General features: G+C 43.2%; 384 protein-coding genes, 1 tRNA gene, 2 rRNA genes and 1 pseudogene (2 of these 388 running past the window's edge). 191 read left to right on the top strand and 197 right to left on the bottom strand.

What is annotated here, in order from left to right:
• The 5 genes from PBT90_RS05690 to PBT90_RS05670 form a co-directional block, all read left to right on the top strand.
• Positions 1-111: the end of a PQQ-dependent sugar dehydrogenase gene (locus PBT90_RS05690; protein WP_264809435.1), read on the top strand. The gene continues 1167 nt to the left of window position 1, outside the view; the window shows 111 of its 1278 coding nt (coding positions 1168-1278); its start codon lies beyond the left edge, outside the window; it ends in the stop codon at positions 109-111.
• An 84-nt stretch (positions 112-195) separates the two neighbouring features.
• Positions 196-588 carry a hypothetical protein gene (locus tag PBT90_RS05685; protein ID WP_264809434.1) on the top strand — a complete coding sequence of 131 codons (393 nt, stop codon included), beginning with the start codon at positions 196-198 and terminating at the stop codon, positions 586-588.
• A gap of 410 nt (positions 589-998) precedes the next feature.
• Complete coding sequence (locus PBT90_RS05680) at positions 999-1529, top strand: PRC-barrel domain-containing protein (RefSeq protein ID WP_264809433.1); 531 nt, start codon at positions 999-1001, stop codon at positions 1527-1529.
• Between the two features lie 404 nt (positions 1530-1933).
• Positions 1934-3394, top strand: a complete 1461-nt coding sequence (locus tag PBT90_RS05675; RefSeq protein WP_264809432.1) for a potassium/proton antiporter — start codon at positions 1934-1936, stop codon at positions 3392-3394.
• A gap of 924 nt (positions 3395-4318) precedes the next feature.
• On the top strand, positions 4319-4624 hold the full coding sequence (locus PBT90_RS05670; protein WP_264809431.1) for a DUF3892 domain-containing protein: 306 nt from the start codon (positions 4319-4321) through the stop codon (positions 4622-4624).
• A gap of 45 nt (positions 4625-4669) precedes the next feature.
• On the opposite strand, the gene PBT90_RS05665 is transcribed toward PBT90_RS05670, so the two are convergent.
• From PBT90_RS05665 to PBT90_RS05650, 4 genes are all read right to left on the bottom strand, one after another.
• A complete protein-coding gene (locus tag PBT90_RS05665; RefSeq protein ID WP_264809430.1) occupies positions 4670-5047 on the bottom strand; it encodes a nuclear transport factor 2 family protein in 378 nt (125 codons plus the stop codon).
• A 139-nt stretch (positions 5048-5186) separates the two neighbouring features.
• Complete coding sequence (locus tag PBT90_RS05660; RefSeq protein WP_264809429.1) at positions 5187-5582, bottom strand: SRPBCC family protein; 396 nt, start codon at positions 5580-5582, stop codon at positions 5187-5189.
• A 9-nt stretch (positions 5583-5591) separates the two neighbouring features.
• Positions 5592-5975: a VOC family protein gene (locus PBT90_RS05655; protein WP_264809428.1), complete on the bottom strand. Its 384-nt coding sequence runs from the start codon at positions 5973-5975 to the stop codon at positions 5592-5594.
• Positions 5976-6049: 74 nt separating this feature from the next.
• The gene (locus PBT90_RS05650) at positions 6050-6631 is read right to left on the bottom strand and encodes a Crp/Fnr family transcriptional regulator (RefSeq protein ID WP_264809427.1); all 582 of its coding nucleotides are present in this window, start codon (positions 6629-6631) and stop codon (positions 6050-6052) included.
• 541 nt (positions 6632-7172) lie between these two features.
• On the opposite strand from PBT90_RS05650, the gene PBT90_RS05645 reads away from it, so the two are divergent.
• From PBT90_RS05645 to PBT90_RS05625, 5 genes are read left to right on the top strand one after another with little or no spacing between them, the layout of a single operon-like run.
• Complete coding sequence (locus PBT90_RS05645) at positions 7173-8159, top strand: glycosyltransferase family 2 protein (RefSeq protein WP_264809426.1); 987 nt, start codon at positions 7173-7175, stop codon at positions 8157-8159.
• 6 nt (positions 8160-8165) lie between these two features.
• A complete protein-coding gene (locus tag PBT90_RS05640; protein WP_264809425.1) occupies positions 8166-9983 on the top strand; it encodes an ABC transporter ATP-binding protein in 1818 nt (605 codons plus the stop codon).
• On the top strand, positions 9980-10924 hold the full coding sequence (locus PBT90_RS05635; RefSeq protein WP_264809424.1) for a glycosyltransferase: 945 nt from the start codon (positions 9980-9982) through the stop codon (positions 10922-10924). Before PBT90_RS05640 ends, PBT90_RS05635 begins: the two co-directional genes overlap by 4 nt.
• A gap of 3 nt (positions 10925-10927) precedes the next feature.
• Entirely contained in the window at positions 10928-11890 is a 963-nt protein-coding gene (locus PBT90_RS05630; protein ID WP_264809423.1) for a glycosyltransferase family 2 protein, read from the top strand.
• Positions 11887-12735: a glycosyltransferase family A protein gene (locus PBT90_RS05625; RefSeq protein WP_264809422.1), complete on the top strand. Its 849-nt coding sequence runs from the start codon at positions 11887-11889 to the stop codon at positions 12733-12735. Before PBT90_RS05630 ends, PBT90_RS05625 begins: the two co-directional genes overlap by 4 nt.
• Positions 12736-12875: 140 nt before the next feature.
• Here the strand turns inward: PBT90_RS05625 and PBT90_RS05620 are convergent, their stop codons facing one another.
• The 4 genes from PBT90_RS05620 to PBT90_RS05605 form a co-directional block, all read right to left on the bottom strand.
• Entirely contained in the window at positions 12876-13547 is a 672-nt protein-coding gene (locus PBT90_RS05620; RefSeq protein ID WP_264809421.1) for an SDR family oxidoreductase, read from the bottom strand.
• A 1260-nt stretch (positions 13548-14807) separates the two neighbouring features.
• Positions 14808-16685, bottom strand: coding sequence for an OmpA family protein (locus tag PBT90_RS05615; RefSeq protein ID WP_270131953.1), 1878 nt, complete (start codon positions 16683-16685; stop codon positions 14808-14810).
• Between the two features lie 90 nt (positions 16686-16775).
• Positions 16776-17747 carry a PorP/SprF family type IX secretion system membrane protein gene (locus tag PBT90_RS05610; RefSeq protein ID WP_264809419.1) on the bottom strand — a complete coding sequence of 324 codons (972 nt, stop codon included), beginning with the start codon at positions 17745-17747 and terminating at the stop codon, positions 16776-16778.
• Between the two features lie 3 nt (positions 17748-17750).
• Positions 17751-32441, bottom strand: a complete 14691-nt coding sequence (locus PBT90_RS05605) for an Ig-like domain-containing protein (RefSeq protein WP_270131950.1) — start codon at positions 32439-32441, stop codon at positions 17751-17753.
• A 517-nt stretch (positions 32442-32958) separates the two neighbouring features.
• On the opposite strand from PBT90_RS05605, the gene PBT90_RS05600 reads away from it, so the two are divergent.
• Positions 32959-33336 (top strand): response regulator, encoded by a 378-nt coding sequence (locus PBT90_RS05600; protein WP_270131948.1) that lies wholly within the window; start codon positions 32959-32961, stop codon positions 33334-33336.
• A gap of 27 nt (positions 33337-33363) precedes the next feature.
• On the opposite strand, the gene PBT90_RS05595 is transcribed toward PBT90_RS05600, so the two are convergent.
• From PBT90_RS05595 to PBT90_RS05580, 4 genes are all read right to left on the bottom strand, one after another.
• Complete coding sequence (locus PBT90_RS05595; protein WP_270131946.1) at positions 33364-34932, bottom strand: hypothetical protein; 1569 nt, start codon at positions 34930-34932, stop codon at positions 33364-33366.
• 98 nt (positions 34933-35030) lie between these two features.
• Positions 35031-35477 (bottom strand): response regulator, encoded by a 447-nt coding sequence (locus tag PBT90_RS05590; RefSeq protein ID WP_264809416.1) that lies wholly within the window; start codon positions 35475-35477, stop codon positions 35031-35033.
• Positions 35478-35748: 271 nt separating this feature from the next.
• Positions 35749-38082: a T9SS type A sorting domain-containing protein gene (locus PBT90_RS05585; RefSeq protein WP_264809415.1), complete on the bottom strand. Its 2334-nt coding sequence runs from the start codon at positions 38080-38082 to the stop codon at positions 35749-35751.
• 248 nt (positions 38083-38330) lie between these two features.
• Positions 38331-40676, bottom strand: a complete 2346-nt coding sequence (locus PBT90_RS05580) for a sensor histidine kinase (RefSeq protein WP_270131943.1) — start codon at positions 40674-40676, stop codon at positions 38331-38333.
• Between the two features lie 107 nt (positions 40677-40783).
• Here PBT90_RS05580 and PBT90_RS05575 point away from each other — a divergent pair, with 107 nt between their 5' ends.
• Positions 40784-41524: a LytR/AlgR family response regulator transcription factor gene (locus PBT90_RS05575; RefSeq protein ID WP_264809413.1), complete on the top strand. Its 741-nt coding sequence runs from the start codon at positions 40784-40786 to the stop codon at positions 41522-41524.
• A 409-nt stretch (positions 41525-41933) separates the two neighbouring features.
• On the opposite strand, the gene PBT90_RS05570 is transcribed toward PBT90_RS05575, so the two are convergent.
• The 9 genes from PBT90_RS05570 to PBT90_RS05530 form a co-directional block, all read right to left on the bottom strand.
• Entirely contained in the window at positions 41934-43568 is a 1635-nt protein-coding gene (locus PBT90_RS05570; protein ID WP_270131940.1) for a PepSY-associated TM helix domain-containing protein, read from the bottom strand.
• A 9-nt stretch (positions 43569-43577) separates the two neighbouring features.
• Positions 43578-43874, bottom strand: a complete 297-nt coding sequence (locus PBT90_RS05565; protein ID WP_264809411.1) for a hypothetical protein — start codon at positions 43872-43874, stop codon at positions 43578-43580.
• Positions 43875-43876: 2 nt separating this feature from the next.
• Complete coding sequence (locus PBT90_RS05560) at positions 43877-44203, bottom strand: hypothetical protein (protein WP_264809410.1); 327 nt, start codon at positions 44201-44203, stop codon at positions 43877-43879.
• A gap of 151 nt (positions 44204-44354) precedes the next feature.
• Positions 44355-45047 carry a DUF4198 domain-containing protein gene (locus tag PBT90_RS05555; RefSeq protein WP_264809409.1) on the bottom strand — a complete coding sequence of 231 codons (693 nt, stop codon included), beginning with the start codon at positions 45045-45047 and terminating at the stop codon, positions 44355-44357.
• Positions 45048-45197: 150 nt separating this feature from the next.
• The gene (locus tag PBT90_RS05550) at positions 45198-45527 is read right to left on the bottom strand and encodes a DUF6686 family protein (RefSeq protein WP_264809408.1); all 330 of its coding nucleotides are present in this window, start codon (positions 45525-45527) and stop codon (positions 45198-45200) included.
• Positions 45528-45629: 102 nt separating this feature from the next.
• The gene (locus tag PBT90_RS05545; RefSeq protein ID WP_264809407.1) at positions 45630-46865 is read right to left on the bottom strand and encodes a DUF4374 domain-containing protein; all 1236 of its coding nucleotides are present in this window, start codon (positions 46863-46865) and stop codon (positions 45630-45632) included.
• 59 nt (positions 46866-46924) lie between these two features.
• Positions 46925-49297 carry a TonB-dependent receptor gene (locus PBT90_RS05540; RefSeq protein ID WP_270131937.1) on the bottom strand — a complete coding sequence of 791 codons (2373 nt, stop codon included), beginning with the start codon at positions 49295-49297 and terminating at the stop codon, positions 46925-46927.
• 662 nt (positions 49298-49959) lie between these two features.
• Complete coding sequence (locus PBT90_RS05535) at positions 49960-50427, bottom strand: DinB family protein (RefSeq protein ID WP_264809405.1); 468 nt, start codon at positions 50425-50427, stop codon at positions 49960-49962.
• Between the two features lie 172 nt (positions 50428-50599).
• Positions 50600-51139: a GNAT family N-acetyltransferase gene (locus PBT90_RS05530; RefSeq protein WP_264809404.1), complete on the bottom strand. Its 540-nt coding sequence runs from the start codon at positions 51137-51139 to the stop codon at positions 50600-50602.
• A gap of 253 nt (positions 51140-51392) precedes the next feature.
• Between PBT90_RS05530 and PBT90_RS05525 the strand changes: the two genes are divergently transcribed.
• The gene (locus PBT90_RS05525; protein WP_264809403.1) at positions 51393-51968 is read left to right on the top strand and encodes a Crp/Fnr family transcriptional regulator; all 576 of its coding nucleotides are present in this window, start codon (positions 51393-51395) and stop codon (positions 51966-51968) included.
• Positions 51969-52036: 68 nt separating this feature from the next.
• The gene (locus PBT90_RS05520) at positions 52037-52474 is read left to right on the top strand and encodes a carboxymuconolactone decarboxylase family protein (protein WP_264809402.1); all 438 of its coding nucleotides are present in this window, start codon (positions 52037-52039) and stop codon (positions 52472-52474) included.
• Between the two features lie 102 nt (positions 52475-52576).
• Here the strand turns inward: PBT90_RS05520 and PBT90_RS05515 are convergent, their stop codons facing one another.
• Complete coding sequence (locus PBT90_RS05515; RefSeq protein ID WP_264809401.1) at positions 52577-53482, bottom strand: YihY/virulence factor BrkB family protein; 906 nt, start codon at positions 53480-53482, stop codon at positions 52577-52579.
• A gap of 384 nt (positions 53483-53866) precedes the next feature.
• Here PBT90_RS05515 and PBT90_RS05510 point away from each other — a divergent pair, with 384 nt between their 5' ends.
• The 8 genes from PBT90_RS05510 (at position 53867) to PBT90_RS05475 (ending at position 67447) form a co-directional block, all read left to right on the top strand.
• The gene (locus PBT90_RS05510) at positions 53867-55231 is read left to right on the top strand and encodes a metal-dependent hydrolase family protein (RefSeq protein ID WP_264809400.1); all 1365 of its coding nucleotides are present in this window, start codon (positions 53867-53869) and stop codon (positions 55229-55231) included.
• Positions 55232-55331: 100 nt separating this feature from the next.
• Positions 55332-58535 carry a CHAT domain-containing protein gene (locus tag PBT90_RS05505; protein ID WP_264809399.1) on the top strand — a complete coding sequence of 1068 codons (3204 nt, stop codon included), beginning with the start codon at positions 55332-55334 and terminating at the stop codon, positions 58533-58535.
• A 54-nt stretch (positions 58536-58589) separates the two neighbouring features.
• Positions 58590-59777 carry a serine hydrolase domain-containing protein gene (locus PBT90_RS05500; RefSeq protein ID WP_264809398.1) on the top strand — a complete coding sequence of 396 codons (1188 nt, stop codon included), beginning with the start codon at positions 58590-58592 and terminating at the stop codon, positions 59775-59777.
• Positions 59778-59846: 69 nt separating this feature from the next.
• Positions 59847-60404, top strand: coding sequence for an RNA polymerase sigma factor (locus PBT90_RS05495; RefSeq protein ID WP_264809397.1), 558 nt, complete (start codon positions 59847-59849; stop codon positions 60402-60404).
• Entirely contained in the window at positions 60404-61132 is a 729-nt protein-coding gene (locus PBT90_RS05490; protein WP_264809396.1) for a tetratricopeptide repeat protein, read from the top strand. Before PBT90_RS05495 ends, PBT90_RS05490 begins: the two co-directional genes overlap by 1 nt.
• 71 nt (positions 61133-61203) lie before the next feature.
• Positions 61204-63732, top strand: coding sequence for a hypothetical protein (locus tag PBT90_RS05485; protein WP_264809395.1), 2529 nt, complete (start codon positions 61204-61206; stop codon positions 63730-63732).
• Positions 63733-63942: 210 nt separating this feature from the next.
• Positions 63943-65121, top strand: a complete 1179-nt coding sequence (locus tag PBT90_RS05480; RefSeq protein WP_264809394.1) for a PorV/PorQ family protein — start codon at positions 63943-63945, stop codon at positions 65119-65121.
• Positions 65122-65263: 142 nt separating this feature from the next.
• Positions 65264-67447, top strand: coding sequence for a hypothetical protein (locus PBT90_RS05475; protein WP_264809393.1), 2184 nt, complete (start codon positions 65264-65266; stop codon positions 67445-67447).
• Between the two features lie 289 nt (positions 67448-67736).
• Here PBT90_RS05475 and PBT90_RS05470 read toward each other — a convergent pair whose 3' ends face one another.
• From PBT90_RS05470 to PBT90_RS05385, 18 genes are all read right to left on the bottom strand, one after another.
• Positions 67737-68849 (bottom strand): endo-1,4-beta-xylanase, encoded by a 1113-nt coding sequence (locus PBT90_RS05470; RefSeq protein ID WP_264809392.1) that lies wholly within the window; start codon positions 68847-68849, stop codon positions 67737-67739.
• Positions 68850-68896: 47 nt separating this feature from the next.
• Positions 68897-70021, bottom strand: coding sequence for an alpha/beta hydrolase-fold protein (locus PBT90_RS05465; protein WP_264809391.1), 1125 nt, complete (start codon positions 70019-70021; stop codon positions 68897-68899).
• 33 nt (positions 70022-70054) lie between these two features.
• Positions 70055-70597: a DUF4870 domain-containing protein gene (locus PBT90_RS05460; protein ID WP_264809390.1), complete on the bottom strand. Its 543-nt coding sequence runs from the start codon at positions 70595-70597 to the stop codon at positions 70055-70057.
• A gap of 199 nt (positions 70598-70796) precedes the next feature.
• Positions 70797-72938: an endo-1,4-beta-xylanase gene (locus PBT90_RS05455; RefSeq protein WP_264809389.1), complete on the bottom strand. Its 2142-nt coding sequence runs from the start codon at positions 72936-72938 to the stop codon at positions 70797-70799.
• Between the two features lie 14 nt (positions 72939-72952).
• The gene (locus tag PBT90_RS05450; RefSeq protein ID WP_264809388.1) at positions 72953-73987 is read right to left on the bottom strand and encodes a DUF5627 domain-containing protein; all 1035 of its coding nucleotides are present in this window, start codon (positions 73985-73987) and stop codon (positions 72953-72955) included.
• 55 nt (positions 73988-74042) lie between these two features.
• Complete coding sequence (locus tag PBT90_RS05445) at positions 74043-75809, bottom strand: RagB/SusD family nutrient uptake outer membrane protein (RefSeq protein WP_264809387.1); 1767 nt, start codon at positions 75807-75809, stop codon at positions 74043-74045.
• A gap of 20 nt (positions 75810-75829) precedes the next feature.
• Complete coding sequence (locus PBT90_RS05440; RefSeq protein ID WP_264809386.1) at positions 75830-78847, bottom strand: SusC/RagA family TonB-linked outer membrane protein; 3018 nt, start codon at positions 78845-78847, stop codon at positions 75830-75832.
• Between the two features lie 43 nt (positions 78848-78890).
• Complete coding sequence (locus tag PBT90_RS05435) at positions 78891-80786, bottom strand: RagB/SusD family nutrient uptake outer membrane protein (protein ID WP_264809384.1); 1896 nt, start codon at positions 80784-80786, stop codon at positions 78891-78893.
• 13 nt (positions 80787-80799) lie between these two features.
• Positions 80800-84234, bottom strand: coding sequence for a SusC/RagA family TonB-linked outer membrane protein (locus tag PBT90_RS05430; protein WP_264809383.1), 3435 nt, complete (start codon positions 84232-84234; stop codon positions 80800-80802).
• Positions 84235-84391: 157 nt separating this feature from the next.
• On the bottom strand, positions 84392-85420 hold the full coding sequence (locus PBT90_RS05425; protein WP_264809382.1) for a FecR family protein: 1029 nt from the start codon (positions 85418-85420) through the stop codon (positions 84392-84394).
• A gap of 24 nt (positions 85421-85444) precedes the next feature.
• Positions 85445-86128 (bottom strand): RNA polymerase sigma factor, encoded by a 684-nt coding sequence (locus tag PBT90_RS05420; protein WP_264809381.1) that lies wholly within the window; start codon positions 86126-86128, stop codon positions 85445-85447.
• A 216-nt stretch (positions 86129-86344) separates the two neighbouring features.
• A complete protein-coding gene (locus PBT90_RS05415) occupies positions 86345-87268 on the bottom strand; it encodes an alpha/beta hydrolase (protein ID WP_264809380.1) in 924 nt (307 codons plus the stop codon).
• A 220-nt stretch (positions 87269-87488) separates the two neighbouring features.
• Positions 87489-88379: an alpha/beta hydrolase gene (locus tag PBT90_RS05410; protein ID WP_320055345.1), complete on the bottom strand. Its 891-nt coding sequence runs from the start codon at positions 88377-88379 to the stop codon at positions 87489-87491.
• 57 nt (positions 88380-88436) lie between these two features.
• On the bottom strand, positions 88437-89273 hold the full coding sequence (locus PBT90_RS05405; protein ID WP_264809379.1) for a sialate O-acetylesterase: 837 nt from the start codon (positions 89271-89273) through the stop codon (positions 88437-88439).
• Between the two features lie 44 nt (positions 89274-89317).
• Positions 89318-91807 carry a glycoside hydrolase family 95 protein gene (locus PBT90_RS05400; RefSeq protein WP_264809378.1) on the bottom strand — a complete coding sequence of 830 codons (2490 nt, stop codon included), beginning with the start codon at positions 91805-91807 and terminating at the stop codon, positions 89318-89320.
• Positions 91808-91853: 46 nt separating this feature from the next.
• Complete coding sequence (locus tag PBT90_RS05395) at positions 91854-93905, bottom strand: discoidin domain-containing protein (RefSeq protein WP_270131923.1); 2052 nt, start codon at positions 93903-93905, stop codon at positions 91854-91856.
• 168 nt (positions 93906-94073) lie between these two features.
• Positions 94074-95084 (bottom strand): zinc-binding alcohol dehydrogenase family protein, encoded by a 1011-nt coding sequence (locus PBT90_RS05390; RefSeq protein ID WP_264809376.1) that lies wholly within the window; start codon positions 95082-95084, stop codon positions 94074-94076.
• Entirely contained in the window at positions 95081-96127 is a 1047-nt protein-coding gene (locus PBT90_RS05385) for an aldo/keto reductase (RefSeq protein WP_264809375.1), read from the bottom strand. The genes PBT90_RS05390 and PBT90_RS05385 overlap by 4 nt, the downstream gene beginning before the upstream one ends.
• Positions 96128-96326: 199 nt before the next feature.
• Between PBT90_RS05385 and PBT90_RS05380 the strand changes: the two genes are divergently transcribed.
• Entirely contained in the window at positions 96327-97358 is a 1032-nt protein-coding gene (locus PBT90_RS05380) for a LacI family DNA-binding transcriptional regulator (RefSeq protein ID WP_264809374.1), read from the top strand.
• A 28-nt stretch (positions 97359-97386) separates the two neighbouring features.
• Here PBT90_RS05380 and PBT90_RS05375 read toward each other — a convergent pair whose 3' ends face one another.
• From PBT90_RS05375 to PBT90_RS05340, 8 genes are all read right to left on the bottom strand, one after another.
• Positions 97387-97515 carry a DUF2256 domain-containing protein gene (locus tag PBT90_RS05375; protein WP_264809373.1) on the bottom strand — a complete coding sequence of 43 codons (129 nt, stop codon included), beginning with the start codon at positions 97513-97515 and terminating at the stop codon, positions 97387-97389.
• Positions 97512-98141: a flavin reductase family protein gene (locus PBT90_RS05370; RefSeq protein ID WP_264809372.1), complete on the bottom strand. Its 630-nt coding sequence runs from the start codon at positions 98139-98141 to the stop codon at positions 97512-97514. Before PBT90_RS05370 ends, PBT90_RS05375 begins: the two co-directional genes overlap by 4 nt.
• Positions 98142-98145: 4 nt before the next feature.
• Positions 98146-99231 (bottom strand): FAD-binding domain-containing protein, encoded by a 1086-nt coding sequence (locus tag PBT90_RS05365; protein WP_264809371.1) that lies wholly within the window; start codon positions 99229-99231, stop codon positions 98146-98148.
• Between the two features lie 20 nt (positions 99232-99251).
• Entirely contained in the window at positions 99252-99515 is a 264-nt protein-coding gene (locus PBT90_RS05360) for a TIGR03643 family protein (protein WP_264809370.1), read from the bottom strand.
• 786 nt (positions 99516-100301) lie between these two features.
• Positions 100302-100784, bottom strand: a complete 483-nt coding sequence (locus PBT90_RS05355) for a hypothetical protein (RefSeq protein WP_264809369.1) — start codon at positions 100782-100784, stop codon at positions 100302-100304.
• 1 nt (position 100785) lies between these two features.
• Positions 100786-101175, bottom strand: a complete 390-nt coding sequence (locus PBT90_RS05350) for a hypothetical protein (RefSeq protein WP_264809368.1) — start codon at positions 101173-101175, stop codon at positions 100786-100788.
• Positions 101168-101761: a hypothetical protein gene (locus PBT90_RS05345; protein ID WP_264809367.1), complete on the bottom strand. Its 594-nt coding sequence runs from the start codon at positions 101759-101761 to the stop codon at positions 101168-101170. Before PBT90_RS05345 ends, PBT90_RS05350 begins: the two co-directional genes overlap by 8 nt.
• 95 nt (positions 101762-101856) lie before the next feature.
• Positions 101857-102093 (bottom strand): hypothetical protein, encoded by a 237-nt coding sequence (locus PBT90_RS05340; protein ID WP_264809366.1) that lies wholly within the window; start codon positions 102091-102093, stop codon positions 101857-101859.
• Positions 102094-102276: 183 nt separating this feature from the next.
• Between PBT90_RS05340 and PBT90_RS05335 the strand changes: the two genes are divergently transcribed.
• Positions 102277-102660, top strand: a complete 384-nt coding sequence (locus PBT90_RS05335; RefSeq protein ID WP_264809365.1) for a single-stranded DNA-binding protein — start codon at positions 102277-102279, stop codon at positions 102658-102660.
• Positions 102661-102762: 102 nt separating this feature from the next.
• On the opposite strand, the gene PBT90_RS05330 is transcribed toward PBT90_RS05335, so the two are convergent.
• Both PBT90_RS05330 and PBT90_RS05325 read right to left on the bottom strand, forming a co-directional pair.
• Positions 102763-103608, bottom strand: a complete 846-nt coding sequence (locus tag PBT90_RS05330; protein ID WP_264809364.1) for a hypothetical protein — start codon at positions 103606-103608, stop codon at positions 102763-102765.
• Positions 103609-103789: 181 nt separating this feature from the next.
• Positions 103790-104956 carry a sialidase family protein gene (locus PBT90_RS05325; RefSeq protein WP_264809363.1) on the bottom strand — a complete coding sequence of 389 codons (1167 nt, stop codon included), beginning with the start codon at positions 104954-104956 and terminating at the stop codon, positions 103790-103792.
• Positions 104957-105350: 394 nt separating this feature from the next.
• Here PBT90_RS05325 and PBT90_RS05320 point away from each other — a divergent pair, with 394 nt between their 5' ends.
• The 3 genes from PBT90_RS05320 (at position 105351) to map (ending at position 107962) form a co-directional block, all read left to right on the top strand.
• The gene (locus PBT90_RS05320) at positions 105351-106772 is read left to right on the top strand and encodes an alanine/glycine:cation symporter family protein (protein ID WP_264809362.1); all 1422 of its coding nucleotides are present in this window, start codon (positions 105351-105353) and stop codon (positions 106770-106772) included.
• Between the two features lie 119 nt (positions 106773-106891).
• Positions 106892-107185 carry a hypothetical protein gene (locus tag PBT90_RS05315; protein WP_264809361.1) on the top strand — a complete coding sequence of 98 codons (294 nt, stop codon included), beginning with the start codon at positions 106892-106894 and terminating at the stop codon, positions 107183-107185.
• 12 nt (positions 107186-107197) lie between these two features.
• Positions 107198-107962 carry a type I methionyl aminopeptidase gene (gene map / locus PBT90_RS05310; protein ID WP_264809360.1) on the top strand — a complete coding sequence of 255 codons (765 nt, stop codon included), beginning with the start codon at positions 107198-107200 and terminating at the stop codon, positions 107960-107962.
• 124 nt (positions 107963-108086) lie between these two features.
• Here map and PBT90_RS05305 read toward each other — a convergent pair whose 3' ends face one another.
• Together PBT90_RS05305 and PBT90_RS05300 are read right to left on the bottom strand one after the other, a co-directional pair.
• Positions 108087-108482 (bottom strand): DUF1573 domain-containing protein, encoded by a 396-nt coding sequence (locus PBT90_RS05305; RefSeq protein ID WP_264809359.1) that lies wholly within the window; start codon positions 108480-108482, stop codon positions 108087-108089.
• A 174-nt stretch (positions 108483-108656) separates the two neighbouring features.
• Complete coding sequence (locus PBT90_RS05300) at positions 108657-110111, bottom strand: ATP-dependent DNA helicase (protein ID WP_264809358.1); 1455 nt, start codon at positions 110109-110111, stop codon at positions 108657-108659.
• A 14-nt stretch (positions 110112-110125) separates the two neighbouring features.
• Between PBT90_RS05300 and PBT90_RS05295 the strand changes: the two genes are divergently transcribed.
• From PBT90_RS05295 to coaD, 4 genes are all read left to right on the top strand, one after another.
• The gene (locus tag PBT90_RS05295) at positions 110126-110635 is read left to right on the top strand and encodes an NUDIX domain-containing protein (protein WP_264809357.1); all 510 of its coding nucleotides are present in this window, start codon (positions 110126-110128) and stop codon (positions 110633-110635) included.
• 49 nt (positions 110636-110684) lie between these two features.
• A complete protein-coding gene (locus PBT90_RS05290) occupies positions 110685-111266 on the top strand; it encodes a hypothetical protein (protein ID WP_264809356.1) in 582 nt (193 codons plus the stop codon).
• A gap of 11 nt (positions 111267-111277) precedes the next feature.
• Positions 111278-112096 carry a DUF3822 family protein gene (locus PBT90_RS05285; RefSeq protein ID WP_264809355.1) on the top strand — a complete coding sequence of 273 codons (819 nt, stop codon included), beginning with the start codon at positions 111278-111280 and terminating at the stop codon, positions 112094-112096.
• A gap of 130 nt (positions 112097-112226) precedes the next feature.
• A complete protein-coding gene (gene coaD, locus PBT90_RS05280; RefSeq protein ID WP_264809354.1) occupies positions 112227-112682 on the top strand; it encodes a pantetheine-phosphate adenylyltransferase in 456 nt (151 codons plus the stop codon).
• Here the strand turns inward: coaD and PBT90_RS05275 are convergent.
• Positions 112670-113356 (bottom strand): NUDIX hydrolase, encoded by a 687-nt coding sequence (locus PBT90_RS05275; protein WP_264809353.1) that lies wholly within the window; start codon positions 113354-113356, stop codon positions 112670-112672. The genes coaD and PBT90_RS05275 overlap by 13 nt on opposite strands.
• A 99-nt stretch (positions 113357-113455) precedes the next feature.
• On the opposite strand from PBT90_RS05275, the gene pyrE reads away from it, so the two are divergent.
• Positions 113456-114103 (top strand): orotate phosphoribosyltransferase, encoded by a 648-nt coding sequence (gene pyrE / locus PBT90_RS05270; protein ID WP_270131909.1) that lies wholly within the window; start codon positions 113456-113458, stop codon positions 114101-114103.
• Positions 114104-114137: 34 nt separating this feature from the next.
• Here pyrE and PBT90_RS05265 read toward each other — a convergent pair whose 3' ends face one another.
• Positions 114138-114644 carry a hypothetical protein gene (locus PBT90_RS05265; RefSeq protein WP_264809352.1) on the bottom strand — a complete coding sequence of 169 codons (507 nt, stop codon included), beginning with the start codon at positions 114642-114644 and terminating at the stop codon, positions 114138-114140.
• 69 nt (positions 114645-114713) lie between these two features.
• Positions 114714-115247 carry a gamma carbonic anhydrase family protein gene (locus tag PBT90_RS05260; RefSeq protein ID WP_264809351.1) on the bottom strand — a complete coding sequence of 178 codons (534 nt, stop codon included), beginning with the start codon at positions 115245-115247 and terminating at the stop codon, positions 114714-114716.
• A gap of 131 nt (positions 115248-115378) precedes the next feature.
• Here PBT90_RS05260 and PBT90_RS05255 point away from each other — a divergent pair, with 131 nt between their 5' ends.
• The 8 genes from PBT90_RS05255 to secG all read left to right on the top strand — a co-directional run bounded on the left by PBT90_RS05255 (position 115379) and on the right by secG (position 122996).
• On the top strand, positions 115379-116101 hold the full coding sequence (locus tag PBT90_RS05255; RefSeq protein WP_264809350.1) for a YceI family protein: 723 nt from the start codon (positions 115379-115381) through the stop codon (positions 116099-116101).
• Between the two features lie 61 nt (positions 116102-116162).
• Complete coding sequence (pabB, locus tag PBT90_RS05250) at positions 116163-117413, top strand: aminodeoxychorismate synthase component I (RefSeq protein ID WP_264809349.1); 1251 nt, start codon at positions 116163-116165, stop codon at positions 117411-117413.
• The gene (dinB, locus tag PBT90_RS05245) at positions 117403-118512 is read left to right on the top strand and encodes a DNA polymerase IV (RefSeq protein ID WP_264809348.1); all 1110 of its coding nucleotides are present in this window, start codon (positions 117403-117405) and stop codon (positions 118510-118512) included. The genes pabB and dinB overlap by 11 nt, the downstream gene beginning before the upstream one ends.
• Before the next feature lie 87 nt (positions 118513-118599).
• Positions 118600-120078, top strand: coding sequence for a tRNA (N6-isopentenyl adenosine(37)-C2)-methylthiotransferase MiaB (miaB, locus tag PBT90_RS05240; RefSeq protein ID WP_264809347.1), 1479 nt, complete (start codon positions 118600-118602; stop codon positions 120076-120078).
• Positions 120075-121364, top strand: a complete 1290-nt coding sequence (locus PBT90_RS05235; RefSeq protein ID WP_264809346.1) for a sigma-54 interaction domain-containing protein — start codon at positions 120075-120077, stop codon at positions 121362-121364. The genes miaB and PBT90_RS05235 overlap by 4 nt, the downstream gene beginning before the upstream one ends.
• On the top strand, positions 121348-121890 hold the full coding sequence (gene lptE / locus PBT90_RS05230; protein WP_264809345.1) for an LPS assembly lipoprotein LptE: 543 nt from the start codon (positions 121348-121350) through the stop codon (positions 121888-121890). The genes PBT90_RS05235 and lptE overlap by 17 nt, the downstream gene beginning before the upstream one ends.
• A 33-nt stretch (positions 121891-121923) precedes the next feature.
• The gene (locus tag PBT90_RS05225; protein ID WP_264809344.1) at positions 121924-122613 is read left to right on the top strand and encodes a hypothetical protein; all 690 of its coding nucleotides are present in this window, start codon (positions 121924-121926) and stop codon (positions 122611-122613) included.
• Between the two features lie 14 nt (positions 122614-122627).
• The gene (gene secG / locus PBT90_RS05220) at positions 122628-122996 is read left to right on the top strand and encodes a preprotein translocase subunit SecG (protein WP_264809343.1); all 369 of its coding nucleotides are present in this window, start codon (positions 122628-122630) and stop codon (positions 122994-122996) included.
• Positions 122997-123150: 154 nt separating this feature from the next.
• Here the strand turns inward: secG and PBT90_RS05215 are convergent, their stop codons facing one another.
• Positions 123151-123861 carry a hypothetical protein gene (locus tag PBT90_RS05215; RefSeq protein WP_264809342.1) on the bottom strand — a complete coding sequence of 237 codons (711 nt, stop codon included), beginning with the start codon at positions 123859-123861 and terminating at the stop codon, positions 123151-123153.
• 216 nt (positions 123862-124077) lie between these two features.
• Here PBT90_RS05215 and PBT90_RS05210 point away from each other — a divergent pair, with 216 nt between their 5' ends.
• The 3 genes from PBT90_RS05210 to PBT90_RS05200 all read left to right on the top strand — a co-directional run bounded on the left by PBT90_RS05210 (position 124078) and on the right by PBT90_RS05200 (position 126629).
• The gene (locus PBT90_RS05210) at positions 124078-124356 is read left to right on the top strand and encodes a co-chaperone GroES (protein ID WP_264811514.1); all 279 of its coding nucleotides are present in this window, start codon (positions 124078-124080) and stop codon (positions 124354-124356) included.
• 40 nt (positions 124357-124396) lie between these two features.
• Positions 124397-126028: a chaperonin GroEL gene (gene groL / locus PBT90_RS05205; RefSeq protein ID WP_264809341.1), complete on the top strand. Its 1632-nt coding sequence runs from the start codon at positions 124397-124399 to the stop codon at positions 126026-126028.
• 223 nt (positions 126029-126251) lie between these two features.
• On the top strand, positions 126252-126629 hold the full coding sequence (locus tag PBT90_RS05200) for a response regulator (protein ID WP_264809340.1): 378 nt from the start codon (positions 126252-126254) through the stop codon (positions 126627-126629).
• A 7-nt stretch (positions 126630-126636) separates the two neighbouring features.
• On the opposite strand, the gene PBT90_RS05195 is transcribed toward PBT90_RS05200, so the two are convergent.
• From PBT90_RS05195 to PBT90_RS05180, 4 genes are all read right to left on the bottom strand, one after another.
• Positions 126637-127794 carry a serine hydrolase domain-containing protein gene (locus PBT90_RS05195; protein ID WP_264809339.1) on the bottom strand — a complete coding sequence of 386 codons (1158 nt, stop codon included), beginning with the start codon at positions 127792-127794 and terminating at the stop codon, positions 126637-126639.
• A 251-nt stretch (positions 127795-128045) separates the two neighbouring features.
• On the bottom strand, positions 128046-128348 hold the full coding sequence (locus PBT90_RS05190) for an iron chaperone (RefSeq protein ID WP_264809338.1): 303 nt from the start codon (positions 128346-128348) through the stop codon (positions 128046-128048).
• Positions 128349-128429: 81 nt separating this feature from the next.
• Positions 128430-129989: a M81 family metallopeptidase gene (locus PBT90_RS05185; RefSeq protein ID WP_270131895.1), complete on the bottom strand. Its 1560-nt coding sequence runs from the start codon at positions 129987-129989 to the stop codon at positions 128430-128432.
• 116 nt (positions 129990-130105) lie between these two features.
• Complete coding sequence (locus tag PBT90_RS05180) at positions 130106-131209, bottom strand: VanZ family protein (protein ID WP_264809336.1); 1104 nt, start codon at positions 131207-131209, stop codon at positions 130106-130108.
• 136 nt (positions 131210-131345) lie between these two features.
• On the opposite strand from PBT90_RS05180, the gene PBT90_RS05175 reads away from it, so the two are divergent.
• Positions 131346-131684: a nucleotide pyrophosphohydrolase gene (locus PBT90_RS05175; protein WP_264809335.1), complete on the top strand. Its 339-nt coding sequence runs from the start codon at positions 131346-131348 to the stop codon at positions 131682-131684.
• Between the two features lie 6 nt (positions 131685-131690).
• Here PBT90_RS05175 and PBT90_RS05170 read toward each other — a convergent pair whose 3' ends face one another.
• From PBT90_RS05170 to PBT90_RS05150, 5 genes are read right to left on the bottom strand one after another with little or no spacing between them, the layout of a single operon-like run.
• Entirely contained in the window at positions 131691-132149 is a 459-nt protein-coding gene (locus tag PBT90_RS05170; RefSeq protein WP_264809334.1) for a DUF4268 domain-containing protein, read from the bottom strand.
• A 2-nt stretch (positions 132150-132151) separates the two neighbouring features.
• A complete protein-coding gene (locus PBT90_RS05165) occupies positions 132152-133015 on the bottom strand; it encodes a ChaN family lipoprotein (protein ID WP_264809333.1) in 864 nt (287 codons plus the stop codon).
• Positions 133008-133373 (bottom strand): dihydroneopterin aldolase, encoded by a 366-nt coding sequence (gene folB / locus PBT90_RS05160; protein ID WP_264809332.1) that lies wholly within the window; start codon positions 133371-133373, stop codon positions 133008-133010. The genes PBT90_RS05165 and folB overlap by 8 nt, the downstream gene beginning before the upstream one ends.
• Positions 133373-134317: a DivIVA domain-containing protein gene (locus PBT90_RS05155; RefSeq protein WP_264809331.1), complete on the bottom strand. Its 945-nt coding sequence runs from the start codon at positions 134315-134317 to the stop codon at positions 133373-133375. Before PBT90_RS05155 ends, folB begins: the two co-directional genes overlap by 1 nt.
• 3 nt (positions 134318-134320) lie before the next feature.
• On the bottom strand, positions 134321-135235 hold the full coding sequence (locus PBT90_RS05150; RefSeq protein WP_264809330.1) for a WD40 repeat domain-containing protein: 915 nt from the start codon (positions 135233-135235) through the stop codon (positions 134321-134323).
• Positions 135236-135270: 35 nt separating this feature from the next.
• Here PBT90_RS05150 and PBT90_RS05145 point away from each other — a divergent pair, with 35 nt between their 5' ends.
• Complete coding sequence (locus tag PBT90_RS05145; protein ID WP_264809329.1) at positions 135271-135900, top strand: 4'-phosphopantetheinyl transferase family protein; 630 nt, start codon at positions 135271-135273, stop codon at positions 135898-135900.
• A gap of 1 nt (position 135901) precedes the next feature.
• A complete protein-coding gene (locus PBT90_RS05140; RefSeq protein WP_264809328.1) occupies positions 135902-136480 on the top strand; it encodes a redoxin domain-containing protein in 579 nt (192 codons plus the stop codon).
• On the opposite strand, the gene PBT90_RS05135 is transcribed toward PBT90_RS05140, so the two are convergent.
• The 3 genes from PBT90_RS05135 to PBT90_RS05125 form a co-directional block, all read right to left on the bottom strand.
• Positions 136474-137319: a transglutaminase-like domain-containing protein gene (locus PBT90_RS05135; protein ID WP_264809327.1), complete on the bottom strand. Its 846-nt coding sequence runs from the start codon at positions 137317-137319 to the stop codon at positions 136474-136476. The genes PBT90_RS05140 and PBT90_RS05135 overlap by 7 nt on opposite strands.
• 55 nt (positions 137320-137374) lie before the next feature.
• Positions 137375-138970 carry an acyl-CoA carboxylase subunit beta gene (locus PBT90_RS05130; RefSeq protein WP_396127665.1) on the bottom strand — a complete coding sequence of 532 codons (1596 nt, stop codon included), beginning with the start codon at positions 138968-138970 and terminating at the stop codon, positions 137375-137377.
• A 157-nt stretch (positions 138971-139127) separates the two neighbouring features.
• Positions 139128-139928, bottom strand: coding sequence for an N-acetylmuramoyl-L-alanine amidase family protein (locus tag PBT90_RS05125; RefSeq protein ID WP_264809325.1), 801 nt, complete (start codon positions 139926-139928; stop codon positions 139128-139130).
• Positions 139929-140025: 97 nt separating this feature from the next.
• Here PBT90_RS05125 and PBT90_RS05120 point away from each other — a divergent pair, with 97 nt between their 5' ends.
• The gene (locus PBT90_RS05120) at positions 140026-142725 is read left to right on the top strand and encodes a putative LPS assembly protein LptD (RefSeq protein ID WP_264809324.1); all 2700 of its coding nucleotides are present in this window, start codon (positions 140026-140028) and stop codon (positions 142723-142725) included.
• A gap of 31 nt (positions 142726-142756) precedes the next feature.
• Here PBT90_RS05120 and PBT90_RS05115 read toward each other — a convergent pair whose 3' ends face one another.
• Positions 142757-143971, bottom strand: coding sequence for an arginine deiminase (locus tag PBT90_RS05115; RefSeq protein WP_264809323.1), 1215 nt, complete (start codon positions 143969-143971; stop codon positions 142757-142759).
• 185 nt (positions 143972-144156) lie between these two features.
• Here PBT90_RS05115 and PBT90_RS05110 point away from each other — a divergent pair, with 185 nt between their 5' ends.
• Complete coding sequence (locus tag PBT90_RS05110; protein ID WP_264809322.1) at positions 144157-144912, top strand: DUF4197 domain-containing protein; 756 nt, start codon at positions 144157-144159, stop codon at positions 144910-144912.
• Between the two features lie 237 nt (positions 144913-145149).
• Here PBT90_RS05110 and PBT90_RS05105 read toward each other — a convergent pair whose 3' ends face one another.
• The 3 genes from PBT90_RS05105 to PBT90_RS05095 form a co-directional block, all read right to left on the bottom strand.
• On the bottom strand, positions 145150-146223 hold the full coding sequence (locus PBT90_RS05105) for an agmatine deiminase family protein (protein WP_270131884.1): 1074 nt from the start codon (positions 146221-146223) through the stop codon (positions 145150-145152).
• A 7-nt stretch (positions 146224-146230) separates the two neighbouring features.
• A complete protein-coding gene (locus PBT90_RS05100; RefSeq protein WP_264809320.1) occupies positions 146231-147157 on the bottom strand; it encodes a carbon-nitrogen hydrolase in 927 nt (308 codons plus the stop codon).
• 121 nt (positions 147158-147278) lie between these two features.
• The gene (locus PBT90_RS05095; protein ID WP_264809319.1) at positions 147279-147740 is read right to left on the bottom strand and encodes a COG2426 family protein; all 462 of its coding nucleotides are present in this window, start codon (positions 147738-147740) and stop codon (positions 147279-147281) included.
• 217 nt (positions 147741-147957) lie between these two features.
• Between PBT90_RS05095 and PBT90_RS05090 the strand changes: the two genes are divergently transcribed.
• The 3 genes from PBT90_RS05090 (at position 147958) to PBT90_RS05080 (ending at position 149833) form a co-directional block, all read left to right on the top strand.
• Positions 147958-148341, top strand: coding sequence for a hypothetical protein (locus PBT90_RS05090; RefSeq protein ID WP_270131879.1), 384 nt, complete (start codon positions 147958-147960; stop codon positions 148339-148341).
• Positions 148342-148525: 184 nt separating this feature from the next.
• Complete coding sequence (locus tag PBT90_RS05085) at positions 148526-149350, top strand: carboxypeptidase-like regulatory domain-containing protein (protein ID WP_270131877.1); 825 nt, start codon at positions 148526-148528, stop codon at positions 149348-149350.
• A gap of 33 nt (positions 149351-149383) precedes the next feature.
• Positions 149384-149833 (top strand): nuclear transport factor 2 family protein, encoded by a 450-nt coding sequence (locus PBT90_RS05080; RefSeq protein ID WP_270131875.1) that lies wholly within the window; start codon positions 149384-149386, stop codon positions 149831-149833.
• 36 nt (positions 149834-149869) lie between these two features.
• Here the strand turns inward: PBT90_RS05080 and PBT90_RS05075 are convergent, their stop codons facing one another.
• Positions 149870-151117 carry a serine hydrolase domain-containing protein gene (locus tag PBT90_RS05075; protein WP_270131873.1) on the bottom strand — a complete coding sequence of 416 codons (1248 nt, stop codon included), beginning with the start codon at positions 151115-151117 and terminating at the stop codon, positions 149870-149872.
• A 35-nt stretch (positions 151118-151152) separates the two neighbouring features.
• A complete protein-coding gene (locus PBT90_RS05070) occupies positions 151153-151569 on the bottom strand; it encodes a MotA/TolQ/ExbB proton channel family protein (RefSeq protein ID WP_264809314.1) in 417 nt (138 codons plus the stop codon).
• Positions 151570-151792: 223 nt separating this feature from the next.
• Here PBT90_RS05070 and PBT90_RS05065 point away from each other — a divergent pair, with 223 nt between their 5' ends.
• The 7 genes from PBT90_RS05065 to PBT90_RS05035 all read left to right on the top strand — a co-directional run bounded on the left by PBT90_RS05065 (position 151793) and on the right by PBT90_RS05035 (position 157287).
• Entirely contained in the window at positions 151793-152872 is a 1080-nt protein-coding gene (locus tag PBT90_RS05065) for a sensor histidine kinase (RefSeq protein WP_264809313.1), read from the top strand.
• A complete protein-coding gene (locus PBT90_RS05060) occupies positions 152869-153564 on the top strand; it encodes a LytR/AlgR family response regulator transcription factor (RefSeq protein ID WP_264809312.1) in 696 nt (231 codons plus the stop codon). The genes PBT90_RS05065 and PBT90_RS05060 overlap by 4 nt, the downstream gene beginning before the upstream one ends.
• 93 nt (positions 153565-153657) lie before the next feature.
• Positions 153658-154272, top strand: coding sequence for a hypothetical protein (locus tag PBT90_RS05055; RefSeq protein ID WP_264809311.1), 615 nt, complete (start codon positions 153658-153660; stop codon positions 154270-154272).
• Between the two features lies 1 nt (position 154273).
• Entirely contained in the window at positions 154274-154567 is a 294-nt protein-coding gene (locus tag PBT90_RS05050) for a winged helix-turn-helix domain-containing protein (RefSeq protein WP_264809310.1), read from the top strand.
• 53 nt (positions 154568-154620) lie between these two features.
• The gene (locus tag PBT90_RS05045) at positions 154621-154947 is read left to right on the top strand and encodes a hypothetical protein (RefSeq protein ID WP_264809309.1); all 327 of its coding nucleotides are present in this window, start codon (positions 154621-154623) and stop codon (positions 154945-154947) included.
• Between the two features lie 61 nt (positions 154948-155008).
• Positions 155009-156340, top strand: a complete 1332-nt coding sequence (creD, locus tag PBT90_RS05040; RefSeq protein ID WP_264809308.1) for a cell envelope integrity protein CreD — start codon at positions 155009-155011, stop codon at positions 156338-156340.
• A gap of 218 nt (positions 156341-156558) precedes the next feature.
• Positions 156559-157287, top strand: coding sequence for a DoxX family protein (locus PBT90_RS05035; protein WP_264809306.1), 729 nt, complete (start codon positions 156559-156561; stop codon positions 157285-157287).
• Positions 157288-157358: 71 nt separating this feature from the next.
• Here the strand turns inward: PBT90_RS05035 and PBT90_RS05030 are convergent, their stop codons facing one another.
• On the bottom strand, positions 157359-157826 hold the full coding sequence (locus PBT90_RS05030) for a YybH family protein (RefSeq protein WP_264809305.1): 468 nt from the start codon (positions 157824-157826) through the stop codon (positions 157359-157361).
• Positions 157827-157954: 128 nt separating this feature from the next.
• On the opposite strand from PBT90_RS05030, the gene PBT90_RS05025 reads away from it, so the two are divergent.
• A complete protein-coding gene (locus PBT90_RS05025; RefSeq protein WP_270131866.1) occupies positions 157955-159208 on the top strand; it encodes a cation:proton antiporter in 1254 nt (417 codons plus the stop codon).
• Positions 159209-159221: 13 nt separating this feature from the next.
• On the opposite strand, the gene PBT90_RS05020 is transcribed toward PBT90_RS05025, so the two are convergent.
• Positions 159222-159911: an FAD-binding oxidoreductase gene (locus PBT90_RS05020; protein ID WP_264809303.1), complete on the bottom strand. Its 690-nt coding sequence runs from the start codon at positions 159909-159911 to the stop codon at positions 159222-159224.
• A 122-nt stretch (positions 159912-160033) separates the two neighbouring features.
• On the opposite strand from PBT90_RS05020, the gene PBT90_RS05015 reads away from it, so the two are divergent.
• The 3 genes from PBT90_RS05015 to PBT90_RS05005 all read left to right on the top strand — a co-directional run bounded on the left by PBT90_RS05015 (position 160034) and on the right by PBT90_RS05005 (position 164578).
• Complete coding sequence (locus PBT90_RS05015; protein ID WP_264809302.1) at positions 160034-160945, top strand: sugar phosphate isomerase/epimerase family protein; 912 nt, start codon at positions 160034-160036, stop codon at positions 160943-160945.
• A gap of 481 nt (positions 160946-161426) precedes the next feature.
• Positions 161427-161975: an ECF-type sigma factor gene (locus PBT90_RS05010; RefSeq protein WP_264809301.1), complete on the top strand. Its 549-nt coding sequence runs from the start codon at positions 161427-161429 to the stop codon at positions 161973-161975.
• Between the two features lie 2 nt (positions 161976-161977).
• Positions 161978-164578, top strand: coding sequence for a serine/threonine-protein kinase (locus PBT90_RS05005; protein WP_264809300.1), 2601 nt, complete (start codon positions 161978-161980; stop codon positions 164576-164578).
• Positions 164579-164750: 172 nt separating this feature from the next.
• On the opposite strand, the gene PBT90_RS05000 is transcribed toward PBT90_RS05005, so the two are convergent.
• From PBT90_RS05000 to fahA, 3 genes are all read right to left on the bottom strand, one after another.
• Complete coding sequence (locus PBT90_RS05000; RefSeq protein ID WP_264809299.1) at positions 164751-166286, bottom strand: thiol-activated cytolysin family protein; 1536 nt, start codon at positions 166284-166286, stop codon at positions 164751-164753.
• 275 nt (positions 166287-166561) lie between these two features.
• Positions 166562-168061, bottom strand: a complete 1500-nt coding sequence (locus PBT90_RS04995; RefSeq protein WP_264809298.1) for a hypothetical protein — start codon at positions 168059-168061, stop codon at positions 166562-166564.
• Positions 168062-168311: 250 nt separating this feature from the next.
• Entirely contained in the window at positions 168312-169580 is a 1269-nt protein-coding gene (gene fahA, locus PBT90_RS04990) for a fumarylacetoacetase (protein WP_264809297.1), read from the bottom strand.
• Positions 169581-169816: 236 nt separating this feature from the next.
• Between fahA and PBT90_RS04985 the strand changes: the two genes are divergently transcribed.
• The 9 genes from PBT90_RS04985 (at position 169817) to PBT90_RS04945 (ending at position 182594) form a co-directional block, all read left to right on the top strand.
• The gene (locus tag PBT90_RS04985) at positions 169817-171703 is read left to right on the top strand and encodes a CocE/NonD family hydrolase (RefSeq protein ID WP_270131860.1); all 1887 of its coding nucleotides are present in this window, start codon (positions 169817-169819) and stop codon (positions 171701-171703) included.
• A gap of 203 nt (positions 171704-171906) precedes the next feature.
• Positions 171907-174879 carry a SusC/RagA family TonB-linked outer membrane protein gene (locus tag PBT90_RS04980; RefSeq protein WP_270131858.1) on the top strand — a complete coding sequence of 991 codons (2973 nt, stop codon included), beginning with the start codon at positions 171907-171909 and terminating at the stop codon, positions 174877-174879.
• Between the two features lie 12 nt (positions 174880-174891).
• Positions 174892-176271 carry a RagB/SusD family nutrient uptake outer membrane protein gene (locus PBT90_RS04975; RefSeq protein WP_264809294.1) on the top strand — a complete coding sequence of 460 codons (1380 nt, stop codon included), beginning with the start codon at positions 174892-174894 and terminating at the stop codon, positions 176269-176271.
• Positions 176272-176422: 151 nt separating this feature from the next.
• Positions 176423-176923 (top strand): GreA/GreB family elongation factor, encoded by a 501-nt coding sequence (locus PBT90_RS04970; RefSeq protein WP_264809293.1) that lies wholly within the window; start codon positions 176423-176425, stop codon positions 176921-176923.
• Between the two features lie 59 nt (positions 176924-176982).
• Positions 176983-177345, top strand: coding sequence for a hypothetical protein (locus tag PBT90_RS04965; RefSeq protein WP_264809292.1), 363 nt, complete (start codon positions 176983-176985; stop codon positions 177343-177345).
• A 63-nt stretch (positions 177346-177408) separates the two neighbouring features.
• A complete protein-coding gene (locus PBT90_RS04960; RefSeq protein WP_264809291.1) occupies positions 177409-177990 on the top strand; it encodes a Crp/Fnr family transcriptional regulator in 582 nt (193 codons plus the stop codon).
• Positions 177991-178053: 63 nt separating this feature from the next.
• Complete coding sequence (locus PBT90_RS04955; RefSeq protein ID WP_264809290.1) at positions 178054-178410, top strand: DUF4260 domain-containing protein; 357 nt, start codon at positions 178054-178056, stop codon at positions 178408-178410.
• Positions 178411-178522: 112 nt separating this feature from the next.
• A complete protein-coding gene (locus PBT90_RS04950) occupies positions 178523-179668 on the top strand; it encodes an ATP-binding protein (RefSeq protein ID WP_264809289.1) in 1146 nt (381 codons plus the stop codon).
• 295 nt (positions 179669-179963) lie between these two features.
• Complete coding sequence (locus PBT90_RS04945; RefSeq protein ID WP_264811513.1) at positions 179964-182594, top strand: valine--tRNA ligase; 2631 nt, start codon at positions 179964-179966, stop codon at positions 182592-182594.
• Positions 182595-182688: 94 nt separating this feature from the next.
• Here PBT90_RS04945 and PBT90_RS04940 read toward each other — a convergent pair whose 3' ends face one another.
• Complete coding sequence (locus PBT90_RS04940) at positions 182689-182868, bottom strand: histone H1 (RefSeq protein WP_264809288.1); 180 nt, start codon at positions 182866-182868, stop codon at positions 182689-182691.
• A gap of 258 nt (positions 182869-183126) precedes the next feature.
• Positions 183127-184227 carry a Gfo/Idh/MocA family protein gene (locus PBT90_RS04935; protein ID WP_264809287.1) on the bottom strand — a complete coding sequence of 367 codons (1101 nt, stop codon included), beginning with the start codon at positions 184225-184227 and terminating at the stop codon, positions 183127-183129.
• Positions 184228-184422: 195 nt separating this feature from the next.
• Between PBT90_RS04935 and PBT90_RS04930 the strand changes: the two genes are divergently transcribed.
• Positions 184423-184884: a GlcG/HbpS family heme-binding protein gene (locus PBT90_RS04930; RefSeq protein WP_270131855.1), complete on the top strand. Its 462-nt coding sequence runs from the start codon at positions 184423-184425 to the stop codon at positions 184882-184884.
• Positions 184885-184988: 104 nt separating this feature from the next.
• Positions 184989-185570 carry a YceI family protein gene (locus tag PBT90_RS04925; RefSeq protein WP_264809286.1) on the top strand — a complete coding sequence of 194 codons (582 nt, stop codon included), beginning with the start codon at positions 184989-184991 and terminating at the stop codon, positions 185568-185570.
• A 224-nt stretch (positions 185571-185794) separates the two neighbouring features.
• On the opposite strand, the gene PBT90_RS04920 is transcribed toward PBT90_RS04925, so the two are convergent.
• Genes PBT90_RS04920 through PBT90_RS04910 form a run of 3 tightly spaced genes read right to left on the bottom strand, consistent with a single transcriptional unit; the run spans position 185795 to position 188952 of the window.
• Positions 185795-186658, bottom strand: coding sequence for a sugar phosphate isomerase/epimerase family protein (locus tag PBT90_RS04920; protein WP_264809285.1), 864 nt, complete (start codon positions 186656-186658; stop codon positions 185795-185797).
• Positions 186659-186715: 57 nt separating this feature from the next.
• Complete coding sequence (locus PBT90_RS04915) at positions 186716-188410, bottom strand: GMC oxidoreductase (protein ID WP_264809284.1); 1695 nt, start codon at positions 188408-188410, stop codon at positions 186716-186718.
• Between the two features lie 5 nt (positions 188411-188415).
• Complete coding sequence (locus tag PBT90_RS04910) at positions 188416-188952, bottom strand: gluconate 2-dehydrogenase subunit 3 family protein (RefSeq protein ID WP_264809283.1); 537 nt, start codon at positions 188950-188952, stop codon at positions 188416-188418.
• Between the two features lie 202 nt (positions 188953-189154).
• Here PBT90_RS04910 and PBT90_RS04905 point away from each other — a divergent pair, with 202 nt between their 5' ends.
• Together PBT90_RS04905 and PBT90_RS04900 are read left to right on the top strand one after the other, a co-directional pair.
• A complete protein-coding gene (locus tag PBT90_RS04905) occupies positions 189155-190261 on the top strand; it encodes a glycoside hydrolase family 43 protein (RefSeq protein ID WP_264809282.1) in 1107 nt (368 codons plus the stop codon).
• A 118-nt stretch (positions 190262-190379) separates the two neighbouring features.
• A complete protein-coding gene (locus PBT90_RS04900) occupies positions 190380-192809 on the top strand; it encodes a zinc-dependent metalloprotease (RefSeq protein WP_264809281.1) in 2430 nt (809 codons plus the stop codon).
• Positions 192810-192853: 44 nt separating this feature from the next.
• On the opposite strand, the gene PBT90_RS04895 is transcribed toward PBT90_RS04900, so the two are convergent.
• A complete protein-coding gene (locus PBT90_RS04895; RefSeq protein WP_264809280.1) occupies positions 192854-195193 on the bottom strand; it encodes a patatin-like phospholipase family protein in 2340 nt (779 codons plus the stop codon).
• 396 nt (positions 195194-195589) lie between these two features.
• Here PBT90_RS04895 and PBT90_RS04890 point away from each other — a divergent pair, with 396 nt between their 5' ends.
• The 4 genes from PBT90_RS04890 to PBT90_RS04875 all read left to right on the top strand — a co-directional run bounded on the left by PBT90_RS04890 (position 195590) and on the right by PBT90_RS04875 (position 199718).
• Positions 195590-196582 (top strand): c-type cytochrome, encoded by a 993-nt coding sequence (locus tag PBT90_RS04890; RefSeq protein WP_264809279.1) that lies wholly within the window; start codon positions 195590-195592, stop codon positions 196580-196582.
• A gap of 94 nt (positions 196583-196676) precedes the next feature.
• Positions 196677-197060 (top strand): HYC_CC_PP family protein, encoded by a 384-nt coding sequence (locus PBT90_RS04885; RefSeq protein ID WP_264809278.1) that lies wholly within the window; start codon positions 196677-196679, stop codon positions 197058-197060.
• Between the two features lie 63 nt (positions 197061-197123).
• Complete coding sequence (locus tag PBT90_RS04880; protein WP_264809277.1) at positions 197124-199337, top strand: TonB-dependent receptor plug domain-containing protein; 2214 nt, start codon at positions 197124-197126, stop codon at positions 199335-199337.
• Positions 199338-199358: 21 nt separating this feature from the next.
• Positions 199359-199718 (top strand): heavy-metal-associated domain-containing protein, encoded by a 360-nt coding sequence (locus PBT90_RS04875; RefSeq protein ID WP_264809276.1) that lies wholly within the window; start codon positions 199359-199361, stop codon positions 199716-199718.
• Between the two features lie 146 nt (positions 199719-199864).
• Here the strand turns inward: PBT90_RS04875 and PBT90_RS04870 are convergent, their stop codons facing one another.
• Positions 199865-200614: a DeoR/GlpR family DNA-binding transcription regulator gene (locus PBT90_RS04870; protein ID WP_264809275.1), complete on the bottom strand. Its 750-nt coding sequence runs from the start codon at positions 200612-200614 to the stop codon at positions 199865-199867.
• Positions 200615-200799: 185 nt separating this feature from the next.
• Between PBT90_RS04870 and PBT90_RS04865 the strand changes: the two genes are divergently transcribed.
• From PBT90_RS04865 to PBT90_RS04840, 6 genes are all read left to right on the top strand, one after another.
• Positions 200800-201474: an N-acetylmuramoyl-L-alanine amidase gene (locus tag PBT90_RS04865; RefSeq protein ID WP_264809274.1), complete on the top strand. Its 675-nt coding sequence runs from the start codon at positions 200800-200802 to the stop codon at positions 201472-201474.
• 29 nt (positions 201475-201503) lie between these two features.
• Entirely contained in the window at positions 201504-203135 is a 1632-nt protein-coding gene (locus PBT90_RS04860) for a glycoside hydrolase family 10 protein (RefSeq protein WP_264809273.1), read from the top strand.
• Between the two features lie 10 nt (positions 203136-203145).
• Positions 203146-203625: a GNAT family N-acetyltransferase gene (locus PBT90_RS04855; RefSeq protein WP_264809272.1), complete on the top strand. Its 480-nt coding sequence runs from the start codon at positions 203146-203148 to the stop codon at positions 203623-203625.
• Positions 203622-204884 carry an MFS transporter gene (locus PBT90_RS04850; RefSeq protein ID WP_270131844.1) on the top strand — a complete coding sequence of 421 codons (1263 nt, stop codon included), beginning with the start codon at positions 203622-203624 and terminating at the stop codon, positions 204882-204884. The genes PBT90_RS04855 and PBT90_RS04850 overlap by 4 nt, the downstream gene beginning before the upstream one ends.
• A gap of 94 nt (positions 204885-204978) precedes the next feature.
• Entirely contained in the window at positions 204979-206688 is a 1710-nt protein-coding gene (locus PBT90_RS04845; RefSeq protein WP_264809270.1) for a M28 family peptidase, read from the top strand.
• A 58-nt stretch (positions 206689-206746) separates the two neighbouring features.
• Entirely contained in the window at positions 206747-207349 is a 603-nt protein-coding gene (locus tag PBT90_RS04840; RefSeq protein ID WP_264809269.1) for a hypothetical protein, read from the top strand.
• A 219-nt stretch (positions 207350-207568) separates the two neighbouring features.
• Here the strand turns inward: PBT90_RS04840 and PBT90_RS04835 are convergent, their stop codons facing one another.
• The 4 genes from PBT90_RS04835 to PBT90_RS04820 form a co-directional block, all read right to left on the bottom strand.
• A complete protein-coding gene (locus tag PBT90_RS04835) occupies positions 207569-208564 on the bottom strand; it encodes a phosphotriesterase family protein (protein ID WP_264809268.1) in 996 nt (331 codons plus the stop codon).
• Positions 208565-208940: 376 nt separating this feature from the next.
• Positions 208941-209537: a DUF4136 domain-containing protein gene (locus PBT90_RS04830; RefSeq protein ID WP_264809267.1), complete on the bottom strand. Its 597-nt coding sequence runs from the start codon at positions 209535-209537 to the stop codon at positions 208941-208943.
• 246 nt (positions 209538-209783) lie between these two features.
• Positions 209784-210464: an SDR family NAD(P)-dependent oxidoreductase gene (locus PBT90_RS04825; RefSeq protein ID WP_264809266.1), complete on the bottom strand. Its 681-nt coding sequence runs from the start codon at positions 210462-210464 to the stop codon at positions 209784-209786.
• 64 nt (positions 210465-210528) lie between these two features.
• On the bottom strand, positions 210529-211665 hold the full coding sequence (locus tag PBT90_RS04820) for a hypothetical protein (RefSeq protein WP_264809264.1): 1137 nt from the start codon (positions 211663-211665) through the stop codon (positions 210529-210531).
• Between the two features lie 193 nt (positions 211666-211858).
• Between PBT90_RS04820 and PBT90_RS04815 the strand changes: the two are divergent.
• The 3 genes and pseudogenes from PBT90_RS04815 (at position 211859) to PBT90_RS04805 (ending at position 215134) form a co-directional block, all read left to right on the top strand.
• A pseudogene (locus PBT90_RS04815) lies at positions 211859-212772 on the top strand (IS1595 family transposase).
• A 311-nt stretch (positions 212773-213083) separates the two neighbouring features.
• On the top strand, positions 213084-214583 hold the full coding sequence (locus PBT90_RS04810; protein ID WP_264809263.1) for a VCBS repeat-containing protein: 1500 nt from the start codon (positions 213084-213086) through the stop codon (positions 214581-214583).
• Between the two features lie 104 nt (positions 214584-214687).
• Positions 214688-215134: a DUF4174 domain-containing protein gene (locus PBT90_RS04805; protein ID WP_264809262.1), complete on the top strand. Its 447-nt coding sequence runs from the start codon at positions 214688-214690 to the stop codon at positions 215132-215134.
• A 189-nt stretch (positions 215135-215323) separates the two neighbouring features.
• On the opposite strand, the gene lysS is transcribed toward PBT90_RS04805, so the two are convergent.
• Together lysS and PBT90_RS04795 are read right to left on the bottom strand one after the other, a co-directional pair.
• Positions 215324-217030, bottom strand: coding sequence for a lysine--tRNA ligase (lysS, locus tag PBT90_RS04800; RefSeq protein ID WP_264809261.1), 1707 nt, complete (start codon positions 217028-217030; stop codon positions 215324-215326).
• A gap of 152 nt (positions 217031-217182) precedes the next feature.
• A complete protein-coding gene (locus PBT90_RS04795; RefSeq protein WP_264809260.1) occupies positions 217183-218367 on the bottom strand; it encodes a proline dehydrogenase family protein in 1185 nt (394 codons plus the stop codon).
• 530 nt (positions 218368-218897) lie between these two features.
• Here PBT90_RS04795 and PBT90_RS04790 point away from each other — a divergent pair.
• From PBT90_RS04790 to PBT90_RS04760, 7 genes are all read left to right on the top strand, one after another.
• A complete protein-coding gene (locus PBT90_RS04790; protein WP_264809259.1) occupies positions 218898-219995 on the top strand; it encodes a bifunctional 3-deoxy-7-phosphoheptulonate synthase/chorismate mutase type II in 1098 nt (365 codons plus the stop codon).
• Positions 219996-220153: 158 nt separating this feature from the next.
• A complete protein-coding gene (gene aroB, locus PBT90_RS04785) occupies positions 220154-221197 on the top strand; it encodes a 3-dehydroquinate synthase (RefSeq protein WP_264809258.1) in 1044 nt (347 codons plus the stop codon).
• Between the two features lie 27 nt (positions 221198-221224).
• Positions 221225-222454 (top strand): 3-phosphoshikimate 1-carboxyvinyltransferase, encoded by a 1230-nt coding sequence (locus PBT90_RS04780; RefSeq protein ID WP_264809257.1) that lies wholly within the window; start codon positions 221225-221227, stop codon positions 222452-222454.
• Positions 222454-223278, top strand: coding sequence for a prephenate dehydratase (locus PBT90_RS04775; RefSeq protein ID WP_264809256.1), 825 nt, complete (start codon positions 222454-222456; stop codon positions 223276-223278). Before PBT90_RS04780 ends, PBT90_RS04775 begins: the two co-directional genes overlap by 1 nt.
• Positions 223279-223287: 9 nt before the next feature.
• On the top strand, positions 223288-224433 hold the full coding sequence (locus PBT90_RS04770) for a pyridoxal phosphate-dependent aminotransferase (RefSeq protein WP_264809255.1): 1146 nt from the start codon (positions 223288-223290) through the stop codon (positions 224431-224433).
• A gap of 6 nt (positions 224434-224439) precedes the next feature.
• The gene (locus PBT90_RS04765; protein ID WP_270131836.1) at positions 224440-225288 is read left to right on the top strand and encodes a prephenate dehydrogenase; all 849 of its coding nucleotides are present in this window, start codon (positions 224440-224442) and stop codon (positions 225286-225288) included.
• 165 nt (positions 225289-225453) lie between these two features.
• Complete coding sequence (locus PBT90_RS04760; RefSeq protein WP_264809253.1) at positions 225454-226425, top strand: Kelch repeat-containing protein; 972 nt, start codon at positions 225454-225456, stop codon at positions 226423-226425.
• Between the two features lie 153 nt (positions 226426-226578).
• Here the strand turns inward: PBT90_RS04760 and PBT90_RS04755 are convergent, their stop codons facing one another.
• From PBT90_RS04755 to PBT90_RS04670, 18 genes are all read right to left on the bottom strand, one after another.
• Complete coding sequence (locus tag PBT90_RS04755) at positions 226579-227967, bottom strand: Gfo/Idh/MocA family protein (protein WP_264809252.1); 1389 nt, start codon at positions 227965-227967, stop codon at positions 226579-226581.
• A 287-nt stretch (positions 227968-228254) separates the two neighbouring features.
• Positions 228255-229295: a glycoside hydrolase family 113 gene (locus tag PBT90_RS04750; RefSeq protein WP_264809251.1), complete on the bottom strand. Its 1041-nt coding sequence runs from the start codon at positions 229293-229295 to the stop codon at positions 228255-228257.
• Positions 229292-230509, bottom strand: coding sequence for a bifunctional alpha/beta hydrolase/OsmC family protein (locus PBT90_RS04745; protein ID WP_264809250.1), 1218 nt, complete (start codon positions 230507-230509; stop codon positions 229292-229294). Before PBT90_RS04745 ends, PBT90_RS04750 begins: the two co-directional genes overlap by 4 nt.
• 6 nt (positions 230510-230515) lie before the next feature.
• Positions 230516-231268 carry a DUF6503 family protein gene (locus PBT90_RS04740; protein WP_264809249.1) on the bottom strand — a complete coding sequence of 251 codons (753 nt, stop codon included), beginning with the start codon at positions 231266-231268 and terminating at the stop codon, positions 230516-230518.
• 31 nt (positions 231269-231299) lie between these two features.
• Entirely contained in the window at positions 231300-232028 is a 729-nt protein-coding gene (locus PBT90_RS04735) for a hypothetical protein (RefSeq protein ID WP_264809248.1), read from the bottom strand.
• Entirely contained in the window at positions 232025-233359 is a 1335-nt protein-coding gene (locus tag PBT90_RS04730; protein ID WP_264809247.1) for a glycosyltransferase 87 family protein, read from the bottom strand. The genes PBT90_RS04735 and PBT90_RS04730 overlap by 4 nt, the downstream gene beginning before the upstream one ends.
• Positions 233356-234252 carry a hypothetical protein gene (locus tag PBT90_RS04725; RefSeq protein ID WP_264809246.1) on the bottom strand — a complete coding sequence of 299 codons (897 nt, stop codon included), beginning with the start codon at positions 234250-234252 and terminating at the stop codon, positions 233356-233358. Before PBT90_RS04725 ends, PBT90_RS04730 begins: the two co-directional genes overlap by 4 nt.
• Entirely contained in the window at positions 234249-234587 is a 339-nt protein-coding gene (locus PBT90_RS04720) for a HepT-like ribonuclease domain-containing protein (RefSeq protein WP_264809245.1), read from the bottom strand. Before PBT90_RS04720 ends, PBT90_RS04725 begins: the two co-directional genes overlap by 4 nt.
• A complete protein-coding gene (locus tag PBT90_RS04715; RefSeq protein WP_264809243.1) occupies positions 234577-234879 on the bottom strand; it encodes a nucleotidyltransferase domain-containing protein in 303 nt (100 codons plus the stop codon). The genes PBT90_RS04720 and PBT90_RS04715 overlap by 11 nt, the downstream gene beginning before the upstream one ends.
• Positions 234880-234962: 83 nt before the next feature.
• Positions 234963-235655, bottom strand: coding sequence for a glycosyltransferase family 2 protein (locus tag PBT90_RS04710; RefSeq protein ID WP_270131829.1), 693 nt, complete (start codon positions 235653-235655; stop codon positions 234963-234965).
• A 4-nt stretch (positions 235656-235659) separates the two neighbouring features.
• Positions 235660-237126, bottom strand: a complete 1467-nt coding sequence (locus PBT90_RS04705; protein WP_270131827.1) for a cellulose synthase family protein — start codon at positions 237124-237126, stop codon at positions 235660-235662.
• Positions 237127-238671, bottom strand: coding sequence for a 4Fe-4S binding protein (locus PBT90_RS04700; protein ID WP_264809240.1), 1545 nt, complete (start codon positions 238669-238671; stop codon positions 237127-237129).
• Positions 238668-240020, bottom strand: coding sequence for an NAD(P)/FAD-dependent oxidoreductase (locus PBT90_RS04695; RefSeq protein WP_264809239.1), 1353 nt, complete (start codon positions 240018-240020; stop codon positions 238668-238670). Before PBT90_RS04695 ends, PBT90_RS04700 begins: the two co-directional genes overlap by 4 nt.
• A gap of 51 nt (positions 240021-240071) precedes the next feature.
• On the bottom strand, positions 240072-240836 hold the full coding sequence (locus tag PBT90_RS04690; protein WP_264809238.1) for a DUF547 domain-containing protein: 765 nt from the start codon (positions 240834-240836) through the stop codon (positions 240072-240074).
• 88 nt (positions 240837-240924) lie between these two features.
• Positions 240925-241434 carry a rhodanese-like domain-containing protein gene (locus PBT90_RS04685; RefSeq protein WP_264809237.1) on the bottom strand — a complete coding sequence of 170 codons (510 nt, stop codon included), beginning with the start codon at positions 241432-241434 and terminating at the stop codon, positions 240925-240927.
• A gap of 36 nt (positions 241435-241470) precedes the next feature.
• The gene (locus tag PBT90_RS04680; RefSeq protein WP_264809236.1) at positions 241471-242184 is read right to left on the bottom strand and encodes a Crp/Fnr family transcriptional regulator; all 714 of its coding nucleotides are present in this window, start codon (positions 242182-242184) and stop codon (positions 241471-241473) included.
• A 62-nt stretch (positions 242185-242246) separates the two neighbouring features.
• Positions 242247-242720, bottom strand: coding sequence for a type I restriction enzyme HsdR N-terminal domain-containing protein (locus tag PBT90_RS04675; protein ID WP_264809235.1), 474 nt, complete (start codon positions 242718-242720; stop codon positions 242247-242249).
• A 49-nt stretch (positions 242721-242769) separates the two neighbouring features.
• A complete protein-coding gene (locus PBT90_RS04670; RefSeq protein WP_264809234.1) occupies positions 242770-243453 on the bottom strand; it encodes a ComEA family DNA-binding protein in 684 nt (227 codons plus the stop codon).
• Positions 243454-243647: 194 nt separating this feature from the next.
• Here PBT90_RS04670 and hemA point away from each other — a divergent pair, with 194 nt between their 5' ends.
• Both hemA and PBT90_RS04660 read left to right on the top strand, forming a co-directional pair.
• Complete coding sequence (gene hemA / locus PBT90_RS04665; RefSeq protein ID WP_264811511.1) at positions 243648-244916, top strand: glutamyl-tRNA reductase; 1269 nt, start codon at positions 243648-243650, stop codon at positions 244914-244916.
• 83 nt (positions 244917-244999) lie between these two features.
• Complete coding sequence (locus PBT90_RS04660) at positions 245000-246559, top strand: WG repeat-containing protein (protein ID WP_264809233.1); 1560 nt, start codon at positions 245000-245002, stop codon at positions 246557-246559.
• A 12-nt stretch (positions 246560-246571) separates the two neighbouring features.
• Here the strand turns inward: PBT90_RS04660 and floA are convergent, their stop codons facing one another.
• The 3 genes from floA to proS form a co-directional block, all read right to left on the bottom strand.
• A complete protein-coding gene (gene floA, locus PBT90_RS04655; RefSeq protein WP_264809232.1) occupies positions 246572-247576 on the bottom strand; it encodes a flotillin-like protein FloA in 1005 nt (334 codons plus the stop codon).
• 6 nt (positions 247577-247582) lie between these two features.
• On the bottom strand, positions 247583-248041 hold the full coding sequence (locus PBT90_RS04650) for an NfeD family protein (RefSeq protein WP_264809231.1): 459 nt from the start codon (positions 248039-248041) through the stop codon (positions 247583-247585).
• A 91-nt stretch (positions 248042-248132) separates the two neighbouring features.
• On the bottom strand, positions 248133-249614 hold the full coding sequence (proS, locus tag PBT90_RS04645) for a proline--tRNA ligase (RefSeq protein ID WP_264809230.1): 1482 nt from the start codon (positions 249612-249614) through the stop codon (positions 248133-248135).
• 122 nt (positions 249615-249736) lie between these two features.
• Here proS and PBT90_RS04640 point away from each other — a divergent pair, with 122 nt between their 5' ends.
• The gene (locus PBT90_RS04640; protein WP_270131821.1) at positions 249737-251032 is read left to right on the top strand and encodes a DUF5320 domain-containing protein; all 1296 of its coding nucleotides are present in this window, start codon (positions 249737-249739) and stop codon (positions 251030-251032) included.
• Between the two features lie 75 nt (positions 251033-251107).
• Positions 251108-252619 (top strand): OmpP1/FadL family transporter, encoded by a 1512-nt coding sequence (locus PBT90_RS04635; protein ID WP_264809228.1) that lies wholly within the window; start codon positions 251108-251110, stop codon positions 252617-252619.
• Here the strand turns inward: PBT90_RS04635 and PBT90_RS04630 are convergent.
• From PBT90_RS04630 to PBT90_RS04620, 3 genes are read right to left on the bottom strand one after another with little or no spacing between them, the layout of a single operon-like run.
• Positions 252609-253139, bottom strand: a complete 531-nt coding sequence (locus PBT90_RS04630; protein WP_264809227.1) for a shikimate kinase — start codon at positions 253137-253139, stop codon at positions 252609-252611. The genes PBT90_RS04635 and PBT90_RS04630 overlap by 11 nt on opposite strands.
• The gene (locus PBT90_RS04625) at positions 253140-254240 is read right to left on the bottom strand and encodes a BT_3928 family protein (RefSeq protein ID WP_264809226.1); all 1101 of its coding nucleotides are present in this window, start codon (positions 254238-254240) and stop codon (positions 253140-253142) included.
• A complete protein-coding gene (locus tag PBT90_RS04620; protein WP_264809225.1) occupies positions 254233-254778 on the bottom strand; it encodes a DUF1599 domain-containing protein in 546 nt (181 codons plus the stop codon). The genes PBT90_RS04625 and PBT90_RS04620 overlap by 8 nt, the downstream gene beginning before the upstream one ends.
• A gap of 123 nt (positions 254779-254901) precedes the next feature.
• Between PBT90_RS04620 and folP the strand changes: the two genes are divergently transcribed.
• The 3 genes from folP (at position 254902) to PBT90_RS04605 (ending at position 257604) form a co-directional block, all read left to right on the top strand.
• Complete coding sequence (gene folP, locus PBT90_RS04615) at positions 254902-255678, top strand: dihydropteroate synthase (protein WP_333482158.1); 777 nt, start codon at positions 254902-254904, stop codon at positions 255676-255678.
• On the top strand, positions 255675-256556 hold the full coding sequence (gene cdaA / locus PBT90_RS04610) for a diadenylate cyclase CdaA (protein WP_264809223.1): 882 nt from the start codon (positions 255675-255677) through the stop codon (positions 256554-256556). Before folP ends, cdaA begins: the two co-directional genes overlap by 4 nt.
• Positions 256557-256881: 325 nt before the next feature.
• On the top strand, positions 256882-257604 hold the full coding sequence (locus PBT90_RS04605) for a DUF5715 family protein (RefSeq protein ID WP_264809222.1): 723 nt from the start codon (positions 256882-256884) through the stop codon (positions 257602-257604).
• Positions 257605-257733: 129 nt separating this feature from the next.
• Here PBT90_RS04605 and kbl read toward each other — a convergent pair whose 3' ends face one another.
• Entirely contained in the window at positions 257734-258930 is a 1197-nt protein-coding gene (gene kbl, locus PBT90_RS04600; RefSeq protein ID WP_270131816.1) for a glycine C-acetyltransferase, read from the bottom strand.
• Positions 258931-259084: 154 nt separating this feature from the next.
• Between kbl and PBT90_RS04595 the strand changes: the two genes are divergently transcribed.
• From PBT90_RS04595 to PBT90_RS04575, 5 genes are all read left to right on the top strand, one after another.
• On the top strand, positions 259085-260032 hold the full coding sequence (locus PBT90_RS04595; protein WP_264809220.1) for an NAD-dependent epimerase/dehydratase family protein: 948 nt from the start codon (positions 259085-259087) through the stop codon (positions 260030-260032).
• A 253-nt stretch (positions 260033-260285) separates the two neighbouring features.
• Positions 260286-263024 carry a DUF1553 domain-containing protein gene (locus PBT90_RS04590; protein ID WP_264809219.1) on the top strand — a complete coding sequence of 913 codons (2739 nt, stop codon included), beginning with the start codon at positions 260286-260288 and terminating at the stop codon, positions 263022-263024.
• A gap of 93 nt (positions 263025-263117) precedes the next feature.
• On the top strand, positions 263118-264623 hold the full coding sequence (locus tag PBT90_RS04585) for a DUF1501 domain-containing protein (protein WP_264809218.1): 1506 nt from the start codon (positions 263118-263120) through the stop codon (positions 264621-264623).
• A gap of 7 nt (positions 264624-264630) precedes the next feature.
• A complete protein-coding gene (locus PBT90_RS04580; protein ID WP_264809217.1) occupies positions 264631-265503 on the top strand; it encodes a sugar phosphate isomerase/epimerase family protein in 873 nt (290 codons plus the stop codon).
• Positions 265496-266878 carry a c-type cytochrome domain-containing protein gene (locus tag PBT90_RS04575; RefSeq protein ID WP_264809216.1) on the top strand — a complete coding sequence of 461 codons (1383 nt, stop codon included), beginning with the start codon at positions 265496-265498 and terminating at the stop codon, positions 266876-266878. Before PBT90_RS04580 ends, PBT90_RS04575 begins: the two co-directional genes overlap by 8 nt.
• A 190-nt stretch (positions 266879-267068) precedes the next feature.
• Here the strand turns inward: PBT90_RS04575 and PBT90_RS04570 are convergent, their stop codons facing one another.
• From PBT90_RS04570 to guaA, 4 genes are all read right to left on the bottom strand, one after another.
• Positions 267069-267422 (bottom strand): Spx/MgsR family RNA polymerase-binding regulatory protein, encoded by a 354-nt coding sequence (locus PBT90_RS04570; protein ID WP_264809215.1) that lies wholly within the window; start codon positions 267420-267422, stop codon positions 267069-267071.
• A 29-nt stretch (positions 267423-267451) separates the two neighbouring features.
• Positions 267452-268747: a glutamate-1-semialdehyde 2,1-aminomutase gene (gene hemL / locus PBT90_RS04565; RefSeq protein ID WP_264809214.1), complete on the bottom strand. Its 1296-nt coding sequence runs from the start codon at positions 268745-268747 to the stop codon at positions 267452-267454.
• Positions 268748-268750: 3 nt separating this feature from the next.
• Positions 268751-270403 carry an ABC transporter substrate-binding protein gene (locus PBT90_RS04560; RefSeq protein ID WP_264809213.1) on the bottom strand — a complete coding sequence of 551 codons (1653 nt, stop codon included), beginning with the start codon at positions 270401-270403 and terminating at the stop codon, positions 268751-268753.
• 182 nt (positions 270404-270585) lie between these two features.
• Positions 270586-272115, bottom strand: coding sequence for a glutamine-hydrolyzing GMP synthase (guaA, locus tag PBT90_RS04555; RefSeq protein ID WP_264809212.1), 1530 nt, complete (start codon positions 272113-272115; stop codon positions 270586-270588).
• Positions 272116-272462: 347 nt separating this feature from the next.
• Between guaA and PBT90_RS04550 the strand changes: the two genes are divergently transcribed.
• Entirely contained in the window at positions 272463-273986 is a 1524-nt protein-coding gene (locus tag PBT90_RS04550) for a glycoside hydrolase family 3 protein (protein ID WP_264809211.1), read from the top strand.
• 197 nt (positions 273987-274183) lie between these two features.
• Here PBT90_RS04550 and PBT90_RS04545 read toward each other — a convergent pair whose 3' ends face one another.
• From PBT90_RS04545 to PBT90_RS04525, 5 genes are all read right to left on the bottom strand, one after another.
• Entirely contained in the window at positions 274184-274768 is a 585-nt protein-coding gene (locus PBT90_RS04545; RefSeq protein WP_270131811.1) for a DUF4142 domain-containing protein, read from the bottom strand.
• Positions 274769-274927: 159 nt separating this feature from the next.
• Positions 274928-276073, bottom strand: coding sequence for a 6-bladed beta-propeller (locus PBT90_RS04540; protein ID WP_264809209.1), 1146 nt, complete (start codon positions 276071-276073; stop codon positions 274928-274930).
• Positions 276074-276142: 69 nt separating this feature from the next.
• Positions 276143-277282 carry an aldose epimerase family protein gene (locus PBT90_RS04535; protein ID WP_264809208.1) on the bottom strand — a complete coding sequence of 380 codons (1140 nt, stop codon included), beginning with the start codon at positions 277280-277282 and terminating at the stop codon, positions 276143-276145.
• A gap of 201 nt (positions 277283-277483) precedes the next feature.
• Positions 277484-278851, bottom strand: a complete 1368-nt coding sequence (locus PBT90_RS04530) for an amidohydrolase family protein (RefSeq protein WP_264809207.1) — start codon at positions 278849-278851, stop codon at positions 277484-277486.
• A gap of 130 nt (positions 278852-278981) precedes the next feature.
• Positions 278982-279476, bottom strand: coding sequence for a gluconokinase (locus PBT90_RS04525; RefSeq protein WP_264809206.1), 495 nt, complete (start codon positions 279474-279476; stop codon positions 278982-278984).
• 156 nt (positions 279477-279632) lie between these two features.
• Between PBT90_RS04525 and PBT90_RS04520 the strand changes: the two genes are divergently transcribed.
• From PBT90_RS04520 to PBT90_RS04505, 4 genes are all read left to right on the top strand, one after another.
• A complete protein-coding gene (locus PBT90_RS04520) occupies positions 279633-281087 on the top strand; it encodes a DUF294 nucleotidyltransferase-like domain-containing protein (protein ID WP_264809205.1) in 1455 nt (484 codons plus the stop codon).
• A gap of 240 nt (positions 281088-281327) precedes the next feature.
• Positions 281328-283655, top strand: a complete 2328-nt coding sequence (locus PBT90_RS04515; RefSeq protein WP_264809204.1) for a glucosamine-6-phosphate isomerase — start codon at positions 281328-281330, stop codon at positions 283653-283655.
• A gap of 78 nt (positions 283656-283733) precedes the next feature.
• Positions 283734-284594, top strand: coding sequence for an ROK family protein (locus tag PBT90_RS04510; protein WP_264809203.1), 861 nt, complete (start codon positions 283734-283736; stop codon positions 284592-284594).
• Positions 284595-284745: 151 nt separating this feature from the next.
• Positions 284746-285618 carry a geranylgeranylglycerol-phosphate geranylgeranyltransferase gene (locus PBT90_RS04505; RefSeq protein ID WP_270131806.1) on the top strand — a complete coding sequence of 291 codons (873 nt, stop codon included), beginning with the start codon at positions 284746-284748 and terminating at the stop codon, positions 285616-285618.
• Positions 285619-285621: 3 nt separating this feature from the next.
• Here PBT90_RS04505 and PBT90_RS04500 read toward each other — a convergent pair whose 3' ends face one another.
• Both PBT90_RS04500 and PBT90_RS04495 read right to left on the bottom strand, forming a co-directional pair.
• Positions 285622-286692 (bottom strand): DUF4221 family protein, encoded by a 1071-nt coding sequence (locus PBT90_RS04500; RefSeq protein WP_270131803.1) that lies wholly within the window; start codon positions 286690-286692, stop codon positions 285622-285624.
• Between the two features lie 61 nt (positions 286693-286753).
• On the bottom strand, positions 286754-286942 hold the full coding sequence (locus tag PBT90_RS04495; protein WP_270131801.1) for a hypothetical protein: 189 nt from the start codon (positions 286940-286942) through the stop codon (positions 286754-286756).
• A gap of 297 nt (positions 286943-287239) precedes the next feature.
• Between PBT90_RS04495 and proB the strand changes: the two genes are divergently transcribed.
• The 9 genes from proB to PBT90_RS04450 all read left to right on the top strand — a co-directional run bounded on the left by proB (position 287240) and on the right by PBT90_RS04450 (position 300583).
• Positions 287240-288322 carry a glutamate 5-kinase gene (gene proB, locus PBT90_RS04490; protein WP_270131799.1) on the top strand — a complete coding sequence of 361 codons (1083 nt, stop codon included), beginning with the start codon at positions 287240-287242 and terminating at the stop codon, positions 288320-288322.
• On the top strand, positions 288315-289556 hold the full coding sequence (locus tag PBT90_RS04485; RefSeq protein ID WP_270131796.1) for a glutamate-5-semialdehyde dehydrogenase: 1242 nt from the start codon (positions 288315-288317) through the stop codon (positions 289554-289556). The genes proB and PBT90_RS04485 overlap by 8 nt, the downstream gene beginning before the upstream one ends.
• Before the next feature lie 116 nt (positions 289557-289672).
• Positions 289673-290230: a phosphoribosylglycinamide formyltransferase gene (gene purN, locus PBT90_RS04480; protein ID WP_270131794.1), complete on the top strand. Its 558-nt coding sequence runs from the start codon at positions 289673-289675 to the stop codon at positions 290228-290230.
• Positions 290231-290344: 114 nt separating this feature from the next.
• Positions 290345-291871, top strand: a complete 1527-nt coding sequence (gene purH / locus PBT90_RS04475; RefSeq protein ID WP_270131792.1) for a bifunctional phosphoribosylaminoimidazolecarboxamide formyltransferase/IMP cyclohydrolase — start codon at positions 290345-290347, stop codon at positions 291869-291871.
• Positions 291872-292173: 302 nt separating this feature from the next.
• Positions 292174-293664, top strand: a complete 1491-nt coding sequence (gene cysS / locus PBT90_RS04470) for a cysteine--tRNA ligase (RefSeq protein ID WP_264809195.1) — start codon at positions 292174-292176, stop codon at positions 293662-293664.
• Entirely contained in the window at positions 293654-294631 is a 978-nt protein-coding gene (locus tag PBT90_RS04465) for a M28 family peptidase (protein ID WP_264809194.1), read from the top strand. Before cysS ends, PBT90_RS04465 begins: the two co-directional genes overlap by 11 nt.
• A gap of 70 nt (positions 294632-294701) precedes the next feature.
• On the top strand, positions 294702-295721 hold the full coding sequence (locus PBT90_RS04460; protein WP_264809193.1) for a LacI family DNA-binding transcriptional regulator: 1020 nt from the start codon (positions 294702-294704) through the stop codon (positions 295719-295721).
• A gap of 142 nt (positions 295722-295863) precedes the next feature.
• Complete coding sequence (gene galK, locus PBT90_RS04455; protein WP_270131788.1) at positions 295864-297009, top strand: galactokinase; 1146 nt, start codon at positions 295864-295866, stop codon at positions 297007-297009.
• A gap of 133 nt (positions 297010-297142) precedes the next feature.
• The gene (locus PBT90_RS04450) at positions 297143-300583 is read left to right on the top strand and encodes a ThuA domain-containing protein (RefSeq protein WP_270131786.1); all 3441 of its coding nucleotides are present in this window, start codon (positions 297143-297145) and stop codon (positions 300581-300583) included.
• Positions 300584-300675: 92 nt separating this feature from the next.
• Here PBT90_RS04450 and PBT90_RS04445 read toward each other — a convergent pair whose 3' ends face one another.
• The 3 genes from PBT90_RS04445 to PBT90_RS04435 all read right to left on the bottom strand — a co-directional run bounded on the left by PBT90_RS04445 (position 300676) and on the right by PBT90_RS04435 (position 302274).
• Positions 300676-301047 (bottom strand): hypothetical protein, encoded by a 372-nt coding sequence (locus PBT90_RS04445; RefSeq protein WP_264809190.1) that lies wholly within the window; start codon positions 301045-301047, stop codon positions 300676-300678.
• Positions 301048-301138: 91 nt separating this feature from the next.
• Positions 301139-301855 carry an NIPSNAP family protein gene (locus tag PBT90_RS04440; protein ID WP_270131783.1) on the bottom strand — a complete coding sequence of 239 codons (717 nt, stop codon included), beginning with the start codon at positions 301853-301855 and terminating at the stop codon, positions 301139-301141.
• 50 nt (positions 301856-301905) lie between these two features.
• Entirely contained in the window at positions 301906-302274 is a 369-nt protein-coding gene (locus tag PBT90_RS04435) for a transmembrane 220 family protein (protein WP_264809188.1), read from the bottom strand.
• Positions 302275-302364: 90 nt separating this feature from the next.
• On the opposite strand from PBT90_RS04435, the gene PBT90_RS04430 reads away from it, so the two are divergent.
• Positions 302365-304080: a mechanosensitive ion channel family protein gene (locus tag PBT90_RS04430; RefSeq protein WP_270131780.1), complete on the top strand. Its 1716-nt coding sequence runs from the start codon at positions 302365-302367 to the stop codon at positions 304078-304080.
• A 4-nt stretch (positions 304081-304084) separates the two neighbouring features.
• Here the strand turns inward: PBT90_RS04430 and PBT90_RS04425 are convergent, their stop codons facing one another.
• From PBT90_RS04425 to PBT90_RS04415, 3 genes are all read right to left on the bottom strand, one after another.
• On the bottom strand, positions 304085-305107 hold the full coding sequence (locus PBT90_RS04425; protein WP_270131778.1) for an SMP-30/gluconolactonase/LRE family protein: 1023 nt from the start codon (positions 305105-305107) through the stop codon (positions 304085-304087).
• A gap of 322 nt (positions 305108-305429) precedes the next feature.
• Entirely contained in the window at positions 305430-306911 is a 1482-nt protein-coding gene (locus tag PBT90_RS04420) for an arylsulfatase (protein WP_270131776.1), read from the bottom strand.
• A gap of 28 nt (positions 306912-306939) precedes the next feature.
• On the bottom strand, positions 306940-308208 hold the full coding sequence (locus PBT90_RS04415) for a sugar isomerase (RefSeq protein ID WP_270131774.1): 1269 nt from the start codon (positions 308206-308208) through the stop codon (positions 306940-306942).
• A 585-nt stretch (positions 308209-308793) separates the two neighbouring features.
• Here PBT90_RS04415 and PBT90_RS04410 point away from each other — a divergent pair.
• From PBT90_RS04410 to PBT90_RS04385, 6 genes are all read left to right on the top strand, one after another.
• The gene (locus PBT90_RS04410; protein ID WP_264809183.1) at positions 308794-310914 is read left to right on the top strand and encodes a bifunctional aldolase/short-chain dehydrogenase; all 2121 of its coding nucleotides are present in this window, start codon (positions 308794-308796) and stop codon (positions 310912-310914) included.
• Positions 310915-311133: 219 nt separating this feature from the next.
• Positions 311134-312168 (top strand): GntR family transcriptional regulator, encoded by a 1035-nt coding sequence (locus PBT90_RS04405; protein WP_270131771.1) that lies wholly within the window; start codon positions 311134-311136, stop codon positions 312166-312168.
• A 10-nt stretch (positions 312169-312178) separates the two neighbouring features.
• Positions 312179-313504, top strand: a complete 1326-nt coding sequence (locus PBT90_RS04400; protein ID WP_270131769.1) for an FGGY-family carbohydrate kinase — start codon at positions 312179-312181, stop codon at positions 313502-313504.
• A 21-nt stretch (positions 313505-313525) separates the two neighbouring features.
• Complete coding sequence (locus tag PBT90_RS04395) at positions 313526-314284, top strand: (Fe-S)-binding protein (RefSeq protein ID WP_270131766.1); 759 nt, start codon at positions 313526-313528, stop codon at positions 314282-314284.
• A complete protein-coding gene (locus PBT90_RS04390; RefSeq protein WP_270131764.1) occupies positions 314281-315639 on the top strand; it encodes a lactate utilization protein B in 1359 nt (452 codons plus the stop codon). The genes PBT90_RS04395 and PBT90_RS04390 overlap by 4 nt, the downstream gene beginning before the upstream one ends.
• Complete coding sequence (locus PBT90_RS04385) at positions 315636-316196, top strand: LutC/YkgG family protein (RefSeq protein ID WP_264809177.1); 561 nt, start codon at positions 315636-315638, stop codon at positions 316194-316196. The genes PBT90_RS04390 and PBT90_RS04385 overlap by 4 nt, the downstream gene beginning before the upstream one ends.
• Here PBT90_RS04385 and PBT90_RS04380 read toward each other — a convergent pair.
• The 3 genes from PBT90_RS04380 to PBT90_RS04370 all read right to left on the bottom strand — a co-directional run bounded on the left by PBT90_RS04380 (position 316193) and on the right by PBT90_RS04370 (position 319189).
• Positions 316193-317500: a sensor histidine kinase gene (locus PBT90_RS04380; protein WP_264809176.1), complete on the bottom strand. Its 1308-nt coding sequence runs from the start codon at positions 317498-317500 to the stop codon at positions 316193-316195. The two genes, PBT90_RS04385 and PBT90_RS04380, sit on opposite strands and share 4 nt — an antisense overlap.
• Positions 317501-317628: 128 nt before the next feature.
• Entirely contained in the window at positions 317629-318009 is a 381-nt protein-coding gene (locus PBT90_RS04375; RefSeq protein WP_264809175.1) for a VOC family protein, read from the bottom strand.
• Between the two features lie 136 nt (positions 318010-318145).
• Positions 318146-319189 (bottom strand): NHL repeat-containing protein, encoded by a 1044-nt coding sequence (locus tag PBT90_RS04370; RefSeq protein ID WP_264809174.1) that lies wholly within the window; start codon positions 319187-319189, stop codon positions 318146-318148.
• An 84-nt stretch (positions 319190-319273) separates the two neighbouring features.
• Here PBT90_RS04370 and PBT90_RS04365 point away from each other — a divergent pair, with 84 nt between their 5' ends.
• The 3 genes from PBT90_RS04365 (at position 319274) to PBT90_RS04355 (ending at position 321443) form a co-directional block, all read left to right on the top strand.
• A complete protein-coding gene (locus tag PBT90_RS04365) occupies positions 319274-320110 on the top strand; it encodes a sugar phosphate isomerase/epimerase family protein (protein ID WP_264809173.1) in 837 nt (278 codons plus the stop codon).
• A 113-nt stretch (positions 320111-320223) separates the two neighbouring features.
• Positions 320224-320829: a DUF2911 domain-containing protein gene (locus tag PBT90_RS04360; protein ID WP_270131761.1), complete on the top strand. Its 606-nt coding sequence runs from the start codon at positions 320224-320226 to the stop codon at positions 320827-320829.
• A 137-nt stretch (positions 320830-320966) separates the two neighbouring features.
• The gene (locus PBT90_RS04355; protein WP_270131759.1) at positions 320967-321443 is read left to right on the top strand and encodes an acyl-CoA thioesterase; all 477 of its coding nucleotides are present in this window, start codon (positions 320967-320969) and stop codon (positions 321441-321443) included.
• 71 nt (positions 321444-321514) lie between these two features.
• Here the strand turns inward: PBT90_RS04355 and PBT90_RS04350 are convergent, their stop codons facing one another.
• Complete coding sequence (locus PBT90_RS04350) at positions 321515-323590, bottom strand: family 20 glycosylhydrolase (protein ID WP_270131757.1); 2076 nt, start codon at positions 323588-323590, stop codon at positions 321515-321517.
• A 189-nt stretch (positions 323591-323779) separates the two neighbouring features.
• Between PBT90_RS04350 and PBT90_RS04345 the strand changes: the two genes are divergently transcribed.
• From PBT90_RS04345 to PBT90_RS04315, 7 genes are all read left to right on the top strand, one after another.
• Positions 323780-325111 (top strand): GntP family permease, encoded by a 1332-nt coding sequence (locus tag PBT90_RS04345; protein ID WP_270131755.1) that lies wholly within the window; start codon positions 323780-323782, stop codon positions 325109-325111.
• Between the two features lie 19 nt (positions 325112-325130).
• A complete protein-coding gene (locus PBT90_RS04340; RefSeq protein WP_333482157.1) occupies positions 325131-325829 on the top strand; it encodes a YdeI/OmpD-associated family protein in 699 nt (232 codons plus the stop codon).
• A complete protein-coding gene (locus PBT90_RS04335; protein ID WP_270131753.1) occupies positions 325804-326415 on the top strand; it encodes a YdeI/OmpD-associated family protein in 612 nt (203 codons plus the stop codon). The genes PBT90_RS04340 and PBT90_RS04335 overlap by 26 nt, the downstream gene beginning before the upstream one ends.
• Positions 326416-326534: 119 nt before the next feature.
• Entirely contained in the window at positions 326535-327095 is a 561-nt protein-coding gene (locus PBT90_RS04330) for a LemA family protein (RefSeq protein ID WP_264809166.1), read from the top strand.
• A gap of 33 nt (positions 327096-327128) precedes the next feature.
• The gene (locus PBT90_RS04325; protein WP_270131749.1) at positions 327129-328820 is read left to right on the top strand and encodes a DUF2207 domain-containing protein; all 1692 of its coding nucleotides are present in this window, start codon (positions 327129-327131) and stop codon (positions 328818-328820) included.
• Between the two features lie 33 nt (positions 328821-328853).
• Positions 328854-329564: a hypothetical protein gene (locus PBT90_RS04320; protein WP_270131748.1), complete on the top strand. Its 711-nt coding sequence runs from the start codon at positions 328854-328856 to the stop codon at positions 329562-329564.
• A 55-nt stretch (positions 329565-329619) separates the two neighbouring features.
• A complete protein-coding gene (locus tag PBT90_RS04315) occupies positions 329620-330153 on the top strand; it encodes a dihydrofolate reductase family protein (protein WP_270131746.1) in 534 nt (177 codons plus the stop codon).
• Positions 330154-330155: 2 nt separating this feature from the next.
• Here the strand turns inward: PBT90_RS04315 and PBT90_RS04310 are convergent, their stop codons facing one another.
• The 3 genes from PBT90_RS04310 to PBT90_RS04300 are packed head-to-tail and all read right to left on the bottom strand — an operon-like array spanning position 330156 to position 334645.
• Positions 330156-330950: an SDR family NAD(P)-dependent oxidoreductase gene (locus PBT90_RS04310; RefSeq protein ID WP_270131744.1), complete on the bottom strand. Its 795-nt coding sequence runs from the start codon at positions 330948-330950 to the stop codon at positions 330156-330158.
• A gap of 29 nt (positions 330951-330979) precedes the next feature.
• Complete coding sequence (locus PBT90_RS04305; RefSeq protein ID WP_270131742.1) at positions 330980-332083, bottom strand: sugar phosphate isomerase/epimerase family protein; 1104 nt, start codon at positions 332081-332083, stop codon at positions 330980-330982.
• 9 nt (positions 332084-332092) lie between these two features.
• Entirely contained in the window at positions 332093-334645 is a 2553-nt protein-coding gene (locus tag PBT90_RS04300; RefSeq protein WP_270131739.1) for a DUF7133 domain-containing protein, read from the bottom strand.
• A 201-nt stretch (positions 334646-334846) separates the two neighbouring features.
• On the opposite strand from PBT90_RS04300, the gene PBT90_RS04295 reads away from it, so the two are divergent.
• From PBT90_RS04295 to PBT90_RS04280, 4 genes are all read left to right on the top strand, one after another.
• Positions 334847-335278, top strand: a complete 432-nt coding sequence (locus PBT90_RS04295) for a cupin domain-containing protein (protein ID WP_270131737.1) — start codon at positions 334847-334849, stop codon at positions 335276-335278.
• Positions 335279-335312: 34 nt separating this feature from the next.
• Positions 335313-336446, top strand: coding sequence for a DEAD/DEAH box helicase (locus tag PBT90_RS04290; protein ID WP_270131735.1), 1134 nt, complete (start codon positions 335313-335315; stop codon positions 336444-336446).
• Between the two features lie 92 nt (positions 336447-336538).
• Positions 336539-338293, top strand: coding sequence for an arylsulfatase (locus PBT90_RS04285; RefSeq protein WP_270131733.1), 1755 nt, complete (start codon positions 336539-336541; stop codon positions 338291-338293).
• 242 nt (positions 338294-338535) lie between these two features.
• Positions 338536-339771 carry a multidrug effflux MFS transporter gene (locus PBT90_RS04280; protein WP_264809156.1) on the top strand — a complete coding sequence of 412 codons (1236 nt, stop codon included), beginning with the start codon at positions 338536-338538 and terminating at the stop codon, positions 339769-339771.
• Between the two features lie 153 nt (positions 339772-339924).
• Here the strand turns inward: PBT90_RS04280 and PBT90_RS04275 are convergent, their stop codons facing one another.
• Positions 339925-341343: a cellulase family glycosylhydrolase gene (locus tag PBT90_RS04275; RefSeq protein ID WP_264809155.1), complete on the bottom strand. Its 1419-nt coding sequence runs from the start codon at positions 341341-341343 to the stop codon at positions 339925-339927.
• A gap of 173 nt (positions 341344-341516) precedes the next feature.
• Between PBT90_RS04275 and PBT90_RS04270 the strand changes: the two genes are divergently transcribed.
• From PBT90_RS04270 to PBT90_RS04235, 8 genes are all read left to right on the top strand, one after another.
• Positions 341517-342383, top strand: coding sequence for a cation diffusion facilitator family transporter (locus PBT90_RS04270; RefSeq protein WP_264809154.1), 867 nt, complete (start codon positions 341517-341519; stop codon positions 342381-342383).
• A gap of 98 nt (positions 342384-342481) precedes the next feature.
• Positions 342482-342778: a cupin domain-containing protein gene (locus PBT90_RS04265; RefSeq protein WP_264809153.1), complete on the top strand. Its 297-nt coding sequence runs from the start codon at positions 342482-342484 to the stop codon at positions 342776-342778.
• A gap of 38 nt (positions 342779-342816) precedes the next feature.
• Positions 342817-343236, top strand: a complete 420-nt coding sequence (locus PBT90_RS04260) for a nuclear transport factor 2 family protein (RefSeq protein WP_264809151.1) — start codon at positions 342817-342819, stop codon at positions 343234-343236.
• A 26-nt stretch (positions 343237-343262) separates the two neighbouring features.
• Complete coding sequence (locus PBT90_RS04255; RefSeq protein WP_264809150.1) at positions 343263-343955, top strand: response regulator transcription factor; 693 nt, start codon at positions 343263-343265, stop codon at positions 343953-343955.
• A complete protein-coding gene (locus tag PBT90_RS04250) occupies positions 343952-345328 on the top strand; it encodes a sensor histidine kinase (protein ID WP_270131728.1) in 1377 nt (458 codons plus the stop codon). Before PBT90_RS04255 ends, PBT90_RS04250 begins: the two co-directional genes overlap by 4 nt.
• Positions 345329-345440: 112 nt before the next feature.
• Complete coding sequence (locus PBT90_RS04245) at positions 345441-345956, top strand: hypothetical protein (RefSeq protein WP_264809148.1); 516 nt, start codon at positions 345441-345443, stop codon at positions 345954-345956.
• Between the two features lie 11 nt (positions 345957-345967).
• Positions 345968-346435, top strand: coding sequence for a hypothetical protein (locus PBT90_RS04240; RefSeq protein WP_264809146.1), 468 nt, complete (start codon positions 345968-345970; stop codon positions 346433-346435).
• Between the two features lie 6 nt (positions 346436-346441).
• A complete protein-coding gene (locus PBT90_RS04235; protein ID WP_264809145.1) occupies positions 346442-347215 on the top strand; it encodes a YoaK family protein in 774 nt (257 codons plus the stop codon).
• 109 nt (positions 347216-347324) lie between these two features.
• Here PBT90_RS04235 and PBT90_RS04230 read toward each other — a convergent pair whose 3' ends face one another.
• From PBT90_RS04230 to PBT90_RS04190, 9 genes are all read right to left on the bottom strand, one after another.
• Positions 347325-348413: a bile acid:sodium symporter family protein gene (locus tag PBT90_RS04230; protein ID WP_396127660.1), complete on the bottom strand. Its 1089-nt coding sequence runs from the start codon at positions 348411-348413 to the stop codon at positions 347325-347327.
• A 96-nt stretch (positions 348414-348509) separates the two neighbouring features.
• On the bottom strand, positions 348510-349994 hold the full coding sequence (locus PBT90_RS04225) for a mandelate racemase/muconate lactonizing enzyme family protein (protein WP_270131725.1): 1485 nt from the start codon (positions 349992-349994) through the stop codon (positions 348510-348512).
• Between the two features lie 144 nt (positions 349995-350138).
• On the bottom strand, positions 350139-351107 hold the full coding sequence (locus tag PBT90_RS04220) for an RraA family protein (protein ID WP_264809143.1): 969 nt from the start codon (positions 351105-351107) through the stop codon (positions 350139-350141).
• A gap of 109 nt (positions 351108-351216) precedes the next feature.
• Positions 351217-352497 (bottom strand): mandelate racemase/muconate lactonizing enzyme family protein, encoded by a 1281-nt coding sequence (locus PBT90_RS04215; RefSeq protein ID WP_264809142.1) that lies wholly within the window; start codon positions 352495-352497, stop codon positions 351217-351219.
• A 26-nt stretch (positions 352498-352523) separates the two neighbouring features.
• Positions 352524-353459, bottom strand: a complete 936-nt coding sequence (locus PBT90_RS04210) for an RraA family protein (protein ID WP_264809141.1) — start codon at positions 353457-353459, stop codon at positions 352524-352526.
• A gap of 60 nt (positions 353460-353519) precedes the next feature.
• The gene (locus PBT90_RS04205) at positions 353520-355037 is read right to left on the bottom strand and encodes a SusD/RagB family nutrient-binding outer membrane lipoprotein (RefSeq protein WP_264809140.1); all 1518 of its coding nucleotides are present in this window, start codon (positions 355035-355037) and stop codon (positions 353520-353522) included.
• An 11-nt stretch (positions 355038-355048) separates the two neighbouring features.
• Positions 355049-358579, bottom strand: a complete 3531-nt coding sequence (locus tag PBT90_RS04200; RefSeq protein ID WP_270131721.1) for a SusC/RagA family TonB-linked outer membrane protein — start codon at positions 358577-358579, stop codon at positions 355049-355051.
• Positions 358580-358622: 43 nt separating this feature from the next.
• On the bottom strand, positions 358623-359633 hold the full coding sequence (locus PBT90_RS04195; protein WP_264809138.1) for a FecR family protein: 1011 nt from the start codon (positions 359631-359633) through the stop codon (positions 358623-358625).
• 297 nt (positions 359634-359930) lie between these two features.
• Complete coding sequence (locus tag PBT90_RS04190; protein ID WP_264809137.1) at positions 359931-360521, bottom strand: RNA polymerase sigma factor; 591 nt, start codon at positions 360519-360521, stop codon at positions 359931-359933.
• Positions 360522-360740: 219 nt separating this feature from the next.
• On the opposite strand from PBT90_RS04190, the gene ligA reads away from it, so the two are divergent.
• The 6 genes from ligA (at position 360741) to PBT90_RS04160 (ending at position 368355) form a co-directional block, all read left to right on the top strand.
• On the top strand, positions 360741-363191 hold the full coding sequence (gene ligA, locus PBT90_RS04185; protein WP_264809136.1) for an NAD-dependent DNA ligase LigA: 2451 nt from the start codon (positions 360741-360743) through the stop codon (positions 363189-363191).
• A gap of 153 nt (positions 363192-363344) precedes the next feature.
• Entirely contained in the window at positions 363345-364208 is an 864-nt protein-coding gene (gene dapA / locus PBT90_RS04180; protein ID WP_264809135.1) for a 4-hydroxy-tetrahydrodipicolinate synthase, read from the top strand.
• Positions 364209-364210: 2 nt separating this feature from the next.
• Positions 364211-365521, top strand: a complete 1311-nt coding sequence (xseA, locus tag PBT90_RS04175; protein WP_264809134.1) for an exodeoxyribonuclease VII large subunit — start codon at positions 364211-364213, stop codon at positions 365519-365521.
• The gene (xseB, locus tag PBT90_RS04170; RefSeq protein ID WP_264809133.1) at positions 365518-365706 is read left to right on the top strand and encodes an exodeoxyribonuclease VII small subunit; all 189 of its coding nucleotides are present in this window, start codon (positions 365518-365520) and stop codon (positions 365704-365706) included. Before xseA ends, xseB begins: the two co-directional genes overlap by 4 nt.
• 136 nt (positions 365707-365842) lie before the next feature.
• Positions 365843-366547, top strand: coding sequence for a hypothetical protein (locus tag PBT90_RS04165; RefSeq protein WP_264809132.1), 705 nt, complete (start codon positions 365843-365845; stop codon positions 366545-366547).
• Between the two features lie 122 nt (positions 366548-366669).
• Complete coding sequence (locus PBT90_RS04160) at positions 366670-368355, top strand: toll/interleukin-1 receptor domain-containing protein (protein ID WP_264809131.1); 1686 nt, start codon at positions 366670-366672, stop codon at positions 368353-368355.
• 27 nt (positions 368356-368382) lie between these two features.
• Here PBT90_RS04160 and PBT90_RS04155 read toward each other — a convergent pair whose 3' ends face one another.
• The 5 genes from PBT90_RS04155 to PBT90_RS04135 all read right to left on the bottom strand — a co-directional run bounded on the left by PBT90_RS04155 (position 368383) and on the right by PBT90_RS04135 (position 375663).
• Positions 368383-368883, bottom strand: coding sequence for a UpxY family transcription antiterminator (locus tag PBT90_RS04155; protein WP_264809130.1), 501 nt, complete (start codon positions 368881-368883; stop codon positions 368383-368385).
• 140 nt (positions 368884-369023) lie between these two features.
• Positions 369024-372428 carry an efflux RND transporter permease subunit gene (locus PBT90_RS04150; protein ID WP_264809129.1) on the bottom strand — a complete coding sequence of 1135 codons (3405 nt, stop codon included), beginning with the start codon at positions 372426-372428 and terminating at the stop codon, positions 369024-369026.
• Between the two features lie 2 nt (positions 372429-372430).
• Positions 372431-373564, bottom strand: coding sequence for an efflux RND transporter periplasmic adaptor subunit (locus PBT90_RS04145; RefSeq protein WP_264809128.1), 1134 nt, complete (start codon positions 373562-373564; stop codon positions 372431-372433).
• 59 nt (positions 373565-373623) lie between these two features.
• Positions 373624-375006 carry a TolC family protein gene (locus PBT90_RS04140; RefSeq protein ID WP_320055344.1) on the bottom strand — a complete coding sequence of 461 codons (1383 nt, stop codon included), beginning with the start codon at positions 375004-375006 and terminating at the stop codon, positions 373624-373626.
• A gap of 57 nt (positions 375007-375063) precedes the next feature.
• Positions 375064-375663, bottom strand: a complete 600-nt coding sequence (locus PBT90_RS04135) for a TetR/AcrR family transcriptional regulator (protein WP_264809127.1) — start codon at positions 375661-375663, stop codon at positions 375064-375066.
• 349 nt (positions 375664-376012) lie between these two features.
• Here PBT90_RS04135 and PBT90_RS04130 point away from each other — a divergent pair, with 349 nt between their 5' ends.
• The 7 genes from PBT90_RS04130 to PBT90_RS04100 all read left to right on the top strand — a co-directional run bounded on the left by PBT90_RS04130 (position 376013) and on the right by PBT90_RS04100 (position 384008).
• Entirely contained in the window at positions 376013-376249 is a 237-nt protein-coding gene (locus tag PBT90_RS04130; RefSeq protein WP_264809126.1) for a hypothetical protein, read from the top strand.
• 4 nt (positions 376250-376253) lie between these two features.
• Positions 376254-379940 (top strand): phosphoribosylformylglycinamidine synthase, encoded by a 3687-nt coding sequence (purL, locus tag PBT90_RS04125; RefSeq protein WP_264809125.1) that lies wholly within the window; start codon positions 376254-376256, stop codon positions 379938-379940.
• 815 nt (positions 379941-380755) lie between these two features.
• On the top strand, positions 380756-381337 hold the full coding sequence (locus PBT90_RS04120) for a Crp/Fnr family transcriptional regulator (protein WP_264809124.1): 582 nt from the start codon (positions 380756-380758) through the stop codon (positions 381335-381337).
• A 56-nt stretch (positions 381338-381393) separates the two neighbouring features.
• Positions 381394-381729 carry a hypothetical protein gene (locus PBT90_RS04115; protein ID WP_264809123.1) on the top strand — a complete coding sequence of 112 codons (336 nt, stop codon included), beginning with the start codon at positions 381394-381396 and terminating at the stop codon, positions 381727-381729.
• A 5-nt stretch (positions 381730-381734) separates the two neighbouring features.
• Positions 381735-382313, top strand: a complete 579-nt coding sequence (locus tag PBT90_RS04110) for an NAD(P)H-dependent oxidoreductase (protein ID WP_264809122.1) — start codon at positions 381735-381737, stop codon at positions 382311-382313.
• 116 nt (positions 382314-382429) lie between these two features.
• Positions 382430-382891: an SRPBCC family protein gene (locus tag PBT90_RS04105; RefSeq protein ID WP_264809121.1), complete on the top strand. Its 462-nt coding sequence runs from the start codon at positions 382430-382432 to the stop codon at positions 382889-382891.
• Between the two features lie 226 nt (positions 382892-383117).
• Positions 383118-384008: an alpha/beta hydrolase gene (locus PBT90_RS04100; protein ID WP_270131713.1), complete on the top strand. Its 891-nt coding sequence runs from the start codon at positions 383118-383120 to the stop codon at positions 384006-384008.
• 576 nt (positions 384009-384584) lie between these two features.
• Here PBT90_RS04100 and PBT90_RS04095 read toward each other — a convergent pair.
• Positions 384585-385322, bottom strand: a complete 738-nt coding sequence (locus PBT90_RS04095) for a phytanoyl-CoA dioxygenase family protein (RefSeq protein WP_264809119.1) — start codon at positions 385320-385322, stop codon at positions 384585-384587.
• A 117-nt stretch (positions 385323-385439) separates the two neighbouring features.
• Here PBT90_RS04095 and PBT90_RS04090 point away from each other — a divergent pair, with 117 nt between their 5' ends.
• Positions 385440-385751, top strand: a complete 312-nt coding sequence (locus PBT90_RS04090) for a hypothetical protein (RefSeq protein ID WP_264809118.1) — start codon at positions 385440-385442, stop codon at positions 385749-385751.
• Here the strand turns inward: PBT90_RS04090 and PBT90_RS04085 are convergent.
• From PBT90_RS04085 to katG, 5 genes are all read right to left on the bottom strand, one after another.
• Positions 385737-385943 carry a hypothetical protein gene (locus PBT90_RS04085; RefSeq protein ID WP_264809117.1) on the bottom strand — a complete coding sequence of 69 codons (207 nt, stop codon included), beginning with the start codon at positions 385941-385943 and terminating at the stop codon, positions 385737-385739. The genes PBT90_RS04090 and PBT90_RS04085 overlap by 15 nt on opposite strands.
• Before the next feature lie 46 nt (positions 385944-385989).
• Complete coding sequence (locus tag PBT90_RS04080) at positions 385990-386217, bottom strand: hypothetical protein (RefSeq protein ID WP_264809116.1); 228 nt, start codon at positions 386215-386217, stop codon at positions 385990-385992.
• Between the two features lie 55 nt (positions 386218-386272).
• Positions 386273-386611 (bottom strand): hypothetical protein, encoded by a 339-nt coding sequence (locus PBT90_RS04075; RefSeq protein WP_264809115.1) that lies wholly within the window; start codon positions 386609-386611, stop codon positions 386273-386275.
• Between the two features lie 198 nt (positions 386612-386809).
• Positions 386810-387979, bottom strand: coding sequence for a dicarboxylate/amino acid:cation symporter (locus PBT90_RS04070; protein WP_264809113.1), 1170 nt, complete (start codon positions 387977-387979; stop codon positions 386810-386812).
• A gap of 189 nt (positions 387980-388168) precedes the next feature.
• Positions 388169-390436 (bottom strand): catalase/peroxidase HPI, encoded by a 2268-nt coding sequence (katG, locus tag PBT90_RS04065; RefSeq protein WP_264809112.1) that lies wholly within the window; start codon positions 390434-390436, stop codon positions 388169-388171.
• A 258-nt stretch (positions 390437-390694) separates the two neighbouring features.
• Between katG and PBT90_RS04060 the strand changes: the two genes are divergently transcribed.
• The 11 genes from PBT90_RS04060 to PBT90_RS04010 all read left to right on the top strand — a co-directional run bounded on the left by PBT90_RS04060 (position 390695) and on the right by PBT90_RS04010 (position 403011).
• Entirely contained in the window at positions 390695-391486 is a 792-nt protein-coding gene (locus PBT90_RS04060; protein ID WP_264809111.1) for a polysaccharide deacetylase family protein, read from the top strand.
• A gap of 310 nt (positions 391487-391796) precedes the next feature.
• Positions 391797-392315 carry a nuclear transport factor 2 family protein gene (locus tag PBT90_RS04055; RefSeq protein WP_264809110.1) on the top strand — a complete coding sequence of 173 codons (519 nt, stop codon included), beginning with the start codon at positions 391797-391799 and terminating at the stop codon, positions 392313-392315.
• 76 nt (positions 392316-392391) lie between these two features.
• Positions 392392-393276, top strand: a complete 885-nt coding sequence (locus PBT90_RS04050) for a DUF808 domain-containing protein (protein WP_264809108.1) — start codon at positions 392392-392394, stop codon at positions 393274-393276.
• Positions 393277-393456: 180 nt separating this feature from the next.
• Positions 393457-393786 carry an MmcQ/YjbR family DNA-binding protein gene (locus tag PBT90_RS04045; protein WP_264809107.1) on the top strand — a complete coding sequence of 110 codons (330 nt, stop codon included), beginning with the start codon at positions 393457-393459 and terminating at the stop codon, positions 393784-393786.
• A 176-nt stretch (positions 393787-393962) separates the two neighbouring features.
• The gene (locus tag PBT90_RS04040; protein WP_264809106.1) at positions 393963-396263 is read left to right on the top strand and encodes an FdhF/YdeP family oxidoreductase; all 2301 of its coding nucleotides are present in this window, start codon (positions 393963-393965) and stop codon (positions 396261-396263) included.
• Positions 396264-396628: 365 nt separating this feature from the next.
• A complete protein-coding gene (locus tag PBT90_RS04035; protein WP_264809105.1) occupies positions 396629-396841 on the top strand; it encodes a hypothetical protein in 213 nt (70 codons plus the stop codon).
• Positions 396838-398250 carry a sodium:solute symporter family protein gene (locus PBT90_RS04030; RefSeq protein ID WP_264809104.1) on the top strand — a complete coding sequence of 471 codons (1413 nt, stop codon included), beginning with the start codon at positions 396838-396840 and terminating at the stop codon, positions 398248-398250. Before PBT90_RS04035 ends, PBT90_RS04030 begins: the two co-directional genes overlap by 4 nt.
• The gene (locus PBT90_RS04025) at positions 398240-399619 is read left to right on the top strand and encodes a glycoside hydrolase family 88 protein (RefSeq protein ID WP_264809103.1); all 1380 of its coding nucleotides are present in this window, start codon (positions 398240-398242) and stop codon (positions 399617-399619) included. The genes PBT90_RS04030 and PBT90_RS04025 overlap by 11 nt, the downstream gene beginning before the upstream one ends.
• A complete protein-coding gene (locus tag PBT90_RS04020) occupies positions 399616-401061 on the top strand; it encodes an oxidoreductase (protein WP_264809102.1) in 1446 nt (481 codons plus the stop codon). The genes PBT90_RS04025 and PBT90_RS04020 overlap by 4 nt, the downstream gene beginning before the upstream one ends.
• Positions 401058-401828, top strand: a complete 771-nt coding sequence (locus PBT90_RS04015) for a 3-ketoacyl-ACP reductase (RefSeq protein WP_264809101.1) — start codon at positions 401058-401060, stop codon at positions 401826-401828. Before PBT90_RS04020 ends, PBT90_RS04015 begins: the two co-directional genes overlap by 4 nt.
• 82 nt (positions 401829-401910) lie before the next feature.
• The gene (locus PBT90_RS04010) at positions 401911-403011 is read left to right on the top strand and encodes a Gfo/Idh/MocA family protein (protein WP_264809100.1); all 1101 of its coding nucleotides are present in this window, start codon (positions 401911-401913) and stop codon (positions 403009-403011) included.
• 406 nt (positions 403012-403417) lie between these two features.
• Here PBT90_RS04010 and PBT90_RS04005 read toward each other — a convergent pair whose 3' ends face one another.
• From PBT90_RS04005 to PBT90_RS03985, 5 genes are all read right to left on the bottom strand, one after another.
• Positions 403418-404221, bottom strand: coding sequence for a 3-keto-disaccharide hydrolase (locus PBT90_RS04005; RefSeq protein ID WP_264809099.1), 804 nt, complete (start codon positions 404219-404221; stop codon positions 403418-403420).
• Between the two features lie 82 nt (positions 404222-404303).
• Positions 404304-405206: a diacylglycerol/lipid kinase family protein gene (locus PBT90_RS04000; RefSeq protein ID WP_264809098.1), complete on the bottom strand. Its 903-nt coding sequence runs from the start codon at positions 405204-405206 to the stop codon at positions 404304-404306.
• Positions 405207-405219: 13 nt separating this feature from the next.
• A complete protein-coding gene (locus PBT90_RS03995) occupies positions 405220-406185 on the bottom strand; it encodes an App1 family protein (RefSeq protein ID WP_264809097.1) in 966 nt (321 codons plus the stop codon).
• Between the two features lie 337 nt (positions 406186-406522).
• On the bottom strand, positions 406523-407575 hold the full coding sequence (locus PBT90_RS03990; RefSeq protein ID WP_264809096.1) for a M42 family metallopeptidase: 1053 nt from the start codon (positions 407573-407575) through the stop codon (positions 406523-406525).
• A 113-nt stretch (positions 407576-407688) separates the two neighbouring features.
• A complete protein-coding gene (locus PBT90_RS03985) occupies positions 407689-409572 on the bottom strand; it encodes an amidophosphoribosyltransferase (RefSeq protein WP_264809095.1) in 1884 nt (627 codons plus the stop codon).
• 317 nt (positions 409573-409889) lie between these two features.
• Here PBT90_RS03985 and PBT90_RS03980 point away from each other — a divergent pair, with 317 nt between their 5' ends.
• On the top strand, positions 409890-410234 hold the full coding sequence (locus tag PBT90_RS03980) for a hypothetical protein (RefSeq protein WP_264809094.1): 345 nt from the start codon (positions 409890-409892) through the stop codon (positions 410232-410234).
• Between the two features lie 82 nt (positions 410235-410316).
• Positions 410317-411729: a sigma-54-dependent transcriptional regulator gene (locus PBT90_RS03975; protein ID WP_270131699.1), complete on the top strand. Its 1413-nt coding sequence runs from the start codon at positions 410317-410319 to the stop codon at positions 411727-411729.
• Positions 411730-411731: 2 nt separating this feature from the next.
• On the opposite strand, the gene PBT90_RS03970 is transcribed toward PBT90_RS03975, so the two are convergent.
• Together PBT90_RS03970 and PBT90_RS03965 are read right to left on the bottom strand one after the other, a co-directional pair.
• On the bottom strand, positions 411732-414236 hold the full coding sequence (locus PBT90_RS03970) for a hybrid sensor histidine kinase/response regulator (protein WP_264809092.1): 2505 nt from the start codon (positions 414234-414236) through the stop codon (positions 411732-411734).
• A 45-nt stretch (positions 414237-414281) separates the two neighbouring features.
• On the bottom strand, positions 414282-414824 hold the full coding sequence (locus PBT90_RS03965) for a DsrE family protein (RefSeq protein ID WP_264809091.1): 543 nt from the start codon (positions 414822-414824) through the stop codon (positions 414282-414284).
• A 323-nt stretch (positions 414825-415147) separates the two neighbouring features.
• On the opposite strand from PBT90_RS03965, the gene PBT90_RS03960 reads away from it, so the two are divergent.
• Positions 415148-416977, top strand: a complete 1830-nt coding sequence (locus PBT90_RS03960) for a hypothetical protein (protein WP_264809090.1) — start codon at positions 415148-415150, stop codon at positions 416975-416977.
• 109 nt (positions 416978-417086) lie between these two features.
• Here the strand turns inward: PBT90_RS03960 and PBT90_RS03955 are convergent.
• From PBT90_RS03955 to lepA, 4 genes are all read right to left on the bottom strand, one after another.
• Positions 417087-417170 (bottom strand) — tRNA-Leu (locus PBT90_RS03955).
• 81 nt (positions 417171-417251) lie between these two features.
• A complete protein-coding gene (locus tag PBT90_RS03950; protein WP_264809089.1) occupies positions 417252-418136 on the bottom strand; it encodes a bifunctional 5,10-methylenetetrahydrofolate dehydrogenase/5,10-methenyltetrahydrofolate cyclohydrolase in 885 nt (294 codons plus the stop codon).
• A gap of 60 nt (positions 418137-418196) precedes the next feature.
• Positions 418197-418559, bottom strand: coding sequence for a four helix bundle protein (locus PBT90_RS03945; RefSeq protein WP_264809088.1), 363 nt, complete (start codon positions 418557-418559; stop codon positions 418197-418199).
• Positions 418560-418696: 137 nt separating this feature from the next.
• Positions 418697-420490 carry a translation elongation factor 4 gene (gene lepA / locus PBT90_RS03940; protein WP_264811508.1) on the bottom strand — a complete coding sequence of 598 codons (1794 nt, stop codon included), beginning with the start codon at positions 420488-420490 and terminating at the stop codon, positions 418697-418699.
• Between the two features lie 286 nt (positions 420491-420776).
• On the opposite strand from lepA, the gene PBT90_RS03935 reads away from it, so the two are divergent.
• Positions 420777-421316 (top strand): DUF4924 family protein, encoded by a 540-nt coding sequence (locus tag PBT90_RS03935; RefSeq protein WP_270131694.1) that lies wholly within the window; start codon positions 420777-420779, stop codon positions 421314-421316.
• A 26-nt stretch (positions 421317-421342) separates the two neighbouring features.
• Here PBT90_RS03935 and PBT90_RS03930 read toward each other — a convergent pair whose 3' ends face one another.
• From PBT90_RS03930 to PBT90_RS03915, 4 genes are all read right to left on the bottom strand, one after another.
• Entirely contained in the window at positions 421343-422347 is a 1005-nt protein-coding gene (locus PBT90_RS03930; protein WP_270131692.1) for a hypothetical protein, read from the bottom strand.
• A 61-nt stretch (positions 422348-422408) separates the two neighbouring features.
• A complete protein-coding gene (locus PBT90_RS03925) occupies positions 422409-423581 on the bottom strand; it encodes a DUF4221 family protein (RefSeq protein ID WP_270131689.1) in 1173 nt (390 codons plus the stop codon).
• A 76-nt stretch (positions 423582-423657) separates the two neighbouring features.
• Positions 423658-424818, bottom strand: a complete 1161-nt coding sequence (locus PBT90_RS03920) for a 6-bladed beta-propeller (RefSeq protein WP_270131687.1) — start codon at positions 424816-424818, stop codon at positions 423658-423660.
• A gap of 133 nt (positions 424819-424951) precedes the next feature.
• Complete coding sequence (locus PBT90_RS03915; RefSeq protein ID WP_270131685.1) at positions 424952-426883, bottom strand: IGHMBP2 family helicase; 1932 nt, start codon at positions 426881-426883, stop codon at positions 424952-424954.
• 59 nt (positions 426884-426942) lie between these two features.
• On the opposite strand from PBT90_RS03915, the gene PBT90_RS03910 reads away from it, so the two are divergent.
• Complete coding sequence (locus tag PBT90_RS03910; protein WP_270131683.1) at positions 426943-427554, top strand: acyl carrier protein phosphodiesterase; 612 nt, start codon at positions 426943-426945, stop codon at positions 427552-427554.
• Complete coding sequence (locus PBT90_RS03905) at positions 427535-427990, top strand: hypothetical protein (RefSeq protein ID WP_264809083.1); 456 nt, start codon at positions 427535-427537, stop codon at positions 427988-427990. Before PBT90_RS03910 ends, PBT90_RS03905 begins: the two co-directional genes overlap by 20 nt.
• 319 nt (positions 427991-428309) lie before the next feature.
• On the opposite strand, the gene PBT90_RS03900 is transcribed toward PBT90_RS03905, so the two are convergent.
• The 5 genes from PBT90_RS03900 to PBT90_RS03880 all read right to left on the bottom strand — a co-directional run bounded on the left by PBT90_RS03900 (position 428310) and on the right by PBT90_RS03880 (position 435069).
• Positions 428310-428849 (bottom strand): inorganic diphosphatase, encoded by a 540-nt coding sequence (locus tag PBT90_RS03900; protein ID WP_264809082.1) that lies wholly within the window; start codon positions 428847-428849, stop codon positions 428310-428312.
• Positions 428850-428939: 90 nt separating this feature from the next.
• Positions 428940-430025: a hybrid sensor histidine kinase/response regulator gene (locus tag PBT90_RS03895; RefSeq protein WP_264809081.1), complete on the bottom strand. Its 1086-nt coding sequence runs from the start codon at positions 430023-430025 to the stop codon at positions 428940-428942.
• Positions 430018-432117: a 7TM diverse intracellular signaling domain-containing protein gene (locus PBT90_RS03890; protein WP_270131679.1), complete on the bottom strand. Its 2100-nt coding sequence runs from the start codon at positions 432115-432117 to the stop codon at positions 430018-430020. Before PBT90_RS03890 ends, PBT90_RS03895 begins: the two co-directional genes overlap by 8 nt.
• Positions 432114-432800, bottom strand: a complete 687-nt coding sequence (locus PBT90_RS03885; RefSeq protein WP_264809079.1) for a hypothetical protein — start codon at positions 432798-432800, stop codon at positions 432114-432116. The genes PBT90_RS03890 and PBT90_RS03885 overlap by 4 nt, the downstream gene beginning before the upstream one ends.
• 4 nt (positions 432801-432804) lie before the next feature.
• Positions 432805-435069 (bottom strand): Rv1355c family protein, encoded by a 2265-nt coding sequence (locus tag PBT90_RS03880; protein ID WP_264809078.1) that lies wholly within the window; start codon positions 435067-435069, stop codon positions 432805-432807.
• A gap of 208 nt (positions 435070-435277) precedes the next feature.
• Here PBT90_RS03880 and PBT90_RS03875 point away from each other — a divergent pair, with 208 nt between their 5' ends.
• Positions 435278-435751: a response regulator gene (locus PBT90_RS03875; protein ID WP_264809077.1), complete on the top strand. Its 474-nt coding sequence runs from the start codon at positions 435278-435280 to the stop codon at positions 435749-435751.
• Between the two features lie 3 nt (positions 435752-435754).
• Here the strand turns inward: PBT90_RS03875 and PBT90_RS03870 are convergent, their stop codons facing one another.
• From PBT90_RS03870 to porX, 3 genes are read right to left on the bottom strand one after another with little or no spacing between them, the layout of a single operon-like run.
• Positions 435755-436966 (bottom strand): alanine dehydrogenase, encoded by a 1212-nt coding sequence (locus PBT90_RS03870; RefSeq protein ID WP_264809076.1) that lies wholly within the window; start codon positions 436964-436966, stop codon positions 435755-435757.
• Positions 436956-437387, bottom strand: coding sequence for a tRNA (adenosine(37)-N6)-threonylcarbamoyltransferase complex ATPase subunit type 1 TsaE (gene tsaE, locus PBT90_RS03865; protein ID WP_264809075.1), 432 nt, complete (start codon positions 437385-437387; stop codon positions 436956-436958). The genes PBT90_RS03870 and tsaE overlap by 11 nt, the downstream gene beginning before the upstream one ends.
• 7 nt (positions 437388-437394) lie before the next feature.
• Positions 437395-438951: a T9SS response regulator signal transducer PorX gene (gene porX, locus PBT90_RS03860; RefSeq protein ID WP_270131675.1), complete on the bottom strand. Its 1557-nt coding sequence runs from the start codon at positions 438949-438951 to the stop codon at positions 437395-437397.
• A 59-nt stretch (positions 438952-439010) separates the two neighbouring features.
• Here porX and PBT90_RS03855 point away from each other — a divergent pair, with 59 nt between their 5' ends.
• Genes PBT90_RS03855 through PBT90_RS03830 form a run of 6 tightly spaced genes read left to right on the top strand, consistent with a single transcriptional unit; the run spans position 439011 to position 444662 of the window.
• On the top strand, positions 439011-440243 hold the full coding sequence (locus PBT90_RS03855; protein ID WP_264811507.1) for an HD domain-containing protein: 1233 nt from the start codon (positions 439011-439013) through the stop codon (positions 440241-440243).
• A 17-nt stretch (positions 440244-440260) separates the two neighbouring features.
• Positions 440261-441283 carry a UDP-3-O-(3-hydroxymyristoyl)glucosamine N-acyltransferase gene (gene lpxD / locus PBT90_RS03850; RefSeq protein WP_264809073.1) on the top strand — a complete coding sequence of 341 codons (1023 nt, stop codon included), beginning with the start codon at positions 440261-440263 and terminating at the stop codon, positions 441281-441283.
• 39 nt (positions 441284-441322) lie between these two features.
• Positions 441323-442717 carry a bifunctional UDP-3-O-[3-hydroxymyristoyl] N-acetylglucosamine deacetylase/3-hydroxyacyl-ACP dehydratase gene (locus PBT90_RS03845; RefSeq protein WP_264809072.1) on the top strand — a complete coding sequence of 465 codons (1395 nt, stop codon included), beginning with the start codon at positions 441323-441325 and terminating at the stop codon, positions 442715-442717.
• Complete coding sequence (gene lpxA, locus PBT90_RS03840) at positions 442714-443493, top strand: acyl-ACP--UDP-N-acetylglucosamine O-acyltransferase (RefSeq protein ID WP_264809071.1); 780 nt, start codon at positions 442714-442716, stop codon at positions 443491-443493. The genes PBT90_RS03845 and lpxA overlap by 4 nt, the downstream gene beginning before the upstream one ends.
• Positions 443494-443495: 2 nt before the next feature.
• Positions 443496-444116: an ABC transporter ATP-binding protein gene (locus tag PBT90_RS03835; RefSeq protein WP_264809070.1), complete on the top strand. Its 621-nt coding sequence runs from the start codon at positions 443496-443498 to the stop codon at positions 444114-444116.
• A 57-nt stretch (positions 444117-444173) separates the two neighbouring features.
• Positions 444174-444662 carry a hypothetical protein gene (locus PBT90_RS03830; protein WP_264809069.1) on the top strand — a complete coding sequence of 163 codons (489 nt, stop codon included), beginning with the start codon at positions 444174-444176 and terminating at the stop codon, positions 444660-444662.
• Between the two features lie 98 nt (positions 444663-444760).
• Here PBT90_RS03830 and PBT90_RS03825 read toward each other — a convergent pair whose 3' ends face one another.
• Positions 444761-447148, bottom strand: coding sequence for an endonuclease MutS2 (locus PBT90_RS03825; RefSeq protein ID WP_264809068.1), 2388 nt, complete (start codon positions 447146-447148; stop codon positions 444761-444763).
• Positions 447148-447498: a DUF4296 domain-containing protein gene (locus PBT90_RS03820; protein WP_264809067.1), complete on the bottom strand. Its 351-nt coding sequence runs from the start codon at positions 447496-447498 to the stop codon at positions 447148-447150. The genes PBT90_RS03825 and PBT90_RS03820 overlap by 1 nt, the downstream gene beginning before the upstream one ends.
• Before the next feature lie 106 nt (positions 447499-447604).
• On the opposite strand from PBT90_RS03820, the gene PBT90_RS03815 reads away from it, so the two are divergent.
• Genes PBT90_RS03815 through PBT90_RS03805 form a run of 3 tightly spaced genes read left to right on the top strand, consistent with a single transcriptional unit; the run spans position 447605 to position 450396 of the window.
• Complete coding sequence (locus tag PBT90_RS03815; RefSeq protein ID WP_264809066.1) at positions 447605-448483, top strand: DUF58 domain-containing protein; 879 nt, start codon at positions 447605-447607, stop codon at positions 448481-448483.
• The gene (locus tag PBT90_RS03810; RefSeq protein WP_264809065.1) at positions 448476-449372 is read left to right on the top strand and encodes a hypothetical protein; all 897 of its coding nucleotides are present in this window, start codon (positions 448476-448478) and stop codon (positions 449370-449372) included. Before PBT90_RS03815 ends, PBT90_RS03810 begins: the two co-directional genes overlap by 8 nt.
• Complete coding sequence (locus PBT90_RS03805) at positions 449353-450396, top strand: vWA domain-containing protein (RefSeq protein WP_264809064.1); 1044 nt, start codon at positions 449353-449355, stop codon at positions 450394-450396. Before PBT90_RS03810 ends, PBT90_RS03805 begins: the two co-directional genes overlap by 20 nt.
• A gap of 16 nt (positions 450397-450412) precedes the next feature.
• On the opposite strand, the gene PBT90_RS03800 is transcribed toward PBT90_RS03805, so the two are convergent.
• The 10 genes from PBT90_RS03800 to PBT90_RS03755 all read right to left on the bottom strand — a co-directional run.
• Entirely contained in the window at positions 450413-451114 is a 702-nt protein-coding gene (locus PBT90_RS03800; RefSeq protein WP_264809063.1) for a sulfite exporter TauE/SafE family protein, read from the bottom strand.
• Positions 451115-451546 (bottom strand): FixH family protein, encoded by a 432-nt coding sequence (locus tag PBT90_RS03795; RefSeq protein WP_264809061.1) that lies wholly within the window; start codon positions 451544-451546, stop codon positions 451115-451117.
• Positions 451547-451557: 11 nt separating this feature from the next.
• A complete protein-coding gene (ccoG, locus tag PBT90_RS03790) occupies positions 451558-452973 on the bottom strand; it encodes a cytochrome c oxidase accessory protein CcoG (protein WP_264809060.1) in 1416 nt (471 codons plus the stop codon).
• Positions 452974-453020: 47 nt separating this feature from the next.
• Positions 453021-453938: a cbb3-type cytochrome c oxidase N-terminal domain-containing protein gene (locus PBT90_RS03785; RefSeq protein WP_264809059.1), complete on the bottom strand. Its 918-nt coding sequence runs from the start codon at positions 453936-453938 to the stop codon at positions 453021-453023.
• 111 nt (positions 453939-454049) lie between these two features.
• The gene (locus PBT90_RS03780) at positions 454050-454232 is read right to left on the bottom strand and encodes a cbb3-type cytochrome c oxidase subunit 3 (RefSeq protein ID WP_264809058.1); all 183 of its coding nucleotides are present in this window, start codon (positions 454230-454232) and stop codon (positions 454050-454052) included.
• 11 nt (positions 454233-454243) lie between these two features.
• Positions 454244-456373 (bottom strand): cytochrome-c oxidase, cbb3-type subunit I, encoded by a 2130-nt coding sequence (gene ccoN, locus PBT90_RS03775; protein WP_264809057.1) that lies wholly within the window; start codon positions 456371-456373, stop codon positions 454244-454246.
• A gap of 4 nt (positions 456374-456377) precedes the next feature.
• Complete coding sequence (ccoS, locus tag PBT90_RS03770) at positions 456378-456557, bottom strand: cbb3-type cytochrome oxidase assembly protein CcoS (protein WP_264809056.1); 180 nt, start codon at positions 456555-456557, stop codon at positions 456378-456380.
• Positions 456558-458987, bottom strand: coding sequence for a heavy metal translocating P-type ATPase (locus tag PBT90_RS03765; protein WP_264809055.1), 2430 nt, complete (start codon positions 458985-458987; stop codon positions 456558-456560). It lies immediately after the preceding gene.
• A 333-nt stretch (positions 458988-459320) separates the two neighbouring features.
• A 5S ribosomal RNA gene (rrf, locus tag PBT90_RS03760) occupies positions 459321-459432 on the bottom strand.
• 128 nt (positions 459433-459560) lie between these two features.
• Positions 459561-461373 (bottom strand): 23S ribosomal RNA (locus tag PBT90_RS03755) (it continues 1058 nt past the right edge of the window).

Raw genomic sequence — 461373 nt, 5'->3', positions numbered from 1 at the left:
GAAAAATCTGAGGTTTACGGAAGGCCGGTAGACGTAACGGTCATGCCGGACGGTTCACTTTTGGTGAATGATGACAGTGGAAATACACTCTGGCAGGTACGCGTACAGTAATTAACTATACAATCCTATTCCTATACGTTCAAATTACCCTAAAACAAACAGATAGATTTCTAAAACAACAACAACTAATAAATCATGAAAACTTCATCACTTATAATCGCATTAACCCTTGGAATTGGGTTAATATCATGTAACGAAAGAGAGGAAAACTCCCACAATGATCCAACAGGAAAACTGGAAGTCGATCAGGAAAATGGTCAAATTCCTGAGGGTGACTCTACCAGATACTTAGTAGATGGATCCACCATGCCGGTAGTCATAGAAATGACAGATTCCATCAATATGCCGAAAGATCTGATCAACGTCATAGAAAATACCGACGATCTGCATCCTGACAGTATACTGGTAAAGAGAAGATTTATAGAAAATGGAATCACTTATTATGAACTTGAATTCAAGATGAAAGGAAATATAAGCGAGACTTTCACTTTCGACGAAGATGGTAAAAGAAGAGAAGTATTGGATTAAATAACCTCCCCTTCTGCAAGGGAATTCAACTTTACTTTAGATTTCAGCTTCAACGGAAATATCGACATAGTTACTTCCAAACAAACTCAGCCCTGGAGAAAGTAATCTCATTTACTTTCTCCAGGGTTTTCTTTTTAATAATCAGGCTTACCAAGTCAGGTGTTTACACTCAAATAATTTCTAAGCTAACATCTGGCATTTTGAATGAAATGGCATTATGGCGGAGAATCATTTTTTCGAAAAAAAATCAGGCTTATTGCTCATCTACAACCAATTCCTTACTCGAAAAGGAGAAACCTGTCACATGAATTTTTTCAGAAAACCTCTGAACGCCCAATAAACCATGTACAGGTGCCTGGCATAGATATGGAGTTATAAATAGTAAATAGTTAAAACTAACCAACAACACCATGAACACTACACTTAATTCCAAAATCAGCGCTACTACAGCAGTTGATTGCAAAGTAAAAACCGCTAGAGATGAAGCAGTGGGCAGCATCAAAGATCTGATGATCAACACCACCACCAATGAAATCGATTATGTGGTATTGAAAGTAGATGAAGGATTCCTTAACCTAGGGTCAAAACTCTTGGCCTTGCCTATGGAGTCTTTCAATTTCCATCCGGTTCAGGAAGATGTGATTATCGTAAAGGAAACCAAAGAAACCTTGGAAAATGCACCAGGTTTTGACAAGGATTCATGGCCTTCTGGACCTCAGGCAGAGTTTCTACATACCATGCGTACCTATTACAGTGAGGAACCTAGAAGTTTGTACGGTCGCTATGACCACCAAAATGCAGTCTTTTACACTAGAGAGGATAGGTTTGACCAAGGTACCGATAGAATCAGAGGAGAAGAATATGGCGATGGCTTCCTTGAAAGGGATCACCGCGGAACTAGGCAATCTGAGGTGAGAAGAGGCGGAGAACCGCTTCTATAGAAGCTGTTATCCCAGAGAATAGGATAGCATTACCTGGAAGTCATAGACATGCAAAAGGCATAGCACTATGACTTCCATTTTTTTTTCCAAATATGCCGATAGAACAATCTGTAAAACTCATCGCAACGGGACAAAACAGGTGTAGCTGATAAAGGATCCTCCTCCATTTGAAATGCTTATACAGGTTTGACATTAATGTCCCATTGCAATATCAGCCTTCACCAGAATATGACCTTTTCTTGATCCGCAGGAATCTTCAACGCAAAGGCTTCTAAATCAGTATTACTATAATAGGCTTAGGGTTAGAAATTCTTGGTGCACCTTTTTCACAGACCATATTCTGGAATAGCCAATCAGAAAATAACGTGATCTTTATTAGTTTTGGTTGTTCCATATGCTTTCCGATGACCTTAACCGCTGAAAACATTCTTCTGATTAGCTCGCTCCTTCTCTTAGCCGGTGTACTTGCCAGCAAGACTGCGGGTAAAACAGGCATTCCCATGCTTTTAATATTTCTGGGGGTGGGTATGTTGGCAGGTTCCGATGGAATCGGAGGAATTCGGTTTGACAATCCGTACATTGCCCAGTTCCTAGGTATCATTGCACTTACATACATTCTGTATTCAGGTGGTCTTGATACCAAATGGCCCAGTATCAAACCGGTACTGAAGCCAGGAATCACACTTTCTACGCTGGGGGTATTACTCACCAGTGTTACCTTGGGAACTTTTGTCTACCTGATCACAGGACTCGGGTTTCAGGAAAGTTTGTTATTGGGAGCCATAGTTTCATCTACTGATGCAGCAGCGGTTTTCTCTGTTTTGAGAGCCAAAAGCATAGGACTAAAGGGCCACCTTAGACCTCTTTTGGAACTGGAAAGCGGCAGTAACGACCCTATGGCTTACTTCCTTACGGTATCCCTTCTGGGATTGATCACCCTCGAAACAGGCTCCCTTTGGGAAATCATCCCCTTATTTTTCATCCAAATGCTCGTCGGCGGTCTTCTAGGATGGTTGTTTGGAAGAGCGACGGTCCTGCTGACCAATAAAGTCAACCTGGATTTTGAAGGCTTATACCCAGTTATGCTCTTGGCACTGGTACTCATTACCTATACCTTTGTTGATCTACTAGGAGGCAACGGTTTCCTGGCGGTTTATATCAGTGCCATCACAGTGGGCAATGGCAAAATGGCTCATAAAAAGAGTCTGATGAAGTTCTTTGATGGTGTGGCCTGGCTGATGCAGGTCATCATGTTTATCACCCTAGGACTCTTGGTTTTCCCTAAGCAGCTCATTCCTATATCAGGAATCGCAATTTTGGCCGCATTGTTTCTAATCTTTGTAGCTAGGCCTTTAGGGGTTTTCATTTCTCTCTCATTCTTTAAGTTTAAGCTTCGCGAAAAGGCATTCATTTCATGGGTAGGATTACGGGGCGCCGTCCCGATCGTTTTTGCAACTTTACCGCTAATAGCTGATATAGAGCAATCTGCGATGATCTTTCATATCGTTTTCTTTATTGTGCTGGCTTCTGTCGCCATTCAGGCCACTACCTTGCCCTTGGCAGCAAAACTACTGCACCTCTCCCTTCCCGCTTCATTAAAAAAGCGTTCCATGCTGGACATCGAACTTTCCGAAGATTTTAAAAATGCTATTTTAGAAGTACAAATCCCGCAGGCCAGCCCAGTCCAAGGCAAAAAAATTCTGGAGCTCGGCTTTCCCAGTACATGCTTAATAGTACTAGTAAAGAGAGGTGGAAAATTCATCACTCCTAATGGTCAAACAGAACTCGAAGCTGAAGACGAACTGATGATCATGATGGAAAATGATCAGGAAGAAGAGCAGATCAAAGCGTTGCTCCATATCTGAAATCAGCAAGGCATAGCAGTCAGAAAATTCAGGTAACAGAAAAGGCTAAGTATGAACCACCTTTAAAGCATTATAACTAAATAAAAAACTAACCGTTTGTTCATTGAATTGGCATCTGAAGTAATTCATATACATGGATATATGTAATGATGCTATTAACCAATGATTCTCTGCTCAACCGGCCAGAAGACCGATGACCGGTGACTTCCGCAGGAGCAGGTCAGGCTGAAGGGGCCTCAATTCTTAAGTTTAACATATCCTATGCTGCTTTTGCCTCCTTACTGGCAGAAAAGCGGATATTCATATATACTCATAAACTTATCAAATACCCTCAACTAAACTTTGACAGCAAGTGTCCTAATAGAATCGAACAGGTTTTGATAATTCATCGTGTATAACTTTTGGGTTCTATCTTTAGAAAAAGTTATCTGATTATCCGCAATGATGCCAGTAGTTAAAGAATGAGGCTGGATAGTAGCGGACAATCGTCCACCGACAACAGTCCACTGCCCACAGTACGTAGAAAAAAACCTTAACCCATAATTTCTCTCGCTACTGGTAAGAAAGCGGATATCCATAAAAAGTTATGCCTACACTAAACCAAAACTGGGCAGAAATCTGCAGCGAATTAAAAGCGATAGAGAAAAGGGCGGTTCAAAAAATGGAGATAATGCTGGAGGTGCAAAGGGCCCCTTTCCATTTGACCGCTTGAAAAAGGGAAAAGAAATCATAGCACTTTCTAAATCCATTCGTTTACTGTTAGAACAGGATTTGGAAAAGGATGCGGAAATCCTCCTTCAGCTTTTGCTGGAAAAAGGAGTAAAACTAAAGACATTCAGGTAAAAAAGTTCTTTTAGAAAAGACATGCATTAGGAGCCGTACAAAAATGCATGTTCCAAAAGAAGATTTAAGCAAGCAGTCAACATGATTAGAAAATTAATTGTAAGGTTTATTCAAACAGATTCACCTGCCAACAATACCAGTAAAATCCTAAAGATCGGTGGCATCAATAATACGGGAGACAGATGGATCATCAGTAGTAAGGAAGCCATCAAAGGGGTGATCGCTGGAGATTACGAACTGTTTATCCAGGTTGATAACAAGGAAATACCAGTAAAAGTAGAAGTAAATGAGGACCAAGAGCAGTACCTAAATGCACACGGAGCGGGCTACCTGCACAACCTCCTAGAAGATCTGCCTGAGGTCAGTACTAGCTTAAGCAGTAGCTAACTCAATGCTGGGAACAAGCATATTCCTCTTCGAAAACCGTTCCCCTTATACCTCTAAGCAATAGGAAGTTATCGCTTTAACCTTTAAGCCTTTTGCTCCCTGAAAAACGTAAAAATCTGCAAAGGCATACCTTTTCCCGTTCTCCATTTTCATCACCCCATTTGCTGCGCCCTCTTTCCCGTGCGATAAGATTTGTTCCAACCGGAGCTCCTCTACTTTTAACAAATTTACCTGCTCTAATTCCTCTCCAAATGCCTTTTTCCCTAGAATTTTTTTATCACCAACGATGTCCCACAGCATGTCGTCTGTGACACTTTCAATCAAAAATGAGGTATCTCCTTTGGCAAAAGCTATATTAAACGCTTTCAAGAACTCCATTTTAGGTGAGTTTCCGCAATTTGGATGGGAGATGATTTTAGTCATCACATAGAATTTTTATTGAATAATAGACTGAATTTGTGGCTATCGGGAATCGAAATACCTCATAAGCTGAGCTCTTTCTTTGGATCCCTTTCCGGCTAGGCCCCTAATTTTGGCATTGAGCCTGTGAAAATCGGGAGCCTTAGGCTTCGCAATATGCCTTAAGGCGATGAAGTAAAATGGCCCAGTTGTAGCTACACCAGCGGTAAAAATCAGTGCGTGCTCTCCATTCGTAGTGATTTAAAGTTACCTGAGTGACACTGTCTTTCTCATTCAGCTCAAAGGAAACTTTAGTCCCTATCCATTCAGGATCTGATTCTACGCATTCCCAGATTATTTTTCGGTTTTCAATGAGCTCAACAATTCTAAACTTTGTGATATAGCCTTCATCAAAATCAAACTCGTTTAGAAAGCCAAGTTCAGCTTTCACCTTGAGTTTTTTTGTCCAGATTTGCCCCAGTCCGGACTGAGAAGTGAGCGCTTGATAAACCGTAGCTACAGGACATTTAAGATAGTTTATTTGTTCTATGCTTTCCATTAGCCCAGCTTAACTTCTGCTATGAAAACCGATTGAGTTGCCTTCGGTATCTTTAATAAGAGAAACAAAACCATGCTCACCAATAGACATTTTGGGTTGAATAATATACCCCCCATTGTCTACGACACGTTTTTCCAATACTTTGCAATCTTCACAACCAAAATAAACAATACTGCCTTCGGAGGACGGTTTTACTCCGTCCATTTTTACCAGTGCCCCGGCTGCTCCGTAATTTTCCATATCACTGGGGAAGCATTTCATCAGTATGCTTGGATCCGATGGATCACTCATATCTTCAAGTGAAACTTCAAATACATTTTCGTAAAACGAAACCGCTCTATCTATGTTCTCAACATAAATCTCAAACCAAACTACAGGATTAATTTTTTCCATATTTCTCATTGTTAGTGGGTATGGAAGTAAAATTGAGAAAAGGATAGCAAGAATAACTTGTCATAAGGCAAGTTCTAGCGCTGCAGGAGCATTTCTTTTCTAATTCTACTTAATGAGGTATCAGTAATACCTAGATAGGTGGCAATATGCTTTAGCGGGGCCCTTTTGATCACCTCCGGTTTAGCACTCATCAGTTCCAAATATCGTTGCGATGCACTTAGGGTATGCATTTTTACAGCACGGTTTTTGGCTTCAAAAAGTTGATTTGTCATCCAGGTCCTTCCCCATTCTGTAAATCCAGGTATGCTGCGATACAGGTTTTGAAAAGCCTCAAAATCAATCTCCCAGACTATCCCGTCGCTTAAAGCCTGGATGTTTTCTTTGGAGGGAATACGAAGGAATAAAGATGCAACCTCAATCAAAATGTCATTTGAAACAAAAAAATCAGTAGTTATTTCATTCCCTTGATAATCAATGAGATATGATCTGAACATTCCCTCCTCGATTAAGTAGTAGGCATGACTGGTACTCCCTTCCAGAAGGACATGGTCATGTTTTTTGAAGGCAACTTTCCTATGGGCACTTCTGATTGTATTCAAATGCCCCTCACTTATGGAAGGGTGATTATAAATTTCTTCAAAAAAAGAATCATTCATTGTACTTGGCTTACAAAACAAAAGAATCAATACCCTTGACAATATAAGGAGTAAAATACAATTCTGTATATAGCGTACAGGCAGAGCTTATTCTGCAAGCCAGATTAAAGCCCGATACTAACCTAAAAGACTCCTATGCATTTAAGAATCCATTCAAAGGCAGAGCAAACTTAAGTATTGAAAATTCATTAAAGTTGGGGATAGTTTTACTGATATGCCCCAAAGCATATTTGCTACCCCGCGATAGCGGACATACTATTGCCACTTTATCACTTGGTTTCTCTTTCTAGTTGTAAACTAGACTTACGTTTAAATAGATGCTGTCTTTTCGTGCCTTTCGGTAAAGGTGTTTTTCATAAATGTGGAGCTCAATTTAGGTCACATACACTTAGTTGATGTTTACCAAGTCATTTTTCAATTTCGGCACCTAACCCTGTCATTTCTCTTGGGCATGCATCATTACTGAGAATAAGAAATTATGAATTTTTTGTAGCGTTTATGGGAACCCTGTCGTTCCTGATGTAACTAAACCACTACCATTTTGAATTATTCCATATCTGTGGTCCTTCCCAATTATAATGGCAAGGAGCTCCTAGAACGTTATTTACCTTTCACTTTTCATGCGCTGGAAAACAGCAGATGTAAGTATGAGATCATTCTAGTGGATGATGCTTCACAGGATGATTCGGTCACATTTATTCAGGAAAACCATCCAACCATCACCATTATCCAAAATGCCCAGAACAAAGGGTTTTCCTTTTCCTGCAATCGAGGCATAATGGCAGCCAAACATGATCTGGTACTATTGCTAAACTCTGATATAAGGCTGGCTCCTGATTACCTGAAAAAGCTCCTTCCCTACTTCAGAGATAGCAATACCTTCGGAGTGATGGGGAAAATCCTGGACAAATCAGGACACCATGTAGAGGTAGCTGCTAAAATCCCAAGGTTTAACGGCTACAAATTAAAGTCCGACAAGCAGGCGTACCCAAAATCATCTCAAAGCAGTAAAATACCCACCACCTTTCTATCAGGAGCCAACTGTCTGGTTGACCGAAAAAAATTACTGGAGCTGGAAGGATTTGATGAAATCTATTCACCATTTTATACTGAGGATCTGGACCTGAGCATGCGTGCCTGGAAACTTGGCTGGGCTAGTTATTATGAGCATCAGGCCACCTGTGTGCATCTGGGGTCTCATACCACTAAGAACTTTTTCCAAAAGGAAAAAGTCAAGGAAATCTACTTCCGAAATAGAATGCTGTTTCATGCCATCCATATGGATCGCAAAGACCTGAAGCGCTGGAGGCTTTACCTGCTTTGGGGAGAAGTGATTCCCAAGGTTATGCTGGGGCAACTATGGATCCTGAGGTCTTATGCTGCCTATAAAGCACATAAGTATCAAATCAGAAGCTCTAGAAGAAAAATAAGAAACCTGATGCTGAGCAATAAAGGAAGGATAAGTATTGCAGAGGTTACTGAAACGATTCGGGGATTATTGAATAATAAGGAAATAACTGTTTTATAAAATATTATGCAAACCTATTGGCGCTTACTCTCCTATGCCAAACCTATAGAGAAGTACGCTATCCCTTACGTGCTTGTTACTGTTTTGGCTGTAATTTTCAATACGCTGAACCTGGCACTGCTTGCTCCCCTACTCAGCACACTTTTCAAAGAAAAAGCTACTGCTGTAGCAAAACCTGAATCCTGGGTTGACATCATGGACTACTTTAATTATTACGTCTATCAGATCCAGGAGCAATGGGGAGCTTTTGAAGCCTTAAAATGGGTTTGCTTATGCATCTTTCTATCTGTTCTGCTCAGCAATACCTTTCGGTATATTGCACAGAGAGTCATTGAAAACCTAAGGATTTATACGCTGCTGAATCTGAGAAAGTCGGTGTTTGATCAGGTAATGGATCTACACCTTGGATATTTCAACGAACAGAGAAAAGGAAATATCATAGCCAAAATCACATCCGATGTGCAGGTGGTACAGTACTCAGTGACCAGCACCTTACAGGTTCTCTTTAAAGAACCATTTCAGCTGTTAGCTTACCTGTTTATACTTTTTGCCATCTCAGTCAAACTCACCCTTTTTGCCATACTGGTAATCCCGGTTTCGGCTTTTGTGATATCGAAAATCGTCAAGCGCCTTAAAGCCCAAGCTACAGAGGCACAGGAAAGATTCGGATTGATGGTGAGTTACCTGGATGAGGCGCTTTCAGGAATCAAGATCATCAAGGCTTTCAATGCGACCGAGCGGATCAAAAAGAGATTTCATCAAGAGAACGTAGAATTCTCTGAAATTGGTAAGAAAATGTCCTACCGCCAGCAACTTGGAGCCCCTGTTTCAGAACTTCTCGGCGTGGTCATGGTCATCATTATAGTACTATATGGAGGTTCACTGGTGATTAGTAACCAATCTGAACTAAGTGCATCAGCCTTCATTACCTATATCGCAATTTTTTCACAGATCATGCGTCCCGCTAAAGCAATAACAGAATCCTTTAGCTCCATACATTCAGGTATAGCTGCCGGAGAAAGGGTACTACAGCTCATAGATGAAAAAGCTGAGATACAAGATCAGCCGGAAGCTTTTCAGTTGAATAAACTGGAAAAGGGGATCGCACTAAAGCATGTAAGCTTTTCCTATGGGCAGGAAAAAATCCTGAAGGAGATATCCATGGTGATCCCCAGAGGATTTACTGTTGCGTTAGTAGGGCCATCTGGGGGAGGCAAATCTACTTTAATGGATCTGATCCCAAGATTTATAGACCCACAGGATGGATGTGTTTCATTTGACGGTATGGACATTAAGGATGTAAGCAGTGATTCGCTACGTGACCTAATCGGAATAGTCAATCAAGAATCCATTTTATTTCATGATACCATTGCCAATAATATCGCATTTGGAAAGCCAACCGCGAGTATGGAAGAAATCCAACAGGCAGCTAAAATTGCCAATGCAGAGGATTTCATTCTCAAGACTCCCAAAGGTTACCATTCCAATATCGGAGACCGGGGCACCAAACTCTCCGGTGGGCAAAAACAGAGAATTTGTATTGCCAGAGCTGTTTTAAAAAATCCACCCATTCTACTTCTGGACGAGGCTACTTCGGCCCTGGACACCGAATCTGAATTTTTGGTACAAGACGCCCTGTTTAAACTCATGAAGAACAGGACCACCTTGGTGATTGCCCATAGACTGAGTACGATTCAAAATGCAGACCTGATAGTGGTTTTAGACCAAGGAAGGATCATAGAGAAAGGAACGCACTATGAACTACTGGTTCAAGAAGGGCTATACAGTAATCTTATAGACAAACAAAAATTTACTCAGGTATGAACAATTCCTCTCTACCCCTGATTTCAATTGCACTTTGCCCTTATAATGGCTGCAAATACCTGCGTCCACAATTGGACAGTTTGGTCAACCAAACCTATCCTAATCTGGAAATTTCTGTTTATGACGATTGCTCCACGGACGAAACGCCAAGTATAATCCAGGAATACGCTAAGGAATTTCCCCAGATCAAAGTGCACCAAAACTCTAGAAACCTAGGTTATCAGGAGAATTTTTCAGCAAATTTCAAGGCATGCAAAGGAGTCCTTATCGCTCCTAGTGACCAGGATGACATTTGGGCTTTGGATAAAATCGAAAAACTATACCAAATATTAAAAGACCATATACTGGTGTATCACGATTCCGAACTGATAGATGAAAAAGGAAAAAGCAAGGGGATAAAAATGAGCACCAAACTCAATTTCGTCAGCGGAATGAACCCAAAATCATTTTTGTTTTTTAACTGTGTCTCAGGGCACAGCATGCTGTTTCGTAAAGATTTGCTGGATCATATTTTCCCCTTCCCGAAAAAAGGGTTTTACGATCATTGGATAGCCTTCGTAGCGTCACATTATGGCAGCATAGACTATCATCAGGAGTGTCTGGTCAAGTACCGGCAGCATCAGCACAACCTTACAGATATTTTAGGCAGCAAGTCTAAGGAAACCAAATTACAGGTTACATGTTCCAGAATTCAACGTGAAAATGACTGGTTGGAAATCTGTGCAGCTTATGAGAAGCAGATTAGTGGCCCTGGCTTCGCCAATAATTTATATGCACAGGGGAAAAACAGAGACAGTAATTACTTCAACTTCAGGTTTGGATACACCATTTGGAAGTACCAAAATGATCTCTTGCATATTCCCAGGCAAAAACCCAAGAGACGTTTGGGGTTTGCCATCAGGCAGATTTGGGGGCTCAAGACTAAAACGCTTTTTAAATAACCTATGAAAGTTTCTATAGTCATACCGAGTTATAACTATGCTGGCTTTCTAGGGAATGCGCTGGATTCAGTAATGGCCCAAACCTGGAAGGATTGGGAAGTATGGATCATAGATGATGGTTCTACTGACCAAACCCAGGAGGTAGTGCAGCAGTACCTGCAACAAGATCATCGGGTCCATTATCACTATCAGCAAAATATGGGGCTTTCCCATGCCCGCAACAAGGGACTCTCTCTTTGTACTGGGGCTTTCGTACAATTTCTCGATGCTGATGATTTGCTGAGTGAGGAAAAGCTGAGGCTACAGGTCAAGCATTTAAAAGAAAATCCGGAAGTTTCAATTTCCTACTGTCAATCCTGGTATTTTCACTCAAATACACCCGAACAATTATTTGAGGATTTAGAGCTTAAGAACATATCCACACTTCCCATTATGGACTGCAAGGGTGTGGAATTGGTAAGAAGCTTGATCAAGCGGAATTTTACTACCGTTTCCAGTCCGCTGATCCGAAGAGATGTGTTGCATGCTAATCTTAAATTCCCTGAGTCAGTTTCAAATTCTGAAGACTGGTACTTCTGGCTACTTTGTGCCCTTCAAGGCGATCAGATCCAATATCTTTCAGCCACCCAGGCCTATACTAAAATCCGGGTACATGGAGGCAGTATGAGCCAACAAAAGCTAAATATGTACTATGGAGAACTACAGCTCCGACAATGGCTCAAAAGTCAATTAGCTCAAGCAGACATCCTACCCAAGGATAAGGAAAGGTTAATTCTTTTAAACCAAGCTTATGAAGAAAAGCTCTTTGAACACACTATGCTGACCGGCCCTCTTTGGAATTTCAAACATCTCAAGAAGATGTATCAACTCAGTAATTTCCCCAGAGTAATAAAATACCACAAACTAGCCCGAAGACATCAGAGATTTTCAACCAATCCTACTTTTAGAAAAACCAACACACCATGAACAACTACACCTTGCCAACACACCACCCCCTCCTATCGGTCATTATCCCATGTTATAATCATGAAAAATTTCTGGAGGAGGCGGTACACTCAGTCCTTAATTCCACCTATCAGGAAATCGAGATTATTATTATAGATGATGGGTCCACAGACAATTCTTTTGACTTAGCACAAAAGCTAGCAACTAAACACCCCGCACAGCTAAGAGTCTATGCCCAAGAAAATTCAGGCCCTTCCGTAGCGAGAAACAAAGCTATTTCCTTGGCCAAAGGCAAGTATATTTTGCCTTTAGATGCAGATGATAAAATAGGAAGAAATTATATCAGCCAAGGAATAAAGATACTGGAGGAAGTAGAAAACATTAAATTAGTCTATTGTGAAGCAGAAAAGTTTGGCCTTAAGTCAGGCCATTGGAAACTGCCCCCATTTTGCCGGGAATCTCTGGCCCAGGATAATATGATTTTTGTTTCAGCATTGTTTAGGAAAAGTGACTGGGCTGCAGCTGGAGGATTTGATGAGCGGATGAAATGGGGATGGGAAGATTGGGAATTCTGGATCAGTCTGCTTAAAAACGGTGGTGAAGTAAAAAAGCTTTCTTGTGTGGGGTTTTACTATAGAATTCATTCGATTTCCCGTCGTAAAGCGGTGACCAGGCAGGACAAAAAGAGAACTATCAACTTGCTCAACGAGAAACATGCTGTTTTTCTTCAGCAGCAACTGGGAGGACCAATCCGGAACCCTAGAAGCTGGTCTAAGGCCATCAACAAGGTCACGCCCTACTTTAGCCTCTTTTCTAGTTACCGCATCACAGATAACTTACAATCACTCATATTTGAGAAAAAGTAGACATGCAGCGCTAGATATTCCTAATATGAAGTGAAAAAATATAAATTCCTTGCCCCCCTCACAACCGACTTTGATTTGCTAGTGATTCGGATGGTTGCAGGGCTAAAAAAAAACATATTTAAATACTCAGATTTCTAACACTAGTGTTTGGGAGTGGAATTTTTCTCCAAAAAGTTGATCAGACCTTCTGAATCAGAAAGTGCTGCTGTATCCAATTCATTCCCAACCTGTAATCTATCGAACATTGTTTGGTTAAAGTCCCTGAAAATGACTTCTAAATCACCATATTCTTTCGAAAACATATCATAAATCGAGTAAGACATCATATTTGACATTCTACCTAAATCATTTTTCTCCTTGTTTAAATTATCACCCGTCAAATGATAGAGGTGCCCGTATTCGGAATTCATCAAAGGATAAACGCACTTTAATAAATGAAAATAACTAGTCAAGTCACTCTCCACAATTTCCTTCATCTCTGCAACCGACAAGTCATTACTATACCGAGAAATCTCGGGTTGGCTGAAATCTGTAAACACCAAATCCAACGGATAATGATTCTCCAATAATCTGACTTGCAAATCCTGGACAGCTACCTCTTTATCAAAGTCGCATTCATAATAAACAGGCAAGCCCCCTAATTTACCATTAAATGAATGGGTAGTTTGCCGCTTCAATTCATATATATTTCCTGCTACCAACACCTTAAAATTTGCCTTTAAAAAGACATTTACTATATCTAAGTAGAGCTTTTTAGCCTGGCTAAAACAAAATAAAACAGTTTTGTAGTTATTAGATTTATTCATTTTCATTTTACTCTAGAAATTAGAAACAAAGGTTAAAAATAGAGCGCGTCCTGAAACAATAACACATTATTCATAAATACCGGCACTAAAGAAGGTCATTTTTATCAATAAAACTGTTAATACATTATTTTTTACCTAATAATTCACCCATTAGTTCTATCTCATATTACTTAACCCAATTACTTGAACTAGCCATGGATGAACCAAAGTGCTCAGATCAATCTATTTTCAACCATGCCCCTTTCTAAAGCGGCTGAAAGGACCTAGAAGGAGTTCCTGAACATATATTTTTGTCTAAGAAATTGTCCTCAATACTTTCCTGAAACCTTATTTTCTAATTAGTTAGGTCATGACAACAGGTCGATTGGGTAATTAAGCTTGCTATCAAGCCTGTAATAAGCAGATAGGTCTATCGGCTTTGGCATAGACCTAAAGCTTCGGGTACTTTCGGGTGGATAAAAAAAGTGATCAGTATGGAAGGGTGTTTTAAACCACCTAGGTAAGAGAAGAACTCAACTTAACAAGGAGGTTTGTCCTAAATCTCAAATTTGGAAACAGTGGTAATTAAGGGTGTAAGCTGATTTTCAAAAGGACTGTCAGCAAAATTCGATTAATATTTTGATGACAATTCGTTTGAAACCCCAACATTTCCAAAGTTTGAGTTATTAGCTATGAAATCTAGGTCAAGTGAGGTTCAAATTCTATTAATAGGACCCTGTACCCTCACCTCCTTGAGACATTGCTTTTGCTAGGAAAATCCAAACAACATTTTTTCTATTCTAAGGACAAACCAAACAAGTTTGATTTTGTTTGCTCATGACCCCAAATAGTTAAGATTCAATTTTCTTACCGATTCGTCCTAATTGACAAAATCTTACGAAAAGATGGATCATATTGGATTTATCAACTTGAAAAATAAAAACTCAACAAATCATAAAAACCTATTTATCAGCTAATTAACTGAAACAGTAAAAGATAAAAATAAATAAGACCCATGCTTGTTTTATCAGCAAGATGGGATTCTCTAAAAAAACAATACTGCCCCAAATAGGTTAGATTTCACCCCAGTCCCAAACCCTCGAAGTCTTTCTAATCTGTAAGGGAATACATTTTGAACCCCACCCTAAAAAAGTAGAAGGGTCACACTGATGAATAGAAAACTTGGGGCCACACCACTCAACTAAGGAAGTCTTGACGATAACAATAGGCAAATATCAGTAGACAATTAAAGGTATTAGCCCCAAGTGTATAATCTTCTAATTACTCTTAGTATTCTGTAATTTTAAATTCCGTTCTTCTGTTTTGCTGATGTTGTTCATTTGAACAGGAAATATTGTCTTTACATCCATTTAACAGCATTTCTTCCCCGAAGCCAATAGGATCCAATCTATTTGAATCAATTCCCATTTCAATTAAATATTCAATTGCTGCTTTTGCTCTTTTTTCGGAAAGCTTAAGATTATATGAATTAGTACCTCTAGAATCGGTATGGGAATGAAGTTCAATTTTAATTGTTGGGTTATCCACCAATATTTTGGCTAGCCTGTTAAGTTCAGGTTTAGCATCTTCCCTGATCTCCCATTTGTCAAAATCGTAATAGATATTCTCAAGCGTATAAGTCTTACCCACTGCTATTTTATCCAGATAGATATTTCGGATAATAACCGAATCTTGCATTTGAGCAGCTGTTGGGATTAGAATTTCTTCAGTAGAACCCGCCAGGTAACTCGTCTTCTTTGCTTCTAGATGCACAATTTGGTCAAAATCCACTTTAAACCTGAATGAACCATTTTCTTCAGAAATATAGCTGTTCACTACTTGGTTTTGATGATCATAAAGAGTAACCACTGCATCTTCCAATTTTTCACCTGTTACTTTATCAAGAACCTCACCTTTGATGACTAAATCTTTCTTAACATAAAGATCGGCAAAGTAAATATCATCCAGACCTTTTCCTTCTACCCTATCAGACGAAAACACTGCCTGAGTATCATTTCCTGGAACTAGTGAAAGTCCAAAATCATCTCTGTTGGAATTGATAGGACTTCCTAAGTTCTCGGGCTCCTTATATTCTCCATTTTCTACCTGAGTTCTAAAAACATCCAAGCCACCCAAACCTGCATGACCATTACTGGAGAAGTATAGAATGCCATTCTTATCGAAGTAGGGAGTACGCTCATCACCTTTGGTATTGACCATATCACCCAAATTCACAGGTGCTGACCATGCGTTATCCTTCCATTCAGAATAATACAAATCTGCCTTCCCATAGCCCCCAGGGATATCTGATGAGAAATAAAGAATCTGCGTGAAGGGGTCAAAGAAAGGATCAGAAACAGCATACGAAAATGGGTCATTAAACGGTAATGGGCTGAAAGAATCCATAGTGAGGCTTCCTGTATCCAAGGCAAAAAACAATTCTGGAAACAAAGTATAGTCCCGCGCTGATCCTGAATCTGATTTATTGTGTTTTTGTACTTGCGTAAAAACCAAGAACACATTTTGGTCTGTTTCAAACAAAGGCCCCACATGCAGGTCACCGTCCAACTTTTCAGATTGGACAGGCTCGTCTTTTACCGTCTTATTTTCTTTGTCCCAGGCTGACTCATACATTTTCAAAAATCCATTTCCAGTCCAGCCATACACATCACTTTTGAGGGCATTATTGGGATCGACACGTGCTTTTTCCGGCATCAAACGATCTGAGGTAAAATGAAGTACAGAATCCTCTGAAATCATAGGTCCAAATTCAGAAAAGGAAGAATTGGCACCTGAAACCGGCCTGATTGCCGATTCAGATGATTTATTCAAAAAGGATTTACCTCCTTCCGCAGTCTGCCAAATCAATTCCAAATCAGGATTGGTTCGACTCGAATCCAACCTACTCAGGACATTGGTAGCTTCGGTATATTTAGAATTGGAAATCAACGCCTCTGCAAATGGCTTAAGGTCTGACTCCTGCAATGCGCTGTCTCGTTCCAACCTTGTGTACCATTCTTCTGCCTGTTCAAAATTCCTTACCATAGAATAAGCCTGAGCCAACCCGCGGGCTGTCTCAGGCTGGGGTGATTCATTCCAACTTTCAAGAAACTTATCTATTCCAACAGCGTAATTCAGATTTTCAGTTTGCTTTTTGCCTTCCATATATTTTTTATAGGACAGGGGCTTACAGGATACTAAGCAAACTAGCAAGAAAGAGATTAAGTAGAGTATTCTATACATGGTAGTTATTTCTTAAAAAAACCGAGGAGAAACCAAACGGACGCGTTTTGGCGGGAAAAGGAAAGCAATAGAGATATCATGAGTACTAAAAGCTCCTACCGAAAACCCTGATATGGTATGGTCATAGGCATATCCAATCCTAAGTCCTTCCTTAAGTTGCACTTGCACCATTCCTAAAACAGCAGCAGATTTTTTCAGTCCATCTTCAATTTCCCTACCTGGCATATCTATACCGAACCTATACCCTGCACCTAGCCAAAACATATCATTCAGGATAAATGCACCATTTATATCCATCCTGGCCGGTGCCTTGAAATCATCCATGTACATAATGGATGGGATAAAGGAAAAATTGTAATTAAGATCGAAATGGTAGCCCCCAGTCAAATAAATATGAGGGTCTGGTTTGACCATAATATCTCCCTTGTCAAAATCAACTACACCGGAAAGCATCTGGTCTGCGGCTACTCCTACATAGTATTTATCATCATAGAAAAACAAGCCAAGTTTCAGATCAGGGTAAGTCATTCTCTCCATACTGCCAGGAATTGACGGGTCATCAGAAACATCCGGATTCAGCATAGATCCATCCATCTGGGAATTGACAACCCCAGCCCCAACACCAAAGCTTAGAAATTGAGTATCACTAAGCCGTAAGTGGTAGGCCAGATTGCCGTAGGCGGCCACGGTTCTCTGTGCACCGAGTTTATCAGTCAGAAACTGCCCACCAACTCCGAGTTGAGATTCTTCGAGATAAGTGTCCCCAGCCACCGCAAAGGTTTCTGGACTTCCTGTCACTCCTGTCCACTGCTTCCTATAATAAGATTGCAGATAAAGCTGCTGTTTATACCCTGCATAAGCAGGATTGATAAATACAGGATTAAAAATGTATTGGCTGTACTGGGGCACCTGCTGCCCAAAGCTAGTGCTAAGGGACAGCAGTGCAGATCCAGCGAGCAAAATAATTACCTTAAATAGTTTCATTGCTTACTTAATTATAGTTACGTAACCTGTCATTATATGACCTACACCTTGGCTATCGGTCAATTGGAACTGATAGTAATAAGTACCACCATTCAAGTTGTCTCCATTCCAATCACTTTGGTAGTTTGTAGCTCGGTAAACTTCGACTCCCCATCGGTTTACAACCACCAGTTCATTTTGAGGGAAGAATTCCTCCAGGCCAGGGATGTTCCAAGTATCATTGATTCCGTCCCCATTTGGTGTAAAGACATTTGGAATTTCAAACACCAGTTGTTCATGAGTGACTGTATCTGCATTATCAGACGGTTCCAATTCCTCATCCTCAGAGGTGGCAGTAGCTGTATTGGAGACTACTCCTTCTGAAATCGCAGTAACCCGGATAGTCATGGTTTCTACAGCTAATGGGCCTACAGTAGGAATACTCCAAGTAAGGGTTCGCGTTTCCTGATTGTAAGAAACAGCCCCAGAACTCACATCAGCACCGAGATATTCCACCGATGTAGAGAATACATCCGTCACTACTACCCCATTACTTGTGTTTTCAGAATTATTGGTGAGTGTGATTTTGTACTCAAATACAGTATTCAGTTGAATCAGACTTGCAGAAACCTCTTTATCCAAAACCAGATCGACTTCATTGACAGGATCTTCAATGGTAACTGGGTCAGTCTGGTCTGAGTCATCAGGGAAATTGTCTCCTTCCACGGTCACCTTGTTAATTATCGAGCCTTCTTCGGCGACTACCATCACTTTTAGCTCAAGTGCAATAGACTCACCTGCTTCCAGACTTTCAATGTTCCAGGTTACTACATCCCCATTGACTGTGCCCTCTGGGCTAGTTTCCACAAGCATGGTTCCCTGAGGTAATGTATCTGTCACTACTAAGCCTTTCGCAAGGTTTTCACCCAGATTCTCAAGGGTTAAAGTATAGGTGAGAATCTCACCAGGGAATATTTCTGTTGCATCCTGAGTTTTGGTAATGTTGATCTCCGTTGTACTCTCAATTACCTCAACTCCATCACCTGGATCAGATTCAATTGGATCTTCAGTATCATTAGGATCATCAACTACAGCTGTGTTATAAATGATATCCCCTACTTCTACTTCGTCTGTCACTTCAGCTACCAGCGTTAAGTCAATATTTTGACCCACGGCCAGTGATGGAATTACCCAGAAGACTACCCCATTGTTGGACAATCCTCCTTGGTCTGCACTTACAAATGCAAGCCCCATAGGAAGGATATCAGTCACCTGGATATCCTCTTTTACCACCTCAGAAATATTTGCAACATTAATAGTATAAATTACCTGATCACCAATTGCAGCCTCAGTTACGTTCGGCACTTTCTCTATGGTGTAAGAGAAGGCCTGGACAACTTCGACCTCCTCTGGGTCTGACTCTTTAGGGGTGTCAGGATCATCAGGACTTTCTACTACTGCGACATTGGTTATGATAGTTCCAACAGCTATATCCATAGGGACACTTACAGTCAATGAAAGGGAAACAACCTCTCTTGGTGCCATCTCATCAATCATCCAAGTCACAGTACCATTTTCAAACTGACCACCTTCTGTAGCCGACACAAATGAGAGTTCAGTAGCCAACACATCTGTAACCTCTACATCATTCATGGCAAATGCACTGGTATTTACCAGCCCTATCGTGTAAGTGATTTCTCCACCAGGCAATACCGTAGGGCTACCTGCATTTTTAGTAATCTGAAGACCTTCTCCACGATCACATAACGTCAACACTACGTTTACAGAAACCCTATCCATGCTTTCGCATGAAGTCATTGGATCGGTCTGTGTTGCATAGTAGGTCATTCCATCAACCAATGGACTTGCCGGATCAAGTGGAAGACCACCTACCGCTGATTCATACCAGCGAATATTATTTCCGGATGCCAGAAGTGATCCGACTGTTGGATTCTCTGTATCACTGCAGAAGGTCTGCGTAGGATCGCTTACCTCCGGTGCTGGCGTAGTGCGTACAGTTACCGTAAGGTGAGCCGCTTCTTCAGATTTGCTTTCACAAACCTCGTCTCCAGTCACAGTGACATAATACCTTGTAGTCACAGCTGGACTCACATTCAAATCAACTACCTCTTCAGTAAGTTTTTCATCAGTATAGAATCTAAATACAGGGTTAGTCACTGTACTGCTAGTAGCAGTCAGCATAGTGCTCTCACCCTCACAGATAACAGCATTCATCACTTGTACGTCTGAGGAAAGTGCTTCTCTACCCACATTCACAACCAATTCAGCCGCATCGCCAGGAGCATTTTCACAAACTCCGTCTCCGCTTACAGTCACATAGTAAGTTGTGGTGGTAGCTGGGCTGACTTCAAGATCTGTAATCTCAGTAGTCAGATCCTGAGAAGTGTAGAACTTAAATACAGGGTTAATTACCGTGCTGCTACTCGCTGAAAGCATGAAGCTATCGCCTTCGCAGATGGTACCGCCCATGGCATCTATATCAGAAGCCATTGCTCTTGGACCTACTGTCACAACAAGCTCAGCTGCATCGCCAGGAGCATTTTCACAAACTCCGTCTCCACTTACAGTCACGTAGTACGTTGTAGTAGCTGCAGGACTAACTTCAAGGTCTGTAATCTCAGTTGTCAGATCCTGAGAAGTGTAGAACTTAAATACAGGGTTAGTTACCGTACTGCTACTCGCTGAAAGCGTGAAGCTCTCACCTTCGCAGATGGTACCGCCCATAGCATCTATGTCAGAAGCCATTGCTCTTGGACCTACTGTCACAACAAGCTCAGCTGCATCGCCAGGAGCATTTTCACAAACTCCGTCTCCGCTTACAGTCACGTAGTAAGTTGTGGTAGAACCTGGGCTTACAGTCAGGTTGGTGATCTTCATCGTCAGATCTTCATCCTCAAAGAATCGGAATACCGGATTAGTTACCGTGCTGCTTGTGGCAGAAAGCGTGAAGCTCTCACCTTCGCAGATGGTACCGCCCATGGCATCAATGTCAGAAGCCATTGCTCTTGGACCTACTGTCACAACAAGCTCAGCTGCATCGCCAGGAGCATTTTCACAAACTCCGTCTCCACTTACAGTCACGTAGTACGTTGTAGTAGCTGCAGGACTAACTTCAAGGTCTGTAATCTCAGTTGTCAGATCCTGAGAAGTGTAGAACTTAAATACAGGGTTAGTTACCGTACTGCTACTCGCTGAAAGCGTGAAGCTCTCACCTTCGCAGATGGTACCGCCCATAGCATCTATGTCAGAAGCCATTGCTCTTGGACCTACTGTCACAACAAGCTCAGCTGCATCGCCGGGAGCATTTTCACAAACTCCGTCTCCGCTTACAGTCACGTAGTAAGTTGTGGTAGAACCTGGGCTTACAGTCAGGTTGGTAATCTTCATCGTCAGATCTTCATCCTCAAAGAATCGGAATACCGGATTAGTTACCGTGCTGCTTGTGGCAGAAAGCGTGAAGCTCTCACCTTCGCAGATGGTACCGCCCATGGCATCAATATCAGAAGCCATTGCTCTTGGATTCACGGTCACAACAAGCTCAGCTGCATCGCCAGGAGCATTTTCACAAACTCCGTCTCCACTTACAGTCACGTAGTACGTTGTAGTAGCTGCAGGACTAACTTCAAGGTCTGTAATCTCAGTTGTCAGATCCTGAGAAGTGTAGAACTTAAATACAGGGTTAGTTACCGTACTGCTACTCGCTGAAAGCGTGAAGCTCTCTCCTTCGCAGATGGTACCGTCCATGGCATCAATGTCAGAAGCCATTGCTCTTGGATTCACGGTCACAACAAGCTCAGCTGCATCGCCAGGAGCATTTTCACAAACTCCGTCTCCGCTTACAGTCACATAGTAAGTTGTGGTGGTAGCAGGACTTACTTCAAGATCTGTAATCTCAGTAGTCAGATCCTGAGAAGTGTAGAACTTAAATACAGGGTTAGTTACCGTGCTGCTACTCGCTGAAAGCATGAAGCTATCGCCTTCGCAGATGGTACCGCCCATGGCATCAATGTCAGAAGCCATTGCTCTTGGACCTACTGTCACAACAAGCTCAGCTGCATCGCCAGGAGCATTTTCACAAACTCCGTCTCCACTTACAGTCACGTAGTACGTTGTAGTAGCTGCAGGACTAACTTCAAGATCTGTAATCTCAGTTGTCAGATCCTGAGAAGTGTAGAACTTAAATACAGGGTTAGTTACCGTGCTGCTACTCGCTGAAAGCGTGAAGCTCTCACCTTCGCAGATGGTACCGCCCATAGCATCAATATCAGAAGCCATTGCGCTAGGATTCACTGTCACAACAAGCTCAGCCGCATCGCCGGGAGCATTTTCACAAACTCCGTCTCCACTTACAGTCACGTAGTAAGTTGTGGTAGTAGCTGGGCTGACTTCAAGATCTGTGATCTCAGTTGTCAGATCCTGAGAAGTATAGAATTTGAATATAGGGTTAGTTACCGTGCTGCTACTCGCAGAAAGCGTGAAGCTATCGCCTTCGCAGATGGTACCGCCCATGGCATCAATATCAGAAGCCATTGCTCTTGGATTCACGGTCACAACAAGCTCAGCTGCATCGCCAGGAGCATTTTCACAAACTCCGTCTCCGCTTACAGTCACATAGTAAGTTGTGGTAGTAGCTGGGCTGACTTCAAGATCTGTAATCTCAGTAGTCAGATCCTGAGAAGTGTAGAATTTGAATATAGGGTTAGTTACCGTGCTGCTACTCGCAGAAAGCGTGAAGCTATCGCCTTCGCAGATGGTACCGCCCACGGCATCAATATCAGAAGCCATTGCTCTTGGATTCACGGTCACAACCAGTTCAGCTGCATCGCCTGGAGCGTTTTCACATACTCCGTCTCCGCTTACAGTCACGTAGTAAGTTGTGGTAGTAGCTGGGCTGACTTCAAGATCTGTAATCTCAGTAGTCAGATCCTGAGAAGTGTAGAACTTAAATACAGGGTTAGTTACTGTACTGCTACTCGCAGAAAGCGTGAAGCTCTCTCCTTCGCAGATGGTACCGCCCATGGCATCTATATCAGAAGCCATTGCTCTTGGATTCACGGTCACAACAAGCTCAGCTGCATCGCCAGGAGCATTTTCACAAACTCCGTCTCCGCTTACAGTCACATAGTAAGTTGTGGTGGTAGCAGGACTTACTTCAAGATCTGTGATCTCAGTTGTCAGATCCTGAGAATTGTAGAACTTAAATACAGGGTTAGTTACCGTACTGCTACTCGCTGAAAGCGTGAAGCTATCGCCTTCGCAGATGGTACCGCCCATGGCATCAATATCAGAAGCCATTGCTCTTGGATTCACGGTCACAACCAGTTCAGCTGCATCGCCTGGAGCGTTTTCACATACTCCGTCTCCGCTTACAGTCACGTAGTAAGTTGTGGTAGTAGCTGGGCTGACTTCAAGATCTGTAATCTCAGTAGTCAGATCCTGAGAAGTGTAGAACTTAAATACAGGGTTAGTTACTGTACTGCTACTCGCAGAAAGCGTGAAGCTCTCTCCTTCGCAGATGGTACCGTCCATGGCATCAATGTCAGAAGCCATTGCTCTTGGATTCACGGTCACAACAAGCTCAGCTGCATCGCCAGGAGCATTTTCACAAACTCCGTCTCCGCTTACAGTCACATAGTAAGTTGTGGTGGTAGCAGGACTTACTTCAAGATCTGTGATCTCAGTTGTCAGATCCTGAGAAGTGTAGAACTTAAATACAGGGTTAGTTACCGTGCTGCTACTCGCTGAAAGCATGAAGCTATCGCCTTCGCAGATGGTACCGCCCATGGCATCAATGTCAGAAGCCATCGCACCAGGATTCACGGTCACTTCAACAGGGATTCTCACCGGATCCTCACAGCCGTCTCTCAAGACTGCTATGTAATAAGTCACTACGCCTGGCACATTCAGCGCAGGGGTAGTATAGCTGTTGCCGCTTGCAAGTAGGGTTCCTCCTGTCTCGGCATCATACCATCTCAGGCTGGTGCCTGCTGATGGAGTAGCCTCCAAGGTGGCTGTTTCTCCCACACATACTTCCGCATCCTCTGCGATCGCAGTTGGAGTAGCAAACTGGATGCTTGCCTGATAAATATCCAGACTGGTCAATACTGTAGCTACACCTGTCAGGCTTATTCTTACCCGGTCAAAGGAAGCCGAAGCCAAGACGGATGCCTGTTGCATACTTCCACCGCCTAGGACGGTAAGGTTGACCAAAGACTCATTCAGACTGAACTGGTCAACCTGGGTACCGCCATTAAACAGGGTTATTTCTATTCTGGAAAGTAGGCCAACATCTGCAAGACCGCCTGGGATTCCCAAATCGATCTTCACAGAATCTCCTGCCGATCCCATAGTAGGGAAAGAAAGCGTCTGGGAAATAGAGCCTAATATTCCCAATGGAACGGTCAATCTTCCAAAGGTATTTTCATTTCCGTCTACGGCCTGCTCAGGTGTAGTGGCAAAGCACAACAGACACAGCAGACTAGAATCAATCGACTGCCCATTGGCTACGGTACAATCATCTATCGGTGTGGCAGGAATTACTACCACAGTGATCATCGTACGGTCCGTACTCTCACAACCTGTCACATCATCTCTGGATGCAGCAAAATATGTGTATGTGCCCTGTGAAAGTACAGGGGTCATATAGGTAGGGCCTGTACTCAGCTCAACTCCTGCATCACTGTACCACACTACTGTGGATCCGGCAGGAGCCGAGGCCACCAGCTGGGTGGAAAATCCTTCGGTGATGGTCACAGAACTGCTGCCCACCCCAGGTGCTGCAGGAAGTGGATTCACTGTAACAGTAAGTTCGGCAGCGTCGCCCGGAGCATTTTCACAGACTCCGTCACCGCTTACAGTCACATAGTAAGTAGTAGTTATAGTTGGATTTACTTCAAGATCTGTGATCTCAGTTGTCAGATCCTGAGAAGTGTAGAATTTGAATTCTGGATTCGTTACCGTGCTGCTTGTGGCAGAAAGCATCGCGCTTTCCCCTTCACAGATCTCAATATCAGTGGTACTGATATCAGCTGCTGTCGCCGGTGGAAGGACTGTCACCGCTATACGGGTTCTGTCCATACTTTCACAACCTGAACCACCCATCACTCCTACAAAATATTCTACATCAGCATCCACAGAAGCAAGGATAATCTGGTCGCCCAGGATCTGGATACCATCAGTTACTATATTTCCTCCTGTTGCTGCATCATAAACCGTATAGGTCAGTCCGCCTGCATCATTGGATATCTCAAAAGTCACATCCGCTGTAGTACCGCAGACTTCAAGCTCTTCGGCTACAAACTCAGGTGCGTCAAGACTGTTGGTGATCGTTACGCTTACAGATTTAGCAACCTCATTTTCACAAACACCATCTCCGCTTACGGTTACAAAATACTCGTTAGTAGATCCGGCTGGAAGACCAGAAATAGTCAGCGATCCATCGGAACCCAGATTAAATGGAATTCCAAATACATCACCATCAGGTATAGGATTGGTCTTGGCAGCATCAAAATACCAGGTAAAGATTGGGTTGGCAATGCTGGTAGTAGGTGCAAGAACCACGTCCTCTCCTTCACATTGGGTTACCGTATCGTTGATATTAATATCTGCATCTACCGCATTCGGATTCACAGTCACCACTACCTCTGCCGCATCGCCCGGAGCATTTTCACATACTCCATCTCCGCTTACAGTCACGTAGTAAGTTGTGGTAGTAGCTGGGCTTACAGTCAGGTTGGTGATCTCCATCGTCAGATCTTCATCCTCAAAGAATCGGAATACTGGATTAGTTACCGTGCTGCTTGTGGCAGAAAGCGTGAAGCTCTCACCTTCGCAAATTGTGCCACCCATGGTATCTATGTCAGAAGCCATTGCGCCAGGATTCACGGTCACATCAACAGGGATTCTCACCGGATCCTCACAGCCGTCTCTCAAGACCGCTATGTAATAAGTCACTACGCCTGGCACATTCAGCGCCGGGGTAGTATAGCTGTTTCCGCTTGCCAGCAGGGTTCCTCCTGTCTCAGCATCATACCATCTCAGGCTGGTGCCTGCTGATGGAGTAGCCTCCAAGGTGGCTGTTTCTCCTACACATACCTCCGCATCCTCTGTGATCGCAGTAGGAGCAGGATAATTAATTTCTGCCTGATAAATTCTCCAGCCACTTTCCAAAGCCCCAAGCAATGGTCTGTATTCAATTCTTACCCGGTCAAATGCCCCGCCGGCAACAAATCGAATTTGCCCTTTACTGTCTCCTCCAAGAAGGGATAAACTAATCAAGTTATTATCAACTACTCCTCCATCTCCATTGGCAGAAGATCCATTGTAGGACTCGAAAGAAAGTCCACTTAAAACGCCTAGGTCAAGCAATGATCCACCGGTTCCTAAAGTAACTACAATGGTATCTCCAGCTGTGCCAGTTTGGTTAAAAATCAATTCCTGATATACACCTCCAGTAACCGCAACCGGTGCCACAAATCTTGAGTATGAGTCGTTATTACCATCGACAGCATTACCAGGGTTTTCTACTGAACAAAGTAAACACAGGAAGTATGTCCCGTTATTCTGGGCATTTGCGATGGTACAATCTGCATCAGTGGTCACTGGCTCTACAGTTACTGTAACTGCTGTAGTATCAATAGACAAGCAGCCTGTATTGATATTTCTTGTACCGGCATAATAGGTATATACTCCTGCTGATAGAACACCGGTATTGTATGAACTACCTGTAGCCAATTCTGCTCCGCCTTCAGCATACCAGACAATTTCAACATCTGCTGGCATTGGGTCAATTGAAGCTGTAAGCACAGTACCAAATCCTTCCGAAATAGTTATATCCGAACTTGTCGAAGGGACATCAGGAAGTTCATTGACAGTGATAGAAGAAGTAGCTGCAGGAGTGCTGAAGCAATAGCCTTCTGCTACCACGGTCACATAATAGGTGGTGGAAGCAGTCGGGCTGACTTCAAAATCAGCTCCTGAGAAATAAGTCCCAGTTAAGCTGGCATCCAGGTACCATCTGAATTCAGGATCAGGAATACTGATTCCATTCAAACTTGCATGCATTATGGTAGTCTCTCCTTCACAGATTGCACTTTGATCCGCAGTCAGTGTAATATCACCAGCATCAATAGTCATACAATCCGTAGGCATGGAATGCTGAGCTGTTTCGGATGCACTTCCTCCTGCTGCATCGGTGAAGAATGCCTCTGCATTGTTCACAATTGGATCAGAGCCAGATACAGCATCCACTTCTACGGTGAATGTAAACTCCTGCATCGCACCAACTGCCAAAGTAGCAATATCAAAAGTCAGGGTACCTATACCTGCGGTACCTCCCCCGTTATCTACCAGCGTTGTATTGGCCGGAAGCTGATCCACTACTGAGATATCAGTAAGTGTTTTGTTACCGGTATTGGTTACAGTCAAGGTGTAAGAAATAATATCTCCTACAATTGCTTTACCATCACTTTCAGCATTGTTGCTTAATCCGATTTTGTCAAACTCAATGGAATGTACCGGCTCAACGTCCGTTACCGTTCCTGGGTCAGCTGCAGTATCCGGCTCGGTAGGATTGGTATTATCCACTGCCGGATAGGATTCAATCGGAGTAGTCAAATCTGCAGAACTTGCAATGGCAATATTCCTGATTTCATCTATTCCTGTAAGATCTGCTTCCACAGTTGCAGTAAATGAGCCCACTGTAGCGGTCGCTCCAACTGCCAAACCTGCAAGGTTGAAGCTCACATCATTTCCATTTAGCGTTCCTCCTGAAACATAAGTAATTCCTGCTGGCAGAGCATCTGTTATTGTCACATCAGTCAAGTCCTGATTACCTGTATTTCTTAGGTAAATGGTATAAACCAAGGTCTCACCGCCGCTCACCGAGGTCAGGGAACCATCTCCATCCACTGAGACGGCTTTCCAGATTTCTGCAGAGAAAATAGGATCTACAGGAATATCGGTCCCCGTATCACCACTCTCGTCAGGATCTGTAGGGTTTTCATTATCCAAAGGCGGGAAAGTCTCAGTTCCAGGATCTTCAGGAAGTGATTTAACCAAAGCCACATTGGATATAAATTCTACATCTGTCAGATCTCCCTCAATCAACACACTGAAACTTACCGTCTCGGTAGCTCCTGCGGCTATGTCAATGTTTTCAAAAGTGATGACACCTGAATTATTTACCCCACCGCTTCCATCTACATACGTAGTGTGAGCAGGAATGGCATCCGTGATCAGGTAGTCTGTCATCGGTACTGTTCCGGTATTTCTTACATGTATGGTGTATTGTACTGTTTCGCCACCCGATACGGAAGTCAACGTTGGGTCTCCATCAATGATGTAGCTCTTCCAGCTTTGGAAATCAGGTGTTTCACAATCCTGCAAAATGTAATACAATCTTATCGTTGGATTCACTGATACAGATACTAATGATCTGTAGCGAATGGCAACTTCGTCAACGTCCACTCCTAAAGAAACTCGGATTTCTTCATTTGCTCCGTTGTTAAAAAGATCTACCAGATTCACATTCCCCAGCACAGCATTATCCAAGGTCTCTTCGTAAACCTCTTCCCCATCTAAGTATCCTAGCACATCTATTCTTCCGAATACTCCTGCATCAACTGTCCCGGTTCCTACTCCCAGTTTGATTTTGAATGAACCTTCTGCAGGAATTGTCTGTCTGAACTGGATATTTTGCTGGATAGAAGCATCTACTGCCAAAGCCCCTAGGCTTATCTCAGAATAATCGTCGTTGTTGTTATTATCAAGTGCCCGCTCTGCGTTGGTCACGCCGTATCCACCGATAGACGCAGCATCAAGAGTAGCAATTCCAGAACCATCAAAAGATGTAGTAAATCCTGTGGCACAAGCTTCAGCACCTGTATCGTAGCAAAGGCCATAGATATTAATGCTGTTATCCTGACCTAGCAAAAGTGCATCAGTATGATCCGTAACGGTGATACTGTTGTAATCTGAATCAGGAGTGATCGCCAGGTAATACCTGCCCAGTTCATCCTGAACAATTTTAACCTGATCATTAAAGCCAGCAAAACTGTTGTCACTGCTTGCTGTGAAAATCGGGTTACCCCCAGCATCATTAGCAGCTATTGTGAAATAGTGATCCCCAAGAACGATGGTATTCAACAAATCACTCAATACTCCTCCAACGCTGCCGCCCAAAAGCGCATCAAGTAATGCCGGATCGGTGTCAATTCTCATATAAGATGTGGTACCCGCAGGGACAATTACCCCGTCTCCATATCCCAAGGTCACGTGCCCAGAAAATGCCCCAACTCCTGTTCCTAGTAAACCTGCACTGGAGTTTATGGTAGCGAAACTGTTGAAGTTTCCGTCAAAAAGATTGGCAAGGTTATCAGCAAAAGAGGCATCAATCAGTTCTTCCGCACAAACCGGGCTCAAATAAGGAGGATCTTCTACATCCGGATCTGGACATCCATCGGAAATTCTGCTAATTCCATACAATCTGATTGGAGCACTGGTGTTGATCGCAACGGCAGATTCTAAACCAAAACTCACCCGGTCATAAACCACTCCCGGTTCGATCATCAACTCTTGAATTCCCCCTGAATTAAGTAATCCCAGTAAATCCAAGTTATTGATTAAAGCATCCTGAAGTGATTCATTGTACACTTCCTCATTGCCATCATATAGGATCACTCGATAAGAACCTGCCAGATCCAAATTCAATATACCCGGCTCATCCAGTTGAACCCGGATTCTTAGAGCATCTGTTGCTTGCGACTTTGTTTTGAAATAGATATTCTGGTAAACTGAAGCCCCGATTCCTGCCACACCTAAATTGATGGTAGAATAGTTAGAAGAGTTTCCATCTATTGCATTTTGCGGATTAAAGACTCCGCCCTGAGTAATATCCAACAGATCAAGGGCAATTCCATCCCCATCAAAATCGGTAAATGTGGCCTGCTCGCACAGGTCAAATTCTGTTTCTCTACACATGCTGAACACATGCATGGTAGCGGTGTTTTCCACTCCTATGAGAGCTGTCAAAAAGTGATCAATTCTTACAGATTGATAAGCTTGATCTGCGGTGAAGGCAATGTAGAATCTACCGGACTCATCCTGTACCACTCGTACGTCCTGGGTGCCAAAACCTGTAGCACTGCTAGCGGTGTATATATCTGAGCCTCCTGCAGTTTTCGGAGTTACGGTAAAATAGTGATCACCAAGAGCTACCGTGCCCAATAAATTTGCCAAATCAGAACCTAAACTACCGCCTAAGAGCGCATTTAGCTCATCATCTTCAAATTCAATTCTAACATAGGAAGTTTCTCCTGCTGCAACCGGCGCAGCATATTTCAATTCGATATGGCTACTGTAAGCACCCAGCCCCAATGCTGTACCTGCGCTCGCGGATAATATTGCATAGGAGTCATTGTTTCCATCCACTGTGTTTAGAGGAAAATTGGCATTTTCCCAATCCACCACTTCTACCGCACAATCGGAAGTATTGAAAGGAGGCTCAGTTTGTGGTGGTTCTGGTAACTCAGGATCTGGACAGGCATCACTGAACCGCTCAATACTAAAGACACGTACCGGGTTTTGAATCACATTTGCGCTTACCAAGGATTCTATGCCCACGGCCACCCGGTCAAATGCCAGACCAGGACCAAAAGGTAGATTGATCGTCTGTCCGCTTTGCAATAAGCCCAATAAATCCAGTCCAGAAATCAATCCATCCCTTAGATCTTGGGAATATACTTCAGTGTCTCCGTCGAAAGCTTTGATTACAATACTACCCAGAACTTCTGCTGTCAAGGTGTTACCGCCTTCCAAAGCCAGTTTGACTCTGAAATGGTCTGCTGAAGCTGATAGAGTATGGAAGTCCACAAACTGATAAATGCTGGAACCAATTCCTGCCGCTCCCAAACTGATTTCAGAAGCTGTCGCAGGATCCCCATCAATAGCAAAACCAGCATCAGAAACACCGGCCGCACCGAGTCCAAGTAAATCCAAGCTAATACCCGCTGATTCAGCGAAAGTAGAAAAAGCCTGCTCACATTCTTCAAAACCTGTAGACGTGCAGACATGATACACATTCATGCTGGTAGCCGAAGCTCCGCCTATCAAACCTGGGTATTCAAGCGTAACTCTGACACTAGTGTAGGCAGCTGTTGGAGTTAAGGCGATATAATAGTGATTGTTTTTGTCCTGAACGATACGAACCGGCTGGTTAAAAAATCCATTGTCCGTAGAAGCAGAAAGAACTGAAGAAGCGCCGTTTAGTGCTTCTACCCGGAATAGTTTATCGCCCCCCAAAAGAGATCCCCCTACACCGTTTAATACATCCCCTAAAGAACCATCGAGTAAGCCCAGAAGAGCCTCCTCATCAAAATCAATACGTATATAAGAGGTGGTACCAGCACTTCTTTGATCAAAGCCAAGTTGGATCTGACCATCAAACGCTCCTGCTCCTAAAAGTGTACCTGAGCCTGCCTGCAGTGTGGTAAACGTATCATTATTTCCATCTACTGCATTGAAAGGGAAATTAGCATTCTCAAAATCAATCAATGTTGCTTCACAATCGCTAGAACTAAGCATGGGATCGGTAGCATCCGGTGCGGGCAGAGGATCTGGGTCTGGGCAGATTGTACCATAACGCGCCACTTCATAAATCCGTAGTGGAGAGCTGGCTACACCCAAATCAACTGTGGAATTCAAACCTACACTTACCCTATCAAATGAAACACCTGGGCCAAATGCAAGAGTGACTGGATCACCGGATTGGATTAAGCCTACGAGTTCAAGATTCCCAATAATACCAGAACTTAGTTTGCTTGCAAAAACCAAATCATCTCCATCATAGGCTCTCACCTCATAGTCACCCAACAGATTTAAATCAACAAGCCCTCCATCGATGGCCAAAGTGACTTTGAAGTAATCTTCTGGAGCCCAAAGACCATTGAAATAAAAGGTCTGAAAAACGGACGAAGCAGCAGAAACATTTACTAAACCTCCATAGCTCACAGAGGAATAAGTGCCTATATCTCCATCAATTGCATTTTCAGGATTGGTAACCAAATCACCGCCCAACAGACTAATATTAATGCCTGCGGTTTGTCCAATATCTGCAAATTCAGCTTCAGCACAGGTAGGATCCACCAATGTAAAGGCATTATAGACATTCAAATTAAAGGATCCAAGACCCAGAAGACTTCCAGGATATTCCAATAATATCCTAACTGAATTGTAAGCAATGGTACTCTCAGGAGTAACTGCTAAAAAATAATCACCTGCTGAATCTACAACCAAACGGGAATCTACTGATGTACTGAGCTCCCCTCCTACATCACTGGAAGAATCACCTGCCCCAGAATAAAATGAAACTGCAATATTTTCATTGACCAAACCTAAAAGATCAAGAAGATTAAGTCCTGAAGCATTAGGCAAATCAATCTTAACAAAAGTAGTAGTACCAGGTAGTCTATCCGTAGGAAATTTCACTTGTAACCAGGCATTTCCTCCAGCAATAATAGAAAGGCTAGAAGAAGTCAAGGTGGCGAAATCTGAATCAGAATTGTTCGATGCGTTAGCTACATCTGAAACACCGGCCCCGCCATTCCCTAATGTACCAGTTGTGATAACCCCTGAACTAGGTGTCCATGTGGCAAAATCCTTTGATTGACCAAAGGTTACAGTACTAAGGCCAATCAAAACAAGTAATAGAAAAACACAACTAAAACTTCTAAAACTTGAATAAAGTAAACTATTCATCATCATATCATTATGATCAAAATTGACAAAACAAAAATCTCAACACACCAAATCGAAATGGAGCAAATACCGAATACAATCCATTCCAAAAGTATGTTACACCCCAAATTCCTAGGTTAAAATCATGAATAGATCAAGACCTCACATACTATAAAAGCACATGAAACTCCTCCCTTATTGACTCAAAACACTAGGTAACAACAACCTCTAAAACAAAAATACCTTATAAATTCGTCATGATATATCTAAAAAAATCATCTGTAACTAACCAGAGTATTTTCGTCATTTAAATGGTGCATTCTGTCATTATAACAAACAATAACCACTACAAGATAAAATCAAATTAACAGAGGACATTTTAAAGTGAAAAACTGTGTAAAATCAAACACAAATTCTACAAAAACAACATCTTAAAACTTTAAAACATTACCTTTACAAAAAATGAACAGAAATGTAAATGAAAACAAGAATTCTACTAATTGAGGACAGCAGGACGCTAGCAGAAAACCTAAATGAAATATTTGAGGTGTTTGATTATGAACTGTTAGAAATTTTAACTAGTGCCGAAAAAGCGATGGAGGTAATTAGAAAAAAAAAACCAGACCTTCTTTTAATTGACATCAAGCTTAAAGGCATAAAAAACGGTATAGAATTAGCAGAAGAAATTAGGGATAAAATAAAAATACCAATCGTTTTCATCACATCCTACTCAGGTAAGGAGGTCATAAAAAAAATTCAACACCTGGCTCCCGAAGGAATAGTAACGAAACCATTTACTTACGATGCACTCATTACGAGTATAGAACTAGCCCTTGCAAACTCCAAAAGAAATTAGGATCAAAAGAAATAATCAAACAAAATGTCAATCGAAATTTTCCAAACTTTTATTCAAATATACTTTCATCTTATCATCAAGCTCATTCACTTCTGAATCGATTAAAGTAAAGATCTCACGATTGGACAATCTAGAGTCATAGATATGCTTTTCATTCTGAATTAAATTCATTAGCCCAAGAATATTTGCTATTGGTTTTCTGAAAATATGACTAATAATCCAAGAGGTACTTTTATCAAACCACTCGTCTGCAATTTCACATATCTTAGATTCAGTAATATCTGTCAAATAGATGTAGTCACTATATGGCATCAACTGAAAATCCATTTTTTTAAAGGTAATCTCGAAAACATAAAAAAATTTGGAATTATTTACCTCAAGGATAAACTTCCTTGATCGATTCTCTAGTGTATCTCCAGAACTTTTTTTTAAAAAATTGAATAATTCTAATAATTGGTCAGATTCTACATACATTCTTAAAAGGAGGAAAAATTGAAAGTAGCCGTAACTTCTACTTTGAAAAACAGGGAATTTACTCCAGATTCTATCGTTCAATATTACCTGGTTTTCGTTCGCATTAATTTCTATAAAGAATGAATTTGGTACAGCATTGATCCTTTTAAAATTATCAAACGAGTTAAGAATGGAATTTCTAATCTGGTAGTACTTTGTCACATTAATACCAATCACCATCCCTCCTTCAATTTTGGACTCATTATAAATAGGATAGCACATGTATTGAAATCGCTCAGATCCAATTTGCTCTTCAGTAATCAAAACTTCATCAGTTTTCCCACTACCCCTACTCAACTCTTCAACTGAACCAAATCCTGACACCTTTTCCAGGAACACAGCCCCCTCTTTTAAGTCAAAAATAGATCTACAATTTGGAAAATACTTAGAAAACAAGTTATTGGAAAAATGGATAAATCCACCCCCATCATATACAAACATAATGGAATTGACCTTATTGAACAATCCATAGACACTCTCATCAGAATAATTATAAAATATAAAATTATCTTTGAATACGATTAAAGAAACGATAGAAAAAACAGAAAGTAAAACAGTGGCTCCAGGAACTTCATAACCTAGGTAGATTGGAAAAACAACCTGAAATATAAAACCGTACACAGACGGAACCAAGAGAGCGATAAAAAATAATCTTATCTTATTAAAACTCACTTTCTCTGCGTACAACGAACGTGCTATAATTGAAAGAGCAATCATAACACAAAACCCAATCCAAACTCTTGAATAAATATCCAAAGAGCCACTTCTAAATCCCTGAACCAGGCCAAAATATTCAGAAGCCAGAAACAACCTAGGTTCAGGATATGAGAGATATGAAATTAGAAAAAACAAACTAACAGAAAAAAACAAAACCCTGATCAAATACACTCTATTGACAACTATCAACTTTAATTCATAAACCACTTCCAGTAGAAAATACCCAATAAATAAATAACAAGAGGACGCATAAAGATCAAACTTGTAAATAAAATCTAAAGATGCTGGAATTCGTAATAGCAGTTCCCCTATTTGCCATATTAAAAGTACCAAATTAAAAATTAGCAACTTTTGCTCAAATTTCACTTTTAGCCCCTTGAAAAGGAGTAAACCAATAACAGCCAGATTACAAAAAATACTGAAAACAGTTAAATAGCCAATGTAATTCACCTCAAAAATTAAAATTACCGGTTCAAATTATTCATACTATTCTTCTGATTATAGGTAACATTCATATCATTTAAAAGTTGAGAAACCTTAGCACTATCCATAGGTTTTGGTATATAATTGACCACACGGGAATAAGAAAAAGCTAATTCCATGTCCTTTGGGTTTTTAGAAGAGGAATGGATTACAACTTTGATCAGTTTCTCCGGATCGATCTTATCTAACAGATTCATAAACTTCCATCCATCGATTTCTGGCATATTTAAATCCAATAAAATCTTTAATGCTCCTATTCTTACATTTTGGCCATTTTTCAAATGTGATAAATATGACAAGCAATCAACAGGAACGTTAAATGTCATTACCCTTAAAACATCCTGACTTGGCCAAGCCTTCTCAATTAAGTGCTTGGATATAAGCAGGGATATCGGGTCATCATCGACTAAAATCAGGTCGGTCCTCATAGATAGAATTAAAAATTTGTCACAAAATCATGATGAGTCAAATATAATAATTGAAAATCTTAAACTACCTCCATTTTATACTGACAATCCAATCCACCTTAAGCATTAATTATAAAATGCATATTAATGACATTAAAGCACAAATTAATTTGTTCGAAGGCACACATATTATAATTACCATTGCCTTTTCCTAACAAAACCCTACACTTTCATAACAAAAACACACAATAGGAACACACTATACTCATTTCCAAGCCCTTAAAATCTTTCCTTACTGTTTGATTAGATGATGGATCTCATTCTTACCGTTGAAGTAAATGCGAAGCACATAGTTACCGACAGGTAATTCATCTAGGTCAATAATTCTAAAATCTGTAGTGCGGGCATTGAATTCGAAATCTACAATTTTGAGAACACTACCATCTCCTGAAAAAAGTGCCATTTGTGCAAAAGTAGCATCCTTACTTTGATTTCTAATGCTTATTTGATTTTCAAAGGTATTAGGAAATACGCCAAAGGTTTTTACTCCTAAAATGGGAAGTTCAAACCGAACTAATTGGGAGGTAAATTTAATCCGCCCCTCTACATCAACAATTTGAAGTCTATAATAGTTGTTACCCGGGAATGGATTTACATCATTGAATGCATTCCCAATTCCCTCTAGGTTGGAAAAACTTGCCAACTCTTCAAAATCTAGCTCTGTACCGGACCTTTCTACCTTGACGATATCCTGTTGGGTCAGGCCTGCAAATTTCCAATTCAGCTGTACACCTCGTTTCCCCCGGTCTATAGCTAAAAATTCCAGCAGCGAAACGTTTAAGATCCTGGCAATAGCACTTAAATCAACTTCCCTTGGCACTCCCATAGCACAACCCTCCTCTGGAACAAAATTCAGGTAAAACTTGTAAGGATCTAGTTCATCTCTGAATTTGAGCCCCGTCATAGTAATAATATCTCCATCAAGGTCATACGAAATACCACTAATATTATCACCATCCTGTATTTCCAACATCATGGTCTCATCCAGGTACCATTTGAATTCCCCTGGCTGTTCCATGTCGATGTGACTGGGGTCAAGGGTCACTGGGTTCTCGCCTTCTACATAGATGTATTTACCATTTTCATCCACCTCCACATAGCCTGAGGGAAGGACCTGGATATTGGCAGGGTCTGGAACTGGGTTTACTTTAACTTTAAAGTTAGAGGGTTCACTTTCAGTAGCACAGAGTATATCGGTTGACCGCACTAAAAATTCATATTCGCCAGGCTCAAGGTCCGAAGCTGTAGTATATGAGGAAGCAGTTCCAAGCATTTGTTCAGTGCCAGAATCCAAGATATACCAATTCAAGTCTCCTCCAGCTTCATTTATTGGAGTGACTGTAACTGTATTTCCTTGACAAATGACAAATGATCCCTCCTCTGGCACATTAACAACTTCAGGTCGGACTGGGGACACAGTAACACCGCTTATCTTAAGACTTCCCTCAAGCACTCCTAAACCTACCAAAGATGACATCCTTATCCCAATTTTATCTATGGGCAAATCAGATATCAACGGTAACTTAAAAAACTCATCCTCTCCCAATAAACCTAATAGATCCAAGTCCAGTAAGGAAGAAGCCGAGAAAGTCTCTATTTCCACACCTGAGGAATAAACGACCAGCTCTACATAATCCAGCAACCCTAAATCCAATAAGGATTTACCAGCACCCATACTCACTAAAACCTCATTCCCAGGTTGAACGGGGCTATTGAAGTAAATCATTTGCTCCATAGAACCTGCTAATCCTACCACCCCTAGAGATATTTCAGAATAGGTGTTTTCTAGATCCTCATCTATAGCTAGGTTTAAACCTTCTATTTGAGTATTAAGGGATAAAGCATCCAGGGTAAGTCCAGAACCGTCGAAGCTGGTAAACTCAGCCAAATAATCACATGGATTATGCTCAAAATAAAATGCATGGTAAACTTCCAATGAATACTCCTTTCCAAGACCAGCAATTGAATTAGACTGGTTGGTGATGTGAATTCGATCATAAGTAGAATCAGGTGTGATAGCAATAAAGTACGCTCCTGAACCATCCATGACTAACCTTACCCTTCCTGAGTCAAACCCATCTAGGCTGGATCTTAATTCAATGGAAGTAGCTTCATTTCGGGCTTCTATAATAATTTCTTGCTCTCCTAACAATACAGCCCCCAATACCGTGGAAAGCACATCCCCCAAGCTTCCTCCCAATAAGGATTGCAACAGGCTTTCTTCAGTCCCAATCCTGATATAGGTAGTGGTATTCGCCGGTAGCGGAGAATCAAATCGTAATTCAATTTTAGATTTATATGCACCTACCCCTACCAGTATTCCTGGACTGGCAATCAGTTCAGCAAACTCATCTGGATCTCCAGAGGCATTTTCCATATTTAGGATTGATGCTTCGCAGTCAGCTTGGAGAATTCCTCCACATGGCGTAAACTTATAAGGAACTATTCCTGATGCGGCATCTGCATAAACCTTACTTGCATAGGCTTGTTGGACAGCAAAAAAACCTAACACGAAAGCCACAAAAAAACATAAAAAATCAGCTTTATTTCTAACTTTTAATTCCATTCGATTCCCATCTATATAAATGGAAATTAGAGAAATAATTTACAGCTATCTATTCCAAAAATCGAACTTAAAAACTACAACAAAACGCATATATAAAACTCATTTTTCAAAGAGTAAAACACCTTTATATTACTATAAAAACATCATATATTGTCTAAACAAACACTACAATTACATAATTTCGTTTTCTAATGACAAAGAATAGGGATTCAATGACAATTAAAGGTATATTGAACGAAAACAGGCTATCAAACCGGTAATCGCACCTCTACTGTGGTACCAAATCCATACTCGGATTTAATTTGGATATTCCCTCCATGGATCTCAATGAAGTTCTTAACGGCTACCAGACCAAAACCAGTACCTTCAATCCCTTTGACATTTGATCCTCGAAAAAATGGTGTAAAAATATAAGAAAGTTCTTCTTTTTTTATCCCAATCCCATGATCGGTCACCATAAACCCAAACCATTTCCCCTCCTTGAATAATCGTAGTTCTGGCTTGCTCTCACCTCCATATTTGATTGCATTGGTCATGATGTTTACCAAACTGGTTTCTATCATAAACTTATCAATATGCACTTCCAAAGATTGATCCACTTCTGGAAGATATTCAATACTTGATCTCAAGCCATACTTGTTGATACAGGCCTCTATAAATTTTCTATAATTGACCTGTACTTCTTTCAAGGCAGTTCCCTGTATAGCAAACCTATTGAAGTCAAGTGAATGAGAAACCAATTGATGAAGGTTGTTAACTTCTGATTGGATTTTACTACAGTGATACTTGACTCTCTCCAATGAAGTTTGCTCCTCTATACTGTCAAGGTAATGTTTGCTAAGCTCCAGACTAGACATGATGGTAGCTAGAGGTGTCTTAAATTCATGGGAAACGGTATTCATGAAATCACTCACAAAGGAATTAAACTCCCTTTCTTTTTTCAGTGAAAGTTTTAGATTTTCCTCAGTTCTAGCCTGTACTGACACATCCCTAATCACAGCAATCAATTTGGGATTATGGCTATCCTGCATTAAACTGATCATAGATTCCAGCCAAATACTGTTTCCTGAATTTGATCTGATTTTCAATCGGGATTTAAATAGGTCTTTGGATACGCTATATTTGTCCACCAAAGTTTTTTTCAATAAAGTACGGATCTTCCTATTGATGGTAGAGGCATCAATACCCATTTCAATAAATTTCTCAGATGACTTAGAAAGGTATTCTATTTCAAACTCATCATTTGCAACTACAATTAAATCTGGGGAAAAATCAGCTACCTTAGAAAGAATCAATGCCTTTTCTAATGACTCTTTCTCATATTTTATTTTTTCTGTTTCATAGTTATAGGCTTCAATAATCACCGAGTAGGTGGACGCAAAAGGCTCAAGTTCCTGAATGTCAGACTCGCAAAACCCTCCCTTCTTATTGCCAAGTCCAATTAGCCCTACTACTTTATCACCTTTTAGAATGGGAATCCCTAAGAAATTATCAATTTGTGGATGTCCTGGAATCTTCTTCCCTTTGGTGTGAGGATTTTGCGGAGGGTTATTTTCAAGTATCACTTTGGACTCTGTGATGCATGCCCCAAACAAATTGTCAAAATGCCTAAATAAAAAATCGTTTTTGACATACTTATCATAGAGTTTAAAAGCTTCTGGGCCAGCTGTTGAAATATCGGTAGCAGCATGTATTTTCAAGACCTGCTTGTTACTCGAATCAAAGGCAACCTCACCTATAAATCCTATTTCGGCTTCAATTACCCCAAGAATATTGGTTAGTAATAATTGGTAAGGCTTTGCTTCGTATTCTTGAGCCAAAAACAGCTTTTGCACTTCCACTATATTGGAAAGTAAACTATTGGACCTTTCCAAATTCAGTTGATCTGTTTTGCTTTTATCTGCACTGAGTAACAAAATCAAAATACAGTCTTTATCATCTACCTTTGCCTTGAAAAATGTGATATCAAACCAATTGCCTTCAGGGTTTGACAGATAAAGTTTGGCCTGAAATGAAAGTCTATTACTCCCTGGTTTAAGTGCCCAATGTATTAGTTTTTGAAATAATTCAGGGTCTGCGAAAAAATCACCTAAATAAAAACCCGTTACTAATTCTGACACTGGTTGATTTAACAAATGAATCATGGGGACATTGGCAATCAGCACCTCGGTAAAATCTCCTGAAATCAACAAAGAGGGATTTGGCATCTTATCCACAATTTCGATCATAGAACTTTCAGGTAAATCAAATGAGTTATTGTCTGAGACCACAAACACAAAAATATGCAAGGTCATATTCTCACGATCCATCCAGATCAACTCATTCACTGTATAAATCTCACCAGCTACTTGTAGTGTTGTTTCCAGAAAGAAGTCATTTGAATCTTTAAGTTTCAATCTTTCATGAAAATCATTCCCAACTGAATACCTGGCCAGGATAGCTTCATACTCCACTAAGGAATCAAAACCAGCGAAAATTTGAGTATCTAACAACCTGGTTATTCTGTCGCTGATTTTTAACAGCTCCCCTGTTTCCAATGAAAAAACCAAGTCCTCATTATTGAATGCTGTTAATATTTGCTCAGTTTTTAACATTTTAAATTTTAATTGTACTCTTCTTAGAATTACGAAACTTTATTTGTAGTTTAACCACTGTTATGAATTAAACCTATTTTTTCATAAAACTAAAGCTTAAACAAAAGATGTCAAGTAAAACTAAAATTCTTTTAGTAGAGGATAACCAAAGCCTATCCGATAATGTCAAGGAAATGCTCACTATTCAAGGGTATGAGGTTTCAGAAGTATTGGACAATGCCGATAATGCGTACTCAAGGATTGAAAAAAATGTGCCTGATGCTATTTTACTTGACATTCAGTTGAAAGGCACAAAAACAGGTATAAATCTGGCAGAAGAATTACGGAACTCATTGATGGTTCCCATCATATTCATGACCTCCTCTTCAGGTAAGGATATCGTAGAAAAAGTATGTCATGTCAAGCCGGATGGTTTTATCACAAAACCCTTCTCAACTGAAAACCTAGTAACAAGTATTGAACTAGCTATTCAAAATTTTAAACACAGTAAAATTGAATCTACAATACCTCACAATGTGGGCGAAAAATATGCTTCCGAGCTTTTTATTCGCGAAAGTGGATGGCTGAAAAAAATAGTGATTAAAAATATCTTATGGATCAAAGCAGAGGGAGCATACACCAAAATTGTAGTCAAAGGAAAGCAGTTTACCTTAAGAAATACCACCAAGGAGGTGATGGAAAAATTGCCCGAAGAGCAATTTGTCCGAGTGCATAAATCGTACATCATCAATATTAAAAATATTGAGGCCTTTAGCTCCACCACTATCAAAATATCTGATTCAGAAATACCGATTGGCAGAAACTATTATGCAAAGTTAATAAGCAGTATTAACCGATTCTCAAATTAAACCCATAGTAACAGGTTTGAAACCTCAGTCATTTCAACTCTATGTAAGAAATGGGATTAATGTTCTTTTGCTAAGTAGGACAGTTCTATCCAAATGAAGACAGCCTTTTGCTACCCCGTGATTGCTTAGTTCCCTTTTCTTCCAATCGCATTTCGGTCGGTATTCTTAAACTATGATATGCATAGGATCTACATAGTGTTCTTGCTTAACAAATACTTATGAAGCTGCCCCGGCCTGAGAGCGGCACTACCTGCAAGAGGAAACGGAATAAACCAGCTTAAGGCAAGCGCGTTGGCTTTATGCCGTAGTCTCTTGCCTCGTGTGACAGGATCAGGCTAAATAGGTGATAAAGGGAGTGCAAAAAAGGCAGCTGGCAGAGTCCAAATCAAGCTCCGCCAACTGCAAAAAATCAATCCACTGCCACAGATGCTGTTTTCAGTTTAGCAGCACTATTTTTTGGCACCTCACCTTTTTTCCCGGGTTTGATTTTCAATGCGATCACAATCGTACTTACAGAAATCACCAGCCAAAACGCATCAATCAAAAAGATGTCGGAATAGCCATTTGCAAGAGTCACCCAAAGCCAATTTCCTGTAACAATTCCATTGGCTACCGGAATCAGCAAACCGATAATTCCACCAGAGAGTAGCGTATATTTATTCGTGACAGAATTATTTCTCAGAAAGGTAAAAAGCAAGGTAAACGCTAGCCAAGACCAGAAATAGGTCTGGAAAATGAATCCCATTCGATCTGCATCAGGATCCTGTAGCCCCAGCTTCACCATCAGAAAAGTAAGCGCAGTGACCGGATACATACTCAGACAACCTGCCAAATAAAACCAAACCAGCCATGCGTTAAATTTTCTCTTGGCAACAGAAACATGCTTTTTGTCCCGGGCTACCAGCCAGATCATCACTCCTGATAAAATCACAAAGCAGGTCAAAATCCCAAGCCCAAAGTAAATCAGCTTTACCGCAATTCCTCCATAGTCCCCGAAGTGAAGTCTCACAATCACCGCTCTGGCTCTATCCAGATAGGAAACCCCTTCCATCGGGCTTTTCTCCTGTACAATCTCTCCGGTGGAAACCTTGTAAACCACATTTCCCAAACTGGCAAACTTGCTTTCAAAAGAAGATTTCCCTTCGAAAAGCACATGCATATTTTCATCTCCAAAATTGAAGATCGTGGCACGGTTCATCACGAATTCAGGCCATTTTTTCTGTGCCTTATCACGGAATTCATTGATAGAAAAACCTGCGTCTAAAGGTTTACCCGCTGCTTCAAACTTTGGCGGATTAAATCCAAAATCATCGTAAGCTTTCTCCTGATCACCCTGGTAGACATATGAAATAATCGCAGGAGACATGATCGTCAACCCAACAATTATATAAACCCCAGTAAGCGCAAACATAAACTGATAAGGCAAGCCCAAAATCCCAAGTGCCGTATGCGCATCTGTCCAGAGATTCTTAATGCTATTGTTTGGCCGAAAAACATAGAAGTTGCTGATGATCTTTTTCCAGTGGACAAGTACTCCTGTGATCACTGCAAAGAGAAAAAAGAAGGCTACCAACCCAGCCAACAGGTAACCTGATCTTCCAAAGAAATTCAACTGCGCAAAGAAGTGTAGTCTATACAAAAACTCTCCAAGAGAGTAAGAACTCTGATAATCATAGGTTTTGAAATCCTGTGTATTCAGGTAAATGAAATTTCCACGCCTGCCTCTTCTCTCTCCTTCGGTTGCTTCGGTATCCACCGGTGGTGTGACTGTGGCAGAAAGCCGCTGCTCATCGTAGTGTTGATTAAAAGCAATCGTACTTCCCATTAGTGGCTTGTCCTTTCCCAGCGTATCCATTACTCGGTCAAAGTCCATTTCTCCGAGCTTCCAACCTTGCGCCAGTGGCTCATTCCGCTCCCAACTCACGATTTCATCCCGAAAGAAAGAGAAGGAACCTGCGAAGAAAATCACGTATAAGGCCACACTGATAATGATCCCGGAAATCGTGTGGGTGTGGAAAAGAGTATTGTAAATCCTGTTGCTCATGGCGTTGAATTATAGAGAAGGTGAAGGTTGATTGAGGTACACGATTGCAGAAAAGCAAAGTGTGAGCAGGAGGTAAATCCCCCAGATTTTCCAGCCGCTTTTGGCAATGAAGGCAATGATCATCAGGCTCACCCAAAGTAAAAACCCACCGTAAACCAAGGTGAAGAGCACAGAGACTTTTTCGAAGTAAAATGAAAATGCCAGAAAGAAAGAGACAGTAACCAAATACCCTCCGAGGAAACCCGCAGTGATTCGGCTAAATCGATGAAGAAAAGTCGGGGTTAAGTATTTTTTATTTGCAGGCATAATCAGAGAATTTCGATTAGGAAGAGCACCCCTATTCCTGCCATTACCCAGGATAGTTTCACTTTCCGAAGTGGGGAGATCAAGACTACCAAGCTCCCGATGAGCATTAGGATGCATAGGAAAGCGAAGAATCCGGATCCTAGGCCTAATTGAATGATAGAAAGTACTAAGGAGACACCTAAGAGAATTGCCCCATAGATTTTAGCCCGTACTTCATTGGCGCCAAACCAAGTGGCCAACCACTCTGGGCTGTGCAGTTCAGCTTTTTTGGAAGTTTGATAGAAAAACTCGAAGCCTATCCAGGTGAGTAAAATGATTAAGGAGATCATGAATTGGTTTTAAGTAATTATCAGTTTGGATTAAGAAGGGGCATCAAAGAAACCTTGCAAGGTTGGTTTCTTTGATGCGAAAAATGAGAGTTGAAAAAAGAAAGCTCATAGTTCAAACAGCAGCTATAAAAGTGACCCACTCAATTGTCATTTATTCAATTTCAATCGCCTGTGTCGCACATCTCCAGATAGCTTTCAAGCCGGAAGGATCATTTTCCGGTAGCTTTTCAGTATGTGTAGCCTCTGCGAAATAGGTTCCTTTGCCATCCAAGTCCACTTTGACTTTACCCTTTTTACTTGTTTTCAACTCCTGAGTTTCTGCATCAGGGCCTAGGATAGCCAGTTCTCCTTCAGGCAGTGCTTCCCCTTTGTAAAGGACTTGGAGATCAGAAGATTTGGCATTTCTCACCAAAGCCAGATCTGAAACTGGTTGAGTAGAAGCCTTCCCTTTTCCCACCCAAATCTGCGCGTAGGCATTGAACTGATAGGCAGTTTTGCTCTCACCTGGATCTGCGGTATGGGAGATTTGCATACGGTATTCTCCTTCTTCTTCCGGGGTAAAACTCCCTTGAAAATACGTTTCTGTTGCAGTCGGCTCAAGCTTGGTTTTCTTGCCCGATGGACTGATCAACCAAAGTTCGAATTCCTTCACATCGGAGTACCATTTTGCCACTGGTTCGATGGCATTTTCCTGATAATCGGCATAGTAAATTTTATAAGGATGCGTTTTCCCGATTTCACTGTTGGAAGCCGTGTGGATCCAAAGTGCATGTGCATGCGCTCCGAGGACAAGCATAAAGAGCATCATCGTCAGGCCACCTGATTTTAATTTTGATGTGTTCATTTTTTTGTGGTTTAGAACCGCTGAGTTCACCGAGCATTACACAGCAGTCACAATTGCTTTTTTTAATTTGAATTTGGTTTTCCCGCTTCACCGGTTGCCCTGCTTCTCCAGAAGCTGGACTGGTCTTCGGCCTTCCATCATCCTCCTACGCTACATCCTACGGATCAATTCCAGCAGCTTCAACTGGGCATTAGCTTCAATCACATTTGCTTTCAACCGATAGAATTCTTCTTCAAGCAGCGTGAACTGCACATCCGGATGATAGGTCTCGATCACTACCCGATCATGTCCATCAAAGAAGGAGTACTTCTCATAGTCAAACTCCATCCGCTCCATGTACCTGCAAAAGGCATTGAAATTGAGCTCGTCAAAACTGATCATTGCCTGCTTGTACATGAGCCCCATCCGGCCACAGTCGGTGCATTTGGTGAAAACAAATTCCTCGTTTTGATAGATAATTTCAGTTCTGCATGAGGACATACACGATAGGTTTGGATGAAATAAAATTGGTGCCTGGGATAAAAGCTAGGTCGGTTTAGTCTCCAAATGCAGCTGATTTCCCAGGACTTAATTTTTCAGATTTTACTCTGCTACATCCAGCTTGCTGATCGCTGTGATCACACCGCCCTCGACTTTCAGGCCTTCTTTGGCAGTAGCGGTATTGGCATTGAATTCAAACACCCAACTTCCTGTTTCTGTAGTGATACCGATGTAGGCAAGGCCATTTTTGGCAGAATAATTATTAATGGTCACGTTCACGATCTCGGATTCAGAAGGAGCACCAGTCACCCAGGTGAAGGTTTTGTTATAGACATCAGCCACACCAAAGCGATTTCCAGTCGTATAAGCACCCTTCTCTTTATTCATGGTCAGGATGAATTTGCCATTGCCAGCATAGGTTTTTGCCGTGATATAGTAATCATCAGCCAGCTCCTCCACATTAAAATAATAGAACTGGTCAAACTCCAATTCCCCAGCCTTGATCCTGGTGAACGCAGAAGGTAGCGTAGAAGTCATTGCTCCGTTGGAAGAAGCTATTGATGGGGAAAAAGCATAGGTATCTCCCATTTCATCCACTTCAAGACCAGAAAGAAAATACCTACCGATAAAGCTGGTACGATTATCTTTAATCACTTTATTCAGTTCCATGCTCGGATAATCAAACACCGCAATCCAAGCACTGTCAGGATAAACGGTACCAAACCTGTCGTTGCAGCATGCTTTAATACTGAAATAGGGTGCAAAAAGCTTATCTCCCACCTGGGTCACCCATGTAAAAAATGCTTGCTCTCCGTTATTTGCGATTTCCGCTTGATCCCACTTTCCGTCAGCAACAATCTGAAGTTGATCAGCATCCAACCTATACCATGAAGCTAAGGGATCAGCTGAGTTTCTTGAGATCTTGGCCATTACTATATCGTCATTCATAGGGCCAAAAGCCTGTACAGTTTCAGATTGGAAATCGGACAATTTCTCCAACGCACCCTCAGCGTTCAATTCGTAGGTCGTCACCGCACCGGGATTTCCCTGACCATAGAGCATACTAAAAAACTTGTTTTTGTGGGTTACATAGTAGCGATAGGTCCCGTCCTGCTCAACGCCATTGCCCACGGTACTTACCGTCCCTTCGGTCAGGCTTTCTGCGGTCAATAAATAATCTGCCACTCCGTCTGAGGCCAGCGGCGTAGATGCGATAATGAATCTGCTTTCCGCAACTGGAGCCACTGGTCCAGGTTCTGGGTCATCCGAATCACAGCTTGAAAATCCTAGTGTAAGGGCTGCAGCAAAAGCATAAAAATAGTTAAAGTTGGTTTTCATAAGATTTTAACTTGTGGTTTAAGTTTCCTGAGGTTTCAGGAAAAAGAATTGATGAAGAATTAATAAATGAAGTATCTGATTTTGCCTGAAAAACTCCTTCCTGGCTTTTGAAGGCTGAAGTTGTCATAGAGCTTGCTATCGAGGATATTTCTGCATTCAGCGATCAGCTGAAGCTTACCTTTTTGCCCTGAGGTATAGGTCAAATTGATATCATGTGAAAGCTGTTGCGGCACGTCAAACTTCTCGCTGCCCAGACTGGGCCAGTAGAGATAGAAAGCATGCACGTAAAGCAGGTTGTATCCGAAATTGAAGTCATTGCCCTTTCCAAAAGCATCCTGCCACATCACACTTACATCCCCATTTCCAAAGAGGTAAGGCATGTTTGGTACCCGATCCCGATAGACCACACTTGGTATAGTCTGTCCTTCTTCGAATTCGGTATTGTTACGGAGATTTTGGTAAGTGATATTTGCGCCAGCCGAAATAAGACTCTTGAACGTCCAGCGAATTTCTCCCTCCACGCCAATATTGGTGACGCTATAGAGATTGTCCATCACCTGCATCGTCTGGTTATTATTGAGACGGGGACGGATGAAGTCTTTTGCATCCCGATAAAAACCATTGGCAGAAATGTCTATCCTGTGATCTACGTTAAGCTGTTTCCAGATACTGAATCCTACATTGTAATTGTAGCTGGTCTCCGGCTTTAGGTCCAGGTTGCCCTGAAGATTTACCATATCGCCAAAGAGTTCTTCCGGTTCGGGAAGTCTATAGCTTTTCTCAAAAGAAGCCTTGGCCAGAATATTTCCGGTAATAAAATAGGAAGCCGTCAAGCCAAACCCTGGGTAGGTGAAATTCTCCCGCTCGTTGCGGTAAGCCACATCCCCATACTCCCCGGAAGGATTGTAAGACAGGGTAAAATAATTGGTTTGGTTATAGATTTTGGAGAACGCGGAGATAGAGGCTTTTTCTTCCCAATTCAACTGATAGCTTAATCCTGTGATGTTCTTTTGGCTCTTTCGAGGTTCCTCGTATCGGTCATTTTCAGGATTCAGCGCATCGCTTCCAATTCTGTTGAAACTATTGAATACATTGCTGAGCGCGATGGTATGAATCTTCCCAAAGTTGTAGTGCGCGTTGGCCGTCAGTACAGCATTGTTGTTATTGAATTTGTAAAGTGTGTAGGACCTTTCTCCGCCCGGTACATCATATTCCTTGTACTGCTGAAACCAGTTGTAACGCCGATTGACCGTATCGATATTCTGCTCTGAGCCAAAATTGTAATTGGCATTCACATTCACATCCAGTCCTTGGATGAATAGGTCATTTTTCTGGTATTTGAATGTGGGCATCAGGATAGTGCCCTTGCGGTGCCACTGCCCAAAAACCGTCACCAAGCGGGCTCCTGTCTGGATTTCCGAGTAATTTTTCCCGGTAGTCAGTCCTACCAAAAGCTTATCAGCATACGGCTTCCCTTGCACCCCAAGTTGGGCGATGAATGTCTCATTGTGATAGGTATCGTGAAACCTACGGACACGTTGATCAGGGTAATATTTCCCTGTCTCAATATCCGCCACATCCACATCCACCCAATACTTATTGTCCGAGTAATTTTGGAAAGCATTCAGCTGTATAGTGAAACCTGATTTAGCAACATATGCCGTATTGATGACCGAACGATGCGTGTTAAATGAACCGTAGGAATAGCTTACATCTACATAGTTTTTCTGGACATTTTTGGTGACAATATTCACAGCTCCACCCAGTGCATCTGCGCCAAGCCCTATCGGCACAACACCTTTATACACTTCGATCCGCTCAGCCAGATTAATTGGGATATTATTCAGCTGGAAAGAAGAGCCAAAATCATCCATGGGAATCCCATCAATAAAGAACTTCACCTGCTTGCCGGAGAAACCGTTGAGGGAAAAATTCATCCTCGATCCCACTCCTCCACTTTCCCGAACGCGCACGCCTGAAACCCTGTCCAAAGCATGGCCTAAATCCAAGTTAGTGTGGTGAAGTTTGCGGGCATCGACTACTTCCACATTGAAGGCTTTTTCCACTATTTCCCGAAGTTCAGACTTCCCTAGAACCGTAAATTCCTCTAGTTCATTGGTGTCATCGCTCAGCGTGATTCTGAGTGATTTGGTCTCAAAGCCTAAAGTGATTTTCTCGGTATAATCGAGGAACCCAAGAAAGGAGAATTCCAGCGAGTAGTTTTTACCTGAAGGAAGATTGACGGAAAACTTGCCATCGGCATCCGTGACGATCCCCTTGGAAATCGGAGAGATTTTGATCAGAACCCCTGGAATGAAATTGCCGCTGTGATCGGTTACAAGCCCATTTAGGTTGGTATTTTGCTGTGCAAATGCCGGGTAGGCGAAAAAACTGCACAGAAATACAATGGACAATATTTTGTTATATTGCATCGCTTTTTAATTGGAGAATTAGAAAGTTTAGTACCCGAAGCCACACGGTTGCCGCCGTGTGGCTTCTTCTTTTCTATCTACTGATTAACTCACTGTTTTTATTTAGATTGATTTTAAATTAAGACAAATCTAAGAGATGGCAGCCAGTCTGGCAAAGCTTTTCTTAAAAAATTGAAAGTCTTTTTGAAGAAATACCATTCAAGGGTGCATTAAGGCCTCTACCTACAAACTAGCCCTATAATTTTAGGGAAAATTGAAAAAGTAAGGGATATACAATCCACCTTTTATTCCCTCAAGAAATAACAGAAAATGGTTGGATCAAAGATCAACTTGCCATTGACTATTCCATTTTCGTCTATTTTTTGTGTTAAAAATTATGAGACAAAGGTCGGATGGAAGTAGGTTAAACTCCTTATGCAGATTTTCGAATGTCGTATACTTTTTGGTTGGTTTTAATTACACACAACGTTTTGGCTATGCGCAGTGCGGTATTGAAAAGCCGAAACTTTCAATCTTGTACTAACGGTAGCCAAAGCTGCGTCTTGAATTTTTAATGTATGCAACAAAAACGGCAAAGCGTAGCTATGGCGGGCTAAAACCACTGGCCTTTCGTTTATCGCTTCAACCCGCATTGCGTATAGGTTTTGTTTGTTTTTTTATTTTCAATCCCATATCTCTGGGCGATTAATTTTCATTGCCCTTAAATACGAAAGGAATTGCCCAGCATGAACAGATTCATGGTATCCGATCCTTAACAAATATTTCCCTAGCATTTTCTTTTTCCCATTACCAGGGTGAATGATTTCAGTTTCAATTAATTGAGAATCCGAAAATCGCCGAACGCTATCTAAAAAAGTTTTTCGGTAAGGCTCCGCAAATTCAATCTCATCAGCAACGCTAATGAAGGGTCGATTTTTCCAAGGCGATCGATAATTTGCCATATTTCCTCTATTGATGATGATATTCCATCCATAATCGGCTTCCAAAACATGCCTGACCATTTCTCTGGCAGTCATCGCATTCTCATCGGGCTTCCAATTATAGTGATGCTCAGGAAGTTCACTCCATAGTTTTATGCTTCTTCTCCTAATCTCTGTAAAATTCAATAGTATAAGTTCAGATTGAGTCATTTTATTGGTTCTCAGTATTGCAGATATATTTAATCTCAAACGATGAACAAATAGCTTTAGGAGATTAAATAGAATTATTTTTAATCACCTAAAGCCATTCAGTAAGGAAAAAAAATGACTATTGGCTCCTACACCAACTCTATACAAAATTGAAGCGAAAGGTATAAGACTTTCATTGTGCATTAATCTTAGCGTAAATATCTAAACTAATAAATTCTCCATTTTTAATTTCACTGTCAATCATTGTTCCTTCTAGCCGGAAGTCAAGCTTTGACATTGCCCTTTTACACTTTAGGTTGTTTGACTCGACAAATCCTTCAATTCTATGTAGTCCAAGTACATCAAAACCATAATTACAAATCAGTTGCAATACTTCCACCACAATGCCCTGTCCCCAAAATTCCTTCATCAGCCAAAATCCAATTTCAGCTTTTTTATGCTCTTGATTTAGGTCATTTAATCCTGCCGCACCAAAAAATACAGTATTGTCTAAAGAGCAAATGGCAAACCATATTCCTGTTCCATTTTTCTTCAGATCCTCGTAAAAAGACATTTGCTCTTTTGTTGCTTCCAAGGACTGAAAATTCACCCCATAATATTTAATTACCTCTGGGTCAGAAAGTCCTTTAAAAACAGCATCAATATCACTGGCAACAATAGGTCTAAGCATAAGCCTTTCAGTTTTTAATGCTGTGATTACGCTGTTTTCCATTAGAAATTCTTAAATCTTAGCTTTTTGCTTTAACCGATAAGCCCCTCAGCCATGGCAATAAATGGTTATTGGATCTATTTTCTTCCATTTTTCAGGTGGATGCTAAAATACAAACCATAGGAATATACTCAAAGACAGCTACCCTAAACCGGGTCAAATGAAGGGTATCGTGAAAAAGCAGGATACCAAGACAGTTACCCTTCTATTTTCGGATCTGCTGCCTACTGTTTAAATTTCTGAAAAGCTTTTCCCCATGTCCCAAGCCCTAGTAGAGCATATCCAGAAATTCATCCCGCTGACACCATACCTTAGCCTATCAATCCCGGAATACTTCCAGCGTTTGGAAGTTGGCAAAAAAGGAGTCCTTCAACCTGCAAACCAACTCTGTGACCACCTGTTTTTTGTGGAAAGGGGTTGTGTACACGCTTTCTTCGTGGACCAGCGTGGTGTTGAAAAATCCATTCAATTTGCCCTGGAGAATTGGTGGATCACCGACTACCAGGCTTTTTACAAAAAGAAAGTGACCGATGCCACGATTCAGGCAGTGGAAGAATCTGTAGCCTGGAGTATTTCAAGGGAAAACTATACTGCCTTGCTTAGAAATCATCCGGAATTGGAGTCCTACTTTCGCCAGATGTATGAGATCGGCTATGGAGCCATGCTTACCCGGCTAAAATACCTCTTCAATTATTCCAAGGAGGAAATCTTTTACAGCTTCAGTGAGCAATTCCCCTACTTTGTGCAGCGTGTTCCCCAGTATATACTCGCGACCTACCTAGGGCTGACGCCGGAATACCTCAGTAAACTTCGATCGAAAAAGCGATCTTAATCCAGTTCAAGTTTTTTCGGATTTCAAAAAAACACCTTTGGTCTATGTTTCAACAAAACCTATAAAACATGGAATCCAGATTGCAAATCGACGAAGTAGAACCGAAAGGTTATCAATCACTTTTCGGAATAGAGAAGTATCTCCAGCAAGCCGAACTCACCTCCACTCATAAGGAACTGATCAAGATCCGCGCCTCCCAGCTCAACAAATGTGCATTCTGTATTGACATGCATACAAAGGAGGCTTTGAAGCAGGGTGAAAAAATCCAAAGGGTGCTATTGCTCAATGCCTGGAGAGAAACAGACCTTTTTACTCCTGAAGAAAAAACACTTCTCCAGATCACTGAGGAAGTCACCCTGATCAGTGAAAATGGACTGAGTCGGGAGAGCTACCATCAAGGGTTGAGGACTTTCGGAGAAAACTACTTGGCCCAGGTGATCCTGGCTATAATTGCCATCAATGCATGGAATCGCCTTGCTGTCAGCACCAACAAGCCCATTCCATAAGAATCGCTCTGACCTAATCGGAAAAGACCAGATTCCCCCTTACGCAATCTGGTCTTTTCATTTCTGTGGTAGGTAAAGGCACTAGCAATTCTACTTTAATCATCACTTTTGCCCCGACTCCTGCATAGCTTGGCGTTCTATTTCGTAATTCAATTCAGCACCTAACAGAACTATAAAAGTGCTGATAAAGAGCCACAACATCAGGAAAATAACAGCCGAAATAGATCCATAGATTTCACCCAAGTTCCAGAAATTACGGATGTAAAATGAAAATGCCCAGGAAGCCAATAGCCACAAAGAGCTGGCTAAAACAGCACCCGGAATGCACCACATAAACCCAGGCCGACTTCTTTTTGGTCCAAAATAATAGATCAGACTAATACTCCCCACCAGAACAACACCCATGACTAGCCAGCGCAACCAACTGGTAAGGCTTACAATGTGATCGGGTAAACCTATTTTCTCAATGATAGCCGGAAATGCCACGATCAATGCGGCACTTAGAATAATCAGGATGATAGCACCAAAGGTAAATAACAGGGTGAGCCCATTGTTTTTGATGATTCCTCTTCTACTTTCGGTTCCATAAGCGATATTAATCCCTCTGAACAAGGATTTTGTACCCAGATTGCCAATCCAAATACCCAGGAGAATCCCGAAAAATGTACCCCAACCTAGCGGTTTACCCTCGGGTTTGATAAAGTTATCGACCCGATATTGGAGGATTTCATGGGTCTGCTCTGGCATCACAGAACTGATTTTGGATACCTGATCCTCTATTTGCTGGGGGTCCATGACAAACCCATAAATGGAAATAAGTGCCATAATCGCAGGAAAAATGGCTAAAAAGCCGAAAAACCCTACTCCTGCCGAAATAATAACTACATTATTATCATCAGTGCGTTCCTTTACTTTTAGAACAATCTTCTTCCATTCAGCAAATGATATTCTAGAAATGGCTTGAACCGTTTTGTGCATAATTCTAGCTACGGTGAAACCGTCACTCAAGATACAGAACGCATTTTTCTGCTTAAAAATAAGCTCTACTTGTTTTATAAATGAAATAAAAACTGTGACAAATGAGTACCATAACAATAGAAAACCAAACAAATCGCATAAAATTCTAGTATCAATTTAAGCTCTTCATCAAAAGAACCCTTCCTTGCACAACGTCCCTACATCCTGCTCCACCAACACCCTAATTGTTCCCTTCAGCATACCAAACCAGCATTTGGAGAACTGAACAATCCAATCACAAGTGGAAAACTTCCTATAGGCGGTCATTGCCCAAAAATAAGCATACCTACTCGTCCCTGACCACCTGAAAATTAGGTAGATATCTAAGTTGATTTAAAAACAAATTGTACCTTGATAAAAATTAACTCTACTCACATGATGACTTTTTCATTGCCTCGATTCCTGTTGTTTTCCTTGTTTTCTGTTTTTCTATCCCTCCCATTAACTGCCCAGAACACGAAAGAAACAAACCTGGTGATTTCAAACGTGGAAATTTTTGATGGAATTAATGAATCCACTTTTCCAGGCAGTGTTTGGATTCAGGGAAACAAGATCAAACAGGTTTCAACAAATAGCATCACGCTTCCTGCCGATGTGGACGCAACGGAAATTGATGGTCAGGGAATGTTTTTAATGCCTGGGTTAATAGATGCCCATTACCATACCATGTTTGCCACCTTGCCTCAGGTTGCTTTGTTGACTTCAGATATAGGCTTTGTCAATCTGGCTGCGGGCAGAAATGCAGAAGCCATGCTGCAAAGAGGCTTCACCAGTGTAAGAGATTTGGGAGGGCCGGTATTTGGTCTCAAAAAAGCCATCGATGCAGGTATTATTTCCGGGCCTAGAATTTTTCCTTCGGGAGCTTTTCTCTCCCAAACCGGAGGCCATGGAGATTTCAGACTTCCATATGAAGTTCCTGCTGACGGTTCCAAAGGACTCAGCTATTCCGAAAGGATCAATGCCGCGGCAATTGCCGATGGGGCCGATGAAGTCTTGAAAAGAACTCGGGAACAATTAATGCTTGGAGCCTCGCAGATTAAACTGATGGCAGGAGGAGGTGTTTCTTCGGTTTATGACCCCTTGGATGTGAGTCAATACACGGTAGCGGAATTCAGAGCAGCCGTAGATGCCGCAGAAAACTGGGGAACTTATGTAACTGTCCATGCCTATACGCCCAGAGCTATTCAAAACGCAATCCAAGGCGGTGTAAAATGTATTGATCATGGGCAGCTGATCGATGAGGAAACGGCACAATTAATGGCCGAAAAAGGAATCTGGTGGAGCCTTCAGCCCTTTATCGAAGAGGCAGGTGCGGTAAATACCACCCTCAGTCCGGAAAGCCGGGCTAAGCAATTGGAAATGTACCAAGGCACAGACAACGCTTTTGCATTGGCAAAAAAATACGGGATCAAAACTGCTTGGGGAACCGATGTGCTTTTTGATGCTTCCAAAGCCATGAAACAGGGAAATGAACTACTAAAAATGAAACGATGGTATTCTAATTTTGAGATACTCAGAATGGCAACCTCCGTAAACGGAGAACTTCTTGCCCTCTCAGGAAAGAGGAGCCCTTATGCAGGCAAGCTTGGGGTCATTGAAGAAGGAGCTTTGGCAGATATTCTATTGATCCAGGGCAATCTTCTTGAAGATTTAAGTCTTATAACCAAGCCATCTGAAAATTTGCTTTTAGTCATCAAAGACGGAAAAACTTACAAAAACATGCTTTCATCAGGTTTTTGATACCCTAGATTGATAGCAAATCTCCCGGAACTGAGCCAAAATCCGATGACTTTTTTTAACTTATTCGATGTGTGTATAAATCCCGTATTTACCACTAGTGATGCTTAGATTCTTTTTTCTGCCTATTCTTTTTTTCGCTTCAGCTGTTTGGGGACAAACTATCGACAGGAAGGCCAGCTGGGAGAAAATGCTTGAAACTGGCACCCATTCCACTGCATTGGCTGAGGTCAAAGAATTTACCCAGAGTTTAATTGACCAAAAGCTGTACGATAGCCTACCAGAATACCTGGAAATTTATGGACGCATACTTCAGGCAAATTTCGCAGAAAAAGAATCCGATCAGAAACTCCAAGAAACCTACCAAAACTGGGAAAATCTATCCGAAGAAGCCACATTCAGACGTAGGCTGGCCAAAAGTCTGGCCCACTGGTATGAATACACCGGAAATACTACTGCTGCTTATCAGCAAACTTTAGTAGCCCTGGACTGGGCAAAAAAGGAAAAGCCAAAATCCCAGGAAGCATTCAGTAACATTTATCTGAATTTGGGCGGACTGGCGATTAAAAACATGGATCTACCGGCAGCCAAAAAGCATCTGGATGAAGTCCTGAGCCTGGACCTTTCCCAGACTGATCCCGAGAATGTCTATTTCGCCAATAGTTATTTAGGAAACATCTCCTACTATAATTCCAATCTGGATTCGGCAGCATTCTATTATCAAAAATCTATCGAAGCTATAGACCAGCTTGAACCTACCCCCAGAAATCAATTCTATCGCAAGAGTATAATTCTAAATAATCTAGCCGGTGTGCAGATGGCTCAGAGTGATTTTGATGCAGCAGAGCAGTCTATGAACCTGACGATTTCTTATCAGGAAAAATACCTTGCTGCTGATTTAGAAGAGCTGGAGAAACAAAAAGTATTGCAAGCCTATTTCAGGTCTATGGACAATCTGGCCGGATTATATAGGCAGTTGGGTTCCTATCATCGGGCCAAGCAACTTTTGGAATTTTCCTTTCAAAGAAAGTCTGAAGAGTTTGGGAATCAGGATTTGGAAACAGCCAAATCCCGGATACTGCTGGGACAGGTTTACTTTGATATGATTCAAATCGAGCAGTCAAGGGAATTTCTTTTGGAAGGACTCAAGCAAATGCAGGAACTGGAGGAGGAGAGCAGTTATTGGCAGGCAGACGCCATCAATACTTTGGCTAGAATGGAGGATTATTTACAAAATGAAGAACAGGCAGATTCGCTATACAGAAAAGCTAAAACCATTTTTGACCAAGAAGTCCAAGGAGATTACGATGTGATTTACCTGGATTTTTTAAAAAACTTCAGCAAGTTTCTGGCAGAAAACAAGAAGATGGATGAGGCTATCCAATTATCTACGCTAGCCCGAAATTACCTCGCGGATGTAGGTTCTGAAAATCTCTATCTCGACTATAATCAAACCATCAATCAAGCTTCCATATATGAGTTGGGGCAGAATTATCAAAAGGCCTTACAATACACTTCGGATGCCTTAAGCCAAATCGATCTTTTGATGGCACGCAGTAAAAGCCCGAAGGACTCTATACAGGCAATGTTTCTAAAGTCCCAGCCTATTTTGATCAGGAATCGAAGCAGGTATTATTTGGAAAAGGTAGATGAATCCTTGCTAAAATCCATTGAGAAAGAACTCAGGGAAGGATTAAAAATCATTGACTCCCAGTCAGATTTTTTATTTGAACCTTCGGATGTGAGCATTCAGCTCGACGTAAATCGGGAGTATTTTGAGTTTCTTGAGCTTATAGAACTGGAACTCTATCAATTAAGTGGTGAAGAAATCTATTTAGATCGCTTGCTTGCTTATCATGAGCATGCGAGATATCGCAAGATCAGATCCAGACTTCAGAAAAATCAACAAGTACATTTTGGTGGTTTGCCAGCAGAGATCTTAAATCGGGAAGAAGAACTTAAAGAGCAGCTCCGGCAATCTTTGCAGGCCGAGGTGACAGACTTATCAGCCTATGCAAAGGCAAATAGCGAGTGGACAGCCTTTTTGGATACGCTTAAGGTCAATTACCCCAACTATTATCAACTCCACTTTGAGACTAGTGAGAGTGTGCTAGCCAGAGTTTTTTCCAAACTAGACCCTGAGATTAGCTACCTCCGATACCTGAATATTGGACAAGAATGGTGGCTCATGACCATTCGAGATAACGAAAAAAAGTTGATTGCATTGAGCTCCGATGCTTTAACTGAGGCGCTTGAAAAACTGGCAGAACAATCCTCCCAAAACAAGATTCAGCCCGCTTTGCTGCATGAACTATATAACCTAATTTGGGAACCGAGTGAGCCTTTCATTAGCACCCAGCGAATAGCTATCATACCGGAAGGCTTGTTATTCAATCTGAGTTTTGAAACCCTCACCAAAGCCCCCATCCAGGACTGGACCGAACTGACGGACCATTTTCTGCTTTCAGATCATAGCTTTTCCTACCAGTACAGTTTACTTTTTCTAGAAGATCAAGCAGCAAGTGTCTATGAAGATCAGTTGATCGCTTTTGCGCCCGGATTTTTTGATGGGATGAAACAGAGCTATAGCGCGTCATTTCTGGATCAGCAATTCCTAGATCTGGATTATTTGAAACTCCTACCCCAACCTTTCACCCGGCGACTAGTAGAGGATATTTCTTCTAAGTTTGAGGCAAAAACCTACCTGGAAAATGGCTCTACGCTGAAGAATTTTAGGGTTGAAGCGGGACAAACCCGTATTATCCATATTGGTACACATGCTATCTCCAGCAATGTGAATCCAGGCGATTCCAGACTGGTTTTTGCCAAGTCAACTGAAAACCCCATTGAACCCAATGAGCTTTTTGCCAGTGAAATCTATGGACTGGACCTCAGCGCTGAACTTGCGGTTTTACTGGCCTGTGAATCCGGCAAACCCAGCTACTCTCCTGGAGAAGGAATGATCTCCCTGGCCCATGCTTTTAATTATTCCGGCACCAAATCCCTTTTGATGGGGCTTTGGAAAATCGATGAGCAAACCAGCGTAAACATTGCCGCTGAGTTCTATGACTTCTTGGAAGATGGCTTACCCAAAGATGAAGCACTAAGAAAGGCCAAACTAAACTACCTAGCCAAAGCCAAAGGAAGAGCGCTAGACCCTTCATTTTGGTCCGGATTGATTCTCCTGGGGAATCCAGAGCCAGTTGCGCTGGAAACTAAGCAATCTCCTTGGCCACTTTATGCAGCCTTACTTCTTGCCCTTGTCTTCCTTGCTTGGTTCTTTAAAAAGAAATTTTATAGCAATTGATGACTTTTGAATAAGCATCCGATGTGAAGGAAAGAACCATAAACTTCCATTGAGATGAAAAATAAATTTCTTCCAATTTCCAGATTATTTCTAATTCCTCTAATAGCACTACAGTTTGCCTGCTCAGAAGGAACAGATCCTAACCCTACCCCACAAAACCCAGCACAGCAGGTGGACATAGCGGCAGTGGACAGCCAAATCGAAAACTTCCTTAGTCAATACAACCTACCCGGAGCAAGTCTGGCCATAGCCAAAAACGGAAAACTGGTCTATCAAAAAGCCTACGGGGTAGCCGATGAGTCTCAGGCAAAAGCCATGGAAACGACAACACAGATGCGGGTGGCAAGTGTCTCCAAAACATTTACCGGGATGGCAATCATGTTACTCGTCCAAGACGGAGAAATTAGTCTAGATGACAAGGTGTTTGGAGAAGGTGGAATTCTTGGCACTACCTATGGCAGCAAAGCTTACTCTTCCAGAGTGCAGCAAGTAAGCGTAAAAAACCTGCTTCAGATGACTACAGGAGGATGGGTGGTCAATGGAGATAGAGATGCTATTGACTATGAGCAGCAAAGGACTAATGAAGGCTTCTTTAACTGGATGATGGATAATGCAACTTTGACCTTTAATCCAGGGAGTCAATACTGGTATATCAACACCAATTATTTCGTGGCCGCCCGAATCGTTGAAAAAGTATCAGGCAAGAGCTATGCACAGTTTATCAAAGAACGGATCACCGACCCGCTGGAGATGAGAGCAACTGTTCTCGGTAAAAATGGAACACAAGGCAGACAGCCGAATGAAGCCATCTATTATGGTCAAGGTGGTACCAAAGGTTACGAATACAATTTCAATCTGGAGCGAAGGGATGGTGATGCGGGTATCGTAACTACTGCCCCAGACCTGCTTCGTTTTGTGATGGCGATTGACGGTAGCTCTTCCAATCCCGATTTATTGCAGGCAGCTACTTATAATCAGTTTATTCAGGGATCTTCTGTAAATCCAGGTTTCGCCAACGGAATCGCTATTTCTAACCAGTTCAAGTTCTTCTACGGAGCATTGCCCGGAACCCGTTCTGCCTATATGTTTCACTCTAACGGCATGGCGGCAGCATTGATATTTAATGGAAACGCAGATTATACACAATCCAATTATAACACCTTTGCCAATGCCCATGATGCACTCATGGTAAACTTGATCACCAACAATATGGACTCATATCAGGATATTGACCAATTCTAGTTGGATTTGTAATCAGTGACACTTGGGATAAACTAGATTTACTAGTATCTTTTTGGCAACTAGCCAAGTATGCCAGAAGATTCGATCAGTCAGTTATCACAAGAGCAACTCATCCAGGGTATCAAGGAGAACCAAAGGGATGTGATGTCGGGCTTATACCTGGAAGTTTTTCCAAAAGTGAGGAGCTATATACTTCAAAACAGTGGAGATGAAGATCAGGCAAAAGACATCTTTCAGGAGGCTTTTCTGGTGGCCTGGCAAAAAGTAAAAAACGGAGATTTCCAGCCTCAAAACGCCACAGCGATGCAGGGATTTCTATTTCAGGTTTCTAAAAACAAATGGCTGGACTGGCTCCGGTCCAGCCGATATAAAATGGAAAGCTCTATGGGAGCCATCTCCATTGAAGTGGCAGATTCGGAAGATGAAATTCTTCTAGATGAAAGGCTGGGCTATCTTGAAAAGGCTTTTCAACATCTGGGAGAAAGCTGCAGGGAATTACTGAAGCGTTTTTATTATGAAAAAGTATCGCTGGAAGATTTGGCTGTGAAATTTGGCTGGACCCCACAAACCGCAAAAAACAACAAATATCGATGCATGGAAAAGCTTCGAAAATTGATTAAACGCTAATGTCCAAGGACTTAAATATCACCCCAATAGAGTACGAACTTATCGAAGCAAAACTTGATGGGACGCTTGCTGATATGCAGATGAAAGCCTTGCGTGAGTTGGAGGCTGAGGATGCAGATTGGAGCCTGAAGGTGGAAGAAGTAAAAGCCTTGCGTCAAGATTTAGAATCGTATTTAGTGAAAACTGAGTTGGACAAAATCCACGAAAAGGCTTTCCCAGCAGAAAAATCTAAAACCAGACAGCTACCTCAATGGATATGGGGAGTGGCTGCAGCTATTGCATTGATTTTGGTGGGATGGATTAGTTTTCAATTTCTTTTCACCGAAACTCACGAAAAGCTGTTTACCACTTATTATGAAACCGACCCCGGCTTGATTACCGCCATGTCGGGAACTGATTCTTATGAATTTGACCGGGGCATGGTGGATTTCAAAGAAGGGAAATATGAAGAGGCTTTGGCACTCTGGCAGCCATTATTGGAGGAAAAACCTACCGGAGACACTTTGCTCTATTTCGTAGCCATGGCCAACCTGGAATTGGAAAACTATATTGAAAGCCAGGAGTATTTAGAAAAGATTTTAACCGGAAATCCATCTGAATTTAAGCAAGATGCGGAATGGTACTTGGGTTTACTTTATCTAAGAAACGGCCAAACCGAAAAAGCAAAAGGATACTTCAGCAATTCCAACAAACCAGAGGCAAAAGAAATTTTAGAAAAGTTAGAATAATTTTTCACCAAAGCTTGATGACTTTCTGAGTGCGAGTACGATGAGTAACTAAACCACTTATTGTACTCAATATGAAAAAGCTACTATTTTTATTCTTAGTGATGATGACTCTTTCTTGTCAGGATGACACTGAACCTCTCACTCCAACCAATCCACCCACAGGGCAAAATCCAGAAAAGAATTTTACACTTCAGGATGTTCAAATCCAATTGCCCGAGGGCAGTAGTTTAGACTTAACCGGTTCAGAGTTGCTGTCTTTTGGCGAAAGCTTCCCTGTTGAAAACGATGGAAAAACCAAAGCTATTAAGATTCCAAGCGTAGGTCAGATTGCTTATTTATTTAACTCTGAAGGCCAATTGCTTCTAGCAGGATACCTGAGTGAGGATCAAAAAGCCTTAAGTCCAGCCACCACAGCAAATTACCTGATTTATCTGGCCTCTGGATATTGGCTGAGTGAAGCAGACCTTGCCAGTCCATTTTTTAAAAACATAGGAAACTACGAAGAAGTAAAAGCCTGGCAGGATGAATTTGAGGAAATGTGGAAGACTGATCCCAAACTATTATCAGGAAATTCCTATCAAGCACCACTTCAGGAATTGATGAAGAAACTTTCCCCTAAACCCAATGAGCTTGACATCAGAAGCAAGATCGCCGAGCAAGCTAGGGTTTCCGATATTGCCATCGATGAATCGGACATCAAAAGCGGAATTCAGGTTTTCGAAAAAGAACTTGGAAAAATTGCCATCAGCAACTATTACCGTAGAAGAGCTCATGCATTTTTTTATAAAATGAAGACCAAAAAAACCGACGGATCGGTTGTCGAACATTTGAGCAACATAGGCAAAGGCACTGGTTCAGAATTGGATTTTCCTGTCAATGCCACTACCGGATATACCACTGCCACAGGAGCTATGGGAGCTGCAATAGAAGGTAGCGTTGAAGCTGGAGATGTGGTGACTACTGATCCCAAGTCTCTTTCCCTTGCCGATAATGAAGATGAGAAAACCTACAAAGTACGTGTAGTCGGAGCAGGAGGTGTCAATAATTCCATTCAGCTCACTGATCAGGAGCAGATCAAGCAGATTAGACTTTCTATGGAAACCTTCGTTTTGGATTTTTTCCTACCAATAGGCATGCAGATGGTAGGTTGGAAAGGAGAACTTAACTCCGCTGGATTCAATGTGGGAGACGGACCTCTGGTTTCATTTATTGACGAAATGGAAGTCATCATCAATGCAAGTCCAGGCACCTATGACAAAATCAAAGAAGGAGACTACAAAGGCGCACTTGACCATTTTCTGAAATATCTGGCTTTTGAAGGGGCAGGTAATAAAAACTTCGAAGAAGTATTAGGTGGAGTTATCCATGTGACAAAATACATTGCTTCCAAACAGAACATAGATATTGAGGGAGTTTCAGAAAATCTGGACACCAAAGCCATCGGAAAGTTTGCCAATATTCTAAAAATTGTAAACACGGCCATGGCCGGACAAGATCTTGCCAGAGTTTCTTTCGGCATAAGCATGTCAAAGAATATTGAGGAATGGACCATTCATGCCCGTTCTGCCAAAGTCAGTCTGCTTCCTGCCGAGGCTACAGTTTCCAGCCGGGGCAATAAAGAAATCAAAGCAGAGATCAAAAATCTTGAAGAAGAAGGTGGAGATAACTTCCCCTATTTCAAATGGATCACTTCTGGGAAATTCGGCTACATCCAAGACCGAAAAGGCAACAAAGGCAAAAGTTTTGACAGTTCAGATAAAGAGATTATTTATTATTCAGAAACCAGCGCAGCAGATTTACCGGAGGAAAATAACTTCGAATATGTTTACGTAGAAGCCTATTATAAAAATGAACTTATCGGTAGGGACACTACCGTCTTGAATCTCAAAAAGAGCAGTTATATGCTCAAGCCCGGTGGATTGGTTCTTTCAGGAAAAGAAGATCAGATCAGCTCGGCAAAACTATATATAGAGCCAGTTAACCTGAGGGATGCGGATTTTTCAGGAAAAAAAGTGGTTTGGTCAACAGAAGGAAAACATGGTCGACTGGTGAATTTTGCAGAAAATTCGACAGTCATCACCACTTACGATACCAATTCCATACGCTACCTCTGTACGGATGAGGATACAGAAAAAGGTAAAGAAACTGTTAAGGCTAGGATCTATGAAAAATCAGCCGTTGACGGGGAATATTTCCTATATGAAGAATTGACTTTGGAAATCGAGATAGACAACTCCGAAAATATCAAAATCATCACGGTAGACTTACAGGTGAAATCATTCTCCAACCAAACCGGCAACTACCTAAATTGCGGATCTGGGGTACATTTTCTAATCCAGCCCGATCCAGATGCCATTTCTTACACCGCACGGATTATTGACTTTTCACCCGGTGCTAATGTGATGATCGGACGCAGCGCTTCTTGGAGTGCAAACAAAGCACCAGATGAAAATGGACAATATGAATTCAGTTATGTTTTTGTCAAATCAGGAAGCAAACCAGTAAATAAAGGCTGGCCTGACTGTGGGGGATTCGCTGCCGAAGCAGGAAAATACAGTGGTAAAGCACAAGTGGTCATCCGTCTGAAGGATCCTGGATAAAAACTCTAGAATTCTACCCTTCATCCTATGATAGTCCTCGGTTCATGTTGAATCGAGGATTTTTTTTGAAAAAGGCATAAAATCTTGATGACTTTTTTGATCTCAATCGATGTGTAATAAAACCACGCATCGTATGACTTCGAGCTTGACTAAGCAAACTTTTCAACAAGCTAGATTCCATATGACTTTTAAAAGACAAAGTATAAACACATGAAAAAGCTATTCTTTTTATTCTTGGGGATTTGTTTCAGTTTTTCCTCTTATTCTCAGACCTCTTATTACTATCCGCCTGGATATTTTGGACTGTTTAATAATCAATCAACCAGCGCCAGAGCTCAGGGAATGGGGTTCACGACACTTACAAAGTCGGGAATCGAAAACTCATTTTACAATCCAGCCTCAATAGGAAGTTCCACCGCTCCTATTCAGGCCTACGCCAATTACGCAAATGGACATTCCTATCGACCAAAGTCCCGATATTACTTTGCCGGAGGAGCTTTTAAAGTGAAAGACAAATTCACTGTCGGCCTCTCCTATTTTAGCTATCAAAATCCCGATCCTGTATGGACCACCATCATTGGTTGGCAGACTTTTGATACAGATTACTTTTCCCAGCGGGCAATTTCCGTTTTGGCGGCTTATGAAATCATGGAAGGATTGCAGGCTGGTATCAGTGCCAATATGATGCAGGAAAATGCCATCAATGGGGAGAAAACCAACGCGGATTTTGTCCCAAGTCTCGGCCTCCAATACGAAAAGCAATTACAGCTCTTTAAAACCGAAAAAATTCAAAACCAACGAATCTTTGGGGCGATGTCTCTTTTTAACTTTTTGTTTCAGGATGAAACGACCCAGAGCTACCAGGACGCAGAGGACGTGGGATATTTGCCAATTATATTAAGACTTGGCGCTGGTTATGCCTTTCAAATTCCATTGAAATCCAGCCTGACTGAGGGAAAAGCCTATTTTGAAAACACTGCTCACGCAGTAGATCTGCGTCTGGACATACAGTTTCAGGACTACCTACCGGGAGGACCGGAGAATAATACGGATGATGAATATAACACCGCCTTTGGTATTGGAGCGGAGGCTTGGTTCTATGAGCGAATAGCCCTGCGAATGGGCTATTTCACCGAAAAAGGACCAACTGGAACCCAAGACGATGGCGACATTTGGGTAACCGGAAATCGGGCCGGATTCTCTTGGGGATATGGAACCTTGATCCCGACTCATCAGCTCACCGAAGGCAAATTACCTTTTGACCTAGAGGTCAATCTGATCACTGGAAAACTGGTTTCCTCCCTAAATGAAGAAATCTACACGCATCCTTCTCTTTTCACCGAAAACACCTTCCAGTTCTCTTTTGGAATGAATCTGCTTTGGAAATAACACTTCCATTTATACAAACGCTACTTTATTATGAAATCAAGCATGACCCGAAGCGACACACAGAGGGATGATTATAATTCATGCAAAGATTCCATCCCGAGGTATCGGGACAGGTATTGACCTTAAAAAAAATTATAAACACATGAAAAATAGAATTCTATTAAGTCTTACTATCTCCTTTTTTGTTTGTCTTTCCTGCACCAAGGAAGAGGACTCACTTCCACAGGCTCCGCAGCAGACGGATCCCCTGGAAGGGTATAACACCTATCCGGTCGCCTTGATATTTCCCGAAGGCACTCAGCCAGACCTGTCTGCTGCCAGCCTTTGGTCTTGGGATAAATCCAGCGAGGTGGATGGACAAAATCAAGGCAAGGTCATGAAATTCCCCTCAGAGTCGGCTTTTTCTTATTTGTTTGACGGACAAAACAGACTTTTACTCGTAGGGCTTGTAGATGAGGAACATCAACAGCTGGATTTGAATTCTACAGCCAAAACCCTCCTGTATTGGGGTCTCAGTGGTCCATTTTTTGAACCCGAGCTAGCCTCTAAGTTTTTTGAGGAAGTAGAGTCCTTTCCGATTTGGCAGGAATGGAAAACAATGGTAGAACAGGCTTATCAAGATGATCCGTACTTTTTGGCAGATCCAAAAATGGGGGAACTGTTGGGAAAGCTGATTGGGGATAATGAGCCCAATTTCCCCGATGCAAGAGTATGGGAAGAGACCAAGGCTTCTGATCTTTTGGTAAATGGTAATATTAAAAGCGGATTACAGGTCTATCAGACCGGCTTGAGTCAGTTTGAAGTGGCCAATACCTTCCGAAGACGGGTCACGGGATTTCTATACAAAACCAAAAAAGTGAATGAAGCCGGGCAAGAGGAAGAGATCAATGAATTTCCGGCCTCGAACAATTCAAAAGTTCCAGATCAGATCATCGAAATTCCTGTGGTCACCGGTATCACCAGCTTCTCCGGTACCGTTTATGACTACCTACTGGGAAATACCGAAAAATCCTTTCGTGTAAACACGGATCCAATAGAAATCCCGCTGAATCTAGATGAAAAAGAAGCCACTTGGCAGCTTCGGACTATAGGAATGGGGAAGGGTGGACAAAATCTCAATCAGACTGAAATCGAAGAACGGACTAAACTGATTATGCTCACATTCACTTTGGACTTTGTGGTTCCACTAATTGCGGATGGCCTCACAGCCAAAGCCACAGCTTCTAAAAATACAGGAGCCCCCAAAACCCAACAGGATTTTTGGGAAGCCATGACAGTGGCAGTGGCGGGATATGTAGATCAAATGCCCAGTGTAAGTGCAAAAATCCAAAATGGAGAGCTTTCTGAAGCAGTTCGTGATTTTTTCACGGTGGGCTACAATCAGTTTGGCTCTATCTTTCTGGAGGATTTGGCCCGCGTAGCAGCAGAGGTCATTTGGGAAAATGCACCTGCCAACCTACCTAAACCGAGTTTGGAGGATTTCAGTAAAAGCGCAGTCAGAAAAGCAAAAATCCTCACTACAATTGATCTGATGCTCAAAGGTTCAGACTATGCCAGAAAAGTTCATGACATCCAAAATTCCAGAAGTTTGGAGGTATTTGAAATCACTGCAAAAGAAATTGAAATCAACCTGGAACCTAGAGATTCCAATGTTTCTCCAGGAAACACCAAGGAGCTTTCTGCTTTTATCAAATCATCTGTTGCCGATGGGCAGGTCATCGAATATGAATGGTCAACTACAGGAAAATATGGATACCTATTTGATGATATTCATGAAGGGAACAGTTTTTCCAGCTCCAAAAGAAACGTCCAGTACTTTGCCTCAGTAAAAGCCGGCAGCGTACCTGAAGATGCTGTGGATACAGTCCGGGTGAGTACTTACATTAAGCAGGGACAAAACAGAACCAAGATCGGGCAGGATCAGGCCATCATTCAGATCCAGGATAAAATCCAGTTTATTGTAGGTTGGGAAATCTTTGTACCTGTCAACAAAAGGGAGACGCCCATTTCGCCGACTGGAGTAGAATACACCATATCAAATGGTGGCTTTGAGGCCAAATTCACCACTGAAGTAGAGCCGGCAGGGTTTCAATTTCAGGTAATACGTCAGGATGGTACCCGTGGGAATATAGTCAGCAAAAGCGCTGATGAAGTTGGTAGAGATGGTGCCGCGTATGTGTATAAAGTTGGGGTTGGAAGTATTCGCATCGTAAATACCTATAGAGAAGAGGTAAAGGATGAATGGCTGAAAAAATTCACTGAGGAGCTGGAAGCAAGGAGAAATGTTTACCATTCACTGGAAGTCACAGTCATCCCCAAAGAATAGTACTATGAATGCCTTTATTGCCACCAAATCTACCGATAAACCATTCGATTTGAAGGAGTGAAATATTCCTGGCTATGAAACAAAACAGGCAGTCCAAAATGAAGTATCTTTCTCCGTTTTGAACTGCCTGTACAGCTACCTCTAGAAGTTAAGCAGGCCTACTGCATTACCATTTAATTCCAGCATAGGAACCGTTTATGATTACTTGGGATCGCTTTGCTCTGCCCTATCTAAAAGTAAAGAATAAGGATTCCCATTAGCATACGTTTCGGTATATTTTCGCCTTACCCTACTCCACCACACTGGCTATTTTTGCGATTACTTCGGTTTTGGGATCTAGGTTTCTATCAAAAAGCAGCGGGTAATTCGTTCTACCCCGGACCGGGAAATTATTCAACCAGCTGTTTCTATCACCCAATCCCCAGAATGTAACTCTGGTGATTTTGTCTTTGTGCTTTTCATAAATTTTGAAAATGGCAGCGTAGCGCTCCGCTAGTTTGGCCTCTGCTTCTGGGGTGATACCATCCTTGTATGGATTATACTCATCCGAATTTGCAAAATTCATATTCAAATCCGCTCCCTCTGCTCTTCTGGGTCTAGGCAGTACATCCACATCCAATTCCGTGATCATCACTTTAAATCCTGCCTCATGAATATCAATGATTCCCTGCTCTATCTCTTCCAAAGTAGGCGTCTCAAGCTGATAATGGCCTTGCATACCTATGGCATCTACTTTTATTCCTTCAGCCACCATCTCCTTAGCAAAATCTAAGATGCCTTTTCGCTTAGAAGCTCTCCACACATTATAGTCATTGTAATACAACTCTGCCTCTGGATCTACTTCCTGCGCCTTGCGGAAAGCTGCTTTCATGAAGTCCTTGCCTGCAATCTTGAACCAAGCTGACTGACGAAATGAACCGTCCTCATTAAATGCCTCATTCACTACATCCCAACCCTGAATTTTGCCTTTATACCTACCAGCCACTGCCTCAATATGCTCCTCCATGGTGGCGAGCAGTGCTTCTTTGGATTTAGGCGCATTGTCTTCACCTTGAAAAACCCAGCGAGGAGTCTGCTGATGCCAAACCAGGCAGTGACCTATGGTGAAAGCGTCCATCTTTTCTCCCAATGCCACATATTGATCTCCAAAGTCAAAATTATATTGCTCAGGTTCAGGATGTACCCGCTCCCATTTCAGGCCATTTTCAGGACTAAGGCTGTTAAAATTTTCCTGTATGACTGCATTTACCTTGGCATCTGTGCTGTTTACCTGCCAGGCATTCAGCGCTACGCCTATGTGGTAGCTATCTGCGAAAATAGCTTTTAAGCTCTCCTGCTTTGGGCTTTGCGCAGCAAATAGAAAGCTCAGCAAAACAAAAGGAATGGATTTTTTGAGTATCATGGTTAAATAGGTTCTGTTAGTGATTGATATTTACAGTAGCCATCGGGCTACTTGGTTTGAAACAAAATAGGCGCAAGCTCATGAAGGCTTCTTCTCCAGGTCTGAAACTCATGGGCGGTGCCCTCCGACACATAAGACACTGCATGGTAGCCAGCATCCTGAAGTGCAGTCACCGCACTTCTTACCCGATCTGGGTTTTCTTTACTCCCAGCACTGATAAAAATCAACGCAGGCTTTTCCGAATCTTTCAGTTCATCTGCTGTATAGATACCTCCACTCAGTAATGCATATCTGGAAAACACCTCCGGTTTGTTCAGGGTAATAGAATGGGTCTCCATCCCTCCCATAGAGAGCCCGCCCATGGCCCGGTGCTCCCGGTCTGCCAGAGTTCTAAAATTAGCATCTACATAGGGAATCAGCTCATCAACCAAAACCGTCTGAAAAGGCTCAATTTTAAAATCTCTCAGGCCTCCAAATTTGACTTCGTTGGTCATGCCGTAAGTCATCACGATCAGAAAAGGCTCCACTTTTCCTGCTGCTATTAAGTTGTCCATGATCAAATTTGCATGTCCCTGATTGCTCCATGCGGTCTCATCCTCTCCCCAGCCATGCTGAAGGTAGAGAACCGGGTAGCGCTTGGAAGTCTCCTGACTATACCCGGGAGGAGTATATACAAAAGCTCTCCTGGAGGTACCGGTGCTCGGTGAAGGAAATAGAATTTGCTGCACATTGCCATGAGGCACAGCCTTCAATGCGTAGAAATCCTGATCATGGGCAGGAATCTCTATCCCACTTTCCCAGCGGGTAGAACCATAGTAATTCTTTGCCCCGGGATCGTTAAACACTCCTCCATCAATAGTCAGGTGATAATAATGAAATCCTTCGTCCATCGGCCCTGCCGTGGTGCCAGTCCATACACCATCCGCATTTTTGGTCAAGTCTGTTCCACCTCTTCCGCCCAGTCCCAGGCTCACATTCACACTTTGAGCCTGCGGTGCCTCTACTCGGAACCTGGCATAGCCCTGCGAATTCACTTGTGGGTATTCTTTACCCGGTTGGTTTTTAGTGGAAGGTTTGAAATCCTCCTTGATTTCAGAAGAGCTGGATTGCGAAAAGCAGAGTGAACTGCTACATACCCAGAGGAAAATAAGAATAAGAGAATGTTTGTTCATAGGTTAAATAGGTTTAAGGTCATTGATTAAGGGTTACTGTGAAAGTTTAAAAAAACGAATAGCCAGAGGATACCTCCAAAATTTTCCTACGCTGGCTTTCAGACTGGCTATTAATATGAAAACCAGGTTTAAAAACATAAGAATAGAAATAGGCAAAAAACCTGAAAACAAGCTAGGTAAAGCGCTAATATCAATAGAAAAATTGTATGAAATATTCATCAAATTGCTTAGCGGAAAAACCATAATTAGGCAAATACCCATATAAATCATCAGGCTCAAAATCCAATTGATTACATTTTTTCCATGCATATCTATGGTCCTATTTTGCTCTCTGTTAAGTGACCAAAGCACTACCGGTACAATCAGTCCCAAAATCACATGAACAAATCCTAAAAGCATAGCTATATGGATCAAAAAGCAATAGGTGTTCTCATTCAAACCGAGTAAGTTATTGCCTACCCCAAAGCTCCCACTGCCTAATATTTTTTTCTTCGCTTTTTCAAATTCATCTTGGGAGATTACACCTTTTTTCAACAGCTCATCTAACTGCACTAGGTCTTCCAGATCATGCTTCATTTCATCTTTGGTTAAAAGTAAAAATAGATAGTTCCTTAAAAATCAATAATTTAAACAAAAGAACCTACCGTTAAAATTGATCCATGGTAAATAATGGATAAAGGATAAATAGATCGGGTTACAAAAATCCTTCTCGCAAAATAAAAAACCTACGCACCGGAGCTTTCCAGCCTTTGGTGCATAGGTTAAAATGGTTTTTTTACATGCCTTCAAGTCCTTCCGCAAAACCAGCATAAGCAGGTTTACGGTTGAGGTTGATATCCCAAAGTCCCTGCTTCTCACCCGGAAGCCAATTGGCATTTTCAGGACTGTCAGTAACTCCCCAAATGGTAATACCATAGCGTTGGGCAGCAGGAATATGTTCGGTGTACATATCCGCGACGAATTTGTACATTTCCCGCTGTAGCTGCAGCGCCTCAGGGGTAGGATTGCTCGAATTCACTCTGATATCCAGTTCGGAAACCTTAATCAACTTGCCTGTTGCGGCCAGCATTTGAAACATAGAGACGATCTTGTCCTTATCCGAATCTAAGCTGATATGCATCTGGGTACCAATACCATCCACAGTCACGCCTTTACTTTCTATGTAATTGACATAATCAATGAGTCCTTGGCATTTTTCCAGGCTATATTCCAGGTTATAATCATTGACAAATAAGATATCATCCGGATTACCATATTGTTCTGCCAATTCAAATGCGCGAACCGCATAGTCTTTTCCTAAATAATCCTGCCAGTAGAAATGATCTGATGGAATATCTGGATTGCCAATTCCGGTTTTGATCTCTGAAGGGTTGGCATCATCCATAGGCTCATTCACCACATCCCATGCTTTGATGTAATCCTTAGAAGTAGAAAGCATACCTTCCATCCAGCGCTCAAACTCGCCTGAGACTATAGAATATTTCTCATCTTCTGTTTTGGGCACCAAGGTAGTGGAACCGCCCGTAGCTTCTGCTGGACTGAGGACTACATTGTCTAGATAAACTGTCCCTGCAAATTCCCCATAGGAAATCACAAATCTCTGCCTGTCATCGGCAGTCACCAGGGTACTTAACTCTACTTGTTTCCATTCTGTGGTCACGCTGACCTGCCCAAATCCATTGGAAGAATAGTTGGGACTTTGTAGTTCTGGTCTAATGATGCCCTCTGCATCCCCTTTCACCCAGAATGACAACTTGTACTCCTGACCGTTCTCCACAGGTTCTGCCAAGTCGTATGCAGTCTGCACTTCCCAAAAGCCACCAGTTATAGATGGATTGGTCACGTAGAAAGCTTTGCCAGTACCACCAAAACCCATCCCATCTTCAGTCACACCACGGGAAGAGCCATTGCCCCAGCCTCCCCAGCCGGTACCATTTTCGAAATCCCCATCGGCGATCAGGTTACTAATAATAGGATCTCCATCCACATCATAGACGTACAGGTTATTGATATCAATGCTGTAAGAGGTGGAAGGCATGTATCCAAAATTGAAGTTCATCTTGAAGGAATCTCCTTCAAAATCACTTACTCGGAACCTGATTTCCTGCCAAGAAATACTGGTTCCAAAAGCTGTGCTATCTACTCCTGTATTCATCCAGTCAATAGCTGGAGCGTTATCGCTCAATCCTTCGAAAGTAATCCCTCCCTGTCCGGGAACATCCGACTTGACATAGACTATCACTTCATATTCTTTGCCTGGAATCACTGGAATAGAAGGAGTAGTCAATTGTACACTTTCTGGCTCAGTACCCGAGCCGGAAGTGAGCACAAAAGCATCTGTCCCCTCACCCATTCCTTCGCCTGCTCCTATCATCACATCACCGGTGGTCATCCATCCCGCTAAGGATCCACCCATAGGAGCGGATAAGTCCAAATCATTATTAAAAGGCGGAGAGGTCACGATTAGCGGCTCAAGTAGGCTATTGAGGTAAGTCGCATTTTGATTGGCATGCCAGATCAAAGTATGTCCAAAAATGCTAGTTCCGGCAGCCTGCGCTGCTTCTATGGTAGCGGTTACATTCGAGAAGTCCATGCTTCCGTTGGACTGTACTATGGCTCCATGCTTCATGCCATATCCGGCTGTAACTTCATTGAAGTTGCTATTGATCAGACGGTACATTACTCCCCTGCTGTTGTATTGGTTCATGTCTATTGCCCCTCCCAACTTAAAGTTCGGATAGGCAATGGTATCAACGTAGCTAGGGAGGACCCCGTAGGCATTCAATGCTTCCTGAGCGGCTATTTCTTCGGGTTTTTCTACTTGAAAATCATCTGTCTCCGTGTATTCCACACAGGAACTGAATCCTATAGAAATAGCTAAAACGCTTAAATATTTGACATATACTTGTTTCATCATTTTGTGGCGTTTTTTTAGTTGTTAGAATTCACTGGGGTGAAGGTCTCGAAGCCTACTCCGCGATCTCTGACCACTAGAGTATCCATGGTTTCGATTTGCATCTCCTGAAGGTTGATTTGATAATCCAGGTAAAGTACATCTCTGTCCTGATTGCCCCAGCTGTTCTTTTCTCCTTTGGAGACAAACTTACCGGTGCCTGTAGCAGTATATCCATTTCCTAAAGGAGAAACAGTACAGTTCCCGTCCTCATCAAAGGTCAACAGCAAATCTGCTGTGATATTTTCCCCGTCTACACCGGGAAAAGAAAGCGGAAACTCCACCTCATTCAGTGATCGGGTATGCAAGGAATTCACCTCATCATCCACCACAAATTCCATGTGTCTGGTCACTGTCTGATCCAGACTGGTATTGCCTTCAGTCCCCTTGATAACATCCTGCCCTCTTCTGAGGTAGTTGCCATGGTAAGGATTGACATATTTCAGTGCATATAGCACAAAGTCCTTGGGCTGCACTGCCCAGTTGTTTGGATTGTTCCGTTGTGGATTTTCTACTTGTGGCACTCCTGAGAGAATGGAATCAGCATTGCTGATCTGAGTGATTCTCAAGGGCAAAACATAAGCGTTTTTGATGGCCTTTGGATCATTGAAGAACCCACTGTTAAGCTGGATCTCCACTCCTCCTGTCACTTCACCTTTCGGGATGGTGATAGTCTGAGCTGTCAGTTGATAATATTCTGATGGAAGTGGCTCCACCATATTGCCATCAGAGTCAAACATCAATCCTTCAGTGAGACTTTCATCCACTACCACGTCCAGATGCACATCTTGAGGTGAGGAATACACCCCTCCAGTGGTAGCTACAATTTTGAATTTACCTTCATTGTCCATGGAGGTATCGAATATATCATCCCCTAGCGTAAGTGTTCTCACGGGGTACTGGTAGGCAAAGTAGACTGTCTGATAATCAAAATCAGGAAACTCCCAATCTTCATTTTTACATGAAGCCAGAAATAGACAGAGTGCCAAAATTATATAAGAAGTATTTTTCATAGTGCTGTGCGATTAGGTATAATACTGTTCACCTGAGTAAGCATTTCTGTCAGGGTTACCATCCGGTATTTTGCTTGAGTTCAGAGAATTTCAGGGTTTCACTATAAGGTACAGGTCCATAAATCATGTAATCACTGTACACTCTGTTTTCAACATCGGTCACCTCATGCTCACCTTCTTCAATGTAAATCCCCTCGGCAGTTTCGGTGAGATCAGCATCCCATCTTCTCAGATCCCAGAATCTAAACCCTTCAAAACTCAACTCCAGCCTGCGCTCATTTCTGATAAGTTGGCGCATGGCAGCTTGATCGCTTTTCACAGATTCTAGATATGGATCCCCATTTTCTAGGCCTATACCGGCCCGCTGACGGATGGCTTTGATCACATCGTAAGCAGAGTATCCCGCAGCTCCGGTTCCGGTGGGGCCATAGGCCTCATTGGCTGCTTCAGCATAGATCAGGAAAATCTCAGTGTACCTGATTCTTGGCTTCACATGCACCTGCTGATTAGTAGAATTGGGGTTTAGGTTTACATCTTGACGGAGTAATTTCCGCAGGTAGTATCCGGTTCTGGTGGATGTCTCTACCCTGTTGAGTGCATCGTTGGTACCTCCATCAGCAGCAGTGGTGATCACGCTATTATTTGGACCTGCGGTGCTTCCATTTACTACCACAAAATGATTCAAGCGAGGATCCCGTCCTGCATAAGGATTTTGGGGATCGTATCCACTTTCTGGTGAGTTCACCGGATAGCCGTTGGCCATAGGAAAAGCATCCACAAAATTCTGAGTAGGATTGATCAATCCATTTCCGAAAAGCGTAGGAGGATAATTATCTGTTTCCAGATTATTACTAGGACCAATGGAAGTCCTCCACAGTATCTCGGCTGGGTTTACTCCTCCACCCAGAGAGTTCAGTTCATCTGTATTGGTAAACCAGGTAACTCCATTTGGAGCCAGTCCACTGACTCCTCCTATGGTGTTAAGAATGGAGGCTGCATGGTCTGCTGCCGCTTGCCACTTCTGAACATCCCCATTGGGATTAAATGCCGGACTGGCCGCGAGAAGCGCAGCTTGAGCCATTACTGCACGGACAATTCTGCCAGATACCAACTGTATCGCATCATCACCAAACACCCGGTTGTATTGGCCAGTCTCGGCACCCTGATCTGCATATTTACTTGGGATCAAATAAGGATCAGTAATATTTCCCAAATCCATTGGAAGTAAATCCAAAGCCCGCTCTGCATCGGCATAGAGCTGAGCCATACATTCCTCAAAGGTATTTCTAGGCAAATTGAATTCTGATTCCACATTTTGTGATTCAGCCAAAATAGGGACTCCCAGTAACTGCCCATCTGCCATACCTCCATGAGCCTGTAGCAGGTAGTACATAAACAATGCCCTGAGCCCATAAGACTCACCTTTCAATCGGTCCACAAACATTTCGTTTACGATAGGATCCGCCGCAAAGTCCACGCTGTCCACATCCTCTAGCATCACATTCAGATACTGAATGGCAGACTGGGCGCCGGTCCATTGTGCTACTGGGTTGTTATTAGATGCCCATTGTCCAGTGGCCATGTTCAAAAAGCCATTGGAAGGCTCATTGCTCACCGCATCGTCAGTTGCCATTTCGCTGAATGACCACCCATTAGTAGGAATTCTAAGGTAAGCATTGATCAAAAGTCCCTGCGCCAAGCGAGGTCTTTCCAGCATATCTTCCCTTCCTTGTATATTTTCAATGGCAGGATCTATCAAATCCTGACAGCTGGTCGTCATCCAAACGATGCCAACCAGAAGAAACCATAGTTTATTTTTCATACTCGTCATTTTGGGTCGAATTAAAATTGTGCTCTGATACCGAAATTATAGAAACGGGTCTGAGGGGTAGAACCTATGTTCATCTCCAAAATCTCCCTGTTTGGGGACACTGTCAGCAGGTTGCTACCACTGATATAGGTGCCTAGCTGCTTGATAAAGCCGTTACCTAATATGGATTTCGGAAAGGAGTAAGACAATTGAACCTTAGCTAGGTCAAATCTATTGGTGCTGTACAGCCAAAAGTCTGAATTGCGGAAATTATTGGCGCCGTTCAGTGTAGTCAGCCTAGGGAATGTGGCAGTACCCTGAGTTTCCTCCGTCCATCTGCCCCGAACCTCGGCCGAATACTTATCGTCAGCATTCACCCAGAAGTAATCGTTGTTTTTCATCGCATAGGCTCCGCTGCGCATGGTTCCCAAAGCGAAGAAGGTAAAGTTTTTGAACTTCGCAGAGAGATTCAAGCCCATAGTCAACGGTGCTCCAGACCATCCTGCTCTACCCAGATAAACCTCATCCTGAGCGTTTACCACTCCATCTCCATTCTGATCTTTGTACTTGATGTCTCCAGGTTTCACTTCGCCAAATGCCTGAGTAGGAGAGTTTTCGATCTCATCCATTCCACTGAAGAATCCAAGACTTTCCAGTCCCCAGATAGCATCTAGCGGCATGCCTTCTCTATTTTGGTAAGAGTTTTCGAAGTTTTCTGATCTTTTGGAAGCCTTGGTATCATAGTAAAGTCCGGACACCCCTAAGGTCCACTGCACCTCACCCAGACGCTTGTTCAGGTTCAACTGAAAATCCACCCCATTTCTGGTGTCGTTGTTATAGTTCACGTAAGGAATCCAAGAGGAAATAGGCCAGCCTGTCACAAAGTAGCTCGGGTACAAAATGCTGTTTTGTACAAATAGTCCTGTCATTTTACTAGTGAAAGCAGATCCATTCACAGTGATCAGGTTATTAAAAAGAGATGCGTTTAACTCTACGCTGATTTCCTCTCTTTTCGGATAAGTAAGATTCATGTTCTCCCCTCTTCTTACATCGGTACCGGTATTATTCAAGCCGTCTTTCCACTCATACCAGGAACCCTCATCGGTATAAATCGCTTCATAGAGATAAAATTCTTCTATATCCAAATCGGTATTGAGTATCCCCGCAGAGAATGAAATTCTTAGATCATCCACTACAGAGGATGAGGACATAAACGCCTCTTCGCTCAGCCTCCAGCCCAAGGTCATAGTAGGTGAGAATGCCTGTCTGTTACTTGGAGGCAGCTTAGCTGAATGAACTAATGCTCCGCTGAATTCAGCATAATATTTCTGCTTGTAGTTATATCCCAAGTATAAACCAAGATTCGCATTGCTGGTCTTGTGATAGATGGAAGATTCGGCGATCTGGTAACCATTTGCGATGAGCATTGCATTCACCTGGTGCTTGTCCTTAAACCTTCTGTCATAATTCAATTGAGCAGAAAACGAGACCGTCTGTCTGAACCAGTTGTCGTTGATATTTTGTGTACGTGAACTGGCATCCTGACCATATTTGGTCAGACTTTCGATCATGTCCATACCATTGTAATTGGTCCAGGAAGGCTCATACACCGCGTATTCATTGTTGAATGACAAGGTATAGGAGGTATTATAATTCAGGCCAAAAAGCGAACTGAAGGATAAGCCATCCAGGACATTTCGAAGGTCTGCATCTACACCCGCATTGAACTGAAACTGACGACTGGTAAACTTATTGGATCCACCTGCATAAATACCTGCAATAGGATTGGTCTGATCTAGCTGTGTACCACCTAAAAGGTATTCCCCATTAATTACGTGATCACTGGTTTGTACCAAATCCCATGAAGCCTGGTCATTTTCCTCAATGAAGTTTATTGGAATCAAAGGAGAAAAACGGTAAGGCCTAAGGGTGGTGGAACCTCCCCAATAGTCTGTATTTACCCCCTTGCTGTTATAGAAAATAGCTGATGCATCTACTTTGGCGGAGATGAAATCATTCAGGTTCAGGTCAATATTACCTCTCACATTGAAGCGTTCATTGGCATTTTCAGCTGCCTGACCAAAGTCCATTACCGTACCTTCTGTCATGAAACCCACATTGGTATAGTACCTTGCTGTCTCATTTCCACCGGAGATTTCCAGGTTACCGTCATATTTCGAATAGGCTTCCTGAAGGTATTCCGGAGAGTAGTAATCCACATTAGGATAGCGGTAGATATTTTCTCCTGCAGAATGATTATAAATATCATTTTCGGAAAAAAGAGGAGAAAGTCCATCGTTTGCTCTGGCTTCATTGTAAAGCGTCATATACTCACCGGAGCCAAGATACTCTGGATATCGCTTTGGGGTATGCACCCCAGCATTGGTACGCAACGTGATGTTTTGGTCGTTTGCAACACCACGCTTAGTCGTGATCAAAATCACTCCTTTGGCAGCTCTACTGCCATATAAGGCTACTGCTGATACACCCTTCAGAAAGGTAATCTGGGCAATTTCCGTAGGGTGCACGCTATCCACATCACGTGGAATACCATCCACTAAGACTAATCTACTGCTATTGCCCCAAAGATTGCCATTATAGCCACCTACGAAGGCCTCCATATTTTCCAATGGGTAGGTGATATAGTTGTCTTCCAGGATCTCAGGCATATTCACATAGGAAATCCCTCCGAGTAGATCTCTTTTATCCTTATTCTGGAAAGCTACTTTCACATCTTGCCCACCTAGATTGGCATACAGTGTAATATTTTCCAAATCCGGTGTAGCCATGATCAGCTTGGTTTCATACCCTGGTGCAGTCACCGATAGGTAGGTATTCAAGGTTACATTCAGCCTCACTACTCCTAGACTGTCTGCCACCGCAGAATACTCGTCCTCCTCACTGGTGATGATAGCGCCAGGTATGGTATTTCCAGTGCTGGTCTGAACCACCGGGTTTAAGTTTATTTTTGGGGTGCTTTGTGCCATGAGCTGGGAGTGAAATACAACCACCGTCACACACCACACCATCATTATCTTTATATATTTCATTATGATTTTTCGTTAAGGTGATGAAAAGTTCTACCTCACTTCATTACCAGCCTGGATTTTGCTCCAGCTCAGGGTAAAGTGTCACATCAGATACTTTCAGTGGAAGCCAATAATGTCTTTCTGTAAATGGCCGCTCCAAAATCACTTCTTCCCGTATGTTTGCCACACGGTTTTCGGTAGGATCATCCACATTGAAATCCCCCACTCTGTCCAGTTCTACTGAAGTTTTCACCGTATATTCATCCTCAATTAGAAGCATCCATCTACGAAGGTCGGTAAAGCGATGTCTCTCAAAAGAAAGCTCCACGGCGCGTTCCCTTCTGAGTTCTGGAAGGAATTCCTCTACAGAGCCCAAAAACCTGGGATGAACATCAGCCATGCCTGCCCGGTCTCTGATTACATTGACAGCTTCCACTGCATTTTTACCAAAAGTGACACTCGGTGTATTCAAAGAATTATACCCTACTGCTGTAGCCTCTGCATACATCAAATAAATATCAGCCAACCTCATGTATGGTACATTGATGTGGAGAGAAGTTCCCCAGTCATAAGCGTTATCATACTTGTTTGCACGTAGTGGCACAAACTTTCTGCTCATGTAGCCCGTTCTGCTACCGTTGCTTAGGTTTCTGTAGCTGCCGTTGGTAAATAGGTTTGCATACCTGTGCTCTTCCTGGGTAGGATCCGGAATAGACCCTTGGATCACCTGTACACCATCAAAAGTGATATCACTGTAGAATCTAGGGTCACGTCCCTTCCATGGGTAATTCGGGTCATAACCCGACTCAGGGTCCGCTTTGGTAATGTCATCTGGTAGGGGAAGACCATTGGCCATGCCATAGTTATCATGCACATAATTAGCAGTTGGCATAAACATGGTGGCATCACCCTGGCTAATCAAAAGCGGCATAAACTGCTTGGAAATCTGATAGTTACTACCATTTGCTCCAGTAGTCGGCGCTCTAAACATAGCCTCCGTTCCTCCAGGCATGGCCCAGTTTTGACCGGTGGTATAGAAGAGATTAGATTTTTGGGCAAAAGGCATCAAGGAATAAATGGTCTGTCCGCTTTCTACCAATTCAAGCAATTCACCAAATACATCGGCAGCTTTCTTAGCGTAAGCCGCATCATAGCTTTTACTTCCGGTATCCGTGTAGTTCATCAGTGGGCTAGCCGCCCAAAGCAGGTTTTTACCCAGATAGCCCAAAGCCATGGCCTTGTTTACTCTCATGGAATTCTTACCTATGGTGTTTTTACCCACAGTGGTATTGTCCCAATTTAAAGGCAATAAGTCTGCGGCTCTGCGAAGATCAGCTGCGACCAAATCTGCAGATTCTCGATAGGAAAGTCTAGGCAGTCTTAACTTCTCATCACTGGGAAGCACATAATCTATGTATGGAAGTCCGCCGAAATACTGGATAAGTTGAAAGTGAAACCAGCCTCTGAAAAACAGGAGCTGACCTTCGATAAATCGTCTTTCTTCGTCGGTAGCGTCTGTCAGTCTGTGAAGATTCTCCAGGCCTAAATTTGCCTTACGGATGCCTCTCCAAGCCAAAGGCCAAAGTGCTTTTTGGTGGTGTCCGCCGGTGGTAGAGGCATTGCCTTTATCAAACCAGCCTACTCCTCCACCTTGCTCTGCCTGCCAGGCCCAAAAGTTTCCTCTATCAAAATTGTAGGACACAGTAAATGTACCGGCAGTGGACTCTATTTCATCATCCCCAAAATTCCAGGCACTGACCCAATACGCCAGCGTGAAGTTTGGAATACAATGGTAAAGCTCTTCGGTAAACCCCTGGAAATTCACGAAATTTTGAAAAGCGGTTTCTTCGGATATAATGGAATCCGGAGTTCGCTCCAGGTAATCTTCACAGGACGAGACCGTAAGTATAAGCACGGTCAGCAATCCACCCTTAATGATTTGTTTTATATAGTTGTTCATTTGAAATACTAGTTTAGAATGAAACATTAAGGCCAAGGTTGATTCTTCTTACTGTAGGGTAAGCTCCCGCCCATCCCGCTGAGGAGAAATTGGACTCGCGGTCATCCGGCATATCCGTCCAGAGAAGCAAGTTGTTACCATTCAAATAGATTCTGAAGGTCTCTACCCCTAGATTTCTCACCCAGTTTCCATTGAAGAGGTAAGCTATCTCTGCATTTTTCAATCTGAGGTAAGAGCCATCGTATAGGTAGCGCTGCCCGTTAGTATATCCTGGCATCAAAGCGCCCCATCTAGGCATAGGTGAATCAGGGTTGGTATTGTCTTCTGACCAATAAGTTCCCTCTTCATACACTCGGTTTAGCCTGTTGTTTAAGCTGCTCAATGGTACATCGCGGGTCACATTATTTACTCCATAAAACTGTACATATAGACTAAGTCCTTTCCACTCTACACCTAGATTCGTACTGAAGGTGTTTTCAGGTACGCTGGAAAAACCGTATGGAGCACCATCAAAGGAATCTATAATCCCATCTCCGTTGAAATCCAGAATCTGAAGTCCCCCTGGTAATTTGAATTGGTCATTGGAGTTATGCGGAGTACTTCCGTACACTTCATCCCAAGAACTGTAATAGCCATTGCTGATATGGGTTCGGTATTGCCCCAATTGATAACCTTGGTCTTTTTGGTAGGCCAATTGCAACTCAGGGTCGTCTCGTTCTATAACCTCATTTTCTGCATGAGTCATGGTGAAGTCACCCCAAACCCGAATTTCATTTTCAAAAGTATGGCTAGCGCCAATGGTGAATTCAAAACCATTGGTGATTACCCTACCCAAGTTAGCGGCAGGAGCTGTGGTTCCGTAATAGCTAGGAATGGACCGGTCACCTGACATCAGGATATCCTTACGGTCATCCTTGAAGTATTCAAAGTTACCGTTGATCATGCCGTTAAACATGTCAAACTCCACCCCAATATTGGTTTTATATACCGTCTCCCAAGTAACCTGAGGGTTACCCACAGCGGTCTGGCTGTACCAGGTATAAGGGCTGTATTCCCCGCCTTCTCCCACTATGCCGAGCTGAGAGGAATTACCATAGTTCCACTGATCCATGAATAAGAATCTGCCGCCGATATTATCATCTCCTACCTCTCCGTAACTAGCTCTTATCTTTAAGAAGTCTAAGAATGACAATGACTTCATAAATCCTTCCTCAGAGATTACCCATCCTATACCTCCAGAGGAGAAGAATGCAAACCTATACTCAGGAGCAAATTTCTCAGACCCATTGTAGGCACCACTGTAGTCGATGAGGTATTTATTCTTGTAATCGTAATTGGCACGGAAAACCCAGTCTTCACGATAGGCAGGAATCATATTTCCGGTGGCATCTTGCTGCCGACTCATCAGCCCCATCAGGTTATAGTGATGATCCTCTGCCACGCTTCCCGCATAGTTCAATTGAAACTGGTAATACAACCTTCGCTGAGCACCTTGCACATTACCATTTGCGGTACCCCAGGTCACTGCTTCTCGGAAGTCAAAGCGGCTATTGGCATCCACAATATCATCGTAAAGATGCAGACCTGTCTCCGGATCGATCCACTTTTGGAATGGAGTATTATACAAATCGTTAACACCTCGGTTATTCTCGGTAAATGAATTATCAATTGCCAGGGTTCCTCGGAAGTCCAAGCCCTTCAAGATCATGCTCAAATCCTGATTTAAGACAAAGTTGGTAGAAAGCTGGGTGGTGGTCAAGTACTGAATACCACTGACAGCAAGTATCCTGACAGAGTTCTGAGCCGCCACATCATCCGGAGTGTACACTCCCCATGCGCCATCGGCATATACAGGCATAAATGCATCTGGTGGGTTTGCATAGGCTGCACTCCAGAAGCTATTGGAATCACCTCCACCCCACGGCGTCTTTCTTACCCCATAAGATCCACCTAGGTTAACCTGGAGCTTAGTACTGGATGTCAATTCAAAATCCAGGTTACTACGGAAGTTCAGTCTGTTATAATTATAGCCTGGCTCGTAGCCACGGTTATTATCAAAATTTCTAAATAAATCTCCTTCATTCTGAAAATCTATACTCGCAAAATACTGGGTGAATTTAGTGCCTCCACGAATACCCACATTGGCATTATATGCCATGGCATAGTCCTTAAACAAGGTTTCCTGCCAGTCTACATTGGGATATCGCTCTGCTTCCTGCCAGTCCAATGGATTTCTATATTTATCCTGCACAGCATACGGAACATAATCAGCCCAGCCAGCCGGATTAGCAGTAAGCTCATTTTCTATAGCTCTATTTCGTACACCTATGGCGTCGTAAGCATCAAACTTGCCCGGTAGCTTGGATACTACTTTCATGGTAGAATTCACATTGGCTGTGATTTGAGCCTTGCCTTCTCTACCTCTTTTAGTAGTAACTATGATTACGCCATTTGCACCTCTGGAACCAAACACGGCTGTTGCCGAGGCATCTTTCAACACAGAAATAGACTCCACCGAAGCGATGTCCATGGTATTGAAAAACTCTGGCCGCTCTACGCCATCTACCAGAATAAGTGGGGAATTACCATTCCAGCTATTCTGACCTCTGATGACAATCTGAGGGCTTTCACCTCCTGGGACACCAGTACTGGCAGTAGTGATTACCCCCGGCAAGTTACCTGTCAAAGCAGATCCTACGTTGGAAATACCACCAGTACGCTTCAGGACTTCACCACTCGTCTGAGCTACTGCTCCTACAATGGTTTCCTTCTTTTGCTCGGCATATCCCACTACGATCACCTCTTCGAGAGATTGTAGATTCTCTTCCAGAATCACATTAATCACGGTCTGATTAGTGACAGTGATTTCCTTTTCCACAAATCCAATGAAGCTGAATACCAAGGTCTCCCCTTCATTTACATTAATGGTGTAATTTCCATCCAGGTCAGTAGTGGTACCTCGGGTGGTGTTTTTTATCCGAACGGTCACCCCTGGCAAAGCCAGTCCGGTAGGGTCCAGAACTTGCCCGGTGATTTCTACCACTACGGGTGGAAGGGCTTCTTCCTTGGACTTCTCGACTTTTGGACCTCTGGTGATATGGATGTTATCATCCAGCTGCACAAATTTCAAGTTGGTTTGCTTCGAAATTTCATGCAGCACATCAGTAAGAGGTGCTTTGGTCATAGAGACATTTACCCTGAGTTTGTCCACGGGGACTTTTGACTTGTTATAGGTAAAGAGCAATCCGCTCTGCCTTTCAAGTTCAGGTATAACTTTATTGAGTGCACTTTCTTGGAAATTCACCGTCACGGTGATGTCATCCAGTGATTTTAGCTGTGCTTTTCCCGGGCTTGCGAACAACACGCAGGTGCAAAACAGCTGAAATAAGAAAGCACACACAAAATATTTGGAAAGCATAATGATTTTCCTAAGTATTGATTTTTCCATACTTTTGTTAAAGATTTTAAGTGTGTACTACTTGAAATTTAGCCTTTGATTAATTTGACGATTGAGGCAAAGGCTATAGGCAGAATTGTTCATTCATTTCTGCCTATTTTGCGTTTCAGCTGCTGTTTTGGTAATATTTTTTCATGGTTATTGGGTTTTAAGGGTTTGAAATTGTAACTGTGTTTTTATTAATGGTATAGGTGAATTCCGAGGAGATACTGATCCCGTCCAGCACATAGTTCACCGGTTTGTTATGGTATACTCCTGAGTAGGACCAGTTGGAATCCACCTTCAGGTCAGTTTGGATGTCAACGCCAAACCAGTTTTCCAGCTTAGCGATCACTTCGTCAAATGAATCGTCTTTAAAAATCAGGTATTGATCCCTCCAGCCTAGCACTTCCAGCGGGTTAAAGCCTGTTTTGGAGACCTTCCCGTTCTTCTCTTTGATCAGCATTTCATTTGGCATTAGGGTGATCACATCTCCTGATGCATCTGCCACTTCTACTTTGCCTTCTACCAGTGCCAACTCAAAATCACCGGTATTTTTGAGGTTAAATGAAGTACCTAAAACCTTGATCTGGTTTTGCTCATCTTCAATGATAAATGGTCTGCTTGCATCCTTTTTCACATCAAAATATGCCTCACCCTGCATCCGGATGGTTCTATGGTTTTCATCAAAAGTCTCAGGGTATTCGATTTTACTGGATGCATTGAGGTGAACCAGGGTACCGTCTGGGAGCTGGAATCTATATTTCTGACCGGCAGGATTATCTACCGTCAACCAGGAAATGGTTTTGGCGATCTCTGTCTCAGGCTGATTCCTCTTATTGAGCAGGTCTATGCCATAAACCGTGGAAAAAACCAGTAGTAGAATTGCCGCAGTTTTATGCCAGCCACTCCACTGAAATTGTTTACCGTCTGATTTCCTTTGATGGCTTTTCTCTACTATATCTTCATACAAGTCCATGTAGGCTTGGTCGGAAAGCACATACCTCTCCTTATAATCCACCATGGTTATGATTTCCTTGGCCTGCTGAACTAGTGGTCTTTTGTCTGGATTGTTCTCTATCCATTTCAGCCAGAAATGGTTTGTTTCTTCTCCAGGATTTTTGACCCATTGGATGAAAAACTCATCATTCAAAAAGTCCTCTAATTCAAAATCTCTATATTTTAATTTTTCATCCATGGTAGTGGGCAAAAGTGGGCTGGTTTAGGCTTTCTTAACTTCAAATATTTCTTTGAGCTTTTCCATGGCCCTATAGACCAATGTTCTGGCAGTTTTCACTTCTTTGAAGTTCATTATATCAGCGATCTCCTTGTAGGAAAGCTCCTCTTGGTAAAGCAGGATTATTGCCTGTCGCTGCTTTGGAGAAAGCTTGTTGAGTGCTTTGGAGATTTCCTCTTTCTTTTCATCAGCAAACTCCTCGGCTATCAACTTGGTCTCATGTGAGGATTCTATGAAAAAGGCATCCTCTTCAGCATCGATGGCTATCCATTCTGCGTTCTGTTTCTTTTCTTTCTTGAGTAATTTGAACAGTTCGCGTTGAAATACGGTAAAGAGATATCCCTTAATCCGCTGCACATCCCCAAGCTTAGCTTGGTTTTTACGCAAATCCACGAACATTTTCTGAAGACAGTCACGGGTCAACTCATCCTGACGGCATATCTGCATCCCATAATTATACAGATCAGCGACATGCTTTCGGTAGATGTAATTAAAAGCAGCTTCATCTCCCGCTTTAAAAGAATTCCAGACCTCCCGGTCTGATTTTTCGGTATAGACCACCATAACTTGGCTATGCTGCATATATAGCATAGAAGATGATTCTGTGGTTTCAATAGGTTTTTTTTGGGCTTTTTTCATTTTGAACAGGAAGGTATCTCCACTCTTCATTTATAAAGAGTGTTTTTGGAGGCCAAACAACCTCAAAATTTTAAATTATTTTAATCTGTATCTAAATAAAACTTCCAGAAAGCTCAGTAACGAATTTTAATCAGACAAAAAGAAACTTTTGCAGAATATAATTCTGTACTATCTACCACTTGTCTTTCTGGTATTTTTGGAAGTAAATCCCGCTAGCTGAGAAGAGATGAAATTTGCAGGGCAAACTCAGTTTTTATCCAGAAATTCATTGACATCCAGCCAGTGAATGAAGGCATCAAACCAGCGATTACTGGTACGACCGGGATTACCCAGACCAAAGCCATGGCCACCGTTTTGGTACAGGTGAAATTCTACAGGAATACCTGCCTTGTACCAGGAATCGATCACACCAAATTGCCCTCTAAAAAGAAAATCGTCCGTGGCAATGACGTTGAACATGGGCGGTGCATCTTTTGGTACTTCAACCGGTCCCATGCCTCCGTAGATCGGGCCGATAAAAGCCAGTTTCATGGTCTTGGAATTCAGTGTACTGTGCATGGTCAAGCCTGCTCCGGCAGAAAAACCGATCATTCCTAACCTATCCATGTCAACACCCCACTCTTCTGCTCTATCCTTGATCATCGCATAGGCAGCTTCGGCATCTTCCAATTGATCAGATAGATCAAAGGGAGCTGGACGGGCTGGAGCATTCGATGAACCAGACGCAGGCGCTGGTGGTGGCGATAAAGTCTGATTCATAGATTCTTTAAAACCATCCAAGGATTCTGGAGTAGGTCGCAAACGGTATTTCAAAACAAAGGCAGCTATCCCCTGATCGGCAAGTGCCTGAGCTACCTCCCAGCCTTCATTTCCCAGAGAAAGCCATCTGAAACCACCACCCGGTGCCACGAGTACCGCTGCTCCTGTCGCCTTGCCTGGTTCAGGTAAAAATGGGGTAAGTGTAGCAGTAGTAATATTTCGTGCCATGGGATCACCCCACTGCTTAAACCATGTTTCGGAAGCAGGTTGGTTTTCAACACCACCCGTTCCCAGCAAAATTGCATTGGGTTCATCTGGTCTTTCCAGTGGATAAATGGTACCGTCCTGAGCCATTGCGAAGGAGGCGATTAAGAGGCAAGATGCCAGAATTGAGGTTTTTAATAGGTTCATGGTATTATGGGTTTTGTTAATTGATTATTTGATTATCCGCTACTTTGCCTTTAGGTTAATTGAAACCTTTGAACTGCGGATAATTGTCGACAGTCCACTGCACGTAAATTTGGACTTCAAACCTTATATTAGTTACTTAATATCAAGAAGTCGGACATAGGTATACTTCAATTTTTCTAATCATTTTTATTCCAAATGCAAGGAGGAGAAAGGAGTTACTTTATTTAGCCGCTGTAATATCCAGCGGACTGTATTGGTCGAACTTAGATTCATCTACAGGCTTGAAAAGCAGCTGGCAGAACATGTAAAGCCCATTTTTCCAAACTTTGAAATCATGCCCGCCAGTCTCCAAGTAATAGATATGTGGCACATCATTTTCAGCCAAATACTCATGGGTACGGGAAGAAAACCTCAGCAATCCATCGGCATCACCGCAGGAAATCCAAAGTAGTTTCAGCATGTCCTTGGCCTTCTCAGGATCTGGAACCAAGACTTGTGGCTCCTTGGTATTCGGAGCAGAGGAAAATCCACCCACCCAGGCAAACTTGTCCAAATTGCCCAAGCCAAAGTTCAGGGACTGCCCTCCTCCCATGGAAAGTCCGGCAATCGCACGGTTTTCTCTATCGGTCAATACAGGAAACTCCTTTTCAATAAATGGAATCAAATCATTCAGCAGGTCCTGCTCAAAAGTCGCAAAGGCCTGAACCTTCTCTGGCGCCATGATATTTCCTCCGGCGCTATCGTCTTTCATTGCCCTGCCGTTTGGCATAACGACGATCATTGGCTCCAGCTTTCCATCCGCATAGAGGTTATCCAAAATCACCTCAGGATGACCTCCGTTTAGCCACTCCTTTTCATCACCACCAATGCCGTGAAGCAGGTAAAGCACGGGGTATTTTTCATTTTCAGAAAAGCCCGGAGGCGTGTAAACTGTGGCCTTTCTGTCATTCCCAACCGTTTTTGAGTTGTAGGTAATGGTCTGGATTTCCCCGTGGGAAATTCCATCTCTAGCTTGGTCAAAGCCAGCCGGGGCTTCTTTTTCTAGTTCCTGGGCATGGAGTTGCCCTGCAAAGAGAAACAAGAGGAATAATAGGTTTTTTGAGCGTTTCATAGGTTATAGGTTGTTTTGGGTTGAAATAAAGAGATTGGGTACAAGATATTAGATTTGTTAGTTCATTAGCAGCTGGGCCATTTGTTCACCGTAGCGAGTACCGAGCAAGCGATATCCCGCAGCCGAAAAATGCAGTCCATCATCAATCGCCTCGCAATCGGCTGAAGAAATTACATAGGAATTAGGAATTACATCGGGAAGCGTAGCAATGATTGGATTCATGCTGGCACACTTTCCTCCCTGCTCAGCACTCACCAGTTCCCCCGCCAAAAGCGGTACAGAATCTGGTGCTAAACCCAGGTCACTAAGCAGATTATCGTAAACACCTTCTACTTTCTTAGGCCAGGATTTGTCTCCGGTATTGGACTCTCCCTGATGCAATAAAATGCCTTTGATCACCCCATCTTTCTGGGCAATCTTTGCTAGCTCTAGCAATCTTCCATAGGGATTGCCATCGTATTGGGCGATCATTCCTTTCATCCATCCTGGTGCCGTTTCCACATAGGTTTCATAACTATCTTTCTCGAAAAGCTCGATTTTACAACCGCCCACAGAAACATTGATGATTCCGATTTTGATGCTGTCGGGGAGGCTTTCAGCCAAAGTTTTCCCAAAGTAATCTCCTGGAGTAATACCTGTATTGCATCGAGTAAGCGGAGGGACAGCAGTATACCACTTGCCCATTGTCCTATCCAAATCAGGACAATCCACTGCCTGCAAGACTTTAAACCGCTCATTTGCCACAGTGTCCTGAGGTTCAGGCTTCGAATGACCTTCCATATTGGATTGGCCGAAGCTGAGGAAAATGTAAAAGTTAGGGTCCTGAGAAAATCCTTTCACAGAAGTCAGCAAGAGCAAAAAGACAAGGGAAAAGAAGATACTAGGCTTTTTCATTTTGGGGATAGGTTAGGTTTGAGAGCTTGCTAGGTATTCAGGTTTTATAGGTTTTTAGACACAAATTCATAAGTGCCTCCAGCTTCCGTTTTCAAGTCATAGACGCTGGTTTCACCAAGATCTGGTAAGTCGATTTGAGCAGCTGGAGAAACAATAGGATCGGCAGTGACTGGCACTTGGTAGAATGGATTCGGATTTTCTCCACTTGCTTGCTTAAGCCCTTTACCTTTTTCTAGACCCAAGGTATTTGGAACTCTCAATCTCAGATTTCCTCCAATGGTAGATTTAATCACCGCTTTTTCAATCTTTCCTTCTTTCCATTTCAGCTCCACTACCTCAAAGCCTCCTTTGGCTCTGATCCCAGTGATACTTCCATCTTGCCAAACATCTGGTAGAGCTGGCAATAGATGAATTTCTCCATTGGCACTTTGAACCAACATCTCGGTAATCCCGGAAGTACAACCGAAGTTGCCGTCAATCTGGAAGGGAGGATGCGCATCAAACAGGTTGTTGTAAGAGCCACCTCCTTCTCCACGCTTAGCGCCTACCGGAGAAAGTTGATTTTGGATCAGTTTGTAAGCATGATTTCCATCCAGCATTCTAGCCCACCAGTTGACTTTCCAGCCCATGCTCCAACCAGTGGATACATCTCCACGCTGGATCAAGGTGTTTTTGGAAGCAGAATACAATTCCGGAGTACGCAGTGGGGAAATCTGATTTGAAGGATATAAACCATATAAATGAGATATATGACGATGATGATCATTAGGATCGTCAATGTCATCCAACCATTCCTGAAGTTGCCCATGCTTACCTATTTGCATTGGAGGCAATTGGTCTCTCATCAATTGAAGGGTATCGGCAAAAGCTTGATCTATTTTAAGTAGTTCCGAAGCTTGGATCACGGTGCTAAAGGCATCAAAAACCAATTGATTGTCCATCGTGGTGCCAGCATCCAAAGAAGAACCATTATGTGCAGCAGGGGCGTTTTCAGGAGAAGTTCCAGGATTGACTACCAACCAAGGTTTGTCTGGATGCTCCACCAAGAAATCCACATAGAACATCGCTGCGCCTTTTAGAATTGGATAGATGGACTTCAGATATTCCATGTCTCCGCTGTATTGGAAGTGATCCCAAAGATGCTGGCTAGTCCAGGCTCCTCCTCCACTCCAAATCCCCCAGAATATCGCATCCACAGGACCTGTGATTCTCCAGATGTCCGTATTATGATGTGCCATCCAACCCCTCGCGCCATACATATCACGAGCTGTTTCTTCCCCTGCCTCGGACATTTCTGTCACCATTTTTAGGAAAGGCTCATGAAGCTCAGCCAGATTGGTTTTCTCTGCCGGCCAGTAATTCATCTGCGCATTGATGTTGATGGTGTATTTACTGTCCCATGGTGGTGACATCTCTTTGTTCCAAATCCCCTGCAAGTTTGCCGGCTGTCCGCCTGGCTGTGAAGAGGAAATGAGCAAATACCTTCCATATTGATAATAGAGCGTGACCAACTGAGGATCATCCCCTGTTTTAAAACTCTTTAAGCGCTCATCAGTAGGGAGTTTAGAAGCCTCTGTCTCACCCAAATCCAGGCTTACACGATTGAAGTACTTCTGATAGTCTACCCGATTTGTCTTCAATAAGTCATCAAAAGATTTGGTAGCAGCTTTTGCCATAAATGCGGCTGCGCGGGCATTTTCATCTCCTGAGAGATCCAGGTAATTATTGAAATTGGTAGCAATGGCAATATAAATTGTCGCTTCGTCGGCATTTTTTACCGTGATAGAAGAATCGGAAGCAGTAAGCGTCCCTCCCTGATTTTTGACTTTAGTCAGGCTTTTAAATTTCACCTGCCCTTTTACTCCCTCATGATCTGTTGTAGTGCCGGCAATAGTCAATTCCTTTGCTGAATTAAGCCCAACCGTAGAATTAGGCTGAGGAGTAGCCATGGATGCTGTGAAAGAAATCATCCCAGGCTTGCTGGCAGTAAGATGTACAGCAATGACATTATCAGCGAAAGATGCAATGGCTTCCCGAGTGTAAGTCACCCCATCTACTACATAGCTCACTTTGGAAATTGCTTCTGCTATATCCAACTCCCTGCGATAATCTGTAAAAGTAGCATGTCCTTCAAAAGCGATCTTCAGGTCTCCAACAGGCTGAAACTTCTGCCCATGTGACTTTTTGCTTTGGATGGTTTTAGAGGCTAGCTGTTCTGCTTCCTTTTGTTTTCCTTCGAAAATCAATCTTCTGACTTCCGGCAAAGCTGCCAATGCATCCGGGTTATCATTTCTATTGGGACCACCGGACCAAACGGTATGCTCGTTAAGCTGAATCAGCTCATTTTCTACATTTCCATAGATCATTGCTCCCAATCTGCCATTTCCTATCGGAAGGGCATCAGTCCATACATCGGCAGCCGGCTGCTTGTACCAAAGTGTCAAAGGCGAACTTTCCTGAGCTTTTACCTGCAAGGAAAAAGCCACAAAAAGCAGGACAAGTAAGCTTCTTAAATAATTTTGATAATCAGGCATTTTGGGTTTGTTTTTAAAAGTTTTGGTTTAGCATTTTCTTAAAGTGCTAAGGAGTAATTACATCGATTTCCGCATAGCCCGCGGAGTTGTCATTCTTCGTATTTTTCAAAGCCTTTAGCTTGATGTACCGAGCTTTCTGCAGAGCAAATCCCTTGCTTTGCCAAAGCGGATTGTTGTTGATATTGGAGAATTCACCTTGGCTCACTTTCTTCCAAGTTTTATTATCCAATGACACATAGAACTCATAGTCCGTGATAATTCCGCTGGACCATAGTCTTTGATCTGGCAGGTAACGGAAACCAGTTAGTTCTTCTTCCTTGCCCAAGTCAATCACCAGATCCACAGGAAGCTTTTTATCCTCTGGCTGATGCCAATAGGAATTAGGGTCTCCATCTATGACCTGTGCTACTTTGCTATCCGAATCGCTTATCACTTTCCAGTCCTTTCTGGAAATATCAAAGCTTTCGGCTGTCACCGGACTGCTTTTCTGAGTATCTGGGTCGAAGGCCATGGCAGCCACTTCCACTTTTCCATCACCGGTTGGGATTTGCCCTGAATAAATCTCGGAATCTGTAGTCGGCTCAGACCCGTCCAGCGTGTAATAAATCACAGATTCATCATCAGCTGGAATGATGCGTATATCCCCGGACTGCTCACGGATAATGCCCGGCGAAGTCAAGATTTGGGGGGCGTCAAATACTCCTATATTTGAGATGACAGGGTTACTTTTGGAATCAGTGATGGTAAATCGAAGTTGGGTGGCCTCCACAGTAGGAAACTGCAGTATTCTCTTGTAACCAATCGTAGTCTGGCTGTCCAATTCCTTCCATTCCCCATCCACCATCGCTTCGATGGTAAATGCTTTCACACGCTGCCCCAGTTGAATGTATTCCTGGGCCATAAAACGGTTAAACGTAGTCGGCTCATCAAAAGTAATGGTCAAGGAAGCCGTGTTAACTCCATCGTCAGTAGCCCAATAGGTATCTTTGTCTCCGTCTATAGCTTTGGAAGCATCATAGGTACTGCTTCCTCCGCGGACATTGGAAGCTTCGGCACTTGCATTTAGGGCAAGGTCCTCGTCAAAAGCTTCTTTCACAGCTTGCGCAAAATCAAGCACATTTTTCTCGTCTGTTTCATGAATCAAACCATTGGGCATGATTGCAAAATTGAGTAGCAAGGTGCCGTTTCTTCCGATGGAATTATTATACGTATCCATCAACTGCGGCAGGGTTTTGACTTTGGTATCCTCCCGCTTATGATAAAACCACTCTGGACGGATAGAAGTATTCACTTCCCCAGGAACCCAGGCATTGCCGTTTTCCACACCGTGACGCAGCATGTCTTCTGGTACATCGCCTAGAGAATCCAGTAAACTCCAGTTGGATTCACCCACATAACCAGATTCAGTTCCAACCCATCGAAGATCTGCACGCTTACCGCCATCATTCCAGATGACAATATTTGGCTGTAGCTCCCGTACCAGTTTGTAGGTATTTCCCCAGTCATAATAAGTTGATCGGTCAATAGTCCGGGTTTCATTGGCACCGCCATAATAGCCAGAACCTCCATGCGCACCGTCAAACCAGATTTCGAAGATTTCCCCGTAATTGGTCAGCAATTCGGTCAGTTGATTTCTGAAATAGGTGATGTATTCCGGCTTGCCATAATCTGCAAAATTCCTGTCCCAAGGGGAAAGATAAATCCCCAACTTCAATCCATATTCTTCGCAGGCTTCAGCTAGTTCACGCACAATATCTCCTTTTCCATCTTTGTAAGGAGAGGCTGTCATGTCATAATCCGTGTATTCTGATGGCCACAGGCAAAATCCGCTGTGATGCTTGGCTGTTAAAATCAGTCCGGTCATTCCTGCTTCTTTGGCAATTCTCGCCCATTGGCGCACATCCAGTTCTTTAGGGTCAAAAATGCTTGGATCCTCATCCCCAAAACCCCAAGACATATCGGTGTAAGTATTCACGGAAAAATGGATAAACCCATAATACTCCATCTCCTGCCATCTCATCTGGTTTTCATTCGGCACAGGACCAAAAGGTTCAGGTGGAGTTACCTCTTTGCATGCTGAAAAGAACATTGCTAGCATTAAAAAAAGACTGAAAATTGAGTCTTTGAAATTCATTCTATTTGTTTTTAACTTCTTATTTAATTCTAATGTATATCTGCTATTCTACTCGTATAAAGACAAAGGCAATACAGACCTTGATTAACACTAATATTTTGGGCTGCTTCGGTCTTCCGTCTCCCGTCTTCCCTACACCTCCACCAGCGCCTTAATCACTCCTGTAGCCGGATCCAGCCAAGACTGAAAATCACCCTTCACCTGATCAAACTTTACTCTATGCGTGATGTACTTTTCCACTGACAATTCCCCAGATGCCATCACTTCCAGCACCTGGTCAAAGTCTTCCCTGGTTGCGTTTCTACTGCTCATCAGCGTCGCTTCACGCTTATGAAACTCAGGGTGTGAGAAAGCAATTTCTCCCTTTTGCAAGCCTACCAAGACGTAATTTCCGCCATGAGCTATGTATTGAAAACCCTGGTTAATGGCTGCCAAACTGCCTGTAGCATCAATTACTGAATCACAAAAATCCCCGTTTGTAATTCGTTGAATTTCTTCATGGGCAGTTTTTCCAGCTTTCACCACATGCGGAATATTCCAAACATCTCTGCAAAACTCCAGTCGATTCTCATTGATATCCATGGCGATCACCGTAGCTCCGGCGATTCTGGCGAATTCCATCACACCTAATCCAATCGGACCTGCTCCGATCACCAGTACAAACTGCCCCGACTTTACTCCTGCTCTACGCACCCCATGTGCTCCTATGGCGAATGGCTCCGCTAAGGCAAGTTGCTCCAAGCTTAAGCCTTCTTTTTTCACCAAAGAAGAAATCGGCAAAGTGACAAATTCCTGCATTCCTCCATCCTCGTGAACACCAAAGACGCTGATTTTCTGGCAGCAATTGGGTTTCCCATTTCTACAGGCTACACAAGTGCCGCAGTTGAAGTAGGGAATCACGGTCACCAAGTCGCCCTTGGAAATCACTTCACTTTCTTCAATCTCTACCACTTCTCCCGCCAATTCGTGCCCCAGTGTCCTTGGGTAAGAGAAAAAAGGCTGGGTGCCTTCGAAGGCATGAAGATCTGTGCCGCAAATGCCAATCCGCTTGATTTTGACAATTGCCCGACCTTCCGAAAGCTGAGGTTTTTCCCCTTGTAGATATGCAAATACACCTGGAGAGGTGCAGCTTAATAGTTTCATTTAGTTTGGTTCAATTTAAATTCTGATAAATACTCGGCGATCAAGCCGTGTTCCTTACAAGCATCCCAAAATGAATCCCGTATGGTAGTTTCGCAAAACTCCTGATTCGCACGGATTCTATGCATAGAGGTGGAGTTCAGAGCCAGGGCATGGACTCCAGGGAGCTGTAAGGCAAATTGTATACAGGCATGAGCAGGATCTATGGCATGCACTTCGCAGAGCGCAAAGAACCTTCCTCGCCACAGGAATCTTTTGGTGAAAGTAGGGTCAACTGAGTTTATTTTCTGATAATCAAAGTAATCGCCTCCCACTAAGAATCCGGAATGGAAAACCGCTGAATTGATGACACCTACGCCTTCTTTTTCCAGTGTTTTCATAAATTCAAATAACTCCACAGGATGATCGTAAATCGTCATGCTATTCGCAATCATCACCCAGTCCAGTGGAAAATGCTGATAAATCTTTTGGATCACCTTCCAGTCTTTAGAGCCCACTCCTATGGCTTTTACTTTGCCGGCCTGTTTCAGTTCGTCCAGAGCCGCATATCCCTCCAGGATATCTTCAAATCGTTTTTCGTAATCTTCCGGTGTAGCCGCCAATTCCAAATACTCGTCTGGATCATGAATGGAAACCAACTGGCTTTCGTAGCCTTTCAACAGGTTGTTTCCTTCTTCGAAACAGTTCAGAATTCCTTGGTAACTGATATCCTGAACTGCGTCATGAGCCAAATCTTTCCACACCCCAGGTTCAAAAGTAGGTTCGGAACCCCTTAACGGAGTACGTTTCCAGCCCAGCTTATTGCTGATGAGCACCCTGTCTTTGGGTACTTGTAAATCATAAAGCGCTTGTCCCAAGGTCTCCAAAGCCAAACCAGCCCCATATTTACCAGCCGAGTCAAAGACTATCCCTTCGGGAAAGCATTCCAGGGCCGCCAACACCAACTCCAGTTTTTGACCATAAGGCGTGGCCTCATAGAGATTACCTAGAGAACTCGTCCCAATAATCATCGCTGGTACTGCTATGCCGGTTTTACCTAAATCCATATTTGAAAATGCTTCAAGCTGAAGTTGATTTGAGAAGATGAATGGTATAAACCCATTTTCCCAAAACAATAATCCAATATCATAAATATGAAGAAAAGTATATTGGTCAAACGTTTGACCTGCCGGTGGAAGCTTCTAACTAAAAGCTACCCGGTTTTCATGCATTTATTCTAAATTGGCCTTACCAAGACGCCCAAAAATGAAAAAGAAGAGAATCAGCATCACCGATATTGCCAATGAACTGAGCGTGACTCCATCTACGGTTTCGCGAGCCTTAAATGGTGGTGGCAAGGTTTCGGAGAAAAAAAGGCAGGAGATTCTTTCCTTGGCTAAAAAGCTGGGCTACAGACCCAACCCTATTGCCAAAAGCCTGCTGGAAAATAAGACCCACACCATTGGACTGATCATTCCGGAGTTTACGCATCACTTTTACAGCCGCATGCTCGCAGGCATAGAAAGCGTCACTTCCAAAGCCGGTTACCAATTGCTGATCTGTACTTCCAACGAAAAGCAAAAACAGGAGATCAAATCCACCCAAACACTCCTGGACGCCAGGGTGGACGGGATTCTAGCGACCATCTCCAAGATGAATGATAAATTTCAGCACCTGCAAGAAGTGATGGACAGTGGCACGCCGCTGGTACTGGTAGATAGATTTTCGGAGGAAATAGAAACCCCGTATGTCATCTCGGATGATTTCAACGGTGCCTTCTCAGCGGTGGATTACCTGTGCCAAAGTGGATGCAAGAACATACTCCATATCAAAGGCCCCGCAAATCTCTCCACGACCTTCAATAGATTTATGGGCTATAAGGAAGCACTACGCAAACATGAGATCGAAGTGAAAGAGGAACTGATACTGGAAAGTTCTGATGCCAATCTGGTGGAAAAAATCCGGTTTTGCCTGAAAAATCAACAGGTAGATGGAGCTTTTGCTTACAGTGATTACCTGGCTTTTGAAATTTACAGGGCGGCCAGCGATCTAAAAATACCGATTCCAGGGTCATTGTCTGTAATTGGCTATGCTGATGAACCCTTAGCTACCTACATCAACCCTACCCTGAGCACCGTAAATCAGCAGCCCTTTGAAATGGGTGCCACAGGGGCAAATTACCTGCTCAATAAGATCAATAATCCGGACATTGGGCTAGAAATTAGGAGTTTGGAAACCAAACTGGTGATCCGGGATTCTTGTACCAAAAGAGCGGCAAAAGAATGTCAATTCTCTTAGCTCGGTAAGGAAAAGCACGCTATCCACTTTATTTATTTCCACTGCAGCGTTTACTGCAATATTTCACTACCTCCCAGTTCTTTTCCCATTTTTTGCGCCAGCTGAAAGGTCTTTGGCAGACCGGACAAATCTTAAAAGGCAAATCAGCTTTTTTCATTCAAAATCAGGAATTTGGTCTTCCCGGACATAGGGAAAGCTAGCCAGTTTGTTCAATCCATAATAGGTATTGAGACCGGAAATCCCAACTCCGGAATAAGTTTGCAGCTCTAATTGCCCCAGTTCATTGATGATGTGGTCCGCCATATGGATCACTTCCACCGAACCGATTACAAAGATGCATCCATTAGGCAGGGGAATACTTTCCTGATGTTTCATACCTATCTTCACCGGGCTTTCTTGCACGAAGGGGGCAAAAAACCCAGCTAAATATTCCGGTTCCAGCTTCATCCGCTCGAATTCAGACTCTCCTTTTTTCAGTTTAGCAGAGGTGAAATGTGCCTTTTCAATAAAGGAATCTGAAATATGATTGATGGTATAATAGCCTGTTTCCAGAATATTGGGATAAGTATCTCTAGGAATTTCAGTTTGCGGTCTCATGATAAACCCAAGCTGGGCGGGACTGGATCCCAGGTGTACCACAGAGGAGAAAATAGCCACATTTTCATGATTTTCCCGGGATTTGGTAGCGATCAGATTCGCCGGTTTGATTCCCGAAATAGAGTTAATCAGGTTCAAGCGAAACTTCCGGTCGAGTTGCTCTATTTCTTTCTTGCTTAGCCGCATGCTATTAGGCTGAGGGTTGAAAATTGATTTCTTTTTTGACCTTTTTCCAAAAAGCAAAAAAGGAAGGGAAATATCCCTCCACACCCGAAATCCAATCCCGGGGCTCTTCCTTTCCCTGATAATGAAGATTGAGGGGATGTTCTTTGTAAACCAGATTTTCCGGCTTGACCTGCTGCAGTAGGTCTGAGAACTCTCCCACAAAGAGTCGGATTCCTTGAATGTTTTGGGAGAGTGCCAGCGCAAAATCCAAGCACTTTTCACTTACTGGATAGTGGTGGAAAACCGAGGGTTCCAAAAGAAAAACACGCTGGAAATCATCCTCCGGATGCCAATTTGGGTCTAGGTTGTAATAGTTATAAATCAGGGTCTTTTTGTTTTTTTCCAAAGCAGCATTTTGGGGATTTGGGAGCTTGGTCTCCACAGCAAAGTCAGTAATTTGTAAAAGCTGCGGTGGAATTTCCATGGACTCAAAGTCACCATAGTCCACATCCAGGAAAGTCTGCCTCTGATCGGTGTTGAAATACCTGTTGATGTTTTCCTGATTGGCGTAATATTTTTTGCTGGTGAAAGTGCCTGCCACCCATTGCCAGCTGAGGTGATTGCTGGCCAAATCCCCATCCAGCAGGTGACTGTAAAGCCACTTGGCAGGTGTAGTCCAATGACACTGGGCTATATTGCAACAAATAGCCGCGATGTACATGCGCATGTGGTTATGCATGTAGCCGGTGCGGTATAGCTCTTGGATGGCCTGATCCACTGCATGAATTCCCGTTTGGGCTTGTACCACGGAAATTGGAATCTGGTCACGCTCCACTGGCTTTTGCCTGTTTTTCAAATCTTCAAAGATCCCCTCTCCTTTTGCCTTCCAGACCTGCTGCCAGTAATCCCTCCATGTCAGTTCCTGTATCAGTTTTTCACAAGCATTCCAAGGAAGATTCAAGGATTTGATATGCTGAAAAACCTGCCGGGTAGAAATCACTCCACGAGAAATGTAAGGAGAAAGCCGGGTCACTGCCCCATCCTGAAAGTTTCTGCTAGCTGCATATCGGGCAGGATCTATGGCCTGAATTTTTCTTTTGATAGACAGCATATCTGTTGGAAAAGTGTGCACTAGCTAATCTTATTATTGGAAATGCTTTTTTGTCTGCTGGATTTGAATCGGGAAATGGCTGCATTCCTTTTTCTCAGATGTTTTTGGCTGATACCACTGTTGACACGCTTTCTCCACCTTTTGAATGAACTTTCCTTCAGTTCTAGGCGCATCAATTTGATCACTTCAGATTCCGAAACACCAAATTGATTTTTAATGGCTTCAAAGGGAGTTTTATCCTCCCAAGCCATTTCCACAATTCGGTCTAGTTCTCTAGCTGTCATATAAAATCCATTTTAAAACAGGAATTGAATGGGGCAAATTCCTTTGAATTCATTTCTAATTAGCTAAAGCAAAACCGGCCAAAAATTGTTTGAAACACAGGTCACTTTAAAGAGAAAAAATAGGTTTGTACTGATGGGTTTTGCGGTGTTCCGAGCTATTGGTGGGCAACGGCCTGTATTAAATGTAGTTACCATCCCAGAGGGTGGTTATGCATTTTATACCTTGTTGCCGTTTTTATTTTATTATTTCATTTAGTTTTTTAATTACAATTTCTCTACGGTCATCTACTGTAAATGGATTGATATGACATTCTATGATTTCGTTTCGTGAAGTATGGTTTAGTATTTCACTACTCATCTCTTTTAAAAAATCTTGAACATCATTGTCAGCATTATGGAAATCTTCAACAAGCCCCTTATTATTATCTAAAATGTAGATGATATCTTCAAAGTCATGGCTTGTTCTTGGGTCAGTACCTCTGCTATTATAGGCTTCCCATTTTGTTGCAAGGAAAAGGCTAACAGGTAATATTTTGATTTCGAGCTCACCAATGTTTACAGGTTAGGCTTTCTCAAAACCAGGTTTCAACCAGCTATTAGTTGGACCCAGAGGAGTTTCTTCATATGGAATGAAATCAATTAGTATCTCTTCGTTTTCGGGCTTTGCGTTCGGGCGGGTTTCGGAGCACAAAACTGTCAACCAGCACTGAACTTGAATAGAAGCACAAAGCTCCAAGTTTGCACGTCACCCCGCCTGACGCAAAACCCGTGTTATGCGGTCGGCTTTTATTCATTGTCCATTTTAAATATTCTTGAATAGTCGCCAAATTCGGTGTCTTTCAGTTTTTCTTCAATTACTTTTTTGGCAATGTCAAAGTCAACCACAATACAACCAACTTCCATTGTTCCACTTCCGATGCTTCCACCGTCAGTATGTCCAAGTCCTGTCCAACCTAAAACTTCGTCCATTTTTTCTTCAAGTCGGTGTCGCTTGTCCAAGTCTTGCTCAGTTCCAAAGCCGTCAATCTTGTATTCTATTTCTAAAAATGCGTAGTTGTCTTCGTTAAATTCTGCATAACCTTCTTTTAGTTTCTCGTCAATTTCTTTTTGAACTGTTTTACGAAAATTTGAAAAAAGTCCGCTTTTAACTTCTTTGTCTTGTCCAGTTTGTCCAACAATTCCCCAATGAACTATTGCGGTTTTTTCGTCTTTGTCCCAAGTCTCCCAATAGTGAAGTTGGTTGTCAATTAGTTTATAAAGTTTAAGCATACTATTTGAATTTTCTGTTGTCTGTTTTTTGTCTGTCGAACAAGCGAAAAACGTCAAGGTTAAAATTGCCAATATGTAAATTTTCATTTTCACGGTGTCGTCTTTTAAGCTGCCGCATAACATGAGTATATCTGTACATTACGTTTTCTGTGGGCGCGGGATAGATTTTCTTTAAGGCTAGCTTTCCCCTTAGCTCATCCATTTGTCCATAGCTACTAATTTGAACCGCAATATCTATATCTTTTGTAGGACGTGGTTGTTCCGCTCCCTCATCAGTTACGTATAAGCTGACTACAGCCCCACCAACATAGATTACATCGTTGTTCAGTTCCTCAAGCGCCATGGCAACTTTTTCAACTACTTTTAGATTGATTGTTTGGTTTTTAAGCATTTTCAATTCTTTCTTTTAGGTACTCAAATGCCATATTTTGCTCTCTTACTTTACCAATCCTAATTGCATCTGTAAGTGACATTAGTTCGTAGTATTTCGAATCATTTAAGCATGCCTCTGGAGTTTTTGGATGCAATGGTTCTATGGCTTGCCCTCTAAGGTTTCCTTTGCCATATGACCAAACAAAGTGTTCATTACTGAAAAATTCTTCATTTAATGGGGGAGCAGAGATTGCCGTCCCAATACCTCTTGTAATTGAACCAGGTCGTTGAGGAAAGACATATCGAATTCCAGACTTTAAGAAGTCGATTAGAGCTAATTTCCTTAAAGTTCTTTTGTCACTGCTAATAAGTCCTGCTATAACTGACCTATTGATACTCTCGCTTATTTCACTTGGACTTATTCGTAACTCATGGGCTAAGTCTTTCATATACCAATTGTCAGTTCCTTTACTAACAATCTTTAGAAGTATAGCAATGTCATGCGGTCGCATACCACTATGTTTTTTCATGTGTTTATAATTTTTTTTAAGGTCAATACCTGTCCCGATACCTCGGGATGGAATCTTCGCATGAATAATAATCATCCCTCTGTTTGTCGCTTCGGGTCATGCTTGATTTCATATTTAGAGCTGTTTAGATTATAAAAGTACAGAATAATTTTCAATTCGCGAATCGCGAATCAAGGATCAAACCTGCACGGAATGGCATACAACGTACAATGGTTAACCACGGATATGGTCAGTGAGCCCTTGTCTGTGGTTAACCTGGTGTTGAATAAAGTTGTTCTTTGTCCGAAATGCTCCCAATCTCCTTCACCATTCCCTATACCGGTATAGGGAATGGTGAAGGGCATTCGGCCAAAGAATTCTGACTGGTTTTGGTCTTTTTGTTTTTCCCCTCCCCTAAACCTACTCATCTTTTTTTTTAAACTCCTGCCCCCTTCATAGCTTCTAAACACAGTTTATCCGACAACAAACGACTACAAACGGATACAAGCGACTAACTCCCGATTCCTACTCCCCCTATCCCACAACTTTGGCTTATCGATTTCCTCTGGCGAAAACGAAAAACAAATTTTCTAACCAAAAACAACAAAATCATGAACACGCTAAGAAACAAAGTACAGCTGATCGGACGTCTAGGATCCAAAGTAGAAATCAAAAATCTGGACGGGGGCAAAACCCTAGGCAAGGTATCCATGGCCACTAATGAGTATTACAAAAACCAAAAAGGTGAGCGCGTAGAAGAAACCACCTGGCACAATCTGGTAGCCTGGGGCAAGCAGGCCGAACTCCTGGATAAATACACCGACAAGGGTTCGGAAATCGCCATAGAAGGCAAGATCAGCAACCGCTCCTACGAGGACAAGGAAGGAAACAAGCGCTACATCTCAGAAGTGGTGGTACAGAACATCCTGCTCATGGGCGAACGCAAGGCCGCAGTACCCGCAGGAGCTAGCGAAGAGGATGACCTTCCGTTTTAGGCGGTGATTCTCCGCAAACTTTTGAAACAAGCCGAGCGTTTTATTAGCCCTCGGCTTGATTTTTTATGCCCTTTGTAATATTCAAGAACACTTTGGGAGGAATTAACTACCAAATCTCTCAAAAAACTCCTGGGTATCTTCTATGTCTTCCAGTCCCAAAATCCAGCAAACTTCCGACAAATCAGAAAAATCTAAACCTCCGCTCCCCACTGCTTCATTATTGTAGCGACCGTCCTTTCCGTTGTACTCAAGTCCAATCTTTACAGCCAATCGCCAGACTTCAAGCAATCGTGGATTGGAAACTTCATCTTTCCAGTCTTGATATTCTGGAGTGCGGAAACCGGGCGTGCCATTTCCCTCTGCATTTCCATCCGGGATTTTATGGTAATCAACCGTATTTTTCACAAATGACAAAGCAGCGGCTGAGGTCACTTCTTCATTCCAGTTGCTATGCTGAACCACATGAATACGAGTAGCTACCTCTATCGCAGGAAGCTCACGCTGTATGTTTTTGACCAGTTTCGCAGTAAAATCTGATTGCCCGGCTTCTGCTATCCAGATATCAGCTTGATTTTTTAGGACTTTTTTGACCTCTTGCATTACCTGCCGTAGTGCCCTCTCCTGATCTGCATGCGCATCCGACCACTTACTGTTTTTGAATGCTAATTCTAAAAGCTCATTTGGCGGTACGTAAAGCCCCTCCTGAACTCCATAGGTACCTGCCACCACATGATATTTCAGGTTTGCAAAAGCAGGTTGGTGCAGCAAAGTAGCAAACGCAGCGGCAGTATGAATATCATCCACATCTGTCTTGCAGTCCAGATTTACCAAAAGCAAATCCTTCTCCTTATCGAAAGCCTTCCTTGAGGATTGCTCTGCCTGGGCAGAGGAGCTATCCAGAACTAAAAAGCAAATCAAAACTGTGAACAAAATACCTGCTCGTTTCATGTCTTTGTGTTTATTTGAATAATAGGTGTAATCGTAAATGCTTTTTATTAATGATGAGCCAAAGAGGCTGTCTCAAAAGGCTTCTCGCTGTCTGCCCGTTCAAACCAATGAAAAAGCCCCATGGCTAACATTGCTGTTAATTTTTGTGGAGCACTCATTAAAACCCAATTTTCCCCTATAACTACTTCCATTCCTCCGGATCAAAAATAGTCGCTGCAATATACCGGTAGGGCTTCTCCTCAGCAGAATTGGCATGATTCCAATAATAAATCATGACCAGTTTACCATCTGCCCGCTGCACCATACGCGGATAGCCCACATCCCTATTGGCTCCATCCCCACTTCTCAATATAATCTCATTTCCCCAAGTCCTGCCCTGATCTTCGCTAAAACGCACATGCACTCTGGAGCCAAAAACTGATCTATGGATATAGCCTAAAGCCAACCTCCCGTCATCCAATTGAACTAAAGCAGGAGGCGATCCGCCTTGCCCCGTATCCGGAGCGGGATCTACCAATCGCTGCCAGGAATTGCCTTTATTCTTTGACAGATAGCTACTGATCAAATTCTGACCATTTTCAAGCCGGGTTCTGATGGTAGTCAAATAGGTATTCTCATCCAGCCGAATGGAAGATGGCATAATATCGAAACCACCGTGCTCAGGCGTAACCCAAGAGACCAATTCCCAATTCAGACCTCCATCAGTAGTCCGCACAAAGGCCACTCTACCTTCCTTGGAATTGGATTTTGCGGTGGTTACAAAAGCAGTGAGTGTAGTGGAACTCTCTACATGGTAATCTGTTCGATTGGCTATTCCTGCAGTTCCCATATTAGGAAAAACAAATGGCCCATCCCAGGTAGCTCCCTTATTGTTTGAGTAATAAAAGTGACTGGGACCATCGTCATTATTGTGCCTGAGAAAGGTCAACAGAAAATCCGCTGAGGTAAAGTCCGGCATGGGTTCTTTTAACACTTCAGGTTTAGCAGCTTTGGAGTCCGAAATATTATTATCGTGTCCCCAGGCAGTTTGGCCTAAAGAGTATGCATCCTGCAAGCTCCAGGTCTCCCCTCCATCCCTGCTTCTGGCATAATAGTTTTCGGCCGTTTTCGGATCATAAGTATGCAGTCCTTTTTCATCTTTATTGAAGGATGCCTGTACAAAACCCACCAAAATCTCGTCACCCCAAACCCAAATTCCATGATTGGCAGGCCAGCCCCCATATTTGCCATTTTCTTGGAAGACTACCTGATGCTCAATGTATTTATTCTGCTGAGCTACTGCAGTATAGCACTGTAGCAGAACCCCTAGAAAGGCAAATGCAATACTCCTAAATTGATTCCTTTTCACTATTTCTATTTCTATTAAATGCCAACAACCTAAAATATTATGCTTCCTAAAGCCACTGGGTAAGTATACCTATTCCAATCTTCAACTGCAACCTGCTCTATACCGAAAGGTAGGCCGGGAAAACAATCATCTTGAAAGCAATTCAGCAGGTTTATTTACATTTGATCATCTAAATTGAACGCTAAATCCATTTCAATACGGTAAATGCCCATATTTTTACGTTCTTTCGGTCTAGTTTATCCCCGATTGAAGTTATTACCTTAAACTAAACCCATATACAACTTTACACATGAAATCGAGCTGCCTAGAGTAAGGGCATGGCTAGAAAGTCATACACTGCCAAGGTTTTCAGCATTGCGAGATTCCATGTGACCATCGAAAAAAACACAAATACATGAAAGAAATAGTTGAAGCAATTAATGCCGTAATCTGGAGCAACGCCCTGATTTTCCTATGTTTAGCTGCGGGCATTTACTTCTCATTTGCCACCAAGTTCCTGCAGGTTTCCTACCTCAAAGAAATGGTACAGCTGTTATTCAGCGGTGAATCTTCTAAAAAAGGCGTTTCATCCTTTCAGGCTTTTGCGATAGCAATCTCCGGAAGAGTGGGCACGGGAAATATAGCCGGTGTGGCCACTGCCATTGCTATGGGTGGCCCCGGAGCGATTTTTTGGATGTGGGTGATCGCATTTCTAGGGGCTTCTTCTGCATTTGTAGAATCTACACTGGGACAGATATACAAGGAGGTCAATGACGGAGAATACCGAGGAGGACCGGCTTATTACATAGAAAAAGGAATAGGTAAAAAATGGTACGCCATGCTGTTTGCCTTTGCCACCATCATGGCCACAGCCTTGTTTATGCCGGGAGTGCAAAGCAACAGTATAGCCCTTAGTGTGGAGAATGCTTTTGATATTCCAGTGTTTTGGACAGGAGCATTGGTAACTTCTTTCATGGCTTTGATTATACTGGGGGGTGTCAAGCGAATCAGTAAGGTAGCCGAAGTGGTCATTCCTTTTATGGCTGCAGCCTATATTCTGATGGCTGTAGTGATTATCTCCATCAATATCACTGAAGTGCCGGCAGTGTTTGCACTGATCATCAAATCGGCTTTTAATATGGAAGCGGCATTCTCCGGAGTATTCGGTATGGCCATCGCTTGGGGTGTCAAAAGGGGGATTTATTCTAACGAGGCCGGTCAGGGAACCGCCCCACATGCTGCGGCAGCTGCCGAAGTCAGTCACCCGGTCAAGCAAGGCCTAGTGCAGTCCTTTTCGGTTTACGTAGATACCTTATTTGTCTGTACAGCCACTGCATTGATGATTCTATTTACTGGTCAGTACAATGTAGAAAATCCGGCAGGTGGTTTTCTAGTAGAAAACCTTCCCGGAGTACCTTATGGCCCGGAATTCACCCAGTTTGCAGTAGCTTCGCAATTCCCGTCTTTAGGCGCAGGTTTTATTGCAATATCCCTGCTTTTTTTCGCCTTCACTACCATCATGGCTTACTATTACATAGCAGAAACCAACCTGAGTTACCTCATCAGAAACACCAATAACAAATGGGGAATCTGGGTGTTGAGAGCAACTATCCTAGGTGCTACTTTCTATGGCTCCATCAAAACTGCAGCTTTGGCATGGACTATGGGTGATATAGGCGTGGGACTTATGGCCTGGCTGAATATCATAGCTATTATTCTTTTGAGAAAACCAGCGTTCAGAGCATTGAAAGATTATCAAAGGCAGAAAAAAGAGGGTAAAGACCCTGTATTTGTGGCAAAGGACGCCGGAATTGAAAATGCTGATTTCTGGAAATAAAAGTCAATAACTGCCCAAAGGAAAACAAAGCGTAACCCTACTTTGGGTCAGGCCAAAGTACTCTTATAAACCTAATAGGAAAGCCGGCAATATTGTCGGCTTTTTTATTTACAAAAGCCATGAAAAAAATCATTTTCTACGGATTATTACTTCTTTCTGTACCCTCTTGCAGCATGGATGATGAAGACTTCATTAGGACTGAAACTGGAGAAATATGGCTCAGTGGTGGATTGAATCATTGTGCACATCAAATACGCCTTGATACCGGTGACACCTTAGTCGTGGACCTGAAGGACCTAAGTGATTATATCACTGGAGACAGGGTGTCTGTAAAGTATAAAGAATTGGGCTTAAATGAATTTTGTTCACCTAAAATTGATTGTAGTATAATTGAAATCAGTAAACTTGACTAAATAAAGAATACCATGTCCATCACCAAAGAATCAGAATTAATCGGAATGAAGCGCATCAGCGAAGTGGTAGGAAACACTTTGAAACTGATGAGAGAATACGCCCAGGTCGGCATGTCCACCAAAGAACTGGACCATTTCGGTGGGGAAATCCTGAAGAGCTTTGGTGCAAAATCAGCCCCTTATGAAACCTATGGTTTTCCGGGATATTCCTGCATCAGTGTAAATGAGGTGGCCGCGCATGGAATCCCTTCCGAAAAGGTGATTTTGAGAGAAGGAGATTTGGTAAATATCGACGTTTCGGCAGAGCTCAATGGTTTTTGGTCAGACAATGGAGGCTCTTTTGTTTTGGGAAAGGACATCAATAATCACCAGCCTCTGGTTGACGCCTCCAAAGACATTCTTCAAAAAGCCATCCATGCCATCAAAGGCGGAGTAAAAATAGCAGACATCGGGTTCCTCATAGAGTCAGAAGCTAAAAAGTCGGGCTATAAGGTGATTAAAAACCTAGCCGGTCACGGCGTGGGCAGAAGTTTACACGAAAAGCCAGAAGATATTTTAAACTATAGGGTCAAAACCAACCAGGAACGCTTTAAGAAAAATACTACTGTGGCTATTGAAACCTTTATTGCTACCAAGTCCACCTACGCCGTGGAACAGAATGATGGATGGACCTTGGTTGGAAACAAAGGCGGATTCGTCACCCAACACGAGCATACGATCCTGGTGACCGATGAGGCGCCGATTATCCTGACGGAAGGAAATGGGATTTGGGATTAGGAAGAAAAACCATCCGAAGTGGGAACAGTATCCTATCTCAGGAAATCATTGTCTTAAAACTAAACCCATAAAAAAAGCCTCCTCAAATCACTTTGGGGAGGCTTTTATATGGAGTAAGCACTGATTATTTTGTCTTTGGAAGCACGTTTGATATCAAGGATACTTTCTCGATCGGCTCAGAGGCATTGGAATAAATCCTCACCACAGAATTCTGCTTGCCCATTTTTCCGGCTGAATTGAAGGAAACTTTAATCTCAGCCGATTTTCCCGGAGCTACCGGCTCTTTTGGCCAGCTTGGCACTGTACAGCCGCATGTAGCAGCTACATTGGAAATCACTAGGGGTGCAGTCCCTGAATTGGTCAACTCAAAGGTGTGGGAAACCTTATCTCCTTGTGTAATATCACCGAAATCAATTGATTTTTCTTTGAAGGTGATTACTGGGCCATTCTGCTCTTGCGCATTTACCTGAAGTGCAAATACAAAAGCGAAAACAGTCATTAATAATCCTAACTTTTTCATGGTATTCATTTATTTGGTTTTCAAATATTCAATTTTTTCATTCAACTTCAAAATAACGGAATACTAAGCTCTGGGATTCCATTATTGGATATCATCTAGAAAATATCTTGCCAAAAGGCCCGGATAAGTTCCTGTACGAGTATTGCTTTAAATAAAGAAACTACCGATTTACCCTTAAAAATCCTCTTCCGTATCCACATTGGGCTTTACAAAAAAGCTTTGTGCAAAATTCACCAGATAAAGCTCCTCCGTGGCTCGGGTAATCGCCGTGTACAGCCACCTCACAAAATCCCTGTCCACCTTGTCCTCAGTAAGATACCCCTGATCCACAAAAACCGCCTTCCACTGTCCTCCCTGGGCTTTGTGACAGGTCAGCGCATAGGCAAACTTCACCTGTAAAGCATTCAGAAATGGATCCTTTTTGATCAATTCCATCCGCTCCTTTTTACTGGCCACATCTGCATAGTCTTCTGACACCTGCTGGTAAAGGCTCCGGTATTGTTCCCGGGTCAATGAGGGACTGGGAGAGTACAAGGTATCCAGAATTACTTTTGCCTCGAAGTGCGGTTCATCCGGATAATCCAGTAGGCGCAACTCCAATGTCGCAAAACGGAAGCCATAGAACTCTTCAAAAGATCGGATTTTCATCACTTCGGCCATATCTCCATTGGCCAGAAAATTCACCTTTTCCGATTCTGCCATGTAGGTATAATTGTTTTTGACAATCATCAGCAGATCTCCTGAACTGATTTCATCCTCATAGAAATGGATAATTCTGCGGATGTATTGGTTATACTGTACAGCAGCCTTATTGGAGCGGGTAACTATGGTGGTGTTTTCTGTACCAAACTTATCATAGGCATAGCGCAATCCGTCCTCCAGCCGCTCTCCGGTCATTTTAAAGGTATCCCTGAAAGTCTGGGTTGTAATCCGAATCTGTGGCTGATCTAACAGGATTTCCTTTCTCAGGTTAGTAGCATTGTAGAGAATCCCGGACTCCAGCCGCTGACGCATGACTTCGGTCAGCTCCACCTGATCCGTATCCAATCTATAATGCCGCTGTAAATAATCCGACTCCAGTGCAGGGCTATATTCACTCCCAACAGGCGGAAGCTGAGCGGTATCCCCTACCAGAATGAGTCTGTTACTGCTCACTTGAAATACAAACTGAATTAAATCTCCCAGCAGGTTACCAGACATCCCGCCATCATCTGCAAGCATGGAAGATTCATCTATGATGAATACAGTGTCCTTATAATAGTTCCTTTGCAGAATGAACCCTCCTCCCAGGCTGCCATCTTCGGATTTTGGTTTGTAGATAATCTTGTGAATGGTATAGGCTGCTCTTCCGCTATAATTGCTCATCACCTTGGCAGCACGCCCGGTAGGAGCCAGTAACAGAGACCGCATGGAGAGCTTGGGCAGCGCCTGCACCAAAGCCGAGATCACCGAGGTTTTCCCTGTACCCGCATACCCTCTCAGCACGAAGGCTGACTTTTTCTCCAGATCTTTCAAAAGAAAGGAATCCATTTTCCTGAAGAATGAAAGTTGTCCGGAAGTAGGCTGAAAAGGAAATTTATTGATCAGTAAATCCGATGGCCTCAGCAAAGGCTTATTATCTTTACCCATAGAAGCGAATGTAAATGGCAAACGAGGACATCAGCAAGCAAATCACTGCGAAATTTGGAAATCACTTGCGCAGTAGAGTAAATGGGATTTTGATACAGGATGACAAACTCCTGATGATAAGGCACAAAATGGGCAATCAGCGAGTATTCTGGTCCGTACCTGGAGGGGGGATGGAATATGGAGCGGCTGCCGAGGAGAATCTCAAAAGGGAATTCATAGAAGAAACTGGATTGGAAGTAGCGGTAGAAAAATACCTTTTCGTCCACGAGTTGCTAGCCCCACCCCTGCATGCCATGGAGCATTTTTTTCTAGTGCGACAGACCGGAGGAAAGCTGATGCTAGGCAAAGACCCTGAATTATCGGATAGATCTCAAATCATCGAAGAAATCTCCTGGATGGACCTAAAAAGCATCCAATCATTGCCTCATGACACCCTTCATCAAATCTTTTGGGGAATTAAATCCTTGGAGGACTTAGTATTGTTGCGAGGATATTTTAAATTTGGAAATAATTATCTAAAATAGCACGATTTAAAAACCTTCAACCTTACCCAGATTCTTAAAAAAATAGCAAATGAATTTATCAAAAGTACTATCCTTAGTCTTCTTCGCAGTGGCAATCGGTCTAGGCTACCTTCTTTACAAAGGTGTAGATGACGTAGTGGAGAAAGAAAAAAGAATTGCTTTAGTGGAAGCCGCTATCATCGAAAAACTACAGATGATCAGAAACGCTGAATTGGCTTATCAAGCTGCAAACGGTAAATATGCCGGAAGCTGGGATTCTTTGAGAAACTTTATCTCAAACGGAAAAATCTGGCTTGTACAGCGGACAGAGACTACCAAACTATTGGAATACGGTAAGGAAGAAACTACTGTAACCTTCGATACCCTAGGTTCTGTACCGGTAATGGACTCGCTTTTCAACGAAAGAAAATACCCTGACTTCAAACTAGAAAGCCTTGCAATCGTTCCAGGTTCAGGCGGAAAACAGTTTGAATTCTTTGCTGACAAAATCGAGCGTAACTCTTACGAAATCAACGTATTCGAAGTAAGAGATCCAGATCCTATCAACCCTGAAAGAAGATTAAACAATAACGAGAAAGCCTTGAGAGTAGGTTCAAGAACAGATGCCTCTACTGAAGGTAACTGGAAATAATACCTCCTATTTTGGAAAACAATCTCAAAGTATTTAAAAGTGATAGGTTTGATGTGGAAGATGCATCAAGCCTATCGCTTTTTTTATACCCCAATGCCATTTTCATTTTTGCCAAAGACAGCAATAATTCCAATCTCGGCATTCATGAATACACTCCAGCGAAGCCTGAGGATCTGGAACAATTGGTGGTGTCGGATCCCTTACTGAAAAACGACATTCCTTGTACTGTTTACGTTCACAGCGCAAACTTTGCACTCGTACCGGGAGTACTTTTCCACCCAGGAAAAGAGACAGAATACCTGGCATTTGCCGGAAAACCCATGGAGCAGGCCAGTTTTTTCAACACGCCTTTAGACAGCAATAACCTACAGGTGGTCTCCTGTATTTCTAGCAAGGTGAAGAAAAGTCTGGAAGCCAGGTTTTCTGAATTGAGTTTTCATCACGGAAGTGTCTCCTTCCTTTCCTACCTTTTCAAGGAAAGATTCAACCTGCTAGGCCAGGAAATCCTGCTCAGTGTATTCGAAGGCCAGCTATACGCAGCCGCTTTTACCAATCAAGAACTCAGCGTATTCAATAGGTTTGAACTGTCTGGAAAAGAGGACATACTCAAATACACCTTGATCTTGATCGAGCAACTAGGCTTTGACAGAAACCTGGTGAGAATCAATCTCTATGGAGCTACCAAATCCAGTGAAATCAGCGAAGAGTGGGGCAGCGCGTATTTTCAGAACTTCCGGCTTTTGACTGCCCATGCCAACCAAAATTATACGCATGGATTCAAGCATCTGAAATCATTGAATCTATTTGAAGCAAACTGGCAGTTTGATTAAAATAGCAGTGAAAGATGTGCCTATTCCATCACCGGGATTATAATTTGAACAGTTCAAAAAATAGGTAAGTTTATGCTTGCTTGCTTAACTGAGTATGGCGCTATCTAATGAATCTTTAATAAACTCACGTATGAAAAAAGTTGCCATCTTTCCAGGATCATTTGACCCTTACACTTCCGGACACCACGATATAGTGATGCGCAGCTTGGCCCTTTTTGATGAGGTGATCATAGGGATAGGCTATAATTCCACCAAGAAATCCCGTTACTTTGACATAGATGAAATGGTAGAAAAGGTAAAGAGCGTGTATGCGGAAATCCCGGCTGTAAAAGTCATCGTGTATAACGAACTAACTTCTACCCTAGCCAAAAAGCACCAAGCTCAATTTCTGATCAGGGGACTTAGAAATACTACAGATTTCGAGTACGAAAACACCATCAGTCAGATGAACCGCTACCTCAACGACGATCTGGAAACCGTCTTTCTGATTACTTCACCCCGTTTTGCGGCGATCAGCTCCACCATTATCAGAGAAGTGCATCGCTTTGGGGGCGATGTTTCCGAATTTATTCCTTATGAGATCTGAGGCTTGTGTGATTTTTTAATAAAACGCTTGAACAGGTAGCGCATGGAAGGGTAGGAATTGACCAAGGCCACCTTGGCATCTCCCTCATAAAACCAGCGAATATCCTGAATTCCCTCTTCTTCTTGGGGAGTCATTTTGGCATCGTCAAGGCAATCCATCGCAAACCAATAGGTTTTCTTTAAAATACTCTTCCGATTGTGGGTGTAAGTATGCCAAGTGGTGCAAATTTTCTCGCCTGCTTTCACCTTAATCGCACACTCTTCCTCTACTTCTCTCAGAGCACATTCCTTGGGCGTCTCTCCTTTTTCAAATTTGCCCTTCGGGAAATCCCATTTTCCCAGCCGGAAAATCAAGAGAATCTTGTCCTTTTTAGAAACCACGCCTCCAGCAGCTTTAATGATCGCAAAACGGCTTTTGACAAAGCGCTTCAATTCTGCCTTATCTTTGCTTACAAGTGTGATGGAATCCAAATCTTTCAGCTTTCTGGTGCGAAGAAGGTACAATAAGCGAATAACTGTATCATGGGAAGGTTCATGGAAAAGCACATCGTCCTTCCAGGGTAAGTGCGAAGCGATATCTTCGTGTTCTTGATAGACGACTTCATACGATTTGGACACATTGAACTCCTCATAACTTATCAGGTCCAATGGTTTGTCATTCACGAAGATTCTCATGGGTGAATCAAAAGTTTGAAATACGAGTAATAGATCAAATGTGCATATTTTTTTGACTTACCACAACCTTAGCCCAGCTTAATCACTTATTTTTGGGGTATGGAAATTTTAGACCCGAATGTGGCTGCTGAAGTAGCCGATCAACTGCTGGAAATACAAGCAATCCGATTACAACCTTCCGAACCATTCACCTGGGCTTCGGGATGGAAATCACCCATCTACTGCGACAATAGACTTTCGCTATCCTACCCCGAGGTACGGAAGATGATCAAGGAGCAGCTGGTAAAAAGTATCCAACACTACTTCCCAAATGTAGAAGCGGTCGCAGGAGTAGCCACTGCCGGTATTCCACAAGGAGCTTTGCTTGCCAACGACCTAGATCTCCCATTTGTCTATGTACGCTCAAAAGCCAAAGGGCATGGCATGCAAAATATGATAGAGGGCAAAGTAGTCCCTGGACAAAAAGTAGTAGTAGTAGAAGACTTGGTTTCCACAGGAGGAAGTTCCCTGAAGGCCACGCAGGATCTGCTTGATGCTGGATTTGAAGTTCTGGGAATGGTAGCCATTTTCAGTTATGGTTTTGACCTAGCCAAGGAAAACTTTGAAAAGGCGGGTGTGAAATTAGTTTGTCTCAGCCACTATGAAGCCATGCTTCCAAGAGCCGTAGAGCGCAATTACATTGCTGACGAGGCCTTACAATCGCTTTCAGAATGGAGAAAAGACCCTTCCACCTGGAACCCTAAATGATATGACAAGCGACCTGAGATTTCGGGTCGCTTTTTTATTGAAGTTCATCTGCGGCTACTGGCCGCTTTTTATTTTTGGCCAATCCCCAAAAAACCACCAATACATATAGTAAAGCAAAAAGCCATTTGGAAGTAGTGGCAATAGAAGCCATACAGCCCAAAAAAGTATATCGATCCGGAAAATTTACCAGCATCAATGTCACAATGAAATTTTCCAGCACATCAAAGGCAAACAGCAAAAAGGGCAATATCAATACCCGCTCCGATCTCCAGACCTTTTTAATGATACCCGAGAGCAAGGCCAGGTAGATAAACATATACGGGAAATCCAATGCCCAAATCCCTAGCAGGTACCTGCTCCTTCCTTCCAATCCCATTTCTGTAAGGCTTTCATAAGCCACCTTAGCACTGTAGGCGAACTTCACATCTAGGGCCAAAGATTTTGGCATGTACCAGTTCAACAAAAAATTGAAAAGGAAAAACAAACCACTTAAAATTAAAAGTGTTAAAATCTTCTTGGGGATAAATTTTCTATAATTCATAAAAAAATAGCTTAAAAATCAGAAGGAGTAAAGTTAACAGATTCATATTTAAGACAGAAAGCCTTACTTCTATTTAGAACCAGATTCTTTACTTTTATCAAACCACCCCGCATACATAGGATAATTTTTAGCTGTTCTCACGATAACTTCCCGCATTTCTGAGCTGATTTCCTTCACTTTTTTGGCAGGCATCCCGGCATAGATGGTATTGCTTTCCACTACTGTATTTGCCAAGACCACCGCACCCGCCGCAATGATCGCTCCCGAATTCACCACTGCACCATCCATCACGATTGCCCCCATTCCAATAAGCACATTATCATGAATGGAACATCCATGCACGATCGCATTATGAGCGATAGAAACCTTGCTTCCTATGTAAGTCCCGGCTTTCTGATAAGTACAATGGATCACAGCTCCGTCCTGAATATTGGTGTCATCACCGATTCGGATTTCGTTCACATCCCCCCGCACTACGGCATTGAACCAAATGGTACAGTTCTTTCCGGTGATGATATCACCAACCAAAGTGGCATTTGGCGCGACCCAGCTCCCCTCGCCTAGCGCTGGAGTCTTTCCGTTAACTTCTAATATCAGTCCCATGTATTGTTAGTTTGAGTGTTAATGCTAAAATTTGTGAAAACAAAAATTCAAAATTTCTTTTGGCTTATGAACTTTTTAGCAAATTTTGAGTTACGTGTATATACATCAAATCTGAAAACAAACTCACAACAATGAAAACTATCAAGCAAACAGGACTAGTATTGGCAGTTGCTCTTATGACTTTTGCCTGCGGCAAATCAGGAGAAACTGTAGAAGCTACAGAAGCACAAGCAGTGGCTGAAGGAGCAGGCGCTACTTTGACATTGGATCCAGCCACATCTACAGTGGCCTGGACTGGCTATAAGCCTACCGGGCAGCATACTGGTATAATCCCGGCTACTAATGGCACCCTGACAGTAAACGGTACCGATGTTACTGGCGGATCATTCACTTTCGATATCACAGGATTGGAAATTCATGATATGGAAGAAGGTACGGAGATGCACGGAAAGCTTCTGACTCACCTTCACTCTGATGACTTTTTCGATGCAGCTACTCATCCGACTGCTACCTTTGAAATCACTGGCATAGAGCCTTTCTCTGCGGGTGATGTAGTTACTGACAAAGAGGAATTCGAATCAGAAAACACCCCTCAGGCAAACAGTGAACTTACTCCTGAAAACCCGAATTACTGGGTAAGCGGTAACCTAACGATGAGAGGAACTACTAAAAACATCAAATTCCCTGCTGCTATTTCTGTAACAGATGGAGTAGTCTCTGCAAAAGCTGGATTCAACATCGACAGAACCGACTGGGGACTTGCATACGGCGACGAAGCTTCTGTAGCTGATAAGGCAAAGGACAAGTTCGTTTACAATAACGTAAGCTTAGTTTTGGATGTAAAAGCTAACTAAGCTCAACTAATCCAAATTAAAAGAGGAAATCAGCTGATTTCCTCTTTTTTTTGTCCTGTCAATGAGTGAAGCTAACTACTCCTACCCAATCCCTACCGCAGACTGGAAAGCAAAACTTTGCTTTTGGGCTGACAAACGGTACCCGTACTTTGCGCTTACCGATGGCAACAACCACCACTATCCGGAAGAAGCCTTTGAATCACGTTTTTTTGCTGGAAAAAAAGCACTGACTGAAAAGGAAATCTGGGACCAGGATTCTCAAATTCAAAAGGTAGGGATCATTGGCTATGATTTTAAAAACCGACTAGAGCACCTAAAAAGTGAAAACCCGGCATTTTTGGACTTACCTGAGCTATGCTTTTTTCAGCCTGAAATCTCTTTGAAATTCACTGGGAATACAGTCTACAGTTCTGTGGAGCTGAATGAGAGCTTTTGGGAGGAAATCGAAAATAGTTCAATTCCTAAAAGCCCGAGCACTCATTGCGCTATCACAGCTCAGCTCACCAGAGAGAATTATATCGCTTCGGTCCAAGCTATTCAGGAGCAGATCGTAGAAGGGAATACCTATGAGGCTAATATCTGCCAGGCTTATGCTGGATCATTCGAAAAATGGGATCCCATTTCGGCCTATTTTCTTTTGACCGAAAAGTCCCCCATGCCCTTCTCGGCTTTATTCAAAGCAGAATCAAAATGGCTTGTATCAGCTTCCCCAGAGCGCTTTATCAAGAAAACCGGCACGCGTCTGATAGTACAACCCATCAAAGGCACCATCCGAAGAGGTGCCACTCCAGAGGAAGATGAACACCATAAAAGGTTACTTCTGGCAAGTGAAAAAGAGCGTGCCGAAAACCTGATGATCACTGACCTGATGCGAAATGACCTAGCGCGGGTTTCCCAAACTGGCAGCGTGAGAGTGCAAGAATTATTTGGGATATATGCCCTTCCCAGGGTTTTCCAGATGATCAGCACCGTCACTTCTACGCTTCGGGCAGGAGTAGATTTTTCCCAGATCATTCAGGCCACTTTCCCCATGGGGAGTATGACCGGTGCACCGAAAATCAGCACCATGGAAATCATTGAACAAGAAGAGAAATTCAAGCGCGGATGGTTTTCGGGGGCATTTGGCTACATCAAAGAAAATGGCGACTTTGATTTCTCAGTGATTATCAGGAGCATTATTGCAGATTTAGAAGCAAAGCAGCTGTATTTTGGAGTGGGAAGTGCCATTACATTTGATGCGGATGCAGCTCAGGAATATGCAGAGTGCGAGCTGAAAGCTCAGGCAATTTTAGAAGTTTTAAGTGGAAAATGAACCGGGTAACTCAACCCCTCAAGTAAGAAAAATCATCCATGTGGATATGGATGCCTACTACGCTTCCGTGGAGCAACTGGATCATCCAGAATGGAGAGGTAAGCCACTGGTGGTGGGAGGCAATGCTGCCCGGGGAGTGGTAGCCGCTGCCAGTTATGAAGCCCGGAAATTTGGGGTTTACTCAGCCATGGCCTCTACCCTCGCAGCCAGGAAATGTCCCCAATTGATTTTTGCACCGGCTCGCTTTGACCGCTACAAGGAAATTTCCAGTCAAATCCGGGAGATATTCTATGAATACACGGATTTGGTAGAGCCACTTTCGCTGGATGAGGCATTTCTGGATGTCACAGAAAATAAAAAAGGACTCAAATCTGCTATTTTGATAGCTAGGCAGATCCGGCAAAAAATCAAAGCCCAAACCGGCCTGAATGCTTCTGCAGGGATTTCCTACAATAAGTTTTTAGCCAAAATCGCTTCAGACCTCAATAAGCCCAATGGACAGGCGGTGATTTTGCCGGCAGAAGCAGAGGGGTTTCTGGAAAAACTCCCCATCAAAAAATTCTTTGGAATCGGTAAGGTGACTGCGGAGAAAATGGCGGGCTTAGGAATCCATAACGGCCGGGATCTCAAGCAATTTTCCCTTCAGTTTCTGACCAAAAAATTCGGGAAATCAGGCATTCATTATTACAACATTGTCCGGGGAATCCATTTATCCGAAGTGCAGCCACATAGAATCAGAAAATCCATCAGTGCTGAAAACACCTTTGTGAATGACCTGTTCGATTTGGAAGACCTGCGCTTTGCATTAAAACCCATCTACGAGGAACTAATCCGGAGAATCAAAAAGAGTGGTATCAAAGGCCGAACAGTCACCCTTAAAATCAAATTCTCAGATTTCACCCTACAGACCCGAAGCAAAACCCTGGAACAATACGTAGAAGAAGAACAGCTATGGGAAATCGCGCAGGAATTGCTGGAGCAGGAAAACTTTGCTCAATCCATACGACTTCTGGGCTTAGGGATTTCCAATTTGAATGTAGTCGAAGAACACCAACACTTCGGGGAGCAGTTGAAGATTCCCTTTCAGGGAGAAAAATAGGCGCTGTGCAAATAGAAATAAAAGATGCATACTTCTGCCATTTTGTCCGCATTTTCTTAATTTCGCGATCCGAAAGAATATAGTATTATGGATAATTTGATCAAAGACATCGATATCATCTCTGGAGAAGAAGCGCAAGCCTGTGACTTTAAGACCACAGTGGACGAAAACACGGGGAAAACGAAAAAGCTGTATATCGAAAGTTATGGTTGTGCTATGAACTTCTCAGATTCTGAGATTGTGGCCTCTATCATGAAGGATGGGGGATTCGACACCACCTCCGACTTCAATCAGGCGGATGTGATTTTCCTGAATACTTGTTCTATACGCGAAAAAGCTGAACAGACCGTACGCAAGAGGCTTTCTGATTTCAACAGAGCCAAAAGAAACAAACCTGAAATAACCATAGGGGTTTTGGGCTGTATGGCTGAACGCTTAAAGGATAAGCTTTTGGAAGAAGAAAAAATCGTGGATGTGGTCGTAGGACCGGATGCTTATCGTGACCTTCCAAACCTGGTTTCAGTAGCTGAAGAAGGCCAGAAAGCTGTGAACACCTTTCTATCCAGAGAAGAAACCTACGCGGACATTGCTCCTGTACGACTCAACTCCAATGGTGTATCAGCTTTCATCTCCATCATGCGTGGCTGTGACAACATGTGCTCATTTTGTGTGGTGCCATTTACCAGAGGCAGAGAAAGAAGCCGTGATCCGCATTCTATCGTGAGAGAGGCACAGGAACTCTTTGCCAAAGGCTATAAGGAAGTCACGCTTCTGGGGCAAAATGTGGACAGCTACAAATGGTCTCCAGAGGAAAACAACAAAGCAAGACTCAATAAAAAAACAGGGGAAGTAAGTGCAGTTATCACTTTTGCCAATTTACTTGAAATGGTCGCCCAGGTGGATCCCAGCCTTAGGGTAAGATTCTCCACTTCCCATCCCAAAGACATCACAGATGAGGTGCTTTACACCATGAAAAAGTACCACAACATCTGCAAATACATTCACCTGCCAGCGCAAAGCGGAAACTCCCGTATACTGGAAATGATGAATAGAACCTACGACCGGGAATGGTACCTGGAGCGTGTAGCCAAAATCAGGGAGATTCTCGGGGAGGAATGCGGTATATCTTCAGATATGATCACGGGATTCTGTTCCGAAACTGAAGAAGAACATCAGGACACCCTCTCACTGATGGATATAGTCAAGTATGACTTTTCATACATGTTCTTCTACTCTGAGCGTCCGGGCACTTTGGCCGCTAAGAAATTTGAGGATGACATTCCTCTGGAAGTCAAAAAAAGAAGACTGGCAGAGGTGATCACCAAGCAAAGCGCGCTTTCGCATGAACGAAACAAACTGGATCTTGGACAGGAGCAAATCATTCTCCTGGAAGGCACCTCTAAAAAATCAGCTCAGGAGTTAAAAGGCAGAAACTCTGCCAATAAGGTGGTGATAGTTCCTGCCGGGAATTATGGCAAAGGAGACTACCTCAAAGTGAAAATCACCGACTGTACACCTGCAACTCTATTTGGTGAAGTCCTAGAAATCAATCCAGCATTGGCATGATCACACCCCAGGAAATTCACAGCGTCAAGCTTCGATTTGGAATTATAGGAAACAGCCCCTTGCTAAATCACGCCATTCAAGTGGCCATGCAGGCGGCGCCTACAGATATGACCGTGCTCATCACGGGAGAAAGTGGAAGTGGTAAGGAAAGTTTTTCCAAGATCATCCATTCCCTCAGCCTCCGTAAGCATGGCAAATTCATCGCGATCAACTGTGGTGCCATCCCAGAAGGAACCATTGACTCCGAGCTATTTGGGCACGAAAAAGGCTCCTTTACCGGGGCACATGAGGCAAGAAAGGGTTACTTTGAAGTGACTGACGGGGGATCTATCTTTTTGGATGAAATCGGCGAAATGCCTCTGGGTACGCAAGCCCGTTTGTTGCGGGTTTTAGAAAACGGCGAATTCATTAAAGTAGGTTCTTCGAAGGTTCAAAAAACAAATGTACGCGTAATCACGGCCACCAATGTAAAGCTATTGAAAGCCGTAGAAAACGGGAAATTCCGTGAAGACTTATACTACCGACTAAATACAGTTCCGATTTACGTACCGCCTTTGCGGGAGCGAGGTGAAGACATGGTCTTGCTTTTCCGAAAATTCACTTCTGATTTTTCGGAAAAATACCAAGTCCGTCCGATTTCTCTGGATGCAGACGCCCAAAGCTTATTGATGAGGTATCCATTTCCCGGAAACATCCGTCAGCTGAAAAATCTGGCCGAGCAAATTTCCCTACTGGAAGAAAACAGGGAAGTAGATGCCGAGACCTTATCCAAATACCTACCTACGGATAATTCCAGACTGCCTATGGCGCTCACAGGAAATGTAAAAAGTGGAGAAGCCAAGGATTTTTCAGAAAGAGACATTCTTTACAAGGTTCTATTCGAAATGAAAAAGGACATGAATGATCTGAAGAAACTGGTGCTGGAAAGCTACCAAAACGGAGGATTGAACTCCAGCATTATCCAAAAGCACCAAGAGCTGTTTGAGGATATGGATTCGGAATTTGAACGTAAAGAAAGTACAGAATCCTCCCCTAGCTACGTTCCTTTGGTGATAGACTCTAAAAAGACAGCCAACTCGGACAGCAGTGAATATGAAGAGGATGTCATTGAGGACATTATCCATGAGGAAGATGACAATTCCCTATCTCTGGAGAAAAAAGAAAAAGAAATGATTCTCAGAGCTTTGCGCAAGCATAACAACAAAAGAAAATATGCAGCCAATGACCTGGGGATTTCCGAGCGCACGCTTTACCGCAAAATCAAGCAGTATGAAATTGATCAATAAGTCTTTGGGATTAGGGCTCCTGTTTGGTTTTTGCACCTTGTTTCAAAGCTGCTCGGTCCAGTATTCCTTCACAGGCACTACGATCAATTATGAAGAAACCCAGACCTTTTCGGTAGATAATTTCTTCAACGATTCCGGGGGTGGCCCTGCCAATATGGAACAGCGATTTACAGAAGCGCTGAAGGAATATTACCAGAGAAACACCCAGCTGGAGTTGATGCGCAGCAATGGAGACCTGCAGTTTATGGGCGCAATCACTAGCTATACGGTCACTCCACAGGCGGCTGTTTCCAGTGGAAGCAATGATGTAGCTGACCGGGCAGGTACTATGCGACTGACTATACGCGTGGAAGTGGAGTATATCAACACTGCCAATGAAGAAGAGAATCTGAAGCAAAGTTTCAGCTTTTTTCAGGACTATGACCCCAGAAGTACCACCCTATTGGAAGTAGAAGATGAACTTGTAGAGGAGATATTTAAAAATATCATCCAAGATATCTTCACAGCGACCGTAGCGAATTGGTAAATTTCCTATCTTCAAAATCAAAAGAAATATCCGGTGAACGCAGTACAATTTTTAGACATTATTCAAAAAGCAGATTCCATCACCAAAAGTGAATTGGTACAGCTGAAAAAAGTACAAGAAAACTTCCCGTACTTTCAGATCCCGCATGTATTAGAAGCGAAGAGTTACTACCAAACCAATGATGGAGCGCATGACCCCGAGGCCCTGGGAATGGCCGCCATCACCAGTCCGGATAGAATCTGGCTAAAAAGCCTTTTGGAAAATCCAGTCAAAACCCAAGCGCCAAAGCCAATAACAGAAGCAGCTGCCCCTAAGCCAAAACCTCAACCTGCTGCCCAGCCTAAAGAAGACGCAGAACCCAAAGCTAAGCCGGTCCGTCGCAGAAAACCGCCTAAAGACGATCTGATAGAAACCATCAAGAGACGGGAGAAAAAGACCATCCTGGATGATAAGAAAAGAGAACAGATCAATTTGATCAAGGAATTCAGCAAGAAGTCCATCAAAAAAGCCACCATTAAGGAGATCGAGGCCAATCAGAATACGGAGAACCTAGCGGCTAAAAGCACGCAGATCCATGATCATCTATTATCTGAGTCGTATGCAAAAATCCTCGCCCATCAAGGGAAGAATGCCATGGCAAAAGAAATTTATGAGAAATTGATATTGAAGTTTCCGGATAAAAGGGCTTACTTTGCGGACTTGATCGAAAAACTGAAAGATTAACACCCATTTATAATATGTTTACTTTATTAATTACAATCATCCTGATTTTGGCAGTATTGCTAATCTTGGTAATCCTGGGACAAAATTCTAAAGGTGGTGTTGGTGCCGCATTTGGAGGCAGCGCATCACAAATCATGGGTGTGACCCGTACTGGAAATGTATTGGAAAAAGCGACTTGGGTTTTGGCCATAGCTATTTTGGTTTTATCCCTTGCATCCTCTGCATTCTACAGCGGTGGACAGTCAAACCAATTCTCCTCTCCTAACATCGAGAGTGCTAAGCAGCAGGTAGTAGCTCCATCCTTTGGAGAAGACGAAAGCCTACTTCCGGCAGCTACTGAGGAGGCTGAAACTCCAGCTCAAACTGACACGACTGGAAACTAAGGTATAAATCCCCTTATTAGAAAGTCCGCCCTTGTTCTCAAAGGCGGACTTTTTTTGTAATAGAACCGCTTTCTCAACAGTAGTGAAAGAAAAGAGGGGTTGAAGTTTTTTCAACTTGGCATCGCCGGGGATTATCGGGTATTTTAAGCTATAATCAAGCTGCTACGCTTTTCAGAAGCAATCTTTTTCCTATAGGCAAAATAGTCTCTTCAATTGGGAATTCGCTCTGGCTGTGGATTCTCCAAGTGGCCGGGTTGGGCAGATCCTTATATTCCTTCACCAGCTCCATTTTTATCTTTTCCATCGTCAGCACCAGACTTCGCTGAAATGCGCCGATAAACCGCATCGTAAGACTTCTAAACTGCTCCCCTGCCTGGTGAAGCAAGCTGGAGGCATAGCGATAAGCAAGCACATTTTTATCCTTGTCACGTGACAGAAGCAAATAGCCCTCCTGCTTATACATGGGCATCAGTCCTATGGGTTCAAATTCCATCTGCCGCTCTACAAAATCATAGATAGATTTACCGTCATTGATTTTTTCACCGAATCTGGGTAGGGCAAATTCAGTAATCCTTGCCAGTTCCTGCATGATTTCATCATCATTCACGCTAGACTGAAAGCTCAGTTTGCCTGTTTGCCAATCCAATTCGTCCAGTCTTTTAGGAAAAAGATCCTTCAGTTCGGATTTACCAGACTTCAGTTCGTGGAGCCTTCTATGATGGGCAATCAACTCCCCCAGGGTGGGGTAAAGCTTGACTTGGTCAAAGTCTTTGGAGCTGCGCTGCAAATAGGCCAGCACTTGGTACTTCTTGTACTCAAAGTCAATATGGCCTTCTGTGATCCAGTTTGGAGATAAATATGTCATAGGATATAGGTTTGACAATAAATTACAAAATCTTGTCACTTTTTTAAACAATGGAAGGCAAAAATGGCAGTCAAGTCTGCCAAAAAAATGGGTATAAATCTGGTAAAGGCGAGTGTTGACAGCCGATTTGTCAGCCTTTTCACCGAAAAGCCCCTTGGCACAGGAAGTGCTATTAGGCAAGTACATTTTAATCTAACCTTTAAACGAATTTATACTATGTCAAATGTGAACATCAAACCTCTTGCAGACAGAGTTTTGGTACAACCTGCTGCAGCTGAAGAAAAAACAGCTTCTGGTCTTTACATCCCAGATACAGCTAAAGAGAAGCCACAGAAAGGTACTGTAGTGGCAGTAGGAAATGGCAAAAAAGACGAGCCGTTGACCGTGAAAGTTGGCGACACAGTTTTGTACGGAAAGTATTCCGGCACAGAACTGACTGTAGAAGGCGGCGACTATCTGATCATGAGAGAGTCGGACATCTTTGCAATTCTGTAATTAATCAACCCTAAACGTTAACAAAAAAATACTTAACAATATGGCTAAGCAATTATTTTTCAACACAAGTGCGAGAGACCAGCTGAAAAAAGGCGTGGACTCCCTAGCTGACGCAGTGAAAGTGACTTTGGGACCAAAAGGTCGTAATGTCATCATCGATAAAAAATTCGGAGCTCCTACCATCACTAAAGATGGTGTATCTGTAGCAAAAGAAATCGAATTGGAAGAACCAATCGAAAACATGGGTGCTCAGCTGGTCAAGGAAGTAGCTTCCAAAACTGCCGATAACGCAGGTGACGGTACTACTACCGCTACTGTACTAGCACAGTCTATCTTCGGTGTAGGAATCAAAAACGTAGCTGCTGGAGCTAACCCTATGGACCTGAAAAGAGGTATTGACAAGGCAGTTTCTGCTGTAGTGAAAAAACTTCAGGCCAATTCAATCGAAATCTCTACTTCTAAGGAAATCGCTCAGGTAGCGACTGTTTCTGCAAACAACGACGAAGAAATCGGAACTATGATTTCTGACGCGATGGACAAAGTAGGAAAAGACGGTGTAATCACTGTAGAAGAAGCAAAAGGTACTGAGACTGAAGTGAAAACTGTAGAAGGTATGCAGTTCGACAGAGGTTACCTTTCTCCATACTTTGTGACCAACACAGAGAAAATGGAAGCTGAACTAGAGCAGCCATACATCCTGATCTACGACAAGAAGATCTCTTCTATGAAGGAATTACTTCCAGTATTGGAGCCAGTAGCTCAGTCTGGTAAGCCTTTGGTGATCATCTCTGAAGATGTGGACGGAGAAGCTTTGGCTACTTTGGTAGTAAACAAAATCAGAGGTGCCCTGAAAGTGGCAGCTGTGAAGGCTCCTGGCTTTGGCGACAGAAGAAAAGCAATGCTGGAAGACATCGCGATCCTGACTGGCGGAACTGTAATCTCTGAAGAAAGAGGTTTCAAACTGGAGAATGCTTCAGTGGAAATGCTAGGTAGAGCGGAGAAAATCAACATCGACAAGGACAACACTACTATTGTAAACGGTTCGGGTGATGCTGATGCGATCAAAGGAAGAATCTCTGAGATCAAAGCTCAAATCGAGAAAACTACTTCTGACTACGACAGAGAGAAACTACAGGAAAGACTTGCAAAGCTTTCTGGCGGAGTAGCAATCCTTTACATAGGTGCTGCTACTGAAGTAGAAATGAAAGAGAAAAAAGACAGAGTAGATGATGCACTTCACGCTACTAGAGCAGCCGTACAAGAAGGTGTAGTAGTAGGTGGTGGTGTAGCTCTAGTAAGAGCATCTGATGCACTAAATGACCTAAAAGGCCTCAATGAAGATGAAGATACTGGTATCAACATCATCAGACAGGCGATCGAGTCACCGCTTAGAACCATCGTATCCAATGCAGGCGGAGAACCTTCTGTAGTGATCAATAAAATCAGAGAAAATACTGGTAACTATGGTTACAACGCTAGAACTGACAAATACGAAGATCTATTCGAAGCAGGTGTAATCGATCCTACTAAAGTAACTCGTCTGGCACTGGAAAACGCAGCCTCCATCGCAGCGCTTCTATTGACTACCGAGTGTGTAGTAGCAGACAGCAAAGAAGAAGCTCCTGCTATGCCTCCAATGGGCGGCGGCGGAGGAATGGGTGGAATGATGTAATTCCCCTTTCAAGCTGATATCAAAGGAGGTCCTTTTTAACGGACCTCCTTTATTTTTTTTCAATTCGCATAGCCTGTTAGCGGAATCAAAGAAATCAGCTCTTCAGGTCAAACTTAAATCATTCCTATTTATTTGCTAAAAAAGCATACAAAGGTTTTACTTCGTTAGGTAATAATTGTACTTTGGCTATAGTAATAACTTATTTTGGCACTCTACTATTTAAATGACTCATTTTGACACCATTTTTCTTGTTGACGATGATCCCATCAACAACCTTATCAATAAGAGGTTGATCAGCAAAGTAGGAGTTTCAGAAGACATCGTTGAGTTTTTAGAAGCCGAGGAAGCGTTGATCGCGCTTTCCGAGCAAGCTGCAGAAAAATCAATTTTAATCTTCCTTGACATCAACATGCCGGTACTGAATGGGTGGGAATTTTTAGACAAATACGGGATTCAATTCCCGCAACGGAAAGATAAAATAGTCATTTTATCCAGCTCCATTGATTTCAATGACAGAGAAAAAGCCAAGACATACGACACGGTCTCCGGATTTTTGGAAAAACCCCTCACCATAGATAAAATAAAAGATCAGCTAACCTAAGATTGATCTACTCGATCACTGCTGCCAAGCGATCCCAGATATCCCGAATCAACAGAAAGGGCACTAGGGCATTATCTCCAGCTCCTCCCATCCGCACAATCACCAATCCTTCGGAAGGAACCACCATCAGAAACTGACCATTTTTACCCATAGCCTGATACATATCTGCAGGTGCAGATGGAATAAGCATACCCGGAAAGAGACGTTGGGACTGTGGAATCATAAAGGAACTTTTACCATTGAGCCAAGTTAAATACCCATAACTAGGGTTCAAATCCTGGGAGGTTTCTCTCATTTCTTGAAAAAACTTGTTTGACCATATTTGATCCCCATTCCAGTTTCCATCTGCGTGAAGGAGTAGTCCAAACCTAGCCATGGATCTGGCATCTGAGTAAAACACATTGTTATTACCCGTTTGCTGCCAAAATCCTTTCATACCTATTTTGTTTCCCACAGAGGCTCTGAAAAACTCCTGAAAAGTTTCACCTGAGGCCTCTTCCAGGACTTTTTCCAATAGTGTATAGGGTGCATTATGATAGGCCCATCTGCTTCCAGGCTCAGCCAGAAAAGTCAAGGCCTCGGCACTGGTATCATCTGGATCTGCTACAGCATCATTCAGTCCGGTGGTCATGCTTAGATGATGTTCTAAGCGAATTTCCCGTTCTTGTTCTTCAGAAAGAGAGGTCCATCCTTTCCCGAGGTAATCTTGGGTTCTATCCTTGCGCTTGAGCAGCTTGTGCTCCTCAGCTATTCCCAGCAATACAGCAGTTAGGGTCTTGCCAGCCGAAGCCCAATACCAAAAGGCATCTTGATCCATCTCCCCCAGCCCTGTCAGCTTCTCTCCCCAGTATTCCTCCACCACTATTTTACCATCCTTCAAAATCATAAATGCACGGGTACCCTGACTTGGTAGCCAGGCCAAAAGCTCTTCCAGCTTAGTTTCATCCCAATCCAAATCTTGCAAACTAACCTGCTCCCACTCCACAGATTCATTTGGAGGAAAATACAATTCAGCTGCTGTAGGTTTCTGGGCCTCTGCACAGGAGTATAGGAACAGGCAAAGTCCCAGTAAACAGGTCATTTTTAGGCCAAGCGAAAAATGCCAGTACTTAACCTCACTTTCACCGGGTTTTTGATACGTATTAAAAACTGATAGCTTTTTCATTTACAGTGAAAATAAGGTAAAATTTAACCTAAATATACGGAATGATGCCAGTGACCAATAATTCTTTGCTCAGCTGGTCAAAAGACCAAAGTAGCCTGGACCTTACCTGAATTTGGCTGTCCTACACTTGTCTTTCCTGATAAATAGGGACAGGCTATGACGAAACCTAGGCATAGGGTTTAAGAAAGTAATTCGATAAAAGGCAAAATTTTAAAAGCCTGTAAAATGGAGCTATACTACTAAGATCTCTTTTACTTGAGTTGTGCTCTTTCTTGGGCTTCAGACAATCTAAACTGACAAATGGCTGCAATCAACTCAAGAGGCAATGGCTGATCCAAAGGAAATTGGATTGCTCCTTTGGATGTCACATAGGATTGCAGTTCTTTCTTAAACTCACTCACACCGCTATTGCTGGGATAGAATCCTAGGTGTTTTTTAGCTGCAGCAAAATAAACCAGAACCTCAGTAGTTCGGTATGCAGGCATATGATAGCTGATGACCTCTTTAGCCTCTGGAATCGCTTCTTGGATGGTGCTGCGCATCTGCTCTAGCATTTCCCGTATTTATGGAGAAAAGAGGCCTAGATATTCTTCTACTGAGGCGGGTTTTTGATTCGACACATTTGTATGATTTTATTATTCTAACTCATCAGCAGCAGGCACCATCTGAGCACTCAAATCCGGATCTTCCATATCCTTATCCAGAGGAAACATCGGCCGCTTGATACGCTTATAGCCTAAACGTTCCAAGTCTTGGTCTACTCCTCCCGGCGTCAATGCCATAATCCAATCTGCACGCATATCATAAAGCTCCGGTACCAAATACCCGATTTTTACTACTACTATATCCGCATCTCTTGGATTCAAACCCAGATTTGTAAAGTCACTTTCCCTATGATAGGGTTTGCGTTTTTTGGTCACAATCACATGTACAGACCCCACTTTCACTACTACTTCTACTTCTGCTGCCCCATCGCCCTCTTCTATTGCCTGTACTGTTCCTTTGAGTAAAATAGGCGGAGCAAATCTATCATCCACCGCTGCTCCGGCTGTACCCTCCACTTGTCCACCTACACCGGCAGCAATGGCTTTCTCTACAAATTCAGGACCTGGTATGGAAGCATAAATCAAAGTAGGTCCATTTTCAGCTTGAAATTCAGGTCTTTTGAGGATTTCTGTCAAAGTCCAGGTCACATCTCCAGCGCCTCCAGCGGTAGGGTTGTCACCCATATCAGAAATCATGAATGGCTTTTTATCTGAAGCTATTGCCATATCCAGACTCTCTTCCAATGTCGCTACAGGTGCCACAAATTCAAATTCATTTCTCACATCCCAAAAACTTTGTGCCAGCTCCTCAGCAGACTCAGTCACGGCTTGTTCATCATCTCCAGTTACCATCACCACGGCGTGGTTTCTGGGCTCATCAGCCCATGCATATCCTATCCAGATCGCCGCATCAATCACCCCTTCTTTCTTGGTTAGGGGATCCACTTTGGCATAAAGACTCTTTCCCGGATCGATCCTGGTGCTGGTTTTTTCCCCAGGAAGCAAAATAGGGACAGGAATCCAAGCTTTGTACGCTGGCTTTCCTTTCCCGCTTTCCAGTCTTTCCAGTAGGTTTTCTACTGCCCGCTGTTTAGATTCCAAAGCATCCTCATGAGGTGCCATTCTGTAGCAGGTGATCAAATCTGTATTTTCTGCCAATCTCCAGGAAACATTCCCATGCAAATCCATAGAGGTAGAAATCAAGGTCTCAGGTCCTACTACCTCTCTGACCCGAATAATAAAATCTCCCTCCGGATCATCCAGGCCTTCTACAATCATGGCTCCATGAATATCAAAGAACAGTCCATCATAAGGAAGGTTTTCTTGGAGCATTTCCAGGGTTTTGCCCACCAGTTCCTCATAGGCTTCCCGAGTCACTATGCCTCCGGGTATCGCGTGACCTCTGAGCGTAGGAAACCATTCTGCTCTCCCCCTATTTTCGGAGGCTGAATCAAGAAAGGGGTAATAGCTGAAAATATTGGATCCCTCCCTGGTTCGAAAAGCTTCCACATCAGATTTTGCGGGTGAAAAAGTACTGGACTCTATGGCCAGTCCTGCAATTGCAATTCTGGGCAAGTCTTTTGAATCTTGCTTGGTACTGCAAGAAAAGATAACGAGCAGTAATAGAAGGGAAAATAAGGTAGTTCTCATAGCATAAATTTGGGTGGTGGGATATCAGTTTCAACTTTCAAGATTGAATTTAACCCTTGAATGCGACATTACACTAACAATGAACCAGAAATAGCTAAGTTATTAGGGTTTTAGCCCTAATTACCTGAGCGTTTCTTCTGATCAGCCAAAACCTGGGTAGTATGTGCAAATCTATCTAGCCAGCCTCTGCGATCTTTTCGGATAAAAGTGACCATCACCGTACCTACAAACCAAATCGCTAAAAAAAACAGGTACAGAAAAAGGTAAAAATTATCATCAAAACGGGTGTCAATCAGGAATTTTGAAACTTCACCCACCATAAATGGCAGCAAAAGAAATATCCCATACCTGGCAATCAAATCCTTAAACCTGAGTTTTCCTCCATCCATTCTCACAATGCGTATTCCCAGAAGTTTCTTTCCAAAGGTCTGTCCATTAGTGATTTTCCCCACCCAAATAAAGTAAAAGAAAATCATCCCTACTTTCATCGCGGACAGCAGCCAGATATTCGATGTGAGTCCTTCGATCAAGTACGAGGTAAGGAGAATCACAATCAAGGAATCTACAAAGATTGCCAGAAAACGCTGAGTCAAGGTCACACTATCTCTGGTCAGCAGGGGCTTTCGGGAAATATTCGGAAGGAAGGTAGTATATCCAGCGATCAGGAATCCCACAAAGCACCCAAAAGTATTGGTAATCAAATCATCCACTTCGAAATGTCTATACCTACAGGGATATAAACCATATACGGCTGTAAGCTGGGTGATTTCGAAAAATAAAGAAACAAAAAAACCTATCAGGGTAGCGATAGCAATATGCCTCACCTGAAATAAATACCGAAGAAAAAAGCCCAAAGGCATCAGCAAAAGCACATTAAATGCAGTTACCATAAACGTCTGGCTTTTCACAATGCTAAAGAGTGAGATATTGCCACTCACCTCACGAAATGTATCCCTGACAAACCGGAATGGAAAGAAACTAGGAATCACCTTGCCTGCCCTTCGAGCACAAAATTCAGGGGTAATCTCCGGGAGGGGCAATAAAGTCAGGAAAAATGCAGTCATCGCATAAAACCCAAACACATAAAAAACCAGACTCCTATTGAACTGCACGTAGCCAATCTTCCTGTATTGAAAGTAGGCATACGGCACAAAACTCAAAACCGCCACCAAGGGAAAATACAAAATGGAAGTACGGATTGTCTCAAAATATTCACTCATAAACCTTCACTGATTTCAGCTTCATGCTCCATGGGAAACAAAAAAAATGATTTTTCGCAAGAATTGAACCCATTCGCGATGGATTTACCAAATTGCAGCTTTTCGGAATGTTAAAATAAGCAAACAATAAGCTACCATGGAAAAGGAAATCACCCTTAAAGAAGCACAAGAGCAAGTAGATCAATGGATTAAAACGGTAGGCGTACGGTACTTCAATGAACTGACCAACATGACTATCCTGATGGAAGAAGTTGGTGAACTGGCAAGGATCATGTCCAGAACTTACGGAGAACAGTCATTCAAAGAATCTGATAAAGGAAAAGACTTAGGAGATGAAATGGCCGACGTGCTATGGGTTTTGATCTGCCTGGCCAATCAAACCGGTGTAGATCTAACGGAAGCCATGAGAAAGAATTTTGAAAAAAAGAACATCCGTGATATAGATCGGCACAAAAACAATGACAAGCTTCGGTAACTATTCTTAAAGCCCCTCAAACCCTGGCTTCACCAAACTCCAAAATTCATCCAGTGCTATGATCCTAGGTTTGAGAAAGGAAATAATATCCGGCCAGTCCTTTTGTTCCATCACATTGACATGGGGTAAAACCAGCTCGATTTTGGATATTTTCTGGCCAAACTCATTGGTTTGGTGAAGTTTCCACTCCCACTCCTCCCCTACAGTACTTTCAAAAATTTTCTTCAGTTGGACAAATTGTTCGAAATAAAGCTCTTGCAACTCCTCATCAGCATGCCCCAGCTCTATGCCTATTGAAGCAAATCCCCGCTCTGCTTTCATCCGAAAATAGATATTACGAATGCCGGTTTTATAGTTTGGCCAATTTATCTTTCTTCCTTCCGCATTGGGAACAGGCTTCATATACCGCCCAAAAGTGATCCAAAAATCGGCCCTGATTTTCGATGTTTCCGCCTTACTGTACACGTTTAGTACGTTTCGTGACTGTCCTTCGGAAGGACCAAAATTATTTCGCCGGCTTGGCTATTTCCCGCTTCCAGCTTATCAAGTTTGTCTTGCAGCACGGTATGGATATTCACCACCTTCAAATCAGGAAATTCCTGCTTCAGATACCAAAGAATTCCTTCTCCGTCCTTGCTATGGTAGGCCCCGTTGATATGATAGACTTTTTTCCCATTCGCCAGGGGAGCAAAAAGTGACTCGGCCATGGTAGCATCCTTCAGTGCCTGAGCCATGATCATGTAATCCGAGTTGCCGGGAGCGCCATGCATCATCTCCTTCATAGCCAGGTAGCCTGGCAGGTTCATATCCACTCTTACAGGTAGCTTCGCAAAGCTTTTCTTTGCATCATCATATAGGGAATCCAAGGCCTGCAATCCTCTCTTACTGACCAGAGAGGCATACTTTCGGGGAACATTGCTGGCGATAAAACTCAGGTTATTCTCCTTTGCGTAGCGCAAAATAGGCCGATAATCAGTGCTGTAATTCTTCCAAAGCTTAGCTTCAGACTCAAAACTACTTTCGGTAATCTGGTCTGCAAACCATTCATTGATGTTCAGCTGATCTTCACGCTCAAAAATCTCAGAACCCAGCACCAGCTCAGGGTTTTGCTTATGAAGCCCCTTCAAAACCTGCAATTGCAGCCAATGTCCCAAACTATTGTTGTGAAGCTCACCAAAAAACACAGCATCAGCTGGCTCTAACGCTTCAAGCACCTGCTTGAAAGAAAGTGCTTTTCCTTTGGCATTAAAAAACTGATAGGCTTCCCCCTGTGCTTTAAGTGTTCCAAATGAAAGCAGAATCAGTAGGCAAGCCGCTAATATTTTACGCATAATCTTCAGGGTATTGAATTTGCACCGCGGAGAAATTCACCAATCCTCCCAGTGCCGGGTGATGTTTTTTTAGTGTCAACCTAATTTTGGTGGTATTGGGATAGACTTCGAGTATATCCGTCACGATCATGTGGCCCAGATGCTCCAGTAGTTTCACCTTCACATCCATTCTGGCTTTGATGATTTTATAGAGCTTGGAGTAATCCACCGTAGCACTTAGATCGTCATGAAGCATGGCCTGGCGGAAATCCGTTTCCAGTTCCAAATCCAGTGTAAACCGGTTTCCCAATATGGATTCTTCAGGATAAGCGCCATGGTAAGCATGGAATTCTATCCCCTCGAGAGTTACTTTCCCCATCAGTCAAACTGGTCAAAAAACGAACCCGATTGATTTTTTGGTTCTTCCTTAGGTTTAGGCTCTACAGGCTTAGGAGCTGGCTCCTGCACCTTATTTTTAACAGGCTCATCTAGCTCTTCTTCTAAATTCTCATCCTCAAGCTGCATTTTGGTTTCTTGCAGCTCCAGTTCTTTCATCTCTTGCTCGTCAATATCGTTTTCTTCTACTTCTGCATCACGATATTCAGGCTCTTCTGCAAGAGGTGTACTTGCTACAATTTCTTCCGGTTCAGCAGCGGGAGCTGTAGGAGCTGGCTTATCTTCATATCCGAGGTTTTCCAAATTGTCAAAAGTATAAGTCTGCGAACGGCTGAGTTCATCTATAGCTCTGGCATGTGCTTTGGCATCAATCCTAGAATAATGGGCTTCCGATAGGTCCACTTGGTTCAATGCATCTTGAGCGATTCTGCGCAGGCTTTTCACCATAGCTTCCCGCTGCTCCGCCAGGCCTTCATAGGATCTCACGAGCCCTTGCATATTTTCCCGAAGGTTTACAATGGTCTCCTTGGCCTTGGTCTCTGCCGCACGGATAATCGCCGCAGCTTGCTGTTCAGCGGTAGATTTGGCATCAGCGATCATCTGGTCTACATGCTTGGTCGCATTTTCAGCTGTTTCATTGGCTTCATTGATGATGAGGTCTGCGGCTTCATTGGCCTCCACGATGATAGAGGCTCCGGTGTCTTCGGCGGTTTTCAGGGTACGGAAAAGTGACTCCTCCACGTCTTTCAGCCTTTTGGCTTCGGCTTCGGTATTTTGAAGCTTGGTTTTCAGCTCCATATTTTCCTTATGAAGCTGGTCCACTACTTCACTGACTTCTTCCAAAAATGCCGTTACATCTTTTTTCTCATAGCCTCTGAATCCTACTTCAAAGGACTTTTGCCGAATGGCTGCGGGTGTAATCTTCATGGGTTAATTTGCTTCAATTTTCCAAATAGAAATAGATCGGTCATCAGAAATGGATATTACGCTACCATTATAAGAGCTCCAAAGCACTTTATTCACAGAAGTACCGTGCCCGGCATTTCTGGCCTTATCGATGACCTTGAGGAGCTTACGGGTGTTCGTTTCCCAGATCTTGATGGATTTATCCATAGAGCAGGTCACAAAGTAGGCTCCTTCTTCATTGAAAGATAAATAATTAATGGCATACATATGCGCCACCACTGTTTCAGCCAGTGAATAATCTTCAGAACTCCAAAACTTCAGCGTGGCATCTCTTGATCCACTGATCAGCGTTTTCTCATCCGGAGCATATGCCAAGGCAAAAACCGAGTTCTGGTGCGAGTTTAGATTGGTGACGGGGTGAAAATCACGGCTCAGATCCAGGATTTTTATGGAATGATCACTGAGCCCCAAAGCAAGCTGCCTTTTACCTCTAGCCAAAGACATCACGCGTATGCTTTTACTACTCAGTTTGATGTGTTTTTTGATGCTCTTGGTGGGAATGTTAATAACAGTAAGTACTCCATCACCGGCTCCTACATAAGCCTCGTCTCCGAAAACCTGAATGTCAAAAATCGCCTGATTGGTCATTTTCAAAGACCAAAGCTCCTTGCTGCTAGTCAGGTCGATGACATGTATTCCCTCAAAATTATGCCCTACAAAAATCAGGTTTCTCACCGGGTCCACTGCCAGTGCATAGACAGAATGGGGCAATCTCGCGATCAGTTTTCCATTGGCGGGATTATCCAGGTCCCATTCCACCACCATCCCATCTCCAGCGCCTGTATAAAAAAACCTGGGATCACAACCCTCTGCCAGCGCATAGATGCAGTCATTATGCCCTGTTAGTGTTTGTAATTTATTAACTTCAATTTTTGACATATATTGGAGAGAGACTTTCGGTGCCCTTCTGGCCTATGCAGACAAAAATAGAAAAAATTGACGCTTCCTCGGCCTTGGCCATAAAGAATATTGAACCCCAAAATGATGAAGCCCTGAAGTTTTTGAGCTTCAGGGAGAGGCTTTCGCTGGCAAACATTTCTCATCCGAAGAAAAAACAAGAGTGGGCTACTGCCAGAATGGCTGTATATGATGCCCTGAACGAACTCCAGGTACCTTACCCGGGATTTTTCAAGGACAAACATGGCAAATCCCAATCCATGAACGGTCAGGGAAATATTTCGCTCACCCATACTATGGGCTATGCTGCTGCCATCTACCATAGAGATCTGCCGGTAGGCATAGATATGGATCTGGTCCGGGAAAAAATCCTGAAAATAGGCACCCGGTTTCTGGATTCCTCCGAATTGGATTTCTTAGCAAAAGACCCGCTGCACTATACACTTGCCTGGTCTGCTAAAGAATCTATTTTCAAATGCCAGGGCAAACGGGGAGTTTCCTTTCGGGACAATATCCTCTTAGAACCCTTTGATCAAAATGCGACCCTCATCAAAGCAAAGATCCGTGGTACCGATTATGCCGACCACCATTACTTTGTGAAAGCCAGAATCTTTGAAAACGTAGTACTAACCTATACCATTTGGTAAAATGAAAAACCTCTTATCCACAGTAGTATTAATCCTCCTGTTCAGCTTTCATTCCTTTGGCCAAGGGCTAAATGATATAAACCTGGTAGATGCGGTGACCGGAAAAACAGTTAATGTAGGTGAAGAAGTCACAGAAAATGGATTGGTTCTCATTTTTCATTCCCTGGCCTGTCCCTTTGCCAAAATGTACGAGTCCAGACTAATAGCGCTACGTAATAAATATCAAAACCAGGGCTTTACGTTCATCATGGTAAATCCTGAAATCAGAGGACAGGAAGAAGACGAGAATTCTCTACGCCAGTACATAGACCAATCCGGAGTGAATATGACTTACCTCATGGATCACAAACAGGAGCTGATCAGGCATTTCGATATTACCAAAATCCCCGAGGCGGTAGTGGTAACCAATGGCTCGGAAGGCCACGTGGTGAGTTACAAAGGAGCAATCGACAACAATCCCCAAGCAGAAAGTGCGGTGTCTGCAAAATACCTGGACAAGGCCATGGACGCCATACTGCTAGGCCAGTCTCCTACTCCATCCCAGGCAAGGGCTGTGGGCTGCAATGTAAGAATCTATTGATCGTTCAGTAGGGCTATTAGTTCCTTCAGCTCAAGTACTTTATCTGCTTCTCCGAGCTTCTCAAATGAATTTTCCAGGTTTCTGAGCATTCTCAGCAAAATCTGCTTGGAAGTACAGGGCTCAAAAAACATTTCCCTAGGCTCTATTTTTAGGTGCTCGAGGTAATTAAAAATATCCGTTCTACTGAAGATTAAGCCTTTATTGAACGCATTGATATAAAAGGTGACATCAGCAGATTTATAGGTAAGCACAAATAAATTTGGGAGGTTCACTCCGTAGATGGGCAAACCTAATTTCTTAGCCACCAACATGTAAATCGCGCACAAGGATAATGGATTTCCCCGCTTGGTATTCAGTACAGTGGAAAGCATGCTGTTTGCAGGAGAGTGGAAATTCTTGGTATTTGCCGAAAAGCGCAGCGTGTTAAAAAGCACGTTATTGATGGTTTTCACCTGCTCATAGGGAGAGTAATCATTCTGAAAAGCAGTCCAGACCTCAAAATAAATCTGGTGCATCTCAGAATTCAACTCTTCAAATTCCAAGTCGGGATACTGATAGGTATTGATGATCCACAGGCCGGTAAGTAGATCCTGATCTTCAGTATCTCTCCAGTCTTTGAGCCTGTCCTTCAGCAAGGAAAACTGCAGGTCGTGCACCAGTTCTTCTATTTCTTTCTGTATTTCGGGGTTGAAGCTGTTTTCCCATTTCTCTTCCAAAAACGGAATGATCTGATTTCCCAAAGAAATAATCCGGTCTCTCACATGTGTCCGCACTTCCTGATCTGTATCATCAAGTAGCGAAACTAATGCATTCAATTCTCCCGGTGTCAAAGTACTCATGGTCAGCTTGCTAGAAATCTAGGTAATTAAGGCTATTTAAGTTACAAAAAACTGGTCAAGTCTGGATGACTCCCACATTAAATCTTTCCGCAATGGGGGCATGGTTCGCCGCCTCTATTCCCATGCTGATCACTTTTCGGGTTTCACGGGGGTCGATTACTCCATCCACCCAAAGTCTGGAAGCCGCATAGTAGGGACTCAATTCTTCCTGGTATTTTTTGCTGATTTCATCCAGTAGCTGCTTTTCATCTTCCTCTGATATTTCCTTGCCTTGTTTTTTCAGCGCAGATACTTTGATCTGCAGTAGGGTATTGGCTGCGGCAGATCCAGACATAACCGCCATCTGGGCTGTAGGCCAAGAGTAGATCAGGCGAGGATCATAGGCTTTACCACACATCGCATAGTTACCAGCACCGTATGAATTCCCCAATAGGAACGTGAATTTAGGAACTACTGAATTAGCCATAGCATTGACCATTTTAGCTCCGTCTTTGATGATTCCTCCGTGTTCCGCCTTGCTGCCTACCATAAATCCGCTTACATCCTGCAGAAACACGAGTGGGATTTTACGCTGGTTGCAATTCATAATAAAACGGGCAGCTTTGTCGGCAGAGTCAGAATAAATCACTCCTCCCATTTGCATTTCACCTTTGGCAGTTTTGACAATCTTCCGCTGATTAGCTACTATCCCTACTGCCCAGCCCTCTATTCTGGCTGTGCCGCAGATCAAGGTTTTCCCATAATCCTTTTTATACTCTTCAAACTCACTCTCATCCACCATGGCTTTGACCAAGTCTAGCATTTCGTAAGGCTTTACTCTATCCGTAGGAATCAGCTTTAGAAATTCTTCAGAAGAAATGGAAGGATTCTTAGGCTCCTTCCTGTCAAATCCTGCTGTTGCGTCATGACCTATTTTGTCAAAAATAGTTCGAATGGCATCCAGACATTCCTGGTCAGTCTCATATTTATTATCAGTCACTCCTGAAATCTCGCAATGCGTGGTAGCTCCTCCCAAAGTTTCATTATCAATGCGCTCACCTATAGCTGATTTTACTAGGTAAGAGCCCGCCAAAAATATAGAACCGGTCTTATCTACGATCATTGCCTCATCAGACATGATCGGAAGATAAGCTCCACCAGCTACGCAGCTTCCCATGATGGCTGCCACCTGTACGATTCCCATGGCAGACATTTTCGCATTGTTGCGAAACTGACGTCCAAAATGTTCTTTATCCGGAAAAATCTCATTTTGCATAGGTAGAAAAACACCCGCACTGTCTACCAGGTAAATCACAGGCAGCCTGTTTTCCATGGCTATCTCCTGAGCCCTCAGGTTTTTTTTGGCAGTCATGGGAAACCAAGCCCCCGCTTTCACGGTAGCGTCATTGGCAACGATCATACACATCCTTCCGCTCACAAAACCAATTCCGGTGACCACTCCACCTGAAGGGCAGCCGCCCTCTTCTTTATACATTCCATCAGCTACAAAGGCTCCCACCTCAAGAAACTCAGTATCCGAATCCACCAGGTAGTCGATTCGCTCTCTTGCAGTTAATTTACCCTTGGCATGCTCTTTCTCGATTCTTTTGGCACCGCCTCCCAGCTTTACTTGCTTGTATTTCTCCTCCAATTGCTGAAGCATTGCCGCCATGGAGGAACTCTGATCATTGGTCTTTGTACTCATGTATATGTTTGGGTTTATAAATAAAAAACGCTTGGATAAAGCGGAATGTTCAAGAGACAAGATAAACAAAAGCCCTTTTCCAAAAATGAAAAAGGGCTAAAGTATGTCCTATTAAAGTGCAAAACTATCGAGCTTCTATGCTTTCCTTATAATCTCTGATGGATCTGAAAATCGCCGAGGCCATGTATTCCTTACCTTGCTGGCTCATCAGGAATTTTTCCTCGTTGGAATTGGACAGAAACCCAAGCTCTACCAAAACTGAAGGCATTGATGGTGTCCAGAGTACGTAGAAAGGCCCTTGTTTTACACCTCTACTTTTACGACCTACTCTATCTTTAAACTGAGTCTCTATATGGTCTGCCAAGGTCACTGAATTTTCAAAATGGACTTTTGACATCAGGTTGAACATCATGTAAGATTCCGGAGACTTAGGATCAAAACCTTCATAGTTTTCCTTGTAGTTATCTTCCAACAGGATCACGGAGTTTTCCCGCTTTACGATATCAAAGTTGGCCTCAAAGTGCTTGGTTCCCATGACAAAAGTTTCCGTACCATAAGCAGATCGATTGGCAGCTGAATTGGAATGTATGGAAACAAAGAGATCAGCTTTGTTATTATTTGCTATCATCGGTCGCTCTTTCAGCGTGGGAAAACTATCATCATCCCGCGTATAAATCACTTCTACATCGGGTAGATTTTCCTTGATGTATTTACCTACCAATAGAGTCACCGCAAGATTGATGTCTTTTTCTTTTGACCTGGACCCTATATTTCCCGGATCCCTCCCACCGTGACCTGCATCAAGAACTATTTTTTTCATCCGAAACTTAGGCATCATAGTTTCGTTGTTGATGAATCCTCCAAATACAAAGGGAATGCATAAAATCAGACTAAGAAGAATTTTTTTGTTTTTGGACCGTTCCATGAGGGCAATAAAATTAACTTTACACGAAATTTCACTCAAATTAAATAAAGCGTAAGCAACAGTGCAGGGATTCAGGCTCTTTTTATTTTGCTTTTTTGTGCTATCGACCGTACCGCTAAGTACTTCTGCGCAGCGTACTACAGGTCCTCCTCAAGAAAAGCCTATTGTAGTTCCTGACACGCTACTATCACCGGATCCAGAACTGACGGCTCTTGACACCATCCCTATTCCCGCTGATTCGCTTTCGCTGTCTGATTCGACAAAAATTATGCCCGCAAATGATATCACCACAGATATCACTTATTATGCGGAAGATAGTATAGTGGCTGATTTTCCGAACAACAAATTATACCTGCATAATCAGGCATGGTTTGAATATGGGGAAATGCGACTAGAGGCAGATCTCATCGTGATAGACTGGGCAAATTCGGAATTATATGCTTCTGGAGTGACGGACAGTTTAGGAAATATCACCGGAAATCCATTTTTCAAAGATGGTCCTTCAGTATATGAAATCCGCAAGGAAATGCGGTACAACTTTAAATCCCAAAAGGCCATCATCAAAGATGTGGTCACCGAGCAACAAGATGGGATATTGAGGGGAGAAACAATCAAAAAAACAGATGATGGGTCCATTTATCTGGATCATGGGTATTACACTACCTGTAAACTCACCACTCCCCATTGGCACATTTCTTCCAATAAAATCAAATCCATAGAAGGCGGACAGGTAGTCTCCGGGCCTTTTAATCTTTATTTTAATGGCATCCCTACTCCTCTGGGTTTGCCTTTTGGCATAATCCCAAATACACCTGAAGAAAAAGCTTCGGGAATAATTTTCCCTTCTTATGGACAGGAACAGGCTAGAGGACTGTACCTACGGGATTTTGGGTATTACTTTGCCATCAATGACTACATCCATACCAGAATCACGGGAGATATTTACTCACTCGGTGGCTGGGGAGTAAAAAACCAGACAGCCTATAGAAAGCGGTATAGATTTGCCGGATCCATGAATATTGATTTCCAAAAGTTCAGGTCACCGGAGACGGAGGAAAACCCGGTAGATTATAATACCTTCAGAATAGCTTGGTCACACACGCCGGAATCCCGAGGAAATAGCCGTTTTTCCGCCTCAGTAAATGCTGGCTCTACCAGTTACTTTAACAATATCATCAACCCTAATAATTACTATAACAATACCACGGCTGACCTGAGCTCCAATGTGAATTATACCAAAACCTTCACAGGTACTCCTTTTACATTTTCTGCTGCCATGAGACATTCGCAAAGTGTGCAGACTGGTGAGGTGCAACTCAGTTTGCCCACCATGTCCATAGGCATGAACCGGCAGCGCCCATTTGAAAACGTGAAGTTCGAACCGCTGAAAACGCTTAATTTCTCCTATAATTTTGACATGCAGAATACCATTACCAATAAGGTGGATCCTTCTTTTGGTGTGGATCCAGATTTGGTGGAAGACCTAGATGAGCCCGAGCTGGTGCCTTTCACTCCTTCCAATTTTGGCTACCTGCTGGACAATGCAAACAACGGAGCGAGAAACAGAATCCCTATCAGTTCCAACTTCACCTTGTTCAATTACTTCACGGGTACAGCTTCAGGAAGCCTGACGGAACTTTGGTACCTCAAAAAAATCAACTATTACTACAATCCTTCTGAGGAGCGTGTGGACAAGATCCTAGAAGATGGGTTCAACAGAGTTACTTACTACAACACCTCCTTCAGCCTGGCGACCAATATCTACGGATTCTTCAATTTCAAAAAAGGAAATGTTAAAACCATTCGTCAGCACATCCAGCCTACATTTGGGTTTAGCTACACACCTGATTTCTCTGATCCTTCTTTAGGATACTATCAGGAGGTTCAGACAGATGCAGAAGGCAACACCGCGCTCTTTTCCAGACATCAGGGATTTTCGTACTCAGGTGCTCCAAGTGGACTATCCAAGGCCCTCAGCATCAATATCCGCAGTGTACTAGAGGCCAAAGTGCTGGACAAAAAAGATTCTACGGATCAGACAGCCACCAAGAAAATCCCCATTTTAGAGAATATAGATCTATCGACCAGTTATAATTTCGCTGCAGATTCCTTCAACTTAGCTCCATTCAGGATCAGTGCCCGAACCAGTTTTTTTGAAAGAAGACTATCTGTGAATATGGCTACAACACTGGATCCTTATGCCACACAAGCATATATGGGATCAAATGGCACAGAATCTTTCCGCTCCATCAATGATTTCGCCTGGAACAATGGCCAGGGCATAGGAACCATTCGCAGTGCCACGCTGAATATGAATGCCTCCATCAATCCATCCAATGCCCAAAACCAGGGAGAAGTACGTGATGAGTTGACCAATCAGTTCATCCAACAAGGCGGAGTGATGAATGACTTTGTGGAAAGTGAAATCAATAGAATCGCGACTGACCCCAGCCAATACATAGATTGGGATATCCCCTGGAATTTATCATTTGGATATGTGCTCTCTTATAACAAGGCGGTTTCAGGAAGAAGAAACATCACCCAAACCGTCAGTGTAAACGGGGATTTCTCGCTTTCCGAAAAGTGGAAAATCAACTTTAACACAGGCTTTGATGCCCAAGCCAAAGAAATCACACAGACCATGGTCGGTATCGCCAGAGATCTGCACTGCTGGCAGATGAATGTCAACTGGATTCCATTTGGAAGATTTACTTCCTACAATATTGACATCCGGGTAAAATCCACCATCCTGCAAGACCTGAAGGTATCTAGAAGAAGGTCGTTTTTTGACAGGTAATCAAATCAATTGCTTTCATCCAAAGAAAGCCTCAAACCCTAGATCTGCTGATCGGCATAGTCATGCATCTGGGTCCGCCCAGACCACGGGAAAGTTCAGAGGACGGAATTTCCAATACTTCCACCCCCATTTCGCGTAGCGCCCGATTAGTATGGATATTTCTGTTGTAGGAAATCACCCTTCTAGGGCCTATTGCAAAAACATTGGCTCCGTCAAACCATTGCTCGCGCATGGCATAATCCGGGTTTCCATCCGCTGTGTGAAGAATTTCCAAATGTGGAATTTCCCGCTCCAGCACAGTCAGCAGTGATTCTTTCAATACCTCCCGCTTGATATGCACCTTATCCTCTTTGATTTCTTTTAAGGTATAAAGCGAGGTCTGAAGAACTGCATTCATGGCATCCGGATAAGTCAGCACCAAGTTCTCATCCAGTACTGTAAACACCGTATCCAAGTGCATAAACTGCCGCTTTTGAGGGAGATGAACTTCATAGACCCGCTCTACTGTCCCCTCGCCCAGCAAAGCCTTGGCCGTGTGGTAGATGGCCTTTTCGTCTGTGCGCTCAGAGTTACCTATAGCCACGGCCTTTTGCGAGAGAATGATCACATCCCCACCTTCAATGCTTGCAGGGTTATCATGGCTATTGACAGGATAAAGCGTATGGATATTTGATTTAAAGTCAGGGTGGTTTTCAAAGATTACACGCAGTAGATCTGCTTCCCGCTGTCTGCCTTCCATTCTCATGCTGGAAAAAATAATCCCTCCGGGAGTCAGCGCCATAGGGTCTCTTTGGAAATACAAATTGGGACATGGGGAAATCAGAAAGGCAAATTCCATCAGTTCACCGGCATTCAAGTTGGGGAGCTTTCTTCGTAGCTCATGCACTTTCAGCCCAGCGGTAAGTATCCCGGCACATTCTGCGGTGGAGTAGCGTTCCAATATACTTTCGGCAAGATGCACCATACCGGCCCGTTTCAAGGAATCCTTCATGAGATGGAGTAATACCTGCTCATCATAAAGCACACGGATCAGCAGCTCACGCAATTGATACACCTTAGCTCCGGTAGAATCCTTGATCAGATTAGAAAATGTATCATGTTCTCGCTGCAAAGCTTCCAGATAGGGTACATCGTCAAACAACAAAAACTCTTTATTGTAAGGAGTAAGTCTGTCGATTTCCTTACCAGGCCGGTGCATCAAAACGGCCTTCAGTGTTCCAAATTCAGAGTTGAGTCTTAAGTTCATAGGATTAATTATTATCTATAAAAAAGAAAGATAAATTAAGGATATTTCAACAAACAACCTATTTAGCTAATGATTTATTAAAAACAAACTTCCTTTATAGACAGATTTAAATTTACGCTCACAGACATCTATATTCCCACATCTTCGTAAACTCCCCTATAACATTCGAAATTCAATCACCATTCATGCTACAAATACGCTCAAAAACCAGCCAATTCGCCACTTTACTTCTGCTACTATTCTTCTCCTCCTGCACCTCCTATAGCCCCATCACTGGTGCCATGGGGCAGAGCACTGATTCTTCATCTAGCTATGACCCTACGTCCGGGGAGATCAATGCAGGACTAAAGGAAGCACTGGAGAAAGCAACCGGAATAAGTACCGAAAGGCTATCTGCCAAAGATGGGTATTTGGGTAATCTGGACGTCAAAATCCTTTTCCCGGAAGAAGCCAAAAATATAGAAAACACCCTCCGGTCTATTGGATTGGGAAGCTTAGTAGATCAGGTGATCACCAGTGTCAATCGCGCAGCAGAGGAGGCAGCGATTGAGGCAAAACCTATTTTTGAAAATGCCATTCGGCAAATGACCATCACTGATGTAAAAAACATTCTGCTGGGCGAACACGACGCCGCCACTCAGTATTTTAATAAAAGTACATCCCCGCAGCTCACAGAAAAATTTTCTCCCATCATAGATTCTTCCTTGAAAAAAACTGATGCGACCAAATACTGGTCAGATGTCATGAGTAACTATAACAAAGTGCCTTTTGTAAAAAAAGTAGATACTGACCTGACCGCCTATGTGACCAAAAAAGCCATAGAGGGGTTATTTGTGGAAATAGCCAAGGAGGAGGTCAAAATCAGAGAAAGTATTTCCTCCCGAACCACACCTCTACTGAAAAAAGTATTTGGATATGCAGCTGAAGAAGAGAAAAAGTAAGCTTAACCTTTCTGTCAAATGGAAATACTTTCAAGGCAGGTAAACCGCTCTTGTGTTTTAACCCAAATATGCATGAGCAATTCTATTACAGCCATTAATTGCTTCATAACGAAACCGAATGCATAATCCGGGTTGAAGCAGAGCTAAAAGGGCACTTGACTAATATTCACGGTTCAAAAGAAAAGCTATTCTCGAGAGGGAATAGCTTTTCTTTTTTTTAGACCTAGGTGTCCAGCTTTATACAGCCGGCTCCTGCTGACTAAGGCAGTGAAAACTTCCCAGTCCCCAAATGATATCTGTGGAGTCCACTCCCACCACCTTTCGGTCGGAAAAACAAGCTGAAAGAATATCCAAAGCTATTTGGTCATTTTTGTCGCGAAAGGTAGGGACCACCACTGCATGATTTGAAATGTAGAAATTGGCATAGGAAGCCGGCAATCTCTGATCATCCCAGACCACAGGTGAAGGCATGGGAAGCTCTATTACATTCAGCTGTTTCCCACTTTCCAGCCGCATTTTATGCAGTCGCTCCAAATTCTCCTGAAGCAGGGTATAGTTCTCATCAGCCCTGTTTTTCTCCACTGCTGTGACCACCGTATCTTCATTCACAAAGCGGGTGATATCATCGATATGCCCATCAGTGTCATCACCGACTATCCCGTCACCCACCCAAAGGATTTGCTTCACCCCATAAAAATCCTGAAGGTATCGCTCGATCTGATCCTGCTTCAGATGGGGGTTTCTATTTTCGTTCAAAAGACAAGCTTCTGAGGTCAACAATGTTCCTTTTCCATTAAACTCAACTGCTCCTCCTTCCATGACGATTCCCGGCTTGAAGCAAGGAATTCCAAGTTCCTCTGCGATTTTGATTGGAATCTGGTTATCCAGGTTATGCGGAGGATACTTTTCGCCCCAAGCATTATAATTCCATTTTACCAGGACTTTTTTCACATCCGCATTTGGATTGATCAGAAAAGACGGGCCATGGTCTCTGCACCAAGCATCATTTGTAGGAAAGAAATGAAAACGGATTTGATCTAGATTTACTCCGGCTTTTTCAAGGTGGCCCAAGGCAAATGATTTCATCGCTTCATTACTTACATTGATATTCACGATTTCTCCTATGGCCACATACTTGATAAACTCCGAATAGGGCGCAAAAATAGTATCCAACTTCCCCGGCCAGGAACCTTCCTTATGCGGCCAACTCAGCCAGGTGGAAGCATGAGGGGCAAATTCAGCCGGAAAATAGTATCCCATCTCAGCGGGTGTTTTTGCACCGGAGTGGGCAAGTCCAAATATATCTGTCATGGTGGTCCTATTCTTCGTCTAGGAATCTTTTGGTAATCGGCTGATAGGAATCTATTCTTCGGTCTCTGAGAAATGGCCAGTGCGTTCTGTATTGATCAGATTTGGCAAAATCCAGTTCTTCTACATGGATTTGCTCCTCTTCGTGACTGGCTTTGAAGATGATTCTTCCAAAAGGATTGGCCACAAAAGATCCTCCCCAAAACTTCATATCTCCCTCGTTTCCGCAGCGGTTTACAGATACCACAGGAATTCCGTTGGCTACGGCATGTGAGCGCTGAATAGTCTGCCAGGCCCCATATTGCTCGTCATTGACATCGGGGGTCTGGTCCTTATGCCAGCCAATAGCCGTAGGGTAAACCAGAAAATCCGCCCCTTTCAAGGCAGTAATTCTAGCTGCCTCAGGATACCACTGATCCCAGCAGATCAGAACACCGATATTTCCATATTTGGTAGGAAAAACCTTATAGCCCAGATCACCAGGTGTAAAGTAAAACTTCTCAAAATACCCCGGATCATCCGGAATGTGCATCTTCCTGTATTTGCCTAGGTAAGCTCCGTCAGCATCCAAAACTGCAGTAGTATTATGATACAGACCTTCGGCTCTTTTCTCAAAAAGAGAAGCCACGATCACCACGCCGAGCTCTTTGGCCAAGTCGCCAAGTGTGTCGGTAGACGGGCCCGGTATAGCTTCAGCAAGCTTGAAATTCTCATAGTCTTCCACATCGCAGAAATACAAGGACCTAAACAGTTCTTGCAAGACCACCACCTGTGCTCCCTTAGCCGCAGCCTCACGCACACCGGCAATGGTTTTAGTCATGTTTTCAGCTACATCGGGAGAACAGCTCAGCTGAACCAAGCCAACTTTTACAGTTTTATTTGCCACAGTCAAATGTTTTGATGAATAAGTTGTAAAGATACTTTTGCCCACTGCCATTCCCAAATAGTGGAATTGAATTTCACCTTAGGAAATTGCTGGAAGGCAAGGATCTGAATAACGGCATGAACCCGAAAAAGATTCAGCGCCAAAATTCTAATCCATAGTAGTAGTTGATCCTTTAATTTTTCAAGCCCTTCATCGCAGCCAAGGTAGAGCCCCAAACTATCAGACAGGAGATGAGAATCCCTATTGAATTAGCCAAAAAGGCCTTTTTCCGCTCTACTCCAAAGAGGTAACCCGCGATAGAACCGGCATATACTCCAGTTCCCGGAATAGGCATAGCCACAAAAATCATAAGTCCCCAGAAGCCATATTTCTGCACATTTTTACCTGCACCAGCCTTGGCCCTACGACCTACATATATTGCGGCCTTTTTGTAGTAATACCATTTCAAAAAGTACCTGTTGACTACATCGAAAAAGAAGTTCATGATCGGAAAGACCAGAACATTTGCTAAAAAACAGCCTAATAATACCAAATAGATATCCACGCCATGGAGAAGGGCGTATGGAATCCCAACTTTTGCCTCTCCAAAAGGAGAAAGACTCCAAAGCATAGCGGTAAATAAATCTAAAAACATGGATCAGGATTAAGATGGCGCAAAAGTAATCAGATTAGAATTGTAAATGATATTTTTTTTACGACTGAGTAGGTGGCTTGACTTTCATTTTTTTGAAAGCCAAACCCGATTCTACGCACTATTTGACTAAAACTTAAAGTATTTTGTCCCCTTTGATTTAATCAAATCTCAAACTGTAGAATTTCGTACCAGATACCTTAACGCCAACCGCACCATCATGTTCGCTAAAATCCGGAATACCCAACATTTTCCAAATCAGCCTTTGTTTATCTGGGACGGGGAATTCAGTTTCTGTAAATACTGGATCAACGTATGGAAGAGCAAAACTGAAGGATTGACTTACAGGACTTTTCAGGAAGTTGCCGGGGAATTTCCGGATATCCCACTCAAGGAATTTAGAAAAGCTAATAAAAACTGGCATCGCTGGTATGAAAGTTCTGCAATCTTCCGAAAGATCAGCGATCATAGTTACAATTGGACAGCAAAGAACCGACAGTTGATGATGAAGCTCACGCTGGCTTTTTGGGGCAAAAACCCGCTGAAAAGTAAGCCTTATATGATTCTGTGGGTGATCGGAAACTGGCCGTTTTGCCATTTTTGATATTTGTTTTCAATTAATGCCAAATAGGATAATACTACAGAACAATTTTTGAACATAATGTAGCGCTACTAGCAGAGGCTATCTACTGCTTCCATGATTTGGACTTTTGGGCTACTTTTCAGTACTTGAGCGCATGCATTCATCCATTTTTAATCCTGGGGAGACGCATTTAACTTTACTATTTATGAAAGTATTTTTAGCTATTTTCACTTTACTACTAAGTCTCCCGGCTTTTGGTCAAAAGCTCTACGGTGAAATAAAAGATGAAAATGCCAACCCTGTCCCTTATGTAAATATCGGGATTGTCGATCTGGACAGAGGTACTATTTCAAATCAGTCCGGCCACTATGAAATCGATATTTCCGGATTGGATGACGAAGAAATTCTCCGGTTCTCCATGATAGGATTTGAAAATACCGAATTCAATATTGGTAAGCTAAAATCCCAAAATAGCACTTCATTGAACATCACGTTAAAAGAAAAACCTATTGAACTTAAAGAAATAGAAGTAAAAGCCACCAAGGGAACTCCCTTGATCCTCGGTGTGAAAAAACCGGGGAATTTTTCATGGATATGGAGCGATGCGAATAAAGGGGATGAAATTGGAATGCTTTTTAGAGTGAAAAACCCTTTTTATCTGGACAAATTTTCTTTCCACATCAAAAGGAACAGCTGCGACAGCATCTACTACCGGGTCAAAATCTATGACGAAGAAAATGAGCTTCCGATCAAAATCATTAACCAGGAGGATATACGTTTTCTTTCCACCTTGAAAAAAGGCTGGGAAACAGTAGATATGTCAGCATATAATATTTTGATCGAATCTGATTTTATCATTTCGCTGGAAACCTTAGATAGCTGTTGCAGTGATGGATACACCCCATCCAGACTCTCCATAGGGAGTGATTTTGGATTGACTTATTCAAGGCCATCCAGCATGGCACCCTGGCTGGAAATAGGTAATGAAATGAGTTTTAGAATAGAAGGCATAGAAATATTGGATGATTAAGTTACCTTAAATTCCAAAACTTCAAACGTCATCATGAAAATCCTTTTGCCACTTCTTACACTTTTCTTTTTCACCTTCCTTTTTGCATCAGCCCAGCAAACCTGCATGACGGCATCATCCATCAAAGCTCTGGACGCGCAGTGGGAAGCTAACAACCTAAATCCTGATCCTGAATTTTTTAAAAGTACGCTTGCTGAGAACTTTATATGGGTACACAATCATGCCTCGATGATCGATACAAAGGAAGATGTCATCAAGCGAACTGAAATCCAAGCGGCAAAAGGAACTACAAATACCCGGTCCCGGACACAAAGTGAAGTGAAAGTGGAAATCACAGGTAACACGGCAATAGTAACGGGTTTCACCGTCGTGGACCGAGGCCCCACTCCTACCAAATACCACTTTATGCGAACTTACGTGGAAGTGGATGGCAAATGCCTTTTGATAGGTAATCATACCATGGCGATACCTGAAGGGGAGTAAGTGAGTTTTAACCTTAAATTAGTTTGATGTTTGATTCTAACTTTCACTTTTAACCTTGCGAATAATGCTGATAGATACCGCAAGAATAACTAGGTAACCTACGACCAACAGCTTGATTAGAAATGGAATATTGCGCTGCATCACTACAAAATCTGCAATCCCGGCTTCCCAAAACAACCACTCGTCAGCAATCTCCGATGCAACTGAAGGATTGCCCATGGTCAAAGCAATAATTCCATTATTTGATTGGAGATTTACCCTGGCCGCCGTATTGATGACAATAGTACCTCCACTTCCATCATGGCCAATTATAGTAGATTGCGCATCATTCTGACTGTATAGGTGTGGCCCCAAACCATACACTCCTATCTTATTGATAAAGGTTTCCGGCCTGCTCATTTGCAAAATAGTCTCACGGCGTAATACCGGATTATCAGTAAGGTTTGCTATGAGAAACTTACTCAAATCTGCTGTGCTGGTAAATAAAGAAGCTGCCGCAAGAGCTGTGAAAGTACGGGGTTTACCTAGCGTCCCATCAGCTTGGTATACCTGAGCCAAATCAATCTCAGGCTTTTCTGACAGAACAAAGGTAGAATTACCCATCCCCAGAGGCTCAAAGACCACTTTTGTCATATATTCCTGAAAGGATTGACCACTGATTTCCTCGATCAATAATTGAAGAATAGTATATCCTGCTCCAGAGTACATATACTGGGACCCTGGGGCATACCCTACCCGCGCCACCCCTTCGGCATAAGGTGAATCAGCAGCCTTCGTCAAAGATTCCTCGATAGTCTGTACAGGTTCGCCTGGCGCAAATCCTTCATAACCCAAGTCATCTACAAGTCCAGATGAATGCGAGAGCAGTCTGCGCACACTTACTTTACTATTGTCGTAGTCGCTTTCCGGCAAATTCCACCTGGACAAGTACCCGTCTATTGGACTGTCTAAGTCAATTTTACCCTCTTCCACTAATTTCATAACTCCAAACGAAGTCACCCACTTGCTGATGGATGCCACAGGAAATGAGGTGTTTTCATTCACCGGTTTGTCACTTGAAAAAAAGTAACTTCCTGAGACTTTCCCTTCCTTTATCAGAACCATGGCAAAACTCCCAACCTGTTCCTTTCCCAAAATCTCCCGGGATGCATCTATAAAGTCTTCCGTAGTGTCTGAAAAGGTTATCGCCCTTAACAAAAAGCCTTGGACAAACCCTAATCCTACAAAACAGGTCCATGCAAGTACAGGCAGACCTATCCACACTATTCTTTTTAGTAATTTCATTTTTTTTGAGGCTTGATTAGAAAAAAGCTGAATCCTTAAGCCTCCTCGCGCTCAGCTCTGCGCATCCAGCTCAGTACAAAAGTGGCAGAGTACCCCAGCACGAAAACGAATAAGCCAAAAAGTGGTGAGAGTAAGGTGACTTTCAAACCTCCGGCAATAATGGCCGGGTCTCCTCCCCCTGTCGCCTCTAAGGAATCAAAAGCTTGGATCAAGCCCAAAAGTGAATTGAGAAAGGAAATGACTAAGCCAAGTAAAACTACCTGATTGACTAGTTTTTTATATTTCAGGAAGGTAGCCAAGTCTGCGTGGAGATTTGAAAACGCTTTAAATGCCAGCACCACAGCTAGCAATAGACAGATTAATACCAGCGTCATCCCCAGCAAACCTCCTTCCTGGAACCGGTCAATAATCACATTTGATAATACAAGCTTCTGAACTAAAATTGATGTCATGATTTTCATGGGTTTTGGTGTTTTGTTGATGGTTCAAGTTTACACCGCTCCCTGTTCTTATCTTAAGTTATGCGATCAACGCCCAAGAATCCCCAGTAATTGACAGAAATATAGGTGTTTTCGGGAGCAATAGGTATTTATCCGTTACTTACCTTACCAAATCGGTCATCTGTCGCTATTTCTTTGCAAAAAGGATTTTTTAAAAGACCTTGTCCTGTAAAGAATGAAAAAGAAGCTACTTTCAGCAATTACGAAGAAAATTCTCACCCTCATGACCATGAGTGTGGGGGCATTGCTGTTCTTCACTTTTTACTTCGGTATCACCATTTCAAATTTAGGCCCGGCCTTCACTTTCGGGTTATTCCTACTTCCGGTCACCATGGGTACTATTCAAGTTTTTAGTTTTCACCTGATCCCAAAATACCTCTTTAGGCAGAAGTACCTACTTTTTGGATTATACACACTTTACACTCTTATCATTTCCGTATTCCTGATCGCTATTTCCTCTTTTTACGGATTCCTTTTTTTGAATTCCTTAGAGGCATTTGATAGCGAATTCTTGCTGAACAAGAACCTCTACCTCATCATCATAGGCGTGTACATCGTGGTATTGCTCAGTGCTCTTTTCTCTGCTTTTCGGGAAAATCACAAAATCCATCTCAGCAACCAAAAGCTTCAGCTAGCATTAATCAACGGGGAATTACAGCTAAAACAGGAAGAACTTGCCTACCTGAAAATGCAGATTCACCCTCATTTTTTGTTCAATACCCTGAACACGATTTATGGTTCTGCTATCGCAAAAAACAATCAAACTCCGGCGTTGATTTTAAAGCTATCCAATCTGCTGGATTATATTTTGTACCAAACCAAAAAGTCTCTGGTTCCTCTGCAAAGCGAAATCGATCACCTTCAGGACTATCTGGCTTTAGAAAAGCTGAGGCATGGAGATAAACTGGAGATCAAGGCGAGTTTTCCGGATGACAATGTCCAGCTCCAAATAGCTCCAATGCTATTTTTACCCTTACTGGAAAACAGTTTTAAACATGGGAAAACCCAGGGAAATCAAACCAAAGTCGAACTGAAAATTGAAACTGAAGAAAATCAAATCCACTTTTTCTTAAAAAACAATTATGAAGAAGGTGCATCTTCTACCAGTTTAAACTCCTCGGGAATTGGTCTTCAAAACATCCAAAAACGCTTAGACCTGCTGTATCCCAAATCTCATGAATTTACCTTCGGAAAATCAAATGGGTACTTTACAGTGAATCTTTCTATTTCCGCCAATCAACCCAAGTCCTCATGAATTGCCTGATAGTTGACGACGAGCCCATAGCACAAAACATCCTAAAGGAGTTTATCTCCAAGGTGGACTACCTCCACTTGACGGCATGCTGCAGCAATGCGAGTGAGGCCTTCAATAGTATTCAAAAGGAGGACATAGACCTGGTGTTTTTAGATATCAATATGCCAGGAATAGACGGGATTTCCTTTGCCAAAATCATCCCCAAAAAGGTGCAGGTAATCTTTACCACAGCTTACCGGGAATATGCTTTAGAGGGATTTGAATTAGAGGCTACAGATTATCTTTTGAAACCCATCCCTTTTGAGAGATTTCTTAAAGCTGTAAGCAAAACCAAACAGTCTATAGCTCAAAACGAAAAACCTAATGTGTCGGAAAAGCCTGAATTTCTATTCGTTCGTCAAGATCGAAAAATGGAAAAGATTGCTTTTGACGAAATCCTTTATGTAGAAAGTTATTCAGACTACCTTAAAATTCACCTGAAAACCCAAACTATTCTGGCACGTGAAAGCCTTTCAAATTTTGCAGAAAAACTCCCTGAAAATCAATTCATTAGAATTCACCGCTCCTTTATCGCGAATCTAAGCGCAATCACTTCTTATACCCATGAATTTGTAGAAGTCAATGGAAATGCACTGACTATCAGCAGGTCTTTCAAAGAGGATGTTTTGAAAAGACTCCAACAGTTTGAATAACACACTGCGAATAAAAATCTTCAAATTTTTTCTACGAAAAAGATGAAATGTATGGTTTTTCATTTTACTTTGTAACTCAAAGTACTTTTAACTATGAGAAAACCAGAACAAGAACTTGCCGAAATCAAATCCATGATGGAACGGAGCACCCGCTTCCTTTCACTCAGTGGACTTTCTGGAATTCTAGCAGGCACCTACGCACTGATTGCTGCAGGTTTAGCTTATGCTTGGGTCTATTACCCCAACCTGCCCTACGGCACAAACATAGAACTGATCAGGCAGGAGGACATCCTTGGCAAGTTACTAGTCACAGCCGCTGTGGTTTTACTGTTTTCCATTGGCACAGCATGGCTCATGAGCCAAAGTAAAAGCAAGAAAAAAGCCCAGAAATTCTGGACACCTGCCAGTAAGCGATTTATCCAAGCACTTTTTATCCCTGTGGCTGTAGGAGGGATCTTTTGTCTGGCAATGTTAGCCAAAGGCTATCTGGGAGTGGTCGCACCCGCAACTTTGATTTTCTATGGCTTAGGCTTACTGAACGCTTCCACATTTACCTTAAATGACATCAAATACCTGGGCTACTGCCAGCTTGTACTAGGCATCATTTCGGCTTTCTTTACAGGCTATGGGTTGATACTCTGGGCTGTTGGTTTTGGCGTGCTGCATATCATTTATGGCGCGATGATGTACTACAAATACGACCGATAACGTGAAGGGGAATTACGATAAAGCATTTGAAAATGTGGTCCGGCTCCGGGTCATGTCCATCCTGATGGTCAATGAGGAATACGATTTCAATTCCTTTAAGGAAATGCTGGATGTGACGGATGGCAACCTGGCCTCCCATCTGAAAAACCTGGAAAAACAGGAATACATTCAGGTCAGCAAATCCTTTGTAGGTAGAAAACCACTGACCAACTACTCAGCCACTGCAAGTGGGAAAGAGGCTTTCCAAGCGCACTTGGAGTTCCTGGAAAATTTGATCAAAGAAAACAAAAGCTAAAAAAATTTATCCATTCACTTTGAAATACAAAGTACTTTCAAAATCAATAAACCATGCAAACAAACATAGAATATCTCAAAGGCATTCAAGCCAAATCAGCTTTAGTAGCCGCTGCTATCGGAGCCAGCACTCCACTTTCCTGGCTTCTTTTTCTGGTAATTTTCGGGAAAGGCCCTTTCGAAAACTGGATGTTTATCCCACTGGGATTTATACCGGCTGGAGGAGCAATAGGCGGCTTTTTCTTCTATCTGATGGGCTTTGTGTGGTTTCCTAGCGGCAAATCAAAACTGGCGGCGATCATCTTTAGCACGATGCTATACTTTGTAGGCATCTGGCTGAGTGCTGTTTTGGCTTTCAGCATCACCGGGCATTGGGATTGATTCTCCCGCAGTCAAAAAAAATCACTCCATTTTCATATCCAACCCTCATTAACAACTAATCATGGAATCAAACACAAACCTTTCGCTTCTTGAAAAATTTCAAGACTGGATCTCCAGATCCACCAGCTTAAAACTTTTGGTCATTGGCTTCATCGCCTTAGTGCTCCTAATCCCGCAAGCACTCACCATAGACTTGATCAATGAAAGGCAGGAACGTCTCTTAGAAACCGAGATTGAGGTTACAAACAAATGGTCCCGTGCCCAAACCGTGATAGGTCCATACCTGGCCTTGCCCTATCATTACTACAGGGAGGTAAATAGCAACGGTGAAAATAAAGTGATCAAGGAGCTCAAAACCGCCTATTTCCTACCTGATGTTTTGGATGTAAAAGGAGACCTTCAGGCAGAATCCCTTCACCGGGGGATTTTTGATGTGGTGGTGTACCGGGGAGCCATTGAATTGAAAGCAGAATTTGGTGAAATAGCCTTAGGAAAACTGGACATCACGCCCGAACAGGTGCTTTGGGACCAGGCTTCATTTATGATTTCGGTAAGCGATCTGCGAGGAATCGGTGAAAACCCAAATCTTATGCTCAATAACTTCCCTCTGCTATCCGAGCCTTTTTCTGATGCTCAAACCCAACAAAAAGGGCTTCAATTTCCCGCTTCGCTGGATTCCGTGTCAAAAGGATTTAATTTTTCTGGAAGCCTCAAACTCAAAGGGAGTAAGGATTTTCACATAGTTCCACTTGGGAAAACCACAACGATGAACCTCAGCGGGAACTGGCCTAACCCTAGTTTCCAGGGAGAGTTTTTACCGGAGGAAAGAGAGCTTAGTAAGGATGGATTTCAGAGTACATGGAAAGTCCTTCATTTTAATAGACCCTTTGGACAGGAGTTTTCAGAAACCCTTCCAAATTTCCCAGAAAGTTCCTTTGGTCTAAGTCTCAAAATGCCTGTGGATCAATACCAGCAGAGTATTCGAACATCAAAATATGCTATCCTTATCATTATCTTAAGCTTTTTGGCATTGTTCCTCATGGAGACTTTTTCCAAAAGAAGGATTCATCCGCTACAGTACACCTTGGTTGGCTTTGCACTGGTCTTATATTACACTCTTTTGATTGCACTTTCTGAGCAATTTGGGTTTACTTTAGCCTACCTAATTGCGAGCTTTGCCACGGTAGGTTTGCTGGGCTTTTACTCCAAGACTCTATTCTCCAAGCTGAAAACCACAGGGATTTTCACAGGAATTCTCTCTGCCTTTTACATCTTCATTTTTGTGATCATTAAGCAACAAGACTACGCCTTATTAATAGGAAGTATAGGGCTATTTGTGGCACTAGCGCTTACCATGTTCATATCTAGAAAAATTGATTGGTATAAGAAATAAATATGATTATTCGCAACGTTTCCAGTACACTAAATTTCTTTGCTCACCCGGTCAGAACCGAAGACGCCCGCCTGCCGGCCAGCAGGAGTGACCAAAGCGGCTTAAATTCTTGAGTTAACCAAATCCTATTATGCATTTGGTTCTTGACTGGCAACAAAGCGGATATACATACAAAAGACTATCACAATTCTATCTGAATAACAAAAATCCGAAATCAAATGAGACTATCAAGCCTGGAGAACTACTATTTAAGCATCAAGCGAAATAGGTGGCACTGGATATTTCAACTGATATGCAGAATCCTGCTGGCCTATGCTTTTTTGGTCGCAGGTATGATCAAGATTCTTGGAGAACGATTTGCTAGTGGATTGCCCGTGATTCATCCTATGGGTTCGTATTTGGAAGCCCTGCATCACACAGGATATTATTACACCTTCATCGGTGTGGCACAAGTGATCGCTGCCATCTTATTACTGATTCCACGCACGGTATTATTAGGGGCTTTGCTATATCTACCAATTATTATAAATATTTGGGTGCTTTCATATGCAGTTCGTTTTGTAGGCTCCTATTTGACATCTCCTTTGATGGTCTTGGCAAACCTTTACATCCTAGTCTGCCACTACGATAAGCTGAAATTTATTTTGCCATTCAATAGATACTCTGCAGAAGCTAGTGTACCCAAGCCTGAGAAGTATGAGTTTAATTTCCCTTATCTTTTTTTTGGCGGAGTTATTTTCACGATGGCTTTCTTCGTTTGGTTTTCCCTTTTCGGTCTTGAAGTCATGCCTCAGAATTCACTTGGGGATTGCAAGTCTCAGTTCGTAGGAACAGATCAGGAAGCAGCAGGATTTGAATTCTGCGAATGTGTGCATACCGTTGGCAATCCACTGGATGACTGTCTAGAGCGATTTGATCAAATGAAAAACCAAACTCTCTCCAATTAATTTCAATAAGAATCTTCTAAGAGTTTAAGCTTTATAAGAATAGTACTCTGAATGGGGATTCTCCCACTTTATTACTTCGCTGTCACCACACCCATAAAAGTCTGGCGGACAATTTTACCATCCTGAATGATAAAGGTATCTGAGCTGCTTTTGAATTCGAAATTTGGAGCATCAGCTTCCCAAATGATGTAGCCCACATCTTTAATAGCCAAATCCTTAATCAGATTAACGGTAGTAGAATCCTTTGGCAAGGCTGCATAGGCATTCACGAAGTTCTCGCGGATTTCCGCAAGCCCCCGGTAAGTTCTGTCTGGAGTAATCAAAATTGACTCTTCAGTATAATCGGCCATCACTTCCTCTAGGTTGTTTTCCACAAAAGCCTTGAAGTGATGGTCGAGCACTTGCTGAGTAGTTTGCTCATCATAGTTCAGCTTTGGTACTTCAGCCTCTGATGTTGGGGTTTCTTTGAGCTCTTCATTTTTGGGAGAGCAGGAAAATGCAGTACAAAAAACCGCTAAAAGTAAGAAATAGGATTTCATGTTTAGTTCAGGTTTGATTGACTTCAAGTTAGTAATTATTACAGTCTTTACGATGATTAATAAAATCCAAAATTGCTCAATCAATGAAATGATTGTACTTTAAAAAACAATTTATTTGAACGACTCCAATGGACATTTTTACCATCATCACCATTCTTATTGTGCTGTCTGCAGCTTTTGCATTCATCAATACCAAGTTCCTCAAGCTTCCTTTTACCATAGGACTGATGATTATTGCTATTGCATTTACAGTAGGAATCACGCTGTTAGGCAAAATCAATCACTTTTTCATTGATGAAGCTGAGCTACTGATTGGCTCCATTGACTTCGAGACAGCACTTTTGGATGTAATGCTAAGTTTCCTGCTCTTTGCTGGTGCACTGCATACCAAACTAGACTCTCTAAAGGCCATGAAAGCGCCAATCGCTGTCTTTGCTACGATAGGTGTAGTGCTCTCCACCTTTCTGGTAGGGACGATGATGTACTATGTTTTCATCCTCTTTGGGCATGAAATCAACTACATCTATTGTCTTCTCTTCGGTGCCCTGATCTCCCCCACCGATCCAATTGCGGTTTTGGGAATTCTCAAAGACGCTAATGCCCCCAAGAAACTAGAAGTGAAAATAGTCGGAGAATCTCTCTTCAATGACGGGGTAGGCGTAGTCGTATTTCTGGTGATTTTCAAAATTGCCCAGCAAGGAATCGGCGCAGTGGATACTGGGGAAGTCGGCCTTCTATTTCTGGAAGAAGTCGTTGGGGGAATCGCCCTAGGCTTGGTTACTGGATGGCTGACATTCAGAATTATGAAACTCATCGATCATTATGAAACGGAAGTTATGATCACCTTGGCTCTAGTGATGGGACTTTCAGGATTAGCCCATTACCTGCATGTTTCGGGCCCCTTAGCAGTGGTAGTGGCGGGGATTTTTATTGGCAACAAATCACCCAAAATTGCCTGGTCTGAAACCACCCATAATTACGTGGACAAATTTTGGGAATTGATTGACGTGCTCCTCAACGCAGTTCTATTTGTTTTGATCGGGCTGGAGCTGCTGATCATCACTGCCAGCGAAGAGTATTTAAGTTTGGGACTGATAGCCATACCCGTAGCATTGCTGGCTCGATACTTATCGCTAGCCGGACCTGTAGCTATTTTTGACAAAAAGCTGGACTTTATCCCAAAAACCAGCCTGATCATGACTTGGGGAGGAATACGGGGCGGAATTTCCATTGCTTTGGCACTTGCCCTAGAACCCCAAATGGAGCGCGAACTCTTCCTCACCGTCACCTATGTAATTGTAGTTTTTTCAATAATCGTGCAGGGGTTAAGCATAGGACCTTTGGTGAAAAAAGTCCTAAGCAAAGGCAGGAAGCAAAACTAATCTCAGTTTTCGATCACTTCTCAAATGTAATGGCATCCGGTTCGGCTCCCAGTTCTTCCAGAGCTTGGCTGATGTCCTGAACCATTTTATCCGGACCGCAGACATAGAATTCCTGCGAAAAATCTTTCACATGAGCCTTTAGAAAATCCTTGTCTATCATTCCATTTTGATGGCCACCGGCTTGTTCCTTTTCTAGAACTGAAATAAAATCATGCCCAAGGGCTTTCCGGAAGTAAGATTCTAAAATCACGTCATCTGCAGTTTTATTCGCAAAAATCAAGGTATTGCCAAGCAATTCATCTTTCGCTTCTAAGGCTTTGAAAATCCCAATAAAGGGCGTAACTCCGGCTCCACCTGCTATAAAAACTCCCTTTCCTTTGTACTGAATTGCGCCCCAGGAATCATCCAAAATCAGCTCATCCCCCACATTCAAATCGGCCAACTGCTTGGTGACTCCATCATGGTCGGTGTAAGATTTGATCACAAACTCCAGATGGTCCGCCTCAGGTAAGGAAGTGAAAGTAAAAGGCCGCTTTTCTTCTTTCCACTCCAGTTTATTAATTGCCACTTCGGTAGCCTGACCGGGTATAAAAGAGTAACCTTCCGGCTTTTCGACTTTGTACTGCTTCACATCATGCGTGATCTTTTCTATTTCGAGTATTTTCGAGATATAGGTCATGGTAATAATAAGGTTGGTTGTCATTTACTAATACGGATTTGAGCATTTTTGTTTAATTCCCTCTAGTTGGGCTGGTACAAAGCGTAGTTTGGTTCCTTTGTTTAGGAGTATTTAGCTATCTTGAGCCCAATAAAACCCAACCTAAAATGAAACAAAACTTAAAATTAAATTTCACTCTTCTTATTGCGCTGAGCTTGGGATTCGCCTCATGCAGTTCTGAAAAAAGCGCAGAAGTCTCTACGGAGACACCAGAAGTGGTACAAGCTGAAACCCAAAGCTTTGGGGGACTGGCCCTCTACACGGTACGGGACTCCATGTCCAGCAATCCCAAAAGCACCCTTCAGGCGGTCGCCGATGCAGGATACGCTTATGTAGAAGCCGCTAATTATAGCGAGGGCAAATTTTACGGCATGCCCCCCACCGAGTTCAAGGCCTACGTAGAATCACTTGGCATGACTGTCAAAAGCGCCCATATGGGCATGGTAAACATGGAAAATGCTGATCAGCTGATAGCAGATGTGAAAGCAGCAGGAATAGAATATTTCGTAATTCCTGTCCCTCCTATGGGTATGTTCACCTTCGGTCCAGACGGCATGGGTATGAAAGGCTCAGCAGAAGATCTGGCAAAAGTGATGGACACCTTAGGCGAAAAATGTCATGCTGCTGGGTTAAAGCTATTGTATCACAACCATGATTTTGAATTCAAGGCCCTATCAGATGGCACAATCATCGAAGATTACCTATTAGAAAACTGTAATCCAGAATATGTCAACTTCCAAATGGATCTATTTTGGGTAAACAAGGCTGAAGCTGATCCTTTGGCTTACTTCGAAAAATACCCGGGAAGGTTTAAAGCTTGGCATGTCAAGGACATGAACGATGAGGGCAACTTTGCTCCGGTAAATACCGGAAACATAGATTTCAAAAGAATTCTTGCAGAAAAAGACAAATCAGGAATGGAATTCTACCTGGTAGAACAAGACCAGACATTCGGTCTGGATCCCATGGAAGCCATCAAAATCAGCCATACAGGCTTAGAAGAAATCGGTTTCAAATAAGATTTCACTCCTACTCAATCTCAAAAAGCCATCCGACACGATGGCTTTTTGTTTTGGAATTACTTACTATTACCAACAAATCCTGCTCCATGTCAGACGGCCTTATTTATCTTATCGTGGGCATCGTAGCCCTTCATTTCCTGATCGGCATAGGCTATTTGATCTATAAAATCTCTGGCGGCGGCTCATCGAAAAAAAAGTCTTGAGGCCATTTTTCAATTCGCTGGGTATCCGCATTGCTACCAGTAAATAGGCAAAACCAATGCAGAATTTAGCTAAATCTAGGTTTTAGACCAGTTCGGCCTTTGGTCTTCTGACCGGGTTGGTAAAAATTAAAATGTTATCGGCCAGCCCCCGATTCTCAGTGGGCAATTATTTTCAAACCAATAAAACTGCATTTCAATACATTTTTTCTGACCAATCACTTGTCATCTAATCGACCCAGCCTTAACTTCATGAACTGTCAGATTTTTAAACACTTATGTCCATTTCAGGCCCAACCTCAGTCCCCAACAGCGATTTTTCAGTAAAGCGCTCATTGTTCATGAATTGCTATCAGGAGCTCTCTTCACTCGCCAGTCATAAACTTCGGCAAGAATTCAACGCGCCTACTCTCGATACCGCAGCACTAGTTCATGAAGCTTACCTAAAAATGGAGCAGCACCAAAATGACTTCCAAAATAAAGAACACTTCATGGCTATAGCTGCGATTTGCATGAGGCGGTTTCTGGTGGATTATGCGAGGCAAAAGCAAAGGCAAAAACGTGGAGGGAACCAAGTCCATTTAACTTTTGGCGAGGTCAACCACAAGGTGGCTACCACGCCAGAACAAATCCTGAATTTATACGAGGCCCTGGTTCGTCTGAAAGCCATCAACAACCGCTATTGCCGGGTAGTGGAATACCATTTCTTTGGAGGGTATAAGCATGAGGAAATCGCAGGATTGCTGGATGTTTCCATTGACACAGTGCGCAGGGACTGGCGACTTGCCAAAGCATGGCTCAGCAATGAGTTAAAAAACAGCGCTTGATTATGGCTCGTGAAAAAGAAAATTGGAATCAAATCGAAGCACTTTTTGAGGATTTGGTCTGCATGCCCGAAAGCCAGAAGTCAGAAAGGCTAGAATCATTGAAGCATAGCGACTTCCCAACCTACACTTTACTCAAATCCCTACTTGACGCCGATAAAAATCCGGCGCCGATTTTCGGAAATTCAGCACAGGTAATCTTAGAAGAATGGAGCAAAGACCCAGATCTGGTAGGCACGCAGATTGGGGCATTCAGACTGGACCAGCTCATCGGTCAAGGAGCCATGGGGTCGGTCTTCAAAGCCATTCGCACTGATGGGCAGTTTGACCAAACTGTGGCTATCAAACTAATGAAATCCCAGGTACTCAACTCTTCAAACCGGGATTTATTTCAGCGGGAAAGACAAATTCTAGCTAAACTAAACCACCCGGGAATAGCCCGTTTATATGACGGAGGCTTTGTGGATGATGGCAGACCTTACTTTAGCATGGAGTGGGTCTCTGGCAAATCACTGTCTGACTATTCAGAAAGCCAAAACCTGACAATTAAGCAAAGAATCAGACTTTTTATCCATGTCTGCGAAGCAGTAAGCTATGCCCATCAGTCACTTGTTCTTCATCTGGACCTCAAGCCACAAAATATCCTCGTCGATCAATCAGGTCGTGTAAAGCTCTTGGATTTTGGAGTTTCCAAATTAATAGAAGAGCACCAAAGCACGGATACCAGCGCCTTTACCCTAGCCTATGCCTCTCCCGAGCAACTTGAAAAAAGGGATTTGAATACCGCATCCGATATTTACGCTCTGGGCGTAATCTTCATCGAACTATTAGATGGGAGGCATCCTTTCGAACCTTTGCTTAAAAAACCTCTAGAACTAAAAAAAGCAATCTTATCAGGTAATAATCCTAACCTACTACTCGCTGAGGATAAACTCTCAGCATTTGCTGAGGACTTGAGGGCAATTGCAAATCGATGTACAGCCGCAAAACCTGTGGACAGATACAGCACGGTCAATCAAATAATCAATGACCTGCATGCTTTTCTAGGAGATTACCCAATCAGTATTCGAAAACATGACCTGAACTACAAGGCTGCTAAATATTTCAGAAGAAATAGAGCGCTGGTCGCTTCGATTTTTATAGGCACTCTGGTTATTTTCTCCATGGGTACCTACTACACCCTCCAGCTTCAAAAGCAAAGAGACCGAGCTGAGGCTGAAGCCAAAAAGGCCAATCAGATTACAGAATTACTGACAGATATCTTTATGGCTGCTGATCCTAATATTGGAGGGGCGGACACGATCACAGCGGTTAATCTGCTCGATCAAGGCATAGAAAACCTGACAAATAACATGCAGGATGACCCTGAATTGTATTCTGACATGCTTCTCCGGCTGGCACCGGTATATTTCAACCTTGGGCAGTACGAAAAAGGGGAGAAAATAGCGCAGCAAGGCTTTGAAATCTACACTTCTATTCCTGACATCAGTGCAGAAAACCTAGCCTCAGCAGAAATGGTAATCTCGCAAGCTCACTACTACTACGGTGAACTGGACACCTCCAAAATCATAATTGACAAGGCATTTGAAAGACTTCAGGACCATAAAATCACCAATGGAGAAATTTACGCTTCTATTTTGACGCAGATGGGAAATGTGAATCTTGATCTGGGAAATATCGTCCTTGCCGACTCTATATACCGACTGGCTCATGAGCAATACCTACAATTGAGAGAAGCACCTCATACAGACCTGGCTTTCACCTTACATATGATGGGCTCTACGTCACGTGACTTGGGTGATTTCAAGAGTGGGGAAACCTTCTTGCTTCAGTCTCTGGCCATGAAAAGAGAGCTATATGATGAACCCCATTTGGAAATTGCCTACACCTACAATTACCTGGGTAGTTTATATCAGGGGATGGAGCAATATGAAAAGGCGCTGGATTACATTCAAAAATCCTATCAGCAGCGTAAGGCCATTTTGGGCACTTTCCATGTAGAAACCTTAGCCAGCATGGCCAATACAGCCAGAACATACAATCATATCAATAAATACAAAGAGGCGATTGCCATTTACGACTCTACCCTACTGATCGTAGATTCGCTTTTTGGCAAAAAACATTACTATTACGCAGGTCTTATAGGGAATCAAGGGAATTCCTATTATTTCCTAGGGGATTATGCTATAGCTAAAGAAAAGGTAGAAGAATCCAGAAGGCTTTATGCTGAATTAAATCCGGGTAATCTACTAGCTCAAGCAGCTCCACTCAGCCGGCTTGCCGATATCGCGGTCAAGGAAAGTGACCTGAAAACTGCAAGTGAATTATACCTAAAAGCTTTGGAGATACGGGAGGGGAATTTGCCCGCAGGCCATATTCAAATCACCCAAAGTCAGCAAACACTTGGCGAATGTCTGCTAGACCTTGGGGATTATCCTACCGCCATAGAATACCTTGAACTCGCTTTAAATACTCTGACTGAAGATACAGAGCAGCATGAAGCTAAAATCACTCAACTTCATCAATCGCTGCTTACTGCCTACCATGCCACTAATAACCTAGAAAAGGTGAGCTTCTATGAACAGCAGCTGGCACTAAAGGATTAACTTTTCCATAAACCCGAATAGGCATTCGCAATGCGGGTTAAAGAGGCTGTCTCAATAGGCTTCTTGGTGTCTGCCTGAGCGGAGTCGAAGGACATTTCCTGTAAATTAGGATACATTTCGACTTCGCTCAATGTGACAAACTATACTTTTGAGACAGCTTCTTGGTGTAGGCTTAACAAGAGACCGACTGAACCCTTACTTGAGTGAGAGATTGCGTAGACTCCATGCAAAGTTGAGTTGGCCTGCTGTACTCACGATCATATAGAAACTTCCATTTAAACCCATCTTTGAACTCTACTACTACCCTGATGTCAAAGGCACCTGATGGGACCGCCTTGACCTCCTTGGTATTGGTCTTAATATCACCACTGCTGACAGTACGGTTATAGGTATTCCCTCCTGATTTTTGCTTGTAGTAAATTGTAAAACGCATAGTCACTCCCAAAAACCCATTCTTATTATTTAGTGAAACATTTTGAGATGGATAGGTTTTCTGCTCACAGTTTTGAATACTGTATTCTGTGGTGTACCCGAGTTTTGCATTGGTATTGTCTTTCAGGTATTTCAAACTATAAGCAATCGGAACTCCTGGATTATTTCTACTGTAAACTGCATTTTCTCCCTGCAGTACCTCCTCCAAGTCTCCAAAATTCCTTGCAGTCACTGCTGAGGAAGCCGCTTCTGCACTTCCTCCCATGGTCACTACTGTAATGGAGGATTTTTCTAAAATCGACTTGTACTTTGCTTCCAAGGAGCCAGATGCCGAAGTCAACCCAGTGGCATAGTTGAATGCGCCGGAAAGTTCTGAATCGGTAGCCGTCTCCGTAGTGACCATTCTAAACATAATGATCCGACCGTATGAGACTGAGTGCACATAGGCTGGAGGTCCCTCCGGACTAAACTTAGATTCTACATCTGCAATGGTAGCATTGGCCCCGAAAACCTCTCCGGGATTATTAGGCGCATTCATAGTAATGGTATAAAACCTCTGTTTAAAAACCATCATCGCCACTCGCTCAGACTGACTGGACGTGTAGTTGAACTGTGCCTGGGCATCTCCTCTAGCCCAATCTACATTCAAGCCAACATCTATACTCAGCTGCTTGGAGGAATAAGAGGTAGCTGCGGCATAGGATGAGTTGGAAGCTATGGTGTAGCCATCTGGCTTGGAATTGGCATTCCACCATTCTAAGGCTTCATCTATCTTACTTTGCACACTGGTATTACTGGCGTTTTCCACTTCTATATTCCCGTTCTCACCTATTCCCGGCAGATCCAAACGAAGCTTTATAGGTGAGCGATCTATAGTAACCGGAGTTGGAAGTCCTCCGAGGGTAGCCTTATCAGCTACCACCAATGCCCCCGGGTAGATCACTCCATCCGTAGGCCTTAAAATTGCGATCTCCTCAAAATTACTTTTCAGAGAAACTCGCTGGGTTTTGCATTCGGTGTACACTCCTTGTCCAGGCGTGGTGTTGGTAATAGGACCTCCTACATCTTGGCGTGATAGTGCACCTGAAATCCCCTGGACATTGAACAATTCTTGTTCATCGAAATTAAGGTTTCGAATATACTGGCTGATGGACTCCGCATCCGGAGATGTTTTGATCGGTTCATCATCTTCTCCCAGATTACAGGAAGTCAGGATTAAAAAGACCAAGGCAAATGAAAAAGCTGCCTTCATGTTGATTTTAAATAATGCTTTCATGGCGAATAGTTTTTGTTACATCTCTATAGGCGACAAAAGCTTTCAAAAGTGGTAATGCAAGCTGAAAAAAAATGTAAAAAACCTGAAGTAAGCCTATAACAACACAGAACAAACCTGTATAGGCACAAAAAATGAGGCTGTCTCAAAAGGCTTCTCGCTGTCTGCCTGAGCAGAGTCGAAGGCCATTTCCTGTAATTCAGGATACATTTCGACTTCGCTCAATATGACAAACTATACTTTTGATACAGCCTCTTTAGCTGCAAAGCAGGGTACTCTTAGCCCAATAGCAAGGTCAAATTCCTGTGAATGGTGTTTTTACCAATCCAGGAATACCCGTTTGTGGTCCTAGCAGTAGCAGTTAGGATAAAGCTATAGGCACAGGACTGAGGAGGACGCCAATTCCCCGAAGCCGGGATAAGTTGATTTGTAAAACCTGACCAGTTACCTTTGGAGGGATCGTAAGACTCAGAATAGATGGAGGCAGATTGTCCTTCACCATAGGTAGCATAAAAGCTGACCTCACGTAAATTCCCTTCAGGGTCATTCGCCGTAATTCTGAAATTCAGACCATCCGGATTAGCACCTATTTTTTCAATGGCGCAGGCTGACACCTCACTGGAACCATGCCTGATGCTTTCTATGATGGTAGCTGGCACATGGTTATCTATGTAAAGTTTCACCTCCTGTGTCTCCAATACGGAATAACTAGTCCCAATATAGAAGGTGACTTTTACTGTGTACAATCCTGGCAGCAATCCAGATGTAGGAAACTGTATCAACAGATCATCAATAGAATAATCTTTAGCAGGATTTGCCAACTGATAATAGCCATAGGCTGAGGGAGCGAAGGACTCCAAAACATAGGTGCTGCCATTCCATCGGTAGTTGGACCAGTTAGAAATCAATTTGGATAAACCGCCTCCGGGAGGTGCTATTTGCACCATGTACTTAATGTTACCCGCTGAATAAAGTGACTGCATCTTCGCCCTATTACCAATCAGATTTAAAGTACCTCCAAAAGCAGCATTTTGGAACACCCGATAATAACCCGAATCTGTGGTAGCTCTACCTTGAGCATTGATTTTGGTAGTAGGGATCAATCCCACACTACCTATAATAGGCCCCAAATCCTTGGAAGGAATACTAGGTTTCCTGCTTAAAATCAGTTGTCGGAGTTTGGTAAAATCCTTGTAAAAACCACCCGGAAAGTCAGTAGTAAACCCAGGGTTGCTGGATTTGACTCTGAATCCAAAATAAGTATATGGAGTACTTAGGGGCCAGGACAGTGCGACATTGATTTCGCTCAGTTCTATTCTGAATTTCCAAATGCGGTGGGACACTTCTGAGTTCGGGCTGGGACCAAATTCCTGAACCACTGCTGAATTGGAAGGATCCGAAAGCAATCCTGTCCATCTTCCCGGACCTAGGTATTTCTGCTTGCCGAGTTTATTGGCTTGACCAGGATACAATCCATAGTTCACATCCACATTGGAGGTGATGCTTCTGTCCCGATTATTGTCAAAGGAAAGCCAGAAATAATCGTTTGTACTGGGGTCATTTCCAGTATCCTCCACTACATCTAAGGTGAGATAAAGGAAATTGGCATCGTTTTTTGCCATGATGAAGCCTCTTGAGAATTTGAGACTTCCCGCTTCGTCCCAATCACCGTCCATGATTGGTCTGTTGATATCCACAGGGTTGATTGCCCAGGTACTTTTCAGAGGAAAAGCAAAAAGCAATGGAGTCGTGATGGATAGGTTTCTGAGTTTAGCCATAAGAGTTTAAGTTTTTGAAATGGAAAAAGAAAGCGAAGCCCCGGGTAAAAATCTGGGGCGAATTGGTCAAATGATCATCCTATTTCGAGGATAGGAACCGTAAACATTGAGTAGGTTATTTAAGACCTAAACATACTGTTTATCAAACACTTACTAAAGTAACACTTGATCTAGGGTATAAAAAAAATTCAAGCATAAAAAAACCCTGACTAGTAATAAGTCAGGGTCTAATTTTAGTGTTTTTTGCAAATCACTTTGCTGGAAGCACCTTGGTTTTCACCTCGCCAAATCCAATTCTGACCCCATCTTTCTCAGCAAATCCTTTCATAATTACCGTATCACCATCCTCAATAAAGGCGCGCTCCTCCCCTTCTTCCAGCTTTATTTTTTCCTTGCCATTCCATGAAAGCTCCAGCATAGAGCCATAGGAACCGGATTCCTCTCCAGAGATGGTACCTGAAGACATCATATCGCCCACATTGATATTGCAGCCGTTGATGGTCTGATGGGCGAGTTGTTGAGCCACATTCCAGTACATATTTTTATAATTCGAACTAGACACTTTCGAGGCTTTTTTTCCATCCGGCTGGATATATACCTCCAAATTGATATCAAAGCTATGCGACTCTTCACATCTCAGATAGGGCAACACTTCTGGCTCCTGAACCGGGCCTCCTACTTTGAAATGCTCCAAAGCCTCCAAGGTCACCACCCATGGAGAAATAGAAGATGCAAAGTTTTTACCCAAAAATGGACCTAGAGGCACATATTCCCAAGCCTGAATATCTCGCGCAGACCAATCATTGAAAAGCACAAAACCAAAAATGTAATCTTCAGCATCTGCAGTAGAAACTGAGTCACCTTGCTTGGTAGATTTCCCGGTGATAAAAGCTACCTCCAGTTCAAAATCAAGCTTCTTGCTGGGGCCGAAACCAGGAAGGTCCATTTCTGGAGTTTTGAACTGTCCCTTGGGTCGATAGATAGGCGTACCCGAAGGAATAATGCTGGAGGATCTTCCATGGTAGCCTACTGGCATATGCTTCCAGTTGGGCAGCAAAGCATTTTCGGGATCTCGGAAGATTTTCCCCACATTTGTAGCATGCTCCATACTGCTGTAAAAGTCAGTATAATCACCGATTTCCACGGGAAGAAGCATTTCGGCCTCCTTACGGTTAACCATCACTTTACCTCTGGCCGAGTGATCACGAAGCTTTTCATTGTCTGCCAAAAGCAAATTCTGAACACGCTCTCGGATTTTTTTCGTCTGTACCTTGCCCAGGGAAATCAATTTATTCAAGGACTCATTCAAGAAAATACCCTCGGGCAAAAACATGTCAGAAAAGAAACCCTCCTGGTCCAGAACACTTAAATCCACGATTTTGTCTCCTATGGCAATGCCGGTTCTGGGACTCAATCGTTTGTTTTTGAAAACACCGAATGGCAGGTTGTAAATGGTGAAATCCGAATTTTTAGAAACTTCCACCCAGGTATTCAGGGTGTTGGTTGTACTGTCGCTCATGTGTGAAAAATTTTCAAAGGGCAAATTTAGAGTTAAAAGAGGAAAACAAAAGGAATTAAAAATCCTTGGCTTCTGCCCACATTAATATCCCCAAACCAACAGACTGATTCCCTTAACTTTAATCCACTTAACCTATCTTTTGCTTCAATTAAAAAATATTACACCCTACAAATCCAATTTTTGGGCTAAGGTGCACATCTCTTTATTAAATTGCTTATTCAACATACCTTATTCACATGAAGTTTTTTGTACGAAACACGCTATTGATGCTGTTGCTTCTGGCCTTCACTGCCAGTTTTGCACAGGAGAAAAGTCTGCTTGACCAACTCGAAGAAGTTGCGATCATTGACCAAAAAGTGATGATGCCCATGCGGGACGGAATCCGACTCGCTACAGATATCTACCGCCCAAAAGGCGAAGGGAAATATCCCGTCGTTTTCTCCAGAACTCCTTATAATTTCAATACTTGGGGAGATGGAGAATTAAAAACCCGCCACTTACAGTCTGCTCTATCTTGGATCGAAAAAGGCTATGCTTATGTAATTCAAAATGAAAGAGGCAGGTACTTTTCTGAAGGAGATTGGGATATCTTGGGTGTGCCGCTGACCGATGGATACGATGCATTGGAATGGATGTCCAAACAAGCATGGAGTAATGGAAAAGTAGGCTTGCTAGGCTGCTCTTCTACTGCTGAATGGCAAATGGCAGTAGCTACGCTGGACCATCCCGCACTAGCAGCCATGGTGCCTCAGGGATATGGAGCGGGAGTCGGTCGGATTGGAGAATTCAATGAGCAAGGAAACTGGTACAGAGGCGGTGCCGGGCAAATGTTATTTACAGCCTGGCTTTCCGGAGTCCAGCAGGACCCCATGGCACCAAGACTTCCACAGGGCATTTCTCAGGAGGATTTACTTCGCCTTCAGCGGTTTTATGATCTATCTCCAGAATATCCAAGAGTGGATTGGAAAGAAGGCCTGAGCCACCTTCCCGTACAGGACATTATCAAAGCTGCCAAGGGGCCCAAGGGGATTTACGAGGAAATGATCACCCGGAAACCTAACGATCCGAAATGGTTTGAAGGGGGCTTGTATCATGATGATATGCCTTTTGACAAGCCTAGCTTCTGGTTTGTTTCTTGGTTTGATGTATCAGCCGGGCCAAACATTGCACTTTTCAATCATGCTAGAGAGAATGCAGTTTCGCAGATGGCGAGAGACAATCAATACTTAGTGATCGCACCTGTTCTACACTGCTCCTACACCCGTGCCAGCGAAAACACCATGGTAGGTGACCTGAATGTAGGTGATGCCCGCCTAAATTACGACGAGATGATCACGGCTTGGTTTGACAAGTGGCTGAAGGGTGAGGACAATGAAACCGTCCAGGAACTTCCAAGAATTCAGTATTACACCATGGGGTCAAATGAGTGGCAGACTTCAGATGTTTGGCCACCGGCAGATGCAGTGATGACTACGATGTATCTGGATTCCGAAGGCAAAGCAAATACGCTTAACGGTGATGGAAAACTCACTGCCAAAAAACCTAAAAAAGACAACCCTGACACCTTCACATACGACCCTATGAACCCGGTAACATCCTACGGTGGCAATGTCTGCTGCACGGGAAATGCAATCGAGGGTAATGGAGGCTCCTATGACCAGAGCAAAATGGAAGAACGGGAGGATATCCTGGTCTATACTTCTGATGTATTGGAAGAAGGAATCGAAGTTTCAGGCTTTATTGAGTCCTATCTCTACCTTTCCTCAGATGCTAAAGACACCGATGTGACTATCAAACTGATCGACGTGCATCCGGACGGTAAAGCCTACAATCTGGATGAAACTATCCAGCGGGTTCGCTATAGAGAAGGCTATGACAAAGAAGTTTGGATGGAAGACGGGGAAGTTTACGAAGTGAAAATGACACCAATGAGTACTTCCAACTACTTTGACAAAGGACACAGAATCCGTATCGAAGTAAGCAGCTCGAATTTTCCTCGCTTCGATAGAAACATGAATACCGGAGGGAATAACTATGATGAGACAGAAGGCGTCATCGCTACCAATTCGATTCATCATGGAGGAAAGAACCTGAGTAGAATTGTGTTGCCGATTGTGAAATAATCACTTTACGGAATTAAAGCAAAAGGAGGAACTCACATTCCTCCTTTTTTTATGATCATCAATTCCTTACCCCTTGAAAACTATCCATCAAACTAATATTTACCCACTGATAAACATTTAAAAAAAATAGAACTGTATGTAGATGAACATTTGAAGAAATTTTTATAAATTTTAAAGGATTAATACACTTTAACCATAATCAAATGATAAAAAAACATTTACTCATAATACTTTTGCTAGTATGCATAGCAGGAGTCTCATGGGCACAAAGCTCCGTAACAGGTAATGTGTCCGATGAAAGAACTGGAGAACCCCTGATTGGAGCCACTATTCTAATTAAAGGGACAACTACCGGCGCAGTTACTGACCTGGATGGAAACTTCACCTTAGTACTCAATGGCACCGAAGGGGTAGAGCTTATTTTCTCTTCTATCGGGTATTCTAGCAAAACTATCAGCCTATCTCCCAACCAAACCGAGGTCAATGTTCAACTGAGCGAGGATGCCACAAACCTGGAAGAAGTGGTAGTTACTGGCTTGGCATCATCGGTCAAACGGAGTAATCTGGCCAATTCCGTGGGGACTGTTTCTGCTAGGGATTTGACTGGAACCACCACTATCCAAACTACAGATGGTGCATTATATGGCAAAGTAGCAGGAGCTACTATACGATCTAACGGGGGTGCTCCCGGAGGAGGGATGTCTATCCAATTACGTGGAATTTCGAGCCTGATAGGTGCATCACAGCCACTAATTATTGTGGATGGCGTCTATATCAATAATTCCTTTCAAAATACAGGCCGAGCAGCAGTATCAGGAGCCGGGGGGTCAAATCAGGACGACGGCTCCAATAGATTGGCAGATCTAAATCCTGCGGATATTGAAAACATCGAAGTTCTTAAAGGTCCCTCAGCTGCCGCCATCTATGGTACCAGAGCCAATGCTGGAGTTATCATCATCACCACCAAAAGAGGTAAAGAAGGCAGGACTACCGTATCCCTTTCTCAAGATGTAGGCTTTGCTACTCCCCTCAGATTGCTTGGTGTAGATGATTGGAGTGAGGAAAAAATCAACTTCTTTTTCCCAGAGGCCCGAAGACCTATAGAACTTGAACGATTTAGAGAAGCACAGGCTACAAATACCTTTATAGATTATGAAGATTACTTCTACAACAATGAAGCACTTCTGCTTAATACTAGAATCAATGTTACCGGAGGTGACGAAAGGACAAAATTCTTTGTTTCTGGCAATATCACCTCTGAGGATGGCACCATAAAAAATACGGGATTTGACAGATATTCTATTAGAGCAAACATTGACCATAAGATCACGAACTCAATCAAGTTAGGCGTTAGCTCAAACTATATTAATTCTAAAACTGAGAGAGGGTTTACTGGGAATCAGAACAACTCAGGAGCAAGTATTGGATACAGTATCTCTTATGTCCCTAATTATTTTGATTTAAGAAGAAATGAAGATGGCACATACCCAATCAACCCTTACTTTTCAGAGAATCCGGTAGCAGTGACTGATTTTGGCGAAAACAGTTCTGATGTGAATCGTTTTATCCAAGCTTTTACTTTGGATTTTGATCTACTTAAGACTGACAAGCACTACTTGGTCGCAAATATTTCTGGAGGCTTGGACTTTTTGCAAAATTCCACGCAAGTTTATCTGCCTGAGTTTTTGCAATTCCAAAGTGCACAAGCTAATCCTGGAGACATTTTGATAGGAAGACAGGAAAGTTTTAACACGAACTTTCAAGCTGCTTTGGTTTACAACTGGAATCTAGGTCGGGTGAACATGAATTCTCAAGCCGGAATGGTCAGATTGGACTTTAAAAACCAATCACTCTTCAATAGAGGCCGAGGACTAGTCCCTGGACAAACCAATTTACAACAAGCTGCAGTACAGCAAATCAGCAGTCAATTTAATAGTGAAGTACAGGAAGCTGGCGTTTTCTTACAGCAGGAAATGAATTTTGAAGATAAAATTGTGGGAACATTAGGAGTAAGATGGGACAAGTCAAGTTTGAATGGTGATCCCAATAAATTCTACACCTTCCCCCGAGCTTCATTAGCTGTAAATATTGCAAATTTTGACTTTTGGAATAGTGCTACCTTAACTTCCTTAAAACCTAGAATAGCCTATGGAGAAACCGCAGGACCTGTCCAATTCGGAGCTACATTCACTCCATTGGCAGGCACCAATATCGGAGGGCTATTAGGCTCGGAAGTCTCCACACAAATAGGCAATACTTCCATCAGGCCCGAAACCGCTTCCGAACTTGAATTTGGAGTGGATGCTGGCTTCTGGAACGGAAGAATGAGTATAGAAGCCACTTACTACATTAAAAACACCCAAAACAATATCCAAAACCTTAATCTAGCCCCATCAACCGGGGTAAACACCACCCCAAGTAATGAAGCAGAATTATCCAACAAGGGAGTAGAATTAGGTCTTTCTGGAACAGTTATACAAAAAAGTAATATCAAGTGGTTCTCAAGGGTTTTATTCTGGAAAAACGAAATTGAAATGACCCGATTGGGAATACCGACTTATATATCTGGCGGTTTTGGATCCGGCTTAGGTACTTTCCTATATGCAGAAGGTTATTCACCCACTACCATAGTAGGCACACCTGCTGACCCTTCAGTGCCCGGAGGTTTTACGATCTGGGGCAATGCCCAACCAGATTTCAACCTTTCATTCTTTAACTCTTTGGACATCTTCAAAGGGCTACAGTTTTCTTTCTTGATAGATTGGCGAAAAGGCGGCTCTAACATCAACCTGTCATCCTTCCTAAGCGATGGAGGGGGAACCACCGAAGGTTGGTTTGACGATGACAATGGAGATGGAGTACCGAATGGTAGACAGCGCGAACCAGAACCTTACAATAATGCAGGCCGATGGGTACAAGATGCAAGTTTTGTAAAAGTGAGAGAAATAGGATTGTATTATACCATTCCTAGAGAAACCATTGCAGGTTGGTTTGGATCGACAGTCCAAAACATCAAAATCGGTTCTTCGGTAAACAATGCATTTCTATTTACAGACTATGAAGGGTACGATCCGGAAACCTCCACATTTGGAGCTCAATCTGTAGCTAACAACGTGGATATCGCTCCATACCCTACGTCCCGAAGAGTTTTCTTCCACCTAACTATTGACTTCTAAATAGGCCACATCATGAAAAATATAGCTATAAAATTCACCAAGATCATGATTGCAGCTGCCATACTTACCAGCTGTAATCCATTCGAAGTAGATGAAATACAAGATCCCAATAACCCTTCCGTAGGTAGCGTGAGCAATAATGCTTCACCGGAACAAATCCAATTTTTGATCACCGGCCTCGAAGCTCGTCACAGGAGCTATGTAAGCAACGTAGTGAGAGCCTGGGGAACTTTTGGTCGAGAAATATGGAATCTCAATGCTTCTGACCCTAGATTCCAAACAGATTGGCTGGGACAAAATGGGAGAGTTCCGGACAGGTCTTACTTTGGCTTTGGAAATACAGGAGGCGGTTCGTGGGCTTCACCCTATCAAGCCATCAAGCAGGCAGATGTATTAATCGTGGCAGGTGAAAATACTGAAAACATCTCTGCAGAGGCAAAAAGTGCGGTTGTGGGATTTGCTAAAACAATCCAGGGCTACCAATTTATGATTCCAGCCAATTGGGTTTATTCTAATGGTATCCGTATTGATGTTAAAGACCCCTTAAACCCAGGCCCATTTGTATCCTATCCTGAGGCTCTGGACGCAATCAAAGCTATTTTGGATGAAGGGGATGCAGCACTGCAGGCTGCGGGTTCAGGAGATTTCCCGTTCACACTTACCAGTGGATTTGATAATTTCAACACCATCACCTCGCTGCGACAAGTTAACCGGGCAATTTTAGCAAGATTAAATGCGTATAGGCAAGATTGGCAGGGAGTATTATCCGCACTAGACGCGTCGTTTATCAGTTTAAACGGTGACTTGAATGCTGGACCAGCCCACCCGTATGGTGCTGCACCTGATGTTTTCAACCCCATCTACTACTTACCTAACGCCGCAGTTAACACCATCATAGTCGTTCATCCTTCTATGCTGGATGATGCTACTCCAGGAGATAAACGAGTTGAGGAAAAGTTCTTTGAGCGAGATCAGCCCGTGGTAGTAACCACAGATGCTGGAGCATTGACAGGAAACTATCAGGATGGTAGATGGGAGTCTAACACGGACCCAATTCCTTTTATTCGCAACGAAGAACTAATACTTCTAAAAGCAGAAGCTCATGCGCAATTGGATCAAAGCTCAGAAGCAGTAGCGGCCATCAACATAATTCGAAACGCAGCAGGAATCGGAAACTATACCGGTGGTACTAGTAAAGAGGAGCTGATCGATGAGATTCTTTACCAAAGAAGATACTCCTTATGGGCAGAACCATGGGGGCACCGATGGATTGACGCCAGAAGATATGGACGTTTGGATGAAATCGATACTTCTTATGATTCAGGAACCATCTTCACAGAATTCCCACATCCACAAGCTGAGTTGAGTTGGGATGAATATGTGGGAGATTAATTCCTAAATGATAATTATAAAAGGAAGCTGTTATTGGCTTCCTTTTTTTACTTAAAACTAAGTTTAACCCAATTTTGCTTAGTGGACTTAGTTTGATTGAAACTTAATCATACCTAAGAGCCTTATTAAAGATTAAACCAACAAAAACCACATGAGTAGAGGATTTGTCAAAGAAGAAGATCAGGAAGAAACTCCTTTGGTTCCGCCGAGAGCAGATTTGCCAAGTGGCAGCACTAATTTTGTCACAGAAGTGGGAATGGAGGAATTACGGGCTGAAAAACAAGCTCTCCTCGATGAAAAAAGTAAGATAAACGCAGCCACAGAACAAGAGAAACGCATAGTTTCCAATTTTATCACTGCGAAAATCAAATTATTGGAAGAGCGAATTGCTACTGCTAAAATCGTATCACTAGATGATCAACCCAAACATGAAATACGGTTTGGAGCCACAGTGAAACTAAAGATTGCTAAAAACTCAAAGCTAATGACTTATCAACTGGTGGGAGTGGATGAAGCGGATATTTCAAAGAATAAAATCTCCTCTATTTCCCCAATTGCCAGGATATTAATCGGGAAGAAGGTAGGTGAAGAAACTATCTTAAAGTTGGCGAAAGAAGATAGAGTTTTTAAAGTGATGGAGATCAAGTATTGACCAAAAATTAGTAGTTTGACAGAAAAGTGAGTTTTCGAATTTCGAAAAAGATAGATTTTATGAAAAAGGCATTAATTATAGCAGTTGCTTTGATACTCGTCAGCAATATACTCTCCGGATTCATAAATTTATTCACGAAAGGTATAATTGCAACTTATCATTATCAGAGTGAAAATGCCGAATTTAAATTCACAGTTATCCCTGCGAAAGGCAGGGGTGTTGATATGATGGAAGGCCATTTTACAAGCTTCAAAGCTTCAAATCCTGATTATAAAGATCTGAAACTGTATAGAACTTTTAATAAAAACCTCATTGAATTTTGGAACTGGTATGCTTTCCTAACAGATGCTAAGTATCAATATGAATATCGGGATGAAATAGATTTAAAACCTGGAAAAGTAACATCTGGAAGCTACAAGTGAAACAGGCTAAAACAGGACGTCAATGAATAGTTTGAAGTATTTTAAGGCATTTTCATTCCACCAATGACAGCATTAGAAAACAATCTTATCAGCTACTTTGGTGTGATGCCAGAAGAGAGTTTGCAGGCTATCAGCTCGCGCTTTCACCCGGAAACGCTAAAAAAGGGAGATTATTTTTTAAAGGCAGGAAAGCCTTGCGACAAGCTCAGTTTTGTGAAATCAGGGCTTTTGAGAGTTTATAAGCAAACGGAGGACAAGGAAGTCACCCAGTGGATTTCTACTCCTGGTTATTTTGTGGCAGATCTTTCCAGTTTGCTTTTTGACACCCCGGCACGCTGGACCATTGAAGCCTTGACGGATGCTGAGCTTTATACCATCAGCGGAGAAAATTATAAGTCCATCGGAAATGTAGTTCCCAATTGGCATGAGTTGGAAAAGCTATTTATCGCCAAATGCTTTACCTTTTTGGAAGACCGGGTTTTCACCCACCTTTCCATGACTGCCGAAGAACGGTATTTGCATTTCTTTGAGTACAATAAGGAACTGTTTAACCAAGTTCCGCTCCAATACATCGCCTCCATGCTTGGCATGACACCGGAAACTTTCAGCAGAATCAGAAACAAACAACTCAGCTCAACTTCTTGATATTAATCAAGAGCGCTCTCCCTTCTACTTCCCAATTTTGCCTCAACACTAAATCACTGAACAATGAGGAACTTATTAAAATTGGAAGAAGCTGCACTATTCCTACTCAGCATTTATCTTTTCAGCACTTTAGACTTTGCCTGGTGGTGGTTTCCAGCACTCTTATTGGTCCCCGACATAGGAATGATCGGGTATTTATTTAATCCGAAAATTGGAGCTATCATTTATAATCTATTCCATCACCGGTTAGTGGCTGCCGTTGTCGCATGCTATGGATTGGTATTTGAAAATGAGTATTGGATCCTAGCTGGGCTTATCTTATTTGCGCACATTTCTTTGGATAGAATGATGGGCTATGGTTTGAAATTCAACGATAGTTTTCACCATACGCATCTGGGAAAAATAGGAAAAAAGAGATGAAATCAGGGGTTAACATAAGAAAACTCAAATCCAACTAACTCATTTTCAGATAATTATTTTGATTAAACACTATTTTATGTAAATTAGGAATCTAATTCCAAATTTACATAAAATGGATTATTTTGATCGACATATAAAAGACAAGGCTCTATCACTATTAAGTAAATCCCCCTTATTAGCTATTACTGGCCCCCGTCAATCCGGAAAAACCACTTTCGCCAAAAGATTGAGACCAGATTTTACTTATGTAAATCTGGAATTGCCTGAAGCAAGGAATTTTGCTAAATCTGACCCTCTGGCTTTTCTCAGATCTTATCAAAATGGAGTTATTTTGGATGAAGTTCAGTGGGTACCAGAGTTATTCTCCTATTTACAGGTATTGACTGACGAAAGAAATATACCGGGAGAATATATACTTACCGGGTCTCAAAATTTCCTCCTTTCTAATCAAATCACCCAATCCCTAGCTGGACGGGTGGCTATGTTGAACTTACTTCCATTTTCAAAGGCAGAATTAACCCCTCATATCCAACTGCAATCATGGGAAGAACTGACTGTAAATGGTGGATATCCTAGAAAATATCAGTTTGACATCTCTCCAAACGACTACTATCCCAATTACATCCAAACTTACATCGAGCGTGACGTAAGGCAGATTCTAAATGTGATGGATTTGGGTAATTTTCAAAAGTTTCTCCAATTGCTAGCAGGAAGAGTTGGTCAGATCTTCAATCAAAGCAATTTCTCAAATGAACTGGGAATCGATCAGAAAACCGTAAATGCTTGGCTTTCCGTACTGGAAACATCCTTTATTGCATTTAGACTTCCTTCCTATTATCGCAATTTCAACAAGCGGATTTTGAAATCACCGAAAGTGTATTTTTATGACACCGGTGTACTGTGCAGCCTATTGGGGATCAAGCGTGCAGAAGATTTGAATGTACATTATGCCCGGGGTTCCTTATTTGAAAACTTAGTCATTTTGGAACTCATGAAAAAAGAACTCAATTCTGGAAGTATTCCAACCATGTACTACTGGCGTGACAGCAATCAAAACGAAGTGGATCTTTTGCAAGAAACAAACGGGATATTGACGGCTATAGAAATCAAATCTTCGGAAACTTATCATTCAGATTTTCTCAAAGGTTTGAAATACTTCCAAAAAATAGCCCCTGAAAGTGCAGTGAAGCTCATCTACGCAGGAAGTCTAAACCAAGAACGAGAAGGCATACAAATCAGTAATTTTCAAAATTTATAAATCAAGAACTCTCAATACTTAAGGAAACTCAGCTTCTGAAGAAGAAGGGCAGCATTAAAATTGTGTACTCTGCGTAATCCTCCGCGGCCTTTGCGGTAAAATAATAATGCCCTGCTTCTGGAGAAGCAGGGCAACAAAGACCATGGCAAAAGAATAATATGTTTTATAGGTCAAAATAATGAATTGCGACCTCCGCGAAACCTCAGTGACCTCCGTAGTTAAAAAAGGATTCCACAATCATGCCTCCAAAATTGGCTTTTTCCCTATTTTTGCCCCTCTAAATACAAATCCGATTATGTCTATTGCCAGCAAATACGATCCAGCAGCTACCGAAGCCAAGTGGTATGCCTACTGGATGGAGCACAAGCTTTTTTCATCGAAAGTAGATCCTAACAAGGAACCTTATGTGATTACCATGCCTCCACCAAACGTCACAGGCGTCTTGCACATGGGCCATATGCTGAACAATACCATTCAGGATGTATTAATCCGTCGGGCTAGAATGCAAGGCAAAAATGCGCTATGGGTTCCTGGAACTGATCATGCTTCGATCGCTACCGAGACCAAAGTGGTAAACTTGCTGAAGGAACAGGGAATCGATAAAAAGTCCCTTACCCGTGAGAAATTCCTGGATCATGCCTGGGAGTGGAAAGAAAAATACGGTGGAATTATCCTGGATCAACTTAAGAAGTTGGGCGCTTCCTGTGATTGGGATCGTACGGCTTTTACGATGGATGCAGGCTTGAGCGATGCGGTAATTTCTGTTTTTGTGGATTTGCACCAAAAAGGGAAAATCTATCGCGGTATCCGTATGGTCAACTGGGATCCCAAAGGCAAAACAGCCCTATCCGATGACGAGGTAATTACAAAGGAAATCGCTTCCAAACTCTATTACATCAAGTATCAGATCGAAGGAACGGGGAATGAATTCCTGACCATCGCTACTACGCGCCCTGAGACTATCATGGCAGATGTGGCTATCTGTGTCAATCCAAATGACCCTAGATTTACCCATCTGAAAGGCAAGAAAGCTATCGTTCCGCTGATCAACAAAGCCATCCCAATCATCGAAGATGAGTACGTGGACATGGAGTTTGGTACAGGCTGTCTGAAAGTAACTCCCGCTCACGACATCAATGATTACGAACTAGGATTAAAGCATAAACTGGAGGTGATCGACATCCTGAATGATGACGGAACGCTGAATGAAAAAGCTCAGATTTTGGTCGGTGAAGATCGTTTTGTCGCTAGAAAAATGATCGGCAAAAAGCTAAAGGAAATCGATCAGTTGGAGAAAATAGAAGATTACAAATCCAACGTAGGTCACTCCGAAAGAACGGATGCGGTGATTGAGCCAAAGCTTTCTTTGCAGTGGTTCCTGAAAATGGATGAGATCACCAAACCAGCTCAAAAGGCCGTGATGGAGGATATCATCCAATTGTATCCGCCGAAATTCAAGAACATGTATCGTGCGTGGATGGACAATGTACGGGACTGGTGTATCTCCCGCCAACTGTGGTGGGGACATAGAATCCCAGCTTATCACCTTCCAAACGGTGAATTTGTAGTTGCTAAAACTGCCGAGGAAGCCTTGCAACTTGCCAATGAGCAATTTGACGGTACGTTTACTCTGGCTGATTTAAAGCAAGACGAAGATGTTTTGGATACTTGGTTTAGCTCTTGGCTTTGGCCTATTTCTGTGTTTGATCCGGAAGTATTCACTACTGGCAAGCCGAATGAAGAATTGAAATATTACTACCCTACCAATGATTTGGTGACTGCGCCGGAGATTCTATTCTTCTGGGTGGCGCGTATGATCATTGCAGGCTACGAATACATGGGCGAAAAGCCGTTCAAAAATGTATACCTGACTGGGATCGTTCGAGATAAATTAGGCAGAAAGATGTCCAAATCTCTAGGTAATTCTCCCGATCCTTTGGACCTGATCGCACAAAACGGTGCTGATGGAGTACGTACAGGAATGCTCTTCTCCTCCCCTGCCGGAAATGATTTGCCTTACGATGACAAGTTGGTGGAGCAGGGAAGAAACTTTGCCAACAAAATCTGGAATGCGTTCCGACTGGTAAAAGGCTGGGAAATAGATCCGAATTTGGATGGTTCTGCAAATGCTTCCAGTATAGCATGGTTTGAAAACCGATTCAATCAGGCTCTGGAAGAAATCAATGCTCATTTCGAGAAATTCCGTATTTCAGATGCCTTGATGACCACCTACAAGTTAGTGTGGGGAGATTTCTGTTCCTGGTACCTAGAGATGATCAAACCTGAATACCAGCATCCAATTGACCAAGCGACTTATGACAAGACTATTGCGCTTTTCGAAGACATCCTGAAAATCCTACATCCATTCATGCCGTTTATCTCCGAAGAGCTCTGGCACCAGATCAAAGAGCGATCTCCGGAGGAATCCTTGATTTTGGCATCTTGGCCAACTGAAAAAGGATTTGACAGCAAGATCATCGAGGAAGCGAACCAGGTTTTCGAGGTAGTTTCCCAGGTTAGAAACCTTCGTGCATCCAAAGGATTATCGCCGAAAGAAGCCTTTGATCTGACCGTCAAAACCGAAAACCAAGGTATCTATGAAAGATTTAGCGCCATTCTCAGTAAGCTGGCCAATCTTTCCTCACTAAGCTTTGGCCAAAAGGTAGAAAATGCAGTGAGCTTTGTGGTGAAATCCGATGAATGCTTCATCCCGATGGGAGATGCGATCAATGTGGAAGAGGAAAAAGCGAATATTCAAAAGGAGTTGGACTATACAAAAGGCTTCCTAAACTCTGTCATGAAAAAGCTCAGCAATGAGCGGTTTGTGGCTGGAGCGCCTGAAAAGGTGATAGAAATGGAGCGTAAAAAGCAGGCTGATGCCGAAGCCAAAATTAAGGTATTGGAAGAAAGTCTGGCGAAACTCTAGCTTGCAATCCCCTTTTTAAAAATTGAGGATATGGCCAAAAAAAAGCCCCGGAAGAATTTCTCTCCCGGGGCTTTTCATTTCAACGCTGCTAATATTACTTAGCTTCGTTTTTGATTGCAGTTACTTCAGTTCTGATTTCCTGCGCTAGATTTTTGATAGCCTGCATGCCAGTTCTTACTCTTGTACCAGCTGCTTTGTTACCGTTTTCGTAGAATTTTGTAAAATCAGCTTCTAAAGAATCTACCAGATCTTTTACTTCTTGATATCTGCTCATAATCGTTTGTTGGTTGGTTATAAATTGTTCTTGAATACAATAAACATCATTTATGGTGCCATTGGAAGCCTTTTGGACTTTATTTTCAATTTTTAGTCGAAAAAATTAATTTTTGACCAAAAATAAGGTGAAAATGGCCTCTTCAGAGCCTCAAAGCCATTAATCCGTAGATTTTCAATCAAAACTATTTACTCAGTCTTTGGCACCTTGTCCACTCCTTTTTGGGGACACCTTAAACAGGAAAAACGAGTAGTTCGACTATATGAGTACTTTTTTCCCCGTCTCTGCGGACTTTAGAATTGCCTCTACTACCTTGATATCGCGCAGACCTTCCTCTCCTGGTACCAAGGCAGGTTTCCCATCCATGATATTTTGGGCATCATTGTCCATTTGCCATACTTGCTCCATGGGTTGTTGGAAAGGGAAATTGATTTCTCCGAGTGGGCTTGTGCCTTTATTCCCGGCATACGCAGAGAAAGGCTGCATTTCTATGGTGCCTTTTTCGCAGACTATATTTAGGAAGTTTGTGTTTTCAGCAAAGGAAGTTTTGATCTTAGCTAAAACCCCGCCAGGGAACTCCAATTCTGCCTCTACGATTTCACCCAAGCCATCCTTGTATATTTCAGGCCGCTCTGTCCAGACTTTTGCGGAGTTTACAGCTATTGGCTCCATGCCAGATCCCAGCCTGGCACCTTGAATTGAATAAACTCCCATATCATAGATTACCCCGCCTCCCATTTCTTTCTTTTGCTTCCAGTGATCAGTACGGTTTTCCCTGTATCCGGCGGCGCAGTCCAGGCTTTTGACGTCCCCTAGCAAGCCTTCATTTACGATTCGCATGTATTCCTGCGTATTGGGCTCATGCTGACATCTGTAACCAATGGAAAGCGATACTCCTGCGGCTTTGCAGGCATCGATCATAGCTTGGCAGTCATCGGCTGTCACTGCCATAGGTTTTTCACACCAGACTTGCTTACCTGCCTTGGCTGCTCGGATCACATATTCCTTGTGCATAGATGGGGGCAGCACGATGTAGATCACATCTATATCCGGATTGTCGGCAATGCTATCGAAGGTCTGGTAGTTGTAAATATTCTGGTCTGGAATCTGATACTTCGTCTTCCATACGGCAGCCTTGGATGGAGTTCCGGTCACTATTCCGGCTAGGTAACAGTTTTCTGTCTTCTGCAAGGCAGGAGCCAAAAGATCTGTGCTGTAATAGCCTAGTCCAACAAGCGCTACCCCGAGTTTATCTCGTTTAGATTTTGGAGCCGAAAAGGCACTCCATGGGGACACCAGCCCTACTCCGGTAGTCAAGGCTAAGGTTTTCAATGTGTTTCTTCTAGAAAAAGGTTTCATAGGTTTGGGTTAATGGTTAAAAACTGACTTAATTATGAATATAATGTTTTCAAATTAAGCCTCAAAAATTTGTAAGTTTCTGAACAATTAAATTCAAAATCTCATGAAATCGAGCATGACTAAAAAGTCACAGACTGGGATGACTATCATCAATGCGAGATTCCATGTGACGAATAAAAATCAAATTATAAACACATGAAAAAACTATTTCTTACCTTCCTGATTTTATGCAGCTTCGGACTTATCAGCCAAGCGCAAACCAAGCCTTATTTAACTTTAGAAGAGGCCATTAAAATAGCTGACGCTGCTCAGGCTAAATCCACCGCTGAAGGCTGGAATATGGTAATCGCCATTCTAGATGATGGTGGCCACCTGGTATCTCTTCGCAAAATGGACGGAGTACAGACCGGGAGCATAGACGTAGCCCTGGGCAAAGCAAAGACCTCTGTATTTTTCAAGAGGCCGAGCAAGGCATTTGAGGACATGATGAAAGCTGATGGAGGAGGAAGAATAAGCACCTTGCCAAATGTAGTTGCAATAGAAGGTGGCCTACCGATTTTCAAAGATGGGGTTCTGGTAGGTGCTATCGGAATCTCCGGAGCTACATCAGCTCAGGATGGCCTGGTGGCTGCTGCTGCACTGGAAGCAATGGATTGAAAATGCTATCATCCATTCAAGAGTTTCATCTACAAAACCAAACCTTCAAGGGCTTATTACGTCTAAATGAAACAATTACAAAACCCTTTAACAAACAACAACTTATGAAACTCTTTACCTCACTTCTGATTTCTGGTATCACAGCATTTAGCTTGCTTTCTGCCCCGGCTACTGTCAATACTTCTGAAAGCACCATTACTTGGACCGCAAAAAAAGTCACCGGACAGCATCATGGCAAAGTACCGATAGAAAGCGCAACCCTGGACTATGAGGGCGGTAAGATCACCGGGGGTGAATTTACCATGGATATGACTAGTCTCACGGTAGAGGACATCACTGATCCGGGTATGAACAAGAAACTATCGGATCACCTCAAGTCAGATGATTTCTTCGCTGTAGAAAAGCACAATAAAACCAAATTTGTGATCACGGAAGCCTCCAGCAGTAATGGAAAAGACTACACGATCACCGGAGATCTTACTATCAAAGGAATTACCAAACCCGTCTCATTCCCTGCGAAAGTAGAAGTAGATGGGACCAAAATAACCGCTTCGGGAAAATTGACTTTTGACAGAACGCATTACGATATCAAATTCCGCTCAGGTTCTTATTTTGAAAATTTGGCTGATAAGATGATCTATGACGATGTGGAACTGGATGTAAACCTGGTAGCTTCCACCCAGTAATAAGGGTAAGGTGACCAAAAAAAAAATGCCGTTTTGGAATTCCAAAACGGCATTTTTTTTTGATTTTAGCCTGGGTAGTAAGGGGTAAAATTCATTTCGCATAAGAAAACTAGTCAAACTATACCGGGAAGAAAACCTTAACTCGAACTGCGATTGTGTGCAGAGCGCGGTCAGAGACTGAAGTACCCTGGGATACCCAAGCAATTCCTCTGCGTCACCATAAACTAGTATGTTAGACTCTTTAGATATGCGATACTTTTGGGGAGATTTTCCAATTCTTCATCACTTTCATCTTCTATGAACATGTGCTTGATCCCTATTCTGTTTGATTCTCTTAGGATTCCCGGAATATCCAATTCCCCTGTACCCAGCACCACATCATTTTCGGGACCAGTTAATCCAGTCATGTCTTTGGGAGCACCTTTACGAAGATCTTTCAAGTGCAGGGAAACCCATCTATCCCCATATTTTTTCAGTAAAGCCACGGGGTCTGCACCGCCAAAATGCGTCCACATCACATCCATTTGGAATGAAACGTATTTGGGATCGGTATGCTCGACTATGTAATCAAACAAGGTTCCGTCACCATAAGGCTGAAATTCGTAGCCATGCACATGATACTTAAAGGTTATCCCATTCTCTGCCAGCACCTTCCCTCCTTCATTGAAAGCTTTGATGGCACGGTCGGCATTTGCTTTGGTAAAATCCCCATCATGCGGCAACCAAGCCACCATCACGTACTTCGCCCCCAAGGCTTTCACTTGATCTGCCACTTTCTGAGGATCAGCTTCTAAAGCTTCAAATCCTGTCCCTGTGGAGGGAATGCTGATTCCTCTGGCTTTGCAAAGCTTTACAAATTCAGCTGCAGACATACCCCTAGGAGCTCCGCCTTCCAGTTCTTTGAAACCCATCTGCTGTATAATATCCAAAGTGGACTCTACTCCATTGGCCCAGTGGTTACGAAAGGAATAAGACTGTACTCCGAGCGGTACCTGCAGCAGGGCATCTCCCTTTTGCTGCGCAAAAACCAATGCTGGAAATATACCGCTCAGCAAGACGGTTAGAATAATAATGTTCAGCTTTTTCATGATGAGATTATTGAGAAATTTTAGGCTTATCAAAAGGTTACCAATAGAAAACCTTGACTACAGGTTTTGTCTATTCAGTTCTTCCACCGCATAGTTAGCCGCACGTGCAGTCAAAGCCATAAAGGTCAGCGTTGGGTTTTGGGTGCTGGTACTCGTCATGCAGGCACCGTCCGTGACAAAGACATTTTTGCAGTGATGGAGTTGATTGTATTTGTTCAGCAGAGAGGTTTTAGGGTCATGTCCCATTCGCACTCCCCCCATTTCATGAATGTCCGAACCCGGATCCGAATGGCTATCCTCTACTTTAATATTGGTAAAGCCAGCTTTCTCATACATGAGTGTCTGCTGCTCCACAAAGTCTGCCACCATCTTATCGTCGTTTTCCTTCCACTCTACAGAGAGTATGATCTGTGGTATTCCATATTTATCAACTTGATCAGTACTCAGCCGCACATGATTATCCTCCACAGGCACTGTCTCTCCCTGCATCCAAGCAGACATATGCCATACCCCATACTTCTGGTTGAGGAGATTGTCCCGCAATTGATCTCCTATCATGCTGGTATCTGACCCTTGACCTCGTCCTCCTGACATGCCGATGGAGTATCCTCTGAGAAAATCAGTTTCTTGCTTAAACACATTCCGGAACCTAGGTACGTAAGCATGGCCTGGATTTCTTCCGTCATTAAATTTATCTAGAAAGCCCTCGAAACTTGCACTGCCTTTGCCACGATAGTTGTGGCAGGCCAAATATTTGCCCATCAATCCATTTTCATTTCCTATTCCTCCGGAAAATGTCGAAGATTTTGAATTGAGCAAAATGGCATTGGAGGCAATGGTAGATGCATTTACAAAGATAATTTTTGCATAAAACTCTATGGCCTCTTTGGTATTTCTATCGATGATCCTTACCCCGGTAGCCTTGCCTTTGGCATCATCATAAATGATGGATTCTACCACTGCATCGGGCCGTACGGTTAGATTTCCGGTTTTTTCTGCCCATGGCAAAGTGGAAGCATTGGCGGAAAAATACCCCCCGTACACACAGCCCCGATTACACATGGCCTGGTGCTGACATTTATTCCTTCCTTGCTGCTTGTGGATTTCCTGAGGATCGGTCAGGTGCGCACATCTGCCTTGGATCAGGTATCTATTTTCAAAATTAGAAGCGAGCTGCTCCTTGTAATAATTCTCTATGCAGCTCATCTCAAAGCCCGGCATCACTTCGGAATCAGGCAGTTCTGCCAAGCCGTCCTTATTTCCGGCGATGCCTGCAAACTTTTCTACGTGAGTGTACCAGGGCTCAAGGTCTTTATACCGTATCGGCCAATCCACCGCAAACCCATCCCGAACCGGTCCCTCGTAATCAAAATCACTCCAGCGCTGAGTAGCTCTAGCCCAAAGCAAAGATTTACCTCCTACATGGTAACCTCTAAACCAACGGAAGGGCTTTTCCTGAATGATAGGCTGCTCATCGTCTGCCAGGGCCCAATGCGCTGTTTCTGCCCTTAGCCAGCGCCCTCCTCCCAGACCAGACCTTTTTTCTAATGGAACTGCACCCCGGAATTCAAATTCCCAAGGAGCCTTGGAAGCGGTAGGGTAATCTTCTATATGCTTGACCATCCGCCCACGCTCCAACACCAATGTTTTCAATCCTTTCTCTGTCAGTTCTTTGGCAGCCCAGCCACCACTTGCACCAGACCCTATTACGATCGCGTCATAAGTTCTTTTTTCTTTTGAGTCTTGTAACATGTCTATTAGGTTTGAGCAGGTAAGGTCACGCAGCCATGGTAGTAACCTGGCGCAACTTTGTAATTTCTATAATCCACCATCACTTCTTTGACCGTAGTAAAACCTGTAATGGTCTGGGACTTCATCAGGGTGAAAAATTCCTGGTCCTTTTCATGTTCAGATGAAGCTAAGGCCAAAAGCATGGCTTCTCGCTCCTCTTTGGAGGCATTTAAAAAGCCCTTTTCATCCAAAGTGGCTAGCTGGGCTTTGATCTGATCCTGATCTTCCTTTTCATAACAATGCTCAAAAAGTTTCATCAAGTAGATATCCGTACCTGTGCTGATTGCACCAATTGGTTTAGAATCGGGTGAGGGAGTTTTGGGAGGCAAACCCTCCGGGATGATGGTGTCGGCGATTGCAGCAATAAGTTTTTCCTCCTTACTAGAGAAAAAACCGCTGTGGTTCATACCATCCAGCAATTGCCATTTCCAGTCTGCCAGCGCTAGTCCAGCTATTCCGACTACAGTTCCGCCCAGTATTTTGAGGGATTTTCTTCGGTTCATAATAGGTTAGATTGGGTTTTTACAATTCGAATATAAGGAATTCAGCAGCTTACAAAATAGCAAATCCTTAAAAGGTGAGGCTGTTGGATCAATGGTTTGAGAGGTCAGCATTGCTTGCAGCAACTCAGACTTTTGCCTACAAATAGTAGAATAATCCAATTTTCAATTTATCTTGAAGGTTGATTGACAAACAAACCTATTTATGAAAAACCTAATCTATTCACTGCCTGCACTGGTGGCAGTAACCCTTCTTGCCTCCTGTGGCAAGTCCACAGAGTCCACAGATACTGCTGCCACCGAAGTAGAAGTAATTGACAGCACCGCTTCCAAATACCTGTCACAACCGCTGATCACGGATCACTACACCGCGGATCCTTCTGCGCATGTATTTGATGGTAAAATCTACATTTACCCCTCCCACGATGTGGAATCCGATGTACCGGAGGACGACTTAGGCGCACATTTTAACATGATGGATTACCATGTTTACTCCATGGATTCCCCTACCTCTCCCATAGTAGATGCCGGAAAAGTACTTGGAGTGGATGATATCCCTTGGGCTAAAAGACAGCTTTGGGCACCTGATGCAGCTGAGAAAGATGGCAAGTACTACCTCTACTTTCCTGCCAAAGATGAGAATGATATCTTCAAAATTGGAGTGGCTGTAGGAGACTCACCTACGGGTCCATTTACAGCTCAACCTGAAGCGATTAAAGGTAGCTATAGCATAGATCCAGCAGTATATGAAGATACCGACGGATCATATTACATGTATTTCGGAGGAATCTGGGGAGGTCAGTTGCAAAAATATAGAGCCAATAAATTTGATGACAAAGGCCCGGCTCCTACTGATGGACTGCCATCTGATGATGAACCGGCTCTGGGTCCTATTATAGCTAAAATGAGTGAGGACATGCTAGAGTTTGCCGAGACACCTAAAGAGGTAATGATCCTGGATCAGAACGGTGACCCTATTTTAAATGGAGACAATGAAAGGAGGTTTTTCGAAGCGGCTTGGGTTCACAAGTATAAGGGTACATACTACCTATCCTATTCTACAGGTGATACCCATTTCATTGCATATGCTACATCAGATAGTCCTTATGGGCCATTTACCTATCAAGGGGTAGTTTTGAATCCGGTAGATGGATGGACCAACCATCACTCTATAGTGGAAGTGGATGGAGAATGGTACATTTTCTATCATGACACGCAGCTTTCTGGCAAAACACACCTGAGAAACATCAAAATGACAAAGTTAAGTCACCAAGCAGATGGCAGTATCGAGACTATAGATCCTGTCAAATAAAAAATGTAAAACAAAGATCTTACCCTTCATCTATAAAAAAGGAGTCACCAAAAATGACTCCTTTTTTAATTTCATCATCTCCGGTACTTTCGAGGCACACACCAATAGCATGTGAAACATGAGAAAAACAACTACTCTTTTTACCATTTTCTTTTTGATGCTGAGCATCGCAAGCTTTGCCCAAAAGAAAAATAAAAAAAATGCAGAGCCTGCACCTACCACACAAAAAGCTAAAAAAGGTCCCTTCAAAGACTACAAGGAAATCGTAACCAGTGAGGCCATTACAGATGAAGGTCTTTTCACTATTCACAAAGTAGGAGAAAAGAGCTACTACGAAGTGCCATTTGAACTACTGAACGATGATATGCTTTTGGTGAGTAGAATTTCTAAACTTGCTGCTGGCCTAGGAGGAGGATATACCACAGCCGGCTCTAAGTCAAACGAGCAGGTGGTTCGCTGGTCCAGAGTTCAAAACAGCATTCACCTTCGCTCTATTTCTTTCAGAAATGTGGCCGCGGACAGCCTTCCTATACATCTTTCTGTAGAAGCGAATAACTACGATCCGATCTTGGCAACCTTCAAAATCGAAGCCTTCAACCCTGATTCTACCGCCGCACTCATTGAGGTCACCGATCTTTTCCTTTCGGATATACCTGCACTGAGTGGGCTCTCCACCTCCATGAGGAAGCAATATCAAGTTCGTAATCTGGACAAAAGCAGAAGTTTTATCAGTAGAATGGCCAGCTACCCGGAAAATGTAGAAGTTCGGCATGACATGACTTACAATGCAGCAGCCCCACCTTCAAACGGCCGGGCGGGCACTATTTCTATGGAAATGAGTCAATCCATGTATTTGTTACCAGAACAGCCTATGCAGCCTAGGTTATATGATCAGCGTGTGGGCTGGTTTACCATCAGGCAAATCGATTATGGGTCTGAAGCATTGAAATCTGATGAGAAAACCTATATCCGAAGATGGAGGCTGGAGCCTAAAGACCCAGAGGCCTATGCGAGAGGAGAACTAGTAGAGCCAGTCAAACCAATCGTCTACTACTTGGATCCTGCCACCCCTCAAAAGTGGAGAAAATACTTTCGCCAGGGGATAGAAGACTGGCAGGTAGCCTTTGAAGCAGCTGGCTTCAAGAATGCCATCATCGCCAAAGATGCTCCCACACCCGAAGAGGATCCTGACTGGAGCCCGGAAGATGCCAGGTATTCTACAGTCCGCTATGTAGCCACCACTACCCGAAATGCCATGGGACCAAGTGTATCTGACCCTAGATCAGGTGAAATCATAGAAAGTGATATCGTATGGTATCACAATCACCTGAGATCTTATAGAAACCGCTACCTGTTGGAAACTGGCGCTGCCAATCCTTCTGCCAGAACGCTGAATACTCCGGATGAAGAAATCGGGGAAATGATGAGAAGAGTGATTTCACATGAAATCGGACATGCTATCGGATTGCCACATAACATGAAGGCTTCCTACGCATACCCTACTGACTCCTTGCGATCTGCCACTTTCACCCAAAAATGGGGACTGGCAGCCACTATTATGGACTACACCAGATACAATTATGTGGCTCAGCCTGGAGACGAAGGCGTACGCTGGGTACGAATGCTAGGTCCTTACGACAATTATGCGGTAAACTGGGGATATAGATATATTCCAAATGCTAATTCACCCGAAGAAGAAAAGCCAATCCTCAACAGCTGGATCGCTGAAAAAGCCGGAGACCCGATGTACCTCTTTGGCGGCAGCAATTCTTTTGACCCTAGCTCCCAAACCGAATCGGTAGGTGATGATCCTGTGAAAGCAAGTACTTACGGACTGGCTAACCTAAAAATTGTTGCTCCAAACCTAGCTGCATGGACTGCCACCGAAGGTGAAGGTTATGGTGACCTAGAAGAGCTTTATGGAGAATTGATAGGAGTTTGGTCCAGATATGCAAACCACGTAGTAACTAACATCGGAGGGGTATATGAGGAATTTAAAACCACCGACCAGGATGGAGTCACTTACACACCTACCCCTAAGGCTGAGCAAGTAGAATCCATGAACTTCCTCAATGAAAATGTATTTACCACACCTGAATGGCTTTTGCAAAAGGAAATCCTAAGCAACATAGAGCCTAGCGGAGCAGTAAGTGCTGTTAAAAGCTTGCAGTCCAGAATACTAAATAATGTTCTCAGAATGGACAGACTGGAGCGTATGATAGAAAATGAAGCTTTGAATGGTAACGAAGCCTACTCTATGACTCAGATGATGGCTGACCTTAGAAAAGGAGTCTGGTCGGAGTTATCCGGAACACAAGCAATAGATGCTTTCCGTAGAAACCTACAGCGTGCTCATGTGGAGCGGCTAGCATCCTTGATGAGCCAAGATGAAAGAAGCCGATCCGATGTGAGTGCGGCCGCCAGAGCTGAGCTGAAATCTATCCAGACTGCAGCTAGAGCTGCAAGCTCCAAATATGGAGCTGGGATAGTCCGGAACCATCTCCGGGATATTGATGCACTGGTTGATTCCATACTAAACGCTGATTGATTTCGAAAAGCCGTTGCCAAAAATCACATGGCAGCGGCTTTTTTTTAGCGATCGGAGTAGTTAAATGAGAAACCGATGGATATATAACTTCTAAGCGCTTTATCCTTGTTATTCCCACCTATTCCTGCACTGATGGGGCCTAAAATCGACTGGTAGGAGATATCCAGCCCATACCCAAAATAGCTATCCTGCTGGTAAATCTTATTGAAAAATTCCGGATCTGTAAATGAAACCTGATCACTATAGCCCAATAGGTTTGCCCCAGCCCTCAGGTAAATTTTGTTAAGCGGAATATACTGGATGCCAGCACCAAACTTTATGAAATTTGGGGTTTGTACTTCCGCATAATTAAGACCCCAAAACTGCGTGTCATTAAATCGCACATTTTGATACCCTCCAACGAAGAAATCGCTAAACACCTTATCTGATTCTTCTGAAGACAAGGTAAGGCCGGCAGCGAGCTCGGGACGAATCTGCAGTTTGGAACTTATCCTGATGAATTTTGAGTATTTGCCATAGGTGGATAGGTAAGAATTAGGTACCAGCTCTTCTATAAATGAATCAAAAACCTCTTTAGAAATGGGCAATTCTCCCTCATCTGTATCTAAATAGATAGTATCTACCCCAGGGTTCAGCTTAAAGTTCAGCCAGTCTTTAAAGTGCAAAGTAGTTTCCAATAGAGCTTCTGCCCCTTTAGTGGGATAATTTCTGTCATTCTGGGAATTTCTGTAATACTTAAAACGTCCTCCAAAATAGGTTTGCCGCCCATTTCTGACCTCATCAAATGAACTGGATAGGAACCTGTATTTAGATTTTGACGCGTCGAATACTCCGCCAATATAGAATGCCTGCTTCAATGAATTGGTAGAAATCATTTGGGCTTCAACCCTAGTGTTTTGACCGATCTGAACATCACTTTCCTTACCTTCTATATAGGAAGGCAGCTCCTGTCTCAGGTAGTTTGCCCTTAAATTAAATGCAAACTTTTTATTGGTCCCAGTATATTTATAGTAGTCAAATCTGAACTTAGGATTTTCGGAAACATCAGCAAGTACCACTGTTCTTGAGTTGTGCCCCAGCACTTCCCTGGCCGTAAAATTAAGCAGAATCCCTGCTGAAAATTGGTTGTCATAATGAATAGCCGTACTCAACAAGGTGCTTGGCTTTTCTTTGATACGCACCAATATTTCATAGCTATTGATCCCCAAAGGAGTCAGACGATAATCCACCTTGTAGAAACCATTCATCCCATAAATGCCATGCACTGCAGTTTCCAGTTCATCTCTTGTCACATACTCCCCTTCATTGATATTCATTTTGGAGCGGATTAAGTCTGTGGAGAATAGGTTATTGCCAAGGATTTCAATCCTATTGATTTGAATGGAGTCCGTTTGGAAAGACAGACCAGGAATCACATCTTTTCTTTCCAGGCTATCAGCCAAAGCTTTAAATTGAGCAAAGTATTTTTCGCCGGTCTTTTTACCCAGTTCCAGAATCTCGTTATAAGCACTGAAACTACCTGTGGAATAGCCCTCCAGATCAGGCTTGATATAAATATCGGTAGCCTCAATGTTTTCTTTGGTAATGCTCAGTGAAGGAGCCATCGCGATCTGCATTAATATCCCTCCAAAACCGCCCAAATCATCTACTTCTTTGAAGTCTTCATCGCTGACATTTACCCCAATTACCACATCAGCTCCCATTCCTCGAACTATATCAACTGGAAAATTATTCACTACACCCCCATCTACTACTGAAGTACTATCTAATTCAAAAGCCGAAAAAACGGTAGGAATAGCTATACTGGAGCGTAATGCATCCTGCAAATACCCCCGGTCAAAGATCATAGGCTGACCCGTTCGGATATCCGTAGCAACGCAGCGAAATGGAATTGGGAAATCATCAAAAGTCTCATAAGAATTTGCCGGCCAGGTATAATAATGCAAAATATCGGAGAGGACCTGACCTTGGATCAATCCGGAAGGAAAGGCTATTTTTCCCTTGACAATAGGAAACTCTAGTAGGTAGCGGTTATAATATTCCTTTTCCTCAAAAGCTATGTATTTAAAATCAACCCGGTTTGAAATCAATAAACCCCAATCAATACGCTGTATAATCTGCTCTAGCTCATCGGCGCTGTAGCCTAGGGAATAAAGCCCACCTACTACTGCCCCCATACTGGTACCTACAATGTAATCCGGTCTGATCCCAGCTTGCTCTAAGGATTTCAAAACCCCAACGTGCGCAATCCCTTTTGCGCCGCCACCACTCAATACTAAACCAATTTTTGGCCTTTCCTCCTGGGAATCCAACCCTTGTGAAAACAAATCACAGGAATAAAAAAATAGAAATAAGATGGAAAGTGCCTGTAGGTACCTATACATATTGGCGGATTCATTTAAAATTAAAGCTGTAAATTTTTCAGCAAATTCCTGACAAAGGCTGTAAAAATTATCTGTTAAAAGCAGGTTAAATGAACAGCTGCTTTGATTATAATGGCTGTAAAGCTTGACAAGGAGCTCCCCCACTTCAGATCAAAAATCAACCCTATCTCAGTTTAGTTTGATCACTTGGTATTTCAAAAATAACTACCGCCTCCCCCATAATCCAGCACGCTCTTTTCTAAATGAATTCAGTACCTAACCAATTGAATCAAAGCCAAATATAGATTATATCAAGATAATATTTAATTTTTCATTAATCGAAAGGATATTTTCACATATACAATTTTGTATTTGAAAAAATAAATTTACCTTTTCCAAGATCTATTTTTAATTTTTATGAAAAAACTAATTAAAGTTTTCGCCTACCTCATCGGAACCCTAATTGTATTAGGCCTAATAGGAATAGCATACGTCAATTTCGCTTTCCCAAAAGTCCAACCTGCCCCTGACCTGACGGTTGATATAAGTCCGGACCGGGTAGCTCGGGGAGCATACCTAGCCAATCATGTGACTGTCTGCGTGGATTGTCATTCAGTGAGAGACTTTTCTCAGTTTTCCGGGCCGATTACACCCGGTACTTTGGGTCAGGGAGGAGATAGGTTTGACCAAAACATGGGCTTCCCCGGTGTGTTTTATGCCAAAAACATTACGCCTGCGGGGATTTCGGATTATACTGACGGAGAATTGTTCCGATTGATTACTACAGGGGTCACCAATGAAGGCAGAGCGATGTTTCCCCTGATGCCATATGCGTATTATGGAAAAATGGACCCCGAGGACATTTATGACATCATAGCCTATATCCGCACACTGGAACCTATTGAAAATGAAGTCCCCGAATCCAAAGCGGACTTTCCGGTTAATATTATCCTCAAGACCATTCCCAAAGATGCCACCCCCATGGACAAACCTGCCAAAACCGATCAGGTAGCCTATGGAAAATACCTCACCAATGCGGCGTCTTGTGTGGAGTGCCATACCCCTGTGGATGCGCAGGGTGTGATCCTAGCAGGTCAGGAATTTTCTGGGGGACGTGAATTTGCCTCGCCGGATGGTTCCGTGGTTCGTTCTTCTAACATCACTCAACATGTGGAGAATGGAATAGGAAATTGGACAGAGGAATTGTTTGTCGGTAGATTCAAGCAGTATTTGGATTCAGGATACCACTTGCCTCAGGTGGCTCCTGGCGAATTCAACTCCATCATGCCCTGGGTCATGTATGCAGGGATGAAGGAAGAAGACCTCAAGGCTATTTATGCCTATTTGAAAACTGTGGAACCCATTTCAAATTCGGTAGTAAAATTCACACCTCCTAGTGGCGCCGAATAATTTACTTTGCTGAAAAGCTAAACCTACCTCCTTTTCATTCGTAAGGAAGGTAGGTTTTTCTTTTAGCTTCAAATTAACGACCTTTGCAAAAGCTATGAAATCAATTCTCTCATCCTTAATGCTCCTGTTTTTCTTGGCAGGCCAAGTCAATCTGACTTTGGCAGCGCATTACTGTGGGGATGAATTGAAAAGTGCAGCGGTGACTATTGCTCCGGAAAAGACAGATTGCTGTGGGACAGATTCGGCGAATATTCCAGATACCGATTGCTGTACAGATGAATATGCTTCTTCGGATTCCGACGATTATTTCGGTAAGGCACAGTTTCAAACTCAGTTGTCACCTGATTTTCTTTTGGCCTATGTGCTGACTATTCCCGGCATTCAGTGGGAAGACGAAGAACTTACCCGTAGCGAATACCTCTTCCCGGACAAACCTACTCCGGATCTTACTATACTCTACCAATCTTTCTTGATTTAGAAACTGCTTGATTTTTATTCGCTTTAGCGAAACCTAATCAATTATATTACAAGCAGTTATAAAATGAAATCAATAATTCTATTTATAGGATGTTTGACGATTTCTTCCTTGGCACTGGCTCAAAACAGTATTCAAGGTAAGGTTCAATCTACATCCAATGAGCCTCTCATCGGGGCCAGCATTAAAATTTTAGATAAAGCCCAGGGCACGGTAACGAATCTGGAAGGTCTATTTCACCTTGATCAAGTGGCGGACTCTGACCTACTGGTAGTCTCCTATCTAGGATACGAACCTGACACCCTTGCTCCGCTATTTGACCAGCAAATGCTCATCACCCTAGAGGAAAGTGGGGATACTCTAGAAGGTGTGACTGTACGGGCAGGATCTGAATCGGTGGTCGATGAGGCGCCTTTTCTCAATATCCTGATTACCGAAAACGAACTCCAAAAAGCAGCCTGCTGCAATCTTTCAGAGAGTTTCGAAACCAATGCCTCTGTGGATGTATCCTACGCCGATGCAGTTACCGGGACCAAAATGATCCAAATGATGGGTCTGGATGGACGGTATGTATTGATCAGCCGTGAAGGGATTCCCAATATCCGAGGGCTTAACTCCAGGCTAGGATTGACCTTTGTGCCCGGCACCTGGATCCAGTCCATAGATGTAGGCAAGGGTGCGGGAACGGTCATCAATGGCTATGAATCCATGACAGGACAGATCAATGTGGATTTGTTCAAACCAGAATCCATGGATAAGTGGTACTTGAACGCTTACCTCAATTCCTTTGGCAGAATGGAAGTGAATGCCAATCATCAGATTTCATTATCTGAAAAATGGAGTTCCGGAGTACTCTTTCATGCCAGCCAACTGAGTTCTGAAATAGATGGAAATGACGATGAGTTCATGGATATCCCCAAATCCCGCCAGCTGAATTTCCTCAATCGGTACAAGTATGAGGGCGATCGACTTATGGCCCAAATCGGGATCAACTTATTCATGTCAGATAATGCAGGAGGTCAAAAGGGATTTGACTTCAATTCCGACCTCAGCACCAGCGATGTATATGGCTATGAGATGGATACCAGAAAAGCTGAAATATTCGGAAAACTCGGAATGATCTATCCCAATAAGCCTACTCAAAGCTGGGGCTTGCAGTACTCCCTTTCCTATCAGGATTTCAAGGGTGGAGCTGGCAGAAGACTTTACAGCGGAATTGAAAAGACAGCCTATGGTAATTTCATTTACCAAAACATCTTGGGATCAAGCTTTCACCAGTACAAAACGGGAGTGAGTTTTCTATACGATGATTATGAAGAGACCTTTAACTCCAACACACCCTCTGGTCTGGACACGGCCATGTACCGCACTGAGAAAGTTCCGGGTTTATTCTTTGAATACAACTTTATCCCAAATGAGGAAGTCACCATCGTAGCCGGGGCTAGAACGGACTTTCACAATCTCTTTGGTACCTATTTCACACCTAGAGTTCACGCCAGATGGGAATTTATCCCAAACTGGACGCTAAGGGGCTCAGTGGGAAAAGGATACAGAACGCCCAATGCCCTGATGGAAAACAGTTCGGTTTGGATTTCAGCCAGAGAGTTAGTCTTCAATGCTGAACTCAAGCCTGAAGAAACCTGGAATACAGGAGTCAGTCTGGCTGGAAATTTCACTGTAGATGATCGCCCACTGAGTATTGTGGCCGATTATTTCTACACAGATTTTATCAATCAGCTAGTGTATGACCGGGACATCAGTGCTGACCTGCTAGTCATCAATAACCTCCATAAAGGATCATTTGCAAACAGTTTCCAAATCGAGGCTAGCTTTCCTATTACCGAGAGACTGGATGCCAAAGCAGCTTACAAACATTATGAAATGATGATGACTACCAATGGACTCCTTCAGCAAATCCCCCTTCAAAGTCGTGACCGGTTCTTTATGAATTTGGCTTATGCCACCAACTATGATAAATGGAAGGCTGATATGACCCTGAACTGGAATGGACCGATGCGGATTCCAAACACCAGTGAAAGCCCGGTAGAATTTCAGCAACCAAGCGAATCCCCTGATTTCTTCATGCTAAATGCCCAGGTAAGTCGAGGTTTCCGCTGGGGGAGCATTTACCTTGGAGGTGAAAACATCTTGAATTTCAAACAATCAAATCCAATTATAGATCCTGAAAACCCTTTCGGGGAGAACTTCGACGCCTCCATGACCTGGGGACCAATAGCAGGAAGGGTAATTTACACAGGTATCCGCTACAAAATCAACTAAGAATTCTTAACTAATAAACAGATGAAAAAATTAACCTTAACCTTAATTATCGCTGCTTTTGCATTTGCTGCCCAAGCCCAAGTGAAAACCATAGGCATCAAAACATCAGCAATTTGTGAAATGTGTAAGGAAACCCTAGAAAGGGATCTTACTTTTGAAAAAGGTGTGAAGTCGGTCAATCTGGACCTGGAAACCAAGGTACTGAATATCGCATACTTGGACTCCAAAACAGACCCGGACAAGCTTAGAAAGAGAATCACAATGGTAGGATACAATGCCGACTCTCTGAAACGCGACCCAAAAGCTTACGCAAAGCTTGACGAATGCTGCAAAGACGGTGCACACGATGAGGACAAGCACCCAAAGAAAAAAGACAATTAATAAATGAAAGGCTTCTCAGAAATGGGAAGCTTTTTTACTTTCATAACCACTAAATACCCAGCGCATTTCGCAGCTAGAAAAACTCAAACCTGTCTAGCCAGCAAAGGCAAGCTATGACCTATAGATTCCAAAGTAGGTAACCATGCTCAAACCAACATTAACTCAAGTGGCCTAAACGAATCGAGCAATGGATCGGATGGTTCAAGTTCTGTAACCAAAGTATGAACTGCCGTCATATCACAGGTTTTGTATTTCTGAACGGAGTGTAGCTTATCCGAAACTGACAGAATCACCGTCTTTTTGGCTGCTCGTATCATCGCCTGCTTCACCTGAATCACCTCCCAGTCAAACTCCGTCAATCCAAATTTCGCATCCAAATAGCCCGTCCCCAAAATACACATGTCCACCCGAAGCTGGGAAAGTGCATTCACTACCATCCCTCCTACCGCAAACTTCGCGTCGTGAAGTAACTTGCCTCCCAGAAAAATAACCTCCACATTTTCATGCTCCAGCAATGCCATCGCCACATGTAAACTTGGGGTAAATACCGTCAGTACCAGCTTTTTCGGAATCAATTTGGCCACCTCCAAATTCGTCGTCCCCCCACTCATCAGGATGACCTGGCCATCCGAGAGCAAAGAAACCGTTTTCTCTGCGATCGATATCTTTTTCGACTTCAGGTAAATATTCCCGTCATCTTTAGTGAAGGTCATAAAGCCAAATGAAGTAGCGCCCCCATGTACCTTTTTCAGCTTTTTCTCCTTGTCCAATTCCTTCACATCCCTACGAACTGTGTCTATGGAGACATTCAATGCTTCTGACAAATCATTCAATAGTACCCGGTGATGCAGGTGGACCTGGTCTAAAATATACTTGTGTCTTTCTTCTTTAAGCATCGGGAGAAGGTGGTTGAGTTGGGAAAGCTAACAAAAACAGCAAAAACTTGCAAAACAATAATCAAATTGAAATATCCAGCAAAAAATTGCTAGAATTCCTTCCTTATCCTGCATTTTTCTAGGTAGTTTAGCTGTACTAAATCCCCTCCCAATCTCAGCTTTCGCAGCAAAAAATCATTGTAACCATGAAGTTCTGTACGTCCAAAACCAGCCTTTTCTTACTCGGATTTACGCTTTTTCAAATGTCCTGCAGCCCAAAATCCACCTTTAGGATTATAGACAAGCCCATCACCTGGAACCAAGATCGCGAAGCACTCTCTTTGAAATACCTGAAAGAAAGGCATGGACTAGACCAAGAGACTGCTTCCATTTCCCCCAAAATGGTGGTCATTCACTGGACGGCAATTGACAACATAGAAGTGACTTTTGATGTCTTCGATCCTCCCACGTTGGCCGGTAGAGCAGATCTGACCGGAGCGAGCAACTTAAATGTGTCCAGTCAGTTTTTGATCGACCGGGACGGCACGATTTTTAGACTATTGCCTGACACTACTTTTGCCAGACACACCATCGGATTAAATTACCTGGCCATAGGAGTGGAAAACATAGGCAGTGATGACATGCCGCTCACTAAGCTGCAGTTAAAAGCTAATGAAGAACTCGTGCGATACCTGAAAAGTAAATACCAAATCGACTATGTGATTGGGCATCACGAATATCAAAATTTCCAGAGCACTGATCTTTGGAAAGAATCAGACCCTGACTATCGCACCATCAAAACAGACCCAGGAGATGCTTTCATGAGAAAACTTCGAGAAAATCTGGAAGACCTAAATTTGAAACCTGTACCGACACTCTGATCACCAATCAACAACCAACTTATTACCCCATGAAATCCCTTTCAAGGTACCTCTTTATCGCCTTGGCTTTTGGCTTGCTCCTTTCTGCCTGTAAATCCCAAAAGACTGCCACTAGTACCAAACGGCCCTCTGGAGCAATAGATGGCAGTCCCAGTCCTGATACTGGGGCTAACCTTCCTGTGAAAAACCTGCCCATGGCGCCGGTGGCTTTGCAGCCTCTATCCTACCAGATGCCTGAGATGCCCAGAGAATTTCGTGGAGTATGGATCGCTACTGTGGCAAATATCGACTGGCCGATATCTCCGGATGATGCCTATGAGAAGCAAAAGCGTGATTTTATAGAGATTTTGGATTATTACAAAAACCTGAACTTCAACGCAGTAATCGTCCAAGTCAGGACAGCGGGTGATGCATTTTACCCCAGTAATCTCGCACCCTGGTCCAAATACCTCACCGGAAAACAGGGGAAAGCACCCAATACTACTGAAAATCCCCTCACTTGGATGATCAATGAAGCCCATGCCAGAGGGATGGAATTTCATGCCTGGCTCAACCCGTACCGGGCTACTATGAACCTGAGCACTTCAGATTTAAGTCCGGATCATGATTACCATCTTCACCGGGATTGGATGCTGAAATACGATACGAAATACTATTACAATCCGGGCTTACCCGAAGTTAAAGCTCATTTGCTGGCTGTAATCAAGGAAATCGTAGAAAATTACGATATAGATGCCATTCACTTTGACGATTACTTTTACCCCTATAAAGTCCCGAGACTGGATTTTCCGGATAATGCAACTTATCAAAAGTATAAGAAACCGGGTCAGTCACAGGACGACTGGAGGAGGGAAAATGTCAACCAATTGATATTGGCACTGAACCAGACCATTAAGCAAAGTAAACCCTGGGTTCAGTTTGGAATATCCCCTTTTGGAGTGTGGAGAAATCAGGATAAAGATCCCAATGGCTCTCCTACCCGTGCCGGCCAGACTAACTACGATGATCTCTACGCTGATGTCTTGCTTTGGATGAAAAATGGCTGGGTAGATTACATGATCCCTCAACTGTACTGGAGCATGGATCACAAGCTGGCCTCCCATAGAATTCTAAATGACTGGTGGGCCAGAAATCACTACAATACAAATATTTATATCGGAAATGGCCCCTATAAAATCCGGGAAGATTCTGACAAGGCCTGGGACAATCCCCGCGAGATCAATTCGCAGATTTCCTATACCCGCACCTTACCTACGATACAAGGAAATGCATTTTTCTCCGCTAAATCCATGAAAATCAAAAACCAGGATATAGCTCAATTGCTGAAGAGAGAACTCTATAACGAACCTACTTTACCCCCCTCATTTCAACCGAAAAGCCCTGCGATAATCGATACTCCGGTAGTCTTCTCTGTGGAAGCCAATGCAGAAATGACAACCATTCGTATGGCAAATCCGCTTGATCCGGCGATACGATATGCCTTAATCCAAGGTGCCAACGAATTGGATCAATTGGCCGATTCGGAGATCCATCCGGTGTGGGTAGGCGGCATGCGTGCCAGAACGCTAGAAGTAAAAAGTCTAAATACCGAGTATCTTGCGGTTCGTTGGATAGACCATTACGGGAGGATAGTCCAGACCCAGGTATACCAAATCCCATAAATCAACTGTTATGCAAGACATGCTCGTTCGCTTGATTGGATTGCCAGACATTTCACTCGAAGAGTCACGCCTGTTAAAAAAGGAAAACATAGTCTTTCGCAGAGCGATAGCACCTGAAAAGCACCTGGTTTGCGAATGGGTTTTGGAGCAATTTGGAGCGTACTGGAAATCCGAAACGGAAATTTCGTTTACCCGACAGCCAGTGACCTGCATGCTGGCGCAAAGAGGCAATGATATCCTGGGCTTTGCCTGCTACGAAAGCACAGCCAAAAACTTCTTTGGCCCCACCGGAACTTTAGAAACTGAACGCGGAAAGGGAATAGGCAGAATCCTATTGATCAAATCCCTGCAAGCCATGCGGGAAATGGGCTATGCCTACGCCATCATAGGCGGAGTGGGACCGGCAGAATTTTACCAAAAAGCCGTAAATGCAAAAACCATCGAAGGGTCAGAAATCAGTGTCTATGAAAATCTGATCAGAAAACCATGAACAAACCCAGTCAAAAATCCCCTTGGATATGGATTCCTTCACTTTACATGACCGAAGGTATTCCGTACATCGTCATCATTGTGGTGTCTGTGATCATGTACAAAAAGCTCGGCATCTCCAATTCGGACATTGGTTTGTACACAAGCTTATTGTATTTGCCCTGGGTGATCAAACCGATCTGGAGCCCAATAGTTGATCTCTTCGGCACCAAACGGAAGTGGTTTCTTTCCATGCAGTTTATCCTTTCTTTAGTCTTTTTTGAAGTGGGCTTAAGCACTGCCGGCAATCAGTTTTTCTTCATCACCTTAGCCTTTTTCTGGATGGGGGCTTTTGCCTCCGCCACCAATGACATCGCCTCCGATGGCATGTACCTGATCGCGCTGAAACCTGAGCAACAATCCTTCTTCGTAGGGTTACGGGGGACTTTTTATAGAATAGGAATGATTACCGGACAGGGACTCATCGTAATGGTAGCAGGCTATCTGGAAACCAGTCTGGGAGATAACAGCAAGGCTTGGTCCTACACCATGACCCTGGTCGCTTTGCTGATGCTGATGCTGACTTTCATCAATTCTTTGGCTACGCCAAAAGTAGAAGAAACAGCTGAAAAAAGAGCCCGGGAAGCCAGTTTTGGGAAGGTTTTTAGCACCTTTTTCACCAAGAAAAACATAGGGATTTCCTTGGCCTTTGTGCTTCTCTATCGTCTAGGAGAATCTCAATTGGTGAAAATGGCATCTCCATTTCTACTGGAAGATAGACAGACGGGTGGACTGGGATTAAGCACCTCGGAGGTAGGTTTTCTATATGGAACTATTGGGGTCATTGCTTTACTTTTAGGCGGTATTCTCGGGGGAATTGCCATTTCCCGTCATGGATTGGGCAAATGGATGATCCCTATGGCACTTTCCCTCAACCTACCAAATTTATTGTACATCGGGCTGGCACATTTCCAACCGGAAAACATATTGTTTGCAGGGACGGTGGTCGTGATCGAGCAATTCGGCTATGGATTCGGTTTTGCCGCTTATATGATCTTTCTGATTTACCTGGCTGAGGGACTATTCAAGACCTCCCACTATGCTCTGGCCACAGGATTTATGGCTATGGGCATGATGTTTCCCGGGATGATTTCAGGCTATATCCAAGAATGGCTGGGCTATACCGGATTTTTCATCTGGGTTGGCATTGCGATGATTCCGGCTTTGGCGATCGCTGCCTCCGTCAAATACCCGAAAGAATTTGGCAAGAAAATCAATTAATCCTCTTCACCTAAGCCCACAGCATTCTGTTTCTTTAAGCGGTTTCCATTTTACACTTAGAAAACACTAACTAGCAACGGAAAACTAATCCAGCATGAATTTAAAAGCAACATTCCTCCTAGTTCTAATCAGTCTCTCGGGCGTTTCTTTTGCGCAGAAATCCCCCCTACATCAAAGTATCAATCCCTATTTCAGCCTAGTACGCCCGGAATTCAAAGCCGATTTGGCCTATGAAACAGTTGGTTTTGTGGAGCAATATTGGAGACTTGCGGGCAACACCGGATTTGATGCCACCGTCTATAGGATTGCTGAAAAACTGGAAGCTGCAGGCTATGTTTTAGAAGAAAATGCATCCTCCTCAGACAGGTTCACTTACCGAATCGAAACTAGGAAAATGAATCGGCCAACATGGGAGCCAGTAGCTGCATCCCTGGAAATACTCGGCACCGATGACTTACTGCTCAACTCCGAGACCAACCGAAATATGACTTACCAATACTCCTCCTCCACTCCCCCATCCGGAGTGAGAGCTGAAGTGGTCTACATATCGTCTAGAGATCAACTGACTGCTAGTGCTGTCAAGGGAAAGATCATCTTTTCGGACCAGTTAAGCTTCAGAGCGCTTCAGTCTTTTGTAGGAGAAAATGCAGCTTTGGGAGTGCTGACATACGACATGCCGGAGTACCTTCAGCCAGAAAAAAACACCACTTCCATCCAATTTCGAGGGTTGAGGTATGATGAAAAGAATCCCATCTGGGCCATTGCATTGTCTTACCGGGCCAAGGACCAACTAAAATCAGCCCTAGCCAAAGGCAAAGTAGAAGTCCTGGCAAAGGTAGAAACCAAGATTTATGAATCGGAGGAACTGACCGTAGTCGCCAATGTGAAAGGCTCGGAATTACCCCTGGAAAGCTTGGTTTTTTCTGCCCATATCCAGGAACCTGGTGCCAATGACAACGCCACCGGAGTGGGCACTCAACTGGAAATGGCAAGCATTACCGCTGATCTGATCAAACAAGGGAAGCTAGACCTGAAGCGCACGCTTACCTTTCTCTGGGGGGACGAAATCGTATCCACAGGACGGTATATACAAGAAAAGGACAAAAGAGAAGCCGCCATCAACTGGGGCATTTCCCTGGACATGGTGGGCGAAAACACAGCTATCACAGGTGGAACTTTCCTGATAGAAAAAATGCCTGACCCAAGTGCTATCTGGACACGAGGAGAGGATAAGCATAGCGAATGGGGAGGCAGACCACTGAAAGTCGAGGACATGACTCCTCACTACCTCAATGATTTTATCATAAGCGTTTTTGAAACGCAAGGTGAGTATGCAGACTGGGTGGTCAAAACCAATCCCTTTGAAGGAGGATCTGATCACACGCCCTTTTTGAGGGCAGATATTCCAGGACTATTGCTTTGGCACTTTACGGATCAGTTTTATCACACCGATAATGACCGTCTGGACAAGGTCTCCCAGAAAACCATGCAAAATGTAGGGACAGCCGCCTTGGTTTCGGCTTACACCCTTTTGAACGCGGACGAACACACTGCCGATCAACTCGTGTTGATGCTTTCATCAGCAGCCCATGCTAGATTGCAAACCGAGTTTCAGCTGAGTAAAGATGCTATAGCAGGCGGTGGATCAAAAAAAGATGAGCAATTGATTTTGGATACCTGGGTAGAATATTATGCCAAAGCCTTGGATTCCATCAAAGCTCTGATTAGTGAAAATGATCAGGCTACTTTGCAAAAGATATCCCAGGCCAAAGAAGAATTAAAGAACAAGACTCCCCAGCTGTAGCCCATAATTGCAACTAAGTTTTTTTGTTAGCTTTCGGTCAAATACTTAAATAAACTTTATGACTATAAAAATACTTCAGCACTTTATCCTCCTTACTCTTTTTTTAGGGTCAAGCTCCTTTGCTCAAGAAGCAAAAAACCTGACATACTATATAGGTGCCGGCCCTGCAATTGATGGAAACATAGGACTTTATGGCATTCATGTGAGTAATGAACTGAGTTATTCCTTAGGTAAGAGGACTACTTTGAACCCCTCTTTGACCTATTACCAATCGATTAAATCATTCGACAATTTTGATGACCCAAATTTTGGTCAGGATAATTCTTCTGGCCTTTTCACCAGTGCCACATTGAAATACGATGTACTGAAAACTAAAAAGGATTTTAGAATCTCTTTGGCCTTTGGACCTTCTTTTCAAATCGGAAGTGAAAACAGTACCGATGGAGCTTACTTAAGGCAAGATGAGCTTGGGACATATTATGAATATTTGTATAGCATAGAGCGGTTTGCCAGGTTAGGTTATACACAACAGGTCGTATTTGACTGGAAAAGCAAAAATGAAAATAGAAGAAACTCGGCATTAGTGAGCATGTCTTCGTTCGGAGGTTATTGGCCGTGGTACTTAATGGCAACGTACAGAATGGGGTTCAAATTAAAGTAATCTCAAGTTGAACTTGGAAATTGACTCTTGAAATTTGGCAATTATGGATTCCCGCTTTCCAGCCGGTAAAGAGACCAAAGCAATAAAGGTACGTTAAACTTAAAAATTGTGGTCATTTCGGCCTATCCCGCTACTGCGCGATTCTTCGCGGTCTTCTGACCAGGTAAGCAAAAAGATTTTGGTGACTGGCACCACTCCGTATATCCATATTGCCAATTATTAATTTCCAAAAGCCTGCTTGGGATTCTCTTCCAATAACATCTCCCAATCCGTTTGCTCAAAACCTTTTTCATTTAGCGCCGGCATCAGCTTTTCGAAAATATTGGTGAAAGGAACGAAGTCTCCCCCGCCAGGCTTGGATGGATCATACCACCCGGCATCATGTGAGATCAGCACATTTCCCAAAAACCCATTTTCCTTCGCGAAAAGTAGGCGCTCTACATATTCATCCAAACTCCATCCAATTCCATCTAGACTGATCCAAACGCCAAGCCTGGCGGCTTGCAGATAATTTTGAAAATCCTGCTCGGCCTGAGCATGTACCCACACAAATGCAGAAGGATCCACTCCGATTTGCATTAGAATTTCTACTTCTTGCTCCGCCGTAGCCCAGGTTCCGGTATGGGAAGCGATTTGCATAGCAGTTTTTTGATGCGTCAGACCAGCTGCTTTTACCAGCTTCGCATCCACTTCTCTCAGTGGTATTTCTTCATTGACAGAGATTTTGATAAAAGCTGGCTTAATACCCGTTTCGCCTATTCCATTTTCATATTCAGCTATCCAGCGATCAGCCAGTTGAACTGCTGTCTCTTCAAACACAAAATCAGGCAGGTACTTACCGGCGACTGCACCATAGAAACCTGTATTAGTCAGAATTTGAATCCCGGACTTTTCACTCAGAATTTTCAATAATTCCGGATCTTTTGCCAAATAGGATGGTGTACAATCAAAAATTGTTTTAACACCAAACGCTTTGACCTCAAGTAGATAAGGCAAAACTTTAGCAATCACTTCCTCCTGATTATACCGATGCGGGGAAACAGCATCTGCTCCGATAAAATCCACCAGCATATGCTCATGAATCAAGCTTAAACCCATAGAATCAAGAGGTACGGCTCCGGTGACTGTATGTATATATGGAGCTGTGTGATCGGATTTGCCGCAGGACAAAAGAAATATGAAGCTCAGAGTTAAAAGAAAGATAGGTCGTTTCATCTGTTTATGATTTGATTTTTATTCGTCAGAACCTATCCCGTGACGAAGGATACGGGATGGAATCTCTCATGGATGATAATCATACCAGTTTGTGACTTTTTAGTCATACTAGCTTTCATAGCTAAAATATGGATATCCGCTTTTCATACCATGAGCGAGAGACATTATAGGTTAAGGTTTCTTACTACTTGCTGTGGGCAGTGGACTTTCGTCGGTGGACGATTACCCGCTACTATCTAGCCACATTCTTTAACTACTGGCATCATTGCGGATAATCAGATCTAAAAATAATAATCTGATTCTACGGTATATACCTAAAAAAATCCCGAACATCGAGTCCGGGATTGGCACAATCAACTACAATTAAATCTGGATTTTATTCTGCAGTCACGCTGGTTTCAAACTGATTGAAATCAAAGTCTTCGAAGATGGCACCCACGCGCTCTTCCATGACACTCATATTTTTCATATCACTGTCTCTAAGCGCCCCGGCAGCATATCCTTGCCAGATCTGATTTCCACTGGTAGCATCCATAAAGTTGATCAGTACAGTTCCTTTATCTACTGGCACCATCTGGGTAGCTTTAGATCTAGGACCAAAACCCAGGTAATCCTGACCATTATCTAGAATATACTTTCTCAGTTCTGTATCTTCTCCCAGTACTTGAAAATTGATCAGCATATCAGGGTTTGAATCGTCCTTTGCAAAACCACGCGCTTCCATCTGAAGCTCCACAGCTTCTTTTACCATTTTCTGAGCTGATTCATTATTCAGTACCAAAGCAGTACTATTTCCGACCAGCGCATAGGCATTTGGAATATTTTCCTTATCAGAAATCCAAGCGTAAGTATTGTAATCGGATAAGCTGGCTCCTCCATCTTCCCTAGTCACCACTTTCATACTTTTTTGGGAGCAAGAGAGCAGCGAAACACTGAAAAATGTTAGGAGAAATAGGTATGTTAAATTTTTCATAGTGAGCAAATTTTAGTGAAACATCTTAAAGGAAAATCAATTTTCAAGACCCTAATCCAGGTAATAAAAACATCACAAGTTGATGTTCTTTTATGATTTCCTTTCTAATTCATCTAAAAAGTCACCAAAACTATTCCAAGGCCCACACCGCCCCAAAAACTAGTTAAAACACATATTATCAACACATTACACCATACCCATGTGCAATAAATTCAACATACCGTGTATTTATTTTCGGGCCAGACTTTATTTCAAACTTGACATTCCTCCATCTACATGAAGTATCTGTCCGGTCACCCAGGATGATTTTTCCTCAAGTAGAAAACAGGTAGCCTCGGCTACATCTTCCGGCTTACCTATTCTGCCCAAGGGGTGCCTTTTATCCGAAGCCAAGCGTTTTTCATCCGTACTGACCAGCTGTTGAGCTAAAGGCGTATCTGTGAGGGATGGCGCTATAGCGTTTACTCTGATTTTGCTTGGAGCCCATTCTGCGGCGAGAGAACGTACCAGCCCCTCCAATGCCCCCTTGACAGAGGCAATCCCCGCATGAAATCCCATTCCGGTTTGTACTGCCACAGTACTGTAGAGCACTACGGAGGCGTTACCGGATTTTTTTAGATTTTTCAAACAGGCCTGAAGGATTTTCACTGCCCCAAAAAAATTGATATTCATTTCGGACTGGAAATCCTCCATAGAAATCCTGTGGAATGGTTTCAGGTTAATCGACCCCGGGCAATACACCAACCCATCGATCTGCTCAGGCAGTTCTTCCAGCTTCACATCAGCCTCTGTCACGTCCAGCTGATGTACTCCTTCCGCAGACTTGGAATAGAGAAATAGATTGGCTTCTTTCTCTTTTGCCAAATCTGCTACGGCTTTTCCAATACCAGAGGTACCTCCTATGATAACTATATTCTTTCCTTTCATCTGTTAGACTTTAAAATGCTTTGCTACTAAAGCATCTCTAAAGGAAGATTGTTTGGAAGTAAATTTATTTCAATTCATAAAAATAAATGGTCTGAACGTCCTTCTCTACTTCATCGGGATCTTCGCCCGGCTTGGCATCAGAATAGATAAGATTACGAATGGAGGAGAGCCTTACATCCCAAGTCCCTTCCCAAAGCTTCTTTTCCTCTTTAAATATCTGATAATAGGTTGTGGTTTTGTATTTATCTGCCAGGTCCGTGAATTCAGGTCCTCCCAGGTATTCTTTCGGCAATCTATCAACTTCAGCCTGCGGAGCTGCACCAGAATACATAGTCAAGAGATAGTCATTAGAAAAAGCAAATGACAAATACTGAGAAGCTGCCAGCTCTTTCAAAAAACCATCAAAATTAATCTCAGGATTAGGAGGTAGAATCTGTTTGTAGGTATCATCTGGCTCTAAAGCAATTGTTCTTTTCAGACTAAGACTATCTCTATTAAAAACATACAGTTCAGGAGAGTTAGGAAACAACACCCATAAACCTTTATCATTCTCTAAAATTAAGGGATCTTTATTTACATAGTTTGCGGGTGATTTTCTGATTTGACTTTCCTCAGGTATCGAAGCATGGGCAGTTTTAGCCAGAGAATGTGGGTCACGAAACGTTAAAAATGGATAAGCAATGTTAAATTCTTCGCCTCTATAAACATCGTCAATATCGCTCGCCTCAATTGAGAAAGTATAAAACTGGTTTGCTAACACTTCTGCTGCTCTGCTTCCCCCTACATTCCTGGTATCTAAAGAAAAATCAAGCTTTCTCCTTTCAAGAAGGTTGAACTCCAAATCATAATAAAACGCAAAATTATACGTAAGCAACAGGATTTTATCACTATCAAGATAATCAGCTGTGTAAAAATAGGTCTCCTTATAGCTATTAGGCCCATCATCACTTCTATTTGCTTTAATAATAACCTGTCCATCTCTATTTACCCGCAAAAAATCCTTGGACGTAAAATCAAAAAACAAGTATTCTGATCTGTCAGATTTCACATCAATCAAATAGAGCTTTGTCAAGTGATCAATCACTAAGCTGTCCCTAATCAACAGTTCTGGAACATCGTAAGCTTCCGATTGGGTTTCTTGTGTCTTTTCGCTGCAAGCTATTATTACTACGAAAAGAGGTAGTAGTAAAAAGTTCTTCATAAATCTCAATTTCCTAATAAGATAGGTCTGGGAACAACAAGTTCAAAATTCAATTGGTCGAATTATTTATTCCTTTAAAATTCAAAATGACTGTACGGAATCCTACACGTTACCAAATATTCATTGACAGGTGGTTACAAAAGTTTCCGTAAATGTGAAGGTAATCGGTACTTGTGTAAAAATACACAAAGCCATGACTATCATTGAATTTATCCGGCATTTTCCAAATGAGGAAAGTTGTGAGGCACTTTTGAAAGAGTACCTAAAAAAGACCGGGGTTTATTGTAAAACCTGCAAGGGATTTGCCAAGCAGTATTGGTTTCCGGCAGGAAGTTCCTTGAACGCAGCGTTTGTAGGAGGTGGACATCCTTGAAAGCAGGTACAGTGATGGAATCCAGCAATCTGTCGCTGCATACTTGGTTTACCGCATTCCTATTGATGCCAGCGACCAAGAAGAGCTTTTCCTGTTTGGAGTTTCAGCGACAACTGGATCTAAAACGCTACCAGACAGCCTTTGATCTGATGCATAAAATAAGAGCATTAATGGGGAAAAGAGATGAGCTTTATTTGCTTCAAGGAATGGTGGAATATGATGAGGCCTATGTCGAAAAAGCGACCCGAAAAAAGGTTCAAGAACGTTTATAACGAGGTAAAGGCAGTCAGAAACAGTCCATCGTTGCTGTGGCTTCCGAATCCACACCCCTGGAAGACCTAGGTTCAGGTAAAAAAGGAAAGCACTGTGGTTTTTTCAAAATGAAAAAACTTGAAGATGTAAGCAAAGATTAGGTTGAACAGTTTGTAGGCAAGGCGATAGCCTCCTCATCGGTATTATTCACCGATAAGAATACAACCTATGTTGATCTGGAAAAAATGGTTGAGAAACACATCAAGGTAAAATCCACTAAAGATTCAGCAAATGGAGAACTAAATTGGGTTCATACGGCCATTAGTAACTTGAAAAAGAATCTTCCGGGTATCTACCATATGTTCTCTGAAAAATATCTGCATCAATTTGCTTACAAGCTCAACAGAAGATACTTTGGAGAAAAACTATTTGATAGATTAATTATTGCAGCTGTCTTTCTGTACGTGGAACATTCTGGATAATCCTAAAAATAAACATTGATATAAGTAATGATGCCAGTAACCAATATTTCTCCGCTCAACCGGCCAGAAGACCGATGACCGAAGACCCCCGCAGGAGCGGGACAGGCTGAAGTGGCCTTTAACATATCCTATGCTACTTTTGCCTCCTTACAGGCAGAAAAGCGGATAATCATATAAATTAAATTCTCAACCTACATTTAAGGGTATTTTCACCCAAAGGATTAACTTACTCCTTAATCACTTCTGATCAAAAGCCGGGTATCTTTACCTAGACAAAAATGCCTTCTATTCGCAAATCGATCTTCCTATTTATGCTATTTCTTCACTTGGGCTATGGCATCCAAGCTCAAAGTGACAGCAAACTGAAAGGTAAAACTCTAGCCGAAAGCTACTGTGCTTCCTGTCATGCCAATCCATCCCCTACTTTACTTCCTAAGCATATTTGGCAACAAAAGGTCTTGCCCCAAATGGCTGCTTTTATGGGATTCAAAGTAGCTCAGGATAGTTTGAAAGTCTGGGAAAACAAATCTGAAGAGGAAATCGCCAGGGTCAAAAAGCTAGGAATCTATCCTTCCACACCCCAAATCAGCAAGGAGGACTTTCAGGCCATCATCAGCTATTTTTTAGAAGAAGCTCCCGTAGTTTTACCTCCTCAAATCCCAAAAGAAGCTCCTTCCATCCTTGATACCTTTACCCCAAAAAAACTATTTATAGAAGGAATCCAAAGCCCCCAAACTAGCTTGGTCGCTATTAATGAAGAAAGATCTGAATTGATCATAGCAGATGCTAATACGAATCAGGTATTTGTCAACGTACAGCAGGACCAGCTCTTTACTCTTCCTGCCACTGCTAGCCCGGCAGTTCATTTTATCAAAAGGGCACCGAACACCTATAATTTCATTTCTGTAGGCAGTATAGCACCCAGTGATTTGGCGCAGGGGGCTATCTATGAAATGAACCTGAACCAAGACAGTTGGGAGGTGCAAGTTGAGGACTTAGCAAGGCCGGTTTTTGGGGCTTGGGCAGATCTTCAAAATGATGGAAAGGAAGACTTTGTCCTTTGCAACTATGGTAATCATGGAGGAAACTTAGCTGTATTTTCAGATGGAAATTTCAAAGCTGAACCCCTGCTGCTAGGCGGATCCGGTGCTCGAAAAGTAGAACTTGTGGATCTGAATAAAGATGGGAAATTGGATATTGTAGCACTCTTTTGCCAGGGAAATGAAAGGCTATCTGTCTTTTATAATCAAGGAAACGGCTCCTTCGAGTTTGAGCAAATCCTACTGCAATTTTCTGCAGTGTCCGGAACCAGCTATTTTGAATTGCAGGACATGAATGCAGATGGCCTACTAGATATCATCACGAGCAATGGAGATAATTGGGATTATTCATCCGTTCCAAAACCCTATCATGGTTTCCGAATTTATAGCAATAATGGAAACGGAGATTTTGAAGAGTCCTGGTTCTATCCCCAGTATGGGGCAGCTAAGGTCATGAGCTTAGATTTTGACGGGGACGGGGATTTGGATTTGGCCAGCATTGCATTCTATGATGATATAGAAAACCCCGCACAGCAGTTCTTGCTTTTTGAAAATGTAGGTAATCTGAAGTTTCTGCCCAAGTTTATCCCGGAGGCTGCTGAGGGCAAATGGTTAACCATGGACGTGGGCGATCTAGATGGAGATGGGGATTCCGATATAGTGCTAGGATCCTATGCACATAATACCCTGGAGTACACCAAACTGCTGATAAGAGGAGTAAGTGAAATCCCCAGTGTGTTAATTTTGGAGAACCAAATCCTGCCCAATTGAATAGAGACAATCCATCTAAAAAGCTAAGAGTCAACTCCTCATACACAAGAAATATGTGACTTTTCAAAACCACTTCCGGCTTTTCCGGTTAGGTAGCTATGAACATGTATAAGTTTATACTTTTTCCCTATTTCCTAATGGTGCCAATAGCAAATTTCGCCCAGGATCTTTCATCCCATCAATGGAAGAACAGGTTAATTATTATTCAGACGAAAAACCCGGGAGATCCTCTGTTCAAGCAACAAATTCATGAATTACAAACTCATCAAAAAGGATTAGATGAAAGACGAATAGTCGTGTACCAAAACACTGACCAAAAGTATCGCCAAGGTCTTACACTGGAGGGAAAGTGGGTAAGCACATTCAAGGAATCTGAAAAATCACCCAAAGAGAATAAAGAATTCCAGATTTCATTGATAGGCCTTGATGGCGGAGTGAAACTCCAAAAAAACACCGTTCTCTCCTGCGACGAACTTTTTAAAACCATAGATCAAATGCCGATGCGCCAATCTGAAATGAAAAGAAAAAAAGACGGTAGCGCTGAGATTTAACCCGGATTATCGATTAGGCTTCGTCATGAGGCATATAATTGAAAGATAATCAGGCTGTTTGGAGACGGAGGACTAGCACCGATGGGTTGGGCATATACCTTCTGATTGGAAGTCTTTTTTCCACTCCTACGCTAAAACAAAAAAACCGGACTTCTCAGCCCGGTTTATGTAAGTTTTACCAAAAAGATATTAGTCCACTAGTGAGACTGTTAGTTTATCACCTTCTTTGCTCACTTTGGCTACTCCTTTTCCAGTCAGTCCTTTCATAGCCACATCCCACTTTTTATTGCTCAGACCTGCTTTTCCTTTCAGTTCCGGCAATTCCACAGGAGAATCTGCCTTGAGTAGTTCAAACACCAGTTTTTCTTCCTCAGTCATTTCGACTTGCTTTTTCTCCGGTCTCATCTGAGGGAAAAACAAAACCTCCTGTATGGTAGTATTATCTGTCATCAGCATAGTCAGCCGATCTATGCCAATACCCAATCCGGAAGTCGGAGGCATTCCATATTCTAGGGCGCGAAGGAAATCCTCATCCATCGCCATCGCTTCGTCATCCCCACGCTCAGCCAGCTTCAGCTGTTCTTCGAAACGTTCGCGCTGATCGATAGGGTCGTTTAGCTCTGTGTAGGCATTTCCTATTTCTTTACCATTTACGAAAAGCTCAAATCGTTCTACCAATCCGGGCTCAGTTCTGTGCTTTTTGGCAAGAGGTGTCATTTCTATTGGATAATCCGTAATGTAAGTTGGCTGAATCAAGTGCGCTTCCACCTTCTCAGAGAAAATCTCGTCCACCAGTTTGCCCTTGCCCATAGAGTCGTCCACTTCTATATTCAGGTCTTTACAAACCTGTCGAAGTTCAGTCTCATCCATTTTACTCACGTCTATTCCTGCATACTCCTTGATCGAGTCATACATGCTCAATCTTCTGTAAGGCCCTGCAAACTCGATTTCATTGCCTCCTACCTTAATTTTGGTTTTGCCATGAATCTCCTGGGTGACTTGCTCGATCATCTCCTCCACCATTTCCATCATCCAGATGTAATCTTTGTAAGCCACATAGATTTCCATAGAGGTGAACTCCGGATTATGTGTGCGGTCCATGCCCTCATTTCGGAACATTTTCCCAAACTCGTAGACACCGTCGAATCCGCCTACGATAAGTCTTTTCAGATATAGTTCATTGGCAATACGCAGGTAAAGCGGCATATCCAGCGTATTATGATGCGTATCAAAAGGACGAGCCGCAGCTCCTCCATGCACGGCCTGAAGGATAGGTGTCTCCACCTCTAGCCAGCCATGATCATCAAAATACCGCCTCATCTGAGTGATGATTTTAGAGCGCGTGATAAAGGTCTTCTTCACCTCAGGATTTACGGTCAAATCCACATAGCGCTGACGGTATCTCATCTCAGGATCGGTAAAACCATCGTGCACATTGCCTTCCTCATCACGTTTTACCACCGGCAGGGGCTTGATAGATTTGGAAAGAATGGTCAATTCCGTCACATGAAGTGAAATCTCACCGGTTTGAGTGGTAAAAATATAGCCTTTCAAGCCTAGGAAATCTCCTATACCCAAGAGCTTTTTGAATACAGTATTATAAAGCGTCTTGTCTTCTCCTTCACAGATATCATCACGACGCACATAGAATTGCAGACGGCCAGATGCATCTTGGATTTCGCCAAAAGAAGCCGAACCCATAATTCTACGGCTCATCAGCCGGCCAGCGATGGAAATGCTCTTGTAGTCATTTTTGCGGTTTTCATAGTTACGATGAATATCCTCCGCGGTGACATTGATGGGAAAAGCCTCCGCTGGATAAGGGTTTATCCCTAGCTTCATCAATTCTTCCCTATCTTTCCTACGTTCAAGTTCCTGTTCGCTTAAAAGTTGCATTGTATATGATTTGAAATTTATAATTCAAAATTTGAAATTCAGCATTTGCGCTAAGCAATGCCAAATTTGAACTAGTTAATGTATTAGAATTTTTCCAATACCTTAGATTACCGTCTATGGACCTCAGCACCACGGCTGAGACTGCCAATTGATCAATTATTTTGCTTCCTTCTGGCTATTTCCCGTTTGATTAGTTCAAACTCCCTACTGCTCTGTCCTGCTATGCTAGAGTTTTCAGCCGCTCTTCGGGTCAGGTATGGCATTACTTTTTCTACCGGACCATAAGGCACATATTTCAAAACGCGATAACCGGCATTGGCCAAATTGAAGGAAATATTATCACTCATTCCATAAAGCTGCCCAAAGAAAACCTGGTCAGACTTAGGATCAATGCCAAATTTATCCATCAGTTCCACGACTAACAAGTTACTGTTCTCATTATGTGAGCCACTCATGAGGTAAACCTGCTCGTGATGCGCTAGACAAAACTCCACCCCCGCATTATAATCCCTATCCGTAGCAGCTTTATCCGGCTGGATCGGGCTGGGATAGCCTAGCTCATGAGCCCGCTCTCGCTCCTTTTCCATGTATGCTCCCCGTACCAGCTTTGCACCCAATTTATACCCTCGCTCTGCTGCCTGCACTTTTGCTTCCTTTAGCCTGCCAAGCATATCTGCCCGGTACATCTGGAAAGTATTGTACACCACACAGCGTTCGGTATTGTACTTTTCCATGGCCTCATATGTCAAGGCATCCACTACATCCTGAAACCATGACTCTTCCGCATCAATCAGGATTCTCAATCCCAGGTCATAAGCAGCTTTGCAAAGCAAATCCACTCTGGCTTTACAACGCTGGAATGCTGCCTCCTCCTTATCGGATAATTTTTCTTTAGCCTGGATTTTGGTCAGGATATGGTAGTCACCTAATCCAGTCACCTTCAGCACACCGAAAGGCAAATAGTCCGTTTTGGCTGACTCCACCAAGGTCTGATGGATTTCCTTTGTGGTCTTTTCGAAACTCTCCTCATCACCTTTCCCCTCCACCGAATAGTCCAGACAAGATTCAATCCCAAACTCAGCCAGTCCCTTACAGTCTTCCACACTTTCTGCAATGGTCTCTCCACCGCAAAAATGACCAAACATCGTCTGCTTCATGATCCACTTGATCGGAAGATGAAGTTTCAGTGCGAAATGCGTCAAGCTTATACCTATGTCTGAGACAGTTTTATTGTTCAATAAAGCAAAGACCAAGTGCATCCTCTTTAGCTCCGCATCTGATTTTGAAGCAAAGGCAACTTTTAAATTTTCAAAAGAAATATTGGGTTGGGCAGGCATAATCCTTAAATAAGGCGCAAAGATATTAAAAAAACTGCTTTTGGACAGGGATTGTTCTGATATTTGAAACAAGCTTTTACCTTAGCTATCAGGGTGTTTTCTAGAGGTCAGCCGACTTTGAATTAAAGCTCATTACACTTTCAGCACTCATAGATCAGATTCATTTTCAGCCAGTTTGCTTAAAAAAATTTCAGGAAGAATCTTAAAAAATTCAAATCAAAAACAAAATATAATTTTACAGATCAGGGATTTTCAAAGGAGAATTACAATAAATCAAAAGAAAGCCAACTGCTATTAGGAGATTATCAATTTAAGAGAAGAAAAATTATTTTGTTTTTAAAAATTGGGCTATTACATTTGGCACATGTTAAAAGCAGCAGCGACATATTTTACCTTCTTTTACTTTTACTTTCGAAGCCAAAATCGAATCGGTGCTGTGTATTGCCTAGCCAAAAACTAAAAGAAAATATAAACACATAAAGCCCGATTCGAAAGAGTCGGGCTTTTTTCATTTAAAGCTCAGTAATCATATGAAAGCGCACAAACAAATCAAAGACTGGGGCCTCGGCCTGACCGGACCCACCATCATCGCAGGACCTTGCTCTGCAGAATCTCCTGAGCAGATCGAAAAGATCTGTCTGGAAATGAAAGAAAACAACATCATCCCATCCATGTTCCGTGCAGGAATCTGGAAGCCACGCACCAGACCGGGAAGCTTCGAAGGTATAGGTGAGGAAGGCTTAAAGTGGATGGAAATCGTACGTCATCATCTGAACATCCCAATTACCGTGGAGGTAGGCAATGCAGCTCATGCAGAAATCGCCCTTAGAAACAACGTGGACGTGGTTTGGGTGGGTGCCAGAACTACAGTAAACCCTTTCGCCGTACAGGAAATTGCCGATGCGCTGAAAGGAACAGATATCCCTGTAATGGTAAAAAACCCAATGAACCCCGATCTTGACCTTTGGATGGGAGCTTTGGAAAGATTCCACGCAGTAGGTCTGGATAAATTGGCAGCTATTCACAGAGGTTTCTCTGATGCTTACGACAAAAGATTCAGAAACAAGCCAAACTGGTCTATGCCTATGCACCTGAAACGTGTATGGACAGGTATGGAAGTCATCAATGACCCCTCTCATATAGTAGGAAAAAGAGATGGAATCCTTGAAATCTCCCAAAAAGCGATAAACTTCGGACTGGACGGTCTGATGATCGAAACTCACCACGATCCAGACAAAGCTTGGTCTGATGCCAAACAACAAGTGACTCCTAAAAGACTGAAAGAAATCATCGCAGCTATTGACTTCAAGAAGCCTTTGGAATCTGAGCAGCCTAGCGAAAAACTAAACGACCTGAGAAGAGCAGTAGATCATCTGGACGACCAGTTGCTAGACATTCTTCAGGAAAGATTTGCGGTGATCGACCAGATCGGAGCGCATAAAAGAGAGCATCACTTATCCGTATTCCAGTCTGACCGTTGGAAAGAAGTAATGGAAGGCCGTACGGCAAAGGGAGTAGCCAAAAACCTAAGCGAGAAGTTTATGCGCGAATTGCTTTATTGTATACACGAGGAGTCAGTAAAGCGTCAAGAAAAGCAGCTTAGAGAAGCTGATGCAGTTAAAAAATAATATTTAAAACTGCTAGTAAGTAGCCCTAGCTCAAGAGCTGAAAGCTACCAAGGATCAAAACTAGTAACACATCATCACTGAGCTTATTCAAATCTGAGGGGAAGGACTCCTCTCCCCTTAGATTTTTTTAATTTTAAACTCAGTAAACTTTATCCTTCGTGAACTCAATAATCTTTTCTGAAAATGCATCTGTAGATTTGACTGCTGTACTCAGCGGAATCAAATATTCCAGCATTTTTATTTTGACAGACGAAAATACTAAGGAACACTGCCTGCCTATTGTAGAAGAGGTTTTTCCATCCAATAGTATTTTTTACAGCATAGACCCTGGAGAAAAAAATAAGACTATCGCCACCTGCATGAAAATCTGGGCTGCCATGACTGAAGCCCAGCTCGATCGGAAAGCACTTTTCCTCAATATTGGAGGAGGAGTTTTGGGTGACATGGGGGGCTTTTGCGCCAGTATTTACAAAAGAGGTATACGTTTTATCAATATGCCTACTACCCTGCTTTCCCAAGTGGACGCTAGCGTAGGTGGGAAACTGGGCGTAGATTTCGAAGGCCTAAAAAATCACTTGGGCGTGTTCAATGAACCTGAAACGGTCATTGTAGCGTCTCAATTCCTGAAAACCTTACCTGAAAAAGAGATCCGGTCTGGCTATGCTGAGATCATCAAGCATGGACTGATCCGTGACAAGCAGTATTTCGAAAGTCTGGATTTCGATCATTGGCAAGATTCCTATTGGGCACCGCTCATCCATCATTCTGTAGAGATCAAAAAATCTGTGGTAGAGGCAGATCCAAAAGAAGCCGGTCTGCGAAAGATCCTGAATTTTGGGCATACCATAGGCCATGCATTCGAAACCTACTTTCTAGATGGTCCCAGACACCTATTACATGGAGAAGCTATCGCAGTAGGAATGATTTGCGAAGCTTGGCTTTCCCATAAAAAACTGGATCTGTCCATGGCTGAACTGAAGCAGATTCAGGATGCTTTCCTGAAAGTTTACGGGAAAATAGAAATCCAGGAAAGCGACTTGGCTCCTGTGTTGGATTTTTGCCTGCAAGACAAAAAAAACGAAGGCAAAGAATTGATGTTTTCCCTGCTGAGTTCCATAGGCGACTGCACCTATAACATACCAGTTACCCGGCAAGAAATCCTCGAAGCCATTCATTATTACCAAAACATTTCTCATACCTAATACATCAGTCCCTTGAAAACCGAAACTATGGAAGTTATTCATCTGGCTCAAAAATCAGATTTCGCTCCTTCACATATACCGCTGCCATCTTCCAAAAGTGAGTCTAACCGTGTGCTGATCATAGATGCGCTGACAGAAGGAAAAAACACCCTGAGCAATCTAGCTGAAGCACGTGATACCCAGACCATGATCAGCCTGCTCAAGAAAAACCCTCCCGTTTTTGACGTATTGGATGCGGGGACGACCATGCGGTTTTTGACGGCTTATGCTGCCATTACCAACCAAAACAAGGTGATGACCGGCACCCCACGTATGTGTGAGCGTCCAATTGGCATATTAGTAGATGCACTGCGGACAGTAGGAGCAGAAATCCACTATTTGGGAGCAGAAGGCTACCCTCCTATGGCTGTACATGGGCTGACTGAGCAGAAAAGCCATCAGGTAAAAATCCGTGGGGATGTGTCCAGCCAGTACATTTCTGCCATGCTGATGATCGCACCCTTGCTACCAAAAGGACTGGAAATCGAACTACAAGGCAAGGTAGGTTCCAGATCATACATAGAAATGACCTTGGACACCATGAAGCAGTTTGGCATCAGCTATTCATGGGAAGGAAATAAAATCAACATACCCAAGCAGGCTTACCAGCCTACTACTTTTGCGGTAGAAAGTGACTGGTCGGGAGCAGGTTACTGGTTTAGTTTACTAGCCTGTGCCGATTCAGGTGAATTGTTTTTAGAGGGGCTAAAGGAAAATAGTTTGCAGGGAGATTCTGCCGTGGTGGCGATCATGGATCAACTAGGCATCAAAAGCACTTTCCAAAACGGTGGAGTTTTACTCCAGAAAAAAGAAGTGACTGGCCTGAAAAGTTGGGACTTCACTCACTGCCCAGATTTGGCACAGACTATCGCCGTGACCTGCGCTATTTTGGGACAAGATGCTAAATTCACGGGACTGGAAAGCCTGAAAATCAAGGAGACTGACCGAATTTACGCACTTCAACAAGAGCTGGCAAAATTCAATGCTGATCTAAAGGAAATCGAGCCCGAAGTCTATCAGGTAATCCCATCTGTCACCATGCCGGCAGAAGTGAAAATCCATACCTATGACGATCACCGCATGGCGATGGCTTTTATGCCTTTGCTGACCAAGACCCGGGTGAGTATAGAAGATCCGGCAGTAGTGAATAAATCATACCCCAGCTTTTGGAAGCATTGCCAACTAGCAGGAATCTCTGTTCTCAATCAGGACATCTAATGGCACAGGTTAAGATTGCAATTCAAGGAGTCCTGGGTTCATTTCATCATCAGGTTGCGCTGCGCAATTTTGGAGATCAAATAGAAATATTAGATTTCACGACTTTCGAACCTGTAGCCAGGGCCGTAGCAAATGGGGAAGCAGATTATGCCGTTATGGCTATTGAGAACTCCATTGCAGGAGCGATTTTACCAAATTATGATTTGATCGATCGCTATGGCCTGAGCATCCGAGATGAGTATTACCTGCCCATAGGACACCAGTTTATGGCTTTGCCCGGGCAAAGCATACAGGAAATCACAGAAGTTCGCTCCCATCCAATGGCATTATTGCAGTGCAAAGCTTTTTTTGCGCAACATCCTCATATCCAACTCAAGGAAGACACCGATACCGCATCTGTTGCCAGAGATATCGCAAATGGGAAGTGGAAAGGTGTGGCGTCAATAGCATCCACCGTCGCGGCGAAGATTTATGGTATGGAAATACTAGCACAGGATATCCAGACGGTAAAAAGTAATTTCACCCGATTTATCATCCTGCAGAAAGACACGGTGAGGCCGGATCAGTCAGTCAACAAAGCATCCATCAAGGTCACCATTCAGAATCAAAAAGGGGGGCTGGCCAAACTCCTGACTTTGATCGCTGAAAACGGCATGGATTTAAGTAAAATCCAATCCATTCCAGTCATAGAAAAACCTTGGGAGTATGCATTTTTCATTGACTTGGTTTTTGGAGATCATTCCATTTTCTCGGATACTATTGAAGAAATTCGGACTAGCTTTGGAGAGGTGAAAATTTTTGGTGAATACCTAAGTAGAAAATAAAAAAAACAGATGAAAGGTTTTGCAGATCGAGTGAGTACAGTAGAGGAATACTATTTTTCCGCCAAGCTCCGTGAGGTAAATCAAATGATTGCGGAAGGTAAGCCAATCATCAACCTGGGAATCGGAAGTCCGGATCTGGCGCCAGATAAATTGGTGACGGAAGCACTGAAAAATACCGCTGACAATCCTCAGGCCCATGGTTACCAGAGTTACCAGGGCATACCAGAGTTGCGAACAGCCATTTCAAATTTCTACTCCAGAGCATATGGAGTCAGCCTAGACCCAAGCAAGGAAATCCTACCCATGATGGGCTCCAAAGAAGGGATTATGCACCTGAGTTTGACCTTTCTAAATCCTGGAGATGAAGTATTGGTCCCCAATCCTGGATATCCTACCTACACCTCGGTGTGCAAGCTAGTGGGGGCTAAACCAATTTATTATTCCATAGACCTAGAAAAAGCCGGACGGCCAAATTTCGAAGAAATAGAGAATCAAGACCTCAGCAAAGTGAAAATCATGTGGATCAATTATCCGCATATGCCCACCGGCGCTCCAGGCAGCAAAACCCTGATGCAGGAACTGGTTACCTTTGCCAAAAAACATGAAATCGTTTTGCTTCATGATAATCCCTACAGCCATATCCTGACTAAGGAACCTCTGAGCATCCTATCCATTCCCGAAGCCAAGGAGGTTGCGCTTGAATTAAATTCCCTAAGTAAAGCTTTCAATATGCCGGGCTGGCGGGTCGGGATGCTGACAGGAAGAGAAGATTGGATCTCTAAGGTATTAAAAGTGAAAAGCAACATGGATTCCGGAATGTTTCTTGGGATCCAAAAGGGTGCTATAGCAGCATTGAATCTGGGGGAAAGTTGGTTTGCAGACATAGAAAGCACCTACCAAAGCAGGAGAAAACTAGTCTGGAAGTTGGCAGACAAACTGGGACTGACCTACGATGAAAAGGCAGCAGGTCTTTTTGTCTGGTGCAAGGTACCTGAAGGTAAAACTGCTGATCAGATCGTTGACGAGTTACTCTACGAAAGATATATATTTATTACTCCAGGGAAAATCTTTGGTTCGGATGGCAATGATTACGTGAGGTTTTCACTATGCATGCCTGAGTTTAAGATTTTGGAGGCTATCAACCGCATTAAATAAGAGAAAATGAAAAAATTACACATCATAGGTTTAGGGCTACTCGGGGGCTCATTTGCTTTGGCGGCTAAATCAAAATTCCCTGAAATCTCTATTTCTGGTACGGATGCAAGCGAAAAAAACCTCCAGGATGCATTAAATCTAGGTATCATTCAGGAAGCAAAGGATCAGCCTGATGCAGATGTAGATATCGTGATCCTGGCCACTCCAGCGGATACATTGGGAGATTTGCTATTGAAAACTCTGGATCAGGTCGGAGAAGAGACCTTAGTTTTTGACGTGGGTTCTACCAAAGCCAAGCTTTGCAAACTAGTGGCAGATCATCCCAAGAGAAAGCAATATCTGGCCGCGCACCCCATAGCCGGGACAGAATATTCCGGTCCCAAAGCAGCCTTCGCGGACTTACTCACCCGCAAAGTCCTGATCATTTGCGACTTAGAAAAAACAGACCTGCAGCTTAAAGAAAAAGCCTATGAACTTTTTGATGCCTTAAATATCAAATTGAGATTCATGGACCCGGAAGAGCATGACCGGCACCTGGCATTTGTATCACATTTGTCCCATGTTTCCTCTTTCATGCTAGGAAAAACTGTTTTGCAGAAGATGGAAGATGAAAAGAATATTTTTGATATGGCAGGTTCAGGTTTTGCTTCCACTGTGCGTTTGGCAAAATCAAGCCCTGCGATGTGGGCTCCCATTTTGACTGAAAACAAGGACAATATCCTTTCTGCCCTGGATGGCTACATATCAAATTTGACAGCATTCCGTGAGAAAATTGCTGCAAATGATGGGGCTGGATTGTCTGAGGAAATGACAGAAATCAACAAGATCAGGGAGATTTTGGATCTGGAAAAATGAGCTAATTCCAGCAATTACAATTTCACAACACCATTTGTAGCAATACAGGTGGTGTTTTTATTGTTTGTTGTACTCAAATTTTTTCTTGAGTCAAAAAAGCTAACTTAGGAAATCACATTTTAATGAATCCTTTGGCTTAACCCATACAAACCTAACTCCAAACCCATGAAACACCTCTTGATTTTTCTCTTCGCACTGAGTTTCACTGGTGCCATAGCCCAGTCAGATGATCACTGGACTACAGTGGATACGAAGAATGAACCCATGGCTAGGCATGAAAACTCCTTTGTGGAGTGCAACGGCAAATTCTACCTGCTAGGTGGACGAGGGATCAAACCCATAGAAGAGTACGACCCCAAAACCAAAACCTGGAAAACACTTGCAATGGCCCCCATGGAGTTCCATCATTTCCAGGCTATCTCTTTCAATAATGAAATCTATGTAATCGGGGCTTTAACTGGTGGATATCCCCACGAAACCCCGCTGAAAAATTTCCTCATCTTCAACCCAAAAACCAATACCTGGCGAGAAGGACCTGAAATACCAGAAAACCGAAGAAGGGGTTCAGCAGGTGTATTTACCCGTGGAGGTAAGATTTACATGGTCTGTGGCATAGTAGATGGACACTATGCTGACTTTGTTCCTTGGTTTGATGAATATGACCCGAAAACAGGCCAATGGACAGTACTCCCTGACGCTCCTCGGCCTAGAGATCATTTTGGGGCAGTACTGGTTCAAGACAAAGCCTATGCAGCCGGTGGCAGAACTTCTCATGCTGAGATCGGTAAGGTGTTGGACCTAGTGATTTCTGAGGTAGATTATTTCGACTTTAAAACAAATACTTGGCATACCGAAGATGCTGGTTTGCCTACCCCACGAGGAGGAACATCTTCTATTGCAAATGGGCCATACTTACTGGTCATGAATGGAGAAAGCACGGTACAAGAAGCCTCCCATGCTGAAGTAGAAGTCTTGGACACCAGAGATGGATCTTGGTCACGACTTCCTGACCTCAATCAAGGTAGGCATGGAACTGGTGTCATTTACTACAAAGGCAAATTATATGTAGCGGCAGGCAGTGCTAACAGAGGGGGTGGACCTGAGCTGAATGACATGGAAATGCTGAAGTGGAAATAGCTTGGTTCCGAAATATGGATTAGCCTATCTAGCAGATTTTCGAAGGCATAGTCCAGGTTGAAAAGAGGAAAAGCCCACTGATTTGATGATCAGCGGGCTTTTCCTGTTACTAAGCTATGATTTCAGAAACGAGAGCTGGAAATCAATATAAAATTATCCTCTAAGGGTGATAGGCACAGGTTTGTTTGTTTTCCAGTTTCCTCCTGTGAAATCCGGCACATCTATAGAGTTAGATCTATTGGCAACCGACCATTCGCTAAGCGGAGAAATAGCGCTCCACAGTGCCGCATCATACACATCCTGATCTAATGGCAGCCCATTTCTCAAGCAGTCAATCAATCTCCAATCCATCATGAAATCCATCCCTCCATGACCACCAACTTCCTTGGCTAGTGCTCCCACTTTTTGCACAATTTCCGGGGTATATTTTTTCTCTAATTCCTTCATTTCCTCCTCATCCATCCAGCCATGACCTTTGGCCACCTTCGGAGAAGGGTACTTTTGGGCGTAGCCTTCAGTACCACTTACCACATGAAGTCTGGAGTAAGGGCGCGGGGAAGACACATCATGCTGAATCATGATAGATTTACCATTCTTGGTTTTTACCATGGTGGTATTCATATTACCACGGAATTTCTTCTCGGCATACGAAGCATAGAAATTATCCTCCTTAGCCAATCTCGCTGCTTCCGCGTGCATAGAAAAATCGTCGGAGGAGGTAGAAGTCAGATAGTCCATCTGATCACCTCTATTCACATTTAGAATTTGACAGATCGGGCCTAGCCCATGTGTAGGATATAAGTTACCGTCTCTATAGTTTTCCTTTAGCCTCCACATATCCTGATAGCCATTTTCCTTATTGAAATTCAGGGATAGTAGATTATGGATATATGCGCCCTCCACATGAAGAACTTCACCAAAATACCCTTCACGGGCCATTTTCAACGTCATTAACTCAAAGAAATCATAGCAGCAATTCTCCAGCTGCATGCAATGCTTTTTAGTGCGCTCAGAGGTTTCCACTAGTTGCCAGCACTCCTCAAGCGTTCTTGCGATAGGAACCTCACAAGCCACATGCTTCCCAGCCTCCATTCCGTAAACAGACATTGGAGTATGCCATTCCCATGGAGTAGCGATATAGATCAGATCTAAATCATCCCTATCCATCATCTCTTTATAAGCGTAGGCATTGCCGGAGTATCCTTCAGGTCTATGACTGGTATCTTTTAAACTTTCCTTGGCCTTCTCTACCCGCTCCGGAATCAAATCACAAAGCGCCTTTATCTCCACACCCTCAACCTTACTCAAGCGATTTACAGCTCCTGGACCCCGCATGCCTAAACCTACTATGCCTACACGGACAGTATCGATTTTAGGAGCAGCAAACCCACTCATATTAAAAGTTTGAACTCTCTGCTTCCCTATCAATGCTTGCTTGGGAAGGCTTTCAAAGTCACTGGAAAAGGCACTTCCTGCTCCAAACAGTCCCAATCCCGCTAATCCTGTGGACTTTAGAAACTCTCTTCTTCGGTTATTCTTCATAATGCTTAAAGTCAATTGAATTAGCTAATTAATAAAAAAATTAAGGAAGTTCACCTGCCTTTAAAATAAAAAAACCGAAAGTATATACTTTCGGTTTCTTAGCGTTTTCAATCAACACCACTAATTCGCTATCAAATCAATGGATATTATCTGTCTATAAAGTTGAAAAAAATCGGTGAATAAATCAACTTCTCTTTTTAAAGGAAGGACTGTTTGGAATTGTCGGTGCAAAGGTAATTTATTTCAGCCTAGATCCACATGACATAAATCAAATAATGCACTGGCTTTCAGTTTGCTAAAAAATATTTCTTCATCATTTCTTCGGCTAGTTTTCCCTGCGGGGTAAAGTCAGGATTTCGGTGTCTCCCATCGGGATACCACTTCCAAAAGAACACCCCAGCCATCCAGGATTCTTTCCATGCGGTTTCAAAAAAAGATTCATAACAAAGTGCCTGCATTTCCTCAGAAAGCTCCGTTTCCTTACGTTCATTTGGCCAGACCCAAGGTTCCTTAGCGGCATCCACGGTATTGCAATAACCGATTTCCGTGAACATCACAGGCTTTTGGTAGTTTCGGACAACTTTTTCAATCCTAGATATATTCTTCTTCCAGCCAGATTTGAGGTCAGATAAATCAGGATTGGCTTTCGCAGAAAGTGGAAAATAAGCTTGGATACCTATGTAGTCTAGCGCATCCCAGAACTTGACATGCTCAAACTCTGTGAAATTGGCTGCATAAATCAGCTTACCAGAATACACCTTTCTAATCTCAGCAATAACATTCCTCCAGTCTTCTTCACGTTCTGAAGTCATTTCCAGCTCAGTACCAACGCACAGCATGGGGATTTGATGTTCCTCGGCCATCATCGCATAGTCCAGGATAAAACCCTGGTAATTCTCAAACCAAAGCTTCCAGTCCTCCTCATTCTTCATCTCAATCTCACCAGGCCAGCTTCCCCGCACCCAAAGATGCGGCTTGAGCATATTCATGATGCCATGACGGGCAGAAGAGTCAAAAGTCGCTTTGATACCCTGAGACGACTCTCCCCACCATTTATTCTCGTTATGGGTGTCCCAGCGGATTTCAGGAGAGTTCTTTTCACTTTGCCAGCCAAAAGGAGTTTGAGAAAGTGCATCAGCTCCAGTTGACTTTAAAGCTTCCAGTTCCGGTCCCAAAAGCGGTGATCTACTTCCTACCCAGCATACGCCTTTCCATTTTTCTTCCACTGTAATTGTAACCGGGTCTACCACAAGCAAAGCCCAGAGCCCAAACCCCAGAATTACCAAAACCGAACTCAGCAGATAACTTCTTGATCCAGCGTTTTTCATTTGGATAGCATAGTTTGGATGATGATCTCTTCCTGAAGTGTGCGGTGAACGGGACACTTATTGGATATCTCCAGTAATTTTTGTCTTTGCTCCGAATCCAGATCTCCTTCGATCTCTATGATTCTGGTGAATTGGCTGACCTTGGCTGATGGTTCTTCAGGATTTTCACTATCTGCCAAATGCACTTTTTCATGATTGAGAAAAACAGAAACCTGCTCCAGAGGCCACTTTTTACGCTCCGCGTACATCTTTAGCGTCATTGCGGTGCAGCTGCCCAGTGAAGCCATCAATAAATCATACGGATTTGGCCCCAAATCCTCCCCTCCTACACCTAAAGGCTCATCAGCAATCAAATGATGGTTTGGCGTCATTACTTCAGTAGTATATTTCTCTCCTGAGAGGCGAACAAAAACCTGATTACCTCTGGTATCATTTGGCTCTTTTGCCTTCTCTACCAGCACATAGCGCTTGCTCCAACTTCCGATCACCTCTGCGATGTACTCGCTATCCTGAGGATTTGAAATCAAATGAGTCGCGCCATCCAGCGATATAAAACTTTTCGGATGATGGGCCGCATTATAAATCTCCGCTGCATTGCTGACTTCAACAATTTCATCCTGCGGAGAATGCATAACCAAAAGTGACTTTCTTAGTTTTTTCAGAAAAGTAGCCAGGGGCTTTTGCTCCAGATCATCCACGAAACTCTTACTGATCTGAAATGGCCGACCGCCAATAGACACCTTAGCCACGCCTTTTTCTTCTATTTCCTCCACACTATCCTTGAATAAATGTCTCACATGTGAAGGCGTAGCAGGAGCTCCAATAGTCACTACCGCTTGTACATTTTCTAATTCCGCAGCTGCATATAAAACTGCAGCGCCTCCCAGGGAATGACCAATGAGCATTTTAGGCGTATCGTATTCCTTCTCTAAAAAAGCCGCCGCATCCAGCAAATCGCTTACGTTGCTGCTGAATGATGATTCGGCAAACTCTCCTTCACTCATGCCCAAGCCTGTAAAGTCAAAGCTTAGAGCCGCAATTCCGCTTTGTGATAAAGCTGAGCAAATCCGGGTTACTGCCGAGAAATTTTTGGAGCAGGTAAAGCAATGGGCAAAAAGCGCAAAAAACTTAGGCTTTTGATCCGCTGGCAAATACAAATGAGCCGCCAGTTCCAAGCTGCTTCTGTTCTCAAATGTCAGTCGTTTTGGGTTCATGTCAAGCTATTCGTCCAAGGGTTCAACTCTGATATTCTCAAGATTGATCTCTGAAAGTAACTCTAAATCACCGGATTCATATAGATTCTGCATCATTTCCACTGCCACAGTTTCATCTTGGGGCTTGAAGTTCAGATAGTTTTGAAACCGGATTCCACCTATTTCATTCACGGAGCTCACCTCCCTCATCCGGACTCCACCTCCATCGGTGTGATAACTATACGCCAAAAAATCCACATAGGAGTCCTCTTTGCCTATCCAGTACAAAAACTCATCGTCATAGTCCTCTCCACCTCCTTCTTCGGCAAAAGTCACTTTGATCAGATCATATTTTTCACCATTGATTTCTGTATCCCCAACTAAGGATTTGTAGACCGATGGGTCATTCAGACCGTAAGGGAGGTAGGCAAAATAGGCTACTGAATTCACCGATCGGGAATATTTACCTATCCACTCCTCCGACAAAGTATCGATTTTCACGCCATTCACTGTGCGGACAAAACCCTCATTATTCAATAAATCCCGGATGGCATTTCCTGTTGAATCCGAAAACTCTCGGATGTACTCAAAGCGATCTGGCGTTTTTAAAATGCTGTAATGAATATCCCTGAAGTCAAATTCAATTTGAGAACTTTCAAAAGCTTCACCACCATGTGCGGCTATAGCCTTGTCCACTAATTTTTCTGCTTCTGACCTGCTGTCGCAAGATGCAAGACCAATAAAGACAAAAAGAAAGCAGCAAGGAGTTAAAAACCTCATATTTCGTATAGTTAAAGTGATTGCCGGCTGTTTATTCATAGGTTACCTGGTAGTCGGAATACTGATATTCCGCTTGTAAAAAGAGCTTCCTCCCTACCTCATCTACCTTATAAACTTTTTGCTTATGCACTAAATTCAAGCCTGCAGCCTCCTGATAGGATACATTTTCAACCAAGCTGTTTTGATTTTCAGTGTGTTTTTCATACCCGATTATGCTTTTACTTTCGGGGTCAAAATAAAACCACCAAACATCCGAATCAGGTATAAAATAAACCCGGATAGCATCCACTGTTTGGCCATCTGACAGCACTTTTTGACCTTCAAAAGCAGGATGAACATTCTCATCCAATAGCCTCCAAGGTTGCCCAAAAGCACAAAAAGCTGCATGAATTTCCGCCCGTTTGGACTTCAGAAAACCCTGATTCTGGATTTCATTCTCGCCCATTTGATAGCTCATTTTGCTACCATTGAAATTGGCCACATGGGAAATGCTATCTTTTTCCCAAGACAACCTTCCTTCAAAATAGGGTTTGAGTCGAAACTCTACCCATTGCTCCATTTCAGATTCTACCGTTCCCTTTTCATCCAAAAATCGGGTGTGCTTTTTGAATTTGACAGCGGAAACTTTGTCCCAATTCCCATCTAGCTCATGCGCATCAATAGCTTGCAGGATATATTCCTGAGCCTGTTTTTCGGAATTTGCTTGGCAGGAGAAAATGAGAAATACTAAGGTGAAAATCGGTAGGTATCTGTAATTCATGAAATTGTTTTCAAATGTGTTTTCTGTCGAAAATAATCCCAATAAACTGCTAGTGCTAGTATGGAATATTCTAAGAAAAGGAAAATTGGGCTTTCTTGATAGTTTGGATCTCCATAAGCTTGGTACGAAAATATCACTGCGAAAGTCCAGATTAAGAAGGCTTTTTTAGAAGTAAATAGGCTCAAGCCAAAAGCAGGAATTAGATACCAAGGATGAACTACAGGATGCAGTGCTAGATAAATCAGGTAAATCAACCCCCAAAGATCTATCAACTGAAGTAGGTTTTGCGGTTTCTTTTTCCATGAAAAATAGAGAATCCCAAGCAAAGTGACTGCACTTAAAATTGGAGTAATTTCTCCAATGACATTATACCCTTTCACCCAGAATCCAACTTCCCGAAGTAAGTAATAGACCGATGCATTGAATTCAAATTTACCCTGGTAAAGCTTTAAGCTTTGGAGGAAATGAACCCAGGAGCTATCGATTAAAAGCCAGGCAAAGCTCAGAACTAGCGCAAGAGCAGATCCTATCCAAAAGACTGTTGATCTCCTGGTTTTCTGAAAGGAAAAAAACGTAGGTATTAGCATCAACGGCAGGAGTTTCATCCCCACCGACAATCCCCAAAACCCACCAGAAAGTAAATTTCTATTTTTACTCAGCGCATATAGAGAAGCTAGCAAAAGAAGAAGGACCAATCCCTCAAAGTGAAGATTACCAGTGATCTCCATAATCACCAAAGGATTCAGCCAGTAAAGGATAAGTCTTTTTTCCGGAAGCTGGAAATGGTCGAATAGCTTCAAAAGCAGAAAGAAAACCCCTATTTCCCCTAGTATTAAAATCACCCGTAAAATTAGAACTCCTGTTTTTGCATCAAGATTAGCTCCCCATGCGGCAAGATAGAAAATCGCCTGATTCAGAGGCGGATAAACCGAGAAGTACTGCGGTGAATTCATCGTTTCGAAAAGGCTATTCAAGTATGAATTTGCTCTTTCTGGGTTATTTTGAAGCAAACCTTCAGGAGTATCCAGGTATGGATTTTGGTTCATCCTCACCAATTCACCATCCCAAAGAAATCGTGGATAATCATCAGACCAGTTTGGGGTAGCAGGTAACAATACCAAACGAAAAAACAGACCTGCAATAAAAATCAAACTCCATTTTGGGGCTTTACCCAAATAATAAACAGCTGCCATTCCAGCGAAGAGCGAAGAAAACAGCATAAAGGTTAGCCAGAAATTTTCTCTTGGCACAAAGTAGCCTAAATAATAAAAACCTGCTGCCATTAGCAGTCCTAAAAACGGTATTAAAAGCCGATTAAGCTGCTTGCTCAAAGTCCCAAGCTTTTCCTGATCGACTCATCCTGAAGTCCATTTCTATTCCAATAATCCAGCATCTGCACATTGGTACGAACTGCGGAAGTCAGCTCCTCGGTACCATCTTCTTTGGTTAGGCTTTCTTCCCAGGACATGATTTCATAAGGAAAGGCATCCATGTATCTGATCAGCAATTTTCTGCCGATTTCCTGGTAAATCACTTCTACTTCAGCCTGGTTGGAGCCGGTTTTTCGCTTGGTGATCTTGGCACTTTCAGCTCCTAGCGGGTAATGGGTGAAGCGGTTGTAAATCAAACTTGGGATCAACTTCATGTAACCATCAGGCACCAGATCGGGATTGAGGCGAATCAGATTAAACAATTCATCCTCGGCCAAAGCTGATATCGTAACTTCCTGATCTCCCTCCGCTTCAAAATAAGAGAACAGCTTGGCTTGGTATTTATTATTTTTCCAGTTCATCTGCACAAAAGACTGTCCGCACCACTCGGTGACTGAAGCCACGATTTTCGGGGAATTCAGGTCATCATAAACCGGGGTAAATACCGAAAGCATGGTATTATAAGGGTAAACTCCCGTCACAAAATCCCGGGTCATGTTCAGTTTCATCACTTTCATCGCGCCCTTCCCAGCACCAGTAGGATCGTCCAGTTTCACTTGCTTTCTTTTCGAAAAATCCTCTGTCACAAAGATCATCACAGCATTGCCTTCCCGCTCCTCTCCATAGCGCATTTGCTTCAGATCAAATACATTGATTTCAGCCTTACCCTGATACCAGCGCGACGCAAACTGCTCCTCATTAATGGCTTTTCGGCCTGTAGGATTGCAGGAGGCCCATAAAACAATGGAAATCAACAGGCATGTGAATGCTATGTACTTTCGGAAAAGGATCATTTTAATGTAGCTGTTGTGTAACCTCTTTTTTTCAATTTTGGTAAATCCCGAATTACAATTGACCATATAATTTCTTCAGAAACAGTATCGTATCCATGAATTATTCGGTTTCGAGAGTCTACAATTTTTCGTGAGTTTTTGATGGGAAATTGAGAATCTATTTTTAGTATTCTTGAAACAGCCTCTCCAATTATTTCTATGTTCCTTTCGATAGCTCGCTTAGTTTTCAAATCCTTTTGAAAAGCAAAAAAGTCTTTTTTTTCAGGCATGAAACTTTCTATTTCTTCGATGGCTTTCAAAACATCCTCTAGCCAAGTTTTAATTTTACCTTCCATAAACCAGCACTTTGGACTGCTCTATTTCTTTTTTCAAAAATGAATTCTTCAAAGTTTTTAATTCAAGCAAATCAATAGGTCTTTTTAAGATTTTAGAGAGTTGGTCTTTCACTTCGAAATAGTAATCAGAATAATTCAATGGATCTTTTTCATCAATATCTATTATCAAATCAATATCACTATCTGAATTGAATTTATTCGTAGTGATAGAGCCAAATGCAAAAAGCGAAGCCACTTTGTTTGCTTCACATAGCTCTCTGATTTGATCAATATGTTTTGTCAACTCATTCATTACTGCCAATTTACGATTTTCATTCAATAAAGATTAGGCTACAAAATCTTGATACTTATGTCTTGCTACTAAAATCTAATTTCTCACCAATACTTAAAAATTGTATAAATAATCTTATATCCAGCTCCAAAAACTCCCTTAACTGTTCCACTGACTTTGGATATTCCTATTCGCTTGCGGTAATTCACAGGAACTTCAGTGTATCGGAGGCCAGCTTTGTGAGCTTTGATTTGCATCTCTATCGTCCAACCGAAGTTCTGATCGATCATATTCAAGTCCAATAACCTGCACCAAGCTATCGCTCTAAAAGGCCCTAAATCAGAGAATTTGGCTCCTTGCATGTACTTCATCATAGTCGTTGCCAACCAATTCCCAAAGACCTGAGGAAAAGTCATAGAACCGGATTCCCGCTCGCCCAAGGCTCTGGAACCAATAACCATATCGGCTTTATCATCCAAAATAGGCTGGATCAAATCCAACAATTCCTCGGGATAATCGCTGTAATCCCCATCTAAAAAGACCACAATATCAGGCTGAACCTCCTGCTTTTTGATCCAATCCATAGCAGTCAAGCAAGCTTTTCCATAGCCTTTCTGAGGTTCGAAAACCACCTTTGCCCCAGCGGCTTCAGCTACTTTTCCTGTGCTATCAGTAGAGTTGTTATTGGCAACTACGATGTTTCTAACTACAGCTGGAATATCTCCAATGACTTTTGGAATGGACTTTTCCTCATTGTAAGCAGGGATAATTACATCAATAATTGGAGGATTATGCATTAGACTATTTACCTAAACTGTAAGCTTTAAATGAAGAAAAGAAAACCAAGCCATACCCCACCGCAAGCATCAGGTGAAAAGGCAGCATCTCGAAAGTACCCCAATAAACATGAAGCCCAACCATGGCTGAAAACACGAGCATTAAGACTCCTTCCATCCAGGTTGTCGCTGGAATTTTGAATTTGATATATGGATTGCTTTCAAGGCCGGAACCTCCTTCCAGATTGAATTTTGGCGTTCGGATAAAAGGTGATTTTTTACCAGAAAGCCCTTCCCAAACCGCCTGAGCATTGTGCAAAGCCAAACCCATGGAAACTGAAAGAAAAAGCGGCAACATGTAAATTGCCTGGATCAGGCTTCTGAGAAAACTTCGCTTTTCGTAGAAATAAGCCACTAAATACACGCCAGCTATGATTACAAAACCTATCATAAATAGCCCGGCAATTCTAAACAAATTGTCTGAAATCATTCCTTGCATTCCTGCCCACCACACGCCAATACTGCTTAAACTCACCAGTAGAATTGCAATGAAAATGCTGCTATTGAACAAATGCGCCATTGCATGAAACTTAGTAGAAAGCGGGAAATTCTCCCCCAAAACTGCCCGAGCATGCTTTCCTGCACATTCTGCTCCGCCTTTAGTCCAGCGGAATTGCTGGGATTTCACGGCGGACATGATCGGTGGAAGTTCGGCAGGAGATTCTATTTCCGGTCTATAGACAAACTCCCAACCTTTGCGCTGCGCGCGGTAACTCAAATCCAAATCCTCAGTGAGCGTGTCGTCTTGCCAGTCTCCAGCATCAATGATGCAGGACTTCCGCCAAATACCACCCGTTCCATTGAAATTGATAAAGGCATGTTGGCTATTTCTTCCGATTTGCTCGATCAGAAAATGTGCGTCCAATGCAAAAGCTTGCAAGCGCGTCAGCAGGGAATAGTTTTTATTCAAATGTGTCCATCGCGTTTGCACCATTCCAACTTTTTCTGAAGAGAAATAAGGAATGGTCTTTTGTAAAAAATCCGGATCCGGAACAAAATCCGCATCGAAAATCGCAATGAATTCTCCGCTGGCTTTTGCCAAGCCTTCTTTCAAGGCTCCAGCTTTAAAGCCAGTTCGATCAATACGGTGAATGTATTTGAAATTTAGATTTGGGAACTCCTGGATTTTCTGCTGAATCAACTCAGCCGTCTGATCGGTGCTGTCATCTAAGACCTGGATTTCCAGCAAATCTGCCGGATAATTCATCTTGGCAACCGAGTCCAACAAGCGATCAACAACATACAGTTCATTGTAAACTGGAAGTTGAATAGTGACTTTTGGCCAGGCCTTCGGTACAGTATGAGCGACTTCACCCAATGACTTTTTGGCACCCAAAAACCTTAAAAGCAAATGCCCTTGAGCAAGGCTGTAAAGGAAAATAAACAGCATTCCCAGGGCATAAATCCCAATCAAAATATATAAGAAGATCATTTAAGCATTTATCTTGATGGAATCATTTCCAATGATTATTGGCATTTCATTGATTCGGTTTTCTGTAGAGCCATTTTCTAATTTCAGCACGCCACGAGGGCAAACAGAAGAACAAACTCCGCATCCCACACAACTTGCTCTTACGATTTCCTGACCCCGTTGCGCATACCAGCGAACATCAATTCCCATTTCGCAATGCGTAGAGCAATTCCCGCAGGAGATACACTGACCTCCATTGGTGGTGATTCTGAACCGGGACTTGAACCGTTGAACCAATCCCAAATAGGCAGCCAAAGGACATCCAAACCTACACCAAACCCGGTTGCCCATGAATGGATAAAAGCCCGTTCCGACTACGCCTGCGAAGACCGAACCAATCGCAAAACCATAGAACGAATGTAATTGGTTCGTAGCGTTCTCCAAAAGTGCGAAACCAGAAAAGTAATTAGCGATCGTCAACGCAGTCATCACCACAGCCAAAACCAATACACTATGAACAATCACGCGCTCATATTTCCAAGCTTTCAAAGATTTGTCAGAAAGTTGGCGGTAAGGGTCTCCAACTGTTTCAGCCAAACCTCCACAGCCGCAAACCCAGGAGCAGTACCATCTTTTCCCAAAGAAATAAGTAAAAGTAGGCACTCCGATCACGATCAATAAAATCCCCCAAATCAACATAAACATCCCTACTCCACCCGAACTCAAGAATGTCTCAATCTGATAATCATAGAAAAAATCATAATCAAGCGGCCAGATGTTTTTGAAATCAAAATAGGGTTGATTCAGCAAAACGAGTATTTCTGGGATCAAGAAAGCAAAGGCTGTTTGGAAGAACATCACAGAAGCCGTGCGAAGTTGTTGGTACTTATTGCCTCGGTACTTGCGGAACATTCGCACGCCCATCACGATGATTGCCAGCGTATAAATGGTCCCGTAAAGAAACCACTGACTTGCAGGATTGCCACTTAGGATCATGCTGAGTGGGGTTACCATCCAAACTTGATTTACTATGTATGCTGGAAACCAATACAATATGATGTAGAAAAGAATCAGATACGCCCCCGTAATCATTCCCATCCAACCCCGGTTTTTCATGGAAGAATGGAAAATTCCATTGTTTTTGACTCCTGCAGGCTCGTCCTGATGTTTTGGAAGATTATACATCAAACCACCTAGCACAGCAAGTCCGATGGACAAACCGAAGAAAAGCCAAGGATTGTCACGAACGGGACTGCTAAGTGAGCTCTGTGTAAGCGGAAAACTGTAATCATCCCAGATCACTTCATCCCATTTGGACTCCTCTTTTAACGCATCATTGTAGGCGCTGAAATTTTCGTTGAAAGCAGAAATAAAGGAAAAGTTTGAAGCGTAAGTTTCTCCATACATAGGCTTGAGAATTTCAGCCATTTTCTCTTGGTGAATATCCTTGGTATTCGCCAAAACCAACTCTTCTGAAAGTGTGTAATTGCCCAAAAAAGGCATCACTGTGAAGATCGCCAGTCCAATCAAAAACAACCCAACACCAATACTCTGGATAATCTTCATACGCTTGCTCCGAATAGTTTTTGGATAAATGTCTTCTTGGAAACTTTAATATCTCCTCCGAATTGACTCTTGAAAGCCTTTTGAATTTCTATGTAGTAAGGCGCAAAAAACTCGGGATCGAAGTTGGCTTTGTCCAGTTTGGAAATCACTTTGGAACCATCCCACTTTTCTTTGATGGCCTGATCAAAAAACTCATGTCTCAGGCGAAAACCAAAATTATTCACGCCAAGAATCTTTCCTTCCAGATCCATGAGCATGCGAAAAGCCACTTCTCCACCAGAATGCTCCCAGTAAAAGGATTTGACGTTTTCGGTATCCCACTTAGCTGGAACTGTCCCGTAAGTCTGATATTCTATGTCCAGGAACTTGGCTGAATTAAACCAAACCCCAGGTTTGTAAGTGACTTTTTTACCTGATAAAATGTATCCCAAAGTCTCGCCATGCATTCTGCCCGTGTACCACACCTGCTCGACTTGTTTGCGGTCGGAAGCTGGAGCCTCATGAAATTCCGCACAGTCCCCAATGGCATACACATTTGGAATATTTGTCTGAAAACCGAAATCTACCTTCACTCCACGATTGACTTCCAGTTCTGTATTTCTGAGAAAATCTATATTTGGAGTTACTCCGGCAGTGAGCCCAACAAATTGACATTGTATTTCTTCTCCCGACTTGGTTCGGATAGCTTTTACTCGGGCATTTGGATCGGAGATGATTTCTTCCAATTCCTCATTTAGCCTTAAGTCAATGTGGTGCTCGCGCATGTGTCGGCCAACTAGCTCAGACTCTTCTTTCGGAAGTATATTACTCCAAAAGCCAGCTTCTCTAACTAAAAATGTGACAGGTATTTTTTTATAAGCCAGCATCTCTGCCATCTCAATCCCAATTAATCCTCCACCAACGATCACAGCTCGCTGCACATCTCTGGTATTCTCTTCCATCAGCTCCAAATCCTGCTTGGAATACAAACCTTGTACACCTTGCAGATCTTCTCCCGGCCAACCAAATTTATTAGGCTTGGATCCTGTGGCAATCACAAGATCATCGTAACTCATATATTCACCCGATTGGAAAAGCAGATTTTTGACAGAGAAGTCAACTTTTTTAACCCAATCCTCTTTCAGTTCGATCCTATTTTTCTCCCAAAACCAATTCTCATAAGGCTGAGTGTGCTCAAATTTCATATGCCCCATGAACACATACATCAGGGCAGTTCTGGAAAAAAAATATTTTGACTCTCCTGAAATCACGGTAATCCTGACCGAATCATCGAGTTTTCTCAGCTGTCGAGCACAGGTAATTCCTGCTATTCCATTGCCGATAATGACTACATGGCGATTTGAACTCATTGGGTGGGGGTTGAAATAAGACTCAAATTGAAATTTACCAAAAACTTGGTTCTATTCGTTCAGATTCCAATCATAATCCAAATGTGACACTTTAGCATCGGACTTAATTTTAACCTTGCTATACTTATTCAAAAAGTCAATTAGACTTCCATTCTTCGTAAAATCACCTTTAAACCAGGAGAAAATTGAAGAAATCTGAATTGAGTTTGGAGTGATTTTATTTCTGGAAGAGTCATTGATAAAGCTCTTGGCAACCTTATTCAATTGTGACTCAATAGTAGCCGCTTCGAAAGCCTCATTCAACAAAGGCGGGCAGGAAACGGAAGCACAATTGATCGCAAAATGGATTCTCGGCTCTTCAAATTCCTTTCTCAAAATGGAATGCTCAATCTCATCTAAGCTAGATTCCTGACCGCCAATTTTGAAAAACTTGTAGTGCCAAACATCCTTGATCAATGGGATTTTCAATTTTGGACCCAAGTCCTTGATACTTTCCACAGGATAATTATCAACGATTAATTTCACCGTAAAGGCGTTATACGCATTAATCCAATAAGCGAGCTGCTCGTCTTTTGACCAAGTTTTTCTATCTGGAGCATTTTCGCTTAAACTTTTCAAGTAGGATTCCAACTTCGCTTTTTGCTTGATGAATCCTTTGTAATTCACAGTCCCATCGGCACTTACATTTGCTTTGAGCAATTCATTCCAAGACTTATGGCTTGGTGGAGTGGTGCCCGCCATTCCGGGAACCGAACTTTGGCAACTAAAAAGTATGATGCTAAAAAAGAGAAGAATATGGGTTTTAATAGTTTTCATGAGAAAGTGTTTTGAACTGATTTACGATCAGTAGCCAAGTAAAGATGTAGAGAAATAAGGTTTGGTCGGGTGCGAGACCAAAATTCGGTTAATAAACCTTTTCTCCCTTGGTCAGCCAGATGCCCCAAGAACGGGAATAGGTGTGAACTTGATTGGTCAGAGAGTCTCCGTGATAAATCGGCTTTTCCTCATTGGCCCATTCTATCAGGCCGCCGTATAGGTTGTAAACCTTTTTAAAACCTTCCTCTTTTAACTTTTTTCCGATTTCCTGTGATCTGGCTCCTACCGTGCAATAAACCAAAACCGGTTGATTCTTATCCAACTCTGCTACATTTTCCATAGAAAAAGTATCGTAGCCGGCCCAAATCGCATGCTGCAAATGACTGACTTCAAATTCTTCCTTTTCCCGGGTATCCACCACTTGATAGCTACTCAAGTCTGTGAGTTCAGCAGGTTTTAAAACTGGAAATTCAGAATCATATAAGGTGGCCAATAGCGCCTTGTAGGCTACAGATTGCGCCTGAACCTGATTTTCAAAGATGAAAAGTAGAAGAAAGAAAAAAAGGTAAAGTTGAATTTTTTTTGAGGCCTGTCTCATGCTTTTCTAAACTCCCTTAAAGAAACTATGTTCGGTTTAAGCATAAAAATCTGACAGCTTTACCAGGCCCTTTTTATCGAGAATTACAATCTTTTTCCCTTTTAACTCAATGAGTTTGTCTTTTTTGAACTCAGAAAGAAGGCGGATGACAGATTCCGTAGCCGTACCAATCAAGCTGGCAATTTCCTCCCGGCTGAGAACCAAGTCAATCTGCTGATGATCTCCTCCATCCAGGCCATAGGAATTAGCCAATTGCAAAAGTAGGTAAGCCAGTCGCTCCCGGATGCTTTTTTGCGAAGCATCGACCAGTTTCTCTTCCATCACCCCTATTTCATGAGAAAGTGCTTTGGTCAGTCTTTTAAAAAACGGCCCGTTACTGACCAATGCTTTCAAGAAAGTCTCCTTTGGGATAAAGCAGATCTTGGCGTTTTCGATCACCATGGCCGAGTTCGTATAATTCTCTTCTCCCAGCAGTGCAGAGTAACCCAACAAGTCCCCTTTTTTGGCCAGATGGATAATTTGCTCCTTCCCGTTAGAGGCAGTTTTGAAAATTTTAATCACCCCGGAATTCACACAGAAAACACCTAGTGGTTTTGCTTTCTCATAATAAAGCATCTGCCCCTTACGATGCGAAATCATGTTTTTGTTGTCAGAAATGTTGCAAGCTTGCTCTTCAGTAAGATCCGCCAGCATAGAGAGTTTTCTGCTACTGCACAGATCGCAAGGGTGATTTGATGGGATTTTTGACATTTGATTTGGGACTTTTTTTCGGGCTTAATGAGACCTTTATTCTCAAATTTACAACACTTCGACTAAATAGGCGGTTCAGGAAATGATTTCTCCTGGGTAAATTTTTCTACTTTGGGATCAAAACTGAGACAGATATGCTGCAGGCCATTGCTGATGATCAAAAAGGGAGATTTCAACTCCTTGTGATACATGCAAGCCTGTTCTATGGTCTTTTGGGTCAGTTTCACCTTTGGCGCCTTACATTCAATCAATAAATAGGGTTTGCCATTTTTGTCCCATACCACCAGATCGGTACGCTTCAGGAGTTGATTGTACATCAGGCCTTTCTCGAGGGCAAATAGGCCTTTGGGAAATTTCAACTGAATGCTGAGGAAATTGATCCAATGCTGTCTCACCCACTCTTCAGGGGTCAGGACCAATTGTTTTTTGCGAAGCGTATCGAAGATCCATAGCTTGCCATCTTTCTTCAGAAGCTGAGGTTCGAAATGCGGTAAATTGAGCTGGGGTAATTGTATCTGATCCAGATTGGAATCCATGGATCAAAGATGGGGAAAATCAGGGATTTGGAAAATGGGTATTTCAATTCTATTGAAAGTCCAGATAAGGACTGATTTTGGCAATCCATTCCGACCTAAAAATTTTTATTTCCTGCAGATCATCCACAGATCTATAATTCCCATGTTGGGTTCTGTAAGCAATTAAAACCTTAGCTTCAGAATAACTGATATAGGGATGCTTCGCCAGTTCGCCCACTTCTACCTCATTGATTTGAATCTTTCTGAAAACCTGAGGAGAAAAATCAAAAAACTCCCACACTCCATCAGCCGTCTCAGGTTTGATACCATATACTTCATAGAGCTGGTTCTTATGATGCAAGCCACCAAGGCTTTCTCTGAATTTGACTATTCGGCTGGCAGTTGCCGGACCTACGCCCGGCACTATCTGAAGCGTGACAGAGTCTGCTTCTGAGAAGGGAATTCGGATCAGGTTCTCAGACTGCTGGTTAGTCTGCTTATTTTCCACAGTATCTTGGGGATTAAAAACAGGGCCCGGGGAACCAATTAGGTCAAAACCTGCTTTCTGAATACTGTCAAGTTGAGTCTGGTATTGTATGTGAAAATCGCGTGATCGGGCACTAGAAATCAGTCCCAAGACTTCTGGAATCAGTACCAGCATTAGTAAGGCTGGAATTAGCAGCACAAAACCTTGGGTTTCTTTTCTGGAAAAGCCCAGGTACGTCTTCATCCAATAAAAAAATCTGGTTTTCATAGATACCTAAAAAAGTGATAGATATTACCAATAGCTAATAAGTTAATACAATTGGACTTAGAAGTCAATAAACACGAAATTGCAGGGATTTCAAACATAGTTATTTAGACAGATTACAAATTACATGATCAGTCCCTTAAATAGCGACTCCCCTTGACATAGTGTGTTAAATTTGCAGTCCAAGCTTCTACATGATGCAGATCAAATTCAGAGCAATCAGTTTATCCCATAAAAATGCCCCTGTACAAATCAGAGAAATAATTTCTCTAGATGAAAAGGACGTGCATGCTATTCTGTTGAAACTCAAGGATTTTTTCAACTTGACAGATGCACTAATCCTTTCTACTTGTAATAGGACAGAGGTATATTATACCCATGAGGAAGATATCAGTACGGAGATCATCAAAATGATCGGACTGGAAAAAGGAATCATGGATATGGATAGTCATCTTGATTATTTCGAGGTTTTCCATGAGGATAAGCCTGCAATCAAGCATCTTTTCCGGGTAGCCATGGGCTTGGAGGCCCAGGTTGTCGGCGATATACAGATTTCTAATCAGGTAAAGCGAGCCTATCAAGCTGCCGCAGACTTGGATATGGCTGGGCCATTCTTGCATAGACTTATGCACACGATCTTTTTCACCAATAAAAGGATCGTTCAAGAAACTGCCTTCAGAGATGGCGCCGCGTCACTTTCTTATGCAGCGATAGAATTGATAGAAGGACTGACCTCCAACACCTATCAACCTAGAATTTTGCTCATAGGGGTAGGTGAGATAGGTGCAGATGTAGCCAAAAACATGGTCCATCTCCCTGATGCCCAAGTAAAAATCACCAATAGAACCCTGGCAAAAGCAGAGGAGATAGCAGCTCCATTAGGCTTCGAAGTAGTTCCTTTTGAAAATTGTCAGGAGGCTATGAAAGAGGCCGATGTCATAGTATGCTCCATTCAGCGTTCTGAGCCTTTCATTACCAAGGAATTGATCAATCAGTTTGACATCAACAGCTATAAGTTGCTAGTGGACCTATCGGTACCGCGAAGTATAGAGACCAGTGTAGAGGATCTTCCTGGTGTAGTCTTATATAACGTGGACAATATTCGCAGCAAGGCATCTGACACCCTGGAAAAAAGACTGGCTTCAGTCCCGAAAGTAGAGCAAATCATAGCTGAAAGCCTGGAAGAATTTCATGGCTGGAAAAAAGAGATGATGGTCTCTCCTACTATCAACAAACTCAAGCAATCCCTCGAGCAGATCCGCCAGGAAGAAATGGCGAGATTTATGAAAAATGCTGATGAAAAAGAGTTTGCCGTAATCGATAAGATTACCAAAAGCATGATGCAAAAAATTCTCAAAGTACCAGTGGTGCAGCTACGTGCAGCGTGTCAGCGCGATCAGGCAGAAGAAATGATTGAGATGATATCTGACCTATTTAACCTTGATCGCATCAAGAGCCAAAAATAAGTACATTCTAACTACATTTATGGACCAAAGGCTTACACCAAACCTTTGGTCTTTTTATGTTTGCCCGAAAAAAAACGAAATAGATGAATAAAACTTTTACGCTGATCTTAAGCTTTTTACTGCTTTCCTTTACCAGCTTGATGGCCCAATCATGGGAGGTGTACGACACCAAATTGCAGTTACAATCCAGACTAATGTATAAGGAAATTGAACTGCTGAGTGAAACGGTCAGAATAGGTAAAACGGATTCAGTCATATATCTTCTATCAGCAGATCTGAAGCCTGCTGTTTCCCTGGAGGGGGATGAGATCTATCAGTATTTGGCTCCTTGGATTTTGGTGAGTGGAAAAGACGGAATCGGGGCTTTTCACGAGTACGGACAGAAAGTTCTACCCCTGGAATATGAATCCATAGACACATATTTCAATTTACTTTTGGCCCGAAAAGGAAATGAATACTGGCTCTTTGAAAGAGGTTATAACAAAACTACTTACTTGGGCGAGTTGGATGAGGCAAAAATCACCAAGACCGGCTTGATCTATGCCAAACGAGGAGGTGAATATTTCCTACCAATTTCGTCCAATCCGAATATGACCTTTCAGCTTCTCCAGGATCATGGAGGGGATTACCTTTTGGCCAAAGAGGAAAGTGGTTTTGGACTCATCAATCGGGAAGGTGAGTATGTACTGGAGCCCATTATTGACTCCTTACAGCATACCAAAGGAAACTTTTACTACGGGTATGACCAAGACCAATACTTGTTGATAGAAGGAAATGACATCAAATCGAACATCCGGTACAATTCATTCCACCGAATCACTTTTGAAAATGATATCATGCTGGAATATATCCATGGCAAACTACGAAGGGTCATGGAAGAAGACGGTATTCTTCTAGATGCTGTGGGAATGACTGCCGTTGATAAAATAGGCCAAGATCTTTACAACGTATATTTCAGAGATGACAAAGTAGGTTTGCTTGGAAAAAATGGCTGGCTGGTCAAACCTACCACAGCAGCTCAATCTATCAGTGCAGGAGGCGAAGGATTCTTCCCGGCATTCAAGGATGGAAATACCGGCTTTTTAAATTCTGAGGGAATGTGGGCCATAGAGCCAAAATATATCGAGGTTTCCTCGTTTGCCGAAGGCATCGCTGGGTTTAAATCCGGCAGCAACTGGGGGCTGATCAACTCCAACGGAGAACAAATATCTGATGCCAACTGGCAAGAGATCAAACCTTTTCAACAAGGATTTGCTATCGCAAAAGCTAACAATGAATTTTTCCTGATCAACTCATTTGGCAGGCCTGTAAACAGTACTGGATACGATCATATTTCAAGAACTGCGGAAGGTTTTTTTCTGATAGAAAAGGCTGGAAAAATCGGAATGCTAGATAGCAAAGGGGAAGCTTTGGTCCCGGCAGAGTTCGAAAGTCTGCGCAGGGAGCGGAAAGATTTTATCATCGCCCAAAAAGATGGAAAGACCGGGATTATCAATGAAGCTGGAGATTTAGTACTGCCCCTAGCTTATGATGAAGTTTTAGTGGATTGGGCCACCAATCAAATTTTCACCAAAACGAAGTTTGTACCTGTGGTCATTCAAACTGTAGAGGAATCTGGAAAGAAAAAAAGAAAAGGGGCCTGAGCCCCTTTTTCTTTATTTATCACTTTTCCCTTTCCCAGAGTCTTTCGATTCATCTGACTTGGCAATGGACTCTCGCATAGAAGTGTCTGATTGGATATTTTCCATTTTGTAATAGTCCATCACACCAAGTCTGCCAGATCGGAAAGCTTCTGCCAAAGCCTTGGGAACCTCTGCCTCGGCTTCTACCACTTTGGCCCGCATTTCTACATTTCTGGCTCTCATTTCCTGTTCTAAGGCTACCGCCATGGCTCTTCGTTCCTCAGCTTTTGCTTCTGCTACTTTCAAGTCTGCAGAGGCTTGGTCGATCTGTAATTTAGCGCCGATGTTTGTCCCCACATCTATATCCGCAATATCAATGGATAGAATTTCGAAAGCAGTTCCTGCATCCAGGCCTCTCTGCAGCACCAATTTTGAGATTTTATCTGGATTCTCTAGTACACTTTTGTGATTGGAAGCCGAACCAATAGAGGTCACTATACCCTCCCCTACTCGAGCCAGGATGGTTTCTTCTCCTGCACCGCCGACTAGCTGCGCAATATTGGCACGTACCGTCACTCTGGCTTTGGCGACCAACTGAATTCCGTCTGCAGCAACAGCAGCTACATTTGGGGTATTGATCACCTTGGGGTTTACTGATATCTGTACTGCTTCAAACACGTCCCTACCTGCCAAATCAATCGCTGTAGCTTGTTTGAAGGATAGGTTAATATTGGCTTTATCTGCGGAAATCAATGCACGGATTACGTTGGGAACATTTCCACCAGCTAAATAGTGAGTTTCCAAATCCCCGGTATTGAGTTCCAGTCCAGCTTTAGTGGCCGTGATCAGTGAGTTGACAATAATTCCTGGAGGTACTTTTCTAAAACGCATTCCTACTAACTCTAGCAACCCCACTCGGACATTGGAGAAAATCGCTGTAATCCAGAGACCTACAGGCACAAAATATAAAAAGATAAATAAAACTACGATTGCAGCTACCGCCGCAATCAAAATAAACATTGAACTAGATGGATCCATAAAAGGCTATTTAACTATGACTTTATTGTTTTCTATTTTAATAATACTGACACTTTTACCTACTTCTATAAAACCGCTCTCACTTTTCACCTCAAATACCTGATCTTCGAATGTAGCTTTGCCAAATGGCTTAATGTCTGAAATGGCTACCCCAGGCATACCAATAGCCAAGCCTGCTGTCCTCCCGTCAAAGGCTCCTCCTTCTAACTTAGATTTCAGCGAAAACCGATTCCAAACCCCAGAAGTAAATCCGTACCATATCACAGCTACATTGCAGAGTGCGGTACCTCCCGCTATCCACATAGCAGTAGTGAAATCAAAAGATAGGTAAGCGTAATAAACTCCTACTAAACTGACCAACAACCCTATAATCCCCACTACGGTAGTTCCTGGAAGCAAGAAAACTTCGATCAAAAACAGGACTAGCCCGATGATCAAAAGGCTGGACAAAATGAAAATGGTCATGGCACTGGGGAGTTTTAATATCCTAAAATACAAGTTTCCTGATTACTAAAACCCCTATACTAAAAAAACCCGGAAAATACCGGGTTTAAATTCAATAAGCTTTAGCGAATAGCACTCTACCTGTCGAAGGTTTGCCGGAGAACACACAAACTCCAGCCTCCTCTTTCTGATCAAGTGGAATACACCTTATGGTGGCTTTGGTCAGTTCTTTCACCTTTTCTTCGGTTTCTGCTGTTCCGTCCCAATGTGCTGAAATAAAACCACCTTTGCTCTCCAGTACTTCCTCAAATTCTTCCCATGAATTGACTTCGGTAGTCATTTCTCCTTTAAAATCAAATGCTTTAGAATAAATACTAGTCTGGATTTCATCCAAAAGTTGTACAAATTTCTCAGAAATAGGCTGAGATGAAAGCTCAAATTGCTCCTTGGTCAAAGTATCTCTTCTAGCGATCTCTATGGTGCCATTTTCCAAATCCCTTGGACCAATGGCGATTCTCAGTGGAACCCCTTTCAGTTCGTACTCCGCAAATTTAAAACCTGGCTTGTGGGTATCCCTATTGTCATATTTGACAGAAATGCCCGCTTTCCTTAACTCTGCCATGATTTCATTGGCTTTCTCAGAGATCGCCTCGAATTCCTCGTCTTTTCGGTAAATCGGCACTATCACCACTTGGATAGGTGCCAATTTCGGAGGTAGGACTAAACCGTTATCATCCGAATGCGCCATGATCAAAGCGCCCATCAAACGTGTAGAAACTCCCCATGAAGTCCCCCACACATGTTCCAGACCTCCTTCTTTGGTAGCGAATTTCACATCGAACGCCTTCGCAAAATTTTGTCCCAAAAAGTGCGAAGTTCCTGCTTGTAGGGCTTTGCCATCCTGCATCATTGCCTCTATACACAAGGTATCATCTGCCCCTGCAAACCGCTCTGATTCTGTCTTTCTTCCTTTGACTACAGGCAATGCCATAAAGTCCTCAGCAAACTGGGCATAGACATTCATCATCTGAAGCGTTTCTGCCTTGGCTTCCTTTTCAGTGGCATGAGCAGTATGTCCTTCTTGCCAAAGGAATTCTGCAGTTCTCAGGAAAAGCCGAGTCCGCATTTCCCACCTAACCACATTGGCCCACTGGTTCACCAAAAGTGGTAAATCTCTGTAGGATTGAATCCAATTTTTATAAGTACTCCAGATCACCGTTTCGGAAGTAGGACGAACGATCAGTTCCTCTTCCAGTTTGGCTTCCGGATCTACGATAACACCACTGCCATCCTCTGCATTTTTCAATCTGTAATGAGTGACCACTGCACATTCTTTGGCAAAGCCTTCCACGTGTGATGCTTCTTTACTGAGGTATGATTTCGGAATAAAAAGTGGAAAATAGGCGTTGGTATGGCCAGTTTCCTTAAACATCCTATCCAATTCAGCCTGCATTTTTTCCCAGATAGAATATCCGTATGGCTTGATCACCATACAGCCTCTCACTGCGGAATTTTCAGCTAAATCAGCTTTTTTTACTAACTCATTGTACCAAAGGGAATAATCTTCGCTTCTTTTAGGTAGTCCTTTACTCATTGTGTTTGATTCGGATACAGATTATGGTTATTTTTGCTAACTTATGCGGGGCAAATATAAAGCAAAAAGAATAACCCTTCACCCAAAGGCTCGTATAAGAAAGTAACAATTAAACTTCTACTATGAAGAATTTCCCGATCCAAACATCATCTTTAATCTTAGGAGCACTAGTCCTAGCTTCCTGTAGCTCAAGCCAAATGGCTTCTACCGGAACTGAAGACAACCTGTACTTCATGGCTTCTGATGCAAAAGTAGCCACTGAATTTGCAGTGCAAAACAATACTCCTGAGCAGTTTCAAAGTCTTTCTACAACTGAAACTGAAGCTATCCCACAGGAAAGTTTCAGTTCCAGAAATGTGAACCCTGACTACATATCCCGATATCAATCAGAAGATACCCCCCAAGAAAATGAGGTGGTATATTTTGATGAAAATGTAGCTGAAGAAAGCAGCCCAGATATTAATGTTTACAACAATTATTCTGTAGGGTCATCTGGATACAACTCAGGATTCAACCCGAATTTTGCCTTCAACATGGGAATGATGTACGGCATGTCCCCATGGGGAATGGGTGGTTTCTATGATCCTTTCTGGGGTCCTGGTTTTGGCTTTAGACCTGGATTCAGTATCAATATTGGATTTGGTTTTGGAGTCGGTTACCCTATGTATAGACCAGGTTTCGGATATGGTGGATTTTATGATCCTTTCTGGGGACCTAGCTATGCATTTGGTGGATACCCTGGATATGGATTTGGTTACCCTGGATACGGATACGGAAGACCTATCTATGTTCTTCCTGGCGGTGAGTATGGAGATAGAAGAATCGTAAGCGGAGCAAGACCTACAAGAGGTTCATCCCTTGCAGCTAGAAACAATGTAGGTACAAGCTCTGTGCTTCAACCTAATACAGCTAGAGCTCAAGCCAGAAGAGAAGCGATGTCATCTGGCAATTCTAGAAGACTGGTATCCAACTCTTCCAATTCAAGAGTTTCTGCGCGTGACTTTGGATCATCTCAAAATGATTACTATAGCACTAGAGCTAGACAAAGTAGTACTAGAAATGTAAACTCAGCTGCTATGGATAGACCAGTTTCCAGAACCAGAAGTGCAATGCCTTCAGCTAGACCTAGCTATAACAACAGTAACGTAAGGTCTATTAACAGCAATAGAAATTCGGTAAACAGATCAACTAATCCTTCTACTTACAGAAGATCAGCAAGTCCTTCTTACAACACCAGAGGTACGAGATCTGTATCACCATCTTACAACAGAACCAATACGAGAACCGTGGCACCTACACGGACCACATCACCTACTCGAAGTAGCTCACCAAGTTACACACCAAGCAGAAGCTCTGGTTCTTCTGGTGGAGCTTCGAGAGTAAGCTCTGGAGGATCTAGAGGAGGAAGGGGAAATTAATTCCCCTTTTTTTTTGCGCTCTTTAACACCTTTGCGGTTTTACTCCGTTAATTAACTACATCAAAAAAAATCTAAATGAGATCACCCATTCTGGTTGTGACACTTGTATTGGTGTCAATTTCAAGTTCATTTGCCCAAAGCGGCTATTTTGAAGATGCTTACCGGTTTAGCCATGTGCTCCAACCTGGATCAGCTCGGATCATGGGCGTGGGTGGCACCCAATGGTCTTTAGGCGGTGATGTATCCAATGTAGCGGGCAATCCCGCTGGGCTTGGATTCTTCAGAAGCTCCGAAGCAAGTATTACGGCAGGCTATACGGACTGGGGAGTAGAAACCGACTATCTGAACCAATCAAAAAACTATAATACTACCAACTTCTCGCTTCCGAATCTGAGTTTTGTAATGGCTAATCCAAGAAGTGAGTTTGATCGAGGTTCATTCAAAGGAGGAGCTTTCGGCATCAGTATTCAGAGAATCGCCAATTTCAATACGGAATATGGATATTACGCTGATACCCCAGGAGGAACTTCTATTATTGACTTTTACCTTCAAGACGCCAATGGCGTTCCCGAAACTCAGATTTCTTCCTACGGCTTGACAGGATTGGCCTATGATACCTATCAAATCAATCCAATTGTTTTTGATGAAAACGGAGATCCAATTGCAAACCCCAATACCTACGATTCCTTTGTACTGGGATTGCCCTTTCAGGATGAGAACATCACTCAAGAGGGGAGTTCCAGTCAGATAAATTTTAGCTATGGGGCGAACTTCAATTATAAACTATTTATAGGTGGTTCGGTTGGGATCAGAACTTTGGACTTTTCCTCTAGGAAAATTTACAATGAGGAATTTCCTGAAGATCCACTTATTTCTTCCTCCTTGCAGGAAAATCTATTCATTAGCGGCAGCGGTATTAATTTAAACCTAGGCGTTATCTATAAACCTATTGATTATCTGAATCTTGGTTTCACCTTCCAATCCCCTACTTGGTATGCGCTCAATGATGAGTATGATGCAGCGATTTTTACCGATTATGACAATTACTACTTTGAGCAGGAAGATGTCACACTCGGTCAGGAAGATGCCTTCACAGACATTATTCTAAGCTCATACAATCTCAATACCCCGCTGAAAATCGGCGGTGGAGCCACGGTATTTTTAGGAAAGAATGGTTTTCTATCAGCTGATGTGGATTGGTTGGATTACAGCACAGCAAATTTATCTTCCAGGGACTTCGATGAGGGACCGGACAATATGGCCATTGAACAGCTATATACCAGCACGATCAATTTCCGATTTGGAGGAGAATACAGGTTCAATAATTTCAGGATACGAGGCGGATATGGATTTTATGGAGATCCGATCGCCAATTCAGACTATGATCGCAGCACGCAGCAAATCTCCGGAGGCGTGGGGGTAAAACTGAACAAATTCAACATTGATTTTGCTTTGGTCAACCAGAAGTTCAGTACGCTTTATAGCAGTTATCAAGTACTGGATGGACAAGGCAACAACATTGGACCGGTCACTGAAATTAACAACAACTTGATCAATGGCTTACTGACTGTAGGTTTTAGCTTTTAAAAGTCCGAATCAATTCAGATACCAACAGCTCAGCGGAAAAGTCTTCTCCGCTGAGTTTTATTTTTGCCTGATTATAAAAATAATCCCGATCTACCAGCAAACTCTTTAATTTCAACGTGATTTCTCCCTGATCCATATTTTTAAACATGGGGCGCACGTTGGCTTTGGAAGCTCTCAAGCGAGCCGAAATCTCATCTAAAGGAACATCCAGGTATACCGAAGTGGCTTGCTCATTGATCAGGTCCATATTATCATTGAAACAGGGACATCCCCCACCGGAAGCCAGCACATAGGCCTCAGATTTTGATAGAATGTTTTTAAGTGTAGCCGTCTCCCATTCTCTGAATTTACCTTCTCCAAAATGAGAGAAAATCTCAGAGATTTTCATGGAATAATTCAATTCTATCAGCTGATCCAGATCATAGAAAGGCAGGTTCAATTGCTTCGCCAATTGTACTCCAAAAGTACTTTTACCTGACCCTGGAAGGCCCACCAATACTATTTTAAGAAATTTCCCCATTTACCTTATCAAAAGATCTACCACTTCACCCGCCTCTGGAGTATTGTTGTGATGATACTTTGCGAGCACTTCTCCATCCTGTAGCACCATCAATCCCGGATTTGATCTGATCATCGTTTTCACTACCGTGGCATCCGCTTGCAGGGCTAGCATGTCCCATCCTTGCGCTTGCATCAGATTTGCAATTTCTACCTGAGAGGCAGCAGCGAGCAAGACAGGCTGTACAGGTGAGCCTTTCAATGCGCTGACCAATTGATCGATTTGACCAAGGTGATCAGTACTCATTTTGCTCATATTACTTACCAAAATCAATACCTTATTTCCCGTAAACACCTCCTCAGAAAAATCCCCCTCATCATTCCAAGCAGCAAAGTCTGAGATCTTTGGCAGTGCCTCGGGGTTTTTCAGGTTCATTTCTACAAATTCCAAACTTTCATCTGAAGGATACTGGTCAAATATTTGAATATCATCACCCTTTTTCATGACATAAGAATACTGCAATGGAGATGAAGGCTGCATGTTTTTCGGTATGTTCACACCTACTTTATAAGCCCGAAAGTCTATAAAAGGCAGGTTACGAACGGCCACTATTGCGAGGACGAAGGATAAAATCAATACAGATAATGTTACACCTTTTGCCCCTTTGGGCGAACTTTTTGGGAGGTCGGCTTGGAAGAGAAACAGAATGGCAATCAGAACCAAAAGAATCAAATCTTTATAAAATGATTCCCAAGGCGTAAGTTTGATCGCATCTCCGAAACAGCCACAATCCGTGACTTTATTGAAATAGGCAGAATAGAAAGTAAGAAAGGTGAAAAACAAAATCATCAAGCTCAAAGCCCATACGGTAAACTTACTCCGAACCCCAAGGATCAGCATCACTCCCAGCACTACTTCAACGACCACCAAGAATATCCCTAACTCCAGTGCAATTGGTTTTAAATAGGAAAAGAAACCAGCTATATCTGTGGAGAAAACATCTAAATACTCCTCTAGCTTGATGGAAGTCCCTACCGGGTCATTCACTTTTATCAGTCCAGAAAAAATAAACAATCCGCCTACCAGAAAACGGATCACCCATAAAAACCCTTGCTTAATCATGATATCCTAGTTTTATCAAACAAAATACAGCGTAATTGATCATATCCTGATAGTTGGCTTCAATACCTTCTGAGACCAAGGTCTGTCCATGATTATTTTCAATCTGCTTAGTTCTCAATAATTTCATCAAAATAATATCGGTCATAGAACTCACCCGCATGTCCCGCCAGGCCTCTCCGTAATCGTGGTTTTTATTTTCGAGTAAGCCACGGGTCTCATTTACCCAGTGATCGTAGGCAGGCTCTAATTCCTCAAAGGGAATCTCCATCCGCTCATCCTCTGCCAGCCTGATTTGCAAAAGTGCTATCAGGCAATAATTAATAATCCCTACAAAATCATCCTCAATCGGATCGCTGACCTTCTGATTTCCCTTTTCCTGAATAGATCTAATCCTTTGGGCTTTGATAAAAATCTGGTCAGTAATGGATGAAAGTCGGAAAATTCTCCATGAAGTACCATAATCAATAGTCTTCTTACGAAAAAGTTCTTTACAACGGCTAATAACTTCCTTATATTCGTTACTCGTTTGCGTCTCCAATAGTATTTCTAATTAATGTTTTCTTTTCCGGGCCAATCTTCTAAGATCGAAGATAAATTATTTCCCCAAAAATCAACCACCAAAATCAATGGACGGCTGATTCTTTGGGACCAACCTCAGCTCATGGGGATTGTAAATCTAACTCCCGATTCCTTCTTTGAAGGAAACAGAACCGATAAATCAGCTGACAAATTAGCCATATTAATTAGGAAACACATTACCGAAGGCGCAAGTATTCTTGACTTAGGAGGCTATAGTTCTAGGCCTGGAGCGGCAGAAGTAAGTGAGCAAGAAGAGCTTGACAGATTGATGCCAGCAGTAGAGTACATCACCAAAAATCATCCTGAGTGCATCATTTCCATAGACACTTTCAGATCAAAAGTAGCCAAGGAAACCATAAAAGCCGGTGCGCATCTCATCAATGACATTTCCGCGGGTGACTTAGATCCAGAAATAATCACCACCATTGCCGAACTGCAAGTACCTTATATTGCCATGCATATGCGGGGAAATCCGAAGACTATGCAGAAAAAAACGAATTATTCTGATATTCTGGGAGAAATATTGTATTATTTCGCTGAAAAAGTGGAACAATTCAAAAAGTTTGGCATCAATGATGTAATCATAGATCCTGGCTTTGGATTTGCGAAAACCTTGGAGCAAAACTATTTCCTACTAAGGAACCTTCATCACTTTCGGTCACTATCTATGCCTGTGCTGGTCGGAGTATCACGAAAATCCATGATTTCGAGAGCACTGGATATTGAAGCTGATTCTGCCCTAAACGGCAGCACTGCCTTACACATGTTTGCACTATGCCAAGGCGCAAACATACTTAGAGTTCATGACGTTAAAGAAGCAAACGAAACATTAAAACTATATCAAACAATTTACCCTTGAGTTTACTTTTCAAAATAGGCTTTTTAGACATTTCCATTGTCAATATGATCGATATTGCATTGGTAGCGGCCCTATTGTATCAGATATACAAGCTGCTGAAAGGAAGTGTAGCCATCAAAATATTTTTAGGATTTCTATCCATTTACCTGATTTACCTTCTAGTACGGGCATTGAGAATGGAATTGCTCTCCTCGATCTTAGGGCAATTCATGGGAGTAGGTGTCATCGCCGCCATTATCATCTTTGCTCCGGAAATCAGAAAATTCCTCCTGCTGATCGGCAGATCTTCCCTGCTCTCCGATGACAATATGTGGAAGGACCTTTTGTTTTTCTGGCGAAAGAAGGATAATGCTATCTTTAACATCAGTCCTATTATAGATGCATCAAAAACTTTAGCAGGAAGCAATACAGGTGCTTTGATGGTGATTTCTAAAAGCACTGAACTGAAGTTTTATGCAGAAAGCGGTGACATCCTAGATGCTGAACTTTCCAAAAGATTATTGATTTCCATTTTTAACAAATACAGTCCTCTACACGATGGAGCCGTGATCATTCACAATGGTAAAATCAAAGCGGCTAGATGTATTCTTCCTGTGACTGAGCGCGAAGTTCCCGCGCAATTTGGGCTTAGGCACCGAGCTGCTATAGGCATGTCCGAAGCTACAGACGCGCTTATCCTTATCATCTCGGAGGAAACCGGTCAACTTTCCATGTCCAAAAATGGAAAGATCCTGCATAATATGTCCTTTCAGGAAATCAGGGAAACCATCAATGACTACTTGAACAATCTGGACGTAGATACCCGTTTTGACGACCTGGAAGAGCATGAACTCAACAAGCGCAGGAAATTGGCAATGACTAAAAAATCGGTCTCTTAATTGCAATAACTATAAAACTGTCCCCCTATTTTCTTATCGTAAAAGTTTGATCCTCCAAGATTAAATGGTTTACTGTATACTATTTGCGCCATTAATACGTCATTACTTTCATACCGAATAAAAAGTAAGGCAATACCTCTTACCATATTAATTGACCCTATTTGAAATCTCATTTGGGATTTGACTTAAAAAAACAGAAGTTGCGATTACTTACCCAACCATGCAGTTCACAAAAAACATAAGCTCTTAATTCAAGTTAAACGGCCTAACCCTTGCTTAAACACAACCTTACCCCCTTAAAAGACTAAAAAAGTACTCATTCCCTATGAAGAAACCTTCTTTATTTCACTTTGTCGCTATTTTCGTACTTTTCTCGGCGGGTGCATTCGCTGCTCAAGCTTACATCCCAGAATTGAAGCAGCAATTAAAAGAAACTTACAACGCTTTGCTAAGCACCTCAAATCCGCTGGAGAAACCAGAACAACCTGAACCTATAAAGGTAGAAAAACCAGAACCTAGAGTCATCCCTCCCGTACCGGAAAATCTGATCACAAAGGAATATGATAAACACCTATTTGCTGCAGAGCATAATGGAATAGGTCTGATAGAAAGTGATGAGCATTTCAATAATCTTATAGAGGAAGAAAAACTGGTACACATCAGCAAAGGCAACGGATATGAAGTGATGCGTCTCACGCATAGTCACCCCTACATCACGCCCTACTCCAAAACTGTCTTGGAAGAACTCGGAGTAGCGTTCCAAACCTTAACCGAAAAAGAAAGCTTTTTCACCTTGACTTCAGTGACCCGAACCCCAGCGCAACAAAAAAGCCTAAGAAAGAGAAATAGAAATGCTACTTCCGGTGTCAGCTCCCACTCCTATGGAGTATCTTTTGACATTTCTTACATTAGATTTAATGGAAAGAAAAGCTGGAACCGAAAGAATCAAAAGAAGCTTGAGAAAATCCTCAAAGAGTTTGAAAAAGCAGGCAAAATCTTCTTCATTAAAGAAAGAAAGCAAAGCTGCTACCATGTAACTGTACGATAAATCTTAAGATTTATTTTCAAACACAATATTAAAAAAGCCGGGAATCTAGAATAGAAACCCGGCTTTTCTGCGTCGGACACCTAAAATCGGACATCCAAGTAATATCAGTCTTCCTTCCGATAAACTATTTTACTCAATCACTCCCAATTCCTTACCCACTTCAGTGAAAGCTTCAATTGCCTGATCCAAATGCGCTTTGTCATGACCTGCCGAGATCTGAACACGGATTCTCGCCTGGCCTTTGGGAACTACCGGATAATAGAATCCAATTACATAGACACCTTTTTCCAGTAACTTTTCCGCCATTTTCTGGGATAGCACTGCATCATACAGCATGATCGGAACAATGGCATGCTCGCCTGGCTTGATATCAAATCCTGCAGCGGTCATTTTCTCTCGGAAATACTTGGTGTTTTCCTCCAATTTATCCCTCAACTCGGTAGTCTCAGAAAGCAAATCAAATACAGCTATCGAAGCACCTGTGATCGATGGTGCTAAAGTATTTGAGAACAAATATGGTCTGGAACGCTGGCGAAGTAATTCTACAATCTCTTTTCTTCCGGAAGTAAATCCTCCGGACGCACCCCCAAGGGCTTTTCCTAGCGTACCAGTGATAATGTCAATCTTGCCCATTACACCACAATGCTCGTGTACACCACGGCCAGTTTTACCCATGAAACCTGTGGAGTGACATTCGTCAGTCATCACTAGTGCTTCATATTTCTCCGCCAATTCCACAATCTTATCTAATTGTGCAATGGTCCCGTCCATGGAGAAAACTCCATCGGTTACGATGATTTTTTGCTTAGCACCTTTAGCAATAGCATCCTTCAGCTGAGTTTCCAGATCAGCCATATCATTATGCTGGTATCTGAAACGCATTGCCTTACAAAGACGAACCCCATCAATGATAGATGCATGATTCAACGCATCCGAGATAATTGCATCTTCTGGCCCAAGAAGTGGTTCAAAAACCCCTCCGTTTGCATCAAAAGCCGCAGCATAAAGTATGGTGTCTTCGGTGCCCAAGAATTCAGATATTTTTTTCTCCAACTCTTTATGAATATCCTGCGTGCCACAAATAAAACGTACCGATGACATCCCAAAACCATGCGAGTCAATCGCTGCTTTCGCCGCATCGATTACTTTTGGATGAGAGGAAAGTCCCAGGTAATTGTTCGCACAAAAATTCAAAACTTTCTGTCCACCGGCGATGGTGATTTCTGCTGATTGTGGTGAGGTGATAACACGCTCTTTTTTGAAAAGGCCGGCTTCTTCTATTCCATTTAATTCCTCTTGTAATTTGGGTCTGAACTGATCGTACATGATAGCTAGTTGATTTTGTGTTGTTCAAAAACGAATGATTCCTTTAGTCAAAACCCTGCTCTGGAAGCAGTTTTTTCTTACTTTTGCAGTCGCAAACCCAAATATAAACAAAAACCCAGAGCTCAGCTTTAGGTAGATTTTGAAAGAAAAATAAATGGAAAAAATCCTGGTAATAGGCGCCGCAGGGCAATTGGGTTCGGAACTCACTAAGTCTCTGGCAGATCAATTTGGAGCAGAACAAGTAATTGCCACAGATCTCAACGAAGCAGCAAAATCAAAATTCGACTTTTGCCGATTTCAAGTCCTCGATGTGATGGACAAAGCTGGTCTGAGAAACTTGGTGAAAAACGAAAAGATCACTCAGATTTATCATTTAGCGGCAGTTCTATCAGCTGTGGGTGAGAAAAAACCGCTATTCGCTTGGGAACTAAACATGGAAAGTTTACTTCTTGTCCTTGAGCTAGCCAAAGAATTCAACCTTAACAAAGTTTATTGGCCATCATCCATTGCGGTCTTTGGACCAAATACTCCAAAAATCAATACTCCTCAATACTGCGTCAAAGAGCCGAATACCATCTATGGTATTTCGAAGCAGGCAGGCGAAAGATGGTGTGAATACTATTTCCAGAAATTCAATGTGGACGTCAGAAGTCTGCGTTACCCTGGATTGATTGGGTACAAATCCCTTCCTGGTGGCGGCACTACAGATTACGCTGTTGACATTTACCACAAGGCTTTAGCTGGAGAAAAATTCAATTGCTTCCTACGCGAAGACAGTTCCCTTCCGATGATGTATATGCCTGATGCGATCAAAGCTACCTTAGATCTAATGAATGCCCCACGGGAATCCGTGAAAATCCGATCTAGCTATAACTTGGCTGCGATGAATTTCACTCCTAAGGAGAGTTATGAAAGCATTCTAAAACATATTCCAGACTTCAAAATCGAATACAACCCTGATTTCAGACAAGCTATTGCAGATAGCTGGCCAGATAGCATAGACGATTCCTGTGCCAGGAAAGATTGGGCTTGGCAGCACGACTATGACCTGGACGCCATGACCAAGGATATTTTGGAGAATCTCCCAAACTATAAATTCTAATCCCAACACCCTGCTCCCGCTAAAGCAGGGTGTTTGTTTTTACACTGTGTGCAAAGAGAAGCACACAAAGGTCAGGGTTCAATGCCACCCTCTTTCTGCCGCTATTGAGCCAAATCAACTGGTAGATGATATTTTTCAAATTCATTACTATTTGCGCCTATTTCGCCATCATTAGTCCTTATGCACTAATATCCGATTGATATCTTTTTAAACAATCAATTATTCATTACTTTAAGGATTCATTACTATCCAAATGAACAAGCTAAAAATCACTCTTTTTCTTACGGTTGCAGTTCTTATTACCATAGCCGGCTTTTTCTTTTTTGGAAATGAAAGAGAAGTTGACTTCAGTACCGAAATCAAACCCATCCTAAACAAGAATTGCATTACCTGCCACGGTGGTGTAAAAAAAAGCGGTGGCTTTTCGGTACTTTTTGAAGAAGAAGCCTTTGCCACTACGGAATCAGGACATGCGGCCATTATTCCCGGAGATCCTAATGGTAGTGAGCTAATTAAGCGCCTGACTTCATCTGACCCTGAATTGAGGATGCCCTATGAAAAGGAACCCCTATCACAGGATGAAATAGAACTTTTGAAGACCTGGATCAAGCAGGGAGCCAAATGGGGTAAGCACTGGGCCTACCAGGCCGTTCAAAAACCTGAGGAAATCGATACTAAACTTACCGCTGGACTTTATCCAGATGAGGACGCTGAATCGTCCATTTCCATTGATTTTTTTGTAGGCAAAAAGCTGGAAGAAATGGAGTTAAATTTTTCTCCAGAGGAAAATTCCTTGAAATTGCTTCGAAGAGCTGCGCTAGACATTACCGGTCTGCCTCCTAGTCCGGAAATCATAGAAGCTTATTCCGCCAAGGATATTACCTATGAAGAGGCAATAGACAAAATGCTGGCTGCACCCACTTATGGGGAAAAATGGGCGACTTGGTGGCTGGACATGGCGAGATATGCCGATACCAAAGGCTATGAGCGAGACCCTAACCGAACCATGTGGCCATATCGTGACTGGGTAATCCGAGCATTCAATGCTGACAAGCCTTACGATGAATTCACTATAGAGCAACTTGCTGGAGATTTACTTCCAGATCCTACCGAGGATCAACTAACAGCTACAGCTTTTCATCGCAATACCATGAACAACGATGAAGGTGGTACACAAGACGAGGAATTCCGTGTAGCGGCAGTCCTTGATAGAGTCAGCACCACCTACGAAGTATGGCAAAGTACCACCATGGCTTGCGTACAGTGCCATAGTCATACCTACGATCCGATCAGACATGAAGAATTTTATCAGTCAGCTGCATTTTTCAATAACACCCGGGACGAGGACACCAATGACGAGGAGCCTAGACTTCGCTTTTATTCACCAGAGGAAAAAACGAAAATCGAATCCATCACAGCTTGGGTCAAAGAAAACGAAGGAGTACAAGCAGCTGAAGCAAAGGAAGACTTCATGACTTTCCTGGAGCCCAAATACCCTTCGCATAGCGCGGTGGATTTCGTTAACGCTACCCTTTTGGATAGTAAATGGTTAGGGATAGAAGGTAATGGTTCTGCTTATCTGAGAAATATAAATACCCAAGGTTCCGATCAGTTGCTGATGGAATACTCTGCTGGTCTTGATGGTAGCAAAATGACTATTCGAAATGGCGGCCCTGAAGGAGAGCTACTTGCATCCTTTCCAATTGATAAAACCGGGACAATCATCCGTCCTATTCCTTTCAAACCAGTTCAAGGGAATATTGATCTGTATCTAGAAATCAAAAACCCCAACTCAAAACCAGACCAAACTGCAGCTAGATTTATATGGTTTGCCTTCGTACCCAAACTGAAAGGCGAGGACAAACCTGGTTATGCAGCTATACAAAAGAGCTGGGAAGAAATCCTGAATTTCGGAGGTACAAAGCTTCCGATTATGATTGAAAACCCGGCCTATATGGCCCGGGAAACCCGAGTTTTCGAACGGGGAAATTGGATGATGCTAGGAGACAAAGTCCAGCCCGAAACTCCAAAAGAACTCAATCCCTGGAAACCGGAATGGCCACAAAACAGACTTGGCTTTGCTTACTGGCTTACGGACAAAGAAAATCCATTAACGTCAAGAACACTTGTCAACCGTGTTTGGGATCAGCTTATGGGGAGAGGAATTGTGAGTACGCTAGAAGACATGGGAACACAATCTGACCCTCCTTCGCATCCAGAGTTATTGGATTACTTGGCTTGGAAAACCATGAATGATTACGAATGGAGCATCAAAAGCCTGATCCGTGAAATCGTAACTTCCAAAACCTACAAGCAATCGTCAGTAGTGTCTCCAGAGCTTTACACCAAAGACCCACAAAACAAATGGTATGCACGGGGTCCAAGGTTCAGATTGAGTGCGGAGCAAATTCGGGATCAAGCATTAGCAGTTTCAGGTTTGTTGAGTGACAAAATGTATGGACCAGGAGTAATGCCTGCTCAACCAGATGGCATCTGGCAAACGGTTTATAACGGTGGCACATGGACAGAAAGTCAAGGTGAGGATGCCCACCGTCGAGGTGTCTATACTTTTCTAAAAAGAACCAGCCCATATCCCTCTTTCCTTTCTTTTGACGCAGGAAGTCGGGAAGTCTGTCTCAGCAGAAGATTGGTAACCAATACACCTCTTCAGGCTTTAGTCACATTAAACGACCCTGTTTACCTTGAAGCTGCCTTTCATCTCTCTGAAGATATGCTGGCAAATGGAGGTTCCAATCCTGAGAAAGCGATCAGCTATGGCTATGAAAAAATGATTTTAACACCGATCTCTGAACCCAAGCTAGCTGCGCTGGAAACATTGCATGAGGAAGCTTTAGCTCAGTACCAAAAGAACCCTGAAGAACTTGAATCTTTCTTTGGCTGGGAAGATCAAAAAATAACCTCAAAGCAAGCCGCCATGACAGTTGTGGCAAACGCCATGCTTAATTTGGATGAATTTATAACTAAACCCTGATATGAAATCGAGCAAGAGTAAATCGTCAACTAACTGGATGAAGAATGAAAATGCAAGATTCCATCTGGCCTTTAAAAATAAAATCATAATCAGATGAAAAGCCTAGACAAAATGCTCGCTGAGTTTGCGCAGCAAAAGCTTTCCAAACAAACTAGAAGGCACTTCCTGATGGATTGCGTTTCCAAAGTAGGTGGGCTAGCTTTGGCTCCCTTGATGTTTGGTTGTGATTCGGGCTCAGCCACCGCTAGCAAAGGGCTCAATCTTACTGACAGGGATTTGAATCCACTGTCTCCCCTGCCTCCTCCATTCGGAGCTAAGGCAAAGTCAATCATATACCTCCACATGGCAGGAGCACCTTCGCAACTGGAGCTTTTTGATTACAAACCAGAACTCGTAAAATACCATAATCAGCCATGCCCTGAGTCACTGCTGGAAGGTCGGAAATTCGCCTTTATCCAAGGAACTCCTAACATTCTTGGCCCACAGGCAAATTTCGCTCAGCATGGACAATCTGGTGCCTGGATCTCCGATTACCTGCCGCATTTTTCCAAACTTGCTGATGACGTTTCTTTCATAAAGGCAGTTCATACAGATCAATTCAATCATGGTCCAGCGCAGCTTTTCATGCAAACTGGCAGTGCAAGACTTGGCAGACCGAGTTTGGGAAGCTGGGTCACTTACGGTCTGGGTACTGAAAATCAGAATCTCCCTGGCTTTGTCGTGCTTACTTCCGGTGGAAAAACTCCTGATGCAGGCAAAAGTGTGTGGGGCTCAGGATTTTTGCCTTCTGTCTATCAAGGTGTACAATGTAGATCCAAAGGAGATCCCGTATTGTACCTGGATGATCCGGAAGGAATGAGCAGAAATCTGAAGAAAAACGTCATTGAGGCAATCAATGCGGTGAATCAGGAAGAATTTAACACTTACGGAGATCCTGAGATTCTGGCAAGAATCAATCAATACGAGATGGCTTATAGAATGCAGATTGAGGTACCCGAGGTGATGGACATCAATGATGAACCTGAATCTATCCATAAACTATACGGCACCAAGCCCGGCGCAGAATCCTTCGCAAACAACTGCCTTTTGGCTAGAAAAATGGTGGAAAAAGGAGTAAGATTTGTTCAGCTATACGACTGGGGATGGGATTCGCATGGAACAGATCACGATGGCTCCATCGATATGGGACTTCGGAATAAATGCCGGGAAATAGACAGGCCGATTTCAGCTTTGCTTCTGGATTTGAAGCAAAGAGGAATGCTTGAGGATACGCTGGTTGTCTGGGGAGGTGAATTTGGAAGAACTCCTATGCAGGAAAATAGAGGTGGCAAAACTCAAGGATTTTTGGGTAGAGATCACCACGTGGATGCATTCACCATGTGGATGGCAGGCGGTGGCATCAAGCCAGGGGTGAGCTACGGGATCACAGATGATTTTGGATTTTCAGGAGTTGAGGAGAAGGTTTCTGTTCATGATATTCATGCTACCATTCTGCATTTGATGGGTTTTGACCATGAGAAATTCACCTATGATTTCCAGGGCCGACCATTCCGCTTGACTGATGTGGAAGGTGAATTAATCAATAAAATACTAGCTTAGATTTTCCATGCTTAAAAGAATATCCTTGGTCGCTGTGTTATTCAGCCTCATGCTACACCCTGTTTTCTCACAGACGCAACTTCAATTTTTTCAAACTGACTGGGGGAATAAACTTCCCTTGGACGAATTCCTAAAACGAACTAAAAATAATGGTTATGATGGAATCGAAACATGGTTCCCATACGATGAAACCGTCCAAAAAGAATTAAAAGCCGGGCTGGAAAAATACGATTTGAAGGTGATTTTCCTTCATGGAACAAATAAGGGGCTTCCTTATGAAGAAGCCCTAAAGGTCTATGAAGAAAATCTGCAAAAGATAATTGCATGGAATCCAGTCAAAATCAACTCGCACACGGGTTCGGATTACTGGACATTGGAGCAAAATAAGGCGTTTATCGATGTGACAACCAAGGCGAGCAAAGCATCCGGAATTCCAATTGTGCATGAAACTCACCGAAGCAGGTTTTCCTTCAATGTTCCGCTGACTGTGGAAATGGTGAATGCCGCACCTGATTTACGTTTGAATTTGGACATCAGCCACTGGATGGTTGTTCATGAGCGATTGATTGGTTTGAAAGATCCCTTGCTACAGCAAATCATTCCTCGTGTGGATCATATTCATGCACGGATTGGCTTTGCCGAAGGCCCTCAGGTGAATAATCCAGCTGCTCCAGAATGGAAATCCGCATTAAATACTCATTTGGATGTTTGGGAGCAGATTATCCGGAATTCTGGTCAGGAAGTCTATACGATCACCACAGAATTTGGACCTCCACCCTACTTGCCTACCGTGCCCTTTTCTAACGTACCCATCGCAGATCAATGGGAAGCCAATGTATTTATCATGAAAGCCATTCAAGCCCGCTTCGGAAATGATTAGTTTTATTTTGCCCCTGTTTGGGCGGTTTCACCCGATTTTGGTTCACTTGCCCATTGGCTTTGTGGTATTTGGAGTAATTTTGATTTTTTGGGCTGGAAAGAAGTATTCTCTCTATTCACCCATAATCCAATTAGCATTTTTGCTTGGTGGAATTTCAGCAGGTTTTGCCAGCGTAAGTGGCTTTCTTCAATACCAAGGAGAAGGCTATGGTTGGGACACTGTGAAGTTCCACTTGATCTTGGGAATTCTTACCACGCTCCTTTCTTTAGGACTTTGGTATCATCTGAAAAATTCCGCCTCCACTCCTGCGAAATTAAAAATAAAGGGAGCTTTGCTTTTGGTGATTTTAACGCTTACGGGTCATCTTGGAGGTAATATCACTCATGGGGAGGATTACTTCACCGAGGTCTTACCTCCAGAGCTTCAATCCTTCTTGGGAGGGGAAAGCAGCGGTAATGAACCACTTGAACTTCCCGCAGATAACTGGGAAGAAGTGGAGTTTTACACGGGAGCAATCCAACCTATTTTGGATCAAAACTGTAAAAGCTGCCATAATCCGAATAAACTTAAGGGAGAATTAGATCTGAGTTCTTTCCAAGGAATCCATAAAGGCGGTGAAGATGGGGCCATTTTAGAAGGTGAAAATGCTGAGAAAAGTGCGCTATTTGCTCGTATGGTTTTGCCGGAAGACCATGATGATCACATGCCACCAAAGGATAAGCGACAGCCCAGAAAAGAGGAGATTGAATTGATCAAAGCTTGGATAGAATCTGGATCTCCGGAAAACGCCAAGCTAGGAGAAACCGAGATAAGCGTTAGTTTGCTAGAGCCATTTTTCAAAAAGAATGAGATCCCATTTTACCCGGTAGTTGAGGTAGCAAAGCTTCCTCAGGATTCGATTTCCAAACTCAGAGATGAAGGTTTCTTTGCTGAAATAGTAAAAAAGGACTCTCCATTATTGAAGATTAGCTGCATTAATTTTCCAGGATTTTCTGACTCCGATTGGCAAATGCTTCAATCGGCAAAAGACCAAATTGTGTACTTAGACTTGACCGGAACAGCAATCAGTGATGCTATTTTAGAGCAGATTGCTACCCTTCCAAACTTGACTGTATTGAAACTAAACGAAACTGCTATTGACGGATCTGGCTTAGAAAAACTAGTAGAAAACAAAAATCTAAAACTGCTTTACATCAACAATACGCAGGTGACTATAGACAAACTATCAACGCTTGATGGCCATCCAATGCTGGAAAAAGTATTTGCTTTCGAATCTCCAGCAGCCGATGCTGCAAGTTCTGCTCAGTTCAGCTTTTACCTGGAAACAGGGAATTTCAGCTTGCCTCCTTTGCCGACGGATACGATAGTGTACTAATATCTCTCGCGGCGACGTAGCGACGCAACGCGTTTTTTCGCCATTTTCTTCTAAACCTTTAATCTCGATGAGACTACCACTATCTGCCTAAGTATTTCAAGAGGTATTCAAATCAAAATTCTAAGTTGAAAACTAGTGATTGAGAATCCAAAATAGCTGAAATCAAATCGTTGCACCGCCGAGAGCTACCTCACTTCAATTTCCCCTCTATCACTTCCGGATCAAAACCCAAACTCAGGCTTCCGTCTTGATATACAATCACAGGGCGCTTGATCATACTTGAGTTTTCTTCAAGTATCGGGATAGCGGTTTCCTCATTTTCTAAAGCTGATTTCTGATCATCAGACATTTTTCTGTAAGTTGTCCCCTTCTTATTCACTAGAGATGCAAGATCTGTTTTCTCTAAAAAACCTTCTAAAAGTGGTGCGCTAGGCTTCTGCTTCTTATAGTCAATGAAGTCATAGTCCACTCCTTTTTCCGCTAGGAAATCAAAGGTCTTCTTCATCGTATTGCAATTCTTAATTCCGTAAACTTTGATAGACATTACTTCTAAAATTTAAATAGATAAATGTATTACAATCCCAAAATCTCCACCATTGCTTCCTTATGAGCAGCTAAGATTTGGTCGATCAACTCATCTTTCAAGGCGGTGGATAAGAACAAACTCTCAAACTGAGAAGGTGCCAAATAAACTCCTCTTTTCAGCATTGCTTGAAAATATTTGCCAAATAACGCCGTATCAGAGCTCTTTGCACTTTCAAAATCAAACACTGGCTTATCTGTAAAAAACATGGAACACATGCTTCCAAAGCTATTCACGGTATAGTTCAAACCAAGTTCCTCATTTACACTTTTTATACCTTTTGCTAATTTGCTTCCTATGTGAGTTAGCTCGTCATATACAGTTGGATCTGTATTCAGGTGATTCAGCATAGCCAAACCAGCAGCCATTGCAATTGGATTTCCTGAAAGTGTTCCGGCCTGATAAACCGGCCCAGCTGGAGATACAAACTCCATGATTTCTCTCTTTCCTCCGTAAGCACCTACTGGCATTCCTCCTCCGATGATTTTACCCAAGGTGGTCATATCCGGAGTTACACCGAAAACCTCCTGAGCTCCACCTTTTGCCAAACGGAATCCTGTCATTACTTCGTCAAAGATCAAGACAATCCCCTCTCTGGTACAGATATCACGTAATCCTTGCAGATATCCTTCTTTGGGTAAACAAAGGCCCATATTTCCCGGAACAGGTTCCAAAATCAATGCTGCGATCTCTCCTGGATTTGCTGCGATCAGTTCTTCAATAGCTTCCAGATTGTTATAGGGAGCAATCAAGGTATCCTTAGCTGTTCCTTTGGTCACTCCCGGAGAATCAGGATCTCCCATGGTCATCGCACCAGAACCTGCTGCTATCAAAAATGAATCACCATGTCCATGGTAATGGCCTTCCATTTTGATGAATTTGTCTCGACCGGTAAAGCCTCTGGCAACACGAATCGCAGACATGGTCGCCTCCGTACCGGAGTTCACCATACGAACTTTCTCGATGGACGGTACCATGCTTACGATCAACTCAGCTATTTCCACCTCACGGGCAGTTGGAGCACCGAAAGAAGTTCCATCTTCCATCGCTTCAATTACCGCCTGCTTCACCTTCGGATGGTTGTGGCCCAAAAGCATTGGACCCCAGCTATTGATCAGTTCAATGAATTTATTACCGTCCTCGTCATATAGAAATGCACCTTCAGCTTTCTTAATGAAAAGCGGTTCTCCCCCTACTGCTCTAAATGCACGAACGGGTGAGTTCACGCCTCCTGGGATGAAATTCTGCGCTTTTGAAAAAAGTACTTTACTCTGGGAAATATTCATAGCTTACTGCAATGGTTTTAATTCTCCTGCTTCTAATCGGAATACAGGTACGTAATTATTATTGGTAGAATTCTGAAAGTTAAAACCCCAAGTCAACCAACCTGGTTCATAGGCACCCTGATCTAGATTTCTCCTCAGATCAAATCCCTTACTTACAGACATATTAGCCGACAGCCAATTCACCAATTCCGCTCCAAGAATAGTGTTCATACTCGGAAGCGATAGAAATTTTTTGTAGTAGGAAGTCCTAAACTCTTTCATGGGTTCGGCATGAAACTTTAGCGTATTGTTAGCTACAAAGTAGAAATTAGGAAAAGCCAGCATCTCGTAATTTGCAAAGTTAAAACCTAACCAAGAGTCCATGACTAAGGTAGGAACTGACACGGTAATAGACTCCATAAGCCCAAGTACCGGCTGCGCAATAGTAGGGTCATCGGTAAGTAAAATAACCTGATCCACGGCAGCAGCTTCCGAACCTACCCGGACTCCTAAGCTTTGCAAAAAGTCATTTGCACTTCTAGGGTTGATCTGCTCGGTACTTACCACCTGAAACCCTGCTGAGCTCAATTTGCGCTGAAGCTCCTGTGCCAAATTCGTATCCCGGCTACTTCCACTGTATCCTATCGCTACTTTTTGTCCCCAACTCTGGCTTCTCAGGCCATCAACTATGCCCTCTGCCAAAGAATTAACAGAAGGCCGGAACAAATAACTGTACTTCATCTGCTGAAAACGGTCTCCTAGATTGGACAAAGGATGAACAAAAGGGATTCCGGCAGTTTCTGCAAAATTACTGACCAGATCAGACTCTTCCTGGTAAATAGGCCCTACGATCACGTCCGCTTTTGCAATGGCTGGGTCGCTGAGTAGGTTTTGTAAATGCTCCAGATCTCTTTTAGAATCGAAACTGATCAAATTCACCTTTACGCCTTCTTGCTCAAGCTTTTCCTTCTGAAACTCTATACCCTGATAGAGCTCAAACACGAAATCACTTGGAGAAATACCTGCCAAATTGGTTCTATCGGAATTGGTGAAAGGTAAGATCACCACCACATCCAGAATCTGGTCTTTCACTGCATTGGTACTGGCCTCGGTGGAGTTGCCCTGCAACTCATAGTATGCAGCACGCTCCGTAGCAGAAAGTATGTTTTGGCTCTCCAGCACATCTTTTAAAGCTGCCCGGAAACCCGCGTTTTCCTTGAATTCCTCCATATTTGCCACCATAAAACTGGAGCTTACCTGCTTGAGGTTTTCATAGGTAGCATTTTCAGCCATTTTCATGATTTGATCCTTTCGGATAAGTTTGATGAGCTTCAATGCTTCTAGATTCTGTTGATTTTTGAAATATGCCACAGCCAAAAGGTATTTTGACTCATCTGATTTGGCCCAATTCTTAGATGCGATAGGTAGCAAAGCCTCCACTGCTTGCCCAGGTTGATTGGCTCCTAAGGCTGCTTCACCCAGGTGTAGCGCGGCATAATAGGAAAGATTCCCATATTCATCTTCGTCCAAAAACTGGCGGAAAAGCGGAATAGCTTCCCAATAGTATTTGGCACTCATCTGGGACATTGCCTGGCGGTATGCTTCTGGCGTGGGAGATTGAGCCAATGAAATGCTCAGAATAAAAAAAGCGGGAAGCAGCAACAGGTACTTTTTCATGAATCAGTGATGCGTAAGAGTAAAACTTAGGGAAGGCAAATTTAAGCCAATATTTTCAAACCCAAAGTTCAGGCCGAAAACCCTTGAAAAGTAAAAACCCGAAGAAATGCCTTCGGGTTTTTTGAATATTTAAAAGATGAGAGGTTTACAGCACCTTCGAGGTTTTAAAACCTCAAAGGAGACTATTCCCATTCGATAGTTGCCGGTGGCTTAGAAGAAATGTCGTAAACGACACGATTGACGCCTTTCACTTTATTGATGATATCATTGGAAATCTTACCCAGAAACTCGTAAGGCAAGTGAATCCAATCAGCAGTCATTCCATCTACAGAACCTACAGCTCTCAGAGCCACTACTTTTTCATAGGTTCGCTCATCGCCCATGACACCTACAGACTGAATAGGTAGCAACATCGCTCCTGCTTGCCACACGTCATCGTAAAGTCCATGATCTTTCAGTCCTTTAATGAATATATGGTCCACCTCCTGTAGTGTCTTCACTTTTTCGGCAGTCACATCCCCCAAAATACGGATTCCAAGCCCCGGTCCAGGGAAAGGATGACGCCCGATGATTGTCTCCACAATCTCCAGAGCTCGTCCCACTTCACGAACTTCATCCTTGAAAAGGGTATTCAGAGGCTCCACTACGGAAAGCTTCATAAAGTCAGGCAAACCGCCCACATTATGGTGAGATTTAATCGTAGCAGAAGGGCCTTTGACAGAAACTGACTCAATCACATCTGGGTAAATAGTACCCTGACCTAGCCATTTCACACCGTCAATCTTGTGCGCTTCATCATCAAAAACCTCAATAAAAACTCTTCCTATCGCCTTTCGCTTCCCTTCTGGATCAGTGATTCCTTCCAATGCATCATAAAATCGCTGCTTGGCGTCCACTCCGATCACATTCAATCCCATGTGCTTATATGAGTCCAATACCTCTTCGTATTCATTTTTGCGAAGCAGACCATTATCCACAAAGACGCAGGTCAGCTGATCGCCAATGGCACGGTGTATCAAAGTAGCCGCTACCGATGAATCTACTCCTCCGGAAAGCCCCATCACCACTTTATCAGCTCCGATTTTCTCTTTTAAATCTGCCACTGTAGCATCGATAAACACATCGGAAGTCCAACCCTGCGCGCAGCCACAGATTCCCACCACAAAGTTCCTCAAAAGGTTTTTCCCTTCTGTAGAATGGGTCACTTCCGGGTGAAATTGAATCCCGTAAGTCTCTTCATCCTGGATTTTGAAAGCCGCTACTCGCACTGAATCCGTGCTCGCGATCACATCAAAGTTCTCAGGTAAATTCTTGATGGTGTCCCCATGGGACATCCATACCTGAGATCCATGACTCATCTCTTTCAACAAATCAAAATGCGTATCAATATGGCTCAGATTAGCCCTGCCATATTCTCTGATTTCGGACGGAAGCACTTCTCCACCGTACTTTTGAGCTAAAAGTTGGGAACCATAGCATACCCCCAGTAGTGGGAGTTTGCCTCTTAAAATATCCAGATCCAAATCAGGAGACCCCTCGTCACGAACTGAGCAAGGAGAACCTGAAAGTATCACTCCTTTAATATCGGAGCTGATCTCTGGAACTTTGTTATAAGGGTGAATTTCGCAATAAACATTCAGCTCTCTAACTCTTCGGGCGATGAGTTGTGTGTACTGAGAACCGAAATCGAGGATCAAGATTTGTTCTGCCATGCGCAAAGGTAAGCAGGGAAGGCAAAATGAGGAAGTGATCTGTGAATTTTTACAGAATATTGTTTGGTTTCTACAAATTAGAGAATGCTATGTATGCAAATACGGAATAGTACCACTGACCAATAATTCTTTACTCAACTGGTCAGAAGCCCGATTCTACGACTTCGCTCGGTACAAGTGACCAAAGACCTACCTTTGCCCATAGGTAGCCTAAATGCTAGTGTGCAGCAAATCCTTTTAGGCTTTAAGCTCATTACTTGTAAAAAAGCATATAATCATAAGGCTAAGATTGAAAACTTCACAGATTTGCCGTACTTCATCTTTTCATCACTACCCATTTTATCCCCATGAAAAGTAAGCTCAGCAAAAGCCAAAAAATAGCGCAGTGTTTTTCCCCTGCAGCCTTTATTCATGATACGGAAGAAAACCATCAGAAAATCGAATTACTGATCCGTGAGCAGGAAATCGGTGGGTTGACTTTCTTTCACAGCAGGCACTCGGCCGCCGCCAATTTTGAAAAGCGTGCAGAAGTGCTAGCTGTATCTGGAACTTTGGAAAAAATGATCCAATTGATCAATCGCTTTCAGCGAATTGCGAAGGTCCCTTTACTCATCAGCATAGATGGAGAATATGGACTGGCTATGCGGATAGAAAACACACCGCAATACCCCTTTGCCATCACACTTGGAGCCCTGCAAGGTAAAGCAGGTAATCAACTAGCGGAAGTGGGCTACAGAATGGGCTTAGATATGAAAGCAGCAGGCATCCACCTGAACCTGGCACCTTGCTCGGATGTCAACACCAACCCTAACAACCCCGTGATCGGATATAGGTCCTTTGGCACCAACCCGGAAAAAGTGGCCGAATATTCCATGGCTATGTATCAGGGAATGAAAAAGGCCGGCATAGCAGCCTGTCTCAAGCATTTTCCGGGCCATGGAGATACACAGACCGATTCGCATTTGGGGCTGCCGGTGATACAAAAGAGTAAAAGTGAACTGCAAAAGGAAGAGCTCCTGCCTTTTCAGATCGGTATCGACCAAGGTGTGGAAATGATCATGGTGGGGCATTTGGCTGCACCTGCCCTTAGCCACAGCAGGGAAATCGCCTCTAGCATATCTAAGGAGATTATCACGGAATTGCTGAAAAAGGAGATGGGCTTTGGAGGCATAGTCATCTCAGATGCGCTTAACATGAAAGCCGTGGCGGATCTATTTACTGAGCCCGGGCAATTGGAATGGGAAGCTTTTCACGCCGGAAACGACATCTTGTGCTTCTCGGATCATGTACAGGAAGGAATTGCGAAAATCGAAGCAAATGCCTCAGAAGGGGAAGTTGATGCTGTTTTCGAAAAGATCTGGAATTTAAAGGAAAAGCTAGGCGTATTTGCTTTCAAAAATCTGGAGGTTCCAGTATTTGACTGGAAAAGCCATTCGGTGTTTCAAAGCCAACTTGCCAAAGATTATGTATCGGTACTTCACGGAAACCTAGATCCTGAGGAACTGAAGCACCTGGCAGATCAGGGGAAGCTTTCGCACAAGACCTTCTTTGGTAGGGAAAACACAACTTTCTCTTCAAAACTCAGTCAGAATTACGGATCAGAATTAAGTAAAACCAAGCTAGAGCAGGCCGAAAAAGTGATTATTTCTGTTTTTGTCCCTTCCCATAAGCCGATCAATCAATTCGGCATGGACCAGACGCTAGTAGCTGAACTAAAAAACCTAGCTCAAGCGAAGCCCTGTATTCTAGTTCATTTTGGAAATCCCTTAGCCTTAAAACATTTGGGGAATTTCACTGATTTTGAAGCTGTAATTTGTGGGTATCAGCACTTTGATGAGGCCCAAGCGATGGCTTTTCATTTATTCCAGTAAAGCCCTCCCCTTGGATAGCTTAATGAACTTCTGACCACTACATAGAATGGGCAACTCCTCTGTGAGCTTTGTGCTTTAAACTCAGAAAAAGCCGGCTCCCTTTCGGAAAACCGGCTTTAAAGAAATCATCATGCAATTTCAGCTGGGTTAATCAGCGTTGACTACATTCTGACTCCTGGTGTTAAACAACATTGTTGTTAAACTCCTTCGATCTCAATTTCAGCCTTGACCAAGACTGCATCTTCTCTATGATCTTTGATTTTTTCCAGGGTTTTCTCAGCGAATCCTTTCAAAGTGAAATTTTCTCCATTGTCCTCTTCATTTTCATAGATTGACATGGAGTCATCCAAAAGCTCCAACTGAAAATCAATAAAAGCCCTATCAAATTCTTCACCACTCATCATGGCCAGTTCATCGTATTTGGTCTGCATGGCATCGCTGATTCCATCAGAAATCTCCACATCTGTACCATCTACTATACCTTCCAGCTCGGTTTGGCTATCTGTGTTTTCAGACACAAGCATGGTTGCATACTCCAATACAGAGTCATCTTCGCCGTTATCCAGCGCCAATTGACCAAAACTGATCTGGGCATTGAGATTTTCGGAAGAAGCCATGGCAAAGTTTCTATCCTGCTGATTATAGGTATCTACAATCGGATCATCGTCTTCATCTTCGCAGGAAGTCATACCTACTAGACAAATTGCGGAAAGCATCACAGCAGCAGAAGTTCTGAGTTTTCTGAAAGTTGAGGCTTTCGCATTTTGGGGTTGATTATTCATCTTCATAAGAAATTAAGTTGGTTTAGTGTTCCCCCATTTTCTTACAAAGGCTGTTCCCACCACACTATCTGCTCTTAAAGCGGTTTTTAGTAATTTTAACTGTGTAGTTCTTACTCAGTATGCTGAAAAATTTACTCCAATGGTTTACGAAAGCCAGCTTTACTCCTTGATCACTTCCCATATTTCATAGGGAATGTAATCCGGCTCTTCCTCCCCTAGGTTTACCTTGACCAAAAACCTGTTTTCTGTCAAGGGCATTTCTATGATGCCCGAAGGAACTACATGTTCCCCTGGGAGTTGGACCCCGTCTTTAAAGAGAATCAGCCTATGGTATTCCGGATCATTGAATCTATATGTTTTATCCGTACTCTTTCTCAATTCGTAAGAGGCTTCAGATTCCCCACGTACATATACTAGCCCCACTACTCCGGCCCCAAATACCAATAAGGTCTTATTTTGTGCGAATAACCCTGGATTACCCATGGTGGGCATGGTAGGCAGATTGGACTCCCGGATAGGAATATCATCCAGTGGCTCAAAAGACTCATGCTTCACAGGTATTCTTTGGATCACATGCCAATTAATGGGGTTGTAAACCGTGATTTCATTATCCAAGGCAGTGGTCAGGTATAGGTTGTTTAACCGAGGATCTGCAGCGAAAATAGGATTTACATTCACTGGAAACTCTTCGTTTTCAATTCCCTTAAACCCATTTCTACTTCCTAAAGAAATGGTAGATTTTACTTCATTAGCTGCTGGGTCATAATAATCTACTAGCTGGATTTCTGAAGGAATATAGGTAGAGGTAGCCAAGTTTGAAGAATTTGACATATTGACCACAAAAGAGGGATTATCAGCTTTAGTAAGAGGAATAAATTTAGCCCTAGGACCAGAATAAATGTGAGTGGTCACTTTCGGTTCAAATCTCTTTTTATGGATCAAGTTAAACTCCAAGTCATACTGCAGCAATTCCATGGAAGTTTGCACCCATATATTCCCATCTGAAGCAAAACCCATTGTCAACGCGGAAGATTGGTACTCATCCGGCCCTTCGCCTCTACGGTTTATGCTGACCAAAATTTCACCCTCGGCATCGAAAATCGCCAGTTCCACACCGTCTGCACCCTTGTCAATGAAACCTAGATAAATATCCCGCTTCGGGTCATAATCCCGAACCACCGCCGTAGCCAAGCTCTGCAGGTGCAACTCCCCTACTTTTTTGATGCTGTAGTTTTGGGAAAAACCCAGCGTGCTGATAAATGAAACAATGAGTACAAGTAAAAGTCTATTAGAAATAGTAATCATGGAGGGCTTAGATTAGTTAGATACCCAATCTAATAAAAACCTTCTACTTAGTTAGGGAAAACTTGCTTTTTAGTGTACTACATGGAATTGGTACACTATCTCATGCTCATATTGGTCTCCTGGAGCTAGATTTGTAGATGGGAAATTTGGCTTATTTGGACTATCAGGCCATCCCTCAGGCTCCAGGCAAAGTGCCCAGTGCGGCTGATAGGTTTTGCCCTCGGCACCTTTAAAATCCCGCATATGATTGGACGTGTAGAGTTGCACCCCAGGAGCGGTGGAAAAAACCTCCATCACTCTTCCGCTAGCAGGGTGCTTCACTATGGCTATTTTTTGAAGCTCTGATGAGTTTTCTGTTTTGGTGACAAAATTGTGATCAAACCCTACCTCCACCTGATCCAGTTGCTGGCCAAGATTTTTAGAGCTTTGAAAGTCAAAAGGAGTTCCGGCCACTGCTTGGAGTTCACCTGTTGGAATTTGACCTGGTCCTGTAGGTGTAATCGCCTCTGCAAAAATCTGCAATTCATGATCCCGCACGTCTCCAGTCATGCCGTTTAAGTTAAAGTAAGAATGATTGGTCAGGTTTACTACGGTTGGCTTATCGGTAGTAGACTCGAACCTTAACTTCAGCTCATTAGCAGCAGTCAATTCCATCCAAAGCGTAGTTTCTAGATTTCCGGGAAATCCTTCCTCTCCATCCACACTGAGATAGGTCATTTTTACGCCCACGGCATCCTCTTTTTTATAGGTTTCCGGGTTCCAAACTTTCACGCCGAAACCCTTTGCTCCTCCATGCAGGGTGTGTGCTCCGTTGTTTTTGGTCAGGTGATAAGTCTCCCCTTGGAGCTTAAAAGAAGCCCCACCTATTCTGTTTGCATACCTTCCCACGGCGGCGCCCAGGTAGGGGCCATTTTTAGTGAAGTAATCCGGGATTTCCTCCAATGCCAGAACCACATTTTCTAGATTTCCATCTTTGTCCGGTACTATAATTCTGGAGATAATCCCCCCAAAGTTGGTAAGTTCCACTTGCATAGTTCCATTGTCCAACGTGTACCGAAACACCTTCTTACCCTCCCATTGGCCAACTTCCACCCCGGAAATGCTAAGCGAGGAAGCTTCCTGAATAATCGTGGACTTGGTCTGTGCCATCAGAGGCAAAACAAAAAAAAGACTTAGAAAAAAGGAGGAAATCTGGCTTTTCGGGTTCATAATGCTTGGAGTGAATGTATAGGTAAATCAGAAACATGAATATACGGAATGACGCCAGTATCCAATACCTCTCCGCCCAGCCGTCCAGAAGACCGATGTTCTTAGCATCTGAATGCTAGTGTTAAGCAAATCCTATTTGGCTTTATTTAGCCACATAACTGTCAATAAATCGTTTTATCGTTATTATCCTCAGGAAGTTGATTAGCGCTTGTACCTAGCTGCGATCTTGGCCAGTTGCTTTTGCAACTCATTTCTATCATAAATCTTCCCTTTCATCACCACCATAAGTGGGCTTTTCAAGGCTTCCAGATTTTCCAGAGGATTACCCTGTACCAATACAAAATCAGCAGATGCGCCTGCTCTGATCACGCCCCATTCCCCCTCCTGCTCAAAATAGCTGGCCGGATTAATTGAACCGGTTTTCAATATTTCAAAATTTGACATGCCCGCCTCAGACATCAAAGCAATCTCATGGTGAATGGAAAAACCCGGCACATTAAATACCTGTGGGGAATCCGAGGACATCAAAATAGGCACCCCAGCATCATGCAAGGTCATCAAAAGTTCATTTCGAAAATCCAAATAGGGCTGCACGTTTTCCCGGGTCAATATTCCGGATTTCTCATAAGGTGTCTTGGCATTGATCCAGCTTTGCACCTGATCTGCAGACATGTACTTCATTTCTGGCGCGCTTCTATATTCTTCAGCTTCCCTGAACCCAAAATATCGATCAAACAGCGTCAAAGTCGGCGCCATCCAAGCACCTGTTTCCAAGGTCAAATCCACTAATTCTGGTAATCTACTTCTATCCGCCTCCCCTACCAAAAGCATGGAAAAGGGCCCTGCAATTCTCGGGTCTAAGACTCTGGAATAATCAGGAACCAATGCCTCCACATAGCCGTCCATATGCTCTACAGATTTATAGCCATTCTCCAAACTAGCCTTCAAACCCACCGCTAAGGAAACGTGTCCACCAAAGGGAATCTCCAATTCCTGGGCTGTCTGGGCTATGGCCAAAAATTCATCCATTTCCAGTCCAGGATGCAGCTTTAAATGATCATATCCGGCAGCTTTTTCATCCCGCACCATCTGAGCAGCTTGCTCTGGAGAGGAAACTGTAGCCCCTCTGAAGGAAGGCCCAGAGAGAAAAAGTTTGGGACCAGCCAATTCTCCGGAATCTATCCGCTCCTTTAAGGGCAGATGCGAACCATGGCCTATCATCCCTCTTACCCTTAACACTCCGTTGGCTAGGTAGAGCCACATAGCCTCCTCCTGAAGCCGGGTGTCTCCATTTTCTGCCACTGGAATATGCGAGTGAAATTCCGCCAATCCAGGAAAAAGATATGCGCCCTGCCCATCATAAACCGTATGGCCATCAAAGGTCGATGCCTCGTCCATAGGTGCAATTGCTTTAATTTTCCCATCACTCACGAGTAGAGATTGATTTTCCAAAACCTGATCGTTCTCCATGCTAATAATGTGCACATTGGAGATGAGATAGCTTTGGGAAAAAGCATTGAAAGTGAAGCTGCAAAAAGCAATCAGCAATAGATTAGGAGCACTTTTCATGATGAGGCTTGGTCTTGATGAATTTCTAATTTCGGACTTTCTAACTCTTAAAGCAACTCATCACTAAAATTGACTTATTTCACTGATTTATTAGTAATTATCTATAGGTAAATAACTGATCCGTTCCATACTATCCCCTGGCAGCTTTCAGTTCTAAATAGGCAAGAGCCTCCTCCAGCATGGCATTGGGCTCCTGCGCGATACTGAGTTTAAGACCATAGCCAGGTTCCTCCCAGGTAGCAAACTGAGAGTCCAGCATTTCTGCTTTCATGTAATGATTCTTTCTCGCAAGCATGCGCTCCCAGATCAATTCCTTTGCTCCCTGGAGATGTATCCATTTTAATTCCGCACTGACCTGCAAAATCTTTCTGTAATGCTCCTTCAGTGCAGAGCAGGCCAGAACAGCCCCTCCTGACTTTTCAGAGTCCAAAAGTAGCTTGGCCAGATTATTCAGCCAGGGCATTCTGTCCTCATCATTGAGCGGAAATCCCCTGCTCATTTTGGCGACGTTCTCTTGGGTATGAAAATCATCCGCATCAAAAAAAGGCACATTCAATTTATCGGCAAGATGGGAGCCTAAGGTGGTTTTTCCGGAGCCCGATACTCCAGTTACGATTACAAGCATGGATGAAAGTTAATAAATTTTGTAAATCATGTTTCCTAAAGGCTTTTAGTCATTAAATTGATAGCTAGAAAATAATTTCCCAGGAGACCAATCTACCTCATACTCCCGGTTAACTTCCACTTTAAACTTGCTCGCACCGATTTTTCTATTCATTCTATGCAGCCAGACAGTTCTTTTATCGCAGATCAGTTTTACTCCAAGCGGGTAAGAGATTTACATTTTCGGCATCTACGCATGTGTAAAGCGGATGCCAGCGTTACCGAATGTGCCATGCTTATGGCAAAGGAACAGGTAAGTTGTGTCTTTATAGGCAATTCGGTAAATCAGATTTCCGGCTACATCACTGATATCACTTTACGGGACCGATTACTGGCCCAGCGCCTTTCTCCTGCTATTCAAGTAAGCCAAATCATGGAGAAAGACATGGTGAGCATACATCCTGACTCTTATCTAGTAGAGGCTTTGATGCTCATGTTCCGAACCAAATCCCGGTACCTTCTGGTAGAGGAAAAAGGCGAATACGTAGGCTGGATCAGCAGAACCAAGATCCTGACTGAGCAGTCCCAAGGACCTTTCATGTTTATCCAATCGGTGAAGGAGGCCAGGCAAATCCCAGAATTGAAGAGTAAGTGGGAAAGAATGCCGGATCTGATCCACCTGCTGCTCTCTCGGGGCATGAAAGCTGGCATAGTCAATCAGATCATCACTACTGTAGCAGACACCATTACGCAGCGGGTGATAGAACGGGTGCTGAAAGAGGTGGGGCCAGCCCCTGCCAAATTTGTCTTTTTCGTCCTGGGAAGTGAAGGAAGAGGTGAACTCACTTTGAAAACTGACCAGGACAATGCCATCATCTATGAGGACAAAGCTAACGAACACCGAGAGGAGGTTCGGGCTTATTTTCTGCAATTCGCTACCCGGGTTTCTACTGCCATGGATCAGATTGGCATTTCCTTTTGTGAAGGGGAACTGATGGCAATGAATCCCAAGTGGACTCATTCCCTTTCTCACTGGAAAAGAAATTATGATGCATGGGTAGCTGACTCGTCCCAGGAAACAGCCATGAAATACTCCACCTTCTTTGATTGCAGGGCCATTTATGGAGAAGACTCCCTCCTGGAAGCACTAAAAAGCCACATGGATACCTTGATGGAAAATGCACCGGAACGCTTCTTTTTTAGTCTGGGATTCAACGCCCTCCAATACGAGCCCCCTTTGACATTTTTCAGGCAGATCAAAACCGAAAAAATCGACGGAGAAAGGCAAATCAACCTGAAACAAACCATGCGGCCTATAGTAGACCTGGTAAGAATCTATGCGCTGAAATACAGAATCTTCGAAACCAACACCGTGACCCGAATCGCACTGCTCCAAGGAAAGGGCGTTTTCAATGCCAAGGAAGCCCAGGAACTTACCCATGCCTTTGATTACTTGATGAGTCTGAGACTGGAAAATCAGGCAGAGTTAATATTGCAGCGAGGTCAAAAACCAAAAAACCATCTGGTGATAGCCCAAATCACCAAAGTTCAGCAGGTCACCCTCGTAGAAATCTTCAAGATTATCGAGGAGTTTCAGGCGCGAATCAAGTTGGCATTTACGAGGCAACTTTAAGTCAAAGTGAATACTTTATTAAAATTTTTATAAAAGTGTGTTTTAATCAAAAACTTTTTTCTACATTTGAGTAGTCAGAAAGTGTAACGTACCAGACGACTAGTTCCAATAGATTGTTTTGACAAATGTCAAATTCCAAAAACGATTTATATCCACAGGGATTTAACACAAAACAATTCTTCAGAACATCGAAGAGTATCTAAAATCGTTTTCAATACAAACTAAATCTGTTCCCACAGTATGCTAAGCAATTATCCGCTATCAGAAGTAGAAAAATGTTTTCTCAAGGAATCCGGAGTGGACAAAATCAGCACTCTTATCCCCTACCTTACCGTAGATAACTTCCCTAAACTAGGGCTTCTTACGGCATGTAGATTTCTAGAATGGGCTGCTGCCAATCCTCAGGGCGTCATCAGTTTGCCTACTGGCAAAACACCTGAATTTTTCATCAAGTGGACGCAGTTTTTACTGGATAACTGGGACAACAAAAAGGGCAAGGATGTACGTACCAAATACGGATTGGGAGATACGAAGAAGCCCGTTTTGAAAGATTTGACTTTCGTTCAGATTGATGAGTTTTATCCTATTTCCGCTAAGCAGGCAAATAGTTTTTACGATTACGTAAATAAGTTTTACATCGAAGGCTTTGGTTTATCTAAGGAAAATGCCATCCTGATCAATTCCGATGAAATTCCTTTGGCCAATGGCCTACATTTTAAAGAGGTTTTCCCTGACCTGAAAGTAGATTTGTCTTTACGATTCAGAGATCCTGAGACTGAACTGGAAAAACTACAGCAAGAGTCCATCTATATGATCGATCAGTGGTGTGGAGAGTACGAGCAAAAAATCCGGGACAAAGGCGGAATTGGCTTCTTCCTAGGCGGCATTGGCCCAGATGGACACATAGCCTTCAACACCCGCGGATCCCATGTGTACTCGGTTACGCGACTGACTGAAACTAACTTCGAAACCCAAGCGGTAGCAGCTGGTGACTTGGGAGGAATTGAGGTTTCTTCCAACAGGCTGGTGATCACCATAGGACTAGACACCATAGTTTATAATCAGGACGCTGTAGCGATTATCATCGCCGCAGGGGAAGCCAAGGCAGGTATAGTAAGGGATTCCCTAGAGACTCCACTGAACAATGTATTCCCTGGTACAGTACTTCAAAAACTGAAAAACGGCCGTTTCTACCTGACCAAAGGTGCTGCTGTGAGACTGACAGACTCCATAGATGCTTACTACGAGAAAGGTGAGTGGACTTGGGAAAAAACCGAGAGAGCAGTCATAGACCTCTGTAAAAAACTAGGCAAATATGGACACAGGCTAAGACTGGCAGACCTGAAAGCCGATAAATATACCCGATTGATCCCTGGACTCTCTGAGGATACGGTAAAGCAAGTGATGGAGAGCATAGAAGCCAAATTGGCTAAGGGACTGGAACAGGAAAAGAATGAGGTTTTACTTCATACCGGACCGCACCACGATGATATTTCCCTGGGAATTTTGCCTCATATCACCAATCAGCTGCATGAGCCTACAAATGAAGCACACTTCTCCGTGCTGACATCTGGCTTTACCGCAGTGACCAATACCTTCGTCATTGACACGCTGCAGCATACCAAAAAACTTCTGGATGACAATAAAATCCAGATGGTAAACTTCGAAGACTTCTTTGAAGTGGGGTATAGCCTGAAAACGGACAAGGATGTCTATCACTACCTGACCAATGTAGCTTCAGAAGATCCTGCTGAGCGCAAAAGAGGGCTTTGCCATAGAGTGGTAAGAGCATTGGTGACTGTATTTGAAATCAAAAATAAATCCCAACTTCGTGAGACCATCAACGAAGTGATCAGCATCCTGAGGAATAGCTATGACGGGGAAAAGAACCCTGCAAAAATCCAAAAACTCAAAGGTATGATCCGTGAGTTTGAGGAAGAGCTGGTATGGGCGCACTTTGGAGTACAGGTGAAAAACGTACACCACCTGAGACTAGGATTTTATACCGGAGACATCTTCACGGAGCAGCCGGACAAAAAACGTGACGTAGAACCGATCGTGGAAATGTTCCGGAAAGTGAACCCTACAAAGATTAGCTTGACGCTTGATCCGGAAGGTTCCGGACCCGACACCCACTATAAAGTACTTCAGGCAACTGCAGAAGCGGTGCGCCAGTGGGGAGAAGAGAAAGATATCAGCGAGCTCCGAATCATAGGCTATAGAAATGTATGGTTCAAGTTTGAGCCGCACGAAGCCAATGTGATCGTGCCGGTATCTCTGGGAGATATGTCCGTCATGGAAGATTCCTTCTCAAACTGCTACATGAGTCAGGTGAATGCCTCATTCCCGAGCTACTCGCACAATGGTAAATTCAGTACCGTAGCCAAAAGGATCTGGGTAGATCAGCTGGATGCTATTCAGCTTTTGCTGGGTAAAAATTACTTTTACCTGCATGAGCGTGCCAAGGTTAGATCTAGCCATGGCTTGATTTTCTTTAGAGATATGAACGTGGAAGAATTCTTGGCCACCGCCAGAGAATTAGAAAAATCTATAGAAGGAATGTTATAATTCTTTCAGGAAGTTTACCGCCGGGGCTATAGGCTCGGCGGTGAATTTCTCAAACCTAAACCTATATTAGAGTAGCGAATGGAAAAAGCCATTTTGGGATTAGACATCGGAGGCACCGGAATTAAGGGTGGAATATTGATCAATGGTGAGTTGGAAGATATTCGCTCAATATCCACACCTGCCAAAGAAACTAAAGAGCACATCCTTGAGACGATAGCGGCTTTTATCGAGTCCTACCTTCATTATGACCTAGCCGGTATAGGCATAGGGATCCCGGGCTTAGTGAATGTACGAGAAGGCATAGTACTGGGGCTTTCGAATATCCCTGCCTTTCAGCATGTAGAGCTTAAAAAGTTCCTGGTACAGAGATTTGGCAAGCCGGTATTCATTAATAATGACGCCAATTGCTTTGCCTCTGGCGTGCATAAATTTGGTGTGGGAAGAAAGTTCAACCATCTCGTAGGGCTCACCCTGGGCACCGGCATAGGAGGGGGAATCGTCATCAACGGACATTTATACAGCGGGGTCAATTCAGCAGCCGGAGAGTGGTGCAGTGCATCCTATCTGGATCACGACTACGAGCATTACTGCAGTGGCAAGTTCTTCGAAAAATACTACCACAGCAAGCCCAAAAGTCTAGCTAAAAAAGCCCTGGCAGGAGATCCGATAGCCATACAGGCATTTGAGGAATTTGGGCATCATCTGGGAGAACTAATCAAGCATATTTTATATGGATTGGCTCCCGAAGCCATTATCCTAGGAGGTTCTATCCGTAAGACCTACCCACTCTTCAAAAAGTCCATGATGAAGAGTCTGGAAGGATTTAACTACCCCACTGTCATAGAAAACCTCCAAATCCTGCTTTCGGAAATGGATGAAACAGGAATTCATGGTGCCGTGGCACTGGTAGAATTAGAAACAGAAATAGTAAACAATTAGAGTTTGATTAATAAATTGGTTTTGTAGGTTTAGAAAAGCGACTTCATTTGAGGTCGCTTTTCTTTTATCCACTCTATAATCAATGCTTTCTGAGAAACTAATTACTCCCGGAATACCTTAGAAGTGAAGAGTTTTGGGTTAATTTTGGATCATGAATGCAATCAATGTGAGCCGTACCATTTCGATCCGGGGTCTTTTTCAGATCAGCAGACCCATCAACCTTTTGATGGTGGCGTTTTCTCAGCTGATGACTGCATTTTTCCTGGTGGAATCCACCAACAGCGGACTGCCGGTACTGCAGGATTACAAGCTGTATCTCATGGTCTTTTCCACCAGCCTGATCACTGCTGCCGGCTATATGATCAACGACTATTACGATGTGAAAATCGACTATGTAAACCGTCCCGGGGAGGTAGTCGTAGGTAAAGGCATCAAGCGCAGAGTAGTCATACTGCTGCATACTATCCTGAATATCTCTGCCATTGCAATAGGCTTAATGGTCAGTCCCAAAGTGGCTATGATCAATTTCGGAGCAGCTTTTTTACTATGGCTGTACAGCAATAAACTCAAAAGAGAGCCTTTTATCGGAAATTTGACGGTTGCATTCCTCACAGGCCTGGCTATTTTCCTGATTGGTTTTCACTACCAAAAATCCGAATTACTGGTCTTAACTTATGCTATTTTTGCCTTTTTCCTAAATCTGATCCGGGAAATAATCAAGGACATAGAAGACCGTCCCGGAGACCGCAAACACGGGTGCCGCACACTCCCCATCGTCATAGGCTTCCGCAAAACCAAAGCCGTGATTTTCCTGATCGCAGCGGTGTTTGTTTGCGCCATTCTTATCGTCACTTTCAAACTGAACCGTCCCTTGATTTTCTATTATTTTAGCGGCTTGGGCTTGTTTTTCACTTATTTCATGTACCTGATTTACCAAGCAGATCGCAAAGATCACTTTACCCAACTCAGTGCTTTAGCCAAGATTTTGATGCTGGTTGGGACTATTAGTATGGGTTTTCTTTGAAGATCAATCTAAAGGATAGACTTTGGTATACTTCATCTCATCTTCATGAAGCTCATTGTAATTACTATTCACAAAATAAAGGCCTACTTCATTTAAAAAATAACCAAAATGGCTTAATCCTTTTGGCAAGATAAATTCCTTCTCCAATTCTAAATTGGAATTTAAAACCAATAGGTGGGTGATTTTTCTATTGTTTATCCCGTTAGGATCAAAAGGAGTCGAATAAATCCTATAGTAACAATTTCGGTATGGATCACTTATTAAAGCCCGGTAGATTGAATTTGTTTTAAGATGTTCTTTAGAGTCTGCATTTAGTTTTATATCACCTCTAAATTCAGAAACAGGAGTATAACTCAAAGATCTGGCTTCAAATTCTTGCCATTCTTCTTTATAGCCGTAAACTTGATTGGGAGCATAATTCAGCAATACCCTATCATTTTGAACAATTGTATTCTGGCTGAAATAATAATCACTGGAAACGATAGGTAAATCATCCGGATAATTCAAATATCTGGTCAGCTCACCTGAAGCAAGGTCTAATGAATATAACAGCGGTACTTCATCAAAACTTCCTCTTCCTAAATCCAAAAAATTAAAACCGGTGAAAATAAGTTTCCCATCAATCAAAATTGACTTATTAACTCCAGCAAAATTGGGAGTGACAGCTAACCCCTCAGAATCTTGCAGTTTACTATATTTATTGACCACATTACCATTGAAATCCATTTCTAATAGACTCATCTGGTCAGCTACAAAGATTCTTTCTTTCAGAATATCAAAACCCGTAAACCTTTGAATTCTATACGACCCATCACTGGGTAGATTTACCCTCATCTCAAGCCCTTTTGAACGAGAATAAAAATCCAAAGAATTGGTATTCCTATTGTATAGCACTAACGAATTTTTATAGGATCGGAAATAAATTCCAGGACTGTTGGAGCTACTCTTATCCAATTGAAAAATTATTGAATCAGTTTCTGCATGAAGTTCTTGGAGCTCCTTATCCTTCTTGTTTGTGCATGAGGTAAAAGTTATGTTGAGGATAACCCAAAAGCCTAAAATATAAAATCTCATTTGATTAATTTCAATAATCGTCTACCTTAACCCAAGGTAGGCGACTTTTATGCTAAAGTAATTATGGAGTTATTACTACACAGTCTCCCGTTACAGGATAGCAATCATCCCAAATAATATTCCCATCATCATCAACTATTTCTTGGTAATAATGAAGAGGAAAATCCTTATTTGCCCAACCCAAATTAGACAATGCAAACGTCCCAAAAAAGAACAACAATCCGAAAATTAACTTTCTGTATTTTTTCATAATCTGTAACAATTAAAGTTTTAAAATAAGAAAATAATACCTGAGTCATATCAGATACTAGAATTGCAATAAAAAGAGAGAGAGAGAGAGCCAAGGCGTAGCTATACTAATTTGAAATTTAATATCAATATGATAAAAAATCTATTCTCACAATGACATAGCTATAGATTAAAACATAACGCCACCTTAATTTTCAATGAAAATTGAAAACTTGCTATTTAAAAAAAGGTGTTTTCCACCTACAACTTTTAGCTATTCCAGCCCTTCTTCCCTATTTTCACCCAAATTTTTCAAAAAATGCTGGACAGCAAATTAGTAGTCATCAAAATAGGTTCCAATGTGCTGACCCAGGAAAATGGGTTTCCTGACCTGCTGCGCATGGAAAAACTCGTAGCTCAGATCCAATTTCTGATTTCCCAAGGAATCAAAGTAGTCCTGGTAAGTTCTGGTGCCGTGGCTTTCGGCAGAAAGTCTGTTCCCCTACCCGGAAATCTCAACCCTGTTTTCAAAAAGCAAATCTGGTCCTCCACCGGGCAGATCCGCATCATCAATCAGTATTTGAATTTCTTTGAAAAACATCAGCAAGCCGTCGCACAGATCTTGGTAACCAAAGAGGACTTCAGGGATAGAAAGCATTTTCTGAACATGAAAAACTGCGTCCAGGCATTGCTCTCACAGGGAATCCTGCCCATCATCAATGAGAATGATACCGTGACCATCACCGAGTTGATGTTTACAGATAATGACGAACTGGCTAGTCTTACCGCCGCGATGATCAATGCAGACACACTACTGCTCCTCACCAATGTGGATGGGATCTTCACGGGAAACCCGTCTGACCCTGCCTCCCAATTGATCGAGCAAGTATCCGCCAAAATGCCGGAAGTGTCCAGCTACATTTCGGCTTCCAAGTCTTCCTTTGGCAGAGGGGGAATGCTCACCAAGTACGCCATGGCCAGGAAATCTGCGGACCTGGGAATCCAGGTCATCATCGCCAATGGCAAACGGGATGATGTTCTGACGGAATTTGCAAACAAGAGTTTGAGATGCACCTGGTTTGAACCCAAGAAAGCCAAGCATGGAGCCAAGAAATGGCTGGCGCATGGAGAACATTATTACGTAGGAGAAGTTACTATCAATGCAGGAGCTAAAGCCTCCCTGACAGCTGAAGTCATCCGCAGCTTATTACCTGTAGGCATCACCCAACTCAGCGGTGATTTCTCTAAAGGAGATATACTCCTCATCCGCGATGAAAATGGCCAAAAAATCGGCTTGGGCAGAGCAGAGTATTCTTCCAAACTAGCCCAGGAAAGACTGGGACAAAAAAAACAAAAAGCATTAATCCATTACGACTACCTCTATCTTTTCGACCATGACTGAGTACCAGCATATATTTGAAGAAGTAAAAAAAGCCTCCAGAAAACTTACCGGACTTGCCAATGATCAGGTGAACTTTGTGCTGCACAATCTGGCCGCACTGGCAGTGGAAAACACAGCATTTCTACTCGCCGAAAACCAAAAAGACCTGGATCAGATGGACTCCGAAAATCCCATGTACGATAGGCTGCTCCTGACTGAGGAGCGCATTCAAACTATCGCCGGGGAGATTATTCAGGTCAGCGCCTTGCCCAGTCCGTTACACCATATCCTGGAAAGCAACACTTTGGAAAATGGACTGAAAATTGAGAAAACCACTGTGCCGCTGGGAGTGGTAGGAATCATCTACGAAGCCCGCCCCAATGTGACTTTTGACGTATTTTCACTGGCTTTAAAATCAGGAAATGGCCTGGTACTCAAGGGTGGATCAGATGCAGATCACTCCAACCGGGCGATCATGACTTTGATTCATCAGGTATTGGAAAATCATAGCTTACCCACCTCGGCATTTCAGCTTTTGCCGGCAGAAAGAGCAGCTACCCAAGCGCTTTTAGAGGCCGTTGGTGCTGTGGATGTCATTATCCCTCGAGGTTCCCAAGGGCTGATCAATTTTGTAAGGGAAAATGCCAAAGTACCGGTGATCGAAACCGGAGCTGGCATCGTGCATACCTATGTGGATGAAACCGCAGATCTGGAGAAAGCCCGAGAGATTGTGCTCAATTCCAAAACCCGCAGGCCGAGCGTCTGCAATTCCCTGGACTGCATGATCATCCATGAATCAAGACTCTCGGATTTGAACGCCTTGCTTGCTCCGCTTTTGGAGAGAGGGGTTCAGATTTTTGCAGATGAGCAGGCTTTTGCAGCTTTGGAGCAGCATGATAACATCTCCCAAGCCGATCAGACCCATTTTGGCACCGAGTTTCTTAGCTTAAAAATGTCCATCAAAACAGTGTCTTCCCTGGATGAAGCCTTAGATCATATTGCGGCGTATTCTTCCAAGCATTCCGAAGCGATCGTTTCAGAAAGTAAGAAGAACATCCATCGATTTTTACTGGAGGTAGATGCTGCTGCGGTGTATGAAAACGCCTCTACAGCCTTTACCGATGGGGCGCAGTTTGGCTTGGGAGCAGAAATAGGCATCAGTACGCAAAAGCTTCATGCCCGCGGTCCCATGGCCCTGAAGGAACTTTGCAGCTACAAGTGGGTGGTGAGAGGCAATGGGCAAGTGAGGACATGAACTGAGAAAGCTGAAATCAAAAGGCTAAAAAAATCAAGTTTAAAAAAAGAGCGCCATCACGCCATTGCGGAAGAATTCCTTTAATTTCGCTGGTGTCATACTAAACCTGCACCTCATTGAAACGCTTAGCCATTTTAGCATCCGGAAGCGGCTCCAATGCCGAAAAAATCATGGCACATTTTCAGCATTCTGCAAAAGCAGAAATCGCACTCGTAGCCTCCAATAAACCCGATGCCTTTGTCCTGGAGCGGGCGAAGAAATTCGACGTGCCCACTTTTACGTTCAGCAGAAAGGAAATGGATGCCGGACAGCTCTTGGAGAAATTACGGGAGGAAAAGATAGACTGGGTGATTCTGGCTGGTTTTTTACTAAAAATCCCGGTAGCACTGACCCGTGCTTTCCCGGACCGTATGGTCAATATTCATCCGGCTTTATTGCCAAAATATGGAGGCAAAGGCATGTATGGAACACATGTACATGAAGCCGTAAAAGCGGCCGGCGAAAAAGAAACCGGCATCACCATTCACCTGGTCAACGAGCATTACGACGAAGGGAAAATAATCTTTCAGGCCTCCACCCCAGTCACAGAGGAGGACACTCCAGAAAGCATAGCCGCCAAAGTACATGAGCTGGAGCACCGGCATTTTCCTCAGGTGATAGAGGGATTAGTTTAGAAAAGGCTCTCAATCATTCTTTCCACACTCCTCCTTTTAACCTTTTTTCCTACCTTTGCATTTCGCTAAAGCGGACATTTATATCCTTTAGAAATCAAACAAATCCATTCTTAAATGGCAACAAAAAAAATTCAATCTGCCCTAGTCTCTGTCTTCTATAAAGACAATCTCGAACCTATCATCGCCCTACTAAAAAAACACGGCGTGACCATCTACTCTACCGGTGGTACACAGAAATTTATAGAAGAACAAGGTGCGGCTGTAACTCCTGTTGAGGAATTGACCAGCTATCCATCGATTTTTGGTGGTAGGGTAAAGACCTTGCACCCGAAGATTTTTGGAGGGATTCTTTACAGAAGGGAGAATGAAAATGACCTTTCGCAGGCAGCAGAATTTGACATTCCGGCCATTGATTTGGTGATCGTGGATCTGTATCCATTTGAAGAAACTGTGGCTTCAGGGGCATCTGAAGCAGATATTATTGAGAAAATAGACATTGGAGGCATTTCCCTGATCAGAGCAGCAGCGAAGAACTTCAAAGATGTGATCATCATTGCTTCTAAAGACCAGTACAAAGAACTGGAGCAGAAACTAGCCGATCAAGACGGGGCTACAACCCTTGAAGACCGTCGCTATTTTGCAGCTCAGGCATTCCAGGTTTCTTCTAACTACGATACGCATATTTTCAATTACTTCAACAGGGAAGAAAATATCCCAGCTCTGAAAGTTTCAGAAACCAAAGCAAAAGCCCTTCGCTACGGAGAAAATCCGCATCAGGCCGCTCATTTTTATGGGGATATGGAAGCGCTATTTGATCAGTTGAACGGTAAAGAGCTTTCTTATAACAACCTGGTGGATGTGGACGCAGCTGTCAACCTGATCGCTGAATTCAAAGGAGAAACTGCCTTTGCGATCTTGAAGCACACCAACGCCTGTGGAGTAGCTTTGGCACCTACCGTGAAAGAAGCCTATCAGAAAGCTTTCGCAGCAGATACCACCTCCGCTTTTGGGGGAGTTTTGGTCACCAACCAAACCGTAGACCAGAAGGCCGCTGAGGAGATGCACTCTTTGTTTTTCGAAGTGTTGATCGCTCCGGATTTCACACCGGAAGCTTTGGAAGTTTTGACTGCCAAGAAAAATAGAATCTTGCTGAAACAAAAAATGGAGCTTCCTGGCACCAAAATGATGAAAACGCTGCTCAACGGAGTGATTGAGCAGGACAAAGATCTGGCTACTGAGACCAAAGCGGACTTCACAGTAGCTACTAAAAAATCTCCCACAGAAGCTGAAAAAGATGCCTTGGTTTTCGCAGCGAAAATCTGCAAGCACACCAAGTCCAATACCATCATCCTATCCAATGACAACCAGATGTTTTCATCCGGCGTAGGCCAGACTTCCCGTGTGGACGCCTTGCAGCAGGCCATAGAAAAAGCCAAGTCCTTTGGCTTTGATCTAAATGGAGCAGTGATGGCTTCAGATGCATTCTTCCCATTCCCTGATTGTGTGGAGATCGCTGGCAAAGCCGGAATCACAGCTGTAGTCCAGCCAGGTGGCTCGATCAAAGATCAGCTGAGCATAGATTACTGTGACGAAAACGGCATGGCAATGGTCATGACGGGAGTGAGACACTTTAAACATTAACTAGTGATCCTTTGGGGTTTTACGAAGCCCGAAGGTTTTTCTTTCCTATTAAATCCTTAGAGTTTCCTAGACTTGTAAGGATGGGTCTCAAGACCTTCTGAAGTTTAATTCGGAGGGTCTTTTTTCTTTCTCCGAAAAAAAACACCAAAGTGATATAGACTAAGATTTTACTAATTTGGTAAGAACCTATCCAAATTCACTTAATTCTTCATTTCCCGACCCGAATCCCCTATTTTGCAGACTGAATCAATTTTGGGCTTTTCCCGTTCTTGGTTCTTCATACTTGAATCTTGATTCTATCAATGAAATCGCATCAATTAAAGCTTTACAACACTCTTTCCCGCAAGAAAGAGAACTTCCAAGCCATCAATCCTCCTTTTGTAGGATTATATGTCTGCGGTCCCACAGTTTACGGTGACGCACATTTAGGACACGCCAGACCTGCAGTGACTTTCGACACAGTCAATCGCTACCTCACCCACCTGGGCTATCGTGTAAGATATGTCAGAAATATCACCGATGTAGGCCACCTGCAAGGAGATGCAGATGAGGGCGAAGATAAAATTGCCAAAAAAGCCAAACTTGAGCAGCTGGAACCCATGGAAATTGCGCAGCAATACACGGATTCCTACCATAGAGACATGGCTTTGCTCAATACTTGGAAACCCAATATAGAACCCCGAGCCACAGGTCATATCCCTGAGCAAATCGCTTTGGTAGAAGCCATTTTGAAAGAGGGTTTGGCCTATGAGGTCAATGGATCGGTGTATTTCGACACCTTGAAATACAATGAGAAAACTCCTTATGGAAGACTTTCCGGCAGAATCATCGAGGAGCTGATGAGCGGAAGCAGAGATCTGGACGGCCAAAGCGAAAAACGTAATCCGGTAGACTTTGCACTATGGAAAAATGCAGCTGCTGAGCATCTGATGAAGTGGGATTCCCCTTGGGGTGTTGGATTTCCTGGTTGGCACCTGGAGTGTACAGCCATGAGTTCAAAATACCTCGGCAAGCACTTTGATATCCACGGTGGCGGGATGGACTTGATGTTTCCGCATCATGAGTGTGAAATCGCCCAAGGAAACGCCTGCAATCACGAGGATCCGGTAAACTACTGGATGCACAATAATATGATCACTATCAACGGTCAGAAGATGGGCAAATCTTTAGGGAATTTCATTACCCTACAGGAACTGTTCAATGGGGATCATGACCTTTTGGAGCAGGCCTATAGTCCGATGACCATCCGTTATTTCATATTGACAGCGCATTATAGATCTACCTTGGATTTCTCCAATGATGCCTTGAAAGCTGCGCAAAAGGGCTACAAAAAGCTGATCAATGGCTTGAGAATCGCAAAAATGCTGCAATACCAGGCGGCTGAGGCGGATCGTGATGAAAAGCAGATTCAGCAAATCGAATCCAGCATCAGTAATGCCTACCGGGCCATGGATGATGATTTCAATACGGCGCAGGCGATAGGGCATTTATTTAATTTATTGAAAAAAATCAACTCCATGTACACCGGACAACTCCAGCCCGCAGTATTGGGGGAAGAGATTTTCAATGCCTTGATTACAAACTTCATCACCTTTGTAGAAGATATTCTAGGATTGATGGAGGAGAAATCAGATTCGCAGCATAAAATGATCAATTTGCTATTGAAGCTTTATTCTGAAGCAAAAACTGCTCGTGACTATGCCAAAGTGGATGAAATCAGAGCAGGATTAAAAGATCTGGGATTTGTGGTTAAAGACATGAAAGATAAAATTGACTGGGCATATGAAGAATAGGATTTGGCTAATCACCTTGCTGGCCCTGGCGGCTGCATGCAGTGCCCCCAAAGAAGAGGCTAGTACGATTGTAGAAAAGGTAGCCAAACCCTACCCTACATTCTCTTCGGATTCCGCCTATGCCTTTGTTCAAAAGCAAGTGGATTTTGGCCCTAGAGTACCAGAAACTCCAGGGCATGCAGCCACACAAACTTGGCTGATCGAAAAGCTCAAAGGCTATGGCTTCACGGTGGAAACGCAAGACTTTGAAGCCAATACTTATGACGGGCTGACCTGGAATCTTAGTAATATCATCGCAGCTTACCATCCTGAAGCCAAAAAGCGCATACTACTCGCAGCACACTATGATACCCGGAGAATTGCCGACAAGGACACCGAACGCCTTGATGAACCCATAGATGGTGCAAATGACGGGGCTAGCGGAGTAGCTGTACTTCTGGAAATTGCCCGGGTGATCGGCACCCAGGAACTAAAGCCAGAGGTGGGCATAGACATTATTCTATTTGACGGAGAGGACGATGGGGAACCTGAACATGCCAAGGTCAAGGACAATAGCAAAGTTTGGTGGTGTCTAGGCTCCCAGCATTGGTCCCAAAACAAGCATCGTGCAAATTACTCCGCCTACTACGGAATCCTGGTCGATTTGGTCGGAGCCAAAGGAGCACGTTTTTACCGGGAAGGATACTCTAGAAAGTATGCTTCGGGAATTTTGAAAAAAGTATGGGACAATGCCCATCAAGTAGGTCAAGGCGACTTCTTCATCTACAAGGATTCACCGGAAATCCTGGACGACCATGCCTTTGTCAATCAATATGCGAGAATTCCGATGATAGACATTATTGAATATTCACCTGATTTTGGCTTTGGTCAGTATCACCACAAGCATGCCGACAATATGGATATCATTGACCAGAGAACCTTGCAGGCTGTGGGCGAAACCGTTTTATTTACAATTTACCAAGAGTAAAAGCTTATATTTCCTACTTGGTTGGTTCCTTTAGAGTAAAGGGACCTGTGAAGCTTAAAGAAATATCCAAATGAAGAAAGGTCATCAGGTAACGATGAAAGAAATCGCCAAGAAATTGGGGGTATCTGTTTCTACCATTTCCCGAGCGCTGAAAGATTCTCCTGAACTCCATCCCGAAACCAAAAGGAAGATCGTGGAAATGGCCAAGGAGATGAATTATCAGCCCAATCTTCTGGCTCAAAGTCTAAGGATTTCACGCACCAAAACTCTGGGGGTAATCGTCCCTGAGATCACTTCTCATTTTTTCGCTTCCTGCATCAGTGGCATTCAGGATTTTGCCAACACCCGCGGGTATAACATTATGATTTGCCAGTCCAATGAGTCCATAGACCTGGAAATGGCAAACATCAAAACCTTGGTTTCCTCTCAGGTAGATGCCCTGTTGATTTCGCTAAGCCGGGAAACCAATCATTATGAGCATCTTTTGGATTTATACAACAGAGAAATTCCTTTTTTGCTTTTTGACCGGGTAAATGAGGACATCCCTGTATCCAAAGTCACCTTCAACGATGTGGGAGGAGCTTATGAGGTAACCAAGCACCTGCTGGAGAACGGTTGCAAAAAAGTGATGTACGTCTCCGGACCGGAGGATCTTTATATTTCCAAAAAAAGAAAAGAAGGCTACATGCAGGCATTGGAGGATTTTGGAGTTGAGTTTGATCCGAAAATGGTCAAAATCTCCAATCTCACCACTGAGGGAAATATTAAAATCGGGCAAGAAATCGCCGAAATGAAAGAAAGACCCGACGGTGTTTTCTGTATGATCGACCCTGTTGCCCTGGATATTCTTGCTTACTGGAAGGAGAAGGGCATCCGAGTACCACAGGACATGGCGCTGGCTGGGTTTACCAATAACCCTTCCTCAGCAGTGGTAGAACCCTCTCTCACCACTGTCGCTCAGCCTGGGTATGAGATGGGGAAACTTGCGGTCACACACCTGCTGGACCAGCTGGACGGGATAGCCTCGGATGATCCTATTTCTATAGTATTGGACACTACTTTGCTCCCAAGAAAGTCAACGGAGAAATAGACGGCTTGCAGTCTATCTTTGCACCTTGTAAAGAGCGTGGACCAAGTGCCGTTTGCAACCTACATCAACCCATAGGACTGGCAATTCCCCACGACTACTTAGTCATAAAGCCTTAAACCTTTGATAACCTATTGAATACTAAATGAAAGATAAAATTGCCAATCGCTTCAAGAAACTTTTTGGGAGCGAACCTTTGATAGCTTTTGCGCCAGGACGAATCAATTTGATCGGAGAACACACTGACTACCAGGAAGGCCTGGTATTTCCGGCAGCGGTAGAACAGGGCATATATGTGGCAATACAAAAAAACAAACTAGACCATTGCAGGCTCTATGCTTTTGATCTGGATGAAGAGTTTGATTTCTCGCCAGATTCACTTTCCCCCAAAAAAGGACACTGGGCCAATTATACCATGGGAATGTTAAGTCAGTTTCAACAGGCTGGATTCCAAACAGCCGGTTTTGACCTGGTCTTTGGCGGAAACATACCCGTAGGCTCTGGACTCTCCTCTTCCGCTGCACTTTCTGTGGCTATTGGCACCGCCATTTCCAGTCTTTTTACACTCACTGTCTCTAAAAAGTCACTGGTACTTTACGCTCAAAAATCCGAGCACCTCTTTGCCGGGGTCAAATGTGGCATCATGGACCCCTATGCCTCCACCTTTGGCGCAGAAGGACATGCCTTACTGCTAGACTGCAGAACTAACAGTCATTTCGAAGTAGAAGCTGATTTTGCACATTACTCCTTGATCCTGGTCAATTCGAACGTAAAACATTCTCTGGCCGATTCTGCTTATAACAAAAGAAGGGAAGCCTGCGAGGAAAGTGTACGCGTCCTACAGGCAAATTATCCTGAGGCGAAAACCTTGCGCGACATTCCGGTGGACCAACTTGAACAAGTGAAACAACTGTTACCTGCCGCACTTTTCCCTAAAGCCAAACATGTGATAACGGAAATAGCCCGGGTGGAATCAGCTTCAAAAGCCTTGCATGCTGGAGACCTGGACATGTTTGGAACACTACTGAAGGAATCGCACGAAAGTCTCAGCAGGGACTACGAAGTCAGCTGTCCGGAACTGGATTTTCTGGCCAGCGAGTCCTGGAAACTCAAAGGAGTTTTGGGTTCGCGAATGATGGGCGGAGGTTTTGGAGGATGCACCATTAACCTGGTGGAGACTGCTGAGCTCGCAGACTTCCAAAAAACCATGACATCCATTTATCAGCAAGCGTTTAATATTGAAGCTGATTTCATCCCTGTCAGACTATCTCAGGGAGCCCAAATATGCTGAAAGTCAACTTTTCTGACCTTCTATTGTATCGAAATGACAAATTCACAAATTTATCTTATAAATTAACGGCTGAATAACGAAATCGCATTCACCACAATAAAACAACCCAATTTATCTCATCAACAATAAACCTATGAACTTCTCAAAAAACCTACGAAGCCTGCTATTACTGGGACTAGTAGCTTGCTTAGGGTTCTGGAGCTGTAATTCACGCTCAGGCAATCCTAAGGTACTTGTATTCAGCAAAACAGCTGGATTCTACCATGAATCTATTCCGCAAGGTGTCGCAGCGATCCAAAAACTTGGATCAGAAAATGGATTCGATGTAGATACCACCACCCAGGGCAGCAGTTTCAATGAAAAAAACCTAGCCCAATACGCTGCCGTAATTTTCCTCAGTACCACAGGCGATGTTTTGGATCATGTACAAGAAGCCGAATTTGAACGCTACATCCAGTCTGGAGGCGGGTTCGTCGGAATCCATGCCGCAGCAGATACAGAATATCACTGGGGCTGGTACAACAAGCTAGTGGGAGGTTACTTCATCGATCATCCAGGAATCAATGACCCGCATCCAAATGTACAAGCAGGGCAGGTCAACGTCGTGGATTCAAGCCATCCTTCCACTTCCTTCCTGCCTAGTCCCTGGGAGAGAACTGACGAGTGGTATTCTTACCAGAAAATGAACCCAGAAGTCAACATCTTGATGACTTTGGATGAAGATTCTTACCAAGGAGGTTACGACATGGGAGAGCACCCTATCGCTTGGTACCATGACTATGACGGAGGCCGTGCATTTTACACAGGCGGAGGTCACACCAGTGAGTCTTTTTCAGAAGAATTATACCTCAAGCATCTATTGGCGGGGATTGAGTATGCAATCGGCGATAATGCAGAGTTGGATTACTCCAAAGCAAAAAGCAAGCGGGTACCTGAAGCCAATCGCTTCAGCAAAACCATGCTGAATGTAGGTGATTTCACAGAACCAACGGAATTGACCGTACTGCCAAATCTAGATGTTTTGATCTCGCAAAGAAGAGGTGAGATTTTGCTTTACAACAGCCAAACAAAGGAAATAAGTGAGGTAGCAAAACTGGATGTGTATTGGAAAACTTCTGTACGTGGAGTAAATGCCGAAGAAGGAGTACTAGGAATTCAAAAAGATCCAGATTTCGCAGAAAACAATTGGGTTTACGTGTACTATTCTCCTACCGAAAAGGAGGTGAATAGACTTTCCCGCTTCAAGTTTGCGGACGGAAACTGGGATATGAGTTCCGAGCAAATTATCTTAGAATTGTATTCTCAGCGGCAGATTTGCTGCCATACCGGCGGTTCCATTGCCTTTGGCCCTAACGGAGACCTGTTCCTTTCTACAGGTGATAACTCCACTCCATTTAACCAGTCAAATACTCAGTTCACCAACAATGGCTTTGCTCCACTCGATGGCAGATCTGGCAATAAGCAATTTGATGCAAGAAGAAGTTCTGGAAATGCGAACGACCTGAGAGGTAAAATCATTAGAATTAAAGTGAAGGAAGACGGTTCATACGATATTCCTGCAGGAAACCTTTATGCACCGGGAACTGAAGGCACCAAACCTGAGATTTATGTTCAGGGACTACGTAATCCATATAGAATTTCCATAGATCAGAAAACAGGATTTTTGTACTGGGGTGAAGTAGGTCCAGATGCCAATGCTGACAGTATGGCTACCAGAGGCCCTAGAGGGTATGATGAGGTTAACCAGGCGCAAGAAGCAGGACATTTTGGATGGCCATTTGTCATCGGGAATAATTTCCCATACCGTCAATACGACTATTCCGATGGTACTTCCGGTGAACTCTACGACATCAATGGTCCTACTAACGACTCGCCAAACAATACCGGAATCGCTCAGCTCCCTCCTACCCAGCCCGCTCTTATCTGGTATCCATATGGAGAGTCCAAAGAATTCCCTTCATTGGGCACTGGAGGCAGAAATGCCATGACCGGTCCAATTTATTACTCTGACATGTACAGTGATGAGAATAAATTGCCGGACTATTTCGATGGCAAATTGATCATCTATGATTGGGTTCGGGGTTGGATCAAACTAGTGACCCTGACAGAAGAGGGAGACTATTCAAAAATGGACCCATTCATGGCTGATACTAAGTTCAATGCGCTGATCGATTTGGAAATGGGGCCTGACGGGCACCTTTATGGACTGGAATATGGAAACGGTTGGTTTGCTAAAAACCCAGATTCAGGACTTTTCCGCATTGATTATAACGGAGGCAACAGAGCTCCGGTAGTCAAAGAAATCACAGCAGACAAAACATCTGGAGCCAATCCGGTCACAGTGACCTTTACTGCTGATGCTTCAGATCCAGAAGGAGACCCAATGACTTATACTTGGGATTTAGGAAATGGCGAAACCAAAACCACCGAAGAGCCTACACTCACGCATACCTTCAACGAAACACGGGAATATATGGTAAACGTAACCGCCAATGATCCTGCAGGCTTACAGGGAGCAGGTATTCCAGTTTCTATTTATTCCGGAAATATCGCCCCTGAAGTGTCAGTAGCCATCAAAGGAAACCAGGCATTCTATTTCCCAGGTAAAGAAGTAGCGTATGAAGTAATCGTAAGTGATGAGGATCATCCAGATGCTGCCAGCGATAAGGACAATTTATATGTAAGTGCAGATTACCTGGAAGGGTTGGATCAGGCAGAGGCAAACCAAGGACACAAAATCCTCACCGATGCCATGGTAGGAAAGTCTCTAGTGGCTTCTTTGACCTGTAAGACTTGTCACAAGGAGGCTGAAGAGTCCATAGGGCCAGATTACACTTCGGTTGCTAAAAAGTACACCGACCGGGATATCCCTTATCTGAAGAAGAAAATCAGAGAAGGTGGAGCAGGTGTCTGGGGAGAAACAGCTATGCCAGCAAATCCTGATTTGCCAGAATCTGAGCTGAATGCATTGATCAGCTATATACTTTCTTTGGATCAGGAAACTCAGCCTAGCCTTCCAAGTGCCGGCACTATTGACCCTACTTTGGGCAAAACTGCCACTCCTACAGGTGTATTGATGATTAGTGCTTCCTATACCGATCAAGGTGGAGCTAACATCAAGCCGCTGACCGGCTCATCTACTTACCTGCTTTCCAGCAATACCGTTGATCTGGGCAGTGCAGTAGAACTGGATGGAGGATACAGCAAAATGGCGTATGGAGGAATGAATCTTTTGATGGTTCCGGCTACTCCAGGGTCTTTTGCTATTGCCAATGTAGATCTGACTAATATTTCCTCGGTGACCTTAAATACAGCCACTATGGCAAAACTAACGGATGGATTCACATTCGAACTTAGGCTGGATAGTCCGGATGGGCCAGTTGTCGGAACCAAGGAGTATAACCAAGGTCCGGTAAGCGCTCCTGAAGGACAACCTGCTTACGAACAAGTGAATATTCCAATCACCGGACAGGCTGATGGAGCAATGCATAAACTTTACATTACTTCAAAAACACTGAATGGAGGTACTCCAGGCACATTTATCCTAGCAGGATTAACGTTCAACTCAAACTAAAAAGCAACCACCAACCTACAAAAAAGCCATTCCGAAACTATTTCGGAATGGCTTTTTTACGATACCTAACCAAAGCTTGTTACGCTTTTGGCTCAACCATTTTCACTACTGAAAGCGCAAACTGACTCTTCTGGTTGCCAAATAGTAACTGCATCTTCCAAATCCTCAAAAGTATATTCTTCTTCGATTTGATTTCCACCACAGTCATAGAGTACCAAAGCCCAGTTTGCAAGAGGATCACAATTTCCACTATAGAACACTGTCTCTCCTTCAAAAGTAGCCTGAGTGATGTAAGTGTACTCAGGTCTCGGGCTTGATTCTGCATTCTCTTTGATAGCTTTGAGCCAAGCTAGCTCTTCCACAGGATCCGCCACGCCACAGGCTGTAGCAGGATCTTCATCATCCTTACAGGAAAAACACAGAGCCGTGCTCAGAAACAATACGGGTAAAAGGACTTTCTTCATGATAAAATTGGAGTTAAATAATCAAGTTTAACCCCAATACGAAGAATTCAGCCTACTCGCTACAGGTCCATCTAAAACTTCCTGAAGGAATTTACTTGATGGGAGAAAAAGGCAGAGTCTGCAAATAAACTGCATCTACTTTTTCCACGATTTTACCATCCAGTTCAGATCCGTTTCTGGCTTGAACCCAAGCAGGATCTTTGAGGAAATTCTGCCACGCTCGCTCAAAAGCCGGCAAGTCTTTGTCTCCCAGAAGGTAAATCAACCTCGGCTGGCTCCCATCCCTCTCCACACTGACCCAATACGGATAATTTTTCAATCCCTGCTTATCAAACAGTGCCTGGGTATAGTCTTTAAACCTCCTGATCAAATTGTCCAACCGACCATCATAGCAAGTATAAATTCGGAGCTGAAAAACACCACTAGGCTGCTGCTTCGGAAGATTATTGAGTCCTGGAGCCAACCGCATGAAGGTTTGTTCCACCTGTTTGACCAAGGGGCCATTCACCTCAGAAGCCATTTTCGCTTCTTGCCATTCTGGATCATTTACAAATTTATCCCACATCCTATCTCTAGCCTTTTCATCAGGGTATCCCAAAATGTAAGTCAGAGAATTGTCCTCGTTTTCCACAGGAACAAAGTACATCAGGTTTTCCATCCCGCTTTTCTCAAATAGGCGCAGCGTGTGCTCCTCAAAACGCCGGACCAGATCCGGAAGCTTGCCCGGGTTTGCGTAGTATTTCCGCATTTCGAAGTATGTAGAGGTGCCTTCGAGCTGCTGCGCAAAGCTGAAGCTAGATAGTATCATAAGCGAAAGAAGGGATAGTATGGCTTTCATAGAGGTAGTAATAGATCAAGTTAGGCCTTTCCTTTCCAGGCTTTGTACAGCGCCGGGCTTAGCACCAAAGCGATAATCATCAAACCGAATGTCTCCCGGTTTTCTTCCATGGCTGGCGTCTTCATGGTCAGGTCTTTTTGCGCCCACTCATCAGAAATCCAATCTCCTACACCTCCTGGAAAAAAGTAAATCGCCCCCAAAACACAAACTACCACTACAATGGTCAAAGGTATTTTAGGGAATATCCCCCTTACCGCAAACACACAAAACAGCATGGCCATAGCATAAATGGTCACCCAAACTTCCGGATCCACGTCGTTGAGTTGCCAAAAAGCAAAGAGTGCAAAAAGGAAAATCCAGATTCCATAAAAGATCTTATTGAAGGTCATGATTAGTTTGGAGTTAATTGATGTCTCAGAAAATTGATGAATTTTAGTTATTTTGACTGCGAACAGCTTTGCAAAATACCCAGCAGATCCATGAGGATCAAGGAAATATTTCCAGTCATGAATGATTTTTGTCATAACCTCAACCTGATGTATAAGCCATTTTTATTGCTCTTTTTTCTTATGCTAAGCTTGCCTGCCACACAGGTAAATGCCCAAGAGACAGCTTCAGATTCTTTGGAAAGTGTTGAGTATGAAGCGAGCCCAGTGCTCTTCTACGAGGACACCTTGTTTTTCATACGCACGAAATTTGGACCCTATTCTGCCGAAGAGCGCGCAAAAAACCAATCGGAAAGGCTTAACCTATTGACTGAAGATGAGGCCTTTGATACTGCTAAAATAAATATCATAGAGGATGAACTTTCCGCAGAAATACTGCATGGAGATCTGGTATTGGCCAGCATCACCACCCTCGATGCAAAACTTCTGGGTAAGGATAAAAATGAACTTGCTCAAGAATATGCTACTGCTATAAAAGACAGCTATGTAAAAAATCATGGAGAAAAAAGCCTGATCAAAAACCTGATCCGCACAGGGATAATTTTGGGTATTCTCATCGTACTGTTGATCCTGGTGAAATACATCAATAAAGGGTTTAACTCCTTGATTAATTTCATCCTGCGTAAATGGCGCAATTACTTTCGGGGCATCAAAATAAAGAACATTGAAGTCCTGTCTGCCAAAAAAGAGGAACGACTGCTTTTTGTCATCATGAGAATTTTAAAGGTAATTCTGATTTTCACCCTCATTTACCTGTCCCTCCCCATTGCTTTTTCGATCTTTCCGGCCACAAAAGGCCTTTCAAGCATATTATTGAATTATGTGATTTCTCCATTAAAATCGATTGGGATTTCATTTTTTGGGTATATCCCGGAGATGATCATGATTTTGATCGCCTGCTCTATCGCCTACTACCTGGTAAAAGGTATCAATTTAATTTCGGCGGAAGTAGCCAATGGCAATCTGTCTATCCCGGGTTTTTATCCTGAATGGGCTAAACCTACCTTCAATCTGGTTAAGATGTTGGTGATAGCCTTTACCTTTATTGTTATTTTCCCCTATCTGCCGGGATCTGACTCCCCAGCTTTCCAAGGGGTCAGTGTATTTTTAGGATTATTGATTTCTTTGGGGTCGTCCTCTGCCATCAGTAATATTATTGCTGGCCTAGTGATTATCTACATGCGCGCATTCAAACTTGGAGATCGTGTGAAAATTGGTGAAACTACAGGGGATGTGATCGAGAAAACCATGCTGGTCACCCGTCTGAGAACCATAAAAAATGAGGAAGTAACCATCCCTAATGCCTCAATTCTTAACGGTAGAACTATCAATTATTCGGCAGAAGCAAATGGTCCGGGCTTAATCTTGCACACGACTATTACTATAGGATATGATGTGGAGTGGCGCCAGGTTCATGAGCTACTTATAGGAGCTGCGCTAAAAACAGATATGGTCTTGAAAGAACCCAAACCCTTTGTGCTGCAGACAAGCCTGGATGATTTCTACGTGAGTTATCAAATCAATGCATACACCGCTACACCAGAGAAAGCAGCCCAAATCTATTCTGAACTTCATTCCCTCATTCAGGATGCATTCAATGAAGCTGGCGTAGAGATTATGTCGCCTCATTTTCGAGCTGCCAGAGATGGCAACCCCCTTGCTGTTCCACCCAGCTATTTGCCCGAAGGCTATGTGCCACCTTCATTTAAAATTAAAAGCAGCGCTGAAAATCAGGAGCAAAAACCCTAAAGGTTTACTTCATCTTGATCCGCATTAAAAAATTATCCGCAGTCATATACAAATAGTTTTCCTCCGTATCAAAAGTACAGTTACTGGTATTTTGACCTGTAACAATAGTCCCCAGATGATCTCCTTCTGCGCTGATCACCCAGATTCCTCCAGGACCGGAAGCAAAAAGATTTCCTGCTTTGTCCACAGTGAGTCCATCAGGCAAGCCGGGCTTACCGCTGCCCACACTTCCTGTGGCATCCAGCAAAATTTTTCCTGAAGTCACCTCACCTTTTTCGTCTAGAGTATAAGCATAGTAACGCGCCTTACCAGGATCCGACTGCGCTATATACAAGGTGCGTTCATCCGGACTGAGACCTATCCCATTGGGCCTGCTCAGGCTGTCTATCAGTAGTATCAGCTCCCCGCTTTGATCCAATCTATAAACCCCTTGAAAATCCAGTTCCTTTGGATCCCAATCGTCCAGGCCGTATGGAGGGTCTGTAAAAAACAATTGTGCAGATTGGTTCATGACCAGGTCATTGGGGCTATTGAATTTATCGCCTTCGTATGCTCCGGTCAATTCCTCATAGTCTGCGGTAGGAGTTGCGATAGGCGCGAGCATTTTGGCTATCCTTCTTTCGCCATGCTGGCAAAGTATTAGGTTTCCTTCATGATCCAATATCAACCCATTAGAGCCAGGTTCCCGCTTCCCTTCTCTATCCCCCAAGTAACCCGAAGGCTCTAAATATAAGCTGATACTATCTTCTTCCGACCACTTCCAAACCTTGTTTTGCGGCACATCAGAGAATATCAAAGCCTGCTCAGATTCCAGCCATAAGGGTCCCTCAGTCCAATCAAATCCAGCCGCCAAGACTTCAATCTGGGCATCCTTACTGATTAGTTTGTAAAAATCTTCAGATTCTGCCCTTAGAGATCCCACCTGGGGACCTTTACTATCCTCCTCTTTTTTGACTTTCTCCGCGCATGCCAAAATCAGCAGAATAGAAACAGAAAAAACAGCTACACTCAATTTGATTTTTTTCACTTATCTTTTTATTTATTATCAGTCTACGCTTTTTTACTAGTATTAAGCCTAAAGCCTTAAAGGAATTGCTTACCTGCAAAGGCAGGTCATCGGTCTTCCGACCAGCTGAGCAAAGAATTATTGGCTACGACCATGATTGCATATATCCATGTTTCTTATTGTATTTATTCCATATTCAAACAAAACTCTTAGAAGAAAACAGGACAGTAAAGGACACTTTCAATAGTTCGAGAATCTATATTTAGTCTTACAAAGGTTTTATTGTAAAATAGATTGGGTATTAAAGGCGGGGATTTATTCTCCGTCTTTTTTTAGTTCAAGCCTATTGCCCCAATTTCTCCCTTTCCTCACTATACAGCCCAAAAACTGGATTCGGGCTATGTGCTGTCTGCATCAGTGCTTCTAACTCTTTGACTTTAGCTGGATGCTCCGCAGCAATGTTATTCTCCTCACCTGGATCTGCGGCCAGGTCATACAATTCTGTTCTTCGCTCTCCTTTACCAAAAACCTGAAGCTTCACCGCCTTCCATTTTCCTTGGCGGACAGCCTGTTTTCCACCCTGCTCATGAAACTCCCAATACAAATACTCATGCTCCGGTTGGTTCCCCTCTCCAAGCAGAGTGGGCAAAAAGGATATTCCATCTATGTCATCTGGAACATCCGCGCCTCCGATCTCTGCGAAAGTTGGCAGTAGGTCCCAAAAAGCAGAAATATGATTATTGCTACTACCTGCTTTGACTTTACCCGGCCACCACGCGATCATGGGAGTACGGATTCCTCCTTCATACAAATCCCGCTTATGCCCCCTGAATGGCCCATTACTATCAAAAAAATCAGGGTCTGCCCCGCCTTCTCTATGGGCTCCATTATCAGATGCAAAAACAATCAGCGTGTTTTCAGCTAAGCCCTGCTCTTCCAGTTTATCCAATACTTCACCCACATACACATCTATTCGCTCCACCATCGCAGCGAAAGCGGCATGCGGATAGTCATGAGGCTGGTAGGCAGAGATATTCATATCTGGTCCATAAGCAGAACCTGCATTGCCTTTATATGGCTTTTCCTCAGCAAATTTTGACCTGTATTTTTGATAAATCTCATCATCTGGTGCTGCCAACTCGGCATGAGGCATCACAATCGGCATAAAGAGAAAAAAGGGTTTGTCCCTATTTTGATCTATAAAGGAAAGAGTCTCTTTTTGGATCAAATCGGGAGCATAGACGGCCTTCTCGGTCCAGTCATTCCCTTCGAGGATGATTTTCTCATCATTGTGCCAAAGGTGGGCAGGATAGTACCTATGGGCATACCGCTGGCAATTGTACCCGTAAAAATCCTGAAATCCCTGATTGGATGGATCTCCTGAGGTGCCAATAAAACCCAGTCCCCATTTGCCAAAAGCTCCGGTCTGATATCCGGCCTCTGCCATCACCCGAGCCAGCGAAGGAATGGAATCCGGCATGGGGTATTGCCCTTCTGGTTTCACTTCCCTATTACCCCGTATGGGAGTGTGACCGGTGTGCAACCCGGTGATTAGCGCAGATCTGGATGGAGCACAGACCGTCGCTCCCGAATAATGATTAGTGAAAAACATCCCTTCAGCAGCCAGGCGGTCGATATTGGGAGTTGCAATGTACTCTTGTCCCAAAAAACCCAAATCTCCATAGCCTAAATCATCAGCCAGGATAAATATGATATTGGTGTAAGCTGGTGATTTTGGGGTTTCTGATTTATCAGAACTACAGCCAAATGTTAAGAATCCTAGGGCTACCAGGATATTCAAAAGAGGTCTTAATTTAAAATTCATCCCCTAATGTAAGGAGTTTCATCAAAGTCTAAAACAGCACATTTTGGGATTTGCTATACCTTTCCTGTACGAGTTTGTTACGAATCATCAGCACTCTGTACGCCTCCAGCGGTTCTGCTGCCCCGCCGGAAAGCACTCTTGCTTCACTCACCAAAGGCCTGACATCTGTGAGATAGGCTTTTTGTAAAAGCTCCTCAGCTTCGGATGATTTCCCTTGCTGCTGGTACTCCCTTAATTTTTGCCGGTCCACTAAAAGTGCCTTGGCATAGGCTATGGTGACTGCTTCCAGCGCCTGGATCAAATCCACCAGCGGATCCTGGGTATTGTAGCTGGCCTCTATCATCCAGGAAAAACTCTTCCAGCTCTGAGCGCTATCTAGATCAGCACCGATCAGTTCATTGAAAATCAAGAATAGCTGATAGGCATTGAAACCCGATTTTTTGGGGTCATCACTTGCAAACTTGCTTTCATTGAAATGAAACCCACCAAGTAAGTGCTGATAGATCAAAGTGGCGACTAGCTGCTCCACGTTGGACTGAGAGGATTGACTCCCCACATCAACTAGGATTTTGGCCTTCGAGCCAATTCGCTTGGCCAGCATAGCAGCGGTTCCCCAGTCCGGCACTATGGTAGGCTGGTAATTGGCTGCGTGTGGCTTGTATTTTAACAGCATATCCCATTCTGAAGGCAGGTAGTCGTAAATTTCCGTCAGGGATTGCTCTGTGAACTGAAGCCTACTTCTAAAGTCATTTTGACCGGGATACACGCTCCCTTCATTCAACCAGATCGATATTCCATTGCTCCCTAGCTTCTTGCCAATATCTATCACCTCCTCATGCTGAGCAATGGCTTGGTCACGCTTTTTTGGATCTAGGTGTCCCAAAGCCGCAAGGGATTTCTCCGAACTATCATGAGGATCCAGCCTACCCGTGCTGTTCATCGCCGCAAATTTCAGATGTACATTTTCAGCTATTTCTTTAGCCTCCTGTATATCTTCAGGCCTATCCCAAGGCATGTAAACGGATACCGCATCGGTTTTTTGGGTGAGTTGCTGGATCAGTCCTATATCCTGAATTTTCTCTACCAAATCCCTGGGAGCTCCTCCCATTCCTTGCTTGGATTGCTTTCTCCCCAAGTCTCCCAATGCAGCACTGGGAATGGCGATTTTAAAATCACGGATTTTTGAAATGACTTCATCCATATTCTCAGAAGCATATTGCTCTCTAAGAATTTCCAGTGATTTTGCGTGAATTTCATTGGAAGAAAATATTGCCAGTTGCTCCTCTTTTATTCTCATCTATCTAGTAGTTGTAGTCAAAAGACCCAATTTGCGGACTATTTGTACAGTCTAAGGCTTCCTCAAGAATAGTTACTTGTTACCCAGTGGGATTCTGCTGCGAAAACCTCCACTGCATGCTGCACCTCAATTTTTGGCTAAAGGGGTAAATGCTCCACCTTTTCCACCAAAGCATCAAGCCTGATCGATAATTTACCTATTATACTGGGGCATTCCGCCTAAAAAGCCTATTCATTCCATACAAGATAAAGACCAAAAGCACTAGATTAAAAAATGATCCCAAAAAGGAATTGGACTTAGTACGGGGGATTTTTCATGATAAAATGATAATTTTAGAATAAATCAAAATCAGGGCAAAACACTAGTTTGCCATTTAGTAGTAGAAATAGACCGACTATTTCTACTTAGGGCTATTCCTTTGAAACGCACTATGATTAAGCCCATGTAGGCGGCAGAAACCTATTGATTATTCATTCATATATGAGCTTAAAAAAATCATTAAATCTCACCCTGCTCAAGACAGCACAGGATACCTAATGGAAACTTTTCGCTCATATTCACTTTCAGAACAATTTGCAAAAAAGCATGAACCAAACAACTAAAAACTTTAAGCACGTCAGTTACTTGTGGGATGAAGCTGTAGCTTCCAAACTGGAAGGCAATGAAGTCGATTTACTTATATATAGATCCAACATTCTCGGTGCTGACCTAAGAATCACCAATTATGGCGGAGGTAACACCAGCTGCAAAACATACGAACTCGATCCTCTGACTAAGGAGGAGGTAGAAATCATGTGGGTAAAAGGCTCTGGTGGAGATATTGGCACCCTGACCAAAGCTGGTCTGGCAGGATTGTATGTGGACAAACTACGTTCGCTGAAAGGAATATACAGAGGGTTGGACTTCGAAGATGAAATGGTAGAACTGTTTAACCACTGCATCTATGATCTGAAGTCCAAAGCTCCGTCCATCGATACGCCATTACATGCTTTCTTACCCTTCAAACACATAGATCACCTGCACCCTGATGCAGCCATAGCTATAGCCGCTTCCAAAAACGGGGAGCAGATCACCCAGGAACTTTGGAAAGGTCAAATCTCATGGGTACCCTGGCAGCGACCTGGATTTGACCTGGGACTGCAGCTCAAGCAGTCTCTGGATGAAAATCCTGGAATCCGTGGAATCATGCTTGGAGGACACGGCCTTTTCACTTGGGGCGACACAGCCTACGAATGTTACATGAACAGTCTCGAAGTCATAGAAACAGCATCTGAATACCTGGCAGAAAACTATGGTAAGACCAGGCCTGTATTTGGAGGGGAAAAAATTCAGTCCTTAGCTCCAGCTCAGCGAAAAAGTCAAGCTGGAAAGATCGCTCCACTCTTGAGAGGATTGGCTTCTTCCGAAAACCGGATGATAGGTACTTTTACAGATGCTCCGGAAGTGCTGCAGTTCATCAACAGCAATGACCTAAGTAAATTGGCTCCAATGGGAACAAGCTGTCCAGATCACTTTTTGAGAACCAAAATTTCTCCTTTGGTACTGGACATACCCGCTGACGCAGATTTATCTGATCCTACAGCACTGAAAGAGCAGATTGGCAAAGCTTTTCAGGAATACCGGGAAATGTATGCGGATTATTATGAAAAACACAAGCATTCCAATAGTCCTGCCATGAGAGATCCAAATCCTGTGGTCATCATCTGGCCAGGAGTGGGCATGTTTAGCTATGCTAAGAACAAGCAAACCAGCCGTGTAGCCAGTGAGTTTTACATTAACGCCATCAATGTCATGCGTGGTGCTGAGGCCGTTTCAGAATATGTTTCTTTGCCGCTTCAGGAAGCTTTTGATATAGAGTACTGGCTGCTGGAAGAAGCCAAACTTCAGAGAATGCCCAAAGAAAAGCCGCTTTCCAGAAAAGTGGCCTTGGTTACTGGAAGTGCTGGCGGTATAGGTCTGGCTATCGCAGAAAAGTATATCCAGGAAGGAGCCTGCGTGGTAGTCACCGACATTGACGAAGCTAGACTGAAAGAAACCAGCGAGGCTTTGAATAAAAAATACGGGAAAGATGCTTTCCTGGGCGTACAGCTAGACGTCACTGATGGGGATAGCCTGGCCGCAGCCATAGAAGCTACCTGCTTACAATTTGGTGGAGTAGACATCATAGTCAATAATGCTGGAATTTCTATTTCCAAGCCTTTTGAACAGCATACCGATCAGGACTGGGATAGGCTTAACAACATCCTAGTAATGGGCCAGTATCAGGTATCCAAAGCTGGAGTAAACATCATGCGACTGCAGGGTCAGGGCGGAGACATCGTCAATATTGCCAGCAAAAACGGATTAGTTGCAGGGCCAAAAAATGTAGCCTATGGCACATCCAAAGCCGCCCAGCTTCACATGTCCCGGCTAATGGCTGCTGAGCTTGCTGATGACAAAATCCGAGTGAATGTAGTCAACCCGGATGCAGTGATCGAAAACTCCAACATCTGGGAAGGCGGATGGGCAGAAAATCGCGCCAAAGCTTACGGCATTGAAGTGAAAGATTTGCCGCAATACTATGCTAACCGAACCCTACTGAAGGAAAGCGTCAAAACCAGCGATATCGCCGATGCAGCCTTTGTCTTTGTAAGTGGGCAACTAGGCAAAACCACAGGAAACATGCTGAATGTAGATGGTGGGCTGGCAGCAGCCTTCCCTAGATAGAATTAAAAATTATGATTTTCCGCTGTGTGACCGGTGAGGCTACATGCTTTGATTGAAGTGACAGGAGACTGAAGACAGGAGACCAAATCGGCCACAATTTTAGGATTTCACTATCCTAGGTGGCTTTGGTCGCGCTTCTGGTAGAAAAGCGGATCAGCATCATGAAAAAATAATAAACCTCTTATATTACCTCTAGTACCCTCAATAACCCAAAATGCCATGCTAGTTGATAAATCTGACCGAATCCTTACAGACTCCCGTACGCCAAAATACATGCAGGTAGTCAATCTCATTTTAGATGAAATTGATAGCGGAAAATTAAAAATTGGCGACAGGATCCCTTCTATCAACGAAACCAGTTTTGATTTTCTGCTTTCGCGGGACACCGTAGAAAAAGCCTATAATGAGCTGCGAGACAGAGGTATCATCACCTCTGTCCGTGGCAAGGGCTTTTATGTGAGCTCCACCAATATGACCAATAAAATGAAGGTTTTATTGATCTTCAATAAGCTGAGTTCATACAAGAAAATCATCTATTACTCCATCGTAGAAACCCTAGGAGATCAGGCTACAGTAGATCTGCAGATACATCACTACAACAAAAAGGTTTTTGAATCCATCATGGACCAGCATCTGGGTGATTACAATTATTATGTGCTGGCGCCACATTTCTTCGATGAAAACAACCACCCCGAAACCTGCTACGAACTGATCAAACAGATCCCGAAGGATAAACTCCTGATCCTGGATAGGGCAGTGAAAGATCATGAAAATGAGTTTCCTGGCGTTTATCAGGACTTTTCCAGAGATATTCTGGAGACTTTGGAGTCAGGCATATCACATCTCAGAAAGTACTCCCGCCTGATATTGGTGTTTCCCAAAGGTGACATGTACCCGGTGGAAATCATCGATGGCTTCAAGCGCTTCTGCTTTTTCCACAATTTCAACAACCTGATATTGGATGGTATAGACGACGAGCCGCTTTATGAAGGGGATTCTTTCATCGTTCTGGCAGAGACTGACCTGGCCAATATCGTTAAAAAATCCAGGGAGCAATCCCTACAGCTGGGAAAGGACATTGGAATTATTTCTTACAACGAAACTCCGCTAAAAGAAATCTTAGCTGAAGGAATCACCACCATTTCCACTGACTTTATCCACATGGGACAGTCTATTGCCAATCAGATTCTGGGAGAAGAAGACAGGATTCCCCTGAAAAACCCATTCAAAATGATTATCCGAAAATCGCTTTAAGGGCGTAGCTATGAGTAAAACTCCAGTAACCGCTGTTTTTGACATTGGCAAAACAAACAAAAAGTTTTTCCTTTTTGACGAAGATTTAAACGTAGTATTCAGCACTTATACCCGACTGGATCCCATCCCGGACGAAGACGATTTTCCCAGTGAGCCGCTAGGGCCGCTTTGCGAATGGATGTTACAAACATTCAAGGAGGCACTCAAATCCGAGGAATTTCAGCTCAAGAAATTAAACTTTTCCTGTCATGGAGCTAGTTTGGTTCACACAGACGCAGCTGGTAATCCCACTACGCCACTTTATGATTACCTCAAACCTTTCCCGGAGGATTTGCTCAGTAGGTTTTATGAAGAAAATGGAGGCAAAATGAACTTTTGCCGGGCTACATCTTCCCCTCCCCTGGCCATGTTAAATTCTGGGCTGCAATTGTATTTCATCAAATACGCCAAGCCGGAGCTCTTCCGGAAAATCAAACATTCCTTTCACTTCCCTCAGTTTCTGAGTTTTCTCTTCACAGGAGAAAAAGTCTCTGATTACACCAGCATAGGCTGCCATACAGGACTTTGGGATTATGAGGCAAATGATTATCACGAATGGGTAGATCGTGAAGGTATACGACCATTACTACCGCCGATTGTCCCGGGAAACACCTTATTGAAAACTAAACCAGAACTGGGCAATATCCCCTGTGGAATAGGCGTGCACGATTCCTCTTCCGCACTTTTGCCTTATTTGAAACAGGAGACGGAACCTTTTGCACTACTATCTACAGGTACCTGGGCCATCACCATCAACCCGTTCAATAAAACCAAACTCACCAAAAAAGAACTCAAGCGTGATTGCCTGCATTTCCTCAGTATCAAAGGAGTTCCTATAAAAATATCCAGATTGTTCATTGGGGAAGAGCACAAACACCAAATTGACGAACTGTACGCTCATTTCAATTTGCCTCTGGGCACCTACAAAAAGTTGAAATTTGAGCTGGAAATCTATGAGAAAGTAGCCAGTCAAAAGCAAAAACGAGTACGGTTTCAGTACTTAACCCCCAGCTTGTTTGACCAGGAGCAGGCAGAGGCCAACGACTGGTCCGTATTTCCTGAGTTTACCGAGGCCTATTATACCTTTATCCACGAGCTGACAGAACTACAGGTGGCCTCCATACAATTGGTCACCCAAAATGCTCCGGTAAACAGATTATTTGTTGACGGGGGCTTCAATGCGAATGATATTTTTGTGGAAATGCTCCGGTTAAAACTCCCAGAAATGACCATAATCCCCAGTGATTTTCCTAATGGTTCTGCATTAGGAGCCGCAATGCTGGCATCAATGAACTAGATAGGCTAATTTAACGCTCGAATGAAAAATGACGCACCCCACATCGGCCTGTTTATCCCTTGCTACATTGACCAATTTTACCCCAATGTAGCCATCGCAACACTGGAGCTTTTAGAAAAACTAGGATGTAAAGTATCCTATCCCCTCCACCAGACCTGCTGTGGACAGCCCATGTCAAATGCGGGCTACGAGTCCGAAACTTGTGGAACCACAGAGAAATTCATCAAGGATTTTGCGGAGTTTGATTACATAGTCGCTCCTTCGGGAAGCTGTGTGTTGCATGTAAAAGAGCATTCTCCAAGTATACCCAAGCTAAAAAAGAATCAGGCTTACGTGCAATCTCGCATCTACGAATTGAGTGAGTTTATCACAGACATCCTTAAGGTCGATTCTATACCCGGCTCATTCCCTCATCGAATAGGTTTTCATGCATCCTGTCACGGGCTGCGGGGTCTGAGACTGGCCAGTGATTCGGAAAGAAATGATCCAGGGTTTAACAAAACCCTCCAGCTCATGAAAGATCTTTCCGGATTGGAGCTTGTAGAGCTGAGCCGAAGAGATGAATGCTGTGGATTTGGGGGGACATTTGCAGTCACCGAAGAAGCGATATCTGTACAGATGGGCAAAGACCGAATAGCTGACCATGTGGATAAGGGCGTAGAATTCATCGTAGGCGGTGACATGTCTTGCCTGATGCACATGCAAGGTATCGCTACCCGAAACCGTGAAAATGTGCGAATCATGCATTTCGCAGAACTTTTAAACCAAGCAATTTCATGAGCCACCCAGCTAATGCCACAGCCTTTCTGAAAGATCAATCACGAGCAAAGTGGCATGACGAAACGCTTTGGATAGTTCGTCAAAAACGTGACCAAACCATACACGCTATCCCTGAGTGGGAAAAGCTTCGTGATCTCGCTTCGCAAATCAAGGAACACACGCTTTCCAAACTTGATTTTTATCTGGAAGAGCTAGAAAAAAATGCCAGTGCAAACGGCATTAAAGTCCACTGGGCCGAAAATGCAGAAGAGCATAATGAAATAGTCGGAAGAATACTAGAAGAAAAAAACTGCAAGGCAATAGTTAAAAGTAAATCCATTCTCACCGAAGAATGCCACCTGAATCCGTATTTGGAATCCAAGGGTATAGAGGTGGTGGATACGGATCTGGGAGAGCGGATTATTCAGTTTCTGAAACAGCCACCCAGCCATATAGTCATGCCGGCAATTCACCTGAAGAAGCGGGACATTTCTGATATTTTCCATGAAAAACTGCACACAGAAAAAGGCAATGAGGACCCTGTATACCTGACACATGCAGCCAGACTGCACCTCAGAAGCAAGTTTCTTGAGGCCAAAGTCGCGATCACAGGAGTCAATTTTGCTGTGGCAGAGACAGGTGAATTTGTAGTCTGCACCAATGAAGGCAATGCAGACATGGGGGTGCACCTGGCAGACACCCATATTGCTTGTATGGGAATAGAAAAATTAATACCCCGGCGCAAGGACCTTGGAGTTTTCCTGCGGCTTTTGGCCAGATCGGCTACCGGCCAGTCCATAACTAACTATAATTCACACTTCAGAAGTCCAGCACCTGGTAAGGAGCTGCATTTGATCTTGGTAAATAACGGTAGGACCAAGCAGCTAGCCCGTGAGAAATTCAGAAATTCGCTCAAATGCATTCGATGTGGGGCATGTATGAACACCTGCCCGATCTATCGCCGCAGCGGGGGCTTCAGCTATGGTAGCACCGTACCAGGGCCTATAGGCTCCATACTTTCACCAGGCATCGATCTGAAAAAATACAGTACCCTTCCATTCGCCTCCACGCTTTGTGGCAGCTGTTCGGATGTGTGCCCGGTAAAAATCAACATTCATGAGCAACTGTATGAATGGAGACAAGAGATCACAAAAGCGCACGGAACCTCTGCCAAAGGGCTTTCCATGCAGCTTGCCAATGGGATTTTCAAAAGTCCGTTAGCCTATAAACTCTCCGGCAAAATGATGCGTGCTGCACTGAAAAACCTGCCAGAAAGCATCATTTACAACCCATTAAATGTATGGGGGAAAAGTAGAAATCTGCCAGAAACTCCAGCGGAATCCTTCAAAGACTGGTACAAAAAAAACAGAAAATGAGCAGCAAATCCTCCATAATTTCCCAGATCAAAAACCTGAACATGGAAGAAAAACCGCTTCCTGAAATCCCTGATTTCGAGGTAGCGGCAAATCTGGAAGAAGCCTTTGCGCAATCTCTGGCTGGCAACAAAGGACAGGTAGTCTCTAAAGATGAACTAGAAGCACTGATAGCTGCTAGTGATTTCAAGAAAATCTATTCCAGTTCCCCGCTTTTCGATGCGTATTCCAATTGCGAACTTCCCGCTCACCCTGCTGAATTTGCAGACCTGGACTTAGCCATTTTAGAAGGGCAGGTGGCCTCAGCAGAAAATGGAGCGATTTGGCTGGATGAATCAAACCTGGGGATCCGGGCGATTCCTTTTATCACCTCCCACCTGGTGATTTTGATCCGCGGAGAAGCTATAGTGGGAAATATGCATGAAGCTTACCAAAAGATAGGATCTGCACATTCTGGCTTTGGGGCTTTTATAGCTGGGCCATCGAAGACTGCGGATATTGAGCAATCGCTGGTCGTGGGTGCTCATGGAGCCATGAGCCTACGTGTGGTGATTCTCTAACTGCGTTTTTTGGTGATAAAAAAACAATTCATTCCATCTCTGGATCCATCGTAATACAACTCCCCGTTAATTTTATCAGCTATCCTTTTGCATAAAGGCAAGCCTATCCCGGCACCCTTCTCTCGCTTAGTGCCATAGGAGGTTCTTGCTCGAAATTCAAATAATTTCTGCTGTTGCTCTGGCGGTATTTGTACTCCTGGGTTGCAGACAGACCACTGGATCCTTTCCGAATCAATATCCAAAGAAAGCTCTACAGTGGCCTCAAGTGGAGAAAATTTGATGGCATTGTCGATCAGGTTTTTCAGGATTATTCTTATTTCATTGACCTCAAGACGGATCTTTTGATCTTCCCCTTTCCAGGAGAAGGAGATTTTTTGGCTTTTCTCAGCTGCCTGCACTTCCATGGTGTTTTTCATCTCATTCGTCAGGTTCACAGGACTGATTTCTAGTATTTCCTGTGGCCTGTCCTCTAGTTCGCTCATCACCCATGAGAGTGTATTGTTGAGGATGTTATTTAGCTGGTAGCTTTGCTTTTTAAGGTTAGAAAGTATTCGCTCAGCCTCTCCCGGCTCAAAAGCGTCCTTTTCCATCAGCCCTAAGGTGGTATGCAGCATGGAAATGGGATTACGCATATCATGGGAAAGAATGGCGATCAATCTACTCTTTTCACTGCTTAGGGTATTGAGCTCATCCAGCATTTGCTCTTGCTTGGCTTTCAGTTGATGCAGGACCTCGTTCTGGTTTTTATAACTTTGGACGAAAAAATTAATACCAAGGAATATAAAACCCCCCATCCACATTAAAGTTACAAAATGATCAAAAAACATGTTCAATTCACTTTCATAGCTGGATGATACAGGGACCCAACCTTGCACCTGCCCATAAAAAAGGGTCATATAACAAGCAAATGGCAGAACAAACCAGAAAACCTTTCTCCAGCCCTTAATGAGCAGGGTACTGGCTACCAGCATCAAAAAGAAACTGTAGAGCGTAGGCCCATTATACCCATCATTATAGAGAAAGTTCAACATGATCACCACATAACCCAAAGTCAACAGTATATCCAGAGATAGCTGTACTTTCCCATACTTGCTGATCAAGAAATAGGAAACCAAAAAGGGAATGGAAAACAGCAGCTTGGCGAAAATGATCACCGGTGACATTTCTAAAAAAATATCGGATATCCCTAAAACCAGAAGCAGAAAAAAAGTCAATAGCGCAAAAACTATAGAGATTTTCTTCTGTATATATTCCAGGTCAGACACATTCTCCTCGGACACCTGGATTCCTTTTGTTAATCGCATAAAAATCTGAACAAATTTAGCTTACCTGAAAATACAAAAAGCCTAAAGCTAAACTAGACCTAAGCCTTATTTATACCCAAAAAAAAGCAGATCCAATTAATAAAAAACAATTTTACACGAAAATATTTCTATTTCCTGGAGTACAATGCTATCCTATTCCCTTCAGAGTCTATAAAAACCCCCATAAAACCTATGTCTGGAGCAATCATGCGCTTTTCAATCTGAACCTTCCCTCCAGCTTCCTCTACACGTTTCAGTTCTACTGAACAATCTTCTGAATTGAAATAAATCAAAGGCCCTGCCTTTTCGCTGGTAGCATAAAACTGCTCGTGGTACACCAGACTTCCACCAGCACCAATATCATTGTCTTCCCATGGAAACCAGGCCATTTGAAAATCACCCATCACTTGCTTCTCCAGCTTGCATTCAAACACTTTCTCGTAAAATAAAATGGCTCTATCCATATCTTTCACGGGGATTTCAAACCAGCCAACTGTTACATTTTTCATGTGTTTATAATTTTTTTTTTAAGGTCACATGGAATCTTCGCATGAATTATAATCATCCCTCTGTGTGTCGCTTCGGGTCATGCTCGATTTCATAGCATTATAGGTTTAATACAACTGAAATAAAAGACGATTTTGCTTAGGTTCTGATCAGTTTTATAGGATAGGTTTTCCCCGCATTCCATTGACACACATAGATATTTTCATCCTGATCTATGCACACATCATGACAATGCTTAAAGATGGGTTCGGACTGCACCATGAGTTGTAGCTCGCCATTTCGGTACTCAGGCGCGGTACCACCCGGATTGGAAACCACTTGATTTGCTTCATTTAAAATGGTCACAAAACCTGAATCAGGCGTTTGTTCCAGGTACCTCAGTCTGGACCAGCATACTCCAGCGTAGAGCTGATCTCCATGGATGACCGGACGGCAAACGAATGCTCCCGGTAGAAAAATCGTCTCCAGATACGCTCCTTCCATACTGAAGCGCTTGAATGAATTATGCCCCCTGGAGGTACAGAGCAAGGTAGCTTCTTTTCCTCCCCGCTGATCCACTGTGATACCATGTGCAGTGCTGAACTGCTCGTCTGCCGATCCTTTTCCGCCAAACTTCCGAATAAAATTCCCATCCTTATCATACTGTAGGAAAAACTGAGAACCATAGCCGTCAGCTACATATAAATCACCATTGGGAGCGACTGTAGTTTCTGTGGGGACAAATGGCATTTTATCCGTGTAAATACCCTCTTGGATAGGTGAGGAGATTTCTGACACAATTTTTCCATCTAGAGTTGTTTTGACCACTCTTCCTGCATTGTCACTCACCCAGAGGTATTCTGCATCCCCTTCGTCCACAAGCGTCAGCCCATGCGCTCGGTCCATCCCCAAGGTCCAGGTTTTTAGCAGTTTCCCAGATTGCTGGTAGATGATTACGTTATTCTTTGGTTCATCGGTCACCATGATCATGCGTCCGCGGCGATCCATCACCATTTCGTGGCAGTTATTTACCGGAACCTGAGCCGGATCGAGCATCCCCCATTTCGGGTCGATTTTATACTGAAAATCCCCATGCCCTAGCAGCAAATCTGACTTGGACGCGAAGGAAAAAGAAGGTGATATACTCATAGCTAGGCCTAAAAGGGATGATTGTTTAATAAAACTTCTGCGGTCGTTTTTCATAGGTAATTACAGGATTTCATTTTGGGAATTCGATCCAAAGACAATTTAATTTTTTATTTTCGGTGAACCCTAAAGTAATCGAAAATGAAAAGGATTTTTATTTACCCAATTCTTTTACTAGCGCTTTTCTCCCCATCAATTGCTGCCCATGCTCAGGAGATTGCGCTTCAGCTGTACTCCTTGCGCAACGAAATGAAAGAAGACCCGGTCAAAAGCCACCAATTGATTCAAAACTGGGGAATATCGGCTCTGGAAGGTGGAGGACCCTACGGGATGTCTGATCAGGAATACAGTAAATTACTAGAGGAAAATCAACTCCGGGTAATAGGTGTAGGCGCGGATTATAAGCAGCTTTTGCAAAGCTTGGAGCCCATAATAAGTCAAGCCAAAAAATATGGGGCTAAATACGCCACTTGCTACTGGATACCCCATGCAGAAAGCCCCATATCTTTGGATGAAATCAAAGTGGCTACGGCTTTATTCAATGAGGTAGGAAAGCAGCTCAAAAAAGAAGGAATCACGTTCCTTTATCATCCGCATGGCTATGAATTTGCTAAAGATGGCAAAGGTGTGGTGCTCGACTACATGCTCAATAATGCGGAACATTTCGCTTTCAACCTGGATGTATTCTGGGTGAAAATGGGTGGTGGAGACCCACTGAAAATCATGAAAAAAAACCGAGGCAAATTTCCCATCCTACACCTCAAGGATAGGAAAAAGGGAACCCCTGGCTCTAAAGACGGTAGAGCGGACATAGAAACCAATGTGGTACTGGGCACTGGAGACATCAACATCGCCGGAATCATCAAAGAAGCCAAAAAACAAGGGACAGAATTCTTGACCATAGAGGATGAGAGTTCCAGATCCGTCACCCAAATCCCCTTGAGCGTGGCTTTTATCCAAAAGGAACTAAACCGATAGATAACTATCTCGCCTAGGCCAGCCCACAAAAACAAGTCAATTATAGAGAAGCGCATCAGCTTAGGTAAACAAATACTTCTTAGATTGGAGCAAAATTCATCAATAACCTAATCATGACAAACAACAAACTCTTTTTAGCGGCATTTGCCCTGATCCTCTTTTTCTCAGTGTCCACCACTTCCTTTGCGCAGCTACAAGCACCCGCGCCGAGTCCAGCTGCCCATGTATCACAGGTGGTAGGTTTCACCAAAATCAGTATTGACTACTCCTCTCCTGCCGTGAAAGGCCGAAAAGTATTCGGTGACCTGGAAAAGTATGGTGTCACTTGGAGAGCAGGAGCCAACGGCCCGACTATCATAGAATTCAGCACCGGCGTAAGCATAGGAGGCAAAAATCTAGCTCCCGGCAAATACTCCCTTTTCATCACTCCTCAAGAATCAGGGGATTGGACTATTCATTTGAACAGCAAAGCAAATGCGGTTTTCGCCTATATGAAAGACGGTAAAATCGATGAGGCCGCAGTAGCCAAAGACGATGCTGTGAGCCTGCAAGTGACACCAGTACAAGCACCAGAAACCTTCGAAAGATTGGCTTACTTTATTTCTGCTGAAGACAATAAGGTAGCATCGGTAAGCTTCATGTGGGCGGATGTCATGCTGACTTTCATGGTAGATACGCAAGTAGATCAGAAAATAGAAAGCTTCAAAGGTGCATTATAAGTAAACCTTACTCCATTCCAAAAGCCCGGACCCAGATGCTTCGGGCTTTTGCTTTTGCTAAAGTTTGTATGGATACTAGCCCCGCAAAAGCAATTTTTGCATTAGTTTAGCGAAAGTATCTTTAACCTAATTCCCCTATGGACACCAGCCACAAAACCTCATTTCAGTTTATCAGTGAACCCTCAGACATCAATTTCGGAGGAAAAGTACATGGAGGTGTAGTGATGAAATGGATCGATCAGGCGGCGTACACCTGTGCCCGCACTTGGTCTGAGTCCTACTGTGTGACCGTTTATGTGGGAGGTATTCGCTTTTACAAACCTATCAATATAGGAGAAGTGGTGAAGGTAGATTCTCAGGTGATTTACACAGGCAGCTCCAGCATTCACATCATGGTGGAGGTCTATTCCAGAGATTTTTCGGATCAGGAATTTGTCAAAAAAACCCATTGCATTATCATTTTTGTTTCGGTAGACGAAAACGGTTCCCCTAAAAAAGTAAAACCTTGGGTTCCCAAGACAGATCAGGAGAAAAAACTCCAAGAATATGCCACTAAATTAAAAGCACTGCGAGAGGATATCCACAACGAAATGAAACCATTTTTCAACGAGTAGAAGGTCAGGATAAGCAAAAAACCTTCCGCTCACCCTACCTGAAATAACTCAAAAACTAGCTGGAAGAGTAGCTATTTGCTCTCTAAGGAGCCTTCCATTTGCAGGCTATTGCCTTCTTTGATCTTCTTCAGAAAGAGCTCTTCTACATAAAACTGCCAATCAGAAAATTTAATAGCCTGATTTGACAAGTGAACATGATGATCCTGATCTAGCAAATAATCTTCAGGCTTGTCCAGTTGCCTGGTCTGCCCATATACCTGCTCTAGTTCCGCCAATTGATCCTGCCACTTCTGCTCCAGCTGCAAAAGCTTGGCTTTGAAGTTTTCTCTGTCCTCAGCTGTCTCAGCTAAATCCCACTTTGACAAGAGCAATAAGGCATGATTTGAAAACTGAACGGCTTTGGCTACCTGCTCATAGACTTCTAGCGTGTACACATTCCGCTTGGCTGCGTCTTTAGCAGCAGCTATGACCTGCAATACGGAGTCCACCCGCTGCTGATAGAGTTGAGCCTTCTCTAACCTTTCGGCATACTGCTGCGTCCATTGCCCGGGTTTTGACGCTCTTGGCAAATCAATTACCGCATCCTCCATTGGATTGGCAAGACTTCTAAGCCGGTTTCTATCCTTTGAAGCTAACAAGGCATTTTTCCAAAAAGCCACAGGATCTTCCAGCTCATTGATAAAAGCATAAGTGGAGTCTGCTAAAGCCGCTCCAAATGTCCTCGCTCTGTATGCATCGTGGATTTCGGTTTCTGTACGTCTTTCACCTGCCCAGGTATATTCTGCAAAAATCCCTATCCCTCTCCAGTACAATTCAAAATGAGGCGAATCATCGTCCCATAAGGTAAGAAGAAGCCCTTCGGCACCATTGGCTATGGAGATCAAGGCAAAGTCCCGGATGTTATCCGTATTACTTTGGTTGAGTGGCATCAGATTCCAGCGGGTTTGTCCGGCTGTAGCCCCCATTACCTTCAGGCCATTATCGGTAAACCACTTCATGGCAAGCTTATTTCCGTAGGTTTCCGGTGCGGAATAATTCCACCTCATATAGACACAGTTTTTTGGAAACATATCTACATACTTACTGAGGTTAGGTTCGTTTGCCGCCCATATGCTATCCACCTCAGCATTGGTCAGGTCCTTATTGAAAATAGATTGATAGACTCCCGCATTTTTCAATGGCATATCGTCCCAGAAGATGGGAGTCAGATTTCTGTCCTCCGCATAGCTACTCACTTTGTTTAGCCAGGTAAGCTGCAGTTCTAGTGCTGTTTTTCCACTTCCCCTGCCAGTGGTATGCACCTCATCGCCCCCTACATGAAGGTATTCGGCATAAGGAAAAGCCTTCAATGCATCGTTATACAGATCAAACTGCACCTCGTATGTCCCGTCATCCAGAGGATTGAAAGCCCAATCAGAGGCTGGATCATCGCGAAGCGCTACATATTGCTCATGCTTCAATATAAAGGAAGCATGCCCTAAGCCCTGAACCAAAGGACTGATTCTTATATTCCTGGCCATGGCGTAATCACTGATCTCCTTCCATTCCTCAATGGAAAAAGCATCTGAAGAGGCGACTTCTGGTTGGGATTCATAGTTCAGTTTGTCTTCTATTTCCAGGATGATGGCATTGATTTTCTGATAGGCTAGTCTATCCATCATTTCGAAGTAATATTCCTTTTGCTCCAAATGATGCTTCACATCCAGATGCACTACTCTCTGGCGCAAAGCAGGCTCATCCTTGATCTTTACCGTGGGCAGGTAAGCACCTTGGTCAGCGACATCCTCCAGTAGTTGCCCTAGGGTAATCAGCCCATACCAATGTCCTTGCCTGGTGGCAGATTTAATCCTGACCTCATTTCTGGCTATTGTCAGTACATACCCTTCAGGCTTTAACTCTAGCTCAGGATCCAACTCAACGTAAAGGACATGCTCAAACTCCCCCAAATCCTCTCCAGCAATGTATTTCTGCTTAGCCTCACTCATAAGCTCCTGAAGTTTAGCAGTGGACAAAGCAGACTTTCCGGTAATCTCAAGGCTTACTGGACTAGGCAAAACAGTAAGCACAGGCTCAGGGAGATTTCGCTGCCCGCAGCTTCCCAAAATCAGCAAAAACAGCAGCACTAGAGGAAAATAAGTGTATCGCATAAGAGGAGGTCAATGAAATTAAATGCCTAAAGTACCGAATAATTGTAGAGCGATTCACCATTTAGCAAACTTTTCAGAAGCTTATACAGTCTCCGGCTTTAATATTCCCTTTTTTTGACTAATTTTTAGTTTCTAGATGTAGAGAAATTTTTCTCCAGCATTCAAACCACAAACCCAACCTAACCCAAAATGCTTACTCTTTTGATTATCCTGTTTGCTTTGGCACTGATACTCATTGCCATTGTCAAATTTGACATCCATCCATTTCTTGCACTTTTCTGCGGTGCCATTTTATACGGCCTGCTAGCTGGTATGCCGGGAGAATTGATCCTACAATCTATTTCTGAAGGATTTGGAGGCGTACTAGGAAGCATAGGTCTATTGATTCTACTGGGAGTGATGATGGGTACTTTTTTGGAGAAAACCGGGGGAGCACTGGTCATAGCAGAGAAAATCCTGAAGTGGATCGGCGAAAAATCAGTGATGCTTTCCATGATGATTTCTGGTTATATCCTTTCTATTCCGGTATTTGGCGACAGCACCTTTATCATGATGAATCCCATCAGTAAGTCGCTCTCGCTGAAAAGCAAAGTTCCCTATGCTGCCACCACCATAGCAATAGCCCTGGGCGCCACAGCCAGTCACTCTCTGGTGCCTCCTACCCCGGGACCTATTGCGACAGCAGGTATTTATGAAGCTGATTTAGGTATGATCATTTTCTATGGATTTATTGTAAGCCTAATCGCCCTGGTTCCCTGTTATTTTTTCGTCAAAAAAGTAGCCTACAAAATCCCTTTGGAGCCCAAGTTTGCCGTAAAACCCGAGGAGGCTGAAAAGAAATCAAAACCCTCCGTATTGGCTTCATTCTTACCCATCATAGTTCCGCTGATTCTGATCATTACAGCTTCTATAGCAAAATACCCTACCAAACCTTTTGGAGAAGGCGGTTTTTATACCTTTATCCAATTTGCCGGAAGCCCGGTAATCGCCTTACTTTTAGGTGCGTTTTTGGCTTTCTCTCTTCCCAAGAAGTTTGACAACAAGCTGCTTAGCTCCAGTGGGTGGCTAGGGGAAGCTATCCTCATTGCCGCACCTGTGATTTTGATCACCGGAGCCGGTGGGGTGTTTGGCAAGATGCTCCAAAACTCTGGAATCGGAGACCTAGTCAGCAATTCTATGAGCGGAGCTAGCTGGGGAATATTCTTACCCTACCTGATCGCTCTCTCTCTGAAAACCGCACAAGGTTCCTCCACCGTGGCGATGATTACTACAGCATCCATCATTGCTCCCCTGCTAGGAGCTCTTGGACTGGACTCGGAAACCATGCGCGTTTTTGCCGTATTGGCCACAGGAGCGGGGGCCATGGCTATTTCCCATGCCAATGACAGTTTCTTCTGGGCTGTGACCCAGCTCTCCGGGCTTTCCATCAAGCAGGGCAACAAATCCCACAGCCTAGGTACTCTGATCATGTCCATTACAGCGATTTCTGTAATTTATATTATTACATTAATCGTCGTATAATTAAATTCGGAAACTGCTCGTGATTCAAAGAATTGGGATTCTTGAGCAGGAAAATGCAAATCTAAAATCCAATATGCCAAAGCACTCAAAAAATAGCATGCCTTCCAGTGTGGAAGAATATTTGAGTGAGGGCTGCGGGCGCTGTCCACTGGGAGGTACGCCTGACTGCAAGGTACATCCTTGGTCATCGGAGCTGACCCAATTGAGAAAACTGGTCCTGCAGTGCGGCCTGCAGGAAGAAATCAAATGGGGCGTACCCTGCTACTCCTGGAAAGAAGGAAACATCCTGCTGTTAAGTGCACTCAAGGAGTATACTGCATTGAGTTTTTTTAAAGGTGCTTTGCTCAAAGACAGCAAAAAAATACTTCAAAAACCAGGTAAAAACACTCAAGCAGGTCGATTACTGAAATTCACTTCCTTAAGTCAAATCCATGAAAACCAAGAAACCATCAAGGCCTATATTCTTGAAGCGATAGAACTGGAGAAGGCAGGCCTAAAGGTGGACCTTAAGACTAATCCGGAACCCATTCCCCGGGAATTTCAGGATGCCATGGAGCAAGACAGCACATTGAAAAATGCCTTTGAAGCGCTGACTCCTGGAAGAAAAAGAGGGTATATACTTTATTTTTCCGCCCCTAAACAATCCAAAACCCGCATAGCAAGAATCGAAAAATACAGGGCTAAAATCTTGGATGGAAAGGGATTTCATGACCGGTAAAAATCCTAAAACCGAACAAACTCCTGAATTCTGCCCCGCAGACAGAGAAGACTGGAGAAAATGGCTTGAGCGAAACCACCAAAAAGTAAATGGTATTTGGCTGATCATCTATAAGAAGTCTTCCTCCCAGCCCAATCTGACCTGGAGCCAAGCCGTAGATGAGGCCCTTTGCTTTGGCTGGATAGATAGCACCAAGCGTCCTATCGATGATGTGAAATACAAGCAATATTTTGGTAAAAGAAAAGTAAAGAGCAATTGGTCGAAAATAAATAAAGAGAAGATCGCAAAACTTTTGGAAGCAGGAAAAATGAGACCTGCCGGTCTACAGAGCGTACAACTCGCCAAGGAAAACGGTTCTTGGGACTACCTGGATGCGATAGAAAGCCTTCAAATCCCCACTGATCTGGAGCATTCTCTCAATCAAAATCCAGAAAGTCAAGAATATTTCACAAACCTGAGCAAATCAAAAAAGAAGCAAATTCTTTATTGGGTACACTCAGCAAAACGTATAGAAACCAGGAAAAAACGCATCGAAGAAGTACTTAAAGCAACCAGTCAAAAAAAGCTGCCCAAGCAAATCCAATGAATGAAAACTGGAGCCCTTGAATTCCCGGTAATTCCTCGTAATTTAAAAATCAGCTTAGATTCAGGGGCAATTCCTTTCTTCTGACTTTTAAGTACTCTTTTACCAAAAAATAATTTGCCATGACCTTCCTCATTATCATCGCCATTCTGATTTTTCTCGCAGTAGTGGTAATCGGTATTTTTAACCGATTTGTCAAAAACAAAAACACTGTAAAAGACGCCTGGAGCAATATCGATGTGGCACTCAAGCGGCGCTATGACTTAATTCCCAATCTAGTAGAAACCGTAAAAGGATATGCCGCCCACGAAAAGGAAACTTTGGAAGCTGTAATCCAGGCGAGAAATGCAGCCATAGCTGTTCCACCCGATGATATCAACAAACAGATCCAAGCGGAAAACCAATTGCAAAAGACGCTTCGAAGCATTTTTGCCCTGAGCGAAGCCTATCCGGATCTCAAGGCGAACACCAATTTTCTACAACTGCAGGATAAACTCAACGAAATCGAAGAAAACCTAGAACGCGCCAGACGCTATTACAATGGCACCGTACGCGAAAACAACACCTATGGAGAAAGCTTCCCAGGTGTACTATTCGCAGGAGCATTTGGCTATCAGCATTTCGACTATTTCGAAGCAGAGCCCGAAAGCCGAGAGAATGTGAAAGTTGACTTTTCTTCCTAGGCTTTTCCACTCCTCAATCCTAATACAGGAGCTATGAAAAACCTTTACTTCTTACTTCTTGCCTGTCTCTTTACACTGAAAACCCAAGCGCAGGGATTCACGGTAAATTCATATGCAGTGGAAATCCACATTAATCCGGAGGGGTATTTTGATGTCAAAGAAAGCTACGACCTGACTTTCGAAGAGCCCAAGCGGGGTATTTTTCGGGATATCCAGACTCACTATGATATGCGCAATGAGCATGGGGAAATGGAGGAAAGAAATATCCAGATAAAGGACGTGAAAGTCCCCGGATATAAATTCGACGTCACCTCCCTTTTCAAACAAAAGATAGGCGGAAATGCGCGGATCAAGATAGGCGATGAGGATATTTATCTGGAAGGTCCACAGCATTACGAGATAAGGTACAGGGTAGAAAATGCCTTCTTGCACGAAGAGCAGGCCATTCATTTTTATTGGAATATCAAAACCGAAAACTGGATAGCACCTTTCGAAAAAATCAATTTCCAAATTCATCTCCCCGAGGGAATCAACCTGACTGCTGAGCAGTATTTCCTTTATTCAGGGCAAAAAGGAAATACCGAGCCCAGTCAAGATTTCCTAAGTAGTTTTTCAAACGGCATCTACTCCGGACAAAGCAAAACCGGAGTCATTTCCACCAGTGGGGAGGCCGTCACAGTATTACTGAAGTTACCCATAGGAAGCATACAAGACCACAAACCCTTTTGGCCGTTCTGGACAGCGTATGGCTGGACGATCTTGCTGGCAGGGCTGTTTTATGGGTTTTATAGGATTTGGAAAAAGCACGGCAAAGATGATCCGGTCACCACCACCACTAGCTACTATCCGCCCAAAGACATGGATCCGGCTATGGTTGGTTTTCTGATTGATGACTCTGGAGATAATGCTGACCTGATCTCCTTACTCCCTTATTGGGCATCCCGTGGATTTATAAGAATTGAAGAAATTGACAAAAAGGGTTGGTTCGCAAAGGATGACACCAGGCTTATCAAGCTAAAAGAGCTACCCCCAGAATCGGAAAGCTACGAGAAGAAGCTCTACCATGGGTTATTTTCAAAACACGGTACAGATAATGAGGTTTTGGTGAGCAGCCTAAAAGAAAAATTCTATAAAACAATGGCTGAGGCCCACAGCGATCTAAAAAAAGCAGCCCAGGCATACTATGTTGAGAAAAGCAGAAAAATCAAAAATTACACCATCATCGGGTTAATCCTATTGGTGTTTCTACTTTGCCCAGTCTTCCTCTATTTTTGGGGAGTCCTGGCTGCTATTGCTACTTTGGTATCCCTGATATTTCTGCTGATCATGAGCCAGTTTATGATCAAGAAAAACCCGCTGGGTACGGAGCTTTTATCCGAGCTCAAAGGCTTCAAACAATTCATCAAAGTAGCAGAAGAAAATAAACTCAGAATGCTACTCCAGGAAGATCCGGGCTACTTCGAATCTACGATGAGCTATGCACTTGCTTTTGGAATGTTTGGCAAATGGGCGAAGAAGTTTGATGGGCTGAATTTGCAACCTCCCGCCTGGTACACTTCCACATCTGGCAGAGTGATGGGAATGAATCATTTCTCCAAATCCTTCAACAACTCCATCAAATCCACCCAATCCACCATGGTGAGTTCGCCTTCAAGTTCCGGCGGCTCTGGAGGCGGAGGTTCTTCCGGAGGTGGCTTCGGCGGCGGTGGCGGCGGTAGCTGGTAAGTTATACGAAAACCCTTCAATTTCCCTATCACAATGAATATCGAGCAACTGAAAAAGGATATTATCCCTCCAGAACTTATGTTAAAACTCTACGGAGATATACCGGACTCTGAAGTGGAAGCTAAAATAGAACTGCTTGATGATTTCCTAGAGAAGGTTCGTGACAGCTATGATGAGGATGTCTTCAAAGTACTTCGGAGTAACCAACTAGCGGTTCTTCTATGGATGGCCAAGCGGTACCAAGAAGTAATTACGCATGCTGAAGAAGTAGTTCACCTTCTAGCGCCTGAAGATTACCCTACCTATTACTTTTTATCAGTTGATTTGTTGATCAAATGCAATTTCATTCTGTCCAAGTATGAAAAAGCTGAGAAATGGGCTAGGCTAGCACTCGAAAACCACCAACACTCAAGTGTAATTTCTAACCTTCATATCCTGAACAATTATGCCGATGTACGCTTAGCGACTAATAAACCCTTAGATAAAAAATACAGCCCGCTGATCCAATCCATCATTGATGAATATGGTTTTCCTGAAAAACTGAATGATCCTCTGGAAACTATTAAATCTATGGAAGCAAGACATAAATATTGGAACAGACAGCTCAGTGAACTAATATTAATCAATAGATCGGATCCACCTGAATACTTAAAAGAACTGGAAAACTATAAGAATTCCTGTGAAATAGAATGGTATAGAAACTATGCCCAAAAAGCTATCAATACCCTTAAAAACAAAAAGTAACTATACTTAATGAAAGATTAATTAATTAGTCAAAGATTCTCCTAATCACCTCCTAATGAAAAACAGTGTATTCATAGCCACCTCTCTGGATGGATTTATCGCCGGAAAAAACCATGAACTGGACTGGCTTTCCACATTTCCAGAAATCGATCATATAGACACAGGTTTTGAAGAATTCACTGCTCGCATAGATGCCATCCTGATGGGCAGAAACACCTATGAGGTAGTAGCTGCCTTTGAAGGAGAATGGTTTTATCAGAAGCCCGTCTATGTTTGGAGCAATTCCCTCTCAAATGTTCCCGCAAGGCTTCAGGATAAAGTTTTCCTGATCAAGGGAGACCTTCATGAGGTGCTGGCCCAGCTTCATCATCAAGGTTTTCACAAACTTTACATAGATGGAGGTAAGACCATTCAGAGCTTTTTGAAAGAAGACCTGATCGACGAAATGATTATCACCACCATTCCAATTCTGCTAGGCTCAGGTATTCCTATGTTTGGAGGATTACCCAAGCGTCTGACCTTTGAATGTGTAAAATCCATCCGGTTTTTGGATAAGGTCGTACAAAATCACTTCGTCAGATCCAGATAAAGTTATCTAGCAGTCCAGCCTCCATCCACGGTCAGCATGGAACCTACCATATAGGATCCGGCTTCCGAAGCCAGGTAAATTGCCGCACCTTGAATTTCCTCCAATCGACCCCATCGGCCAAGTGCTGTAGCCCCTACCACAAACTTCTTTCCCTCTTCGGTATCTGCTATAGGTAAGTTCATTTCTGTCAAAAAAGGTCCAGGACAAATCGCGTTGACGTTGATATTAAAAGGAGCAAATTCAAGTCCCAAAGCTCGGGTCATCTGGACCACTGCCCCTTTGCTGGAGCAGTAGGGAGTTCGATTGGCTAATCCCACCACGCCCAGTGTACTCGCCAGATTGATGATACTTCCTTTTCCTCCCTTTTTCATATAAGGAGTTACCGCCCTGCAGGCCAACCAAGTACCCGTCACATTGATGTCCATCACCTTGCTGAACTCCTCTAACTCCAGTTCATCTATCGTCCCCCGAATATTGATTCCCGCACTATTTATGAGCACATCTATACTGCCAAAAGTATCAAAGGCTACTTTGGCCATTTTTTCCATATCTGCTTTCTTGGTCACATCACCTGCGAATCCCAGTGCCTTCACACCATAACTGCCCTCAATTTGCTTTGCAGCAGCCTCCGTTTCTTCTTTTGTTCTGCTGACCAGCATCACATTCGCCCCAACGGAAGCAAGTCCTTCTGCCATCGCCAGCCCGAGGCCCTTGGACCCACCGGTGATTATAGCAGTTCTTCCACTCAGATCAAAAAGTTTGATTCCAGGTAATTTTGAGGTGTTTTCTTGACTCATGGTTGTATTTATTAGTATTTAAAATTGGGTTAAAGATGAAGCAAACTCCTACTATAGGCTAGGCATTTCTGAACATTTTCCTCCTCAAAAGCAAGCTGCTGCTCTGCGCTAAGACCGGTAACCTGCGGCAATTCCCCCTCAAAGGAATACTGGGCGATCCTCTCCTTCACTTGCTCAAGTTCTGATGGGGAAAAGCGATCAAAGGTAGCCCAGTACCCTTCGGTCAAATACGGGATTTCTAAGGGATCCCGGGTAATCATCTCCAGACTGAAATTAATGTCTGGGTTGTATTTTCTGCACATTTCCACAGCAGCTTTCAGGTCTATCACTCCCTCACCCAGCGGCACTTCAGAGAGCAAAAATCCTTTGGGATATTCCTTAATCCCCATGTCTTTCACATGGGTAGAAAAGGCGTAAGGAGCAAGCGTTTTGATCACTTCCATGGGCTTCTCCAGAAAAGACACATTATTCCCGAAATCCAGGGTCACTCCCACCCATTCGCTTCCTATGGATTTGATGATCTGTACTAGTTCCTCGGCAGCCCAGTCTTTGTGGTTTTCTACCGCTAATTTCATTTTATGCTTACGCACGATCGGCTCTGCCAATTCTATGGAACGGATTGCATTTTTCTTAAAGGCTAAAAAGTCTGCTTTGGTATGGAAATTCACATAGCGTCGACCACTCAGACAGGCTGTCCGGAGCACCGATGCTCCCGCTTCCTTTGCTGCCAGTACTTCCTTTTCGAAATCAGCGATTTGGTCAGTGGATTTTGGCAGTCCTATGCTTCCTTCCAGATACATATCCAGTTGTTCCCGCTTGGCTCTTACTTGCTTGCCAAAGTCTTTGCTCCAGCCATTTAGTGTCACCTGAATCCCTCCGGCGCCAATGGATTTGCTATGCTCCATGAGCTCGATGGCGTCATCGAAAGCCGGATACTTTTGGCTGTCAGCCTTTGAGTGCCATCTGGCAGCATAAGAATGTACGACTATGCCCATCGGCATATCTTTCAGAAATGCCGGAAGTGAAGAAAATGGAAGTGCCAGGGCTAGGGTACCCAGACTGGCAGATTTCAGAAAATCTCTTCTAGGAAAGGACTTTTCATTTCTTTTAGTAGATAGTTGATCCTGGGGCATGAGATTGGGTTATTTTGTTTCTGGCGGAGGCAAAGTCTCCATGTGTTCGTTCAGTTCATCAGCACTCCAGGGGTACACTCTGCCTTGTGAGGTGAGTCTGGTGGACGAAACCAGGCGACGGGATACCGGCTTGGCGTGATTGCCCCATTCATTTCTAATATACGTCAAAATCGCAGCAATACTTCCATCATCCATGGTGGCATGAGCGGGCATGACCGGCAAAATATCCGGAGCGTCATAGGTTTTTCCTGCTACTTCAATAGGTCCTTCCAAGCCATGTAATAAAATCATGGCCAGCCTTCGCTCATCTCCCGTCACCCATTCCGACCCCACCAGTGGTGGCCCCATCCGGGCAGCCCCTGCACCGTCTGATCCATGGCACCCAGCGCAGCCTACCAAAAACTTCTGCCGTCCCAGCGCAAATTGCTTCATCGCTCCTTCATCGAGCTGATTTTCAGCAGTCAACTCTTCCGAGGGCGCATAGCCAGGCCATCGAAACATCCCCCTGAGCATTTCCAATCGGCTTTCATCTATGGGCAAATCAGTTCTACTAAACAAAGATGGCTCGGTCTGAAGTACGATAGGCTCATGATCTTTGGAATTCGCCGCTTGAATGGACATACCTGAAATGAGAATTTTCTGTTTCCAGTTTAACTCACTCCCAGGGCTGTCAGCTAGTGCCAGGAGCGATTTCATCTCATGAGCTTCTCCTCCTTTCACCACTGCCGTAGTGAGCATTTCCAGAAAAATCTCCTTGTTTTGGTCGCGAGCTGTCCAGTCTGAAGCCTTCCAAAGGTTTTGCATCAAGCCAAACTCCCGCTGGTTCAAGCTGCTGAGCATGGCATCACGTATCATTGCCTGCGATCCATAGCTGGCTAGAATAGAATTAAGCACATCGCTCTGCGCTTGAGGCGATAAGACATCGCTACTTAGCGCCAACTGCAGAGCTTCTGCCTCAGAAGCATCTTTGGCGGCAGCTTTCATCACCTCGGCCAGCCTGTTTTGAACTTGCACTGAGCGCAAAGCAAAAGGCTCTAGCAAACGTATCGCAGTGTTTTGGAGTAAATCATCCTCCTTTTCCAACACCTGAAAAAGCAACGCTTCATCGAGCAAACCTAAGCCCTCCAGCGTCCAAAGCCCGTGAAACCTACCCAGTTGCTCTGCCTGCTGGTTTAACACCAAGTTAACTAACTCATTTTTCACTAGAGCATTTCCTCGCTCCACCAAGAGCCGCTGAGCCATATCTCTATACCAACCATCCTGATCAGATAGAAACTCAACTAGTTCAGTATTACTTTTATCAGAAAGCCTGGTCGTTTGCCGAAGCGCTTTCCCTTCAGGGACTATCTTCCAGATTCTTCCCAGATGAACCGGCATGACCAGTCCTCTACCCACCGTCTGCTCCGTCAGGTAGGGCGTCAAATATTCTCCATGCTGGATCAAACCCCTGTACATATCCGCGATGTAAAGTGCACCATCCGGACCCGTAGCAAAATCCACTGGCCTAAAGCGCTCATCTGTGGAAGCCAAAAATTCCTTTCCCGGATGTGGGTCTCTCCCATCTACTAGGTTACCTGCCTCCATCAAAACGTTCCGCTTCACCAGATTCCCTGCCGGCTCGGCTACAAAGGCATTGCCATAAAATTCCTCCGGAAAAAGTGTAGATCTATAAATCCAAGGTGAACATGCAGCAGTAAACTCCATCAAACGTTTATCCTCACTTAGCACACCGGGGATGTAGCCTCTGTTTACAGCTGGGGTTTCCCGAATAGGGTAAACAGCACGCTCCAGCGCCACTCCATGATCTATGCCTGTGGATGGGCTATGGTTAGGGTTTCTGGAAAAGTAATTTGGCGGCACCAAATCTGCATGAAGCTGCGACCAGTTGTAATTGTAGTAAAGCCTTCCCTGATCATCATTGGAGATTCCCCATTGCCCGCGAAACTCGGTGGTATCCCGGATCCAATCTCCGTTTTGATACCGGTATCTAAGCCTGGATTTGGCATTATAATACCAATTATCCACGTTTCTCAGCAAGCCATTGTCTGAATGTTCAGGATTCCCGGAAGACGCATAGGTAGAGTCCAGCAACACCTGCGTGTCGGCTTTGAGGTCACCGTCCAAATCTTGGGTCACCCAGAGCGAGGTATTTTCCGACACCAACACCCCATCGGCAAAAAAGCCAATGGCTCGGGGCATAATCAGGCTATCCATGTAAATGGTACTTTTGTCCATTTGCCCATCTCCGTCCAGGTCCTCCAATACCGAAATCCTACCTATAGGCTTATCTTCTTCTGAGCCCAGGGTATCTGTCATAAAGCCCCGCATCTCAATCACCCATAGGCGGGCATCCTCATCAAATGTGATGAAAACGGGATCTTGGACCATGGGCTCCTGAGCCACTAGTTGGATTTTAAAGCCAGGTTCTAGCTGAAAGGTTTCTAATTCTTCGGAAGCAGCGCGAGCTGGGGATGGATTATCCGGATCCCCTTCTTGGGTCTTGGCACAGGAAGCCAATAAGATCAGGACAAAAAAATAGGGCAAAATGCGATTAAATTGCATGTTTAATACTTCGGCTTTTGGGTTTGAGATGTTAGGCGGGAGAATAGTTCTAGTAATCAAACTCCCTGCTACAATTTGAAAGATAAATATTTATATCACAAGTCTGTTTTATAACAACGGTAAAGAAGAGTTCCTGAGCGAATCTGCTACTGCAATTCATTGCTTTTCTTTACCTTAAGCATTTACTATTCCCCCTGCAAGATGCTAAAAAACTGTTTGATCACTATCCTGACTTTAATGACTGGGTTTTTCGCTTTTAAAAACGAACTTGCCCAGATAAAAGCCCCCTCATCAATCACCCTGATCGAATCCGGGCTTTCCTGGAACGGTGACTCTTTGCCTCATTACCCGAATTCCAAACCCAAAATATCTATTTTGAAAATCACCATTCCTCCACAGAGCGAGCTACCTTTGCATTTTCACCCTGTGATTAATGCAGGCATTCTTCTTCAAGGCGAACTGTTGGTCCAGGATGAAGATGGGAATTCCCTGGAAATGAAAGCTGGTGACCCCATCATAGAAGTGGTGAACAAAAAGCACTGGAGAGTAAACCAAGGAAATGAACCAGTAGAAATCGTGGTGTTTTATGCAGGTTCAGAAGGGATGAAAATCACGGAAATAGTCGGAGACTGATCGCTAAGGTGTACCTTTGCATAAATTTAACCCTATGAACTTTTCCGAACTAGGACTTTCCAAACCCATACTTGAAGCTATCGCAAGAGCGAAATACGACAGTCCATACCCCATTCAGGTCCAAGCTATTCCTTCCATTTTAAAACAAAGGGACCTCTTTGGAATCGCGCCTACGGGATCAGGAAAAACGGCCTCTTATATTCTTCCCATTCTGCAGCGCATGCAGGACAAACCGCAAAACAAAGGCAGAATGATCCCAATCCTGGTGTTGGTTCCCACTCGGGAACTGGCAAGTCAGGTAGCCGAAGTGACGGAAAACTTTGCCCGCTTTCTGCCCAGGAAAGTAAAAGCATTGGCAGTATTTGGCGGGGTATCTATCAATCCCCAGATGATGAAAATCTATGGCACAGACATCCTGATAGCTACACCCGGGCGATTATTGGATTTACTTTCGAAAAACTCACTGAACTTAAATCAGGTGGAAGTCCTAGTTTTGGATGAAGCGGATAAGGTTTTAAATATGGGCTTCAAAGAAGAGGTGGATCAAATCCTAGCACAACTTCCCAAGAAACGTCAGAACATACTCTTCTCAGCTACCAGCGAAGAATCGGTCGGTGGACTTATCGAAGCAATGCTGCAAGATCCGGTCAAAATCTCCGCAGCACCAGACACTGTTTCCCCGGACCTGATCAATCAGTATGCTTACCGGGTGCCAATGGAAAAAAAGGGGCCTTTTCTCCGCCACTTGATCAATTCTGGCGATTGGTCGCAGATTTTGGTCTTTGCTTCCTCCATCAGAGCAGCAAACAATATCGTCACCAAATTGAATAAAAACGGCATAGACGCTTTGGCATTCCATGGTGACAAGAGTCAGGGAGCTCGCACAGAAGCATTGCATAGGTTTAAAAATGGCAAAACGCGAGTACTGGTAGCTACAGACCTGGCAGCCAGAGGAATAGACATCAAGTTTCTGCCTCTGGTGATCAATTATGAATTACCAAGATCTCCAAAAGACTATGTGCATAGAATCGGTAGAACTGGACGTGCAGGTGCTGAAGGAGAAGCGATATCACTGATTGCCGAGGAGGGTCTGCATCACTTCAAAATCATCCAAAAGAAGATGAAAAAGCATGTGCAGCTAAGAAGTATTGATGATATTGAGTTTTAGTAGAAAGGTTTTCCGCTGATTAGGACCAGGGTAGCCATTCCAGCTAAAGCCTCTAATTTTAGAATTTGTAGCCCGACTTTATTCAAATACACATGCAACGCTCCATTTTCACATTACTACTTTTTGTATCTGCCAGTCTTTGCTTTGCGCAGCAAAATCAGAAAAAGCCAAACATCATCCTCATCATCACCGATGATCAAGGCTATGGAGATCTGGGCTCCACAGGGAATCCGCATATTAACACGCCTACTCTCGATGCCTTCGCTGCAGAAAGCGTGCGATTCACCAATTTCTATGTGTCTCCCGTTTGCGCTCCTACGCGTGCAAGCTTGATGACAGGGCGATATTCCTTACGAACTGGCGTACGAGACACCTACAATGGCGGAGCAATGATGGCAAGCAGTGAAATCACAATTGCTGAACTTTTAAAATCTAAAGATTATACGACTGGGTTATTTGGAAAATGGCATTTGGGAGACAATTACCCAATGCGTCCAAGTGATCAGGGATTTGACGAATCAGTGATGCACCTATCAGGCGGAATGGGTCAGGTGGGCGATATTACTACCTATTACCAAGGAGATCGCAGCTATTTTGATCCGGTACTTTGGCACAACAATCAGCAAGAAAGATATGAAGGTTACTGTTCAGATATCTTCGCAGAGGAAGCGATCAATTTCATAGAGAAAAACAAGGACAAGCCGTTTTTCACCTACCTAGCCTTCAATGCACCCCACACCCCCCTTCAGGTTCCTGATGAGTACTATCAGAAATATAAGGATATTGACCCTTCCGCTGGGTTTGACGAGGATGGAAAACCGTTCTATCCCATGTCTGAAAATGACAAAGAGGACGCTCGGAAAGTCTATGCGATGGTGGAAAATATCGACGATAACCTGAAGAAGCTTTTCCAAAAGTTAGTCGAACTGGAAATTGAGGATAACACGATAGTCATCTTCATGACGGACAATGGTCCGCAGCAGCAACGCTATGTGGATGGACTGAAAGGCAAGAAAGGAAGTACTTTTCAGGGAGGAATACGGGCGCCATTTTTTATTCGTTATCCCGATGGATTTGCTGGGAACCAAGAAATCAATGCATTATCTGCCCATTTGGATGTACTGCCGACTTTGGCGGATTTGGTTGGCTTTGAAGTACCGCAGGACCGAAGGATAGATGGTCAGAGCTTGCTACCGTACATCACTGGAGAAAAAGAAAACGCAGGAAACAAAAGCTATTTCGCCTATTGGAACCGAAAATATCCAGAGCTTTACGAAAATATTTCCATTCAAAAAGGCGGCTGGAAACTGGTTGGAAATACAGGTCATAATTCTGATATAGAAGCATTTGAACTCTACGACTTAAGCAGGGATCCTTACGAAGAGAATAACCTCTCAGCAAGCAATTCTGCAAAAGCGTTGGAGCTAAAATCGGAACTTGACGAGATTTATCAGGAACTTATAAATGAAGAAAATCTAATCACGCCTCCATTAATTCAAGTAGGAAACAAAGCTGAAAACCCTATAATCCTCAATCGAAATGATGCCTCAGGTGAAAGAGGAATCTGGGCGCAGGAGGACATATTTGGTTATTGGAAAGTTGCCATTGAGCCTGGACTCTATGATATCAAATTCAAGTTTGTGAAGCCAGTTCCTTCCAAAGGAAAAATGACTTTGGAGACCGGAAACCGAGCGAATATAGAAATAGATCAGTCAACGCAGCCCGTGGATATTCTAGTGATGAAAGGTGTAAAACTGGATAAAATCGAAGGCGAATTACTTCCTTTCTATACTGTAGAAGGAAAGCGTTACTTTCCCTTTTGGGTTGAGCTGGAAAAAATCGAATAGAAAGTTTATCCATTTTCATTCAAAAACTCAATCTTTTGTGATTAAACCAAATATCAAAATCTTCAGATTGAAACTTGCCATCCTGCAATAAATGAACAGGATAATTATCGATTTTTCAACACAAATAATTCAAACCCAAATATTTGGCAAAAAAATATCCTGATTTTTACGAACTGTTTAAAGTAGACGCCTGTTCACCTCTGATAATCCAAAGTAGGTAGTACATCAAATTATTTTTAGATATGGAAAAGAGATATACCAAAACTGAATACTTTAAAATCGTCCTTGTGCTGGGTGCTCTGTGTACGATTTCTCCGTTTTCTATAGACATGTATCTTCCGGGGTTCCCAGAAATGGCCGAAACCCTGAACACGCCTATTTCCAATATCCAGCTTTCATTGACCGCTTACCTGGCAGGGATTGCTATTGGTCAGCTTTTTTACGGCCCTTTGTTGGATAGATTCGGTAGAAAAAAGCCACTTTATGGAGGCTTGGCACTGTATATTCTGGCTTCCATTGGCTGTGCCCTTTCTCAATCTGTAGAAAATCTGATCCTCATGCGATTCATTCAGGCCATAGGTGGATGTGCCGGCATGGTGTCCGCACAGGCGATAGTGCGGGATATTTTCCCCGTGAAAAAAACTGCTCAAGCCATGTCACTACTGGTTTTGGTGATCGCTGTTTCGCCCATGATCGCGCCGGCTTTGGGAGGATTTGTGACTGCCGCCTATGACTGGCACTGGGTGTTTATCATATTGGCAGCTCTGACGGCCATCATCTGGATAGCCACTGTAGTGGTGCTACCAGCCGGAGCTTTACCAGATCGGGAGGTTTCTTTGAAGCCAAAGCAAGTCTGGAACAGCTACCTAAAAGTTCTTGAAAACCGTCAGTTTTTGGTCTACATGCTCGTGGGCGGTATAGCCGGAGCGGCTCCTTTTGCGTACATCGCCAGTTCGGCAGACGTATTCATGAATCTCTATGGGCTTTCCGAACATCAATTTGGATGGATTTTCGGGATTTTGGCATTTGCCATGATTGGTTCTACGCAGTTGAACCATATTTTACTTCGCAAATTCAGCAGCCAGCAAATCATTAATTTCTCCTTGCACTATCAGGTAACTGTAGGTTTGCTCTTAGTGATAGGTGTCTATTTCGACTGGTTCAATGTATTTACACTGATCGCTCTGATGTTTGTATTTCTGACCGCACATGGACTGAACGGCCCAAATACAACGGCTCTTTCCATGGCTCCATTTTCGAGAAATGCTGGATCTGCTTCAGCGATGCTTGGCAGTATGCGCATGGCGATAGGCGGGATAGTGACGGCGGTAGTCAGTCTGTTTCACGCCAGTTCGGCTTTCCCTATGGTCATAGGAATGGCAATATGTGCATTGGGCGGATTTGTAGTTTTAAAAATGGATCAGCTAACCCCAGGCACCATCAGCAAACAAAGGGAACACACTGCCCTCTCAACCTAAAGGGTACGCAAACAATAATAAAGGCGTCCTAAATTACTTTGGGACGCCTTTTCTTACCTATTGGCGATTCACGGCACATTTACAGTTAACCTCTTTTTATTACAGCTTATTCAAAAGGGTTCGCTAAGGCGTGGTTTAACTTCCCATAGACAATTATTGCCCTGTAACTGCTTTGATCAGATCCGGATGAATCTGCTCCCCGCTTTGCCTATCAAATAGTGCAAAACCGTAATCTCCCGCGTAGCCGTTGTCCCAGTAAAAAGGGACCAGACCATGCCTTCCCATGCTTTCTGTAATGTATTTCAAATAATCCTTCAGATACTCATGGTGCTCCCCGGCTTTCTTTAGTACTGCGCCATACTCTCCCATCAGCACTGGAATCCCCTTATCCACGAAATTGGTTTTCATTTTCATAAATTGAGCATCTGCATGGGCTTCATCGCCCCAATTTGCTTTTCTGGAAGGATCAGTGGCATTTTCACCCCACTGGGTGATGGTTTCATTTTCCTGAAGTGCAAATTCATAAGGATCGTAATAATGTGCTTCTACCATCAATCGCCCCGCTGTTTTGTCCTCGGGCAATTCAAAAAAATTGACCCCATGATCTATGTTGGTATTGAAGGTTTGAACCACTAGATTTCTGTAGGAATTTCTTCCACCAGTGGACCTCACCGCATCTACGAATGTCTGGTTAAAGGAATTCTGAACCTGATAATATTCCGGTATGGGCGTACCGTAATCCCCCTCTACCATGACTTCGTTAGTTCCTGCAAAGAGCAAATGATCCTCATAGTCCCGGAAATTTAAGGCAATCTGAATCCACATTTTTTCCAACCTGTCATTTACATAGTCCTGCTGAGCATAAGTAGGCTGCATCCAGCCCTCATCCCAGTGAATATTCAGCAGAGCGTACATGTCATTTGCTATCACATAATCTACCACCTCGGTCACCCGGGCCATCCACGCTGGGTCTATTTCGAACGTGGCTGGATTAGAAAATTTGCTCCATGCTACCGGTATCCTCACTGAATTGAACCCAGCGGCCTTCACGGCATCGATTAGCTCTTGGGTCGCTTTGGGATTCCCCCAGGCGGTCTCTCCTCCTATCGCTTCCAGTGTGTTGCCGAGATTCCAACCATAGCCCATGTCCATGGCCAGCTCCAGATTTGGGACATCCCTCATCCCTGTTTGATCAGCCGGTATGTAATAATCCGGAAACTGAGGCTCAGCCGGTTCCTGAACCACAGCCACCTCTTTCTGTATACTTCCCGCCTTTACTTCCACATAAAAAGTAATTGAGGTTTCTATATCATTTAAGCCCAGCGTTACAGTAACTTCTCCATTTCCAGTTCCGGACCGGGGAGTAACCTCGGCGTTTAGAACTGAAGTTTCAATTGTCCAAGAAGAATTGCTGGTAATCGAAAAAGTCTGCGATCCCCCTTCAGCATTGAAATTTAAAATTTCCTCGGAAAGGGATAGGGTTATTGGTTCTGCTTCTTCATCTTCTCCGCAGGAGAAAAAAAACGTGCTGCACAAAAAGAGGAGTAATATTGCCTTAAATCGGTTATTCATGGGTAGAATTTAATTTTCCCTAAAAGTATGTACTCCACTCTTCTAAAAAGGGGTGGAAATGTTAGCAAAAAGGGATTCATTTGTTTCTTCTTTGGGTTATTCTATCCCAAAAACTTCAAATCCTAACCCATTAAGTCTGCAACAGAAAAAGTTTCTGTCCCCAAAACTAGCCCATGAGCAATTCCAATCTCGCAGCAAGAACCGTAATTTTCAGCATGCTAGGCAATGCCCTACTGGCTGCCATCAAGTTTACAGCTGGGATATTTGGGCATTCGTATGCTTTGATTGCAGACGGGATAGAGTCAGTGGTAGATGTATTTGCATCACTTTTGGTTTTGGTAGGACTGAGGTATTCTTCTAAACCTGCCGATGAAAATCACCCCTATGGCCATGGCAAAGCAGAACCATTGATCACCTTTTTGGTCGTGGTTTTCTTGATTATTTCAGCCTGCACCATTGGCTGGCAGGCCTATCAGCATATCATCACTCCTCATGAATCGCCCCGCCCTTTTACCTTGATTGTTTTGGCGGGTATTATCCTTTGGAAGGAGATTTCCTTTCAGGTGGTGATGCGTAGAAGCAAGAAACTGAATAGTTCAGCCTTGAAAGCTGAGGCCTGGCATCACCGAAGCGATGCGATTACCTCTGTAGCTGCATTTGTTGGGATTATAATTGCTGTCTTTGGGGGAGAAGGTTTTGAAGTAGCAGATGATTATGCGGCCTTGTTTGCTGTGGCTTTTATACTTTTTAATTGTTATAGAATCTTCCGTCCGGCACTCAGCGAGGTGATGGATGAAAATAATTACGAGGAATTGACCAAGCATATCCGGGAAATTGCCCTCACCGTACCTGGGGTGAAGGGAACGGAAAAGTGTTTTATCCGAAAAGCTGGTATGGAGTACCATGTGGATCTTCACGCCTTGGTGGTAGGTGAACTCAGCGTGACTGAAGGACACAGGATCTCGCACCTGCTGAAGGACAGACTCTGCAAGGAAATCCCTGAGCTTGGCAATGTACTGATCCACATCGAGCCTTTCTAACACCCCATTTATGGGAAGGATCTGGGTTTGCATGCGTATTTGCGAAAGGTTATGTATATTCATGAACAATGTCTATTGGCAATCAACCCCTATACTCCATGAATATTTTAGACCAACTCCCCTTCCGAAACGATCGCCCCTCGGTATGCCCAATCCAGCGATCTGACAAATTGAACTACTTTGCTATAGGCCTTATCCAAGATCAATATTTGAAAGAGCATACCGCAAATGTCCCGTCTACACTGACCGTACTCAGGGGCGAAATCAACTTTTACATCAATGAGGAAGTGATACACCTAGAAGAATTTGATACTTATGAAATTCCTGTGCTGGTGGAGCACAAAGTCAAAGGCGTGAAAGAAAAGAATATCTTTACCATCGTACAGGAAAAATAACCTGACCTATTTATCAACAAAAAACCCATCCCAAACCCATGAAAAACCTATTGACAATAGCACTTTTACTTTGCAGCACTGTAGTTTTTGCGCAAGCTGAAAAAGATGTTCAAAACCAAGTCGAAAAACTTAGACTCGCGCTTATAGATCCCACAGTAGCCAATCTTTCGGAGATCAGTTCCATCCATCTCAGCTATGGTCACTCAAGCGGAAAGCTAGAGAATCAGGCACAGTTTATAGAAGCACTGGTAAGTGGTGCATCTGATTTTGCCACTGCTGAGTTTGAGGACCAAAGCATATATGTGGATAAAAACATAGCCATAGTACGCCACAATCTCGTAGCAGATGTGCTGGACGGTGGCAATGCAAATTCCATCAAAATCGGTGTAATGCTAGTTTGGCAAAAAGAAAAGGGAAAGTGGAAATTACTGGCACGTCAAGCCTATAAACTACCCTAATCCCACATCAATTAAACCACGCTACGTTGAAAAAAATACTTCTAGTAGAAGACGACACCCGAGTCTGTAGTTTCATCAATAAAGGCCTGACAGAAAATGGATTTGAAGTTACTGTCGCCATGGACGGGGCGATGGGGCTTCAGCTAGCCTTGAAGAGCCAGTTTGATCTGATCATATTGGACATTATGCTTCCTAACATCAATGGTCTGGAAGTTTGCAGAAAGATCAGACAGGAAAACACTGAAGTACCTATCCTTTTTCTGTCGGCGATGGGCAGTACAGAAAATGTAGTCATAGGCTTAGACTCAGGAGCCGATGATTACCTGGTGAAGCCCTTTAAGTTTATCGAGCTGCAGGCTAGAATTAAGACCTTGCTGAGAAGAGGCGGTAAAACCGGTGAACCCGAGCAGGAGAATGAAGTTTTCAAATTTGCAGACCTGGTTTTGGATAACACTGAAAAAACCGTTTTCAGAAATGGAAATGAGCTATCGCTAACCTCCACAGAATTTAGATTGCTACTCATGTTCATGAAAAACCCAAGAAAAGTACTATCCCGAGTGGACATGCTTCATGAGGTCTGGGGGGTGAACTTCGATATGGGGACAAATGTGGTAGATGTCTATGTAAACTACCTCCGTAAAAAGCTGGACAAATACGGCAGCCAAAAACTGATCCAGACGGTCATAGGAATGGGATATGTACTAAAAGAGTACCAATGAAGCTCCAAAATAAAATCATCTACATTCTCCTCACCGCTTTCATAGGCTATACGCTGCTTTTCAGTGGTTTCATCTATTATTCCATTTCCAGATTTGCATTCACAGATTTCTACAAAAGACTTGAAATACGTGCCATAGCCACAGCCAAGATTGAACTTGAAAAGCAAAAAGACAGCAATGTGGTTCAGCAGCTGCGGCAAGACTACCTGGAACCCCTCACCAATGAGCAACACATCATTCTAGAAGATATCGAACAAGAAAACCTAATCGATGATCGTAGGTTGACATCCTACAACAAATCATTTTTAAGAGAAGTAGTCGAGGAGGGAATAGGAACGTACAGCCACCAAAACACTTTCTTTTACGGGACTATTTATAAGACTGAAGACCAAAAGGAACATCTAGTTATACTTTCTGCCGAGAACTATTTCATCACCCACCACTTGGCCTATTTGAGAAACCTGATATTCACTTCTTTGGCGATTGCCTTTCTTTTGATTGTGATCTTCTCTGTGATGTTTTCCAGAAAAATCATTGAGCCCATCCAAAACATCATCAAGAAGACCAAAAAAATAGGGTCAGAGAATCTGCACATGAGATTGGAAGTACCAGAAAACAACGATGCAGTCCGAGAGCTGGCCCAGACCTTCAATGACATGCTCAACAGGTTGGAAACCTCCTTTGAAACACAGAAAAATTTCATCAGCAACGCCTCTCATGAGCTCAACACTCCATTGACTTCTATCATAGGAGAAGCAGACGTGACACTCTCCAAGGCCAGGCAACCTGAAGACTACATAGAATCTCTACAAACCATTCTTGGAGAGGCAGAAAAACTACAGCAAAAAACTCAAGCCTTACTGCTTTTGGCACAAACCGGATTTGATGGTAAGCGCCAGAAGTTCGGAAAAGTAAGAATGGATCAACTGATTCTGGATGTCAAAGAAACTGTGGAAAAAATCCAGACCAAGAATAAAATATGCCTGGATTTCAGTCTATTGCCAGAAAACCCACTTTTACTCAAAGTACTAGGCAATGAACAACTGCTCCATCTGGCGGTGTCTAATATCGTACTGAATGCCTGCAAATACTCAGACGGTAAACCAGTCAACATTGCCCTGGCAGTCATGGATGGAAACATTATTATCATAGTGAAAGACGACGGAATAGGTATACCTCCAGATGAAATGGAGTACATCTATGATCCTTATTTCCGAGCTTCTAACACCATCAATCACGAAGGACATGGAATAGGATTGCCCTTGGCCAGAAATATAGTGAGGATCCATGACGGGGAGTTAAAGGTATCATCATCCCTAAATAGAGGCACCACGGTAGAAATAAGACTACCAAAAGGTGATTTTGTTCTCTAATCTCATTTTAATATCAAGGCTGGAGATTCTAATAGGATCTTAATCTCATCCTTAAACCATTCTAATGGGTAGGTAATAATTTAGCCCCTGTTCAACCAATCATACAGGAGTAATGGCTAAGACAATCTTAATACCAACCGATTTCACTGTAGACTCACTGAATCTAGTGAAGTTAGCACTGCAAAAAAACCAACAATCAGGTGAAAAATTAAGGGTAATTCTGGTCTATGGCCAGTGGATGTCTTCATCCATTACTGAATTACTTTTTTATTCCAAAAGCAGGGCCTTAGATCAACTGGAAAGTCCTGAATTCAAATCCTGCTGCAAATTACTGATGGAAAAGTATGACAGCATCATCGAACAGATGTCATTAGATCTATTCAGCGGCACTAACCAAAACGCCTTCCAAAACTACCTGGAAGGCAATCAAATCGCCGAAGCTTACTACTCCACCCACTACACTTTCAAATTAAAAAACTCTAGCAGTTTCAGTTTGATTCCCTTTTTGACCAGAAGCAAAATCAATCTGGTAGAAATGAACTGGGACAGTGCCAACCAACCCAATGCGGGAAACCAGCAAGATGAGCTATCAGCATTGTTTTTCACGCACGGGCAGATGGCACACTAACCCCACCAATCATGCTGACCAAAATTCTATACCCAAGCACCTTTACCCTTATCGCAGGGCTTTATTTTACTTTCCTCTCCCTGCAGGAAAGTCCTGTAGATCTCATGCTAGGGGAATGGCAAGAAGTGTCCTGGGAATATGAAAAACTAGACTCCTTACATAACAAGGGTGAAGGATTTGACATCATGGTCACTGATCATATCAAAGAAGAAATCAGCAAAAATCTAGTCATCCATAAAGCAGAAACCTGGAAGTTTTATGACAGTGAAACCCTGGAAATGGAAGGACAAAACACCCATAAAGAGCTCCATTGGACTTTGAAAGGCCGGGGAAACATACTTCAAATAGGCGGGTCAGGAGAAGCATTAGAGTATTATGAAATACAGGAATTAAGTGCCGATCACATGGTTTTGCATTTCAGTTTTGACATGCAGGTGAGAGGAATAATGAAAATGACCTTCAAAAGGATTCAATCCTAAATCTACATGATCAGCAAGCACCACGATAGAACCCTGAAAGAAAACATCCAACTTGGCGCACTCACAGCTTTTTCAGCAGGCATGGTCAATGTGATATCGGTAATTATATTTTTCGCGTTCACTTCAAATGTAACCGGACATTACGCCATTCTAGCGCAGGAGATTTCCCATGGCAATTGGTACCAGGCATTGGTGGTATTTGGCTGGATTTTCCTTTTTTTCTTTGGGAATTTCACTTCGAACTTAATCGTGATCAATTTCCGTAAGAAAAATGCCTACTTGGCACATTCCCTCCCTATTTTACTGGAAATCCTATGCTTACTTGCAGTGGGCACCTACATCCAATACTACTATAAAGAAACCTTGCTGGAAACCGAGCTGATGGTCAGCAGCATGCTATTTGCGATGGGTATACAAAATGGACTTACTGCTACCATTTCAAATTCAGCTGTCAAAACCACTCACTTGACAGGGCTGACCACTGATTTAGGAATATTAGCTTCGCTTTTCACCAAAAAAGAGAATAGAGAAAACAAGCAATTGAGAAATAAATGGGCACTTCTGGTAAGCATTATGGTCTCCTACCTTTCAGGAGGCGTAACGGCAGGTTACATCTACCTCACCATCGCCTATAACGTATTCTATATTGTCTGCATTTTTCTAATTATCGTAATCGGCTATGATTTCTATCGAATCAAAATGCGCAGCCTATTACATAAAAAACAACCTTATTACAGAAAGACCCTCAAGGGAAAAACTCCTCAGTGGTCTAATAATTAATCATCAAAAAAAGCAAAAGTTGAAGTATCACCTCAGCTCTTTCAAATAATGGTTTCTAATTCGGAAAAAGGCAGCCCATTAAGTTAGTGGCTGCCTCTTTTTTTATCAATTAGGAGTCCGAGTCATCCAAAGGCTTTTTGTGCCAATAGGAAGCTAAGATAGATCCAGTGACATTCATCCACGGTCCGAAAACCGCCGGCGCGAGACCTACAGTAGCGATTTTACCCATTTCTTTGGCTATCCCAGAGGCCAGACCTCCATTTTGCATCCCCACTTCTATAGCTATGGTTCTGCAATCTTTCTCATCCAACCTGAACAACCTACTGGCCCAATATCCCAGCACGTAACCTATGAGATTATGAAAAATCACCATGACAATAAGTAAAGGTCCTATATCCAAAAGACTATCTCTACCCGCAGCTACGATCACCACCAGGATCAGTGCAATAGCAGCCATAGAAATGATTGGCATCAAATCATCCAGCCATTGGGCTTTACCCCGTAAGAAATAATTGAAAAGCAAACCAGCACCTATAGGAATGATGACCATCTTCACAATGCTGAACATCATGTCCAGCACATTGATTTCCACAAATTCCCCTGCTAGCCAACCCATCAAAAACGGGGTCACAAAGGGAGCCAGCAATGTGGTCACCGAGGTCACAGTGATCGAAAGTGCCAGATTTGCTTTCGCCAGAAAACTCATCACATTGGAAGCCATTCCGCTAGGTGAGCATCCTATCAAAATCATTCCTGCTGCTATTTCCGGAGGAAAGCCACTCGACTTTGCCAGTGCAAAACCTACGAATGGCATAATGGTAAACTGGCAAAGTACACCTATCAACACACCTTTGGGCATTTTCACTACTCCCAGAAAATCTTTGATACTCATGGAAGTCCCCATGCCGAACATAATAATCTGAATCAGAGGAACGATCAAAGCACTGAATTTAAACCCATTATACTCTACAAAATACTGCGGGAAATACAGCGCCAAAGTCACCGAACCAAAGATCATCATGGAGTAAGCATAGCCTTTCAGCTTGGGATACCCCAAAAATGAAATGGCACAACTAAAGAAAAAGCCGATCCATAGAAATCCGGCATTAGAAATAGCTGAGAAAATACTGACAGCCAGGGCTGAAATAAATAGCACTCCTGCGATAATCGAAAGTGCCTTTGCAATTTTTGGATTCAAGGTTTAGGTATTTTGGGTGAAAGCTTTTTTTTGAAATACCCCGGGAATATACATGTTTTGGCTTCCCGGGGCTTATCAAGGTTAAGATTGATGGTTTTAACTGTAAGTCCTGTCGTGAGAGCGTTTCTCATTCCACATATCTGTAGGCGCAAAAAACGAAGTATCCGACGGATGAAGATGCTCCTTGACCACTTCCTCATTCAATTCTATTCCTAATCCGGGAGCATCCAAAGGCACAGGAGCGTAGCCTTTGTCAATCATTTTGCCTCCACCGGTCATAGTCACCAGATCTTCCCACCAGGGCACATCTACAGAGTGATGCTCTAGGGCCAGGAAGTTTTGGGTAGCAGCGGCACAGTGTACATTTGCCATAAAGGAAACTGGGGTTCCAGCTTGGTGCATGGCCATTCCTATGCCTTTTTCCTCTGCATAATCGGCAATTTTCTTGGTTTCCAGGAGCCCACCTGAGGAAGCTAAGTCCGGATGTACAATATCCACTGCATGATTATCTATCAAGTCTTTGAAGTATTCCAAAAGATAAATATCCTCACCCGTAGTAGTAGGCGTATTCAGCGCCTCAGTAATGGTCTTATGCTGTTCCCACATTTGCCATGGCACCATATCCTCTAGCCAAGCCAAACGGTATTTGTCCAGCGCTTCACCTAGGCGAATACAGTTATTCAGGTCAAAGTGTCCATAATGGTCCGTAGAGATCGGGATGTCATAGCCTACCAGACCTCTAACATGATCTACAATTTTAGCCAGTTCATCCAGGCCTTTTTCAGTGATTTGAACCCCGGTAAAAGGGTGAGCGGTATTTGCATAGGACATATAACCACCTTGCCACTGGCTTCTTCCCATTTTGAAAATCTCCGGATTCACTATGCAGCCAGGAATATCCATAATCTCTCCTATGGAAACATCCATCTTCAGCCAGGTGTACCCCTGCTCTTCGGTACGGTACTTGATGAGTTTCAATTGTTCCTCTGGGGAATCTGCCTCTGGTGTATCGGCATACAATCTCACTGAATCTCGGTATCTGCCCCCTAAAAGCTGCCAGGCAGGCACATTGTAGGCTTTACCACATAAGTCCCACAGTGCCATCTCCACTCCACAAACACCCCCTGCCTGACGGGACTGTCCGCCGAATTGCTTAATGATCTTAAAGATCTTCTCTACATTACATGGGTTTTCTCCCAGAATTCTGCTTTTCAGCATGAGTGCATACCGAGGATCAGCACCATCTCTCACCTCTCCCAAGCCTGAAATACCCTGATTAGTGTCGATGCGAATGATGGCTGTTCCGTTCATTACATTGGTATGGGCATAGCGAAGGTCAGTAATTTTCAGGTCAGAAGGAGCTGACGCTCTACGCACGTTTTTGGTGGTCTCGGCCATCGTATCTTCCATGGATAGTCCCATCAAAGCAGAAAGGCTTAATCCTCCCAAAGCTGTTTTTTTAAGAAAATCTCTGCGATTGTTCAGCGTCAAGGGGTTATCGATTTCTGCTTGTCGCTGTGCGGCGAATTGCTGATCCTGCAGTTTGCTCTTTTGGATAAGGTGTTGAAGTGTGCTTTTCATAGTAAATTGGGTTATTGTGTTCGCGTGAATTTGGTTGGACGTAGCATTTTCCCGAGATGAGTATCCATAGTTTTCCAAGCCACCTGCGGAACTATACTTTCTACGTTAGGCGGCTAAAAATCCTGAAATGAATTTAGTTAGAGATCAATAATTACGCTCTTTGAGGTAATTATCCAGTTCTTCCTTGGTCATTGGGAGCTGTCCTGGGTAATTATTCAGCCAGTCAAGAAAATCTTTTTTGATATCTTCCGTCCACTGGCTATCGATCTGGCCGGGCAGGTATTTTCCTTCTCGCAGTCTTTGATGGCCAAATTCATCCCGGAGTCCGGTCACTTCTGAGGTTAAGACTAACTCCTCCACCAAATGCGCTGGAATGAATATCACGCCATACTTTTTGGCGAGCACCACATCCCCAGGCAATACCGTAGCTCTGCCCACTCTGATGGGAGCATTGATAGAAGTCAGCATCATCTGCTGGATGTAAGAAGGATCTTGACCCTTGATCCAGGCATTGAACCCTTGGATTTCAGATAGGCCTTCCTGATCACGGACTGAGCCATTGAAGATGACGCCTCGTTGGGATTTAGCAAAAATGGCATTACCGAGGTTATCACCTATCAAAGTACCATCGACGATTTTGCCATACCCATCTGCCACATACACATCGCCAGTAGTCAGCACATCTATAGGCCAGGAATTGGTTCCTCCTGTGGGAGCCCTGCCTTCTTTTTCCACACCTTGGTCTTTGACTTGTTTTTCTAAATCCGGACGTAAGGGCATGTATTGGGCAGTGACCACACGACCAGTCATGGCCTCGTCTGGTAGCATAATCTGCCAGTCTCCCTCATATTGATTTTGGTACCCTCTATTTCGCAGTACTCCCCAGGCTTCTTCTATTGAGATATTTTTCAAACGCTCCAAAATGGCATCTGAAACTTTGGGCCTTCCATCATCGAATCGCTCTCCGGTCCACTCCGCTGTCAGCGCCTTGATATACTCAGGAGACGCTCCTACATTTTGGGCATAGCCTTGCGACTGACCCAGAGAAAAGGCAGTGGCCAGGATAGCAATTGAAAATTTCAGTTTTTGGATTGGTGAGGTTATTTTACTCATTTAAGATTGGGTTAGGTTACTGTTTAAAATCGCTTTTTACCCTAGACGGTAGGTCAATTCAGCAGCAACCAAATTGACCTATGGTCTTCAGATGAACTCTTCTCCAAGGTTATTCAAAGAATGGAATGCCCGGAACAGCATGTTTCTTCATGCCTTCTTCGTTGATCTCTACGCCTATTCCCGGCTTTTCAGAAAGTGTAATGAAACTGTTTTCAGTTCTAGGTCCATCATAAGTCACTATATCCTGCCAAAGCTGATCCGTATCCATATAGATTTGCCACTCCATGACCTGGAAATTTGGTACGGAAGCACAGACATGACAACTCGCCATTGCTCCTAAAAATGAAGCCACCATGTGCGGAGAAAAGGGTACATAATAAAGGTTGGCGAGGTTAGCGATTCGCTGTCCTTCCCCTAGCCCTCCGGCCTTTTGCAGGTCTGGCATGATGATATCGACTGCGCCGTCAGAAAGTAACTTAGTGAAGCCATAAGCCAGATAAATGTTTTCCCCGGTACAGATCGGAGTGCTGGTTTCCTGGGTGATATGCTTATATACTTCAGGGTTATCTGCCGGCACCGGTTCTTCTAGCCACATCAGATTCAAAGGCTCATACATTTTGGCCATTTTCATCCCTGTGACTGCATCATATCTTCCATGCATATCCACACAGATATCAATGTTAGGGCCTACTTCCTCCCGTACGGCTGCTATGGCATTGTACATACGATCAATTTCTGCTGGACTAGCCGTCCAGTTATATCGATCATATTTATTAGGGTCTCTCCCATCATCCACATCAAATTTCACCGCATTGTAACCTCGGTCCACAGCTCCCCTGGCGGCAGAGGCATAATCACTTGGAGAAGGGTTGGTAGAGGTATACAAAGCAGTATCGCAGTAAACCCTGATTTTATCCCGGTATTTCCCTCCTAGAAGCTGGTAAACAGGAACTCCAAAAACTTTACCTGTAATATCCCAAAGGGCCGTTTCTATGGCTGTGAGTACTGCTACAAATACGCCAGATTGTGCTCCGCCAAAAAAAGCACCTTTGCGGATTTGCTCGGCTAGACGATTCGGGTTTAGTGGGTTTTGTCCTCTCAGTTGATTTCCAAGACGCTTGACCAGATAGTAGGATCCATGGATAGCATCCACCGCTTCCCCACATCCCCATACGTCTTGATTAGTATAGATTTTCACATAGACTGCACCACGGACAAATCCACATTTGACATCGGTAATTTTTAGATCTGAGGGGTTTGAATACCGGTTTTGCTTGACTACTGCAGCATTCAGTCCCTGTCCAAAGGTTGATAAAATACCGGCTCCTGTAAGTCCTGCTACAGCTCCTTTTTGCAAAAACGATCTTCTTGAATTCTTCTTGTTATTCATTAGTATTTAATAGGTTAATTTTAGGTTTACCAGGTTCTTTTCTTTAGTATCTCTTGGATCTGCTCTCTAGCTATTGGAAGCTCGTCGATATGCTCTTCCAGCCACTGGGAGAAGTCCTTTTCTATCTCTTCAGACCATCTGGTATCTATCTGACCGGCGGTGTAGGTTCCCTCTCTCAGTCGCTGGTGCCCAAACATATCCCGCAGCCGTACTACCTCTGAAGTCACCACTACTTTCTCAGCCAGGTGCGCCGGAATAAAGGACACTCCACCGTCTCTGCCCAATACCACATCTCCCGCCATCACGGTTACCTGATGTATCCTTGTAGGTTTATTGATACCAATCAACATGGTGTTTAGATCTCCGGGCTGATTGTGGTGCGAGGGGTGATAGCTGGCCACATAAGATGTAAACCCACCGATTTCCTTCAGTCCTACCACGTCACGAATGGCACCATCATAGACTATCCCATTCCCAGACTTGGCATAAATGGCATTGCCTACATTATCGCCGATAGTTGGCCCGCCATTGTGTATCCCAAACTGGTCTACCACGTAAACATCTCCTTGCTGGAGCAGGTCAACAGGCCAAGAATTCTGCCCGCGTTTCCCCTCCTTTTTTCCTCGCTCATCTATGGCATCATGGATATCAGGTCTGCCGGGCATAAAAGTAGCGGTAAGTGCTCTGCCCACTAATACACTGTCGGGATTGATCATCAGCCCCCAGCCATCCGCATATTGGTAGCGGTAGCCTTCATTTTTCATTACCGCCCAAGCTTCGTCATGCGAAACTTCCTTCATCCGCCTCAGAATATCATCTGAGACCTTGGGGCGTCCATCTTCAAATCGCTCTCCAGTCCACTGCTGGGTAAGAAATAGCATTTCCTCTCTGGAAATCTGCTGCGCAAAAGATTCTACCATAATTAATGATAGAAACAATAGGGTTACATAGGTTTTTGTCATTTTGTAATATAACTAATAATAAAAAAACCGAACCTGGAATTTCCAAGCTCGGTTATATTTTTATTTGTCCCACCATACTTTTGTGCCAAGGTCGTCCGGACCTTGGGAAGCGATCGCCGCCGAAACGTTCTCTGCATTCACCGAAATCTCTGAATTGGGGTACGTCAATCGGTTAATAAACTCTACCTCTCTTCCCGGGTATGGATTTGGGCTCAGCGCAGGGTAACCGGTTCTACGGAAATTAGCGAAGGCCTCTGGACCATTTAGGAAGCAGGACACCCAATACTGCGTGTTGATCTGCTCCATCGCCATGCTAGGATCAAATGGATTTTCATTCAGATACTGCGTGATTTCTGCCGGGGAAATACTGGATCCCTCATCTATTATACCCAGTTGATTCATATGCGCCCTTACACCAGCATTGTAGTATTCTTCTACTGACCCACTACTGATCCAGCCTCTTTGTCTAGCCTCTGCCATTAGCAGGTAATTTTGCGAAGCTGTGATCAGGAAATTGGGAGCGGTATTTTTGGTAATTCTTCTTCTGTCCGCCTGGGCAAACTCATAGAAACTCGCCAATCCTAGTTCGTTAGCCGCTTCCACTGCTCCGGCGTTGTCATTACCCATAGGTATGCCCACATGCACCGCTGCGTCATACGTCTGGTTTTCCGGGATTTGCTCAGGGCCGGATTTGGCACCCACATAGGTCACTGCGATGGCAGCTAGTCTTGGGTCATTTTTGCTGCGCAAATAGTCCACAAAGGGTTCTGTCAGATAGAAGTTAGATGCCTCGGTAGCATTGAGAAAATTCCCGATGGGATTGGTGTAGTTGGGGTCATGATTGATCGTAGCATTGTCTTCATTCATCAGGATGACCCCACCTTGCACGGCAGTTTGAGCCACCTGAGCAGCCTTAGTAGGGTCGGCTTCACTGAGTCTCATGCCAGCTCTCAAAAGAAGGGAATAGCCAAAGCTCTTCCACTTATTCAAATCTCCACCGTAGAGAATATCTGCTGATTCTACGGTTCCGGTAACATCCAATGCAGAAGTTGCCTCGGTCAGTTCTTTAATCAAATCCGCATAAATAGCTTCCTGAGAATCATAAACCGGAAGGTAAATTTGATCTGAGTAACCTTTGCCTCCTTCGAAATAGGGGATACTACCATATTCATCAGTCAATACCATAAAAGCAAAAGCCTGAATGATCCGTGTCATGTTTTTCAGATTTGCCCGGCTGGGATCCTCCTCCACCTGACTGATTACATCCCGTGTATTTTTGATGACATTTCTATAATAGCCCTGCCAAAGCTCCTGGGTCAACGTTCTATTGTCCTGATTGAAATTGGCACCGGTCATCAATCCTGAGTTTGGAGAAATGATCTGCTGGACTACTCCTACGTCATAGACTAGGGATCCATTAGGAAAGGCACAGCCTACTATAGCCGCATTCAACTGAAATGCCGGATCTATGGAAGTAGCGCTGACTTTGTTGGTATTCAACTCATCAAAATTGCTATCGCAAGCCGATGAATACAGTACCACAATTATGATTAGTAGGTATTTTGATATCTTTTTCATGGCTAGATGGGTTAAAATTTGACATTCAGATTGAAACCTAAACCTCGGGTAGAAGGAAGCCCTGTGGACTCCATGCCTACCAGATTATCAGATGTATAGCCGAAGGATTCCGGATCAATATTGTCCACCCATTTTTTAATCATGAGCACATTATTGGCCACAAAGTTCAGCTTCACAGACTTGAAAGGCTGGTTAGCAGGAAGATGCTTGGTAAAATCATAACCCAAGGTAATCTGCCTCAACTTCCAGTACCCTCCATCATAAATCACCGGCTCCACCAGTGCCTGGGATCTTACTACTTCCCAGTAAGACTGCACCGGAGCCACTACGGTATTCACCTCTCCGGCTTCATTTACACCATCTCCGACTACTCCGCCCTCTCTACCTTCAAGTGTCATTTTGTGCAAGCCATGTCGTACCGCATTGAAGTTGGTACCGGAAAGCATCACGTTGCCTAGCTTAAAGTCTATGAGGAAGGATAGCATAACTCCTTTGTAGTTGAATGAATTATTCCAACCACCAACCCAGTTGGGCAGTGCAGAACCATAATTGAGCAAGTCTGTCGTTCGGAGGGGTAATCCGTTAGCACCAAAAATCTTTCTTCCCTGCTCGTCTCTTCTATAACCAAAACCGGCAACCTGTCCCATTTCCATTCCTACTATCTGCCGCAGTTCACCATTGAACACGTGCGTACCTACAGTGATCCTTTCTCCTGGAGTATCCGTAAGCAAGCTCAACACTTCAGTTTTATTATAAGCGGCATTGAATGTGGACTCCCAGGTGAAATCGCTGTTTTCTACCGGTACCAAAGTCAGTAGCATTTCTACTCCCTTATTCACACTCTGACCACTATTGATCGAGGTATTCACAAAACCACTGGCATCCGAAATCTGTGCACTTACGATCTGGTCTGTGGTTAACTTGCGGTAAAACGCCATGTCCAAACTCACTCGGCTCTGGAACATGCTAAGCTCAAATCCCACCTCAGCTTCACCGATCCGCATAGGGCGGAGATTTGGATTGGGCAGGTTGGTACCGTTAGGTCCTCCTACCGGCTGCCCGCCAAAGAGATTGTTATTGATTCCGTAAAAAAGCACATTGGAATAGGCTCCCACATCTGCATCTGATCCCACTTCGGCATAGGCTGCCCGGATCTTACCAAAGTTCAACCAACCTGAAGGAGTGAAATTTTCAGTAAACACCCAGCTCGCAGATACGGAAGGGTACAGGATACTTCTGTTTTCTTTAGACAAAGTGGAGAACCAATCATTCCGGACTGTCCCGGTGAGGAAGAGTCGATCTTTATACGAAAATTCGGCTGAGCCGTAGAGTGAGTTTACAGCACGTTCATTCAGATCATAAATCGGGTCTTTGGCTCTACCGTTTTGAACGGTATAAAGATCCCTTACCACGAAATCGGTCACCTGCACACTATTCAGGTCAGATCTTCGCTGCATATGATTACCACCAAAATTTGCATTCACCGTCAGGTCTCCAAATTGCTTATTGGCATTGATCAGGAAATCTGTATTGATCTCCCGAAACCTTCTTTGTTCCTGAGTATACACCCCATTGACAAAACCAGCGGGTGCCGGTGCCCTAGATGCCTGGCCGGTTGGGAAATTATTGTAATCCTGATCTCTGGACCAAAAGTCCTCTCCCACTCTACCTTGGATGAACAGCCAGTCGTTAAATTTATACTTCACTGCAATATTCCCGAAAATCCTATCTCTTTTGATGTTTTGAAATTGGTCTGATAAAGTGAAGTAGGGATTGGTTCTGTTACGGAACCTAGAGTAAACGGCCTCGTTTCCATCTGCATCATACCTATTGTCGCGCAGCACATCCAAAGGCATGGAATTAGCCATATTATACAGTGCTACCGGAATGGTATTATCCTGCTGACCAATATTGGGGGGATTGGTGTTTTCTTCAAATGAGTAATTGAAGTTACCTCTAAAACTAAACTTCGGGGTCAAATCATAAGCAAACCCTAAGTTTATGGTCTTTCTATTGTAGCTGTTGTTAGGGACTATGCCCTTACTGTTCAGGTCAGAAAATGACAGGCTCATTCCGCCTTTTTCGGAAGAAGTAGCTAAAGTGATCGAGTTGGTAACGTTTTGGCCATTTCTGAAAAAATCATTGATTATACCTCTCACAGGCTCGTATGGCACAGTGACACCATCAAAAAGCATCTGTGTCATTCCTGGCTCAAATTTTTCTCCAAAAGACCATTGCCCTGAAGTGGGATTAGGTGTAGTAGGTCTCACTCCCTGCTCCCCTTGCCCATATTCATATTGATAATCTGTAAAGTCTAAAGAGGCTTCATTCGTGTAGTTAATATTATAAGTCACACCTATGCCCCTGGTGTCGTTCTTACTTTTGGTAGTGATCATTACCACTCCGTCTTTAGCTCGTGAGCCATAGAGTGCAGCCGCTGCGGCTCCTTTTAGTATGGTCATGGACTCCACGTCATCAGGATTGATACTGGACAGTCCATCGCCTCCATCAGAGGTATTGCCTCCACCACGCACACCAATGCTGCTGTCTGATGCATTGTTTCCCGGGTTAGAACCAAAGTTGGTGTTATCTATAGGAACGCCATTGACTACGATCAGAGGATTGTTTTGCCCGGAAATAGAAGATTGCCCGCGAATCCTGATCTTAGAAGTACCTCCTGGTCCCGATCCCAAAGTGGAGATATTGACCCCGGCTACTTTTCCCTGTAGGGCGTTCATCACGTTAGGGGTTCTGTTTACGGTCAGCTCATCTGACTTTACAGTAGAGGTAGCGTATCCTAAGCTTTTGGCATTTTTCTCTATCCCCAGCGCTGTCACCACTACTTCTTCCAGATTGCTTTCATCCACCTGCATGGATACACTGATGACTGTCCTATTGCCCACTACTATTTCCTGACTGACGTAGCCCACAAAGGAGAATACCAATACAGAATTTTCATCGGTTACATTGATCAAAAAATCTCCTGCAGCGTCTGAAACTGTTCCTACAGCAGTACCTTTCAGCAAGACATTCACTCCGGGGAACGCCATTCCGTTTTCATCGGTGACCTTGCCCCCTACTTCTATGCGCTTCAAGGTGTTTTTGGAACTTTCGGATTTAAGTGCAGAATTTCTCCTCAGCGTAGGGCCAGAAGATCTATTGCTCACTAAAATTGATTGGGGGTTTGCAGCAGTACTTCCAGAACTTGCTTTTTTGGGAGAAATGATATAAAAACGCTCACCGGCTTTTTCATATTTCAACCCTGTTCCTTGCAGTAGCAAATTCAGTCCCTGCTCTACAGATTCAAATGTCTCTGTTTTGACCCGGGATTTTTTATCCCGTACCAGTTCATCCTGATAAGCTATGGAAACACGAAAATCATTTTCCAGCTTACTCAGGCTTAATTGTAAATCATCATAGTTTTTGCTGGCTTTTCCAGCAGTGTTAATAGTCCGCCCGGATGCAATTAAATCTGTGGCTTGCGCGAGCGCTTGCCAAGAGATTGAGCAGCCTATACACATGAATAGTAATAGCTTTTTCATGCTTAAAGGGTTTGAGGTTATTTGGGGAATAATTCATTTTGGGTTATTTAATCAAGTACTTGTTATTTTCTTTTGTCAGTTCCACATTGAAGATCAAAGCGATCTGGCGTAGAAAGGAATCGGCATCTGTCAGAGGCATGGATCCTGAAGCGGTGAGTGCCAATGCTTCCTTGTTTTGTACAACTATGGTCACCCCATAATTATCCTTTGCCATCTTTACCATTTCAGCCAAGCTGGTTTTATCCAGGTTCAGTATATTATCCTTCCAGGAGGTGTAAAGGGAGGTATTCACCCGCTCCCGCTTGAATTTCTTATCCTTGAACTTCACGAGATCTCCAGGCTCCATCACGATTTTTCCTTCTTTTTCTTCCACGGGAAAACTGAGGGTCACTAAGCCGGAATTCAAGATCACTTCCGTCTCCTCAGATCGATTATATACATTGAACTCCGTTCCAAGGACCTCGATGGTCACACCGTTCGAACTCAACACTCGGAATGGCTGATGATCCACCTTGTGTACAACATTGAAAAATGCCTCACCTTCAATATTGAGCTCTCGGGCAGTCTGTCCCTCCCAGTTGTCCACATAGGTGAGTTTGGAATTCGAATTGAGTTTCACCGTAGAGCTATCAGGCAACGTAATCTCAAGTGTTTCTCCATACCCGGTCACATATTCAATCTCAGGGGGAAGCATCAGCCAATAAAGGCTCATGACTATTGCCAAAACTGCTGCAACTCCTGCCGCTATGGGCCAATGGTGTTTTTTAGCTCTAAAAGTCTCTAGGGACTTTGAGGGCAGCTCTACGTCCTTCTGAATCTCATCCCAGACTCCTTTCAGCTCCTCTGATGTCATTTCTAATTTGGAGTTTTCCAAGTTCAGCACCAGGTTACGAGCATCTTCTAGTACCCATGCCTTTTCTGGATAGGTCTCTTGCCACTTGATCCAAAACTCATCATGCTCTGGAGTAGAATAGAGTACCCATTCCTTAAAAAATGGATCTACAGCAAGATCCTCAGCAGAAAATTTTTGATAGTCAGGATGATGGTAAGACACAGGCGCTGGATTATTAATACAGCTATAAGAGCCTAGACTTAGAAGAATCTCATCATTTTTTTGAAAAAAAATTCTGATTATCCGTAATGACGCCAGTAGTTAAAGCATGTGGCTGGATAGTAGCGGATAACCGTCCACCGACAACAGCACACAGCACGTAGAAAGAAACCTAAACCCATATTTTCTCTCCCTACTGGTAGGAAAACAGAAATACATATAAAAAAACTCAAAAAGGAGCAGACCTCCTTTTTTTACGGTCTTGAAAAGACGGTATGGGAGTCAATAAATTTAAAAAAATCAGATATGTTCTTTCAGTTGCTGAAGTGCCTTTGAGAGCAAATTGTGTGCTGAAGCTATGCTGATCCCCATGATGGCAGCTATTTCGGAATAGCTCATTTCATTGAAAAACCGAAGGTTTACGATCTCTCTTTGTCTTTTGGTGATTTTGCTCAATGCAGAACTAATTTTAGCCTTCTGAAAGCTCTCCAACTCCCGCTGCATCAGTTCTTCTTCTTTGGAAACTGACTGCTCTAAAAAGTGGTTTTCGCCGGGTTCTTCAGTAAACTTTCTGTCTTTGTTGATTGCTTTGACCAGAATATTTCGAAAGGATTTGAAGAGGTAATATTTTACAGAATTCACATCTGTCAGCTCATCTCTTTTGTTCCAAATCCAGGTAAAAAGCTCCTGAATGCAATCCTTCACCAGCTCTCTATTGTAGCAGATGTGCATTCCATAATTAAATAGCCTATTGGCGTAGCGCTGGTAAAGACTGGAAAATCCCAGATTATTACCCTTGGCCAAACTACGCCACAAAGCCAGGTCATCGGCATGCAAACTCTTTGTCGATTTCGAGGTATTGGAAATAAAAAGATTTACATTATTACCCATTTTCGAAATTATATTTCAGTAAAACCGAAATTTAAGGTAGTTAATATTTTGACATAAATCAAAAAAAACTCAAAACAGAAGTAATTTGTTTGATGCCTAACCCGGCATTTTTTCGGTCTTATAAAAGACTTTCTCTCTTCCCGGCACTCCTGCCTCAAAAACATTGCTCCTTCCCTAGCGAAGTCTTATTTTTACCAGCCCTAATTTTTCCATACACCCATGAACCAACAGGAAGCAGCAAAGCGGATCACCGAACTAAGCAAGGAAATCAACCACCATAACAATCTCTACTACCAAGAGAGCAATCCGGAAATATCGGATTTTAAGTTTGACCAATTACTGGAGGAATTAATTTGGTTAGAAACGGAATTTCCTGACTTATTGGATCCTGATAGCCCCAGCCAGCGCGTGGGCGGCACCATCACCAAGGAATTCCAGACTGTAGCGCATGAGACCAAGATGCTCTCTCTGGGAAACACCTATTCTCAGGAAGAATTGATTGCCTTTGACGAGCGGATCGTGAAGGGACTTGGTCATACCAATTTCGAATATTTCTGCGAAATGAAATTTGATGGAGTGGCCATTTCCCTGGTGTATGAAAACGGACGTTTGGTACGGGCTGTGACCCGGGGTGATGGATATCGGGGTGATGATGTAACGGCAAATGTCAAAACTATCCGTAACATCCCCTTACGAATCAAAGGAGAAGGAATTCCTGCTAAATTTGAAGTACGTGGAGAAATTTTCTTACCACTGAAGGAATTCCTGAAAATCAACGCCGAACGTGAAGATGCAGGTGATGCTTTGCTCGCCAATCCCCGAAATGCAGCCTCAGGCACCCTCAAAATGCAGGATTCTTCTGTGGTCGCCAAGCGTAGATTGAATTGTTACTTTTACCAATTGCTCGGAGATGAAATAGGAGTTCAGACCCATTCCGAAGCTATTTCTTTAATAGAAAAATGGGGATTTAATGTCTCCCAGACTTACAGAAAAGCTGGGACTATCCAGGAAGTCATCCAATACATAGAAGACTGGAAAGAGCAGCGTTTTACGCTTCCGGTGGATACAGATGGGGTAGTTTTGAAAGTCAACAACTACGATCAGCGAGAGGAATTGGGCTTTACCGCCAAAAATCCCCGCTGGGCCATTGCCTATAAATATAAAGCTGAAAGCGCCGAATCTGAGTTGCTGTCGATCACCTATCAGGTAGGTCGCACAGGGGCGATCACTCCAGTAGCAAACCTCTCACCTGTAAGCCTGGCCGGGACCACGGTAAAGCGGGCTTCGCTTCACAATGCCAACGAAATCGAGCGACTGGATCTACATGAGGGGGATTATGTTTTTGTGGAAAAAGGAGGTGAAATCATCCCTAAAATCACCGCCGTCAATCCGGAAAGAAGGCCTGCTGGCGCAAACCCCGTCAGCTACATCAGTCATTGCCCCGAGTGTGGCACAGAGCTAGCGCGTAAGGAAAGTGAAGCCAAGCATTATTGTCCCAATTCAGAGTCCTGCCCTCCGCAGGTTTTGGGACGAATCGAGCACTTCGTGCACAAGCGTGCCATGGATATAGATTCTATGGGAACGGAACGGATCCGTGCCCTGATCGAGCAGGGGTTCATAGGCAACTATGCTGATATCTATGAGTTAGAAAGTAAAAAAGGAGACCTGCTAGGCTTGGAGATGTCGCAGGATCAATACGAAACTGAAGGTGACGGTTTACTTTACATCACCTTGGAAAAAGCACTTTTTGCCCTGACCGAGCAGATTTCCTTTAAGCAAATCCATGATTTCCTCCAGGCAAAAGCTGAAATTCCTTTACCTGAGACACTTCGGGCCTTTCAAGAGCAAATCCGGCTTTGGAAGAAAAAAACTGCCGCCAATGTAGGGATGGTAGAATATCTGATCAATCACCTCAAAGACCACAAGCTCCCAAAGCTGGAAGATTACGTGCCAGTGGCAGTGGTTTTGGAGATTTTGCTGGGCAGAAGAGTGGAATTTGACCAAATCTTACAAGCCAGCAAAACAGCAGGAACAGTTCATGGAATTCTCCGAAAACTCAATCTAGAACTGACCTCAGAAGTAAGCGACCGCATCAAAAAGCTAAAGGCCAATACCTTTCAAGATGGCGTAATCTCCAACATGATGGAGGGAATCGCAGCATCAAAAAACCAGCCCTTCGAAAAAGTACTTTTCGCACTAGGTATTAGAAATATTGGTGAAAATACCGCTCAACTTCTGGCTAGACACTTTGTGAGTATAGATAGGCTTCAAGCTGCCAGTACTGAACAATTGCTCGATGTGAATGGAGTCGGCGAAACCTTGGTGTCCAGTATCCGGGATTTCTTTGCCAATACCGAAAACCTGGAAATCATAGACCGATTGAAAAAGCATGGTCTTAAATTTGAAATTGAGCAAAATGAAACCTCACCACTTGGTGAACAATTGGCTGGAAAAAAGATATTGGCCAGCGGAAAATTAACCCATTTTAAACGGGACGAGATCAAGGACACGGTCATCGCTCATGGCGGCCAATACATTTCTTCAGTTTCCAAAAATCTGGATTTCATCATTGAAGGAGCAGATATGGGGCCAAGCAAAAAAGAAAAAGCCCAGAAACTTGGTGTTCCCTTAATCTCTGAAGAGGAGTTTTTGAAAATGATTGGTGCGTAGGGTTTTCACTCATCAGTTGCAGTCTCAGCTAGCGGTCTCCAATACCTGCGACTGGTAACTCTTGATTGAACACTAGAAAGCCCTTTTTTTCTAAAAACAGAATGTCATTTCCTATCATCCCATTATCTTTAGCCTCCCAAACCAAAAAAACCCATGAATCAGCTTAAAGGAACAGGCGTAGCCTTAGTCACACCATTTCACGACGATTACTCTATAGATTTCGAGGCGCTCAAGCGACTGGTGGATCATGTGATTGAAGGTGGTGTAGATTATTTGGTGGTCTTGGGAACTACAGGCGAAACTGTCACCCTTACTTTGGAAGAAAAAAAGCAGGTTCTCCAAGCCTGTTTGGAATATAATGCTGGCCGAGTACCAGTAGTGTACGGCATGGGCGGGAATAACACCATGTCGGTACTGAGTGAAATCGCCAACACAGATTTCTCAGGTATCACAGCCATACTCTCAGTAAGTCCATATTACAACAAGCCTACTCAGGCGGGTATTATCGCACATTACAAGGCTATAGCAGATGCCTGTCCAGTACCTGTGATTTTATATAATATTCCGGGCAGAACCATGTCCAATATCACTGCAGAAACCACGCTTAGTCTGGCTGAGCATTCTAATATTATAGGCATGAAGGAGGCCAGTGGTAATCTGGAGCAGTGCATGCAGATCGCTGCTAAAATGCCCAAGGACTTTTTACTCGTGTCCGGAGATGATCTCATGACCAAGGCTATTTATAGTATAGGCGGTTCGGGAATTATCTCGGTTATGGCCAATGCCCTTCCTGCCACTTTTAAGGCACTTTGCCATGGCACAGCTGAAGAAAGCCTTCAGGCGGCTTATTCCTTACTTCCGCTGAATGGTCTCATGTATGAAGAGAGCAATCCAGTTGGAATCAAAAATCTGCTTTGCCATATGGATATCTGCAATGATCAGGTAAGACTTCCTATGCTGAGAGCCAGTCTGGCCCTGAACAAAAAGATCAAGGCTGAATTCCAAAAACTAAAATAACCATGCAGAATGCCAGATCGATATCCGAACTCAATCGGCTGATCCAACAAGCCTTAGAGACGGAGCTAGATCCGGTAATTTGGGTAATAGGCGAGATTGCTGATTTCCGATCAGCACCTCAAGGCCACGCATATTTTGAACTGGTAGAAAAGCAAGGCAATACCGTACAGGCCAAAATAAGGGCAAATTCATGGGCTTTTGCCTACCGTTCGATAGCCGCCAAATTTGAAGCCGCTACAGGCTCCAGACTGAAAAACGGCATGAAGGTCTTGGCGCAGGTGTCGGTAAATTTCCATGCTGTCTATGGGCTGAGCATTAACGTCAAAGATATTGACCCTTCATTTTCCCTGGGTGAAAGAGCAAGAGTCCGTCAAGAAACCATAGATCGATTGACCCAAGAAGGAATTTTGAGGTTAAATGCCAGGCATATCCTCCCTCCTGTGATTCAAAAAATAGCCGTCATCAGTAGTCCCACAGCGGCAGGTTATGGAGATTTCATCAACCAACTGAAAAGCAACTCTTACGGATATCATATTTACCATAAACTCTACCCTTCTACCATGCAGGGAAATGAGGCCGTAAATTCCATTTTGAAAAGTATGGATCAGCTGGAGTCGGATAGCGAAAAACTACAGTTGGAAGCTGTGGTGATCATCCGAGGTGGAGGTGCGCAACTGGACTTGGATTGTTTCGATGAATACAGGCTAGCTGCCAAAATCGCAAATTGCCCTATCCCTGTGCTCACTGGAATAGGTCATGAGCGGGATGAAACCGTTTCTGACCTGGTAGCCCATACCCGATTGAAAACGCCCACTGCAGTTGCGGAGTTTTTGCTTTCGGGTTTCAGAGAGTTTGAAGAAAACCTGGGAATTGCGCTGCAAAGACTGGACAGGACTACCCGACAACAGCTCTCGAATGAAACCGGCAAAATGCAGCAACTCGCCCATCAGGTGAAAGCTTTGTCCGAAAGCCGAATTAAACTGGAAAAAGAAAAAGTCAATTCTGTAGTCACTCGGATAAAAATAACAACTAAAGGGATTCTAGCTTCCCAGGCCAATCAACTTACCGGGGCAGAACGGAATATCCGAAGAGGTGCAGATTCATTTTTGCGCAGCAAAACAGAGGAGCTAAAATCCAAAGAGCTAATTTTAAAACAACTCAATCCGGCAAATATTTTGGCCAGAGGCTACACCAGAACCGAAGTCCGTGGTACTCCGGTAAATCTAGCCAACCCAAAGCTTGGGGACATGCTTAAAACCCACAGCTCCAATCAAACGATCAGTAGTACAATTACACAAATTGAGGAAAAATGAGTAATCTAAAATATAACGAGGCGATGAGTAGGCTTGAGGTCATTCTCACAGAGCTGGAAGAAGGTAAAAAAAGCGTGGATGAGCTATCTGAAATGGTAAAAGAAGCAGCCGAACTGGTCAAACTCTGCAAATCCAAGTTGAAAAGCACCGAAGAGGATATTCAAAAAGCCTTCGATGAAGCTTAATTTTTAGGCCCTGCGCACACTAAACTTAGCGCTTTTTGGGTTTTATTATAAATAATTAGCCGGTGTTGGCATATTTGTTGCCAATTTTGCAAAATAAACCTAGCTCTTCTATTTCAACCAACTAGGACTATTCATTATGTCATTACTATTCAGATATTCTTTTCTACTTCTTCTTACTATCTGCACGCTGCAGGTGAATGCCCAGAACTTTTATAAAGAGAAGCAATCAAGAGATAATATAGTGAGTATAGGGGTAGGTCCATCGTTTATTTATATGGATAACGGAGGGCAGTACAGAACATTCAACTTTGAGTTTAACCCTTCTATTTCGGCATCCCTCACCAAAAGACTGACCGATAGATTTGACGTCAAAGCTACTGGCGGGATGCAATGGATCTCCAGCGGAGGCAATCCTAGTCAGCAAGTGACAGATTACTGGACAGCCAATAATTCTTCATTTACAGCAAATGGTACAGCTTATTATTTTGACCTGATGCCTACGGTCTATTTGGTGCCTTTCGGCAATCACATGAACCGGAGTATGTTCAACTTCTACTTTGGGCTAGGTCTGGGTGTGCTGCACGCCAATACCGAGCAAACCAAGTCTTTCAGCGAAGATGAGGTGCCGGTCCGGGAAAAAGTCACCACAGGATACGTGCCTATCCGGGGTGGCATCACGTATACAATCGGTGCCTATTCAGACATTGCGCTTGAAGGTACCATGCTGGCCACTTTTACCGATAATATAGACGGAAATGTAGGTTTTAATAAATTCGGTGATCATCTGCTTCAGGCCCAAATCGTCTACAGAAGGTATTTATTCAGCGATTTCAGTAGGTAAGCACCACAATTCCCCCGCACATCGTTTGGGGTAGCTAAGCATAAATTTTAAGGAACTCTTATTTGAGGTTTTCCGGAAATAGGATTAACTTCAAAAAAACACATTCCTAAAACACTTTTTTTATGCCGAGCAATCCACAAGCCGTTTTCATTTCCTACGCCTGGGGTGGAGAAAGTGAAGGGGTAGCCAATGAGATTGATCAGGTAGTCACTTCTACCGGGATTCATTTGATTAGAGACAAAAGAGACTTAGGTTTCAAAGGGCTCATCAAGGAATTTATGGAGAAGATAGGTCAGGGAAATGCGGTGATTCTGGTCATCAGCGATAAGTACCTCAAATCTCCAAATTGCATGTTTGAGCTGCTAGAAGTTCAGAAAAACGGAGATTTTCTCGACAGAGTTTTTCCGGTGGTGCTTCCCGATGCCACTATTTACAAGTCCACCGGAATCATTTCCTACCTCAAATACTGGGAAGACCAAATCGACGAATTAAACCAGGCCATCAAAGACCTGGATAGCTTTGCAGATACGCAGGGAATCCGGGAAGACATAGACCTTTTTACAGATATCCGGGCTGCTATCGCAAAACTAGCCAGCACCTTGCGGAATATGAATACCCTGAGTATCGCAGAAATGCGCTCCAAGTCCTTTTCACCACTTTTAGAGTTACTGGGCAAAAAGGTCAACCCAGCTCCTAAACCAGACCCCAGGCCCAGTTCAAAATACGGAAAGGTTTTATACCATATTCCGGACACCATGCAAATACAGGAATGGACCCGCTGTATTGTACGCTTGGCCTGGAATGAGCTATTATTGGAAGACAACCTCCAAATCCCGAAAGATGAAAAAGTAATCGAAAATATCCGACTGGGAAAAGTGATGCAGGTATGCATAGAAGAAGGCAGGGATGAGGAGAACTTTGAGATCAGCAGCCTCAGCTCCAAGGAGCAACTCATTTTCGAAGATGACTACACAGAATGGCTCTTCGATGTAAAACCTAAATCTGAAGGCGTCTTCACACTGGTACTTCGGGTGACATTATTGCAGATCATAGAAGGCTTTGGTGAGCGGAAAAAGGACATTGTGCTGGAACGAAATGTCACCACTAAAACCTTTGCTCCGGAGGCTTTGCCCAGTTTTGATGACTCTTTGGAAGAGCTCATTCCCGAACCAGCGCTTAACACCGATCACACTAAGCCTAGATTACGTCTTACATCGAAAAAACCCTTTCGGCAAGCTAAGAGCCCGGATGATAATCAGCCAAGCCCAAGTGCTGAAAACTTTGCCCATGACAATGTTTTAGATGAGGAACTTGCGCAACCCAGCTCCAGTGCTCCTATCCCCAATACTGCTTCAGCTACACCTAAAAAAGCTAAATCCACCGTCAGAAAAATATTTCCTTATGCTGCTTCGGTATTAGCAGTGGGGATCACCAGTGTATTACTTCTTTCCGAAGTCAATAATTCCGGTCAAGAAGTGACGGAGACCGTAGGACAGCAAGCCCCAGATGAGGTAATTGTAGATGGTATAGAGCAAGTGGAATCGCCTTCTACTGGAGCTCCCTCTTCCCAAGCTTTTCCAGTGAAAGTTTTAGTAGCTATTCATGCTTCAGATAGCGACAAAAGCATAGCAGACAGCGATTACCTTTTCTACACTTCTTACGAATCCTTGGACACCTTATATTTAAATTCCTTAAATGTGCAATTCTACGCAGAAGACGAAGTAAACCTTCCCAACGATCAAGAAGTAGAATACCTGTCCGCTCAGGAGATCATCAGTAAATTAAAAGCTGATAATTTTCTTAAATAAACATGACAGCAATACCCCCAGGGGCATTTACCTGGTCACTTCCAAAAACTTCCTGGGCACGGAAATCAATAAATTCTGGTAAATCCCAGGAATACGGATCAGAAAATAATCTTTGTTTCCTTTTTCTATTACCTCTCCAGTCATGTGCTGCAGTGGCCCACCTATAACTTTCACTTTCTCTCCAGGGTCAATTTCCGAACCATCTGATTCCACATCTACTCCAGTTTCCACTACACGCTGAATCACTTCAATATCCTCATCCCGTAGGGTAGCATGCTGTCCGGAAAAATGCACAAATTTTACAGCCCCTGGCTCTTGCAGGCATTCCCAGAGTTGATTGCGCCTTGTCTTTACAAAAACATAGCCATTGAACATGGCTCGCTTTACTTTCTTCTTCCTATCTGACCACTGCCTCAATTCCTCGATCATAGGCAGGTAAACTTCCCAGCCTTTTTCTACCAATCGATCCGCTACTTTCTTCTCTGCTCTTGAGGCTGTGTACATAACGTACCACTTCAAATCTTCCATCTCTTATTTTGAACTATTTGGGAAAACGAAATTACAAATTCCATGCTGGAAAGGGAAAAATAAAATACCCCTAAGCACAAAAAACCTCCGAGACATAGCCCCGGAGGTTTTAACAAAAAAAACCACCAACCTTAATCCAATCAAGATTTAAGTTTGCTGATTCTCAAGCTGAGTTTATCTGCCAACAAATACATGACTGGTACAATGACTAACGTAAGGAAAGTAGCAAAGGTTAACCCGAATATTACCGTCCATGCCATTGGTCCCCAGAAAGCGGCATTATCCCCTCCTACGTAGAACTGAGGGTCAAAATCACTCAATAAAGATCCGAAATTAATGTTCATTCCTATCGCGAGAGGAATCAATCCAAGCACAGTGGTAATGGCGGTCAAAAGCACTGGTCGAAGTCGGGTTTTACCTGACTCTACGATACTTGCTATCATCAAATCAAATGGCAGTCGGTCTTTTGGACCTAGGCCTAAGTCTTCACGCTTTCTTTCTCTTACCAGATTGGTGTAATCTATCAAAACTATAGCATTGTTCACCACAACACCCGCCAGGGAGATGATACCTATCCCGGTCATGATCACTACAAAATCCATATTGAATATCACCAAACCTAGGAATACCCCTATGGTACTAAGCACCACTGAAGCCATGATGATAAATGGTGTAGTCACGGAATTAAACTGAGCCACGATGATCAGGAAGATCAAGGAAACAGCCACTCCCAAGGCTCCCATCAAGAATTCCATAGATTTCTGCTGCTCCTCCTGCTCTCCAGTGTACTTCACAGATATTCCATCTGGTACCTCATATGTTCTCAGAGCAGCTTGGATTTGGGCATTGACTTCTGTGGCATTGTAGCCATCCAGCACGTTAGAATAGATCGTCACGGCCTTGTCTAAGTCTTTTCTCTTCACTGATCCATAGGTAGAACCATACTTGATTTCAGCCACAGCAGAGATAGGAACTTCACGTTTTTCACCGAATTTATCCCTAAATCCTATCTTTTTATTGACTAGTGTATTGATGTCGTATCTGAACCCTTCTTTCAGTCTCAGCTGAATAGGATAGTCATCCTCCCCTTCTTTATATTTGGAAACCTCCAGCCCAAACAAAGCCGTTCTCAAGTCATTGGCTATTTCAGAAGTAGAAAGTCCAAATCTTCTCGCTTTTTCCCGGTCTATATTCAAGATTACCTCTGGATTTCCCAAAGACAAATCAGTCTTCAATTCTTCCACTCCTGGGATATTCTGATTATTCAAATATTCCCGGGTCTGATTCACGTACGCGATCAGTTGATCGTAATTCTCACCTGTAAACTCCAAATTCACAGCTTTCCCGGTAGGCGGGCCATTTTTCTGTTTATCCACCGTAATCAACACCCCAGGGTATTTTTCAGCCAAATCACGGATGACCTCCATGGCTCCATTGGTATTGATTCCTTGCCTGTCTATATAGTCCACAAAACCAATGGTGATTTTGGCTTTGTGAGGCGTAGGCTGGTTACTCGGGCCTTCCATAGGATCACCTGTACCTTCTCCTACCTGGGAAATCACCGATTCCAGAATCCCTTCATAGTCACTCAAAGCTTCCATCATTTCATCTTCCATGCCATCTACAAACTCATTGGTAGCTTCTATGTCCGTACCGATAGGAAATTCTATGAACACATTGACCAGCTGTGGCTGATTATCCGGAAAGAATAAAACTTTCGGAGCTCTCACTCCTAGCAATACCAATGAGAAAATCAGCAATAAGAAAGTACCTCCAAAGAACAAATAAGGTTTTTTGCCATTCAAGGCAAATTTCAATGAAGATTCATAGGTATTCTCCAGCTTCACGAGCAATACAGTCTGAAACCATCTAATGGCTTTGCGAAGCACAAAAACATTGAACAAAGTCAAAATGCAAGCCACCAGCATCAAGGTGCCAATAGCGGTAACACCGATTAAATAGAAAATAGTAGATAGCACTAAAAACACACCTGCTACTATGATCGACTTTTGCTTGGGCTTATTCACGCTCACATCCTCTATCTTCATAAACATTGCGGTCAAAACCGGGTTGATGACCAAAGCCACAAACAAGGATGAAGAAAGTACGATAATCAGGGTAATCGGCAAAAACTTCATGAACTCCCCTACCGTATCTTGCCAAAAAGCCAAAGGTAAAAATGCCGCCAGCGTAGTAGCCGTGGAAGTAATGATAGGCCAAGCCACTTCACCTACTCCCTCTTTGGCTGCTTGAGTAGAACTTTTTCCTTCAGACATGAGCCTGTAGATGTTTTCCACCACCACAATCCCATTATCCACCAGCATTCCCAGAGCAAGAATCAAAGAGAAAAGCACCATCAAATTCAAGGTGATCCCGAATGCATTCAAAACCAAGAATGAAATGAACATGGAGAGTGGGATAGCGATCCCCACAAACAATGCATTTCTAAATCCTAGGAAAAACATCAATACCAGAACTACCAGAATTACCCCAAAAATAATCGAGTTTTCCAAGTCACTTACCTGAAGCCTGGTTTGCTTGGATTGATCATTGGTAATGGTAATTTCTACATCCGGCGGAAAACGATTGGCCTTGGTCTCATCTATGATTTCCTTGATCTTATCTGCCGCGTAAAGCAGGTTTTCACCACTTCTTTTGACCACATTGATCGTGACCACGGGCAGGTTCTTACTTCTGGCGTAACTGCTTCGTTCCTTATAGGTGTCTTTGACTTCAGCTACATCCCTTAGGTACACGATTTTTTGATTATCTGTCTTGACAATGATATCCTCCAGATCCATAGGATCGTCGAATTCACCATCTACTCTCAGGCTCCGCTGAAAATCTCCAGTTCGGATATTCCCTCCTGAAATGGTGACATTCTCCGTCTGCACAGCTTGCGCAATATCATTGAAACTCACACCCACTGCCTCCATTTTATAAGGATCCGCATTGATTTGAATTTCTCGCTCTACCGTACCTGCCAGATCCGCGCTGGATATTTCAGAAAGCTTTTCTATCTCATCCTCCAGGTATTCCCCAAACTTCTTCAGCTCCGTCTCCGAATAATCTCCGGATATATTCACATTCATGATGGGGAAATCTGAGGTATTCACCTCTAAGACATTTGGATCCTGATCCAGGTCAGTAGGCAGTTCACTTTTCGCTTTATCTACAGCATCCTTCACATCCTGTATCGCTTTGGAAATCTCTATACCCGGATTAAACTCAATCACGATGGATGAAAAATCCTGAACAGAAGTGGAGTTGATGTCTTTGATATCATTGATAGACTTCAGCTCCTTTTCGATCGGACGGGTAATCAGGTTCTCCATATCCACTGGAGAGTTGCCCGGATAGGGCGTCCCCACGTACACCGTAGGGATGACGATTTCCGGGAAGCTTTCCTTCGGCATATTTCTATAGGCACTCAGTCCCAAGACTGTAATAATCAAGGTAAGAATGACCACCGAAGTGGAGTTGTCCACGCTCAGGCTGGACAGTCCAAACTCACGTGTTTTTTGTGGTTTTTGATTTTCTGCCATTATTATTGCTGCGCTATATTCACATTAAAATTATCCCCAACTTCACGGAAACCCTTGTCTACCAGCGTTTCCCCGCCCTTAAGGCCACTTAGGATTTCTGTCTCCCGGTCAAAGGTTTTTCCACGCTCCACATACTTTTTGAGCGCTTTTCCGTCCTCTACCACAAACACATAATCGCCTCTATTGTCACTCAATATCAAGTGGCTAGGCACCACTACCGCATTGGCATTTTGATAATCCAAAATCTTCAAAACTGAGATCATATTTGGCTTCACCATTGGAAGATTTGGAAGGTAAACTTCCACTTTGAAAGTCCTATTATTTGGGTTAATAATCGCTCCAATCGAAGACACTTTGGTCTGTAGCTCCTTATTGATGGAAGGGAAATTCACCTCTACCGAATCACCTTTTGACAATACTCCGATGTAGCTTTCGGAAATATCTGCCTCGATAAACAGGTCGCTTTCACCTACAAACTGAAACATCCCCATACCTGGCTGCACCAATTCACCCAGTCTCACTTCAATAGACTCTAGGGTTCCGGAAAAAGGAGCAGTGATCACCGCCTTAGCCAGATTGGTTTTGGCGGTAGCCAGGTTACGTTCCAAGCCTTCTTTTCTGTTTTTGGCTTCCAAATACTGGACTTCTGTACCGATCTGCTGATTCCAAAGTCTCTCCTGCTTTTCAAAAAGCGTAGTGGCCAGCTCCAAGGAGTTTTCCAATTCGTCTATATTTCTCTGAAGGCTCTCCGAATCAATTCTTGCCATTACCGTTCCCTTCGTCACGCGCATGCCCTCCAGTACTGGAATCTCCAAAATCCTGCCTGAAGTTTCGGCACTGATCATCACGTTCTTTTTAGAAAGGACGGAACCAGTCACCTCTACGTAGTGGTCAAACTCCCCCTTTTTGGCCTCAGCCGTGGTGATGAGTACTGACTTTTTGTTCTGCTTCGCAAATTCCGGGTCCAGCTTGGTAAGCTCAGCTTCTAACTCCGCTATGGAAGTGGATATCTCATTCGATTGTGCTTTCAGCTCTTCCAGTTCCGCATGCTTGGCGGCGATTTCATCTTTTGGTCCGCAGGAAAATGCCAAAAAAGCTAAAGCAATCAGTGGGGAAAATTTATTGAATGATTTCATTTTTTATAGATAAGATCTTTGATACATAAATAAGTTGGAATGCAGGTAGTGGAACTGAATTACTCCTCTAGCCCTACCTTGAGAATTCCAAGTGCTTTTTCTAAATCCACTTTTGAGATTAACCCATCGTAAAGTGCACCTAAATAATTGATTTCTGACTCGATCAATGCCGCATCTGCCTCTACTACTTCCAGATTGGAACCAACGCCTTCATTGTATTTGATTTTTGAAATATCATACACCTCCTGGGCTAGTTCCATGCTTTCCCGCTGTACGGCGAGGACCTCCAGGTCATTGGCCAGGTTTTCTCTAGCTTGATATATCTCCAATTTGATGTTTTGATCCAGGTAAAACCTCTGGTTTTCCAACTGCTGGATCTGCAGCCTGTTCCTTTGGATTCTAGCGCTTTTGGACAGCCCATCGAAAATCGGGATGTTCAGCGTCAAACCCAACATGGAGGAACTGAACCAATTGATAGGATCGTAGGTAGAAGAAAATGAATCCCCCGCACCTGATCTGGTGAAATTGCCGCTGAAGTCCAAGGTAGGCATGTACTGGGCATTGTTGTTTTTCAGGTCGAGATTGGTCAACTCTAGATTGGTCTCCAACTGGTCCATTTCTACCCGGCGCTCGCCTTCCATAGTCTGAATTGCAACCAAATCATCCTCCGGGTTAAGTTCAGCCAAAGTCTCCGTAATCTCAATTTCGAAATTTCTAGGCAGCCCGAGTTGGATTTTCAGCAATTGCTTAGAGATATCATAAGCAGTGATGCTTTGCTTCAGCTGGGAAAATGTATTGTTCCGCTGAACCTGGATTCTGGAAACTTCTACTTTCTCCACAAACCCCGCTTCGTTCATCGCTTTGGTTTCTTCCAAAAGGGAATCGATTCGGGCCAGATTGGCCTCGGCCAGTTTGATTCTCTCCTGGTTGACCAGTACCCCGAAATAGGCTTTTTTGACATTTTCTATCAGGTCATTTTCCACCTTGACCTTATCGTATTCGGTCAGTTGCTTATAGGTTTTGGCAGCTCTCAATCCGATAAAAAACGACCCGTCAAAAATCATCTGGGTCATATTTACTCCGGCATTCGCCGAATAGCTCACCCCAAACCGTAAGGGAATTACGTCAGATGGATTACTAGGATCACCGAAGGGAGGTTCATTTGGCACAAACATCACCGGCACCATAGGATTATAAGTCAATCCTACCGATCCATTGATCTGCGGTAGTCCGGCCGCTGTCTCTTCCTTGATGGTGGTCTGGGAGATCATCACTTCCAGCCTGGCGTTCTTGGCATCTACATTGTTTTCCAATGCATATTCCAAAGTCTCTTTCAGATTGAGCTGCAACACTTCCAGCTGAGCGGGATCCTGTGCAAGCACCTCAGTCCTGAGCTGCATCAGGGCCAGTATTGCCAGCAGAGAAAATTTTATTCTATTCATTATTTTATTACTAAAAAGGGTCTTTTCAATTAACAAATACTACATTTTGAGCTATGCTCAATTTAGGTTTTGCTTTTGCAAATAGGACTCACGGCCTTTATCGGTAAATATGCCGTGTAGAAAATGATCCAATACACTGACTTGCATCTCCACGAGCGTAAATTCCGAATTACGGAGATTAGTCATATTAAATCCTGCACTGATCTGTTCCACTCGCATCTTGGCCAAAATAGCTGAGTTGATCTCCGGGCGAAAATAACCCAACTTCTTACCTCTCTCCAATACATTGACAAGATCTGTCTCAATAACTTCCTCTCTATACCGCTCAAAAACCTCCCAAGTATCCGGGAAATACCGTTGGATTTCTATAATCACCAGAGGATTCATGGCGCTCAATCGCTCCCTTACCATCTTGGAAGTCTGCACCAAATGCTCAATCACCCCATCTTTGGAATCTGCAAAATCCTGTAACTTTTGACAATCCTGCTCCAGTACCGTGGAGAAGGCTTCCTTGATTAATTCTTTTTTGTCTTTGAACTCCTGATAAAGCGTCTTCTTTGAAATCCCGATAAGCCGGGCAATATCCTCCATCGTAACGATTCTCACGCCGTAATGACTGAATTGCTCTATGGCCACCTCCAAGATTTTTTGTCTCATATCTGCTGCACTCTTTTATTCGGCTGCAATACTATGGAAACTTTCAGAAAGCTCAAAGTTTCCACAGAAACATTAACGAACAATCTTTGGCTTTAACAGAAAAATAATATCGAAAACCGCACGAAAACGAACAGTATCAAGGAATTTTAAAATATTAACCCAGCTTCTCAGACTTATTGACACCAAAGGATGGGCAGATAAATTCAGATTTATTGCGCTAGAATAATGCAAAATTGGATTGGGTAAACCCTAGCATTGCGCTGCTTTGTACCCCTCCTTCGATCTGCTGTTACCTCAAACAAAGTGACCAGCAGCAATGGGCACTTTACGGACAATTATATTTTCTAACATGGATATCCGGAATGATGCCAGTAACCAATATTTCTCTGCTCAACAGACCAGAAGTCCGAAGACTCCCTCAGGAGCGGGACAGGCTGAGGTGGCCTCAAATCTTAAGTTCAACATATCCTATGCTGCTTTTGCCTACTTACTGGCAGAAAAGCGGATATACATATTTTCTAATCTTTCAAATTTCAATTTTTCAATCTACCACCCAAATGATTACCTTTGCAGCTTACTAGCCTAAGGACATGATTTTCTTCTTCGAATCCCCTCAAAACCTTATCTACGCCGTACAAACCCCTCAACCTTTCGCTCCCGAAGATATCCAGAAATTAATCTGGCTTTTTGGCGAAGCCAAAGCTCTGGAAACAAACCAAGTAGAAGGTAAATTCTCCGGCCCAAGAAAAGAAATGATCACCCCCTGGTCCACCAATGCCGTGGAAATCGCCGGAAACATGGGGATAAATGGAATCACCCGCATCGAGGAATTTTTTCCCTTGAAGGACGGGGAAACTATAGACCCCATGCTGAAACATGCATATGACGGTCTGGATCAGGATGTTTTTGACATTCACCTGCAGCCAGAACCCATCGTGGAGATCAAGGACATCGCTGCCTATAATAAGGAGCATGGACTGGCTCTGAGCCAGGAAGAGGTGGATTACCTGGAAGGGGTATCCAAACAACTCGAAAGACCGCTAACTGATTCTGAGGTATTCGGCTTTTCCCAGGTGAACTCGGAGCATTGCCGACATAAGATCTTCAACGGCACATTTATTATAGACGGGGTGGAGAAGCCAATGACGCTTTTCCAACTGATCAAGGAAACCTCCAAAAAGCATCCAAACCGAATCGCTTCTGCCTACAAAGACAACGTGGCATTCGTAGCAGGTCCAAAGGCGCAACAATTCGCTCCAACAACCCAGGATAAAGCAGATTTTTTCGAAACCCGTGACATAGATACGGTGATTTCCCTGAAAGCCGAAACGCACAACTTCCCGACTACGGTAGAGCCATTCAATGGTGCTGCCACCGGAGGCGGCGGTGAGATCCGCGACCGTATGGCAGGTGGTACTGCTTCTATCCCTTTGGCCGGAACAGCAGTTTACATGACCTCCTACTCCAGAACGGAGGAAGGGAGAAGTTGGGAGAAAAATCTTCCTGCAAGGCCTTGGCTATACCAATCCCCGATGGATATTTTGATCAAAGCTTCCAATGGAGCTTCTGATTTTGGAAATAAATTTGGTCAGCCACTGATCTCAGGTTCAGTTCTGACTTTTGAGCATGAAGAAGATGGCAAGCACCACGGCTTTGACAAGGTAATCATGCTTGCCGGCGGCGTTGGCTTTACCAATGCTAAGTACACAAAAAAAGAAGAGCCCAAAGCCGGTGATCAAATCGTGATCATGGGCGGGGACAACTACAGAATCGGCATGGGCGGTTCGGCGGTTTCTTCGCTGAATACCGGTGAACTTTCTAACGCCATCGAACTTAATGCCATTCAGCGTTCCAACCCTGAAATGCAAAAGCGTGTTTCCAATGTGATTCGCGCTATGGCCGAAAACGAAAACAATCCCATCATCTCCATTCATGATCATGGGGCAGGCGGGCATTTGAACTGCCTTTCTGAATTGGTGGAAAACACCGGAGGTACGATCCACATCGACCAACTTCCTGTGGGTGACCCTACCCTTTCTGCCAAGGAAATCGTAGGAAACGAGTCTCAGGAAAGAATGGGATTGGTGATCGGCAAAAAAGATATTGCTACACTTCAGACTATCTCTGAGCGGGAAAGAGCGCCTTTCTATGTAGTCGGTGAGACTACCGGAGATATGCATTTCAAATTTGAAAACCAGAAGACAGGCGAAAAACCTGTGGACTGGAATCTAAGCTATATGTTCGGCTCCTCGCCAAAAACCATTTTGGAAGATAAGAGCAGCAAATCCAGCTTTGCGGAAGCAAAATATGATGCTGAGCAAATTCAAGGCTACATCCGCGAAGTCCTGCAGCTGGAAGCGGTGGCTTGTAAAGACTGGCTGACCAATAAGGTAGATAGATCCGTGACGGGACGTGTGGCTACGCAGCAAACTGTGGGTGCAATCCAGCTTCCGCTGAACGATGTGGCTGTGATGGCGCTGGACTTCACCGGAAATAAAGGCATCGCCACTTCCATAGGTCATGCTCCAGTGGCTGCATTGGCAAATCCGGAAGCAGGTAGCCGACTCGCGATCGCAGAAGCCATGACCAATTTGATCTTCGCTCATATTCAAGACGGCTTGCAGGGAATTTCCCTTTCTGCCAACTGGATGTGGCCTGCGAAAAACGAAGGCGAAAACGATAGATTATATCGTGCTGTGGAAGCTGTTTCGGAATTTGCAATAGATCTGGGGGTGAATATTCCGACTGGAAAAGATTCCCTTTCCATGACACAGAAATACCCTGATGGCAAAACGGTGTACTCTCCAGGGACTGTGATCATCTCTTCTGTAGGGGAATGCTCCGACATTCAGAAAACAGTGAAAACTGCTCTACAACCTGTCAATGGAAGTAAAATCCTATACATAGATTTTTCTAGAGATGCAGCTAAGCTTGCGGGTTCTAGCTTCTATCAGGCTTTGAATAAAATCGGAAATGAAACTCCAGACGTAAAAGATGCCGCATACTTTGCACAGGCATTTACGGCTATCCAAGATCTGATCGATCAAGGATGGATTCTGGCTGGACACGACATCTCCTCCGGAGGGCTCATCACAGCCTTGCTGGAAATGTGCTTCCCAACTCCAGGTGTAGGACTGAAGGTTCACACCAACCGCATGCATGAGGAGGATCTGGTAAAAGTGCTTTTCGCAGAAAACCCAGGTATTTTGATTCAGGTAGCGGATGAAAATGCAGTAGAAGCACTTTTGGTGGAAGCAGACGTGGATTATGTAGAGCTGGCGAAAGTGACCGATTCAGGGGTAGTGGAACTGAAAAAAACCGAAATCAACCTGGACATAGCTGAGCTTCGCGATGTTTGGTTCAAATCTTCCTATTTATTAGACCGAAAACAAAGCGGAGAAAAGCTAGCCAAAGACCGCTTTGACAATTATAAAAACCAACCCCTTTCATTTGAGTTTGCGGCAGACTGGAAAGGCGACTTTGCGGCAGCAGGCCTTGATCCTTTCAGAACTACTAAAGGAAAAGCCAAGGCAGCGATCATCCGAGAAAAAGGTGTGAATGGCGATCGTGAAATGGCTTATTCGCTTTGGCTAGCTGGCTTCGAAGTGAAGGACATACACATGACCGATCTAATCTCAGGTCGTGAAAACCTGGAAGATGTGCAACTCATCGCCTTCGTAGGAGGATTCTCCAATTCCGATGTTCTGGGATCAGCCAAAGGCTGGGCAGGAGCCTTCTTATACAACCCGAAGGCTAAGCAAGCCCTGGACAACTTCTACGCCCGTCCTGACACCTTGAGTTTGGGTGTGTGTAACGGTTGCCAGCTGATGGTAGAACTTGGCTTGGTCACTCCTGATCATGCAGACAAGCCAAAGATGCTGCATAACGATTCGCACAAGTTTGAGTCTACCTTTGTGAATGTGACCATTCCTGAGAACAACTCTGTGATGCTAGGATCGCTCAGCGGTCAGCGTCTTGGCGTTTGGGTTGCGCATGCAGAAGGTAAATTCTCTCTACCGCTAGCAGCTGAGCAGTACAATTTTGCGATGAAATACAGCTACGAGGCCTACCCAGGGAATCCTAATGGTTCCGACCATGCGACAGCCGGTATCGCATCCGCAGACGGACGTCACCTGGCGATTATGCCACATATAGAGCGTACCCTGAAGCCTTGGAACTGGGCGCATTATCCTGCTGATAGAAATGACGACTTTACACCTTGGATGGAGGCTTTTGTGAATGCGAGGAAATGGGTTGAGGCGAATTCTGAAGGCTAAAATTAGAAAAGCTGAAAATTGTCGAAATCCCTTGGAGCAATCTGAGGGATTTTTTTTGTTGAGAATTTAGGGAATATTGCCTTAGAATATCGGCCATGCCTACGGCATTTTATGATCCCATTATCCATCTTGAATTCCAGCCATTGAAATGGCTGGCTAGTTGATCGGTCATGCCTACGGCATTGATTCTACATGTCTCCAATTAATGAGTCCCAGAGGGACGAACCATCTTATAGCCAGAGGTTTCAACCTCTGGGATTTGAATGAACACATAACCACGCAAAGTCCCAGCGAGACGGGCGATATCTATTCATCACCTAATTCAATATTGTATTGTATTTAGCCAATATCGGCCATGCCTACGGCATTGATTCTACATGTCTCCAATTAATGAGTCCCAGAGGGACTGCTCATCTCATAGCCAGAGGTTTTAACCTCTGGAATTTGAATGACCACATAGCCCGCAAAGTCCCAGCGAGACGGACGATATCTATTCATCACCTAATTCAATATTGTATTGTATTTAGCCAATATCGGCCATGCCTACGGCATTGATTGTACATGTCTCCAATCAATGAGTCCCAGAGGGACGGCTCATCTCCTAGCCAGAGGTTTTAACCTCTGGATATGTGAAGGAGATAAGATTCGATGGAGTCCCAGCGGGACAGACGATACGAATTCAAGAATAAAATTGTTTTGAGGTAGTCAGTGGTCAATGTATAGCCTGTTAAAGTGATCGACAGCACCTCCATTCCCATAATTAAATTTTGATTTAGATATTAGCAAAAAATTAAACTCCTCAGCAAGTCCCACCCATGCCACTCGAACAAACCATACACCAACTTGGCGAGCTCTACGCACCTTTATCCATAGCATGCCAGCAGGATCTTATTGCCAATTCCAAACTCTGCACATTTAAGAGAGGTGAGATTGTAGTCCGGGAAGGACAATATTCTGAAAAAGCCTATTTGATCGTGGAAGGTTGTGCCAGAGCATATTATTTAAAAGACGGAAAGGATATTTCAGATTGGTTTACTTTCGAAAACCAATTTATGGCTCCTATAGTCAGTTTTTTCAGTGCCAAACCTAGTCCGCATTTTGTGGAATTTGTGGAAGATTCAGTGGCTTACGAGTTCTCAAAGGCTACCTTTGACAGTCTTTCCCAGAAGCATCATGACTTTGAACGATTTGTCAGCAAAGTGGTAACAGAAACCATGCTGGGGCTATGCGAAAGGCTTTACACCATCCAATTCAACCGAGCCGAGGATAGATTTAAGCACCTGATCAGCATCTATCCGGATATCACCAACAGAATCCCGCTTACCCATATTGCCTCCTATCTGGGAATCACTTTGGAGACTCTGAGTAGAATTAGAAACAAAAAAACCACCACTTGATCTAGATCAAATGATCACGCTTCCATTTAGCTAATCTTTGTCAAAAGGATCAAAAAATGGAAGAAAACAAGCAACCCATATCGATTTGGGGGAAATACTGGGAGCCTATCCGTAAGTGGTTTTATCCCTCATGGCTCGCCTACGAAGTCACAGTTAGGTTTTACGACTACTCTAAAGCTGTTTATCACTTTTTTACAAAGCAGCAGGATTTTATCGCAGTCTCTATTGGCAAACTTGGTAGCCAAACCCTAGCTATTTTTAGTAGCCTCGCCACTTTTGCTATTTGTACTGCCTACTTAACCATCCCGGCTTGTTTTGCCCTTTACCAATTTTTCAAAAAAGAAAATTTGACAGGCGCTGCCTTTGAAACAAAGTTAAAAACCTGGTTCTGATCACAATGAAAAAGATATTAATCATCAACGGCCATCCCGATGTGGAAAGCTTCAACTATGCGCTTTCTGATGCCTATAAAAAAGGCGCTGCTAAAGCTGGGGCTAATATCCAACAAATCAATATCAGAGAGTTGGATTTCAATCCAAACCTACAATTTGGATATAGGAAAAGAACTGAACTGGAGCCGGATTTATTGGAAGCTCAAGAAAAATTGAAATGGGCTGAGCACCTCGTCTGGATTTATCCGGTCTGGTGGGGTTCTGTGCCTGCAATGATGAAAGGTTTCTTGGACAGGGTCATGCTTCCAGGTTTTGCCTTTCAAAAAAGAGAGAATTCCCTATGGTGGGACAAGAATCTTACTGGCAAAACCGCACGAATCATCTGCACCTTGGACCAACCGGAATGGTATTACCGATTGGTTTACCGAAGTCCAAGCCATCATGCCATGAAGAGGGTGACTTTGAATTACATAGGAGTGAAAAAAGTACGGATAACGGCCATCGGCCCCATTCGTCTTTCCAAAAAAGAGTTTAGAGCAAAGTGGCTGAAGAAAGTCGAAAAGCTGGGAGAAATGCTGAAGTGAAACCGTTGAATTCCAAAAAAGGTGAATCCAAATTATCGAGCATGACTGTATTCCAAACAAATCACTTTCTTCCAAGTTAAACTCACCAACCACAATACAAGAAAAAACAAATTCCGATGGGAGTTTACCAACTTAAGCGAGAACAAACTTTTCAGCAGCCGCTAGAGACGCTTTGGGACTTTATTTGCGATCCGAAAAATCTAAAAAAAATAACTCCCGAATACATGGGCTTTGATATCACAACCGAAAACCTCCCAGATGAGATTTATCCCGGAATGATTATCAGCTACAAAGTTTCACCGCTCTTTGGAATCAAAACTACCTGGATCACTGAAATCACTCAGGTGAAAGAGCGGGAGTTCTTCATAGATGAACAGCGCGTAGGGCCGTACAAACTCTGGCATCATCAGCACTTTTTGAAAGCAATTCCTGAAGGAACTCTGATGGAAGATATTGTGACTTACCAGCCTCCCATGGGTATTCTGGGCAGTATTGCCAATAAAATCCTCATCAAACAAAAGCTAGAGGAGATCTTTGATTACCGCCATAAGGCGCTGGTTGACCTTTTTGGTAAATGATAGGCTATAGGACAAATGGCTAGTTTAAGATTTACCCTGCTGGATTTTGCGCTAGCTCATAACAAAGAAATCAGCATTGTCTGCTTACAAAACATCCCATAATTTGAGGAAGTTTTGTTTAAGAAACGCCTTATAATGAAGCTTTATAGTTATTTTAAGCATACAGTTTTAAGATTGGAAAACTTATTCTTCTTTCCTTAAAACCCAAAGGCATATCAACGAAGAAATGAGAATTAAACTATCCTACCTTATTGGTTTTACCCTATTGCTAGGACTAGTTTACCTTGGATACAGCAAGATTACTGAAGTAATCCGGAAAAATGTTCATCAAGAAAGAGTTCAAAAACTCACCCATACTGCTTCGCAAAATGTCATCACCCTTCCAGACACCATCACGGTCGATTACCTCGAAGAAAAAAGGACTTTAGCGATCTATTTACCCAAAAATTATCACTCAGACAGTAGTAATTACCCAGTGATTTACTTTCTCGATGGACAGTCACTTTTTGACCAAAAGATCCAAGAGGGCACCGAATGGCAGATTGATGAGGTCATGGATAGTCTCGGAATTCTAGGCCAGCAACAATCTATCGTGGTTGGCATCTACAATTCAGCGGATAGGATCAAAGAATACAAACCCTTTCCGGAAACCGGTCTTTTTGCAGATAAAAGCTATGAAGGAGACCAACATGCAGCCTGGATCGTGGAGACTGTAAAGCCATGGATAGATTCAAACTTCCGAACTAAGAAAGATCCAAAGTCCAGCATGATTGCGGGAGCTTCCCTAGGTGGGTTGATGTCTTATTATATACTGATGCATTACCCTTCCACTTTTGGCGGAGCGATCGTTTTTTCACCCTCATTTTGGGTAAATGAAAAGGTGTTCACACTACACCAAAACAATAAATCACTGATTACTCAGAAAATTTACTTCAATGCAGGTGAACTGGAAAGTTCCAACATCAAGAACATAGAAAAAATGCGGGATATCCTTCTGAAACAGGGTATGCCCAAAGAAAATATCAGACTGGATATAGAAGCCGGATTGGGACATTCACACAGTACTTGGAAAAATGGATTTAGAAAGGCCTATCCCTGGATTGTAAATGGCCCATAAAAGTCAGGTGAATTAGAAAAAAGGGTACTACCACCAGTTTTATGTAAGGTGGTCGAAAATGACCTGAGCAGGAATAGGAATAAATCGATCGGTATTTACATGAATAAATTGGACTATAATTGTTCGGTACGCTCGGCCGTGCGGGATTTTCGGTTTTGGATGGGGTTGCAAACCCGTTAAGAAAATGACTTAGTTCCCGAGGTATCGAGGGAAATCCAGTCATTTTTAGGGTGGCAAACCCTTACAAAATTCCGCATTGCACTAGTTGTAAGGATATTGTAAACGAAACAAGCGGAAAGAAAAGGCCGAGGCCAAGACTTTTGGATACTTTTGGTCTTCAAAAGTATCGAAGGATAAAACATTCCGGGGCTTCAAGGAGCAAATTAAACAACAGGGATTCTAGTTGAGGCTTTTTTGTATTGTTAGCCCCATTCATCGCTCGAAATTTTGAGTCTTGGCTTGTAGCCTCACTAAATTCAGGGTAGAACCATAAAAAGAAAAACGCAGGATCAATAACAATTGCCCTACTACCTTTCCAAGAACTAAGAAAAGTCGCTACACAGTACACTCACATAACTAAACGTCCAAAATCCACTTCCCTTGCTCACCTATCCGAGCTAAAGTATCCTCAGTAATGTATTTCTTTTGGTCAATCTGCTGGGCTTGGGCTCTGCTGCAGAAATAGCTATGTATGCTTCTTCGCACTCTATCTGTCTGGTTAGTGGTGCCACCATGCCAGACGTGGGAATTAAAAATAAACACCGATCCAGCTGGTGCTATAATCCGGATTTCTTCTGGATGTTTTTCTAACGGGTTTGACATGGCTTCATCGGGCAATTCATTCCATTTATGTGAGGTTGGCACGATTCGAGTAGAACCATTAAACTCCGTAAAATCATCCAATAACCAAATGCTGTTGCATACCTGATATGCACCATTGACGACCGTGTTTTTCCAATCCACATGAAGTTTCTGAAGGCCTTGATTGGGTTTTGCTGCCCTGTAATTGAGAGAGGACAATTTGTATTCCTGACCTAAAACTGCTTCTATTCCAGCTAAAACTCGAGGATGTGTGTAAAAAACATCAAAGACTTCTCCTTTATTGACCAGGTCCGCCAAGCGATCAGCTCCTTCTTCCTTGGGGTGACGGATGTACCTTGATTCCGCCAGTTCCTTTCCTGCTCGCTCCCCTTCGGACCGCATCAAGTCGGTGATACGCTCATTCACTTGCTTCACCTGGTCATCAGTAAGCAACTGCCCTAAATTCAGATAACCAAAGGTGTCCAAAAATTCGAATTCTTCTTTACTAAGCATATGTATTTGATTTAGCCTTTGAGATCCTACGAAAACGAGATGGATTTTTCAACATGAGTTTAGGTAATAATACTGAAAAAACCACAACTTTTTTACTCCCCTTCGTATCTTTCTATTGTGAAAAAACTCGTAATTCCCGGGATTGCATTTCTGATTTTTATAGCTGGACTCGCCGCATTGATGGTGCCTTTTATTCCCGTGGGATGGTTATTGATTGCGCTCTCCGCACTGCTATTAGCACCCTATCTTCCGATAGTTCGCAAATTTATCGGCTGGCTCTCAAAGCTAGACAAGACCGGATTTATAGAGAAAGCAGGTGAAAAAGCAGCAAAGCTGTACTACTGGGCAAATGACACCAAAAGAGCTAAAAAATTGGAGACTATTTTGGAAGAAAATAAACCGGACAATAAACCTTCAAAAAACCGATAAGGATCTTAAATCCACGCCAAGTTCTATGGCTAGGCTAGCTGCTTTTACCAGTAAGGAGGCTAAAGTAATATAGGATATGATAAACTTAAGAATGGAGGCCACTTCAGTCTGCACCACTACTGCCGAAGTCTTCGGTCTTCTGACCAGTTGAGCAAATAAATATTGGCTACTGGCATCATTCCGTATATCCATGATGGTTTATTCAGGAACTCAATGAAAAAAGCAAAAAGGTTAGCTTTTACTTTCGGTTCTTGTCACGCTCTTCATTATCCACAGTCTCCTCCTGGATATCTTTTTCGTTGTCATTTTTCCGTTCTATTTCATTGTAGTCCTTTTTGGAAGGTGGCTTAGCACCCTCAGAATTTCCCGGGGTTTTGCGGGTGGTTCCTTTATCTACCTCATCTTTTTTCTTTCCGAGCAAAAATGTAGGAAAGCCAGTCGCAGTAACAATCATAGGGTGTAACATAACTTGATAGTTTATGGTGAATGAATCAGTTCTGAAAGGATAAATTTAAAAGAAATCATAGGTCAAAGCCTTCCAGTTCTTCTACCGGAACGCCCTTGATAAACTCATCATAATATTGGTTATCCTCATCCGAATAGGTTCCATAGGCATTCAAAAGAAACCCCTTTTCACCATCTTCTCCGTGTAGCAAATAAATAACTGCCATATCCGAAGGATCAGATTCGCCTTCAAACCTGTAGGTTTTAACTATCTTCAAATGTTCCGGCTGAAAGATTTTCTCAGAATGCTCGAACCGGCCACCCGCACGATTAATCCTTAATTCTTCTCCATAACCTTTGCTAGGAAGTACATTTAGCACTTGTGAATAGGTAGTCATTGATTTTGAAGTACTCATAATTAGGCTGGTTTAGTAGCAAAAACATTTCAATACTACTATACCTGTGCAAGTCCGAGACCAAAGCTCATCAAACCTAGCAAAAGCCCCCTATTTCCTATTCATGCCCCTGTGTACCATCCCGAGCTATGGATCCAGGACTTTCAAAATCAATAAAATGCGGTAAACCTACCCCCAAATGAGGATTTTGGCGGTGCATTATGGCTGCTTATCAGTAATCTTGTCCACCACCAAAGCAATTGCCCCATCTCCGGTCACATTACATGCTGTCCCAAAGCTATCCATCGCAATGTACAAGGCGATCATCAATCCGATCATTTCTTCGCTAAATCCCAGCATGGATTGAAGTACTCCAATTGCTGCCATGATTGCTCCTCCCGGCACTCCAGGGGCGGCCACCATAGCTACGCCCAGCATAAAAATAAAGCCAGCAAACATCCCGAAATTATAAGGAACTCCTTCCAGTATCATCAAAGCCATCGCACATGCGGTAATCTTCATAATACTTCCTGACAAATGAATAGTAGCGCAAAGCGGCACCACAAATCCAGCTATTTTGGGAGAAACTCCATTCTTTTCTGCTTGCTCTAAAGTCACAGGAATTGTTGCTGCAGAAGACTGAGTTCCCAACGCTGTAAAATAAGCCGGCATCATAGTAGCCAATAGTTTAATCGGGTTCTTTTTAACAATCGCCCCGGTGATCACGTACTGAAGGATGAGCAAGAAAATATGCATGGCAAATATCACCCCGATGATATTGATAAATACCGACAGGATGGAATACACCTGACCGCTGTAAGACATATTTGCAAAAATCCCCAAAATGAAAACCGGTAACAAGGGAACAATCACGTTTTCTATCACTTGCATAATGATGGTTTCAAAGTTCTTCACCACCTTTTTCAATGCTGAATTTTCCTGATAGGAAAGCCCAAGTCCTATCACAAAAGCTAAAACCAAGGCAGACATCACATCTATCACTGCAGGGATAGTAATGCTAAAGTAAGGTTCCAAGTCCTTCCCCTCATCTGCGACATTAGCCACATCGTTCACATGCGAAGCCAGCAGAGATGGGAAGATCGTGGATGAAGTAAAATAACTCATAAAACCAGAAAAAATCGTAGATCCATAAGCTATCCCTGCAGTGATCAATAGCATCTTGCCTGCACCTTTGCCCAAATCAGAAATCGCAGGCATGATCAGGCCTAGTATGATCAAAGGAATAGCAAAATTGAGAAACTGACCAAAAAAAGCATTGAACGTAGCAAAAATCCTATTGATGGATTCTGGTAAGAAAAGACCGAAAACTATCCCCAAAACAATGGCGATAAATACTTTGAAGAGAAGATTGGAGAATAATTGCTTCATTTTAGACTGGACTTGCTTGGGATAAGGGCTGTTCGGATTTCTGATAAAATTAATTTGCTAAGATAAAAGGTTTGCTTTCTCCGTACAGGCCTCGGTGCAATTTTCTAGGCTTACCTTTTTTTTAAACCCAAAAAAAGAAAAGACAGCCTGATCACAAGCTGTCTTTCAATATTAAATAAGGATAAAGGCCTAACCCAAATCGTAGCGATCAAGCATCATCACCTTATCCCAGGCAGCTACGAAATCCTTCAGGAATTTTTCCTGAGAATCATCACAGCCGTAAACTTCCGAAAGCGCTCTTAGCTCCGAATTGGATCCAAAGATCAGATCTGCCCGGGTTCCTGTCCACTTCACTTGACCTGTCTTGCGGTCAGATCCTAAGAATGCATGCTGACCTGAATCCGCAGCTTTCCAGGTGATTCCCATGTCCAACACCGTTTTGAAGAAATCATTGGTCAGTGCGCCGGGATTTTCTGTAAACACGCCATGCTTGGAATTATCAAAATTGGTACCCAACACTCGCATCCCACCTACAAGAACGGTCATTTCCGGAGGTGTTAATTTCAACAGCTGAGCTCTATCGATGAGCATTTCCTCAGCTGAAGCCTTATGCTTAGGTCTATAGTAATTTCTAAAACCATCAGCTGCAGGTTCCATAGCTGCAAAAGATTCCACATCGGTCTGAGCCTGGGATGCATCTCCCCGACCAGGAGTGAACGGTACTTTCACTTCAGTACCTGCATTTCTGGCGGCCTGTTCGATACCTGCGCAGCCTGCTATGACGATCAAGTCAGCCATGGAAACTTGCTTTCCACCACCCTGAGCAGAGTTAAACTCCTTCTGAATACCTTCCAGTTTATCCAGCACTTTGCTGAGTTGAGAAGGATTATTTACCTCCCAGTATTTCTGAGGCGAAAGTCTGATTCTGGCGCCATTGGCACCACCTCTCATATCTGACCCGCGGAAAGTAGATGCAGAAGCCCAGGCTGTAGACACCAATTCCGAAACACTAAGCCCTGACTCCAGGATCTCAGCTTTCAGGGATGCTACATCTTGCTCATTCACCAACTCATGGTCTACTGCTGGTACTGGATCTTGCCAAAGAAGTTCCTCCTGTGGTACTTCAGGACCTAAATACCTATGAATCGGCCCCATATCCCTATGTGTTAATTTGAACCATGCTCTGGCAAATGCATCTGCAAATTCATCCGGATTCTCATAGAATCTGCGGGAGATGGCCGCATATTTTGGATCTTCTTTTAGTGCCAAATCTGTAGTAAGCATGGCTGGTGCGTGCTTTTTGGTAGCAACGTGCGCATCAGGCACTGTACCCGCTCCTGCATCACCCTTAGGCTTCCATTGGTGTGCCCCAGCCGGACTTTTGGTCAGCTCCCACTCGTATCCAAAAAGGTTTTCGAAAAAGTTATTACTCCACTGCGTAGGTGTGGTGGTCCAGGTCACTTCTATTCCACTGGTGATGGTATCTTCCGCATTTCCTTTCCCAAAAGTATTCTTCCAGCCCAAATTCATTTCTTCTATACCTGCACCCTCTGGCTCAGGCCCCACATACTGGACTGGATCTGCAGCCCCGTGAGTTTTACCAAAAGTATGCCCTCCGGCTATTAAAGCTACCGTTTCTTCATCATTCATGGCCATACGGCCAAAGGTCTCCCGAATATCATGTGCCGCCCCTATGGGATCAGGTTTTCCCTCTGGCCCTTCTGGGTTCACGTAGATCAGCCCCATGTGTGAAGCTCCGAGTGGATTTTCCAAATCCCTATCTCCATTGTTACTACCCGCATATCGCTCCTTATCTCCTAGCCACTCACCTTCTGAACCCCAATAGATATCCTCCTCCGGTTCCCATACATCTTCACGTCCTCCGCCAAAACCAAAAGTCTTGAAACCCATGGTCTCCAAAGCAACATTTCCAGCCAAAATCATCAAATCTGCCCAGGACAGCTTTCTCCCATATTTCTGCTTTATAGGCCAAAGCAAAAGTCTTGCTTTATCCAGGTTGGCATTGTCCGGCCAGCTATTCAACGGCGCAAAACGCTGTGTACCAGAACCTCCACCACCTCTTCCATCGGCGATTCTATAGGTACCGGCACTGTGCCAAGCCATTCTGATGAAAAATGGTCCATAATGACCAAAATCAGCCGGCCACCAATCCTGAGAATCTGTCATCAATTCCGCAAGATCACTTTTCACTGCCGCTAAATCCAAGGACTTGAATTCCTCCGCATAATTAAACCCTTCACCCATGGGATCAGACTTGGAGGAGTGCTGGCGCAAAATATTCAAGTTTAATTGATTTGGCCACCAGTCTTTGTTTCTAGTACCTCTACCAGCTGCCTGGCTAATGGCCCCACTGGTAAATGGGCACTTTGCATCACTGTTGTTTACATCCCAAACAGGGTCTTTTCCATTGGAATCGTGATTGTGATTGTTATCCATAATTTTAAGTGTTAGTGAATTTTGAGTTTGTAATGCTAATTTATAGAAAGTTTTTATTATAAAAATTTTATTTCAATAGATAAAAACTATGGGTGTTTTCCCTACCCTATTTACTCAAGTTACAGAAAATTGCTTCTTATTAAAAAGGAAGAAAACTAAAAACCCAGACCGGATATTAAGATACATTACCTTTTTAGTAATTTTCTGGAAAAGAAGCGCTTCAGCTTTTATCAACTTTACTCTTAAGATATTAAACAGATGAGAAATCAGTTTCTAATCAGTATTATTTTCCTGTTAATTTCCTTGCCAGGCGAGTCCCAGATCATTAAAAAACCCATTCCTAACAAACTAGTGGTACTTACCTTTGATGATGCTCCGGCCAGTCATTATTCCGTAGCAGCGCCCATGCTTAAGGAAATGGGTTTTGGGGCTACTTTTTTCGTCTGTGAATTTCCTCCCAATTATCCGGACAGCTCACTCTATATGAATTGGAGGCAAGTTCAAGCATTGGACAGAATGGGTTTCGAGATTGCAAATCACACCCACACCCATGCCAATGTCACCAAGCTCACGCAAAAGGAATTTGATAGAGAACTTCAATATATAGAGCACAAATGCGCTGCGCTAGGGATTCCCATACCCAGGAATTTCGCCTATCCAGGCTACGGACTCCATGCAGAAAGTTTGAAATTGCTAGAGGCTAGAGCCTATGACTTTGCCAGAGCAGGAGGATCCCGGGTCTACGACCCTACCTCGGATCATCCTTACTTGATTCCTAGCTGGGCTACGGATGAAAATAACCAAGATGAAATCATGGCGGCTTTTCAACAAGCTAAAAACGGAAAGATCGTAGTACTGACTATTCATGGAGTGCCCGACCTAGAGCATCCCTGGGTCAACACCCCACCTGCCTTATTTCAATCCTACCTAGACTTTCTCAAATCAGAAAACTATCAGGTCATTTCGCTAGGGCAATTACGGGAATTCATCGACCCTGAGGAAGCCCGGCTTGCCATTGAACCAAACTTTGATCGTCCTCTTTCAAACTAAGGCTTACAAAAAACGGCTTTCACGAGCATAAAGCACTTTTTTTAGGCTTAGCCAAACCAAATCGTATAATTTTGCTTTTTATTACTTATAAGGTCTTGTACTTTAATTGTTATGGAAAATTTCCATTGGCAGATCCGCTATCTTACCAGTAACAAAAAAAGGTTGAGGTTCTAAGAAACGAGCAGTGTGAACGTATTCTGTGGATCACTGTCAGCTTCTATACATACTCATTACCGCGTCGCTGGCAGAATTTCGGATAATCCTAAAACTCAATATTGACATCCTTTTGATTGACCTAGTAAAACAAACCATGATTAGTAAACCACACTTTTATTTACTTCTTTTTGCGCTGTCTTTTTACGCTTTTTCCTCCCAGGCGCAGGAAAAAGATGAAGAAGCCGTCAGGGCCGTAGTTGATTTGTTCTTTGAAGCTTTGGAATCCCAAGACTCTGTAGCCTATAAAGACATATTTTTCAGCAACGCCCAGGTTTGGTACGTGCGGCAAACCAAGGATGCCATCAAATATGGTAACAGGTCCTATACAGACGACATCAAAAGCTTCAACTCCCACACGGTAATCAAAGAAACGCCTTTGGACTACGAGATCAAGGTGCATGAGGAAATCGCCTCGGCTTGGGTGCCCTATACCTTAAGTATCAACGGGGACTTTTCACACTGCGGAGTCGATGTTTTTACCCTATTCAAAACCAACGATGGCTGGAAAATTGTCAACATCTCCTTTACTATTGAGCCGGATGGTTGTGAGGCATTGCAGTCAAACCAAACCCATTCCGCTAACTCCACTGGATTGACCAGTCCTAAAGAATAGAATTGAAACAACTAGTAAAGGAAGCTATATTCACTGCTCCTTAACTACACGCTTTAATCTCAAAACATAGATTTCAATGGCCTCAGGAATATTTGCACTCTTAGATGACGTAGCTACCCTAATGGATGATGTAGCTGCCATGAGTAAAGTCGCCGCTAAAAAGACCGCCGGAATACTCGGCGATGACCTGGCTGTAAATGCTGAAAAAGCTTCCGGCTTCGTGTCAGACCGTGAAATCCCCGTGCTCTGGGCCATTACCAAGGGCTCCCTGCTAAACAAAGTCATCATCCTGCCCCTTGCATTTTTACTGAGTGCTTTTGTCCCCATTGCGGTGACAATTATCCTGATTATGGGCGGGCTTTACCTGGCTTACGAAGGTGCAGAAAAGATTCACGAATATCTTTTTCCCCATGAGAAAAAGCCAGTAACCCCAATAGAGGTAAACCTGACCAAAGCACAAGTAATTGCAAAGGAAAAGGAGAAAATCAAGTCAGCTGTGTTCACGGACTTTATCTTATCTGTAGAAATCATCATCATTGCTCTGGGCACGGTGGTAGGTGAACCTATACTAGAGCAGATCCTTGTAGTTACTTTTATTGCCCTATTGGCCACTGTTGGGGTTTATGGCATAGTGGCAATCATCATTAGAATGGATGAATTTGGCTATAAACTAATCGCCTTGAATGAGGAAAAAGACAGTTTTTCTGATAAAGTCGGGTTAATATTAGTTAACGCCCTACCTAAAATCATTAAAGGAATGGGCGTGGTAGGAACCATTGCTTTAATTTTGGTTTCCGGCGGAATATTCGTGCATAATATTGATTACTTCCATCACCTTTTCCCGGGTATCCCCAGTATTATCAAAGAAATTGTCCTCGGCCTGCTTATTGGATTCCTAGTGCTTGGCGTGGTTAGTGTTTTTAAGAAAATATGGAAACCTAAGACCAAATCGCATGAGTGAGTCCAACATTGATTTGCTGTAGTGTCCTGAGCTGTGAAAATTATTTCATTTGCGAATAATGCTATGCTCAACAAAGAGGGTAGAATCAGCCAAAAGGTTTGAATTTTCTGAACCTTGGCCAGCATTTTTCAGAATACTACTAAAACTGCGAAGTGAATTAATTGAAACCTGTTGACCTATATGATTACTCCAAATGAATTTGCACAGATCGCTTTTTCCTTTCCGAATACCGAAAGCCAACCTCACCTGAAGCAAATTGCCTTTAAATTGATCCGTGGTAGCCTTTTCGCAACACTTAATGAATCAGCACAGGTAGCCCAGATAGGCTTACCACTAGACAAACAAGAGGAATTTCATCAGCTCTCGCCAGATTGCATATATCCCTTGCCAAATAAGTGGGGCAAAAGTGGCTGGACTATTTTTGAGTTAAAAGGTGTCAACGAAGAGGTAATTCGCCGAGCTTTAGAAGTGGCCTACGATGCAGTTTCAGAAAGAAAACTGAAAAAATAGCGCAAGCATTCCTTTTCTATCTCCCGAAGTCGAATTTAGGATAAAGTATTTGGAATGGATTCCTACAGCTTATTCGAAATTATTCAAGTGTAAAACCCGAATATCTTGAGTGAACCCTGCCTGAGCGGTAATCATATTTTTATAACTTTAGTGATCTGACACTAAGTAATCTTCTCATGGCCAGCAACTCCAGAAAAAACATCAAGTTCCAAAGTTCAGGAAACTTTACCGGAATTAGGTTGACCGAACCCAGCTCCTACGCTGCTGGATTTACCGGGGTGAAAGTAGCCCTTCAGCATACCTTCAAAGAAATGGGCATCAGCAGAGCGATGAAAACCCTCGGGCACATGAACCAAACCGAGGGGTTTGACTGTCCGGGATGTGCCTGGCCTGACCCAGAGAAACCATCCAAAATCGCTGAGTACTGCGAAAATGGAGCTAAAGCTTTAGCCGAAGAAGCCACCACACATACGCTGGACAATGCTTTTTTCTCCAATTATTCTATTCAGGAAATCTCCACTTGGTCAGACTATAAAATAGGGAAAAGCGGCAGGCTCATCGCCCCGATGATCCTCAAACCCGAAAGCAATCACTACGAAGAAATCACCTGGCTGGAAGCCTATAGAATCATAGCAGATCACCTCCACGCCTTAGAAAGCCCCGATGAAGCTATCTTCTACACTTCAGGAAGATCCAGCAATGAAGCAGCTTTTCTGTATGGACTATTTGCCCGGGCATTTGGAACCAATAATATGCCCGATTGCTCGAATATGTGTCATGAGTCAAGCGGTGTGGCACTGACTGAAACACTGGGCATCGGCAAAGGATCTGTGAAACTGGAGGACTTTGAAGAAGCAGAGGTAGTGCTAGTCATCGGTCAAAACCCTGGCACCAACCATCCCAGGATGCTTTCAGCACTGGAAAAATGCAAAAGCAAAGGAGGCAAAATAATAAGTATAAACCCACTACAAGAAGCCGGACTAATTCGCTTTCGAAACCCACAGCAAGTCTCAGGAATGCTGGGAAGTGGAGTGGAATTGACCGATGTTTACCTGCAGGTCAAGATCAATCAGGATGTAGCCCTGCTTAAATTAATCCAGAAGAAACTGTCCACACTGGACCAGGTGGACCAGCAGGTTTTTGACCGTGATTTCATCGCGGAATACACCGAGGGATATGAGAAATTAATGCGTGATTTGGATCAATATACGGAGCAAGAGCTTCTGGAACGCTGCGGCGTAGCTGAATCCAAAATCGACCAAGCAGTAAACCTGCTAGCTCATCCAAAGAAAATCATCATCTGCTGGGCTATGGGGCTTACTCAGCACAAAAATGGAGTGGATAACATCAAAGAATGTGTCAACCTGCTCCTGCTGAAAGGCAGCCTAGGCAAACCGGGAGCCGGCACCTGTCCGGTGCGGGGGCATAGTAATGTGCAGGGGGATCGCTCTGTAGGAATCATGCATTTCGTCTCTGCAGAATTAAACAAAGCCATCAAAAACACCTTTGGATTCGATGCCCCGGAAAAACCCGGCGTGGATGTGGTGCATGCTATCCCTGCTATGCATAGTGGCAAAGCCAAAGTATTTATAGGATTGGGCGGGAATTTTGTATCCGCAGCCTCTGACACCGAGTACACTGCTGCGGCACTTCAGGCCTGTGACCTCACCGTGCAAATAAGCACCAAATTAAATAGAAGTCATTTGGTCACCGGTAAAACTGCCCTCATCCTGCCCACCTTAGGCAGGTCAGAGAAGGACCTGAAAAATGGAGCGCAGAGGCATTTCACAGTGGAAAACAGCATGGGTATAGTCCATCAATCCAAGGGCTTTTTGGAGCCAATCTCTGACAAAGTAAAAAGTGAACCGGAAATAATCGGGGATCTTGCCGGAACCTTTTTTCGCGGAAACCATCCCGTGGACTGGAAAAAATTAGGGAACGACTACGATTTACTACGTGAAAAACTGGGAGAAGTGATCAGCCAATTCAAAGACATCAATACCAAATCAAAGGGCAGCGGATTTTACCTGCCAAACAATGTACGTGATTTGGATTTCAGCAAGCTTCCCAACCAAAAAGCCCAGTTTTCGGTCACTCCCTTGCCCAATCACGAATTGCGAGAGCATGAGTTTCTACTGATGAGTATACGCTCCCACGATCAGTTTAACACCACTATTTATGGGTTAGACGATCGCTACCGAGGCATACATAATGAGCGCAGAGTGCTATTCATGAACCCAGAAGACATGCAGCTGCTAGCGCTCAAGAAGATGGAAGTGGTAAATATCTCGAGCTTCTATGACTCCCAGGAGCGGAAAGTATTTAATTTTTTAGTCATTCCATATCAAATCCCCAAAGGTAACCTGGCTGCCTATTTCCCTGAAACAAATCCTTTGGTGCCCATTCATGAATTTGCTGAGAAAAGCAATACTCCAATCAGCAAATCTATCCGTGTCAGTGTGGAAAAAGCAGTTTAACCGGAATTTTGCATTAGGTTTCGATGAGGACAGGAATTGCCATAAAACAGGCTCTTTGGAGACTCTAGAATCCCGTACCCAAGGCATGATCTTTTCAAAAAACTGAAAGGTATTGCCTGATTTTGAAGTAATTGCTAGCCTTAATAATTTGTACGCTGTGGAGTAGGATAGCAAATACAGGAATTAAAGCAGCGAGCTCCTGAGCACAACTTTGCCCGGATTCCAATGAAAAGCATTTCGTAAGAAAATGGCTGCACCCTACAGCCACAGGTTAGTATTAAAAAAGATAATTGCTATTTTAAGCCGAACTTAAAAGTATTTTTAGGTAAAACCCGAATTACACAAAATAACCTTAACCTATTTCTATGAAATCCAAGCAATGGAATTTCCTGGTACTTGCTGTGACTGTATTGACGGTCTTCGCATACCTTTTCCTTTTCAAATCAGGAAAACTCGACCCGACCTTAGCTAGTATCCCATTTGTATTCTGGTCCGGCTTTGTGGTCACTGTATTGGTAGTGATTGCAACCTTTCTTGGCTCCAAGTTTTTCCCATATAAAGACCCGAAGAAGCAATGATTGGATGGCTGATTTTCTTCTTCACCTTATTTCTGGCCATGCTGGGCTATGCTTCCTACCGCTCTTACAAGAAAGATAGGACATCAGACGACTTTATCTTTGCAGGGTCAAACATCGGTACCATTTTAGGCTTCCTGACTTTCTCAGCCGCATTATTTTCCGCATTCACTTTTATGGGAATGCCGGATTTCTTCAGGTCTCACGGAGTGGGTGCCTGGATTTTCCTGGCTCTATCTGATGCTTTGATGGTCTTTTTCCTGATTTGGTTTGGATATGCATTGCGCAAGCGGGCGAGCATCAATGGCTACAAAGGAGTCGCCGGACTGATGAAGTCTTGCTATAAAAATTCATTTGCAGGCTACCTAGTCTTTGCCAGTGCGTTCCTCTTTTTGATTCCTTATGTGGCTATTCAGATCAGAGGAATATCCATATTTCTAGATGCTGCATTTCCGGACATGTTTCCGTATTGGGCATGGTCTGCTTTACTCGTATTTATCATGCTGATCTATTCGGAAATCGGCGGCCTCAAAGCCATTGTTTACAGTGATGCCATACAAGGTGTCATCATGCTGACCGTAATCTGGATCATCGGCGTGACCTGCCTCCAGATGAGCGGAGGGCTGGAAGATGGATTGGCTAAAGTCTCCGAAACCAACGCTGACCTATTGACCCTCCCGGGACCAAATGGGCTCTTTACCAGCCCTTTCCTAATCGCTTCTGCGATAGCCATAGTTTTGATTCCGGTTTCTCAACCCCAGTTTACTACACGCTTGGTAGTGATGAAAAGCCTGAAATCCGTGCACAGAATGGCCTATGCCGTGGGCATCTTCGCAATTCTCGTAATTCTGCCCACAGCCTTCATAGGCCTATATGGAGCTATCCAATACCCAGATGCCAGCACAGCTGATTTTCTTACCAAAGCCCTGCTTTTTGACCAGGCAGTACCAGTAGCTGCTTTAGCGGTGGTGGGCTTATTTGCAGCCTGTCTTTCCACCACCAATGCACAAATATTTGCTCTGGGAACAGAGCTGAGATCTATGCTCACCGGTACAGATAAAGCCAACATGAAAGTGACCAAATTTTCCATCCTGGTTTTCTCCTTGATAGTTTTAGTATTTTCCACCTATATGAGTGACGAACTGGTATTGCTGGCTAGGGTAAGTTTTGCTGGTACTAGCATGATCGCACCTGTGGTGCTTGGAGCAGTCATTTTCAAAAATCCACCTCCAGCGCTTATCTGGCTTTCCACGCTTGCTTTGGCTATTTTCCTGCTTTCCCTAGCAGGTATTGTCCCTAGTGTGATTGCCGGTTATCCTCTCGACTTCCTGATGTACTGTGTACTCTTTGTTATAACTTTTATCCTGATGCTTCGCCATCACTTGACTCAAAAATCCGCTTATGAATCTTGAATCACAATTCAGCATAAACCACCTGGAAAAACCTCTCAATAGATTCTGGGAGCTATCTGGGCAAAAAATAAAATTGATAGAATCCTCCTTCGATACCGCAGACGGGGCTCCTGTTTTTACCGAAAAAGGTAAATATGTCACCCGTGGCTGGACAGAATGGACCCAGGGGTTTCAATTTGGCTCAGCCATACTTCAGTTTGACGCCACTGGCGAAAATGAGTATTTGGAACTGGGCAGAAAAAACACCCTGAATAAAATGGCGCCTCACCTCACCCATAATGGGGTGCACGACCATGGGTTCAATAATGTGAGTACTTATGGGAATTTACTTCGACTGATCAAGGAAGGTAAAATCGAATCCAATGAATGGGAAAAGAATTTCTATACACTGGCACTAAAAGTAAGTGGTGCCGTACAAGCTATGCGCTGGACAGAAATTCCGTCAGGAGGTTTTATCTATTCCTTTAACGGACCGCACTCCTTGTTTGTAGACACCATCCGTTCCTGCAGGGCATTGGTGGTTTCACATGCTTTAGGCCATGTATTACAAAGCGAAAATGACAAAAGAATCTCTCTGATCGAACGGGCTATACAGCACATTTTGAGTACGGTAAAATACTCCATCTACTACGGTGAGGGCAGAGACACCTACGATATATCCGGAAGAACAGCCCATGAAATCATTTTCAATACCAACGATGGGAATTATAGATGTCCTAATTCCCAGCAAGGTTACACCGGATTCAGCACTTGGACACGGGGACTCTCCTGGGCAATCTGCGGACTTGGCGAGACGCTGGAGATACTTGATCAAATAAAAGAAGAGGACTATGCAGCTGTTATCTCCAAGCAGGATCTGATCCAAACACTCACCAAAGCAGCCAAAGCCACCGCTGACTTTTACCTGGCTAATACACCTACCGACGGCATCCCATACTGGGACACCGGAGCTCCCAATCTCCACAAAATGGGCGATTACCTGAGTAAAAAGTCCGACCCGTTCAATGACTTTGAGCCGGTGGATTCCTCTGCAGCTTGCATCGCTGCACAAGGCCTGATCAGGATTGGGAATTGGATGAAAAAGTCGGACCCAACACAGTCCGAAAAGTACATTCAGGCAGGAATTCAAATTGCAGGAAATCTTTTCTCTGAACCCTATTTATCTACAGATCCCGATCACCAAGGCTTGATTTTGCACAGCATATACCATCAGCCAAATGGCTGGGATTATCAACCAGAAGCCCAAAAGGCTCCTTACGGAGAATCTTGCATGTGGGGTGACTATCATGCCCGTGAGTTGGCTTTGCTGCTGCAGCGTATGCTTAAGCAAGAGAACTATTACAGCTTCTTTAACTGTGTAAGCCCATGAGTACCGGAAAATACAAACCACCGTTCCCCAGAGTTGCCCAACTGAAAACGGCAGAAATCCTAAGAGATCACCTGAAGAAAGAGGGCATAGACCTACCTTTTGATGAAGAATTGACTTCAGGCGAAGACTCCCCGTTTGCGCAGGCACACACCACACGTGCCGGCAATAGAATAGGCAATGCATTCTGTATTCTTCCCATGGAGGGCTGGGATGGCACCAAGGATGGCAAGCCCACAGAACTCACTAAAAGACGATGGCGGAATTTTGCGATCAGCGGAGCAAAGCTACTCTGGGGCTGTGAAGCTGTGGCCGTGCAGCCCGATGGAAGAGCCAATCCCAATCAGTTGATGATCAATGAAGGTAACCTGAGCGATTTTGAGGACTTATATCAAATGGTGGAGCAGGAGCATCTTCAGGCATTTGGTGACAGCAGCGACTTACTTACCGGACTGCAACTCACGCATTCTGGAAGGTTTTGTAAGCCCAATAGTAAAACCAAAATGGAGCCTAAGATCCTTTATTCACACCCCGTTTTAAATCAGAAATTTGGTCTGGCTGAAGATTATCCACTGATGAGTGATGGTGAAATCACCGAGCTGATAGATGCCTATGTCATAGCTGCAGTTCGTGCCCAAAAAACCGGTTTTAAATTCGTGGACATCAAACATTGCCACGGGTATTTGGGGCACGAATTCTTAAGTGCTTATGACCGGGAAGGCCGCTATGGCAAATCCATTGAAAACCGTTCGCGATTTATACGGGAAATAGTCTCTGGGATAAGAACGGAGGCTCCCAGTCTGGAAATTGGAGTGAGAATGAGCATTTTTGATTGGGCGCCCTTCAAACCTGGGCCAGACGGCACCGGTATTCCTGCTTCCGAGGGCAATTACACCTATGCATTTGGTGGGGATGAAAATGGAAGCGGAGAGAACCTCAAGGAGTCCTTTGAGTTTTTGAAAGAATTAGAAAACTTGGACATTGAGCTTCTATGCACCACGGCCGGCAGTCCCTATTACAATCCTCACATTCAGCGCCCTGCCTTATTCCCTCCTTCTGACGGCTATAATCCACCCGAAGATCCACTTCACGGGGTAGCTAGACAGATCAGCGCAGTGGCCGAGGTAAAGCAAGCTTTTCCAAAATTCTACACGGTAGGCTCTGCCTATTCCTACTTGCAGGAGTGGCTTCCTCATGTAGGTCAAAGCGTTCTTGCCAGCGGAAAAGCAGATTCCATAGGCTTGGGCAGAATGGTCCTTAGCTATCCGGAATTACCTGCAGATGTACTGGAAGGAACTCCTATGAAGCGGGCAAAGATCTGTAGAACCTTCTCAGATTGTACTACAGCACCTAGGAACGGGATGATCTCCGGATGCTTTCCTTTAGATCCTTTTTACAAAAAAATGGAAATACACGAGACACTTAAAACCATCAAATCATCATGAGCCGAGTAGCTTTAATCACCGGAGGATCCAGGGGAATTGGATTGGGAATAGCGAAACAATTAGCCAAGGAAGGGATAGATTTGGCCATAAACGGAGTGCGTGAAGAGGCCAGCGTACAAGAAACCCTGGCAGAATTGAGAGGTAGCGGAGTGAAAGTGGAGTATCTGCAAGGAAACATCGCCCTGAAAGAGGATAGGACGAGTATACTCGAAGGTCTGCAAGCTAAATTTGGTAAAATAGACATCCTAGTGAACAACGCCGGAGTGGCGCCCCGAACACGAAGTGACATTTTTGACATTACGGAAGAGGACTTTGACCACCTAATGGACATCAACCAAAAAGGCACTTTCTTTCTGACTCAGGCTATCGCAAAGTGGATGACTGATCTAAAGGCTGAGCATCCCGAATCAGCAATCTCCATCGTAAACATCACTTCCATCTCAGCGACTGTAGCTTCGACTACCCGTGCTGCTTACTGCATGGCAAAGTCCTCTCTGGCTATGATGTCCCAGGTATTGGCAGTAAAAATGGCGCAGGCTGGCATTCCTGTATATGAAATCCGGCCTGGAGTCATAGAAACTGACATGATAGAAAAGGTACGCGAAACCTACCACAAGGGAGTCAAAAGCGGAATGACCCTAGAGCCCAGAATGGGTGAACCTAAGGATATTGGCAAGGTGGTGGCAGCTCTGGTCAGGGGAGATCTTCCCTACTCTACGGGTCAGGTCATCGTGGTAGACGGAGGAATGACCGTGCCGAGGATGTAAGTTTTCTGAACAAACTGAAGATTGTGTATTAGTGATTTAGTTTTTCATAAATTACCGCTCAAACCAAGCCCAACATCCACCCATGCTACAAAAAATCAGTATTTGCCTGTTTCTTCTTTTTTGCTACCAAGTCAGCTTTGCGCAGCACAAAAGAACAAAAATCGGAGTAGCAGGTCTCACCCATGGACATGTAGGGTGGATTCTAAATGCGAAGGACCGGCCTGATTTGGAAATCGTAGGAATAGCCGAACCGAACCGGGAACTCGCCAAAAGGCTGACCGAGCAGCATGGAATTTCCATGGATCTGGTCTTTGACTCTATGACTGAGATGCTGGACAAAACCCAACCAGAAGCAGTCACCGCTTTTGGGAATATCTATGATCATTTGGCGGTGGTAGAAGCCTGCGCGCCGCGTGGAATTCATGTAATGGTGGAGAAACCCCTAGCAGTAAGTCTAGAACATGCCGAAAAAATGAAAGCTTTGGCAGAAGAACACGACATCCATCTGATCACCAACTATGAGACCACATGGTATCCTAGCACCTTCAAAGCTCAGGAACTCTTGCAGGAAGGGGCCGTGGGTGAACTGAGGAAAATAATCGTGCGAGACGGGCACAAAGGACCCAAAAAAATCGGGGTAAATGAGGAATTTCTGGAATGGCTGACCGATCCTAAATTAAACGGAGGCGGAGCGATTATTGACTTTGGCTGCTATGGGGCAAACCTGGTCACCTGGCTCCACCAGGGTAAACGCCCAAATTCGGTCACCGCGGTGACTAATCAATTACAGCCTGAAAACAACCCAAAGGTGGACGATGAGGCCACTATTATCCTGAATTACGAGGAATCACAAGCTATTATTCAGGCTTCTTGGAATTGGCCTATAGGCAGAAAAGACATGGAAATTTACGGACTGACAGGTGCTATCTATGCAGACAATCCTACTGATCTGAGGGTGAGAATAGCGGAAGGTTACAGTGACTATGAGGAAAAATCCATGAAGCTGGAATACGAAAACAGTCCTTTTGAGGATCCATTCACCCTGCTGCTGGCAGTGGTCCATGGAGACCTGGAACTGGAAGAATATGCGCTTCCTTCATTAGAAAACAATCTGATCGTGGTAGAAATCCTATCAGCTGCAGTAGAAAGCGCCAAATCAGGCAAAACTGTGTATTTGAAGTAAGAAGTATGAAAAGTTTGAAGGCCGAGGTCAGCATACGCTAACAATTGTCGAACTTGAATGAAGGAGCAATAAAAACGAGACTGTCTCAAAAGGCTTCTCGGTGTGTAGCTGAGCGGAGTAGAAGGCCATTTCCTGTAAACTAAGATACATTTCGACTTGGCTTAATGTGACAAACTATACTTTTGAGACATCCTCATTAGTTTAATTATAGTATTCATTCCCCGAGCGAAGTCGAGGGGAGCAACTCGTAGAATACTATTTCGCTGTATGCGAATCCTAGGAAACCACTATCTATAAAAAAAGCCGTTCGTGCGGACACGAACGGCCGCTAACTATATAGCTGACTCTAGGCTCTTAACTTTCAATTCTTGGCTCTTGATTCTTGATTCTATAATCTTGATTCTTCTCAAAGCTCTTTAATTTTCAAATTCTTAAAAATCACACCCTGACCTTCGCTCTGCAGACCTATATAGCCTTCGGTCAACGCCTTGCCATCTTCCTTGTATTTCGGATCAAAGTTATTGGCCACTCCTCCCCCAATCTGCGGTTTGGTGTACTGCAGGACCGTATCGCCATTCACCAAATGGATGACCAATGAATCTCCATATACGATCAAATCGGCTTTTACCCACTCATCCCACTGGAAGGTAGGAGAAGTAGAATTGATACAGTGTCTTGGGTCCTTTTCCCCTTCGAAAAACACATCGGTACCCGGTGAACACATGTTGCCTGTGGGTCTAGGAACTCCTTCTTTTTCCTCGGCCAGCATCTGCCACTCCACAGATATCGGCCAATCCTGCTCTTTCAAAATCGTCTCTGGAGCTTGGGAGTGAAACATCACCCCGCTGTTTCTATAGGTATAGCTAGCTGCATCTTCCAGCCATTGGTCCGTGAACCTGTATTCCCATGTCATGTGGAAAGAAGAAAAGGGCTTGTCGTAAAACAAATGTCCATAACGGTCATTAAATCCCTCATTATAATCGTCATAGTTCACTTCAATCGCTCCATCCACCACCCGAAAAGTATTTTGGTAATTGTCACCCGTCTCGTGATGGTAGATTTTCGGCGTCCAGCCTTCCAGGCTTTCTCCATCAAACATAGCGATCCATTCTGATTCAGGCTGAGGCAGCTGCTTTATTTCTGATTTATTGGTGTTGCAGGAGAAGAAACTCGTCGCGATCAAGCTAGCTGCCAGTAGTTTTTTGAACATGAGATTTTTCGTTTTATTTAAAAGCTAAAAAGTAAGATACACAAATCTACTTTTTTCTTATCCTACTTTGGGATGAGTGTATTCAAACTTCAGAAGTACGGCAGTTATCAAAGGATTTACCCACCAAAAAGTTAAATGCATGCTTATGAATCTTGGCCTGAATGGATTTAGGATGGTTCATGACTTCTCCATCAATCTGAAACTCGGCTTCATGATGATTGATGATTTCACACTCCTCCACCTGCCAAGTCTGCACATTCTCCATTTCATCCAGATCACCCTTAAAAAAAGCTACGGTCATTTTCAAGAAATCGTCAGCGGTCAAAGGATTAATGGAGATCACCTCAAATTTCCCATCGTCCATCACTCCACTGCAATTCACTTTGGCTCCAGTTCCATACTGGTCTCCGTTTGCGATAACCATCATTTTTGAAGAAAGATCTACTTCTTCTTCACCAAATTTCAAAGTGAAATTTTTGGGCTCCGCAGAGAAAAGTTCAGAAAGGGAGTTCTTCACATAGCCCAGCATACCGCGGGAATCGTCGTCTTCAAATTTCCGGATCATACTGGCATTCATCCCAAAATCCGCCAAATGAAGACAGATCTCCCCATTGATATCGATAGCGTCAATCGCTTTCACCTCATGATCTCGTACAGCCTCCAAGGCATCAGTCAGCACCTCTATTCCCAGGCATTTGGCCAGCCCATTTGCGGAGCCAAGCGGAACCACACACATCGGAACCGAGCTTGATTTCAGCGCCATAGCTGCCATTTTCACGGTACCATCTCCACCTCCTACCATCACCAGATCGGGCTGATATTCCGTTAATTTTTTCTGGATTTTTTCGGGGTCATTTTCACCGGTAGTTTCCACAAAGTGAAAATTATACAGCTTAAGTGAGTCTTCCACTTGAGCGAATAGCTCCTCCTTTTGGTAATTATTATCTCCGGAGATGGGGTTCAAGATAAACAGGCAATTTTTCATTTTTTCCATTGGACTAGTTCTCTTTCATTTCCTGTTCCAGTATCGCTATCGCCTGCTCTGAAGTCTCTACAAAATGAAAATTTTCTGTGGAGATCTTTTCTTCCAATTGTTTTCTTCTAGCCGGATCAAATTTCCCCACCAGCCTAATAAAAACCCCCTTCACTCTATTGGGATACTTTTGTACCATGTCAGCATAGATCTCGGGGTCTTCCTGTCCGCTATCCCCTATCAGGTAAAAAGCCATCTCTGGGTACAACTTAAATAGATGAACGATCTTTTGATACTTGTGCTGGTGGTCACCACCACCGGATTTCCATACATTTTTCAGGTTTATATGCTTGTCCTTTAGCAATAATGGACCATCGGGGATATGCCGAAACCTCAGGAAGTCCTTGATCAAATCAAACAGTGACCAATCACTACTGGATACGTAAAACATGGGGAGTTTTCCATTCTCGGTCAGTTTTCTGTAAAAAGAAGAGACACCGGGTAAGGGTCTTCGTGTTAAAGCATTTTTAGATACAGATAGCCAAAACTTCCTCCCTAAATCCGTAGAATGTGAAATGATCACCGTATCATCTATATCAGAAATCACTCCTGTAGCCCCCGAATAGCGTAGCACCTCCAGGTGCGCGACGGGAGAATTCTTAATTTCTGGGTGGACTACCTGAAAGGTGACGATTTCATTTTGCGCGGACTGAGCCGGCGAATCCCCAACCTGCAACTCAAAGACCCCATCCTGGTCCGTTTGCACCACATAGGTTTTATCCTGAAAAATTATTTCTACGGTCATGTTAGGGACCGAAGAACCTGCATATCTTTTGATGGTCGCTAAGACATTCTTAAGCCAGCCATTCCTGGAGGATGGTCTTTTCTGCTGGTAGGCTGTGATGACGCGACCTTTGAAAAAAACCTCATGCGTATTTCCAAATGCCAAAAAAGGCTCCACTTTGATTCTATCCCGCTTGCTTTTAGTCATATAAAATTCTGAATTCCTGTTTAAGCAATAAGTGTCAAAAACCAAGCTGTAAAATACTATCTGAAAAAGCAATGTCGAATAACCGCTGCTAATCCCAGACTTTGCTAGTGAAGGACAAATGAGAGATCGCAGAGAAATACAGTTTGCTGGAAGCTAGTCTTATGCTGACTGATACTAGATGAACCCTAGCCCTTTTTTGCAAAAAAAGAAGCTGGCTCAAAAGGCTTATCGGTGCCTGCCTGAGCGGAGTCGAAGGCCATTTCCTGTAAATTAGAATACATTTCGACTTCGCCCAATGTGACAAACTATACTTTTGAGACAGCCTCTTGAATATGGACTAGTGCTTCCAATCGTACGAATCGACTTGCTCCAGACAAGCTTTTAACAAGGCAATGGAATCGGCAATATCCTTCTTGTGCGCCATTTCTATCACCTGATGCAGGTGACGTGTAGGAATGGAAATCGCCCCTGCTATAGCTCCCTGCTTGCCCATGCGCTGCACACCGGCGGTATCAGTACCTCCAGCCACTAGTATTTCTGGTTGCCAGGCAATAGTTGCCTTGTCCGCAGTCTGTTTCATAAACTCCACCATTCGATAATCGCAAATGGTCATAGCATCCATAATTTTGATTGCGGTTCCTTTACCTAGCTCGGTGACTTTTTCGTGAGCCTGAGCCCCTGGTACATCAAAAGCAATCGTGGTATCCAGCGCGATCCCAAAATCGGGATTGATCCCGTGAGCAGCTACATTTGCTCCTCGCAGTCCCACTTCCTCCTGTACCGTAAAGGTGGCGTATACATCATAAGCTGGGTCTTTTAGCTCGCGCAAAGCTTCCAATAGGATAAATACCGCTACTCTATTGTCTATAGATTTACAGTTCACGCAGTCCCCCATCTCAATAAGCTCCCGGTCTCTGGTCACTGGATCCCCCACAGAAATGTACTTTTCCACTTCTTCTTTTGGCATTCCCAGATCAATGAAAAAGTCCCTGGTCTTCGGTAGTTTGGCGCGTTCCTCGGTAGACATTACGTGAATAGGCTTACTGCCCATCACACCTACCAGATCCTTTTTACCATGCACGATCACCCGCTGAGCTGTCAAGGTTTTCGGGTCAAATCCCCCCAAAGTATGGAACCGCAGAAAGCCATTGTCATCTATATGCGTGACGATGAAACCGATTTCGTCCATGTGCGCAGCCACCATCACCCGCTTTCCGTCTGGATTTCGTTTTCCCTTTTTGATAGCGATTACATTCCCTATGTTATCAGTTTTCACTTCATCGGCCAGTGGAGTCACCAGCTCGATTACTAAATCTCTCACTCTTTTCTCGAATCCGGGCGCACCGGCGATTTCACATATTTGCTTTAAAAGAGATACATTTATGTCCATAAAATACAGTTTAGAATTTGAGTTGAAGTTAAGAAAATTGGGGTTCTTCAAACAAAAAACGGCACCAGGATTGCTCACTGTGCCGTTTTTTGTTTGTTTCTATAGTTGAATTTCTAATACGCCCGTATGGTTTTGCCTTCCATAAAATTGGCAAACGCCTTATTCACTACCCGGGTACCTCCTGTGGTAGGGTAATCACCTGTAAAGTACCAATCTCCAAGGTTATCCGGACAGCAGGCATGCAGATTTTCTACCGTCTGATAGATCACTTTTACTTCAGCTCTGATCTCCGGATTGGTGACGATTTCAGATATTTTCTCCGACACTTCATCATCTGTAAATGAGCTGTAAACTCCCTTCACAAAATTCTCCGGAGACAAGGGTTCTGCCACACAAGCTTCGTATATCTCATCTAGCTTATTTTCTATTTTTCGCTCCTTGAGCAAAGCCAAAGCGGCTCTGAAAGCAATAAACTCCTTCATTCTGGACATGTCTATGCCGTAGCAATCCGGGAATCTGATCTGTGGAGCTGAAGAGACGATGATGATTCGCTTTGGGTTCAGTTTATCCAAGGTAGTCAGGATGCTTTTCTCCAAAGTAGTTCCTCTTACTATACTATCATCAATCACCACCAAGGTATCTACGCCTGGTTTGATCACCTCATAGGTGGTATCGTACACATTGGCCACTATGGAGTCCCGATCATCGTCGTTGGTGATAAAGGTTCTTAATTTGACATCCTTACTGACTAGTTTTTCTACTCTTGGACGGAAGTTCAGCAATTCGTCCAGATCACCCATATGAGGCTTTCCGTCCAATATCACTTCTCTCCTCTTAATAGCCAGGTAATCTTCCAAGCCCTCTATCATGCCCAGAAACGCAGTTTCTGCTGTATTGGGGATGTAGGAAAAAACAGTGTTTTTCAAATCAAAATCAATAGCCTTGAGAATCTGCGGGATCAAAGCTTTGCCTAGATTTTTGCGTTCTTGGTAGATATTTGGATCTGTACCTCTTGAAAAATAAATCCGCTCAAAAGAACAGGATTTCTTCTCTCTGGCAGGCATGATTTCAGATTCGTCATAGGAGCCATCCTTATTGATCACTAAAGCGTGTCCGGGTTTAATTTCCTTGATGGCTTTAAAATCTATATTGAAAGCAGACTTGATCGCCGGCTTCTCTGAGGCAACCACAATCACCTCATCATCAGCATAATAAAACGCAGGACGGATTCCAGACGGATCCCTTACCACAAAGGAGGAACCGTTTCCCACGATGCCTGCCATGGCATATCCACCGTCAAAATCCCTGCATGACCTTCGGAGAATCCTAGCCAGATCCAATTCATTTTCTATCACCTGAGTGATCTGCTCATTGGAGTACTGATGCTTGTACTTGTCAAAAATCCGCTGGTTTTCTTCGTCAAGGAAATGCCCGATTTTCTCCATTACGGTGACGGTATCTGTTTTCTCTTTAGGATGCTGTCCGAGCTGTACCAGTTTATCAAAAAGTTCCTCCACATTGGTCATGTTGAAGTTACCGGCCATCACTAGGTTTCGGCTTCTCCAGTTATTCTGCTTGAGAAAGGGATGGCAGGTTTCTATGGAATTTTCCCCATGTGTGCCATATCTCAGGTGACCTAACCACACTTCCCCTGTAAAAGCCGTATTCTCCTTCAGCCATTCTCCGTCTTTCAGCGCATTTTCACCTCCGATTTTCTTGGCTTTCTTGAATTTCTTATTGATTTTATCAAAGATAAAATTGACCGCTGAAGGCTCTACAGACCTATATCTACTGATATATCTGGTGCCTGGCTTGGTATCGATCTTGACATTGGCGACTCCTGCACCATCTTGTCCTCGATTAATCTGCTTTTGCATCAGGACATAAAGCCTATTGGAGGCAAAGGCAGCCGACCCGTATTTATCGATATAATATTGGGCTGGCTTTCGCAATCTGATCATTGCTATGCCGCATTCGTGTTTGATAGCATCACTCATGGAGTAGGGCAAATGTTATTTTGAAGATTCAAAGGTAGTAGTTTTTAGAAGATATTCAGGCCAAAATAAGTTCTCTTTACTTCCCATTTCTTTGGCAACACTTCATTCTTTTGATTTATCTCAAATCCCTTACTATGAGGCAAAGCCCCAGGTCTCATCAGTACATTATGATGCATAATTCCCCAGGTAATTCAGAAATATTCTGTGTTTGTACTCCTCACCATACTAAAAATACACCTGGCACAGCTATAGCAATTGATACCTAAACTGCATAGGTCTAATATTTTTATTATATTCCTAAATCATAAAGTAAAGAAATGCTCACCCTAAAATTAAACAAAGACATGTTCAAACCTTTGATTATCATATTCTTAATCGCGAGCACATCCATAGCTGTAGGACTTCCTCTACCCGATTGGAACAGTGAAGAAGTAATCCAAGTGATGCAGGAAGAGAAATTGAAAATCGATGCGGATGCGCTCCCTCCCCGAGTAAGAGGAGCGATCGCTGCCGATAGCAACTTGGCAGGATTCAGTATCGCTGAAGCTTGGCAAATCCCCCAAGTGGACGGCAAGTATTTATATGAAGTGAAATTCGATGACGAATCCGAAGATAGCATCACCATAGTGTACAATCACCTAGGTAAAGTAGTGAAGAAATAGTTGCTCAATCTCCTAAGTAAAAAGGCACCCGGCTCATGTCTGGTGCTTTTTTTGTTTATTAGGCTTCCAAAGAATTTAATTCATGAAGCATATACTATTAGTAGAGGATGACCTTACCTATTCCAGGATAGTCAAGACCTTTCTAGAGAAAAATGGATTTAAGGTCCAAACTGCTATCAAAGTAAAGGAAGCACAGCAGCTTTTTACCAGTTCTAAATTTGACCTGATCATTGCCGACTTCAGACTACCAGACGGCACTGGCATGGAACTTCTGCAATGGTCTAAAGCCAACTACCCTCAAACCCAGGTGATACTGATCACGCACTACTCTGATATTAGAATCGCGATCAAAGCCATGAAACTTGGGGCTTTTGAATACATCACCAAGCCAATCAATCCGGATGAACTTCTAGCTACCGTAAATGAATCCCTGACCTCTAGGGTTGCAGAAGAGTCCGCTCCTAATACAATAAGCAACCCGGCCCCTTCTACCAACACTCCGAAATCAGAAACTGCAGGGTCTTCCTATGTGATAGGCTCTTCTCCAGAAGCAGAAAAATTGGAAAAACATATTCAAGTGGTAGCCCCTACTGACCTTAGTGTACTAGTGCTAGGAGAAACAGGAACGGGAAAGGAATTTATATCCAGAAGGATCCATGACCTTTCACCAAGACACGATGGGCCTTTTGTAGCCATAGACTGTGGCGCATTGCCAAAGGAACTGGCAGGAAGTGAGCTGTTTGGTCATGTCAAGGGAGCCTTTACAGGTGCCCTGGAAAACAAAACAGGGCATTTTGAAATGGCGAATGGAGGCACCATATTTTTAGATGAAATCGGAAACCTGAGCTATGAGGTACAGATTCAATTACTTCGTGCCATACAGGAACGAACCATACGCAAAATCGGAGGAAACAAGGAGATTAAAATAGATGTCAGAATCATAGCTGCGACTAACGATAACCTGCTGATCCAGGCTGGAGACGGACATTTCAGAGAAGATCTTTACCACCGCTTAAATGAATTTACGCTGAGTGCCATTCCTTTGCGAAGCAGAAAAGATGATCTGGAAGATTTTACCGCTCAGTTTTTGGCAGAAAGTAATCAAAGGCTCAATAAAAATGTAAAGGGTTTTACCTCTGAGACCTGGGAAATATTCTTGGGCTATGACTGGCCCGGCAACCTGCGCGAACTCAGAAATATCATCAAGCGGGCAGTACTCTTAACCTCTGGGGAACTGGTCGAAAAGGAAGCTCTGCCCGCAGACATCTACGAGCCAGCCCATGGCACTGGCAGTCAGATCGGAACTACCCTAAGTTCAGGCAAAAATGATCTCCCGTCCCCAAAAGATTACAAATCTCAGTGGATCGAGCAAGAAAAAGAACTGATTCAGAAGGTTTTACAAGACACAAAGTTCAACAAATCCAAAACAGCTCGAATCCTGAAAATGGATAGAAAAACACTGTATAGCAAAATGGAAAAGTACGGTCTGGATTAATGTCAGGCATTCACGGCCTTGGCGATGGTCTCGGACAGTGCAGCCAAAAGGATATGAAGCTCATCATCCAGTTGGTTTAGCAGCTCTCCGAGGCCATTTTTATTTCCAATTTTCAGGTTGTTTTCGATTCTTCTGGCCACTTGACCTGTAGGGCTTTTGATCTGCCCAAGCCGGCTTCCTAGCTGGTGACAGATTTCTAATATGCGATCAAAATCCTCTGCCTTTCGTGCGTGACGAAGTTTTTCCTGGTCATTTTTGGTTTCTGAGATTAACTCCTTCACGATATCCTGCAGAAGCATTTCATCACCCATGCAGAACTTGGCCAGATCACTCAGCTGAAACAGTGCATTCTCGGCTTCGGTTAGGACTTCATTTTTCGCCTCATCAGTAAGTACTCGCTCAGGGAAGAACTGACCTAGGCACTGGATGAGGATTTTTTCCTGAAAAGGTTTGAAAATGATATCCGTAAAGCCATTTTCCATCATTTTCTCGCGCTCCTCTACAAACACATTCGCAGTCATTGCCAAGATTGGCAAATCGGCATACTTCGGGTTTTCTCTTAATTTACGTACCACTTCAAACCCAGAAAATTCGGGCATCTGAATATCCAAAATCGCCAAATCAAAATCCACTTCCACAAATTCATCTCTGAAATTTGCCCCTCCAGGGTAAGCTATGATAGAGGCTCCAAAATAACTCAGGATGGTCTCCAAATAGCGAATCCCTACCTTATCATCATCCACCAACAAAATCTTCAAACCTGTAAGGTCCAAAGAAACGATCTCATCGGGATCGAAATCGGGAGTTTGGGCTTCTGTAGCGACCATAGGAAGCGTGACTTGCATGGTAGTGCCCTTGCCTTCCTCACTTTGCACCTGTATCGCCCCTTCCATAAGCGAAACCAGCCTATGCACAATCGCGAGTCCCAAGCCAGTGCCCCCATATTTTCTGGAAATCGAGGTGTCAGCTTGATCAAACTCCTTAAATACCCGCTTCAATACTTCTTCTGACATGCCTATCCCAGTGTCCTTAATCTCTACACTTAGGACATTGTCTCCCCATGTGACTTTGACCTGAATGCCTCCTTCGGTAGTAAACTTGAAAGCGTTGCTCAAAAGGTTATTGAGGATTTGTTTTAAGCGCAGCTGATCCCCGATTAGCCATTTGTCCTTGGGTAGTTGAAGCTGCCAATTGAAGGCAAGTTTCTTGTCCGCAGCCTGCAATTCAAAAAAGTTTTGTAGTGAGGCAAAAAGTGACTCGGGATCAAATGCGTGGGCTTCCAGTTTCAGCTTACCTGCTTCCAGCTTGGAAAAGTCCAGCACTTCATCCACGATTTCCATTAAGGTATCAGAAGCAAAGCCTATCATTCTCAAATGGGACTGTTGTCCGCTATCCAGCTCAGACTTTTCCAGCACAGATTGATAACCTTGAATCACATGGAGAGGATTTCGGATTTCATGGCTCATATTGGCAAGGAACTCCTGTTTGGAACGGGCCAGCTGCTCCGCTTTACTCTGAGAAATCTCCAGGTTTTCCTGATATTTTTTGGTCAGTTTGATCTCTTTCAAAATAGAGTATACTAGCACCGAAGTCCCGAGGATAGCGAGCACTACTATGCTGATCAGCATGAAAATCATGTCATAGGTCAGCTCAAAGGCAGATTCATTTTTCTCATTAGACTCTTCTACGGCCCGGTTTTGCAGGGTGGTCACCAGGTTTTGAATAGTAGTAATGATTTGCCTTTGGCTGGAAGAAATATCTGCTTCCATTTTGGCCAACCTTTGCCGCTGGTAATTTTCTTCCCGATTTACCCGGTTGATAATCCCCTTCAGGCTATACAACACACTGTCCAGGTCACGTTCCAGCGGAAGGTTTGAATTCCGCACATTTTGCCGCTGCAGGTAACGGAGGTATTCTACCGATTTGTCCTCTTCTTTGGTGATTCTATCGGTCAACAGCTCCTGACGAGAATTCATTTCCTGCTCTAGCTCATTGAAAAGATAGTCTTTGGGGTTGATCGTTTCCAATGGCTTGAGCTCTGCGCTGGTAGCTCTGCGCCGGATCCCCAATTCTACTTTCCGAAGCGCTTCTTCGGTAAAATTGCGACTGGCCATATTTGATTTTACCTCATATAGGTCTATGTAGCCCAAAATGAGGGTATCCAGATTGGTATGAACACTTTCCAGATACTTGTATTCTACTGAATCCTCTGCTAGTGAAGTCAGCTCAGAGAGCTTGTTTTTCAAAGATAAAATACTGGAATCCTGCACTCTAAAATCCGTAGTGATGCCGGACTGATCGATTTGGGTAATCCCGATAATCTCGGCCTGCAACTCATTGAGCAGGGTCATTTTCTGGTTCGGAGCAGCCAGCTCCTCCATAGTTCCCAGTAGACGATTAAGAGTGTAGTAGGTTAAACCTGCCATTCCGATTAAAAAAATAGCAGCCAGGGAAAAGCCTACGACGACTTTTCCTGCGGTACTAGTGCTTGGGGATTTTTTTTTCATGTAAAACACATTACCCCAGGAACCAATAATTATTCCAAGTGGGTATTAAAATTTTAAGTAGGTGTAGCCCTGTGGTATATACGTAGTTATGGTAGTCAAAGCTGAAAGTGCCACTTGAACCCCCGGGTACAAATCGCTCTTTGCCAATCGGCGCGCATGCAGCGACTGCCCACAGACCAAAACTTCCACTCCAGCCTCCTCCAGCGCATCATAAACAGGGATATTGGGATTGTCCGTACCGAATCGCTTATTGTAGGCTTCGTCACCCAAAACGGTGAAAATAGCACCGCCATGCACCACCACCTTTATGTGCATGCGCTCCTTCGGAACACCGGCAAGGCCATGAAGATTCATCATGCGCGCCACATTATCCACCCAGCGGCTAATTTCAGCGTTTTCGGCTCCACCCGTAGTCATATCTATCAAGATGAAGTATTCCTTGGACGGATCTGGTTTTTCAGTAGCATCCGGCACTTCATATATCCCCCCAAAACCTTTTACAAGTGGATATTGGGCAGATTGCGCAAAAGAAAACTGAGAAGTAAAAAGTGCAAAGCAAAAGATAGCCGAAGCGAATAAACGTGTCATAGATCTGTGATTAGGCTGAAAATGTAAGGAAAATATTGAGGAGGAAGGATGCCGATGGTGGAAAAATCCTAGGTAGTAAAAAAGTAATTATGATTTGTCCTATTCGAAGAAAAAAAGACAGAAATAATCTCAGATGAGCTACACTAGGCGAAATCAACTCCTAACTACCTGATATTGTGTTGCTCAAAGATAATTAATTCAGTTCAGATTGCTATATTTCAGATGAGATAGGCCAATTATTCTAAAAGACGATAAAGCTATTGTTATTTATCGGGGGCCATCTAACTCTTTGTGTTTTCACTTTTTATAAAACTTACTTAGCCATGACTATTCGAAAATTCAAAATTGAAATAGAAGGACTATTCAAAGGAACAGGAGTAATTGACCTAGATGAGGCAGACCTAAATATCACTTCCTCTGCCCTAGGATCAGTCATTATTTCAAAACCAGATTCTAATCCTGAAAAACAATCTGAAATTATTGATAAGAGGGTTAATATTCAAAAATATGGAATCCAACCTATCGATTCACAATTAGAAGGCCTTGAATTTAAGGGATGTTTCAACCCAGAAACTAAGAGACTTACAGAAGATGGATATTGGGTTGGGTACGATACTGAAGTCTTTATTATTAAAATAAAGAATGGAGTGCAGACTAAAGAGCCGGTCATGAGTGTTATTGGATCTGAGGAGTTCAACAAGTTAGATCTCTCCGAAATCGATCTTTACATCCCTAAAGGAACTTACATTCTCCTTCAAGGGCACGGAATGAATGCACTTTGGTATCAAAAGGCCAAAAGCATTTCAGGTGAAGGCACATTAATTGGAATCAATTCGCACAATAATTCAATATTTAATAAAATAAATACTAAAGTTGAAGGTTTAACTCTTAAAAATATAATAATTGATAGTTCGCCCAATAAGGATGAAAATCAGCTATTAAAAAATTTAACCATTCACTTAAACCCATTAGAGAGGAGTAGAAACCCTATCACCGTAGACAGTCTAAACTCAACAATTGTGGCAGAAGACGTTACCATAGATACTGAAGCTGACTTGAGAGCAGGTTTTTACATAGATCATGCGAAGAAAGTCAGCATTAAAAACTCTATCATAAAGGCTAATTATGCTGATAATGGCATCAGAGTTAGTAGAGTACTCGAAACGTGCGAACTCATTGGCAACACCTCAGGCAAAGGGTTTAATACAGCTTTTCAAGCCTCAGCCAATCGGGAAGCTTTATCAATTGGATATAAGTTTGATCGCAATACTGTAAATGAGGTATTAGAAGAAGGTGCTGGGTTCGATTCATACGCAAACTCTATGAATCTAATACCAGTCATTAGCAAATTCTACATATCTAGCGCTTCCAAGGTAAATGACGGCGTATTAGTGGAAATAGATTCGCTATATTTCATAAATGAGATAATTCCGGGAAAAAAGTACCAAAATAAAAAAGTGGATGCAGATTTCGTAGGAGATCCCCGTAATTATCTTCTGGTTCTAGATAATGAATATAAAGATTTTAAAATTATTTCATCCGAACCTTTCAATGACGGTAACTCTTTAAAAATACTTATTGAGGGGGATTACATTCCTTCTAAAGGAACTGAAGGCTCCTTAGTAACAGGCTTTTATAAATGCTCAATTTCGGAAAACTGGATAAATGGTGTGGTTCCTAAGACTAATCAACCTGGTCATGCATTGAGTCTATGGGGTGGTGGTTTTTATAATGTGATCAAAGGAAATACAGTTAACGGAGGACGAAGTGGGTTAAATATGGCCAGCCTTGGAGCTTTCGGTGTAGAATCACCAGACTATTTTTGTCACGCAATCGGAAATATTATTGAAAAAAACAAAATTCACAAAACTCAGAATGCTTTTCGCATCACCAGTGAATATAGCCGACGAAAGGGATATGCAAACCAGTTTATCGATAACGAAATATATGAAGGAGAATTTTTGATAAATAACCAGTTGGAGTTCCAAATGCGTGGAAACATACTATCGGGCACCATCGGCCTAATCGAGAATGTGGAAGGAACAATGGAAGGGGGCCAACTTATTGACAGTATAATCACAATTAAAAACAGTCCTAACCTCAAAATAGGCGATATAGACCTAATTGGCAGTTCAAAAATCAATAGAGTTTAGTTCAGAGCATTGCAGAAAAAAACTTCATGTGATCAAAAAGTAAGGATTACTATACTAATTACTATACAGATATTAAAAAAGCCCCATACTTAGCATATGAGGCTTTTAGTGCGCACGAGAAGATTCGAACTTCCACACAACTTAATGCACCACCCCCTCAAGATGGCGTGTCTACCAGTTTCACCACGTGCGCAGGTTTGGGTTTGCAAAAGTATCAACCTAGGCTATTTAAAGCAAACCAGATGCAAACCTTTTATTGCTATTTTTCCAGAATTTAGCTGTAAACCTTCTTCTCTGCGGCCAACAATGTATTGTATAGCAAGGATGCGATGGTCATAGGACCTACACCACCGGGAACAGGTGTGATCGCAGAAGCTTTCTCCGAAACCTCATCAAACTTCACATCGCCAACTAGCCTAAATCCTGATTTTTTGCTGGAGTCTTCTATCCTGTGAATTCCCACATCGATTACTACTGCTCCTGGCTTCACCATATCGGCAGTCACAAAATGAGGCTTGCCTAAAGCCACAATTAGGATGTCAGCAGTTTTAGCAATCTCAGGAAGATTAGCCGTACGACTATGTGTCAAGGTCACGGTTGCATTTCCCGGGTAGCCATTTCTGGCCATCAAAATACTCATAGGGCTACCTACGATGTGACTCCTACCTATCACCACGCAATGCTTACCAGATGTCTCGATATCGTATCTCTTCAAAAGTTCCACAATGCCATAAGGAGTAGCTGCGACATAAGCCGGCCAGTTGAGTGCCATTCGCCCTACGTTTGCTGGAGTAAATCCGTCCACGTCTTTCTCAGGTTTGATCTTATTGGTTACTTTCTCTACAGAAATATGCTTAGGAAGAGGTAGCTGCACGATCAATCCATCGATTTCAGGGTTTTCGTTGATATCTTCTACTACTTTTAAAAGTTCGGTTTCAGAGACCGTATCCTCCAGACGTACCAAGGTAGATTCAAATCCACACTCCCCACAGGCCTTCACTTTTGCATTCACGTAGGTCTGACTCGCTCCGTCACTTCCAACCAAAATAGCGGCTAAGTGCGGGGTTTTACCGCCTTCAGCTTTGATTTCTGCTACTCGCGCAGCGATTTCGGATTTGATTTCAGAAGATGTTTTTTTGCCATCGATGAGAATTGCCATGTTTTATTATTTACAGATTCAAACTTCGATATTTAGCATTCGAAGTTCGCCATTCATTATTCAATTACTATTACGTTCAGCAGTCCCAACACTTTTGACAAATATTGAAATCAACTGATTGCATTCATTTTGAAGACTTACTATTGTTTCACTTTCATGATGAAGTCTAGCTTTTTCGATAATCTTGATTGCTACACCACTTTCCCTGAGTTCTTTCAAGACTATTTTCATCTTATGAATAAAATCTTTTCGAGATTCTCCAGACTGTGCTTCACCGTAATTCAAAGCGGGTGAAGTTCCACTTCTGAGAAGCTGATTTGCCATATGATTTCCAGCTTTTGAATTTACCATAGAATCAGTAAAAGCAATAATAGCTGAAGCAAATTCGATTAATCGGGCTTCTAAGTCATACTTTCTTTCCATGGTACTCAGATATAGTGTTGAATTCTATTACTTCATTATTTGAAATTCATCATTTAACATTCGATATTAATTTTTTAATGATGAATGTCCAATGTAGAATGATGAATGTTGAAGTTTACAAACCACGGAATCAAATCTTAATCCAACTTCAGCACCGCCATAAATGCTTCCTGTGGCACCTCGACGTTTCCGACTTGCCTCATGCGCTTCTTGCCTTTCTTCTGCTTCTCCAGTAGTTTTCGTTTACGGGAAATATCACCACCATAACACTTCGCCAATACGTTTTTGCGAAGCGCTTTGACAGTTTCTCTGGCGATGATTTTCTGGCCTATTGCCGCCTGGATAGCAATCTCAAACATTTGGCGAGGCACGAGTTCCTTCAGCTTCTCACAAAGCCTCTTGCCCCATTCGTAAGCTTTATCTCTGTGAACTACTGCCGAAAGTGCATCGACCGGCTCGCCGTTCAGCATTACATCTAGCCTCACCATATGTGAAACCTGGTAGCCTATCAACTCATAATCCAGAGAAGCATATCCTCTGGAAATTGTTTTCAATTTATCAAAGAAATCAAATACAATCTCTGCCAGTGGCATGTCAAAGGTCAGTTCCACCCGGTCTGCCGTGAGATAAACCTGGTTTTTGATCTGTCCACGCTTATCCATACACAGGGTAATCACTGCTCCCACATAATCTGCCGCTGTGATGATGGAGGCCTTGACATAAGGCTCCTCTATATGCTTCATCTTAGTGGGATCCGGCATATCTGATGGCGCGTTGATCACCTGGTAGGTGTCACTAGTCATCAAGGCTTTAAACTGTACGGAGGGCACAGTGGTGATTACAGTCATGTCAAACTCCCGCTCCAATCGCTCCTGTATGATCTCCATATGCAGCATTCCCAAGAAGCCGCATCGGAAACCAAAGCCCAGTGCAGCTGATGTTTCAGGCTCCCAGACTAGGGATGCATCGTTTAGTTGAAGCTTTTCCATGGAAGCGCGAAGCTCCTCGTAATCGGTAGTTTCCACAGGATAAATTCCCGCAAAAACCATGGGTTTCACATTTTCAAATCCCTGAATCGCTTTGGCACAAGGCCTCTTGATATGAGTAATGGTATCCCCTACTTTGATTTCCTTAGCTACTTTGATTCCTGAAATCAGATACCCCACATTCCCGGCAGACATGCTTTCCTGCGGAATTTGGTTCAGTCCCAAAATCCCGATCTCATCTGCCTCGTATTCCTTGCCTGTATTGACAAATTTGATTTTATCGCCTTTGCTAAAAGAACCATTGAAAATCCGGAAAATCACCTCTACCCCTCGGAAAGGATTGTACACAGAGTCAAAAATCATTGCTTGAAGCGGTGCTTCTGGGTCTCCTGTAGGTGCAGGTATACGGGAAACGACCGCCTTTAGAATATCATCTATGCCTATACCAGTTTTGCCGGAGGCCAAAATAATATCCTCCCGGTCACAGCCGATCAAGTCTATAACTTCATCTGCCACGGCCTCTGGGTCAGCACCAGGAAGGTCAATTTTATTCAACACAGGAATAATTTCAAGATCATGGCCCAGCGCCAAGTACAAATTGGAGATCGTCTGCGCTTCTATACCCTGAGAGGCATCCACGATAAGCAAGGCACCTTCACAGGCCGCAATCGAACGGGAAACTTCGTATGAAAAATCCACATGGCCCGGAGTATCAATGAGATTAAGGGTATAATCCTCCCCCTCATGATTATATTTCATCTGGATCGCATGAGACTTGATCGTGATGCCACGCTCCCGCTCCAGATCCATATTATCCAACAACTGCTCCTGCATATCCCGATCAGCCACCGTCTGGGTCTCTTGCAGCAATCTATCCGCCAGTGTACTCTTCCCATGATCAATGTGGGCGATGATACAGAAATTCCTTATTTTTTGCATATCCATATATGCGCGCAAAAGTAGTAAATAAGTGGGAGATATGAGAATTTTCAATCCCAATGATCACGTTTCAATGTTCAATATTCAAGTTTAACCAGCGCATTCTGTGGCGCAAGTCTTATGACTTGTGTCCAAACTTGCTGCAGTCTTTACACTGCTTTTGAAACTTTCATCTCAGTACATTAATCCAACAGTTCCTAATTGGCAGTCTAAAGACTGCATTATTTAGGGTCCAAGACTGAAGTCTTGAACCAATAGTATGTGCTAAATTGCAGTTTCAAAATAGAGAAAAATGCAGTCAGTAGCCGAAAACAAGAAGTCAAACAATATAGCCGAATACATCATCTACATGTACCAGATGGAGGATCTGATCAGGTCTTACCAGGGGAATCCGGATGAAATCAAAACCTATGTGGTATCCAAATATCCGGTTTCGGAAAAAGAAAAAGCTGAGATCACAGATTGGTATTTGGATCTTTTGGAGAAAATGAAAGCCCAAGACCTTCTGGAAAAAGGCCATTTGCAAGAGCTTAACGCCCTAGTGGAAGGACTAGCACAAATCCACTGGCAACTACTTAAAAGCGATGGGCAGTATTTCGAAATGTACAATACAGCCAAACCATTTATCCTGGAGGCTGTGCTACAAGCAGAAGGCGAAGATCTAGGAAATGAAATTCAAATCTGCCTGAATGGAGTTTACGGGCTGCTGCTGTGTCGACTGCTGGGTAAAAAAGTCTCCGATGAACAACTGAAGTCAGCAGATGCTTTCGGAAATATCCTCAGTACACTGAGCTATCATTATAAAGTGAAGAATACGATTTCGAAGAATTAGAAAAGGATTGGAAGATTTGACGCAACCTATTTCAGCTTTGGATAAAGGTTAACTAAATAATGATCAAAATAGAATCCTGACTTTTTCTTTTTCATTGTCAATTCATAGAAGTACACCTTACCATCTATAACTCCCAAAGGTTGAGCCTCTGAAGTCATTAATTTGTAGTAACCCTTCATTTCCTCATCGATCGAGTAAATGTTGTAGTTTTTACCTTCGTCATAAACCGCATAAAATCTATCTAATTCCCAATCATAAAACGTGTACCACGCATTTTTCTTATTATTCAAATCAGGAAATGTATATCCCTGCATCTTAGAAGTCTCCGTATTGTATAAAACAAAACGATTTTTCTGAGGGAGATTAAAGAGCAAGCCATCCTTTGTTTTTGAGATATAATAAACAAAATGAGAATAAGTACTAATAGTTAATTCAGGATTTGCCTTTTTATTCCAATATCTATTTTTTGAAACTTCTTCAAACTTAGAATCTTCATAAATGACATGAGAGCCTTTCTTCCAATCGTAAACCCAATAATCAGGTGAGTCGATATATTTGCTTGGATCCACCTTGTAACCAATTGATAATCGATCTAAATGGATTATCTCATGTTCATTGAGTAATGAGTCCGGTAAATTAGGCTTGCCTGGGCTAATCTTTTTCTCTTTGACTTTGAACTTCCCATTAACTGTTTCTACCAAAGTACTTCCTGAATTATGAACAAGAATAAAGCTATTTGAGCTTTGCCGAATAAATGCATTGATAGAAATAAATTTTTCCGAACCATATGAATAATTTGAAAGAAACATCTTATTGACGCTCAGACTATCTATCAACAAGTTGTTTGCACCCATTAAGACAATATCCTTTGGTCTAGAATTCAAATATCGTAAAGCAACCGTTTCCTCATCGTTAAGCCAAAATAGTTTAGACAAAATCTCATTTTCATTTCCATAATATAAATTCTCAATAGATAAATCTACATCCGGTACAATACGAGCATCTAATTCTTGGCCGAAAAGGTAGAACATCGGAAAATTCAAAAGCAAACAAACTAAGCACCTCTTAAACATAGAGAAGAAAATTAAAGGATTATTTATTTAAAGAATAGTAGGAATTAATTATAAATTCATCATCATTGTTTAACTTACCAAGTTTAGACAAAAACCCGTTCTTATATGCTATCTGAAAAGTAAAATCCTCACCACCATACTCCTCTTCTAAAGTTTTAACCTCTAATAAATTAAGATCTTTATCAAAAATTAAGGCATGAACTTTTTTACTTGAACACTTTCCGTGAGCATTTTTCACACATTCAAAAAATATTCTTACGTAACAATTTTGCTCCTTCACAAAAAAGAAATTACCAAAATATGAATTCGATTTATTATAATCTCTTAAACCTTGCTCATCAAAATCCTCCATATTGTATTCTAAAGGCTCTCCAAGTTCAAATTCAGGGATTGTAGCAACTTTAGTTTGTATTAGATCGCCTTTAAAATCATATTTATAAATATATGGATCTACAGCAAAGCATAAATAAATATATTCATCTACTATCTCCACAGTAGGATGGCTTAGATAAAAAGGAAGTAGGGTATTTCTATCTGACGCGTACACTCCTTTATACTTTCCAAATAAATTGACAAATTCTTTTTTATCAATATTATACTCTCCAATAGCAGGGAAACTTTTTTTCTCATTAACAAAAAACCATTGATCAATCTGCCTTAATGGGACTAAAAAGCTTCTTTTTTCTGGTAAGTACCTAAAAGTATCTCCAAAACCAAAATACAGACCGAAATTTGCAAATCCCTCCGCGGGCATCTCCCACAGATTTTCACGGAATAAATTATAGGAATCCCTTATTTCACCCTGACTATTAATCAGGAGAATAAATGGAAAATGCATATCACTCACAAAAATACTATCCTCAGAAATCACTTGGACACCTGATGGAGAAGTAATAAAATTAGGATCTAATGGAATCTCATCAATAAAGGTTTTATTCTTCAAATCAACAATAAAAATAATATCCAGCGGCTTTGAGGGAATAACGTAAGCTAACGTATCCTTAAATATAAATGTATTTCTTATCCCTCCTCCAAAGTGATCAGGCGCTACAATTCCTAAATCTAATTCCTTACTTAGAATTTCAATACTAATATTTGAAGCTTCAGAAGCACCTCTTAAAGCATCTGATTTTCCACATGAAAAGATCAGAATACTATAGCATAAAAAAATAATACAGAATGGAAATTTCACTATTTGAACACTATTTATCACCTGAATAAAGAATATAGAGTATTAAACTAATCAAATATTTACCTAATAAAACACCTCATTTCACCCCAAACTTCAGTAAAACAGGCGTATCATAATCAGCTCTTTCTGAAATATTAATTTCTGGAAAATCAGCCAAAATCACCTTCCATTTTTCATCAGAATTCACAAGTTCCGCAAGTTTCAATTTAGAAATGTATGTGTAAAAAGAGTCTCCATCAGTAGCTATCGGGCCTTTCAAATCCATCAAAAACTTTTCACTCTTACTCAAATAGCTTTTACCTGTTTCGATGTTGTAGTACCCAATTCTAGGATCCACCACATAGAGTCGTTCCCCCTTCTTTTTGGCATTAAGGTTAAAGAAAAAATACGATTCACTTTCCTCATAATACTTCGACAAAAAAGAAAGTTCACCTGTTGAAAGCTTTTCGAAATAGGCATTCAATTCATGACGGTCTTCTTCTGGCCAAAAATCGCTAGAGGCCGCAAACTTATATTTAGGCTTCAAATTCATATCAGCATCCAAGTTATAAACAACTGATGAGGCAGGTTCATTCACCAAGACACCGCCTGTATTTGATTTCGTCAAATTACCAGATATATATTGAAGACCAATCGGAAAAGTTTCTTTTGGAAAAGGAAAAGCAGTCTTCAACGTATCTCCATTATACTCTAAAATGCTTAAATACTTGTAATATGGATTAAAGTAAGTAAGCGTCAAGACAGGTTTATCGCCGAGCAAGGCTATATGATCTGCTTGGGTTTCCATTTTAAAATTTCTGACGAATGTACCATCAGGTTTAAAGACCTTTATATGAAAATTACCTGGACTGATAACATAAACCTCTTCCTTTTCATGATCAAAAGCAAAGTCTGAAATCGAAGGCATTTCAGTAGGCCCCTCACCCTTATCCACTAGGCTATTAATAAATTCCCCATTAGTCGTGAATTGTAGCAGCTGCTCTAGTTTATCATCGAGAACAAATATTTTATTCTTTTTTATTACGGCTTTGGTTACTTCAGCGGCATAAAAACCTTCTGGTGAATTCAACTCAAAAACCGTTTCAAGTTGGAATAAATTGAAAAAATCCTCCTCTAAAAAAGTCTCTGAATTGTCAATTGAGATCACAATTGGCTCATTCTCCCTAATCTCATTTTTAGAATTTGGAGAACATGCACTAATCAACAAAAACAACAGTATTGATAAATTTCTAAACACCTTTTAATAATTCTTTGGGCTCACATTGGGGCGAAACTAATGTTTTTTTTTAAATAGGAAAAACAATGCTTTTTCCAAATACTTTAAATCTTAGAAATTGAATTTCTAGCTGATTTTCCATTCTTCAAATCTTTCAATCCGTCAAAAACTCCCACACACTTCTATACCCTTCGTTCTTCTCAACATACTGAAGTAAGTGATCAAAGAATGGGTTTTGGGCTAAAGTGCTGCTATCACCAATCAGTACCAGTTTTCGCTTGGCACGGGTCAAGGCTACATTCATTCTACGCGTATCCGAGAGAAAGCCTATCTCTCCTTTTTCATTGGAGCGAGTAAGCGATAGCATCATCAGATCACGCTCCTGACCTTGGAAACCATCTACCGTGTCAATTGTGATCTGCTCTTTTACTGCCTGCAAACTTACATATACCTCAGCATCAAAAATCAAGGCCCGCAATCTACGAACCTGTGCTCCGTATGGCGCAATCAGACCGATAGTCCAATCCTTTTGCAGGAAATTAGCTAACCCTATTTTTCCCACCAAATCATTCAAGTGGTTGGCTGCGAATAAGGCTTCCTCTGGGTTGAAAGTACTCAAACTCTCGGCCTCTTGCTGATCTGTGTAGCCGGCACCGGCAGTGTCTATCCATTCTAAAGCAGGCTCTTCGGTTGGGAAACGATGTGATTTCGCACGTTCATCCGCTATTAATTTGCCATGATAAAACTGCTCATTAGAAAAGCCCATAATCACTTCAGGCATTCGGTATTGCACTTGTAGCATCTGGGTAGCAGCAGGTTTTCTGGAAATCACCTTTTCAAAAAGTGTCTCCGCCAGTCCATCCTTCGCTGCCTGATAGGATTTGATCGTAGGAGGAAGCTGGCAGTGATCACCAGCAAAGACCACTTTCTTTGCTTTCAATATCGGGATCCAGGTTGCCGCTTCCAATCCCTGTGCAGCCTCGTCTATAAAAACCACATCAAACTCCATCCCTTTCAAACTATAAGACGAAGCGCCCACAAGCGTGCTCGCAAAAACCTTTGTCCGCTGAAAAATATCGTACTGTATATATTCCTCTAACGATTTGGAAGCCTCTCGCAGTCGAGTAACTTCTGCATACATCAGCTTTCGCTGCGCCCGTTCCTCCGGACCAAAATTCCGCTTGTACTGCTTGGCAAGTTTCAAGTATTGATCGGTTTCTTTACGAAGCTTTTTGAGATCTCTGTAACTCGTATGAAAAGCTGTTTTGGCATCCAAAGTCTGGTTCAGAATCTTCTCCTCCACCCGCGCCGGATGCCCCAAACGCAAGGTTTCAATCCCTCGATCGATTAACTTTTCCACCAAGAGATCCACTGCAGCATTGCTAGGAGCACAGACTAAAATTGATTCTCCTGCAATCACTGCATCCTGAATCGCCTCGATCAGCGTGGTTGTCTTTCCTGTACCAGGAGGTCCATGAACTACTGCCACATCCTTGGAATTTGCGATAAGTTCGCAGGCTTTGTTTTGGGAGAAATTAAGGTTGGCTTTTGGGGCAAGTTGCTTTTCAGAAAACTGTGGTGCTTTTTCACCCAAGAGAATTTCTTTGAATTCTTCTACACGTTTATTTTCAGTCGAAATCACTTTTTTCATAGCAAACTCCATTTCCCGATAGCTTGCTTCATCAAAAAGTAGATCCACACCTAGCCGACCTCCTTCCATCCAATCAGGAATTTCATCTGCCTGAAGGGTAACCATCATCGTATTATTCCGCACAAAATTGATGACCCCATTCACCCGGGTTTCCGCGCTTTGGTAACTTTCCTGGGTAGTGAAAAATGAAACCGACTTGCCAGAACCAAAAGCAGAAGGATGATTGGTCTCTGAGCGTTCGATTTCAACCAAAAGCCGCTCGCCCATACCTATCTTGCTTTTTTTCAGATGCACAGGATGCCAGGTGATTCCTGCATTTTTCTTATCTGCCAGGGAGGAATGGAGGAATTTCTGCCGGTATTGAGCCAGGTCTTCCTGCCATTCCAGTTTCAAAAGTTTCAGACCTTTTTTTAATTCCTCGGTGACTTTGTCCATCAATGTGTATTTTAGGCGAAACTAAGCAAAAGCTCCAAGGTTTTCCTAAAACAATTGCCATGAACTACCTCGCCCATGCATATCTTTCCTTTGATCAAGAAGAGGTGCTCGTGGGCAATTTTATAGGTGATTTTGTGAAAGGGAAAATGATCCACACCTTTCCTCAGAGAATTACAGATGGTATCCATCTCCATAGAGCCATAGACAAATTCACAGACAATCACCCCCTGGTGAAGGCTGGCCAAACCTACCTCAGGCCAAAGTATGGACGCTACGCCACAGTGATCACAGACATCTATTTCGATTACTTTCTAGGCAAAAACTGGGAAAGCTATTCTGATCTGCCATTGGATGTGTTTGTAGCAAACACCTTTAGTAGCATTCAAAAGTATGAGCAACTGTTGCCCGAGCGATTTTTGGGGATGTTTGAGTGGATGCGCAAGGACAACTGGCTGATTCGATATAGTACCATAGCAGGCATAAAAGCTTCCCTGACCGGACTGTCCAGACGCACCAAATTTGAATCAAAAATGGATGAAGCGCATCATACTCTGCTCGAAAGAGAAGATGAATTTCAGGTGATTTTCTTCGCTTTTTTCGAGGATTTGGAGACTTTTGCACGAGAAAAACTCATTCAAATTCAAGAATCCCATGGTGGTCATCAAGCCTAAACTTTCTACATACACATCTTTAAGCCTGGTAGTTTTGATCTTGCTGGCGGGATTGATATTCATTTTAAGGGATTTCGCCTACAAGGGAAGTTTTGGACTTTGGTTTTATCTGGTGGCCTGCACCTTGATCACCCTAGTGCTGTTGATGCTTCTGGTCAAAATGATGGCCGGGTATAGGTTTATCACTGCGGGAAGAGACCAGATTGTGATTAAGCTTCCACTCCGGCGTTCAACTAAAGTCTACCCTGTTGCAGATATTTTAGCCTGGGAAGAGGAAGTAGTGATGGCCAATAAAAAAGAGTTTCGGCAGGTTACCGTAGCTTTTTCGGACCGCTTGTCCATTACGGTCTCTAACCATGAGCACGAATCGTATAAGGACCTAGTGACCTACCTGAGCAAAAAAGCAGGGAAGAAGAAGGTAAAAGAGAATAAGTAATCAGTTACAGTGTTCAATCCAGTTTCCTAAAAACTGTACACCCCCTGTGTCCCCTGTGGCCATTCGGGTAAAAAACATTCAGGCCCAGACTTCACAAATTGGGATAAAAGTGGGGGCTCGCCCCGGTGCGGTGGTTTGGATTACAAAGTAGTCCAACTTTTCAATTGCCAAGGGTGGAACCTATGGTGATGATTTCGATAAATTCCTCCTAAAATGACGGTGAAGCCGTCGAACAAAAAACGGTATCCTCTTCGTTACCCTCAGTGTCCCCCGCGGTTAAAAGCCAAAAAAAGCCTGAGATCAATCCCAGGCTTTCAGTTTATTTTCTAGTTCGGAAGTTTTGATCGTAGAGATCTACACTTTCCTGAATGATGCGCATGGCGTCTTCTTTGCCCAGGAAATCTTCTACTTTCACTTCCTTGTTTTCCAGCTTCTTGTAGTCTTCAAAGAACCTGTGCACTTCCTTCATCAAGTGCGGAGGAAGGTCGTCAATATCGTTGATGTAATTTACGGACTGATCACCTGCAGCTACTGCGATGATTTTATCATCAGCTTCTCCCCCATCTATCATTCTCATAACTCCTATTACTTTTGCTTCTACCAAGCACATGGAGGGAATATCAATCTGTGAGATGATCAAAATATCCAGCGGATCATGATCTTCACAGAAGGTCTGAGGAATAAATCCATAATTTGCCGGATAATGCACCGCGGAGAACAAAACACGATCAAGCATGAGCATGCCGGTTTTCTTGTCCAATTCGTATTTACCTTTACTACCCTTTGGGATTTCTATCACACCAGTAACGAACTCGGGAGCGTTTTTCCCAATATTGACATCATGCCAAGGATTAATCATATTGTTTTGAATTAGTTAATAAAAAGTGAAGCTTTCTGCAAAGCCCGTGCAAAGATAGGATTAAGATGCTAAATGCCCAGACACCAACTGCTATTTCATGCTGGGTAGGGTGATTTTAAAGCTACTCCCCTCACCAAATACGGAATCTAGAACTATACTTCCTCCAAGCTGCTCCACTGCTTCTTTTACCATGTACAATCCCAGCCCGGTTCCTACGTTTTTCTGGGTCGCGCGTGTAAACAGATTAAAGACATCATCTTTGTGTCTTTCTTCTATCCCTATTCCATTGTCTTTGAGCACTATAATCGCCTCCTCATCCAGCACCTCCACTGCTATCCTGATTTCCTTTTCAGCTATCTCAGGATTCTGAAACTGCACTGCATTACTGAAAAGGTTATTTAGGATCACCCTGATTTTAGATTCATCAGACACAAAGTCAACTTCCTGCTTGATTTGAACTTCAACTTTGAAATTCTCCAGATCAAACTTTTCAGTATACGCTTCCAGCTGCTGCTTGACTATTTCCTCGAAATCAATTTTCCTGAAATTGTTTTCGATTTTGGTGGACCTATAGAAGTCCAGCATTTTGTAAATAAAATCATCCAGCTTGTCCGTAGCGGTATCTATCATATCGAAATACTCATGTGCCAGCGGATCACTAAGCTCCAGTTTGGCAAGCTTAGAAACTCCCGAGATACTCATCAAAGGCCCTCGGAGCTCATGCGATAGACTGTACACAAATTGATTCATTTCTGAATGCAATTTTTTGAGCTTTGTATTTTTATCCTTCAGCTCCCGCTTCATAAAGAAGATATCGGCTGCATTTTTAATGGAATTTTTGATTTGCTCTATATTCCATGGCTTATCTATAAAGCGATATACTTCGCCCTTATTGATCGCATCGATCACAGAAGCGATATCGGAATAGCCTGTAAGCAAAATCCGGATAGGGTCAGGGTTGATCTTGATCATCTGCTCAAAAAACTCTGTTCCAGACATTCCTGGCATGCGTTGATCCGCGATGACCACGTGGATTTCTTCCTCCTGGGCGATTTTCAGACCTTCTTCCGCATCTATCGCCGTGTAAATTTTAAAATCCTTCCGAAGGGTGGCTCTGAACGATTTGAGGTTGTTATCCTCATCATCTATATAAAGAACATGGATTTTGTCATTCATTGCGCTGTGTACTTTGGTAAACCGGAAGTGTGATTTTAAAAGTAGTCCCCTGGCCTTCTTCCGAATTTACCTCCAGAGTACCTTTGTGGTTTTCAATAATAGAATAAACAATCGAAAGCCCCAAACCAGTACCTTTACCAACCGCCTTGGTAGTGAAAAAAGGTTCAAAAATTCGCTGCTTGACCTGGGCTGGCATTCCCGGGCCATTGTCTATAATCTCTATAGACACAAATTCCACCTGGGATCGGGTCCTGATTTCTATCAGAGGATCCTTGATTGAGTCTATATGGTCGGCCAGTGCGTGAATCGCATTGGTGATAATATTCATGAAGACCTGATTGATTTTACCGGCGAGACATTCCACCATAGGCAGTTCACCGAAATCCCGCACAATTCTGATCTTACTCGGCATGGAGCTGTTCAATAGTATCAGCGTACTATTGATTCCGTCATGCAGATCCACCTTTTTGACATCTTGCTCATCCACTCTGGAGAATAGGCGCAGTCCTTTGACTATTTCGACCGTCCTGCGCGCTCCCTCATCCATCCCTTTCAGTAGCTGGTCTACTTCTTCCAGCACATAGTCCAGTTCTATTTCATCCTCCAGACGCTTGGCTTCTTTTTGAGATTGCTGTGTAAATTCGTTCGTAGCAGTGGTCCGGTAGTATTCTACCACTTCCATGATATCTTTGATGTCTCTTTTCAGCGGGGTGATATTTGAGCTCACGAAATTGATCGGATTATTGATCTCATGCGCGATTCCGGCGGTCAATTGTCCCAGAGAAGCCATTTTCTCCTGATTCACCAGTTGACTTTGAGTATTCTGAAGGTTACGTAGTGCTTGCTCCAGCTCATCGGTACGCAATCTCACTTTTTGCTCCAGCATGGTATTTTGCTCCCGCACCAGCTTTTCATTTTCATTGAGCACCCGCACCAGCTCCATTTGCTCCCGTTCTTTTTCCTTTTTCAGGAGGTTGATTTTATCTGCTAGCGCAAAAGAAAGCAGCAAGGCTTCACAGGCTGAACCAAAAGTGAACACATAATTGGTAAAGAAATTATTGGGCAGCACATTGGTATCGTTCAATAAGAAAATGATCATGCTCAGGATCAAAAGAGACCATGAAATCAGGAAAAACTTGGCCGGTCGGTATCCTTTTCTCAAGCTATAAACTGAAATAAAAGCCAAAAAGAACGGAACGATCCCCAGGAAAACCTGTAACACCCGAACCCGTGAATTAATAGACCCGATATCAAATAAAAAGGCTCCAAACACTAGGCTATAGATCCCGACTATCAGCAAGCCGATAGAATTTAGCTTCTTGTTAAAATCAGCTATCTTCAGAAACTTGAGGGAATAATATATCCCCACCATATTAACTAAAACTGTACTGAGAAAATAGGAGTTCTGCTTCAAAAAATCACTATTTGGCCATAGGTAAACATCCAGATATCCAGCTATTATTCCTTGGGTCATCCCTACTACTATTATGTAAGTTATGTAGAGCCCATAAAGATTGTCCTTAGTAGAAATCCATAGAAACAGATTATAGAAAAACATCGCGATCACTATTCCAAAGTAAATTCCGAATAGGACGTTTCGCTCATCTATGGATAGTTGAAAATCTTCCTCCACTATGACAGCAAGGGGTACCGTGACGCTGCCAAAGCTTTTGATCTTGACATAATAAGTATTCCCACCGGATTGCGGCAGCTTGGTGGTATTGAAAAAGCTGTGATAATCCTCTTTCTTGAAATTCATCCTCCCCAGCTTAGCCAGCTCCTCTCCATTGCTGTCGTACACCTCAATCTCTGTGAGCATAGGGTTGTTAAAATAAATCAATGCTTCCCCATCTTCGAAGCTTTCTTCATTGATCACAATCTTTACATAGAGTTCATTTTCATAATGCCCCAAAGAAATGTAAGGATCCTCTACATCGATAGAGGTCTCCGGCTGCTGCGTAATGAATGTGCTTATATCAGGTGTCTGGTCAGACTCTAAACTGTATCCTAGGTATTCAAAATCTCCAGTAGATTTTTGGCTGCAGGATGCAAATGCCAATACGATGACTAGGTGAAGTAAAAATATTCTCATTGGATATAAGAGGTATATTCTAAAGTGACATTGCGTCCTCTGTAATTTTCTTCAATTGTGAGTTGATCATTGTTTCTGATTTCGAAAACTGATTTTCTAAACTCCGGTGAAGTCAAAGGTAGATTGATCGCATCGTACAATTTCATCGCAGTAGCCACTAAATCTAATTTAGGGTAATAAAATGTACCGTTATTTCCGACCTGGGTCAATATTTCATAGCCCGTCTCATAGCCCAGCTTTACCGTCATGGGTGCCAGCAATGCGTATAGAGAAGTGAGCCCGAGTTTGGGAGCCAAAGCCAAGCAGGCTTTGGACATAAATATCGCTCCTATTCCCAAGCCGGTGATTTTCCTAGAGTTCCAAAGCCCACATATCTCTCCCGTACCAGCATCAATATCCTCGGCAATAATATCACGTATAGATTCATCAAGGTCCTCTATAGCTTCCTCTATAGGTAATTTGAAATCAGAATTAGCCTTGTGAACCCGGGCTCCTCCATAGATCAGACCATCCTCCATAGATTCTACTATGACCACGATTACGTCTGGATTCTGTGTCCACTTATTATCGGCTGAAGTTACTTTTTTGACCCCTATACTTTCTAATACTTGCCTATGTCCATCTATGAACATCTGACAGCGTACAGGATCATTTATAGCTCGAAATGCAATAAGCTTAAACATTGCCTCAAAGAATAATTAAACTATCTGAAACATCTTTTCTAAATGATCTTTTGGAAGTCTCTTCCGCTTTATTTATTCGGACCATAAACAGCTCTTTACGCTTAGCATTAATAGTAAACACCTTATTCAATTTCTTTTTATAGTGCAAAACAAGCGATTTTTCCGCTGAGGTAAATCCAGAATCTTCTTCATTTTCTACTCTGTGAAAAATAAACAATGATGCCGAAACAGGCTGAATACTATATCCTTGCAGGTTTGCACGCGTCCATATCTTTTGTAGTGAGCTACCTGCCCTGAGGTACCCTTCAGGACTGAAGTCCCCTTGTAGCATCATTACAGCGGAGGAAGTCAAGGTCGTCTGGTCGGAAATTTTACTGAGGCCATACCCTAGGTCATTCTTTCTGAAAAACTCCACCGTGCCCGGATCCCGAACCAGATTCAATGCTGCACGCTCTGCATTCCCCATTTCGAGAGTCTCCAGGTCGATTCCATCCTTGGTTTCAATTGCTTCCTCTTCGGTCCAGCGAATTTCATTGATGAAATCCTTATACCCCTGATCATGCAATATACGAAGTCGGTCCATTCCTCCCAGTACAGTAGCCAGCTCGCGAAGCTCTTCTGCTGATTGGCATATTTCTAGCGTTAAGCCATCTTGCACAGCATAGGCTTTTAACTGTGCAAATACCTCATCACCTAAAATTACGCGCTCTGCATTTTTTCGATTGGTGCAGCGTAAACCTATCCCTTCAGCCAAATCAGCATTTGAAACCGAAATCGCCTGGCTTTTTCTGGAATGGAAAAGTACGGACGCGATCAAAGTTTCATCAAATTCTTTAATTCTTTTGATCACAGAAACCTCTAACCCCATTTCTGCACTGACTATACGTAGTATCTCCAGGGCTGCCCCGAAAGCTATCAACGAGCCTGTTCCTTTAAAATCAAGTAAGGAAATACTCCGTGACTTGTCATGCATTAAATGCAGCACTCCCTTCTGGTCAAAAATCCACTTCCAAGGCTGACAATTCCCTCCCGACGGAGCCGTATTTACTTTGGAAAGTAGCTCTACCAACTCAGCCTGACTCAGTTTGTAGTCTGAAACTTCTCCAGTCTTTGGTAGGAATTTGGCAAAATCCGCTTCGGTTTTGTCCTCCGCTTGAAGGTTTCCAAGCACCGGATCCCGCTGAGGCTGCAGCAGTTCGTCCAAATCCACGAAATACCTACCCGAAGCGACTTCTTCACCAAGCAATAATTTCCTGCTGGCATGAGCCACTGTCGCTCCGCCCAGGTAAACTGCCGAGGCCAATTGAGGCCAGGAGGCAATGGTCTGCTTTACCTCCAGCAGGGAAACTTTCATCCTAGTGGAAACGGTTTTGATACCGGTAATTTTAAGCGCCATAGGCACTTTCTGCTTCTCTGGGAGATTAGAAAGTGAAGCATAACTCAGGTCTCCCACCAAACCATGAAATACTGGACGATGAGGTTGCAAATCAAATCGCTCCACATCTAGCATTCCCCGGTCGGAGGTTTCCATGAGCACAGGAATACCAAAAGACCTGGCTTTTTCTCTCGCGAGAATTTTGATATTCAAACTGTCGCACTCATCGATCAGCAGGTCCAAAGGATGCTCTCCTGCGAGAAATTCAGCAATATTTTCTTCGGAGATTCCCTCTCTATACACTTTCAGTTTCAGATAAGGGTCGATTTCTGAAATTTCACGTGCTGCGATCACCACTTTTTCTACACCCAAGTCAGTAACCCCGGCTTTGATTCGGTTCATATTCCCCAGCTCCAAGTGATCAAAATCAGCCAATCGAAGTTCTCCGCAGGATCTTTCTAGTGCTATAGAAAAAGCAATACTTTGACCTACGGAAAGTCCAATTATCCCAATCTTCTTTTTGCGCAATGCATCTTGCTCAGCTTGGGTGATTTTGTATTTATTTCGCTGCGTTCTTACCGTGATAAAATCCTCCTCGGGCAACAGTCTGACCATACAGAATTTCCAAGGGTAGTAAACCCAGTTGCCGTAGGTTTCTCTGTCATTTGTATCCCAAAAGTCGCTGAGCTTTTCACGCAGTTCATCACTTTTGAAATCCTGTGAAGGACTTTGAGCCTTGATTAGCTCAAGTACTTGATTATCCAGCTCATCCATCATGCGGATATTTCCACTCGCCAATAGTTCATTGGCAGCTGAAATATCACTGCTTTCTTCCATGCTAAAAATTACTGGATAATACTGATTTATCGGATCATACTTTTTCGTAATTACCATGTTAATTTATCGGGGGTGATAAGGCAGAGTAAAGTTAATTTTTTCAGTATGAAGTCCAATTATTTAGTTTTTATTTTCATATTGAAAAGTCAAAATAGTACTTTGGAGTTAAGGAATATATTAGCTTTCGAGTAAATTCTTTTCTAATTTTCTTAAAAAAGTAGAAGGATTCACTTCGGTAATTATTGTTTTTGATCAAATTTGTAGAATGGAAGCGCAAAGTCAAGAAAAAATAAAAATTCTATATGTAGATGATGAAGAGAACAATCTTCAGGCATTCAAGGCTACTTTTCGTAGAGACTACAAGATTTTTCTAGCCATCAATGCTGAAGAAGGCAGGAAAGTACTAGAGAATGAAGAGATTGAGATCATCATCACAGATCAGCGCATGCCTGAAGAAACTGGTGTTGAGTTTCTTGAATCCATTATCCCTATCCATCCGAATCCCATCCGGATTCTGCTGACAGGCTATACCGATATCCAAGCTGTGATCGATGCGATCAACAAGGGACAGGTTTATCATTACCTCACTAAACCCTGGGAAGAGGACTACTTACGTACGGTAATCAAAAATGCATTTGAAATCTATACGCTCCGAATGGAAAACGAGAAATTGACCAAAGCCTTGATCAAAGCCAATGATCAGTTGGAGTTTTTACTCCGTCAAAACTTACTTTCCTAAATCTTAATACCTCGCAGCCAATAGGAGTTGCAATTCCTTGTGACTGATTCCAAATTTCCTGCCTAGATAGGCATTGGTCAGGCTTCCTCTGTAAGTATAGACCCCTCTGAGAAACCATTTGTAGTTGAATATCATTTCTTCAGCTCCTCCTAGGTCTGCCATTTGCAAAATAATCGGGGTGAAAATATTGCTGAGTGAGTAAGAGGCTGTTCTGGCCACTCTGGAAGCGATATTGGGCACACAATAATGGGTAATATCATGCACCTGATATACGGGCTCATCATGGGAAGTCATTCTGGAGGTTTCTATACATCCTCCCTGATCTATGGCCACATCGATGATGATGCTCCCATGCATCATATTTGCAACCATCTCTTCACTTACTACGATTTTGTTCCGCCCTTTTTCGGCCCGTAAAGCACCAATAACCACATCTGCCTCGGAGAGCGCCTGGTTTAGACTAAAATTATCTATGGTAGAAGTGTAAATCTGCTGCCCGAGCAACTGCTTCAGCCTACGAAGTTTATAAATATGATTATCAAAAACCTTGATATTTGCCCCCAAGCCCAATGCGGTTCTGGCTGCGTACTCCGCCACTGTTCCAGCACCTATAATAACGACTTGAGTGGGTGGAACTCCTGTCACTCCTCCCATGATCAGCCCCTTGCCGTCGTTGACGCTGGACAGGTATTCTGATGCGATGAGCATGACGGTGCTTCCGGCGATCTCAGACATAGCGCGGACTACCGGCATTCCTCCTACTTTATCTTCCAGGTACTCAAAAGCTACAGCAGTAACTTTTTTTTCATTGAGCTTTTGGATGAACTCTTTGCTTTGCTTGCCCTGCTGCAGCGCCGTAATCAGGCAAGCCCCTGAATTCATATAATCTATTTCTTCCAATGCCGGTGGATCGATTTTGAGCACGATTTCGGACTCATACACTTCCTTTCGGGATCGGGTGACTTTGGCACCCGCGTCAGAAAAATCCTGATCACTAAACTTGGCTTGCAATCCACCTCCTGACTCCATTACCACATTGATCCCGTTATTGGTCAGCAAGCCTACCGACTCAGGTGTGATTACTATTCGTTTTTCTTGTGGAGAGGTTTCTTTGGGCAGCCCAACCGTAATATTACGGTCACTATTGCGCACTTTGGCAGGTGACTCCTTGGGAATAAGCCCCACGGCGGAAAGTTGATCTATTTCAGCTGGCATCTTTGATGTGTTGAAGGTTCAGCGTACGCTTAGATGGAGATTCATTGATGATTTTGATCAGGAAAAATTCGTCAGGCAGAAACTGAAAGATTTTCTCAGCCCATTCCAGCCAACAATAGTTTCCACTATAAAAATACTCTTCTATTCCGATATCCAATGCCTCTGAGGGATCTTCCAGTCTGTAAAAATCAAAATGGTAGAATTCCTGCTCGGTTAGATTTTCGTAATGATTGACTATTCCAAAGGTGGGACTGCTTACCTGATCTGCTATAGAAAAAGCTTGGGCCAAGGCCTTGATCAGGGTAGTTTTACCTGCTCCCATGTCTCCCTGAAACACCCACACTTTTTCATCTCCAGCCTCCTCGATTAGCTTTGCAGCGGCTGTATCAATTTCATCTAGCTCGTACGTGAACTGGGTCAATGTTCAATTATTTTGGTGACAAATGAACGATCGGTATGATCATTTCCTCTAGAGAAACACCTCCATGCTGGAAGGTGTCCTTGTAGAAGTTCACATAATAATTGTAATTATTGGGGTATGCAAAGAAATAATCTTCAACGGCAAATACGTAAGTAGAAGAAACATTCAATCTAGGAAGTTTGGCATCTTCAGGGCGTTTGATTTCAAACACTTTTCCTGCTTCGAAATTCAGGTTTTTCCCTTGTTTATACCTCAGATTAGTCGTTACATTTTTGTCTCCGATGATGCGGTAGGGCTTATTCACCCGCTTGGTTCCGTGATCCGTAGTAATAATCACTTCTGCTCCGGCATCATGGATTTTCTTCAGCAGCTCAAACAGGGAAGAATGCTCAAACCAACTCGTAGTCAATGACCTATACGCTGATTCATCTGGCGCTAGCTCACGGATCATTTTCATATCGGTACGGGCATGGGACACCATATCTACAAAATTATAAACCAGCACATTCAAGTCATTTTGAAGCATATTATTGAATTGCTCCACTGCATTTTTTCCTTGCTGAGTCTGGATAATTTTATGATAAGATGAGCGGATATTCAGCCGGTTTTTATCCAGATTGATTTTCAACCATTCGTCTTCAAAATTATTTTTGCCCTCATCAGAATCCTCATCCTCCCATAGTTTCGGGTAAAACCTCGCCATATCCATAGGCATCATTCCGCTGAAAAGTGCATTTCTGGCAAATGCCGTAGTAGTAGGCAAAATGCTGTAATAGCTCGCCTTATCTTTTATATTAAAATATGGCGTCAAAATCGGCTCAATATCTTCCCATTGATCCAGCCTTAAGTTATCAATAACTATAAAAAAAAGTGGCTTACCTTCCTTGAGCTGAGGAAACACCTTCTTCTTCATCACTTGATTGGAGAGCAGAGGTTTCTCGGTGTTTTTCTCCTGCATCCAGTCCAGGTAATTGTCTTTAATAAACCTGGCAAAATTGGCGTTGGCCTCTATCTTCTGAGATTCCAATACCGGCAACATATTTTTATTTTCAGTATCATCAATCTGCATTTCCCAATAAGTCAGCTTACGATAGATATCTGCCCAATCCTGATGATCTTCTGCATCTCCAAAAGCCATGGAAATATTCATGAAATCCTGCTGATAGCTCTGGGTGGTGCGTTCATCGATGAGTTGCTTATTTTGGAGCAACTTCTTCACGGAGAGCAAAATCTGGCTAGGATTAATAGGTTTGATCAGGTAATCGGCGATTTTGCCCCCGATCGCATCATCCATGATATGTTCTTCCTCACTTTTGGTGATCATCACCACCGGAATCTGGGGTTTGATTTGTTTGATCTGCTGCAGGGTTTCCAGACCGGTCATGCCAGGCATCATTTCATCCAAAAAAATCACATCAAAATTTTGGTTTTCCACTTCTTCCACGGCATCCACACCGGAATTTACGGTGGTGATAGCATATCCCTTTTGCTCGAGAAATAGTATATGTGGCTTTAAAAGGTCGATTTCATCATCGGCCCAGAGTATATTATGTTTTTGAGACATCTCAGTTTCCTTTTCTTTTAAAATTATAATTACTTTTGAGTCAAACAAAAGAGGCCTCCTTGAAAAGCCAAAAGATACTAAACGACCCGGTTTATGGATTTATCACGATCCCTAGCGAGTTGATTTTTTCCATTATTGACCATCCCTATTTTCAGAGATTGCGGAGAATCAAGCAACTGGGATTGACAGATTTTGTCTATCCTGGAGCACTTCATACCCGTTTTCATCATGCCATCGGAGCTATGCACCTGATGAGCATAACGCTGGACAATCTACGAAATAAAGGCACCGAAATCACAGATCAAGAATATGAAGCTGCGCTGATTGCTATTCTTTTGCATGACGTAGGGCATGGGCCTTTTTCCCATGCGCTGGAGTACAGTTTGCTACAAGGTATTCCTCATGAAGAACTTTCGCTCCTCATCATTCAACTCCTCAACGAGGAATTTGGTGGCAAACTTGACCTTACTTTAAGAATATTTAAGAATCAGTACGAGCGGAGATTTTTTCATCAACTTGTATCCAGCCAGTTAGACATTGACCGATTAGACTACCTACAGCGGGACTGCTTTTTCACGGGGGTTTCGGAAGGGACCATAGGCGCCGACCGGATCATCAAGATGATGGATGTCAAAAATGACCAAGTGGTGATAGAGGAAAAAGGAATTTATTCTATAGAAAATTTCCTGAGCGCCAGAAGGCTGATGTACTGGCAGGTTTACCTTCACAAAACGACCGTGAGTGCTGAAAAAATGCTCATTAAGTTAATCCAGCGGGCTCGGCACTTACGCCAAGCTGGCACCCAATTTACCCTAACGGACGAGTTTGATTATTTTCTGGACAATAGTCCCGGCATGCAGGATTTCCGAACTGATTCTAATTTACTGCGTTTGTTTTTAGAATTGGACGATCTGGATATATGGGGAGCAGTGAAGCTCTGGAAAAACCACCCGGACTATGTACTGCGTAATATTTCTCAGATGTTTTTGAGCAGAAATCTCTTTAAAATTTCACTGGTAAATGAAGCTTTCTCTGCTGAACAAATCCAGGATCTCAAAGAAAAAACAATAGCCAAGCTGGAAATTCCGGCAGGAGATATAGACTATTTCTTTTCTTACGGTGCCGTAAGCAACTATGGGTATTTAGCAAAGGACAGCATAAATATCCTCACGAAGAAGGGTCAGGTAATTGATGTGGCAAAGGCTGCAGATCTGCCAAACATTAAAGTAATGAGCAAAATCGTAGAGAAATACTACGTATGTAAAGCCAAAAGTCTAAATTTAAATTATTAATCCGCTTTTAGTTAACTATGGAGTTTACCCTCGGACAAGTCGCACAAATCCTTCAGGGAAAAGTAGAAGGCGACGAAAATGCCAAAGTTTCCAGACTGGACAAGATCCAGGAAGGTAAACCGGGTGGCATTAGTTTTTTGGCCAATGAAAAATACACCTCCTTTATCTATGATACTGAGGCCACAGCGGTGATTGTATCGGAAACTTTTGCCACCAGCAAAATACTTAAAACCAATCTCATCCGGGTAAAAGACGCCTATTCTGGCTTCACCCAATTACTGGAAGCGTACTCCCTGATGATGAAAACCGGCATGGAAGGTGTACAGGAACCGGCTTTCGCAGACCCCAGTGCCCAGCTAGGATCTGGAACCTTCCGGGGAGCATTTTCCTACATTGGCAAAAATGCCCAAATAGCAGACGGTGTAAAAATCCATCAGCAGGTCCATATAGGAGACCGGGTCAAAATAGGCAAAAACACCATAATCCATCCCGGAGCGAAAATCTGCGCAGATACGGTCATTGGAGCCAACTGTGAAATCCATCCCGGAGCAGTCATAGGAGGCGACGGCTTTGGTTTTGCACCGCAGGCAGATGGCACTTATAAAACTATCCCACAAATCGGGAATGTGATAATCGAAGATCAGGTAAGCATAGGCACCAATACTACCATAGACTGTGCTACCATGGGCTCGACGATCATTAAGAAAGGGGCCAAAATAGATAACCTAGTTCAGATCGCCCACAATGTGAGCATAGGAGAAAATACCGTAATCGCATCACAGACCGGAATCTCAGGATCCACAGAAATCGGAAAAAACTGCATTATCGCAGGACAGGTGGGAATCGCAGGCCATCTTAAAATCGCCGATAATACCACCATAGGAGCCAAATCAGGAATCATTAAATCTGTAAAAGAAAAAGGATCAACGCTATTTGGGTACATTGCAATGGACATGAAAAATTTCCTAAAATCTTATTCCATATTCAAAAACCTAAGTTCGGTAGAGAACCGCATCAAAGAACTAGAAAAAAAGAAGTAAATTTGCAGCCTTTAGCATGCTGAACGCTTCAAAAATCAGATGAAAGTAAAACAACACACCATAAAAAAGCAGGTGGAACTATCCGGAGTAGGATTGCACACAGGTGTCATTTCCAATATGACCTTCCTACCTGCTCCCCCAAATCACGGATATAAATTCCAACGAATAGACCTAGAAGGGAGACCTACGGTAGACGCAGATTGCGACTTGGTAGTGGACGTATCCCGGGGTACTACTTTGGAACAAAATGGTGCCCGAGTATATACCGTAGAGCACGTTTTGGCGGCATTGGTAGGTCTGGAGATAGACAATGTCCTGATTCAACTTGATGGTCCTGAGCCTCCGATTATGGATGGATCTTCGATCAAATTCATAGAAGTTTTAGAAGATGCAGGACTGGAAGAGCAGAATGCCCTAAGGCGATTCTTCGAAGTGCAGGAAAGCATACAGTACAAAGACCCAACCCGAGAAGTGGAAATGGTAGCTTTGCCTACCGATAACTACCGGGTCACCGTGATGGTGGATTACAACTCCCCTGTTTTAGGAAGCCAACATGCTTCCATTACAGACATAGGTCAGTTCAAATCCGAAATAGCTTCCTGTCGCACTTTTTGCTTTCTTCATGAGCTGGAAATGCTCTATAACTCCAACTTGATCAAAGGCGGAGACCTGAACAATGCCATCGTAGTGGTGGACAGAATAGTGGAAGAGAAGGAATTGGTTCACCTGGCAAAAATGTTCAACAAGCCAAAAGTGGAAGTAAAAAAGGAAGGCATTCTGAACAATGTAGACCTTCGCTACCGCAATGAACCAGCAAGACATAAATTACTCGACGTAGTAGGAGATTTGGCTTTGGTCGGCAGACCGCTGAAAGCTCAGATACTGGCTGCCCGTCCAGGACATGCGGCTAATGTGGCTTTCGCCAAAAAGCTAAAAAGAGCTATGGAGAAATCAGCCACCTCGCATATTCCGTACTATGACCCGAAGCTGCCGCCAGTGATGGATATCAACCAAATCAGCAGTATTCTGCCACATCGATATCCTTTCCAACTTTTGGATAAAATCATTTACCTTGACGACACTGTAGTAGCTGGAGTGAAAAATGTCACCATCAACGAGCCTTTTTTCATGGGACATTTCCCGGCCAATCCGGTGATGCCTGGTGTACTTCAGGTAGAAGCTATGGCTCAGACCGGAGGCATTCTAGTACTAAGTACCGTAGATGATCCTGAAAATTATTGGACCTACTTCCTAGGAATAGAAAATTGTAAATTCAGAAAAATGGTTCTTCCCGGAGACACCTTGATTTTTAAATGCGAACTACTAGCTCCGATCCGAAGAGGAATCGCCAAAATGAGAGGCGAAGCCTATGTAGGCAGCACGCTAGTATGTGAAGCCGTAATGACTGCGAGTATAACCCGAAAAGAATCATGATCAGCCCTTTAGCCCATATCGACCCAAAAGCAAGCATCGGTAAAAACGTCCATATCGATCCATTTACCATGATCGAAGAGAATGTGGTAATCGGTGACAATACTTGGATAGGTCCTAATGTGACTATTTTTTCAGGTGCACGCATCGGTAAAAACTGTAAGATCTTCCCGGGTGCAGTCATAGCTGGCATCCCACAGGACTTGAAGTTTCAAGGAGAGGAATCTACAGTGATGATTGGAGATAATACCACCATCAGAGAATGCGTGACCATTAGCCGTGGTACGGTAGAAAAGCAAACTACTGTGATCGGTAGTGACTGCTTACTGATGGCGTATGTGCATGTAGCCCATGATTGTGTGATCGGAAGTCATGTGATAATCGCCAATTCTGTGCAGATTGCAGGTCACGTTTCTATAGATGACTGGGCCATTGTAGGAGGATCCAGTGCAGTACATCAATTTGTGAAAATCGGCATGCACTCAATGGTTTCGGGAGGTTCATTGGTAAGAAAAGACGTTCCCCCATTTACTAAAGCTGCCAGAGAACCCCTATCCTATGCGGGTGTCAATTCACTGGGGCTGCGCAGAAGAGGCTTTTCCAGCGATTCTATTTCGCACATTCAGGAAGTTTACCGGTACCTATTCCTGAATAGCCTTAATAACAGTAAGGCCTTAGAGGAAATTGAAGTGAATTTACCTGCCACTAAAGAACGAGACGAGATCCTAAACTTTATCCGGTCCTCTGAGCGTGGTGTAATGAAAGGATATTTTAATTAGTAATGCTGAAAATCCAACTAGAAGAGGCTTCCAAACGCTTCCAATATGAATGGATTTTTAAAAATCTAAGTCTGGAACTAAGTTCTGGTCATTCCCTTGCTGTCACCGGCAGCAATGGTTCGGGAAAGTCCACTCTATTGAAATGCCTGAGTGGTGCTATTCCCATTTCTTCAGGGAAAATAAGCTATAGCATAGAAAACCAGTCGATTTCTGAAACCGACTGGTTTTCCTATTTAAGCATAGCTGCACCATACATGGAAGTACCCGAGGAATTTTCCCTGCAGGAACTCCTGGACTTCCACTTCAGGTTTAAGAAACCACTTGACAATATCAATACAGCAGAAATAATCAAGGTGCTATACCTGGAGGAGCACAGTCAAAAGCTAGTGGGGCAGTTTTCCTCAGGCATGAAACAAAGGGTCAAGCTGGGGCTGGCACTTTTCTCTGATGTCCCCTTGATTTTTCTGGATGAACCTACCTCCAATCTTGACAAAAAGGGCATAGCCTGGTATCAAGAGATGATCAGTCAGTACGCAAGAGATCGGGTGATGGTGATCTGCTCCAATGAGCCAAGGGAGTATGAGTTTTGCGAACAAATAATCGCGCTGGAAGATTATAAGTAAAGTTCGATTTGATCTTTTTGCTTATCTTTAATTTTACCGTAAATCATGCAAAGCTTTATGAAATCAGCATTTTTAAGAATTATGCTTTTCGCCTTTTCGCTCCTATTCCTGCAGGCCTGTGGAGGAGACGAACCGCAACCTACACCTCCGGAACCTACAGCTGAGGAAAAAGCTACTGCGGCATTGACCGGAGAGGGATCACTGACCTGGGAGCTAGAAGGAGGTGGAAAAATCACCAAAGACGGCACCGAAGTCACAGCCCTTTACGAAGGTTTTGAACTGACCCTGACATCCGCCAGTGCCAAAACGTATAGCTCCAAAAACAACAATGAACTCCTGGATGATACAGGTACCTGGATCTTTGCCGGCACGAACTTCGATAAATTCATTCTCTCTGGTTCTGCACCAGCGGCAGGTAGGGAGATTTCCTTTACCCGAACAGACGACAAACTCACTTTGACATTCACAGTACCTGCGCCGAGCGCCAGAATCGACGGCATTGAGGTACTAGCCGGAAGCTATATTTTTGAGCTTTTTAGCAAGTAGATGCTTAGGACAAAAGGTTTGGCAAGCTAGCCACACGCCAGGGGTAAATTTAGCTCCAATTCATAAAGCTTTGCGCCAGCAGTTGCAAGGTTGAGCTATTACTTGAGAGTAACCAAAGTCACCCCCGCCCCACCTCGATCTGCATGCTCATCTTCCATATGCCGGACCTGACCCATTTCACGTAAAAAGTTTCGTGTCAAATCTCGAAGAATACCATTTCCTTTGCCGTGAACGATCCTCAGGTCTTTCAAGCCTAGCATATAGCCTTCATCAACAAACGATTGGATGATCGGCAAAATCTCCTCGCCTCTTTTGCCACGCAAGTCCAGATTAGGTGAAAAATCCATCATCTTCTCATTGGTGCTATAGCCTGAACGGGATGCAGCTGCCTTCTTTTCTTTCTTGACTTCACCCTGAGAGATTTTTTCTAGCCTGGCCAGTTTCACTTTGGACTTCAGTTCACCTATAGAAATTTCGGCCTCGTTTTTCCTCAAATCCAAAACCTCTGCAATCGCACCGTTATCCTTTAGGCGTACCCAGTCTCCAATCGCTATTTTCCCTCCTAACACCTTAACTTCAGGATCTTTCACAGCGACTTTCTCAGGTTTTACGGTCTTTTTGAAATCCTCCAAATCCTTCCTGACCTGCTTGGTAGCTTCCTTTTCAGCCTTTCCTTCTTTGATTTCCCGGATGGTGGCTTCTATCTTTTTATTGGCCTGATCCAGAAGTTGCTTAGCCTCTTGCTTCGCTTCCTGGATATACCTTTTTTTGGTTTGCTCCAGCGTCTCTTTCAGCTCGTTATATTCTTGCAGTCGGGTTTTGAGCAGGCGTTCTTTTTGCTTTACTTCTACCAAAAGCTCCGAATATTGGTTTTTCTCGTTTTCCACCTGGGTCAAAAGCCGGTCATATCTTACGCGCTCATCACCGATTTGGCTTTTCGCATAATCCAGTATGTGTTTTGGTACACCGATTTTTGAAGCAATCTCCAGAGCAAAGGAGGATCCAGGCTTTCCGATCTCCAGTTTGTACATAGGCTCCAGTTTCTCCACGTCATAGCGCATGGCCCCATTTACCATGCCTTGGTTCTTATTGGCCACCTGTTTCAGGTTGCCATAGTGCGTGGTGATGACGCCATAGGCTCCCAGTTTATTCAATGCCAGCAAAATAGACTCCGCAATGGCTCCTCCAAACTGAGGCTCTGTACCGGTACCAAATTCATCTATGAAGACAATTGTTTTTCTATTGGCAAAAAGCGCAAAATGCTTCATACTCATCAGGTGCGAAGAGTACGTACTGAGGTCATTTTCTAAATTCTGCTCATCTCCAATATCGATGAATAAATTATCGAAAAGGGTGTTTTTAGAATCTGGATGTACAGGAATCAGCAAGCCGCACTGTAGCATGTACTGCAGTAAAGCCACGGTTTTCAGCGCTACTGATTTCCCACCGGCATTGGGTCCGGAAATAACCAATAATCGCTCGTGCCCACTGAGTTTTATATCCAGTGGTACGATCTTTTTTCCCTGCGCTTCCAAGGCCATCTCTAAAAGTGGATGCCTGGCTTTGGTCCAGATCACCTGCCTTTCTTTAGTAATCTCAGGTTTACAACTCTCTGTCTTCTGCGCAAATTTTGCTTTAGCCCGAATAAAATCCATTAAGCCCAAAAAGTTTGTAGCCTTGCGAAGTGCCGGAATGGCAGGCCGGAGCTTATCGGTCAGTTGGGTGAGAATTTTGATCATCTCACGTCTTTCCATGTATTCCAGGTCCCGAATCTCATTATTGATATCGAGTGCCTCTTCTGGCTCCATGTAAACGGTCTGCCCAGTGGCAGATTCATCATGGATAAATCCACGCAATTTCCGTTTATTTTCAGCTGCTATTGGGATGACCAGCCTTCCCGACCTGATGGTAATGGAAGCGTCTTCGGTGGTCAGTCCTTTAGCTCTTGCCTCTTTGAAAATACGGTCCATTACTTTGCGCAAGCGACTCTCTTCATAGAGTATCTGGGAGCGGATCAATTGCAACTCCCTACTGGCATTGCTGCGCATTTTTCCCTTTTCGTCAATGACCAACTCAATCTCCCGTAGCAGCCTCAGGTCCAGATCCAAAAGCAAACCCAGCAACTGGCTCAAGGTAGGGTATTCCTCTTCATGGTTCTGAAAAAAGGCAACACATGATTTCAGTGTATCAAGCGCAAGTTTGATCTCATAAAAATCCTCTGTATCCAAAAAGCTGTTTTCAAGCTTGGCTTTGTCTAAGAAGGGATTCAGATTGGTGAAATTGGAGGAGGGGAAAATCTCCCCAGAGATCAAGATTTGCTGAAATTCCGCAGTCTGGTCCAGTAGTTTACCTACTAAGTTCAGATCCGAAGAAAAACTCACCTTATCCACATAGCTCATCCCTAGTGGAGAGGTACATTCTGCTTTCAGCAGCTCTTTGATTTTTATGAAATTTATTTTCTGCTCTAAATTAGACGGGTATAGCATTAGAATAGGTCAAGTTTACCTTCAGATGATTCACGTACTACCAGGGAATCTACCACTCTGGCATAAATATCTTCCATATTGGATGGATCTTGGAGGTAATACAACATGCTCTGGGTAAAAACCGAATCCTCGACCTGGTGTTTTTTCAAAATATCCTTCTCCAATAAGGAATAGAGTACTTTGGAAGAATCGTAGGCGACCGGCAAAGAACTCACAATTCCCTCAGTAAGATGGATATCGATGAGCACGTTGACCATTTTATCCTCTGACAATAATCCCTCTGGTCGCTTGGAAGACTCGCAAGATCCAAGTAGAAGACAGCAAACGAATGGAATCAATAATCTTTTCACTTGTCAAAATTAGGTTTTTTTAACGGAAAAACTCTTCACCCTTCATGTAACTGAAATTTTATAATTCAGCTTAGTACCATAACTTAGGCCGTTCAAATCACCATGCATGAAGGAATTATTCAGCAAGCTCAGAAAATACGAAATCATGATCCGAAAGGTGGCCAACAATCACCTTCAGGGTGACTATCAGTCGCTTTTCAAGGGATCTGGATTGGAATTTGATGATCTCCGTCCTTACCAGTACGGTGATGATATCAGAACCATCGAATGGAAGGTTTCCGCTAAAGGACACGGAACTTTCGTCAAAACGTTCAAAGAAGACAAGGAACAGTCCGTCTATTTCCTGCTGGACATCAGCGGGTCTCAGGACATAGGGCAGCCCGGCAATAAGAAAATCGATCAGGGAAAGGTGATTTCAGGTGTACTGACACTTGCAGCTGTTTTCAATGGAAGCCAGGTGGGGCTAATCAGCTACTCTGACGAAAAAGAGAAACTAGTGCTACCGGGAAAAGGCAGTAAGCAAGGCGTCAAAATGATCCGAGGAATATTCCAGCATGAGAATAAATCCCTGAAGACAGATCTGAATGGCATGTTTACTTTTGCGCTGAATCTGATCAAAAAAAGAGCTGTAATCGTAATCATCTCAGATTTTATAGATGAAGGTTACGAGCGCCCGTTTAGAGCACTGGCAGAACGACACGATGTGGTAGCGATTCAGCTTACCGATCCACGGGAATCAGCCTTGCCTTCCTTGGGAATTATCCCGGTTTTTGACAAAGAAAAAGGAAGAACCACTTGGGTAAACACTGCCTTTGGCAGCTTTTCCAAGAAAATCTCGGATACTTTCACCTCCGAACGGGAAAATCTAAAAGAGCTCTGTAAAAAAAACCAGATCAATTACCTGTCGATTGACACCACGCAGGATATAGTAGGTCCCCTCATAGAATTATTCAAATACCGAAATAAAAGCATGAAACGTGGGTAAAAGACTGCACATACTTTTATGGTTACTGCTGCCCTTGTGGGTACAGGCGCAAGAGGTCAAAGTGGAGGGTTACTTCCTCCAAGACTCCGCTAAACTGGGGGAGCGCGTAGGCTATGTCCTGAAAGCGACTTATCCAGAGCACAAACAGGTAATTTTCCCAGATTCTACCTATGATTACTCGCCCTTGGTTTTGCTGGAAAAGCAGACTTTCATGTCCAGCACAGAGGATAGTGTCACGCTGGACAGTGCTGTGTATTACCTTTCAAATTTCGAATTGGATCCAAGCACCTTCCTTGCCTTGCCGGTGTACGAATTGTCCAGGTATGACAGCTCGGTTTATTTTCCTCTGGAAGCCGAGCTGAAGCTCAGGCTGACCCTGGATAGCATACCCGAAAAACCAGTTTTCCAAGAAAACAACGTATATCAGCCTTTAGAAAAATCCTTAAACTGGATCATAATCGCTGTGATTCTGGGAATTATACTCTTGATATTGGGCGTGCTGTATTTCTTTTTTGCAGACCGAGTCAAGGAATTCTTAAAAGGCAAGAAAGAGCAGCGGAGATGGAAGGATTTTGAGCGAAAATGGAAGACTCAAACCGCACAATTGACGGCGGAGCCTAGCATTGAGCAGGCCGACGAAGTAATCGGGCTTTGGAAAGGATACCTGGAAAGCATCACTTCCATGCCAGTGAAGGAATGGACTTCCAGCGAAATCGGAAAAAAAATGGAAAACCCAGAAATACTCAAGGCACTGCGCTCAGTGGATCTGATCATCTATGCAGGCTCATCCGACCAAACAGAAGAAGCCACAAATTACCTATTGGAAGTAGCACGAGAAAAATACCAGGAAAAACAAACCAAAATCAAGCATGAGAGAGCAGCTGTCTGAATTCTTTAGCTGGTCCTGGTTTACGCCTGAGGCCTTCAAGAGCTTTGAATGGGAAAATCCACTTCTGCTCCATTTGATCTGGATTATTCCGGTTTTTATGCTCTTCAGGAAGTTTGTCAAGTTTCTAAAAAACCCCGTTCTGGAGCTTTCACTTCCCAAACGTGTAGCACAAAATAATCCTTGGACATACCTCAGGCTGGTTCCTACTGGGTTCTTTTACCTCTTTCTGATCATGCTGGTGATCGCCTTGGCCAGACCGCAGCGCAGCAATGAGCGTGTAGAGCAATTTACCGAGGGGATAGACATCATGCTGGTTTTGGATATTTCAGAATCCATGGATTTGCAGGACTTTACCCCAAACCGGCTAGAAGCCGCAAAAGCCACCGCTGTGGAGTTTATCAACGGAAGAGTCGGAGATAGAATTGGCGTGGTGGTGTTTGCGGGCGAAGCCTACTCATTGGCTCCACTCACCAATGATTACAAGCTACTCACTGACCTGGTGAATGAAATTTCCTTTAGCATGATGGAGGCTAAGGGGACTGCCATTGGATCTTCCTTGGCGGCCGGCACCAATAGAATGAAAGAGTCAGAATCAGCCTCTAAGGTGATGATTTTACTTAGTGACGGAGAAAACAATGCCGGGAATGTAGATCCCCTCTTCGCTGCTGAACTAGCTTCTGCATTGGACATCAAGATCTACACTATCGCCATGGGCAAAGATGGACTAGTACCTTATGGAACGGATTTCTTTGGTAGGCCCCAGATGGTAGAAAGTTATTTAGATGAGACTACCCTTCGGGAAATTGCAAAAATCGGAAACGGAGAATTCTACAGAGCTTCAGATGGAGGGGCATTGGCATCCATTTTTGATCGGATTGACACGCTGGAGAAAACCGAAGTCATAGAAAACCGATACAAGGAAACAGCAGACTATTACAGAATTTACATGTTTTGGGGCTTGATCCTGTTTTTCATTTGGCTAGGCCTGAAAAGTAGCTTTCTCAATAATTTCCTCTTGGACTGAGCTGGTAAATTACCACTTATCTGCACATAGTGATATTCACCTGAGTGGATCCGTAATCGAAAGCTTGTAAGTCTGGACTGAAGAAAACCCCCAATCCCAACCCTCTTACTATAAAAAGTATTCCTATCACTGCTCCCACATACGGAATGACTTTCCGAAATCTTATTCTGTTCTTTACAGAAATCAACTCCTTGGAAAACATCAAAACCAGTAACAAAGGCATGGTACCTATGCCAAATAAAAACATATACGCAGCCCCTAAAACCGGGCTCTGTAAGCCCATGGCCGCTACCAAAGCCATGTAAACCATCCCACAAGGCAATAGTCCATTTGCCAAGCCAGTGGAAAAATAGGAAAACTTAGATTTTGACTTCAAAAAATATGAAAGCTTAGCCTTCACCCAGGAAACCAAGGGATGAAGTGCGGGAATAGTCAAGAATCGGTCGGAGCTTTTGACCGAGAAAGCCATAAGCAGAATCACTACCCCCATTGCAATAGACAATCCTTGCTGAATCCCGGCCAGCGCAAGCGTAAATCCAAATGCGCCGAAAACCAACCCTAATATGGCATAAGTAAAGCTTCGTCCGAAATTATAAAGTAGTTTGTGCAAGAAGTAAGTATTCTTCTGCTGACCTCCTACAGCGAGCGCAATAGGTCCACACATCCCCAAGCAATGGAATGAACTCAAAAACCCTAATGCGATAGCTGTCCAGAGCATTTAAATAGTGATTTTCTTCTCTTGATAGTGCCTGACTCCATTTTCAGACCATTCTAGTTTGATTTTCCAATAACCAGGTTTTAACCGATCCACTGGCACTATCGTTACATCGTCTTTCACCACCTTCACCGGGATGGATTGATCCAAGGAAGAATCTGAAGGACGGAAGAACTGCAAAGAGCCTGTAGAGCCATTTGGCAAATCCAATTCGATCAATTTCTGCTGGGAATTATAAGCAATTACATCCCTTCCTAGCTCACTGGCTTGGTCTATCTGGTCTATCCTATCCTGGTATTTGATTTCTTCCTCATAGTAGTTTTCAGTCACCAATTCTATCCCCTCCATACGCACTGAAATCACCACCATGACCAGGATCAGCGCCACAAAACCAACGATGGTCAATACTATCCCTGTTCCCCAATTCATCTTCATTTCTATGTTATCTAATTACTCACCGGTGCTGTGAAACTTGTTTCTATCTGATCTATTTCTTCACCCAAATGCATCAGACTAAGAGCTACTTTTTCTTGGTTTACGCGTACTTCTTGGTTGTTTTTTACCAAGAAAAACCTCCCTTCAAACTTAGACTGAGGCTCCAAAACAAATGTCTGTGCTCCCAGTATTTCCACCTCTAATCCTTCATTGACAGACTTTAATTCTACCTCCTGTTGCTCAAAGGTTTTATTGATTAAAGTGATTTGGTACAAATTACTCACCGTACCATCTTCTCGCTCCTGATAGGTCATCCCGGGAAATCTGGTAATGGTAGCCGCAATATCTTCCCGAGTCACGATCAAGGAAACGAAGGCACTGACCAAAAGCGTTAAGATCACAATGTACACCTTTACTCTTCCAGTAACCAGTTTTTCAAAGCCCTGCTTGATACTAGTGGGGGAAGCGTATCGGATCAACCCCTTAGGCCGATCTACCTTTTCCATGACCTCGTCGCAGGCATCTATACAAGCCGTGCAATTCACACATTCCATTTGTATCCCGTTTCGAATGTCTATTCCTGTCGGGCAAACTTGCACACAGAGGGAGCAATCTACACAGTCCCCTTTATCGCTATTTTCTTCAGGATTTTTTCGGATCGGCCCCCTGGGCTCCCCACGCACATAATCGTACATGACATTGATGGAATTATCATCCAGCAGCACGCCCTGCAATCGTCCGTAAGGACAAACCACTAAGCATGCTTGCTCTCTAAACCAGGTAAACACGAACATAAAAATACCAGAAAAACCAAGCAAGCCTAAAAATCCGCTCATGTGAGCTGATGGCGGAGAGGACACAATAGTGATGACTTGATTGATACCGATTAAATACGCCATCACCAAATGGCCAATTAATAGAGATATAAAAGCAAAAATGGCAATTTTAGAGCCTTTCTTGATGACTTTCTCCGTATCCCATGGTTTGGCATTTAAGGCTCTTTGCTGATTAGCATCCCCCTCAATCGCATACTCTATTTTACGAAAAACCATTTCCATAAACAAAGTCTGAGGACATGCCCATCCGCACCAGACTCTACCAAATGCAACTGTGAACAAAATGATAAAGAGGAAAAAAATCAGGAGAAGAAAAATAAGCAAATAGGTATCTTGGGGCCAAAATACAGCCCCAAATATGATAAACTTCCGCTCAAAAATATTGAACAAAAAATAGGGTCTCCCGTCAACCTGAATAAAAGGCCCGGCAAATAAAATTGCCAGGAGTACCCAGGACAAGTAGGTTCTGTTTTTGTAGAAAAAACCCTTTACTTTTTTAGGATACACCCAGTTTCTCTTCCCATCGTCCTGAACGGTAGCGAGTGCATCTCTGAAATGCTCAGGGTCTAAATGTGGGTTTTTCTTCGCCATAGTTTTGAGCAATTAATCGCCGGGAACAGCCCATTCCCGGCTTACTATCATTCTCCTACTGCTGTAGAATCTACTACTGGGTCTGCACTAATTTCCCCTGAAGCTGGGGGATCCGAGCTTGGAGAATACAGCTCTCCCTGAGGGTCTTTAGGGGCTGCTGGAGTAGTACCTTGTAGCGTAAGAATGTAGCTGGAGACATCCTGGATTTCCTTCGGACTCAGCTGATCCTCCCATGGCACCATTCCCTTTTCTATTACCCCATATTTAATCACCGCAAACAAATCTTTTACATCTCCTCCATGAAGCCAGTACTGATCCGTTAGGTTTGGCCCCACTCCACCACCTCCATCTGCTGCATGGCAGGCCGCACAATTAGTTTCAAAGATTGTTTTTCCAGTGCTCAGCGCTGGGGCTGAATCATCAAATATGGCAGTGGTTTCATCTATATTGGCTGCCCCATTCGCATTTCGTTCTTCCTCTTCTATCGCAGCAATTCTCATTTCCTCCTCGTATTCTTCGACTCCTGTCTTTCCAAAGCCTAATACCGTATAGTAACTAAAATAAACTATTGCAATTATGATAGTACCTGAAAACACATACTGAAGCCAAGGAGGCATAAAATTGTCTAGCTCCTGGATTCCATCATAGGAGTGGTCTGCCATTAGCTTATCACTGTCCAGTTCTTCCTCTACATTTCCTGTGACAAATTTAGCCTTGAAAGATTCCCACCAGGTGGGCTCCTCTGCCAAGCTTGGATCTTCTTTACGAAAAACTGATGACATAAAGGCCATCAAATAAATGATCAGAACCAGTAACAATAAGATTACCGCCAGGATCACTCCTAGAATAATCAGTATGGTCAATTGGTTTCTATCCATGGATGGAGCGGTCACTGCATCTTGAGCCAGTACAGGTTTACTGGCCGAAAGCAGCAATAGGATTAAAAAGCTTATATATTTTTTCATGAGTTTATTTTTTTGATTTGAAATGGTCTGATGGCCAGTCCCGAAGTACCGGAAGGATCTCACTCAGCAAATAGCCTCTGGAGTAGATATCAATCTTCAAAATGCCAGGTTTCATGGCTCCTTATCAGTTAAATCATCCTTATCCAGTGGGAGTGAACTCATATGGTCGATTACACCTTTTGGCACTCTAAACGCCCAAATCGCAACTCCTGTGAAAAACAGGATAAATATGATCAGAGAAATAATCGGAAATATTTCAACGTGCTCTATGGATCTCATTACCTCTTTGTACATGATTTCTAGAATTAATCGTTTGCAGTTGCACCTTTGATATCTGTCCCTAATCGCTGTAGATAAGCGATCAAGGCCACTATTTCAGTGGTAGGTTTTACTGCTACCCCTGCATCCTTCAAGCCCTCGGCTATTCCTGCGGCCTGCGCTTCCAGGTCTGCCGATGCTTGCTGATCATAACCCTCCGGATAAGGAACCCCGAGTTTCTGCATGGTTCTGATTTTAGCCGGCAAATCAGAATAGTCAAGTTCATTTTCTATCAGCCATGGGTATGGAGGCATCAAAGAGCCAGGTGACATACTTCTCGGGTCCTCCATGTGGAAGTAATGCCAGCTGTCTGGATACTTACCACCCAGTCGATGAAGGTCTGGCCCGGTCCTCTTAGAACCCCATAGGAAAGGACGGTCATAGACAAATTCACCTGCTTTGGAATATTCTCCATACCGCTCAGTTTCAAACCTGAATGGGCGGATCATTTGAGAATGGCAGCCTACACATCCATTTTGGATATAGATATCTCTTCCTTCCAGCTCTAGAGCTGTATAAGGCTTCACCGAGCTTATAGTAGGCACGTTTGATTTCACCAAAATTGTAGGGATAATTTCTACTATTCCTCCTATCAATATGGCGATGGTGGCCATAATGGCGAAGAAAACTGGCTTTCGCTCCCATGCTCTGTGCCAAAACTCACCTTTAGGATTGTAGTTCTTGACAAGTGCAGGGGCCTGGTCTTCCTCAGATTCTTGGAATTGCCCCACCTGAGCAGTTTTGAACATGTTGTAGATCATCAAGATCGCACCACTCAGGTACAGAAGTCCTCCAAATGCTCTCAACATATACATGGGCACCAGTTCAACCACTGTCTGAAGGAAATTTCCATAAGCTAATTTGCCCATTTCATCAAACTCTCTTAGCATGAAAAACTGAGTAAGAGCAGCTACATACATTGGCAAGGCATAGAAAATGATCCCGAGCACCCCTAACCAAAAATGGACGTTCGCTAGTTTTTTAGAATAAATGGTGGTTTTGAAAAGCTTTGGCCACATCCAATACAACATACCGAAGGTCAGGAAACCATTCCAACCCAAACCTCCTACATGAACGTGGGCGATTATCCAATCGGTGTAGTGCGCGATGGCACTTACGTTTTTGAATGATAGCATAGGTCCTTCAAAAGTTGCCATACCATATGCAGTAATGGCTACCACCATAAACTTCAAAACTGGATCACTGGCGACTTTGTCCCAGGCTCCTCGGAGGGTCAATAATCCATTCACCATACCACCCCATGATGGAGCCAAAAGCATCACAGAAAACACCGTCCCCAGTACCTGCGCCCACTCAGGAAGTGAGGTATAAAGTAGGTGATGCGGACCTGCCCACATATATAGAAAAATCAGCGACCAAAAATGTATGATGGAAAGTTTGTAAGAGTAAACCGGACGGTTTGCAGCTTTTGGTAGGAAATAATACATCAGGCCCAGGAAAGGAGTAGTCAGGAAAAAAGCTACTGCATTATGCCCATACCACCACTGTACCAATGCATCCTGAACTCCCGCATAAGCCGAGTAGCTCTTCAGGAATGTCACAGGAAGTTCCAAAGAGTTCACAATATGTAAAACAGCTACGGTGATGAAAGAGGCGAGGTAAAACCAGATAGCCACATACATGTGACGCTCCCTACGCTTCAGGATTGTCGCAATCATATTCACCCCAAAAGCCACCCAGACTACTGCAATAGCAATATCTATAGGCCACTCTAGCTCCGCATATTCCTTAGAGGTAGTATAACCCAATGGAAGTGTCAGCACAGCTGCAAGTATGATCAACTGCCAGCCATAAAAGTGAAACCAGCTTAAGGATTTATTCCACATTGGCGCCTTGAGCAGCCTAGGCATAGAGTAATAGACTCCAGCGAAAATTGCATTCCCCACAAAGGCAAAAATCACAGCATTGGTATGCAGAGGTCGGATCCGGCCAAAGGTCGTGTAAGGATTGCCCAGGTTAGCCTCAGGGAGAAATAATTGGGTGGCCGCCAGTACACCTACTAGCATCCCTATCACACCCCAGATTATGGTCGCAGCTCCAAAATACTTGACAATCTTATTGTCATAATGAAACCTCTCGAGCGTAGTGTCATTCATAGGACTATTGGTTTGATGGTTTATTTTTATTGGTTGATTTCTTCGATTTATAGTCAAAAAGCATTCGTATGGAAGGCGTGTAATTATCCTCAAACTGCCCGCTTTTCATTGCTTTAAAAAAGAGAAACAAAAAGGATCCTGCGAGGATTAGACTTATTGCTATTAATAAAAAAATAACCTCCATTTATACTTGATTTGGTTTAAACAATCCTTTATTCAGAGCCACCAGATTGGTGGAAAAAGTGGTAAAAACCACCACCGAAATACTACTCAATGGCATCAATACTGCACAAATCACCGGACTCAACAATCCCTGAACTGCCAGTGAAATCCCTATTAAGTTATAAATAAAACTTAAGAGAAAGCTGCTTTTGATGATTTTCCTGCATTGCTTAGCAAAGTCCATGAAAGCTGGAAGCTTGGAAAAAGCTGCAGCATCCAATATTCCGTCACTTGCCGGGGAAAAATGGCTGACTCGATCACTAATGGCTATTCCCACTTCACTCGCCTGTAGCGCTCCTGCGTCATTCAGACCATCGCCAATCATTGCTGAATGCTTGTTGCTACTATTTAGGTTTTTCAAATAGTTCAACTTATCTAATGGACTTTGCTGAAAATTATAGGTGATATCAGCAGCTCCCAAAATTTTCGTCAGAGCTTGTTGCTCCTGCTTATGATCACCGGAAAGCACATGGATGGCATATTTATTACTGAGTTCGGACACTACAGCAGGGGCAGACTTCCGTAATCCGGACTTTATATGAAAGCACCCAATATAACTACCGTCCATTTGCAGGTACACCTGATTACCCTCATCGGAAGTGGGCAGGCTTTCAGGTCCTGCAAAAATGCCAGATCCCAATTTGACTATTGCACCTTTATAGCTTGCCTGAAGTCCTTTTCCTTTGATTTCTTCAATCTTTTCTAAAGTTGCCAAAGGAACATGCTTCAACCAATAATTAATTCTATTACTCAAAGGGTGCGTAGAAAAAGCGACCATCGCCTTAATCAGGGAAAGGCTTTCTTCGGACAACTTCTCTCCGGTATAGTTTACACTGGCATTAGCTGGATCCGTGAGCGTACCTGTTTTATCGAAAACAACAGTATCCAGCAAAGCCATACGCTCCACTACACTGGCATTTTTAAGGTAAAATTTATTCCTGCCAAATATCCGAAGGGCATTCCCCAAAGTAAACGGGGTGGACATAGCCAAAGCACATGGACAAGCAATGATCAGTACCGATACAAATGCTTTTACGCCTAAAGCTATATCACTAAAACTCCAAAAAACAAGCGCACCAAAAGCAACCACCAAAACCGTCCAGGTAAATGCAGCACTTACTTTAGTAGAAAGTGGTTCCAAAAGCCGCTCCTTACTGGAATTGAAAGCCTCATTGTTCCACAGGTCTGTCAAGTATCCTTGAGATGGAGGCTTTTGGATATGCAGCATAATAGGCTCCCCTTTCTGCCGTCCTCCGGCATAGATTAACTGGGATTTGTTTTTGGGAACAGGAATTTCCTCCCCTGTCACAAAGCTATAATCAATACTGGCCTCCTGGCTGAGCAAAATGGAATCCGCAGGAATCAATTCTTCATCCCGAACTAAAATAACATCTCCAACTACAACTTTGGACAGAGGGACCACCTCTTCTTGGTCTGATTTAATTCGGGTGACCGCTATAGGAAAGTAAGCCTTAAAATCTCTATCAAACTCAAGGGTAGCAAATGTCTTTTGTTGGAAAATTTTACCTAAAAGAAGAAAGAACAATAAGCCTCCTAAACTATCCATGTAACCAGCCCTAGCATTGACTATGATTTCCCAAAGAGAGTATAAAAAAAGAGAGATAATACCCAGTACGATGGGCACATCCATATTTATTTTCTTTTGTGATAGCGAATTCCAAGCAGAGCGATAGTAATCCCGAGCGGAAAAAAACACCACTGGAATGGCTAGTAAAATATTAAGGTAACTAAAAACACCTCGAAAAGACTCCGCTATTAACTCAGCTTCAGAAAAATACTCCGGGACGCTAAATAGCATCATATTACCAAAACAAAATCCTGCCACAGCCAGATGCTGTACAGTCCGTTTATCCAAGGTTACTGCTTTTTTTTCATCCGTACTGGCAAGGCTGATTTCAGGTTCATACCCAATGGTGTCAAGCAGGGTCACCAAAGATTTCAGAGATAGCTTTTCCTTCAGGTATTTGATGTAAACTTTCTTTTTAATAAAATCCACCCGACTTGAAATCACACCAGAATTAAGCTGGTATAGGTTTTCTAAAAGCCAAATACAAGAAGCGCAATGAATAGATGGAATATAAAATGAAATATGTGCCTCATTCTCGTTCTGAAAAGAGAGTAAGGCCGAAACCGTCTCTATATCGTCGAGGTAATCAAACCGGTAGGCATGTTTATTACTAGATTTTTGCGAAATACCGGGTTGAAATTCTAATTCATAGTAGTCTGTCAACTCATTTTCAGACAGCACCTCATAAACCAATTTGCAACCTTGACAACAGAACACCTTATGGTCAAAAGACAATTCAAGATCCCCGCAGTCTTCACCGCAATGATAGCATTTCACTTGTTCAGTAGATGAAAAATCAGGCATTGTGAAAATCGGTCAAATCATTTAAGCATTCTAAGACACAGAAACCATTCATAAAATAATCAATCCGATAAGAAATACCTATTCTACAAAATGTAGGCTTGGGTAATCGTCTTCAAGAGTATTGAATTAGGAAAGGTAGGTGTTTTTCGATATGCTAGAATTTAAGCACGAAACTAGCTCCGATATAGTGAGTGAAACCTGACAAGAAAGTCACAAAAACATGACAAAGGTCATAAAAAAACCCACAGTGGAAAAGGCTTAAATGAAAATGTAATAAAAGAGGGAGGCCAGAAAGCAAAAAAGCCTTCCGTTTTCACGGAAGGCTTAATAATAATGTGGCGGCGACCTACTCTCCCGGGTGTAACCCCAGTACCATCGGCGCGGCAGGGCTTAACTTCTCTGTTCGGGATGGGAAGAGGTGGGACCCCTGCGCTAGGCCGCCTAAATTGGAAGACTCAAGTAGCCAGTATCAAGCAGCAAGATCTCTTTCGTATCTCAACCAATCTCCTGTCTAGCGTCTATTGTCTAATATCTTAAGTCAATAACATGTCTTGGCAGAAACTGTAACAAACCGGGAATAAGCTTTCGGGCAATTAGTACTACTCAGCTATGACATTACTGCCTTTACACCTGTAGCCTATCGACGTCATCGTCTCTGACGGCCCTGTTTGGAAGTCTCATCTTGAGGGGAGTTTCGCACTTAGATGCTTTCAGCGCTTATCTCTTCCCGACGTAGCTACCCGGCAATGCAATTGGCATCACAACCGGTACACCAGCGGTCAGTCCAACCCGGTCCTCTCGTACTAAGGTCAGGTCCTCGCAAACTTCCCACGCCCGCAACAGATAGGGACCGAACTGTCTCACGACGTTCTGAACCCAGCTCGCGTGCCACTTTAATGGGCGAACAGCCCAACCCTTGGGACCTTCTTCAGCCCCAGGATGTGACGAGCCGACATCGAGGTGCCAAACCTCCCCGTCGATATGAGCTCTTGGGGGAGATCAGCCTGTTATCCCCAGCGTACCTTTTATCCTTTGAGCGACGGCTCTTCCATTCAAAACCGCCGGATCACTATACCCGTGTTTCCACCCTGCTCGGCTTGTCGGCCTTACAGTCAAGCTCCCTTATGCTATTGCACTCCTCGTACGGTTACCAAGCGTACTGAGGGAACCTTTGGAAGCCTCCGTTATCCTTTTGGAGGCGACCACCCCAGTCAAACTACCCACCAAGCAATGTCCCCGTATAAACGGGTTAGATACCAAACAAACAAAGGGTGGTATTTCAACAGTGACTCCACGAATCCTGGCGAACCCGCTTCACAGTCTCCCACCTATCCTACACATCATTTGTCCAGTACCAATACTAAGTTGCAGTAAAGGTGCATGGGGTCTTTCCGTCCCGTTGCGGGTACGCGGCATCTTCACCGCGACTACAATTTCACCGAGCTCATGGCTGAGACAGTGCCCAGATCGTTACACCATTCGTGCAGGTCGGAACTTACCCGACAAGGAATTTCGCTACCTTAGGACCGTTATAGTTACGGCCGCCGTTTACCGGGGCTTCGATTCAGAGCTTCCCTTGCGGTAACTCCCCCTCTTAACCTTCCGGCACCGGGCAGGTGTCAGGCCTTATACTTAGTCTTGAAACTTTGCAAAGCCATGTGTTTTTGTTAAACAGTCGCCTGGGCCTCTTCACTGCGGCCCCGATTGCTCGGGGCGCCCCTTCTCCCGAAGTTACAGGGCTATTTTGCCGAGTTCCTTAGCCATGATTCACTCGAGCACCTTAGGATACTCTCCTCGACCACCTGTGTCGGTTTGCGGTACGGGTAATTATACGCTTAACGCTAGAAGTTTTTCTTGGAAGCCCTTAGGATCACTATCCGATTGTCCGTAAACGCTCGGTACTTTCAGCTTCGGCTAGTTCAACGCATTTAACTATCGAACCAATACCTACTACCTTTAACGCGGTATTCCGTCACCGCGCGGATCTTTCATCACTCCGTCACTCCATCACCTGTATAATTAGTATGGGAATATTAACCCATTGTCCATCCACTACCCCTCTCGGGTTCGCGTTAGGTCCCGACTAACCCTGATCCGATTAGCGTTGATCAGGAAACCTGGGTCTTACGGTGTGCGGGTTTCTCGCCCGCATTATCGTTACTTATGCCTACATTTGCTTTTCCAAAAGCTCCACCTCAGCTGACGCTGAAACTTCGCTGCCGTTGGAATGCTCCCCTACCACTGATAGTAAACTATCAATCCTTCGCTTCGGTACTAGATTTGATGCCCGATTATTATCGACGCCCTGTCGCTCGACCAGTGAGCTGTTACGCACTCTTTAAAGGAATAGCTGCTTCCAAGCTAACCTCCTGGCTGTCTCTGCAAC

Source organism: Algoriphagus sp. TR-M9 (assembly GCF_027594545.1).
Lineage (GTDB): Bacteria > Bacteroidota > Bacteroidia > Cytophagales > Cyclobacteriaceae > Algoriphagus > Algoriphagus halophytocola.
This window is presented reverse-complemented; position numbering and strand designations above follow the sequence as displayed.

Coding starts and splice junctions, on each gene's coding strand:
- PBT90_RS05685 (WP_264809434.1), top strand. CDS start 196: ATGAAAACTTCATCACTTATAATCGCATTAACCCTTGGAATTGGGTTA.
- PBT90_RS05680 (WP_264809433.1), top strand. CDS start 999: ATGAACACTACACTTAATTCCAAAATCAGCGCTACTACAGCAGTTGAT.
- PBT90_RS05675 (WP_264809432.1), top strand. CDS start 1,934: ATGACCTTAACCGCTGAAAACATTCTTCTGATTAGCTCGCTCCTTCTC.
- PBT90_RS05670 (WP_264809431.1), top strand. CDS start 4,319: ATGATTAGAAAATTAATTGTAAGGTTTATTCAAACAGATTCACCTGCC.
- PBT90_RS05665 (WP_264809430.1), bottom strand. CDS start 5,047: ATGACTAAAATCATCTCCCATCCAAATTGCGGAAACTCACCTAAAATG.
- PBT90_RS05660 (WP_264809429.1), bottom strand. CDS start 5,582: ATGGAAAGCATAGAACAAATAAACTATCTTAAATGTCCTGTAGCTACG.
- PBT90_RS05655 (WP_264809428.1), bottom strand. CDS start 5,975: ATGGAAAAAATTAATCCTGTAGTTTGGTTTGAGATTTATGTTGAGAAC.
- PBT90_RS05650 (WP_264809427.1), bottom strand. CDS start 6,631: ATGAATGATTCTTTTTTTGAAGAAATTTATAATCACCCTTCCATAAGT.
- PBT90_RS05640 (WP_264809425.1), top strand. CDS start 8,166: ATGCAAACCTATTGGCGCTTACTCTCCTATGCCAAACCTATAGAGAAG.
- PBT90_RS05635 (WP_264809424.1), top strand. CDS start 9,980: ATGAACAATTCCTCTCTACCCCTGATTTCAATTGCACTTTGCCCTTAT.
- PBT90_RS05630 (WP_264809423.1), top strand. CDS start 10,928: ATGAAAGTTTCTATAGTCATACCGAGTTATAACTATGCTGGCTTTCTA.
- PBT90_RS05625 (WP_264809422.1), top strand. CDS start 11,887: ATGAACAACTACACCTTGCCAACACACCACCCCCTCCTATCGGTCATT.
- PBT90_RS05620 (WP_264809421.1), bottom strand. CDS start 13,547: ATGAAAATGAATAAATCTAATAACTACAAAACTGTTTTATTTTGTTTT.
- PBT90_RS05615 (WP_270131953.1), bottom strand. CDS start 16,685: ATGGAAGGCAAAAAGCAAACTGAAAATCTGAATTACGCTGTTGGAATA.
- PBT90_RS05610 (WP_264809419.1), bottom strand. CDS start 17,747: ATGAAACTATTTAAGGTAATTATTTTGCTCGCTGGATCTGCACTGCTG.
- PBT90_RS05600 (WP_270131948.1), top strand. CDS start 32,959: ATGAAAACAAGAATTCTACTAATTGAGGACAGCAGGACGCTAGCAGAA.
- PBT90_RS05590 (WP_264809416.1), bottom strand. CDS start 35,477: ATGAGGACCGACCTGATTTTAGTCGATGATGACCCGATATCCCTGCTT.
- PBT90_RS05585 (WP_264809415.1), bottom strand. CDS start 38,082: ATGGAATTAAAAGTTAGAAATAAAGCTGATTTTTTATGTTTTTTTGTG.
- PBT90_RS05580 (WP_270131943.1), bottom strand. CDS start 40,676: ATGTTAAAAACTGAGCAAATATTAACAGCATTCAATAATGAGGACTTG.
- PBT90_RS05575 (WP_264809413.1), top strand. CDS start 40,784: ATGTCAAGTAAAACTAAAATTCTTTTAGTAGAGGATAACCAAAGCCTA.
- PBT90_RS05570 (WP_270131940.1), bottom strand. CDS start 43,568: ATGAGCAACAGGATTTACAATACTCTTTTCCACACCCACACGATTTCC.
- PBT90_RS05565 (WP_264809411.1), bottom strand. CDS start 43,874: ATGCCTGCAAATAAAAAATACTTAACCCCGACTTTTCTTCATCGATTT.
- PBT90_RS05560 (WP_264809410.1), bottom strand. CDS start 44,203: ATGATCTCCTTAATCATTTTACTCACCTGGATAGGCTTCGAGTTTTTC.
- PBT90_RS05555 (WP_264809409.1), bottom strand. CDS start 45,047: ATGAACACATCAAAATTAAAATCAGGTGGCCTGACGATGATGCTCTTT.
- PBT90_RS05550 (WP_264809408.1), bottom strand. CDS start 45,527: ATGTCCTCATGCAGAACTGAAATTATCTATCAAAACGAGGAATTTGTT.
- PBT90_RS05545 (WP_264809407.1), bottom strand. CDS start 46,865: ATGAAAACCAACTTTAACTATTTTTATGCTTTTGCTGCAGCCCTTACA.
- PBT90_RS05540 (WP_270131937.1), bottom strand. CDS start 49,297: ATGCAATATAACAAAATATTGTCCATTGTATTTCTGTGCAGTTTTTTC.
- PBT90_RS05535 (WP_264809405.1), bottom strand. CDS start 50,427: ATGACTCAATCTGAACTTATACTATTGAATTTTACAGAGATTAGGAGA.
- PBT90_RS05530 (WP_264809404.1), bottom strand. CDS start 51,139: ATGGAAAACAGCGTAATCACAGCATTAAAAACTGAAAGGCTTATGCTT.
- PBT90_RS05525 (WP_264809403.1), top strand. CDS start 51,393: ATGTCCCAAGCCCTAGTAGAGCATATCCAGAAATTCATCCCGCTGACA.
- PBT90_RS05520 (WP_264809402.1), top strand. CDS start 52,037: ATGGAATCCAGATTGCAAATCGACGAAGTAGAACCGAAAGGTTATCAA.
- PBT90_RS05510 (WP_264809400.1), top strand. CDS start 53,867: ATGATGACTTTTTCATTGCCTCGATTCCTGTTGTTTTCCTTGTTTTCT.
- PBT90_RS05505 (WP_264809399.1), top strand. CDS start 55,332: ATGCTTAGATTCTTTTTTCTGCCTATTCTTTTTTTCGCTTCAGCTGTT.
- PBT90_RS05500 (WP_264809398.1), top strand. CDS start 58,590: ATGAAAAATAAATTTCTTCCAATTTCCAGATTATTTCTAATTCCTCTA.
- PBT90_RS05495 (WP_264809397.1), top strand. CDS start 59,847: ATGCCAGAAGATTCGATCAGTCAGTTATCACAAGAGCAACTCATCCAG.
- PBT90_RS05490 (WP_264809396.1), top strand. CDS start 60,404: ATGTCCAAGGACTTAAATATCACCCCAATAGAGTACGAACTTATCGAA.
- PBT90_RS05485 (WP_264809395.1), top strand. CDS start 61,204: ATGAAAAAGCTACTATTTTTATTCTTAGTGATGATGACTCTTTCTTGT.
- PBT90_RS05480 (WP_264809394.1), top strand. CDS start 63,943: ATGAAAAAGCTATTCTTTTTATTCTTGGGGATTTGTTTCAGTTTTTCC.
- PBT90_RS05475 (WP_264809393.1), top strand. CDS start 65,264: ATGAAAAATAGAATTCTATTAAGTCTTACTATCTCCTTTTTTGTTTGT.
- PBT90_RS05470 (WP_264809392.1), bottom strand. CDS start 68,849: ATGATACTCAAAAAATCCATTCCTTTTGTTTTGCTGAGCTTTCTATTT.
- PBT90_RS05465 (WP_264809391.1), bottom strand. CDS start 70,021: ATGAACAAACATTCTCTTATTCTTATTTTCCTCTGGGTATGTAGCAGT.
- PBT90_RS05460 (WP_264809390.1), bottom strand. CDS start 70,597: ATGAAGCATGATCTGGAAGACCTAGTGCAGTTAGATGAGCTGTTGAAA.
- PBT90_RS05455 (WP_264809389.1), bottom strand. CDS start 72,938: ATGATGAAACAAGTATATGTCAAATATTTAAGCGTTTTAGCTATTTCT.
- PBT90_RS05450 (WP_264809388.1), bottom strand. CDS start 73,987: ATGAAAAATACTTCTTATATAATTTTGGCACTCTGTCTATTTCTGGCT.
- PBT90_RS05445 (WP_264809387.1), bottom strand. CDS start 75,809: ATGAAAAATAAACTATGGTTTCTTCTGGTTGGCATCGTTTGGATGACG.
- PBT90_RS05440 (WP_264809386.1), bottom strand. CDS start 78,847: ATGAAATATATAAAGATAATGATGGTGTGGTGTGTGACGGTGGTTGTA.
- PBT90_RS05435 (WP_264809384.1), bottom strand. CDS start 80,786: ATGAACAACTATATAAAACAAATCATTAAGGGTGGATTGCTGACCGTG.
- PBT90_RS05430 (WP_264809383.1), bottom strand. CDS start 84,234: ATGGAAAAATCAATACTTAGGAAAATCATTATGCTTTCCAAATATTTT.
- PBT90_RS05425 (WP_264809382.1), bottom strand. CDS start 85,420: ATGGATGAAAAATTAAAATATAGAGATTTTGAATTAGAGGACTTTTTG.
- PBT90_RS05420 (WP_264809381.1), bottom strand. CDS start 86,128: ATGAAGAGTGGAGATACCTTCCTGTTCAAAATGAAAAAAGCCCAAAAA.
- PBT90_RS05415 (WP_264809380.1), bottom strand. CDS start 87,268: ATGAACCTATTAAAAACCTCAATTCTGGCATCTTGCCTCTTAATCGCC.
- PBT90_RS05410 (WP_320055345.1), bottom strand. CDS start 88,379: ATGAAACGCTCAAAAAACCTATTATTCCTCTTGTTTCTCTTTGCAGGG.
- PBT90_RS05405 (WP_264809379.1), bottom strand. CDS start 89,273: ATGAAAAAGCCTAGTATCTTCTTTTCCCTTGTCTTTTTGCTCTTGCTG.
- PBT90_RS05400 (WP_264809378.1), bottom strand. CDS start 91,807: ATGCCTGATTATCAAAATTATTTAAGAAGCTTACTTGTCCTGCTTTTT.
- PBT90_RS05395 (WP_270131923.1), bottom strand. CDS start 93,905: ATGCTAGCAATGTTCTTTTCAGCATGCAAAGAGGTAACTCCACCTGAA.
- PBT90_RS05390 (WP_264809376.1), bottom strand. CDS start 95,084: ATGAAACTATTAAGCTGCACCTCTCCAGGTGTATTTGCATATCTACAA.
- PBT90_RS05385 (WP_264809375.1), bottom strand. CDS start 96,127: ATGGATTTAGGTAAAACCGGCATAGCAGTACCAGCGATGATTATTGGG.
- PBT90_RS05380 (WP_264809374.1), top strand. CDS start 96,327: ATGAAAAAGAAGAGAATCAGCATCACCGATATTGCCAATGAACTGAGC.
- PBT90_RS05375 (WP_264809373.1), bottom strand. CDS start 97,515: ATGAAAAAAGCTGATTTGCCTTTTAAGATTTGTCCGGTCTGCCAAAGA.
- PBT90_RS05370 (WP_264809372.1), bottom strand. CDS start 98,141: ATGCGGCTAAGCAAGAAAGAAATAGAGCAACTCGACCGGAAGTTTCGC.
- PBT90_RS05365 (WP_264809371.1), bottom strand. CDS start 99,231: ATGCTGTCTATCAAAAGAAAAATTCAGGCCATAGATCCTGCCCGATAT.
- PBT90_RS05360 (WP_264809370.1), bottom strand. CDS start 99,515: ATGACAGCTAGAGAACTAGACCGAATTGTGGAAATGGCTTGGGAGGAT.
- PBT90_RS05355 (WP_264809369.1), bottom strand. CDS start 100,784: ATGCTTAAACTTTATAAACTAATTGACAACCAACTTCACTATTGGGAG.
- PBT90_RS05350 (WP_264809368.1), bottom strand. CDS start 101,175: ATGCTTAAAAACCAAACAATCAATCTAAAAGTAGTTGAAAAAGTTGCC.
- PBT90_RS05345 (WP_264809367.1), bottom strand. CDS start 101,761: ATGATTATTATTCATGCGAAGATTCCATCCCGAGGTATCGGGACAGGT.
- PBT90_RS05340 (WP_264809366.1), bottom strand. CDS start 102,093: ATGAGTAGGTTTAGGGGAGGGGAAAAACAAAAAGACCAAAACCAGTCA.
- PBT90_RS05335 (WP_264809365.1), top strand. CDS start 102,277: ATGAACACGCTAAGAAACAAAGTACAGCTGATCGGACGTCTAGGATCC.
- PBT90_RS05330 (WP_264809364.1), bottom strand. CDS start 103,608: ATGAAACGAGCAGGTATTTTGTTCACAGTTTTGATTTGCTTTTTAGTT.
- PBT90_RS05320 (WP_264809362.1), top strand. CDS start 105,351: ATGAAAGAAATAGTTGAAGCAATTAATGCCGTAATCTGGAGCAACGCC.
- PBT90_RS05315 (WP_264809361.1), top strand. CDS start 106,892: ATGAAAAAAATCATTTTCTACGGATTATTACTTCTTTCTGTACCCTCT.
- map (WP_264809360.1), top strand. CDS start 107,198: ATGTCCATCACCAAAGAATCAGAATTAATCGGAATGAAGCGCATCAGC.
- PBT90_RS05305 (WP_264809359.1), bottom strand. CDS start 108,482: ATGAAAAAGTTAGGATTATTAATGACTGTTTTCGCTTTTGTATTTGCA.
- PBT90_RS05300 (WP_264809358.1), bottom strand. CDS start 110,111: ATGGGTAAAGATAATAAGCCTTTGCTGAGGCCATCGGATTTACTGATC.
- PBT90_RS05295 (WP_264809357.1), top strand. CDS start 110,126: ATGGCAAACGAGGACATCAGCAAGCAAATCACTGCGAAATTTGGAAAT.
- PBT90_RS05290 (WP_264809356.1), top strand. CDS start 110,685: ATGAATTTATCAAAAGTACTATCCTTAGTCTTCTTCGCAGTGGCAATC.
- coaD (WP_264809354.1), top strand. CDS start 112,227: ATGAAAAAAGTTGCCATCTTTCCAGGATCATTTGACCCTTACACTTCC.
- PBT90_RS05275 (WP_264809353.1), bottom strand. CDS start 113,356: ATGAGAATCTTCGTGAATGACAAACCATTGGACCTGATAAGTTATGAG.
- pyrE (WP_270131909.1), top strand. CDS start 113,456: ATGGAAATTTTAGACCCGAATGTGGCTGCTGAAGTAGCCGATCAACTG.
- PBT90_RS05265 (WP_264809352.1), bottom strand. CDS start 114,644: ATGAATTATAGAAAATTTATCCCCAAGAAGATTTTAACACTTTTAATT.
- PBT90_RS05260 (WP_264809351.1), bottom strand. CDS start 115,247: ATGGGACTGATATTAGAAGTTAACGGAAAGACTCCAGCGCTAGGCGAG.
- PBT90_RS05255 (WP_264809350.1), top strand. CDS start 115,379: ATGAAAACTATCAAGCAAACAGGACTAGTATTGGCAGTTGCTCTTATG.
- pabB (WP_264809349.1), top strand. CDS start 116,163: ATGAGTGAAGCTAACTACTCCTACCCAATCCCTACCGCAGACTGGAAA.
- miaB (WP_264809347.1), top strand. CDS start 118,600: ATGGATAATTTGATCAAAGACATCGATATCATCTCTGGAGAAGAAGCG.
- PBT90_RS05235 (WP_264809346.1), top strand. CDS start 120,075: ATGATCACACCCCAGGAAATTCACAGCGTCAAGCTTCGATTTGGAATT.
- lptE (WP_264809345.1), top strand. CDS start 121,348: ATGAAATTGATCAATAAGTCTTTGGGATTAGGGCTCCTGTTTGGTTTT.
- secG (WP_264809343.1), top strand. CDS start 122,628: ATGTTTACTTTATTAATTACAATCATCCTGATTTTGGCAGTATTGCTA.
- PBT90_RS05215 (WP_264809342.1), bottom strand. CDS start 123,861: ATGACATATTTATCTCCAAACTGGATCACAGAAGGCCATATTGACTTT.
- PBT90_RS05210 (WP_264811514.1), top strand. CDS start 124,078: ATGTCAAATGTGAACATCAAACCTCTTGCAGACAGAGTTTTGGTACAA.
- groL (WP_264809341.1), top strand. CDS start 124,397: ATGGCTAAGCAATTATTTTTCAACACAAGTGCGAGAGACCAGCTGAAA.
- PBT90_RS05200 (WP_264809340.1), top strand. CDS start 126,252: ATGACTCATTTTGACACCATTTTTCTTGTTGACGATGATCCCATCAAC.
- PBT90_RS05195 (WP_264809339.1), bottom strand. CDS start 127,794: ATGAAAAAGCTATCAGTTTTTAATACGTATCAAAAACCCGGTGAAAGT.
- PBT90_RS05190 (WP_264809338.1), bottom strand. CDS start 128,348: ATGCTAGAGCAGATGCGCAGCACCATCCAAGAAGCGATTCCAGAGGCT.
- PBT90_RS05185 (WP_270131895.1), bottom strand. CDS start 129,989: ATGAGAACTACCTTATTTTCCCTTCTATTACTGCTCGTTATCTTTTCT.
- PBT90_RS05180 (WP_264809336.1), bottom strand. CDS start 131,209: ATGAGTGAATATTTTGAGACAATCCGTACTTCCATTTTGTATTTTCCC.
- PBT90_RS05175 (WP_264809335.1), top strand. CDS start 131,346: ATGGAAAAGGAAATCACCCTTAAAGAAGCACAAGAGCAAGTAGATCAA.
- PBT90_RS05165 (WP_264809333.1), bottom strand. CDS start 133,015: ATGCGTAAAATATTAGCGGCTTGCCTACTGATTCTGCTTTCATTTGGA.
- folB (WP_264809332.1), bottom strand. CDS start 133,373: ATGGGGAAAGTAACTCTCGAGGGGATAGAATTCCATGCTTACCATGGC.
- PBT90_RS05155 (WP_264809331.1), bottom strand. CDS start 134,317: ATGAAGATTACACCCGCAGCCATTCGGCAAAAGTCCTTTGAAGTAGGA.
- PBT90_RS05150 (WP_264809330.1), bottom strand. CDS start 135,235: ATGTCAAAAATTGAAGTTAATAAATTACAAACACTAACAGGGCATAAT.
- PBT90_RS05145 (WP_264809329.1), top strand. CDS start 135,271: ATGCAGACAAAAATAGAAAAAATTGACGCTTCCTCGGCCTTGGCCATA.
- PBT90_RS05140 (WP_264809328.1), top strand. CDS start 135,902: ATGAAAAACCTCTTATCCACAGTAGTATTAATCCTCCTGTTCAGCTTT.
- PBT90_RS05135 (WP_264809327.1), bottom strand. CDS start 137,319: ATGAGTACTTTGACACCGGGAGAATTGAATGCATTAGTTTCGCTACTT.
- PBT90_RS05130 (WP_396127665.1), bottom strand. CDS start 138,970: ATGGCGGCAATGCTTCAGCAATTGGAGGAGAAATACAAGCAAGTAAAG.
- PBT90_RS05125 (WP_264809325.1), bottom strand. CDS start 139,928: ATGGAACGGTCCAAAAACAAAAAAATTCTTCTTAGTCTGATTTTATGC.
- PBT90_RS05115 (WP_264809323.1), bottom strand. CDS start 143,971: ATGAACTTAAGACTCAACTCTGAATTTGGAACACTGAAGGCCGTTTTG.
- PBT90_RS05110 (WP_264809322.1), top strand. CDS start 144,157: ATGCTACAAATACGCTCAAAAACCAGCCAATTCGCCACTTTACTTCTG.
- PBT90_RS05105 (WP_270131884.1), bottom strand. CDS start 146,223: ATGACAGATATATTTGGACTTGCCCACTCCGGTGCAAAAACACCCGCT.
- PBT90_RS05100 (WP_264809320.1), bottom strand. CDS start 147,157: ATGGCAGTGGGCAAAAGTATCTTTACAACTTATTCATCAAAACATTTG.
- PBT90_RS05095 (WP_264809319.1), bottom strand. CDS start 147,740: ATGTTTTTAGATTTATTTACCGCTATGCTTTGGAGTCTTTCTCCTTTT.
- PBT90_RS05090 (WP_270131879.1), top strand. CDS start 147,958: ATGTTCGCTAAAATCCGGAATACCCAACATTTTCCAAATCAGCCTTTG.
- PBT90_RS05085 (WP_270131877.1), top strand. CDS start 148,526: ATGAAAGTATTTTTAGCTATTTTCACTTTACTACTAAGTCTCCCGGCT.
- PBT90_RS05080 (WP_270131875.1), top strand. CDS start 149,384: ATGAAAATCCTTTTGCCACTTCTTACACTTTTCTTTTTCACCTTCCTT.
- PBT90_RS05075 (WP_270131873.1), bottom strand. CDS start 151,117: ATGAAATTACTAAAAAGAATAGTGTGGATAGGTCTGCCTGTACTTGCA.
- PBT90_RS05070 (WP_264809314.1), bottom strand. CDS start 151,569: ATGACATCAATTTTAGTTCAGAAGCTTGTATTATCAAATGTGATTATT.
- PBT90_RS05065 (WP_264809313.1), top strand. CDS start 151,793: ATGAAAAAGAAGCTACTTTCAGCAATTACGAAGAAAATTCTCACCCTC.
- PBT90_RS05060 (WP_264809312.1), top strand. CDS start 152,869: ATGAATTGCCTGATAGTTGACGACGAGCCCATAGCACAAAACATCCTA.
- PBT90_RS05055 (WP_264809311.1), top strand. CDS start 153,658: ATGAGAAAACCAGAACAAGAACTTGCCGAAATCAAATCCATGATGGAA.
- PBT90_RS05045 (WP_264809309.1), top strand. CDS start 154,621: ATGCAAACAAACATAGAATATCTCAAAGGCATTCAAGCCAAATCAGCT.
- creD (WP_264809308.1), top strand. CDS start 155,009: ATGGAATCAAACACAAACCTTTCGCTTCTTGAAAAATTTCAAGACTGG.
- PBT90_RS05035 (WP_264809306.1), top strand. CDS start 156,559: ATGAGACTATCAAGCCTGGAGAACTACTATTTAAGCATCAAGCGAAAT.
- PBT90_RS05030 (WP_264809305.1), bottom strand. CDS start 157,826: ATGAAATCCTATTTCTTACTTTTAGCGGTTTTTTGTACTGCATTTTCC.
- PBT90_RS05025 (WP_270131866.1), top strand. CDS start 157,955: ATGGACATTTTTACCATCATCACCATTCTTATTGTGCTGTCTGCAGCT.
- PBT90_RS05020 (WP_264809303.1), bottom strand. CDS start 159,911: ATGACAACCAACCTTATTATTACCATGACCTATATCTCGAAAATACTC.
- PBT90_RS05015 (WP_264809302.1), top strand. CDS start 160,034: ATGAAACAAAACTTAAAATTAAATTTCACTCTTCTTATTGCGCTGAGC.
- PBT90_RS05010 (WP_264809301.1), top strand. CDS start 161,427: ATGTCCATTTCAGGCCCAACCTCAGTCCCCAACAGCGATTTTTCAGTA.
- PBT90_RS05005 (WP_264809300.1), top strand. CDS start 161,978: ATGGCTCGTGAAAAAGAAAATTGGAATCAAATCGAAGCACTTTTTGAG.
- PBT90_RS05000 (WP_264809299.1), bottom strand. CDS start 166,286: ATGAAAGCATTATTTAAAATCAACATGAAGGCAGCTTTTTCATTTGCC.
- PBT90_RS04995 (WP_264809298.1), bottom strand. CDS start 168,061: ATGGCTAAACTCAGAAACCTATCCATCACGACTCCATTGCTTTTTGCT.
- fahA (WP_264809297.1), bottom strand. CDS start 169,580: ATGAGCGACAGTACAACCAACACCCTGAATACCTGGGTGGAAGTTTCT.
- PBT90_RS04985 (WP_270131860.1), top strand. CDS start 169,817: ATGAAGTTTTTTGTACGAAACACGCTATTGATGCTGTTGCTTCTGGCC.
- PBT90_RS04980 (WP_270131858.1), top strand. CDS start 171,907: ATGATAAAAAAACATTTACTCATAATACTTTTGCTAGTATGCATAGCA.
- PBT90_RS04975 (WP_264809294.1), top strand. CDS start 174,892: ATGAAAAATATAGCTATAAAATTCACCAAGATCATGATTGCAGCTGCC.
- PBT90_RS04970 (WP_264809293.1), top strand. CDS start 176,423: ATGAGTAGAGGATTTGTCAAAGAAGAAGATCAGGAAGAAACTCCTTTG.
- PBT90_RS04965 (WP_264809292.1), top strand. CDS start 176,983: ATGAAAAAGGCATTAATTATAGCAGTTGCTTTGATACTCGTCAGCAAT.
- PBT90_RS04960 (WP_264809291.1), top strand. CDS start 177,409: ATGACAGCATTAGAAAACAATCTTATCAGCTACTTTGGTGTGATGCCA.
- PBT90_RS04955 (WP_264809290.1), top strand. CDS start 178,054: ATGAGGAACTTATTAAAATTGGAAGAAGCTGCACTATTCCTACTCAGC.
- PBT90_RS04950 (WP_264809289.1), top strand. CDS start 178,523: ATGGATTATTTTGATCGACATATAAAAGACAAGGCTCTATCACTATTA.
- PBT90_RS04945 (WP_264811513.1), top strand. CDS start 179,964: ATGTCTATTGCCAGCAAATACGATCCAGCAGCTACCGAAGCCAAGTGG.
- PBT90_RS04940 (WP_264809288.1), bottom strand. CDS start 182,868: ATGAGCAGATATCAAGAAGTAAAAGATCTGGTAGATTCTTTAGAAGCT.
- PBT90_RS04935 (WP_264809287.1), bottom strand. CDS start 184,227: ATGAAACCTTTTTCTAGAAGAAACACATTGAAAACCTTAGCCTTGACT.
- PBT90_RS04930 (WP_270131855.1), top strand. CDS start 184,423: ATGAAAAAACTATTTCTTACCTTCCTGATTTTATGCAGCTTCGGACTT.
- PBT90_RS04925 (WP_264809286.1), top strand. CDS start 184,989: ATGAAACTCTTTACCTCACTTCTGATTTCTGGTATCACAGCATTTAGC.
- PBT90_RS04920 (WP_264809285.1), bottom strand. CDS start 186,658: ATGAAAAAGCTGAACATTATTATTCTAACCGTCTTGCTGAGCGGTATA.
- PBT90_RS04915 (WP_264809284.1), bottom strand. CDS start 188,410: ATGTTACAAGACTCAAAAGAAAAAAGAACTTATGACGCGATCGTAATA.
- PBT90_RS04910 (WP_264809283.1), bottom strand. CDS start 188,952: ATGAACCGAAGAAAATCCCTCAAAATACTGGGCGGAACTGTAGTCGGA.
- PBT90_RS04905 (WP_264809282.1), top strand. CDS start 189,155: ATGAAAAACCTAATCTATTCACTGCCTGCACTGGTGGCAGTAACCCTT.
- PBT90_RS04900 (WP_264809281.1), top strand. CDS start 190,380: ATGAGAAAAACAACTACTCTTTTTACCATTTTCTTTTTGATGCTGAGC.
- PBT90_RS04895 (WP_264809280.1), bottom strand. CDS start 195,193: ATGTATAGGTACCTACAGGCACTTTCCATCTTATTTCTATTTTTTTAT.
- PBT90_RS04890 (WP_264809279.1), top strand. CDS start 195,590: ATGAAAAAACTAATTAAAGTTTTCGCCTACCTCATCGGAACCCTAATT.
- PBT90_RS04885 (WP_264809278.1), top strand. CDS start 196,677: ATGAAATCAATTCTCTCATCCTTAATGCTCCTGTTTTTCTTGGCAGGC.
- PBT90_RS04880 (WP_264809277.1), top strand. CDS start 197,124: ATGAAATCAATAATTCTATTTATAGGATGTTTGACGATTTCTTCCTTG.
- PBT90_RS04875 (WP_264809276.1), top strand. CDS start 199,359: ATGAAAAAATTAACCTTAACCTTAATTATCGCTGCTTTTGCATTTGCT.
- PBT90_RS04870 (WP_264809275.1), bottom strand. CDS start 200,614: ATGCTTAAAGAAGAAAGACACAAGTATATTTTAGACCAGGTCCACCTG.
- PBT90_RS04865 (WP_264809274.1), top strand. CDS start 200,800: ATGAAGTTCTGTACGTCCAAAACCAGCCTTTTCTTACTCGGATTTACG.
- PBT90_RS04860 (WP_264809273.1), top strand. CDS start 201,504: ATGAAATCCCTTTCAAGGTACCTCTTTATCGCCTTGGCTTTTGGCTTG.
- PBT90_RS04855 (WP_264809272.1), top strand. CDS start 203,146: ATGCAAGACATGCTCGTTCGCTTGATTGGATTGCCAGACATTTCACTC.
- PBT90_RS04850 (WP_270131844.1), top strand. CDS start 203,622: ATGAACAAACCCAGTCAAAAATCCCCTTGGATATGGATTCCTTCACTT.
- PBT90_RS04845 (WP_264809270.1), top strand. CDS start 204,979: ATGAATTTAAAAGCAACATTCCTCCTAGTTCTAATCAGTCTCTCGGGC.
- PBT90_RS04840 (WP_264809269.1), top strand. CDS start 206,747: ATGACTATAAAAATACTTCAGCACTTTATCCTCCTTACTCTTTTTTTA.
- PBT90_RS04835 (WP_264809268.1), bottom strand. CDS start 208,564: ATGAAACGACCTATCTTTCTTTTAACTCTGAGCTTCATATTTCTTTTG.
- PBT90_RS04830 (WP_264809267.1), bottom strand. CDS start 209,537: ATGAAAAATTTAACATACCTATTTCTCCTAACATTTTTCAGTGTTTCG.
- PBT90_RS04825 (WP_264809266.1), bottom strand. CDS start 210,464: ATGAAAGGAAAGAATATAGTTATCATAGGAGGTACCTCTGGTATTGGA.
- PBT90_RS04820 (WP_264809264.1), bottom strand. CDS start 211,665: ATGAAGAACTTTTTACTACTACCTCTTTTCGTAGTAATAATAGCTTGC.
- PBT90_RS04810 (WP_264809263.1), top strand. CDS start 213,084: ATGCTATTTCTTCACTTGGGCTATGGCATCCAAGCTCAAAGTGACAGC.
- PBT90_RS04805 (WP_264809262.1), top strand. CDS start 214,688: ATGTATAAGTTTATACTTTTTCCCTATTTCCTAATGGTGCCAATAGCA.
- lysS (WP_264809261.1), bottom strand. CDS start 217,030: ATGCAACTTTTAAGCGAACAGGAACTTGAACGTAGGAAAGATAGGGAA.
- PBT90_RS04795 (WP_264809260.1), bottom strand. CDS start 218,367: ATGCCTGCCCAACCCAATATTTCTTTTGAAAATTTAAAAGTTGCCTTT.
- PBT90_RS04790 (WP_264809259.1), top strand. CDS start 218,898: ATGAAAGCGCACAAACAAATCAAAGACTGGGGCCTCGGCCTGACCGGA.
- PBT90_RS04780 (WP_264809257.1), top strand. CDS start 221,225: ATGGAAGTTATTCATCTGGCTCAAAAATCAGATTTCGCTCCTTCACAT.
- PBT90_RS04775 (WP_264809256.1), top strand. CDS start 222,454: ATGGCACAGGTTAAGATTGCAATTCAAGGAGTCCTGGGTTCATTTCAT.
- PBT90_RS04770 (WP_264809255.1), top strand. CDS start 223,288: ATGAAAGGTTTTGCAGATCGAGTGAGTACAGTAGAGGAATACTATTTT.
- PBT90_RS04765 (WP_270131836.1), top strand. CDS start 224,440: ATGAAAAAATTACACATCATAGGTTTAGGGCTACTCGGGGGCTCATTT.
- PBT90_RS04760 (WP_264809253.1), top strand. CDS start 225,454: ATGAAACACCTCTTGATTTTTCTCTTCGCACTGAGTTTCACTGGTGCC.
- PBT90_RS04755 (WP_264809252.1), bottom strand. CDS start 227,967: ATGAAGAATAACCGAAGAAGAGAGTTTCTAAAGTCCACAGGATTAGCG.
- PBT90_RS04750 (WP_264809251.1), bottom strand. CDS start 229,295: ATGAAAAACGCTGGATCAAGAAGTTATCTGCTGAGTTCGGTTTTGGTA.
- PBT90_RS04745 (WP_264809250.1), bottom strand. CDS start 230,509: ATGAACCCAAAACGACTGACATTTGAGAACAGAAGCAGCTTGGAACTG.
- PBT90_RS04740 (WP_264809249.1), bottom strand. CDS start 231,268: ATGAGGTTTTTAACTCCTTGCTGCTTTCTTTTTGTCTTTATTGGTCTT.
- PBT90_RS04735 (WP_264809248.1), bottom strand. CDS start 232,028: ATGAATTACAGATACCTACCGATTTTCACCTTAGTATTTCTCATTTTC.
- PBT90_RS04725 (WP_264809246.1), bottom strand. CDS start 234,252: ATGATCCTTTTCCGAAAGTACATAGCATTCACATGCCTGTTGATTTCC.
- PBT90_RS04720 (WP_264809245.1), bottom strand. CDS start 234,587: ATGGAAGGTAAAATTAAAACTTGGCTAGAGGATGTTTTGAAAGCCATC.
- PBT90_RS04715 (WP_264809243.1), bottom strand. CDS start 234,879: ATGAATGAGTTGACAAAACATATTGATCAAATCAGAGAGCTATGTGAA.
- PBT90_RS04710 (WP_270131829.1), bottom strand. CDS start 235,655: ATGCATAATCCTCCAATTATTGATGTAATTATCCCTGCTTACAATGAG.
- PBT90_RS04705 (WP_270131827.1), bottom strand. CDS start 237,126: ATGATCTTCTTATATATTTTGATTGGGATTTATGCCCTGGGAATGCTG.
- PBT90_RS04700 (WP_264809240.1), bottom strand. CDS start 238,671: ATGAAGATTATCCAGAGTATTGGTGTTGGGTTGTTTTTGATTGGACTG.
- PBT90_RS04695 (WP_264809239.1), bottom strand. CDS start 240,020: ATGAGTTCAAATCGCCATGTAGTCATTATCGGCAATGGAATAGCAGGA.
- PBT90_RS04690 (WP_264809238.1), bottom strand. CDS start 240,836: ATGAAAACTATTAAAACCCATATTCTTCTCTTTTTTAGCATCATACTT.
- PBT90_RS04685 (WP_264809237.1), bottom strand. CDS start 241,434: ATGAGACAGGCCTCAAAAAAAATTCAACTTTACCTTTTTTTCTTTCTT.
- PBT90_RS04680 (WP_264809236.1), bottom strand. CDS start 242,184: ATGTCAAAAATCCCATCAAATCACCCTTGCGATCTGTGCAGTAGCAGA.
- PBT90_RS04675 (WP_264809235.1), bottom strand. CDS start 242,720: ATGGATTCCAATCTGGATCAGATACAATTACCCCAGCTCAATTTACCG.
- PBT90_RS04670 (WP_264809234.1), bottom strand. CDS start 243,453: ATGAAAACCAGATTTTTTTATTGGATGAAGACGTACCTGGGCTTTTCC.
- hemA (WP_264811511.1), top strand. CDS start 243,648: ATGCAGATCAAATTCAGAGCAATCAGTTTATCCCATAAAAATGCCCCT.
- PBT90_RS04660 (WP_264809233.1), top strand. CDS start 245,000: ATGAATAAAACTTTTACGCTGATCTTAAGCTTTTTACTGCTTTCCTTT.
- floA (WP_264809232.1), bottom strand. CDS start 247,576: ATGGATCCATCTAGTTCAATGTTTATTTTGATTGCGGCGGTAGCTGCA.
- PBT90_RS04650 (WP_264809231.1), bottom strand. CDS start 248,041: ATGACCATTTTCATTTTGTCCAGCCTTTTGATCATCGGGCTAGTCCTG.
- proS (WP_264809230.1), bottom strand. CDS start 249,614: ATGAGTAAAGGACTACCTAAAAGAAGCGAAGATTATTCCCTTTGGTAC.
- PBT90_RS04640 (WP_270131821.1), top strand. CDS start 249,737: ATGAAGAATTTCCCGATCCAAACATCATCTTTAATCTTAGGAGCACTA.
- PBT90_RS04635 (WP_264809228.1), top strand. CDS start 251,108: ATGAGATCACCCATTCTGGTTGTGACACTTGTATTGGTGTCAATTTCA.
- PBT90_RS04630 (WP_264809227.1), bottom strand. CDS start 253,139: ATGGGGAAATTTCTTAAAATAGTATTGGTGGGCCTTCCAGGGTCAGGT.
- PBT90_RS04625 (WP_264809226.1), bottom strand. CDS start 254,240: ATGATTAAGCAAGGGTTTTTATGGGTGATCCGTTTTCTGGTAGGCGGA.
- folP (WP_333482158.1), top strand. CDS start 254,902: ATGGGGATTGTAAATCTAACTCCCGATTCCTTCTTTGAAGGAAACAGA.
- PBT90_RS04605 (WP_264809222.1), top strand. CDS start 256,882: ATGAAGAAACCTTCTTTATTTCACTTTGTCGCTATTTTCGTACTTTTC.
- kbl (WP_270131816.1), bottom strand. CDS start 258,930: ATGTACGATCAGTTCAGACCCAAATTACAAGAGGAATTAAATGGAATA.
- PBT90_RS04595 (WP_264809220.1), top strand. CDS start 259,085: ATGGAAAAAATCCTGGTAATAGGCGCCGCAGGGCAATTGGGTTCGGAA.
- PBT90_RS04590 (WP_264809219.1), top strand. CDS start 260,286: ATGAACAAGCTAAAAATCACTCTTTTTCTTACGGTTGCAGTTCTTATT.
- PBT90_RS04585 (WP_264809218.1), top strand. CDS start 263,118: ATGAAAAGCCTAGACAAAATGCTCGCTGAGTTTGCGCAGCAAAAGCTT.
- PBT90_RS04580 (WP_264809217.1), top strand. CDS start 264,631: ATGCTTAAAAGAATATCCTTGGTCGCTGTGTTATTCAGCCTCATGCTA.
- PBT90_RS04575 (WP_264809216.1), top strand. CDS start 265,496: ATGATTAGTTTTATTTTGCCCCTGTTTGGGCGGTTTCACCCGATTTTG.
- PBT90_RS04570 (WP_264809215.1), bottom strand. CDS start 267,422: ATGTCTATCAAAGTTTACGGAATTAAGAATTGCAATACGATGAAGAAG.
- hemL (WP_264809214.1), bottom strand. CDS start 268,747: ATGAATATTTCCCAGAGTAAAGTACTTTTTTCAAAAGCGCAGAATTTC.
- PBT90_RS04560 (WP_264809213.1), bottom strand. CDS start 270,403: ATGAAAAAGTACCTGTTGCTGCTTCCCGCTTTTTTTATTCTGAGCATT.
- guaA (WP_264809212.1), bottom strand. CDS start 272,115: ATGGCAGAACAAATCTTGATCCTCGATTTCGGTTCTCAGTACACACAA.
- PBT90_RS04550 (WP_264809211.1), top strand. CDS start 272,463: ATGAAAAGTAAGCTCAGCAAAAGCCAAAAAATAGCGCAGTGTTTTTCC.
- PBT90_RS04545 (WP_270131811.1), bottom strand. CDS start 274,768: ATGAATAATCAACCCCAAAATGCGAAAGCCTCAACTTTCAGAAAACTC.
- PBT90_RS04540 (WP_264809209.1), bottom strand. CDS start 276,073: ATGATTACTATTTCTAATAGACTTTTACTTGTACTCATTGTTTCATTT.
- PBT90_RS04535 (WP_264809208.1), bottom strand. CDS start 277,282: ATGAACCCGAAAAGCCAGATTTCCTCCTTTTTTCTAAGTCTTTTTTTT.
- PBT90_RS04530 (WP_264809207.1), bottom strand. CDS start 278,851: ATGAAAAGTGCTCCTAATCTATTGCTGATTGCTTTTTGCAGCTTCACT.
- PBT90_RS04525 (WP_264809206.1), bottom strand. CDS start 279,476: ATGCTTGTAATCGTAACTGGAGTATCGGGCTCCGGAAAAACCACCTTA.
- PBT90_RS04520 (WP_264809205.1), top strand. CDS start 279,633: ATGCAGCCAGACAGTTCTTTTATCGCAGATCAGTTTTACTCCAAGCGG.
- PBT90_RS04515 (WP_264809204.1), top strand. CDS start 281,328: ATGCTAAGCAATTATCCGCTATCAGAAGTAGAAAAATGTTTTCTCAAG.
- PBT90_RS04510 (WP_264809203.1), top strand. CDS start 283,734: ATGGAAAAAGCCATTTTGGGATTAGACATCGGAGGCACCGGAATTAAG.
- PBT90_RS04505 (WP_270131806.1), top strand. CDS start 284,746: ATGAATGCAATCAATGTGAGCCGTACCATTTCGATCCGGGGTCTTTTT.
- PBT90_RS04500 (WP_270131803.1), bottom strand. CDS start 286,692: ATGAGATTTTATATTTTAGGCTTTTGGGTTATCCTCAACATAACTTTT.
- PBT90_RS04495 (WP_270131801.1), bottom strand. CDS start 286,942: ATGAAAAAATACAGAAAGTTAATTTTCGGATTGTTGTTCTTTTTTGGG.
- proB (WP_270131799.1), top strand. CDS start 287,240: ATGCTGGACAGCAAATTAGTAGTCATCAAAATAGGTTCCAATGTGCTG.
- PBT90_RS04485 (WP_270131796.1), top strand. CDS start 288,315: ATGACTGAGTACCAGCATATATTTGAAGAAGTAAAAAAAGCCTCCAGA.
- purH (WP_270131792.1), top strand. CDS start 290,345: ATGGCAACAAAAAAAATTCAATCTGCCCTAGTCTCTGTCTTCTATAAA.
- cysS (WP_264809195.1), top strand. CDS start 292,174: ATGAAATCGCATCAATTAAAGCTTTACAACACTCTTTCCCGCAAGAAA.
- PBT90_RS04465 (WP_264809194.1), top strand. CDS start 293,654: ATGAAGAATAGGATTTGGCTAATCACCTTGCTGGCCCTGGCGGCTGCA.
- PBT90_RS04460 (WP_264809193.1), top strand. CDS start 294,702: ATGAAGAAAGGTCATCAGGTAACGATGAAAGAAATCGCCAAGAAATTG.
- galK (WP_270131788.1), top strand. CDS start 295,864: ATGAAAGATAAAATTGCCAATCGCTTCAAGAAACTTTTTGGGAGCGAA.
- PBT90_RS04450 (WP_270131786.1), top strand. CDS start 297,143: ATGAACTTCTCAAAAAACCTACGAAGCCTGCTATTACTGGGACTAGTA.
- PBT90_RS04445 (WP_264809190.1), bottom strand. CDS start 301,047: ATGAAGAAAGTCCTTTTACCCGTATTGTTTCTGAGCACGGCTCTGTGT.
- PBT90_RS04440 (WP_270131783.1), bottom strand. CDS start 301,855: ATGATACTATCTAGCTTCAGCTTTGCGCAGCAGCTCGAAGGCACCTCT.
- PBT90_RS04435 (WP_264809188.1), bottom strand. CDS start 302,274: ATGACCTTCAATAAGATCTTTTATGGAATCTGGATTTTCCTTTTTGCA.
- PBT90_RS04430 (WP_270131780.1), top strand. CDS start 302,365: ATGAGGATCAAGGAAATATTTCCAGTCATGAATGATTTTTGTCATAAC.
- PBT90_RS04420 (WP_270131776.1), bottom strand. CDS start 306,911: ATGAATTTTAAATTAAGACCTCTTTTGAATATCCTGGTAGCCCTAGGA.
- PBT90_RS04415 (WP_270131774.1), bottom strand. CDS start 308,208: ATGAGAATAAAAGAGGAGCAACTGGCAATATTTTCTTCCAATGAAATT.
- PBT90_RS04410 (WP_264809183.1), top strand. CDS start 308,794: ATGAACCAAACAACTAAAAACTTTAAGCACGTCAGTTACTTGTGGGAT.
- PBT90_RS04405 (WP_270131771.1), top strand. CDS start 311,134: ATGCTAGTTGATAAATCTGACCGAATCCTTACAGACTCCCGTACGCCA.
- PBT90_RS04400 (WP_270131769.1), top strand. CDS start 312,179: ATGAGTAAAACTCCAGTAACCGCTGTTTTTGACATTGGCAAAACAAAC.
- PBT90_RS04395 (WP_270131766.1), top strand. CDS start 313,526: ATGAAAAATGACGCACCCCACATCGGCCTGTTTATCCCTTGCTACATT.
- PBT90_RS04390 (WP_270131764.1), top strand. CDS start 314,281: ATGAGCCACCCAGCTAATGCCACAGCCTTTCTGAAAGATCAATCACGA.
- PBT90_RS04385 (WP_264809177.1), top strand. CDS start 315,636: ATGAGCAGCAAATCCTCCATAATTTCCCAGATCAAAAACCTGAACATG.
- PBT90_RS04380 (WP_264809176.1), bottom strand. CDS start 317,500: ATGCGATTAACAAAAGGAATCCAGGTGTCCGAGGAGAATGTGTCTGAC.
- PBT90_RS04375 (WP_264809175.1), bottom strand. CDS start 318,009: ATGAAAAATGTAACAGTTGGCTGGTTTGAAATCCCCGTGAAAGATATG.
- PBT90_RS04370 (WP_264809174.1), bottom strand. CDS start 319,189: ATGAAAAACGACCGCAGAAGTTTTATTAAACAATCATCCCTTTTAGGC.
- PBT90_RS04365 (WP_264809173.1), top strand. CDS start 319,274: ATGAAAAGGATTTTTATTTACCCAATTCTTTTACTAGCGCTTTTCTCC.
- PBT90_RS04360 (WP_270131761.1), top strand. CDS start 320,224: ATGACAAACAACAAACTCTTTTTAGCGGCATTTGCCCTGATCCTCTTT.
- PBT90_RS04355 (WP_270131759.1), top strand. CDS start 320,967: ATGGACACCAGCCACAAAACCTCATTTCAGTTTATCAGTGAACCCTCA.
- PBT90_RS04350 (WP_270131757.1), bottom strand. CDS start 323,590: ATGCGATACACTTATTTTCCTCTAGTGCTGCTGTTTTTGCTGATTTTG.
- PBT90_RS04345 (WP_270131755.1), top strand. CDS start 323,780: ATGCTTACTCTTTTGATTATCCTGTTTGCTTTGGCACTGATACTCATT.
- PBT90_RS04335 (WP_270131753.1), top strand. CDS start 325,804: ATGGAAAGGGATTTCATGACCGGTAAAAATCCTAAAACCGAACAAACT.
- PBT90_RS04330 (WP_264809166.1), top strand. CDS start 326,535: ATGACCTTCCTCATTATCATCGCCATTCTGATTTTTCTCGCAGTAGTG.
- PBT90_RS04325 (WP_270131749.1), top strand. CDS start 327,129: ATGAAAAACCTTTACTTCTTACTTCTTGCCTGTCTCTTTACACTGAAA.
- PBT90_RS04320 (WP_270131748.1), top strand. CDS start 328,854: ATGAATATCGAGCAACTGAAAAAGGATATTATCCCTCCAGAACTTATG.
- PBT90_RS04315 (WP_270131746.1), top strand. CDS start 329,620: ATGAAAAACAGTGTATTCATAGCCACCTCTCTGGATGGATTTATCGCC.
- PBT90_RS04310 (WP_270131744.1), bottom strand. CDS start 330,950: ATGAGTCAAGAAAACACCTCAAAATTACCTGGAATCAAACTTTTTGAT.
- PBT90_RS04305 (WP_270131742.1), bottom strand. CDS start 332,083: ATGCCCCAGGATCAACTATCTACTAAAAGAAATGAAAAGTCCTTTCCT.
- PBT90_RS04300 (WP_270131739.1), bottom strand. CDS start 334,645: ATGCAATTTAATCGCATTTTGCCCTATTTTTTTGTCCTGATCTTATTG.
- PBT90_RS04295 (WP_270131737.1), top strand. CDS start 334,847: ATGCTAAAAAACTGTTTGATCACTATCCTGACTTTAATGACTGGGTTT.
- PBT90_RS04290 (WP_270131735.1), top strand. CDS start 335,313: ATGAACTTTTCCGAACTAGGACTTTCCAAACCCATACTTGAAGCTATC.
- PBT90_RS04285 (WP_270131733.1), top strand. CDS start 336,539: ATGCAACGCTCCATTTTCACATTACTACTTTTTGTATCTGCCAGTCTT.
- PBT90_RS04280 (WP_264809156.1), top strand. CDS start 338,536: ATGGAAAAGAGATATACCAAAACTGAATACTTTAAAATCGTCCTTGTG.
- PBT90_RS04275 (WP_264809155.1), bottom strand. CDS start 341,343: ATGAATAACCGATTTAAGGCAATATTACTCCTCTTTTTGTGCAGCACG.
- PBT90_RS04270 (WP_264809154.1), top strand. CDS start 341,517: ATGAGCAATTCCAATCTCGCAGCAAGAACCGTAATTTTCAGCATGCTA.
- PBT90_RS04265 (WP_264809153.1), top strand. CDS start 342,482: ATGAATATTTTAGACCAACTCCCCTTCCGAAACGATCGCCCCTCGGTA.
- PBT90_RS04260 (WP_264809151.1), top strand. CDS start 342,817: ATGAAAAACCTATTGACAATAGCACTTTTACTTTGCAGCACTGTAGTT.
- PBT90_RS04250 (WP_270131728.1), top strand. CDS start 343,952: ATGAAGCTCCAAAATAAAATCATCTACATTCTCCTCACCGCTTTCATA.
- PBT90_RS04245 (WP_264809148.1), top strand. CDS start 345,441: ATGGCTAAGACAATCTTAATACCAACCGATTTCACTGTAGACTCACTG.
- PBT90_RS04240 (WP_264809146.1), top strand. CDS start 345,968: ATGCTGACCAAAATTCTATACCCAAGCACCTTTACCCTTATCGCAGGG.
- PBT90_RS04235 (WP_264809145.1), top strand. CDS start 346,442: ATGATCAGCAAGCACCACGATAGAACCCTGAAAGAAAACATCCAACTT.
- PBT90_RS04225 (WP_270131725.1), bottom strand. CDS start 349,994: ATGAAAAGCACACTTCAACACCTTATCCAAAAGAGCAAACTGCAGGAT.
- PBT90_RS04220 (WP_264809143.1), bottom strand. CDS start 351,107: ATGAGTAAAATAACCTCACCAATCCAAAAACTGAAATTTTCAATTGCT.
- PBT90_RS04215 (WP_264809142.1), bottom strand. CDS start 352,497: ATGAATAACAAGAAGAATTCAAGAAGATCGTTTTTGCAAAAAGGAGCT.
- PBT90_RS04210 (WP_264809141.1), bottom strand. CDS start 353,459: ATGACAAAAACCTATGTAACCCTATTGTTTCTATCATTAATTATGGTA.
- PBT90_RS04205 (WP_264809140.1), bottom strand. CDS start 355,037: ATGAAAAAGATATCAAAATACCTACTAATCATAATTGTGGTACTGTAT.
- PBT90_RS04200 (WP_270131721.1), bottom strand. CDS start 358,579: ATGAAAAAGCTATTACTATTCATGTGTATAGGCTGCTCAATCTCTTGG.
- PBT90_RS04190 (WP_264809137.1), bottom strand. CDS start 360,521: ATGGGTAATAATGTAAATCTTTTTATTTCCAATACCTCGAAATCGACA.
- ligA (WP_264809136.1), top strand. CDS start 360,741: ATGAACCAACAGGAAGCAGCAAAGCGGATCACCGAACTAAGCAAGGAA.
- dapA (WP_264809135.1), top strand. CDS start 363,345: ATGAATCAGCTTAAAGGAACAGGCGTAGCCTTAGTCACACCATTTCAC.
- xseA (WP_264809134.1), top strand. CDS start 364,211: ATGCAGAATGCCAGATCGATATCCGAACTCAATCGGCTGATCCAACAA.
- xseB (WP_264809133.1), top strand. CDS start 365,518: ATGAGTAATCTAAAATATAACGAGGCGATGAGTAGGCTTGAGGTCATT.
- PBT90_RS04165 (WP_264809132.1), top strand. CDS start 365,843: ATGTCATTACTATTCAGATATTCTTTTCTACTTCTTCTTACTATCTGC.
- PBT90_RS04160 (WP_264809131.1), top strand. CDS start 366,670: ATGCCGAGCAATCCACAAGCCGTTTTCATTTCCTACGCCTGGGGTGGA.
- PBT90_RS04155 (WP_264809130.1), bottom strand. CDS start 368,883: ATGGAAGATTTGAAGTGGTACGTTATGTACACAGCCTCAAGAGCAGAG.
- PBT90_RS04150 (WP_264809129.1), bottom strand. CDS start 372,428: ATGGCAGAAAATCAAAAACCACAAAAAACACGTGAGTTTGGACTGTCC.
- PBT90_RS04145 (WP_264809128.1), bottom strand. CDS start 373,564: ATGAAATCATTCAATAAATTTTCCCCACTGATTGCTTTAGCTTTTTTG.
- PBT90_RS04140 (WP_320055344.1), bottom strand. CDS start 375,006: ATGAATAGAATAAAATTTTCTCTGCTGGCAATACTGGCCCTGATGCAG.
- PBT90_RS04135 (WP_264809127.1), bottom strand. CDS start 375,663: ATGAGACAAAAAATCTTGGAGGTGGCCATAGAGCAATTCAGTCATTAC.
- PBT90_RS04130 (WP_264809126.1), top strand. CDS start 376,013: ATGGATATCCGGAATGATGCCAGTAACCAATATTTCTCTGCTCAACAG.
- purL (WP_264809125.1), top strand. CDS start 376,254: ATGATTTTCTTCTTCGAATCCCCTCAAAACCTTATCTACGCCGTACAA.
- PBT90_RS04120 (WP_264809124.1), top strand. CDS start 380,756: ATGCCACTCGAACAAACCATACACCAACTTGGCGAGCTCTACGCACCT.
- PBT90_RS04115 (WP_264809123.1), top strand. CDS start 381,394: ATGGAAGAAAACAAGCAACCCATATCGATTTGGGGGAAATACTGGGAG.
- PBT90_RS04110 (WP_264809122.1), top strand. CDS start 381,735: ATGAAAAAGATATTAATCATCAACGGCCATCCCGATGTGGAAAGCTTC.
- PBT90_RS04105 (WP_264809121.1), top strand. CDS start 382,430: ATGGGAGTTTACCAACTTAAGCGAGAACAAACTTTTCAGCAGCCGCTA.
- PBT90_RS04100 (WP_270131713.1), top strand. CDS start 383,118: ATGAGAATTAAACTATCCTACCTTATTGGTTTTACCCTATTGCTAGGA.
- PBT90_RS04095 (WP_264809119.1), bottom strand. CDS start 385,322: ATGCTTAGTAAAGAAGAATTCGAATTTTTGGACACCTTTGGTTATCTG.
- PBT90_RS04085 (WP_264809117.1), bottom strand. CDS start 385,943: ATGGATATACGGAATGATGCCAGTAGCCAATATTTATTTGCTCAACTG.
- PBT90_RS04080 (WP_264809116.1), bottom strand. CDS start 386,217: ATGTTACACCCTATGATTGTTACTGCGACTGGCTTTCCTACATTTTTG.
- PBT90_RS04075 (WP_264809115.1), bottom strand. CDS start 386,611: ATGAGTACTTCAAAATCAATGACTACCTATTCACAAGTGCTAAATGTA.
- PBT90_RS04070 (WP_264809113.1), bottom strand. CDS start 387,979: ATGAAGCAATTATTCTCCAATCTTCTCTTCAAAGTATTTATCGCCATT.
- katG (WP_264809112.1), bottom strand. CDS start 390,436: ATGGATAACAATCACAATCACGATTCCAATGGAAAAGACCCTGTTTGG.
- PBT90_RS04060 (WP_264809111.1), top strand. CDS start 390,695: ATGAGAAATCAGTTTCTAATCAGTATTATTTTCCTGTTAATTTCCTTG.
- PBT90_RS04055 (WP_264809110.1), top strand. CDS start 391,797: ATGATTAGTAAACCACACTTTTATTTACTTCTTTTTGCGCTGTCTTTT.
- PBT90_RS04050 (WP_264809108.1), top strand. CDS start 392,392: ATGGCCTCAGGAATATTTGCACTCTTAGATGACGTAGCTACCCTAATG.
- PBT90_RS04045 (WP_264809107.1), top strand. CDS start 393,457: ATGATTACTCCAAATGAATTTGCACAGATCGCTTTTTCCTTTCCGAAT.
- PBT90_RS04040 (WP_264809106.1), top strand. CDS start 393,963: ATGGCCAGCAACTCCAGAAAAAACATCAAGTTCCAAAGTTCAGGAAAC.
- PBT90_RS04035 (WP_264809105.1), top strand. CDS start 396,629: ATGAAATCCAAGCAATGGAATTTCCTGGTACTTGCTGTGACTGTATTG.
- PBT90_RS04030 (WP_264809104.1), top strand. CDS start 396,838: ATGATTGGATGGCTGATTTTCTTCTTCACCTTATTTCTGGCCATGCTG.
- PBT90_RS04025 (WP_264809103.1), top strand. CDS start 398,240: ATGAATCTTGAATCACAATTCAGCATAAACCACCTGGAAAAACCTCTC.
- PBT90_RS04020 (WP_264809102.1), top strand. CDS start 399,616: ATGAGTACCGGAAAATACAAACCACCGTTCCCCAGAGTTGCCCAACTG.
- PBT90_RS04015 (WP_264809101.1), top strand. CDS start 401,058: ATGAGCCGAGTAGCTTTAATCACCGGAGGATCCAGGGGAATTGGATTG.
- PBT90_RS04010 (WP_264809100.1), top strand. CDS start 401,911: ATGCTACAAAAAATCAGTATTTGCCTGTTTCTTCTTTTTTGCTACCAA.
- PBT90_RS04005 (WP_264809099.1), bottom strand. CDS start 404,221: ATGTTCAAAAAACTACTGGCAGCTAGCTTGATCGCGACGAGTTTCTTC.
- PBT90_RS04000 (WP_264809098.1), bottom strand. CDS start 405,206: ATGAAAAATTGCCTGTTTATCTTGAACCCCATCTCCGGAGATAATAAT.
- PBT90_RS03995 (WP_264809097.1), bottom strand. CDS start 406,185: ATGACTAAAAGCAAGCGGGATAGAATCAAAGTGGAGCCTTTTTTGGCA.
- PBT90_RS03990 (WP_264809096.1), bottom strand. CDS start 407,575: ATGGACATAAATGTATCTCTTTTAAAGCAAATATGTGAAATCGCCGGT.
- PBT90_RS03985 (WP_264809095.1), bottom strand. CDS start 409,572: ATGAGTGATGCTATCAAACACGAATGCGGCATAGCAATGATCAGATTG.
- PBT90_RS03980 (WP_264809094.1), top strand. CDS start 409,890: ATGCTCACCCTAAAATTAAACAAAGACATGTTCAAACCTTTGATTATC.
- PBT90_RS03975 (WP_270131699.1), top strand. CDS start 410,317: ATGAAGCATATACTATTAGTAGAGGATGACCTTACCTATTCCAGGATA.
- PBT90_RS03970 (WP_264809092.1), bottom strand. CDS start 414,236: ATGAAAAAAAAATCCCCAAGCACTAGTACCGCAGGAAAAGTCGTCGTA.
- PBT90_RS03965 (WP_264809091.1), bottom strand. CDS start 414,824: ATGACACGTTTATTCGCTTCGGCTATCTTTTGCTTTGCACTTTTTACT.
- PBT90_RS03960 (WP_264809090.1), top strand. CDS start 415,148: ATGACTATTCGAAAATTCAAAATTGAAATAGAAGGACTATTCAAAGGA.
- PBT90_RS03950 (WP_264809089.1), bottom strand. CDS start 418,136: ATGGCAATTCTCATCGATGGCAAAAAAACATCTTCTGAAATCAAATCC.
- PBT90_RS03945 (WP_264809088.1), bottom strand. CDS start 418,559: ATGGAAAGAAAGTATGACTTAGAAGCCCGATTAATCGAATTTGCTTCA.
- lepA (WP_264811508.1), bottom strand. CDS start 420,490: ATGGATATGCAAAAAATAAGGAATTTCTGTATCATCGCCCACATTGAT.
- PBT90_RS03935 (WP_270131694.1), top strand. CDS start 420,777: ATGCAGTCAGTAGCCGAAAACAAGAAGTCAAACAATATAGCCGAATAC.
- PBT90_RS03930 (WP_270131692.1), bottom strand. CDS start 422,347: ATGTTCTACCTTTTCGGCCAAGAATTAGATGCTCGTATTGTACCGGAT.
- PBT90_RS03915 (WP_270131685.1), bottom strand. CDS start 426,883: ATGGACAAAGTCACCGAGGAATTAAAAAAAGGTCTGAAACTTTTGAAA.
- PBT90_RS03910 (WP_270131683.1), top strand. CDS start 426,943: ATGAACTACCTCGCCCATGCATATCTTTCCTTTGATCAAGAAGAGGTG.
- PBT90_RS03905 (WP_264809083.1), top strand. CDS start 427,535: ATGGTGGTCATCAAGCCTAAACTTTCTACATACACATCTTTAAGCCTG.
- PBT90_RS03900 (WP_264809082.1), bottom strand. CDS start 428,849: ATGATTAATCCTTGGCATGATGTCAATATTGGGAAAAACGCTCCCGAG.
- PBT90_RS03895 (WP_264809081.1), bottom strand. CDS start 430,025: ATGAATGACAAAATCCATGTTCTTTATATAGATGATGAGGATAACAAC.
- PBT90_RS03890 (WP_270131679.1), bottom strand. CDS start 432,117: ATGAGAATATTTTTACTTCACCTAGTCATCGTATTGGCATTTGCATCC.
- PBT90_RS03885 (WP_264809079.1), bottom strand. CDS start 432,800: ATGTTTAAGCTTATTGCATTTCGAGCTATAAATGATCCTGTACGCTGT.
- PBT90_RS03880 (WP_264809078.1), bottom strand. CDS start 435,069: ATGGTAATTACGAAAAAGTATGATCCGATAAATCAGTATTATCCAGTA.
- PBT90_RS03875 (WP_264809077.1), top strand. CDS start 435,278: ATGGAAGCGCAAAGTCAAGAAAAAATAAAAATTCTATATGTAGATGAT.
- PBT90_RS03870 (WP_264809076.1), bottom strand. CDS start 436,966: ATGCCAGCTGAAATAGATCAACTTTCCGCCGTGGGGCTTATTCCCAAG.
- porX (WP_270131675.1), bottom strand. CDS start 438,951: ATGTCTCAAAAACATAATATACTCTGGGCCGATGATGAAATCGACCTT.
- lpxD (WP_264809073.1), top strand. CDS start 440,261: ATGGAGTTTACCCTCGGACAAGTCGCACAAATCCTTCAGGGAAAAGTA.
- PBT90_RS03845 (WP_264809072.1), top strand. CDS start 441,323: ATGAAAGTAAAACAACACACCATAAAAAAGCAGGTGGAACTATCCGGA.
- lpxA (WP_264809071.1), top strand. CDS start 442,714: ATGATCAGCCCTTTAGCCCATATCGACCCAAAAGCAAGCATCGGTAAA.
- PBT90_RS03835 (WP_264809070.1), top strand. CDS start 443,496: ATGCTGAAAATCCAACTAGAAGAGGCTTCCAAACGCTTCCAATATGAA.
- PBT90_RS03830 (WP_264809069.1), top strand. CDS start 444,174: ATGAAATCAGCATTTTTAAGAATTATGCTTTTCGCCTTTTCGCTCCTA.
- PBT90_RS03825 (WP_264809068.1), bottom strand. CDS start 447,148: ATGCTATACCCGTCTAATTTAGAGCAGAAAATAAATTTCATAAAAATC.
- PBT90_RS03815 (WP_264809066.1), top strand. CDS start 447,605: ATGAAGGAATTATTCAGCAAGCTCAGAAAATACGAAATCATGATCCGA.
- PBT90_RS03805 (WP_264809064.1), top strand. CDS start 449,353: ATGAGAGAGCAGCTGTCTGAATTCTTTAGCTGGTCCTGGTTTACGCCT.
- PBT90_RS03800 (WP_264809063.1), bottom strand. CDS start 451,114: ATGCTCTGGACAGCTATCGCATTAGGGTTTTTGAGTTCATTCCATTGC.
- PBT90_RS03795 (WP_264809061.1), bottom strand. CDS start 451,546: ATGAAGATGAATTGGGGAACAGGGATAGTATTGACCATCGTTGGTTTT.
- ccoG (WP_264809060.1), bottom strand. CDS start 452,973: ATGGCGAAGAAAAACCCACATTTAGACCCTGAGCATTTCAGAGATGCA.
- PBT90_RS03785 (WP_264809059.1), bottom strand. CDS start 453,938: ATGAAAAAATATATAAGCTTTTTAATCCTATTGCTGCTTTCGGCCAGT.
- PBT90_RS03780 (WP_264809058.1), bottom strand. CDS start 454,232: ATGTACAAAGAGGTAATGAGATCCATAGAGCACGTTGAAATATTTCCG.
- ccoN (WP_264809057.1), bottom strand. CDS start 456,373: ATGAATGACACTACGCTCGAGAGGTTTCATTATGACAATAAGATTGTC.
- ccoS (WP_264809056.1), bottom strand. CDS start 456,557: ATGGAGGTTATTTTTTTATTAATAGCAATAAGTCTAATCCTCGCAGGA.
- PBT90_RS03765 (WP_264809055.1), bottom strand. CDS start 458,987: ATGCCTGATTTTTCATCTACTGAACAAGTGAAATGCTATCATTGCGGT.